Origin of the sequence: Bradyrhizobium ontarionense (assembly GCF_021088345.1) — a bacterium.
In the GTDB taxonomy this organism is placed as follows: Bacteria; Pseudomonadota; Alphaproteobacteria; order Rhizobiales; family Xanthobacteraceae; genus Bradyrhizobium; species Bradyrhizobium ontarionense.
The window spans coordinates 7,138,025-7,599,397 of the sequence record NZ_CP088156.1 but is presented as its reverse complement, the minus strand read 5'-3'; the positions used below and the strand labels follow the sequence as shown (position 1 = coordinate 7,599,397).

Annotated in this window: 408 protein-coding genes, 2 tRNA genes, 2 other RNA genes, 5 pseudogenes and 1 riboswitch (1 of these 418 running past the window's edge); of the genes and pseudogenes, 198 read left to right on the top strand and 219 right to left on the bottom strand. The window is 65.2% G+C overall.

All coding sequences use genetic code 11. From position 1 onward, the window contains the following. From ilvC to miaA, 9 genes are all read right to left on the bottom strand, one after another. Positions 1–387: the 5' portion of a ketol-acid reductoisomerase gene (gene ilvC / locus LQG66_RS33360; protein ID WP_231320041.1), read on the bottom strand. It extends 633 nt beyond the left edge of the window; only the first 387 of its 1,020 coding nucleotides appear in the window; it begins with the start codon at positions 385–387; its stop codon lies beyond the left edge, outside the window. 150 nt (positions 388–537) lie between these two features. Continuing rightward, positions 538–1,140, bottom strand: coding sequence for a LysE family translocator (locus tag LQG66_RS33355; protein WP_231320040.1), 603 nt, complete (start codon positions 1,138–1,140; stop codon positions 538–540). 299 nt (positions 1,141–1,439) lie between these two features. Beyond that, the gene (locus LQG66_RS33350; RefSeq protein WP_231320039.1) at positions 1,440–2,129 is read right to left on the bottom strand and encodes a class I SAM-dependent methyltransferase; all 690 of its coding nucleotides are present in this window, start codon (positions 2,127–2,129) and stop codon (positions 1,440–1,442) included. A 3-nt stretch (positions 2,130–2,132) separates the two neighbouring features. Further along, positions 2,133–2,675: an acetolactate synthase small subunit gene (ilvN, locus tag LQG66_RS33345; protein ID WP_231320038.1), complete on the bottom strand. Its 543-nt coding sequence runs from the start codon at positions 2,673–2,675 to the stop codon at positions 2,133–2,135. 150 nt (positions 2,676–2,825) lie between these two features. After that, positions 2,826–3,809 carry a threonine dehydratase gene (locus tag LQG66_RS33340; RefSeq protein WP_231320037.1) on the bottom strand — a complete coding sequence of 328 codons (984 nt, stop codon included), beginning with the start codon at positions 3,807–3,809 and terminating at the stop codon, positions 2,826–2,828. Between the two features lie 158 nt (positions 3,810–3,967). Further along, complete coding sequence (locus LQG66_RS33335) at positions 3,968–5,737, bottom strand: acetolactate synthase 3 large subunit (protein ID WP_231320036.1); 1,770 nt, start codon at positions 5,735–5,737, stop codon at positions 3,968–3,970. Between the two features lie 426 nt (positions 5,738–6,163). Further along, a complete protein-coding gene (locus tag LQG66_RS33330; protein ID WP_231320035.1) occupies positions 6,164–6,589 on the bottom strand; it encodes a PIN domain-containing protein in 426 nt (141 codons plus the stop codon). After that, positions 6,586–6,843, bottom strand: coding sequence for a FitA-like ribbon-helix-helix domain-containing protein (locus LQG66_RS33325; RefSeq protein ID WP_231320034.1), 258 nt, complete (start codon positions 6,841–6,843; stop codon positions 6,586–6,588). The genes LQG66_RS33330 and LQG66_RS33325 overlap by 4 nt, the downstream gene beginning before the upstream one ends. A 31-nt stretch (positions 6,844–6,874) precedes the next feature. Beyond that, entirely contained in the window at positions 6,875–7,801 is a 927-nt protein-coding gene (gene miaA / locus LQG66_RS33320; protein WP_231320033.1) for a tRNA (adenosine(37)-N6)-dimethylallyltransferase MiaA, read from the bottom strand. Between the two features lie 3 nt (positions 7,802–7,804). Here miaA and serB point away from each other — a divergent pair, with 3 nt between their 5' ends. Further along, positions 7,805–8,695, top strand: coding sequence for a phosphoserine phosphatase SerB (gene serB, locus LQG66_RS33315; RefSeq protein ID WP_231320032.1), 891 nt, complete (start codon positions 7,805–7,807; stop codon positions 8,693–8,695). A gap of 236 nt (positions 8,696–8,931) precedes the next feature. Here the strand turns inward: serB and LQG66_RS33310 are convergent, their stop codons facing one another. Beyond that, positions 8,932–9,474, bottom strand: a complete 543-nt coding sequence (locus LQG66_RS33310) for a hypothetical protein (RefSeq protein ID WP_231320031.1) — start codon at positions 9,472–9,474, stop codon at positions 8,932–8,934. Between the two features lie 678 nt (positions 9,475–10,152). On the opposite strand from LQG66_RS33310, the gene LQG66_RS33305 reads away from it, so the two are divergent. Then, positions 10,153–10,434 (top strand): hypothetical protein, encoded by a 282-nt coding sequence (locus LQG66_RS33305; protein ID WP_231320030.1) that lies wholly within the window; start codon positions 10,153–10,155, stop codon positions 10,432–10,434. A 131-nt stretch (positions 10,435–10,565) separates the two neighbouring features. Here LQG66_RS33305 and LQG66_RS33300 read toward each other — a convergent pair whose 3' ends face one another. The 12 genes from LQG66_RS33300 to LQG66_RS33245 form a co-directional block, all read right to left on the bottom strand. After that, positions 10,566–11,714, bottom strand: a complete 1,149-nt coding sequence (locus LQG66_RS33300; protein ID WP_231327783.1) for an IS4 family transposase — start codon at positions 11,712–11,714, stop codon at positions 10,566–10,568. 1,409 nt (positions 11,715–13,123) lie between these two features. Continuing rightward, positions 13,124–14,620: a Do family serine endopeptidase gene (locus LQG66_RS33295; RefSeq protein ID WP_231320029.1), complete on the bottom strand. Its 1,497-nt coding sequence runs from the start codon at positions 14,618–14,620 to the stop codon at positions 13,124–13,126. A gap of 234 nt (positions 14,621–14,854) precedes the next feature. Then, entirely contained in the window at positions 14,855–15,061 is a 207-nt protein-coding gene (locus LQG66_RS33290) for a DUF2065 domain-containing protein (protein ID WP_008960820.1), read from the bottom strand. A 105-nt stretch (positions 15,062–15,166) separates the two neighbouring features. Beyond that, entirely contained in the window at positions 15,167–16,102 is a 936-nt protein-coding gene (gene hflC / locus LQG66_RS33285) for a protease modulator HflC (RefSeq protein WP_231320028.1), read from the bottom strand. Next, positions 16,099–17,235 carry an FtsH protease activity modulator HflK gene (gene hflK, locus LQG66_RS33280; RefSeq protein ID WP_231320027.1) on the bottom strand — a complete coding sequence of 379 codons (1,137 nt, stop codon included), beginning with the start codon at positions 17,233–17,235 and terminating at the stop codon, positions 16,099–16,101. The genes hflC and hflK overlap by 4 nt, the downstream gene beginning before the upstream one ends. A 238-nt stretch (positions 17,236–17,473) precedes the next feature. Then, positions 17,474–17,986 (bottom strand): dihydrofolate reductase, encoded by a 513-nt coding sequence (locus tag LQG66_RS33275; RefSeq protein WP_231320026.1) that lies wholly within the window; start codon positions 17,984–17,986, stop codon positions 17,474–17,476. Beyond that, positions 17,983–18,468 (bottom strand): GNAT family N-acetyltransferase, encoded by a 486-nt coding sequence (locus tag LQG66_RS33270; RefSeq protein ID WP_231320025.1) that lies wholly within the window; start codon positions 18,466–18,468, stop codon positions 17,983–17,985. Before LQG66_RS33270 ends, LQG66_RS33275 begins: the two co-directional genes overlap by 4 nt. A 3-nt stretch (positions 18,469–18,471) precedes the next feature. After that, complete coding sequence (locus LQG66_RS33265; protein WP_231320024.1) at positions 18,472–19,266, bottom strand: thymidylate synthase; 795 nt, start codon at positions 19,264–19,266, stop codon at positions 18,472–18,474. Between the two features lie 162 nt (positions 19,267–19,428). Further along, positions 19,429–20,940, bottom strand: a complete 1,512-nt coding sequence (locus LQG66_RS33260; protein WP_231320023.1) for a tripartite tricarboxylate transporter permease — start codon at positions 20,938–20,940, stop codon at positions 19,429–19,431. A gap of 7 nt (positions 20,941–20,947) precedes the next feature. After that, on the bottom strand, positions 20,948–21,727 hold the full coding sequence (locus LQG66_RS33255) for a tripartite tricarboxylate transporter TctB family protein (protein ID WP_231320022.1): 780 nt from the start codon (positions 21,725–21,727) through the stop codon (positions 20,948–20,950). A 102-nt stretch (positions 21,728–21,829) separates the two neighbouring features. Then, complete coding sequence (locus LQG66_RS33250; protein ID WP_231320021.1) at positions 21,830–22,363, bottom strand: chromate transporter; 534 nt, start codon at positions 22,361–22,363, stop codon at positions 21,830–21,832. After that, on the bottom strand, positions 22,360–22,956 hold the full coding sequence (locus tag LQG66_RS33245; RefSeq protein WP_231320020.1) for a chromate transporter: 597 nt from the start codon (positions 22,954–22,956) through the stop codon (positions 22,360–22,362). The genes LQG66_RS33250 and LQG66_RS33245 overlap by 4 nt, the downstream gene beginning before the upstream one ends. Before the next feature lie 95 nt (positions 22,957–23,051). Here LQG66_RS33245 and ssrA point away from each other — a divergent pair. The 7 genes from ssrA (at position 23,052) to feoB (ending at position 28,677) form a co-directional block, all read left to right on the top strand. Next, positions 23,052–23,407: a transfer-messenger RNA gene (gene ssrA, locus LQG66_RS33240) on the top strand. A 232-nt stretch (positions 23,408–23,639) separates the two neighbouring features. Beyond that, complete coding sequence (locus tag LQG66_RS33235; protein ID WP_231320019.1) at positions 23,640–24,167, top strand: SspB family protein; 528 nt, start codon at positions 23,640–23,642, stop codon at positions 24,165–24,167. 97 nt (positions 24,168–24,264) lie between these two features. After that, a complete protein-coding gene (fumC, locus tag LQG66_RS33230) occupies positions 24,265–25,689 on the top strand; it encodes a class II fumarate hydratase (protein WP_231320018.1) in 1,425 nt (474 codons plus the stop codon). Positions 25,690–25,924: 235 nt separating this feature from the next. Beyond that, positions 25,925–26,110 (top strand): DUF4169 family protein, encoded by a 186-nt coding sequence (locus tag LQG66_RS33225; protein WP_231320017.1) that lies wholly within the window; start codon positions 25,925–25,927, stop codon positions 26,108–26,110. Next, the gene (locus LQG66_RS33220) at positions 26,110–26,397 is read left to right on the top strand and encodes a ribbon-helix-helix domain-containing protein (RefSeq protein WP_231320016.1); all 288 of its coding nucleotides are present in this window, start codon (positions 26,110–26,112) and stop codon (positions 26,395–26,397) included. The genes LQG66_RS33225 and LQG66_RS33220 overlap by 1 nt, the downstream gene beginning before the upstream one ends. 107 nt (positions 26,398–26,504) lie before the next feature. Then, positions 26,505–26,780, top strand: a complete 276-nt coding sequence (locus tag LQG66_RS33215; protein WP_231320015.1) for a FeoA family protein — start codon at positions 26,505–26,507, stop codon at positions 26,778–26,780. Positions 26,781–26,802: 22 nt separating this feature from the next. Beyond that, entirely contained in the window at positions 26,803–28,677 is a 1,875-nt protein-coding gene (gene feoB, locus LQG66_RS33210; protein ID WP_231320014.1) for a ferrous iron transport protein B, read from the top strand. Between the two features lie 21 nt (positions 28,678–28,698). Here the strand turns inward: feoB and LQG66_RS33205 are convergent, their stop codons facing one another. After that, positions 28,699–29,493, bottom strand: a complete 795-nt coding sequence (locus LQG66_RS33205; RefSeq protein WP_231320013.1) for an NAD(P)H-dependent oxidoreductase — start codon at positions 29,491–29,493, stop codon at positions 28,699–28,701. 91 nt (positions 29,494–29,584) lie between these two features. On the opposite strand from LQG66_RS33205, the gene LQG66_RS33200 reads away from it, so the two are divergent. Then, positions 29,585–30,508: a LysR family transcriptional regulator gene (locus LQG66_RS33200; RefSeq protein ID WP_231320012.1), complete on the top strand. Its 924-nt coding sequence runs from the start codon at positions 29,585–29,587 to the stop codon at positions 30,506–30,508. Positions 30,509–30,519: 11 nt separating this feature from the next. Here the strand turns inward: LQG66_RS33200 and LQG66_RS33195 are convergent, their stop codons facing one another. The 12 genes from LQG66_RS33195 to LQG66_RS33140 all read right to left on the bottom strand — a co-directional run bounded on the left by LQG66_RS33195 (position 30,520) and on the right by LQG66_RS33140 (position 47,241). Then, a complete protein-coding gene (locus tag LQG66_RS33195; RefSeq protein ID WP_231320011.1) occupies positions 30,520–32,088 on the bottom strand; it encodes a carboxylesterase/lipase family protein in 1,569 nt (522 codons plus the stop codon). 55 nt (positions 32,089–32,143) lie between these two features. Beyond that, complete coding sequence (locus LQG66_RS33190; RefSeq protein WP_231320010.1) at positions 32,144–34,015, bottom strand: bifunctional sugar phosphate isomerase/epimerase/4-hydroxyphenylpyruvate dioxygenase family protein; 1,872 nt, start codon at positions 34,013–34,015, stop codon at positions 32,144–32,146. Beyond that, entirely contained in the window at positions 34,012–34,749 is a 738-nt protein-coding gene (locus LQG66_RS33185; RefSeq protein WP_231320009.1) for an ABC transporter ATP-binding protein, read from the bottom strand. Before LQG66_RS33185 ends, LQG66_RS33190 begins: the two co-directional genes overlap by 4 nt. 11 nt (positions 34,750–34,760) lie before the next feature. After that, positions 34,761–35,504: an ABC transporter ATP-binding protein gene (locus tag LQG66_RS33180; protein WP_231320008.1), complete on the bottom strand. Its 744-nt coding sequence runs from the start codon at positions 35,502–35,504 to the stop codon at positions 34,761–34,763. After that, positions 35,501–36,499 carry a branched-chain amino acid ABC transporter permease gene (locus tag LQG66_RS33175; RefSeq protein WP_231320007.1) on the bottom strand — a complete coding sequence of 333 codons (999 nt, stop codon included), beginning with the start codon at positions 36,497–36,499 and terminating at the stop codon, positions 35,501–35,503. Before LQG66_RS33175 ends, LQG66_RS33180 begins: the two co-directional genes overlap by 4 nt. Next, positions 36,496–37,371, bottom strand: coding sequence for a branched-chain amino acid ABC transporter permease (locus LQG66_RS33170; protein WP_231320006.1), 876 nt, complete (start codon positions 37,369–37,371; stop codon positions 36,496–36,498). Before LQG66_RS33170 ends, LQG66_RS33175 begins: the two co-directional genes overlap by 4 nt. A 71-nt stretch (positions 37,372–37,442) precedes the next feature. Beyond that, positions 37,443–38,582 carry an ABC transporter substrate-binding protein gene (locus LQG66_RS33165; protein WP_231320005.1) on the bottom strand — a complete coding sequence of 380 codons (1,140 nt, stop codon included), beginning with the start codon at positions 38,580–38,582 and terminating at the stop codon, positions 37,443–37,445. A gap of 79 nt (positions 38,583–38,661) precedes the next feature. Beyond that, the gene (locus LQG66_RS33160) at positions 38,662–39,543 is read right to left on the bottom strand and encodes a shikimate dehydrogenase (protein ID WP_231328048.1); all 882 of its coding nucleotides are present in this window, start codon (positions 39,541–39,543) and stop codon (positions 38,662–38,664) included. 120 nt (positions 39,544–39,663) lie between these two features. Then, a complete protein-coding gene (locus LQG66_RS33155) occupies positions 39,664–40,605 on the bottom strand; it encodes a LysR family transcriptional regulator (protein WP_231320004.1) in 942 nt (313 codons plus the stop codon). Between the two features lie 32 nt (positions 40,606–40,637). Continuing rightward, positions 40,638–44,459 (bottom strand): AsmA family protein, encoded by a 3,822-nt coding sequence (locus LQG66_RS33150; RefSeq protein ID WP_231320003.1) that lies wholly within the window; start codon positions 44,457–44,459, stop codon positions 40,638–40,640. A 170-nt stretch (positions 44,460–44,629) separates the two neighbouring features. Further along, a complete protein-coding gene (locus LQG66_RS33145; RefSeq protein WP_231320002.1) occupies positions 44,630–45,862 on the bottom strand; it encodes a cytochrome P450 in 1,233 nt (410 codons plus the stop codon). 74 nt (positions 45,863–45,936) lie between these two features. Next, a complete protein-coding gene (locus tag LQG66_RS33140) occupies positions 45,937–47,241 on the bottom strand; it encodes an MFS transporter (RefSeq protein WP_231320001.1) in 1,305 nt (434 codons plus the stop codon). Positions 47,242–48,167: 926 nt separating this feature from the next. Between LQG66_RS33140 and LQG66_RS33135 the strand changes: the two genes are divergently transcribed. Continuing rightward, a complete protein-coding gene (locus LQG66_RS33135) occupies positions 48,168–48,785 on the top strand; it encodes a hypothetical protein (protein WP_231320000.1) in 618 nt (205 codons plus the stop codon). Between the two features lie 71 nt (positions 48,786–48,856). On the opposite strand, the gene LQG66_RS33130 is transcribed toward LQG66_RS33135, so the two are convergent. Next, entirely contained in the window at positions 48,857–49,669 is an 813-nt protein-coding gene (locus LQG66_RS33130) for a DODA-type extradiol aromatic ring-opening family dioxygenase (RefSeq protein ID WP_231319999.1), read from the bottom strand. Between the two features lie 241 nt (positions 49,670–49,910). Further along, on the bottom strand, positions 49,911–50,345 hold the full coding sequence (locus LQG66_RS33125; protein ID WP_231319998.1) for a DoxX family protein: 435 nt from the start codon (positions 50,343–50,345) through the stop codon (positions 49,911–49,913). A 103-nt stretch (positions 50,346–50,448) separates the two neighbouring features. Here LQG66_RS33125 and LQG66_RS33120 point away from each other — a divergent pair, with 103 nt between their 5' ends. From LQG66_RS33120 to LQG66_RS33105, 4 genes are all read left to right on the top strand, one after another. Next, positions 50,449–51,366 (top strand): LysR family transcriptional regulator, encoded by a 918-nt coding sequence (locus tag LQG66_RS33120; RefSeq protein ID WP_231319997.1) that lies wholly within the window; start codon positions 50,449–50,451, stop codon positions 51,364–51,366. 42 nt (positions 51,367–51,408) lie between these two features. Beyond that, positions 51,409–53,106 (top strand): SulP family inorganic anion transporter, encoded by a 1,698-nt coding sequence (locus LQG66_RS33115; RefSeq protein WP_231319996.1) that lies wholly within the window; start codon positions 51,409–51,411, stop codon positions 53,104–53,106. Between the two features lie 115 nt (positions 53,107–53,221). After that, the gene (locus LQG66_RS33110; RefSeq protein WP_231319995.1) at positions 53,222–53,452 is read left to right on the top strand and encodes a hypothetical protein; all 231 of its coding nucleotides are present in this window, start codon (positions 53,222–53,224) and stop codon (positions 53,450–53,452) included. 270 nt (positions 53,453–53,722) lie between these two features. Next, entirely contained in the window at positions 53,723–53,995 is a 273-nt protein-coding gene (locus tag LQG66_RS33105; protein ID WP_231319994.1) for a GCG_CRPN prefix-to-repeats domain-containing protein, read from the top strand. A 299-nt stretch (positions 53,996–54,294) separates the two neighbouring features. Here the strand turns inward: LQG66_RS33105 and LQG66_RS33100 are convergent, their stop codons facing one another. After that, positions 54,295–55,716: an FAD-binding oxidoreductase gene (locus tag LQG66_RS33100; protein WP_231319993.1), complete on the bottom strand. Its 1,422-nt coding sequence runs from the start codon at positions 55,714–55,716 to the stop codon at positions 54,295–54,297. Positions 55,717–55,788: 72 nt separating this feature from the next. On the opposite strand from LQG66_RS33100, the gene LQG66_RS33095 reads away from it, so the two are divergent. Continuing rightward, positions 55,789–56,301 (top strand): thioesterase family protein, encoded by a 513-nt coding sequence (locus tag LQG66_RS33095; protein ID WP_231319992.1) that lies wholly within the window; start codon positions 55,789–55,791, stop codon positions 56,299–56,301. Between the two features lie 27 nt (positions 56,302–56,328). Here the strand turns inward: LQG66_RS33095 and LQG66_RS33090 are convergent, their stop codons facing one another. Together LQG66_RS33090 and LQG66_RS33085 are read right to left on the bottom strand one after the other, a co-directional pair. Beyond that, positions 56,329–57,561: an alpha/beta hydrolase gene (locus LQG66_RS33090; RefSeq protein ID WP_231319991.1), complete on the bottom strand. Its 1,233-nt coding sequence runs from the start codon at positions 57,559–57,561 to the stop codon at positions 56,329–56,331. Positions 57,562–57,781: 220 nt separating this feature from the next. Continuing rightward, positions 57,782–59,281 carry an amidase gene (locus tag LQG66_RS33085; RefSeq protein ID WP_231319990.1) on the bottom strand — a complete coding sequence of 500 codons (1,500 nt, stop codon included), beginning with the start codon at positions 59,279–59,281 and terminating at the stop codon, positions 57,782–57,784. Between the two features lie 268 nt (positions 59,282–59,549). On the opposite strand from LQG66_RS33085, the gene LQG66_RS33080 reads away from it, so the two are divergent. From LQG66_RS33080 to LQG66_RS33065, 4 genes are read left to right on the top strand one after another with little or no spacing between them, the layout of a single operon-like run. After that, complete coding sequence (locus LQG66_RS33080) at positions 59,550–60,377, top strand: roadblock/LC7 domain-containing protein (RefSeq protein WP_345778926.1); 828 nt, start codon at positions 59,550–59,552, stop codon at positions 60,375–60,377. Between the two features lie 59 nt (positions 60,378–60,436). Then, on the top strand, positions 60,437–61,198 hold the full coding sequence (locus tag LQG66_RS33075) for an oxygen-binding di-iron domain-containing protein (protein WP_231319988.1): 762 nt from the start codon (positions 60,437–60,439) through the stop codon (positions 61,196–61,198). A 1-nt stretch (position 61,199) separates the two neighbouring features. Then, entirely contained in the window at positions 61,200–61,973 is a 774-nt protein-coding gene (locus tag LQG66_RS33070) for an OmpA family protein (protein ID WP_231319987.1), read from the top strand. Further along, positions 61,970–62,614, top strand: coding sequence for a hypothetical protein (locus LQG66_RS33065; RefSeq protein ID WP_231319986.1), 645 nt, complete (start codon positions 61,970–61,972; stop codon positions 62,612–62,614). Before LQG66_RS33070 ends, LQG66_RS33065 begins: the two co-directional genes overlap by 4 nt. Before the next feature lie 86 nt (positions 62,615–62,700). Here LQG66_RS33065 and LQG66_RS33060 read toward each other — a convergent pair whose 3' ends face one another. After that, positions 62,701–62,874, bottom strand: a complete 174-nt coding sequence (locus LQG66_RS33060) for a DUF1328 domain-containing protein (protein ID WP_231319985.1) — start codon at positions 62,872–62,874, stop codon at positions 62,701–62,703. Between the two features lie 293 nt (positions 62,875–63,167). Between LQG66_RS33060 and LQG66_RS33055 the strand changes: the two genes are divergently transcribed. The 6 genes from LQG66_RS33055 (at position 63,168) to LQG66_RS33030 (ending at position 69,502) form a co-directional block, all read left to right on the top strand. Continuing rightward, a complete protein-coding gene (locus LQG66_RS33055; protein WP_231319984.1) occupies positions 63,168–65,804 on the top strand; it encodes an ATP-dependent helicase in 2,637 nt (878 codons plus the stop codon). Positions 65,805–65,922: 118 nt separating this feature from the next. After that, positions 65,923–66,336, top strand: a complete 414-nt coding sequence (locus LQG66_RS33050; RefSeq protein ID WP_231319983.1) for a hypothetical protein — start codon at positions 65,923–65,925, stop codon at positions 66,334–66,336. After that, positions 66,336–67,007 (top strand): OmpA family protein, encoded by a 672-nt coding sequence (locus LQG66_RS33045; RefSeq protein ID WP_231319982.1) that lies wholly within the window; start codon positions 66,336–66,338, stop codon positions 67,005–67,007. Before LQG66_RS33050 ends, LQG66_RS33045 begins: the two co-directional genes overlap by 1 nt. 252 nt (positions 67,008–67,259) lie before the next feature. Next, positions 67,260–67,811 carry an Mpo1-like protein gene (locus tag LQG66_RS33040; protein ID WP_231319981.1) on the top strand — a complete coding sequence of 184 codons (552 nt, stop codon included), beginning with the start codon at positions 67,260–67,262 and terminating at the stop codon, positions 67,809–67,811. Further along, on the top strand, positions 67,811–68,836 hold the full coding sequence (locus LQG66_RS33035; protein WP_231319980.1) for an NAD-dependent epimerase/dehydratase family protein: 1,026 nt from the start codon (positions 67,811–67,813) through the stop codon (positions 68,834–68,836). The genes LQG66_RS33040 and LQG66_RS33035 overlap by 1 nt, the downstream gene beginning before the upstream one ends. Before the next feature lie 42 nt (positions 68,837–68,878). After that, on the top strand, positions 68,879–69,502 hold the full coding sequence (locus LQG66_RS33030) for a methyltransferase family protein (RefSeq protein WP_231319979.1): 624 nt from the start codon (positions 68,879–68,881) through the stop codon (positions 69,500–69,502). A gap of 43 nt (positions 69,503–69,545) precedes the next feature. Here LQG66_RS33030 and LQG66_RS33025 read toward each other — a convergent pair whose 3' ends face one another. Further along, entirely contained in the window at positions 69,546–70,580 is a 1,035-nt protein-coding gene (locus LQG66_RS33025; protein ID WP_231319978.1) for a LysM domain-containing protein, read from the bottom strand. Between the two features lie 116 nt (positions 70,581–70,696). Then, on the bottom strand, positions 70,697–71,428 hold the full coding sequence (locus LQG66_RS33020) for a hypothetical protein (RefSeq protein ID WP_231319977.1): 732 nt from the start codon (positions 71,426–71,428) through the stop codon (positions 70,697–70,699). A 275-nt stretch (positions 71,429–71,703) separates the two neighbouring features. Here LQG66_RS33020 and LQG66_RS33015 point away from each other — a divergent pair, with 275 nt between their 5' ends. Both LQG66_RS33015 and LQG66_RS33010 read left to right on the top strand, forming a co-directional pair. Continuing rightward, positions 71,704–72,624 (top strand): ABC transporter ATP-binding protein, encoded by a 921-nt coding sequence (locus LQG66_RS33015; protein ID WP_231319976.1) that lies wholly within the window; start codon positions 71,704–71,706, stop codon positions 72,622–72,624. After that, entirely contained in the window at positions 72,621–73,382 is a 762-nt protein-coding gene (locus LQG66_RS33010) for an ABC transporter permease (RefSeq protein WP_231319975.1), read from the top strand. The genes LQG66_RS33015 and LQG66_RS33010 overlap by 4 nt, the downstream gene beginning before the upstream one ends. A gap of 16 nt (positions 73,383–73,398) precedes the next feature. Here LQG66_RS33010 and LQG66_RS33005 read toward each other — a convergent pair whose 3' ends face one another. After that, on the bottom strand, positions 73,399–73,749 hold the full coding sequence (locus LQG66_RS33005) for a hypothetical protein (RefSeq protein ID WP_231328047.1): 351 nt from the start codon (positions 73,747–73,749) through the stop codon (positions 73,399–73,401). A gap of 288 nt (positions 73,750–74,037) precedes the next feature. On the opposite strand from LQG66_RS33005, the gene LQG66_RS33000 reads away from it, so the two are divergent. After that, the gene (locus tag LQG66_RS33000) at positions 74,038–74,835 is read left to right on the top strand and encodes a L,D-transpeptidase (protein ID WP_231319974.1); all 798 of its coding nucleotides are present in this window, start codon (positions 74,038–74,040) and stop codon (positions 74,833–74,835) included. A gap of 41 nt (positions 74,836–74,876) precedes the next feature. Here the strand turns inward: LQG66_RS33000 and LQG66_RS32995 are convergent, their stop codons facing one another. The 4 genes from LQG66_RS32995 to LQG66_RS32980 form a co-directional block, all read right to left on the bottom strand. Then, entirely contained in the window at positions 74,877–75,902 is a 1,026-nt protein-coding gene (locus LQG66_RS32995; protein ID WP_231319973.1) for an ABC transporter permease, read from the bottom strand. After that, the gene (locus LQG66_RS32990) at positions 75,895–77,415 is read right to left on the bottom strand and encodes a sugar ABC transporter ATP-binding protein (RefSeq protein ID WP_231319972.1); all 1,521 of its coding nucleotides are present in this window, start codon (positions 77,413–77,415) and stop codon (positions 75,895–75,897) included. Before LQG66_RS32990 ends, LQG66_RS32995 begins: the two co-directional genes overlap by 8 nt. A 135-nt stretch (positions 77,416–77,550) precedes the next feature. Beyond that, positions 77,551–78,504, bottom strand: coding sequence for a sugar-binding protein (locus tag LQG66_RS32985; RefSeq protein WP_231319971.1), 954 nt, complete (start codon positions 78,502–78,504; stop codon positions 77,551–77,553). Positions 78,505–78,974: 470 nt separating this feature from the next. Then, a complete protein-coding gene (locus LQG66_RS32980; RefSeq protein WP_231319970.1) occupies positions 78,975–81,257 on the bottom strand; it encodes a fused MFS/spermidine synthase in 2,283 nt (760 codons plus the stop codon). Between the two features lie 215 nt (positions 81,258–81,472). Between LQG66_RS32980 and LQG66_RS32975 the strand changes: the two genes are divergently transcribed. After that, positions 81,473–83,074, top strand: a complete 1,602-nt coding sequence (locus LQG66_RS32975; RefSeq protein ID WP_231319969.1) for a phytoene desaturase family protein — start codon at positions 81,473–81,475, stop codon at positions 83,072–83,074. A 526-nt stretch (positions 83,075–83,600) separates the two neighbouring features. Here LQG66_RS32975 and LQG66_RS32970 read toward each other — a convergent pair. Together LQG66_RS32970 and LQG66_RS32965 are read right to left on the bottom strand one after the other, a co-directional pair. Then, positions 83,601–83,924, bottom strand: a complete 324-nt coding sequence (locus LQG66_RS32970; protein ID WP_231319968.1) for a hypothetical protein — start codon at positions 83,922–83,924, stop codon at positions 83,601–83,603. A gap of 186 nt (positions 83,925–84,110) precedes the next feature. Beyond that, positions 84,111–84,275: a Flp family type IVb pilin gene (locus LQG66_RS32965; protein ID WP_231319967.1), complete on the bottom strand. Its 165-nt coding sequence runs from the start codon at positions 84,273–84,275 to the stop codon at positions 84,111–84,113. A gap of 265 nt (positions 84,276–84,540) precedes the next feature. Between LQG66_RS32965 and LQG66_RS32960 the strand changes: the two genes are divergently transcribed. Continuing rightward, on the top strand, positions 84,541–85,437 hold the full coding sequence (locus tag LQG66_RS32960; protein WP_231319966.1) for a 50S ribosomal protein L11 methyltransferase: 897 nt from the start codon (positions 84,541–84,543) through the stop codon (positions 85,435–85,437). Positions 85,438–85,489: 52 nt separating this feature from the next. Here the strand turns inward: LQG66_RS32960 and LQG66_RS32955 are convergent, their stop codons facing one another. After that, on the bottom strand, positions 85,490–85,672 hold the full coding sequence (locus LQG66_RS32955; RefSeq protein WP_231319965.1) for a hypothetical protein: 183 nt from the start codon (positions 85,670–85,672) through the stop codon (positions 85,490–85,492). Between the two features lie 237 nt (positions 85,673–85,909). On the opposite strand from LQG66_RS32955, the gene LQG66_RS32950 reads away from it, so the two are divergent. Together LQG66_RS32950 and LQG66_RS32945 are read left to right on the top strand one after the other, a co-directional pair. Next, positions 85,910–87,733: an aminopeptidase P family protein gene (locus LQG66_RS32950; RefSeq protein WP_231319964.1), complete on the top strand. Its 1,824-nt coding sequence runs from the start codon at positions 85,910–85,912 to the stop codon at positions 87,731–87,733. A gap of 346 nt (positions 87,734–88,079) precedes the next feature. Beyond that, on the top strand, positions 88,080–89,357 hold the full coding sequence (locus LQG66_RS32945) for a multidrug effflux MFS transporter (RefSeq protein ID WP_231319963.1): 1,278 nt from the start codon (positions 88,080–88,082) through the stop codon (positions 89,355–89,357). Between the two features lie 190 nt (positions 89,358–89,547). Here LQG66_RS32945 and ligA read toward each other — a convergent pair whose 3' ends face one another. The 19 genes from ligA to rsmH all read right to left on the bottom strand — a co-directional run bounded on the left by ligA (position 89,548) and on the right by rsmH (position 115,602). Continuing rightward, entirely contained in the window at positions 89,548–91,698 is a 2,151-nt protein-coding gene (ligA, locus tag LQG66_RS32940) for an NAD-dependent DNA ligase LigA (protein WP_231319962.1), read from the bottom strand. 147 nt (positions 91,699–91,845) lie between these two features. Then, positions 91,846–93,519, bottom strand: a complete 1,674-nt coding sequence (recN, locus tag LQG66_RS32935) for a DNA repair protein RecN (protein WP_231319961.1) — start codon at positions 93,517–93,519, stop codon at positions 91,846–91,848. Between the two features lie 126 nt (positions 93,520–93,645). Further along, positions 93,646–94,536, bottom strand: coding sequence for an outer membrane protein assembly factor BamD (locus LQG66_RS32930; RefSeq protein ID WP_231319960.1), 891 nt, complete (start codon positions 94,534–94,536; stop codon positions 93,646–93,648). 371 nt (positions 94,537–94,907) lie between these two features. Next, positions 94,908–95,867 (bottom strand): UDP-3-O-acyl-N-acetylglucosamine deacetylase, encoded by a 960-nt coding sequence (lpxC, locus tag LQG66_RS32925; protein WP_231319959.1) that lies wholly within the window; start codon positions 95,865–95,867, stop codon positions 94,908–94,910. A gap of 348 nt (positions 95,868–96,215) precedes the next feature. Further along, positions 96,216–98,042 carry a cell division protein FtsZ gene (gene ftsZ, locus LQG66_RS32920; RefSeq protein WP_231319958.1) on the bottom strand — a complete coding sequence of 609 codons (1,827 nt, stop codon included), beginning with the start codon at positions 98,040–98,042 and terminating at the stop codon, positions 96,216–96,218. Between the two features lie 90 nt (positions 98,043–98,132). Continuing rightward, positions 98,133–99,452, bottom strand: a complete 1,320-nt coding sequence (gene ftsA, locus LQG66_RS32915) for a cell division protein FtsA (protein ID WP_231319957.1) — start codon at positions 99,450–99,452, stop codon at positions 98,133–98,135. Further along, complete coding sequence (locus LQG66_RS32910) at positions 99,449–100,504, bottom strand: cell division protein FtsQ/DivIB (RefSeq protein ID WP_231319956.1); 1,056 nt, start codon at positions 100,502–100,504, stop codon at positions 99,449–99,451. The genes ftsA and LQG66_RS32910 overlap by 4 nt, the downstream gene beginning before the upstream one ends. A gap of 308 nt (positions 100,505–100,812) precedes the next feature. Next, positions 100,813–101,802 (bottom strand): D-alanine--D-alanine ligase family protein, encoded by a 990-nt coding sequence (locus LQG66_RS32905; protein ID WP_231319955.1) that lies wholly within the window; start codon positions 101,800–101,802, stop codon positions 100,813–100,815. 67 nt (positions 101,803–101,869) lie between these two features. Continuing rightward, positions 101,870–102,793, bottom strand: coding sequence for a UDP-N-acetylmuramate dehydrogenase (murB, locus tag LQG66_RS32900; protein WP_231319954.1), 924 nt, complete (start codon positions 102,791–102,793; stop codon positions 101,870–101,872). Between the two features lie 4 nt (positions 102,794–102,797). Further along, positions 102,798–104,201: a UDP-N-acetylmuramate--L-alanine ligase gene (murC, locus tag LQG66_RS32895; RefSeq protein ID WP_231319953.1), complete on the bottom strand. Its 1,404-nt coding sequence runs from the start codon at positions 104,199–104,201 to the stop codon at positions 102,798–102,800. Positions 104,202–104,389: 188 nt separating this feature from the next. Next, entirely contained in the window at positions 104,390–105,493 is a 1,104-nt protein-coding gene (gene murG / locus LQG66_RS32890; RefSeq protein WP_231319952.1) for an undecaprenyldiphospho-muramoylpentapeptide beta-N-acetylglucosaminyltransferase, read from the bottom strand. Positions 105,494–105,564: 71 nt separating this feature from the next. Then, a complete protein-coding gene (gene ftsW, locus LQG66_RS32885; protein ID WP_231319951.1) occupies positions 105,565–106,716 on the bottom strand; it encodes a putative lipid II flippase FtsW in 1,152 nt (383 codons plus the stop codon). 145 nt (positions 106,717–106,861) lie between these two features. Beyond that, positions 106,862–108,262: a UDP-N-acetylmuramoyl-L-alanine--D-glutamate ligase gene (murD, locus tag LQG66_RS32880; protein WP_231319950.1), complete on the bottom strand. Its 1,401-nt coding sequence runs from the start codon at positions 108,260–108,262 to the stop codon at positions 106,862–106,864. A 1-nt stretch (position 108,263) separates the two neighbouring features. Further along, entirely contained in the window at positions 108,264–109,370 is a 1,107-nt protein-coding gene (mraY, locus tag LQG66_RS32875) for a phospho-N-acetylmuramoyl-pentapeptide-transferase (RefSeq protein ID WP_231319949.1), read from the bottom strand. A 200-nt stretch (positions 109,371–109,570) separates the two neighbouring features. Then, positions 109,571–110,947 (bottom strand): UDP-N-acetylmuramoyl-tripeptide--D-alanyl-D-alanine ligase, encoded by a 1,377-nt coding sequence (locus tag LQG66_RS32870; RefSeq protein ID WP_231319948.1) that lies wholly within the window; start codon positions 110,945–110,947, stop codon positions 109,571–109,573. After that, positions 110,944–112,404, bottom strand: a complete 1,461-nt coding sequence (locus LQG66_RS32865; RefSeq protein WP_231319947.1) for a UDP-N-acetylmuramoyl-L-alanyl-D-glutamate--2,6-diaminopimelate ligase — start codon at positions 112,402–112,404, stop codon at positions 110,944–110,946. Before LQG66_RS32865 ends, LQG66_RS32870 begins: the two co-directional genes overlap by 4 nt. A gap of 70 nt (positions 112,405–112,474) precedes the next feature. Then, positions 112,475–114,223 carry a peptidoglycan D,D-transpeptidase FtsI family protein gene (locus LQG66_RS32860; RefSeq protein WP_231319946.1) on the bottom strand — a complete coding sequence of 583 codons (1,749 nt, stop codon included), beginning with the start codon at positions 114,221–114,223 and terminating at the stop codon, positions 112,475–112,477. Further along, entirely contained in the window at positions 114,220–114,612 is a 393-nt protein-coding gene (gene ftsL / locus LQG66_RS32855) for a cell division protein FtsL (RefSeq protein ID WP_231319945.1), read from the bottom strand. Before ftsL ends, LQG66_RS32860 begins: the two co-directional genes overlap by 4 nt. A gap of 3 nt (positions 114,613–114,615) precedes the next feature. Beyond that, the gene (gene rsmH / locus LQG66_RS32850) at positions 114,616–115,602 is read right to left on the bottom strand and encodes a 16S rRNA (cytosine(1402)-N(4))-methyltransferase RsmH (RefSeq protein ID WP_231319944.1); all 987 of its coding nucleotides are present in this window, start codon (positions 115,600–115,602) and stop codon (positions 114,616–114,618) included. A gap of 564 nt (positions 115,603–116,166) precedes the next feature. Between rsmH and LQG66_RS32845 the strand changes: the two genes are divergently transcribed. Continuing rightward, positions 116,167–117,018, top strand: a complete 852-nt coding sequence (locus LQG66_RS32845; protein WP_231319943.1) for an N-acetylmuramoyl-L-alanine amidase — start codon at positions 116,167–116,169, stop codon at positions 117,016–117,018. Positions 117,019–117,022: 4 nt separating this feature from the next. Here LQG66_RS32845 and LQG66_RS32840 read toward each other — a convergent pair whose 3' ends face one another. Beyond that, positions 117,023–118,267, bottom strand: a complete 1,245-nt coding sequence (locus LQG66_RS32840) for an RNA polymerase sigma factor (RefSeq protein ID WP_231319942.1) — start codon at positions 118,265–118,267, stop codon at positions 117,023–117,025. A 96-nt stretch (positions 118,268–118,363) separates the two neighbouring features. Next, positions 118,364–118,717, bottom strand: a complete 354-nt coding sequence (locus LQG66_RS32835) for a YciI family protein (protein ID WP_231319941.1) — start codon at positions 118,715–118,717, stop codon at positions 118,364–118,366. 139 nt (positions 118,718–118,856) lie between these two features. On the opposite strand from LQG66_RS32835, the gene rnpB reads away from it, so the two are divergent. Beyond that, positions 118,857–119,299, top strand: an RNA gene (rnpB, locus tag LQG66_RS32830) — RNase P RNA component class A. A 48-nt stretch (positions 119,300–119,347) separates the two neighbouring features. Here rnpB and LQG66_RS32825 read toward each other — a convergent pair. The 3 genes from LQG66_RS32825 to LQG66_RS32815 all read right to left on the bottom strand — a co-directional run bounded on the left by LQG66_RS32825 (position 119,348) and on the right by LQG66_RS32815 (position 124,568). Next, positions 119,348–121,165 carry an ABC transporter ATP-binding protein gene (locus LQG66_RS32825; protein ID WP_231319940.1) on the bottom strand — a complete coding sequence of 606 codons (1,818 nt, stop codon included), beginning with the start codon at positions 121,163–121,165 and terminating at the stop codon, positions 119,348–119,350. 286 nt (positions 121,166–121,451) lie between these two features. Further along, positions 121,452–123,041, bottom strand: a complete 1,590-nt coding sequence (locus LQG66_RS32820) for a DHA2 family efflux MFS transporter permease subunit (protein WP_231319939.1) — start codon at positions 123,039–123,041, stop codon at positions 121,452–121,454. Positions 123,042–123,245: 204 nt separating this feature from the next. After that, on the bottom strand, positions 123,246–124,568 hold the full coding sequence (locus LQG66_RS32815; protein WP_231319938.1) for an HlyD family secretion protein: 1,323 nt from the start codon (positions 124,566–124,568) through the stop codon (positions 123,246–123,248). 185 nt (positions 124,569–124,753) lie between these two features. Between LQG66_RS32815 and LQG66_RS32810 the strand changes: the two genes are divergently transcribed. The 3 genes from LQG66_RS32810 to lpxD all read left to right on the top strand — a co-directional run bounded on the left by LQG66_RS32810 (position 124,754) and on the right by lpxD (position 128,810). After that, positions 124,754–125,392, top strand: coding sequence for a TetR/AcrR family transcriptional regulator (locus tag LQG66_RS32810; RefSeq protein ID WP_231319937.1), 639 nt, complete (start codon positions 124,754–124,756; stop codon positions 125,390–125,392). 973 nt (positions 125,393–126,365) lie between these two features. Then, entirely contained in the window at positions 126,366–126,749 is a 384-nt protein-coding gene (locus LQG66_RS32805) for a glyoxalase superfamily protein (protein WP_231319936.1), read from the top strand. Between the two features lie 993 nt (positions 126,750–127,742). Next, the gene (gene lpxD / locus LQG66_RS32800; RefSeq protein ID WP_425601266.1) at positions 127,743–128,810 is read left to right on the top strand and encodes a UDP-3-O-(3-hydroxymyristoyl)glucosamine N-acyltransferase; all 1,068 of its coding nucleotides are present in this window, start codon (positions 127,743–127,745) and stop codon (positions 128,808–128,810) included. A gap of 256 nt (positions 128,811–129,066) precedes the next feature. On the opposite strand, the gene LQG66_RS32795 is transcribed toward lpxD, so the two are convergent. Continuing rightward, the gene (locus LQG66_RS32795; RefSeq protein ID WP_231319934.1) at positions 129,067–129,915 is read right to left on the bottom strand and encodes a DUF4118 domain-containing protein; all 849 of its coding nucleotides are present in this window, start codon (positions 129,913–129,915) and stop codon (positions 129,067–129,069) included. Positions 129,916–130,562: 647 nt separating this feature from the next. On the opposite strand from LQG66_RS32795, the gene LQG66_RS32790 reads away from it, so the two are divergent. Both LQG66_RS32790 and LQG66_RS32785 read left to right on the top strand, forming a co-directional pair. Next, the gene (locus tag LQG66_RS32790; RefSeq protein ID WP_231319933.1) at positions 130,563–131,438 is read left to right on the top strand and encodes an SDR family NAD(P)-dependent oxidoreductase; all 876 of its coding nucleotides are present in this window, start codon (positions 130,563–130,565) and stop codon (positions 131,436–131,438) included. A gap of 229 nt (positions 131,439–131,667) precedes the next feature. Continuing rightward, entirely contained in the window at positions 131,668–131,874 is a 207-nt protein-coding gene (locus tag LQG66_RS32785) for a hypothetical protein (protein WP_231319932.1), read from the top strand. Here the strand turns inward: LQG66_RS32785 and nikR are convergent. Continuing rightward, positions 131,829–132,314, bottom strand: a complete 486-nt coding sequence (gene nikR, locus LQG66_RS32780) for a nickel-responsive transcriptional regulator NikR (RefSeq protein ID WP_231319931.1) — start codon at positions 132,312–132,314, stop codon at positions 131,829–131,831. The two genes, LQG66_RS32785 and nikR, sit on opposite strands and share 46 nt — an antisense overlap. 187 nt (positions 132,315–132,501) lie before the next feature. On the opposite strand from nikR, the gene LQG66_RS32775 reads away from it, so the two are divergent. Next, positions 132,502–134,823, top strand: coding sequence for a TonB-dependent receptor (locus LQG66_RS32775; protein ID WP_425601373.1), 2,322 nt, complete (start codon positions 132,502–132,504; stop codon positions 134,821–134,823). A gap of 56 nt (positions 134,824–134,879) precedes the next feature. Further along, positions 134,880–135,494, top strand: coding sequence for a class I SAM-dependent methyltransferase (locus tag LQG66_RS32770; protein ID WP_231319930.1), 615 nt, complete (start codon positions 134,880–134,882; stop codon positions 135,492–135,494). Here the strand turns inward: LQG66_RS32770 and LQG66_RS32765 are convergent, their stop codons facing one another. Beyond that, a complete protein-coding gene (locus tag LQG66_RS32765; protein WP_231319929.1) occupies positions 135,495–135,761 on the bottom strand; it encodes a hypothetical protein in 267 nt (88 codons plus the stop codon). A gap of 282 nt (positions 135,762–136,043) precedes the next feature. Beyond that, positions 136,044–137,273, bottom strand: a complete 1,230-nt coding sequence (locus LQG66_RS32760) for an extensin family protein (protein WP_231319928.1) — start codon at positions 137,271–137,273, stop codon at positions 136,044–136,046. Between the two features lie 138 nt (positions 137,274–137,411). Between LQG66_RS32760 and LQG66_RS32755 the strand changes: the two genes are divergently transcribed. The 5 genes from LQG66_RS32755 (at position 137,412) to LQG66_RS32735 (ending at position 142,623) form a co-directional block, all read left to right on the top strand. After that, positions 137,412–137,588: a hypothetical protein gene (locus LQG66_RS32755; protein WP_231319927.1), complete on the top strand. Its 177-nt coding sequence runs from the start codon at positions 137,412–137,414 to the stop codon at positions 137,586–137,588. 158 nt (positions 137,589–137,746) lie between these two features. After that, positions 137,747–138,550 (top strand): DUF2147 domain-containing protein, encoded by an 804-nt coding sequence (locus tag LQG66_RS32750; protein WP_231319926.1) that lies wholly within the window; start codon positions 137,747–137,749, stop codon positions 138,548–138,550. Positions 138,551–138,669: 119 nt separating this feature from the next. Next, the gene (locus LQG66_RS32745) at positions 138,670–139,962 is read left to right on the top strand and encodes a FecR family protein (RefSeq protein ID WP_231319925.1); all 1,293 of its coding nucleotides are present in this window, start codon (positions 138,670–138,672) and stop codon (positions 139,960–139,962) included. 390 nt (positions 139,963–140,352) lie between these two features. Further along, positions 140,353–141,444, top strand: a complete 1,092-nt coding sequence (locus tag LQG66_RS32740) for a helix-turn-helix domain-containing protein (RefSeq protein ID WP_231319924.1) — start codon at positions 140,353–140,355, stop codon at positions 141,442–141,444. A gap of 33 nt (positions 141,445–141,477) precedes the next feature. After that, positions 141,478–142,623 (top strand): acyltransferase family protein, encoded by a 1,146-nt coding sequence (locus LQG66_RS32735; RefSeq protein ID WP_231319923.1) that lies wholly within the window; start codon positions 141,478–141,480, stop codon positions 142,621–142,623. A gap of 339 nt (positions 142,624–142,962) precedes the next feature. Here LQG66_RS32735 and LQG66_RS32730 read toward each other — a convergent pair whose 3' ends face one another. Continuing rightward, a complete protein-coding gene (locus LQG66_RS32730; RefSeq protein ID WP_231319922.1) occupies positions 142,963–144,330 on the bottom strand; it encodes an ATP-binding protein in 1,368 nt (455 codons plus the stop codon). Continuing rightward, positions 144,320–145,087, bottom strand: a complete 768-nt coding sequence (locus LQG66_RS32725) for a response regulator (RefSeq protein ID WP_231319921.1) — start codon at positions 145,085–145,087, stop codon at positions 144,320–144,322. Before LQG66_RS32725 ends, LQG66_RS32730 begins: the two co-directional genes overlap by 11 nt. A gap of 228 nt (positions 145,088–145,315) precedes the next feature. Between LQG66_RS32725 and LQG66_RS32720 the strand changes: the two genes are divergently transcribed. The 3 genes from LQG66_RS32720 to LQG66_RS32710 are packed head-to-tail and all read left to right on the top strand — an operon-like array spanning position 145,316 to position 150,083. After that, complete coding sequence (locus LQG66_RS32720; protein ID WP_231319920.1) at positions 145,316–146,791, top strand: efflux transporter outer membrane subunit; 1,476 nt, start codon at positions 145,316–145,318, stop codon at positions 146,789–146,791. A gap of 38 nt (positions 146,792–146,829) precedes the next feature. Next, complete coding sequence (locus LQG66_RS32715; RefSeq protein ID WP_231319919.1) at positions 146,830–148,122, top strand: efflux RND transporter periplasmic adaptor subunit; 1,293 nt, start codon at positions 146,830–146,832, stop codon at positions 148,120–148,122. Then, on the top strand, positions 148,122–150,083 hold the full coding sequence (locus LQG66_RS32710) for a MacB family efflux pump subunit (RefSeq protein WP_231319918.1): 1,962 nt from the start codon (positions 148,122–148,124) through the stop codon (positions 150,081–150,083). The genes LQG66_RS32715 and LQG66_RS32710 overlap by 1 nt, the downstream gene beginning before the upstream one ends. Before the next feature lie 205 nt (positions 150,084–150,288). Here LQG66_RS32710 and LQG66_RS32705 read toward each other — a convergent pair whose 3' ends face one another. From LQG66_RS32705 to asd, 5 genes are all read right to left on the bottom strand, one after another. Beyond that, positions 150,289–150,903 (bottom strand): carboxymuconolactone decarboxylase family protein, encoded by a 615-nt coding sequence (locus LQG66_RS32705; protein WP_231319917.1) that lies wholly within the window; start codon positions 150,901–150,903, stop codon positions 150,289–150,291. 177 nt (positions 150,904–151,080) lie between these two features. Beyond that, the gene (locus LQG66_RS32700; protein WP_231319916.1) at positions 151,081–151,977 is read right to left on the bottom strand and encodes a DUF3313 domain-containing protein; all 897 of its coding nucleotides are present in this window, start codon (positions 151,975–151,977) and stop codon (positions 151,081–151,083) included. Positions 151,978–152,149: 172 nt separating this feature from the next. After that, positions 152,150–153,031, bottom strand: coding sequence for a DMT family transporter (locus LQG66_RS32695; RefSeq protein WP_231319915.1), 882 nt, complete (start codon positions 153,029–153,031; stop codon positions 152,150–152,152). Positions 153,032–153,058: 27 nt separating this feature from the next. Further along, complete coding sequence (locus LQG66_RS32690; RefSeq protein ID WP_231319914.1) at positions 153,059–154,084, bottom strand: NUDIX domain-containing protein; 1,026 nt, start codon at positions 154,082–154,084, stop codon at positions 153,059–153,061. Positions 154,085–154,191: 107 nt separating this feature from the next. Beyond that, positions 154,192–155,073, bottom strand: coding sequence for an archaetidylserine decarboxylase (gene asd, locus LQG66_RS32685; RefSeq protein WP_231319913.1), 882 nt, complete (start codon positions 155,071–155,073; stop codon positions 154,192–154,194). 38 nt (positions 155,074–155,111) lie between these two features. On the opposite strand from asd, the gene LQG66_RS32680 reads away from it, so the two are divergent. Next, on the top strand, positions 155,112–156,776 hold the full coding sequence (locus LQG66_RS32680) for an aminotransferase class III-fold pyridoxal phosphate-dependent enzyme (protein WP_231328045.1): 1,665 nt from the start codon (positions 155,112–155,114) through the stop codon (positions 156,774–156,776). Between the two features lie 454 nt (positions 156,777–157,230). Here the strand turns inward: LQG66_RS32680 and LQG66_RS32675 are convergent, their stop codons facing one another. The 3 genes from LQG66_RS32675 to LQG66_RS32665 form a co-directional block, all read right to left on the bottom strand. After that, entirely contained in the window at positions 157,231–157,863 is a 633-nt protein-coding gene (locus tag LQG66_RS32675; protein WP_231319912.1) for a hypothetical protein, read from the bottom strand. A 147-nt stretch (positions 157,864–158,010) separates the two neighbouring features. Next, positions 158,011–158,700 (bottom strand): class I SAM-dependent methyltransferase, encoded by a 690-nt coding sequence (locus LQG66_RS32670; RefSeq protein ID WP_231319911.1) that lies wholly within the window; start codon positions 158,698–158,700, stop codon positions 158,011–158,013. Positions 158,701–158,751: 51 nt separating this feature from the next. Then, positions 158,752–159,807: a glycosyltransferase family 4 protein gene (locus tag LQG66_RS32665; protein WP_231319910.1), complete on the bottom strand. Its 1,056-nt coding sequence runs from the start codon at positions 159,805–159,807 to the stop codon at positions 158,752–158,754. 356 nt (positions 159,808–160,163) lie between these two features. Here LQG66_RS32665 and LQG66_RS32660 point away from each other — a divergent pair, with 356 nt between their 5' ends. From LQG66_RS32660 to LQG66_RS32640, 5 genes are all read left to right on the top strand, one after another. Beyond that, complete coding sequence (locus LQG66_RS32660) at positions 160,164–160,859, top strand: L,D-transpeptidase (protein ID WP_231319909.1); 696 nt, start codon at positions 160,164–160,166, stop codon at positions 160,857–160,859. Between the two features lie 250 nt (positions 160,860–161,109). After that, complete coding sequence (locus LQG66_RS32655) at positions 161,110–162,747, top strand: DUF4403 family protein (protein WP_231319908.1); 1,638 nt, start codon at positions 161,110–161,112, stop codon at positions 162,745–162,747. A gap of 101 nt (positions 162,748–162,848) precedes the next feature. After that, the gene (locus tag LQG66_RS32650) at positions 162,849–164,066 is read left to right on the top strand and encodes an ABC transporter substrate-binding protein (protein WP_231319907.1); all 1,218 of its coding nucleotides are present in this window, start codon (positions 162,849–162,851) and stop codon (positions 164,064–164,066) included. A gap of 428 nt (positions 164,067–164,494) precedes the next feature. Beyond that, entirely contained in the window at positions 164,495–165,235 is a 741-nt protein-coding gene (locus tag LQG66_RS32645; RefSeq protein ID WP_231328044.1) for a response regulator, read from the top strand. 24 nt (positions 165,236–165,259) lie between these two features. Then, the gene (locus LQG66_RS32640) at positions 165,260–166,678 is read left to right on the top strand and encodes an ATP-binding protein (RefSeq protein WP_231319906.1); all 1,419 of its coding nucleotides are present in this window, start codon (positions 165,260–165,262) and stop codon (positions 166,676–166,678) included. Between the two features lie 68 nt (positions 166,679–166,746). Here LQG66_RS32640 and LQG66_RS32635 read toward each other — a convergent pair whose 3' ends face one another. The 3 genes from LQG66_RS32635 to LQG66_RS32625 all read right to left on the bottom strand — a co-directional run bounded on the left by LQG66_RS32635 (position 166,747) and on the right by LQG66_RS32625 (position 169,985). After that, positions 166,747–167,280 (bottom strand): PRC-barrel domain-containing protein, encoded by a 534-nt coding sequence (locus tag LQG66_RS32635; RefSeq protein WP_231319905.1) that lies wholly within the window; start codon positions 167,278–167,280, stop codon positions 166,747–166,749. Positions 167,281–168,034: 754 nt separating this feature from the next. Next, positions 168,035–168,295, bottom strand: a complete 261-nt coding sequence (locus tag LQG66_RS32630) for a hypothetical protein (RefSeq protein ID WP_231319904.1) — start codon at positions 168,293–168,295, stop codon at positions 168,035–168,037. Positions 168,296–168,497: 202 nt separating this feature from the next. After that, positions 168,498–169,985: a hypothetical protein gene (locus LQG66_RS32625; protein WP_231319903.1), complete on the bottom strand. Its 1,488-nt coding sequence runs from the start codon at positions 169,983–169,985 to the stop codon at positions 168,498–168,500. Positions 169,986–170,198: 213 nt separating this feature from the next. Here LQG66_RS32625 and LQG66_RS32620 point away from each other — a divergent pair, with 213 nt between their 5' ends. The 7 genes from LQG66_RS32620 (at position 170,199) to LQG66_RS32590 (ending at position 176,741) form a co-directional block, all read left to right on the top strand. Then, complete coding sequence (locus tag LQG66_RS32620; RefSeq protein WP_231319902.1) at positions 170,199–171,026, top strand: lytic transglycosylase domain-containing protein; 828 nt, start codon at positions 170,199–170,201, stop codon at positions 171,024–171,026. 79 nt (positions 171,027–171,105) lie between these two features. Beyond that, positions 171,106–171,216: riboswitch (TPP riboswitch) on the top strand. Continuing rightward, positions 171,204–172,220: an FAD-dependent oxidoreductase gene (locus LQG66_RS32615; protein ID WP_231319901.1), complete on the top strand. Its 1,017-nt coding sequence runs from the start codon at positions 171,204–171,206 to the stop codon at positions 172,218–172,220. Its footprint overlaps the riboswitch before it by 13 nt. Next, positions 172,211–172,408 (top strand): sulfur carrier protein ThiS, encoded by a 198-nt coding sequence (gene thiS / locus LQG66_RS32610; RefSeq protein WP_231319900.1) that lies wholly within the window; start codon positions 172,211–172,213, stop codon positions 172,406–172,408. The genes LQG66_RS32615 and thiS overlap by 10 nt, the downstream gene beginning before the upstream one ends. Before the next feature lie 349 nt (positions 172,409–172,757). Then, positions 172,758–173,540 (top strand): thiazole synthase, encoded by a 783-nt coding sequence (locus LQG66_RS32605; RefSeq protein ID WP_231319899.1) that lies wholly within the window; start codon positions 172,758–172,760, stop codon positions 173,538–173,540. Further along, entirely contained in the window at positions 173,527–174,135 is a 609-nt protein-coding gene (locus tag LQG66_RS32600; protein ID WP_231319898.1) for a thiamine phosphate synthase, read from the top strand. The genes LQG66_RS32605 and LQG66_RS32600 overlap by 14 nt, the downstream gene beginning before the upstream one ends. Before the next feature lie 147 nt (positions 174,136–174,282). Beyond that, positions 174,283–176,181, top strand: a complete 1,899-nt coding sequence (gene thiC / locus LQG66_RS32595; RefSeq protein WP_231319897.1) for a phosphomethylpyrimidine synthase ThiC — start codon at positions 174,283–174,285, stop codon at positions 176,179–176,181. A gap of 173 nt (positions 176,182–176,354) precedes the next feature. Continuing rightward, entirely contained in the window at positions 176,355–176,741 is a 387-nt protein-coding gene (locus LQG66_RS32590; protein ID WP_231319896.1) for a RidA family protein, read from the top strand. A gap of 415 nt (positions 176,742–177,156) precedes the next feature. Here LQG66_RS32590 and LQG66_RS32585 read toward each other — a convergent pair whose 3' ends face one another. Further along, on the bottom strand, positions 177,157–178,641 hold the full coding sequence (locus LQG66_RS32585; RefSeq protein ID WP_231319895.1) for a toll/interleukin-1 receptor domain-containing protein: 1,485 nt from the start codon (positions 178,639–178,641) through the stop codon (positions 177,157–177,159). Between the two features lie 161 nt (positions 178,642–178,802). Between LQG66_RS32585 and LQG66_RS32580 the strand changes: the two are divergent. The 5 genes and pseudogenes from LQG66_RS32580 to LQG66_RS32560 all read left to right on the top strand — a co-directional run. Beyond that, positions 178,803–178,989: pseudogene (locus tag LQG66_RS32580) on the top strand (RidA family protein); the annotation flags it as partial. Positions 178,990–179,257: 268 nt separating this feature from the next. After that, positions 179,258–179,752: a DUF2846 domain-containing protein gene (locus tag LQG66_RS32575; protein ID WP_231319894.1), complete on the top strand. Its 495-nt coding sequence runs from the start codon at positions 179,258–179,260 to the stop codon at positions 179,750–179,752. A gap of 66 nt (positions 179,753–179,818) precedes the next feature. After that, positions 179,819–180,478 carry a hypothetical protein gene (locus LQG66_RS32570; protein ID WP_231319893.1) on the top strand — a complete coding sequence of 220 codons (660 nt, stop codon included), beginning with the start codon at positions 179,819–179,821 and terminating at the stop codon, positions 180,476–180,478. Positions 180,479–180,558: 80 nt separating this feature from the next. After that, positions 180,559–180,816, top strand: coding sequence for a hypothetical protein (locus tag LQG66_RS32565; protein WP_231319892.1), 258 nt, complete (start codon positions 180,559–180,561; stop codon positions 180,814–180,816). A 194-nt stretch (positions 180,817–181,010) separates the two neighbouring features. After that, positions 181,011–181,280 (top strand): hypothetical protein, encoded by a 270-nt coding sequence (locus LQG66_RS32560; RefSeq protein ID WP_231319891.1) that lies wholly within the window; start codon positions 181,011–181,013, stop codon positions 181,278–181,280. A gap of 203 nt (positions 181,281–181,483) precedes the next feature. On the opposite strand, the gene LQG66_RS32555 is transcribed toward LQG66_RS32560, so the two are convergent. Further along, positions 181,484–182,125, bottom strand: a complete 642-nt coding sequence (locus tag LQG66_RS32555; RefSeq protein WP_231319890.1) for a glutathione S-transferase family protein — start codon at positions 182,123–182,125, stop codon at positions 181,484–181,486. A 111-nt stretch (positions 182,126–182,236) separates the two neighbouring features. Between LQG66_RS32555 and LQG66_RS32550 the strand changes: the two genes are divergently transcribed. After that, complete coding sequence (locus LQG66_RS32550; protein WP_231319889.1) at positions 182,237–182,737, top strand: mismatch-specific DNA-glycosylase; 501 nt, start codon at positions 182,237–182,239, stop codon at positions 182,735–182,737. Positions 182,738–183,690: 953 nt separating this feature from the next. Here LQG66_RS32550 and LQG66_RS32545 read toward each other — a convergent pair. Further along, positions 183,691–184,131: a hypothetical protein gene (locus LQG66_RS32545; protein WP_231319888.1), complete on the bottom strand. Its 441-nt coding sequence runs from the start codon at positions 184,129–184,131 to the stop codon at positions 183,691–183,693. A 463-nt stretch (positions 184,132–184,594) separates the two neighbouring features. Here LQG66_RS32545 and LQG66_RS32540 point away from each other — a divergent pair, with 463 nt between their 5' ends. Next, the gene (locus LQG66_RS32540; RefSeq protein ID WP_231319887.1) at positions 184,595–184,864 is read left to right on the top strand and encodes a helix-turn-helix domain-containing protein; all 270 of its coding nucleotides are present in this window, start codon (positions 184,595–184,597) and stop codon (positions 184,862–184,864) included. A gap of 162 nt (positions 184,865–185,026) precedes the next feature. Next, positions 185,027–185,542 (top strand): collagen-like protein, encoded by a 516-nt coding sequence (locus LQG66_RS32535; RefSeq protein ID WP_231319886.1) that lies wholly within the window; start codon positions 185,027–185,029, stop codon positions 185,540–185,542. Between the two features lie 33 nt (positions 185,543–185,575). Here LQG66_RS32535 and LQG66_RS32530 read toward each other — a convergent pair whose 3' ends face one another. Beyond that, positions 185,576–185,848, bottom strand: a complete 273-nt coding sequence (locus LQG66_RS32530) for a DUF2277 domain-containing protein (protein ID WP_231319885.1) — start codon at positions 185,846–185,848, stop codon at positions 185,576–185,578. A gap of 98 nt (positions 185,849–185,946) precedes the next feature. On the opposite strand from LQG66_RS32530, the gene LQG66_RS32525 reads away from it, so the two are divergent. From LQG66_RS32525 to LQG66_RS32495, 7 genes and pseudogenes are all read left to right on the top strand, one after another. Next, the gene (locus LQG66_RS32525; RefSeq protein ID WP_231319884.1) at positions 185,947–187,008 is read left to right on the top strand and encodes an alpha/beta fold hydrolase; all 1,062 of its coding nucleotides are present in this window, start codon (positions 185,947–185,949) and stop codon (positions 187,006–187,008) included. Positions 187,009–187,126: 118 nt separating this feature from the next. Beyond that, entirely contained in the window at positions 187,127–187,480 is a 354-nt protein-coding gene (locus tag LQG66_RS32520; RefSeq protein ID WP_425601372.1) for a hypothetical protein, read from the top strand. Positions 187,481–187,516: 36 nt separating this feature from the next. Further along, positions 187,517–187,933: a DoxX family protein gene (locus tag LQG66_RS32515; protein ID WP_231319883.1), complete on the top strand. Its 417-nt coding sequence runs from the start codon at positions 187,517–187,519 to the stop codon at positions 187,931–187,933. 37 nt (positions 187,934–187,970) lie between these two features. Beyond that, the gene (locus tag LQG66_RS32510; RefSeq protein ID WP_231319882.1) at positions 187,971–188,576 is read left to right on the top strand and encodes a pyridoxamine 5'-phosphate oxidase family protein; all 606 of its coding nucleotides are present in this window, start codon (positions 187,971–187,973) and stop codon (positions 188,574–188,576) included. A gap of 168 nt (positions 188,577–188,744) precedes the next feature. Next, positions 188,745–189,872, top strand: a pseudogene (locus LQG66_RS32505) (efflux RND transporter periplasmic adaptor subunit). Beyond that, positions 189,873–192,947: an efflux RND transporter permease subunit gene (locus tag LQG66_RS32500; protein WP_231319881.1), complete on the top strand. Its 3,075-nt coding sequence runs from the start codon at positions 189,873–189,875 to the stop codon at positions 192,945–192,947. It abuts the pseudogene before it with no gap. Then, entirely contained in the window at positions 192,944–193,255 is a 312-nt protein-coding gene (locus LQG66_RS32495) for a DUF3240 family protein (protein ID WP_231319880.1), read from the top strand. The genes LQG66_RS32500 and LQG66_RS32495 overlap by 4 nt, the downstream gene beginning before the upstream one ends. A gap of 115 nt (positions 193,256–193,370) precedes the next feature. On the opposite strand, the gene bfr is transcribed toward LQG66_RS32495, so the two are convergent. From bfr to LQG66_RS32480, 3 genes are all read right to left on the bottom strand, one after another. Continuing rightward, positions 193,371–193,856: a bacterioferritin gene (gene bfr, locus LQG66_RS32490; protein WP_231319879.1), complete on the bottom strand. Its 486-nt coding sequence runs from the start codon at positions 193,854–193,856 to the stop codon at positions 193,371–193,373. A 118-nt stretch (positions 193,857–193,974) separates the two neighbouring features. Then, positions 193,975–194,259: a (2Fe-2S)-binding protein gene (locus tag LQG66_RS32485; RefSeq protein WP_231328042.1), complete on the bottom strand. Its 285-nt coding sequence runs from the start codon at positions 194,257–194,259 to the stop codon at positions 193,975–193,977. Positions 194,260–194,420: 161 nt separating this feature from the next. After that, positions 194,421–194,699 carry a hypothetical protein gene (locus LQG66_RS32480; protein ID WP_345778925.1) on the bottom strand — a complete coding sequence of 93 codons (279 nt, stop codon included), beginning with the start codon at positions 194,697–194,699 and terminating at the stop codon, positions 194,421–194,423. 174 nt (positions 194,700–194,873) lie between these two features. On the opposite strand from LQG66_RS32480, the gene LQG66_RS32475 reads away from it, so the two are divergent. Both LQG66_RS32475 and LQG66_RS32470 read left to right on the top strand, forming a co-directional pair. Beyond that, positions 194,874–195,194 (top strand): hypothetical protein, encoded by a 321-nt coding sequence (locus LQG66_RS32475; RefSeq protein WP_231319877.1) that lies wholly within the window; start codon positions 194,874–194,876, stop codon positions 195,192–195,194. A gap of 196 nt (positions 195,195–195,390) precedes the next feature. Continuing rightward, positions 195,391–195,672: a hypothetical protein gene (locus LQG66_RS32470; protein ID WP_231319876.1), complete on the top strand. Its 282-nt coding sequence runs from the start codon at positions 195,391–195,393 to the stop codon at positions 195,670–195,672. Between the two features lie 84 nt (positions 195,673–195,756). Here the strand turns inward: LQG66_RS32470 and LQG66_RS32465 are convergent, their stop codons facing one another. The 3 genes from LQG66_RS32465 to ettA form a co-directional block, all read right to left on the bottom strand. Next, complete coding sequence (locus LQG66_RS32465; RefSeq protein ID WP_231319875.1) at positions 195,757–197,004, bottom strand: lytic murein transglycosylase; 1,248 nt, start codon at positions 197,002–197,004, stop codon at positions 195,757–195,759. Positions 197,005–197,078: 74 nt separating this feature from the next. Then, on the bottom strand, positions 197,079–197,660 hold the full coding sequence (locus tag LQG66_RS32460; RefSeq protein WP_231319874.1) for a TIGR00645 family protein: 582 nt from the start codon (positions 197,658–197,660) through the stop codon (positions 197,079–197,081). A gap of 143 nt (positions 197,661–197,803) precedes the next feature. Further along, entirely contained in the window at positions 197,804–199,453 is a 1,650-nt protein-coding gene (ettA, locus tag LQG66_RS32455) for an energy-dependent translational throttle protein EttA (protein WP_231319873.1), read from the bottom strand. Positions 199,454–199,758: 305 nt separating this feature from the next. Between ettA and LQG66_RS32450 the strand changes: the two genes are divergently transcribed. Then, a complete protein-coding gene (locus LQG66_RS32450) occupies positions 199,759–199,977 on the top strand; it encodes a hypothetical protein (protein ID WP_231319872.1) in 219 nt (72 codons plus the stop codon). A gap of 124 nt (positions 199,978–200,101) precedes the next feature. Then, positions 200,102–201,064: a D-2-hydroxyacid dehydrogenase family protein gene (locus LQG66_RS32445; protein ID WP_231319871.1), complete on the top strand. Its 963-nt coding sequence runs from the start codon at positions 200,102–200,104 to the stop codon at positions 201,062–201,064. Between the two features lie 75 nt (positions 201,065–201,139). Here LQG66_RS32445 and LQG66_RS32440 read toward each other — a convergent pair whose 3' ends face one another. Further along, on the bottom strand, positions 201,140–202,297 hold the full coding sequence (locus LQG66_RS32440) for a L,D-transpeptidase (protein ID WP_231319870.1): 1,158 nt from the start codon (positions 202,295–202,297) through the stop codon (positions 201,140–201,142). Positions 202,298–202,659: 362 nt separating this feature from the next. Between LQG66_RS32440 and LQG66_RS32435 the strand changes: the two genes are divergently transcribed. After that, a complete protein-coding gene (locus LQG66_RS32435) occupies positions 202,660–203,685 on the top strand; it encodes a hypothetical protein (RefSeq protein ID WP_231319869.1) in 1,026 nt (341 codons plus the stop codon). Between the two features lie 24 nt (positions 203,686–203,709). Here LQG66_RS32435 and sseA read toward each other — a convergent pair whose 3' ends face one another. From sseA to LQG66_RS32420, 3 genes are all read right to left on the bottom strand, one after another. Continuing rightward, complete coding sequence (gene sseA, locus LQG66_RS32430) at positions 203,710–204,567, bottom strand: 3-mercaptopyruvate sulfurtransferase (RefSeq protein WP_231319868.1); 858 nt, start codon at positions 204,565–204,567, stop codon at positions 203,710–203,712. Between the two features lie 188 nt (positions 204,568–204,755). Then, positions 204,756–205,166 carry a rhodanese-like domain-containing protein gene (locus LQG66_RS32425; protein ID WP_231319867.1) on the bottom strand — a complete coding sequence of 137 codons (411 nt, stop codon included), beginning with the start codon at positions 205,164–205,166 and terminating at the stop codon, positions 204,756–204,758. A 152-nt stretch (positions 205,167–205,318) separates the two neighbouring features. Then, the gene (locus LQG66_RS32420) at positions 205,319–206,494 is read right to left on the bottom strand and encodes a vWA domain-containing protein (protein ID WP_231319866.1); all 1,176 of its coding nucleotides are present in this window, start codon (positions 206,492–206,494) and stop codon (positions 205,319–205,321) included. Between the two features lie 117 nt (positions 206,495–206,611). Between LQG66_RS32420 and LQG66_RS32415 the strand changes: the two genes are divergently transcribed. Together LQG66_RS32415 and LQG66_RS32410 are read left to right on the top strand one after the other, a co-directional pair. Next, positions 206,612–206,857, top strand: coding sequence for a GlsB/YeaQ/YmgE family stress response membrane protein (locus tag LQG66_RS32415; RefSeq protein ID WP_231319865.1), 246 nt, complete (start codon positions 206,612–206,614; stop codon positions 206,855–206,857). Positions 206,858–206,955: 98 nt separating this feature from the next. Beyond that, on the top strand, positions 206,956–207,798 hold the full coding sequence (locus LQG66_RS32410) for an AAA family ATPase (protein WP_231319864.1): 843 nt from the start codon (positions 206,956–206,958) through the stop codon (positions 207,796–207,798). A 49-nt stretch (positions 207,799–207,847) separates the two neighbouring features. On the opposite strand, the gene LQG66_RS32405 is transcribed toward LQG66_RS32410, so the two are convergent. Next, on the bottom strand, positions 207,848–208,219 hold the full coding sequence (locus tag LQG66_RS32405) for a response regulator (protein ID WP_231319863.1): 372 nt from the start codon (positions 208,217–208,219) through the stop codon (positions 207,848–207,850). Continuing rightward, positions 208,212–208,484, bottom strand: a complete 273-nt coding sequence (locus LQG66_RS32400) for a hypothetical protein (RefSeq protein WP_231319862.1) — start codon at positions 208,482–208,484, stop codon at positions 208,212–208,214. The genes LQG66_RS32405 and LQG66_RS32400 overlap by 8 nt, the downstream gene beginning before the upstream one ends. Before the next feature lie 233 nt (positions 208,485–208,717). On the opposite strand from LQG66_RS32400, the gene LQG66_RS32395 reads away from it, so the two are divergent. Continuing rightward, complete coding sequence (locus LQG66_RS32395) at positions 208,718–210,232, top strand: helicase HerA domain-containing protein (protein WP_231319861.1); 1,515 nt, start codon at positions 208,718–208,720, stop codon at positions 210,230–210,232. A gap of 44 nt (positions 210,233–210,276) precedes the next feature. Here the strand turns inward: LQG66_RS32395 and LQG66_RS32390 are convergent, their stop codons facing one another. After that, entirely contained in the window at positions 210,277–212,406 is a 2,130-nt protein-coding gene (locus tag LQG66_RS32390) for a phosphocholine-specific phospholipase C (RefSeq protein WP_231319860.1), read from the bottom strand. A 276-nt stretch (positions 212,407–212,682) separates the two neighbouring features. Between LQG66_RS32390 and LQG66_RS32385 the strand changes: the two genes are divergently transcribed. Continuing rightward, positions 212,683–214,275, top strand: a complete 1,593-nt coding sequence (locus LQG66_RS32385) for an ATP-binding protein (protein WP_486598883.1) — start codon at positions 212,683–212,685, stop codon at positions 214,273–214,275. Positions 214,276–215,044: 769 nt separating this feature from the next. On the opposite strand, the gene LQG66_RS32380 is transcribed toward LQG66_RS32385, so the two are convergent. Together LQG66_RS32380 and LQG66_RS32375 are read right to left on the bottom strand one after the other, a co-directional pair. Next, entirely contained in the window at positions 215,045–215,281 is a 237-nt protein-coding gene (locus LQG66_RS32380; RefSeq protein WP_009027476.1) for a helix-turn-helix domain-containing protein, read from the bottom strand. A gap of 2 nt (positions 215,282–215,283) precedes the next feature. Beyond that, complete coding sequence (locus LQG66_RS32375) at positions 215,284–215,976, bottom strand: DUF2975 domain-containing protein (RefSeq protein ID WP_231319859.1); 693 nt, start codon at positions 215,974–215,976, stop codon at positions 215,284–215,286. A gap of 188 nt (positions 215,977–216,164) precedes the next feature. Here LQG66_RS32375 and LQG66_RS32370 point away from each other — a divergent pair, with 188 nt between their 5' ends. Further along, a complete protein-coding gene (locus tag LQG66_RS32370) occupies positions 216,165–218,558 on the top strand; it encodes an LPS-assembly protein LptD (RefSeq protein WP_425601265.1) in 2,394 nt (797 codons plus the stop codon). A gap of 125 nt (positions 218,559–218,683) precedes the next feature. Here the strand turns inward: LQG66_RS32370 and LQG66_RS32365 are convergent, their stop codons facing one another. Next, positions 218,684–219,760: a helix-turn-helix transcriptional regulator gene (locus tag LQG66_RS32365; protein WP_231319857.1), complete on the bottom strand. Its 1,077-nt coding sequence runs from the start codon at positions 219,758–219,760 to the stop codon at positions 218,684–218,686. 274 nt (positions 219,761–220,034) lie between these two features. Between LQG66_RS32365 and LQG66_RS32360 the strand changes: the two genes are divergently transcribed. Further along, the gene (locus LQG66_RS32360; RefSeq protein ID WP_231319856.1) at positions 220,035–221,714 is read left to right on the top strand and encodes a methyl-accepting chemotaxis protein; all 1,680 of its coding nucleotides are present in this window, start codon (positions 220,035–220,037) and stop codon (positions 221,712–221,714) included. A 73-nt stretch (positions 221,715–221,787) separates the two neighbouring features. On the opposite strand, the gene LQG66_RS32355 is transcribed toward LQG66_RS32360, so the two are convergent. Both LQG66_RS32355 and LQG66_RS32350 read right to left on the bottom strand, forming a co-directional pair. Further along, positions 221,788–222,966, bottom strand: a complete 1,179-nt coding sequence (locus tag LQG66_RS32355) for a cytochrome P450 (protein ID WP_231319855.1) — start codon at positions 222,964–222,966, stop codon at positions 221,788–221,790. Positions 222,967–223,058: 92 nt separating this feature from the next. Beyond that, positions 223,059–223,850, bottom strand: coding sequence for a helix-turn-helix transcriptional regulator (locus tag LQG66_RS32350; RefSeq protein ID WP_231319854.1), 792 nt, complete (start codon positions 223,848–223,850; stop codon positions 223,059–223,061). Positions 223,851–224,034: 184 nt separating this feature from the next. On the opposite strand from LQG66_RS32350, the gene LQG66_RS32345 reads away from it, so the two are divergent. Then, positions 224,035–225,183, top strand: a complete 1,149-nt coding sequence (locus LQG66_RS32345) for an ABC transporter substrate-binding protein (RefSeq protein ID WP_231328040.1) — start codon at positions 224,035–224,037, stop codon at positions 225,181–225,183. Positions 225,184–225,568: 385 nt separating this feature from the next. On the opposite strand, the gene LQG66_RS32340 is transcribed toward LQG66_RS32345, so the two are convergent. From LQG66_RS32340 to LQG66_RS32320, 5 genes are all read right to left on the bottom strand, one after another. After that, on the bottom strand, positions 225,569–227,200 hold the full coding sequence (locus LQG66_RS32340; protein ID WP_231319853.1) for a GMC family oxidoreductase: 1,632 nt from the start codon (positions 227,198–227,200) through the stop codon (positions 225,569–225,571). Between the two features lie 66 nt (positions 227,201–227,266). Continuing rightward, positions 227,267–227,860: a GNAT family N-acetyltransferase gene (locus LQG66_RS32335; protein ID WP_231319852.1), complete on the bottom strand. Its 594-nt coding sequence runs from the start codon at positions 227,858–227,860 to the stop codon at positions 227,267–227,269. A 112-nt stretch (positions 227,861–227,972) separates the two neighbouring features. Next, positions 227,973–228,899, bottom strand: a complete 927-nt coding sequence (locus LQG66_RS32330; RefSeq protein ID WP_231319851.1) for an SMP-30/gluconolactonase/LRE family protein — start codon at positions 228,897–228,899, stop codon at positions 227,973–227,975. Positions 228,900–229,063: 164 nt separating this feature from the next. Beyond that, entirely contained in the window at positions 229,064–229,903 is an 840-nt protein-coding gene (locus LQG66_RS32325; RefSeq protein ID WP_231319850.1) for an AraC family transcriptional regulator, read from the bottom strand. Between the two features lie 86 nt (positions 229,904–229,989). Continuing rightward, a complete protein-coding gene (locus LQG66_RS32320) occupies positions 229,990–230,352 on the bottom strand; it encodes a hypothetical protein (protein ID WP_231328039.1) in 363 nt (120 codons plus the stop codon). A gap of 134 nt (positions 230,353–230,486) precedes the next feature. Here LQG66_RS32320 and LQG66_RS32315 point away from each other — a divergent pair, with 134 nt between their 5' ends. Beyond that, a complete protein-coding gene (locus tag LQG66_RS32315) occupies positions 230,487–230,759 on the top strand; it encodes a hypothetical protein (RefSeq protein WP_231319849.1) in 273 nt (90 codons plus the stop codon). A 23-nt stretch (positions 230,760–230,782) separates the two neighbouring features. Here the strand turns inward: LQG66_RS32315 and LQG66_RS32310 are convergent, their stop codons facing one another. The 3 genes from LQG66_RS32310 to LQG66_RS32300 all read right to left on the bottom strand — a co-directional run bounded on the left by LQG66_RS32310 (position 230,783) and on the right by LQG66_RS32300 (position 233,016). Then, on the bottom strand, positions 230,783–231,259 hold the full coding sequence (locus LQG66_RS32310; RefSeq protein WP_231319848.1) for an HXXEE domain-containing protein: 477 nt from the start codon (positions 231,257–231,259) through the stop codon (positions 230,783–230,785). 314 nt (positions 231,260–231,573) lie between these two features. After that, positions 231,574–232,008, bottom strand: coding sequence for a cupin domain-containing protein (locus LQG66_RS32305; RefSeq protein WP_231319847.1), 435 nt, complete (start codon positions 232,006–232,008; stop codon positions 231,574–231,576). A gap of 354 nt (positions 232,009–232,362) precedes the next feature. Then, positions 232,363–233,016 carry a glutathione S-transferase family protein gene (locus tag LQG66_RS32300; RefSeq protein ID WP_231319846.1) on the bottom strand — a complete coding sequence of 218 codons (654 nt, stop codon included), beginning with the start codon at positions 233,014–233,016 and terminating at the stop codon, positions 232,363–232,365. Between the two features lie 209 nt (positions 233,017–233,225). Between LQG66_RS32300 and LQG66_RS32295 the strand changes: the two genes are divergently transcribed. Next, positions 233,226–234,446, top strand: coding sequence for a polyhydroxyalkanoate depolymerase (locus tag LQG66_RS32295; protein ID WP_231319845.1), 1,221 nt, complete (start codon positions 233,226–233,228; stop codon positions 234,444–234,446). Here LQG66_RS32295 and LQG66_RS32290 read toward each other — a convergent pair. Then, the gene (locus LQG66_RS32290; RefSeq protein WP_231319844.1) at positions 234,436–235,485 is read right to left on the bottom strand and encodes an AraC family transcriptional regulator; all 1,050 of its coding nucleotides are present in this window, start codon (positions 235,483–235,485) and stop codon (positions 234,436–234,438) included. The two genes, LQG66_RS32295 and LQG66_RS32290, sit on opposite strands and share 11 nt — an antisense overlap. Before the next feature lie 132 nt (positions 235,486–235,617). On the opposite strand from LQG66_RS32290, the gene LQG66_RS32285 reads away from it, so the two are divergent. The 3 genes from LQG66_RS32285 (at position 235,618) to LQG66_RS32275 (ending at position 238,840) form a co-directional block, all read left to right on the top strand. Next, on the top strand, positions 235,618–236,067 hold the full coding sequence (locus tag LQG66_RS32285) for a cupin domain-containing protein (protein WP_231319843.1): 450 nt from the start codon (positions 235,618–235,620) through the stop codon (positions 236,065–236,067). A gap of 289 nt (positions 236,068–236,356) precedes the next feature. Beyond that, on the top strand, positions 236,357–237,847 hold the full coding sequence (locus LQG66_RS32280; RefSeq protein ID WP_231319842.1) for a flavin-containing monooxygenase: 1,491 nt from the start codon (positions 236,357–236,359) through the stop codon (positions 237,845–237,847). Between the two features lie 198 nt (positions 237,848–238,045). After that, a complete protein-coding gene (locus LQG66_RS32275) occupies positions 238,046–238,840 on the top strand; it encodes an extracellular solute-binding protein (RefSeq protein ID WP_231319841.1) in 795 nt (264 codons plus the stop codon). Between the two features lie 88 nt (positions 238,841–238,928). On the opposite strand, the gene LQG66_RS32270 is transcribed toward LQG66_RS32275, so the two are convergent. The 5 genes from LQG66_RS32270 to LQG66_RS32250 all read right to left on the bottom strand — a co-directional run bounded on the left by LQG66_RS32270 (position 238,929) and on the right by LQG66_RS32250 (position 243,417). Beyond that, positions 238,929–239,726, bottom strand: a complete 798-nt coding sequence (locus LQG66_RS32270; protein ID WP_231319840.1) for a transporter substrate-binding domain-containing protein — start codon at positions 239,724–239,726, stop codon at positions 238,929–238,931. A 164-nt stretch (positions 239,727–239,890) separates the two neighbouring features. Continuing rightward, a complete protein-coding gene (locus LQG66_RS32265; RefSeq protein WP_231328038.1) occupies positions 239,891–240,118 on the bottom strand; it encodes a hypothetical protein in 228 nt (75 codons plus the stop codon). A 164-nt stretch (positions 240,119–240,282) separates the two neighbouring features. After that, a complete protein-coding gene (locus LQG66_RS32260; RefSeq protein ID WP_231319839.1) occupies positions 240,283–241,170 on the bottom strand; it encodes a cysteine rich repeat-containing protein in 888 nt (295 codons plus the stop codon). 132 nt (positions 241,171–241,302) lie between these two features. Continuing rightward, positions 241,303–242,043, bottom strand: coding sequence for an ABC transporter substrate-binding protein (locus LQG66_RS32255; RefSeq protein ID WP_231328037.1), 741 nt, complete (start codon positions 242,041–242,043; stop codon positions 241,303–241,305). 180 nt (positions 242,044–242,223) lie between these two features. After that, complete coding sequence (locus tag LQG66_RS32250) at positions 242,224–243,417, bottom strand: MFS transporter (RefSeq protein ID WP_231319838.1); 1,194 nt, start codon at positions 243,415–243,417, stop codon at positions 242,224–242,226. 77 nt (positions 243,418–243,494) lie between these two features. Between LQG66_RS32250 and LQG66_RS32245 the strand changes: the two genes are divergently transcribed. From LQG66_RS32245 to LQG66_RS32225, 5 genes are all read left to right on the top strand, one after another. Beyond that, positions 243,495–244,343: an AraC family transcriptional regulator gene (locus LQG66_RS32245; protein ID WP_231319837.1), complete on the top strand. Its 849-nt coding sequence runs from the start codon at positions 243,495–243,497 to the stop codon at positions 244,341–244,343. An 84-nt stretch (positions 244,344–244,427) separates the two neighbouring features. Continuing rightward, a complete protein-coding gene (locus LQG66_RS32240; protein WP_231319836.1) occupies positions 244,428–245,777 on the top strand; it encodes a malonyl-CoA decarboxylase in 1,350 nt (449 codons plus the stop codon). 905 nt (positions 245,778–246,682) lie between these two features. Continuing rightward, the gene (locus LQG66_RS32235; protein WP_231319835.1) at positions 246,683–247,948 is read left to right on the top strand and encodes a serine hydrolase domain-containing protein; all 1,266 of its coding nucleotides are present in this window, start codon (positions 246,683–246,685) and stop codon (positions 247,946–247,948) included. 279 nt (positions 247,949–248,227) lie between these two features. Further along, positions 248,228–248,518, top strand: coding sequence for a hypothetical protein (locus tag LQG66_RS32230; protein ID WP_231319834.1), 291 nt, complete (start codon positions 248,228–248,230; stop codon positions 248,516–248,518). A 235-nt stretch (positions 248,519–248,753) separates the two neighbouring features. Further along, positions 248,754–249,116: a DUF7674 family protein gene (locus tag LQG66_RS32225; RefSeq protein ID WP_231319833.1), complete on the top strand. Its 363-nt coding sequence runs from the start codon at positions 248,754–248,756 to the stop codon at positions 249,114–249,116. Positions 249,117–249,478: 362 nt separating this feature from the next. On the opposite strand, the gene LQG66_RS32220 is transcribed toward LQG66_RS32225, so the two are convergent. Further along, positions 249,479–249,895, bottom strand: coding sequence for an SRPBCC family protein (locus tag LQG66_RS32220; RefSeq protein ID WP_231319832.1), 417 nt, complete (start codon positions 249,893–249,895; stop codon positions 249,479–249,481). Between the two features lie 137 nt (positions 249,896–250,032). Here LQG66_RS32220 and LQG66_RS32215 point away from each other — a divergent pair, with 137 nt between their 5' ends. Together LQG66_RS32215 and LQG66_RS32210 are read left to right on the top strand one after the other, a co-directional pair. After that, the gene (locus tag LQG66_RS32215; protein WP_231319831.1) at positions 250,033–250,281 is read left to right on the top strand and encodes a hypothetical protein; all 249 of its coding nucleotides are present in this window, start codon (positions 250,033–250,035) and stop codon (positions 250,279–250,281) included. Positions 250,282–250,409: 128 nt separating this feature from the next. Next, positions 250,410–251,246: an outer membrane protein gene (locus LQG66_RS32210; RefSeq protein ID WP_231319830.1), complete on the top strand. Its 837-nt coding sequence runs from the start codon at positions 250,410–250,412 to the stop codon at positions 251,244–251,246. Positions 251,247–251,365: 119 nt separating this feature from the next. Here LQG66_RS32210 and LQG66_RS32205 read toward each other — a convergent pair whose 3' ends face one another. From LQG66_RS32205 to LQG66_RS32185, 5 genes are all read right to left on the bottom strand, one after another. Further along, positions 251,366–251,803, bottom strand: coding sequence for a hypothetical protein (locus LQG66_RS32205; protein WP_231319829.1), 438 nt, complete (start codon positions 251,801–251,803; stop codon positions 251,366–251,368). A gap of 130 nt (positions 251,804–251,933) precedes the next feature. Then, positions 251,934–252,989, bottom strand: a complete 1,056-nt coding sequence (locus LQG66_RS32200) for a hypothetical protein (RefSeq protein WP_231319828.1) — start codon at positions 252,987–252,989, stop codon at positions 251,934–251,936. A 397-nt stretch (positions 252,990–253,386) separates the two neighbouring features. Continuing rightward, positions 253,387–253,641: a DUF3297 family protein gene (locus LQG66_RS32195; protein ID WP_231319827.1), complete on the bottom strand. Its 255-nt coding sequence runs from the start codon at positions 253,639–253,641 to the stop codon at positions 253,387–253,389. Then, the gene (locus LQG66_RS32190; protein WP_231319826.1) at positions 253,638–254,114 is read right to left on the bottom strand and encodes a glutathione peroxidase; all 477 of its coding nucleotides are present in this window, start codon (positions 254,112–254,114) and stop codon (positions 253,638–253,640) included. Before LQG66_RS32190 ends, LQG66_RS32195 begins: the two co-directional genes overlap by 4 nt. Continuing rightward, the gene (locus LQG66_RS32185; protein ID WP_231319825.1) at positions 254,114–255,508 is read right to left on the bottom strand and encodes an amidase family protein; all 1,395 of its coding nucleotides are present in this window, start codon (positions 255,506–255,508) and stop codon (positions 254,114–254,116) included. The genes LQG66_RS32190 and LQG66_RS32185 overlap by 1 nt, the downstream gene beginning before the upstream one ends. Before the next feature lie 229 nt (positions 255,509–255,737). On the opposite strand from LQG66_RS32185, the gene LQG66_RS32180 reads away from it, so the two are divergent. Further along, a complete protein-coding gene (locus tag LQG66_RS32180; RefSeq protein WP_231319824.1) occupies positions 255,738–256,844 on the top strand; it encodes a lactonase family protein in 1,107 nt (368 codons plus the stop codon). Between the two features lie 81 nt (positions 256,845–256,925). Beyond that, positions 256,926–257,360 (top strand): group III truncated hemoglobin, encoded by a 435-nt coding sequence (locus tag LQG66_RS32175; RefSeq protein WP_231328036.1) that lies wholly within the window; start codon positions 256,926–256,928, stop codon positions 257,358–257,360. A 102-nt stretch (positions 257,361–257,462) separates the two neighbouring features. On the opposite strand, the gene LQG66_RS32170 is transcribed toward LQG66_RS32175, so the two are convergent. Further along, on the bottom strand, positions 257,463–257,720 hold the full coding sequence (locus LQG66_RS32170; RefSeq protein ID WP_231319823.1) for a DUF6894 family protein: 258 nt from the start codon (positions 257,718–257,720) through the stop codon (positions 257,463–257,465). A 304-nt stretch (positions 257,721–258,024) separates the two neighbouring features. On the opposite strand from LQG66_RS32170, the gene pqqA reads away from it, so the two are divergent. The 10 genes from pqqA to LQG66_RS32120 all read left to right on the top strand — a co-directional run bounded on the left by pqqA (position 258,025) and on the right by LQG66_RS32120 (position 268,640). After that, positions 258,025–258,105, top strand: coding sequence for a pyrroloquinoline quinone precursor peptide PqqA (pqqA, locus tag LQG66_RS32165; RefSeq protein ID WP_012029362.1), 81 nt, complete (start codon positions 258,025–258,027; stop codon positions 258,103–258,105). Positions 258,106–258,291: 186 nt separating this feature from the next. Next, positions 258,292–259,221, top strand: coding sequence for a pyrroloquinoline quinone biosynthesis protein PqqB (gene pqqB / locus LQG66_RS32160; protein WP_231319822.1), 930 nt, complete (start codon positions 258,292–258,294; stop codon positions 259,219–259,221). A 20-nt stretch (positions 259,222–259,241) separates the two neighbouring features. Continuing rightward, positions 259,242–259,997: a pyrroloquinoline-quinone synthase PqqC gene (gene pqqC / locus LQG66_RS32155; protein WP_425601371.1), complete on the top strand. Its 756-nt coding sequence runs from the start codon at positions 259,242–259,244 to the stop codon at positions 259,995–259,997. A gap of 206 nt (positions 259,998–260,203) precedes the next feature. Next, complete coding sequence (gene pqqD, locus LQG66_RS32150) at positions 260,204–260,512, top strand: pyrroloquinoline quinone biosynthesis peptide chaperone PqqD (protein ID WP_231319820.1); 309 nt, start codon at positions 260,204–260,206, stop codon at positions 260,510–260,512. After that, a complete protein-coding gene (pqqE, locus tag LQG66_RS32145) occupies positions 260,509–261,702 on the top strand; it encodes a pyrroloquinoline quinone biosynthesis protein PqqE (RefSeq protein ID WP_231319819.1) in 1,194 nt (397 codons plus the stop codon). The genes pqqD and pqqE overlap by 4 nt, the downstream gene beginning before the upstream one ends. Next, positions 261,695–262,684: a prolyl aminopeptidase gene (gene pip, locus LQG66_RS32140; protein ID WP_231319818.1), complete on the top strand. Its 990-nt coding sequence runs from the start codon at positions 261,695–261,697 to the stop codon at positions 262,682–262,684. Before pqqE ends, pip begins: the two co-directional genes overlap by 8 nt. Before the next feature lie 149 nt (positions 262,685–262,833). Beyond that, positions 262,834–263,499, top strand: coding sequence for a DUF4286 family protein (locus LQG66_RS32135; protein WP_231319817.1), 666 nt, complete (start codon positions 262,834–262,836; stop codon positions 263,497–263,499). Between the two features lie 335 nt (positions 263,500–263,834). Continuing rightward, complete coding sequence (locus LQG66_RS32130; protein WP_231319816.1) at positions 263,835–265,634, top strand: FAD-dependent oxidoreductase; 1,800 nt, start codon at positions 263,835–263,837, stop codon at positions 265,632–265,634. Continuing rightward, entirely contained in the window at positions 265,604–267,454 is a 1,851-nt protein-coding gene (locus tag LQG66_RS32125; protein ID WP_231319815.1) for a 2-oxoacid:acceptor oxidoreductase subunit alpha, read from the top strand. The genes LQG66_RS32130 and LQG66_RS32125 overlap by 31 nt, the downstream gene beginning before the upstream one ends. A gap of 130 nt (positions 267,455–267,584) precedes the next feature. After that, the gene (locus tag LQG66_RS32120) at positions 267,585–268,640 is read left to right on the top strand and encodes a 2-oxoacid:ferredoxin oxidoreductase subunit beta (RefSeq protein ID WP_231319814.1); all 1,056 of its coding nucleotides are present in this window, start codon (positions 267,585–267,587) and stop codon (positions 268,638–268,640) included. Positions 268,641–268,655: 15 nt separating this feature from the next. On the opposite strand, the gene LQG66_RS32115 is transcribed toward LQG66_RS32120, so the two are convergent. Beyond that, a complete protein-coding gene (locus LQG66_RS32115; protein ID WP_231328035.1) occupies positions 268,656–269,939 on the bottom strand; it encodes a TMEM143 family protein in 1,284 nt (427 codons plus the stop codon). Between the two features lie 171 nt (positions 269,940–270,110). Between LQG66_RS32115 and LQG66_RS32110 the strand changes: the two genes are divergently transcribed. After that, a complete protein-coding gene (locus LQG66_RS32110; RefSeq protein WP_231328034.1) occupies positions 270,111–270,521 on the top strand; it encodes a VOC family protein in 411 nt (136 codons plus the stop codon). Between the two features lie 29 nt (positions 270,522–270,550). Here the strand turns inward: LQG66_RS32110 and LQG66_RS32105 are convergent, their stop codons facing one another. The 3 genes from LQG66_RS32105 to LQG66_RS32095 all read right to left on the bottom strand — a co-directional run bounded on the left by LQG66_RS32105 (position 270,551) and on the right by LQG66_RS32095 (position 275,492). Continuing rightward, positions 270,551–272,089, bottom strand: coding sequence for a SpoVR family protein (locus LQG66_RS32105; protein WP_231319813.1), 1,539 nt, complete (start codon positions 272,087–272,089; stop codon positions 270,551–270,553). Continuing rightward, the gene (locus LQG66_RS32100; protein ID WP_231319812.1) at positions 272,086–273,363 is read right to left on the bottom strand and encodes a YeaH/YhbH family protein; all 1,278 of its coding nucleotides are present in this window, start codon (positions 273,361–273,363) and stop codon (positions 272,086–272,088) included. The genes LQG66_RS32105 and LQG66_RS32100 overlap by 4 nt, the downstream gene beginning before the upstream one ends. A 185-nt stretch (positions 273,364–273,548) precedes the next feature. Continuing rightward, the gene (locus LQG66_RS32095; RefSeq protein ID WP_231319811.1) at positions 273,549–275,492 is read right to left on the bottom strand and encodes a PrkA family serine protein kinase; all 1,944 of its coding nucleotides are present in this window, start codon (positions 275,490–275,492) and stop codon (positions 273,549–273,551) included. Positions 275,493–275,942: 450 nt separating this feature from the next. Between LQG66_RS32095 and LQG66_RS32090 the strand changes: the two genes are divergently transcribed. The 8 genes from LQG66_RS32090 (at position 275,943) to LQG66_RS32055 (ending at position 284,872) form a co-directional block, all read left to right on the top strand. Further along, positions 275,943–276,560 carry a hypothetical protein gene (locus LQG66_RS32090; RefSeq protein WP_231319810.1) on the top strand — a complete coding sequence of 206 codons (618 nt, stop codon included), beginning with the start codon at positions 275,943–275,945 and terminating at the stop codon, positions 276,558–276,560. A 54-nt stretch (positions 276,561–276,614) separates the two neighbouring features. Further along, the gene (locus LQG66_RS32085) at positions 276,615–277,061 is read left to right on the top strand and encodes a DsrE family protein (RefSeq protein ID WP_231319809.1); all 447 of its coding nucleotides are present in this window, start codon (positions 276,615–276,617) and stop codon (positions 277,059–277,061) included. Between the two features lie 290 nt (positions 277,062–277,351). Beyond that, positions 277,352–280,198, top strand: a complete 2,847-nt coding sequence (locus LQG66_RS32080; protein WP_231319808.1) for a bifunctional transaldolase/phosoglucose isomerase — start codon at positions 277,352–277,354, stop codon at positions 280,196–280,198. A 14-nt stretch (positions 280,199–280,212) separates the two neighbouring features. Further along, entirely contained in the window at positions 280,213–281,250 is a 1,038-nt protein-coding gene (gnd, locus tag LQG66_RS32075) for a phosphogluconate dehydrogenase (NAD(+)-dependent, decarboxylating) (RefSeq protein WP_231328033.1), read from the top strand. Next, entirely contained in the window at positions 281,247–282,770 is a 1,524-nt protein-coding gene (gene zwf / locus LQG66_RS32070) for a glucose-6-phosphate dehydrogenase (protein WP_231319807.1), read from the top strand. Before gnd ends, zwf begins: the two co-directional genes overlap by 4 nt. A gap of 3 nt (positions 282,771–282,773) precedes the next feature. Continuing rightward, complete coding sequence (pgl, locus tag LQG66_RS32065; protein WP_231319806.1) at positions 282,774–283,523, top strand: 6-phosphogluconolactonase; 750 nt, start codon at positions 282,774–282,776, stop codon at positions 283,521–283,523. After that, positions 283,504–284,040 carry a gluconokinase gene (locus LQG66_RS32060; protein WP_425601264.1) on the top strand — a complete coding sequence of 179 codons (537 nt, stop codon included), beginning with the start codon at positions 283,504–283,506 and terminating at the stop codon, positions 284,038–284,040. Before pgl ends, LQG66_RS32060 begins: the two co-directional genes overlap by 20 nt. Positions 284,041–284,059: 19 nt before the next feature. After that, positions 284,060–284,872, top strand: a complete 813-nt coding sequence (locus LQG66_RS32055; RefSeq protein WP_231319804.1) for an HAD family hydrolase — start codon at positions 284,060–284,062, stop codon at positions 284,870–284,872. 36 nt (positions 284,873–284,908) lie between these two features. On the opposite strand, the pseudogene LQG66_RS32050 reads toward LQG66_RS32055, so the two are convergent. After that, positions 284,909–286,726 (bottom strand): annotated as a pseudogene (locus tag LQG66_RS32050) (glycoside hydrolase family 15 protein); the annotation flags it as partial. A gap of 28 nt (positions 286,727–286,754) precedes the next feature. Further along, entirely contained in the window at positions 286,755–288,707 is a 1,953-nt protein-coding gene (gene malQ / locus LQG66_RS32045; RefSeq protein ID WP_231319802.1) for a 4-alpha-glucanotransferase, read from the bottom strand. Between the two features lie 339 nt (positions 288,708–289,046). Here malQ and treS point away from each other — a divergent pair, with 339 nt between their 5' ends. Genes treS through treY form a run of 5 tightly spaced genes read left to right on the top strand, consistent with a single transcriptional unit; the run spans position 289,047 to position 301,143 of the window. Beyond that, entirely contained in the window at positions 289,047–292,352 is a 3,306-nt protein-coding gene (gene treS, locus LQG66_RS32040; protein ID WP_231319801.1) for a maltose alpha-D-glucosyltransferase, read from the top strand. Beyond that, the gene (gene glgB, locus LQG66_RS32035; protein ID WP_231319800.1) at positions 292,349–294,487 is read left to right on the top strand and encodes a 1,4-alpha-glucan branching protein GlgB; all 2,139 of its coding nucleotides are present in this window, start codon (positions 292,349–292,351) and stop codon (positions 294,485–294,487) included. Before treS ends, glgB begins: the two co-directional genes overlap by 4 nt. A 4-nt stretch (positions 294,488–294,491) precedes the next feature. Beyond that, positions 294,492–296,567, top strand: coding sequence for a glycogen debranching protein GlgX (gene glgX / locus LQG66_RS32030; protein WP_231319799.1), 2,076 nt, complete (start codon positions 294,492–294,494; stop codon positions 296,565–296,567). Further along, a complete protein-coding gene (gene treZ / locus LQG66_RS32025; protein WP_231319798.1) occupies positions 296,564–298,333 on the top strand; it encodes a malto-oligosyltrehalose trehalohydrolase in 1,770 nt (589 codons plus the stop codon). Before glgX ends, treZ begins: the two co-directional genes overlap by 4 nt. 2 nt (positions 298,334–298,335) lie before the next feature. Continuing rightward, a complete protein-coding gene (treY, locus tag LQG66_RS32020; RefSeq protein ID WP_231319797.1) occupies positions 298,336–301,143 on the top strand; it encodes a malto-oligosyltrehalose synthase in 2,808 nt (935 codons plus the stop codon). On the opposite strand, the gene LQG66_RS32015 is transcribed toward treY, so the two are convergent. Further along, positions 301,144–301,455: a polyhydroxyalkanoic acid system family protein gene (locus tag LQG66_RS32015; protein ID WP_231319796.1), complete on the bottom strand. Its 312-nt coding sequence runs from the start codon at positions 301,453–301,455 to the stop codon at positions 301,144–301,146. Positions 301,456–301,620: 165 nt separating this feature from the next. On the opposite strand from LQG66_RS32015, the gene LQG66_RS32010 reads away from it, so the two are divergent. Then, the gene (locus LQG66_RS32010; protein ID WP_015664932.1) at positions 301,621–301,785 is read left to right on the top strand and encodes a DUF3309 family protein; all 165 of its coding nucleotides are present in this window, start codon (positions 301,621–301,623) and stop codon (positions 301,783–301,785) included. 119 nt (positions 301,786–301,904) lie between these two features. On the opposite strand, the gene ligD is transcribed toward LQG66_RS32010, so the two are convergent. After that, positions 301,905–304,592: a DNA ligase D gene (ligD, locus tag LQG66_RS32005; RefSeq protein ID WP_231319795.1), complete on the bottom strand. Its 2,688-nt coding sequence runs from the start codon at positions 304,590–304,592 to the stop codon at positions 301,905–301,907. Positions 304,593–305,306: 714 nt separating this feature from the next. On the opposite strand from ligD, the gene ku reads away from it, so the two are divergent. Then, positions 305,307–306,188 (top strand): non-homologous end joining protein Ku, encoded by an 882-nt coding sequence (gene ku, locus LQG66_RS32000; RefSeq protein ID WP_231319794.1) that lies wholly within the window; start codon positions 305,307–305,309, stop codon positions 306,186–306,188. Positions 306,189–306,313: 125 nt separating this feature from the next. Here ku and LQG66_RS31995 read toward each other — a convergent pair whose 3' ends face one another. From LQG66_RS31995 to LQG66_RS31960, 8 genes are all read right to left on the bottom strand, one after another. Beyond that, positions 306,314–306,580, bottom strand: a complete 267-nt coding sequence (locus LQG66_RS31995) for a DUF6496 domain-containing protein (protein WP_231319793.1) — start codon at positions 306,578–306,580, stop codon at positions 306,314–306,316. A gap of 240 nt (positions 306,581–306,820) precedes the next feature. Continuing rightward, positions 306,821–306,964 (bottom strand): hypothetical protein, encoded by a 144-nt coding sequence (locus LQG66_RS31990; RefSeq protein ID WP_231319792.1) that lies wholly within the window; start codon positions 306,962–306,964, stop codon positions 306,821–306,823. A gap of 555 nt (positions 306,965–307,519) precedes the next feature. Continuing rightward, positions 307,520–308,209 carry a response regulator transcription factor gene (locus LQG66_RS31985; RefSeq protein WP_231319791.1) on the bottom strand — a complete coding sequence of 230 codons (690 nt, stop codon included), beginning with the start codon at positions 308,207–308,209 and terminating at the stop codon, positions 307,520–307,522. After that, complete coding sequence (locus tag LQG66_RS31980) at positions 308,206–310,923, bottom strand: sensor histidine kinase (protein WP_231319790.1); 2,718 nt, start codon at positions 310,921–310,923, stop codon at positions 308,206–308,208. Before LQG66_RS31980 ends, LQG66_RS31985 begins: the two co-directional genes overlap by 4 nt. Before the next feature lie 53 nt (positions 310,924–310,976). Then, positions 310,977–311,579, bottom strand: a complete 603-nt coding sequence (locus LQG66_RS31975; protein WP_231319789.1) for a K(+)-transporting ATPase subunit C — start codon at positions 311,577–311,579, stop codon at positions 310,977–310,979. A 119-nt stretch (positions 311,580–311,698) separates the two neighbouring features. Further along, positions 311,699–313,816, bottom strand: coding sequence for a potassium-transporting ATPase subunit KdpB (gene kdpB / locus LQG66_RS31970; protein ID WP_231319788.1), 2,118 nt, complete (start codon positions 313,814–313,816; stop codon positions 311,699–311,701). Positions 313,817–313,832: 16 nt separating this feature from the next. Then, positions 313,833–315,536 carry a potassium-transporting ATPase subunit KdpA gene (gene kdpA / locus LQG66_RS31965; RefSeq protein WP_231319787.1) on the bottom strand — a complete coding sequence of 568 codons (1,704 nt, stop codon included), beginning with the start codon at positions 315,534–315,536 and terminating at the stop codon, positions 313,833–313,835. Positions 315,537–315,569: 33 nt separating this feature from the next. Then, complete coding sequence (locus tag LQG66_RS31960) at positions 315,570–315,659, bottom strand: K(+)-transporting ATPase subunit F (RefSeq protein ID WP_231319786.1); 90 nt, start codon at positions 315,657–315,659, stop codon at positions 315,570–315,572. 467 nt (positions 315,660–316,126) lie between these two features. Between LQG66_RS31960 and LQG66_RS31955 the strand changes: the two genes are divergently transcribed. The 6 genes from LQG66_RS31955 (at position 316,127) to LQG66_RS31930 (ending at position 319,651) form a co-directional block, all read left to right on the top strand. After that, positions 316,127–316,573, top strand: coding sequence for a hypothetical protein (locus LQG66_RS31955; protein ID WP_231319785.1), 447 nt, complete (start codon positions 316,127–316,129; stop codon positions 316,571–316,573). 29 nt (positions 316,574–316,602) lie between these two features. Next, entirely contained in the window at positions 316,603–316,887 is a 285-nt protein-coding gene (locus LQG66_RS31950) for a hypothetical protein (RefSeq protein ID WP_231319784.1), read from the top strand. Between the two features lie 130 nt (positions 316,888–317,017). Next, the gene (locus tag LQG66_RS31945) at positions 317,018–317,293 is read left to right on the top strand and encodes a hypothetical protein (protein WP_231319783.1); all 276 of its coding nucleotides are present in this window, start codon (positions 317,018–317,020) and stop codon (positions 317,291–317,293) included. 86 nt (positions 317,294–317,379) lie between these two features. Next, on the top strand, positions 317,380–318,303 hold the full coding sequence (dapA, locus tag LQG66_RS31940; protein WP_231319782.1) for a 4-hydroxy-tetrahydrodipicolinate synthase: 924 nt from the start codon (positions 317,380–317,382) through the stop codon (positions 318,301–318,303). Between the two features lie 31 nt (positions 318,304–318,334). Then, positions 318,335–318,736, top strand: a complete 402-nt coding sequence (locus tag LQG66_RS31935; protein WP_231319781.1) for a hypothetical protein — start codon at positions 318,335–318,337, stop codon at positions 318,734–318,736. A gap of 438 nt (positions 318,737–319,174) precedes the next feature. Next, entirely contained in the window at positions 319,175–319,651 is a 477-nt protein-coding gene (locus LQG66_RS31930; RefSeq protein ID WP_231319780.1) for a hypothetical protein, read from the top strand. Between the two features lie 10 nt (positions 319,652–319,661). On the opposite strand, the gene LQG66_RS31925 is transcribed toward LQG66_RS31930, so the two are convergent. The 9 genes from LQG66_RS31925 to mobB all read right to left on the bottom strand — a co-directional run bounded on the left by LQG66_RS31925 (position 319,662) and on the right by mobB (position 330,029). Then, entirely contained in the window at positions 319,662–319,997 is a 336-nt protein-coding gene (locus LQG66_RS31925) for a hypothetical protein (RefSeq protein WP_231319779.1), read from the bottom strand. A 187-nt stretch (positions 319,998–320,184) separates the two neighbouring features. After that, positions 320,185–320,433, bottom strand: a complete 249-nt coding sequence (locus LQG66_RS31920) for a hypothetical protein (RefSeq protein WP_231319778.1) — start codon at positions 320,431–320,433, stop codon at positions 320,185–320,187. 139 nt (positions 320,434–320,572) lie between these two features. Next, the gene (gene fdhF / locus LQG66_RS31915; protein WP_231319777.1) at positions 320,573–323,341 is read right to left on the bottom strand and encodes a formate dehydrogenase subunit alpha; all 2,769 of its coding nucleotides are present in this window, start codon (positions 323,339–323,341) and stop codon (positions 320,573–320,575) included. Continuing rightward, entirely contained in the window at positions 323,338–325,041 is a 1,704-nt protein-coding gene (locus LQG66_RS31910) for an NADH-ubiquinone oxidoreductase-F iron-sulfur binding region domain-containing protein (RefSeq protein ID WP_231319776.1), read from the bottom strand. Before LQG66_RS31910 ends, fdhF begins: the two co-directional genes overlap by 4 nt. Before the next feature lie 129 nt (positions 325,042–325,170). Continuing rightward, positions 325,171–325,464 carry a hypothetical protein gene (locus LQG66_RS31905; protein WP_231319775.1) on the bottom strand — a complete coding sequence of 98 codons (294 nt, stop codon included), beginning with the start codon at positions 325,462–325,464 and terminating at the stop codon, positions 325,171–325,173. 101 nt (positions 325,465–325,565) lie between these two features. Beyond that, positions 325,566–327,221, bottom strand: a complete 1,656-nt coding sequence (locus tag LQG66_RS31900) for an OFA family MFS transporter (protein WP_231319774.1) — start codon at positions 327,219–327,221, stop codon at positions 325,566–325,568. 728 nt (positions 327,222–327,949) lie between these two features. Then, on the bottom strand, positions 327,950–328,189 hold the full coding sequence (locus LQG66_RS31895) for a sulfurtransferase TusA family protein (RefSeq protein WP_231319773.1): 240 nt from the start codon (positions 328,187–328,189) through the stop codon (positions 327,950–327,952). A 40-nt stretch (positions 328,190–328,229) separates the two neighbouring features. After that, a complete protein-coding gene (locus LQG66_RS31890) occupies positions 328,230–329,486 on the bottom strand; it encodes a molybdopterin molybdotransferase MoeA (protein WP_231319772.1) in 1,257 nt (418 codons plus the stop codon). Between the two features lie 18 nt (positions 329,487–329,504). Then, a complete protein-coding gene (mobB, locus tag LQG66_RS31885) occupies positions 329,505–330,029 on the bottom strand; it encodes a molybdopterin-guanine dinucleotide biosynthesis protein B (protein ID WP_231319771.1) in 525 nt (174 codons plus the stop codon). 178 nt (positions 330,030–330,207) lie between these two features. Between mobB and LQG66_RS31880 the strand changes: the two genes are divergently transcribed. From LQG66_RS31880 to LQG66_RS31870, 3 genes are read left to right on the top strand one after another with little or no spacing between them, the layout of a single operon-like run. Further along, on the top strand, positions 330,208–331,110 hold the full coding sequence (locus LQG66_RS31880; RefSeq protein ID WP_231319770.1) for a formate dehydrogenase accessory sulfurtransferase FdhD: 903 nt from the start codon (positions 330,208–330,210) through the stop codon (positions 331,108–331,110). Positions 331,111–331,114: 4 nt separating this feature from the next. Next, positions 331,115–331,735, top strand: coding sequence for a molybdenum cofactor guanylyltransferase MobA (gene mobA / locus LQG66_RS31875; RefSeq protein WP_231319769.1), 621 nt, complete (start codon positions 331,115–331,117; stop codon positions 331,733–331,735). 9 nt (positions 331,736–331,744) lie between these two features. Next, the gene (locus tag LQG66_RS31870) at positions 331,745–332,335 is read left to right on the top strand and encodes a cation efflux transmembrane domain-containing protein (protein WP_231328032.1); all 591 of its coding nucleotides are present in this window, start codon (positions 331,745–331,747) and stop codon (positions 332,333–332,335) included. 1 nt (position 332,336) lies between these two features. On the opposite strand, the gene LQG66_RS31865 is transcribed toward LQG66_RS31870, so the two are convergent. The 3 genes from LQG66_RS31865 to LQG66_RS31855 all read right to left on the bottom strand — a co-directional run bounded on the left by LQG66_RS31865 (position 332,337) and on the right by LQG66_RS31855 (position 334,608). After that, positions 332,337–333,113 carry an ABC transporter substrate-binding protein gene (locus LQG66_RS31865; protein WP_231328031.1) on the bottom strand — a complete coding sequence of 259 codons (777 nt, stop codon included), beginning with the start codon at positions 333,111–333,113 and terminating at the stop codon, positions 332,337–332,339. A 76-nt stretch (positions 333,114–333,189) separates the two neighbouring features. Continuing rightward, on the bottom strand, positions 333,190–333,912 hold the full coding sequence (locus LQG66_RS31860) for an ABC transporter ATP-binding protein (RefSeq protein WP_231319768.1): 723 nt from the start codon (positions 333,910–333,912) through the stop codon (positions 333,190–333,192). A 3-nt stretch (positions 333,913–333,915) separates the two neighbouring features. Beyond that, entirely contained in the window at positions 333,916–334,608 is a 693-nt protein-coding gene (locus tag LQG66_RS31855; protein ID WP_231319767.1) for an ABC transporter permease, read from the bottom strand. Positions 334,609–334,800: 192 nt separating this feature from the next. Here LQG66_RS31855 and LQG66_RS31850 point away from each other — a divergent pair, with 192 nt between their 5' ends. Then, positions 334,801–336,003 (top strand): ABC transporter substrate-binding protein, encoded by a 1,203-nt coding sequence (locus tag LQG66_RS31850; protein ID WP_231319766.1) that lies wholly within the window; start codon positions 334,801–334,803, stop codon positions 336,001–336,003. A gap of 85 nt (positions 336,004–336,088) precedes the next feature. On the opposite strand, the gene LQG66_RS31845 is transcribed toward LQG66_RS31850, so the two are convergent. Beyond that, the gene (locus tag LQG66_RS31845) at positions 336,089–337,054 is read right to left on the bottom strand and encodes a TAXI family TRAP transporter solute-binding subunit (RefSeq protein ID WP_231319765.1); all 966 of its coding nucleotides are present in this window, start codon (positions 337,052–337,054) and stop codon (positions 336,089–336,091) included. A gap of 107 nt (positions 337,055–337,161) precedes the next feature. Here LQG66_RS31845 and LQG66_RS31840 point away from each other — a divergent pair, with 107 nt between their 5' ends. Together LQG66_RS31840 and LQG66_RS31835 are read left to right on the top strand one after the other, a co-directional pair. Then, the gene (locus LQG66_RS31840; protein ID WP_231319764.1) at positions 337,162–338,127 is read left to right on the top strand and encodes a Bug family tripartite tricarboxylate transporter substrate binding protein; all 966 of its coding nucleotides are present in this window, start codon (positions 337,162–337,164) and stop codon (positions 338,125–338,127) included. 176 nt (positions 338,128–338,303) lie between these two features. Continuing rightward, positions 338,304–338,379, top strand: a tRNA-Ile gene (locus LQG66_RS31835). 903 nt (positions 338,380–339,282) lie between these two features. Here LQG66_RS31835 and LQG66_RS31830 read toward each other — a convergent pair. Continuing rightward, complete coding sequence (locus tag LQG66_RS31830) at positions 339,283–340,206, bottom strand: LysR family transcriptional regulator (protein ID WP_231319763.1); 924 nt, start codon at positions 340,204–340,206, stop codon at positions 339,283–339,285. 104 nt (positions 340,207–340,310) lie between these two features. Here LQG66_RS31830 and LQG66_RS31825 point away from each other — a divergent pair, with 104 nt between their 5' ends. The 10 genes from LQG66_RS31825 (at position 340,311) to LQG66_RS31780 (ending at position 349,842) form a co-directional block, all read left to right on the top strand. Then, entirely contained in the window at positions 340,311–340,637 is a 327-nt protein-coding gene (locus LQG66_RS31825) for a Dabb family protein (RefSeq protein ID WP_231319762.1), read from the top strand. Continuing rightward, positions 340,634–341,701 carry a maleylacetate reductase gene (locus LQG66_RS31820; protein WP_231319761.1) on the top strand — a complete coding sequence of 356 codons (1,068 nt, stop codon included), beginning with the start codon at positions 340,634–340,636 and terminating at the stop codon, positions 341,699–341,701. Before LQG66_RS31825 ends, LQG66_RS31820 begins: the two co-directional genes overlap by 4 nt. A gap of 70 nt (positions 341,702–341,771) precedes the next feature. Then, positions 341,772–342,674 carry an NAD(P)-dependent oxidoreductase gene (locus tag LQG66_RS31815; protein ID WP_231319760.1) on the top strand — a complete coding sequence of 301 codons (903 nt, stop codon included), beginning with the start codon at positions 341,772–341,774 and terminating at the stop codon, positions 342,672–342,674. Between the two features lie 14 nt (positions 342,675–342,688). Next, positions 342,689–343,573 carry an intradiol ring-cleavage dioxygenase gene (locus tag LQG66_RS31810; RefSeq protein ID WP_231319759.1) on the top strand — a complete coding sequence of 295 codons (885 nt, stop codon included), beginning with the start codon at positions 342,689–342,691 and terminating at the stop codon, positions 343,571–343,573. Between the two features lie 60 nt (positions 343,574–343,633). Then, positions 343,634–345,028 carry an FAD-linked oxidase C-terminal domain-containing protein gene (locus LQG66_RS31805; RefSeq protein WP_231319758.1) on the top strand — a complete coding sequence of 465 codons (1,395 nt, stop codon included), beginning with the start codon at positions 343,634–343,636 and terminating at the stop codon, positions 345,026–345,028. Next, positions 345,025–346,548 carry a sugar ABC transporter ATP-binding protein gene (locus tag LQG66_RS31800; protein ID WP_231319757.1) on the top strand — a complete coding sequence of 508 codons (1,524 nt, stop codon included), beginning with the start codon at positions 345,025–345,027 and terminating at the stop codon, positions 346,546–346,548. The genes LQG66_RS31805 and LQG66_RS31800 overlap by 4 nt, the downstream gene beginning before the upstream one ends. Further along, the gene (locus LQG66_RS31795; protein ID WP_231319756.1) at positions 346,541–347,491 is read left to right on the top strand and encodes an ABC transporter permease; all 951 of its coding nucleotides are present in this window, start codon (positions 346,541–346,543) and stop codon (positions 347,489–347,491) included. The genes LQG66_RS31800 and LQG66_RS31795 overlap by 8 nt, the downstream gene beginning before the upstream one ends. Beyond that, complete coding sequence (locus tag LQG66_RS31790; RefSeq protein WP_231319755.1) at positions 347,488–348,465, top strand: ABC transporter permease; 978 nt, start codon at positions 347,488–347,490, stop codon at positions 348,463–348,465. Before LQG66_RS31795 ends, LQG66_RS31790 begins: the two co-directional genes overlap by 4 nt. A 39-nt stretch (positions 348,466–348,504) precedes the next feature. After that, the gene (locus tag LQG66_RS31785; protein ID WP_231319754.1) at positions 348,505–349,479 is read left to right on the top strand and encodes a sugar ABC transporter substrate-binding protein; all 975 of its coding nucleotides are present in this window, start codon (positions 348,505–348,507) and stop codon (positions 349,477–349,479) included. A gap of 75 nt (positions 349,480–349,554) precedes the next feature. Continuing rightward, on the top strand, positions 349,555–349,842 hold the full coding sequence (locus LQG66_RS31780) for a YciI family protein (RefSeq protein ID WP_231319753.1): 288 nt from the start codon (positions 349,555–349,557) through the stop codon (positions 349,840–349,842). Positions 349,843–350,158: 316 nt separating this feature from the next. Here the strand turns inward: LQG66_RS31780 and LQG66_RS31775 are convergent, their stop codons facing one another. Next, on the bottom strand, positions 350,159–352,057 hold the full coding sequence (locus LQG66_RS31775) for a potassium transporter Kup (RefSeq protein ID WP_425601263.1): 1,899 nt from the start codon (positions 352,055–352,057) through the stop codon (positions 350,159–350,161). A gap of 191 nt (positions 352,058–352,248) precedes the next feature. Beyond that, positions 352,249–352,401 (bottom strand): annotated as a pseudogene (locus tag LQG66_RS31770) (TolC family outer membrane protein); the annotation flags it as partial. Between the two features lie 148 nt (positions 352,402–352,549). Between LQG66_RS31770 and LQG66_RS31765 the strand changes: the two are divergent. From LQG66_RS31765 to LQG66_RS31755, 3 genes are all read left to right on the top strand, one after another. Then, entirely contained in the window at positions 352,550–353,218 is a 669-nt protein-coding gene (locus tag LQG66_RS31765; RefSeq protein ID WP_231319752.1) for a Crp/Fnr family transcriptional regulator, read from the top strand. Between the two features lie 86 nt (positions 353,219–353,304). After that, positions 353,305–353,508: a YgaP family membrane protein gene (locus LQG66_RS31760; protein WP_231319751.1), complete on the top strand. Its 204-nt coding sequence runs from the start codon at positions 353,305–353,307 to the stop codon at positions 353,506–353,508. A gap of 70 nt (positions 353,509–353,578) precedes the next feature. Beyond that, the gene (locus tag LQG66_RS31755) at positions 353,579–354,466 is read left to right on the top strand and encodes an MBL fold metallo-hydrolase (RefSeq protein WP_231319750.1); all 888 of its coding nucleotides are present in this window, start codon (positions 353,579–353,581) and stop codon (positions 354,464–354,466) included. Between the two features lie 46 nt (positions 354,467–354,512). Here the strand turns inward: LQG66_RS31755 and LQG66_RS31750 are convergent, their stop codons facing one another. Further along, positions 354,513–354,653 (bottom strand): hypothetical protein, encoded by a 141-nt coding sequence (locus tag LQG66_RS31750; protein ID WP_231319749.1) that lies wholly within the window; start codon positions 354,651–354,653, stop codon positions 354,513–354,515. A 487-nt stretch (positions 354,654–355,140) separates the two neighbouring features. Between LQG66_RS31750 and LQG66_RS31745 the strand changes: the two genes are divergently transcribed. Together LQG66_RS31745 and LQG66_RS31740 are read left to right on the top strand one after the other, a co-directional pair. After that, positions 355,141–357,243: a protein-disulfide reductase DsbD family protein gene (locus LQG66_RS31745; protein ID WP_231319748.1), complete on the top strand. Its 2,103-nt coding sequence runs from the start codon at positions 355,141–355,143 to the stop codon at positions 357,241–357,243. Next, positions 357,240–357,875 (top strand): DsbA family protein, encoded by a 636-nt coding sequence (locus LQG66_RS31740; protein ID WP_231319747.1) that lies wholly within the window; start codon positions 357,240–357,242, stop codon positions 357,873–357,875. The genes LQG66_RS31745 and LQG66_RS31740 overlap by 4 nt, the downstream gene beginning before the upstream one ends. A 165-nt stretch (positions 357,876–358,040) precedes the next feature. On the opposite strand, the gene LQG66_RS31735 is transcribed toward LQG66_RS31740, so the two are convergent. From LQG66_RS31735 to LQG66_RS31660, 16 genes are all read right to left on the bottom strand, one after another. Continuing rightward, on the bottom strand, positions 358,041–358,382 hold the full coding sequence (locus LQG66_RS31735; protein ID WP_231319746.1) for a rhodanese-like domain-containing protein: 342 nt from the start codon (positions 358,380–358,382) through the stop codon (positions 358,041–358,043). 50 nt (positions 358,383–358,432) lie between these two features. Then, positions 358,433–358,990: a YeeE/YedE thiosulfate transporter family protein gene (locus tag LQG66_RS31730; RefSeq protein WP_231319745.1), complete on the bottom strand. Its 558-nt coding sequence runs from the start codon at positions 358,988–358,990 to the stop codon at positions 358,433–358,435. Between the two features lie 9 nt (positions 358,991–358,999). After that, the gene (locus LQG66_RS31725; protein WP_231328029.1) at positions 359,000–359,542 is read right to left on the bottom strand and encodes a YeeE/YedE thiosulfate transporter family protein; all 543 of its coding nucleotides are present in this window, start codon (positions 359,540–359,542) and stop codon (positions 359,000–359,002) included. Between the two features lie 352 nt (positions 359,543–359,894). Further along, positions 359,895–361,583 carry a methyl-accepting chemotaxis protein gene (locus LQG66_RS31720; protein WP_231319744.1) on the bottom strand — a complete coding sequence of 563 codons (1,689 nt, stop codon included), beginning with the start codon at positions 361,581–361,583 and terminating at the stop codon, positions 359,895–359,897. A gap of 251 nt (positions 361,584–361,834) precedes the next feature. Next, a complete protein-coding gene (locus tag LQG66_RS31715) occupies positions 361,835–362,935 on the bottom strand; it encodes a YeeE/YedE family protein (protein WP_231319743.1) in 1,101 nt (366 codons plus the stop codon). A 66-nt stretch (positions 362,936–363,001) separates the two neighbouring features. Further along, positions 363,002–363,442, bottom strand: coding sequence for a DsrE family protein (locus tag LQG66_RS31710; RefSeq protein WP_231319742.1), 441 nt, complete (start codon positions 363,440–363,442; stop codon positions 363,002–363,004). Positions 363,443–363,450: 8 nt separating this feature from the next. Continuing rightward, positions 363,451–364,353 (bottom strand): alpha/beta hydrolase, encoded by a 903-nt coding sequence (locus LQG66_RS31705; protein WP_231319741.1) that lies wholly within the window; start codon positions 364,351–364,353, stop codon positions 363,451–363,453. 11 nt (positions 364,354–364,364) lie between these two features. After that, positions 364,365–364,799 (bottom strand): DsrE family protein, encoded by a 435-nt coding sequence (locus tag LQG66_RS31700; protein WP_231328028.1) that lies wholly within the window; start codon positions 364,797–364,799, stop codon positions 364,365–364,367. A gap of 26 nt (positions 364,800–364,825) precedes the next feature. Further along, positions 364,826–365,572: a c-type cytochrome gene (locus tag LQG66_RS31695; RefSeq protein WP_231319740.1), complete on the bottom strand. Its 747-nt coding sequence runs from the start codon at positions 365,570–365,572 to the stop codon at positions 364,826–364,828. Further along, complete coding sequence (gene soxC, locus LQG66_RS31690) at positions 365,511–366,794, bottom strand: sulfite dehydrogenase (protein ID WP_231319739.1); 1,284 nt, start codon at positions 366,792–366,794, stop codon at positions 365,511–365,513. Before soxC ends, LQG66_RS31695 begins: the two co-directional genes overlap by 62 nt. A 5-nt stretch (positions 366,795–366,799) precedes the next feature. Beyond that, positions 366,800–368,494, bottom strand: a complete 1,695-nt coding sequence (soxB, locus tag LQG66_RS31685; protein ID WP_231319738.1) for a thiosulfohydrolase SoxB — start codon at positions 368,492–368,494, stop codon at positions 366,800–366,802. A 25-nt stretch (positions 368,495–368,519) separates the two neighbouring features. Then, the gene (gene soxA, locus LQG66_RS31680) at positions 368,520–369,344 is read right to left on the bottom strand and encodes a sulfur oxidation c-type cytochrome SoxA (RefSeq protein WP_231319737.1); all 825 of its coding nucleotides are present in this window, start codon (positions 369,342–369,344) and stop codon (positions 368,520–368,522) included. A gap of 33 nt (positions 369,345–369,377) precedes the next feature. Next, the gene (gene soxZ / locus LQG66_RS31675) at positions 369,378–369,704 is read right to left on the bottom strand and encodes a thiosulfate oxidation carrier complex protein SoxZ (protein WP_231319736.1); all 327 of its coding nucleotides are present in this window, start codon (positions 369,702–369,704) and stop codon (positions 369,378–369,380) included. 18 nt (positions 369,705–369,722) lie between these two features. After that, positions 369,723–370,175, bottom strand: a complete 453-nt coding sequence (gene soxY, locus LQG66_RS31670; protein WP_231319735.1) for a thiosulfate oxidation carrier protein SoxY — start codon at positions 370,173–370,175, stop codon at positions 369,723–369,725. 20 nt (positions 370,176–370,195) lie between these two features. Beyond that, a complete protein-coding gene (gene soxX / locus LQG66_RS31665; protein WP_231319734.1) occupies positions 370,196–370,639 on the bottom strand; it encodes a sulfur oxidation c-type cytochrome SoxX in 444 nt (147 codons plus the stop codon). 125 nt (positions 370,640–370,764) lie between these two features. Further along, on the bottom strand, positions 370,765–371,340 hold the full coding sequence (locus tag LQG66_RS31660; RefSeq protein ID WP_425601370.1) for a SoxW family protein: 576 nt from the start codon (positions 371,338–371,340) through the stop codon (positions 370,765–370,767). Between the two features lie 95 nt (positions 371,341–371,435). Here LQG66_RS31660 and LQG66_RS31655 point away from each other — a divergent pair, with 95 nt between their 5' ends. Next, a complete protein-coding gene (locus LQG66_RS31655) occupies positions 371,436–372,155 on the top strand; it encodes a hypothetical protein (protein WP_231319733.1) in 720 nt (239 codons plus the stop codon). Here the strand turns inward: LQG66_RS31655 and LQG66_RS31650 are convergent, their stop codons facing one another. Further along, on the bottom strand, positions 372,156–372,890 hold the full coding sequence (locus LQG66_RS31650; protein ID WP_231319732.1) for a cytochrome c biogenesis CcdA family protein: 735 nt from the start codon (positions 372,888–372,890) through the stop codon (positions 372,156–372,158). It abuts the gene before it with no gap. Between the two features lie 129 nt (positions 372,891–373,019). Here LQG66_RS31650 and LQG66_RS31645 point away from each other — a divergent pair, with 129 nt between their 5' ends. From LQG66_RS31645 to LQG66_RS31630, 4 genes are all read left to right on the top strand, one after another. Beyond that, positions 373,020–373,394 carry a thioredoxin domain-containing protein gene (locus LQG66_RS31645; protein WP_231319731.1) on the top strand — a complete coding sequence of 125 codons (375 nt, stop codon included), beginning with the start codon at positions 373,020–373,022 and terminating at the stop codon, positions 373,392–373,394. A gap of 24 nt (positions 373,395–373,418) precedes the next feature. Continuing rightward, positions 373,419–373,769: an ArsR/SmtB family transcription factor gene (locus LQG66_RS31640; protein ID WP_231319730.1), complete on the top strand. Its 351-nt coding sequence runs from the start codon at positions 373,419–373,421 to the stop codon at positions 373,767–373,769. A gap of 83 nt (positions 373,770–373,852) precedes the next feature. Then, positions 373,853–374,938, top strand: a complete 1,086-nt coding sequence (locus tag LQG66_RS31635; protein WP_231319729.1) for a YeeE/YedE family protein — start codon at positions 373,853–373,855, stop codon at positions 374,936–374,938. Beyond that, positions 374,935–375,081, top strand: coding sequence for a hypothetical protein (locus LQG66_RS31630; protein ID WP_231319728.1), 147 nt, complete (start codon positions 374,935–374,937; stop codon positions 375,079–375,081). Before LQG66_RS31635 ends, LQG66_RS31630 begins: the two co-directional genes overlap by 4 nt. Positions 375,082–375,714: 633 nt before the next feature. On the opposite strand, the gene hemA is transcribed toward LQG66_RS31630, so the two are convergent. From hemA to LQG66_RS31605, 5 genes are all read right to left on the bottom strand, one after another. After that, positions 375,715–376,992, bottom strand: coding sequence for a 5-aminolevulinate synthase (gene hemA / locus LQG66_RS31625; RefSeq protein ID WP_425601369.1), 1,278 nt, complete (start codon positions 376,990–376,992; stop codon positions 375,715–375,717). Between the two features lie 20 nt (positions 376,993–377,012). Further along, on the bottom strand, positions 377,013–380,228 hold the full coding sequence (locus LQG66_RS31620; RefSeq protein WP_231319727.1) for a hypothetical protein: 3,216 nt from the start codon (positions 380,226–380,228) through the stop codon (positions 377,013–377,015). 50 nt (positions 380,229–380,278) lie between these two features. Further along, a complete protein-coding gene (locus LQG66_RS31615) occupies positions 380,279–389,395 on the bottom strand; it encodes a hypothetical protein (RefSeq protein WP_231319726.1) in 9,117 nt (3,038 codons plus the stop codon). 494 nt (positions 389,396–389,889) lie between these two features. Further along, positions 389,890–391,248: a cytochrome c3 family protein gene (locus LQG66_RS31610; RefSeq protein ID WP_231319725.1), complete on the bottom strand. Its 1,359-nt coding sequence runs from the start codon at positions 391,246–391,248 to the stop codon at positions 389,890–389,892. Between the two features lie 12 nt (positions 391,249–391,260). Further along, complete coding sequence (locus tag LQG66_RS31605; RefSeq protein WP_231319724.1) at positions 391,261–392,076, bottom strand: pyridine nucleotide-disulfide oxidoreductase; 816 nt, start codon at positions 392,074–392,076, stop codon at positions 391,261–391,263. Positions 392,077–392,499: 423 nt separating this feature from the next. Between LQG66_RS31605 and LQG66_RS31600 the strand changes: the two genes are divergently transcribed. The 8 genes from LQG66_RS31600 (at position 392,500) to LQG66_RS31565 (ending at position 402,180) form a co-directional block, all read left to right on the top strand. Continuing rightward, on the top strand, positions 392,500–393,801 hold the full coding sequence (locus tag LQG66_RS31600) for an NAD(P)-binding domain-containing protein (RefSeq protein ID WP_231319723.1): 1,302 nt from the start codon (positions 392,500–392,502) through the stop codon (positions 393,799–393,801). A gap of 10 nt (positions 393,802–393,811) precedes the next feature. Beyond that, the gene (locus LQG66_RS31595) at positions 393,812–395,311 is read left to right on the top strand and encodes an ankyrin repeat domain-containing protein (RefSeq protein WP_231319722.1); all 1,500 of its coding nucleotides are present in this window, start codon (positions 393,812–393,814) and stop codon (positions 395,309–395,311) included. Between the two features lie 304 nt (positions 395,312–395,615). After that, complete coding sequence (locus tag LQG66_RS31590; RefSeq protein ID WP_231328025.1) at positions 395,616–397,604, top strand: heme lyase CcmF/NrfE family subunit; 1,989 nt, start codon at positions 395,616–395,618, stop codon at positions 397,602–397,604. Positions 397,605–397,612: 8 nt separating this feature from the next. Continuing rightward, positions 397,613–398,149: a DsbE family thiol:disulfide interchange protein gene (locus LQG66_RS31585; RefSeq protein WP_231319721.1), complete on the top strand. Its 537-nt coding sequence runs from the start codon at positions 397,613–397,615 to the stop codon at positions 398,147–398,149. After that, positions 398,146–398,658 (top strand): cytochrome c-type biogenesis protein, encoded by a 513-nt coding sequence (locus LQG66_RS31580; RefSeq protein ID WP_231319720.1) that lies wholly within the window; start codon positions 398,146–398,148, stop codon positions 398,656–398,658. Before LQG66_RS31585 ends, LQG66_RS31580 begins: the two co-directional genes overlap by 4 nt. After that, positions 398,655–399,974, top strand: a complete 1,320-nt coding sequence (ccmI, locus tag LQG66_RS31575) for a c-type cytochrome biogenesis protein CcmI (protein WP_231319719.1) — start codon at positions 398,655–398,657, stop codon at positions 399,972–399,974. Before LQG66_RS31580 ends, ccmI begins: the two co-directional genes overlap by 4 nt. 66 nt (positions 399,975–400,040) lie before the next feature. Then, a complete protein-coding gene (locus tag LQG66_RS31570) occupies positions 400,041–400,694 on the top strand; it encodes a response regulator transcription factor (RefSeq protein ID WP_015666203.1) in 654 nt (217 codons plus the stop codon). 4 nt (positions 400,695–400,698) lie between these two features. Beyond that, positions 400,699–402,180, top strand: coding sequence for an ATP-binding protein (locus LQG66_RS31565; protein WP_231319718.1), 1,482 nt, complete (start codon positions 400,699–400,701; stop codon positions 402,178–402,180). A gap of 300 nt (positions 402,181–402,480) precedes the next feature. Here LQG66_RS31565 and LQG66_RS31560 read toward each other — a convergent pair. Further along, a tRNA-Met gene (locus LQG66_RS31560) sits at positions 402,481–402,557 on the bottom strand. A gap of 162 nt (positions 402,558–402,719) precedes the next feature. On the opposite strand from LQG66_RS31560, the gene LQG66_RS37290 reads away from it, so the two are divergent. After that, the gene (locus LQG66_RS37290; protein WP_256460592.1) at positions 402,720–402,851 is read left to right on the top strand and encodes a hypothetical protein; all 132 of its coding nucleotides are present in this window, start codon (positions 402,720–402,722) and stop codon (positions 402,849–402,851) included. On the opposite strand, the gene LQG66_RS31555 is transcribed toward LQG66_RS37290, so the two are convergent. From LQG66_RS31555 to mnmA, 3 genes are all read right to left on the bottom strand, one after another. Continuing rightward, positions 402,852–403,202 (bottom strand): hypothetical protein, encoded by a 351-nt coding sequence (locus tag LQG66_RS31555; protein WP_231319717.1) that lies wholly within the window; start codon positions 403,200–403,202, stop codon positions 402,852–402,854. It lies immediately after the preceding gene. Between the two features lie 75 nt (positions 403,203–403,277). After that, entirely contained in the window at positions 403,278–403,913 is a 636-nt protein-coding gene (locus LQG66_RS31550; protein ID WP_231319716.1) for a class I SAM-dependent methyltransferase, read from the bottom strand. 27 nt (positions 403,914–403,940) lie between these two features. After that, positions 403,941–405,134: a tRNA 2-thiouridine(34) synthase MnmA gene (gene mnmA, locus LQG66_RS31545; RefSeq protein WP_231319715.1), complete on the bottom strand. Its 1,194-nt coding sequence runs from the start codon at positions 405,132–405,134 to the stop codon at positions 403,941–403,943. 357 nt (positions 405,135–405,491) lie between these two features. On the opposite strand from mnmA, the gene LQG66_RS31540 reads away from it, so the two are divergent. The 9 genes from LQG66_RS31540 (at position 405,492) to LQG66_RS31500 (ending at position 414,329) form a co-directional block, all read left to right on the top strand. Then, the gene (locus LQG66_RS31540) at positions 405,492–407,090 is read left to right on the top strand and encodes a flagellar hook-length control protein FliK (RefSeq protein WP_231319714.1); all 1,599 of its coding nucleotides are present in this window, start codon (positions 405,492–405,494) and stop codon (positions 407,088–407,090) included. A gap of 12 nt (positions 407,091–407,102) precedes the next feature. Further along, positions 407,103–407,801 carry a flagellar hook assembly protein FlgD gene (locus tag LQG66_RS31535; protein ID WP_231319713.1) on the top strand — a complete coding sequence of 233 codons (699 nt, stop codon included), beginning with the start codon at positions 407,103–407,105 and terminating at the stop codon, positions 407,799–407,801. A gap of 272 nt (positions 407,802–408,073) precedes the next feature. Then, positions 408,074–408,349, top strand: coding sequence for a CtrA inhibitor SciP (gene sciP / locus LQG66_RS31530; protein WP_002714638.1), 276 nt, complete (start codon positions 408,074–408,076; stop codon positions 408,347–408,349). A gap of 337 nt (positions 408,350–408,686) precedes the next feature. Next, positions 408,687–410,291: a flagellar basal-body MS-ring/collar protein FliF gene (gene fliF, locus LQG66_RS31525; RefSeq protein WP_231319712.1), complete on the top strand. Its 1,605-nt coding sequence runs from the start codon at positions 408,687–408,689 to the stop codon at positions 410,289–410,291. A 49-nt stretch (positions 410,292–410,340) separates the two neighbouring features. Continuing rightward, positions 410,341–411,429 (top strand): flagellar motor switch protein FliG, encoded by a 1,089-nt coding sequence (gene fliG, locus LQG66_RS31520; protein WP_231319711.1) that lies wholly within the window; start codon positions 410,341–410,343, stop codon positions 411,427–411,429. Beyond that, positions 411,429–412,049: a FliH/SctL family protein gene (locus LQG66_RS31515; RefSeq protein ID WP_231319710.1), complete on the top strand. Its 621-nt coding sequence runs from the start codon at positions 411,429–411,431 to the stop codon at positions 412,047–412,049. Before fliG ends, LQG66_RS31515 begins: the two co-directional genes overlap by 1 nt. A gap of 30 nt (positions 412,050–412,079) precedes the next feature. Further along, positions 412,080–412,430, top strand: a complete 351-nt coding sequence (fliN, locus tag LQG66_RS31510) for a flagellar motor switch protein FliN (RefSeq protein ID WP_231319709.1) — start codon at positions 412,080–412,082, stop codon at positions 412,428–412,430. Positions 412,431–412,485: 55 nt separating this feature from the next. Continuing rightward, positions 412,486–413,865, top strand: coding sequence for a sigma-54-dependent transcriptional regulator FlbD (flbD, locus tag LQG66_RS31505; RefSeq protein WP_231319708.1), 1,380 nt, complete (start codon positions 412,486–412,488; stop codon positions 413,863–413,865). Further along, positions 413,862–414,329 (top strand): hypothetical protein, encoded by a 468-nt coding sequence (locus LQG66_RS31500; RefSeq protein WP_231319707.1) that lies wholly within the window; start codon positions 413,862–413,864, stop codon positions 414,327–414,329. The genes flbD and LQG66_RS31500 overlap by 4 nt, the downstream gene beginning before the upstream one ends. Here the strand turns inward: LQG66_RS31500 and LQG66_RS31495 are convergent. From LQG66_RS31495 to LQG66_RS31470, 6 genes are all read right to left on the bottom strand, one after another. Further along, entirely contained in the window at positions 414,320–414,475 is a 156-nt protein-coding gene (locus LQG66_RS31495) for a hypothetical protein (protein ID WP_231319706.1), read from the bottom strand. The two genes, LQG66_RS31500 and LQG66_RS31495, sit on opposite strands and share 10 nt — an antisense overlap. 95 nt (positions 414,476–414,570) lie before the next feature. Continuing rightward, on the bottom strand, positions 414,571–415,152 hold the full coding sequence (locus tag LQG66_RS31490; RefSeq protein ID WP_231319705.1) for a flavin reductase family protein: 582 nt from the start codon (positions 415,150–415,152) through the stop codon (positions 414,571–414,573). A 16-nt stretch (positions 415,153–415,168) separates the two neighbouring features. Beyond that, a complete protein-coding gene (locus LQG66_RS31485) occupies positions 415,169–416,035 on the bottom strand; it encodes an ATP-binding cassette domain-containing protein (RefSeq protein ID WP_231319704.1) in 867 nt (288 codons plus the stop codon). 10 nt (positions 416,036–416,045) lie between these two features. Beyond that, the gene (ssuC, locus tag LQG66_RS31480) at positions 416,046–416,852 is read right to left on the bottom strand and encodes an aliphatic sulfonate ABC transporter permease SsuC (RefSeq protein ID WP_231319703.1); all 807 of its coding nucleotides are present in this window, start codon (positions 416,850–416,852) and stop codon (positions 416,046–416,048) included. Then, positions 416,849–418,027: an FMNH2-dependent alkanesulfonate monooxygenase gene (ssuD, locus tag LQG66_RS31475; RefSeq protein ID WP_231319702.1), complete on the bottom strand. Its 1,179-nt coding sequence runs from the start codon at positions 418,025–418,027 to the stop codon at positions 416,849–416,851. Before ssuD ends, ssuC begins: the two co-directional genes overlap by 4 nt. A gap of 35 nt (positions 418,028–418,062) precedes the next feature. Then, positions 418,063–419,019: an aliphatic sulfonate ABC transporter substrate-binding protein gene (locus LQG66_RS31470; RefSeq protein ID WP_231319701.1), complete on the bottom strand. Its 957-nt coding sequence runs from the start codon at positions 419,017–419,019 to the stop codon at positions 418,063–418,065. 378 nt (positions 419,020–419,397) lie between these two features. Between LQG66_RS31470 and napE the strand changes: the two genes are divergently transcribed. The 7 genes from napE to ppk2 all read left to right on the top strand — a co-directional run bounded on the left by napE (position 419,398) and on the right by ppk2 (position 426,128). Further along, positions 419,398–419,583: a periplasmic nitrate reductase, NapE protein gene (napE, locus tag LQG66_RS31465; RefSeq protein ID WP_231319700.1), complete on the top strand. Its 186-nt coding sequence runs from the start codon at positions 419,398–419,400 to the stop codon at positions 419,581–419,583. A gap of 17 nt (positions 419,584–419,600) precedes the next feature. Then, positions 419,601–419,921 (top strand): chaperone NapD, encoded by a 321-nt coding sequence (locus tag LQG66_RS31460; RefSeq protein ID WP_231319699.1) that lies wholly within the window; start codon positions 419,601–419,603, stop codon positions 419,919–419,921. 15 nt (positions 419,922–419,936) lie between these two features. Further along, entirely contained in the window at positions 419,937–422,441 is a 2,505-nt protein-coding gene (gene napA, locus LQG66_RS31455) for a nitrate reductase catalytic subunit NapA (RefSeq protein ID WP_231319698.1), read from the top strand. A 23-nt stretch (positions 422,442–422,464) separates the two neighbouring features. Then, complete coding sequence (locus LQG66_RS31450) at positions 422,465–422,917, top strand: nitrate reductase cytochrome c-type subunit (protein WP_425601368.1); 453 nt, start codon at positions 422,465–422,467, stop codon at positions 422,915–422,917. Beyond that, complete coding sequence (locus tag LQG66_RS31445) at positions 422,914–423,576, top strand: NapC/NirT family cytochrome c (RefSeq protein ID WP_231319696.1); 663 nt, start codon at positions 422,914–422,916, stop codon at positions 423,574–423,576. Before LQG66_RS31450 ends, LQG66_RS31445 begins: the two co-directional genes overlap by 4 nt. Before the next feature lie 166 nt (positions 423,577–423,742). Next, on the top strand, positions 423,743–424,852 hold the full coding sequence (locus tag LQG66_RS31440; RefSeq protein WP_231319695.1) for an ATP-dependent DNA helicase: 1,110 nt from the start codon (positions 423,743–423,745) through the stop codon (positions 424,850–424,852). A 148-nt stretch (positions 424,853–425,000) separates the two neighbouring features. Beyond that, positions 425,001–426,128, top strand: coding sequence for a polyphosphate kinase 2 (ppk2, locus tag LQG66_RS31435; RefSeq protein ID WP_231319694.1), 1,128 nt, complete (start codon positions 425,001–425,003; stop codon positions 426,126–426,128). Positions 426,129–426,139: 11 nt separating this feature from the next. Here ppk2 and LQG66_RS31430 read toward each other — a convergent pair whose 3' ends face one another. The 3 genes from LQG66_RS31430 to LQG66_RS31420 form a co-directional block, all read right to left on the bottom strand. Then, a complete protein-coding gene (locus tag LQG66_RS31430) occupies positions 426,140–426,391 on the bottom strand; it encodes a hypothetical protein (protein ID WP_231319693.1) in 252 nt (83 codons plus the stop codon). 115 nt (positions 426,392–426,506) lie between these two features. After that, on the bottom strand, positions 426,507–427,151 hold the full coding sequence (locus LQG66_RS31425) for a glutathione S-transferase family protein (protein ID WP_231319692.1): 645 nt from the start codon (positions 427,149–427,151) through the stop codon (positions 426,507–426,509). A 107-nt stretch (positions 427,152–427,258) separates the two neighbouring features. Further along, complete coding sequence (locus LQG66_RS31420) at positions 427,259–428,152, bottom strand: LysR substrate-binding domain-containing protein (RefSeq protein ID WP_256460591.1); 894 nt, start codon at positions 428,150–428,152, stop codon at positions 427,259–427,261. Positions 428,153–428,390: 238 nt separating this feature from the next. On the opposite strand from LQG66_RS31420, the pseudogene LQG66_RS31415 reads away from it, so the two are divergent. Next, positions 428,391–428,534, top strand: a pseudogene (locus tag LQG66_RS31415) (polyphosphate kinase 2); the annotation flags it as partial. Positions 428,535–428,732: 198 nt separating this feature from the next. On the opposite strand, the gene LQG66_RS31410 reads toward LQG66_RS31415, so the two are convergent. Beyond that, entirely contained in the window at positions 428,733–429,002 is a 270-nt protein-coding gene (locus tag LQG66_RS31410; protein WP_231319690.1) for a hypothetical protein, read from the bottom strand. A gap of 367 nt (positions 429,003–429,369) precedes the next feature. Between LQG66_RS31410 and LQG66_RS31405 the strand changes: the two genes are divergently transcribed. The 4 genes from LQG66_RS31405 (at position 429,370) to LQG66_RS31390 (ending at position 433,821) form a co-directional block, all read left to right on the top strand. Further along, entirely contained in the window at positions 429,370–430,764 is a 1,395-nt protein-coding gene (locus tag LQG66_RS31405; protein ID WP_231319689.1) for a hypothetical protein, read from the top strand. 1,173 nt (positions 430,765–431,937) lie between these two features. Next, positions 431,938–432,651 (top strand): peptide-methionine (S)-S-oxide reductase MsrA, encoded by a 714-nt coding sequence (msrA, locus tag LQG66_RS31400; RefSeq protein ID WP_425601262.1) that lies wholly within the window; start codon positions 431,938–431,940, stop codon positions 432,649–432,651. A 65-nt stretch (positions 432,652–432,716) separates the two neighbouring features. Further along, the gene (gene msrB, locus LQG66_RS31395; RefSeq protein WP_231319688.1) at positions 432,717–433,127 is read left to right on the top strand and encodes a peptide-methionine (R)-S-oxide reductase MsrB; all 411 of its coding nucleotides are present in this window, start codon (positions 432,717–432,719) and stop codon (positions 433,125–433,127) included. Between the two features lie 409 nt (positions 433,128–433,536). After that, positions 433,537–433,821, top strand: a complete 285-nt coding sequence (locus LQG66_RS31390; RefSeq protein WP_231319687.1) for a hypothetical protein — start codon at positions 433,537–433,539, stop codon at positions 433,819–433,821. An 88-nt stretch (positions 433,822–433,909) separates the two neighbouring features. Here the strand turns inward: LQG66_RS31390 and LQG66_RS31385 are convergent, their stop codons facing one another. Both LQG66_RS31385 and LQG66_RS31380 read right to left on the bottom strand, forming a co-directional pair. After that, positions 433,910–434,476 (bottom strand): DUF4112 domain-containing protein, encoded by a 567-nt coding sequence (locus LQG66_RS31385; RefSeq protein ID WP_231328023.1) that lies wholly within the window; start codon positions 434,474–434,476, stop codon positions 433,910–433,912. Positions 434,477–434,539: 63 nt separating this feature from the next. Further along, positions 434,540–435,499: a helix-turn-helix domain-containing protein gene (locus LQG66_RS31380; protein ID WP_231319686.1), complete on the bottom strand. Its 960-nt coding sequence runs from the start codon at positions 435,497–435,499 to the stop codon at positions 434,540–434,542. Positions 435,500–435,760: 261 nt separating this feature from the next. Here LQG66_RS31380 and LQG66_RS31375 point away from each other — a divergent pair, with 261 nt between their 5' ends. Both LQG66_RS31375 and LQG66_RS31370 read left to right on the top strand, forming a co-directional pair. Next, positions 435,761–436,006, top strand: coding sequence for a hypothetical protein (locus tag LQG66_RS31375; RefSeq protein ID WP_231319685.1), 246 nt, complete (start codon positions 435,761–435,763; stop codon positions 436,004–436,006). A 49-nt stretch (positions 436,007–436,055) separates the two neighbouring features. Next, positions 436,056–436,304, top strand: coding sequence for a GCG_CRPN prefix-to-repeats domain-containing protein (locus LQG66_RS31370; protein ID WP_231319684.1), 249 nt, complete (start codon positions 436,056–436,058; stop codon positions 436,302–436,304). 27 nt (positions 436,305–436,331) lie between these two features. On the opposite strand, the gene LQG66_RS31365 is transcribed toward LQG66_RS31370, so the two are convergent. The 6 genes from LQG66_RS31365 to LQG66_RS31340 all read right to left on the bottom strand — a co-directional run bounded on the left by LQG66_RS31365 (position 436,332) and on the right by LQG66_RS31340 (position 443,326). Continuing rightward, entirely contained in the window at positions 436,332–436,754 is a 423-nt protein-coding gene (locus LQG66_RS31365) for a DUF5413 family protein (protein ID WP_231319683.1), read from the bottom strand. Between the two features lie 39 nt (positions 436,755–436,793). Beyond that, positions 436,794–438,452: a hypothetical protein gene (locus LQG66_RS31360; RefSeq protein WP_231319682.1), complete on the bottom strand. Its 1,659-nt coding sequence runs from the start codon at positions 438,450–438,452 to the stop codon at positions 436,794–436,796. A 36-nt stretch (positions 438,453–438,488) separates the two neighbouring features. Next, positions 438,489–439,781 (bottom strand): adenylosuccinate synthase, encoded by a 1,293-nt coding sequence (locus LQG66_RS31355; RefSeq protein ID WP_231319681.1) that lies wholly within the window; start codon positions 439,779–439,781, stop codon positions 438,489–438,491. A gap of 377 nt (positions 439,782–440,158) precedes the next feature. Next, positions 440,159–440,788: an ABC transporter ATP-binding protein gene (locus LQG66_RS31350; RefSeq protein WP_231328022.1), complete on the bottom strand. Its 630-nt coding sequence runs from the start codon at positions 440,786–440,788 to the stop codon at positions 440,159–440,161. A 46-nt stretch (positions 440,789–440,834) separates the two neighbouring features. Next, complete coding sequence (locus tag LQG66_RS31345; protein ID WP_231319680.1) at positions 440,835–442,061, bottom strand: ABC transporter permease; 1,227 nt, start codon at positions 442,059–442,061, stop codon at positions 440,835–440,837. Then, positions 442,058–443,326, bottom strand: coding sequence for an efflux RND transporter periplasmic adaptor subunit (locus LQG66_RS31340; protein WP_231319679.1), 1,269 nt, complete (start codon positions 443,324–443,326; stop codon positions 442,058–442,060). The genes LQG66_RS31345 and LQG66_RS31340 overlap by 4 nt, the downstream gene beginning before the upstream one ends. Before the next feature lie 219 nt (positions 443,327–443,545). On the opposite strand from LQG66_RS31340, the gene mgtA reads away from it, so the two are divergent. The 4 genes from mgtA (at position 443,546) to LQG66_RS31320 (ending at position 449,732) form a co-directional block, all read left to right on the top strand. Continuing rightward, a complete protein-coding gene (gene mgtA, locus LQG66_RS31335; RefSeq protein WP_231319678.1) occupies positions 443,546–446,110 on the top strand; it encodes a magnesium-translocating P-type ATPase in 2,565 nt (854 codons plus the stop codon). 146 nt (positions 446,111–446,256) lie between these two features. Beyond that, positions 446,257–447,186 (top strand): DMT family transporter, encoded by a 930-nt coding sequence (locus LQG66_RS31330; RefSeq protein ID WP_231319677.1) that lies wholly within the window; start codon positions 446,257–446,259, stop codon positions 447,184–447,186. 123 nt (positions 447,187–447,309) lie between these two features. After that, a complete protein-coding gene (locus tag LQG66_RS31325; RefSeq protein WP_231328021.1) occupies positions 447,310–448,239 on the top strand; it encodes a DMT family transporter in 930 nt (309 codons plus the stop codon). 137 nt (positions 448,240–448,376) lie between these two features. Continuing rightward, positions 448,377–449,732: an esterase-like activity of phytase family protein gene (locus tag LQG66_RS31320; RefSeq protein WP_231319676.1), complete on the top strand. Its 1,356-nt coding sequence runs from the start codon at positions 448,377–448,379 to the stop codon at positions 449,730–449,732. Between the two features lie 86 nt (positions 449,733–449,818). On the opposite strand, the gene LQG66_RS31315 is transcribed toward LQG66_RS31320, so the two are convergent. From LQG66_RS31315 to LQG66_RS31285, 7 genes are all read right to left on the bottom strand, one after another. After that, complete coding sequence (locus tag LQG66_RS31315) at positions 449,819–451,504, bottom strand: methyl-accepting chemotaxis protein (protein ID WP_231319675.1); 1,686 nt, start codon at positions 451,502–451,504, stop codon at positions 449,819–449,821. A gap of 110 nt (positions 451,505–451,614) precedes the next feature. Next, positions 451,615–453,468: an ATP-dependent zinc metalloprotease FtsH gene (gene ftsH, locus LQG66_RS31310; protein WP_231319674.1), complete on the bottom strand. Its 1,854-nt coding sequence runs from the start codon at positions 453,466–453,468 to the stop codon at positions 451,615–451,617. Between the two features lie 256 nt (positions 453,469–453,724). Further along, complete coding sequence (locus LQG66_RS31305; RefSeq protein ID WP_345778924.1) at positions 453,725–455,305, bottom strand: ABC transporter substrate-binding protein; 1,581 nt, start codon at positions 455,303–455,305, stop codon at positions 453,725–453,727. A 683-nt stretch (positions 455,306–455,988) separates the two neighbouring features. After that, positions 455,989–457,653, bottom strand: a complete 1,665-nt coding sequence (locus LQG66_RS31300) for a mucoidy inhibitor MuiA family protein (RefSeq protein ID WP_231328019.1) — start codon at positions 457,651–457,653, stop codon at positions 455,989–455,991. Positions 457,654–457,854: 201 nt separating this feature from the next. Next, a complete protein-coding gene (serA, locus tag LQG66_RS31295) occupies positions 457,855–459,444 on the bottom strand; it encodes a phosphoglycerate dehydrogenase (RefSeq protein ID WP_231319673.1) in 1,590 nt (529 codons plus the stop codon). A 269-nt stretch (positions 459,445–459,713) separates the two neighbouring features. Then, positions 459,714–460,886 (bottom strand): phosphoserine transaminase, encoded by a 1,173-nt coding sequence (locus tag LQG66_RS31290; protein WP_231319672.1) that lies wholly within the window; start codon positions 460,884–460,886, stop codon positions 459,714–459,716. 141 nt (positions 460,887–461,027) lie between these two features. Further along, a complete protein-coding gene (locus LQG66_RS31285; RefSeq protein WP_231319671.1) occupies positions 461,028–461,318 on the bottom strand; it encodes a hypothetical protein in 291 nt (96 codons plus the stop codon). Positions 461,319–461,373: the final 55 nt, after the last annotated feature.

Here is a 461,373-nt window from a genome sequence, read left to right as displayed (position 1 = left end):
CGCGATCATCAGCACGTCGAGATCGGCGCGCGGATCGAGCAGGTTGAAGTGGACGTTGAGGCCGTGCGCGAACACCAGCGCCGCACCCTGCTTCATGTTGTCGTGCAGGTGCCCACGGTAGATGTCACCCTGCAGCTCGTCCGGGGTCAGCATCATCACCAGATCGCCCCACTTCGCGGCCTCGGCGACTTCCATCACCTTGAAGCCCGCGGCCTCCGCCTTCTTGGCCGAGCTCGAGCCCTTGTACAGCGCGATCGCCACCTCTTTGACGCCGGAATCCTTCAGGTTCAGCGCGTGGGCGTGGCCCTGGGCGCCGTAGCCGACGATGACGACCTTCTTGCCCTTGATCAGGTTCAGATCGGCGTCGCGATCGTAATAAACACGCATTGTCGTTTCCTCTTCGAGATGGCCGGAATTGGCTGGACAATCAGAAGCTTGGGTGAGGCACGGGCGGCCGGGCCCGGACGAAATCCGGCCCGTGTCTAGAGCATTTTGGGCGTGGATGGAAACCCCGATCTCGCATGGCGCCGACCTCCCTCATGCGTCCATGAACACGGGATAGAGCGAGGCCAAGAGCAGCACCGCCATCACGGCATTGAAGGCGCGCACCGCGCGTTCGGAGCTCAGCAGCGGCCGCAGGGCTGTCCCGAACAGGGTCCAAGTGATGGTCGAGCCCACGGCCATGACGAAGCTGATCGCGACCTGCAGCGCGACGTTGGCAGGGAAGCTGGCGATCGCGGCATAGGCCGTGATGGTGCTGATCACCATCACCCAGCCCTTGGCGTTGACCCACTGGAACAACGCCGCACCCCAGAACGACATCGGACCGTGCGTACGGTTCTCGTCGGGCCTGGTCGAGCCCGAGAGCGCGATCGCGACCGCGAGATAGATCAGGTAGGCGGCGCCGAGATATTTCAGCACCGTCTGCAGCACAGGGTAGCCGATGAACACCGCGGCCAAACCAAAGCCGACCGCGCCGACCATGAAGGCGAAGCCGAAGCTGACGCCCATCATGTGCGGCACCGTGCGGCGGAAGCCGTGGGTGACGCCGGACGACAGCAGCATGATGTTGTTCGGCCCCGGCGTGAACGACATGACGAAGGCGAAGGTCACGAAGGCGATGAGGAGCTGCTGGGACATTCAGTATGCTCTCGCCGCACTGAGACTATTCCTGAGGCCCCGTGCGTAGGTGAGGTATGCCCGTCTGTCGCGGCGCGGGCGCTTTAACCTCTCCCCGCTTGCGGGGAGAGGTCGGTTTGCATCGCGAGATGCAAACCGGGTGAGGGGGTACAGGTCTCTCCACGAACACTCCCCGTGCGGCTGCCCCTCACCCCAGCCCTCACAGCGCGAGCGAAGCTCGTCGCGCCCCCGTAAGAACGGGGAGAGGGGGCGCACCGTCTGCTGCGCAACAGCGTGCGCCACCCACGAATCGTTCATTGCTAGCCCTGCTCCGCCGGCTTCTGCAGCACATACGTGGCGTGCATCGGCGCGTGGTAGTCGGCCGAGACCATGGTGAAGCCGACCTCGGCCAGCATCCGCTCCATGACCCAGGCGAAGGTCGAGTTCTCGTCGCGCATATGGGTGATGACGCTGTCGCGGGCGAGATCGTGGTTCTTGATGTTGAAATCGGCCCATTGCTCGACGCCGCGCTCGGCGCCGTCGGGCATGCTGACATAGACGATGTCGCGCAGGAAGAACTGCGCGCCGGGCTTCAGCGCGGCGAAGATCCGCGCCAGCGCCACCGCCTTCCAGAAATCCGGCAAATGATGCAGCGTGAACTCGCTGGCAATGAGGTCATAGGAATTCGGCTGATAGGCGAACGACAGCAGACCGGCGGGCTGCGTGCGCACCGCGGCGCGGCGGTCGCGGGTGTAGATCCTGGTCAGCGCGAGCATCGCCGGAGCAATGTCGATGGCGTCAACGACGGCCCCCATCAGCGCCGCCTCGGTCGCCAGCACGCCATTGCCGCAGCCGACATCGGCCACCCGCCAGCCGGGCTTGACGCCGAGCATCTTCAGCGCGGCGCGGGCGCGCTGGTCGGCATCGTCGCCCGAGCCATAGATCGCGGCGACCGCGTTATCCAGCCCGATCCGGTTCCGTTCGTTGTAGTACCAGTCGCGCGCCAGCATGGCTCACATCCCCTCCGGTCCCCGCCCGATCGCCGCAACGCCGGTCCTGGAGACCTCGACCAGGCCGAGCGGACGCATCAGATCGATAAACTGATTGATCTTGTCGGTGTTGCCTGTGATCTCGAACACAAAGCTTTCCGTGGTGGCGTCGATGACGCGGGCACGAAACGCATCGGCCAGCCGCAGCGCCTCGACGCGGGGCTCGCCGGTGCCGCGCACCTTGACCATCGCGAGCTCGCGTTCGATCGCCCGCTTGGTCAAGGTCATGTCGACGACGCGATAGACCGGGATCATGCGGTCGAGCTGATGCTTGATCTGCTGGATCACCATTGGCGTGCCGGTGGTCACGATGGTGATGCGCGACAGATGCTTCTGGCTCTCGGTCTCGGAGACGGTGAGGCTCTCGATGTTGTAGCCGCGGCCCGAGAACAGGCCGATCACGCGGGCGAGCACGCCCGGCTCGTTCTGCACCAGCACCGAGAGTGTATGCGTCTCGTTCGGATCCTGGCGGTCTTCGAGGAAATAGGCCGATGCTGGCTGGTTCATTGGTGTCCCCTTTATCCCTCTTCCGTCATGCCCGCGCAGGCGGGCATCCAGTACTCACCGCAGCCGTGAGTCTCACGGTGGCCGCGGCGTACTGGATCGCCCGGTCGAGCCGGGCGATGACAACGGTGTGTGTGGTGAGCTGAATGCGCTTCATGCGGCCCCCGCTTCTGCAGGAGCGGCCGCCGGCATCACCCAGCGCCTGAACAGATCGAGATCGATGTTGCCGCCCGACAGCACGAGGCCTACGCGCTTGCCGACGAGCTTCGGCTTCTCCTGCAGCGCGGCCGCCAGAGGCGCGGCGCCGGCGCCTTCGGCGAGGTTGTGGGTGTCGGTCCACAGGATGCGGACGGCGTCCGCAATCTCGGCATCGCTGACCTGGACGATGCGCGAGGCGCCCTTGAGGATGATCGCGAGCGCATCGGCATCGGGGCTGCGGGTCGCCAGACCATCGGCGCTGGTGTCGGCGCTGTTGGTCGTCACCACCGTGCGCGCGGCAAACGACAGCGCGTAGGACGGCGCTTCCGTCGACTGCACGCCGACGATCTCGGTCTTCAGTCCCAGCAGATCGCGCGCCAGGATGCAGCCGCAGATGCCGGAGCCCTGCCCGATCGGCACGTACAGCACGTCGAGATCGGGCGCCGTTCGAAACAGCTCCAGCGCGTAGGTCGCGACGCCGCGCACGAGATCCGGATGGAACGACGGCACCATCTGCAAGGACTCGCGTGCAGCGTGGCGGCCGGCTTCCTCACGCGCCTCCTGGAAGTCGCTGCCGTGCTCGATCAGCTCGGCACCGAACGCGGCCATCGCGCGGTTCTTCTCGACCGAGTTGCCGCGCGGAACATAGATCGTCACCGGCAGGCCGTTGCGGCGGCCGGCAAACGCGACGCTCTGGCCATGATTGCCGCGCGTCGCAGTGATCAGGCCGCGCACATCGGGCTGCGTCCGCTTGAGGTTATCGACATAGACGAGCCCGCCGCGCACCTTGAAGGCGCCGGCCGGGGTGTGGTTCTCGTGCTTGACGACGACATCAGTGCCGAGCCGTGAGCTCAGCAGCGGCCACGCATGCGCCGGCGTCGCCGGCACCGCGGCGGCGACGATGGCGTGGGCCTGCTCCAGCTCGGCTAGCGTGAACACGACCGCCTCCTCATAACAGTCGTCATGCCCGCGCAGGCGGGCATCCAGTACACGCCGGCCGTCGTGAGACCCACGATGGCCGTGGCGTACTGGATCGCCCGGTCAAGCCGGGCGATGACAGCGGAGTTTTTGGTTGGCGCCGTCTTCACAGCCCGTCCTCACACCAGCGCCTTGCCGCCGGCGAACGCCGCGGCTGGATCGGACGCCTCGGCCGGCAGGATCATCTCGTTGTGCGCCTTGCCGGAGGGGATCATCGGGAAGCAGTTCTCCAGCGCGGCGACGCGGCAGTCGAACAGCACCGGCTTCTTGACCGAGATCATCTCCTTGATCGCGCCGTCGAGATCGCCGGGCTTGCTCACCTGCAGGCCGACGCCGCCATAGGCTTCCGCCAGCTTGACGAAGTCCGGCAGCGCCTCCGAGTAGGAATGCGACAGCCGGTTGCCGTGCAGCAGCTGCTGCCACTGCCGCACCATGCCCATGTACTGGTTATTGAGGATGAAGATCTTGACCGGCAGCTCGTACTGCACGGCGGTCGACATCTCCTGCATCGTCATCTGCACCGAGGCGTCGCCGCCGATGTCGATGACGAGGCTGTCGGGATGGGCGACCTGGACGCCGATCGCCGCCGGCAGGCCGTAGCCCATGGTGCCGAGACCGCCCGAGGTCATCCAGCGATGCGGCTCCTCGAAGCCGTAGAACTGCGCGGCCCACATCTGGTGCTGGCCGACCTCGGTCGTGATGTAGGTGTCGCGACCGCGCGTCAGCTCGAACAGCCGCTGGATCGCGTATTGCGGCATGATCACGTCGCGGTTCGCCTTGTAGGCCAGCGAGTTGCGCGCGCGCCAGGTGGCGATCTCCTGCCACCACGACTTGGTGTCGGGCTTCTTGGCCTCGGCCTTGAACACCTGCAGGATATCGGCGAGCACGTCGCCGCAATCGCCGATGATGGGCACGTCGACGCGGATGTTCTTGTTGATCGAGGACGGATCGATGTCGATGTGGATCTTCTTCGAGTTTGGCGAGAACGCGTCGGTGCGGCCGGTGATGCGGTCGTCGAAGCGCGCGCCGACGCACAGCATGACATCGCAATCATGCATCGCCATGTTGGCCTCGTAGGTGCCGTGCATGCCGAGCATGCCGAGCCAGTTCTTGCCCGACGCCGGATAGGCGCCCAGCCCCATCAGGGTCGAGGTGATCGGGAATCCCGTGACCTCGACCAGCTCGCGCAGCAGCTTCGAGGCGTCCCGCCCGGCATTGATGACGCCGCCGCCGGAATAGATCACCGGACGCTTGGCCGAAGCCAGCAGGGCCACCGCTTTGCGGATCTGCGTCGCGTCGCCCTTGACGCGCGGCGCGTAGGAGACGTGGACGTCGGACTTGCGCGGCGGATGATAGGTGCCGGTCGCGAACTGCACGTCCTTCGGCACGTCGACGACGACCGGACCAGGGCGGCCCGTGGTCGCGACGTAGAAGGCTTCGTGCAGCACCTTGGCGAGGTCGTTGACGTTGCGGACCAGCCAGTTGTGCTTGGTGCAGGGCCGGGTGATGCCGACCGTGTCGCATTCCTGGAAGGCGTCGTTGCCGATCAGGTGCGTCGGCACCTGCCCGGTGATGCACACCAGCGGAATCGAATCCATCAGCGCATCTGCCAGCGGCGTCACCATGTTGGTGGCGCCGGGGCCGGAGGTCACCAGCACGACGCCGGGCTTGCCGGTCGAGCGGGCATAGCCTTCCGCGGCATGGCCGGCGCCCTGCTCGTGGCGGACCAGGATGTGCTGGACCTCGCTCTGCTGGAAGATCTCGTCATAGATCGGAAGCACCGCGCCGCCGGGATAGCCGAAGAGGTGCTGCACGCCGTGGTCGATGAGCGCGCGCACGATCATGGCGGCGCCGGTCATCTGGTTCGGATCGTGGCTCTTGTCGGTCATGGTGGGCTCCGGATCGCTTCTGTCAGAGGCGTGTCGTCTGGGTCGGTCGTTTCGGTTCGGTCGCTTGGTTCAGGGTCGTTTGGTCGGATCGCTTCGGTCTGGGTCTTGTTCAGTTTGGGTCTTGTTCAGTTCGGGTCGTTGAGCTCCAGGCAATAAAAAAGGGCCCTGGAAGGCCCTGCGCACCGCTCGGATCATGGATGGCCGCTAGCCATCCCCGGCGATGCGCCTGGGTACGACTACGATAAGGAGAATGGTAATAATGTTGCGCATGATACCGAGCGAACTTCCCAAAGGTTGCGCGAACATAGCCAGCGATGCCCCAATGTCAAGGCAAAGCCGGCTGCTCAGCGCGATTTTGTCAGGTTAACGCGGATTTTGCCTTTCGGCGAGCGGTAATTGCGACACAGATGTCATTTTCGCTGCTGATCACTCCCAGGGATTGATCAGCGTAAGCCCTAGTCCTGCGAAGTCGCCGACGTTACGTGTCGCGAGCTCGAGACCATAGGCCCGCGCAATACCGGCGATCTGCAGGTCAGCAAGTTTGTTGGGAATCTGATGTAGTGGGAGTGCGTTCGTTCTCGCCTGGGCGAGCAAACGCGCAGCTGCCTGCGCAGCGGCTGCGTCGAACGCATAGATGCGGCTTCCAAACCGCCTGACTGTCCGAGCGATCGCATTCTCCAGCGCATCCCTGCGTTTGCCGGCATCGAGCAGCGCGAGCCCAGCACCGAGCTCAAAGATCGTGATGCTCGACAGCGCGCTGCCGGCGAAGTTCGAGTCGAGCCAGCTGACGACCTGGGGTGACGGCGCAAGCTTCAACGCCTCTGAAATCACATTGGTATCGAGCAGGATCATTCCAGCGCGGCCGGCCGGATCGGTGCAGAGCGCAACTGATCGAGCGCTTCATCCAGATCGATGCCCGGCCGGGAGATCGCGACCAGCCAACTGCCAAATGGCTCAGCATCATCCGGCGATTCTGCTTCCTCGCGCGCGAGCTTTTCGAGCGTCTCCCGGAGATCAGCTTCCAAGCTCTTGCCGCGCCGTTCGGCGCGAAGCCGCAACAGCTCCTTGGTCGCGTCGTCGACTTTGCGGATCAGGATGTCAGCCATCAGAAACCTCCATTGATCTGATATCATGATATCAAAAATCTTTCAACGCCGCCACCCACGCCCGCGCCGCCTCCGGCGCCATCCATTCGAACTCCGGCAGCTGATGCCGGAACCAGGTGAACTGCCGCTTGGCGTAGTGGCGGGTGTCGGCCTTGCCGACGACAGCCGCCGCCTCCAGCGAGATCTCTCCGCGGAGATGGCGGATCAGCGCCGGCACGCCATGGGCCTTCATCGCCGGCAGCAGCGGGTCGAGGCCGCGGGCCGCGAGCCGCGCCACCTCCTCCAATGCCCCGCCGTCCAGCATGGCGTCGAAACGCGCGTCGATGCGCGCATAGAGCGCCTCGCGCTCCGGCGCGATGAACACGGCCTGATAGCTGCCCTCCGGCAGCAGCGGCGGCGTCGTCTCGGCATGCCAGTCGGCCAATGGCCGACCGGTGGCCTCGATCACCTCGAGCGCCCGGGCAACGCGGGTGCGGTCCCGCACGTTCAGCCGCTCGCCCGCAGCGGGATCGCGCATCGCGAGCTCCGCATGCAGCGCCTCGACCCCGTCACGGTCGAGCCGGAGACGTACGGCATCGCGTACCGCATCCGGCACGGGCGGCACTGCCGACAGCCCCCGCGTCAGCGCCTTGAAATAGAGCCCGGTGCCGCCGATGAAGACCGGCAGCCGCCCTGCCCGCCTGATCTCGTCGAGAACCTCTGCGGCGTCACGGACATAGTGGCCTGCCGAGTAGTTCAATTCGGCATCGACATGGCCGTAGAGCCGGTGCGGCACCTGCGCCTCTTCGTCGCGTGTCGGCCGCGCCGTCAGCACCCTCAGATCGCGGTAGACCTGCATGGAATCGGTGTTGATGACGACCCCGCCCGCTTTTTGCGCAAGTTCCAGCGCCAGCGCCGACTTGCCGCTGGCGGTCGGCCCTGCGATAAGCACCGCTTTGTTGCTCCCTTGCGAAGTCACCTGATGTCTCTCGTCGCCACCTTCATCTGCAATCCTGCCGATCCCGCGCTTGATACCACGATCGTGGAGGCCTTCCTGGCCGTGCTGCCGTCGCCCGGCACGCCGCGCTGGCTGTACGACGAGGTCGCCATCGACATCCCGTTCGGCGGCGAAGGCGAGGTCCACAAAATCGAGGCGCGGCTGCGCGACCTGCGCGGCGACATGCCGATCGACATCGTCGTGCAGCCCGAGGCCTTCCGACGCAAGAAGCTTTTTCTCGCCGATATGGATTCCACCATGATCGGCCAGGAATGCATCGACGAGCTCGCCGACTTCGCCGGTCTCAAGAAGCGTGTCGCAGCCATCACCGAGCGGGCGATGCGCGGCGAGATCGCGTTCGAGCCGGCGTTGCGCGAACGCGTCGCATTGCTGAAGGACCTGCCGGTCAGCGTGGTCGACGACGTCCTGGCCAAGCGCATCAAGCTGACGCCGGGCGGCCGCCATCTGGTCATGACCATGCGCGCCAACGGCGCCTATACCTGCCTGATCTCGGGCGGCTTCACCCTGTTCACCCGCCAGATCGCGGCCAAGATCGGCTTCGAGGAGAACCGCGCCAACGAGCTCGTCGTCGACGCCGGCAGGTTCACCGGCGAGGTGCGCGAGCCGATCCTCGGCCGCGCCGCCAAGCTCGCCACCCTGGTCGAGCTGCGCGAATCCTTCGATCTCGACGAGATCGATACACTCGCGGTCGGCGACGGCGCCAACGACCTCGGCATGATCGAAGCGGCGGGTCTCGGCGTCGCCTATCACGCCAAGCCCGCGGTCTCAGCGGCAGCGGCGGCGCGCATCGATCATGGCGATCTCACCGCGCTGCTCTATGCGCAAGGCTACACGCGCGCAGAGTTCGTCGACTAGAGTCCCGTGAGGTGGGCAAAGCGCCGCCCGCAAGGCGGCGCGTGCCCACCGTCACGCCACGCACGCGGAGCCACATGGTGGGCACGGCGCGCGACAGAACGCCGCCACCGGCAAGTAGCGTTGCATGCGCGCCTTTGCCCGCCCCACGCACTCAGGACCCGGGGTTATCGTGATCGCGAAGCTCGCTCAGCAAGCGCCGAGCGGGCGCTTGCGATCCCTCCGCCCTATTCGGCGCGTCATTTCCCATCCCGGCTCAACTCGACGGCGACCTCGGAGGCCCAAGCTCCGGGAGACTCCAACATGAATGATTGATGATTGGCTTTGGTGCGAATGGTCACGAATGCGGCGACGGTGTTGCCTTCGATCCTCGCCTCGATGAGCCCGTCGGAGCTCTTCCCCGTGATCTTGCCGCCCTGCCGGTACTCGCTTTCGAACCAGTTGCCTGAAAGCGACGTCCCGTCCTGCTCGATCTGCGCGGACAGGAGCATCTTGTAGGCATCGCTGGCGCAGCGCAGCTCGAAACCCATCGATTTCTCCGGCTTTTTGACCACGTAGGTTGCCTTGCAGCGAATGCGCTCCTTCGGCCCCTCGGACAATGTCATCGACCCGCCTCCGGACCATGTCCCAGCCAGACCATCGATCGCTGCGCCAGCATCCGCCGAAGAGAGCAGCAAACATCCGATGACGGCCAATCTCAGCAGTCGCTTGTCGTGCGATATCGATGCAGGCACTTCATGCTCCCCGAGCGCATTGATCCACGACGATCGCTCGTCGACCATCGTGGATAGCTGGCAGGAACGGGCGGAAAGATGGTCGGCGTATGGCTGAACTTGACGTCCAGGGCAGGAGCAACGCCCAGCAACGAAAATCCCGGTCCCTCCGAGTCATCCACGTCTCTCGCCTCAGATCACGCTCCGATACGACGGTCTTCGATTCGCCGTCGGGAAGCGTTCAGGATGGCGAACAGCGATTGCGCAAAACGCGGTCGAGCCTCGTTCTCTAAACGACGATTCCCCATGAACCTCGTGACGCTTCTCCTCCCGAGCACCGTCGCAGCATCGTCGTCCTGCGGGCCGCCCCAGCGGCCGGCGAACGTCCCATCGGGGTGACCTCGTTCTGCGCGACACCGCATCAGCCCGCGACCGCTGGCGTCCAGGCGCGCCGGCTTCGGCGCAAGAACCGATCGCTCCGCCGTGCGGCGCCTCGATTCACGCGATCTTGTTTCGAAACGGCCGGCTTCTGAGCAATTCCATTTCACGTCGTTTCAGATCGCGAATGAGTCCATTCGCATGTCGCATGAAGTCGGGTCGCGCGCTGCGATGTTAACCGCATCACCAATCGATGAATTGCCAAATCATGCTGCATCGCATATAAACCTGAGCACGTTAGGGAGCGTCCAAGGAAACGAAAACGATTGCACATGATGCAATCGATCATCGTCACACAAGGACCTCCCGATGACCATCAAGCACATCATTCCCGGCTCTCTCGTTGCCCTCGCGCTGCTGAGCGGCGTTGCCGCCGCAGCCGAACTGCCGAGCTACGAAGTCGGCGCGCTGCCAGCCACCCCGCATCAGCTCTCCGTCGTCGGCGCTTCGGCTGCGCAAGAGCAGGCTCCCGTGGCCGATCTCACCCGCGCCGGCATGCCCGCCACTCCGCTCCAGCTCGCCGTGCTCACCGGCCACCGCCGCAGCGCCGCTCTGGTCGTCCCGACCACCGTCGGCAGCGTGCGGAACTAAGCATCCCACGTGCACGACCTCTCCCTCCCCTTGCGGGGAGGGCGATCGCATATGAAGATCTGAGTCGTTTCGCTACGCTGCCTCCACGTCGTCATGCCCGGGCTCCGTCCCACGGCTGTCCGGTTTAGTTTTTAGCATATACTTAGGCTCAACTGGCGGTCATCTTGCCTGGCTGGCGGGGGCCGATCGAGTAGTCGATCGATCCGCTTGCGATGCATGAGGTTTTGCGTGATCAGACCTGTAAACGTCTGCAGGCTCTTGACGCTGTTTTGCAGCTTATGGGTCGCGCGCAGCAACAGATGAGCGATCAGCGCCACGGCGATCTGGATGCGAATGGCGTTCTCGGAGGTTCCGAGAAAGTGGCGGATCTTCAGCGTATGTTTGACCCAGCGAAAGAACAGCTCGATCTGCCAACGGCGCTTATAGAGATCGGCGATTTCATCGGCCGATGCATCGAGATCATTGGTGACGATGCGCAGGATTTTTCCGGTTTCCGTAGAGATCCTGATCTCTCTGACAGGATCCTGGAACGGGTTCTTTCGGGACGCTGCGAGCCTCGCAGGCAGGAGGCCGACACGGTCAGACAGGACGGAAGAGTCTTTCGGGATCTTGTTCTCGGTCACATTTCTGAGCTTGGTATTGGCTTTGAGACGGGTAACGAGACGACACCCTTGCTTGTTGAGCTCGGCCCACCAGCCGTAATCATAGTAACCAAGATCGAAGACGTAGGTGGCGCCTAGGCGGATCGGAAGAGACTTCGCCATGGTGATGTCGTTGACGTTTCCCGCGGTCAACTCAGCCGAGGTTGGATTCTCGGTATCTGGATTATAGACGATGTGCAGCTTGAAGCAGTTGATGCCGCGGCTGAACTTGGCCCAGTCGGCACTGAGCGAGTTCAGGGAAAATCTGGTCGAATCGATCAGATAGACCGCATCCGCGACTTCACCTGCCAGCTTCCGTTCACAGCTTTTCATCATCTCGGCCAGAAGCCCGGTGAAGACCTCATAGGGCCGCCGAGCATTGGCATCAGCCAGCGTGGAACGCGAAACCTCCTTTGCGCCAACGTGATAGAGCCGCGCTGCGTGGCTCTCGAAGGACGCTTCAATGGCACGCAGGCTCTCCGCGCGAGCCAGTTGGCCATAAAGCAGAGCGAGAAACTGGTTCTGGGTACTGAGCCGGCGCACGCGCTTGTTCGCCCGATGTGTTTCCACAAGCCGGTCGAAATCCCTCCACGGAACAAGCTTCTGCAGCGCGTGAAATACAGTATTGTGGTGGCGCATGGCGGGACCTTCCTGGCGTGTCTCGAACATTTGGCGATGCTCAAGACCGCAGAAGAATCCACGCCATGCGCCTTGTCCACTCATTCTAAACCGGACAGCCGTGGGACGGAGCCCGGCCATGACGGTGTGGAGGGAGCCGAACTCAAAGTTGGACCGTCATATGCGATAGCCCTGCCCCTTGCGGGGAGGGCGATCGCATATCGCTACTTTGTTGGCTCGATCATTCGGGCCTGATGATTAGAACCACGCCGCAAGCGGCGCCCCTGACATGAGGGCGCTGTGCCAGTCCGACGCCATCGCCCGATGGGGATTGCTGGTCTCTCCTCCGTGATTCCGGGACGTGCGCCGCGTCCACCATAGCTCGAAGAGCGAAGACGGCAGCACGCCCCCGGACTCCCATCTTGTCGCCGATGGCGCGGCGCAATTGATTCCGGGCTCGCCACGCCTTCGCGTAGCCCGCCGGAATGACCGAGGAGAGATCTCGCGATCACCGCCGGCAAATCCGATCCCGGCAAAGCGACTTCTGATAAAAATAAATCTATTGCTATTTTTCGGAAATCATGATTGTATCTCCGCATCCCGCCTCACTGCGGAGGGGCGTTGCGCGCGATCGTCACGACACGCGAGGCGGGGATGCGATGGCCGCGTTATGCCGCAGCGTGTCTTCGGGCGCGCCGACGAACGGCAGTTCGCGGACGTGAAGTCGCAGCGTCCTGACACCCCGATGCTGGTGTCCAGCGCAATGCGCGAAAGCGCATTGTCGCCATGGTGGCCAACAAGCCGGCGCACCAGGGAGACTGCGTATAAGCGTGAAGACCGTCGCGCAGGGAATGCCGGATGACCGGCAGCACCTGTGGTACCTGCCGCCTGCATTTTTTTAGCAGGCGGGCCATGGGTGAGGCCTTCACCCGGCATTCCCTGCGCCCTCTGCGTTTTAAGGGGGACGAACCGATTGCAGACCTCGGGCGTGATCGGCCGCGAGAACGTCTTTCCACGCCCACTGCTGTTTGAGATGTGAATCAGGTCTTTTCCACCGTCGTCCCGGGCAAGCCGCGACGCAGCGCCAGCGCGGCGAGGCGCCGACCCGGGACCCATACTCCGCGGCGGATGTGAGGTGCGAGCAGCTCACGGTCGGCCTGCCTCAAACCACGTCCTGGGAGTATGGGTCCCGGCTCAAGGCCGGGACGACAGCAGAGTGTGTGGATGCAGCGAGGTCGTCCCTTCGCAGAGGGCTAGGCAAAGCAGCCGCCCGTAGGGCGGCAGAGTGCCCACCGTCGATCGACGTGCTCGAAAGCAAGATGGTAGGCACGGCGCGAGAGCGAGCGTCGTACCAAGCAGGCACCTGGGCGCGCCTTTGCCCACCCTACGAGGCCGCGCCTCGCAATGTCGAAGCGTAAACCAGACGCGCCCTACTGCAAACTCAGCGCCACGAAGCGCAGCTCGCCGTCGGCGTTCGAGACGAGCAACAGCACCGACTTCTTGCCGTCCTTCTTGAGCTGGTCGACGCGCTTCTTGATGTCGGCGCCCGAGGTCACCGCCTCCTGCGCGACCTCGACGATGACATCGCCGGCCGACAGCCGCTTCTCGGCGGCGTCAGACGCCTGATCGACGCCGGTGACGACCACGCCCTTGACGCTGTCCTTGATCTTGTAGCGGGTGCGGAGATCCTTCGACAGCGCGGCGAGATCGAGACCGAGCGCCTTCTGGGTCACCGGCTTCTCGGCCGGCTCGTCCTTCTTGATCGCCGCCTGCTGCACCTTCTCGGTGTCCTCGAGCCGGCCGAGCTTGACCTTCAGCGTCTGCTCCTGGCCCTTGCGGATGACGATGACGTCGACCTCCTTGCCCACGGCGGTATCGGCGACGATGCGCGACAGGTCCTTCGGCTCCTTGATGTCGTGGCCGTCGAACTTGACGACGACGTCGCCGGGCTCGATGCCGGCCGGCTTGGCCGGTCCCTTGTCGTCGATGCCGGCAACCAGCGCGCCGCGCGCCGGCTTGATGTTGAGGCTCTCGGCGATCTCGTCGGTGACGCCCTGGATGCGCACGCCGAGCCAGCCGCGGCGCAGCTCGCCGAACTGGCGGAGCTGGTCGACCACGCCGGCGACCGTCTTCGAGGGCACTGCGAAGCCGATGCCGATCGAGCCGCCGGACGGCGAGATGATCAGGGTGTTGACGCCGATCACCTCGCCGTCGAGGTTGAACAGCGGGCCGCCGGAATTGCCGCGGTTGATGGCGGCGTCGGTCTGGATGTAGCTGTCATAGGGCCCCGACGAGATGTCGCGGTTCTTGGCCGAGACGATGCCCGCAGTGACGGTGCCGCCGAGGCTGAACGGGTTGCCGATCGCGACCACCCAGTCGCCGAGCCGCAGCTTGTCGGAATCGCCGAACTTGACGACGGTCAGCTGCCGCGGCGGCTTGAACTTGAGCACCGCGAGGTCGGTCTTCTTGTCGACGCCGACCAGATCGGCCTTGATCTTGGTCCCGTCGTTGAGGATCACGTTGATCTCGTCGGCGTCCGCAATGACGTGGTTGTTGGTGACGACCACTCCGGAGTCATCGACGATGAAGCCGGAGCCCAGCGAGTTGGTACGGCGCGGCGAGTTGTCGCCGCCGCGGCCGCCCGGACCGCCGCGGCGGTTCTTGAAGAAGTCGTCGAAGAACTCCTCGAACGGCGAGCCCGGCGGCACCTGCGGATTGGCGCCGCGGCTCTCGCCACCGCCCTTGGCCTCGACGGTCTGCGAGGTCGAGATGTTGACGACGGCGTCGATCACCTTCTCGGCGACGTCGGCGATCCCTTCTGGTCCCCGCGCCGAGGCCGGGGCCGGCGCGAGCGCCCAGCCCGCGGCAAGAACGGCCGCGGTCAGGATCGGACGCAGGCGACGGCTGAGAGCAAGGGATGCGGTCATCGGGCGGATCTCCAGAAAACTCGGTAAATTCAATCGTTACAGTGCGCCGGAACCGGGCGGGGACGCAAGCAGGCGGCCAGAGACCGCCGGATTCATCATTGAAGGCGACCTAATACGGCAAAATGGCGCGGCTATCGCCTCACAATGGCGTTGGCCGGGCGGCGGAGACAATGACCGCGGCCGGCCAGGGTTCCTGTGGCCTCGCGACGGCGCTGCAACCGGAAACGGTCGGTCTCAGATCGGGCGCCGGATGACCCAGATCAGGACCAGACCGGCCACCGCCGAGCCGATGCCGACCGCGCGCAGCACATTGTCGGGCGTCGTCATCGCGGTCTTCATCGCCCGCCGCATCCACTCCGGACTGGCCGCGAACATCAGACCCTCAAGCACGAACAGGATACCTAATCCGATGAGGAAATCGGAAAACGCAATGGACCTCATCGGACCCGGACCTCCCGTGCGACCTTCTTGATATGTGGGGCGAAGCAACGGCTTCGCCCCGTCCGTGTCAACTCATATTCGCCGGGATCAACCGCCGCGACGACATCAGGGCTTGGGAGCCTGCGCGGCAGCTGCCGTCGCGCTCGCGGCGGACGGCGTTTCTACGCCGGGCTTCCCGGATGGGTTGGCGAAGTAGCGGAAGAACTGCGAATCGGGCCGCAACAGGAAGCGGGTTTCGCCGGACTTCAGCCCGTTCTCGTACGCCGTCATCGAGCGATAGAAGCCGAAGAAATCGGGGTCCCTGCCGTAGGCCTCGGCGAACAACCGATTGCGCTCGGCATCGCCGATGCCCCGGGTCTGCTCGGATTGCGAGTTGGCTTCCGCCACGATCACGGTCGCCTCCCGATCGGCCTTGGATTTGATCTCCTGAGCCTTCTGACCGCCGAGCGCACGGAATTCAGCGGCTTCGCGCTGCCGTTCGCTGTTCATACGGTCGTAGACCGCCTGGCTGTTGGCATCCGGCAGGTCGGCGCGGCGGATGCGGACGTCCACCACCTGGATGCCATAGGCGTCGGCCTCCTTGTCGAGCTGATCGCGGATCTTGCGCATCAGGGCCTCGCGCTCGTCGCGCACCACCTGGGTGAACGTGACCTCGCCGAGCACGCGACGCAGGGCGGCATTGAGCAGGGTGCCGAGCTGGACATTGGCGGCCTGGATCGTGCCGGCGCTCTGGTAGAACTGCAGCGCGTTCTTGATCTTGTAGCGGGCGAACGCATCGACCACGAGCCGCTTCTGGTCGAAGGCGATGATCTCCTGAGAGGGATTCTCCAGGTCGAGGATGCGCTTGTCGATCGAGATCACGGTGTCGACGAACGGCGCCTTGAAGTTCAGGCCGGGCTCGGTCACGACGTCGACCGGCTTGCCGAGCCGGACCACCAGCGCCTGCTCGGTCTGCTGCACCGTGAACAGCGAACTGTAGCCGATGACCGCGAGCGCGAGCACGACGACCAGGGCGATGATACCTGCAACGGGGGATCTCATCGTGCACCTCCCTGCTGGGCCTGGGGCGCGGCGGTCGTACCCTGGCGGCGCGGCATGAGGTCGCCGAGCGGCAGCAGCGGCACCGGCCCCGAAGGCCCGCCGTCGAGCACGAGCTTCTCGGAGCCGCCGAGCACGCGCTCCATCGTCTCGAGATAGATGCGTTCACGGGTCACGTCGGGCGCCTTCTTGTACTCGTCATAGACCTTGAGGAAGCGCGAGCTCTGGCCCTTGGCCTCGGCGATCGCCTGCTCCTTGTAGCCTTCGGCGACCTGCAGGATCTGAGCGGCACGGCCGCGCGCATCCGGAACGATCTTGTTCGCGTAGGTCTGGGCCTCGTTCTGCGCCTTTTCCAGATCAGCGCGCGCCGCCTGCACGTCGCGGAACGCCGCGATCACCTGCGCCGGAGGGTCGACCTTCTGCATCTGCACCTGCGTGACCTGGATGCCGGAGCCATAGGTATCGAGCGTCTTCTGCATCAGCTCCTGCACGCTCTGCTCGATCTGGGTGCGGGCGCCGGTCAGCACCGGCTGGATGTTGGAGCGGCCGATCACCTCGCGCATCGCGCTCTCGGCCACCGCCTTCACGGTGCCCTCGGGATTCTGGATGTTGAACAGGAAGTCGGCGGCGCCCTTCGGCTTGATGCGCCACAGCACCGTGAAGTCGACGTCGACGATGTTCTCGTCGCCGGTCAGCATCAGGCTCTCCTCGGGCACGTCGCGTCCGCCGCGGCCGCGGCGGCCGGCATCGTCGCCCATCGTGACGCCGATCGAGATCGGGTTGACGCGCAGCGCCTTGGGCAGCAGCACGGTCTCGATCGGATAAGGCAGGTGATAGCGCAGGCCCGGCTGCTCATCGCGGACATATTTGCCAAAGCGCAGCACGACGCCGAGCTCTTCGGACTGCACCCGGTAGAAGCCGGACAGCAGCCAGATCGCGATCGCGCCGAACACGACCAGGAGAATGCCGACGGCACCGAAGCCGCCACCGGGGATGAACTGTTGGAGCCGGTCCTGGCCGCGCCGCAGAAGATCTTCCAGGTCGGGTGGCCTTGGACCGACCGGTTGCGGTCCCGAGCCCCAGGGCCCCTTCGGACCCGGACCCCACGGGCCTCCACCCTGATTCTTCCACGCCATCGATTGATCTCCTCCGAGGGGCTGATAGTGCACAAACGCCGGCCCCGACGGTGGCCGGTTTATAAGGGACGTCCCCGCCCCTTACAACGTAGCGCTCCAGCTAAGCCCGAACCGGGTTTTGTCAATGTAAACAGGGGCCGAAGCGCTGGTTTGCCGCGGTCCGAAGCCCTCGCATGGCCAAACCACCCAACTTCATCATTAATGGATGATCCTGGACGGGCTCCGGCCGAGGGCCGTCTCACCGCCGCCGGCGATAGGTGACGTAGGAATATTCGGCGTGATCGTCGGGACCCGAAGGATGCCGCTCCCGCGCCACCTCCGTCCACTGCGAAGGATCGATCGCCGGGAAGACGGTATCGCCTTGCGGGCTTGCATGGACCTCGGTGATCTCCAGCCGGTCGGCCAACGCCATCGTCGCCGCGTAGATCTCGGCGCCGCCGACGACGGCGATCTCCGCGGCCGAACGCCGCAGCGCATCGCCGCGAGCGATCGCGAGCGCCTCGTTGACGGCGCGGGTCACGATCGCCCCGGGCGCGCGAAAATTAGCATCGCGGGTGATGACGATGTTGGTCCGGCCCGGCAGCGGCCGGCGCGGAAGCGACAGGAAGGTCTTGCGGCCCATCACGATCGGCCGCCCCATCGTCATCGCCTTGAGGCGCTGCAGGTCGCTCTTCTGCCGCCACGGTATCGCGCCGGCTGCGCCGATCACACCGTTCTCAGCGACCGCGACGATCAGCACGACCTCGATCATGGCGCCTTCTCCGCGAGCTGGGCCAAAGCTGGCCCTGTCACCCTGCACAGGGTCCAGTCGTCCATCAGCTCAGCGCCGAGCGATTTGTAGAAGGTGATCGAGGGCGCATTCCAGTCGAGCACCGACCATTGCAGCCGCGCCCAGTTGCGCTCGACGCAGGTGCGCGCGAGGTGGCCGAGCAGCGCCTGACCGAGGCCGTTGCGGCGGAAGGCCGGCCGCACGAACAGGTCCTCGAGATAGATGCCGGCGCGGCCGGCGAAGGTGGAGAAATTCACGAACCAGACCGCAAAGCCCGCGACCTCGCCATTCCACTCGGCGATGTCGCAGAACAGCGCCGGATGCTCGCAGAACAGGGCCTCGGCGATATCGGCCTCGCTGGCTGCGACCTCATGCGAGAGCTTCTCGTACGCGGCGAGCTCCTTGACGAGAGCAAACACGACGCCGATGTCCTCAGGCCGGGCGCGGCGGATCACGAGCGACATGAGCTAAACCGCAACCTCAGCCTTGATGTGTGGATGCGGGTCGTAGCCTGCGAGCGCAAAATCCTCGTAGCGGAAGCCGAAAATGTCCTTCACGTCAGGATTGAGCGTCATCGTCGGCAGCGAGCGGGGGCTGCGTGTCAGCTGCAGCCGCGCCTGCTCGATGTGGTTGGAGTAGAGGTGCACGTCGCCAAAGGAATGTACGAAATCCCCCGGCTTGAGGCCCGTCACCTGCGCCACCATCATCGTCAGCAGCGCATAGGAGGCGATGTTGAAGGGCACGCCGAGGAAGACGTCGGCCGAGCGCTGGTAGAGCTGGCACGACAGCCTGCCGTTGACGACGTAGAACTGGAACAGGCAGTGGCAGGGCGGCAGCGCCATCTTTTCGACATCGGCCGGATTCCAGGCCGTCACGATCAGGCGGCGCGAATCCGGGTTGCGCTTGATCATCTCGACCACATTGGCGATCTGGTCGATATGGCCGCCGTCGGGCGTCGGCCAGGAGCGCCACTGATAGCCGTAGACGGGGCCGAGATCGCCATTGGCATCGGCCCACTCGTCCCAGATCGTGACGCCGTTGTCGCGCAGATATCCGACGTTGGTATCGCCCTTGAGAAACCACAGCAGCTCATGCACGATCGCCTTCAGCGGCAGCCGCTTGGTGGTCAGCATCGGAAAGCCGGCCGCGAGGTCGAAGCGCATCTGATGGCCGAACACGGACCGCGTGCCGGTGCCGGTGCGGTCGTGCTTCTCAGCGCCGTCGGACAGGATGCGTTCGAGCAGATCGTGATATTGGTGCATGGCCGGGATGTACGGTTTCTGAAGGTGCAGCTTTAGCGGACCCGGCCTTTCGCCGACAGGTGCCGCCGTCTGCCCCGCTCTCCCCCAGAGAAATATGCTGGGGAAAAGCCATTCACCAGGGCCAAGGGACCAACAGGGGAACCAGCACCGGAACCAAGATCCCTACCCTTCGACGAAGACCTCGTCGCGCTTACGGCGAAGCGCCGGCAGCACAGCCAGCACCAGCAGCACGGCCGCCACCGCCAGCAGCCCGGCGGAGAGCGGGCGCGTGAGGAACACCGACCAGTCGCCCCGCGAGATCTGCAGCGTCCGGCGCAGGTTCTCTTCCATGAGCGAGCCCAGCACCATCCCGAGCAGCAGCGGCGCCGGCTCGAAATCGTGCTTGATCAACCAGTAGCCGAACAGGCCGAAGGCCCCGGCCAGGATCACGTCGACCGGCGCATTGTTGATCGAGTAGATGCCGATCGCGCAGAACACGACGATCGAGGGGAACATCAGCCGGTAGGGCACGCGCAGCAGCCGCACCCAGATGCCCACCAGCGGCAGATTGATGATGATCAGCATCAGATTGCCGATCCACATCGAGGCGATCATGCCCCAGACCAGATCAGGCTGCTTCTGCATCACCTGGGGCCCGGGCTGGATGCCGTGAATGGTCATTGCGCCGACCATGAGCGCCATCACCGCGTTCGGCGGGATCCCGAGCGTCAGCAGCGGAATGAAGGACGTCTGTGCGGCCGCGTTGTTGGCGCTCTCCGGGGCCGCGACGCCCTCGATCGCACCGCGGCCGAAACGTGACGGATCGCGCGCGATCTTCTTCTCGAACGTATAGGCGGCGAAGGAGGCGATCACGGCGCCGCCGCCGGGCAGGATCCCGAGAATCGAGCCGAGAATTGTGCCGCGAGCGATCGCAGGCGCCGAATCGATGAGGTCCTTGCGGGTCGGCATCAGCCCCGTGATCTTCTGCTGCACCAGTTCGCGATCGGCTTCGGCACCGCCGTCGAGATTACGGATGATCTCGGCGAAGCCGAACACGCCCATCGCCACGGTGGCGAAGCCGAGCCCGTCGGCGAGTTCGGGAACGTTGAAGGCCATGCGAGATGCGCCGGTCTCGAGGTCCGCGCCGACCATCGACAGCAGCAGGCCGAGCGCGATCATGGCCACGGCCTTGAGCACGCTGCCCTTGGCGAGCACGACAGCGAAGATCAGGCCGAGCACCATCAGCGAGAAATACTCGGCCGGCCCGAACAAAAGCGCGAGCTTGGTCAGCGGCGCGCCGAGCACCGCGATCAGGACCGTCGCAAAGCAGCCCGCAACGAACGAGCCGATCGCCGCGATCGACAGCGCCGGACCCGCGCGCCCCTGCTTGGCCATCTGGAAGCCGTCGAGCGTGGTGACGACGGAGGTCGCCTCGCCCGGAATGTTGACGAGGATCGATGTGGTCGAGCCGCCATATTGCGCACCGTAGTAGATGCCGGCGAGCATGATCAGCGCGCCGACCGGCGGCAGGCCGAAGGTGATCGGCAACAGCATGGCGACGGTGGCGATGGTGCCGATGCCCGGCAGCACGCCGACGAGCGTGCCGACCAGAGCGCCGACCAGGCATAGCAGCAGGTTGATCGGGCTGAGAGCGACGCCGAAGCCGACCGCCAGGTTGTGAAACAGATCCAGCATGCCGGCCTCACTGCACCAGGAAACGCGGAAACAACGGCATCGGCAGACCGAGCACGTAAGGGAACAACAGCGCGCAGCCGAGCGTCAGGACGACGCCCACGATCAGCGTCTCGCCCCAGCGCGTTTCAGGCGTTCCGAGGGCTGCGATCAGGAAGCTCGCGAGCGCCGCCACGATCAAACCCAGAGGCCGGATCGCGACTGCAAACGCCAGGATCGCAAGCGACACAAAGCACGGCCCGCGCCAGTGATAGACCTGCAGCCCCGGCCCCTCGGTCATCAGCCCAATGACGGCCACCGCGGCCCCCATCCCCAGCAGCAGCACACCCAGCATGCGCGGCGCAGTGCCCGGGCCGAACGTGAATCCGCGCATGCCCGACAGATCGCTCGCGGCCCACAGCGCGAACAGGGCGATCCCCATCAGCGCCACGCCGCCGAAATAATCCTGCGGCGCGCGCAGGCGGGCCAGGAAGGTGAACAGCGCGATGGCCACAAGCGGATAGGTGTAGATCAGTACGAGCAGCGCATCCGGCCGCAACGTGATCTTGCCGCCGTCCATCCATTGGCGGAGCAGCATCGGCAGCGCTTCGACCAAGGCGGCGCCATGCGCCGACACGACCTCCAACGGAGAACGCGCTGATAGCGCAGCAATGAGGCTGACCAGCGAGATGGAAAGTTCGACGAGTTGCGGCGCGAAAGCGAGGAGCAGAATGATCAATGCGCCAGTCACGTTGCGCGCGGACGGCACGGTGGCGGTCCCATCCGACAACGGGCCCGTGGTCTCGGCCATGTCCCTCGTCCTCCCCGATCGGCCTTGGTGGCCGTCATTGTTCTCGTTCGGAGGTCCGGAGCAGTCTCCGACCAGCCGTACTCTTTTGCCTAGCGACTTTCCCTAGAGAAGGCCAGCAAAACCGAGGCAGCCCCCTGCGGCCAAGAGCCAGAGCGGATTGAGCCGCGTCATCGATGCGACGATGGCGGCCATCACCGTCAGCACGAATGCCGGCCACGTCCGGTCCGAGGCCTGCACGAGGATCAATGCGCTCGCGGCCATCAACCCGATCGAGAGCGGGACCAGCGAGGCTTGCAGCACGGCAGGCCACCGCGCAGCGCGCGCATTCGACAGCCAGCGGCTGACGAAATAAGCGAGCGCAGCCGTCGGGCCGCACATTGCGATGGTTGCAACCGCGGCACCGGCGACGCCTGCGACGGAATAGCCGATCAAGGTGACGATCAGGACGTTGGGCCCGGGCGACAATTGCGCGATCGCAAAGGCATCCGCGAACTGCTTGTCGGTCATCCAATGTCGAACGTCGACCGCAATGCGGTGCAGTTCGGGGATCGCGGCATTCGCGCCGCCGATCGCGAACAACGAAATCAGCGCAAACGTCCAGAACAGCTGGAACAGCGGATTGTCGTCCCCGCTCATCGCGCCCACCACAGCTTGGCATAGGTGACGGCGATGCTGAGCGGCACCGCCAACAGCAGCACCATCGGAAGCGGCAGACGCGCGAGTCCGATCGCAGCGAAAACGGCGAGCATGACCAGCAGCCCGAGCACGTCACGCTTTTTCAGGAGCGGCGACATCATGCGGAACACGGCCGACGCCAGCAGGCCGACGGCCGCGCAGGACACACCGGCCAGCGCTCGTCTCAGCGCATCGACCTGCCCGAAATGAGCATAGATGGCCGCCAAGCCGGTCACCAACAGCATTGGCGGCCCGAGCAGACCGGTAAACGCCGCGAGCCCGCCGACAATGCCGCGCAGCCGCGAGCCGAACACCAGCGACAGGTTGACGATGTTGGGTCCGGGCAGGAAGTGGCAGAGCGCGAAGGTCTCGTTGAATTCCTCCGCCGTCATCCAGCGGTGTTCCTCGACGATCGCCCGCCGGGCGAACACCAGCACGCCGCCGAACCCCGAAAGCGACATTTTCGCGAATGCGAAGAAGAGCGTGCGAAGGCTCGGCGGGTCTTTGACGATGTCGGCCGCAGAGCAGGCGACCGGCGCAACTTCGGAGGGCATGGGCCACTCTAGGAGGACGAAATCGTGGCTGCCAAGACCGATTGGAGAGTTCCCCGCATCCGCCCACATTTTTGTCGCCAACTGCGACCGCGAAGGCTCTGTCAATCGCTCGCCAGGCGGCCTATATTGGCGCTGCCGGCTTGCCGGCTATGGAAATAAACTGCCGTCGAAATAAACCATTCGGACCCGGGGGCGGTACCCGGCGCCTCCACCAAAGCCCGTCACATTGGCGGGTTTCGGCGGGGGCGAAATAGGATCGACGAGGGCGTAAAGGGCGAGCTTTTTCCCGGTATTGTTCCGCCGTTATCGGGCTACTGCAATAGTTGCCAACGACAACTTTGCTCCGGTTGCTCAGGCTGCGTAACGCAGTTTGAAAGACCACCTTAAAGTCCTAACGGGTTAAGCTCCGTTAGGCGGGGTTCGGAGGCACCTGGCAACAGAAGCCTCCACTTTCACCGCCTGACTTGCTCTACCCCACTGTTACTCCACCGTTTATTCCTTCGTCTTCCGGACTTCCGCCGCCATCCGCGCGTTCCCATATGTGGCAGCGCCGCTGCTTGGCTGCTGACCTTGGCGCCCAGCCGGGGTACCATATGCAGAATACGAGTCGGTCAAACGGCTGCCCACCGGGCGCGGTGACCCGACGCGGGCGGGGCGCGGCCCATCACGAAACAGGACCGATCATGGCGACCGATCATATTCGATACGATGTGCTGGCGCGCGACGCGCTGCGCGGGGTGCTGCGCCGCGTGCTGACCGACGCCGCCGCGCATGGGCTCCCCGGCGAGCATCATTTCTTCATTACCTTCGTGTCCAAGGCCGAGGGTGTGAAGCTGTCGCCGCGACTTCTGGCGCAATATCCGGATGAGATGACGGTCATTCTGCAGCACCAGTTCTGGGATCTGGTGGTCAGCGAGGATCGTTTCGAGGTCGGGCTGTCGTTTGGGGGCATCCCCGAGCGGCTGATCGTTCCGTTCCACGCGATCAAGAGCTTCTTCGATCCGTCCGTCCAATTCGGCCTTCAGTTCGAGCCGTCGGAGGCAATCGCCGAAACGCCGCCTTCGCCCAGTCTGTCAGCGTCGCCTGCCCTATCCGCCGTGCCGGCGCCCCTACCCGCACCAGCAGCCGGAGCAAGCGAAGACAAGCCCACGCCGGCTGCGCCTGGCGAAGGCGCCGAAGTCGTCCGGCTCGACCGCTTCCGCAAGAAGTAGGCGCATTCGCCGCGCGCGGAACGGCGGTTGGTGCCATAGATTGAAGCATGCGTGAACCGGCGGGTGTCGGTTCACGACCAATTTTTGGGCATGCTTCATGACACAATCAACTGAACCGCCACACGTCGCATCGATGCGCACCGAGACCGACAGCTTCGGCCCGATCGAGGTCGCGGCCGATCGCTATTGGGGAGCGCAAACCGAACGGAGCCGGCAGAACTTCCGCATCGGCCACGACCGCATGCCGATCGGGATCGTGCGCGCGCTGGCGCTGGTCAAGATGGCCGCCGCAGAGACCAACCGCGAGCTCGGGCTGCTCGAACCGCGCGTGGCCGACGCCATCACCCGCGCCGCGCAAGAGGTGATCGACGGCCATCTCGACGATCACTTCCCGCTCGTCGTCTGGCAGACGGGCTCCGGCACCCAGACCAACATGAACCTCAACGAGGTGATCGCCAATCGCGCCAGCGAGCTGTTGGGCGGCGAGCGCGGGACCAAGAAGCCCGTGCACCCCAACGATCATGTCAACATGAGCCAGTCGTCGAACGATTCCTTCCCGACCGCAATGCACATCGCGGCTGCGCGGGCGATCCACGATCATCTGATCCCGGGATTGGCGGAGCTGCTCGCGGCGCTGCACGCCAAGCAGGATGCCTTCGCAGGCATCGTCAAGATCGGCCGCACCCATACCCAGGACGCCACGCCGCTCACGCTTGGCCAGGAGTTTTCCGGCTACGCGGCGCAGGTCGAGAGCGCAATTGCCAGGATCAAGACGGCGGCGCGTGATCTGCTGCCGCTGGCCCAGGGCGGCACCGCAGTGGGCACCGGCCTGAACGCATCTCCCAAATTCGCCAAACTGTTCGCCAGGAAGGTGGCCGACATCACCGGCCTTCCGTTCACCAGCGCTACCAACAAATTCGAGGCGCTCGCCTCCAACGACGCCTACGTCTACGCGCATGGCGCGATCAATGCAGCCGCCACCGCCTTGTTCAAGATCGCGAACGACATCCGCCTGCTCGGATCAGGACCACGCTCCGGGTTGGGCGAACTGATTCTGCCCGAGAACGAGCCGGGCTCCTCCATCATGCCGGGAAAGGTGAACCCGACGCAGTGCGAAGCGCTGACGATGGTGTGCTGCCAGGTGTTCGGCAATCACACGGCGATCACGATGGGCGGCAGCCAGGGCCATTTCGAACTAAACGTCTACAAGCCATTGCTCGCACATTGCATGATGCAGTCCATACAATTACTAGGCGATGCCGCGCGTTCATTCAGCGAACACTGCGTGACTGGAATTCGCGCCGATGAGAAGCGGATTCGTGAGCTGATGGAGCGTTCGTTGATGCTGGTCACGGCGCTTGCGCCGAAGATCGGCTACGACAACGCCGCCAAGGTCGCGAAATCAGCGCACCAGCGCGGCACGACGCTGAAAGAGGAAGCTTTGAGGCTCGGTTTCGTGTCTGAAGACGAATTCGACCGCCTCGTTCAGCCCGAGAAGATGACAAGGCCCGGCAGACCGTGACGGTAGTCCCGTAGTACTACGGGGGGTGATGCAATTCTCGCTGTTAACCCCTAAAGGATACTCTCGACTACAAGTTCTGCTGCGTTTGGTGAATACAAACTCCGCTCGCAACGACGCGAATGGCCATCGAAAAAAAGGGAGCAATGACGTGATTGTCTGGATAACGCCTAGGCTGATCTGCGCAACGCGCGTGCTCTCTTCGCAAAATTCGATGTCTTAGATGATTGGAGCGAGCATGGGAGACGTCATCAACTTGAAGCGTTTCAGAAAGCGCGTTGAGCGCGATCAGGCAGCGAAGGTCGCCGAAAGCAACCGCGCTCGCCACGGCAGAGCGAAGTCCGAACGCGCCGCTGATGCGCAACGCGACAAGCGCGCGAACGAACTACTCGATCAACATCGTATCAATGGCGAGGACGCGTGATGAAGTCGCCCGTCGTAAAACGTTCAATCGTGGTCGCAGGTCACAAGACCAGCGTCAGCCTCGAAGAGGCGTTCTGGAACGGCATGAAGGAGATTTCGGGTCTCCGGAATATGACCCTGTCCGAACTGGTCGGAGAGATCGACAGCAATCGCCAGCAGGGCAACCTGTCGTCCGCGATCCGGCTGTTCGTGCTCGATCACTTCAAGAGCCGCGCGTCCGCCTCCCCGGCGGGCGAGCCGAAGGCGGTGGTGGACAGCCGGCATCCGGCCTCCGTCGCCGCTCCTTGAGGCAGATCAGACGGCGGTCCGTCCAGTCTGTTTAAAATCGCTCTAAGATAACGCGGCATTGTGCATGCCGCGCTTGACCTCTTGGCACGCGATTGAAAATACAGGCTATGAGCGAAATCTGCGATACACGGCTGCCGCTGCCACTCGGCTTGGCCCGGCGGGGCTATACCGGAACGATCCAGCATCTTGCGGCCGGCAGCGCGAGCTCGTCCCTCCCGGACGTCGAACTGGAGAGCCGGCTGATCGAACTGGGCTTCGTCGAGGGCGCCCGGGTCGAGATCCTGCATGAGGGGATCGTCGGACGCGACCCGATCGCCGTCCGTGTCGACAACATCACCGTCGCGGTCCGCCGACGCGAGGCAATGGCCGTGATCGTGGCCTAGGGCCGCGCGGAAAGCGTCGCCCATGGAAAGCCCCTTGCTGCATCTGGCCCTGGTGGGTACGCCCAACAGCGGCAAGACCTCGCTGTTCAACGCCCTGACGGGAAGCCGTCAGAAGGTCGCCAATTATCCCGGGGTCACGGTCGAGCGCAAAGAGGGTGCATTCGTCACCCCGCAAGGACGCCAGGTCTCGCTGGTCGACCTGCCCGGCACCTACTCGCTGCGCGGCCGCAGCCCGGACGAGGAGATCACCCGCGACTTCGTGCTCGGACGCGCCACCGGCGAGGTCCTCCCGGACCTCGTGCTGTGTGTCGCCGATTCCACCAATCTCAGGTTGACGATCCGCCTTCTGCTCGAGCTCAAGAGCACCGGTCGTCCGCTCGCGCTCGTCCTCAACATGTTCGATATCGCCAAGCGTCGTGGCGTGACCGTCGACGTCGCCGGCCTGTCGCAGGCGCTGGGCGTGCCCGTCGTGACCTCGATCGCGGTCCGCAAGGGGGGAACCGATGACCTCCTGCAGCTGACCGACCAGCTGTTGGCCCAGGCGGCCGCCATGGGCGATCGCGCCAACACCTGGCGCCCCCTCACCGTCCCCGAACTGCGCGCCACCCAGCACCAGGCCGACCGCATCATCGCCGCGACCGTCAGCCTGCCCGAGCGCCCCGACACCTGGACGGCACGGATCGATGCCGTCGTCCTGCACCCGGTCGGGGGCCTGCTCATCCTGCTGGCCGTCCTCTTCGTGATGTTTCAGGCCGTCTTTGCCTGGGCTCAACCCTTGATGCAGGTGCTGTCGGCGGCCTTCGACGCCCTCGGCCAGCTCGTTCACGACCAGCTTCCCGAAGGCCTGCTGCAGAGCTTCCTGCAGAACGGGGTGATCTCGGGCGTCGGCAGCGTCATCGTGTTCCTGCCGCAGATCATCATCATCTTCCTCTTCATCCTGCTGCTCGAAGATTTCGGCTACATGGCCCGCGCGGCGTTCCTGATGGACCGCATCATGGGCGGCGCCGGGCTGCATGGCCGCGCCTTCATCCCGCTGCTCTCCAGCTTCGCCTGCGCCATCCCCGGCATCATGGCGACGCGCGTGATCGACAATCGCCGAGATCGCCTCACCACGATCCTGATCGCCCCCTTGATGACCTGCTCGGCGCGGATCCCGGTCTACACGCTGATCATCTCGGCCTTCATCCCGCCGACCAGGGTCTGGGGCCTGATCAACATGCAGGGCCTTGTGATGTTCGGGCTCTATGCGGCGGGGATCACCAGCGCGCTTCTGATGTCGTTCCTGATCAAGTTCTTCCTGATGCGGGACTATCAGCCGGCACCGTTCATGCTCGAATTGCCGGACTACAAGATGCCGCGGCTGCGCAGCATCGCGATCGGCGTCTACACCCGCGCCAAGATGTTCCTGCAGCGCGCCGGCACCACGATCTTCGCGATGATGGTACTGATCTGGTTCCTGGCCTCGTTCCCGCAGCCACCGGAGGGCGCCATCGAGCCCGCCATCAATTACAGCCTGGCGGCGATGATCGGCAAGGCCATCGCGCCCCTGCTCACCCCCGTCGGCTTCAACTGGCAGATCGCGGTGGCGCTCGTGCCCGGCATGGCCGCCCGCGAGGTCGCCGTGGCGGCGCTGGGCACGGTCTATGCCATCGAAGGCGGCAAGGAGGCGGCTGAGCAGATCGGACAGGTGCTGGCCAGCAAATGGAGCCTCGCCACGGCGCTGGCGCTGCTCGCCTGGTACATCTTCGCCCCGCAATGCGCCTCGACGCTGGCGGTGATCCGGCGCGAGACCGGCAGCTGGCACTGGATGGCCGTCACCTTCGTCTACATGTTCGTGCTCGCCTATGCGGCAGCCTTTGCGACCTATCACATCTCGGTCGCGATGGGCGCGGGCTGACTTTTTCCGCGCCCGGCAGCATCATCGCGAGGCGGCAGCGTCCACGTGCAGCGCGAAGCCGCGCATATCGGTATCGCCGAGCTCGGAGCGGAGCTGCATCGACGGGATCAGATAGTCTCCGTGGTTCTGCCGCCGATACGGGATCGGCCTGGCCGTGAACAGGGTCTGCATCCGCTCGCGCAGCTGCTCGGCAATCCCGGCAAAGCCTGCCTCGTCGAGGCGGTTGACGCGATGCGCCACGAGCGCCGGCAGCACGTCGAAGCCGGGATAGAACAGGATGCCGTGGTTGATCGGAAACAGGAGGTCGTCGATCGGCCCGTTGATGCCACGCTCCGAATAGTGCTCCTCCCAGCCGCCTGTCGTCACGATGAGCATCGCGCGTTTGCCCGCGAATACGCCCTCGCCATAGCGGTTGCCCCAGCGCTTGTCGCTGTGCTCGCCGACGCCATAGGTGAAGCCGTAGGAATAGACGCGGTCGACCCAGCCTTTGAGGATTGCGGGCATCGTGAACCACCACAGCGGAAACTGCAGGATCACCGCATCGGCCCACAGCAGCTTGTCCTGCTCGGCGCGGACGTCGTCGGTGAGCGTGTGCGTCTTGAAGGCCTCTCCGGAGGCGTTGGCGACGTTGAGGCGTGCTTCGGGCGCGAGTTGCGGAAAGTCGGCACGGTCGGCAGCCGACTTCCAACCCATCGCATAGAGGTCGGAGATTCTGACCTCATGGCCCTGGGCCTTGAGCTCGGCGACGGCGACGTCGCGCAGGGCGCCGTTCAGGGAGCGGGGTTCTGGATGGGCGAAAACGAGCAGGACGTTCATGGCGTCGGATCCTTTGCTGGAACAAGCCATGACATAGACGCGTCTTCGTCTATGCACTATATGACGCATATCGATAACATCATGCCGTATTATGGATAAATCAGACGTCAGCATCGCCCACATGCGCAGCTTCGTCCGGGTCGCCGAGCGCGGCAGCCTGTCCGCGGTGGCACGCGAGCTCGGCGTCGGGCAGTCCACGATCACGCGCCATCTGCACGAGTTGGAAGAGACCGTCGGCGTGCCGCTACTCAGCCGCACCACGCGGCGGGTGACGCTGACCGACGAGGGCAGCCGCTACTTCACCAACTGCGTCCAGATCCTGCGGCTGGTCGAGCAGGCCGGCGACGAAGCCCGCGGCACGCGCGGCGCCGCCAGCGGCATGATCCGCATCTCCTGCACGGCGGCGTTCGGCATCCTGCACGTCACCCGGATCGTCTTTGCGTTCCAGGACCGCTATCCGGACATCGCTGTCGACCTCAACCTGACCGACGAGCGCATCGACCTTGTGCGCGAAGGTGTCGACATCGCGCTGCGTCTCGCACCACTCTCGGACAGCTCGCTGAAGCTGCGCGCGCTCGGCCACTCGCACCGGTTGCTGGTCGCTGCACCCAGCTATCTGGCAAGGTGCGGCAAGCCGTGCGCGCCAGAGGATCTGATCGGCCATGAGGCCATCCGCATGCCCAATGTCGCCGGCAGCGACGTGCTGGCCCTGATGGCGCCCGATGGCCAGCACCATGAGGTGCCGTTCGTCGGGCGTTTCCGCACCAATCATGGCCTCGCCGTGCGCGAGGCCGTGCTGGCCGGGCGCGGCATCGCCGCCGCTCATGCCTGGCTGGTCGACGACCTCATCGCAGCCGGCAGCGTCGGCGTGATCCTGCCCGACTACCGGCTGCCCTCGGTGCCGCTCAACATGCTGATCGTGCCGGAGCGCGCCGGCATCGCGCGCGTGCGGCTGGTGATCGACCAACTGGCCGAGGCGATCGTCCGCCTGCCGGGCATCCGGCCGGACCCCTGATCGTTGGCCCCTCAAAACCCATTGAAAGGCGAAGCCAGCGAATCGAACAGCCTGATGCGATCGAGCTGCGGCACCGGTCCGACGCCGACCTTGTCGCCAAGGAGCATCGTCGTCTCGGCCTTGGCGTCGCTGCGCGGCCAATTGGCCAGACCAGGCGCATTCGGGCTGCCCGCATAGGCGTAGCCCACCCAATAGGATTGCAAGCTCTCGGAGATCGCCCGGTCAGCCCCAGTCCAATCGCGGCTGAGCGGATCCAGCGTGCCGAAGATGTAGGGATATTCGGAGCTATGGAAGGTGCCGAGACCCTCGGCGGTGTCGATCTCGTCGTAGGTGACGCCTGCCTTCAGCGGCTGCGGATGGCTGAAATGGTAGAGATAGGTCGGGAAGCCGTTCTTGGCGTGCAGGCGCGCCACGCTCCACGGCCCCCACGCGAACAGGCTGTCGCGGACCATTGCCTTGTTGGCGCTCTTGGCCTCGTCGTCAGTGCGCGCGGGATAGAGCTGAAGCAACTGCTCAGCGATATCTGGATATTTGCGGCGGACCCAGTCCTGATAGGCGGAGAGCGTCTTGGCATGGGGGAACGTGGTGCCTTCGTCGCTGTTCCAGCCGGTCAGCAGCGGCACCGGCGCCTCCTTGCCCTCGGCAAACACCGCATAGGGATTGGCCGGCAGCGCGTAGCCGTCGACGATCGGGCTCATCCCGAGCTTCGTCTCCAGCAGGCGCGCTGCCGGCACCTCGCGCAGTTTGGCGAGCGTCGGCGCGGCGACTTTCTCGGCCAGGGCGCTGCCCGCCTTCTCGCCATCGGCGAGGCTCTGCATGGTCTTGTTGGCGACGCCAAAACTCTCGGCAATGCCGCGGGCGAACAGGCCGCGCGCCAAGGGCGAGGTGTAGAGATAGCTGACGGCGGCGGCGCCGGCGGACTGGCCGAAGATCGTGACGTTGTCCGGATCGCCGCCGAAGCTCGCGGCGTTGCGCTTGACCCAGTTCAGCCCGGCAACCAGATCGAGCAGGCCGTAATTGCCCGACGCACGCTGCGGTGACTCGGCCGTCAATTCCGGATGCGCCATGAAGCCGAAAATGCCGACCCGGTAGTTGACGGAAACCACCACCACGCCGCGCGCCGAAAGCGCTGCGCCGTCGAACACCGGATTGGCCGCCGAGCCCTGCTGGAAGCCGCCGCCATAGATCCAAACCATCACCGGCAGCTTGCCGTCCTTGACGTCGGACGGCGCCCAGACGTTGAGATACAGGCAATCCTCGCCGCTCGGCTGCTCGCCGGCATACTCGAAATAGACCGACGTCTTCGAGCGGCCCGGCTGCATGCATTGCGCGCCATAGGTCGTGGCCGCCCGCGGCGCCTGCCACGCAGCGACCGGCTGCGGCGGCTTCCATCTGAAATCGCCGACCGGCGGCGCTGCGAACGGAATGCCGAGGAAGGCGCGCACCGCAGTGTTGCGCTGGAACTTCCCGGTGATGGGACCGGCGTCGGTGCCGACCTCGATTCCGGCTGCGTTCGCCGATGTCGCGAGCGCGCCAAGCAGCACCGCCGCACAGGCCAGAAGCCAACTCGTGCGCGTCATAGATATCCTCCCGAACGTCTTGTTGTTGATTTATGGTCGAGCGTCAGATGGCCTTCTACATCCGCGGCATCGTGTCCGGCCGCACCTCGCGCGCCTGCGCCGCCAGCCGGATCGCGGCATTGGGTGCGCCAAAGCCCTGGTAGTTGCGGCGCTGCACGATCTCGAAGAAGAAGCGCTCCTCGAAGATGTGGGTGTAGACCTGGAAGAACTCGGCGTCGCCGTCGCGGTCGTACAGGATCTCGTTGGCGCGGAGCGCTGCCATGGTCTCGGCAGGGAGATCGTATTTGGCTTCGAGATCGTCGTAGTAGTTGTCGGGAATGTCGAGGAAGCCAGCACCGCGGGCGCGCATCTCGGCCACGGCCTCGAAGATGTCGTCGCAGGAGAACGCGATGTGCTGGACGCCGGAGCCGAAGAATTCCGAGATGAAGCGCGACGAGAGCGTGCGGGTCGCCGTCGAGCCGTTGAGGATGAAACGAAGACTGCGATCGCCGTTCACGATCGCCTGGCTTTGCACGAGGCCCCGGGGATCGGCGATCTCCATCTGCGGCAGGCGGGAGAAATCGATGATCCCGGCATAGAACAGCAGCCAGGACAGCATCTCCTCATGCGGCATCGATTGCACGATATGATCGACAGCAACGAGACGATCGTTGCCCTCATCGCTGGCGACCGCTTCGAAATCGACGTCCCAGTTCTTGCCCTTGGCGTCGAGGAAATACAGCAGGCTGCCGCCGACGCCGTGGATTGCCGGGATCTCCAGCTCCCCCGGCCCAACCGGCTGCACGAAGGTGCGCGTCTTCAGCGACTGCGCCCGCGCCATGGCACGATCGGCGCTGTCGACATCCAGCGCCAGCGCGCAGACGCCGGCACCATGCGTGACGTAGTGCGTATGAGCAAAGCTGACCGGCTCGTAGTTGATCACCAGCTCGATGCCGCCCTGCGACCAGCGCTGCACGGCCTTGCTGCGATGACGTCCGGTGTTACGGAAGCCGAGCTGGCCGAACAGCGTTGCCAGTGCCTGCGCCTTGTCCTCGCTGACGGCGAATTCGACGAAGCCGATGCCGTGGCTCTTGACGCGGGGGGCAAAGCGCTCTTCCGACGCGGTGGGCATCTTTCCGGCGAGATCGTCCTGCAGCAGCAGCAGCGAGCGCATGCCGTCGAGCGCGGTGCGCGGTGCTGAGCCGGCGCGGAACTGGTCGTTGAAGATTTCCAGCGACAGCGGCCCGGAATAGCCGGTCGCGGCGATCGCCTCCATGAACTCCCCGACCGGCAGATCGCCCTGCCCCGGGAAGCTGCGGAAATGCCGGCTCCAGGACAGCACGTCGAGTTCGAGCTTGGGCGCGTCCGCAAGCTGGACCAGGAAGATCTTGTCGGCCGGAATGGCACGGATCGCATTGGTCGGCAGTGCCGGCGCCAGCGCATGGAAGCTGTCGAGGATGACGCCGATCGCCTTGTGATCGGCCCGGCGCACGATCTCCCAGGCATCGCGATAATCGTGCACGTGGCGCCCCCAGGCCAGCGCCTCGTAGCCGACGCGCAGACCCCGCTTCGCAGCGCGCTCGCCGAGCTCGTGGAAATCGGCGGCGGCACGGTCGATACCGCCAAGCGAGGCCGGCGATACGCTGCTGCAGATCAGCAGCAGATCCGTGCCGAGCTCCTGCATCAGGTCGAACTTGCGCTCGGCGCGGATGAAGTTGCGCGCGCGCTGCGGCTCCGGCATGCCCTCGAAATCGCGGAACGGCTGATAGGCGCAGATCGCAAGGCCGAGGTCGCGGCACATCTGGCCGATCTCGCGCGGCCTCGCCCCGAACGCAACGAGATCGTTCTCGAAGATTTCGACCGTATCGAAGCCCGCTGCCGCGATCGCCTTGAGCTTCTCGTCGAGTGCGCCTGAGATGGAGACCGTTGCGATCGAGCGCTTGTTCATGCCGCCGTCTCCTCCATTGCGCCGCCCAGGAACAACTGGCCGATGCGCGGATCAGCCAGCACGCGATCGGCCTTGTCGATGATGCGGGTACGGCCGAGCTCGAGCACGATGCCGTAGTCGGAAATCTCCAGCGCCGAGCGCGCATTCTGCTCGATCAGGAGCACCGAAACGCCGCGGTCACGCAGCTGCTTCAGCATATCGAAGGTCTGTTGCACCATGAGCGGCGACAGCCCGATCGACGGCTCGTCGATCAGCACCAGTTGCGGTTCGAGCAGAAGCCCGCGCGCGATCTCGAGCTGTTTCTGTTCGCCGCCTGACAAGGTCGAGGCCTGCCGATCCGCCTTCTTGCGCAGCACCGGAAAGACGTCGAGCGCGGCCTCGACGCGGGCGGCGAGATCGAAGTCGCGCGCCGCAGCCACGCCGCCGAGCTCGATGTTGTGACGCACCGACAGCTCGCCGAAGATGTTGCGGCCCTGCGGGATGTAGCAGATGCCGGCGCCGAGCAGCGCGCGCTGGCTCAAGCCCGTGACGTCACGGCCCTTGAAGACCACTTTGCCTTCGCGCAGCTTGAGCAGGCCGAAGATCGCCTTGAACACGGTCGACTTGCCGGCGCCGTTCGGACCGATGACGGTGGTGATCGATCCCGCAGGGACCGAGAAGGTCGTCCCGTTGAGGATCGTCATCTTGCCGTAGCCGCCGACGAGGTTCTGGACGTCGAGAATGGGATCACTCATCGCCGGCTCCCTCAGTGTCCAAGATAGGCTTCGATCACGGCCGGATTGGCCCTGATCTCGTCGGGCTTGCCGATCGCCAGCACCTTGCCTTCCGCCATCACCATCACCCGCGAGCACAGCGACATCACGAATTCCATGTTGTGCTCGATCACGACGAAGGTGGCGCGGCGCTCGCGGTTGATCGCGATCAGCCGCTCCTTGAGATCGCCGAGCATGGTCGGGTTGACGCCGCCGGCCGGCTCGTCGAGCAGCACCAAGCGCGGGCCGCCCATGAAGGCCATCGCGGCATCGAGCAGCTTCTGCTGGCCGTAGGACAGGCCACCGGCCGGCTCGTTGGCAAGATGCTCCAGCTTGAAGAAGCCGATCATCTGGTCGGCCGTCTCGGTGAGTCCCGCATCGGACGGACCGAGCAGGCGCGACAGCATGCTGCCGCGATGCTCCTGCCCCGCGAGGATCAGATTGTCGCGCACCGACAGTTTCGGAAACACCTGCAGCAGCTGGAAGGTGCGGCTGACGCCGAGGCGATTGAGGTCCGACGGACGCTGCCCGGTGACGAGCTTGCCGTCGACCCTCACCTCGCCCGCGCTCGGCACCAGCTGGCCGAGGATACAGTTGAACAAGGTCGACTTGCCGCAGCCGTTGGGACCGATCAGGCCGAGGATCTCGCCCTCCTGCACGTCGAAGCTGACGCCGTTGACGGCGGTGATGCCGCCGAAGCTCTTCTTGACGTCGCGTACGTCGAGAACTGCGGTCATCGCGCGGCCTCCAGCTTGGATTGAGCCGCCGCTCGCAGCGCGGATGCCGCCTGGGTTCGTCGTGAGCTGAGATAGCGGTCGAGAATGCCGAGAATGCCGCTCGGCGAATAGATCAGCAGCACGATGACCGCGGCCGCGTAGAGCATCAGGTAATAGCCCTCGGCAAAGCGCAGCCACTCCGGAAGCAGCACTGCGATCATGGCGCCGAGGAACGGTCCGAGCATGAAGCCGGAGCCGCCCACGATCACCATCATCAGGAGATCGAGCGAGAGCTGCAGGTTGAACGGCACGGGATCGACATATTGCGTCAGCGGCGCATAGAGCACGCCGGCTATGCCGCCGAGCACGGAGCCGATCGCGAACGCCATCAGCGTGTAGCGCCTCGTGTCGATGCCGAGCGACTGCGCCCGGATCGGGTTCTCGCGCAACGCCATGAAGGCGCGACCCCACGGCGAGCGGGCCAGCCACCACATGGCGAGCGTCACGAGGCCGAGCGAGCCGAGGCAGAGATAGTAGAATGGCAATGGCTTGCGAGTCGGGAAGCCGAAGATCTCCGGGCGCGGAATGTTGCTGATGCCGTAGATACCGTTGGTGAGCCAACTCTCGTTGCGAAACACCAGGAACGCCAAGGTCGAGAAGGCGAGCGTGACGAAGGCGAGATAGTGGTGCTGCACGCGCAGCGCCGGATAGCCCAAGAGCCAGCCGACGGCGAAGCAGATCACGACGACGAGCCCGAGCGCCGCGATCAGCGGCCAGCCATGCGTGGTCAGGATCGCCGCACCGTAGGCGCCGATGCCGACGAACGCGCCCTGGGCCAGCGACACCTGCCCGGCATAACCGAGCGTGAGGTTGAGCCCCATAGCCGCAATGGTCATGACCGCCCACTGACTCAGAATATAGAGGCCGTAGCGGTTGAAGTTCATCGGGACGATGATCAGGCCGGCGATGACCACGACGGCCAGCGCGACGAGGAGCAGTTTGCTGTTCTTGCTCATACCGTGCGCTCCTCGGCTCGTCCGAGCAGGCCCTGCGGCCGGAACAGGATCATCATGATCAGCAAGATCATCGGAACAGCGGCGCGATACTGGGTCGAGACATAGGCCGCCGCGAGATTGTCGACGACACCGATCAAGAGGCCGCCCGCGATCGCGCCACGCACCTGGTTGAAGCCACCGACGATGGCCGCGATGAAGGCGGCCTGCCCGAGCACCTCACCGCTCGAGAACTTCGCGAGGTAAATCGGCGTGATCAGCAGCGAGGCCAGCGCCACCAGCACGGCGTTGATCAGGAAGGTCAGCAGGATCATCCGCTCGACGGGCACGCCGATGATGCGCGCGACCGTCGGGTTCTGCGCGGCCGCCTGCATCTGATGGCCCAGCGAGGTGCGGTTCAACAGCGTCGTGAGGCCGACGACCGCCAGGATCGCGACAGCGAGCACGCCGAGGCTTTGCAGCGAAATCGCACGTCCGAGGATGGAGACATCGCCGGCCGGCACGATCGAGGGGAACGGCGAGGCCTCGGCGCTGAAGAACTGCTTCACCGCCTCCTTGATCGCGATCGCAAGCGCCATGGTGGCGATCGCCAGAGGCAGCACGCCGTGCCGCAGCATCGGATCGACCAGCAGCATCTTGAAGGCGAGACCGAGCAGCAGCGCCGACAGCACGATGCCGACGAGAATCGCGAGCCAGAACGGTGCGCCGAGATGCATCACCGCGAGCATCAGGAAGGCCGGCAGCATCACGAACTCGCCCTGGGCGAAGTTGATGGTCTGCGAGGTCTGCCACAGCAGCGTGAAGCCGACGGCAACGAGCGCGTAGATGGCGCCGGTGGCGAGACCCGCCACGATCAGGTCGAGCAGATTGGACATCGTTTCCCCGTGAGCCTTTGGGTGACGGCAGCGCTGGCATCCCGGCCAGCGCCGCCGATCGACCGTCCTACTCAGTTCAGCTTAGGCAGCACCTGCTTCACGACCTGCTTGCCTTCGACCACTTCGACCAGGAAACCCTGGCGATCGATGTCGCCGTTCTGATCGAAAGTGACGTCCATCAGGATGTTCGGCTCGGCCGAGGTCTTGATGGTCAGGCCATGCAGCGTGTCGGCGAAGGCCTTGGAGTCGACCTTGCCCATCTTCTCGGTCGTGGCCTTGACCATGTAGATCGCGAGATAGCCCTTGAGGCCGTTGTGATCGGGCACGTAGTTGTACTTCTTCACGAAGCGGTCGCGGAACGCCTTGATCGCCTCGACCGGCGCGTCCGTCGTGAGGCCGACGTGGCCGCGGGCACCATTGGCGGCGTCACCGGCAAGCTCGATGACCTTCTGGCCGACCAGCGTGGTCTCGCCGATCAGCGGCACGGTGACGCCCTGGCGCTTGATCTCCTTGAGGATGCGCGCGCTCTCTTCCTCGTTGACGTAGATGAAGACCGCGTCCGGCGCCGCCGCCTTGATCTTGCTGACGTCGGCGGCAAAGTCGGCCTGGCCGGCTTCGGTCGACAGGTCGGCTGCGACCTTGATGCCGAGGCGGTTGAACTCCTTGGTGATGACGTCGCGTCCGCCGCGACCGAAATCGTTGTTGACCCAGACCACCGCGACCGACTTCGCCTTCAGCTCGTCATTGACGTATTTCGCGACCTTCGGCATCGACGACTGTTGGCCGAATGACGTCCGGAACAGAAACTTGTTGCCGGCCTGCGTGAGCTCGGCCGCTTCGCCGCCCATGATCTGGGTGATGCCGGCCTCCGCCGCCAGCGGCGCCGTCACCTTCACCGAGCCGGAATAGCCGGGCCCGAGCAGCACGTAGGGCTCGCCATCGAGCGCCTTCTGCACCTGCGCGCGCGCCACGCCCGGGTTCGACTGCGAGTCGGCGTGGCTGACCTCGATCTTGCGACCGAGGATGCCGCCCTTGGCGTTGATCTCCTCGACGGCGAGATCGATGCCGTTCTTCCAATTGTTGCCGACGGTCGCGCCGCCGCCCGAGAGCTCGGCGACATTGGCGATCTTGATGGGGGCGCCGGACTGAGCGTAGGCGGCTCCGGACAGCAGCACGGCCGAGCACAGGCCAGCCAGGATGATCGATCTCACGTTGTTTCCTCCTCTGCTTCAAACGCTTGTTTGCGTTTCTTTATTGAACGACTAGTCCGGCGCGTATTGGCCGGTTTGCTCAGGCGGCGTCAACCGCCGGATATCTCTCCGCCATGTGATTGTCGAACGCCGCGCCCATCGCCTCTGTCGAAGGCGGGAGCCCGGTGAACAGCTCGAACGCATCCGCGGCCTGGTAGATCGCGAGTTCGCGCCCGAGCAGAAGACGCGCCCCCCTGGCCTTGGCGGCTTTCAGGAGTGGTGTCCACAGCGGTGAGTAGACGGCGTCGGCGACCCAGAGATCAGCACGCAGCAGCTCGTCTGGCACCGGCGTACCGTGGTTCGGCAACATGCCGATCGGGGTGCCGTTAACGACACCCACCGCACCCTGCAGCGCCTCTTCGACGCTGTTGGCCACAGTGATGGATTTACCGGCCGGGAGCAGGCTCGCCAGCTTCTCGGCACGTGCGCGCTCGGTGTCGTAGATGCGCAGGCCGGCGACGTCGAGGTTTGCAAGTGCGAAGGCAATCGCCTTGCCGACTCCGCCAGCACCGATCAGCGCCACGATGCCGCGATTGGTCTGGCTGACCAGCGGTGCCACCGCGCGTTCGAAGCCGGTGGTATCGGTGTTGTGGCCGATCAGCCGGCCGTCACGAACGACGACGGTATTGACGGCCCCCATCGCCGCTGCCTTCGGCGCGAGCTCGTCGAGCAGGCCGACGACGGCCTCCTTGTAGGGGTAGGTCACGTTGACCCCAGCGAAGCCGAGCCAGCGCACGCCTTCCAGCAGCGTCGCCAGTCCCGCGCGGTCGGCGCCGGCGACCTCGATCAACTGGTAATGGCCGCGCACGCCGAGCGCCGCGGCCGCGTGTTCATGCATCGCGGGAGAAGCCGAATGCACGATCGGGGCACCGATCAGTCCGGTCAGGAATTTGCGGGCCTTGGGCGCGGAAAGATCAGCCACGTTCGCTTCAGTCTCTGCTGCTGTGACGTGCGAGCGCCGCACGCGCGGATTTCGTTGCAGACGATAGCGCGTTCGCTCGCTAACACAATTACCCAAATATCGGCTGAACCTAACATCATGTTATTTTTTGCCGATGGCCGTTTTCGCCGGTTTGGCCACCTGACGCCGGCCCGGCTCGAGCGCGCGCATCTCCGCGCGCAGGCAGTCGATGAAGTGCTCGGCATAGAGCGACAGCGGCGTGCCGCGCTTGACCGCGATGTAGGTATCGAACCGTGTCGGCTCGGCGATCTTCAACAGCTCGATGCCGGGATAGCCGCCGTGGGCGACCGTGAACTGGTCGATCACGGCAATGCCGAGCCCGGCCTTTACGAGCGCGCACACGGTGGTGCCGAAGCGCGCCTTGATCGAGATGTTGTAGTCGAGTTTGTTGCGCGCGAAGATCTCCGCCATGATCCGCCCGTAGGGATCGTTGGGATCGATGCCGATCAGCGGATAGCGCGTCATCTCGGCCGCCGACACCTGCTTGCGGCCGGCGAGTTCATGACCCGGCGGCACGATGCAGAACAACTCGCCCGAGGCCAGCGGCAGGAATTCGAGCGCGGAATGATCGAGCCGGTAGCTCATCGCCACGCACTCGCCCTTGCCGAGCATCAGGTAGTCGATCGCCTCTTCGATCTTGAGAATGTTGATGTCGATGCCCAAATCAGGATAGCGGCGACGCACGCGCTCGATCGCGCGCGGCACCATCACCTGGGAAATGCTCGGCACCGAGCCGATGCGCAGTTCGGACAGCGCGCCGCGGCCGATGTTGGAGATGATGTAGCTGAGATCGTCGACCTTCTCGTAGACGCTGTTGATCTGCTCGAAGATGTTCTGCGCCTCGGGGGTCGGAAAGTAGCGGCCGTTCTGGCGCTGGAAGAAGCGGATGCCGAGCGAGCGCTCGGTGTATTTCACGAGCCGGCTGACGCCGGGCGCCGAGACCTTCAACAGCCGGGCCGCGCCGTTGATGGTGCCCGTCACCATGACCGCACGGATGACCTCGACCTGGCGCAACGTCATCATCGGCGCAGCCCCTGCCCGACGCGCGCCCGCGATCACGGGCTGCCCGGCGGGGTCAGCACGACCGGCGGACGCGGCAATGGTCTGGGGCGTGGCGGCAGCGCGCCCGGCGCCGGCTTGATCTCCACTGGTGGCGGCAAGGGCGCGACCTGCGGCTGGCTCGCCGCCACGGGCGGCACGGTCGCAGCCGGTGGCGCCGCGGCGGCGGGCGCCGACAACGGCGCCGTCAGCGGCGGCACGGCCGCGCGCGGGCCACCCAGCCTGGCACGTGGATCGCGCCGCGGATCACGCCCGGGCAACGGCACGTCGGTCGGATTGGGCGCGGCCGGACCTGCATCAGGACCGCCCGGCAGCGACGCCGTCGACGACGGATAGGACGGCGGCACCTCGCCGCGCGCGATCGCATCCAGACGCCGCGTCTCGCGATCGATCGCGCGGACTGCGAGCCAGGACGACAGCGACGTCACGTCGACCACCCGCGTCAGCGTATCGGGCGTACCGACCGCGAACAGCTGGACCTCCGGGCGGCTGTTGGCATTGCCGACGGCGTTGGCGCTCAGGCTGGCGCGAATGTCGGCCTGATCGGCCGGAATGTCGAAACCGCCGGAGACGATCGCGCGCGCCCCCTGCGCCTCCAGCGGGGTGGCGCCGACACGCAGCCGGCCATCGCGGATGATGAAGGGGATCTGCGCAGAGGCCACCGCGAGAGTGCCCGACGTCAGCACCGGCTCGACCACCTGCCGGAGCTTGCCGTCGTCGCCCACCTGCCCTGCATCAGCGGCGCGCAACGCTGCCTCGAACGCGCGCGGATCGAGGTTGGGAATCGATGCGTTCTCGAGTGTCACCGTTCCGTTGCCGGAGAGCGCGCTGACCAGTCCCTGCACGCTGCGCCCTTCGGCGGCCAGCGTCATCTGGGCCGAGACCTTGCCCGCGGGCATCTTCAGGCTGCGATAGCGCAGCGCATTGCCATCAACGCCGGCGAGCTCGACGCGCCCGTTCAAGACAAGGCCGTTGGCATTGGGCCGCGCATCGATGGTCGCGGTGACATCGCCGCCGCCGAGCTTGCCTTTGAGATTCTCGATCGTGAGCGACTGGCCGTCGCTCTTGATCGCGCCGCCCAGGGGACGGAGCTCGGTGCCGTTCAAGACGGCGCCGCTGAGGGCCTGGAACGACACCCGTCCGCGCCAGCCCTTCAAAAGCCCGGAGCCGAGAGGCTCGGCCGCCTCATGACCGGCCGCACCGACGAGCACCGAAAAGACCTGCGGGACATCGAGCGCGTCGAGCCCGAGCTCGCCGTCGACCTGCTTGTCGTCGTCCAGCGTCGCAGCGATCCGGCCGCGCAGGCGCGATCCGCCGACCGTGCTGTCGAGGTCTTCGATCGTCAGCCGATTGCCGGCGAGACCGAGCCGCCCGAACAGGCGAATGTTCTGCGCGGCGGTGTCCTGCGGCTTCAGTCCGAGCAGCGGCGCCAGGTTGGCACTACGCAGGCGCAGATTGACATTGGCCCTGGTGCTGTCGCCCCAGGGCTCGATCGTGCCCTGCGCATCGCCGTCGAGGCCTGTGCCCGACAGTTTCGCATTCACGCGCAGCGGCGCCCGCCAGCTGCCGTTCACACTCGCTTCGAACTGAGCCGGACTATTGCCGACGACTGCGACTCGATCGAGCCCGAGCAGCGCCAACACGACATTGCCCTGCTCGGCCGAGACCCGGCTCTCGACGCCGAGCTCGGTGCGGTCGATCGCATCGACCTCGAAGCTGCGCAGCGCCGCAGCCGAAGGCTTTGCGGTCAGCGTCGCCGAGCCTTTCAGCTGCGGCGCGTCGAGATCGAGCACGGCCTTCGCCTGGCTACGGTCGGCATTGGCGGGATCCTTGGCGAGATCCAGCGTGAGCTTCAGCCGTGCAGCGCCCGGCGGCACGCCGAGCGCCTCGAAACGCGCGGCGAGTTTCGGCGCGATCGGCTGGATGAGGCCCGTAATCTCCTTCAACGAGCCGGCCATCGAGATCAAGACCAGCCGTCCCGTGGCGTCGGTCCGGTCGAAGCGGCCGGAGCCCTCGCTCGTCACACCACCGCTCTGACCGAATTTGAGCTGATCGACGGCGACCATCTTCGGATCGTAGGAGAACCGTGCCGTGAGGGTCCGCAGCTCCTGGCCGCTGACATTGGCGCGGCCGATATCCAGCGCCACGCTGGCTTCCGTCGGCCACTCGCCGGACGCGCTGGCGAGCGAACGCGCCACGGCCATGGTCGCATCCAGGTCGAGCCGATCGCCCTTCAGCGTCGCCTCGAAGCGCGAACCGGCGCCCCCGGGCCGTGTAATCAGCGCCATGCGCCCATCCACGGCGCCGCCGTCGATATTCGCCTTCAGGCCATCGATCGCGATCCGGTCCGGCGCCACGTTGAGGTCACCGCGCAGGCGCAGCGGACGCTGGGTGCGATAGCTGGTCTCACTGCGGCCCTGGAGCCAGGCGACCAGCGTATCGGGCTCCGACGAGTCGAGATCCAGCGCTCCCGTGAAGCCCGCCGTCACGGCGGTCGAGATGCCGATGGTCCGGAAGGTCAGATGCGTCGAGCCCGGCGCCCGCAGATCGACCTTCTCGAGGCTCCACGCCGTGGGCTCGTTGTGCAGATCAGCGGTGAAGTTCTGCACCGGGCGGCCCGAGAGCATGATCTGCTCAGTCGAGAACTGGACGCTGGCGGGCAGCGGCAGGGTCGGCAGCTGCGAGATCCAGTTGCGCAGGGCCGGGAGCACGAGCGCTGGCGCGATCGCCCGGCGATCCTTCACCTCATCGCCACCCAGGAGCTTGTCGGCATCGAGCTGGCGCGCGGCCAGCGACGCCCGCAGCATCGGCGCGGCACCGAAACGGGCGTCGCCGCTGCCGGAAAATTTCAGTGAGCGATCCTCTTGACCGAAGCTGACCTCGATCTGGTCGAACTTGGCGGCGGTCTGATCGCCTGCGATCTTGGCGGTGATCCGCCAGGGCGTGGCGCCGGCCACGTCAGCAGGACCGCCCTTGGCCGGCTGGGCTGGCGGCTGCTTGGCGGATGCCTCCTTCGCAGCCTGACCCTTGGTGGCCTGATCCTTGGTGGCCTGATCCTTGGCAGGCTTCTCCTTGCCGTCGCCCTGCTCCTTGGGTGGCGAGGACAGCGTGAACGCGCCGTCGAAGCGCGGCGTCCGATTGGCGAGGCTGATGAGCCCCTCGACATCGGCGATGACGGCACGCTCGCCCTGGTCCACGTTGAGATGGACCCGCAGGCCGTTGGAATCCTTGTCCTGGCTGGAGGACACCCGGAACGGATAACGGGCGCCGCGGATCGACACCGCGCCGTCGCCGCGCAACGAGCCGGCGAGCGAGCGGACATCGCCGGAGAAGACGATATCGGTGAGTTCGAGCGTCGAACGGCTGGCCGCGTCATGCAGCGCGACCCGGCCGGTCAGGTTCAGGCGGTCGATCGAGAGCGTGGCCAGATTGAACCGGCCGGAAGCGGCCGGCAGGTCGACGCGCCCCTTGGGATCGAGCCCGAGATCGGCCGCCATGCCGCCGATCGTGAGCTCGTTGGCCCGCCACTGCCCCCGCATCATGTCGCCTAGGCTGAACTCGACATCGAGCTTGTCGGCGCGCAGCTTGCCGAGATCATTGGCGCCGCCGAACGTGACCTGGCGCAGCCTTAAGGTCGGCGTCGGCAGGAGTCGTGCATCCAGCGCACCGGCGACCCGCACGGGCACACCAATGACCTTGCTCGCCTCGGCCTCGAATTGCGGCCGGAACTGGTTCCAGTCGACGAAGTGCGGGCCGATCAGCGCAGCTAGGAGCGCAAGAATGAAGGCAATCGCCAAGCCGAGCAGGGTCGTCTGCACGGGGTCTCCCTCAAAGGACAACGCTCCGGTGTCCCAACGTTCCAACCGATGCGGCCGTGGCCCCACTGGCATCGATACCGGAGCGCTGCATCATATAGGATTAAGTATGGCGAAGTCACAGCGCTGTCGGTATTTCGGCGCCCGTTGCACAACTCCGTTAACAAGGATGGTTACCAGCGGGCCGGCAGCCGTTTGAGGCCGCGCAGCACGAAGGTCGGCCGCCATTCCGGATTCTCCGCATCATCCAGCGTCAGCTCCGGCAGCCGCCGTAGCAGGGTTCCGATCGCGACCTCGGCCTCGATCCGGGCGAGCTGCGCCCCCAGACAGTGGTGGATGCCGCCGCCGAACGACAGCGGCTTCACGTTCGCTCTGGTGATATCGAGGGTCTCCGGATGGTCGGGATAGACCGCCGGATCGCGGTTGGCCGAGCCCAGAAGACAGAGCACGCTCTCGCCCGCGGGGATCCGGCGGCCGCCGAGATCCTCGATGTCCTCGAGCGCCACCCGGCCCGTCAGCTGCACCGAGGAATCGTAGCGCAGGAACTCCTCGATCGCGTTCGCGATCAGTTCGGGGCGCGCCTTCAACAGCGCCAGTTGGTCCGGGTTGCGGTGCAGCGCCAGAAGGCCATTGCCGATCAGGTTGACGGTGGTCTCATGGCCGGCGCCGAACAGCAGGATGATGTTGGCGGTGAGCTCCTCATGGGAGAGCTTGGCGCCGTCCTCCTCGGCCTGCAGCAGCTGCGTCGTCAGGTCGTCCCCCGGATGGCGCCGGCGCAGCTCGAACAGATGCTGGAAATAGGCCGCCGACACCGCATTGCCGGCGTTGCCTTCCGCGATCTCGGCCGGCGACAGCGGCACCGGCTCGAGCAGGCGGCCGCCCTCGCGCGAGCTCTTGTAGAACGCCTCGCGATGCTCCTCGGGGATCCCGAGCATGTCGCAGATCACGGTGACAGGCAGCTTGAACGCGAAGTCCTCGATCAGGTCCATGCGGCCGCGCGGGATGACCTCGTCGAGCGTCCGGTCCACGATCGCCTGGATGCGTGGCCGCATGTCCTCGACCCTGCGCGCCGTGAACGCCTTCGCGACGAGGCCGCGCAGCCGCGTGTGGTCCGGCGGATCCTGCTGCAGCATCCAATGGCTCATGCTGCGGAATACCGGCTCGTTCATGATATCCGACCCGTAGCGGCGGATCGAACGGGCGACGAAATCCTTGCCGAAGCGCTTGTCACGCAGCACGAGGCTCGATTCCGCATGGCGGCTGGCCAGAAACGCCCCGAACGGCGTCACATGCATCGGATCGTTGTCGCGCAGCTGCGCATAGAAGGGATAGGGGTCGCGGATGAATTCCGGCGACAGCGGATTGAACAGCGGCGCCGCCTTGTTGGCCTGAACATGTTCGTTCATTGGTCACCCTCTCCCGGATTGTTCGCCGATTAGTTCACGGCCGCGCCGCCATGGCAAGTCGGCCAGATCACACATCATGCCGCAGCCCCGGCCGCCGTCTTTAACCTGTGCAACTGGCCGGCCACGAGGCGGACCTTGCGCGGGGCCGCGATCCAGATCGCGGCTGCGGAGACGAAGCCGCCAACGAGCGCGATCGCAAAGCCCGGCGTGTAGCTGCCGGTGAGATCATAGAGCACGCCGGTCACCCACGGGCCCGCGGCGCCGCCGCACAGTCCGATCAGCATCACGGTTCCAAAGATGCTGCCGAAATGCGCCCCCTGGAATATTTCGAGCGCGACCGCCCCCATCACCGAGGTGATGCCGTAACCGAGCGCGCCCTGCGTCGCCACCATCACGTAGATCAGCACGAGCGACGGCGCCGCCTTGAGTGCAATCAATGCCGCGAAGCAGATCGCGAAACCAAGACAGCCGAGCGCCCACACCGCCTCGCGCCCGAGGCGATCCGAGAGATGGCCGAGCGCGATCTGGCCGGGAATGCCGAGCAGGCTGACGGCGCCGAGCGCCCAGACCGCGACGTTCGAGCTGAAGCCGATCTCGAGCAGATATTTGGTCTGATGCACCTGGACCGCGTACCAGACGTAGAGGCCGAAGAAATAGCCGAGCGCGAGCCACCAGAACCGGCTGGTGCGCAGGGCGCGCGACAACGTCCAGTCGATGCCGGCCCAAGCCGGATCGACGATGTTAGAGATGGGCTTGGCCGCGCTGGCGAGCGGCGCAGCGTCGCCGTCGGGGCGCAGGCCGAGCTCCTCCGGCTTCTTGCGCAGCAACAGATTGATCGGCGCCAACACGATGAGTACGACGAGGCCCATCGCGGTGCAGGCCGTACGCCAGTTGGTCTGCGCAATCATGTGCTGCACCCAGGGGAGCAGGGTCATCGAGCCGATGCCGACACCGGCAAACGCAATGCCGATCGCGAGCCCCCTGCGGCGGATGAACCAGTTCGGCAGGAACAGCGACTGGCCGGAATAGCCGAGGCAGACACTGCCGGCGCCGACCATGACCCCGATCGTGAGGTAGAGATGCCAGGGCTGGCTGGTCAGCGGCGCCAGCAGCAGGCCGCCAGCCATCAGGACGACGCCGAGTTCCATCACCGCACGGGGACCAGCGCGATCCATCAGCCGTCCGATCAGCGGACTGACGATGCCGGAGGCGACGAAGCCGAATGAGAAGGCGCCGGCGGTGACGCCGCGGTCCCAGCCGAATTCGGCGAGGATCGGCGGATAGAACAGCGAGAACGCGGTGCGCGCATTGACGCCAATCGCCATCGTCACGAAGGTCACGGCGACGATGACCCAGCCATAGTAGAACGGCAGACGCATTTTTCTTGTTTCGCTCCCTGGTGCATCCTTCGCATCATTTGCGTGCGAACGGGTCAAGGATTTTCTGCGCCGCGCGCATCCCGTGTCAGTTACCTCCGAGGTCATGGGTGCGGTGCAAGGTCGCCTCTTCTCGGTGTCGTCCCGGCGAACGCCGGGACCCATACCGCGTGATCTCGCGAGGGACATGGCTGGCAGTCATCCGTCTCATTCGCGCCGGTGGCTATGGGTCCCGGCTCGAGGCCGGGACGACACCGAATGTCTGGCGCGCTTCGTGGGTCATGGCTGCACGTTCCCGCGGCGCCATCGGCGTCCGAGCTCCGCTCATTCATCACCCTCATCAATCAGGAGGGCGCAGGGAAGGCCGGGCGCTGGCCGCGCCCGTGGCCCGCCTGCGAAAAAAATGCAGGCGGCAGGTACCACAGGTTCAGCCGAGATCGCCCGGCCCTCCCTGCGCGATGGTCTTCACGCTTATACGCAGTCGCCCTGGTGCGCCGGGCTTGTTGGCCACCATTCGCGACATCGCGCTCACGCGCGTTGCCGCGGGACACCAGCATCGGGGTGTCAGGCCGCTGCGATTTCACGTCCGCAAGAACATCGTTCGTCCGCACATCCAAAGACATGCTCCGACATCTCGCGGCCACCGCTCCCCGCCCCGCGTGTCGTGACGATCGCGCGCAACGCCCCTCCATGGTGAGGCGGGATGCGCGGAAATGTGGAGGTGATTTGCCCGACGGCGCAAGCGAAATCGCCTGCGACAAAGTACCCCGACGGGCAATCGCACTCCGCCGTCGCGGACGCCGTTCTCGATTTGACTTAGAGCAAGGAGCCGCGAAGCGCCGGGTATCAAACCGCCTTGACGCCTCACTTAGGCACAAAATACGCTGACGCGGCACTGGCCTGCCAACAAGATAACAGAACAATCAGTCATGATGCATGATCACCCCGTCCTTCGTCAGTTGATCCGTGAATTGCAACTGATCGCGGCGCTGTGCTGCATCTTGATCTCGAGCGCGGTGGTCGCCCGCGCCGAGCAGCCTTTCATGACGATCGAGGGAGATACTCGAAGCATCGCCTGGTGGGTTCTGGCCGAATTTCATCCGTTCACGACCGAGGTCCGCGGAATTCCCGCCGGTCAGATCCGGAAGGGCTGGTGCAAGGCGACCGAGTTTCGCAAGGATCTCATCCCGTCAAAGTTTCTCTTCGAAGGCGGCGGAGACGCCATGGAGGCGAGCAAGCAGTCATTTGCAGTCGAAGGCAATTTCGACGGATCCAGCACCAGGCAATTGGCGCTCGTTGGGGTCTATGAGGACTGCAAGGGAGCGCGGGGGCGATTCTTCATGATCCTCGACCTGCCCACCGTCGGCAAACCGAGAATACGTCTGCTCGACGCGTTCCAGATGCCGCACCAATACACCGCGCTGTCGTTGGACGACGACAAGACGATCACGCTATGGGCGTGCATGGATTGCGACAATTTCGCCAAGCTGAAATGGGATCGCAAGCGGCACAAATTCGTATGGCTGTCCCCACCCAACTCTGACTAGCAGCCACGTGCGGCCAGGCGCGCGTGCCCGCTCGTCGCTTCAGTCCGTGCCCGATGCGCAGCGCTTGTGATTCAAGCCGCCAAGTCACCCTGCTGCGCCGCATGAAACGCATACACGTCCATGCGCAGCACGCCGTAATTGGCACTGTTGTGCAGCCGTTCGACGCGCGCGCCCTCGCCGGCGGCGCCGAGTGCTGCGAACAGCGGCAGGAAGTGCTCATCAGTCGGATGATTGTCGCGCGCATGCGGCGCGAGATGCCGGTAGTCGACGAGATCGTCGACGCGGCCTTCGATCGCGGCCTGGTGCACCCAGTCGGCAAAGTCGACCACCCAGGATGGCGCGGGATCGTCGATGTCGAGCCTTCGCTTGCGGAATTCACCGAGATTGTGGGTGAAGCTGCCGCTGCCGATGATCAGCACGCCCTCGTCGCGCAGCGGTGCCAGCGCGCGGCCGAGCGCGAGGTGGTGCGCAGGCCCGCGCTCGGTCTGGATCGAGAGCTGCAGCACCGGAATGTCGGCTTGCGGATACATCAAGAGCAACGGCACCCAGGCGCCGTGATCGAGCCCGCGCTCGCGGTCGATCGCGACCGGTAGGCCTGCGGCCTGCAGGCGTTCGGCAACGGCGCATGCAAGATCGGGCGCACCCGGCGCGGGATAGGTCAGTTGGTAGAGCTCACGCGGAAATCCGTAGAAATCGTAGATCGTCTCGTTGGTCGCGACGGCATTGACGACGGGGATGTCCGTCTCCCAGTGCGCTGAGACGACGAGGATCGCCTTCGGCCGCGGCAGGCTGCGACCAAGGCTGAGGAGGAAGTCACGCGCCGCCGAGTCCGTGAGCGGCAGCATCGGCGAGCCGTGCGACAGGAAGATGCTGGGCAGGGTCATGTCATCACTCCTCGGTCTGTTCACTCTGTTGACCCAACCACAACTGTCGTCCCGGGCAAGTCCGAACGTCGCATCGCGACGTTGGGGCGCCGACCCGGGACCCATACCGCGTGATCGATGTTCGAGGCAGGCCGCGCGTCGACCATCGTGCTCAACTCAGATCCGCCGGTGGCTATGGATCCCCGCTTTCGCGAGGATGACATCGGGGGAGTGGCGGCGGTCAGCGAACCCTACGCTAGCCTCAATGTGCGCTGCGCAGCTGACCGCCGGCAAGGCTGGCGCGGAGGCCGCCGAGGGCATAGGCGCCATCGCCGAGCAGGGCCTGGATCACCAGGGTCACGGCCCAGAACGCCGGATATTCCCAGCCGCCCTTCGGATTGTTGAAGAAGAAGCCGGCGGCGCCGTGCACGGTGAAGATGGCGCCGAGCAGGATCGGAACGGCGGCCAAGGCGACCCATCGGGTGTAGATGCCGAGGATCAGGGCGATGCCGGCCAGGATCTCGGACGTGATGACGAGGTAGGCGAGCTCGGGCGGCAGGCCGATGCTGCCGAAGAACTTTGCGGTGCCGGCCGGGCTGAACACGAACAGCTTGAGGCTGGCATGAGCCAGGAACAGGCCGCCGAGGGTGAGGCGGAGCAGAAGCGCAGCATAGGGCGCGGTACGTGAATCGATCATCGGGACCTCCGGTGGGGACACACTGGGATATGGATCATTTCCCGTAAGGCGATAATCCGCTACAAGGGAAATTCACTTCACACCAGAAGAGTGAGATGCTCGATTGCTCGACCGCCTGACCGGGCTGGAAGTGCTCTCCAAGGTAGCCGGATCCGGCAGCCTGTCCGGAGCGGCGCGCCTGCTCGGCATGTCCCCGACCATGGTCACCAAGCACCTCGCGGCGCTGGAGACCCGGCTCGGCACCAAGCTGTTCCATCGCACCACGCGACGGCTGACCATCACCGAGGCGGGACGGCGCTATCTCGACCTCGCCGAACGCGTGCTCGGCGACTTCGAGGCGGCGGAGAGCGCGATCGCGGCCGATCGCGTGGAGCCGCGCGGGCTGTTGCGGCTCAACGTTCCGCTCGCCTTCGGCACCCGCCAGATCGCGCCGCTGCTGGCCCGGTTTGCCGAGCTCTATCCCGGCGTCAGCGTCGAACTCGGCCTCAACGACCGGCTGGTCGACCTGATCGAGGAAGGCTGGGATCTCGCGATCCGGATCGGCACGCTCAGGGACTCGACCTTGGTCGCGCGGCGGCTCGCGCCCTGCCGCATGATGGTCTGCGCCGCGCCGTCCTATCTCGCCGCCCACGGCGTGCCCCGCACCACGGCCGATCTCGCCGGTCACAACTGCCTCGGCTACACACTGGCGCAGGCCGGACCCTCGCGCTGGCGCATGGGCGGCAAGACGGCGGTCGATGCGACCGTAAGCGGCAATCTGCGCGCCAACAATGGCGATGCGCTGCTCGCAGCGGCGCTGGCCGGACAGGGCCTGATCTACCAGCCGACCTTCATCGTCGGCGACGAGCTGCGCGCCGGACGGCTGGTCCCGGTGCGGCTCGACGTGCCGCCGTCGGAGCTGCTGGCGGTCCACGCCGTCTACCTGCCGGATCACACGCCGTCCGCCAAGGTGCGCGCCTTCATCGACTACCTCGCCTCGGCCTTCGCGCCGGAGCCACCTTGGGATCGCGACCTTGCGTGAGCGGACGACCAGCTCCCGTGCGGCGCGATCGGAGAAACCGACATGACTGTGCAACCGCGCAACGACGGCGACCATCACTGGCCGATGCTCCGCTCGCTACGGGGATGGCAGATCAGCGCCCTGCCCGCCGATCTCGCCGCCGGGCTGACGCTCGCGGCCATCGCCATCCCCGAGCAGATGGCCACCGCAAAGCTCGGAGGCTTCACGCCGGAGACCGGCTTCTTCGCCTTCATGGCGGGATCCCTCGGCTTTGCGCTGTTCGGCGCCAACCGCTTCCTGTCCTGCGGCGCCGATTCAACAATCACGCCGATCTTCGCCGGCGGGCTGGCGCTGCTCGCCGCCAGCGGCACGCCCGAATATGGCAGCCTGGCCGCGGCGCTGGCGCTGCTGGTCGGAATCATGCTGGTGCTGGCCGGCGGCTTCAGGCTCGGCGGCATCGCCAACCTGCTGTCGGTGCCGGTGACGGTCGGCTTCCTGGCCGGCATCGCCGTCCACATCATCGTCTCTCAATTGCCGGGGGTGCTGGGCCTGCCGTCTCCGAGCGGACCGACGCTGGCGCGGATCGCGACATTGGCGGGAGAACTCGGCAAGGCCAACGCCTACACGCTCATCATCGGCTTCGGCGTGCTCGCCACCGTGATGGTTTGCGAACGCATCAGCGCCCGCCTCCCGGGCGCCCTGATCGCGCTCGCCGCCTCGACCTCGTTCGTGGTCGCAGCCGGACTCCAGGCGCGCGGCGTATCCGTGATCGGCGAGGTCTCCGGCACCGTTCCGATGCCGTCCGTGCCGCTGATCGGGCCCGAGCAATGGGCCAAGCTGGTTCCGCTCGCCTTCCTGATCGCCGTCGTCGTGATGGTGCAGACCTCGGCCACGACGCGCTCGTTCCCGTCAGATCCGAATCGTCCGGCCGACGTCGACCGCGACTTCATCGGCGCCGGCGCCGGCAGCGTGCTGGCCGGACTGTTCGGCGCATTTCCCGTCAACGCCAGCCCGCCCCGCACCGGCATCGTAGTCGAGACCGGCGGCCGCTCGCAGGTTGCCGGTCTGCTCGCGGCCGCCATCGTGCTGCTGCTCGTCCTGTTCGGGGCACGGCTGCTCGCGCATGTGCCGGAGGCGGCGCTTGGCGGCGTGCTGCTGTTCGTCGCGCTGCGCATCGTCCGCGTGGCCCAGATCGTCAGCGTCTACCGCCAATCCAAGGGGGAATTCCTGCTCATCCTGGCGACGGCCGCCGCCATCGTCGCGCTGCCGATCGAGCAGGGCGTCGCGCTCGGCATTTCGCTGTCGCTGCTGCACGGCATCTGGAGCACGACGCGCGCGCATCTCATCGCCTTCGAACGCGTGCCCGACACGACGATCTGGTGGCCGGCGCATCCGCAGATCAAGGGCGAGGTGTTGTCGGACGTCGCGGTGGTCGGCTTCCAGGCGCCGCTCAGCTTCCTCAACGCCGCGACGTTCCGCGCCGACCTGCAGCACATGCTGCGCAGCCGCAAGCCACGGCTCCTCGTGTTCGAGGCCAGCGCCATCGTCGAGATCGACTTCACCGCGGCGCAGGCTCTGCGCGAGGTCATCGCGTTGTGCAACGAGGCAGGCATCGTGTTCGCGGTGGCCCGGCTGGAATCGCTGCGGGCCCAGGCGGCATTCGAACGGTTCGGTCTCTACGACGCGCTGCCGAGAGACCACGTGTTCCACAGCGTCGATCTCGCGCTGCGCAGCCTCGCGCCGCAGCTCGATACCAAGTGATACAAACCGTTACGCACCACCGCGACGACCGACATACCCGCGCAAATTTTGCCGGCGAGACATCCTCATCACGACCCCGGCCCGTCAGCCGCGGCACAGAGAAGGATGATCACCGATGCGCAAGCTGCTCCCATTGCTGTTCACAATCATTTCGATCACCGCCGCGCAGGCACAGGACATGGCCGCGATGCGCCAGGCCTGCGGCGACGATGTGCGCGCGCTGTGTCCCGGAATCATGCCGGGCGGCGGCCGCATCAAGCAGTGCATGATCGAGAAGTTCGACAGGCTCTCGGACGGCTGCAAGACGGCGCTGAAGGATGCGAAGGCGCAGCAGGGCGGCAAGTGATGCCGCGTGAGGCTCAGCGTGCTGCAAGACACGTCAGCCGCCGTTCATGTGGCAGCGAATACACTGGAGGGAATTCACTGCAGTGAATAGTGAATAGTGTGCAGCTATGCGTCACATCGTCCCCATGGCTGCACCGCATGATCAGCATCGCTGGCCACTATGGTAATGGGTAGAGGTTTCGCGACGTTGCAAAATTTGCGAAACCGAAACCCGTCGGACAGCGTCTAACGACTGGACTGATTCGAAACCAACCGAGAGGATCGCACCGAAATGCGCCATCTGTTCACCTCCGCCCTGCTCGCCGCGACCGTCATGCTGGGCGGATCGGCGGCCCATGCCTTCACGCTGCCGGCCCAGCCCGCGGCCCCGGACAGCAATGTCGAGCGCGTGGCCGGCGGCTGCGGTCCCGGCTGGTTCCCCGACCGCTTCGGCCGGTGCCGCCCTGCCCCCCGCGTCTATCGTCCCTACGGCTACGGCGGCTACGGCCCGCGCACTTGTTTCCTGCGTCCGACTCCGTGGGGACCGCGCCGCGTCTGCCGTTGATCCGATCATGAAAAAAGCGCCGCCGCGTTCGCCCCGCGGCGGCGCTTTCTATTTGGCGCTTCGCCAGCAGCCGGATCTGCCAAGTTTGAGCGGCTTGCTTGGTGCTCACCTCTCCCCGCGTGCGGGGAGAGGTCGGATTGCGTCGTCAGATGCAATCCGGGTGAGGGGGCACAGGTCTAACCATTGACACCTCTCGGGCGTCTGTCCCTCACCCCAACCCTCACAGCGCGAGCGCCCCCGTAAGAACGGGGCGAGGGAGCGCAGCGTAATCGCGGCGACAGCTCAGATCCAACGAAGCCTCAACCCGCCGGGATGATCTTGCCGGGATTGAAGATGTTCTGCGGATCGAGCGCCTTCTTCACCGCGCGCATCGCATCGAGCGCCTCTTCGCCGAGCTCGGACTTGAGGTATTTCTGCTTGCCCTGACCGATGCCGTGCTCGCCGGTGCAGGTGCCGCCCATCGCCTGCGCGCGCTCGACGAGGCGATGCATGAACTCCTCGCCGCGCGCCATCTCGTCGGCATCATCGACATCGCAGATCAGCGAGCAGTGGAAATTGCCGTCGCCGACATGGCCGACGATCGGCGAGGTCAGCCCGAGACGCGCGAGATCCTCCTCGGTCTCGGCAACGCAATCGGCGAGGCGCGAGATCGGAACGCAGACGTCGGTGGCGACCACGCCGGCGCCGGGCCGGATCGCCTTCACCGACCAATAGGCGTCGTGACGCGCCTGCCACAGCTTGGTGCGGTCCTCGGGCTTGGTGGTCCAGCTGAAATCGCCGCCGCCGCACTCCGCCGCGATCTCGGCGAAGTTCTTCGACTGCTCGGCCACCTCAGCCTCGCTGCCGTGGAACTCCAGCAGCAGCAGCGGCGTCTCCGGCAGGGTCAGCTTCGAATAGGCGTTGCAGGCCCTGACCTGCGCGGCATTGAGCAGCTCGATGCGCGCCACCGGAATGCCGGTCTGGATCGCGAGGATGGTCGCCTGGCAGGCGCCGCGCACCGTCTCGAACGAGCAGGCCGCCGCAGCGATCGTCTCGGGGATGCCGCGCAGGCGAATGGTCATCTCGCAGATGATGCCGAGCGTGCCTTCGGCGCCGATGAACAGGTGCGTCAGGTCATAGCCCGCCGCCGACTTCTTGGCGCGCGTCCCGGTCTTGATGATCTCGCCGTCGCCGCGCACGACCTTCAACGCCAGCACGTTCTCGCGGATGGTGCCGTAGCGCACCGCGTTGGTGCCCGAGGCCCGGGTCGAGGCCATGCCGCCGAGCGAAGCATCGGCACCGGGGTCGATCGGGAAGAACAGGCCCTGGTCGCGCAGATATTCGTTGAGCGCCTTGCGGGTGACGCCGGGCTGGATCACGCAGTCGAGATCCTCGGCATGCACCTCCAGCACCTTGTTCATGTCGCGCATGTCGATGCAGATGCCGCCCGCCGGCGCATTGACCTGCCCTTCGAGCGAGGTGCCGGTGCCGAACGGAATGATCGGCACGCCCCTTGGCGCGCAGATGCGGACGACGTCCTGGATGTCGGCGGTCTCCTGCGCCAGCACCACGCCATCCGGCGGCTGCGTCGGCAGCCAGGTCGTGGTATGGCCATGCTGCTCGCGCACGGCCTGCGAGGTGATGAGCCGGTTGCCGAAGCGGGCCGCGAGCGCGTCGAGCGCGCTCTTAAGTGCCTCCGGCGCGGGCCGCTTCAGGTCGTGATGGGGGATGGTCGTCGCCACTGTGTCCTCCGGAATTTGGGCGGACCGTGACAAAGGACGATCAAGGGGTCAAGGGAGCAAACGGAAGAGCCGATGAGCGATAATGCAGTGCCCACACCGCAAGCGGCCGGGCCGTTCCGGTCGTCGATCATGCAGGTCGAGCCGCAATGGATCGACTACAACGGCCATCTCAACATGGCCTATTACAACGTGATGTTCGATCGCGCCATCGACCAGCTGTGGGCCGAGCTCGGCATCGGCCCCGCTTACATGAAGGAGCGCCAGGGCTCGACCTTCACAGCGGAATGCCACGTGCGCTATCTGCGCGAGATCCATCTCGGGGATCCCGTCGAGATCGCCGTCTGGCTGATCGCCGCCGACGAGAAACGGCTGCACACCTTCGAGGAGTTGCGCCACGCGGACGAAGGCTGGGTCTCCGCCACCTCCGAGAACATGTCCATCCATATCGACATGACCAGACGCAAGGTCGCGCCGTTCCCGACGGACATCCAGCAGAGCATCGGCCGGATGCTGCAGGCCCACGCCGCGCTGCCGCTGCCCGAAGGGCTCGGCCGCGCGATCGGCATGCCGCGCAAGAAGGACTAACGCTTCCGCGCGGCGCTCGCCCTGAGCTCAGCTCCCGCCGGCCTGCTTCTTCTTCGCGGCGCCGGCCTTGGGGACAGGCGCCTTGGGGACACGCGCCTTGGCAACGCGCGGCTTGGCCGCGGAGGCGTTGGCTGCGACATCGGCTTGCGGACGGATGCGGTATCGCGCCGACGCCACCGGCTCGCGGTTGGTGACCTGGTTTTGCGGCACGCCGTTCAGGACCTGGACGATGTCGTCACGAACGACCGGAAAGATGCGATAGTACTGATGCTCCTGCGGGTCCTGCTCAAACGTCGTCACATCCGAGCAATCGATCGCCGTGACCTTGTCGCTGATGCTGCCCATGTTCTCCGGGCCATCGTTGCCCAATCGCGGACCGTTGAATTTCGTGCCGGCGCTCAGGGTGTTGAGAACCCAGTCCTTGGTCGAATGATAGACCGTGACGCTGGTGGCCGTGCGCGGCAGATATTTGAGCTTCGCCGGGTCATCGAACGCATCGGCATCCTCATCGGCCGCCGCGAGCACGACCTTGTCGAACGTCTTGCGCAATCCGATCAGGGACGGCTGCGCCCCGCCCATTCGCACCATCGCCGAAACGCCGCTGGACATGGTCGCGCCCGCAACCGGATCAGGCATCTGCATCAAGGCCTGCAACGCGTTGCGCAGGACATAGACGCCCATGCTGTGGCAGACGAGGTGGATGCTCTGGTTGCAGCGTTGGCCTTCCGGCAGCGTATCGACGAAATCGTAGAGCCGCCGCAGCGTGCGCGCCACGGCCGGGCCGGAGGCCGCCGCCGTCTTGCGGTCGTGCTGGTAGTCGACATAGGGCAGCGGCACGCCGAAGGGTGAGGCGACCGAAGGCCAGCTGAACACGAACATGTTGGCGTCGAGCCCGTAGAACGCCGATATCCAGCCGGCGCGCTCGATCGCATCGACGAAGCTGTTGCTGAAACCATGAATGAACGCGATGGTCGCGCGCGCCTTCGCCTGCATGTCGGCTCGCAGCGCACCGAAGATCGTATCGCTGCCGAGAACCGGTCCCGAGCCTTGCGGAAAGATCAGTTGCTCCGGCTCGACATGAACCGATCCCGGCACGAGCGCATAGGTCCGCGCCGCCAGATCGACGGCGATGTCGGCCCTGCCATACCTGACGCTGAGGCCGTTGACCGGACCGAGATCGGAACCGAACCCCATGATCTGATCCGTCCCGTCCGCCGTCAGAGGCTGCCTGTTGGTCGCAAAATAGACCCTGACGTCCATGATCCGCCCCTCTGAAAATGTGGCCAATATGCATTGCACAATCGCGGCACGAGCAGACCGGCCCGTTCACGGAGCGATGCGGCGGGCCATACCGAGGCGACTGTCCGCGCCGACGCTCTACCCAAGATAGAACACGACAAACGACAAGCGCGCAATCGCCGCATGCGCGCAGCAGTGTCGCGTGCGTGATCGCGAGCCCCGCGCGAGGAAGACGCGAGGATCAGCTCTCCACCACCCAGTCCGGCAACCGGCCGAACCAGGGCTGCGCCTGCTCGAGCTGGCGGGCGAGCTGCAACAGCCTGATCTCGTCGCCGAGGCGGCCGATGAACTGCACGCCGAGCGGCAGGCCGTCGGCGGTCCAGTGCAGCGGCACGCTCATCGCGGGCGTGCCGGTCAGATTGGCGAGCTGCGTGAACGGGACGTATTGCAGGCTGTCGCGCGCGATCTTGTCGATCATGCCGTCGAGCAGACCCGCGCGTGTCAGAAGGCCGAGCAGGCCGATACGATCGAGCATGTCGAGCAAGGTCTGCTCGGCCGTGGTCGGATCGCCCTGGCCGTGCCGGATCGGCGGATGCGCCAAGGTCGGCGTCAGCAGCATGTCATAGCGGGCATGGAAGCGCGCCAGCGCGCGGGCGAAAACGTTCCACTTCAGCAGCTGCGTGGTCAGCGCGCCGGCCGAGATGGCGCCGCCAAGCGTCGCCAGCACCCGGGTCAGCAGCTCGAAATCGTCGCGCTTGGCGCCCTTGGCGCGCGCGTCGGCGACCAGCGCCGCGACCTGGCCGAAATAGATGTGCAGGAACGAGGTCGCGAGCGCCGCACCGTCGATGTCGGGCGTGGCCTCCTCGACCTCATGGCCGAGGCTCTGCAGCAGCTTCACGGTGGTGTCGACGGCGAGCCTGGCTTCAGCATGAACCTCGGTGCCGATCGGCGAGGCGGTCGTGAAGCCGATGCGCATGCGAGGTGGATCGCGCGCCACGGCATTCGCGAACACCACGCCGGGCTCGGCTGCGACGAAAGGATCGCCGGGCTCGCTGCCCATGATGACGTCGAGCGCCAGCGCCGTATCGCGCACGCTGCGCGAGATCACGCCCTCGCTGGACGCGCCATACCAATACTCGCCGAAGCCTGGCCCGGACGAGACCAGGCCGCGTGACGGCTTCAAGCCGAACAGGCCGCAGCAGGCGGCGGGAATGCGGATCGAGCCGCCGCCATCATTGCCGGCCGCCATCGGCACCACGCCGGAGGCGACCGCCGCAGCCGCGCCGCCACTGGAGCCGCCCGGCGTATGCGCCACGTTCCAGGGATTGTTGACGCGGCCGAAGGCGCGCGAATCCGAAACGCCCTTCAGCGCGAGCTCCGGCAGATTGGTCTTGCCGAAGATCACGAAGCCGGCCTCGAGGTACCTCCGGACGACATGAGCATGCTCGGCCGCGACGTTGCCGGTCAGCGCCTTGCTGCCGTAGGTGGTCGGCAGACCGGCATAGTCCTGCGCGCAGTCCTTGATGAGAAACGGTACCCCGGTGAAGGGGCCGGCGCTCAGCCGCGCAAGCTGTGCGCGTGCCTCGCGCTCCATCAACGTACTAATTGCGTTCGTCGTCGGCTGCGTCCGCTCACTCTGCTTCAATGCAAGCTGCAGAAGCTCGGCAGCGGTCGTTTCGCCACGAGCAATCGCTTCAGCGAGCGCAACGGTATCGCGCTGCATATATTCGACGACGTTCACGTCTCTTCCTCACATGGCGCGCAGAATTACCTACGTCCGCATCGTAGCTGATTCTGGCGTGAAGGATGGCGCGCCCGTGCCAAACCCGGGCAACATTGCGGCGCTACGGCGGCCGATGCGGCGACAATATGATCTTTGTCAGCTCATTGGACGAACTAAGCAACATTCTGCGTCAGGATTCGCGCCAATTTGATTCAGATCATTCTTCCGCGCACTGGCCACCCACTACGCTGATCACCGTTGTGTGCATTAAGTAATGAGTAGAGCGATGGGACGCCTCGCGAGCCTGCTGAAAATACCGCAAGCCTCCCATCAGGAGACGTCCATCGTGGCTGCGACCACGGCCGACTATTTCATCCTGCTGTCGCGCGCGATGGAGAGTCTGCCCGACTCGAGCGCCGAACGTCGCGCTGAAGTCTACCAATCGGCGCGCCAGGCACTGGTGACCCAGCTCGAGGGGATGGATCCTCCCGTTTCCCGATCGCGCCTCAGGGCCGAGCAGCGCGCCCTGGATGATGCGGTGGAGACGATCGAGACACGCGCTGTCGCGATGCAGTCGGACTCGGCCGAGCATCCCGCGCCACCGGCAGCCGAGGACGCCCTCATTTCCTTCTCGGCACTTCTTGCCGCCATTCCGGACAGTTCCGTTTCAACAACCGAAGATGACGATGCCATGGCTCAAAGTCCGTTCCAATCCAAGTTTGCCCCCCGCGCCGTCGAGGAGAAGCCGATGTCACGACTCGATGAGATCAACCGCGTCCTGCGCAAGCTGCAGAGCGACTCGTTCGGGGTCGAGGCCTGCGCGCTGATCTCGGAAGACGGGCTGATGATCGCGAGCGTGCTCGCCGCTGACATGGAGGAGACGCGGGTCGCGGGCATGACCGCGACCTTGCTGTCGCTCGGCGGCCGCGCCGCCATGGAGCTTGGCCGCAGCCACCTGCAGGAGGTCATCATTCGCGGCGAATCCGGCTACGCCGTGCTGGTCAGCGCCGGCCGCGGCGCGCTGCTGCTCGCGCTCACCAACGAGAACAGCAAGCTCGGACTCACCTTCTTCGACATGCGCGAGGCCGTCCGGTCGCTGCAGAAGGTGCTGTAGCGGCGTCCTACCAATGAGCCGGCGCGCCGCGATCGCGCAGCGTCGGCGGGAGCATTCTCATGGCCAATATCGTCCTCTATGACGACGGCGTTCACAAGAACATCCTGCTGGAAGACTTCGCTGCCGGCGATCTTGCGGTGCAGACCAACCAGCATCTGATCATTCACGACGGGATCGGCATGATCCTCGATCCCGGCGGTCACAAGGTCTACGCCAAGGTGTTGTCGGAGACTTTTGGCCAGCTCGCCGGCGGCAAGCTGAAATACCTGTTCCTGTCGCACCAGGACCCGGACATCGTTGCAGCCATCAACGGCTGGTTGATGACCACCGAGGCAGACGCCTACATCTCGTCGATCTGGACCCGGTTCGTGTCGCATTTCTGCTTCGACCATATGGTGCTGGACCGGATGAAACCGATCCCGGACGAGGGCATGGTGTTCGACGTCGGCGGCTGCAAGCTGTACGCGTTACCCGCCCATTTCCTGCATAGCGAGGGCAATTTCCAGCTCTACGATCCGATCTCGAAGATCCTCTATTCCGGCGACCTCGGCGCCTCAATGGGGACGGACTACAGGGTCGTCAGAGACTTCAAGTCGCACCTGCCTCATATGGACGGATTCCATAGGCGCTTCATGGCATCCAACAAGGTGATGAAGGCCTGGGCCAACATGGTCCGGCAGCTCGACATCGAGATCATCGCTCCGCAGCACGGCGCGCTGTTTCCGGACGCGGCCATGTCGCGCCAGTTCATCGAATGGTGCGCCGGACTCGAATGCGGCATCGACCTGATCACGCCGATGTACAAGGTGCCCGCGGCCTGACATGCTGGCGCCATCCCCGCCCCCCGTCTCGCCCCCGTTCGCAGCGCGCGTCGAGCCCTGCACGGTCGCCGGCGAAGAGGCCCCCCTCTGGCTCGCTGCCGCCTTTGCAGTCGCGGGCGCGCTCATCGCCATGATGTCGGCGTCGCTCTGGCAGCAGGGCCTGGCCCGGCCGCCGACGGTCGCTGCCATGACGCCGGTCAGGACCGTCCCGGCACGCGAGGAGCCTGCTGTCGAGGCGCCCCGCCGGGCGCAGGAGACGCCGGTGCCCGAACCAGCCCCGATCGTCGCGCCCCCGGCGCCGGCGCCTTCGGTCGCTGCCGTCACGCGCGAGCAGCCGGCTCCACCGGCCGGGCCGGCAGCAATCGCCGAACCGCAGAGCAGCGCGCGCAACATGCCCGCCGCCGAGTGCTTCGCGCCGTTGACGGTCGCGTTCGAGCGCGGCAGCGCGCGGCCGAACCCTGCCGACATGAAGCGGTCGCTGGCGATCCTGCAGCGCGCGCTCGCGCGACACGGTGACGTCACCATCGTCATCGAGGGACACACCGATATCAGCGGCAGCGAGGATCTGAACGTGCTGCTGAGCTATTCCAGGGCCAAGGCGATCGCGGCCCAGCTGAAGCACGATGGCATCCCGGCCCGCCGGCTCTCGGTGCGCGCCGCGGGATCCGGCGAGGCGCGCGGCGATGCAGGCACCCTAGCCGGCGACCGCAAGGCCTTCCTGCGCATCGCCGGCCTGGACGATTGCGATCAACTCACAGCGACGAAACGACCATGACGATCTATGCCATCGTAAGCGGCCTCGGCGCCGCCATTCTCCTACTGACCTCGGGCTATCTGTTCGGCGCCCGCCAGGGCGCGCTGGCGCGCGATCTGCTGCGGCGCCAGGTGCAGCTGCAGGCAGCGAGCCTCGACCAATTGCGCGAGCAGAGCAACCAGGATGCGACCGAGCGGGAGGTCGGTCTGCGCAGCGCGATCCAGGACGTGCTGGCGCCGCTGGTCGAACGCGAGCGCATCTCGCTGGACCTGGCGCAGCTGGCGAGCCGGCCGGGCCGGCGGCGCGAGCTGGTGCCGTTGCTCGACCGGATCGCCGAGGTCGGCCGTTTCGAGACGGTGCTGCTGACCAACGAGGAAGGTCTGCCGCTCGCGGCCAATACGACCGCTCATCACACCGAGCAGCTTGCAGCAGCTGCGACGCGGCTTGCGCTCGTCGCCGAGAAGATCGCCGACGAGAACCATATCGCGCCGTTGTCGGTCATGCTGCGCGATGCCTCGGATGCGACGACGCTCTGCCGGATCTTCCGCGTCCAGGACCAGACGCTGACCTTGACCGCGCTCTCCAACGATGCGCGGCTCGCCTCGGTCGCACTCGATCCGGCGCTGGCCAAGGTCCAGGTCGCGCTGACCGCGCCGGCCTGATGCGCGCAGCCGAAACGCAAAGAGCGCAGCACCTCGCAAGAGGCACTGCGCCCTTCGCCGACCTCATTGTCAGGGGATGAGGTCGACTACACGCGGGTGCGGCCGCGGGCGAGGCCCACGATTGCCGACACCAGGAACAGCACGATAGCGATGAAGAAGATGATCTTGGCGATCTCGATGGAGGCACCGGCGACGCCGCCGAAGCCGAGGATGCCAGCGATCAATGCAATCACCAGGAAGGTGACGACCCAGCCTAACATGACACGACCTCTGTCTCTCGATTGCGGTTCAAAGCGGCGCGAAGCTTGCGCCGTTGCCAGGACAATGAAGGCCGGGAACAAATGTTCCGGCCGCTCGCGCCCCTAAAAATTCACGATTCGCCGGAACAAAAGTCTGGTGGGACTGGCAGCAGGCACCCCGGCTGCCCCGATTTAGGGCTGTAAAACGCGCCCAACGGCCCCATATAGCCGTCAATCCCTGCTATGAGGGCTCCTCCTGCAGACCTCGCGATGCCGTCGTATGATGCCATCCGAGGGATGAGACTGATTCGCTGATGACCGAGCCCAACCGCGTGAGCCGTTTTCCTGCGCCAGACCACCAACCCGTTGCCGGCGGCATCGCCGCGCGCGCCCGCGCCACGACGACCGGCGGAGCGCGCTATCTCGCAGGCCTCAATCCGGAGCAGCGCGACGCGGTCGAGACGCTGGATGGTCCGGTGCTGGTGCTCGCCGGTGCCGGCACCGGCAAGACCCGCGTGCTCACCACGCGCATCGCGCACATTCTGAGCCAGGGCCGCGCCCGGCCGGGCGAAATCCTGTCCGTGACCTTCACCAACAAGGCCGCGCGCGAGATGAAGACGCGGCTTGCCGAGATGCTGGGCCAGGCCGTCGAAGGCATGCCGTGGCTCGGCACCTTCCACGCGATCGCCGGCCGGATCCTGCGCAGCCATGCCGAGCTGGTGCAGCTGAAATCGAATTTCACGGTGCTCGACGTCGACGACCAGATCCGGCTGTTGAAGCAGCTGCTGCAGGCCGAGAACATCGACGACAAGCGCTGGCCGGCGCGCATGCTGGCCGGCCTGATCGACGGCTGGAAGAATCGCGGCCTGTCGCCATCGCAGGTGCCCTCGGGCGAGGCCGCCGTGTTCGGCAATGGCAAGGGCGGCAAGCTCTATACGAGCTACCAGGAGCGGCTGAAGATCCTCAACGCCGCCGATTTCGGCGATCTCCTGCTCGAGAACATCCGGCTGTTCCGCGAGAACCCGGACGTGCTCCGGCAGTATCAGACCCGCTTCAAGTTCATCCTGGTCGACGAGTATCAGGACACCAACGTCGCGCAATATCTGTGGCTGCGGCTGCTGTCGCAGGCGCCGTCGTCGCTCACTCCCGCCACGTCCGCCGCCGTCCCCTCTCCCCTTGTGGGAGAGGGTGGATCAGTTGAGCGAAGCGAAACTGAGCCGGGTGAGGGGTCTGTCTCCGCGGATAGAGACCCCTCACCCGCCTCGCTTCGCTCGGCACCCTCTCCCACAAGGGGAGAGGGTAGAGACATATCCGCGGCCACGACGCCCCCCAAAAACATCTGCTGCGTCGGCGACGACGATCAGTCGATCTATGGCTGGCGCGGCGCCGAGGTCGACAACATCCTGCGCTTCGAGCACGACTTCCCCGGCGCCAAGGTGATCCGTCTGGAGCGCAACTACCGCTCGACCGGCCATATCCTGGCCGCGGCCTCGCATCTGATCACGCACAATGAAGGCCGGCTCGGCAAGACGCTGCGCACCGAGGACGTCGAGGGCGAGAAGGTCACGGTCACCGGCGCCTGGGATTCGGAAGAGGAAGCGCGCGGCATCGGCGAGGAGATCGAGGAGTTGCAGCGCAAGGGCGAGCATCTCAACGACATCGCGATCCTGGTGCGGGCGTCGTACCAGATGCGCGAGTTCGAGGACCGCTTCGTCACGCTCGGCCTGCCCTATCGCGTGATCGGCGGCCCCAGATTTTACGAGCGCGCCGAGATCCGCGATGCGCTCGCCTATCTGCGCGTCATCAACTCGCCGGCCGACGACCTCGCCTTCGAGCGCATCGTCAACGTCCCGAAGCGCGGGCTCGGCGACGCCGCCGTGCAGATGCTGCACGATCACGCGCGCAAGCGCCGCATCCCGCTGTTCGAGGCGGCGCGCGCGGTGGTCGAGACCGACGAGCTGAAGCCGAAGGCGCGCGGGAGCCTGCGCCAGCTGATCCTGCAGTTCGAGCGCTGGCGCGCCCAGCGCGAGGTGACGCCGCACACCGAGCTCGCCGAGATCGTGCTCGACGAGAGCGGCTATACCGAGATGTGGCAGAAGGACCGCTCCGCCGACGCCGCCGGGCGCCTCGACAACCTCAAGGAGCTCATCCGCTCGATGGAGGAGTTCGAGAACCTGCACGGCTTCCTCGAGCACATCTCGCTGGTGATGGACCGCGAGGGTGCAGCCGACGAGGAGGCGGTGTCGCTGATGACGCTGCACTCCGCCAAGGGGCTGGAATTCGACAACGTGTTCCTGCCGGGCTGGGAGGAAGGGCTGTTCCCGAGCCAGCGCACGCTCGACGAACAGGGCCGCGCCGGGCTCGAAGAGGAGCGCCGCCTCGCCCATGTCGGGCTGACCCGGGCGCGCCGTCGCGCCAAACTCTATTTCGCCACCAACCGCCGCATCCACGGCACCTGGACCACGACCATCCCGTCGCGATTTCTCGACGAATTGCCGGCTGATAGCGTCGAGATCACCGAATCCAAGGGCGGCTCGGGCTGGGGCGGCGCCGGCGGTTACGGGCCGTCGCGTTTCGACAATGTCGAGTCGTTCGGGTCAAGCTATGCGACGCCGGGCTGGCAGCGCGCGCAGGCGCGGCGCCCGGGCGCACGCGGTCCGTCCGAGGGCGGCTTCAAGGAAGAGCAATCGCCGTTCGGCGGACGCGATCCGTTCGGCGGCGGAGGCTTTGGCGGCAATTTCGGCCGCAACAAGCGCGGGCCGCTGACCATCGAGGGCGAGCTGGTCGCGAAGTCCACCGGCGCCACCTCGGAATTCGCACTCGACGACCGCGTGTTCCACCAGAAGTTCGGCTATGGCCGCGTGGTCAAGATCGACGGCAACAAGCTGACCATCGCCTTCGACAAGGCCGGCGAGAAGAAGGTCGTCGACAGCTTCGTCGCGCGGGCGTGACCTGATGGCCACGGTCGACCTGCGGTCGCGCCGCAGGCGCGGATCGCGACAACCGAACTTCACACTTCGCCTTGGTTAGGCCTTGACCGTGGCAGCTCGCGTCGTATGAGATGCAACCATGGTCCGGGGAAACATCCTCATCGTTGTGGTCGCGCTCTGTGTTCCGTCGCTTGCGACGGCGCAGACGATGAGCTTTGGCGAGTCTGCCGGGCTGATCGCGTCGAGCTGTGGCGCCGACATCATCGCCAATTGCCGCGGCGTCAATCTCGACTCCAACCGGCTCAAGGAATGCCTCTCGCGCAACCAGGACGTGGTTTCTGGGCAGTGCAAGGCCACCTATTTCAAGGCGTTCGAGGCGATCCAGAAGCGCATCGCGGCTCGGGTGACCGTGGCCAATGCCTGCCAGCGTGAGATCGTGAAGCTGTGCGGCGGCTCGACCAAGGAGACCAGCAGGTCGATTCCGTGCCTGATGACGGCGAACGGCGTCAGCGCACGGTGCCAGCAGGCGATGGGCGAGGCGGGGTATCGCTGATGCGGCGGACAGCGACATCACTGCTGTCAGGGCTGATCGCCGTTCTCACGGTCGCCGCGAGCGCGACGGCGCGATCGCAGGAGATCACGCGCGAGGATATCGTGCGCCAGCTCAACCGCTTCGAGGCCGCGCCCACGCTCGATCTGCCGGCGCTGAAGCAGCAGACCCAGGAACGCTCGAAAATTCGCAGCCGCAATGAGCCGCCGCCGCAGAAGCGTACGCCGATCGCGCCGGAGCTGATGAACCTGCCGGCCTTCAACGTCGACATCCAATTCGACGTCGACACGCCGATCGTGCGTCCCGAATCCTACCAGGCCGTCGGACGCATCGCCGACGCGATGGTGTATACCGACCTGCTGCCCTACACGTTCCTGATCGTCGGCCATGTCGAAGCCAACGGCAAGCGCGAGTCCAACGTGATCCTGAGCCAGCGGCGGGCCGACGCGATCCGCGACATCCTGGCGAACACCTTCAAGGTCTCGGTCAAGCGGCTGCAGTCGGTCGGACTTGGCGAGGAGCAATTGCTCGATCCGTCCAAGCCGACGGCGCCCGTCAATCAGCAGATCCAGATCATCACGATCGCTAAGGCTGCCGAAGAGGCCGCGACGCCGCCTCCGGCGCCAGCTCCCGCTGCACCCGGCAAAAAGCCACCGCGCAAGCACCGCAATTGACGCAAATGAGATCCGCGCGCGGCGCCATGAACCCATGGCGGCCCTGGCGCGACTGTCAATTCAGGAACCGTCACTTCAGCATATGGCCCGATCGGGCCCCACCCTCTGGCGCGAATGGAACCCGTTGTCAGATCGGCGCGGCGGACGCAGGGCCGTGATTGCCGGTTTGTCGATGCAGCCGCTTGATGGTATAGCCCCGTCTTTGCGGCCATCGATTGAGCGGTCGTGATCTCATTGATGAGCGAGTCAGCCATGAACGCCATGTTCCGACGCCAGATGATCGACTACGTCGAATATCATCGCGATCCGCGCAACGGCCTGATGCATGTGCTCGGGATCATCCTGCTGTTCCTGGGGGCGGTGCTTCCCTTGAGCTTGTGGCAATTCGACGCGTTCGGCATCCGGATCAGCCTGGGCGCCGTGCTGGCGCTGCCCGTCCTGCTCTATTGGCTGCTGCTCGATGCCGCACTCGGCGCCGGCATCCTGGCGTTCGCCGTGCTGTTCCTTGCTGTGGCCATGATGATTGCCGATCACGTCCACGGATTGGCCCTCTGGGCCATGTTTGCCGCGCTCGTCATCGTTGGCCTCGTCTCGCAAGCCGTCGGGCACAAGGTCTTCGAGCGCAATAATCCGTCGCTGCTGGATCATCCGGCGCATCTCTTTCTTGGACCGATGTTCGTGATGGCGAAATTGTACATGGCGTTCGGGTTGCGGCCTTCGGTGGCTGATCTCGTTGCGCCGAACTGGTCGCCGGATCGGCTCGCATCGGATAAGCTTCCAGGCGATCAGCACTCACGTCCCTAATGAAAGTCCTCGTCACCGGCGGCAGCGGTTTTATCGGACATCACCTCGTCTCTGCGCTCACCGCACGGGGCGCGGAGGTGCGCGTGCTCGACGTGCGCTGCCCGACCCAGATGATCGCCGACGTGCAATACATCGAGGGCTCGGTGCTCGACGTCCCCGTCGTGCGTGAGGCGGTCGCAGGCGTCGATCAGGTCTATCACCTGGCCGGGCTGCCCGGCATGTGGATGCCGGACCGCGAGGATTTCTACCGCGTCAACTGTGTCGGCACCGAAACGGTGCTGGCGGCTGCACGCGCGAGCCGGGTCCGCCGCTTCCTGCACTGTTCGACCGAGTCGATCCTGTTCGACTATCCGGGATCCAAGGGCGCCGCGGCAGCGCCGACGGCCCCGCCGGCGGACGCCATGCCCGGGGCCTATACGCGCTCGAAGGCGCTGGCCGAGGCGCGCGCCATGGCAGCGGCTGCCGATGGCTTCCCGGTGGTGGTCGGCACGCCGACGATGCCGATCGGCCCTCACGACAGCAACCTGACACCGCCGTCGGCGATGCTGCGCCATTTCCTGGACAGCCGGATCCAGCTCTATCTCGATTTCATCGTCAATCTCGTCGACGTCCGCGACGTCGCTACGGGCCTGATCCTGGCCATGGAACGCGGCAAAGTGGGCGGCCGCTACGTTTTCGGCGGCGAGAGCCTGCGCCTTAGCCGCATCCTCGACCTGATGGCTACAATCAGCGGCCGCAAGCATGTCGCCATTTCGGTGCCCGGCCGGCTGGCCGAGTTGTCGGCGGGCGTGCTCGAACTCATCTCCGATCATCTCACCAAGCGGACGCCGGACGGCACGGCTGAAGGCGTGCGGATCGCGCGCTCGGCCTCCGACCTCTCCGTCGACAAGGCCAAGCGCGAGCTCGGCTATGCGCCCCGCCCGATCGAGCCGACGCTGCGCGAGACCATCGCGTTCCTGCTCGACTGCGAACAGGGCAAGCGGGACGATCTGAAACAACACCCTTTTCGCACAGCGGCCGAGTAGGTAAGAGCGGCCGTCCCAACGTCACATAGCGGTTTCAAAGACATGTCCGGCGATGCCAGCCCCGTCTCGTCGTTTGCGTTCAGCGGATGGACCACCACCTGGCCCACCTCCCTGCTGGCGATCATCTGGCTGATCTGGCTGGCCAGCTGGGTCGGCGCCTCGTTCTGGTCCGGCCAGACCCGCAAGCACGTCACCGTGGTGAAGACCAGCCGCTATCACGCGCTCATCGTCATCGGCGGCATCCTGTTCACGCCCTGGACCTCGCGCATCCTCGGCGAGAAGCCGTTCTGGAGCCCCGGCGAGACCGGCGTCTACCTGCTCACGGTGGTGACGCTGGCCGGCATCGCCTTCACCTGGTGGGCGCGAATCCATCTCGGCCGCTTCTGGTCGAACGCCATCACCCACAAGGAAGGGCACAAAGTCATCGATACCGGCCCCTATGGCATGGTCCGCCACCCGATCTATACCGGCCTCATCCTCGGCATGCTGGCGACCGGTATTGCGGTGGGGACGATCAGCGCCATCCTCGGCGCCATCCTGATCTCGCTCGGCATGGCCTGGAAGGCCAAGATGGAAGAAGTCTTCCTGGGTCAGGAGCTTGGGCCGGATTATGAGGCCTATCGCCAGCGCGTGCCGATGATCATCCCGTTCATGCCGCCGGGCTGACCCTTCTTACTTGACACCCCTTGTTACTGACACCCCTTGCGGCTCAGCGCCGGACCGGCGCGTCCGGCGGCTGCGGTGCCGGCTGGTTCGCGGCCTGCGGCAGCAGATGACGCGGCAGGATGATGCGCTGACCCGGGATCAGGGGCGTGCTGCCGAGCCCGCGGTTGGACTGCTGCAGCGCCCATAGCGGAACCCGGTAATTGGTCGCGATCTGGTCGAGGGTCTCGCCCGGCCGCACCGCCAGCGGCGTCCCGCTATCCCACAGTTCCAGCGACACCTTCGGCGGCACCAGATAGCGCAGCTGTACCGGGTCGGCCTCGGCCGTGGCCGGCGTCTGCGACAGCTGGCTGATCATCGTGACCAGCTGGGCGTGCACATCGTCCATCTTGTCGATGTTGATGTGCGTGACCTCGTCATGATCCTTCATGTCGAAGCTCGCGTAATGGCCGCGGAAGCCGGGCTCCGGCTTGACGTCGCCGCCGCCGAGAATGTTGTCGGACAGGAAGATGTTGATGAAGCGCTGCACGTTGAGCGGAACGCTCTTGGTCGCATGCGCGGGATCGACGGTGACGACGAGGCTGACCGGAATGTTCTGCTCCTGCAGCGCAATCGAGATCCGGACGCTGCACAGCCCACCCATCGAATGGCCGATCAGCACGATCGGACCCGGCGCCTCGCGGTAGTTCTTGGCCACCTGGAGCGCGATCAGGTCGCACAGGGTGAACTCGTAGACCCGGGCGTCGAAGCCGGCCTGCTCGATCTTGTCGGCCAGACGGTCCATGCCGGTCGAGAACAGCGGTCCGAGAGCGCCGCGAAACAGATAGACCCGCGCCGGCGCCTGGATCGCCTCCGGCGGTCGCTCGGGCGCAGCAACGGCGCGGATCGCAGCCTGGCTCGCGGCTGCAGCAGGTTTGGAAGACTTTGCGGGCTTGCCGGGCACAGTGGTAGCGGCTGCGCCGGCGCAAGCGGTGTGCGGCAGGCCAGCGGCCGCGACGCCAAGAACGACCAGCAGCGTCAGCAGACGTCCGATCACGGTCTTGCCGAGACAACTCCTGGCCATAAGTGCCACGCCGGTCATCCGCGCTCCCAGGAAAGCTCAGAGGTGGCAGGGATATACCGCCTGCTATGGCGCTTGTCGCCGCGGAATGGGAGCATTTTGGGGCGCAGCCGCCGGCGCGAGCCGCTCGGCCCGGATTACCGGTAGCCCGAGACGCTGGCGGCCCTTTGCGAGCCCGCCACGCTGGTCGGCGGCGCGGCCGGCCGGCCCTTGCCGCCGAACACCACCGCGTCGATGGCGCCGATCACCTTCTGCTGCATGATCTGATTCTTCTCGATCGTGACGTGGCCGACGCCGGGAACCGCCTGGACGTCCACATTCTCGAGCTTGCCGCGGAAGCCGTCGTCGCGGCGCACCGGCTCGCCGGCGCCGCTGGCGATGTAGAAATTGATGTAGCGCTCGGCATTGCCGCCCACGAGCTTGGTCTTGAACACCGAATCGAGACCGATCGCGAGCTTCACCGGCACGCCGAGCTGGCCGAGCTTGTTGATCATGTCGGGCAGCGCGGTCGCACCCGAGGAATGCCCCACCAGGATGATGGTCTTGATGCGGCCGGCGCGATAGGCGGCCGCGGCCTCGTCGGCGAGCGACGACCACGACACGAAGTTGGCGACCGTGTTCGGGATGCCCTGCGACTCCAGCTTGGCGGCGATGTCGTCGAGCCCGAGCGAGAAGATGTTGAGCACGCCACGCAGAAGGTAGACGTGCGTCGTGCCGGCCGCATTCGCGGCTGCCGCGCTCGGCGCGGCGCGGACCGATCCGGTGCCGAGCGGCAGAGACAGCGCGACGGCCAGCGCGATCATGCCCAGCCAGCGCGCCGCGGTGGCGCGCATGAGGATGGGACTATCGGTGCAGGTTCGTGGCGTCATCTGTCCTTCTCCACGGCGGAAATGTCGAGACGGCGCGACCGTACCCGAGATGCTCGCGGACGCAACATGGTCCGGCATCGTGTGGAACGTTCATCCCGCAGACGTGGCCGCATGGCAACACCCGCCAATTTCAGTCACGGAAAAGCCTTCCAATGGTCACGATCGGCGTCGCCGCTCCGATTGCAGGAGCGCGCCGCCATTCCTATCTGAGCCTTCCCCCGCGCCCGCGGATTGCTCACCGCGCCCTTTGCTCAAATCCCGTTGAATGCCGTCGTATGGCTCCCGTCATCTCCGTCTCAAGCCTGTCGAAAACCTATCGATCGGGCTTCACCTCGCTCAACAACGTCAATCTCACGATCGAGCGCGGCGAAATCTTCGCGCTGCTCGGCCCCAACGGCGCCGGCAAGACGACGCTGATCAGCATCATCTGCGGCATCGTGAACGCATCGACGGGCAAGATCACCGTCGGAGGTCACGACATCAATGACGACTATCGCGCGGCCAGGTCGCAGATCGGGCTGGTGCCCCAGGAGCTGCACACCGATTCGTTCGAGAGCGTGTGGGCCACGGTCAACTTCAGCCGGGGCCTGTTCGGCAAGCCGAAGAACCCTGACCTGATCGAGAAAATCCTCAAGGACCTGTCGCTCTGGGACAAGAAGGACGCCAAGATCATCACGCTCTCGGGCGGCATGAAGCGCCGCGTGATGATCGCCAAGGCGCTGGCACACGAACCTCAGGTGCTGTTTCTGGACGAGCCGACCGCGGGTGTCGACGTCGAGCTGCGCAAGGGCATGTGGGATATCGTGCGCGAGCTGAAGGCCGCGGGCGTCACCATCATTCTCACCACGCACTACATCGAGGAGGCCGAGGAGATGGCCGACCGCGTCGGCGTCATCAACAAGGGCGAGATCATCCTGGTCGAGGACAAAGCCAAGCTGATGGACAAGCTCGGCAGGAAGCGCCTCAGCCTGCATCTGCAGCACAAGATCGACACCGTCCCCGAGGTGCTTGCGCCCTATCATCTCGCATTGTCTGACGACGGCTGGCGGCTCGCCTACGACTACGACACCCGCGGTGAGCGCACAGGTATCACCAGCCTGCTCAGCGATCTCAGGGCCGCCGGCATTCGTTTCATCGACCTCGAGACCAAACAATCGTCCCTCGAAGACATCTTCGTGAGCTTGGTGCGGCAATGAATCTTCGGGCAGTCGGCGCGATCTACAAATTCGAGATGGCGCGCACATGGCGCACCATCCTGCAGAGCATCGTGTCGCCGGTGGTGTCGACATCGCTCTATTTCGTCGTGTTCGGGGCGGCGATCGGCTCGCGCATCAGCCAGGTTGAAGGCGTCAGCTACGGTACCTTCATCGTGCCGGGACTGGTGATGCTGTCGGTCCTGACCCAGAGCATCGCCAATGCCTCGTTCGGGATCTACTTCCCGAAATTCATCGGCACCATCTACGAAATTCTCTCCGCACCGATCTCGCATGTCGAGATCGTGCTGGGCTATGTCGGTGCGGCCGCCACGAAATCGATCATGCTGGGGCTGATCATCCTCGCCACCGCCGGCCTGTTCGTGCCGCTGCACATCCAGCACCCGGTCTGGATGCTGGCGTTCCTGGTGCTGACGGCGGTCACCTTCAGCCTGTTCGGCTTCATCATCGGCATCTGGGCCGACGGCTTCGAGAAGCTGCAGATGATCCCGATGCTCGTGGTGACGCCACTGACCTTCCTCGGCGGCAGCTTCTACTCGGTCAACATGCTGCCGCCGGCCTGGCGTTCGATCGCGCTGCTCAACCCGGTCGTCTACCTGATTTCAGGCTTCCGCTGGAGCTTCTACGAGATCGCGGACGTCAGGGTGGAAGTCAGCGTCGCAATGACGCTGGCGTTCCTTGCGATCTGCATGACTGTCATCTGGTGGATCTTCAAGACCGGCTACCGGCTCAAGCACTGAGCGGCGCCCGCGGGTCTCATCGATAGCAATGGAAGTGGCCGTAGCCGTCCCGGTAGCCACGGCAGTGATAGTGACGGTGGTAATAGGACCGATGGGGGATGCCGAGCACGCCTTCCACGGCTCCGACTGCGCCGCCGACGCCGGCGCCCACCGCGCCGCCGACGACACCGCCGACCGGCCCGCCGATCCGGTTACCTTCATGGGAGCCTTCCTGGGCGCCGCGGACGATGCCCTGGGCATGGGCCAAGTGCGGCAGAGCGAGCCAGGCCAGCGCAAGAATGAACAGGGCAAGCGCCGCCAGCACATAGGTAAATCGCTGCGGCGTCCGGTCGTCGAGGACCGCCGTCCTGGCCTTCATCGTAAGCATTTTGAGCACCGGTATCTGCATGGAGGGACTTTTGGAACGCAGATGCGGCGAAAAAGTTTCGGGCCCGCACGAATACAGTCGATTTAGAGCTTTGCTAAACCGAGACCGTCTCCGTCGCGAAATTGTCACCACCTCGCCGAGCCCCTCGCCTTGGCCTGCGTCGCCTCCACAATTAAGGTTGAGATGGGCGCAGGCTGGAACAAATGCCTGTCCTGCGACATAGTGCAGGCGGCGGGATCAGAAGCTGCGGCGCGAATGAAATATTACGGCCTGGAGGCCAGAGGTTAGATGCGTACCACATTTTTTGTACTCGCCGGCTTCGCCTTGCTGTCGACCACGCCGGCTCTGGCCAAGATCGACATCACCGTCGACAAGAACAACCAGATCATGACGGTCGCGGTCGATGGCGTGGAGCGCTATCGTTGGCCGGTGTCGACCGGCATTCCGTCGCGCGAGACGCCGAATGGCGCCTTCCGCGCCTTCCGCATGGAAGCCGATCACTTTTCCAAGGAATTCGACGACGCGCCGATGCCGCACTCGATCTTCTTCACGAAGGTCGGTCACGCCATTCATGGCACCGATTCGGAAGGCCGGCTCGGAACGCCGGCCTCTCATGGCTGTGTCCGGCTGTCGAAGGCCAACGCCACGACGCTCTACGACCTCGTGCAGAAGGACGGCGTGCTCAACACCACCGTGACCCTGACCGGTTCGGCCGAGATCGCGCTGGCACGCAATCCGCGCCGCGGCACGGCCGTGGCCCGCCGCGAGGTTCAGCCGCAATACGACAACAATGGCGAACCTGTCGTGCTGACGCCGCAGCCGCAGTTGCTGCCGGGACGCCAGGTCGTTCCGCAGCAGCGCCCGGATGACGGCTACATCTACCCGGCTGACGGCAGCGACACCGGCGCGCGCTATCCGGCGCCGGGCGGCGCCGGCCGCCGCGTCTACGATGCGCAGGCCTATCCCCAGCAGCAACAGTCTCAGTCATATTACTACGACAACGGCAATCCGAGCTACGCGCAGCCGCGCTACTATCAGCCGCGGTCCTATTATCAGCCGCGCGGCTATAACACCTATCAGGACTGAGGCACGTTCGCTGGGCGCGTGCGCGCGCCCAGCCGGTCACCTCACTCCGCGCTGACGCGCTCGAGCGCAGCCGGCGTGCGTTCGGTGCCGGCCTGCTCCCGAACGGCGGGAACGCGCTGCCGGCGCTGTACCAGATACTGGTCAGCCAGCACGCCGATGAGGATCACCGTGCCCATCACGGCGAAATTGAGCGAGCTCGGAATGCCGAGCAGGTTGACCAGATTCTGCAGGACCTGCAGCAGGATCGTACCCAGCACGACGCCGATGACCGAGCCTTCCCCGCCACGCAGCGAACAGCCGCCGAGCACCGCCGCCGCGATGGCGTAAAGCTCATAGAACGAACCGTGCACTGCCGGTGAGATCGACCGCGTATACATCGCGATCAGGACCGCGGCGAGCGCGGTCAGGCCGCCACAGATCACATAGGCCGATATCACGATCCGGTCGGACCGGATGCCGGAATAGCGCGCCGCCTCCTCGTTCTTGCCGACCGCATAGAGATAGCGGCCGAACACCGAGCGATGCAGCACCACCCATGCGATCGTCGTAACGATGGCGAGCGCCACCACGCTGTGCGGCAACGGAAAGCCGAGCACGTTGGTCCGGCCCGTGGTCAGCCATTCGAGCATTGGGAAGCTGGCGCCGAAACCGAACCCGGCAGTGGCGTCCTCCGTGTAATAGCGCGCGGCGCCGCGATAGATCAAAAGCCCGCAGAGCGTGACCACGAAGGGCTGTATCTTCATCTTGGTGACGAGCGTGCCATGCGCGGCACCGATCGCAAGTCCGCCTGCGATGATGAGCGCGAAAGCCAGGATCCAGTTGACGTCATGGTTGACGATCAGGTCGATGAACAGCACGCCGAGCAGCGCAATCACCGAGCCGACCGACAGCTCGATGCCGCCGATGATGATGACGCAGGCTTCCGCAATGGAGAAGATGCCGAACATCCCGATCTGGTTGGCGGTGTTGGACAGATTGCCGGCGTACAGAAAACGCGGGTTGATGAGGGCGACGACTGCGCCGACCACGAGAATCAGGACCAGCAGGCTCAAATCTTTCTTACGCACGGTCCCTCACCTCGATCATTTCGCCGACGGCAAGCTTCAGCACGTGGTGCTCGCTGAACTCGCTGCGCTCCAGAAAGCCCGAAATCGCGCCCTCGTGCATCACCGCAATCCGATCGCTCACCCCGATCACCTCTTCCATGTCGCTCGAGATCATCAAGATGGCGACGCCGGCATCGGTCAGACGACGCAGCATCTCGTAGATCTCATGCTTGGCCCCGACATCGACGCCGCGGGTCGGCTCGTCGAAGATCAGGACCTTCGGCCGCATCGACAGCCATTTGGCGAGCACGACCTTCTGCTGATTGCCGCCGGACAGCGCTGCGGCCAAGGTTGCCACGTCGGGCGTACGGATCTTGAGTTGCTCGCGCAGGCCGTTCGCGTTCCGGGCCTCGCGCTCGGTATCCACCAGGAACCAGCGCGAATAGGATGCAAGATCGGGCAGCGAGATGTTCTCGGCGATCGAGAGGTCGAGCAGCAGGCCGCAGGCCTTGCGGTCCTCCGGAATCAGGTAGATGCCGTGCGCGATCGCCGCGCGCGGCGTCGAAATGCGGATCGGCTCGCCCTCGAGCCTGATGCCGCCGCCCTGCAATGGATCGACCCCGAAAATGGCGCGCGCCAACTCGGTGCGCCCCGAGCCGACGAGGCCCGCAAGCCCGAGAATTTCGCCGCGGCGGATCTGCAGGCTGACGGCCCGCTCCGGATAGGTCTCGGTGACGGCGTCGACGATGTCGAGCACGGTGTCGCCCGGAGGCGCCGCCGGCGGCACGTAGAGCGATTTGAGATCGCGCCCGATCATCAGCCGGATCATTGCCGCCGGCGTCAGCTCGGACCGCGCCAGCGCACCGACCATGCGCCCGTCGCGCAGCACCATCGCGCGGTCTGCGCATTGCTGCACCTCGTTCAGTCGGTGCGTGATGAAGATGACGCTGACGCCTTCCGCCTTCAAGCCGGCGATCACCTGCATCAGCCGGTCCGTCTCCGTCAACGTCAGGCTGGAGGTCGGCTCGTCCATGATGACGAGGCGGGCGTCGAGCGACAGCGCCTTGATGATCTCGACCAGCTGGCGCTGGGCCAGCGACAGCGAGGCCAACGGCGCATCGGCTGCGAAATCCGCCCCCAGGCGCTCGAGCAGCGGCCGCACCTTGGCGTGGAGCCGCTTGCGATCGATCAGCTTCAACGGCCCGCCATAGACCGGCTCGCGGCCGATGAAGACGTTGGCAGCGACGTCCAGATTGTCGAACAGATTGAGTTCCTGGTGGACGAAAGCGATCCCGGCCTTGATCGCGTCCGTCACGCTCAGCGTCCGACGCTCGATACCGTCGACCCGGATGAGACCACCGCTCGGCTCGACGACGCCACCGAGCACGCGCATCAAGGTCGACTTGCCGGCGCCATTCTCGCCGACCAGCGCGATCACCTCGCCTGGCGCCACGGAGAAGCTGACGTGGTCGAGCGCGACCACGCCGGGATAGATCTTGCTGATGTCGACCAGTTCGAGAAACGGCTCTGCCATGTGGGCTGCATTCAGGCCGAGGTCGCCAGCGTGACGGGACCGACCGCAAACCCAACCGGCGGGATTGGATCATCCGCCGGTTGGGTTGCTTTCGACGTCCGGACTGCGGGCCGTGCCGGCACTCCCTTGCGTCTTCTACTTCTGCAGCATCTGCTTCATCTGGGCCATGAAGTCCGCGACATTCGATTTGTCGATGACCTTGCCGGGCACGATGATGATGCCGTTTGCGGGAATCCCGGACTTGTCGCCCTCGATGACTTTCGCCATCAGCTTCATGCCCTGATAGCCCCACTCGAACGGCTGCTGCACCACGGTCCCGACGATGCTGCCCTCGTTGACGCCGCCGAGCGTGATCGGATCCTCGTCAAAGCCGATGATCTTGATCTTGTCGAGCTTGCCCGCCTCCTTCAACACCTCGTAGATGCGCGGCGTATTGTAGGAGTAGAAGCCGACCAGGCAGCTGACATCGGGCATCTTGGCCAGGATGTCCTCGACATTGCGCTTGGCACGGGTCTGGTCGATCTCGTCGCCGCGGACGTCGACCAGCTCGACCTTGGAGCCTTTGATGATCTCCTTCACGCCTTCGATGCGCTCGCGCGCATTGTCGGCGCCGGGCAGACCGACGAAGCCGACGCACTTGCCGCCGTTCGGCAGCGCCTTGAGTATCAGCTTGCCTGCGTCCTTGCCGAGCTCGGTGTTGGAGGAGCCGATATAGGCGATGCGCTTCGATTGCGGCGCGTCGCTGTCGGTGGTGAAGAGCACCGTCTGTGCGGCGACCTTGTTGAGGTGCTCGGTCTGGTTCTTCGGGTCGACGGCGCTCACCATGATTCCGGCAGCGCCGGCCGCGACCAGGTCATCCAGCATCCGCTGCTGCACGGCGGCTGCCGCCTGCTCGGGATATTTGAGCTGCAGGCTGTAATTGGGCAGCTCGCCTTGCGCCTTCTTGAGGCCGGCCTCGGCGATCTTCCAGAAGTCGGACGCACCATTGACCACGAAGGCCAGCACCTTCTTGTCCGCGGCTCCCGCCGAGCCGAGACCGAGCGCCATCGACATCAAAGCAGACGCACCGGCAATCCAAAGACGCTTCATTGAACCCCTCCCCTGTGAAGCCAGCTTGCTTTGATGCAGCCGGCACTTTTGTACTCACGAAAGACATTTTCGGCCCGCCCCCGTTCGGACAGCACAGCACGTCTCAGTCTGGACAGCACCCGAGTGATGGTTTCGCTCTGGAAAGCGAGGTCAAACCGCCCTCGTCGCTGAGATCAACTGAGATTTGCCGCGCTGGCGCCCCGAATGAGGGGCGCACCTCAAGGTAGCATGGTCATGACAGGCACGCAACAGAGGCCCGCGCAGAAAGCACGAGAGCGCTGCGTTTTGCGATGCGGCAGGCCCGACTGGGATTCTGCATGCCTGGAGAACCCATGACGCGATGCAAACCAGGTTCGCTTTCAGCCGAGGCACGCACCTCCTAGCTCATGCAACAGGTATAGCCGCGGCGCGCAATCGTGGCCGCGCTGGTAGGCAGGAGACGCCTGCAAATGACGAGCGACCCCGCCCCTCTATTCGCCGTCGCGCAGCCGCCGGTAGACCGCACCGAGAACATTGGAATAGTCGTCGGTCCAGACCCGCTCGCCGTCGGTCGGCTCGGTCTCGGTCCATTTGTCCGATGATGCGAGCTTGCCGACGTCGGCCTCCTCGCGCGCGCTGACGACGACATCGGTCGAGAAGATGTACTCGTCGTCGCGTCCGGAATCCTCGTTGTAGACCCAGCTCTTCAGGTCGTTGGCGTCGGCGATGCCGACCACGACGCTCTCGAGCTCCAGGTGGCGGTTGGAGACGTGCATCACGACCGCGCCCTGCGGCGCCAGCTTGGCCTTGTAGATCGCCATCGCCTCCTCCGTCGCCAGATGGATCGGGATCGCATCGGACGAATAGGCATCGACGATGATGACGTCATAGGCACCGTCGGGCTCCCTGGCGAAGGTGAGCCTGGCGTCACCGATCACGGGCTTCACGTCGGGCGCGCAATTCCTGATGTAGCTGAAATATTTCGGGTCGCGCGCGGTATCGACCATGGTCTGGTCGATCTCGAAGAAGGTCCAGCTCTCGCCGGGCTCCGCCGCGCAGGTCAGGGTGCCGGCCCCGACGCCGATCACGGCGACCCTCAGCGGCGCGCCCTTGCGCTCGCGGATCGCGGTGATGGCGCGCCCGATGCCGCCGTCCTTGTGATAGTAGGTGATCGGCTCGGGACGCCCGGTCACCTTCGAGCCGTCGGCATTGAGATATTTCTCCGCGCCGTGAATCGTCGTGCCGTGCATCAGCACGTGGTAGTGCCCGTCGGACGTCACCACGATCTTGTGCACGCCGAAGAAGCTCCGCACGGTCTCGACGCGGCCGTCGTCGGCCGGATAGGCGCGGATCAGGACCAGCGCGAGAGCCGCGGTCGCGAACACCTTCCAGCGGCCGCCATTCAACAGCAGCGCGATCAGGGCAGCGAGCACGCCCACCGCGCCTGCGACATAGACGCGATGATCCTCGAGATAGGCCGTCACCTTGCCGGTCATGCCGGCCGGCACCAGCAGTGCGATCGCGATCGCCGCCAGCGCGATCCAGTACCAGCGCGTGACCAGCGGCAGCCGCTCGGCCTTCTCGCTCGGCCGGCACAGTGCCGCGAGCGCAAGCAGGATCGGATACTCGGCGACCCAGGAGAAGGTAAACGGCGCGATCAGCCCGGCGAACAGGCCGCCGACCATGCCTCCGAACGACAGCGCGACATAGAAGCCGGTGAGATACTTCGCCGGCGGCCGCGTGCGCGCGAGCTCGCCGTGACAGGCCATCGCGATCACGAAGAAGCACAGCTGATGACCGCCGAGCGTGAGCGCGAGATTCTGCTCGCCGCCGAACGCGAGCAGAATGACGACGCCGGCAATCGCCACCGGCTGCAGCGCCAGCATCCATTTGTGCGGCAGCAGCGGCCGCGACTGGAACACCAGCACCCAGGTGAGCAGATAGAGCGACAGCGGCAGCACCCAGAGCAGCGGCGCGGCAGCGACGTCGGTCGAGATGTGCGCGGTCACCGCGATCAAGAGCCCCGACGGCACCGCGGCCAGGAAGATCCAGCGCGCACGCAGTAGCCAGGTCGGCGCCGGGGCGTCGCGGTCCTCGCCCTGGAGCATGCTGACGACGAGGACGGGCGAACGCAGCAGCAGGACGCCACAACTGGCGATCAGCGCGATCAGCACGCCATAGCCGCCGGTCCAGATCAGGTTCTGCACCCGCAGGCTGAAGATCGGCTCGATCAGCACGGGGTAGGACAGCAGCGCCAGGAAGCTGCCGATGTTCGACGACGCATAGAGAAAGTACGGATCGGGACCCGCAGGATGACCTGTGCGCACGAACCACGCCTGCAGCAGCGGATTGTTGGCAGCGAGCGCGAAGAACGGCAGGCCGATCGACACAGTAAAGAGGCCGAGCAGCCAGAGCGCATAGCCTGACGTCGGCGGATCGCCCCAATGGCCGGCGATCGACAGCGGCAGCGTCAGGATGGCAAAGCCGAGCAGCAGCAGGTGGATGGCCACGGGGAGCACGCGGCTGCGCAGCTGGGTGAGAAAATGCGCGTAGGCGTAGCCCGCAAGCAGCAGGGCCTGGAAGAACACCATCGCCACCGACCACACCGCCGGCGAGCCGCCGAGCCGCGGCAGCACCATCTTGGTGAACAGCGGCTGCACCGAGAACAGCAGCAGCGCGCTGACGAAGATCGCGGCGGTATAGACGACGAGAACGAGCCGATTGCGTGCGGCGGAGGGCTGAGCGACGGCGGCGGACGAGGCGATTGAGGTCATGACAACTCCAGCGGCGGCTCGCCCGGCCTCAGGCGGCGGGCGGACCGCGACGTGCAGACGAGACATAGCGGATCGCAGGGCGGTATGGCGAGCAGCCGCGGCAAATGGAGTTTCCCTTGACGGCGCGCCGATCCGGGGCGACAGCACGCTCTCCGAGGAGCAGTTCCCCGCAGCCGAGACGTGTTGGTCATTAATCAGGGCTTTTTGAAGCGGACATGAACGAAACCGACGCCATCATCATCGGAGCGGGCCATAACGGCCTGACCTGCGCGGCCTATCTCGCCATGGCGGGCCTGCGCGTGCATGTGGTCGAACGCCGCAAGGTGGTCGGCGGCGCCGCGGTGACCGAGGAGTTTCATCCGGGCTTCCGCAATTCCGTCGCGTCCTACACGGTGAGCCTGCTCAATCCGCGCGTCATCTCCGACCTCAGGCTGCACGCGCACGGGCTCGAGATCGTCGAGCGCCGCGCCCAGAACTTCCTCCCCTCGCCGGATGGCCGTTATCTCCTGACCGGCGAGGGCCGCACGCAGGCCTCGGTGGCGCGGCTAAGCCACCGCGATGCCGATGCCATCGGCCCGTTCTCGGCACGCCTCGAGGCGATAGCGGACGTGCTGCGCAGCCTCGTGCTGCGGGCACCGCCGAACCTCGTCCCGCAGTTCGGGCTGGCCGCTATCCGTGAGGGCATCAACGCGCTCGGCACCGCCAACACGCTGCGCACGCTGTCGCTGGAGCAGCAGCGCGATCTGCTCGACCTGTTCACACGCTCCGCCGGCGAGATGCTCGATGAGATCTTCGAGACAGATCTGGTGAAGGCGCTGTTCGGCTTCGATGCGATCGTCGGCAACTACGCCAGCCCTTACGCGGCCGGTTCCGCCTACGTGATGCTGCATCACGCCTTCGGCGAGGTGAATGGCAAGAAGGGCGTATGGGGCCATGCGATCGGCGGCATGGGTGCGATCACGCAAGCGATGGCCCGTGCGCTTCACGAGTTTGGAACGCTGGTCGAGGTGGATTGCGGCGTACGCGAGGTGATCGTCGAGCGCGACCGCGCCGTCGGCGTCGTGCTCGAGGATGGCCGCGCCCTCCGTGCGCGCTATGTCGCGGCCAACGTCAATCCGAAGCTGCTCTATACGCGCCTGGTACCGGCTGGCGCCCTGCCGGAGGCGTTCCTGAGCCGCATCCGCAACTGGCGCAACGCCTCCGGCACGTTCCGCATGAATGTCGCGCTGAGCCGGCTGCCTTCGTTCAACGCACTGCCCGGCGGGGGCGATCATCTATCGGCCGGGATCATCCTCAGCCCCAGCCTCGGCTACATGGAGCAGGCCTATCTCGACGCCCGGGCGCATGGCTGGAGCCGCGATCCCGTCGTCGAGTTGCTGATCCCCTCCACGCTCGACGCCACGCTCGCGCCGCCCGGGCAGCACGTCGCCAGCCTGTTCTGCCAGCACGTCGCGCCCGAGCTGCCGGAGGGCCGCTCCTGGGATGATCATCGCGAGGAGGTCGCCGACTTGATGATCGCGACCGTGGACCGCTATGCGCCGGGGTTCGCCGCCAGCGTGATCGGCCGCCAGGCCCTGTCGCCGCTCGATCTCGAACGGCAGTTCGGCCTTCTGGGCGGCGACATCTTCCACGGCGCGCTGACCCTGAACCAGCTGTTCTCGGCCCGCCCGATGCTCGGTCACGCCGATTATCGCTCACCGTTGAGGGGCCTGTACCATTGCGGATCGGGCAGCCATCCGGGCGGCGGCGTCACCGGCGCGCCCGGCCACAATGCCGCCCAGGCCATCCTGGCCGACCATCGCGCCCTGTTCGGCTGAGGACAGGCGGTTGAGAAGCCTGTGGACAAATCTGTTGGCAATTCCGGGAAAAGGCTGCGGATAGCAACCTGGAAGCGGCCTCGAAACCTGGGGACAGCTGTGTAATGCCTTCAACAAGAAGTTTGTCCATAAGACGCTGGGCGCCACTCCGACTGTGGCCGCTGGCCTGATTGATCGCGTCATGAAGATGACGGACGTGGTTGGCCTGATCGATGCAGTCAAACCCAGTCCCGGCCGTTCGCAGTCCCTATAAGAAGTGCGAAGCGGTCGAGAGCAATGGGTAAAAGTTGCTGTCTTAAAAAAGACTCCCATAGGTTGTGCGACTCATTCAAAGTGTTCGACGCGCCAATTCCGGCGCGGAGAGTAATACAATGGCTAAGGTAGCGCCGTTTCATTCGAAAAAGCCGAACACCAAAAACGTTTATCATGACAACGACAAGTGCACTGAGGGCAACAATATCGAACGGCAATATCTGGCTTCTGGCACTGGCGGTCGCCCGAAGTGCGAGCATTGCCAGCGGCTCAGCTAATCGGCTTCATTCCGAACCGTGGTGCGGAAAACTAATTCCCACCACGGCCCCTCCAACTGACCATCCATCACCCCATAGACGCGCTGCATTCGGAGCACCGGCAATCCGTGCTCCATTGCAACCGCAAGCGCCTTGTAGCCCGCCCAAGCACTCCCCTCAAATTTTACGGTCGGGTCGGGGAAGGCGTGACCAGGTCCGCCTTCGCACGACTCGAACGTTTCGATGCCACCAGATCGGAGCACCAGCACCGCTCTTCTGATGCCTGCATCCAGTTCCATATCCGTGCTGGGTGCAGAATCTTCTAGGCTAGGTCCAGACAAGGCCAACTCCAAAAGCTGACAGACCCGCCCGTTGGGAAATGGGAGGGGCCGAACGAGCGTTCCCAATTTCGGTAAATTTCAAGCTGAGACACTGCCGGATAAACCAGTTCAGCCCGTGACGCCCGGCAAAATGAAAAACCGGGCGTAGTGGCCCGGTCCTTCGAGAACGCCGCTCTGGAAGGCAGATTACTTCAGTGACGTGTTGATGGATTCGAACTTGCTGCTGAGCGAGGTGCCCAGCCCGTTCACGGCCGCGATGATCGCCAGCGAAATGCCGGCCGCAATGAGACCATATTCGATGGCGGTGGCGCCGGATTCATCACGCAAGAATTTCAAGACAAAGGTCTTCATCTGTACCTCGTTTCCCAACCCAGGAACCGAGGACGATCCGGTTCCCACGTGAGGAACATTATCCAGCAATAACCTAAGGTTGAGATAACGATCGAAATTCAAGTGGCGGGATATTTCGCAGGAAATACAGCACAACTTTTATGAGCATTTACGGCGGTAACCCACAATCGAAAGGTGTATCAGACGCGCAGGTTTCGATTGCCGCACTTGCGCTGGCCGTCAGATCGCTTAACCACGCCGGGAAAATCTTCTCCGGACCCCTCAGATGACCTCTACCGCTACCCCCGCCACTCACAAGGCCAGCTTCACGGTTGCGGATGAAGCCACCGCGCGCCAGGCCGTCGACGTGCTCACGGAGGTGTTCTTCGACGGCGACGCTGCGGTCGCAGCCTTCGAGCGCCCGGACGGGCGCTGGGACGTGACGGTCCATTTCGCCGATCCGCCCGATCAGGACCTTGTGCGCGAGCTCGTGGGCGGGGCGGCAGGTACCGCCGTCGCCGAGAGCCTCGCCTTCGAGGTGGTCGAGGCCAAGGACTGGGTCAAGGCCAGTCTGGACGACCTCGTCCCGGTTCCAGCCGGCCGCTTCATGGTCCATGGCAGCCACGACAGGGCCAGGGTGCCCGCCAACAGGCTCGGGATCGAGATCGAGGCGGCGCTGGCCTTCGGCACCGGCCACCATGGCACGACGCGCGGCTGCCTGCTGCTGCTCGACCACATCTTGAAGGCGCGGACGCCGCGGCGCGTGCTGGATCTCGGCACCGGCACCGGCGTGCTGGCCATCGCCGCGGCCAAGGCGCGGCATCGCCGCGTGCTGGCGAGCGACATCGATGCACCCTCGGTCATGGTGGCGCGGGACAATGCCCGCCTCAACGGCGTCGGGCCCCTGGTCCAGGTGATCCGCGCCACCGGCTTTGCTGCGGATGACTTTGCCAACCAAGGTCCCTTCGACTTGGTGCTGGCGAACATCCTCGCCAATCCGCTTCGGCAGCTGGCCGCACCGATGCAACGCCACCTGGCACCTGGCGCCCATGTGATCCTGTCCGGCCTGTTAACCACGCAGGCGCGCGCCGTCCTCGCGGCCTATCGCGCGCGCGGCCTGGTTCCAGTCCGGCATTTGAAGATCGAGGGTTGGAGCAGCCTGCTGCTGCGAAAAGTCCAATGAGCGACCGAGCGGGTCACGAAACGAAGCGGATCACGAAACGAATTGAGAGCTGTTAGGTCTTTGGCTTGGCCTGCTGAGCAGCGGAATCAGTTCGCTCACGCTGCGCACGCCGACGGCGCGGTTCGACCAGACGATTCACGAGATCGGCCAGCGCGCTACGCGGCTTCTCGGCGGGCGCGGGCGCCGGTCCAATTGGCGTCGGCGCCGACAGCTTCTCGAAGGTAAAAGCAGGCATCGTGCATCCCCTCGCCGTTGAGTTGAGGCACTCCCCGGATTGCGCGACCGTGGATGATCTTTACGATCGTGGTCGTCACATCCAACCGTTTCCTCGCCGCATCTCTTCCGGATGACGGCCATGAGACAGCAAATCTTTTTGCACTGGCGAATGCAAGGAGATTCTTCGTGCGCTGCACCTCGATGTGAGGAGAGCGCGATTGCGGTGAACGGGCCCCGCTCCTAAAGTATGAGAACGATGTTCGAAGCTCATTTCCAGACGTTCGAAGAACCCGAAACAGGTGTCGCACTGACGGCGCGGCTGGCCGCTCTCCGCGAGGAACTCGCGCGGCGAAAGCTGACCGGCTTCATCGTGCCTCGCGCCGATCAGCAGCAGAACGAATATGTGCCCCCCTCCGACGAACGGCTCGCCTGGCTGACCGGCTTCACCGGCTCGGCCGGACTGGCGATCGTACTGTCGCAGGAGGCCGCGATCCTCGTCGACGGCCGCTACACATTGCAGGCCGGCAAGCAGGTCGACGGCAAGGCGTGGACGGTGGAATCGCTGATCGAGCCGCCGCCGGAGAGCTGGCTGACGCGCCATCTGCAGAGCGGTGATCGCATAGGCTTCGATCCGTGGCTGCATACGACGGCCGCGGCGGAACGTCTTTCCGCCGCCTGCGCCAAGGCCGGCGCGGAGCTGGTGCCGGTCGAGGGCAATCCAATCGACAGCGTCTGGACGGAGCGCCCTTTGCCGCCCCTCGGCGCCGTCTCCGTCCATGGTGTGGAATTATCCGGCGAGATCGAAGCGGACAAGCTCGGCCGAATCCGCCAGGAGATCGAGCGGCTCGGGGTCGAGGCGCTGGTGCTGTCCGATTCGCACAATGTTGCATGGACCTTCAACATTCGCGGCAGCGATGTCTCCCACACGCCGCTGCCGCTGTCCTATGCGGTCGTGCCGAAGAGCGGGCGACCGACGATCTTCATCGATCACCGCAAACTCTCGAACCTCACGCACGACCATCTCGAACAGAGCGCCGAGGTGGCTGAGCCGGACGCGTTGACGCCGCGGCTGACCCAGCTGGCCCAGTCAGGCGCGGCGATCGCGCTCGACAGCGCCACCGCAGCGGACGCGCTGACGCGGCTGATCCAGGGCGCCGGCGGCAAGCCGGTGCGCGGCGCCGATCCGGTCAGCCTGCTCAAGGCCGCCAAGAACGCGGTCGAGATCGAGGGCACGCGCCGCGCGCACCGGCGCGATGCGGTCGCGCTCGTCCGCTTCCTGGCCTTCATCGACCGTGAGGCGCCGAAAGGCACGTTGACGGAGATCGACGCCGTCGAAGCGCTGGAGAGCTTCCGCCGCGACACCGGGGCGCTCAAGGACGTTTCGTTTCCGACCATCTCCGGCACCGGCCCGAACGGGGCCATCGTCCACTATCGCGTCACCCGCAAGAGCAACCGGCGCATCATGCCGGGCGATCTGCTGTTGATCGATTCCGGCGCGCAATATGAGGACGGCACCACCGACGTGACGCGCACGATCGCCGTGGGCGTGCCGACCGACGAGATGCGCGACCGCTTCACCCGCGTGCTGCGCGGGCATCTTGCGATCGCGCGCGCGGTCTTCCCGGACGGCGCCACCGGCGCCCAGCTCGACACCCTGGCGCGGCAGTTCCTGTGGCAGGCCGGCATCGATTTCGAGCACGGCACCGGCCATGGCGTCGGCAGCTATCTGTCGGTGCATGAGGGGCCGGCGCGGATCTCCAAGCTCGGCACGACGGCGCTGAAGCGCGGCATGATCCTGTCCAACGAGCCGGGCTACTACAAGACCGACGCCTTCGGCATCCGCATCGAGAACCTCGAGCTCGTGGTGGCGAAGGACGTCGCTGGCGCGGAGAAGCCGATGAACGGCTTCGAGGCGCTGACCTTGGCGCCGATCGACCGCCGGCCGATCGACGTGTCGATGCTGGGCAGCGACGAGCGAGCCTGGCTCGACGCTTATCACGCGCGAGTCAGAGAGGCAGTCCGTGCTGCGCTCGACGAGACGGATCAGCGCTGGCTCGATCAGGCGACGGCGCCACTCTAACGCTCCGGGCCAAGAACCGTAAGGTGGGCAAAGGCGCAGCCATATGGTCTCCTCATTCGAGATCGTAGCGGCGCCGTGCCCACCGTCTGGCTGGTGAATTCGCTGATCGGCGGTGGGCACGCTGCCGCCTTGCGGCGACCGCTATGCCCACCCTACGAACTACACGATCGCCTGGCGAGCCCTTGCCATCCCCGGACACTCACTGTGGAAACTCTGCACCGCGCGGTGGCTGATCCGGGTTGCAACTGTCCCGCTGCCGGCATGGCCGCATGCGGAAACAGGCATTTCCGTGGTGCGGAAGGTCGCTACATTGGGCTGCGTCCGAAACGATCCAAGCGACGCCTCCATGCACGGAATGATCAGCAAGCCGCCTTTGGCAGCGCCGCTGCGCGCCACGCCATCGCGCACGGTGCTGATCCTCCTTGTCGTCATGACCGGGCTGGCGCCGATCTCGCTGTACCTGCTGGTGCCGGCGCTGCCGATGCTCGCGACCACGTTCGGGCGCGACGCCTCCGTCGTGCAGATGACGGTGTCGTTCTACATGGTGGGAATCGCGATCTCGCAATTGCTGCTGGGCCCGCTGTCGGACCGTTACGGCCGCCGCCCGGTGATGCTCGCGGGCCTCGCGCTGTCGATCGTCGCGAGCGTCAGTTGCATCTTCGCCGACACCCTGCCGCAACTGATCGCCGCGCGCTTCTTCCAGGCGCTCGGCGGCGCCAGCGGCATGGTGATCAGCCGCGCCATCATCCGCGATCTCTATCCGCGCGAACGGATCGGCGCGATGATCAGCCTGGTCGTCGCGGTCATGATGATCGCGCAGATGCTGTCGCCGCTGACCGGCGGCCTGATCGAAACCGCGTTCGGCTGGCACGCAATCTTCTACGTTGCGGCGGCCTTGTCGATCGTGATCGCGATCGCCGTGACGCTGGCGCTGCCGGAAACGCGCGCCGCCCGCATCGAAGGCGCCAGCTTCCGGCGCGATGTCGGGGTGCTGGTGAAAAGCCGCGCCTTCCTCGGCTATGTGCTGTGCCAGGTGCTGGCGTCGCAGATCATCTTCGCCTTTGCCGGCGGCGGCCCCTACATCGTCGAAATGCAGATGGGCCGATCATCGGCCGAATATGGCGCGTGGTTTGCGACCACCGGCTTCGCCTATTTCGTCGGCAACCTGTTCTGCGTGCGGTTCTCGCCGCGCCATTCGCTCGACCGGCTGATCTGGTTCGGGCTGGCGCTGCAACTCACCGGCGCCGCGATGAACTTCGCGTGGAGCACCTTCGGCTTCAACCAGGTGCCTTCGGTGCTGTTCGGCACGCAGATGCTGATCATGTTCGCCAACGCCGCGGTCATGGCGAACTCCGCGGCCGGCGCCATCAGCGTCCGGCCAGGCGCGGCCGGCACCGCGTCAGGCGCCATGGGCTTCCTGCAGATGGGCGTGGGCGCGCTGACGTCGCAGCTCGGCGCCTGGCTCGGCGGCCATTTCGCCTCCACGCTGCCGCTGACATCGGCGATCCTCGTGCTGTCGTTCGCCTGCGTCGCCAGCATGATCTTCCTGGTCCCGCGCGTCTCGGTGATGGTGACGAAGGAGCTGATCGAGCAGGCGGAGGAGGACGAGGCCGGGGTGATGTGACCCACGGATGTGAGGGACTGCACAACCGCGCGTCACCCTCGGTGTCGTGCCCGCGAAGGCGGGTATCCAGCACGCCGAGACGGATCGCTTCAATATCAACTGCCTCTGGAATACTGGATCATCCGCTTTCGCGGATGATGACAGTTGCGAGTGTGGCAATCTGCGCCTGTCGCAAACCACTGCGGACCTGCTACTCCGCGATCAGCTGCAGCCACTCGTCCTCGGTGAGCACCTGCACGCCGTGCTTCTGCGCGTCTTTCAGCTTCGAGCCCGCGCCGGGGCCGGCGACGACGTAGTCCGTCTTCTTCGAGACCGAGCCCGACACTTTGGCACCGAGCCGCTCCGCAGTCGCCTTGGCCTCGTCGCGCGTCATCTTTTCCAGCGTGCCCGTGAACACCACCGTCTTGGCGGCAATCGGCGAATTGCGCTTCGGCTTCTCGGCGTCCAGGATCTTCACCTCTTTCGTCAGCCGCTCTACGATGCCGAGGTTGTGGTCCTCGCCGAAATAGGCGGCGACGCTCTTGATCACGGTGTCGCCGATCTGGTCGAGCGCGTCCATCTCGGCGATCGCCTCCTCGTCCGCCTTGGCCACCTTGAGGCAGGCATCGTGGAACGCCTCCCATGAGCCATAGCCGCGCGCCAGCGCAAGCGCCGTGGTCTCGCCGACATGGCGCATGCCGAGCGCATAGATGAAGCGCTCCAGCGCGATCTCGCGCCGCGCATCGATGGCGTTGAAGAGGTTGCGCACCGAGGTCTCGCCATAACCCTCGATCTCTTCCAGCTTCAGCTTGGCGTTGCGCGCCGCAAGGGTGAAGATGTCGGCGGGCTCCTTGACCCAACCCTGATCGAAGAAGAACTGGATCTGCTTCTCGCCGAGACCGTCGATGTCGAAGGCGCGGCGCGAGGCGAACAGCTTGAGATGCTCGATCCTCTGATAGGGGCAGGCGAACTCGCCGGTGCAGCGCGCCCGCGAGCCCTCCTCGCCGGTTGCGATCTCCTCACGCACGACGTCGGTGTGCAGCGGACACGGGCATTTCTTGGGAAAATGAAACTCCTTCGCATGCTCGGGCCGCTTGTCGATGAGGACATCGACCACCTGCGGGATCACGTCGCCGGCGCGCTGGATCACCACGGTGTCGCCGATCCGGATGTCGCGCCCCTCGCGCAGCACCTCACCCTTGTTGCCGATGCCCTTGATGTAGTCCTCGTTGTGCAGGGTCACGTTCTGCACGATGACGCCGCCGACGCCGACCGGCTCCAGCTTCCCCACCGGCGTGAACGAGCCGGTGCGGCCGACCTGGATCTCGATGTCCTTGAGCACGGTCATGGCGCGCTCGGCCGGAAACTTGTGCGCGATGCCCCAGCGCGGCGTGCGCGACACGAAGCCGAGCCGCTCCTGCCAGTCGATGCGATCGACCTTGTAGACGACGCCGTCGATGTCGTAGTCGAGCTCGGCGCGCTGCTCCTCGATGGAACGATGGAACGCGAGCAGCTCCTCGACCGAGTGGCAGAGCCTGGTGAGCGGGTTGGTGGTGAAGCCGCAGCGCTCGAACCATTTGATCATGCCGGTCTGGGTGTCGGCCGGAGACGGCCCGCTGATCTCGCCCCAGGCATAGGCGAAGAAGCCGAGCGGCCGCGAGGCCGTGATGGTCGGATCTTTCTGGCGCAGCGAGCCTGCAGCCGAATTGCGCGGATTGGCGAAGACGGTGTCACCGGCTTCCTTCTGCCGCTCGTTGAGCGCGAGGAACGCCTGCTTCGTCATGTAGACCTCGCCCCGGACCTCGCAGATATCGGGCAGGTTCCGGCCGTGCAGCTTGTGCGGCACGTCCTTCAAGGTCCGGATGTTGGCGGTGACGTCCTCGCCCTCGGCGCCGTCGCCGCGCGTCGCCGCCGTGACGAGCTCGCCACCCTCGTAGCGCAGCGACATCGAGAGCCCGTCGATCTTCGGCTCGGCGGAGAAATCGATGCTGTCATCCGCAAGCTTGAGGAAGCGCGCGATGCGGCCGGCAAAGTCGCGCACATCCTCCTCGGCGAAGGCGTTGTCGAGCGACAGCATCGGCACCGCGTGCCGCACCTTCTTGAAGCGGCCGGATGGCGCAGCTCCGACCTTCTGCGACGGCGACTCGCTGCTGACGAGCTCAGGGAAGCGCTTCTCGATGGCGTTGAAGCGGCGGCGCAGCTCGTCGTAGTCGGCATCCGAAATCTTCGGTGCGTCGTCCTGGTAGTAGAGCCGGTCGTGGGTTTCGAGCTCCAGCGCCAGCCGCTTCCATTCCACCTTGGCCTGCGCCTTGGTGAGATCGGCGACGTCGACGGGCTGCTTCGGTTTCGGCGTTTTCGGCATGCTGCGTATCATCTGCTCGTCATTCCCGGGCAAAGCCAAGGGCTCCCGGGATGACGGTGTACACAATGCCCGCTTCGCTGCCAAAAGCGTTTGGTCCGAAGCCTCGATCCGAGGCCTCGATACGAAGCCTCGATACGAAGCCCTGGGCTACGCCGCAGCGGCCTCCAGCAGCCGGTCGGCGGCGGCGCGGGCCTCGGCGGTGACCTCGGCGCCGGCCAGCATGCGCGCGATCTCCTCGCGGCGGTGCAGGGTGGCGAGCGTATTGACCCGGGTCACGACTCGCTTACCACGATCGAGCGCATCCTTCGAGATCAAGAGATGCTGGTCCGCCCTTGCCGCAACCTGCGGCGCATGCGTCACCGCCATCACCTGGACCCGGTGCGCGAGCCGCGCCAGCCGGGCGCCGATGGCATCCGCGACCGCACCGCCGACACCCGTGTCGATCTCGTCGAACACCAGCGTCGGGGCCGAGCCGCGATCGGACAGCACGACCTTCAACGCCAGCAGGAACCGCGACAGCTCACCGCCGGAGGCAACCTTCATCATCGGACCGGGCCGCGTGCCGGGATTGGTCTGGACCCAGAATTCGACGCGGTCGATGCCTTCGGGCCCCGGCGCCTCCGCGTCACTGTCGACCTGGGTCATGAACTTGGCGCGTTCCAGCTTGAGCGGGGCGAGCTCGGCCTGGACGGCCCGGTTCAGCTTGTCCGCGGCCTTGGTCCGCGCCGCCGACAGCTTGGCCGCCGCCGCGGCATAGCGCGCATCCGCCGCCGCAGCCGCTGCCTCGAGCTTCTTCAGTTGCTCGGCGCCGGCATCGATCATGACGACATCGGCGGCATATTTGGCAGCCAGCGCCGCCAGCCCATCGACAGGCGTCGAGTATTTGCGCGCAGCGGCGCGCAGCGCGAACAGCCGTTCCTCGATGCGCTCCAGCTCTAGGGGATCGAAGTCGGTGGCCGCGAGCGCCACCGTCAGATGCTGGTCGGCCTCTTCCAGAGCGTTGATCGCCGAATCGATCGCCTTCACCGCCGGATCGACCAGCGCGGGCGAGCTGACCGCGCGGCGCTCCAGCCGGCGCACCGCCGCGGCGAGCGCGGCGATCGGCGACTGATGCCCGCTGACCGCGTCCTGGGCGTCGCGGAGATCGCCCGCGATCTTCTCGCCCTGCATCATCGCGGTGCGCCGGGCGGCGAGCTGGGTCTCCTCGCCCTCCTTGGGAGCCAGCTTCTTCAGCTCGTCCGAGGCATGGCGCAGATAGTCGGCCTCCCGCGCGGCGCGCTCCATGCCGGCACGATGCTCGTCCAGCGCGGTGGTGGCGGTCCGGCGCGCGGCCCACAGCGACTCGACCGCTGCGACATCCTTTTCCAGGCCCGCAAAGGCATCGAGCAGCCGACGGTGGGTGGCGGCGTCGACCAGCGCGCGCTCGTCATGCTGGCCATGGATCTCGACCAGCGTGGCGCCGATCCCCTTCAGCGTCTGCACGCTGACGGACTGGTCGTTGATGAAGGCGCGGGTGCGGCCGTCGCCATACTGGACGCGGCGCAGGATCATCTCGCCGTCGGCATCCAGGCCGTTGTCCGCCAGGATGCGCGCCGCCGGATGCTCCTTGCCGATCTCGAACACGGCCGTGACCTGGCCCTGGTCGGCCCCATGGCGCACCAGGCTGGCGTCACCACGTCCGCCGAGAGCGAGCGCGAAGGCATCGAGCAGGATCGACTTGCCGGCACCGGTCTCGCCGGTCAGCACCGCAAGCCCATTGGAAAACTCGAGATCGAGTCGTTCGATCAGGACGATGTCACGGATCGACAGTCGCGCCAGCATGGAGGCCAAAGTCCTTCGTAAGGGGGCAGCAAGCCCCTGAGCGAACGACTCGACCCTACCAGAACAATGAGAACAAAACAAGAATATCGCGAGCTGGAACTATCCAGGCGTGGTGTTGACGTCGGCTCAGCCCAGCCCGAGCTTCTTGAACGCCCTGGAGATATAGGACCCCTTGTTCTCCTCGGGCTCCACGCCGCCGGACTTCACGAGACCGTAGGCATCCTTGTACCAGCGGCTATCGGGAAAATTGTGCCCGAGCACGGCTGCCGCGGTCTGTGCCTCGCCGACGATGCCGATGGCCATGTAGGCCTCGGTCAACCGGAACAAGGCCTCCTCGACGTGACGCGTCGTCTGGTACTGCGTCACGACGGTCTTGAAGCGGTTGATGGCCGCCGTGTAGTCCCGCTTCTGCATGTAGTACCGGCCGACATCCATCTCCTTGCCGGCGAGCTGATCGCGGGCGCCCTCCATCTTGGCCTTGGCATTGGTGGCGTATTCGGAGTTCGGATATTTGCGCACCACCTCTTCCAGGGAGGCGATGGCCTTCTCGGTGCGGCCCTGGTCGCGGCTGATATCGGGAATCTGGTCGTAATGCGACGCGGCAATCAGGTATTGCGCGTAGGCGGCGTCCGGGCTGCCCGGATGCAGGGTCACGTAGCGGGTGGCGGCGCCGATGCAGCCATCATAGTCAGCGGCCTGGTAGGAGGCGTAAGCCGACATCAGCAGCGATTTGCGGGCCCAATCCGAATAAGGATGCTGGCGATCGACCTCCTCGAACTTCTTGGTCGCGCCTTTGACGTCCTTCTTCTCGTTCATCAGGTACAAGCCCTCGTTATAGAGCTTGTCCGCGGGCTCATCGACGAACGTGTCGTCCTTGGCCATGAACTTGTCCCAGAGCCCGCCCGTGCCGCAGCCACTCAAGGGCAGCGCGAGCAGGACGAGTGAGCCGGCAAGGCGAAGCCGGCCGATGCTCGCTGCGGGGCGACGAAATTCGCGCGTGAGACGCTGTATCGACATGCTTCTTCGGAACCTGATGCCTGTGATCTGATCTACGCCGCGCACCATGAACGTCGTCTCATGAACGCGAAGGAAGAGTTCCACCCGCGGCGCGCATCACGCTACGCCGGCCTCTCTAACTGAAAAATCATCGTCAACCAACCGCATAGGCAGGCAATTCGCCCGGATTAAGGCGAGACCCGGACGACGGTATTCGATCATGGTTAGCGCGGAAAAAGCCGTTGGAAAACGTGTATTTGCCGCGCGGGCCGGGATGCGCCACGGCGCCCCTGAAACAACCGGTCACAAAATAGTTGGGACGGCAATCAGCCGCAAGCCACGCCGCAACCCAGTCGCGAAACTTCAGGTCGCCGAGAACGATCGGTCAGGTCTCAGGACACGTCCGGACCGAACGCCGGGGCGATCATGCCTCCGACCATGCCGCCGGCAACCTCGGCTGCGACGCGGGGACGACGCACCGTCTCACCCTCGATCACCCGCCAAGCGGTGCGATCAGCCATCAGCGCGGTCAGGACCGCATGGTTCAGCTTGTGACCGCCACGCACCGACCGGTAGGTTCCGAGCATCGGGAGACCGGCCAGGGCCAGATCACCAATCGCGTCCAGCACCTTGTGACGGGCGCATTCGTCGGCGTAGCGGAGGCCTTCGGGATTGAGCAGACGATCCTCGTCGAACACCAGCGTGTTCTCGAACGAGGACCCCAGCGCGAAACCCGCGCTCCACAGACGCGAGACGTCGCTCATGCAGCCGAACGTACGGGCGCGGGCGATCTCGCGGCGGAACCGCTCGGGAACGAGCTCGAAATGGTAGGCTTGGCGACCGATCACCGGGTTGCTGAAGTCGATCTCGACCTCGACGTGGAAACCCGTGCTGTTTGGACGCAACTCGCCGAACGAGGCGCCCATCGCGACCTGAACCGGCTTCAGCACCTGGATGTAGCGGCGCGCCGCCGACTGCGACATCACACCGGCCTGTTCGATCGCAGCCACGAACGGTGCGGCACTGCCATCCATGATCGGAACTTCGGGACCATCGACCTCGATCAGAGCGTTGTCGATCCCCATGCCACGCAACGCGGCCAGAACATGCTCGGCGGTCGACACCAACGGACCGTTGCGGTCACCGAGGACAGTCGCGAGTTCGGTGGCGATGACCGAACCGAAGGTCGCCTGGACCTCGCGGTCGGCCCCATCGAGCCCGGTCCGGACAAAGACGATGCCAGCATCGATCGGCGCGGGGCCGATGGTCAGATTGACGGGAGCGCCGGAGTGAACACCTACACCGCTGACGGTGGCTTGCGAACGAAGCGTTGTTTGCCGGCTGAATTTCATCGACGATCGCCCAAGACCCCACCTGAGTGTCCCGCCGGCCGCCCCTCGCGAAACCGACTCACGTTCAGGTATCCCCAAGTCACGCCAGAACCTTAACCACGCCCCCTGGGGGCGCCAACTCACGCTTCTTTACGGATTGTTACCCTATCTCCGCCGTATTCGCGCCAAGCCTTAACCAAACTGGAACATGGCCTTAACCCTCGGCGTCCCCCATCTAAACACCGAAAGAATAATTAATCCTTTAAAATCAGTTAGTTGCGTAGCTGCAAAGGACTCCTAGGAGCCCAGCAAACAGGCCCGGCTCTCGCGAGCCGGGCCTGTTCAGCGCCGTCCGGGCTGTAACAATTCTCAGGTCGCCTGCCGGCGGAGGAACGCCGGGATATCCAAATGATCATCGCCCTGTGGCGCCGGTGCCACAGGCGCCGGGCGCCCGTGGACATCCAGACCCTGGGGCGCAGGACGGCGGGCATATTCCGAGACCGGCGATTCGTGGTTTGCCATCTGCTGGGCAACGTTCCGCTGCGGCTTCCGATCCGGCAATGGGGGCATCTGCGGCATGGCCGGACCGGCGGTTCGCGCCGACACCGGCGGTTCGCTGTCCTCGTCGCGGCGACCAAGGCCGACATTGGCCAAGCGCTGCAGCAGCGACATCCGGGTCTTCTGCGGATGGTCCTCGCCTTCATCGCCCCTGGCCTGCCGAATCTCGGCCTGGGCCGGCATCGGCAGCTCCTCGAATTTCGGCATGCGCTGCGCGCGGGCCGGAACGCGCTCGGCGGCCTGCGGGATGAACGTCTCCGGCAGCGCCGCGGGTTCGATCGGAGCCGCGCGCTGGGCCTCGGGCTCAGCGAACAGCGACGGCTTTTGCGCGATCGGGCGCACCGACACATCGCCATACGACGCCGACTGCACGGGCGCGGGCTCGCTCGCCATGGCAGCAGCCACGGCGGCCAGCGTATCGCGTTCGAGATTCGGAGCCGGCCGCTGCGCAGGCGCCATCTGGGCGGAGGCAGGTGCCGCGACGGCCGGGGCCTGCGACGCCTGCTGCTCGAGCTTGGCGGCACGTTCGGCCAGCCGCTGATTGTCGGCGCGCAGGCGTGCGGTCAGGTCGGCGAGGCGGCTTTCGGGAAGACCCGCGGGAGCGGTCGGGGCGGCGGCAATCGGGGCGACAGCCGCCGCCGGCTGTGAGGTCGTCACGTTCCGGTTGAACTGCGCCTGCTCGATTCCGGTCGCGACCACCGAGACCCGGATCAGGCCATCGAGCGATTCGTCGAACGTTGCGCCGACGATGATGTTGGCGTCCTGATCGACCTCCTCGCGGATGCGGGTCGCGGCTTCGTCGACCTCGAACAGCGTCAGATCCTTGCCGCCGGTGATCGAGATCAAGAGGCCACGGGCGCCCTTCATCGAGGAATCGTCGATCAGCGGGTTGGCGATGGCGGCCTCCGCGGCGGTCAGGGCGCGCTTCTCGCCCGAAGCTTCGCCGGTTCCCATCATCGCCTTGCCCATTTCTCTCATCACCGCTCTCACGTCGGCGAAGTCGAGATTGATCAGGCCTTCCTTGACCATCAGGTCGGTGATGCAGGCGACGCCGGAATAAAGCACCTGGTCGGCCATCGCGAAGGCGTCGGCGAAGGTGGTCTTCTCGTTGGCGACCCGGAACAGGTTCTGGTTCGGGATGATCAGCAGCGTGTCGACGACCTTGTGCAGCTCGGCGATGCCCGACTCGGCGGTGCGCATCCGGCGCGCGCCCTCGAAGTGGAACGGCTTGGTGACGACCCCCACGGTGAGGATGTTCATCTCGCGCGCGGTCTTGGCGATGACGGGAGCTGCACCCGTGCCGGTTCCGCCGCCCATGCCGGCGGTCACGAACACCATGTTGGCGCCCGAGAGATGATCGCGGATCTCGTCGATCACCTCCTGCGCGGCCGCGGAGCCGACGTCCGGCTGCGATCCGGCGCCCAGGCCCTGGGTCACCTGCGTGCCCATCTGGATGATGCGCTGGGCCTTCGACATCGTCAGCGCCTGCGCGTCGGTGTTGGCGACAACGAAGTCCACGCCCTGCAGCCCGGCGGTGATCATGTTGTTGACCGCGTTGCCGCCCGCGCCGCCGACGCCGAATACGGTGATCCGGGGTTTCAGCTCGTGGATATCAGGAGGGGTAATAGTGAGTGCCATGTTTGCCTCTCGATCACGCGCGCGTGGGTTCGCCCCGGCCGCCGGCCGCGGGTGGTGTTGGTGAAATTCGCATGGGACGGAACTCGGTCATCAGAAGCCCTCGCGTAGCCATCGTCCGACCTTTCCGAAATAGCCGTCGGTTCCTGTCCCGACCTGCCGCGTATGCCGCGGTTCGACGTGTTCGAGGTGCGCGTATTGCGGATAGACCAGGAGTCCCGTCGGCACCGCGAAGGCGGCATTCTTCGCCTCGTTGGGGAGACGGCCAAAGCCGAGTGGACGGCCGACACGCACCGGGCGACCGAGGATCCGCGTCGCGAGCTCGACGAGCCCCGTCAGTTGCGAAGCCCCGCCGCTGAGGACGACGCGCGCCTTGGGTTCTGCCGCAAAGGGCGAATCCTTCAGCCGGTCGCGGACCATTTCAAAAATCTCCTCTGCGCGGTGCCTGACGATGTTCGCGATGGTGGCGCGGGACACGATCTGCGGAACATCCCGCTCGTTGTCACCGGCCGTCGGAACAGACATCAACTCACGCGCGTCGGACCCGCCAGTCAGCACCGTGCCATATAACGTCTTGATTCGCTCGGCATCTGCAATGCACGCTGATAGTCCGCGCGCAAGATCCATGGTCACGTGATGCCCGCCGAGCGCAAAGCCGGAGGCATGCACGAAGCGACCGCCGGAATAGATCGCGATCGTCGTGGTGCCCGCCCCCATCTCGACCACGGCCGCACCGAGATCCGCCTCGTCGTCGGTCAGCACCGACAACCCGGCAACATACGGGCTCGCAGCCATCGCCTCGACGTTGAGATGGCAGCGCTCGACCACGAGCATCAGGTTCTTGGCCACGGTGGCGTCGGTCGTGACCACGTTCATGTCGACGCCGAACTGCCGGGCCAGCATGCCGCGGGGATCGCGGATGCCCTTCACCCCGTCGAGCGTGTAGCCGACCGGCAAGGCATGCAGCACCGCCCGCCCGTCGCCGGTGGCGTGGTGCATGCCGGTCGAGGTCACGCGGCTGACGTCGGCCTGGGTAACTGCGCCGCCGCGAATGTCCGATGTCGCCTCGATCAGGTGGCCCATCACGCGGCCGCCGGCGACCGGCAGCAGGACGGATTCGACCCGCACCTTCGCCATGCGCTCAGCCAATGCGACCGCCTGGCGGACGGCCTGCTCGCATTCGACCGGGTCGACCACGGCCCCGGCCTTGACGCCGCGGGACTGGATCTGGCTGTAGCCGATCAGTTCGACCGCATGGCTGCGGCCGCGCAGCGCGTCGCTCGGCGGCGCCGGGCGCAGCCGCGCGATCATGCAGGCGATCTTGCTGGTGCCGACGTCGAGCGAGGCGACCAGCGCGGTGCGCTTGTGCGCCATCGGCCGCGTCTTCGGGGTCTGGCGATCGAAGCCGGTCATGCGTCACCGGCCTTCTTCTTGGCCTTCGCCTTGTCCTTGAACAGATCCTCGCGGGCCTTTGCGGCGTCATCGGATAATTGCACGGTCAGGCGATCGGGCAGCCGCATGTCGATGGCGACGATGTCACGCGAGAACAGCTTGTCCTCCTGATCGAGTCGGCTGAGTGAAGCCAGCGCGTTGCCGACGTCGTTCTCGGGCAGGCGGATGTCGAGGCCGTCCTTGGTGCGCAGGTTCCAGCGCCGCTCACCGACGAAAACCGCCGCCTTGGTCACGGCGCGCACCTGCGGATAACGCGCGAGCAACGCCAGGAAGTCGCGCGCGCGGCTCTCGGCGCCCTTCCCCACCACGAGCGGCAGGGTCAGGAACGGGCGCGACACGTAAGGCTCGAGCACGGCGCCATCATCGGCGATGACCGAGAGACGGCCGTCCTGCTGCCATAGCGCAAACGCCTTGCGTTCGACGATGTCGATCTGCAGCTGGCTGGGGAAGAATTTCTGCACCGTCGCGTCGGCGATCCAGGGATTGGCCTTCAGCTTGTCGCGAACGGCGGCCGCATCGAGGAACAGCAACGACGATCGGCCGGTGACGCCCCCGGTCGCAAGCACCTCGTCCTGGGTCAGCTGCTTGCGCCCATTGATGGCGACCGCGGTGATGCGGAAGCCCGCGGCATTTGCCAGCGCGTTGCGGGTGTCCGACAACGCGGCACTGACGTCCTGGGCGTGCCCGCCCTTGACGATCCCGAGCCAGACGCTGCCGAACAGCAGGGCCACGGTCGCAACCGTGCCGAGACGACGCGGCACATAGCGTTCGACGAATTCGACCACGCGCGGCGGCGCCTCGCGCTCGGCCATCGGCGCGAGCGCGGCCTGCACGGTTTTCGCAGTAGGCCTGGTCAATCTGTTCGCGTGCCGGCGCGAGCCGCCCCGAGCGACTCTGACGCGCGGAAGACGGGCTGAGACATACTCGCGCAGCAGGATCACCGCGCCAAGGGCAGCGGCTTTCAGGTCAGCTTCAGGCCTCTGCGATCGAGCGAGGCGTCCTGCACCATCCATTGCACGAGCTCATCAACTGTTGCGCCCGCAAATACGTCGCGGACCCGCGCCCCCCGTCCCGACCAGCCGGAACGCTGGTGACCATCGCGATGTGTTTCGTCACGACGGTTCGATCCGGCAGCCGAGCACCACTGAGGCGCCAGCGTTAACCTTCGGACGTCCTGGTAAACAAAAAGTAAAATCGGTCCGGAGAGATGATATTTTTCTCCGATTTATGAGGGCCTTGCCGCGAATTATTAAGCATTTTACCGATTACAGGAACCACCGTGGGACGCCGGGCCGGGTTCCTCCGGGGCGTCGCTCGCGCCCTATCTGCGGACCCGGCGCTCGGCCAAGGCGATCTGCTGCTGCAGGAAATCGACGAAGGAGATGCCCTGCGCCGTCAAAGCCTTGGGGTAGAGCGAGGCGGCGGTGAGCCCGGGCAGCGTATTGGTCTCGAGATAGACGGGGCCGTCGGCCGAGACGATGAAGTCGGTGCGCGAATAGCCACCGCAGGACAGCGCCCGATGCGCCTTGATCGCCTCCGACTGCAGCGCCACCGTGATCTCCGGGCTGAAGCGGCCCGGGCAGATCTCCTTGGTGGCCGCGGCGAGATACTTCGCAAAATAATCGAACGCGCCGTCGGCCGGCAGGATCTCGATCGGCGGCAGCGCGATCAATGATCCATCGGACTGTTCGAGCACGCCGCAGGTTGCCTCCGTCCCGGTGACAAACGGCTCGATCAGATACTCATCGGTCGCGGCCGCGCTGCGAACGGCGACGAGGTCCTGCCCGGCGTTGACGAAGATGAGCCCGAAGCTGGAGCCGTCCTTGACCGGCTTGGCGATCAGCTTGCCGTAGCGTGCGAGCGCCGCTTCGGCGTGCTCCAGCGCGACGCCCTCTGCAGCGGTCACACCGCCGAGCACGGCAAAGCGCTTGGCCGCAACCTTGTCGAAGGCAAGATGCGAGGCGGCCGACCCCGATCCGGTGAATGGCACGCCGCGAGTCTCGCACATCACTTGAAGTTCGCCGTTCTCCGCCCGGCCGCCATGGAGACCGAGCACCAGGAGTCTCACCTCGGCTCGGGCACGATCGAGCGCCTCGCCGAGGCTCCCGATGCCGGCGCCGTCGGCGGTGAACGGCTCCTCGAACGGCTTGGCATGCGCAGCCAGCGCCTTGCCGCTCGCCTGATGCACCGTGTCGTCGGCCTCCCAGAACCAGAGGTCCGCCTCGGGCAGCGCCGCATGCAGCGCTTTCGCGCTCGCGACCGAGACGAGTCGTTCCTTGTTGGATCCGCCGAACAGAATCGTGATGCGCATCAATGTCTTCTCGGGTTGATCTCAGACCGGGCGTGGCCGCCCTGCGATGGCAGGCGAAGCGGGCTTATCAGTTCGCCTTGAGTCCAAGGCGTTTGATCTCCCACTGCAATTCGATGCCCGACGTCGCCCTGACCCGCTCGCGCACGGTCTCGCCGAGCATCTCGATGTCATGGGCCGTGGCGTTGCCGGTGTTGATCAGGAAGTTGCAGTGCATCTCGGAGACCTGCGCGCCGCCGACCTTGAGGCCACGGCAGCCGGCGGCATCGACCAGCTTCCAGGCCGAATGTCCCGGCGGGTTCTTGAACGTCGAGCCGCCGGTCTTCTCGCGGATGGGCTGTGCATTTTCCCGATGCGCCTGCACCTCGGCCATGCGCGACCGGATCGCCTCGGGTGCCGACGGCGTGCCGCGAAAGCGCGCCGCGGTGAAGATCAGCGACGGATCGGCACCGCTCGCGCGATAGGTGAACTTCATGTCGGCATTGTTGAAACGATGCGTCTCGCCCCGACGGTCGACCGCAATCGCCTCGATCAGAATATCCTTGGTCTCACCGCCATTGGCGCCGGCATTCATGCGCAGCGCCCCGCCGATCGTTCCGGGGATGCCGAACAGGAATTCGAGCCCGGACAGGTTCGCGGAAGCCGCGACCTCGGCCACGCGCTTGTCCAGCGCGGCGGTGCCGGCGGTGATGATATCACCCTCTGCTTTGACCTCACCGAAGGCACGCGGCGCCAGCCGGATCACGACGCCCGGCACGCCGCCATCGCGCACAATCATATTGGAGCCGACACCAACGACATAGACCGGCAGATCGGTCGGAAGCCGCTGCAGAAAGTAAGCGAGGTCGTCGGCATCTGCGGGGGTAAACAGCACCTGCGCCGGACCGCCGACGCGGAACCAGGTGAGCGGCGCCAGACCCTCATTGGCAAGCAGCCGCCCGCGCAACTCCGGCATCGCGGCTTTGAGATCGGGCGTGAGGTCGGGGAAGCTCACCGCCCTACCCCAGCGCCTTGAGCTCGTTCGGCAGCGCGTACGCCCATTGCGTGATGTTGCCGGCGCCGAGGCAGACGACGAGATCGCCGGATTTGGCGACCCCCTTGACGACGCCGGCGAGATCCGCGGGCTTTAGCAGCGGCACCACTTCGCGATGTCCGTGCGCCCGCAGCCCAAGCACGAAGTGATCGCGGTCGATGCCGTCAATCGGCGCCTCTCCCGCGGCGTAGACGTCGGCGACGATGACGGAGTCAGCGTCGTTGAAGCAGGTGCAGAACTCCTCGAACAGCGACTGCAGGCGAGTGTAGCGATGTGGCTGCACCACGGCGATGATCTTGCCGTTGGTGGATTCACGCGCCGCCTTCAGCACGGCCGCGATCTCGACGGGGTGATGACCGTAATCGTCGATGACGGTGACGCCATTCCACTCGCCGGTGCGGGTAAAGCGGCGCTTGACGCCGCCGAAGCCCGCGATCGCTTTGCGGATCGCCTCGTCGGACAGGCCGAGCTCGCGCGCGACCGCGATGGCCGCCGTTGCGTTCGAGGCGTTGTGCCGGCCGGGCATCGGCAGCGCGATGTCGGAAATCTCGTGCGTCGCGCCGCTCTTGCGGTCGCGGAACACGACCTTGAAGTGTGAGCCGCCGCCCATCGGCGTGAGGTCGACGAGGCGGACATCGGCCTGCGGGTTGACGCCGTAGGTAATGATCCGGCGGTCCTCGATCTTGCCGACCAGCGCCTGCACCACCGGATGATCGATGCACATCACGGCGAAGCCGTAGAACGGCACATTCTCCACGAAGGCGCGGAACGCGTCCTGCACGGCGTCAAAGGTCTTGAAGTGATCGAGATGCTCGGGATCGACATTGGTGACGATGGCCACGTCTGCCGGCAGCTTCAGGAAAGTGCCGTCGCTCTCGTCGGCTTCGACCACCATCCACTCGCCGCCGCCGAGCCGCGCATTGGTGCCATAGGCATTGATGATGCCGCCGTTGATCACGGTGGGATCGAGACCTCCGGCATCGAGCAGCGCGGCAACCATTGACGTTGTTGTCGTCTTGCCGTGGGTGCCGGCAATCGCAACGCAGCTCTTCAGCCGCATCAGCTCGGCCAGCATCTCGGCGCGCCGCACGACGGGAATGCGCTGGGCGCGCGCCGCCATCAGCTCCGGATTGTCGCGCTTGATGGCGGTCGAGACCACGACGACATCCGCACCCGCGACGTTCTCCGCCTTATGGCCGACGCTGACGGTGACGCCCTTCTCGCGCAGGCGCGCGACATTGGCGTTGTCGGAAGCGTCCGAGCCCTGCACCGTGTAGCCGAGATTGCACAGCACCTCGGCGATGCCGCTCATGCCGATGCCGCCGATCCCGACGAAGTGGATGGGTCCGATCTCGCGCGGCAGTCTCATGAGGCATCCCGTCCTTGGTGTCGCGGGACGGCCGGCTCCGGCCCGGCGCGCCCCGAATCATGCGCCCTTCATGCAAGACATGGCAGGCCGGGACAAGCCCGCAAAAGCCGGAAAAACCGCGAAATTTCAGGCGTTCCGGCCGGATTTTGGCCGATTTTTTGCCATTCCTGATCCGCTGGCGAACGATCTCAGAGGCCGGCAGTCCTGATCACCAGGTCCGCCAGCCGCTCCGCCGCATCGAGGCGGCCGGCCGCACGCGCAGCCTGCACCATGGCAGCGAGGCGCGACGGCTCGGCGGCGAGCGCCGAGATCTCCGAGGCCAGCCGGTCGGGCGTGAACTCGGCCTGCACGATCCGGATCGCGGCGTTCGCCTCCGACAGCACGCCGGCATTGGCGAACTGGTCCTGGTCGATGGCGCCCGGCAGCGGCACCAGGATCGCGGGCCGACCGATCGCGGCGAGCTCGGCCACGGTGCCGGCGCCGGAGCGCGAGATCACGAGATGATTGGCCGCGAGCCGCGCCGGCAGGTCGGTAAAGAAGGGCGCAAGCTCGGCATTGATCCTGAGCCGGTCATAGACCGCGCGCACCCGCGCCATGTCCTCCTGGCGAACCTGCTGGGTCAGCACCAGCCGGCCCCACAGCGCCGGCTCGAGCCGCTCGATCGCGCCGGGCACGATGTCGCTCATCACCCGCGCGCCCTGGCTGCCGCCGACCACGAGCAGCCGCAACGGGCCCGAGGTCTCCGGCGGGACATACGGCACGGCCGCCGCTTCGAGAATGGCGGGGCGCATCGGCGTGCCCACCGTCGTGGTCTTGGCCGCCAGCGCAGGATCCCGATCGAGCACGCCGGGCAGCGAGGTCGCGATCGCCTTCACGTGCGCGGACAGGAAACGGTTGGCGCGGCCAAGCACGGCATTGGCGTCGTGGATGAGGCTGGGCACGCCGGCGAGCCGCGCCGCGAGCAGCGGCGGCACGGTCGGATAGCCGCCGAAGCCGATCACCGCCGCGGGCTTCAGCCGTCGCATCAGGTTGAACGCGGCCACTGTGCCGGTGCCGAGCAGCAGCGCGGTGCGGGCCAGCGCCACCGGCGAACGGCTGCGCACCGTCTCGCTCGGCACCACGTCGATCATGTCCTTGGTGAACAGGCCGCTGTAGCGCAGCGCGCGCGCATCGGTGACCAGACGGACGCGATAGCCGCGCCTGATCAGCTCGACGCCCAACGCTTCGGCCGGAAACAGATGGCCGCCGGTGCCACCGGCAGCCAGTAGAATGAGAGGCGCTATGCTGGTCATGCGCGCATGTTTACAGGCAATGTGTCGTCATTGCGAGCGAGGCGACCAGCGTCCGCAATCCCAAGGAATCATCACGCATAGCTACGCAGGGCACCCGCGGCGCCCGTCGCTTCGATCTCGATGCGCGGGCGCTGCCGCGTCAACGCCAGCATCATGCCGACACCATAGGCCAGCGATACGATCGACGAGCCGCCATAGGAGACGAACGGCAAGGTCATGCCCTTGGCCGGGATCAGCTGCAGGTTGACCGAGATGTTGATCGCCGCCTGGATGCCGAACAGGATCGCGAGGCCCGACGCCGCGAAGCGCGAGAAGGCGTCCTCGGTGGCATAGGCGCGCGACAGCGTGCGGATCACGATGAAGGCGAACAGCGTGACCAGCGCGAGGCAAAGGATGATACCGAATTCCTCGGCCGCGACCGCGAACACGAAGTCGGTGTGGCTGTCCGGCAGGCTGCGCTTGGCGATGCCCTCGCCCGGCCCCAAACCGAACCAGCCGCCGTTGGAGAAGGCCTCCATCGCGGTGTCGACCTGGAAGGTGTCGCCGGAAGCCGGATTCATGAAGCGCTTGATGCGCCCGGCAACGTGTGGGACCAGCAGGTAGGCACCGAACAGGCCGGCCGCGGCGGCGCTTGCCAGGCCGGCGACCCAGATCATGCGCATGCCGGCGATGAAGAACAGCGAGCCCCAAACCATCAGGATCAGCATGGTCTGGCCGAAATCCGGCTCCATGACCAGGAGCGACACCAGCATCAACAACAGCGCCAGCGCCATCGTGGTCGCCGGCATGTCGGGTCGCCGCGCCGATTCAGAGAACAGCCAGGCCACGACCACGACGAAGGCCGGCTTGGCCGCTTCGGAGGCCTGGATGTTGACGCCGACCAGCGTGATCCAGCGTCGCGAGCCCTTCACCTCCGGACCGATCGCGAGCGTCAGCACGATCAGCACGATCGCGATCGCGAACACCAGCAGCGCGCTGCGGCGGATCTGGCGCGGCGACAGGAAGGAGACGCCGATCAGCACGATGAAGGATGGCAGCAGGAACAGGACGTGACGGTTGAAGAAGTGAAAGGGATCGAGCCCGATCCGGGTCGCCACCGGCGGGCTGGCCGCCAGCGACAGGATCACGCCGCACAGCATCAAGGCGAGGATGGAGCCGAGCAGCGGCTTGTCGACCGTCCACCACCAGTCGGACAGCGGATTGCGTTCTTCACGGGAGAGCATCGGGCGTCCACCTGAGGCCTTAAGGAATCAGCCCATTGGCGCCCAGGATGGTTATCGAAGAGTTAAGCGAACGCTTACATCTTGGTCGCTGGAACCAGCCGACACGCGTTCGCCCTCAGAGGCATGAGTGGCGACCGCCCATACGTCACACCACGGGCTCAACGCCCGGCAACGCCTGCACCAACTCTCGGAAGCGCGTGCCGCGGATCTCGAAATTGCGGAACTGGTCGAACGAGGCGCAGGCCGGTGACAGCAGGACCACGGCCTCCTTCAGGCCGGAGGCTTCAGCATCTGCAGCCGCCTGCGCCACCGCGATCTCCAGCGTGCCCGACATGTCATGCGGCACCTTGTCACCGAGCGTCCCGGCAAACTCCGCGGCCGCCTCGCCGATCAGATAGGCCTTGCGGATGCGCGGGAAGAAGCCGCTGAGGCTCGTGATGCCGCCAGCCTTGGGCTTGCCGCCGGCGATCCAGAAAATGTCGGCGAAGGACGACAGCGCATGCGCGGTCGCGTCAGCATTGGTGCCCTTGGAATCGTTGACGAACAGCACGCTGCCGCGGCGGCCGACCTGCTCCATGCGATGCGCGAGCCCTGGAAAGCTGCGCAGGCCCTGCTGCAGCACGTCCTCCTTGACGCCTAGCGCGAGCGCAGTCGCCGCCGCGCAGGCCGCGTTCTGCGCATTGTGCTGGCCGCGCAGCGAGCCGATGCCGCCGAGCCGCGCGATCTCGCTGCGCGCCCCGCTCGAGCTGCGCACGATCGTCTCGTGCTCGACATAGAGACCGTCGGCCAGCGGATTCTTTACCGAGATGCGCACGACGCGCTTGCCGGCCTGATCCAACCGGTCGGCAACCGCGCGCGAAAAACCGTCGTCGACACCGACGATCGCGGTGCCCTTGGATTGGACACCCGCCACCAGCCGCTCCTTCACGGCGGCATAGGTCTCGATGGTGCCGTGGCGATCGATGTGGTCCTCGCTGACATTGATCAGGATGCCGACGGTCGGATCGAGCGAGGGCGTGAGGTCGATCTGGTAGGACGACATCTCGATGACGTGGACGCGGCCCATGCGCGCAGGCTCCAGCGACAGGATCGCGGTGCCGATGTTGCCGCCCATCTGGGTGTCGTAGCCGGCGACCCGCATCAGATGCGCAATCAAGGCCGTCGTGGTCGACTTGCCGTTGGTGCCGGTGATGGCGACGAACGGCGCGTCCGGTGCGTGACGCTTGCGCTCGCGGCAGAACAGCTCGATGTCGCCGATCACCTCGACGCCGGCCTCGCGCGCCCTGAGCACGCTCCAATGCGGTACGGGATGCGTCAAGGGCACGCCCGGCGCCAGCACCAGTGCGGCGAAATCAGCCCATGAGACGGTGCGCAGATCGGCGGTCACGAAACCGGCCTTGGCCGCCTCCGCCAACCGTTCGGCTCCGTCGTCACCTGCGACCACCTCGGCACCGCCGGCGCGCAGCGCATGGCAGGAGGCAAGCCCCGATCCGCCGAGGCCGAACACGGCGACCGTCTTGCCGGCGAATGAGGTGACGGGGATCATGTCAGCGCAGCTTCAGCGTCGACAGACCGACCAGCGCCAGCATCACCGAGATAATCCAGAAGCGAATCACGATCTGCGGCTCCGTCCAGCCGAGCTGCTCGAAATGATGATGGATCGGCGCCATCCTGAAGATGCGCTTGCCGGTCAGCTTGAACGACGCGACCTGCACGATCACGGAGACGGCTTCCAGCACGAACAGGCCGCCGATCACCGCGAGCACGATCTCATGCTTCACAGCGATCGCGATCGAGCCGAGCATGCCGCCCAGCGCCAGCGAGCCGGTGTCGCCCATGAAGATCGAGGCCGGCGGCGCATTGAACCAGAGGAAGCCGAGCCCGGCGCCGAGGACCGCGCCGCACAACACGGCGAGCTCGCCGGTGCCCGCGACATAATGGATCTGCAGATAATCGGAGAACACGGCGTTGCCGGCGAGGTAGGCGATCAGGCCGAAGCTCGCGGAGGCGATCATCACCGGCACGATGGCGAGGCCATCGAGCCCGTCGGTGAGGTTGACCGCGTTGCCGGCGCCGACGATGACGAAGGCGCCGAAGAGGACGTAGAGCCAGCCGAACTTGATGACGAGGTCCTTGAAGAAGGGAATCGCGAGCCCGGTCGAGGATGGATCCCGTCCCAGGCGGACCAGCGCATAGCAGGCAACCAGCGCGATCGCAGCCTCGATGAGCAGACGTGCGCGGCCGGCAAAACCCGAATGCGACTGCTTGGTGACCTTCAGATAATCATCGTAGAAGCCGACGAAGCCGAAGCCGAGCGTGACCGCGAGCACGATCCAGACGTAGGGGTTGAGCGGATTGGCCCACAGCACCGTGGAGACGACGAGTCCCGACAGGATCATCAGGCCGCCCATCGTCGGCGTGCCCTTCTTGCTGATGATATGCGATTGCGGGCCGTCTGTCCGGATCGGCTGGCCCTTGCCCTGACGCAAGCGAAGATGATCGATGATCCAGGGGCCGAACAGGAACACGAACAGAGCCCCCGTGACCACGGCGCCGCCGGTCCGGAAGGTGATGTAACGAAACACGTTGAGGAGCCCGCGAAAGATCGACAGGCTCGGAAACGTATTCGTCAGCTCGATCAACCAGTAGAACATCCAACCCGCCTATGCCGCCTCACCGAAATTGAGCCACGCGTCCGCAGATTCTCGCCCCGCGAATCCGGTTCGGCCTTGTTTAACCACGATCGGGGCCGAGGTGCGAATCGTTGCAATCGATGGAGAGCTCTTGCCCGGCATAGCTGCCCAGATGGCCAGAGGAAAGATATCCTGCCGCCGCGCCGCGATATCGCCCGATTTCAATTCGTGCGCTGCAGAGCCGCGGCGAGCTTCGACACGAACTTGTTGACCCAGAAGATCTTCTTGCTGCCCTTGATGACGACCGCATCTCCCGGCGCGAGCAACGCCGCGACCTGCGCGGGATTCAGCGTCACCGGATCCTCGTGCCAGCCGAGTCGCTTCTCCTGCGGCAACCGCTCGAACAAATGGCGCATCAGCGGACCGACGCAATAGACACCGTCGATGCCGGTGAGGTGACCGACCATCCCCTCGTGATAGGCGGGCGCTTCCGCGCCGAGCTCCAGCATGTCGCCGATGACGGCTATCCGCCGCCCACGCACCGGCCGGGCCTGCAGGCTGTCGAGCGCCGCGGCCATGCTGGCCGGATTGCCATTGAAGCTGTCGTCGATCAGAACGACCTCGCCGATGGTCTGCTCGACGCCGCGTCCGGTCATGATGCCGACCTGACCGAGATCCTGCGCCAGCAGCGCCGGATCGAGCCCGGTGGCCGCAACGGAAGCGAGTGCCGCGAGTGCGTTGAGGACCCGGTGCGGGGCGCCGGGCGTCAGCACGAAATCGACCCGGCGGCCACAGACATCGGCCGTCACGTCCCAGTTCTCGCCATCAGGCGTGTGCGCTAGCTCACGCACCTCGGCATCGCCGCCGAAGCGGATCACCTTGCCTCCCCATTCCGGCGCCGCGAGATCAGCCGGAAGCACCAGAATTCCATCCTTGGGCAGCCCCTGCGCGATCGAGACCTTTTCCCGCCTGATGGCTTCCAGGCTGCCGAGCTTCTCCAGATGCACGGGTTGGACATTGACGACAAGGGCGACCGTCGGCTTTGAAAGTTCCGTCAGCCGCGCGATCTCGCCGACCTGATTCATGCCCATCTCGACCACCCAGACCGAGGCATGCGGATCGGCATTGCACAGTGTCAGCGGCACGCCCCAGAAATTGTTGAAGCTCGATGGGCTGGCGGAGGCGCCGGGATAGGCGGCGATGAACTCCTTGGTCGAGGTCTTGCCGGCGCTGCCGGTGAGGCCGATCACCGGACCATGAAAGCGGGCGCGAGCGGCGCGCGCCAGCGCCCACAATCCATCGATCAGCGTGTCCGGCACCACGAGTTGAGGAACCGTGATGCCGTCGATCCTGTGCGGCACGATCATCGCGACGGCGCCGGCCTTCTCGGCATTGGCCGCGAACTCCCAGCCGTCACGATTGGAAGCAAAACTCGACACGAAGCCACCGCTGGGCGTACCGCTCAGCGCGACGAACAGGCTGCCAGGCTTCACAACGCGGCTGTCCTGCGTCACGACATCGATCGGTGTCTCCGGATAGTCGCCGGCGAGGCCGAGCGCGCGCGCCGCCTCGGCCACAGTCCACAGCGCCTTCGTCATGATGTCCTCGATGCCAATGCGTCCGCGACCGCTTCATGGTCGCTGAAATGCAGAACCGTGCTGCCGATGATCTGTCCGGTCTCGTGGCCCTTGCCGGCAATGACCAGCGCGTCACCGGGCTGCAGTTCGCCGATCGCGACCCGTATCGCCTCGGCGCGGTCGCCGATCTCGCGTGCCCCCGGGGCCGCAGCCAGGATCGCGGCACGGATGGCAGCCGGGTCCTCGCTGCGCGGATTGTCGTCGGTGACGATGACGCTGTCGGCTTCTGCGCTGGCGATCGCGCCCATCAACGGCCGCTTGCCGGCATCGCGATCGCCGCCGGCGCCGAACACGACGGCGAGTTTTCGTGCGGCATAGGGCCTAAGCGCCTGCAGCGCCTTGGCGAGCGCGTCCGGCTTGTGGGAGTAATCGATGAAGACAGGAGCGCCATTGTGCTCACCGACCAGTTCGAGCCGCCCCTTGGCGCCCTCGAGCTTCTCCAGCGATTCAAACACAGCTTGCGGGTCGCTGCCGGTGCCGATCGCAAGGCCCGCCGCCACCAGCGCGTTTTCGATCTGGAACGCGCCAACCAACGGCAGCCGGAGCGCATGCATGCGGCCGCAATGCTGGACCTCAAGCTGTTGGGCAAATCCGCTGACGGCCGTTGCGACGAGCCGGATGCCCTCTCCTATGCCGTCGCCTCGTGCCCCGACGGTCATCAGACGAAGCCCGCGCGCCTTCGCCGCGGCGATGACCTCCGCCGAGCAATCATGATCCGCCGAGATCACCGCAGCGCCGCCCGGCGGCACGAGGTCGCGGAACAACCGCAGCTTGGCGTTCAGATAGTGCGCGATGTCCGGATGATAATCCATGTGGTCGCGCGACAGGTTCGTGAACCCGCCGGCCGACACCCGCACGCCGTCGAGCCTGAATTGGTCGAGCCCATGCGACGAGGCCTCGAACGCCAGATGGGTGACGCCATCCTGCGTGATCTCGTCGATCTGCCGATGCAGCGCGATCGGATCCGGCGTCGTCAGCGAGCCGTAGACGGTGCGCTTGTCCGACACCAGCCCGATGGTCCCGATGCTCGCAGAGCTGTGACCGAGCATCTGCCAGATCTGCCGCGTGAAGGCCGCGACCGAGGTCTTGCCGCTGGTGCCGGTGACGGCGGCAATGGTCGCCGGCTGCCGCGGGAAGAAGCGCGATGCGGCGAGGGCCAGCGCGCGCCGCGCATTCGGCAGCACGACAAAGGGGACCGGCAGGTCTGTCGCAGGCGCTGCCGCGCCCGCCACCACAACGGCACCGGCCGCGATCGCCGCTTCGATGAAGCGTGCGCCGTCGGTCCTGGTTCCCGCGAGCGCGAAGAACAGATCGCCCGGCCGGACGGCGCGGCTGTCCACGGCGAGGCCGGAGACTTCGACGGCGGCGATTTGCGGGTCGAGCCCCGCCTCATCGCCGAGGAGGTCGTGAAGTTTCATCCTGGTCCCGTACCGGTCCTGGCCCCGCCCCGGGCGGCGGAGGCTCCAAAGCCTGCGATTCGACGACGGCTTACTGCGTCAGCCGCGATGCCGCAAGAATTTGGCGGTCGGACGGCGGCAGGTCGAAACGCGGCTCGATGCCGAGCAACGGCCCGATCCTGGAGATCACATTGCCGGCGGTCGGCACCGCGTTCCAGCCGGACGTGATGAAGCCGTAGGTCTCCTTCAGGGACTGCGGCTCGTCGAGCATGATCAGGAGCTGGTAGCGCGGCTTGTCGGCCGGGATCACGGCGGTGAAGAGGGTCAGCACCTTCTTCTTGGCGTATCGGCCGTTGATGACCTTCTCCGCGGTGCCGGTCTTGCCGCCGATGTAATAGCCCTTCACGTCGGCCTTGCGCGCCGTGCCGATCTCGGCGTTCAGGCGCATCAGGTAGCGCATCTTCTCCGAGGTTTCCGGCTTGATGACACGCTTGCCGAGCGCCAGCGCCTCCTCCTCGGTCCGCTTCATGAAGGTCGGCGGAATCAGGATACCACCATTGACCAGCGCGCTCACGCCCATCACGCCCTGCAACGGCGCCACCGCCATGCCGTGACCGAACGCGATCGTGATCGTGTTCAACTCGGCCCAGCGCTTGGGCAGGATCGGCGAGGCGCTCTCCGGCAGTTCGGTGCGCAGCCGGTCGAACTGTCCCATCTTGCGCAGGAACGCCTTGTGGCCCTCGACGCCCTGCGTCAGCGCGATCCTGGCAGCGCCGACGTTGGACGAGAAGGTGAACACCTCCTTCGTGTTGAGGAAGCGGCCCTTTGGTTCGTCGTCATGAATAGCGAACTTGCCGTAATGCAGCGGTCCGCGCGCATCCCACAGCGAGTTGAGATCATACTTGCCGCTATCGAGCGCCATCGCCAGGGTGAAGGCCTTGAAGGTCGAGCCCATCTCGTACACGCCGGTGGTCAGGCGGTTGATCCGATCTGGATCGTGCGCTTCCTTCGGATTGTTCGGATCAAAATCTGGCAGCGACACCATGGCGATGATCTCGCCGGTCCTAACGTTGACGACGAGACCGGAGGCTGCCTTGGCCTTGAACTTCTCTTTGGCCTTGAGCAGCTCGTCGCGCAGCGCGTGCTCGACGCGCAGATCGACCGAGAGCTCGATCGGGCGCTGCAGACGATCGGTGGCGAAGCCGGCGCGATGCAGGTCGGCGAGACCCTGATTGTCGAGCCATTTCTCCATGCCGGCGATGCCCTGGTTGTCGATGTTCACCAGGCCGATCAGATGGGCCACCTCGTTGCCGGTCGGATAGACCCGCTTGTTCTCGCGCAGGAAGCCGATGCCCGGCAGGCCAAGGCGATGAATGTCCTGCTGCTGCTTCGGCGTCATCTCGCGCTTCAACCAGACGAAGCCCTTGCGCGACAGCAGCCGGTCGCGGACCTCGCCCGTATCGAGATCCGGCAAGGTCGCCGTCAGAAGCTCGATCGCCTCGTCCTTGTCGATGAGGCGGCGCGGCTCGGCGAACAGGCTCGGCGTCTTCACGTCGGTGGCGAGAACGGCACCGTTGCGGTCGACGATGTCGGGCCGCGCGGTGGCGATGGCGTCCTGCTGCGCGGCACGCCGCGCGCTCGGACCATCCGAGCCGATCGCGAACATCACGAGCCGGCCGCCGATGACCGCGTAGACGGCGGCAAAGGCGACGATCGCCAGACCGATGCGCGCACGCGCCTTCGCGGTGCGATCGACGTTGCGCCCATAGAGCAGCGTGCGCACCAGTCGCTGCCGCCACGGCTCCTGCGGCCTGGCCTGCGGCCCAAGCTGGTCGGTCATTGCTGATCCTCCGGACGCCCCACCGACCCCGTTACAGGGGGCTCCTCGTTGACGGCATCGATCGCGTCGATCATCGACCCGATCGGATCCGGATTGCCCGGCCGGACCAGTCTCGACGGCCGATCCGGCAGATTCTTGAGGCTGTCATATTGGGTGGCGTTGAGCGGCTTCAGCGGCAGGTGCCGTTCGACCAGTCCCTGCAGGCGCAGCGGCGCATCGAGCTTGGCCCATTCCGAGCGCAGGACCGCGATGGCTTCACGCTGCTCGCGGATCTCGGCGCGCAGCTGCAGCACGCGTTCCATGCGCGCGGTGGAGTCCATCTTGATGCGATAGACATAGGCAGCCGCGAAAATCAGCGAGCAGATCACGACGAGATGCAGGAGGCGCATCGGTCACCCTCCCCGCAACACATCGGCCAGCCGCGGCCAGGGTGACGACGATGGCGCGAGGTGTGCCGGCGCAGCCGTGCGCTCTGCCCCCCGCAGCTTGGCGGACCGCGCCCGAGGGTTGGCCTCGATCTCGACCTCCGCGGCCACGACCGGCTTGCGGTTGAGCAGCTCGAAGCTCGGTTTCTGCTGCGCGACCTCGGGCAGATGACGCGAGCCGCCGCCGGTCTTGCTGCGCTCGGCCAGGAACGTCTTGACGATCCGGTCCTCCAGCGAGTGGAACGAGACAACGGCGAGCCGGCCACCGGGCTTCAGCACGCGCTCAGCTGCCGTCAGCGCCTGCTCGAGCTCGTCGAGCTCCTCGTTGACCAGGATGCGCAGAGCCTGGAACGTCCGCGTCGCCGGGTGGATGTCGCCGGGCTTCGATCGCACGACACGGGCGACGATATCGGCGAGCGCGCGCGTGGTCGTGATCGGCTGCTCCTTGCGGGCTGCGACGATGGACCGCGCCACGGCGCGTGAATGCCGCTCCTCGCCGAAGATATAGATCACGTCGGCCAGACTGCGCTCGGAGGCCTGCGCGACGATGTCGGCCGCGGTCGGCCCCACGTTCCCCATCCGCATGTCGAGCGGACCGTCGAACCTGAACGAGAAGCCGCGCGCCGCGGAATCCAGCTGCATCGACGACACGCCGACGTCCATGACGATGCCGTCGACACCTTGCGCCGCGCAGATATCCTCGATCCGGGAGAAGCGGTTTTCGACCAGCGTCAGCCGGCCGCCGGCCTGTTCGACGAGGCCGGCCCCGCCGGCAATCGCAGTGCTGTCGCGATCGATCCCGATCACCCGCGTTCCGGGCGTCGCCAGAATCAGCCGCGTGTAACCGCCGGCACCGAACGTCGCGTCGACATAGGTTCCGCCCTCGCGCGGTGCGAGCATCTCGACCGCCTCCGGACCGAGCACCGGGACGTGCCGCTGGTCAGCCGTGCTCACGCGGCCCCCCGCAAGGATGCCACTGATCCAGACTGACTTTGGTCGGCAGCGAGCCCATCGCGCCTCAGATCCTCGCGCCCCGTCAATTCCCCAAGCCATCCTCCGGGACGGTCGATGCCCCGTCCACCCCATGCGTGATCACCGGCGTGTTGCGGCTGCGCCGGGGAACAGACCCCCGAACCGACAGCAATCGCACGGCGCCAAGCGTTCCCGGCACCGCTCAAGACAGTGATCTCCCGTGCAGGACCTTGCATGGTGGCGGCTTGCCGTCCCGAAAGCCGGCTTGGCTGTTCACCACTTAGTAACGGCGCTTAGCGTTAACAAACCGTTGACGGTCTGTGGCGGATGTTGGGCACTTGAACGGGATCGCGGCAAAGTACGATGCGGGATCGACCGCTCGCCCTCTCCGCTGCAGTCGTTCGACCGAACCGGCGCTTTTGCAGAACGGTCCAATCAATATGATGGGCCTGCATGCGATTTCGATTGCGACGGGGACATGCAAAAGGGTAGTGGCTGCCCATATTCGATTTGAGCCATTGCCGTCGCCGCCGCTTCGAGTCCTTCATGCCGAATCCCACAGACAAGCCCGAATCGAAGCGTCCCCGCGCGCTGCCGATTCTCAAGGGCATTTCGGACCTGCCTGTTTTCACGCCGGACTCGTCGATTGCGTCCGATGTGATCCCGTCGGCGAATCTCGGTGAACGCAAGGGCGGCCGCCAGCCGGACATGGTCATCCTCCACTATACCGGCATGCCCGACGTGGAAGGCGCGATCACCAAGCTGTGCACGGCCGGGACCGAGGTGTCCGCGCATTACATCGTGCTCGAGGACGGGCGCATCGTGCAATGCGTGCCGGAGGCGATGCGCGCCTGGCACGCCGGTCTCTCCTCCTGGGGCGGCGACGAGGACATCAACTCCTGCTCGATCGGCGTCGAAATCGTCAATCGCGGTCACGACTGGGGCTACCCGGATTTCCCTCCGCGCCAGATCGCGGCCGTGATCGCACTGTGCCGGGGCATCATGCTCCGCCGCAATGTCCCGGCCCACCGCGTGCTCGGTCATTCCGACGTCGCACCTTCGCGCAAGAAGGATCCGGGCGAGAAATTCCCCTGGCACTCGCTGGCGAATTCGGGTGTCGGCCACTGGGTGCAGCCGGCCGCGATCACCAAAGGCGAGACGCTGAAGCTCGGCAGCATCGGCGATGACGTCAAGGGCTTGCAGAAGGCGCTCGCCAAATATGGCTACGGCGTGCCGATCACCGGCAAGTTCGACGGCATCACCATGGACGTCGTCACCGCGTTCCAGCGGCACTTCCGCCCCGAACGGATCGACGGCATCGCCGACCGCTCCACCTTGTGGACACTGCATGCGCTGCTGACGAGCCTGCCGGCGGACGAACCGGCACCGCGCGCATGACGCCTCAGGACGCAGCATCGAGTTCGGCGAGCCTGCGGGCATAGAGCCGCTTGAGCGGCACGAGTTGCGTCGCTTCGCTCGCCACGCGATAGGCTGCCCGCGCTTCTTCATGGCGGCCAAGCCGCCGCAACAGATCCGCCCGCACCGCCGGCAACAGGTCGTACTGCTTCAATCCGCCGCGCGCGGCCAGTGCCTCGACCAGCGCAAGTGCCCGCGCCGGACCATCGACCATCGCGATGGCCGCGGCGTGATTGAGCTCGATCACGGGCGACGGCGCGATCCGCAGGAGGACTTCGTAGAGGCCGACGATCTGGCGCCAGTCCGTGTCCTGGTGACTTGGCGCACGGGCGTGAAGTGCGGCAATTGCGGCCTGAACCGTATAGGGCTGCGGCAGCCCTCTCATGCTCAGCGCCTGGTCGACGAGCGCGAGCCCCTCGGCAATCTGCTCACGATTCCATGAGGAACGATCCTGCTCCTCGAGCAGGACGATGTCACCCGACGCGGTGGCGCGTCCGGCACGGCGCGCATCGTGCAGCAGCATCAGCGCGAGCAGGCCTTTGATGTCCCGGGCCTCCGGCATCAGACCGACCAGCAGCCGGCCGAGCCGGATCGCCTCGCGGGCAAGATCGTCCCGCATTGGCTCTGCTCCCGACGTCGCCAGATAGCCTTCCGTAAACACCAGATAGATCACGGCCAGCACGCCCCGGAGGCGCTCGTCGAGCGCTTCGCGTCCCGGCACCTGATAGGGAATGCCGGCAAGGCGGATCTTCTGCTTGGCGCGGACCAGGCGCTGGGACATCGCGTCTTCGCCAACCAGAAAGGCCCGCGCAATTTCCGCCGTGGTCAGGCCGCACACCGTCCGCAGCGTCAGCGCCACCTGGACCTCCGGCGCGAACGACGGATGACAACAGGTGTAGATCAGCCGCAGCATGTCGTCGTCGAGATCTGCCCGCTCCGCGACGTCATCGTCTGCAGCATCGAGCTCGATCGCCCGCACGATCTGGGGCTCCTTGTCGCGGAAGGCGATCTGGCGACGGATCCGATCGATCGCCTTGTTGCGGCCGACATTGACCAGCCACGCGCGCGGATTGGCGGGCAGCTCCGTCTGCCGCCAGGTCGCGAGCGCCGCCGCGAACGCGTCCTGCAGCGCGTCCTCGGCAAGATCGAAGTCGCCGATCAGCCGGATCAGCGTCGCCAGCGCACGACCGGATTCGTCGCGGAACACCTTCTCGACCGCGTCAGGGCTCATCGAAACCCGCCTCGATTGTCCGTGCGGCGAGCCGAGGCTCGCCGCGTGACCGTGATCATGTCCTGCTCACGCGCGGGCATCTGCATCCATCCCGCATCAATGATTGTACTGCCAGACCGGCCGCACCTCGATCGAGCCGACGCGGGCGCCGGGAATCCGCGCGGCTATGCCGATCGCCTCGTCGAGATTCCCGGCCTCGATCATGTAATAGCCGCCGAGCTGTTCACGGGTTTCGGCGAAGGGGCCGTCCGTGGTCAGCATCTTGCCGTCACGAACCCGCACCGTGGTCGCCGTCGTGGTCGGCTGCAGCCGGTCGCCGCCCTTGTAATTGCCGCTCGAGATGATCGACTGGGTGAAGGTCTGGTACTCGGCCAGCATAGCCTGCTCGGTGCTCTTGTCGCGCTTCGCGTATTCGACCTCGTTCTGATAGATCATCAACAGATATTGCATGGGATTTGCTCCTTGCGTGCGGCTGGATTGCCGACATCCAGTCGAACGGCCCGTCAGGGGAACGACACGATCAGCATAATATTTTTCGTGGACTCCTCGATGGCTTGACGCGCGGCGGCGGAAGTCCCATCAAGCGATGTCAGTCGGCCGGACGGCCGCTCCGACAGGTGCCGAAAGGCCGTCGGAGAGGAAAGTCCGGGCTCCATCGACATGCGGTGCCGGATAACGTCCGGCGGGGGTGACCCCAGGGAAAGTGCCACAGAGAACGAACCGCTTCCTCCCGCGAGGGAGGCAAGTAAGGGTGAAAAGGTGCGGTAAGAGCGCACCGCGGGGCCGGCAACGGAACCGGCATGGTAAACCCCACCGGGAGCAAAACCGAATAGGGATGGCCACGCGGAGACAATCGCCAAGGCAGACGATCGCCAAGGCGATGACGTCCGCGGGAGCGATGTCAGGCTCGTCATCCGGGTAGGTTGCCCGAGGTCGCGCGCAAGCGCGATCCCAGAGGAATGGCCGTCACGTATCGTCATGCGCAAGTGTGGCGGTGCCCTACAGAACCCGGCTTACAGGCCGGCTGATATGTTCATGAGGGGCTCGGCGCCAATAGCGCCGGGCCCCTCACCATTTTGACTACCCGGCGGCCGAGAGCTGGCCGAACTCGGTGGCCTGGCGCTCGAACAGGCTGCGATAGAGCCCGCCCGGACGGCCGACCAGGGCGGCATGGCTGCCCTGCTCGACGACGCGGCCGCGGTCGAACACCAGGATGCGGTCGAGGCTGCGCACGGTCGCCAGCCGATGCGCGATCACGATCGCCGTCCTCCCCTTCATCAGCCGCTCCATCGCCTCCTGGATCAGCGCCTCCGATTCCGAATCGAGGCTCGACGTCGCCTCGTCCAGGATCAGCACGCGCGCATCGGCCAGGAACGCCCGCGCCAGCGCCACCCGCTGACGTTCGCCGCCCGACAGCTTGACGCCGCGCTCGCCAACCAGCGTGCCGTAGCCCTTGGGCAGGCGCGTGATGAACTCATGCGCGTTGGCCAGCCGGGCGGCGTGCTCGATCGCTTCCTGGCTGGCACCCGGCCGGCCATAGGCGATGTTCTCCGCCAGCGAGCGGTGGAACAGGATCGGCTCCTGCTGCACGATCGCGATCTGGCTGCGCAGCGAGTCCTGTGTCGCCTGGGCGATGTCCTGGCCGTCGATCAGGATCCGCCCGCCGCTGACGTCATAGAGCCGCTGCACCAGCTTGACGAAGGTCGTCTTGCCGGAGCCTGAGCGTCCCACCAGCCCGATCCGCTCGCCCGGCCGGATGTCAACCGACAGCCGGTCGTAGAGCGGCGTCCGATGGCCGCCATAGTGGAACGTCACCGCGTCGAACACGATGTGCCCGCCGGTGACCGCGATCGGCTTCGCCCCATCAGCATCGACGATGCCGATCGGCTCGCTGTGGATCGCGACCAGCTCGTCCATGTCGTTGACAGCGCGCTGCAGGTTGTTGATGTGCATGCCGACGTCGCGCAAGTACGCGTGGATCACGTAGTAGCTGGTCAGCACATAGGTGACGTCGCCGGGCGAGGCCTTGCCCGCCATCCACAGCAGCACGGCGCCGCCGATCACCGCGGAGCGCAGGCACAGCAGCACGCCGAGCTGGACGGCAGCCGTCGTGTTGTAGCGCAGCCAGGTGCGATTGACGCGCCGCTGCCAGCGGCTGACGACGCGCATCAAGCGGCCGTCCTCGCGCGCCTCCGCGCCGAACGACTTCACCACCGCGTTGCAGCCCAGCGCATCGGCGAGCGTCCCGCCGACCTTGGTGTCCCAGGCATTGGAGATGCGCGCGGCGGGAGCGATGTAGCGGGTCGAGAACGCGACCGTCATCGCGACATAGATCACCGCGCCGATCGCGATCACGCCGCCCAGCGCCCCCCAATGCAGGCCGAGCAGCACCATCGAGCCCAGCAGCACCGACAAGGATGGCAGCAGCGCCAGCAGGATGGTGTCGTTGTAGAGATCGAGCGCCCACATGCCGCGGGTGATCTTGCGCACGGTCGATCCGGCGAAGCTGTTGGCGTGCCAGTCGGTCGAGAAGCGCTGCACGCGCACGAAGGCATCGCGCGCCACATCGGACATGATGCGGAGCGTGAACGGCACGATCAGCTGCAGCCCTGACAGCCGCAGCACGATCGAGGCGAAGCCGAGCGCGACGATGCAGCCGAACGCGACCAGCGCGGTGTGCCGTGCATCCACATTGCCGGGGCCGAGCGTCAACGCATCGACCAGCCGACCGGAGAACAGCGGCATGAACAGGTCGGCGGCGGTGGCGCCGAGCAGCGCCACGGCAATGCCGAGCGTCATCCGCGGCTGCTTCAGCCAGTGGCGGAACACGAACGGCATCACGACGCGGATGGCGGCAGGCCGTTTGTCGGCCTTCAGGCTGGTGACGTCGACGGTCATGGCATCATCCGGCCGCGCTCGTCGCGCCGGGCCGGCTCCAAATGAAGCAGACGCGACAGGCGCGCGGTCTGCGAATGACTAATCAGGCTTTGGGAAGTTGAACGGTGGCGCTCAGAGCGATCGGCCAAACACCAGGACAGGCATCGATCGGGTGCATGCGATCTGCAGATGCGATGTGGTCATGCAAATCTCCCCGGTTCGAGCGACAATGCGAGCCTTATACCTGCAATGGTATGATTTGGCAACCCGCGCGCATTGCGCGGCCGCGATCGTTACGAAGCCTGCCTCAATGCGCGTCGCCGCCGCCGGCCATCGGCGAGCTCGGCTTCTTCAGCAGCATCACCGTGAAGCTGAGCGCGAGGTAGAAACAGGTCAGCATGAAGAAGGCGTCGCCATAGCCCATCACGACGGCCTGGCGATGCACGATCTGCGACAGCTGCTTCATCGCCATCAAGGCGGCATCGCCCATGCCCTGCAGCTTCTGCTGCAGCATGTTGAGGGTCTCGACCGCGGTCGCATTGCCCCAGTTCACGCGCTCGTGCAGGCGCGCGATGTGCAGGTCGGTGCGGTCGTTGAGCACCTGGTTGATCACGGCAAGCCCGACGGCACCGCCGAGATTGCGCATCAGGTTGAACAGCCCCGAGGCGTTCTTGACCCGGTCGGGCGCCAAGGTACCGAGCGCGATGTTGTTGGTCGGGACCATGGCGAACATCATCCCGACGCCGCGCAGCACCTGCGGCACGAACAGCTCCCAGAAGTCGTAGTCGCGGGTGATGCCCGTCATCTGGTAGGAGCCGATCGCGAAGATGACCAGTCCGAACGCGATGATGTAGCGCATGTCGATCTTCAGCATCATGCGGCCGACCACCGGCGCCATCAGGAACATGGTGACGCCGGACACGAACATCGTCTCGCCGATCATCATCGCGCTGTAGCCGCGCACTTCGGCAAGGTAGCGCGGATAGATGTAGGTCAGGCCGTAGAGGCCGATGCCGATGCAGAATTGCAGCAGGCAGCCGACCGCGAAATTGCGATTGCCGAACGCCCTGAGGTCGACGATCGGCTCGTCCGCCGTCAGCACGCGCCAGAAGAAGGCGACCGCGGAGACAGCGCAAACGGCCGCGCAGATCGCGACGCTGGTGTCCTGGATCCACTCATATTGCGGGCCTTCCTCGAGCACATATTCGAGCGCGCCGAGGAAGCCGGCCATGAAGATCAGGCCCCACCAGTCGAACCGGTCGAGCAGCTCGAAATGCGGCTCGTCGAAATCGACCAGCGCCAGCACGCCGATCGTGATCAGGATGCCCGGCGGGACGTTGACGAAGAACAGCCAGTGCCACGACATGGCATCGGTGATGTAGCCGCCGACGGTCGGGCCCACGGTGGGCGCGAGCGTCGCGACCAGGCCGATGATGGGACCGACGATGTGAAACTTGGAGCGCGGAAACACCGTGTAGGCCGAGGCGAACACGGTCGGGATCATGCCGGCGCCGAGGAAGCCCTGGATCGCGCGCCACAGGATCATCTGCTCGATCGAGGAGGCGAAGCCGCACAGGAAGCTGGAGAGGGTGAAGCCGGCAGCGGAGATCGCGAACAACAGCCGTGTGCCGAGCGCGCGCGACAGGAAGCCGGACAGCGGAATCGCGATCACTTCGGCGATCAGATAGGCGGTCTGCACCCAGGAGACTTCGCTGGAGCTCGCCGACAGGCCGGCCTGGATCTCGGTCAGCGAGGCCGACACGATCTGGATGTCCAGGATCGACATGAACATGCCGAACACCATGATCAGGAACGCGATCAGCCGGCGCGGCGCGATGCGCTCGGCCGGTGCGGCCGGCGCGCTCATAGTGGGATCGGCTGTGGTCGCGTTGGCCATGGTGTCGTTCGGATCCTGCTAGCGGCAAGGACGGTGTGCTGCCTCTCCCATCGGGAGAGGGCTGGGGCGAGGGGCTACGGTCTCACAGCAGATAAGAGCCCCCTCACCCGGATTGCATCCTCGATGCAATCCGACCTCTCCCCGATGGGGAGAGGTGAACTCCGACCGTGGGGAGCGTGCAGACCTCATCGTCCAATCTGATCGCTATTGCGGATGGATCATCATCGGCGCGTCGAGGTCGCCGTCATTGTCGGCATCCTTGGCGCCTTCGGTGGTGTCGATGGTGACGTAGACCGACATGCCGGCGCGCAGCAGGTTCTGCCGCGCGACGTCCTTGGGCACACGGATGCGCACCGGCAGCCGCTGCACGATCTTGGTGAAGTTGCCGGTCGCATTATCAGGCGGCAGCAGCGTGAAGACGGAGCCTGCAGCCGGCGCGATGCTGTCGACCGCGCCCATGAACTTACGGGCGCCGTAGGCGTCGACCTTGATGGTCACCGGCTGGCCCGGGCGAATGCGATTGAGCTGGGTTTCCTTGAAGTTGGCGTCGATGAAGACGTCGTCGAGCGGCACGACGTTGCCGAGCCGCTGACCGACGGCGACGAAGTCGCCGGTGTTGACCAGCCTGTTGGAAAAGGTGCCGTCGACCGGCGCTCGCACCGTGGCGAAATCGAGATCGCGCTCGGCCTTGGCGAGCGACGTCTTCAGCTCGGCAAGCTGCGCCTGGGCCTCGGCCTGCTGCGCCTTGGTGACCTCGACATTGTCGCGCGCCGCGTCGAAGGCTGCGCGTCCCGCGCGGACCGCAGCCATGCCCTGGTCACGCGCGGCTTCCGATTGCTCGAAGGTCGCATGCGACGCGAAGCCTTTGGTGCTCAGCGCCTGCTGGCGCTCATAGTCCAGTCCCGCCCGCTTCATCGAGGCTTCGGCCGAGGCGAGGTTCGCCTCCGCCTGCTCGACGGCGCTCTGCTGCGCGGCAACCTGGCGGCCGATGCGCGAGATCGTCGCCTCCTGGGTCGCGATCCTGGTGCGCGCGGCGTCGACGGCGATCTTGTAGTCGCCGTCATCGATGCGGAAGATCACGTCGCCCTTGCGGACGATCGAATTGTCGCGCGGCACGATCTCCTGGATGTGGCCGGAGACACGCGCGCCCAGCATGGTGTTGTTGGCGCGGACATAGGAATCGTCAGTCGAGACCATGAAGCGGCCGACCAGGAAATAATGCGTCGCATAGCCGGCGGCGGCCAGCGCCAGTAGCAGGCCGACGCCTGCGAGCACGCGCTTGCGCTTGCCGGATTTCGGCGGAGTCGCGGTCACCGTTTTCGACTGGCCGTGGCCGGGAGCCGCGGCTGGAGCAGCGGGCGGCAAATCGAGCGGCGCCTCGGTGGTGACGTCTGCCTTCGGATCGGCCGCCTTGTTTTGAACCGCGTCGTTCGCCCGCGGACGGGCTGCCTCAGGCTTGGCCGGTCCCGGCGCTTCCTCAGCATCCGGACGGCGCGCCCGCACAGCCTGTTCTCTCGCAGCGGCCATAAGAGACTCCCACCATGAAACCGGGGCCGCCCTGACCCCGTTCATCCCAACCGAACCGTTCGGTCAATTCGATATCTAGCATTGACCGAACGGTTCGGTCAATATACTCTTCGCTGCGCAACATAGCTGCTCACGGTCTTGTGTGACGTTGCCACGCTCGAATTCTTCGGGAACAACCTAAACCAATGATTGAGGCGGATCAAAACACCACCCGGACGGCTCCGGACGAGGACTCCTCCAAACGGCGGCAGATTCTCGACGGCGCCCGCAAGGTCTTCATGGACCTGGGATTCGACGGCGCCAGCATGGGCGAGATCGCGCGCGCGGCCGGCGTCTCCAAGGGCACGCTGTACGTCTACTTCACCGATAAATTCCGCCTGTTCGAAGCGATCGTCGAAGAGGAGAGCGTGCATCGGGGCGCCTCGAACTTCAGCTTCGATCCCGATCGCGATGCCGCGACCGTCCTCGGCGAGTTCGGCAAGGCCTGGATCGCGGTGGTCTGCCGGCCCGGCGGCGGATCGGCGATCCGCACCGTGATGGCGATCGCCGAGCGGATGCCGGACGTCGGCCGCCGCTACTACGAATGCGTGCTCAACGCCACGATCAGCCGGTTGGCGGCCTATCTGCAGGCCCGCGTCAATGCCGGCGAGCTCGCCATCGACGACTGTCATCTGGCGGCCTCGCAGTTTCAGCAGATGTGCCAGGCCACGCTGTTCCTGCCCTTCATCTTCCAGGCCGAGCCGGCCCCCTCGCACGACCGCGTTCACGAGGTCATCGGCAGCGCCGTGGGCATGTTCCTCGCCCACTATGGCGTCAAGAACTGACCGGTTGATGCGCGCCAACGCATCTGCGGCAAACCATCTGACCGACATCGGACATGCGCTCTCCTTCTCGCGACGGGTGACGCCCGAGCTTTGCGATCGGATCACCCTTCGATCGATCGGAGGGTGCAGGGAAGGCCGGGCGCTGGCCGCGCCCGTGGCCCGCCTGCGGAAAAAAATGCAGGCGGCAGGTACCACAGGTTCAGCCGAGATCACCCGGCCCTCCCTGCGCGATGGGCTTACGATTTATACGTACTCTCCCCGGTGTCCGGGCTTGTTAGCCACCGTCGTCCGCGCAGATGCGCGAGCATCTGCCGCGAACTTGACGCCAGCATCGGGGCGCCAGGACCATACGACTTCACCGTCCTGCCGGTCGCGTTCGTCCGCTCGCGATAAGCGCGCTGCGCGCCGACAGGCCACCGCTCCCCGCCTCCAACGCTCGTGACGACCGCGAAACGTCCCTCTTCGATCGAGGCGGGATGGCGCTAGACAATCACATTTTCCGAAAAAACGAAAGTGAAATATTTTTCGCGCAGGGACTGGACAGGGCAAATCAGCTTGATCGGGCAAACGAAATCAGATTTAGCGCGCAGGCGGTTTTCGTGACGCGTGATCGGCGCAGCGGAGCGTCATCGCGAGCGAAGCGACGCGATCCACGGCCGCCCCAAGAGTCTGGACTGCTTCCGCCTCCGACCGATCGGCTTCGGCGGACACGTGGGCGTAAGGGCGCCTCGCAATGACGTGGATGATGCAAGGCGCAAGGGTCGGCAAAGGCGCCATGCTCCGCTGCAGCCGCGGTGACGATGCAACGGCGCCGTGCCCACCATTCCAGATCGATGCACCTGCCTAAGCCGGCCAGCCGGCCGGAGCCTAGAGTCGGAGAAGTGCCAGTTCCGGACATGGCGTCCAGCGAAGTGCAGACATTTCTGCTAATCTTCAATCCGGCGGGCAGCTAACGCGAGAGCGGGAGAGCCAGATGACAGAAGAACAGGCAATGATGGTAGGGGCGGCAACTGTATTTGTCGTCAGCAACATAGCCAAGAGCATTGAGCATTACCGCGACGCACTCGGCTTCACCATCACTCTTCAATACGGAGCCCCCACATTCTATGTATGCTTGTGCCGTGACGAAGTTTCTTTGCACCTACTCGCGGCTCACGAGACCAAACGATTGCCGGGTAATGGCGGCATTTGTGTATTCGTGAAAGATGTCGACCGTGTGCACGCCGACCTGACTTTGCGCGGAGCAAAGGTGCTCAAGCCACCGCAAGATTACGACTACGGTATGCGCGACTTTGACGTTGTTGATCTTGATGGCAATCAACTTACGTTCGGAATGGGGACAAGCCATCAGGGCTGAGGTCCGAGTTGGGTCAACAGGAGACACACTCGAATGGAAGTAGGTCACCACGGATTAAGGCGGCCTCAACAATCATCCGCAGACCATTTGGGAATTGCCTGATGTATCCCGAGTGCCCGTCGCAAAGCACCCGCGCTTCGGCCGATACTTCAGTGTACTGTTCAGGGCACTGGCGGGTCGTGACTTGATGACATCATTCGACCTGCCACGCACGAATTCTTCATCCGCACTCGCACCGACACTGTTAGCCGCAAGTAAAACTGCAGCAATTCCAAAAGACGCAAACATCGATTTAGCTCTCATCGTTGAATCTCCGTTCGATCGCGCCCCTGAAAACTATCATGCTGGAGGCGAAATTAGAACAGCGAGTCCCGCTAATTGATGTTCGCTTCGGGTCAAAGGCGGCTGCGGCCGGTCGGCTGTAATCCGCCCTGCGAGCTGACGAAATTGGATTTTGCGCGCAGGCGGTTTTCACGGCGCGCGACGGCAGCAGCGCGGCGCCATCGTGAGCGAAGCGACGCGATCCAGGGGGGCCGCGCCAAGAGTCTGGATTGCTTCCGCCTCCGCCCGATCGGCTTCGGCGGACACGTCGGCGCAAGGGCGCCTCGCAATGACGTGAACGATGCAAGGCGCGGTGGTGGGCAAAGGAGCCTTGCTCCGCTGCAGCCGCGGGTGACGATGCAACGGCGCCGTGCCCACCATTCCCAACCGATGCACCTTCCTAAACTGGACATCCGGGCGGAGCCTGAGTCCGAGAAGGGCCATGAACGGGAAGTCGACGACCTAATCTTAAGATCTACCATAGCTCCGTTTCGCAACGTTGCCACGTATCACTCCCGTCATACTCTCGTCGTGCTGTGTTCACTTCATGCTGCCGGCACGCTTAAACTCGTCACTCCTTCCGAAACATGTGCCATCATGTTCTTGCGACGCCAGTCCCCCGAACGCGATGCCGGTATCGCCCCTGACACAGTTTTCAACTAAGGCTGCGATATGGACCAACGAACATTCTTCGATCGCCCCGCGGGTTTGACTGTGGCCGAGATCATCGTGCTGACGGGCGCCGAATGCCACGATGCTGCGCGACTTTCGCACGTGATTACAGATGTTGCGCCACTTGAACTTGCCGGGCCGAATGACCTCACCTTCATCGAAAGCAACAAATACGTCGACGCCTTGGCGACGACGCGCGCTGCAGCCTGCCTGATGCTTCAGCGCTTCGAAAGTCACGCGCCAAGCACCCTCATCTTGCTGCCCACGCGCCAGCCATATCGCGCCTTTGTCAACGTCCATAGTGAACTTTACCCTCAGTCCTTGCGGCCGACCTCCCCGTTCGAGACCAACGACATCGCGCAGGGCTCGACCATCCATCCGACTGCGCGCCTTGGGAGCGGAATAACGGTTGATCCAGGAGCTGTGATCGGGCCTCGGGCTGAGATCGGAGCGGGAAGCATCATCGCCGCGACGGCCGTGATCGGTCCGGACGTCGTGATCGGCCGCGATTGCTCAATCGGCGCGGGGTGTTCAATCACGCATACGCTCATCGGCGAGCGCGTGGTGATCCATCCCGGATGCCGCATCGGGCAGGACGGCTTTGGTTACATCGGTGCCACGCAGCAGAAAGTTCCGCAAACGGGACGCGTGATCATCCAGGACGACGTCGAGATCGGCGCCGGGACGACGATTGATCGTGGCGGCATAAGGGACACGATCATCGGAGAGGCGACGAAAATCGACAATCTCTGTCAGATCGGCCACAACGTCGTCATTGGTCGCCATTGTGTCATCGTCGCACAGTCGGGTCTCAGTGGCAGCGTGACGCTTGAGGATTTTGTCGTCCTTGGTGGCAGGGTTGCGATTGCGTCCCACGTTACGATCGGCAGGGGTGGGCGCGTGGCCGGGGGCTCGGGCGTCATGAATGACGTTCCGCCGGGAACGACCTGGGGTGGCTATCCGGCCCGGCCGAGAATGCAATGGCTGCGGCAACTGGTGACATTGGCTCGACTGACCAAAGCCGGCGATGCAACTGAGGCGCCTTCAACACTTTCCGATCAGAGTTGAAATCCAATCGATGATCTTTCCACCAGGACTCCGCCCTCAATAATAGCGCGTAGGGCGGATCAGCGAGGCGTGATCCGCCACTGCTTCCTTCGTTGCCTTAAGATGGCGGATTACGCTTCGCTGATCCGCCCTACGAGTTGCAGCCGCGGGTGACGATGCAACGGCGCCGTACCCACCGCTCCAAACCGATGCACCTGCCTAAACCGGACAGCCGGCCGGAGCCTAGAGTCCGAGAAGTGCCCTAAGCGGTCATCCCCTACAGGGTGCGGAAATACTGGCGATCGAGCGCGAGAGCGAGGACAGCCCCCACGGCTTCAACCAGAGTAGCAGGCTTGGATGGACGCTCATTGGGGTCGAACGCCAGCCCAATGACGGCCCACTGTCCCGTAGGCGTCGACACGGGCCAGAAGTCGAAGCGAGATGTGTCGAACGGATAAACCCCTGCACGGACCGATCGACAAGTCGTCAGTGAAGACCGCGCAGCCTCCATTTCCACATCGAGGGGCTCGATTTCGCCGCGCCTCTCGATGAACGTTACTACAGTCTCCGACATAAGCATTATGACAACAGGAACGTGGAAGAGCGCTTCAAGGGTAGTGGCGGCGAGAGAGACTATCTTCTTTGCATCGTCGGCACCGACGACATCGTGACTATAGAGCTGCAGAATTGTTGCTTGCCGCATTAGGAGCGCCGCGTCGTCCGCCCTGCTCCTGGCGATCGAGGCCACGCCGCTCGCAATACATCCGACAACGAAAAGTAGCCCAATAGCCCAAACGTTGGCCGGATCATCGACCATGAGCGTATAGCGCGGCTCGGTAAAAAAGAAATTGTACGCGAGCGCTCCGAGGACTGCTGAGCAAAGGGATGGTCCCAACCCGAAGGCGGCGGCAGCGACGACGACGGGTATGACATAGACGAGAGAAAGATTCGGTATGGTTACCCTGCTGTCCAACCCGACGGCGATTACTGTTGCAAAGCCCGTCATGACAACTGCAGCAAGATATCGCACCGCGATTGGAGCGCTTGAAAGTCGCAAAATTTGAAAGGGATCGGAATCTGCGAGCTGGCTTGCCTCGTTTGGCAACGTTGCTTTCGGAGTGGTCATGGCGATTGGCCTTTTGGAAGGCGGGCGCTCGCTGATATGGTCCTCGTTTATATGGTCATGGACCAAGGAGTGTCGAGCACCAAGGACCTCCGATAGTGCACAACGTGCATATGTTTTCAAGACACTCGCGCCAGCAACATTATAGGAATTTCACAGTTGCAGCGCGATGTTCGATCTCCCGCTGCGGAACAACAGACTGATGTCCGATCCGAGTCAAAACACGAGTTGGGGTCTACGTCGGCTCTCGAACAGGGCTGGACGTTCTGAACAAGTGACCACCGGCAGCACGACGGCGGATTCGCTATTGGGTTAAACTAACTCGCTTCTGCTCGTAGGACGCAGCAGCGGCGGAATGTTTCCGTCGTGAATGCAACAGGTGACGCGTTTCAGGATTGAACCTGGATCGGCGTCTGCCAAAGGACCTGCGGCGTCTCGCACCATCGTCATCAGCGGCACGAGCGACGGCATCGGCGCCGTCGATGCCCGATCGGATCGACTGGGCGTCATGGCCGTCGAGACCTATGACGAGCGCGCCCCTGTCATCACAGCCGCATGACGCCATATGATGATGGACGGGCCCCTGACGCGGCGGCGGAACGCTGCCGTCGCGGATGCAACAGGTGACGCGTTTCAGGAGTGAACCTGCCATGGCATCTGCCAACGGAACTGCGGTGTCCCGAACCATCGTCGTCACCGGCGCCAGCGATGGCATCGGCGCGGCGGCCGCGCGGAAGCTCCACCAGGACGGCCATGAGGTCGTCGTGGTCGGGCGCTCGCCGCAGAAGACCGCGGCGGTCGCGCGCGACATCGGCGCCCGGCATTTCGTCGCCGATTTCGCCCGTCTCGATGACGTCCGCCGGCTCGCGGCCGATCTCGACAGGGAATATCCCCGCATCGACGTGCTCGCCAACAACGCCGGCGGCATTTTCGGCGACCGCGCCAAGACCGTCGACGGCTTCGAGTTGACCTTCCAGGTCAATCATCTGGCGCCATTCCTGCTGACACGGCTGCTGCTGGACAAACTGATCGCGAGCCGCGCCGCCATCATCCAGACCTCCAGCAGTGCAGCGTGGTTCGGCCGGCTCGATCTCGCCGACCTGGACCTCGACAAGAATTTCAGCGCCATGCGCGCCTACTGCGCCTCCAAGCTCGAGAACGTGCTGTTCACCCGCGAGCTGCATCGCCGCTATCATGCCCGAGGTATCTCAGCGGCCGCGTTCCATCCCGGCGTCATCGCCTCGAATTTCGCCGCGGACAGCGACAGCTTCATCCGGATCCTCACCCAATGGGGCCGGATGTTCCTGCGGAGTCCCGCGCAAGGAGCCGATCAACTGGTCTGGCTCGCCGAGTCGGCGCCGGGCGAAGGGTGGACGTCCGGCACCTTCTATGCCAAGCGCAAGGTGTTCAGCCGACGGCATTCGCAGGCGCATGACGGCGCGTTGGCCCGCCGGCTCTGGGACCGTTCGGAGCAGTTGCTCGACCCAGTCCCGACCGCGGCACGCGCGGCCCTGCGGGCGGTCTGATGGTGGCCCGAGACATCGCCGGCAGTTCGTCGTTCGTAGGGTGGGCAAAGCAGCCGCCCGCAGGGCGGTCGCATGCCCACCATCGCTCCGCGCATTGGAAAGCGGAATGGTGGGCACGGCGCGCGAGAGAGCACAGCATGAGGCTCGCACCGTTGCATGCGCGCCTTTGCCCACCCTACGCGTCCCTTACCCCAAGGCGCGTCTGGGGATCACGGCGGGATCGCGGTCTATGCTGCCTACAACCTCCATTGTCATCGCCCGGCTCGACCGGGCGATCCAGTATTCCGCGGCGGATGTGATCACACGCGACGTCGCGGCGTACTGGATGCCCGCCTGCGCGGGCATGACGGCAGAGGATTTGGCCGGCAGCGTGCCCTATCGCTTTCCGCCCTACTTCTTCCCGCCCTTCGACGTGTGGGAATGCGAATGGCTGTGACTATGCGAGTGGCTATGCGCATGCCCATGATCGTGCGACGGCTCGACCGGCATCATCGCGACGTGGCCGTGGCGAACGCCGCGCTCGGCGATGACGTGGTCGGCGAACGCCTTGACCTCGCGGCGTTCGCCCTTGAGCACGGTGACCTCGAGGCAGCTTTCCTGGTCGATGTGGACGTGCAGCGTCGCCTGGGCAAGGCCGGAATGATCGTGCGCCTCCTGGGTCAGCCGCTTCGGCAGCTCGCGCGCGGCGTGGTCGTAGACGTAGCTGAGAGTCGCGATGCAGTGGCGGCTGTCGCCGGCCGCCCCGTCGGCCGTTTCCAGGCCGCTGCGCAGCAGATCGCGAAACGCCTCCGAGCGGTTGTCGTAGCCGCGCCGCGCCATGAAGGCGTCGACCTCGGCCAGCAGATCGTCGTCGATCGTGATCGTCAGGCGCTGCATCTGTCGTCTCCCGGCGGCAACAGTGTCATTCGAGTATGATGTTTACACGTTGACATCATACCGGTGTCACCTTAGCGTTCTTTAACACTCGACAGTGGGGCGATCCAAGCGAGCGTGCCGCAAGCCCGTGGGCTCGCGACAGTCGATGACGCATGCCCCGACGGCGAGATCGAGGGGCGTGACGACGATGACGATGGGGTGGCGTGGGGCAAGCGTGATCGTGTTGATGGCGGCGCTGGTGCAACAGGCCAACGCGCATCCCGAGCGCGTCCCCGCCGAGCTGCCCACCGTCGACGTCGATGCGCCCAGGCGCACAGCCAAGCCGAAGCCGAAGCTCAGGCGCGAGGCGCAGCGGCCGAAGCCCGGCGCGCCGCGCCCGGTTGCGAACGTTGTCCCAGCGGCAACGGCCGCAGCTGCGCCGTCCGGCGCCCCCAATGTCGGGTCCGGTCCGGCGCGCCCGCAGGGCATGGCGAGCGAGGTCGTGATCTCCGGCGAGGAGATCAATGCCCGCCCGGCCACGCGGCCCGGCGAGGCGCTGGAGGCCGTGCCCGGACTGATCGTCACGCAGCACTCCGGCGAGGGCAAAGCCAACCAGTATTTTCTGCGCGGCTACAATCTCGACCATGGCACCGACCTCGCGCTCGATGTCGACGACGTGCCGGTCAACATGGGCACCCACGCCCATGGCCAGGGCTATGCCGATCTCAACTGGCTGATGCCGGAGACGATCGGCCGTGTCGACGTGCGCAAGGGACCTTATTTTGCCGACGAAGGCGACTTCGCATCAGTCGGCAGCGTGCATATCGGCCTGATCGACAGCGTGCCCAAAGCGATCGCGCAGGTCACGGCCGGCAGCTTCGGCTATCGCCGCTTCTTCGGCATGGACTCGTTCCATGTCGGCGACGGCCACCTGCTGATATCAGGCGAGGCCGGCCGCTATGACGGGCCGTGGACCACGCCTGACGATGCGCAGAAGCTCAACAGCCTGGTGCGCTACAGCCAGGGCACCGCGACCGACGGCTTCTCCGTCACCGGCATGGCCTATGCCAATCGCTGGTCCTCGACCGACCAGGTGCCGGAGCGCGCCATCACCTCCGGCCTGCTCGGCCGTTATGATGCGATCGATCCGACCGACGGCGGCAAGACCAACCGCTTCGCGCTATCCGGCCGCATCGCCGGCACCGACGATGCCGGCTCCTGGAAGGCCAATGCCTATGTGGTGAAGAGCCAGCTCGATCTCTACAACAACTTCACCTATGCGCTGCGCGACCCGGTCAATGGCGACCAGTTCCACCAGCACGACGACCGGCTGATGCTCGGCGCCAACGCGTCGCGGACATTCGACGGCAGCTTTGCCGAACGGCCGATGGAGACGACCGTCGGCCTCCAGACGCGCTATGACGACATCGCGCTGGCGCTCAGCTACACCGCGCAGCGCAACTATCTGAGCTCCGTCCGCAGCGACAAGGTCGGCGAAGGCAGCGTCGGGCTCTATGTCGAGAACACGGTGCGCTGGACCGACTGGCTGCGCACCACCCTCGGCTATCGCGGCGATTATTACCAGACCCACGTGTATTCGCTCATCAACGGCAACAACACCGGCGACGCCGCGGCCAGCCTCGGCAGCCCGAAATTCCGCATGGTGATCGGCCCCTTCAACAGCACCGAGTTCTTCCTCGGCGCCGGCTACGGCATGCACAGCAACGACGCGCGCGGCGCCACCACCACGGACGATCCCAACGCGCCGGGCAACCGGATCGAGTCGTCGCCGCTGCTGGTGCGCACCAAGGGCGCCGAGGTCGGCGTGCGCACGCGGATCATCCCCGGGCTCGACTCATCGCTCAGCTTCTTCATGCTCAATCAGGATTCGGAGATCCTGTTCTCCGGTGATGCCGGCGACACCGAAGCGAGCCGGCCGAGCCGGCGCTACGGCTTCGAGCTCACCAATCACTACCGGCCGGCATCGTGGATCGACATCGATACCGATCTTGCCATGACGCATGCGCGCTTCGTCGGCTTCGACAATGGCCAGGCCGAGGCCTACAATCAGCTCGTCGACGCCCGTGCGCCCGCCGAGGTGCTGCGCGGCAACGCGCCCGGCAACTCCATCCCCAACGCGCCGTCGATGATCGCTTCGGCCGGCATCACGCTCGGAGAGAAGACCGGCTGGTTCGGCGGCTTGCGCTGGCGCTATCTCGGCGCGACGCCGCTGACCGAGGACAATTATTTCCGCTCGACCGCGACCAGCGTGTTCAACGGCCGCATCGGCTTCCGCGACGCCAATGGCTGGCGCATCCAGCTCGACGTGCTCAACCTGCTCAACACCAAGGCCAACCAGATCTCCTACGGCTACGGCTCGCTGCTGCCGACCGACCAGCTCTACAAGGATTGCTACGGTTCGCCCACGACGACGGTGCCGGCGCAGGTCTGCCAGACCGGCGTGATGGACCGCGTGCTGCACCCGATCGAGCCGCTGACGTTCCGGGTGACGGTGGCCGGGACGTTCTAGGGGTACGGTCGCCGTGCTACGATCGGCGCCCCCATGTCGCACAGAGCCCCGACAGCATGACCGACCGCAGCACCCATTGGCAGACCGTCTACACCACCAAGGCCGAGACCGAGGTCAGCTGGTACCAGGACGACCCGGCGACGTCGCTGCGGCTGATCCGCGAGGCCGGTGCGACGCCGACATCGCGGATCATCGACATTGGCGGCGGCGCCTCGCGGCTGGTCGATGCGCTGCTCGCGGCCGGCTACAGCGCACTCGCCGTGCTCGACATCTCCGACGCGGCGCTGGCAACGGCGCGCGGCAGGCTCGGCGCGGCAGCGGCCGGGGTCACGTGGATCGCTTCCGACGTCACCGCTTGGACGCCGGACGCGCGCTACGACGTCTGGCACGACCGGGCCGCCTTCCATTTCCTCACCGCGCCGGAGGATCGCGCCGCCTATGTCGAGCGGCTGCGCGCGGCGGTGGTGCCCGGTGGGGCCGTCATCATCGGCACCTTCGCGGCCGATGGTCCGGAGAAGTGCAGCGGGCTGCCGGTCGTCCGTTACGATCCACAGAGCCTCGCCACAACGCTGGGTGCCGCCTTCACGCTGGAGGACAGCTGCACCGAAGCACACCGCACACCGTGGGGCTCGGTCCAGCAGTTCCAGTTCTGCCGCTTCCGCGCCGGTTAGTCAGCAGCACAACGGCGGACCATCCGACACGACGAGAACCTCGAGATCCGCCTCGTCGCGGCGTGTAGCATCGTCCGCTTCAACCGCTGCAATGTCACTCTCCGGCGGCGTGCGCCACGGAATCGGCTTTGGCGGCATCCGCTCCAGCCGCTGGGCATCGGCGACGGCGCGGCGGGCGATCTTCAGCGAGCGGCAGACCAGCACCGGCTGCCCGTCGATGCCGACCTCGAAGCCCGAGCCAATCGCCTTGATGCGATACGATGCCATCTTCGCCTCTCCCAACCCGGCAGCAACCAGAACCCCGCGCGCCTTGTTCCTGGCGACTGTGGCAGGTCTAGTGTCGGCCAATGGCGGACGGCGAAACTGGTCAACGGGCTCCTAACGCGCAAAGCGCGCTGGCTGCATTTGCGTTCCGGAGCGGGACAGGCAACGCTCGGCGGCGCATCCTGGGGGAGAGAAATCCACAGGCGCACACAGGCGCGAGCGAATAGCGAATAGCGAATAGATCGTAGCGCCACCCCTATTCGCTACTCGCCATTCGCCCTTCCCTCAATAATCCCGGAATTCGTCTTCCTCGTTGATCATCTGTCCGATGCTGCGCGGCTGCTTGCGCGACGGGATCGCGCTGGTCACGTCCGGCTCGCGCTGGCCGTAGCCGTAGCGCCGCTGCTGCGCGCGCGACGCCACCGTCTCGCCGGACTGTGCCGCGGGCTGGCAGATCAGGCGGCGGCTGGCGCGGCGCATCAGGTCCACATGGATATGGTCGTAGTGATAGACGTTGGAGCCCGGCGCCAGCACCGTGGTGAACTGCTGGCAGGCGCCGCCCTGCACGTCGCGCAGAAAGCCTTGCTCCTCCGGCAGCCCGATCCAGCCCTCTTTCACGCTGATGCGGCGGCCGTCCGCAAGCACGAAGGCGGCGATGTCGAGCGCGTTGCCGAAGGCATGCTCGGAAATATGCGCGCTCGGATTGCCGTTCATGCCGCGGCAGGAATAGGCCGAGATCTGCTTGATCTCGACCACGCGGGCGCCGAACCAGCGCATCGCCGCCGGCTGCACGGATTCCGCGATCCAGCGGTCCAGCGCCGAGACGATCGGACAGGCGAGCGTCGCCGTGGGCTTCACCGCGACCGGACCGACGGCGCCGACCACATCGCCGCGCGACGGCCCGAGCCGCGACGGCGCGTCCGGCGGCTGCTGCGGATAGGCGGCGCGCGGCGCGGCGGGCTGCGTGCGATAGGGCGAAGCGGGATAGGACGCGGACGGAGACCCGTCCGGCGGCAGATCGATGTCGTCCTCGCCTGGGGTCGCGCCCCGCGGATCGAGCTGCAGCGGCGCCCCGGCCGGCGCGTCATAGGCCGGCGGACGCGACGGTGCGCCGGGATAGCCGGCGCTCGACGGCGGATAGGCCGGCTGTGGCGCGGCTTGCGGCTGATAGGTCGCGGGCGGCGGATAGGCCTGCGGCGGCTGGTTGATCGGCCAGCGCGGCTGCCCGCCGATCGCGGCCGGCGGACGCAGGCTTTCGTCGGCGAAGCCGTAGCTCGCATTGGCCTCGCCGAGCGCCGCCACCTTCAGCGGATAGTCGGCACCGCACATGCCGGGGCCGGAGATCGGCTCGATGCGGACGATGTCCGCGCCCTCCTTCACCGCGCCCGATTTCAGGCAGGCGATCTCGGCCTCGGCCCGCCACGGCTCGCGCTCCTGGAAAAATCCACGACCGCAACCCGCAAGCGAAACAAGGACGATGGAGCCGACGAGATACAAACGAACTCCGCGCGTCATATGCAGAGGTTTGCGGCAATTTGCTTAAGGACCTGTCAATGCCGTCCGTTGACCGCGCGCAAACCATCGATACGCGGAAGCCGCCATTTCACGGGGAAGCGACAGCCGCGCTGTCTTTTTTGCCGATGCCGATCGGATATGTCCTGCGCGCGCCGTTCGAGGCGCGGGAGCGAGCGCAGCTTCAGCTCCACACGTGACGCGAACGAGTGGCGCGAAAACAGGAGCCTTGCCATGACCCTGACCGGTCGGTTGAACATGGTGGTCACCTATGTCGTGTTTGCCTTCGTCGGTGCGATCGTGCTCGGCCTGGTCTGAAACAGCGACGTTTCACACGCGAACTTGATCGGCTGCGGTCGGCGCGCGCGGGCGGGTGACACGTCTTCCTCGTATGACCGTGACGCGCATCACAGAACGCGCCTCTGCATGGGCCTAGCTTTCCCTCAGTTCACGACGCGCCCGAGGGAGCTCCATCCATGAAGACCGTCTATCTGGCCGCAGCAGCGCTTCTGATGGCGAGCAGCGCCGCCCATGCCGGCAGCTCGATCGCCTTCAATTTCGACGGACACAAGGTCCGCCTCACCGTGCCCCGCAATTGTCAGTCGCTGTCGTGCCTGCAGGTGTCCGGCATCGATCTCAGCGGGCTGAAATCAGCCAGGCTCGACGATGACGATACGTCGGTGAGCAGCGCGCCCGCAGCGTCAGCGCCGGCTGCGGCAGCCCCTGCCGCCGTGGCGCCGATCGCGGCTCCGCCTGTCGTCAACGCACCCGCGCCCGTCGCCGCCGCACCGGCCGTCATCCCGCCGGCCGCGTCCGCTCCGATCGCGCCGTCCACGACGGTGCAGATGCCGGTGCCGCCAGCGCCGGTCGCCTCGACCGCAACCGCGCCTGTAGCGCCGCCGCCTGCAGCTCCAGCCCCTGCTCCGGCGCCGGCCACGACCACCCTTGCCGCAGCGCCTGTGGCGTCTCAGCGGGCTCCGGCCGCGGCGCCCGATCCGAATTCGCCGCTCGGCCTGTGGGCGACCGAGGGCAACAAGGGCAACGTCGTGATCGAGCCGTGCGGCGCCAACATCTGCGGCTTTGCCGAGAAGACGCGCGAGAAGATCCTGATCAACATGAAGCCGAAGGACAGCAAATGGGTCGGCCGCATCCATGATCCGGACGGCGGCGGCAACTACGACTCCACCGTCGTCCTCAGGAACCCGACCACCTTGCGGGTCCAGGGCTGCGCCTTCGGCGGCCTGTTCTGCGGCGGCCAGACCTGGAAGCGCGTCGGCTGATCGCCACGGACGACAGCTTTCCGAAAAGCGATGTCCCGAACCGCATTCATCCGACGTTCAGCAGATCATCGCTGATATCGGCGGCGCCGCATCCCGTCCCCGCCGCTCGGACTTGCATCGTGACATCGCTCCGGCCTGCCTTCGCCGCCTCGCTGCTGCTCGCCCTCGCCGTGGTCTCGAGCCAGACGGCGGAGGCGGCCGCGCCCCTGCCGCTGGAGCGCCCGTCGGCCACGAACTTGGTGCAGCTCGCGCAGGCACAGCCGGCCCCTGATGCAGCCCCGCCTACACCTGCCACAGACGCCACGCCGGCCGCCAGCGCGGCCGAGCCGATCGGCAACGTCGTGGCGATCACCGGCACCCTGACGGTGATCCGCAACAAGAACTCGCAGCCGCTCAAATTGCGCGACGACATCTATCTCAACGACATCGTGCAGACCTCGACGGCGGCCTCGCTCGGCATCACCTTCGACGACGGCACCACCTTTCGTCTGTCGGCCAACGCGAAGATCACGATCGACAGCTACGTCTATGAGGACGGCGGCAAGCAGAACTCGGCGATCTTCAACATCGCCCGCGGCACGGTCGGCTTCGTCGCCGCCGCCGTGGCCAAGACCGGCGACATGAAGATCGACACGCCGACGGTCACGCTCGGCATTCGCGGCACCACCGGTGTCATCGAGGTCCCCGATGACGCCACGGCCGCGGGCACAGCCGCAGCCACCCGCAACGTCGCCGTCAAGCTCTATCCGGATGCCGACGGGCGCGTCGGCCACATCGAGGTCAATGACCGCCAGGGCGTGCGGCTCGGCGCGCTGACGCAAGGCGCGAGCGGCTTCGCGATCCGGCCGGGCGTGGCTGGCGGCGCGGCGCGCTTCGCCGCGGTGCCGCTGGTGATCGCCGCGCGGGACGTCCAGCGCGACCGCGGCTTCGTGCGCGAGCTGCATACCTCCCAGACGCTCGGCCGCCGCATCGTGACCGAGCAGCGCGCGGTCCGCCGCGCCAATCCCGGCCTCGCACCGAACCGCGGCAGCCCGCTGCGCCCGAACGGCGCACCGGCTCAACCGCAGGCGCCGCGCAATCCGCAGCCATCGCCGCCGACCGGCCGCCAGGGCCTGCAGCAGCCGGGGGCAAGGCCGCGGCCTGGGTCGCCTCTGCCGGCCAACCGACCGGCCCAGCCGCCGCAGCGGCCGGAGCGTCAGGGCCAGCAGCAGCAGGCACCGTCGCCGCAGCCGAATCTGGCGCGGCCCGCCGAGACGCCGCGCCTGACGCCCAACGCGCCACAGCTTCGTCCAGGGGACCAGCGCGAAGCCGCGCCGCGGCTGCAACGTCCGGGTCTGCCGCTCAGGCCGGTGCCGCCGCGCGGACGCCAGGCGCCGCGCGGTAACGGCAAGCAGCAGCCGCAACTCCGCTAGGACATCTGCACAGAGGTTTTGACAGGTTGGCAGGGCTGCATTCCAGGATCCCAGCCATGTCTGGGTTCAGTCGGGCCAATCCGCTTTCAATTGACCGCGCAGGCCACGCCCGCCGTTATTTGATGGCCGGTGTCCCCCCAGATAAATACCGACTTGATGCGGCACCGTAAGGCGACGGCTGTGGGCCAACAACGCGCCTCTCATCATAGACCGGGGATGACCCTTACCGGCGAAAAGGCGACATGATCAACCGGAGAGTCAAAGCACATCGATATAGCGATGGCGTTATGGCTTCGCGGACTATAAGCAGCCCCCCGAATATCTTCTCGAAGTTCTCCTTGACTTGCACACAGTCATTGTTCGAGCCACAAAAGCATTGGAGGTTCGCGAGTGCTGCTCGAAACCGGGCTCCGCGGCGGCGCATTGGCGCTGCTCGGCATACTTGCGATCATTGGTCTCCCCGGCACGCTCCGGTCGCCGATCGGTCGCGCCAGACTGCTCTTCGACCTCTGCGCAATAGCGTTTCTTATCGAAACGGCTCCCGGAATACACGAAAGTCTCGCCTGGTGGATCGTTCCGCTGCGAATCCTGAGCAACTCAATCGCAGGCGTGTTCGTTGCGTGGACCGAGACAGTCTTTGGTGAAGCCTCCCGATCGACGCGATGGCGGTGGGCGGTCTTTGTTGCTCTCCTGCCGCTCGCAGGCGCGGCAACTCTATCCGGCTCGACCTTGGCGTGGAATGCGACGCATGCTGCGACGCTGATCGTGGTCGTCATCGAGACCGTTCGGGTGCTTGCGGGACGCAAGGCAGACTTGGTCGAGGGGCGACGGCGCTTCAGGATCATTTTCGCCTGCGCTGTAGGTCTCGTCATCCTTGGCACAACGGTGCTGGATGCTGCCGGCGTCCGCTGGCTGCCCGGTCTTTCGGCCGTGCTTGGCTTGGCCATGGTTGCCGCTCTGATACGTCTGCGCGCTGTCGGGCCTGAGCCACCGCTCGAACCGGCGCCGGTCGTGCGCGAGACGCTGACCATCCCTGGCGCAACAACGGAGATCAGCGCCGAGGAGCGCCAACTGGCGGAGCGGCTGCGGCGGGCAATGGAGCACGACCGCGCCTACCGCGACCCGGACCTTTCGGTGGATCGGCTGGCCGAGCAGTTGGGAGTGCCCGAATATCGACTTCGGCGACTGATCAACCAGCGGCTCGGCCATCGGAACTTCACAGCTTTCGTGAACGAGCACAGGTTGAATGAGGCGCAGGTGGCGCTGTCTGACCCTGCGCAATCTCGCGTCCCCGTGCTGACCATCGCGCTTGATGCCGGTTGGGGATCGATCGGTCCGTTCAATCGCGCCTTCAAGGCTCAAACCGGGCAGACGCCCACCGAGTTCCGCCGTCGGGCACTGGCCGATTTCACAATCGGCCAGTCCTCGCCAGATTCAGCCAAGCCGGAGTCGACTTCTGGCAAGACGTCGACCTCGGCATAGGGCCTGTTCCGGGCGCGCCCGGAGGACAGGAACATGCCCAGAGAGATGCCAAGCCACCGCCTTTTATATATCGACAACCTGCGCTGGTCAGCGATCAGCATGGTCGTCATCATGCACGCGGCCGTGACCTACTCACCTTTCGGAGAGTGGTACTACCGTGAGCATCCCGAACTGAGTATCGGAGCGAAGGTTGCCTTTGCCGCCTATCAATCCTTTCAGCACGCGGTGGCCATGGGATTGCTTTTCGGCATCGCCGGCTTCTTTGCGGCCGGCGCCGTTGCACGCAAGGGCGTCGGCGGCTTCATCCGCGAGCGGTTGCGGAGGCTTGGCCTGCCGTTGCTGATCTATATGACCTTGATCGGTCCGCTGACCGAATATTTCGTAGCAGGGTCGTGGCGGTCGAACCCGCCGCGCACATTCATCGAGGACTGGTGGCTACACCTCAGGTCGGGGGAACTTCTGAACGGCTCGGGTCCCCTTTGGTTCTGCCTTGTACTTCTCTTGTTCTCCGCTGCCTACGCCGTGCTGTACCAGGCGCGCCCTGTCCAGCTCGTCCCGCGGCACCCCCCTGCGGCCGTGGCGGTGTTGGGCTACGCGGCCCTGATTGCCACCGTGACTTTTGCGGTCGGCGCTACTTTTCCGAATGCAAAGACTGTTCTCAACGTCGATGTGCACGACTTTCCGCAATACCCGCTGATGTATGCCGCCGGAATTGCCGCATGGAAGGGTGACTGGTTGCGGCAGATACCATCACGCGTCGGGAGGCGTTGGTTGTGGGGAGGCGTTGTGGCCGGTGGTGCGCTGTGGATCGTGTTGGTCGTTGCGGGCGGCGCCATGACCGGAGACGTGTCCCCCTATGGCGGCGGCTGGCACTGGCAGGCTGCCGGCATGGACGTCTGGCGCTCATTCACATGTCTTGCGCTCTCGCTAGGCTTGATCGTCCTCTACCGAGATCGCTTTGACAGCCAAGGCCCGGTGGCTCGCTTCCTCACGCGCAATGCATTCGGCGTCTATGTCTTGCACGCGCCGATCCTGGTCGCGATTACGCGTTTGCTGCACTTGTTACCAGCTTCCATCGGCATCAAATTCGCGCTCGCCAGTCTTGGCGGCATCTTGGCAAGCTTTCTCCTTGTCGGCTTTGTAGCCCGGCGAACGCCTGGTCTGCGCGCCATCCTCTGAACGGTGACGCTGCCAGTGTTCTGAACAGCGGCCCGTCGGCTGTGAGCTGAATGCGGAAGCCGGTAACGCGGTTGCAGTGGTCTGCCTTGGGTCACGGGCCGCCTTCCCGAATACGTCAGCGCGACGGCCGCTCTACTCCATATAGATAGCTGCCGATCTGCTGCGCGGCGCGAGTTGGTGAACTCGGGCCAAACCCGGTTTTGCGCTCCGGCGCGTCATTTCGGCTGACAGATGCGAGGCAGTCCGTTCAGATAACCTGTCAAACACGCTGTGCAGAGACTCCGGCTGATGGTGAGCCAGCCGCATTGATGTTGACGCGTCCGTTTCGAACCTCCGGCGTCAGGCCACCTTGGCCGGTATCGCCACCGGCACCGCCGCATGCAGCGGCAGCGACAACCGCACCCGCAGGCCGTGCGGCTGGTTCGGCATCAGCGCGATGCCGCCGTCATGCTTCTTCATGATCTCCTGCGCGATCGACAGGCCGAGGCCGAAGCCGCCGGCCGCGCGGGCCTGGTCGAGCTTGACGAACGGCTCGAGCGCACGCGCCTGCAGCGCCTGCGGAATGCCCGGGCCATCGTCGGCGACATCGATGGCGATCATGCCGTCCGCCACGGCCAAAAGGCTGACCACGACCTCGCTGCCGTGCTTGACCGCGTTCTCGACCACATTGGTGACGGCGCGCGACAGCGCCCGCGGCCGGCCCTCGCAGACCAGCCGCGACGGTCCGTCATAGCTGACGGCGTGGCCGACATCGGCGAAGTCGCAGCAGATCGTCTCCAGCAGACTCGACAGCTCGATGCGCGCCGGCTGCTCCGCCTTGGTGTCGTCCCGCATGTAGTCGAGCGTCTCGTCGAGCATGCGGCTGACCTGGTCGATGTCGCGCAGCATGGCGCTGCGCATGTCGACCTGTCCGATCCGCTCCGAGCGCAGCCTGAGCCGCGTCAGCGGCGTACGCAGATCGTGGCTGATCGCGGCCAGCATCCGCGTGCGGTCGTCGAGCAGCGTGCGGATGCGCGCCCGCATGTCGTTGAGCGCCTCGGCCACCTGGGTGATCTCCTTGGGACCGCGCCCGCTCAGGGCTTCGTGCGCGTCGGGCGAGCGGCCGAACGCGGCGGCCGCGCGCGCCATCTCCGACAGCGGCCGGATGATCGCGCGCGCCACGTAGATCGACAGCAGCACGCCCAGGAGCAGGATGATGATCAGGAACACCACGGTCGGCTTCAGCACCGCCGGCCAGAAATTCAGCCGCGGCACGTCGTCGAACACCAGCGCCCGCTCGGCATCGACCTGCACGATGATCTGGGTCGGCGGCGCGGCGCCATAGCTGAAGCCGTTGAGCACCTTGACGTTGCGCAGCACGCTGAGCTGGCGCCGCGCCAGCTGCGACGTCCATGGCATCTTCTGGTTCGGCTTGCTCGACAGCGCAAGCGCCGTCAGCGGCACCAGCTCGACCTGGATGCCGGAGCTGCGAATCCCCGACAGCACGCTTTCGACGGAGGCGGGATCGTTCGTGGCCCGGACGAAATGCATCGCCTCCGCCACCCGTGCGATGCCATAGGCCGGCGACTCGGTCTCGTCGGGCGGATCGAGCAGCAGCAGCGCCGCCGCGATCATCAGGACGACCCCGAGGAGCACCGATAGTGACGCGAGCGCCACGATCTGTGCGGTGATGCCGAGCCGCGTCCGCATCTTCTGACTATCCTTCATCGATGATCTCGACTCGTGGCGTGAAGACGTAGCCGCCGAGGCGCACGGTCTTGATCATGGTCCAGCTTTTGGCGCCGGGCTCGATCTTCTGCCTGATGCGGCTGATGTGAACGTCGATGCTGCGCTCGACCGGTCCGGCCTGCCCGCCATGCGCCAGCTCGATCAGCTGCTCGCGCGACAGCACGCGGCCGGCGTTGCGACAGAACGCCAGGAGGATGTCGAACTCGGCGCTGGTCAGTGTGATCTTGACCCGGTCGGGATCGAACAGCGTGCGCGTCGCCGGCTCGATGCGCCAACCGTCGAAGGTCATCGGCGCCTGGCGCGCGCCGACGGCAGCCGGATGCAGCTGCGAACGGCGCAAGAGCGCGCGGATGCGCGCCACCAGCTCGCGCGGATTGAACGGCTTGACGACGTAGTCGTCGGCGCCGAGCTCGAGTCCGAGGATGCGGTCGATGTCCTCGCCCTTGGCCGTCACCATGATGATCGGCACGGTGGAGATCTGGCGCAGGCGACGGCAGATGCTCATGCCGTCCTCGTCGGGCAGCATGACGTCGAGCATGATCAGATCGACCTGCTCGCGCTGCAGGACATCGTTCATGGCCGCGGCCGACGCCACGAAGCGCGGCGCGAAGCCGTGCTCCTGCAGCAGCTCGGTGAGCAGCGCCGCAATGTCCCGGTCATCTTCGACGCACAGGATGCGGGCGGCTGCCGATATGTTGGCGTCTGTGGCCACGGCGGTATTGTGTGACGACATCATGCGCGGAACATGGTCGATTTGAGCCGAAAAGAACAGCTCGAACCGGCGCCGATCGTGGCGAAAGTAAGCTATATTATTAAGGCGGAAACATTTCTTCACGCGACTTAACCCTGCGCAATTCCGATCCTACCTAGGTTGAGACCATCAAATGACATCAACAGGGAAGTCCTGCGGCGTGGCTCGCTCGCCAACGCGGCCCTCCTCCGAACCGCGATAGTCTCAGCCACCGTGAAGTCCGCCCTGCTCGCACTCTGCCTCGCAACGCCGCTGCTCGCCGGCTGCGCCGTCGGCCCCGACTACATCACTCCGGATTTCGGCGTGCCCCAAAGCTGGAGCAGCGACCGCAATCGGCCGGCGCAGGCGCTGAAGCTCGCGCACTGGTGGCGCAACCTCAACGATAGCCTGCTCGATCAGCTGATCGGCGAAGCGGTTGGCGGCAATCTCGACGTCGCCGCCGCGAAGGCGCGTATCCGCGAGGCGCGCGCGACGCAGCGCCAGGCGGTCGGCGCGCTGTTTCCCTCGGTGAGCGGCACCGGCACGGCGACGGAGACCCGCAGCGCCGGCAGCTCGACGAGCGGCATCGCGATCTCCCCGACCACTTACAGCCAGTACCAGGCCGGCTTCGATTCCAGCTGGGAGCTGGATTTGTTCGGCGCCAACCGCCGTGCCGTCGAAGCCGCGGCCTACGGCGTCGACGCCGCCGAGGACGATCTGCGCGCGACCTTGCTGACCTTGATCGGCGACGTCGCATCGAACTACGTCGATGCCCGCGCCTATCAGGCGCGCGCGGCGCTGGCCCGGCGCACCGCGGCGTCGCAGCGGGAGACGGCGGCACTGACCGAACGCAAGCAGAATGCCGGCTCGGCCTCCGCCGTCGACACCGCCAAGGCGAACGCGCTCGCCGCCAGCACCGAAGCCACCATTCCGACCTATGAGAGCAGCTATCAGCAGGCCGTGCACCGGCTCGGCGTGCTGCTCGGCCGCGACCCCACCGCGCTGAGCCTTCGCCTGTCGCGGGCGACGCCGATCCCTTCGCCGCGCCTGCCGCTGCCGAAGGGCATTCCCGCCGACGTGCTGACCATGCGACCCGACGTGCGCAAGGCCGAACGGCGGCTCGCGCAGTACACCGCCAAAATCGGACAGGCGACCGCTGCGCTGTACCCGGATGTCAGCCTCACCGGCACCGTATCGACGACGGCGCTCAAGCTCGGCGATCTCGGCAAGAGCTCCACGATCGGCTGGTCGATCGGACCGAGCCTGTCGGTGCCGATCTTCAATGGCGGCAAGCTGCAGGCGGCCGTCGAGATCGCCGAGGCCCAACGCGACGAATACCACGTGGCCTGGCGCAGCGCCGTGCTGAGCGCGCTCGAAGACGTCGAGAACGCCATCGTCGGCCTCGGCCAGGAACGCATTCGCATCCGCAGCCTGAGCGAGTCGGCCCGACGCTATGGCGAGGCCGCGCGGCTGTCGCGCTCGCTCTACCAGACCGGCTCCAGCACCTTCCTCGACGTGCTCGATGCCGAGCGCTCGCAGTTCACCGCCGAGGACAGCCTGCTCGCGAGCCGCGCCACGCTCGCGAAGAACTACGTGGCGCTCGCCAAGGCGCTCGGCGGCGGCTGGACCGGCGCAGTCGACAGTTCGATGCCCGAGATCGTCGACAGCGGCACCGGTCCGCATCTGCTGCAGACCGTCGACACCAAGTGAATCCCCAAGCGATCCCGAAGTGATCCCAAAGTGATCCGATGAACGCACCCTTAGCCCACCTCCCCCGGCCGACCGCGACGGAGGACAGCATCTCGCAAGCGCCCAAGCCGAAGCGGCCGCGCCGCCGGCCGGTGCTGATCATCGGGCTGCTCGTGGCGCTCGCGGCGACCGTCCTGCTCGTCACCCGGTTCACGAGCAATCCCAACGCCAATCTGGCGACGGCGCCGGTCACGATCGGCGATATCGAGCAGACCGTACTCGCCACCGGCACGTTGAAGCCGGTCAAGCTGGTGGCGGTCGGCGCCCAGGCGTCGGGACGGCTGGTCGCGCTCAACGTCAAGCTGGGACAGAAGGTCAAGGCCGGCGATCTCATCGCCGAGATCGACTCGCTGACGCAACAGAACACGTTGCGCACCAACGAGGCGAGCCTACGGAGCGTGCGGGCGCAGCGTGACGAGAAGGTCGCCACCTTGGCGCTGGCGGAGGCGAACCTGGCGCGGCAGCAGGTCACGCTGGCGCAGAAGGCGTCGTCGCGCGCCGACTACGACAGCGCCGAGGCGACCGTCAAGCAGACCCAGGCCCAGATCGCGCAGCTCGATGCGCAGATCGTCGAGGCCGAGGTCGCGATCGAGACCGCGCGCGTCAATCTCGGCTACACGAAGATCACCGCGCCCATCGACGGCACCGTGCTGTCGATCGTCACCCAGCAGGGCCAGACCGTGAATGCGGTGCAGTCGGCACCGACCATCGTCGTGCTCGGCCAGGTCGAGACGATGACCGTGCGCGTCGAAATCTCCGAGGCCGACGTCGTCAGGGTCAGGCCCGGGCAGAACATCTACTTCACCATCCTCGGCGATGCCGACCGCCGCTACCAGGCCACGCTCGGCTATATCGAGCCGGCGCCGGAATCGATCAAGAGCGATTCCAGCTTCTCGTCGAGCTCGACCACGACATCGAGCAGCAGCACCTCTTCGTCCTCGACGTCGTCGGCGATCTACTACAACGGTGTGTTCGACGTCGCCAATCCGGACGGGCGGCTGATGACCTACATGACCGCCGAGGTCCACATCCTGCTCGGCGAAGCGCGGAAGGTGCTGACGATCGCCTCGTCATCCCTGAGCAGCGAGAATGCGGACGGCAGCTATAACGTCCGCGTGCTCAATGGTGCGGGCACGGCGGAGAAGCGCGCGGTGCGCATCGGCCTCAACAACAAGATCAGGGCCGAGGTGCAGTCCGGCCTGCGCGAAGGCGAGCGGGTCGTGATCTCCGCGCCCGAGGAGAGCGCGAAGCGAACCGTGATGCCGCCGCCGTCCTCCGCCGGAGGTCCGTGATGACGGAGGTGCTGATCGACCTGCAGAAGGTCGGACGGCGCTACGCGTCCGGCGAAGGCACGGTCCATGCGTTGCGCGCGGTCGACATCCAGATCGCGCGCGGCGAGATGGTCGCGATCATCGGTCAGTCGGGCTCCGGCAAGTCGACCCTCATGAACATCCTCGGCTGTCTGGACCGTCCGACCTCCGGCAGCTACCGGATCGCCGGCCGTGAGATGAACTCGCTCGATCCGGACGAACTGGCAGCGCTGCGGCGCGAGCATTTCGGCTTCATCTTCCAGCGCTACCATCTGCTCGGCGAGCTCACCGCCACGCAGAATGCCGAGGTGCCCGCCATCTATGCGGGACTTGGCCCGGCGGCGCGGCGCCTCAAGGCCGAGGCGCTGCTGCAGCGGCTCGGCATGGGCGGCCGCACCGATCACAGGCCGGGGCAACTCTCGGGCGGCCAGCAGCAGCGGGTCTCGATCGCCCGCGCGCTGGTCAACGATCCCGATGTGATCCTGGCCGACGAGCCGACCGGCGCGCTCGACCGCGCAAGCGGCGAGGAGGTTCTGCGCATCCTCGACGAGATCAGCGCCTCCGGGCGCACGGTGATCATCGTCACGCATGATTCCGGCGTCGCGCAGCGCGCGCGCCGCATCATCGAGCTCGAAGACGGCAACGTCATTTCGGACAGGCTCAATCCGCGCGCGCCCGGCGCTGCGGCCACCACCGCGACCGACAACGCCGCAGCACCGGCGCCGTCGTGGTGGCGCAGTCATCTCGACCGCTTCCGCGAGGCAGCACGGATGGCGCTGCTCGCCATGAATGCGCACCGGCTGCGCGCCTTCCTCACCATGCTCGGCATCATCATCGGCGTCGCCTCCGTCGTCATGGTGCTGGCGCTCGGCCGCGGCTCGCAGGCGCGGGTGCTGGAGAACATCAACCGGCTCGGCACCAACACGCTGGAGTTCTTTCCCGGCAAGGATTTCGGCGACACCCGGTCCAGCAAGATCAGGACGCTGGTGCTCGCGGATGCCAAGGTCATGGCCCAACAGCCTTATGTCGATGCGATCTCGCCGACGGTCTCGACCACCAGCACCCTGCGGTTCGGCGCGATCGAGGTCAGCGCCCAGATCTCGGGCGTCGGCGAGCAGTATTTCCGCGTCAAGAACACCGAGCTCGCCGAAGGCAGCTATCTCGATGCCGATACCGTGCGCTCCTACGCCCAGGACGCCGTGATCGACGACAATGCGCGCAAGGCCCTGTTTCCCGATTCCGACGTCAGCCCGCTCGGCAGCGTGATCCTGATCGGCAAGGTGCCCTGCCGCGTCATCGGTGTCACCAAGCAGCAGCAGGCCGGGTTCGGCTCCAGCTCCACGCCGATCGTCTATCTGCCCTACACCACCGTGCAGGCCCGCTTCCTCGGCAACCAGGTCCTGCGCAGCATCAGCGTTCGCGTCGACGAGGCGACGCCGATGGCGGCGGCCGAGCGCGCCGCGACGGCGCTGCTGACCGAGCGGCACAACACCAAGGACTTCTTCGTGCTCAATACCGATGACATCCGCAAGACCGTCGAGAGCACGACCCAGGTGCTGACCCTGCTGGTCGCGGCCATCGCGGTCATCTCGCTACTGGTCGGCGGCATCGGCGTCATGAACATCATGCTGGTGTCGGTGTCCGAGCGCGTCGGCGAGATCGGCGTGCGCATGGCGGTCGGCGCACGGCGCAGCGACATCCTGATGCAGTTCCTGATCGAGGCCGTGCTGATCTGCATGCTCGGCGGAGCACTCGGGCTTGCGCTGGCGGTCGGATTCGGCACCGTCTTCAACGCCCTCGATATGGGCTTCCAACTGATCTATTCGCCGCTCGCGATGGCCGGCGCCGCCATCACGTCGATGGCGATCGGCATCGGCTTCGGCTACATGCCCGCCCGCAGCGCCTCGCGGCTCGATCCGGCGATCGCGCTGGCGCGGGAGTAGCGGACATCTCGTCCCTGCCAGGGCTTATCCCAGGCTTCCACGTGCCTGCTCGACGAACTGAGACGGACGTCGGAGTCGGGGCACGTGCCAGTCGCACGCTAGAGTCCTCCAAGAACCATACGATTGAGGACGCAAATGACCCAGACCAGGCCTCGGTCCGACGCGCGCGTAGCGCCCGCCGCCTGACCGAGATCTTCGCACGTGCTCAATCCGGGAAACGCGATAGCTTCTCTCTGGCCGGCGCTCGGGCGGCGTTCAGTACCATCGCTATGAACGTGTAATAGCCACTGATCGACGTGAGATCGAGGACGCCCTTGTCGCCGAAGCGGGACTTGGCCCGCTCATAGGTCGCGTCCGACACGCGTTTGTTGCGGAGAAGCTCGATCGAGAAGTCGTAACAAATCTCCTCGTCGGCGCTCATGCCCTGGGGGCGACGACCGTCTGCGATCGCGTCCACGGTCGCCTTGGCGATACCGGCTTCCAGGGCAATCGGAGCATGCGAACTCCATTCGAAATCCTGTGACCATTCGCGGGCGGTCACGAGGATCACGAGTTCGCTCAAGGTCGTGCCGATAGCCGACTTGCGGCGCAGATAACTGCCCATCTCCCGGGCGGCGACCATTACTTCGGGGCTGTACATCAACTTCTCGAAGGGTCCGTATGGCGGCCTCTTGATGGCCGCCTCGAACTCCGCGGCAGCCTTCTTCTGCGCATCGTCGTAGCTCGCAGGTGGAATTGCCGGTAGACGCGGCGATTGCGCCAAAGCGGGTACTGCCAAGCACGAAACCAGAGTGGCGAGCGCGGCGATGCGACCCCTCATGCCAATCCTCCTGAGAAAAAGCCGCGGCCGGTTTACAGCATGCATTGAATGCGCGGTAGCGTATCTTGCTCAATCCTCTTCGGGTGTCTATTCTGCCTTGCTACGCCGGACACTGACGCGCAAGTCAGCCGCGATATGTGCAAGTGGCCCATTCAATTTGGCCGAAGCTCACGACGACTACCGTTTCGCCATCTGCGCGCTGGCCTGCGCATCCTGCGGAGCAGCGCCGTTGTCGACCCATTCCGGCGGAGCGCCGAGCCGGTTGGCGACCATGCCGACTAGTCCGGGATCCCTGCCGAACGCCTCGCACGCGGCGTTTTTTGGCTTGCCGCCGAGGGCAGCGCCGATCCGCTCGATCGACGGCAGCTTCGGCGCCTTGCCGAACGGCGTCTCGCCCGTCACCAGCATCTGGCCGAAATCGGCACTGAAGGAACTGGCGAGATCGTAGGCGTCACCGGCTTGCGACAGCACCGGCGAGTTCGTGAACGAGTTGGCGCCGCGCGCCCACACCATCGCGGCCTGCTGCCGGCCCTTGCGATCGAGCGCTTCGGCTTCGATGCTGAGACTGCCGAGCCCGATCGGCAGCCGCGGCACCGGGACGGGAACACCAAGCGCGCCGGGCACCGCCGACACGACCTTGGACGCGCCGGCGGCAATCGGATCGGTCGGCGTCGCCTGGGTGATGAAGGTGCGCGTCGTCAGGTCGGCCCGTTCATTGGGCGCCACGACCGCGAAGCGTTCGCTCAGATTGAGACACAGCGCGCGATCGACGGCATTTGCGACCAGCCTGCGCTGGGGCTCCGACAGAACCGCCCCCGCATCACCGGAAAAGGATGTCGGCATGATCCGCACCGTCTGCGCCGCGAGCACGGTGTCCTTGTCGACGTTGAGCAGCGACTTGGCGAGCACGCCATTCGACGGCGACAATGTCTGATACGACGCGAGCGCTCCGCTCTGCGTCATCGGCGCCGTCGCGCAGCCGGACAAGCCGAGCGCCGCGCAGAGCATGGCCAAACGGGTGATGGCGACCGGAGTGCATGATCTCATGAAAGCCGCGATGTCGATTTCGACCATGCCCGGACCGCCTCACGCCGACCAATCTGCGCCCCCTCGCGGGCGGCGCCATGCTTCTCCTAGGAAAATCCGGACAGCGTGGGGCGGAAGCATGGAGAGATGTTACGCAACGGCGCCAACCAAGGAGAGAGTGCGGCAAGCGCGTCCGCGGTCCGGCACCTGCGCGGCAGACTCAAAATCCGCTGGTGATGGCGACGACGCCCGACACGGCCAGGACGGCGCCCAGCCAGGCAGTTGGCGCGGGCCTGAGCCCGGTGCTCCACCACAGCAGCGGCAGGATCATGACGGGAGTCGTCGACGACAGGCCGGAAACGATCCCGACGGGCCGACTCGCGAGTGCAAACAGGACGAGTGTCATGCCGACGCCCATCCCGAGCACGCCGCTCAGCGCGGATCGCACGACGACCGATCGATCCACCGGCAACGTGCTGCGGAAGCCCGGCATGGCGGACAAGGCGAGCAAAGCTGCCAATCCGATCGCGGCGCGAATGGACGTGGCCAATGCCGGATCCAGACCCGCAGCCATCACGGGCCGCGCCGTCAGGACAGCGGCCGCCGCGAACAACGCGGCCGCCAGACCGAACAGGATGCCGGCTCCGACCGACCCGTGCGTCTCCTGAGAGATCGCGCCGGGCTGTCTGAAAATGATCGCGACGCAGACGCCACCCACGATACAACCCACGCCAACGATCTTGATCGCCGACAGCGTCTCACCGAGCAGGAGATAGCCGAGCACGGCCGCGAATGCGGCCCAGCTGGCATAGACCACGGCGGTCAGGCGCGGCCCCAGCCGGGCCAGCGCAGCATAGAAACAGGAGTCCGCGACAACGACGCCGAGCAGGCTCGATGCTGCCAGCATCAGCATCTGATCACCGGACGGCTGCGCCCAGCGGCCTCTCAGCGCGACAACAGCCAGCATCGTCAGAAGCGCCGCCCCGAGGCGTATCGCGTTGAACACGACCGGACCAAGCTGGCGCACCGCCGACGGCGCGATGAAGTTGCTGACAGCGATGGCGAGCGCGGCCGCCAGTGCAGCCAGATCGTGAAGCATCATAGGTGGCAGGCCCGTCCGCCGGACGTCTTACGCGGCACGGCCGAGCCAGGCTCGCATCTTCTGGGCCAAGGTGAGGCGAGGCTCCCCCGCCGATGCTCCGTTGCCGTCCGAATCGTCGGCAGCCTCGCGATCCGTATCGGAAGGCTCCGGCACAGAGCTGCCGGTCTCTCGTGTCGGCACGGCGTCCGTCGGCACGGCGCCGGCTGCTCCGCCGCTCGACGCCGGACGATCGGGAACGAGCGATTTGATCGCGGCCACGACAGCTTCCACCCGCTCGACATCCTCCGGCACGCGCTCCGCTTCGGCGGACTGCGGCGCGACCGTCGCACCGGCCTCGGACGGCGCCGGCGCCTCGGTATCGGACCGGGCCGGCCGGGCCTCCGACTCCGCCGTGGCGGTCGCGGCCGGTACCGGCCCGACCTCGGGCGCCGGCGCGTCGGGCTTGGCTGCGGTGACGACGGCAATCTCGGCAGGCGACGCAGGCACAGGCGGCTCCGTGACGCGGTTGCGGCGCTTCTTCGCCGCCGCAGGCTTTTCGGCAACAGCTTCCTTCGCTGCCACGAGCTCTTCGGCCGCCGCCTTGTCCACGGTCTTTTCCGCCGCCCTGGCCAGCTCCGGCGTCGGCTTCGCCCTGGTCTTGCGGATCAGTCCGGCCAGCGCATAAGGCCCGACCGTCTCCAGGAACGTCCTTTCATGATCGCGCGACAGCCGCGCGACCGCGGCATCGAGCGGCAACCAGTCGACGGCACGGACGTCGTCCATCAGCGGCCCCGACGGTTCAGCAGCCGCTTCCATGCGCCAGTAATGCACGACCTTGGAGCGCGTGCCGGTGTCGTAGACCAAGGTGCCGAGGAACTCGTGCACGGTGACCTTGTGGCCGGTTTCCTCCAGCACCTCGCGCTTGGCCGCCTCGCGCGGCGTCTCGCCGTCGTCGAGCTTGCCCTTGGGCAGCACCCATTCGTCGCGCTTGCGCAGGCGCACCACCGCGATCCGCGGCGGTTGCTCCCGCCGCAGCACGATGCCACCTGCCGCCATGATCGGCGCTCTCGCCATCGCCTCTCCCGAGCCAGAGACCGCAACTCCAGCGGTCCGATTCGCCAGTTGAACGCACCGATATAGGCATTCGCAACGACGAAATCGAGATTCCGCCGGGACGCGCCCTACATTCCGTCCGCGGCGACGCGCCTGCGCCACAGTGGCAGGCCGGCGCGGATTCGCGCGCCCTCCGCGACGCTGGGGCAGAAGGCGAAGTCGCCGGGCGCGAGCAGGATGATGGTCGAGCCGTGCTCGAACCAGCCGAGCTCGTCGCCCTTGCGCACATTGTTGTTACAGACGTAGGCGAGCGGCCGCTCGGTCTGCGCGTTCAATACGCGGTCGAGCGCGTGCAGGCGGATGCTCGCCACCAGGATCGCCGCGACCGGCACGATCGTGAACGGCTCGCCGGATGACAGATGCGTCCGGATCACGGCGCGCTCGTTCTTGCAGAACAGCCGCTCGACGCGCTTCAGCGCGATCGGGTTGACGTTCCAGGTGTCGCCATGGATCAGGCTGACATGCTCGAGCGTCATGTCCGCCGGCGCATGGAAGCGGTGATACATGCTCGAGGTCAGCCGCAACGTGATGAAGCAGCCGTTGCGATGGGTCTCGGCGACGGCGGGATCGGCGACCAGATCGCGCAGCGAATAAGGCGCGCCCTTGATCTGATAGAGCTCGCCGTCCTTGATCACGCCGTGGGCGCCGATGATGCCGTCCGACGGGCTGGTCACGATGTCAGGATCGGGATCGAACGGCCGCAGGCCCGGCTTGAGCTCGCGCGTGAAACAGGCGTGCAGGCTCTTGAAGCGGGTCTCGCTGGCCTCGGAGAGGTCGAGGTCCGAGAACAGCTTCCACAGCGCGATCGAGGCGTCCGCGACCAGCGGGTTCTCGATCTTGGAGAACCAGCCCATGAAGCGGGTCAGCGCGGCGCGCGGCACGCGGTTGGTGAGCAGGAAGTTGAGGTCTTCCTGTTGGGTGAAGGAGGCGATCAGGCTTTTGACTGTCATGAATCTGTCAGCAGGAGGGATTAGCGCTTGTGGACATGATGGAAACCTCGATTCCTTATGTAACGCTCGCCGTTGGCGCCGCCGTGACGGCAGCCGTCGCCCCGAAGGTCAAGGCCCGCATCGAACTGTCGCGCGCCAAGCACCGCTCGCTCGCGGGCCATTCCAAGATGTCGCGCCGGATCTCCAAGCTGATCCCACGCTACGAGTTCGAGATCGACGAGTTCTTCCGCTCCGACGGCGCGCCGCAGGACGTCGCGACCAGGCGGCAGGACGGCTTCTTCCGGCTCGGTGGACTGTTCCAGGAGAAGTTCGCCAAGAGCCGCGCGCTGACCGCGGAAGCCGCGAGCCGTATCTCCGACCTGCAGTTCACGCAGAGCTATCGCGTGCCGTTCCAGTACAGCCGCCTCGTCAAGGAGCAGCTCGGCGCCGGCTCGTTCATGCAGGCCTCGTCGGGCGTGACCCTGACCGATCTCGACGGCAACCGGTTCTACGACCTCACCGGCTCCTACGGCGTCAACATCTTCGGCACCGATTTCTACAAGGAGTGCATCGCGGCAGGAGAACGGCGCGCAAGTGCGCTCGGCCCGGTGCTCGGCCTCTACCACCCCGTGGTGGCCGACAACGTCAAGCGCCTGACCGAGCTGTCCGGCATGGACGAGGTCTCGTTCCACATGTCCGGCACCGAAGCGGTGATGCAGGCGGTGCGGCTCGCCCGCTACCACACCGGCAAGAGCCATCTGGTGCGCTTCGCCGGCGCCTATCACGGCTGGTGGGGCGACGTGCAGCCCGGCGTCGGCAACCCGATCGCCCCGCACGAGACCTACACGCTGGCCGAGATGTCCGAGCGCACCTTGCACGTCCTGCGCACGCGGCGCGACATCGCCTGCGTGCTGGTCAACCCGCTGCAGGCGCTGCATCCGAACGGTAATGCGCCCGGCGATTCCGCGCTGGTCGATTCCTCGCGCAAGGGTGGCTACGATCGCGCGGCCTACACCGCGTGGCTGAAGCAGCTGCGCGAGGTCTGCAGCGAGCGCGGCCTCGTGCTGCTGTTCGACGAGGTGTTCCTCGGCTTCCGGCTCGCGCCGGGCGGCGCCCAGGAGTACTTTGGCGTCAAGGCCGACATGGTGACCTACGGCAAGAGCCTCGGCGGCGGCCTGCCGATCGGCGTGGTCTGCGGCAAGGCGGAATTCATGCGCCGCTTCCGCGACGACCGGCCGGCCGACGTCTGCTTCGCCCGCGGCACCTTCAACTCGCATCCCTACGTGATGACGGCGATGGACGAATTCCTGAGCCGGCTCGAGAGTCCGAATTTCACAGCGATCTATGACGGCGTCGACGAGACCTGGAACGGCCGCGCCGGCGAACTCAACGCCATGCTGACCGAGCGCGACCTGCCGGTACGCGTGTCCAATCTGCAGTCGATCTGGATGGTCGAGTACACCGTGCCCTCGCGCTACAACTGGATGCTGCAGTACTACCTGCGCGCCGAGGGACTGGCGCTGAGCTGGGTCGGCACCGGCCGCTTCATCTTCAGCCTCAACTACACCGATGCCGATTTCGTCGAGGTGACCAAGCGCTTCGTCACGGCCGCTGACAAGATGAAGCAGGACGGCTGGTGGTGGAACGACGGCACGCTGACCAACAAGGCGATCAAGCGCCAGATCCTGAAAGAGATGCTTCGCACCAAGTTCGGGCGCGCATGAGGTGACCACCTCCCCCGCTCGCGGGGGAGGTCGGCGGGCTCGCAGAGCCCGACGGGTGGGGGTCATGGCAGCGCGGAGCGTCACCGCCACAAGCGGAGCAAGCCGCCCCCCTCCCCGGCCCTCCCCCACAAGCGCAGGGCTATCGCATATGAAGATCTGAGTCGTTTCGCTACGCTGCCTCCACGTCGTCATGCCCGGGCTCCGTCCCGGGCATCCACGTCCTTCCCAGGATGCCGAACGACGTGGATGGCCGGGACGGAGCCCGGCCATGACGGTGTGGAGGGAGCCGAACTCAAAGTTGGATCGTCATATGCAATAGCCCTGCCCACAAGCGGGAGAGCGAGCGCACGGCCGCTGCGGCAATCGCCTGCGTTTGACATCGACGAGTTCCCCGCAAACACCGATGCCCGGGACCAGCCCGGGCATCGCACAAAGTCTGACTTTATCGTCCGGCTCAGGCGTGCTGTTCCTCGAGGCTCTCGCCCATCAGGTGCAGGCCGGGATCGATCAGCTCGCCGCGGAGCAGCGCGAGCGGCGCCGCGCGGTACTGCATGAAGTCGTTGAACGGGTCGGTGAGGATCTTGGTCATCCAGACGAGGCCGGTCTCGACGTCGCGGATGAAGAACAGCTGCACGGTCCGGAACACGAGTCCGCCGATGCCGATCACGAGCCACAGCTTGGCGGTCTCGCGGACGAAATCCATCACGGACGTCCACGGCGTCAGCAGACCGAAGACGGTCGGCTGCAGATAGAGCACGACGGGCGCCGCGGCCCAGATCGACATCAGCACGACCTTGCGCTGCAGGTTGTAGCCGACCTTGATCTCTTCCTTGTGCTCATGCGTCGCATGGTTGACGTGATCGTAGCCCTTCGGCTCGAAGAAGAAGTGCCCGGCCTGGCGCGAGGTCATCGAGACCAGCCAGCCGATCAGCGCCGAGATCAGCGGATCGAACACCATCATCGCATAGGCGATCATGAAGCTGAGCGCGCTGACGAAATGGAGGCTCTGGTTGATGCGGCTGTGGTGATAGTAGCGGTGGTCGTCCCAGCGCTGGATACGCAGCTGCTCCAGGAAATGTTTCATCATGGTTGCTCCGAGGAATGGGTTGCAAGGCGTGTACAGGGACTAGATGTAGATCGTGTGACATCATCAAGATGTCACACGATCGGACGCGAAACATTGGAAACTACGGGGAAGGCCGCAGCAGCGGCAGGGAGGGCGGCAGCCGCGGCTTCAAGCCGCGGCTGCACGCTCCAGCTTGCGGAACCGGACCAGCGAGAAATGTCCCAGCGGCGGGATCAGCCGGCGCTCGGCGAGCTGCATCGTATGCGCGCCCGCGAGCCAGCGCAGATAGCGCGACCAGCCGAACTCGGCGGTGCGGAAGCCGAGCCGGCGCACCACCGGCTGCAGCGCCTGCTCGATGACGCGGCGCAGGCCGTCGTCGGCGCTGACGCGGGTCAGGATGATCAGCTCGCCGCCGGGGCGCAGCACGCGGGCGAACTCGTCGAGCGCGACCTCCGGGTTCGGCACGGCGGTGACGACATATTGCGCCATCACGACATCGAACGAATCGTCGGGGAATTCGAGATTCTCGGCGTCCATCACCGCAAGGCCCTCGACGTTCTTCAGCCGCTGGTCGGCGACGCGCCGCATCGCCTTGCCGAGCATCGCTTCGGAGATGTCGGTGCCGAACACCCGGACGTGCGGCGCATAGAGCGGCAGCGAGATGCCGGTGCCGACGCCGACCTCGAGCACGCGCCCACCGAGCTTGTTGGTGGCGCTGATCGCGGCCTGACGGCCCTTCTCGAACACGCCGCCAAACACCAGGTCGTAGATCGGGGCCCAGCGGTCATACGCCTGCTCGACCTGCTCGCGGTCGAAATCGAGCTCCCGCGCACCGTCGAGCTTCATGGTTTCTGCCATCGTTACATCTCACTTTGCTTTGGAATTGATGTGGTGACGCGAAGTCAGCCGTCAGCCGCGCACCGCGCTCCGACCGGCCAGCACCGGCGTGGGACGCATGACACGAGACGGCTGCAGCACGGCGAGGTTGCCGATAAACTGGCGCGCGCTGTTCTCCCAGGAGCGGTCGAGCGCGAACGTCCGGCAGGTCTCGCGCGACATCGTCAGCGCCTTGAGGCACGCCGCGCGCAGATCCCAGTCGATCGCGCCGATCGGATGATCGGCGATGACGTCGAGCGGCCCGGTGACCGGAAACGCCGCGACGGGCGTGCCGCAGGCGAGCGACTCCAGCTGCACCACGCCGAAGGTGTCGGTCAGGCTCGGAAACACGAAGACGTCGGCCGCGGCCATGTGCGCGGTCAGGTCCCTGCCCGTCTTCTCGCCGAGAAAATGCGCAGCCGGAAAGCGGCGCTCCAGCTCGGCCTTCTGCGGACCATTGCCGACCACGACCTTCGAACCCGGCAGATCGAGCGACAGAAACGCTTCGAGGTTCTTCTCGACCGCCACGCGGCCGACCGTCATGAACACCGGGCGCGGCAGATCCAGCGCAGCCGGCTCGTCCGGATTGAACAGCTGGGTGTCGACGCCACGGGTCCAGAAGCCGAGCCGCTTGAAGCCGCGGCGACCAAGCTCCTGCTTCAACGAATTGGTCGCGACCATGGTCATCGCCGCCGCATCGTGGAAGCGGCGCATCACCCAGTAGCCGACCGCATCGGGAATGCCGGTGCGCACCGAGACATATTCCGGAAAGCGCGTCGTGTAGGACGTCGTGAACGGAAGGCCATGGCGCAGGCAGTAGCGCCGCACCGCCCAGCCGATCGTGCCTTCGGTCGCGATGTGGATCGCATCGGGCGCCGCCGCCTCGATGCGGCGCGCGATCTCGGAGCCGTTGGTGATCGCGAGCCGCAGGCCCGGATAGGTCGGCACCGCGAACGACGGGAAGCCTTCCGGCGTGAGGAAGGTGATCTCGGCGCCGAGCGTAGACGCAGCTCGGGCCAGCGAGGTGAGCGTGCGCACCACGCCGTTGACCTGCGGGTGCCAGGCGTCAGTTGCGATTAAGATCCGCATAAGGCGATCCGGAAAGTTGAAGCGATTCTGAACGCCTGCAAATTCCGACATTGATATTTCAGGCGTGTGACGTCATCGAACTGTCGAAGGCTCTTTTTGTCCCTCGCCGCCGTTTTCCCCGCGATCTGTCGCCGTCCGGCGCGTGGAGTGTCGTGAAACCGTCATGAAACAAACGGTTAAGCCGACGAAACCGTTTTGCCTGCAGCGCGCAAACGCAACGAAACTTTTCTCCCTTATGAGTTGCAGCATCAGGCGCGGGTCGAAGCGCCAAAGACAATGATGACAGGCGACTGATTTCAAGCTCGCTGGCCGAAACAACGGCAGCGGCAGACGAGCGATCAAGCAAGGGGACGTCCATGTTCACGTCAGGCCGAGTCCGTTCACGCTCCAATATTGTCCTCGGCGCGCTGGTTGTCAGCGCGGTCATGGCTGCAACGCCGACACAGGCGGCTTCCCCGGCGCCGCTGCCCTTCCCGTTCCTGCTACCGCCGATCGCAACCTATGAGCCGCCGGCATCGGCGCCGCAGATGATCAATCCGCGCGAGGACGAGGCGAGCGCCTATGAGTTGCCCGCGCGCCTGCGCCGCCAGGTCGTGAGCTACGCGACCCGCGAAGCGCCCGGCACGGTCGTGATCGACACACCCAACAAGTATTTGTACTACGTGCTCGGCAGCGGCCAGGCGATGCGCTACGGCATCGGCGTCGGCCGCGACGGCTTCACCTGGTCGGGCACGCAGTCGGTCACCAAGAAGGCCGAGTGGCCGGACTGGACGCCGCCGCCGGAGATGATCGCGCGGCAGCCCTATCTGCCGCGCCACATGGCCGGCGGCCCCGGCAATCCGCTCGGCGCCCGCGCGATGTATCTCGGCGGCACCGTCTATCGCATTCACGGCACCAACGCGCCCGAGACGATCGGCACGCATGTGTCGTCGGGCTGCATCCGCCTGACCAATCAGGACGTGATCGACCTCTATTCCCGCGTCAACGTCGGCGCCAAGGTGATCGTGCTGCCGATGGAGCGCCGCGCCGATCTCGGCCGCGTGACGCGCTGACCGGCGCATCGCTGCCACCCCTGCTCCTTCCCGTTCCTCCCTAACTTGACCGCCGCGGCCACCAGTCCGGCGGTCACTTCTTTGCGCGCGTTCGGCTGTTCACCATCACGGCCGATTGAAGGCCGGCGGTTGAGCCGGCCGCCCTGGCGCGCCACCGTCCGGCCCTGTAAACTCGGCAATCTTGTATTAACCGCGATCGCCGCTGCCGGAGTGAGCCGGCATCGCGGCAGCTGGAGTCCGTGGACCCGACATGAAGCTTCCGACGCCGCGACCAGACTGGCAGAGCAAGCCGCATCCGCTCGCTCCGAAATCGCAGCGACCACCGCGGCCGTCACCGCTCCGGCTCCGGATGATCCTGATCGGCGCCACCGGATTGGCAGCCCTCGTCCTCGTCGGCGTCATTGCCGCGGAACTGTTTCTCTTCACCGGCAAGACGCCGGCGCCGCCGCTCGCTCAGTTGACCCCGCTGCCCCCGGCGACGCGCAATTCGATCATCATGGCGCCGGTCTCGATCTCGCTCGGCGCGATCCGCGACGCTGCTGAAAAGGCCACGCCGCGCAACTTCTCCGGCAAGGCCGACAATCCGGCCGCGCAAGTGCTGCAGAACGCCGACATCGGCTGGACCGTCTCGCGCGGCGCCATCGCCGCGACCGGCGCGCAGGACACGCTGTCGCTGGCGACGCCGATCTCGGGCCGGCTGAACGTCACCGGCTCGCTGTCGGCGAAGGCGACCGGCGCCCTCGGCGACGCCATCGGCGGCCTGCTCGGATCGGATGCCGCCAAGCAGATCGGCGGCATCAACATCAAGAACCTGAACGCCACGGCCGACATCAAGGGCAACATCGTCATCGCGATGCGGCCCCGTCTGGCGGCATCCTGGTATCTCGAGCCGAACTTTGCCGCCCAGGTCAACCTCGGCGACACCGCGTTGACGGTGGCCGGGGCCCGGGTCAACGTGCCCGCGCAGATGAAGCCCGTCATCGACAAGACGGTCGGCGACCAGTTGAACGCGCTGAGCGACAGGCTTCGCAAGGACCCCACCCTGAGGCGCAACGCGCAGGCGCAATGGGCCCGCGCCTGCCGCTCGGTGCCGCTGCAGGGCACCGCCCCGGGGCTGCCGGCCGTGTGGCTCGAGATGAAGCCGACCCGAGCGCTGGCGGCGCAGCCTGTGATCGACGCCAATACAGCGACGGTGACGGTCGGCATCGAGGCGGAGACCCGGGTCACGCCGGCAGAGACCAAGCCGGAATGCCCCTTCCCCGAGAAGATCACGATCGTCCCGCCCACCGCGGGCGGCATCAGCGTCGCGGTTCCGATCGATATCCCCTTCACCGAGCTCAACAAGCTCGTCGACTCGCAGCTCGCAGGGCGGACCTTCCCGGAGGATGGCTCCGGCCCGGTCGCGGTCACCGTCAAGCATGCCACCGTCGTCCCCTCGGGCAACCGGCTGCTGATCTCGCTGCAGGTCAAAGGCAAGGAGAAGGAAAGCTTCTTCGGCCTCGGCGCCGAGGCGACCGTGCACATCTGGGGACGCCCCGTGGTCGACCAGGCGCAGCAGATTTTACGCCTTGCCGATCTGCAGCTCGCGGTCGAATCGGACGCGGCCTTCGGCCTGCTCGGCGCCGCTGCCCGCGCCGCGGTGCCGCATCTGCAGCGCGCACTGCTGGAGCGGTCGGTGATCGACCTCAAGCCGTTCTCCGACAATGTGCGCGAGAAGATCGCCGCCGCGATCGCCGAGCTGCAGAAGAACGAGAACGGCATCCGCGTCGATACCGACGTCAACAACCTGACCCTGACCGACATCGCCTTCGACGCCAGCGTGCTGCGCGTGATCGCCTCGGCCGAGGGCACCATGACGGTCAGGGTCAACACGCTGCCGGGCCTGTAATCCGCCGCTGTGCAACCGTCCCATGCGCCGTCCCGCTTTGCAGGATGCGCAAGGGTGGATAGAACTGCCCACACCAACGACAACAATCTCGGGTGAGAAACATGAGACCTTCGGCGCAAGCCCTCGCTGCAGCAATTGCGCTCGCGGCCATCGGCGGAACCGCTCAGGCGCAGACGATTTCCGATGACGTCGTCAAGATCGGCGTGCTGACCGACATGTCCAGCCTCTATGCGGATGCCACCGGAAAGGGCTCGCTGGTGGCCGTGCAGATGGCGGTCGAGGATTACGGCGGCAAAGTCAAGGACAAGAAGGTCGAGGTGGTCTCGGCCGACCACCAGAACAAGCCCGACGTCGGGGTCAACATCGCGCGCAACTGGTACGACAACGAGAAGGTCGATGCGATCTTCGACGTGCCGACCTCATCGGTGGCGCTGCCGATTTCGGCGCTGACGCGCGAGAAGAACAGGATCCACATCAATTCCGGAGGCGGCTCCTCGGACATCACCGGCGCGCAATGCTCGCCCAACACGGTGCACTGGACCTACGACACCTACGCGCTGTCCAACGTCGCCGGCAAGGCGATGGTGAAGCGCGGCGAAGACACCTGGTTCTTCATCACGGCGGACTACGCGTTCGGCCAGGCGTTGCAGCGCGACGCCGCCAATGTCGTGAAGGAGAGCGGCGGCAAGGTACTCGGCGAGGTGCGCCACCCGCTGAACTCCTCGGACTTCTCGTCCTTCGTGCTGCAGGCGCAGGCCTCGAAAGCCAAGGTCGTCGGCCTCGCCAATGCGGGCGGCGACACCCAGAACGCGCTCAAGCAGGCCGCCGAATTCGGCCTCGCCCAGAGCGGCCAGAAGATGATCGCGCTGCTGATGGAGATCACCGACGTGCATTCGCTCGGCATCAAGTCGACCTCCGGCCTGACCGTCACCGACGCGTTCTATTGGGACATGAACGACGAGACCCGCGCCTTCTCCAAGCGCTTCAACGAGAAGGTCGGGCACATGCCCACCATGATCCAGGCCGGGCTCTACTCCGCGACCATGCATTACCTGAAGGCGATCGAGGCCATCGGCACCGACGAGGCCCCCAAGGTGATGGAGCAGATGCGCGCGACACCGGTCAACGACTTCTTCGCCAAGAACGGCAAGATCCGGATCGACGGCCGCATGGTGCACGACATGTATCTGTTCGAGGTCAAGAAGCCCGAGGAATCGAAAGGCGATTGGGACCTCTACAAGCTGATCGCCACCGTGCCGGGCGACGAGGCCTTCCGTCCGCTCGACAAGGGCGGCTGCCCGCTGGTCAAGTCGAACTGAGCCTCGGCGCGCTTTCATTTGCCGCAGCAAGACTGCCCGATACAGTGCCCTCTCCCCTTGCGGGAGAGGGCATCGCCAGCCCATCCGCTTGCTCGCTCCGGTGAGGGGTATCTCTCCGCGGACCACGCTCGTGGAGAGATACCCCTCACCCAAGCGAGTATGCCGCTCGGTCCTTCATGCCCTCTCCCGCAAGGGGAGAGGGCGCACTCACGACCAGTGTCGTGCGACAAAACCGGTAGTGCCTAGGTAGTCTGGTGTAGGCGAAGCCGAGGTCGCCTCTCCCTCCGTCCGCGTCAGGCTTGACGCGCCCACACGAAAGCCGCAACACGTGCCTAGACGGTTTCCAGGCCTTCCCGGACGTTGCCGGCAGGAAACATTCAGTAACAAAATTCTTCGCAAAACGCCGCGATTCTAGGTCACTTGTCGGTATGGCCCAGACACAACCACACATCCTTGTCGTCGAGGACGACCGCGAAACGCGGACGCTCATCGCGAAATATCTGCGCAACAATGCCTGCAACGTAACCACCGCGACCGATGGCCGCGAGATGACCCGCATCATGGGCGATCACCGCGTCGATCTCCTGATCCTCGACGTGATGCTGCCCGGCGAAGACGGGCTGACGCTGTGCCGCAAGCTGCGTGCGGAATCGCAGGTGCCCATCATCATGCTGACCGCGCGCGGCGAGGACGTCGACCGTATTCTCGGGCTTGAGATGGGCGCCGACGACTATCTGCCGAAGCCGTTCAATCCGCGCGAGCTTCTTGCGCGCATCAATGCGGTGCTACGCCGGCAGGCCGCGGCGATGACCGCCAGCGCAACGGAGGGTGCGTCCGCGCTGTCCTTCCTCGGCTGGAAGATCGATTTCCGGCAGCGCGAATTACGCAATCCCGAAGGCGCGCGCGTCGCGATGACCAGCGCCGAGTTCGATCTGCTGCGCACCTTCTGCGAGCGGCCCGGTCGTGTGCTGTCGCGCGACAGCCTGCTCGACCTCACGCAGGGGCGAAGCGCCGGCTCGTTCGAGCGCTCCATCGACGTCCTGGTGAGCCGCATCCGCCGCAAGATCGAGCCGGATCTGCAGGAGGCCACGATCATCAAGACGGTGCGTTCCGGCGGCTACATGTTCACGCCTGTCGTCGAGGTGGTGACCGGCCCGCAGGGCCATTGACCGGTCGGATCGGGTGGCTGCGTCATGACGTCGTTCGGCTTTCTCAACCTGAAAGGAATCCGCGGCCAGATCACGGCGCTGGTGGCCATTTCCATCGTCGCACTTCATGCCATCATCACCGCGACGTTCCTGATCCATCGTGCCGAGCAGCCGGCGGGCGAGAACGAGGCAGGTCCGTTCCAGCTCGCAACGGTCGTCCACGTCCTCGGACGCGCGGCTTCGGACGACCGGCCGCACCTGATGGCCGACATCGGGCGCGCCTACCCCGAGTTCGACATCAAGCCTCATTCCGGGCCGCTGCCCGCTGAAGCGGAACGGCCTCCTCCGCAGCCGGGTGCCCAGGCGGGTGCCGAAGCCGGGCTCAGCGCGGACGAGCAGGACTTCAGGTCTCGTGGCGCTAACGAGATAGCGCCCCCCGGGCCTGGCGGCTATCGCGGCCTCGGCCCCGGCTATCGGATCCTCATGCCACCGCCGGGATCGGGGGCGCGTCGGATCATTTTCGTGCTGCCTGATGGCGACATAATCTCGGCCAGAGCGCCTGACCGGCCGCACCGGCCGCCGTTCTGGGGCGCCCCCTGGCTGACGACGATCATGTTCGCACTGATCAGCACGACGTTGCTCGGCCTGTGGGCCGCACGCGCGCTGACATCGCCATTGTCGAGCTTTGCAAAGGCGGCCGAGAGCTTCAGCCTCGACGGCGAGGGGCCCGCCCTCCCCGAGCGCGGGCCCGAGGAGATCCGCTCACTGGCGCGCGCCCTCAACCGGATGCACCAGCGCATCACGGCCTTGATCAACGACCGGACCAAGATGCTGGCGGCCATCAGCCACGACCTGCGCACGCCACTCACGCGCATGCGGCTGCGCTGCGAGTTCGTGGAGGACGAACTGCAGCGCAGCCGCATGCTCGCCGACCTCGACCAGATGCATACGATGCTGGGCTCGGTGCTGTCGTTCCTGCGCAACGGCCGCAAGCTCGAGCCGATGACGCTCGTCGACATCGCCAGCATCCTGCAGCTCGTCGCCGATCAGTTCTCCGATGTCGGTCACAACGTCACCTATGTCGGCCCGGCGCATGCGATGACGACCGCGCGGCCCGAAGACCTGATGCGCTCGCTCACAAATCTGGTCGAGAACGCGGTGAAATACGGCACCGAAACCGTGGTCCGGCTGACCCTATCGACGAGGCGGCTGACGATCGACGTCGAGGATAACGGACCGGGCATCGCCGACGCACTCAAGCCCGACATGCTTGAGCCATTCGTGCGAGGTGACCACGCCCGCAACATGGACGAGGCGACCGGCTTCGGACTCGGACTGTCGATTGCGAAGGCGATCGTTCAGGCCCACGGCGGCGAGCTATCTTTGCACGATCGCAAGCCGTGCGGTCTCGTCGCGCGGATCGAGCTGCCCCTGATCCAGAGAAGCCTGCGCCCGGCGGCGTGACGCGCGAACGCGCCCGGTCAAACCGGGCGCGCCGCGATGACATCGATCAGTTGGCGATCAGTCGCGTATTACTCCGAATATTTGAACTCGGGCATGGACTTCAGCTGATCCTTGCTGGCGTTGATCATGGCGTGGTCGGGATACCAGCGGTTCGTCGAGGAGCTCATCGACGACGAGGTGCCCGTCGCAGCACCGGTCGTGGTCGGGGCCGGCGGAGTGGTTGACGAGGTCGTGCCCGTAGCCGGAGCGTTCGAGGCGGTGTTCGACGGCACCGGCTGATCCGAGAACTTGATCTGATCGAACGACACGGCCACGAGGTGCTCGCCCATTCCGAGGAAGCCGCCGACGCCGATCACGATACCCTTGACAGCACCGCTCTTGTCGACCAGCAGATCGTCGATCGAGCCGACATTCTCGTTGTTGTTGTTGTAGACCTTCACGCCAACCAGCTTCGAGCTGCGCCAGTCACCCTTATAGGACGCCGCCGTGGTGTCGGCACGGGTCGTGGTGCTGGTGGTCGTGGTGGTGCTCTCCGCAGCAAACGCCGCGGTCGCGAGCAGCAGGGAACCGGCGAGGCCGGCCGCAACAGTCTTCATCAACATGGGGTGTCTCCTCTCAGTGAATGGTGACGAGAGAACTGCAATGGCCAGTCAGTGTTCCGCAGGAACCTGCGATTTCCGTCTGTTGCGCGACAAGCTGCCCCGGTGCGGTGCGATACTGTTACCGTGTGACAGTTCCGAGTGCGTATGTCCGGTACGGCCATTACAGCCTCAAGCTCAACCGGGAGAGCGCAACCTCACAGAGGAATTGCCGAGCAGGTATTGTCCATTGAGCCATGCGCGCTTAAGCACGACTCCTACGGCTCGCTCAGTGTTCACCTCTCCCCGCTTGCGGCACGGCGATCGCATATGATCGCGATGGGGCGGTCGCGGCGACCAAGCCTACCAATTAGTTACCGCGTCATGCCCGGGCTTGACCCGGGCACCCACGACTTCCTTTCTCGATCAAACAAAGACGTGGATGGCCGGGACAAGCCCGGCCATGACGGCGCGAAGAGAGCTGGACGCAAAACCTAGATCGTCATATGCGATCGCCGTGCCGCTCGCGGGGAGAGGTCGGATTGCATCGCCAGATGCAATCCGGGTGGAGGGGGTACAGGTCTAACCCCTGACACCGATCGCGCGTCTGCCCCTCCAACCCCCTCACGGCGCGAGCGAAGCTCGTCGCGGCCCCGTAAGAACGGGCAGAGGGAGCCTACCGTCACCGCCGCAACAGTTCGCATCGATCTGCGAGAAATCCGTGCTCTCGTCAGCTTATCGGGGGAAGCGGCGGGCTTGTACTACCCCAACGCATCAACTACGCGGCCAGCGCATCGTCGCGATCGATGGGCTCGGCATAGAAAGCGATGGTCTCGAATCGATAGTCGCACATGCGACAGTGCCACAAGTAGGACTTCCGCCGTTCGCCGGCCTCGACCCATGCCGGCAACGCGATCGCCTCGCCGCATTGGGCGCAGGGATTGTTGCGCGGCAGGTCCAGCACGCGAACCGAAGCCTGTACCGTGTCGTCGGCCGTGTCGTTGACGGCAGATAGAATGTCGGTTGCCTTCGAGGCCATGACGCGCTCCCTCTCCGTTCGTTTTTTGAATGAGTCAGGCATGCTGTCGAACTGACAGTTGCGATCATAGCTGCATGGCGACGCGTTTGCACGCGCCGCGTTGTCACGTGCGACACGACGTGCGCAGTCCGAGCGCTTCGAGATAAAAATGAGTGTCACTTGAGGCGCCCCGGGGAGCGGGTGGGCGCTCGGCAACTTTGAGTTAATTGCTGCGAGGATCCAACGCCGGTTCCGTCGTATGGCCGGCACCGGTCTTGCGCAGATGGATCGTGGCGATGTCGTCCGAATAGACCTTCTGCCAGCCGTCGATATGATCGAGCAGCTTGGTGGCCGCGCTCTGCGTCCGCAGCAGTGTCGCCTCGATGTCATAGTCCTTCAGAAGCTGGAACAGATTGTCGGGCTCCATCAGCCCCGACGCGGCGTTGTGGTCGACGAAGAACTTCTCGCCATAGAGCTCGGTGCGGCCGTCGATGAACGGCGCCACACCGGTCGAGATCAGGTAGCCGCCGAAATCATAGTCATTGAGGACGCGCGTCAGGTTGAGCTTCTTGAGCTCGGTCACGGCCGCCACCGGCGTGCCGCGCAGGTTCGGCGCGAAGTTGAGGAGCGACACCGATGCGAGCGTGCCGGCGCCGAGCGCCAGCACGACAGCCGATATCATCAATGCGCGGAAGGTGCCGGCCGCAGGATCCACCGGCTGCGTGCCGATCTGCCGCCCCAGGGGCGCGGCGATCACCAGCGGACCGACCAGCGCGAGGATCTCGGCGGCCCGCGCCTGCGCCAGCGCCATGTGCAGGAGGCCAAGCAGCATCAGGATGCGCACCGGCGGCAGCCTGATGCCGTGGAACAGCGCAAAGCCGATCGCGAGCAGCAGGCAGATCTCGAACGGGCCGAGGCTCTGGAAGTCGGCCGCCTTCCATTCGACGATCAGCGGCAGCGCCTGCCCCAGCGACAGGATCTTCTGCGAGGCGAGCAGCGCGTTCCAGCCATAGGGCGTACAGCAGCTGGCAAGCAGCGCGAGACCGGCGAACATCGCCCAGCGCAGCGCCAGGACGCGGCGTGCCGACGGCTCGGCATTCACCAGCGCATCGAGCGCCGCCGGCGCGATAAAGAACAGGCCGAACACGAAACCGCCGTGCAGATTGGCCCACAATGAGACCAGCAGCACGAGCGCAGGCCGCGGCGCGTCCTTGCGATCGGCGGCATCGATCAGCCCCGCGATCCAGGCCACCAGGACCGGGAAGGCCAGCGCGTGCGGCCGCGCCAGCAGATGCGGCAGGCAAAGCAGGAATGCCGCGACCACGAACACCAGCGTCGTACTGTCGCGCAGGTGCCGGCCGAACAGCCGCGCGAACAGCGCGAAGGCCAGCGCGATCGCAGACGCCGCCAGCACCACCGGTCCGGTCCAGCCAGCCAGCGCATGGGCCCCGGCATAGGCGACCTGGGCAAGCCACTGCGTCGACATCCACGGCGCACCGCGCATCGTGAACGAATAGACGTCGACCTCCGGCACCGCGCGGTGATCGATGATCCATTGCCCCACCGTGATCTGCCACAGCGTGTCGGGATCGTTGAGCAGCCGGTTGCCGGCGATCAGCAGCAGCGCATAGACGCCGGCACCGACCCACAGCGGCAGCAACCCGTGCGCCGGCCGGGCGCTCACTTCGGTGTGGGTGACGGAGAGCGTCATCGCGGCATGGACCTGACTGGAGACCTCGGCCAGCCAATCATGCCCGGTATAATTCGGGGTAAACCGATGCCCTACCCGTGGTCGCACGGCGTCCGTCGCCCCATTTCCGCCATATTATCGCCCGGCGTTTGCACCAATTACGGTGCGTAAACTGTGAACGCATGCCGGGGGGCTGCTTGGCATGCGCGCGTGGTTCCCGGGGGATCCTGACACATGAGACGTCTTGTGCTGACGGCCTGCATCGCAGGCCTTGCGATGACCGGCCACCTGCCGCTCGCCATGGGAGCTGAGGATCCCGGCACGGCATCGGAGAGCGCGGCGGCCAAGACGAAATCCGGCAAATCGGCCGCAAAGCCCGGTCCTGCCCTGAAGCTCGCCCATGTCCATAGTGACACCGTCAAGGAATTCGCCGCCCGCAGCGCCGTCACCAAGGCTGCGCGCGAGGCCGAGGCGATCGAGGCCGTGAGCGGCGCCGACCCCTCGCGGCCCGTGGATGCGAATGCCACCGCGCAGCCGGCGGACATCGAGGCGGCGCCGAGCGATGCGCCCGCCGCCGACACCCACGACGGCGAGCGACGAGCGGCCGAGGCCAAGCCGAAGCACATGAACACCGGCCATCCGCACATCGATGCGCTGGTCGCGGTCCACGCCGCCGCCAACAACATTCCGGAATCGCTGATCCACCGCGTGATCGTGCGCGAGAGCAAATATCAGAAGGACCTCGTCGGCAGCTGCGGCTGCATCGGGCTGATGCAGATCAAGCTCGGCACCGCGCGCGGCCTCGGCTACACCGGCGACGCACAGGGCCTGCACGACCCCAACACCAACCTCACCTATGGCGTGCGCTATCTCGCCGGCGCCTACCGGGCCGCCCACGGCGACCACGATCGCACCGTGCACTATTTCGCCAGGGGGTATTACGAGGAGACCAAGCGGCAGCGGCTCGCCGACGCGCGGCCCGTCGGCCGGGCCGACCGGGCGAACGCCCCGCTCGACATCACGCCGAAGATTGCAACCGGCCGCCACGCGCGGGCGCACTGACGCCAATTGGTTCCCAGGGTCATCGGCATTGTCTTTCCGTGACACTCCGTTGACACCGGGGCATATCGGTCTATTTTAAGAGCGTTCCGAGGGGAGCTCCGAGGGGAGCTGAGATACCGCAGCGATGTGCGGTGACCCTTTGAACCTGATCCGGGTCATGCCGGCGAAGGGACAGGGATGCAGCAGACAACCACGAATCGCGGGGATCGCCCCGTATCCATCATCGGCGCCGGCATTGCCGGGGCCTGGCAGGCCTTGCTGTTCGCGCGGGCCGGCCATGCCGTGACCCTGCACGAGCGCAGCGACGCCGATCTCATTCTCTCCACCAGCCATTGGGCCGGCGGCATGCTGGCGCCCTATTGCGAGAGCGAGGTCGCCGAGCCCGTCATCAGCCGGCTTGGGCTGGCCTCGCTCGAGATCTGGCGCCGCGAGCTGCCGGACACGCCGTTCAACGGCTCGCTGGTGATCGCGCATGCGCGCGACCGCGCCGACTACGATCGGTTCGCACGGCGGACCTCCGACTATCAGCGGCTCGATGCGGCCGCGCTCGCCGCGCTCGAGCCGTCGCTGGAAGGACGTTTCCGCGAGGGCCTGTTCTATCCGGCCGAGGGCCATGTCGAGCCGCGCCGCGTGCTGCCGAAGCTGCATCAGCGCATCATCGAGGCCGGCGGCCGCGTGCTGTTCAACAGCGACGTGAAGGCTTCGGATCTCGACGGCCTCGTGATCGACTGCCGCGGGCTCGAGGCGCGCGACGTCGAGCCCAGCTTGCGCGGCGTCAAGGGCGAGATGATCCTGATCGAGACATCGGAAGTCAGCCTCGCCCGCCCCGTCCGCCTGATGCATCCGCGCTGGCCGCTGTATCTGATCCCCCGCGCCGACAATCTGTTCATGCTGGGCGCGACCTCGCTCGAGGCCGAGGACACCGGCATCAGCTTGCGCTCGGCGCTTGAGCTGTTGGGCGCCGCCTATTCGGTGCATCCGGCGTTCGGCGAGGCCCGCATCCTCGAATTCGGCTCCGGCCTGCGGCCGGCCTATCCCGACAATCTGCCCCGCATCACCGTTGCCGGCGAGCACGAGATCCGCGTCAACGGCCTCTATCGCCACGGCTTCCTGATCGCCCCCAGCCTGGCGCAGGCGACGCTGAACTACGTAGAGCGCGGCCAGATCGACAACGAGGTGATGCGATGCGCGTGACCGTCAATGGCGAGGCCCGCGACATCAGCGCGACCAGCGTCGCCGCGCTGCTGTCGGAGCTCGACTATGAGGGCACGCATTTTGCGATCGCGCTGAACTACGACGTTGTGCCGAAGAGCCGCTGGTCCGAGACCGCGCTGAACGCCGGCGACGAGATCGAGATCATCACCCCCCGGCAGGGAGGGTGATGATGCGGTCGCTGTTGATGGTCATGAGACCCTCGCTCCCACCTCACACTCAGCTGTCGTCCCGGCGCACGCCGGGACCCATAGCCACCGGCTGTTGTAATGAAACGCGGTCTCTCCCGCCGTGCCGCCCCGCGAGATCACGCGGTATGGGTCCCGGCGTTCGCCGGGACGACGATGGGAAACGGCGAGCACGACAAACACAGCTGTCATCGCCCGACTTGATCGGGCGATCCAGTACGCCGCGGCCCATGCGCTTGACCGAACCTTCTCTGGAATACTGGATCCCCGCCTGCGCGGGGATGACAGCTCCATTTGCGGCGAACACCGTCCGCAATGACGGAGACAAATGATGCCCACTTTCTACGACAAGACCTTCACCTCGCGCCTCTTGATCGGCACCGCGCTGTATCCCTCGCCCGCGATCATGCAGGATGCGATCCGCGCCTCCGGCTCCGAGATCGTCACCGTGTCGCTGCGGCGTGAGGCCGCGGGCGGCAAGTCGGGCGACGCGTTCTGGACGCTGATCCGCGAGCTCGGGGCGACGGTGCTGCCGAACACCGCCGGCTGCCGCAGCGTGCGCGAGGCGGTCACCACCGCGAAGCTCGCGCGCGAACTGTTCGGCACCAGCTGGATCAAGCTCGAAGTGATCGCCGACAACGACACCCTGCAGCCGGACGTCGTCGGTCTCGTCGAGGCGGCGACCATCCTGATCAAGGACGGCTTCGAGGTGTTTCCGTATTGTACCGAGGATCTCTCGGTGGCGACGCGCCTGGTCGACGCCGGCTGCAAGGTCGTGATGCCCTGGGCGGCGCCGATCGGCTCAGCCAAAGGCATCATCAACCGCGATGCCTTGAGGCTGCTGCGCGACCGCCTGCCCGACGTCACGCTGGTGGTCGATGCCGGCCTGGGCGCGCCCTCTCACGCGGCCGAAGCGCTGGAGCTCGGCTACGACGCGGTGCTGCTCAACACCGCCGTGGCCAAGGCCGCCGATCCCGTCGCGATGGCGCGCGCCTTCAGGCTCGGCTGCGAGGCCGGCCGCACCGCCTACGAGGCCGGGCTGATGGACGCCCGCGATTTCGCCTCGCCCTCCACCCCTGTCGTTGGGACACCGTTCTGGCATGCCGTATCCTGATCGCTTCTATCCGGTCGTCGACACCCTCGCCTGGGTCGAGCGCCTCACCAAGCTCGGTGTCGGCACGGTGCAGCTGCGCGCCAAGGATCTCAACGACGGCGAGGCGCTGCAGATCGTCACCGACGCGCTTGAAATCACCAAGGGCACGACGACGAAGCTGATCGTCAACGACTACTGGCGCGCGGCGATCGTCGCCGGCGCCCAGCATGTCCATCTCGGCCAGGAGGATCTCGCCGAGGCCGACATCGCCGCGATCAAGGAAGCCGGCCTCACGCTCGGCCTCTCCACCCATGACGATGCCGAGCTGGAAACCGCGCTCGCCGCCAAGCCCGACTATGTTGCGCTCGGCCCGATCTTCCCGACCACGTTGAAGGCGATGCGCTTCGCCCCGCAGGGAATCGCGAAGATCGGTGAATGGAAAAAGCGCGCCGGCCACATTCCGCTGGTCGCGATCGGCGGCATCAAGCTGGAGCAGGCCGCCGAAATCTTTGCCGCCGGCGCCGATTCCATCGCCGTGGTCAGCGACGTCACCCAGAACGCCGACCCCGACGCGCGCGTCCGCGCCTGGCTCGACGCGACCAGGGAGATGGCGTGATGCCCGGCTCTCTCTCCGTCATTGCGAGCGCAGCGAAGCAATCCAGGGATCTGTCTGCGGAAGCAGTCTGGATTGCTTCGTCGCAAGTGCTCCTCGCAATGACGATCCCCATTCACTCCCACAACAACAATTGACGAGGAGGACCCCATGAACATCCGTTCCAATCCCGACACCACGCTGCCCGCCGTCACCACCGGGCCGCTGCCCTCCTCGCGCAAGATCCACGCTGTGCCCGACGCTGCACCCGATCTGCGCGTGCCCTTGCGCGAGATCATCCTCTCCGAAGGTGCCGGCGAGCCCAATCTGCCGGTCTACGACACCTCCGGCCCCTACACCGATCCGACCGTGACGATCGACGTCAACGCCGGCCTGTCGCGCGCCCGCACCGCCTGGGTGCGCGAGCGTGGCGGTGTCGAGGAGTATGTCGGCCGCGACATCAAGCCGGAGGACAACGGCAATGTCGGCGCCGACAAGGCCGCAAAGGCTTTCACCGCGCATCACAAGCCGCTGCGCGGCCTCGACGGCCACAAGATCACCCAGCTCGAATTCGCCCGCGCCGGCATCATCACCAAGGAGATGATCTACGTCGCCGAGCGCGAGAATCTCGGCCGCAAAGTCCAGCTCGAGCGCGCCGAGGCCGCGCTCGCCGACGGCGAAAGTTTTGGCGCCGAGGTCCCCGCCTTCATCACCCCGGAATTCGTCCGCTCGGAGATCGCGCGCGGCCGCGCCATCATCCCCTGCAACATCAACCATGCCGAGCTGGAGCCGATGATCATCGGCCGCAACTTCCTGACCAAGATCAACGCCAATATCGGCAACTCGGCGGTGACCTCGTCGGTCGAGGAGGAAGTCGACAAGATGGTGTGGGCGATCCGCTGGGGCGCCGACACCGTGATGGACCTCTCGACGGGACGGAACATCCACACCACCCGCGAATGGATCCTGCGCAACTCGCCGGTGCCGATCGGCACCGTGCCGATCTACCAGGCGCTGGAGAAGTGCAACGGCGATCCGGTCGCGCTGACCTGGGAGCTCTACCGCGACACCCTGATCGAGCAGTGCGAGCAGGGCGTCGACTACTTCACCATCCATGCCGGCGTGCGCCTCGCCTACATCCACCTCACCGCGAGCCGCGTCACCGGCATCGTGTCGCGCGGCGGCTCGATCATGGCCAAGTGGTGCCTCGCGCATCACAAGGAGAGCTTCCTCTATACGCATTTCGAGGAGATCTGCGACATCATGCGCAAGTATGATGTCTCGTTCTCGCTCGGCGACGGCCTGCGCCCGGGCTCGATCGCGGATGCCAACGACCGCGCGCAATTCGCGGAGCTGGAGACGCTCGGCGAGCTGACCAAGATCGCGTGGGCTAGGGGATGCCAGGTCATGATCGAGGGCCCCGGCCACGTGCCGATGCACAAGATCAAGATCAACATGGACAAACAGCTCAAGGAATGCGGCGAGGCGCCGTTCTACACCTTGGGGCCGCTGACCACCGACATCGCGCCGGGCTACGACCACATCACCTCGGGCATCGGCGCCGCCATGATCGGCTGGTTCGGCTGCGCGATGCTGTGCTACGTGACGCCGAAGGAGCATCTGGGTCTCCCGGATCGCAACGACGTCAAGGTGGGCGTCATCACCTACAAGATCGCCGCGCACGCCTCCGATCTCGCCAAGGGCCACCCCGCCGCCCAGCTGCGCGACGACGCGCTGTCCCGCGCCCGCTTCGACTTCCGCTGGACCGACCAGTTCAACCTCGGCCTCGACCCGGAAACCGCAAAGCACTTCCACGACGAGACGCTGCCGAAGGAAGCCCACAAGGTCGCGCATTTCTGCTCGATGTGCGGCCCAAAGTTCTGCTCGATGAAGATCACCCAGGACGTCCGCGACTACGCCGCGACCTTGAACGATCCGGCGACGGTCGGCATGACCATCTCCGGCACCATCGAGGACGGCATGGCCCAGATGAGCGCCAAGTTCAAGGAGATGGGATCGAGCGTGTATCTCGATGCTGACAAGGTGAAGGAGAGCAACAGGGCGTTGTGAGGCGCCCTGCTCAACTCTCTCCACCGTCATGGCCGGGCTTGACCCGGCCATCCATTAAAGCCGGGCGAAAGCCCGGCTTTTTTGTTTGATCACCTTGGCTGTTTGCTCCACAACTTCACATCGCCGCAGACCCGCTTCAGCTTGCTTTGAACGAAGCCCTCGACGGAAGCTCCATGCCCATCCACCACATCCCCGCGCCACCCCACATCAACGCCCCGCCGCTGTCATTCGGCACCCGTGTCGGCGATCTCCTCTTCGTCTCCGGCATCCCCGGATTCGACGCACACGGCAACCTGCCCGACGATTTCGAGGCGCAGTTCGCCAACGTCGTCACCAACTTCACCCGCGTGCTGACCGAAGGCGGCGCGGCCTTGCGTGATCTCGTCAAGGTCAACGTGCTGCTGACGCGCGCCTCGGACGTGGCGACTATGAACCGGCTCTATGCCGCTTCGTTCGGGCCGGCGCCCTACCCGGCGCGGACCACCTGCGTCGTGGTCGCGCTGCCCGATCCGACAATGCTGATCGAGATCGAGGGTGTCGCCACGATCGTGAATCCGTAGGGTGGGCAAAGCGTCCGTCCGCGCTCGAAGAGCCGCGGCGGAAGCGTGCCCACCGCGGTGGACATGGTGGGCACGCTTCTTCCCTCGTGTGTCGAGACAGCGGAGCAAGACGTCGCTTTGCCCACCCTACAATCTCCCCTACGACCAACACCTGCGTGGTATCAGCGCTGCCCTATTCGAAGATGCTGATCGAGATCGAGGGCCTCGCTGCGATCGTCGGATAAGGTCCGCATCCGACGCTGTGGCTGGCGCCGTCATTGCGAGGAGCGAAGCGACGAAGCAATCCGGCGCATGGCTGAATCTCCGGATTGCGTCCGCCGTCAGCCTTTCGGCCATGGCGGACAAGTCGCTTCGCTCGAATGACGCAGCTGTACGGTGCCGGCGCTCCCGTTCTCGATCGCGCCTGGTCGGAACGCTAGTTTCCGATCAGGCTCTGATAGCGGGCCAGACACAGCGAGATGAAGCGCTGGTTGACGTCTCGAGTCTGCTCGACGAAGCTCCGATGCCGTCCGAGGAACAGCTCGCGGGTCTGGTCGGTCGGCTCATCCAGCAACGCCGTAGCCGCCTCCTTCATCGCGATCATGGGCGGCCAGAACCGCTCGAACAGATCGCGCACCTCGAATTCCTGCGCCGGACCGAACAGTGCAACCAGCGCGGTCTCGTCGGCAAAGCCTTCCTTGGTCGCCTCGGCGTGAACGCGGTCGAGGTCCCGCAGCAGCTGGCGGATGGCGATCCCGCTGCTGGCCCTGAGCGCCTGACCGATCTTGTCCGGGCCGTACCTCGACTCCGGCTCGAGAAACAAGAACCGGTATTTCGAGGCGAGCATGATCGCCGCCGTCATCAGCGAGGTCTCCCTGTTGCCCTCTCCGGACATCGGCCGCAGCGTCTCGACCAGGTTGATGACGAATTCCCGTTTGCCGTTGCCATACAGCCGGTGCATGACCAGCAGGATCCGGTAGCTCTTGCCGTCCGGTGCCAGGAAAGAGTGATCGTTGAGGGCTTCGGAATTGTTTGGCAGCGCCGAGACGATGACGTCGGTGATCATGGCCGGAAAGGTCAACGCGCCGGTCTGCTGCCGCACGATGTCCTCGAACTCCTTCCAACTCTTGGCGACGCTGGCCTGCTCTCTCGGCACGCTGTATTTGAGCACGCCGCAGGTGGTGGCCTCCAGCACGACGATGGCCTGCGCGGGTATCGTGGGATTGCCTTTCTCCCAGAACGGCGACGCATCGGTGCGCACCTCGATCCGCTTCTGCGGAAACCAGGTCGATTTGACGCGCTCCTGCAGCGTGTTGAAATAGCCGTCGGTGACGCTCCTGGTGCTCGTTTCCGCCCATTTGCGCGCGTCCTCGAAATAGCGCCCCGGACGCTCCGGCGGGAATCTGCGGCCGACCTCCTCACTCAATTCGCAGAAGAACGCGTAAAGATGGGAGTCCTCGATTGCACAGATCTCGTCGCCGAGTTCGGAGCGGTGCTTCTCCTCGAGCGGGACGACACGAACATTCTTGTAGCGGTGGAAGAGGTCGGGAATGTCGCTATTGTAGATCGCCAGGACGCGTCGGCTCTTGCCGCGTCTGGTTGCGAGGAAATAGCCGAGCTCCATGCCGCACCAGGAGAAATTCCCGCGGCTCGCGCCGGGTCCAATGCCGATGAAGTAGTCGGTGCGTTCCAGGGCGCTCTCGATCGTCCCGGTCAGATCGCCGCCCTCGTCGATGCGTGAGCTGTCCAGAAAGATGTCGAACTTGTCGCGATCGAAACTGCGCAGCGCGTCCTCGATCTCCTGCGCGATCCTGTGATTTTCAGTGGGATAGCTGATGAAGACGGCGAGCTTTTCGCCAATCGCGCGGGCGACGATCCGATCCGAAACGTCCGGCTGAACTTCCACTAATCCGTTCGCCATGAAACTCTCCCTTACAACACTACATGAGCACCATGAACTCCCCTTGCATATCGGCCCCCGCCTAACAGTAGCGAACAGCATGGGAACACCCGAGCGAGCGGCTGGAATGTGAAGCAATTCACACATTCAGGAAATATTTGCGCGAGCGCCGAAGCGGGGCGATGCGCGACCTCGTCAAGGTCAACGTGCTGCTGGTCGGCGCTACGGATCGCGGCCATGAACCGGCTCCATGCCGAGACGTTCGGTCCGACGCCGTATCCGGCCCGGACCACCTGCGTGGTGGTCGCGCTGCTCGATCCGAAGATGCTGATCGAAATCGAGGGCGTGGCGGCGGTCGTCGCTGCGTAGGGTGGGCAAAGGCGCAGCACAACTGTCTCCAGGCGCGGGATCGCGGTGGCGCCGTGCCCACCGTCTCACCGACGAGTTCGCTGCTTGATGGTGGGCACGCTGCCGCCCTGCGGGCGGCTGCTTTGCCCACCCTACGGCCTCTGAGCGACATCAGCTGCCGAGCTCCTCTTGTCATCGCGATGTACCTCATGATTGAATATTGCCCGGTGGGGGCAATCGTTCGATGTTGGTAGCTTGTTTCAAAACGGCGTTGGGGCGGACTCTGTCCTTGCAACTTGCAGGCGCAGCGATCGCGCTGACGGCCGGGTGCTCATCGGTCCCTGTTCAGACCGAGGCGGCCAAGCCGCCGGAGGCGCCACGGCCCGGCTATGCGACGCTGCATGTCGGGCGCCCGACGGGATTCAACGTCAGCATCTTCCCGATCACGATCGACATCGATGGCAAGACCGTCGCCTCGCTCGCGCCCGGGCGCTACATCACGGTCGAGCTGGCTCCCGGCAAGCACGTCATGGAGGTGCCGAACAATGCGTGGAGCCGCGCGATCAACGGGATTCCGCATCAGGTCGAATTCACCACCACGGCTGGAAAAACCTATTACGCGTTGCCGACCGACTGGTATTCCGGCAGCACGCAACGCGTCACCATGGTCGGCTCGGCGGTCGTCGTCGACCGCGTTGCCGATCATCAGACCGCCTTTGCGGTGCAGGAGGCGGCAGCCCCTCCCGCGGAGTTCGCCAGCCTGAGCCACACGCCGTCGCCCTAGCGCAGGGCGCCGCAAGGTCGGTCAATCGTTTTTCGAACGTTGAGTCACCCAGACATCCGGCATCCGATGCCCGTCCGCTTCGACATCCTGCCTGGCCTGCCAGCCTATGGGCCGCCCGCGATCTCGTTCCCCAAGAGCGACGTCCCGACATTTCGCGAAGGCCTCGTGGTACGCTTCCAGCCGGAGCAGTCTGAGCCAGGAGGCGATCCTTGGGTCGGCAACTTTCTCCGCGGTTCGACGGATTACGATCGCGTGCTCGCCCATCCCAACGGTCGCGAGGCCATCGTCGTCTCGGGCGGTCAAGGCAACATCGTCGACGCCGAGACCAGGTCCGTCACCGCGTCGCTGGGTGACCTGACACAGCTCGTGCCGCTGGACGCCCTTGGGCTGGTGCTGGTTCAGGGGCTCACCGACTTCATGGCCATCGGCGCCGAAGGCGTGCGCTGGCAAAGTCCGCGCATCTCATGGGACGGCTTTCGCAAGGTCAGCGTCGAAGACCATCGGCTGTTCGGCGAAGCCTATTCGGCGGCCGGCGACGATTGGTTCCCATTCACGCTCGACCTTGCGACCGGCGCCTGCACCGATGGCGTCTATCAGCACGACATCGCGCGCGCCGTGTCGATATCGGCCGGCACGCCGCGCTCACGCCGATCCCTGCCTCGTAGCGTCCCGCCATGCCCCCACGGCAACGCAGACCTGATCGCGCGGATTTGTCGCACGGACTGAATATCCCTGCCTTCAAATTGATCGACACGGCACCGACAAGGCCCGCACGGCTGGGGCCAGTTTGTTGCCGGAGTTTGTCGATGTCTCGGTTCACCACAATGTGTATTGCCGCGGGCCTTGCCGCCGCCGCGCTCGTGACCGCCGTGCCGGCACGCGCCGGCTACTACATCATCCGCTGGGACAACACCGGGGTCTGCCAAGTCTGGAGCGAAGCGTTCGCCTTCAAGCCTATACAGTGGCCGTCGGGCTACAAGGTCGTCAGTCATCCGGTGCCGACGTTCAACGATGCCTTCACGCTTCAGGTCCGGCTGCGCCAGCAGGGCCGCTGCACGCTGTGAGCACCGGCATCCCCGGACCGGACCATATGACGACAGCATGTCGTCATCCACGTCCGGACATCGCTGTGAACGACGGCACGTGCGCCTTGCTTTGCGCGCGCTTTTGTCGCACGACTTGGGTCGTAATCCGGCCGCGGGGCCGGAAGGCCCGCGTCCGCGGGCCAGTTTCGTTGTTTCGTTTGAGGAGATTGATGATGCGTCGCATGACCACTCTCGCGGCTGCCGCCGCGCTTGCAGCGGCCTCGATCGCTGCGCCCGCCGTCGCCGCGCCGGCCGCCAAGAGCGGCTACTACGTGATCCGCTGGGACAACACCGGCATCTGCCAGATCTGGAACACCGAGCTGCAGTCGAAACCGATGGAGTGGCCGTCGAGCTACAAGATCGTCTCCAAGCCGGTGCCGACCTTCGTCGAGGCGACCACCATCCAGCTCAAGCTGCGCGACGAACGCCGCTGCTTCCTGTAAGGCGGCATCCAGGCCGGGGCGGCCCCGCGGAAATCGCTCAAGGCCTCATGGTTCTCAAGGCGATGCGAGAGTATCGCCTGAACGCGCCGCAAGCGGCGCTCCTCACCATGAGGATCTAGCTGCAGCCCCAACCTCAGACCTCGTCCTGAGGAGCACGCCGCAGGCGTGCGTCTCGAAGGACGGCTGCCGGGCGTTTTACATCCTCATCGTTGTCCATCAGCGATCGCACTGCCGGCGACCGGGCTCGCCGGCATCGGCACGAAGCCGGGCAGATCAGCGATCCGCGCCAGCCACGCCCTCACGTTCGGATAGGGCGCGAGCGACACGCCACCCTCGGGCGCATGCGCGGTGTAGGTGTAGAGCGCGATGTCGGCGATGGTCGGCTCGTTCCCGGCAAGGAATGGCCGGCCGCCCAGCTCGCGCTCCATCACCGTGAACAGGTCGCACGCGAGCTGCCGTGCCTTCGCGATGTCGAGCGGCATGCCGAACAGCGTCGCCACCCGCGCCGCCGCCGGACCGAACGCGAGCGGGCCGGCCGCGACAGACAGCCAGCGCTGGACCTGCGCCTGCCGTTGCGGATCGCGCGGCAGCCAGCGCCCCGACTCGTCGTAGCGGCCGGCGAGATAGACCAGGATCGCATTGGAGTCGGGGATCACGGCGTCGCCGTCAACCAGCACCGGGACCTGGCCGAACGGATTGAGCGCCAAGAATTCCGGCTGCTTGTGCGCGCCGCCCTTGAGGTCGACGTCGACGAGCTCGCAAGGCAACCCGAGCAGGCTCAGCATCAACCGCGCGCGATGCGAATGGCCCGACAAGGCGAACTGGTAGAGGCGGCGTTGCGACATGCTGTGCTCCCGTTGTGTCACCGCGACCTGTAGACCATGGGCGGGCCATCAACAACGCCGCGCGGCATCAACGGCTTGTTGCGGATAGCGCAATAATGCGACAACGCCCGCATGGACCGCCTGCCCGACCAGCTTCAGCCCGGCCTGCGCCTCGTCTTCGTCGGCACCGCCGCGAGCGAGCGGTCGGCGGCGACCGGGCATTACTATGCGCATCCCGGCAACCGCTTCTGGCCCACGCTGCACGCCGTCGGCCTAACGCCGCGGCTGTATCAGCCGCCGGAATTCCCGGCGCTGCTGGCGCTCGGCATCGGCTTCACCGACCTCTGCAAGCAGGGCGCGGGCATGGACCATGTCGCGCTGAAGGCCGGCGTCGACGTCGCTGGTCTTGTTGCCAAGATCCGGCGCCATCGGCCGGCGACGGTCGCCTTCACCAGCAAGAAGGCGGCGAGCCTGTTCTACGGCCGGCCGACCACCGCGATTCCGCTCGGCCGCCAGCCGCCGCAGGATGATTTCCCGATCGTGTTCGTGCTCGCCTCGCCCTCCGGCGCCGCATCCGGCGCCTGGACGCTGCAGCCGTGGCGCGCGCTTGCGGCGCATGTGGCCGAGGGTTGACACGTTGCGCGTCTGAAAGAAGCAATTGCCGCTTTGCGCGCGATGATGACCGGCAGGGTGGGCAAAGCAGCCGCCCGCAGGGCAGTCGCGTGCCCACCGTCGATCCGCGCACGCGACAGCAGAGTGGTGGGCACGGCGCGCGATCGAGCACAGCACTTTGCAGCGAACGTCACGGGCGCGCCTTTGCCCACCCTACGCGCCCTCTCGACATCGTCATGGCCGGGCTCGTCCCGGCCATGACGGGTAACTCATCATCACCACCCGCGCAGAAGCGGCAGGACGTGACCGATGAATTCAGAAAGATGCAAGCACGCTCATCTCTGCCCGACGGGCAATCCGCGCATGCGCGCCGTGCGCAAACTGCCCGTCGTGTTAGTTTGTCGCAGGCATCAGCGCTTGCCATGTCGGGCAAATCAGGACGATCGTCTCGGCCAACCCGCCTCATGCAGAGGGACGTACGCGTCGTCACGATACGTGGAGGTGGGCCGCGGTGGACGTGATGGCTGCGCCGGACGAGCGCTGGCGGTCACGTACGGTGAAGTCGTGATGTCCTGATACCCCGATGCTGGTATCACGCCCGTGGCAATGCTTTGCATGGCATGGGCAATGGTGGCCAACAAGCCCGGTGCACCAGGGAGACCACGTATAAGCCGTCAAACCATGCGCGCAGGGAAGGCCGGGATGTCTCCGCCGAACCTGTGGTTCTGCCGCGTGCTTTTTGTTGCACGCGGACCATGGGAGCGGCGAGCTCCCGGCCTTCCCTGCCCCTCTCGGATTTCAAGGGGCGCTCACGATGCATCCCTCGCGCACGACGTGCGGCGAGAACGCGAACTTATAAGCAGGAGATCGACGATGTCGGCTGCACGCCACGGCAATCTCAGCTGTCATCGCCCGGTCAAGCCGGGCGATGACGACTGTTGTTAGTTGATCGGCAGCGATCAACAATGACGACGCTACCTGATCGTGATCGCGAGGCCCGACAGATCGACATTGGCGAGCAGGCCGATCTGCTCGCCGGAGAGCTCGAGCACCGCGCCCTTCTGGTTGGTCAGCACGATGCCGCGCACGCCGCGGCCGACCGCGAGGCCCGCACCGGCGGCGCCATAGACGCCCTCGACATCGGACGGACGCCAGATGTTGCTGACGCGGCCGCGCAGCACGGTGCGCGAGCCGCCGAACACCAGGCCCCAGTCGAGGCCGCCGGTCGACAGCGGATAGGCGCGGCCGTGGAAGCTCAACATTCCGCTGCCGCCGGAGCCGCCGATGATCCATCCCGCCTTGTAGATGGTCAGCGTGATGAAGCCGCCATCCGCATGTGCCGTGGCCGGCAGAACGGCGCCGGCTGCGGCCGTCAGCGCCACCAGCAGACCGCGAAGCAAGGATGCAATTTTCATGGATGAAGTCTCCAGCGAATTGAACTTGAGGATAGTGAAGTAGGGAATTTCGATGGCCACGCGTGACGATCAGGCCCCACCAAGCGAATCGATCGGGCCGAATTTAGCCCTTTGCGCGGCACCCCGCATGCGGCGCGGCTTGTGTGTTCGAAATGCCGCCCTCGCCGCAAGCGCCGAACCACCAGGCTGAACCGGTTCCATGATAGCCGCCATCAAAGGTGTGACCTGGCTCAGGGCCTGCGTCGTCCCGTCAGCGCACGGCCGGCCCGCCGCCAAATGGGTCGAGACCCGCGCAGAACCAAGGCGTTTTCGCGGTATTTGGTGCCTGCGGCGCCGCCGGGGACCGGCGTTAAGGCCCCATTAACCTTGTCGGACCACGGTGATTTACGGGCTGGATGTTTAGTTGGTCTCGATGTTTTCGCGCGGCTCTCAGTGCCGGCGCGGGCGTTGATCGGGAGGAGTTATGTCGCAAGAATTGTCATCCGATGCCGCAAGTCCGTCACTTGTCCCGCTTGCCGTGCCGCCGTCGCGCGCTGCGACGGAGGTTCTGCCGCTGTTGATCGGCACGCCCCTGTCCGAGATCGAGCGCGAGCTCATCGTCCAGACCTTGGCGCGCTGCAACGGCAACCGTACCCACGCCGCAAAGCTGCTCGGTATGCCCGTCCGCACCTTGCGCAACAAGATCCGGTGCTACACGGCCGACGGCATCGCCGTGCCGGCCTACGGTGCCTGACACGAACGCTGACCACGCGATATCCCATCGCGTGGAACTCATTACGACGCGAGGCCGATTGATGTTGATCAATCGGCCTCGTAGCGCTGCTGCAATTGCTGCCGTGATCGCGGCTCTGTTACGCTTCGCTCCGAATCAGATGTTGGTAGCGGAGTTGCGGTAGTGGCAAGACATCCGGCCGGACGCGGCCTGCAGGGCCCCGCGGGTCCACGTGGACCACAGGGGCAGCCGGGGCGACGCGGACCGGATGGTCAGCGCGGCAAACCGGGTCCCGACGGCAAGCCGGGAGCCCAGGGCAAGCCCGGCCCGCAAGGCCCCCGCGGCGAGGCCGGTGTCCCCGGCAAGCCGGGTCCGCAGGGATCCCAAGGTCCGCAAGGCCCTCGCGGCGAGCAGGGACCGCCGGGCACGCTGCCGACGATCGACCAGCTGATGCCTTGGCTGGAGCAGATCTTCGCGGCCTATGACGACTACAAGCGCAACCGGGATCGCGAGGCGCACGAGCGCGAGGCGGCGCAGATGGCGATACGCGACATCTTCGCCGCCACCGAGCACGACGAGGCCCTCGAGGAGGCGTTCGAAGACGACGATCCGCACGCGATCGACGTGCCCACCAAGAAGAAAAAGAAGCACAAGAAAAACAAGAAGCACAAGAAGCATCCTCACGACGAGGACTTCTGAGCTTCCGTTCTCGCCGGCCGGGGCCGGCCGGCCTCAGCGCTTGCCGAACCTGACGGCCGAACGTTCGCGGGCCTTGGCCGCCTCGATCTCGCGGTCCTTGGGCGGCGACTGGGTCTGCAGCGAGGCCAGGAGACGCCGCGCGGCATCCGCCACCTCCTCCACCGCGCATGCGAAGGCGGCCTCGTTGGCCTGCGACGGCGCGGTGAAGCCCGACAGCTTGCGCACGAATTGCAGCGCCGAGGCCTGGATCTCCGCCTCCGTCGCCGGCGGCTCGAAATTGAACAGCGTCCTGATGTTGCGGCACATGACGGGTCTCATCAATCCGGTGCTGAACCAAGTCGTGGAACGTGCTATCATGGCATAGATGCGGCCGGAAGAGCCGCGCATTTTACAGGGGGAAACAGATGCTTCGACCGCTTGCCGCCGCCTTTGCTGCCGTCGTGTTTTTTTGTGCGCCGGCCCGCGCCGCCGATTATCCCGCCCCCAAGCAGGGCGACGTGGTCATCAAGGATTTCAAGTTCCACACCGGCGAGACCATGCCGGAGCTGAAGCTGCACTACATGACGGTCGGTGAGCCGAGCGGGCAGCCCGTGCTGGTGCTGCATGGCACCGGCGGCTCGGGCGCCAGCATGCTGGTGCCGCCGTTCGCCGGCGAATTGTTCGGCAAGGACCAGCCGCTCGATGCGACCAAATACTACATCATCATTCCCGACAGCATCGGCCACGGCAAATCGTCGAAGCCGTCAGACGGGCTGAAGTCGAAATTCCCCGCCTACGACTATACCGACATGGTCGATGCGCAATACCGGCTTCTGACCGAGGGTCTCGGGGTCAAGCACCTGCGCCTCGTCATCGGCAATTCGATGGGCGGCATGCACAGCTGGGTGTGGGCCACGCGCTATCCGGACTACATGGACGTCGCCGTGCCGATGGCCTCGCAGCCGACCGAGATGGCCGCGCGCAACTGGATGCTGCGCCGGATCATGCTGGAGACGATCCGCAACGATCCCGACTACAACGGCGGCAACTACACCACCCAGCCGCGCATGATGAAATACGCGGTCACGGCCTATGCGACGGCGACCGCCGGCGGCACCATCGCCTATCAGCTCGCGGCGCCGACCGCGGCGAAGGCGGACAAGATGGTCGAGGAGCGGCTGGCCGCGCCGGTGCCGGCCGACGCCAATGACTTCATCTATCAGTGGGATTCCTCGCACGACTACAATCCGTCGACCGATCTCGACAAGATCAAGGCGACCGTGCTGCTGATCAATGCGGCGGATGACGAGCGCAATCCTCCGGAGACGGGCGTGACCGCAGATGCGATGAAGCACGTGCTCCATGGCAAGGTCCATCTCATCCAGGCCTCGGCCGAGACGCGCGGCCATCTCACCACCGGCAATGCGAGGTTCTACGTCGAGCCGCTGCGCGAATTGCTCGCCACCGCGCCGCAGCGCGGCATGTGATACGGCAAGGCACCGGCGGTGAGCGCTCAAATTTTGAGCATGCGCCGTCGCCGCGGGTCGGGCTTAATCCCGGTCCGACAATCGCATGGTGCAGGCGAAAGAGAGAGAAGAGGTGAGCATGCGCAGGATGGTGCTGGCCGCTCTCGTGATGGGCTCGGTGGTCTGCGCGGGCGTCGCGCTCGCCATCGACAACGGCCAGTTCGAGAACGTTCCGCCCGATATACGCGCATGGTTCAAGAGCGTGATCGCTCCCAATGGCGTGCCGTGCTGCGACATCTCCGACGGCCACCGCACCAGCTACGACGTGCGTGATGGTGCCTATTGGGTGCCGATCGAGGGACGCTGGATGGCCGTGCCGGAGCGCGCCATCATCCGCGACCGCGGCAACCCGGTCGGCGAAGCCGTCGTGTGGTATGTCCATCACCGCGGCGACATCATCATCAGCTGTTTCGTCCCCGCCGATGCCGTGTGACATGAGCCCTGCAAGGTCGCCCGATGGTCCCGCGCCATGACGGTTGCGCTGCGCGACGACAGGATCCGCGCGATCATGCGCTGGCTGATGGCGGCGTTCTATGTCGCTGCGGGCATCGCGCATCTCGCAATCCCCGAGCCGTTCCTGCGGATCACGCCGTCCGTCGTTCCGTTTGCCCCGCAGGTCATTCTGCTCACCGGCCTTTGCGAACTCGCAGGCGCAATCGCGCTGGTGACGAAGCCGATGCGGCGCTGGGCGGGGATCGCGCTCGCCGCCTATGCCGTCTGCGTCTGGCCGGCGAACTTCAAGCATGCGATCGAGGTGATCGACCTGCCCTTTCTCGGCAGCAGCTGGCTCTATCATGGCCCGCGCCTGGCTTTTCAGCCCGTGCTCATCTGGTGGGCGCTCTACAGCGCAGGGCTCACCGACTGGCCGTGGCATCGCAAGGCCTAGCTCGTGCAGCGATATGTTGCGAACAAGGAGGACAGCCGTGAGCGACCACGCCAATGCCGATCTCGCCGCGATCTATCCGAAGCCGAACGATCGTGTAATTGCCAAGGTTCGTCCGGCGCTCGACGTTCACAGTAGCAAGTTCATCGCGATGTCGCCGTTCTGCGTGATGGCGACGTCGGGCACCGATGGCAGCGTCGATGCATCACCGCGTGGCGGTCATCCGGGTTTCGTCCATATCGATGGCGATCATCGGCTGCTGATGCCGGACCGTCCCGGCAACAACCGGATCGACAGCCTCAGCAACATCTCGGACGGCTCGGGCCTGGTGCAACTGATCTTCTTCGTGCCCGGGATCAACGAGACGTTGCGGGTCGGCGGCACGGCATCGCTGTCCACCGATCCCGACCTGCTCGCAAAGCTCGAAGAGTTCGGCAAGCCGCCACGGCTGGTGCTCGTGATCACCGTGCAGGAGGTCTACTTCCACTGCGGCAAGGCGATCATGCGTTCGAAACTATGGTCGCAGGACGCCCAGGTCGCGCGCTCGAGCATGCCGAGTATCAGCGAGATCATTCACGATCAGACCAGGCTCGGCGAGCCTGAGCCTCAGGACACGGTTGACGCACGCTATCGCCAGCAGCTTTGAGAACGCCACGCTCTCGCAAGAGAGCGTCAGCTGCGTGTCATCAGCGACACTCTACACTCAACACGCTCGAACTCGTGAGCGCGCGCCTTGATGCAGGTCAACGGTCGCGGAAACGGCAGAAACTAGGTATGAATGTGTCATTTTCAGAACCGGAAACGATCTCATTCGATGCCCACGCTCGCCCGCGCCGCCCCTCGCAGATTCTCCGGCCTCTGGACCAGCGCGCTTCTTTCGCTGGCGCTCTGGGCGCCGTCATGCCAGGCGTCGGCCGATGATGTGAAGCTCACGCCGGCCCAGGCCCAGAACCTTGGCGTCCGTGTCACGCACCCCATCTCGAGCCGAACCGACAAGACGCTCCCCTATCCCGCACAGATCGTGATTCCGACACCCCAATTGTGGGTGGTGAGCGCTCCCGTCTCCGGCATGATCACGAACCTGGCAGTCGCCCGGGGTGACCGCGTTACCGAGGGGCAGCCACTCCTGACGCTGGAAAGTCCGAGCTTCGTGTCGCTTCAGCGCGAATATCTACATGCGCTGGCGCAGGAGGTTCTCGCCGTCCAGCAGCTGAAGCGGAATACCGACCTGTTCGAAGGCAAGGCGGTCCCGCAGCGCGTGCTGGAATCCAGCCAGGCCGAGGCGCGCCAGGCCAGCATTGCGGTCGCGGAACGGCGGCAGATGCTTCATCTCAGCGGGCTGTCGGACGACGCGATCGCGCGCCTTGGCAACGAGGCCGCCATCAGCGCGACGCTGACCGTCTCCGCGCCCCGGGCGGCATCCGTCGTGGAGATTGCGGTGTCCCCGGGCCAGCGGATGGAGTAAGCCGCGCCGCTGGTGAAACTCGCTCGGCTGTCGCCGCTATGGGCCGAGATCGCGATCCCGGCCACGAATATCGGCGCGATCAGAACGGGCGCAAAGGTCGACATCGAGGGCTATGCGACCCCGGGTCAGGTCATCCTGGTCTCCGAGACAACCGACGCGGCGACCCAGACGATCCTCGTCCGCGCCGAGATTCCTAACAATGGCGAACTGCATTCCGGACAGACCGCGGCGGCGCGCATCAGCTTCATGTCCGCCGGAGAAAGTGCGTGGGAAATCCCCTATAGCGGCCTGGTCCGGCGCGGCGAACAGACCTCGATCTTCGTCGCGATCGAAGGCGGCTTCCGGCAGGTCCCGGTACAGCTGCTCGCGGAGGACCAAAATCACGTTGTGGTTTCCGGCCCCATCACGGACAAGGACGACATCGCAATCGGCGGCATCTCGGCACTGCGCGGCATTCTCTCCCGGCTGGGGCAATAGATGCTGCAAAGGCTGGTCGCATTTGCGCTGTCACAGCGATTGTTCGTCATCCTGAGCGTGCTGCTTCTGGTTGGTGCCGGTGCCGTGTTCCTGCCAAGTCTGCCGATCGACGCCTTTCCGGACGTCTCGCCGGTTCAGGTGAAGATCATCATGAAGGCGCCCGGCCTCACGCCTGAGGAGGTCGAGCAGCGCATCACGGTGCCGATCGAGCTCGAACTGCTCGGCCTCCCGAACAAGAAGATCCTGCGATCGACGACCAAATACGCACTGGCCGACATCACCGTCGACTTCGAAGACGGCACCGACATCTACTGGGCGCGCAACCAGGTGTCGGAACGGCTATCGAACATCTCGCGCGATTTCCCCGATGGTGTGAGCGGCGGCCTGGCGCCGATCACGAGCCCGCTGGGCGAAATGTTCATGTTCACGATCGACAGCCCCGAGCTCTCGCTCGCCGAGCGCCGGAGTCTCCTCGATTGGGTAATCCGCCCGGCGCTGCGCACGGTGCCCGGCGTTGCCGACGTCAATGCGCTGGGCGGTTACGTCCGCGCCTTCGAGATCGTTCCGCGCAACGATGCGCTGGCGGCCCGGGGAATTTCCTACGAGATGTTTCGACGGGCCATCGAGGCCAACAGCCGCAACGACGGCGCCGGCCGCGTCAACCAGGGCGAGGACAGCGCGCTCGTGCGGATCGAGGGCAGCATTCGCGGCATTGACGACATCAAAGCCATCGTCGTCGACACCCGCGACGGCATTCCCATCCGGGTCAGCGACGTGGCACGCGTCAGGATCGGCGCACTGACCCGCTATGGCGCCGTCACGGTCGACGGCAAGGGCGAGACGGTCGAAGGTCTGGTGCTCGGGCTGCGCGGAGCCAATGCCGGACAGCTCGTGCGCGACGTGCGCAGCCGGCTGGAGGAGCTGAAGCCGTCGCTGCCGGGCAGCGTCACCATCAACGTGTTCTACGATCGCAGCCGGCTGGTCAATCGCGCCGTCGGCACCGTGGTGCGGGCTCTCGGTGAGGCGACGGCGCTCGTCGTGGTGCTGCTGCTCTTGTTCCTCGGCAACTGGCGCGCGTCGCTGGTGATTGCGCTCAGCCTTCCGCTTGCGATCGTGATTGCGCTTCTCGTGATGCGCGCGGTCGGGATGTCGGCCAACCTGATGAGTCTCGGCGGTCTCGCGATCGCGATCGGAATGCTGATCGACGCGCTCGTGGTCGTGGTCGAGAACATCGTCGGCAATCTCAGCAAGCACGATCCCGGCAAGACGACGCCTCTGGCCCACATCGTGTTCCGCTCGGTCTGCGAAGTCCTGCAGCCGGTCGCATCGGGCGTACTGATCATCATCATCGTCTTCGTACCGCTGCTGACCCTGCAGGGACTGGAGGGCAAGCTCTTCATCCCCGTTGCGCTGGCCATCATCTTCGCGCTGGCCGGATCGCTGCTGCTCGCGCTGACGGTGATTCCGGTCGCGACGTCGTTCGCGCTCAAATCCGCATCGCACCAGGATCCGCTGCTGATACGGGCGGCGCAGCGGATCTACGCGCCTGCCCTGGATTGGGCGCTCAAGAACGAACGCAAGGTGATCGTCGCCGCTTTGGCAGGCCTGCTCGCAGCCGGATACGGCTACACGCGGCTCGGCAAGACGTTCATGCCAACCATGGACGAAGGCGACATCATCGTGAGCGTGGAGACGCTGCCCTCCGTCAATCTCGACGAATCGATCGCCATCAATGCGCGGCTGCAGACCGCCTTGATGAAGGTGCCCGACATAGCCGGCATCATCGCGCGCACCGGCTCGGACGAGCTTGGTCTCGATCCCATGGGTCTCAATCAGACCGACACGTTCCTCGTGCTCAAGCCGGCTGACCAGAGGCAGAGCAGAGACCGCGAAGCTTTGCTGCAGAAACTTCGCGACGTGCTGACCGGCTTTCCGGGCATCTCGCTCAGCTTCACGCAGCCCATCGACATGCGCGTGCAGGAGATGATCAGCGGCGTCCGCGGCGACGTCGCGATCAAGATCTTCGGCCCGGACATCGCAAAGCTCAACGACATCGCAGCAAGACTTTCAACGATCCTGTCCGGCATCGATGGCGCCGAGGACGTCTACACGGCGCTGAACGAAGGGGCGCAATACTACACCGTGGTCGTCAACCGGCTGGAGGCAGGCCGTCTCGGTCTCACCGTCGACTCCGTCGCAACCTCACTGAAGACCCAGATCGAAGGACGGACCATCGGCACCGCGCTCGAGGACGGACGCCGGACGCCGATCCTGGTCCGCGGCAGTGAGACCACGCGCGAGGCGCCGACGCTGCTGGCGATGCTGCCGCTGACGCTGCCGTCCGGACAACACGTGTCGCTCTCGCAGGTCGCCCGCATTCAACGGGTCGACGGTCCGGTGAGGATCGACCGGGAGGACGGCAATCGGATGAGCGTGGTTCGCACCAATGTGCGCGGTCGCGACATGGTCGGCTTCGTCCAGTTCGCCCAGCAGAAGGTGGCGGCGGAGCTTCAGCTTCCGGCCGGCTATCGGCTGACCTGGGGCGGACAGTTCGAGAACCAGCAGCGCGCCGCTGGGCGCCTGTCCGTCGTGGTACCGATCGCCATCGGCCTGATATTCGTCCTGCTGTTCACCACGTTCGGCTCGGTCCGTCAGGCCCTGCTGGTGCTTATCAACATCCCCTTTGCCCTGATTGGAGGGGTGTTGGCCCTGATCTCGACCGGCGAATATCTGTCGGTCCCCGCGTCTGTCGGCTTCATCGCGCTGCTGGGCATCGCCGTCCTCAACGGCGTCGTCCTGGTCTCCCATTTCAATCAGCTTCGCACCCATGGGCTATCCGAGGACCGCATCGTCATCGACGGCGCGAAGCGAAGGCTACGGCCGGTGCTGATGACCGCCAGCATCACCGCGCTGGGGCTGATCCCGCTGCTGTTCGCATCGGGCCCCGGATCTGAGGTCCAGCGTCCGCTCGCCATCGTCGTCATCGGCGGCCTGTTGTCGTCCACGCTGCTCACGCTGATCCTGCTGCCGATCCTGTATCGTCGCTACGGCGCGGCCGCAAAGGAGGCGAGATGACGAACGAAGCCGTCTGCCTGACGCTGATTGCTCCGCGTGAGCTTCGTGAAGAGCTGTTCGATTACCTCAGCGAACAGACGGATCTGGTGACGGGATTCACCGCCACCGATGCCGCCGGACACGGCGCGCGCGTGCGGCTGCGGACGGCCGCAGAGCGGGTCAAGGGACATGCCGATGAGGTCGTCGTGCGGATCGTCCTGCGGGCCGATCAGACCGAGCGGCTGCTCGACCGGCTCAGGGGCTCGTTCGCCGGGACGAAGCTCGTCTATTGGGTCCTGCCCGTCACGGAATTCGGCATCATCGACTGAGCAGCACGGGACAATCGTCCTTGCCCGGGCCAGACGGGGTAGTCGATTCGAGAGCCGCAATCATCAGCCTCGAATCGACCTTATTCCACGAAGGAATGCTGCGTGACGTGCGGTGTCAGTGCTCGCTTTCGAGCCCGCCGACGTGCTTCTGAGTGTAGAGTTCGAGTCCGATGCGGCCGATCAGATCGAGCTGCGTCTCGAGGAAATCGATGTGATGCTCCTCGTCCTTCATCAATCGCTCGAACAGGTCGCGCGAGACGTAGTCCTTGACGCCGTGGCAATAGGTTGCAGCCTCCTGATAGAGCGCTCGCGCGGCGACCTCGGCGGCGAGATCACACTCGATGATCTCCTTGACGTTCTGACCGATCCGCAGCGGATCGAGCACCTGCATGTTCGGGAAGCCGTCGAGGAAGAGGATGCGATCAGTGAACTTGTCGGCGTGCTCCATCTCTTCGATGGATTCCTTGCGCCACACCTTGGCCATCTCCAGGAGGCCCCAATTGTTCAACAGGCGATAATGCAGCCAATATTGGTTGATCGCAGTCAGTTCGCTGCGCAATCCCTTGTTGAGATATTCGATGACCTTGGGGTCGCCCTGCATAGATAAGCTCCGAAAAAGTTAGAGGCCGCAGGGGCTCAATATCAGGTTCGGAGTGCGGAGACGACCCCGTTCATGCGCATTTTCGCAGCGAACGCGGTGAGTTCAACGGCGAAGGCTCTCAGCAGGCGGCCAGCGCGAACCGGCTTTGGATATCGTCCTCGATCGTCTGGACTGGCGACCGGCCTTGATGATGACCGTGTTGGCAGCCGGACTGGCACGCACGCGCACAGGGACCGAGTGCCTCGTCGATGATGGTCTTGATCGTGCGCGCACAACGTCCGCATTCCGCGCTGCAGCCAAGGCAGCCATAGACCTGCTTGGGATTCCGCGGCAGTTCGTCGGCGGATGTCACCGCCTTGCGGATGTCGTGATCGCTAATGACGTTGCAGGAACAAACAATCATGAGAAACCGGCCAGTCGTCGATGGTGAGCTATCGATAGTCATGGGCAGCTGCCCGCGCAAAGGAAAAGCGGCGCTTTTGAAGCTATTCCAATCTCCTAGCTAACCTAGAACGCATCTAAGAATGCGACTTGTCGCAGGTCAAAGTCGTGTCGTGGCGCGGCTCAATCGCCTCCGCCCCCGTCGCCTCCGCCCCCACCGCCGTCGCTGCCACCATCGCTGCTACCGCTGCCGCCATCGATCGGATTTCCCATCGCGTCGGTTGTGGTATTGCTGAACCAGCTCGAGAAGCTGAACCCGCTTCCTTCGGTCCACCCGCCGCCAGAATCGGATCCAGTGGTATCAACGAGCGACCGACGACCGGTCCGCCTGCGGCGGTCGGCTCGCACCAGCAGCCCATAGCAGACGGCCGAGGTCAGCCCGACGGCCACGACGATGGTCATCGTGGCCGTCATTTTGAACCCACATCAATTTTTGTGCATCGCAACATTGAACGTATCCTGGACATGGGTCGTCCAATGGGACGAGCCCGTTCATTGATCATTCAAGCGGGATATGGGAACCTGTCGCATCGCTTCATGGGCGATCTGCTGACCCAGAGTGAGAGAGGTGAGGTCATGAGGAAAACTATAGCGGCCTTGGCTGCTGTCGCGACGCTGTCGACCGCAGCGATCGCCCCCGCTCCTGCGGAAGCTCGCGGCGGCCGCGTCGCGGCCGGTGTCGCGGCAGGATTGATCGGCGGTGCCCTCATTGGCGGAGCCATCGCCGGTGGCGGCAATCCCTATTACTACGGGCCCGGCTACGCGTATGGACCCGGATACTCTTACTACGGTGGACCGGCCTATGTCGCCGATCCCGGCTACGCCTGCTACTTGCAGCGCCAGCGCTTCTGGGACGGCTACGGCTGGCGGATTCGCCGCGTGCGGGTGTGCGAGTGATCGTTCACCTTCATTAATTCCATGACGTTGCACCGGAATTTCGATCGGACGGGCTGACATGGCCAGAAAAAACCTTTTTTCGGTCGCATGAGGTCGGACAGAGTTTACGAAGGGTTGACGTATTGTCGTGTTTTCTCACGATGCTGATGGCCTTCGAGCGAGCGTAAGAATCACCACCTCCAGGAGATCTCGGAACATGAAGAAGATCCTGACCGCGGTGCTCGCGGTTGCGACAATCGCCGGTTCACTGACCGTGACCGCGCCGGCCGCCAGGGCTGGCGACGTCGGCGCGGGCGTGGCTGCTGGCCTGATCGGCGGCGCCCTGCTCGGCGGCGCGATTGCGTCCAGCCGTCCCGCCTATGGCGGCCCGGTCTATGTCGAAGGTCCGCCCCCGGGCCCGCCGCCGTGCGTGTGGCGCCGTGAGCGCTATTGGGACGGCTATGGCTGGGTGGTTCGCCCGGTTCGCGTCTGCTACTGACCCTGACGACGCATCTCGATACGGCAAGCCCGGCCCTACGGCCGGGCTTTTTGCTGCCTGCTTCGCCGCGGTGGCATCGGCCCGTCAGCGTGCAGCGTTGATCGCCTGCAGCACCGCTCCGCTCGGCCAGCAATCCACCTTCAATCCAGCGGTCTTCTGAAAAGCGCCCAGCGCGGCGCGGGTCTGCATGCCGGCCTTGCCGTCGAGCTTGTCCTTGTAGAGGGCGAGGCGGGTCAGGCCCTTCTGCATCGCTTCGACGTCCCTGGTCCGAAGCTGCTGCGAGGCCGACCAGGGTGTCGCGAAGGGCGACGGGCTCGTCATGCGATCGGCCAGATGGCCGACGAACAGCACGTAGAGATCGGAGAAATTGTATTCCTTGATGACGAAGTAGTTCGCGGTCGTCAGGAACGCCGGTCCATAGATGCCTTCGGGCTGCAGCAGCGACGCCGGCTGCTGCAGTTCGGCCGCACCCAGTCGCTGGCCGCGGGCCAGGGCGAAGCCGGCACGCAGCCATTCGCCGATCGGCTTCTTCACCTCCGGGACGCCTACCGTGCAGTCGACATCGGCGGGCGGCTTGACCTCGTAGGCCCAGCGCAGGCCGCCCTGCCATCCTTTGTTGGCAAGCTGCTGCGCAGCCGAGCCAAGCGCGTCCGGCACGGAGCGCCAGAGATCGACCTTGCCGTCGCCATCGAGGTCGACACCATGCTTGTAATACTCCGACGGCAGGAACTGGGTCAGCCCGACCGCACCGCCCCATGACGCGCGCAGGTCGCGGCGCGAGACGACGCCATCGCTCAGCATCTTCAGCGCCATGACGAACTCGGTGCGGTACTGGTCCTTGCGCCGGCCGACATAGGCCTGCGTCGCCAGCACGCGCAGCGCATCGTAGGGCAGCGCGTAGCGGCCGAAATCGGTCTCCCGGCCCCAGATGGCAAGCACGATCGGACCGGGAACGCCGAAGCGGCGTTCGATCTCGGCGAGCGCAGGACGATATTGCTGGATCAGCCCCGCACCATGCGCGGCCAGGCGGGCGATCGACGCCTCCTTGATGTAGTCGGCCGGCACCTGCACGAACTCGGCCTGCGCCGGCGCGCCGGTGGCGGGACGTCCAGGCAGGAGCAGGTCCGGGAGCTTGTAGTCGGGCTCGAGCCCGCGCGTCTCGGTCTCGAACGTCGCGCGCGAAACGCCCTGCTCTTTGGCCTCAGGCCAGAGCGAATTGACGAATTGCGTGAAGGCGGCGTCGGCGGCGGCTGCTGGACCATCGCCGAACGCGCAGAGCGCCAGACTGACCAGGATGAGCGTTCGCAAACGGAGTAGCAATTGCCGAGCCATCCCGGAGGGGTACCATAGGCTACAGCTCTTGTGAACGTCAGGGAGCCGAGCCGTGGAACTCGCCCCCGCCGCCCTCAATGCCCCGCCGACTGCTTCGCCTCTTCGATCGCGGCATTCGACAATTTGTCGACCACGGCAATTCCGATCGCCGACAGGATGAAGACGGTGTGGATGATGGTCTGCCACATCACGCCGGTCTCGGTGTAGCTCGACTTTCCGGAAGAGAGGGCGCCGGCCTCGATGAACGTGCGCAGCAGATGGATCGACGAGATGCCGATAATCGCCATCGCCAGCTTGATCTTCAGCACGCTGGCATTGACGTGGCTGAGCCATTCCGGCTCGTCGGGATGGCCCTGCAGATTGAGCCGCGACACGAACGTCTCGTAGCCGCCGACGATCACCATGACGAGCAGGTTCGAGATCATGACGACGTCGATCAGGCCGAGCACGGCGAGCATGATCTGCTGCTCGGAGAAGTCGAAGGCATGCGAGAACAGGTGCCAAAGCTCCTTGAGGAAGAGCACCACATAGACACCCTGCGCGATGATCAATCCGACATAGAGCGGCAGCTGCAGCCAGCGCGATCCGAAGATCAGCATCGGAATCGGGCGCAGCGCTACGCCCTTGGCAGGCAGGGGCGCGTCGGGAGAAGACATGATGTGATTTCTCGTGACCAGATTGAATTGCGGAACGTCTATCTACGCAATCATACAGCGCATGGAAGCGACAACTGGCCGCAGCGTGGGCGCGACGCTTTGTCCCGGACGAGAGACAGCGTCGCGCCTCGCGATATCGAAGGTCAGCGCGTCAGCTTTTTGTACTTGACCCGGTGCGGAATGACGCTGTCCTGGCCGAGCCGGCGCATCTTGTCCTTCTCGTAGTCCTGGAAGTTGCCCTCGAACCATTCGACGTGACTGTCGCCTTCGAAGGCCAGCATGTGGGTCGCGATGCGGTCGAGGAACCAGCGGTCATGGCTGATGATGACGGCGCAGCCGGCGAAATCCTCCAGCGCCTCTTCAAGCGCACGCAGGGTGTCGACGTCGAGATCGTTGGTCGGCTCGTCGAGCAGCAGCACGTTGGATCCGGATTTGAGCATCTTGGCGAGATGCACGCGGTTGCGTTCACCGCCGGAGAGCGCGCCGACCTTCTTCTGCTGGTCGGCGCCCTTGAAGTTGAACGACGAGCAATAGCCGCGCGAGTTCACTTCCTTCTTGCCGAGCAGGATCAGCTCGTTGCCGCCGGAGATCTCCTCCCACACGGTCTTGCTGCCGTCGAGCGCATCGCGCGACTGGTCGACATAGCCGAGATGCACGCTCTCGCCGACGGTGATGGTGCCGGCGTCCGGCTTCTCCTGGCCCGTGATCATGCGGAACAGCGTCGTCTTGCCGGCGCCGTTCGGGCCGATCACGCCGACGATGCCGCCTGGCGGCAGCTTGAAGGTGAGATTGTCGATCAGCAGGCGATCGCCGAAGCTCTTGGACAGGCCTTCGAAATCGACGACGTTCTGGCCGAGACGCTCGGCGACGGGAATGATGATCTGCGCGGTCTGGGTCTGCTTCTCGCTCGCCTTCTTGAGCAGATCCTCGTAGCGCTGGTAGCGCGCCTTGGACTTCGCCTGGCGTGCCTTCGGCGAGGCCGCGATCCACTCCTGCTCGCGCGCCAGCGTGCGTTGATGCGCGGCGTCCTCGCGGCCCTCCTGCTCCAGCCGCTTCTGCTTCTGCTGCAGCCAGGACGAGTAGTTGCCTTCGTAGGGAATGCCCTTGCCGCGGTCGAGCTCCAGGATCCAGCTGGTGACGTTGTCGAGGAAGTAGCGATCGTGGGTGACGATCAGGATCGCACCGGGATAATTGCGCAAGTGACCTTCGAGCCAGGATACCGACTCGGCGTCGAGATGGTTGGTCGGTTCGTCCAGCAGCAGCAGTTCGGGCTGGTCGAGCAGCAGCTTGCACAGGGCGACGCGGCGGCGCTCACCGCCGGAGAGCGTGGTCACGTCCGAATCGTCGGGCGGACAGCGCAGCGCGTCCATCGCCTGGTCGACCTTGCTGTCGAGATCCCACAGGCCCTGCGCCTCGATCTCGTCCTGCAACTTGGTCATCTCGTCGGCGGTTTCCTCCGAGTAGTTCATCGCCAGCTCGTTGTAGCGATCGAGAATCGCCTTCTGCTTGGCGACGCCCAGCATGACGTTTTCGCGCACCGACAACTTGGGATCGAGCTGCGGCTCCTGCTCGAGATAGCCGACGCGGGCTCCCTCCGCGACCCAGGCCTCGCCGGTGTAGTCCTTGTCGATGCCGGCCATGATCTTGAGCAGGGTCGACTTGCCGGAGCCGTTGACACCGAGCACACCGATCTTGGCGTCCGGGTAGAACGACAGATGGATGTTATCGAGCACCTTGCGGGTCGGGTAGGCCTTGGACAGACCCTGCATGAAGTAGACGAACTGGCGCGCCATCGCGTGTCCCTTGGAATCCTGCTGAATTTTCGGAAAATGGTTGCCGCTGATGTAGCCGCGCGGTCTCCAAAGGGCAACCGGCGAGGCTCTCTTTGACCGGGACAATTGCCGCGACCGGGACGGTCGAAGCGTCCTCGTGCCGGGTCAGCCGCCCACGGACGATTACGGGTGCAACATCATGTGTGCGGCCGATCACGACAATTGCAACCATCTTTTAATTAATTCGGCGGGACACTCGGTCTCGGCCCGCAAGAACCGCGCGCCCAAGCGGCGACAAGCCGAACCGACAACAGCGAGAGCCCGTCATGGCAACCCTTACGTCAGCCTCCCTGGCCGCTTCGGCCGCAGAACGCCGAGACAGATCCGGCATCGTCGACGACATCCGGGGCTTCTGGCGTGAATTCGTCACGCGTGCCTTCAACCCGTACCGGCCGGAATTGCATTACATGCGCGGTCCGGGGCCGGCCTGGCGCGCCAAATACGGCAGCGACGCAGCGTTCCGCCTCAAGGCTCACCTCGATTGATCCCGGCGCCATCCCGACTGTGATCTGGCGACGCCTTGCGCGTCCCGCGCTTTGTGCGCAAGCATGGCTCCATTCCTGACGGCGTTCACCGCTGGCGCCGTCTCCCGACGAATGGACCTTTCCGATGACGCGGCTGCGCTGTGCAATCCTCGACGATTATTACGATACGGCCCTGTCGTTGGCCGATTGGCCTCGACTGGCAGACAGAGTGGATGTGACCGCCTTCACACATCCGTTCTCCACCGAAGAAGCCGCGGCCAGCGCGCTGGCGGATATCGACATCGTCTGTGCCATGCGCGAACGGACGCCCTTTCCGCGCGACCTGATCGAGCGGCTGCCGAAGCTGAAGCTCCTGATCACGTCCGGCATGCGCAATGCCGCGATCGACATGGAGGCCGCCAAGGCGCGCGGCATCGTGGTCTGCGGCACGCAGTATGGCCGCGATCCGACCGCGCCACTGACCATGGGACTGATCCTGGAACTGACCCGCAGAATCGGACGGGAGAACGCCCGCATGCATGCGGGCGAGATGTGGCAGGCGCTCGGCGGGATCGAGATCGAGGGCAGAACGCTGGGCGTCGTCGGACTTGGCAAGCTCGGCACCAAGGTCGCAGGGCTTGCCAAGGCGTTCGGCATGAACGTGATCGCCTGGAGCCCGAACCTGACGCCGGAGCGCTGCAAGGACGCTGGTGTCGGCTACGCGACCAAGGACGAGCTGTTCGCGACCGCCGACGTCATCACCGTCCATGTCGTGCTGAGCGAGCGCTCGCGCGGGCTGGTCGGGGCCGCCGACATCGCGCGGATGAAGCCGACCGCCTATCTCGTGAATACCGCGCGCGCGCCGATCGTCGACGAGGCAGCACTCCTGGACGCGCTACTTGAGAAGCGGATCGCCGGCGCCGCGCTCGACGTGTTCTCGGTCGAACCGCTCCCGGTCGACCACCCGCTGCGCAAGCTCGACAACGTCGTGCTCACACCGCATCTCGGCTACGTCTCCGAAGAGAGCTTCCGCGCCCATTACGGGCAGATGGTCGACTGCATCGCGGCCTGGCTCGGCGGGGCCGAACTGCCGCGCCGGCTGGCCTGAAACAAGCGACGACGGCCGTTCAGATACGAAAACACCCTCCGCAAGGAGGGTGTTTTGCTCACGATCGAAGCTGTTTCAGCGGATGGTCACCGGCGGCGGCAGCGGCTGCATCGTCGCGGGCTGGGTACCGGGCACGGCGGCCTGGGCCTGAACCGGCACCTGCGCAGGCCCTGCGGCGGCAGCCGCCATGTTCTTGGTCGAGCCCGGTGCGGGGCCGCCCGGCATCACGACCACCCGGGTGCCGACCTTGACGCGCTCGAACAGATCCGAGACGTCGTCGTTCAGCATGCCGATGCAGCCGGACGAGACGAACTTGCCGATCGTCGACGGCTGGTTGGTGCCGTGGATGCGATACACGGTCGAACCGAGATACATCGCGCGGGCGCCGAGCGGATTGCCCGGACCACCGGCCATGAACCGCGGCAGGTAGGGCTGGCGCTCGATCATCTCGCTCGGCGGGTACCAGTCCGGCCACTCGGTCTTCTTGGTGATCTTCTGCACGCCGGTCCAGGTGAAGCCTTCACGGCCGACGCGGACGCCGTAGCGCATCGCGCGCCCGTTCCCGAGCACCAGATAGAGATAGGTATTGGGCGTATCGACAACGATCGTCCCCGCCGGCTCCTTGGTGACGAAGTCGACCTCCTGTCGGCGCAGGTTCGCCGGCAGCGGCGCTGGAGCCGCATCCGGCTGCTCTTCGGGCGGCAGCGCGGCCACCGTCATCGGCCGGTCAGCGCCGGCCGGCGGCTGCACGGCACCAGTTGCGGCCGCAGCACCACCCACCGCACCCGGCGGACGCGGAGCAGCGGCATCGCCACCCGGCGCGCTGTTGCCATAGGCGCCGCCGTAAGCCTGCTGGCCCGACGCGGGGCGATCGGCATAGATGACCGGCGGCGGCCCCGCCGGGCGGCCATAGCGTGGATCATCCGGAGACATGACCGGGCCGGTCGGGGCAGCCCCGTAAACCGGCGCACCGGCAGGACGGCCGTAGCGCGGATCGTCGGGCGACAACACCGGTCCCGGCGGCGGCAACGCGGCCGAGTTGCCGGGCATGTCCTCGTCATCGACCGCGTCGAAATCCGGGCTCTGGCCGCGGACATCGCCCGGGTAAGGCGTAGGAGCGGGCGAATAGGCGCCCGGGGCGGTCTGATAGACCTGCTGTGCCTCGGCAAACGGAATTACCGCCACGCCCGCTGCCGCGACCGCGCAAACCGTCAGGATTTGTCTGATCATCATTGCCCTTGTAGTATCCCCAAGCCGCCGATTGGGATCCTTGATCCGCCAAATGGCCGAAGATAGCGGCGCATTCAAGACAATTCCGGCCACCGCGGTCCCATTTCGGCAATTTGTGATCGCATCTCCGTCGTTGCACGGAAGTCTCACGCCGCCGAAAAAGTGCAGCCGAGCGGACGCAGGACGCATTGATGCCTCGATTTGCCGAGCGAGCCGGAACACTTTCGGTATTCTGAACTCAGCCTGATTCGCGATGCACGGCAGAAGCCGGCACCGTCGTGAACGCGGCCATTCCCTGTGATCACCGCGTTCCCCAATGGCTCGTAGGTCTCGGCAGCCCGCTGCCGTGGCGAGAGTTTCCGTCAATGCTTCCCGGCTTTCGTTTCCTCGTCGCCGCGATCGTCTTTTCCATCTCTCTCACCGTCTTCGGCATGGGCGCTGCTGCCCTCCTGCGCGCCGCCCATGAGCAGTTCGCCAGCAACTCGTCCTGGCATTCGACCCAGGCGGCCGGATTTACGACGTTCCTGCCGCCGGCCGAACCCGCGCCGGTTCTGGCGGTGCTGCGGGTCGAACCGAGCCCGGCTCAACCGCCGACGCCGCCATCCGACATGGTCGAAGCACCACCCGAGGCGACCGTGCCGGCCGAGCAGCCGAGTACGCCCGCGGCAATCGCGTCGGTTCCAGAGAACTCGGTTCCAGAGACTGTTGCCGTGATCGCCACCATCGACCCTCCTGCGCTGCCGACGCCATCGCTTCCGGCCGAGACGATCGATATGGCCAATGCCTCCATCCCGCCCAGGACAGTCACAGCGCTGGACGATCGGATCGAGAGTGCCAAGCCGGACCGCATGAACTCCGCCATGGCCCCCGCGATTGCGATCGCGGTCGACAAGGCATCCGACAAATCGAGATTGGACAGCGCTCCAGAAACTGCGGCCTCGGTCGTCTCGGCGGCCTCGCACGATGTTCCGGTCGCAGCTTCGCCAGTCCCTCAGGTCCTCGCCAGCGCCGATCCGGCGATGGCCCCGGCGATATCGCCTTCGCCAGCTCCGACCGCGCCCGCACTTGACCCCATCGCGGCCAAGCTGGCTGCGCTCGCCGAACAGCCGGCCCACCAGGACAAGCCCGCAGCGAGCGAACATCGCGCCTCTGTGAAGATCGCGAGCTTGCAGTTGCGCCGAAGCGTCATGAAGAAGCGCCAGGCCCGCGAGAAGCAGATTGCGGCGCGGCGCGCCAATCAGCGGCGCGTCGCGCAGCGGGTACGGGCGGCACGGCAGGCGGCGGCGGCTCAGCAGCAACAGCAGCCATTTCCGGATCCATTCGGACAGCAGCCCGGCTTCGGCCAGCCGCAGGCCGTCGGCCAGCAGGCCGCCGGACCGCGAACACGATAGCGATAAATTAGAGGGGCACGCCGATCAGGCCGGCCCGGTTGCGACCGGCGGGCCATTCTCGAGGCCCCATTCGGACCAGGAGCCGTCATAGAGCGCGGTCTCGCGGATGCCGAGACGATAGAGCGCCAGCGTCAGAACGGCTGCCGACACGCCGGAGCCGCAGGACGTGGCGATCGGCTTCGCCAGATCGACGCCGGCCGTCGCGAAGGCCTTGCGCAACTCGTCGAGCGGCTTCATCAGGCCGGTCGTGGCGTCGAACAGCTCCGCATAAGGCAGATTGCGGCTGCCGGGAATGTGGCCGGACCGTAGGCCGGCCCGGGGCTCTGCGACCTCGCCGGCGAAACGCGGCGCCTGGCGGGCGTCGATCACCTGCTCGGCATTGTCAGCGAGATTGGCGACCATCTGCTCAATCCTGCGCACGCGCGCTGCGTCGAAGCTCGCACTGTAGGTGCCAAGCGCCGGCGTGACCTGACCGCTGTCGACCGGCCGCCCCTCGGCCATCCACTTCTTCAGGCCGCCGTCGAGTACCCGCACGTCCTTGTGGCCGAACGACAGGAACATCCACCAGGCACGAGGGGCGGCGACCCAGCCACCGGAATCGTAGACCACCACCGTATCGGCATTGCTGACACCGAGCCGCCCCGCATCGCGCCCAAACTGCTCAGCGCTCGGATACATGTGCGGCAGCGGGTTGGAATGGTCCGAGACCTCATCGACGTCGAAGAGAACGGCGCCGGGAATGTGCGCCTTGAGATAGTCGTCCTTCGGCAGCGGCAGGACGCCCGGCATCTTGAACGTCGCGTCGAGCACCTTGATCTTGGGGTCGCCGAGACGCGCGGCGAGCCATTCGGTGGAGACGAGAGGGTCGTCGGGAGTGGTCATCGGGGCATTCCTTGTTGGTCATTCCGGAGCGTCACGCAGAGCGCGGCGAACCCGGGATCCAGAGATTGTCTTGCCAAGATATAGCGTGCCTTCCAGCGTCGCCAACGATCGTCATGGCCGGACTCGATCCGGCCATCCATCTTTCTCAGAGCGCTGGACACGCGGGTCAAGCCCGCGTGTGACGGGCATTACTTCTTCTTCGGCGCCCACACCTCCACCGGTCCGCCGGCCTCGCGCCACGCCGCGAAACCTCCGCCGATATGAGCGACCGGCTTCAGCCCCATGTCCTGCGCGGTCTTGGCCGCGAGCGCCGAACGCAGGCCGCCGGCGCAATGGAAGATGAACATCTTGTCCTCTTGAAAGACCGGCTTGGCATAGGGGCTCTGCGGATCGATCCAGAACTCCAGCATGCCGCGGGTGCAGGAGAATGCACCGGGAATCCTGCCCTCGCGTTCGATCTCCCGCGGATCCCGGATGTCGACGATCACGACATCGTCGCGCCTGGCCGCCTCGATCGCGTCAGCCGCAGAGAGCGTCTCGATCGCGGCATTGGCTTCGTCGAGCAGCGCCTTGATGCCGCGAGTGATGGTCTGGGGCATGTCGTCTTTCCCTCGTCTTGGCTCTTGGCGCGTCATCGCTATCCCGTACGGCGGTCGCGACAGCGGCCCAATCCGGAATCTCGATCAGCAACACAAGCTCGCGCTTCCGGATCAGCCGCTTCGCGGCTGTCCGGAATGATGGTGGATCTGGCCTACCGCACCAGCTCCTTCATCGCCCCTTCCAGGCCCTCGATCGTGATCGGATACATGCGCTCGGAGAAGATGCGGCGGATCAGCGTGGTGGATTCCGAATAGTCCCAGTGCTTCTGCGCCACCGGGTTGAGCCACACCGCGTGCGGATAGGTGCGGATGACGCGATCGAGCCACACCGAACCCGGCTCCTCGTTGACGTGCTCGACCGAGCCGCCGGGCACCATGATTTCGTAAGGCGACATCGAGGCGTCGCCGACGAACACCACCTTGTAGTCGTGCGGGTATTTGTGCAGCACGTCCCAGGTCGGCGTCCGGTCGGAAAATCGCCGCTTGTTCTGCTTCCACACGCCCTCGTAGAGGCAGTTGTGGAAGTAGAAATATTCCATGTGCTTGAATTCGGTCTTTGCAGCCGAGAACAGCTCTTCGACCTGCGCGACATGGGAGTCCATCGAGCCGCCGATGTCGAAGAACACCAGCACCTTGACCGCGTTGCGCCGCTCGGGCCGCATGTGCACGTCGAGATAGCCGTGGCTGGCGGTCTCGCGGATCGTGGTGTCGAGGTCGAGCTCGTCGGGCGCGCCGGTGCGGGCGAACTTGCGCAGGCGGCGCAGCGCCACCTTGATGTTACGGATGCCGAGCTCGACATTGCCGTCGAGATCCTTGAACTCGCGGCGGTCCCACACCTTCACGGCGCGGTTGTTGCGGTTCTTGTCCTGGCCGATGCGCACGCCTTCGGGGTGGTAGCCATAGGCCCCGAACGGCGAGGTGCCGGCGGTGCCGATCCATTTGCTGCCGCCCTGATGGCGACCCTTCTGCTCTTCCAGGCGCTTCTTCAGGGTCTCCATGAGCTTGTCCCAGCCCATGGCCTCGATCTGCTTCTTTTCCTCCTCGGTGAGGTATTTTTCGGCCAGCTTCTTCAGCCACTCCTCGGGGATCTCAGCCTTCTCCATCGCATCGAGAAGGTTCTCCAGGCCCTTGAACACGGTACCGAAGACACGATCGAACTTGTCCAGATTGCGCTCGTCCTTCACCAGCGCCGTTCGCGACAGATAGTAGAAGTTCTCGACCGAGTGCTCGGCGAGATCGGCGTCAACAGCCTCCATCAGCGTGAGATATTCACGCAAGGAGACCGGGACCTGCGCGTCGCGCAGTGCTGTGAAGAATTGCAGGAACATGCCCATTAGATCGCGCGGCCGGGAGGGCGCGTCAAGGGCCGCGCCGATCGACCGGCCTGGACCGGCGGGCATTTTGCTTTACAATCGACGGAACACGCATTCTGAATGGGGTTTCCTATGGGTATTCTGGCGGCACTCATCATCGGCGCGATCGCCGGCTGGCTCGCTGGCCTGATCGTCCGCGGTGCCGGTTTCGGCCTGATCGGCAACATGGTGATCGGCATCATCGGCGCGCTGGTCGCAAGCTATGTACTGCCGGCCCTCCACATCGCGCTGGCGAGCGGCACGCTCGGGGCGATCCTCGACGCCACCGTCGGCGCCGTGATCGTGCTCGTGATCCTGTCGCTGATCCGGCGCGCTTGATTATTTCCTCTTCCAATGGCAGCCATCATGTCAAAGCCGCAGCGGCCGTTGCCGCTGCGTAGCCACTCAACACAAGTCCGACCGAGAAGCGAGGCGCGATGAAATTTACCGGCACCCAGGACTACGTCGCCACCGACGACCTCAAAGTGGCCGTCAACGCGGCGATCGTGCTTGAGCGCCCGCTCCTGGTGAAGGGTGAGCCCGGCACCGGCAAGACCGTGCTGGCCGAGGAAATCGCGAAAGCCGTCAACGCGCCGCTGCTCACCTGGCACATCAAGTCGACCACCAAGGCGCAGCAGGGTCTCTACGAATACGACGCGGTGTCGCGGCTGCGCGACAGCCAGCTCGGCGACTCCCGAGTGTCCGACATCAAGAACTACATCAAGCGCGGCAAGCTATGGGAAGCCTTCACCGCCGAGCAGCGCCCGGTGCTGCTGATCGACGAGATCGACAAGGCCGACATCGAATTCCCCAACGATCTGCTGCTCGAGCTCGACCGGATGGAATTCCACGTCTACGAAACCAACGAGACCATCAAGGCCGCGCTGCGCCCGATCGTCATCATCACCTCCAACAACGAGAAGGAGCTGCCGGACGCGTTCCTGCGCCGCTGCTTCTTCCACTACATCAAATTCCCGGATGCCGACACGATGAACCGCATCGTCGACGTCCACTTCCCGAATATCAAGAAGCGGCTGGTCGAGGAGGCGCTGCGCATCTTCTTCGAGGTGCGCGACGTGCCGGGCCTGAAGAAGAAGCCATCGACCTCCGAGTTGCTCGACTGGCTCAAGCTCCTGCTCAACGAGGACATCGGCCCCGAGCAGCTGCGCGAGCGCGACCCGCGCAAGCTGATCCCGCCGCTGCACGGCGCGCTCTTGAAGAACGAGCAGGACGTGCATCTGTTCGAGCGGCTGGCGTTCCTGAGCCGGCGAGAGGTCTGACACTTTCGGCTTTGGTCGGGCTGCCCCGCGCGCGCACGCGCTCGCCCGGTCAGCTTCCGACCATCCGTCCGAGCGCGCGCATGATCCCGTCGACCGCGATCGGCTTCTCGCAGCGAAGAATGTTCGAGAACCGATCTGGAATGATCGACTCGTCGTAGCCCGTCGTGAACACGAAGGGGACGCCGCGTTCGACCAGCAGATCCGCCACCGGAAACGCCATCTCGCCGTGCAGGTTGACGTCGAGAACGGCGCCTTCGATCCGCCCCGCGCGCTTGATCAGGGCAAGCGCGTCAGGGACGGTTCCGACCGGGCCCAAGACCATGCCGCCTGCGCCGCCGAATGCGCAGCGCAGCTCGTCGGCAAGCATGTATTCGTCCTCGACGATGAGGATATGACGGTCGCGAAGCGAGCGTTCAGGCATGCTCATCCAGCTCCAGCGTTGTGAGTGAGACAGGAATCGAAATCGTGCGGCTGAGACCATCGGGCGCGAACGTGTATGAGGCCGCGGCGCTGAGCTGATAGGACAAGGCCTGCTCGATCGGCTCGCGCTCCTGTCCCGTGCCGACGGGCGGCGGCGCATTGACGCCGCTCTCCCGCCGGTCAACGTGCCGCCAGGGTCTTTCGTCAGCGCCGTCGCGCTCGAGCATCTGCGTGTCTGCGCGGACGGCGTCCGAATGCTCGTTCACTCGCTGCCCCTTTTCCGTCACATCGTACCGTGAGAGGCGAGGATGCGCCAAGCACCAACCTCTCATTGTCGACAGCGGCTTCGGTGGAACCGGCAGCAGCCTGAGTTCCACGTTCCGGGGAACCATCCACAGCCGATCCGGAACACGGGACAAAGCCTGCCGCGGCGCTCGACGCGCCGGCTCCGGCTTGTTAAGCGCGCTCCTCTGCGAGAAGCGCGTTTGAGTCGGGGCACATGACCGTTGCAATCGAGATGGGGCAGACGGCGGCGGGATCGCCTGCGGCCCTGGACCTCGAGGAACTCTTGGCGACCCGCCTCCTCGTGCAGGGCAATTCCGGCTCCGGCAAATCGCATCTGCTGCGACGGCTGCTGGAGCAGAGCGCGCCCTGGGTGCAGCAGACGATCATCGATCCCGAGGGCGACTTCGTCACGCTGGCCGAGCGCTTCGGCCATCTCGTGATCGCGGCCGAGGACCACACCGAGCGCGCCCTGCAGGTCGCCGGCGAGCGGGCCCGCATCCACCGCGTCTCCACCGTGCTCAACCTCGAGGGGCTCGACGCCGAGAATCAGATGCGCCGCGCGGCCGCCTTTCTCAACGGCCTGTTCGAAATTTCGCGCGACCACTGGTACCCGATGCTCGTCGTCGTCGACGAGGCCCAGTTGTTCGCGCCGGCCGTCGCCGGCGAGGTCTCCGACGAGGCGCGCAAGGCCTCGCTCGGCGCGATGACCAACCTGATGTGCCGCGGCCGCAAGCGCGGGCTCGCCGGCGTGATCGCCACGCAGCGGCTGGCGAAGCTTGCCAAGAACGTCGCGGCCGAGGCCTCGAACTTTCTGATGGGCCGCACCTTCCTCGACATCGACATGGCCCGCGCCGCCGACCTGCTCGGCATGGAGCGGCGCCAGGCCGAGGCCTTTCGCGACCTCGAGCGCGGCCAGTTCATGGCGCTCGGCCCCGCGCTGTCGCGCCGGCCGCTGGGCCTGCGCATCGGTCCCACCGACACCAAGCCACGCAATGCGACGCCGCGGCTGATGCCGCTGCCGGAGGCATCGCTCGAGGACGCCCGCGCGGTGATCCTCGCGGCGCCGCCGCCCGAGACGACCGCGCGGCCGCAGCGCAAGCCGCAGCCGGAGCTGCTCGACCAGCTGATGGCGGCGAAGTCCGCCGCACTCGAGCTGCGCCCCGAGCCGCCGCCCCCTGAAGTCAGCGAGGAGGAGCTCGCCGAGCGCCGCGCCCGTGTCGAGCGCGTGCTGCGCGCGGTGCTGGCCGAGCCCGACGCCGGCTTCCGCGCCGTCGGCGTGCTGTACCAGGAATTCGTCGTCCGCTGCCGCATCGAGGGGCTGGGCACGGCCGTGCCCGACCTCAACGACTTCCGCCGCATGCTGACGCGTGCGCGGGCCGGCCTCGGCGGCGACGATGCGGCCGACGACGCAGGCTGGCAGGACGTGTCGCTGCGCGCCTCGCTGCTCCCTGAGGACATGCAGGGCGTGTTCATGATGATCGCCCGCGCCGCCAAGGACGGACGGCCCTGCCCCAGCGACGCGGCGATCGCCCGCGCCTACGGCTCGCATTCGCTGCGCCGCGCCCAGCGCCTGCTGACCTATATCGAGGACCAGGGCCTCATCGTCTGCCAGCTCGACGGTGCCGGCCGGCGCATCGTGACCCTGGTCGAGCTCGCATGGGCGACGGCGCCCGGCGATCCCAATGCCGACGACGCAACCCCCGAAGGTCTCGTCGCTTCCTCGTCGTGAGGATGCGCCCGGATCGCTCCGGGCGCATCCGATATTGGCCGCGATCAGGTCGCAGCGATCTTGCCCATCGCCGGATCGCTGATGCTGGGCCGACCATTCTCGACATGACCCGCGAGCTGCCAGTTGAAGCCGGCGTCGGTGTCGGCGGTCACGGTCAGGTCGTACCAGCCATGGGTCTGCTGCAGACGGACCTGAGTCTCCAGCCGCTGGCCACGCTGCAGGCGATGACGTTCGCTGCGCCCGGTGTAGTTGTCGGCCAGCGTCACGACGCAGCTTCCGCCCTTGTTGGTCAGCGCGATCGCGAGGCTGCGTGCATCATCGCCGTCTTCCCACTCACAGAGATGGACGGTGTCGACATCGACCAGCGCGGCGGTCGAGGCCACGCCGCCCTTGAAGTGGCGGAAGAAGCCGTTCGGACCGTGGACCGACAGGTCATACTGGCCGGCGCTGGCGGCGAGGTCCCACACGCCGCGCAGCGACTTGCCGGCCTCGACCGTGTAGCTCCACGGACCGCTCGCGGTGTTGCCGGAGCGGACGTGGAAGCAGACGCCCGCCTGCCCCGGATTGGCGAACCGGATCGCGAACGTCTTCTGAGCGGCATCGGCATCGCCGTCGACCCTGAGATCGTAGGGCAGCGCGCGCGCCGGGCGAATGCCCGGCTCCTGCTGCGGTATCGCCTGCTTGGCCGGCGGCACCGGGTGATAGTCGTCGAAGCGGGCGCCGGAGGTGATGTCCGCCACCGGCGGCTTGAAGCCGGCCGTGCTCGGCAGCGGCGCCATGCCTTCGTTGGGCGAGGTGAAGTTGAAGGCCGAGGTGAGATCGCCGCTCACCGCCCGCCGCCACGCCGGGATGTTGGTCTCGAACAGATCGGGCGCCTTGTGATGAAAGCGGCGCTCGATGAAACGAATCACCGAGGTGTGGTCGAACACTTCCGAGCACACGAAGCCGCCGCGCGACCAGGGCGACACGACCAGCATCGGCACGCGAACGCCGAGGCCATAGGGACCGGCGACATGATTGCCGTCGCCGGCAAACAGATCGCTCTTGACATCGACGGTCGACTGGCCATGGGCCTGCGACATCGCCGGATACGGACCGACGACATGATCGAAGAAGCCGCCGCCTTCATCATAGTTGATGAGCAGTGCGGTCTTGCTCCACAGCTCCGGATTCGAGGTCAGGATGTCGAGCACCTTGGAGATGTACCAGGCGCCCGGCCCCGGCAGCCAGTTCGGATGCTCGCTGAAGGCCTCGGGCGCTGCGATCCACGACACCTGCGGCAAGGTGCCGTTGCGCACGTCGTTGCGAAGCCCGTCGAACAGATTCTCGAACGTGCCGCCATTGGCGATGTTGCTGCCGCGCAGCGCCTTCTCATACAGCGGGCTGCCCGGCTGCGAATTCTGGTACTGGTGGAAATAGAGCAGCGAGTTGTCGCCGAAATTGCCGATCCACGGATTTTCAGTCCAGCCCCAGAAGCCGGCCGCCGTCAGACCGACGCCAACGTCCTGATAGACCTTCCAGGAGATGCCGGCCTTCTCCAGACGCTCCGGAAACGTGGTCCAGTCGTAACCGGCCTCGGCATTGGTGATGACCGGACCACCGCCCTTGCCGTCATTGCCGTCCCAGCCGGTCCACAGATAATAGCGATTAGGGTCGGTCGGCCCCATGACCGAGCAGAAGTAGGAATCGCAGACCGTGAAGGCGTCCGCCAGCGCATAGTGCCAGGGCAGATCCTGCCGGTTCATGCAGGTCATGGTCGTGGTGCCCTTGTTGGCGACCCACTTGTCGTAGTTACCGTTGTTCCAGGCCTTCTGACCGTCGTTCCAGCCATGCGCCACATCCTCGACATAGACCGAGCCGGCGTTGTCGACGCGGAACGGCATCACCGACCCGGCGCCGTTCGGCTGCTGCCACACCGGATTGCCGCCGGGCAGCGTCACGGCGCGCGGATCGTTGAAGCCGCGCACGCCACGCATCGCGCCGAAGTAATGATCGAAGGCGCGGTTCTCCTGCATCAGCACCACGATGTGCTTGACATCCTCGATGCTGCCGTGGCGGTTGAACGCCGGAATGGCGTGAGCCCGCTCGATGCTCTGGCCAAGCGCTGCGGTCGCGGCCGACGCTCCGAGCAGCCGCAGGAACTCGCGCCGGTTGTGCGCGATAGTGTTCGACATCTCGTTCATTCCCCAAGTGATGATGGTGTCGAGCGACTTAGGTCGGCGCGTTAACAGCCGCGTGACCGGGCGGTTAAGGATGTGTGGCAAGGTTTTGACAGCGGCCGCGGAAGCGGCCTCGCGGCGGACCGCCGTGGGTCCGGCGCAGCGGTCGCGCGCACCGCGATGGCCCTTGCGCTGGAGACGAAAAGCTGAATGATCCGCTTGGTTTGAGGCGACGAAAGGCCCCGGTTGGCCACCGGCCGGGCGCCTTGCGGTGTTGAGGATGGTGCGCCTATGCCGACGTTGACGCAGCAAGAGCCGGGCCTCCAGGAGGCGCCGGGATTGATATGGCTGCATGTCGTGTCCAATGCCTTCATCGCCTGCGCCTTCTTCACGATCGCCATCGTTGTCGGCATGTTCCTGTGGCGGCGCTGGCATGACATCATGTTCCGCGGCGTCTTCATCTCGATCACGTCGTATGGCGTGGTCGGCGGCATCGGGCGCCTGCTCTCGCTCGCCACCCCGTGGATCGACGTCGGCGCCGCCACGGACGTCTTCGACGCCGTGCTGGCCCTGATGTCGGTCGCCCTCATCGCCGCGCTGCTGAAGATGCTGCCGCAGATCCTGGTGCTGCCGACCCGCATCACGCTGCAGAAGGCCTATGCGCAGCTCGAGGAGGAGATCCGGCAGCGCCGCGCCGCCGAGGCCATGGTCCAGCGCTTTCAGGAGATCGAGGCCAACGAGGCCCAGGTCCGCCAGGCGCAGAAGATGGAGGCGATCGGCCAGCTCACCGGCGGCGTCGCGCATGACTTCAACAACATCCTGACCGTCATCACCGGAACGATCGAGATCCTCGCCGACGCGGTCAAGGACAAGCCGCAGCTTGCCGGCATCGCCAACATGATCAGCGCCGCCGCCGACCGCGGCGCCGACCTGACCCGGCATCTGCTCGCCTTCTCGCGCCGGCAGCCGCTGCAGCCGCGCGCGACCGACATCAATGCGCTCGTCGTCGAGGCGGGCCGTCTGCTGCGCCCCACGCTCGGCGAGCAGATCGAGATCGAATCGATGCTGGCCTATGACAGCGCGCCGGCGCTGATCGACCCGAGCCAGCTCTCGACGGCGATCCTCAACCTCGCGCTGAATGCGCGCGACGCGATGCCCGAGGGCGGCAAGCTGACCCTGGAGACCAAGAACGTCACTCTCGACGACGACTATGCGCAGCTGAACCGCGATGCCAAGCCCGGGAGTTACGTCATGATCGCGGTCAGCGACACCGGCCAGGGCATTCCCGCCGCGCTGCTCCACAAGGTCTTCGAGCCGTTCTTCACCACCAAGGACGTCGGCAAGGGCTCGGGCCTCGGGCTGAGCATGGTCTATGGCTTCGTCAAGCAGTCGAACGGCCACGTCAAGATCTACAGCGAGGAAGGTCACGGCACCACGGTGAAGCTCTATCTGCCGCGGGCCGCCGGCGCGCCGGAGCTGCCTGCCGCCGACACCAGCCGGCCGGCTGTCGCACGCGGCGACGAGACCATCCTGATCGTCGAGGACGACGCGCTGGTGCGCGACTACGTCGTCGCGCAGGTGCGCCGCCTCGGCTATCGCACGCTCGCTGCGAGCAACGCCGCCGAGGGCCTGGTGCTGATCGACAATCCCGAGCGCATCGATCTGCTGTTCACCGACGTGATCATCCCCGGCGGCATGAACGGCCGCCAGCTCGCCATCGAGGCCGCGAAGCGACGCCCTGGCCTGAAAGTGCTGTACACCTCCGGCTACACCGAGAACGCGATCGTGCATCACGGCCGCCTCGATGCCGATGTGCTGCTGCTGGCGAAGCCGTATGTCAGCGCGGACCTCGCGCGCATGATCAGGACGGCGCTGGAGGCGTGAGGCTTTCGCAGCGCCCGCCGCACACTCAGTGTCGTCCCGGGCAAGTCCGATAACGCGTAGCGTTGGCGGACGCTGACCCGGGACCCATACACCGCGGCGGACGTGGCTGGACGCGATCGATCGACCATCGTGCCTCGAACATCTCCCTGGGGTTATGGGTCCCGGATCGGCGCACGCGTGCCGCGCGCTTGTCCGGGACGACGGTTGAGTGATTGATCGGCACCTTGGCCCCCGTCGTCAGTGCCATCGAGACACGCGTTTCCATCCCGCGGCGCGCAGCGCCCGAGTGATGCGGCAGTCACGTCCCTCTCGACCAACGAGAGGGCGCAGGGAAGGCCGGGAGCTCGCCGCCCCCATGGCCCCCGTGCGGAAAGAATGCACGGGGAAGGAACCACAGGTTCGGCCGAGACATCCCGGCCCTCCCTGCGCGATGGTGTTACGGATTATACGTGGTCTCCCTGGGGATCGGCTGTCTTGCCCCCATCGCCCGCGCGTGCCGTCAAGCAACGCCTGCGAACTTGACCTCAGCATCGAGAGGCCAGGACCACACGATTTCTCCGTACGTGCCGACTGTGCTCGTCTGGCACAGCCGTCACGTCCACCGCCGCCCACCTCCACGTATCGTGACGACGCGTACGTCCCTCTGCATGAGGCGGGTTGGCAGGAGATAAGCACAGTTTCCGAAAAAACGAAAGACAAATTTTGTTGCGCGCTCGGCGCCGGACGCCTGGGACCGTCTGGAAGCCCCGTAGAGACTACCGCAACGGCCTCACCCGGCGAGGCGCTGTGGCTCCTCGGCGTCATCCGGCCTGTACTCGAGCAGGTCGCCCGGCTGACATCGCAGGACCTCGCAGATCTTCTCCAGCGTGTCGAACCGCACGCCGCGCACCTTGCCGGACTTCAGCAGCGAGACGTTCTGCTCGGTGATGCCGATGCGCTCGGCCAGCTCCTTGGAGCGCATCTTGCGCCTGGCCAGCATGACGTCGAGATTGACGATGATCGGCATGGTCAAACGATCTGGGCGTGGTCGTCGGCCAACTCGGCTGCGGCCTTGAAGATCAGCGCGAGCGCCGTGACGAACAGGGAGAACAGGACGCGAAGCAGATCGCCGGGCACGACGGTCTGAAACACTAACAACGTCGAGAGCGGCAGCTGGACATGGCTGGTCAGCACCAGCAGACCGATCTTTCGGATGACGACGTCGGCTGCGACGGCGGCCAGGCCGCTGACGCCAACGCGGCGCATCCAGATCGCCGCATCGGCCGTGAAGATCCGCCCCTCCAGATAGGTTCCGAACAGACGCCAGATGCAATAGCCTACCGCTAGGTCAGGAATCCAGACAACCAGAGTCAGGGCCAGAAACCATTCGACCTGTGTCGCCGACAGCCCGCTCATATCGGTCTTGAGGGCATACCCAAGCGCACCCGCCATGCGAGCGGGATCGATCGGAAGCCAATGCCATAAGAAAGAAACGGGGACCCATACGCTCCAAGACGCCGCAGCCAGCTGGATCGAGCGGCACAGCCATTTGATCCGGCTGCGCAGCGCGGTCTGCGCGGCAGGACCAGCGTCGAACGCGGCGTCCGCCAACATCGCACTCATCGTGTGCTCCCGGTCACAGGACCCGGAGGAAAAGCCGCAGGCCACCTCGGATCGCTTTACATTTTTATCGTAAAACGATAATTCAATCGTGTCAATCAACGCGCTGTCGTTTGCACTGCTCCGCGCGAGAAACGCCAGTGGCGTCTCAGCGCGATGTGTGCTCCCCGCGGCCGTACCGGTGTTTGCGTGAATCCATGTCGAAGCGTCCGATCGCGAGGCCCGGCCGAGTTGATTGCCCTTCCCTCCGCGTTGGAACTGCGCGCGAGCGCCGCATGCGAGCGTTCGCGATGAGACCTGCGGTGCTCGCTTTGACTCTCGTGCTGTCCGCCGCTGTTGGCAACTTGACGCCGCGTCCTGCCGCCGCCCAGAGCTTCACCTACAACCCCCGTCCGCCGAAGCCGCCGCCGCCCCGTGTCGCCAACGACAACCAGATGCTGGTGCAGGCGGCGGAGGTCGATTACGACACCAACAACTCGCGCGTGTCGGCCGTCGGCAACGTCCAGCTGTTCTACAACGGCACGTCGGTCGAGGCCGACCGGGTGATCTACGACCAGAAGACCAAGCGCCTGCATGCGGAAGGCAACATCCGCATGACCGACGCCGAGGGCAAGATCACCTACGCCAACAGCCTCGACCTGTCGGACGATTATCGCGACGGCTTCGTCGATTCGCTGCGCGTCGAGACCGAGGACCAGACGCGGATGGCGGCGACCCGCGCTGACCGTTCGAAGGGCAACACCACCGTCTTCGAGAACGGCGTGTACACCGCCTGCGCACCCTGCAAGGACGATCCGAAGAAGCCGCCGCTGTGGCAGGTCAAGGGTGCGCGCATCATCCACGACCAGACCGAGAAGATGCTCTATTTCGAGAACGCCCAGCTCGAATTCTTCGGCGTTCCGTTGGCGTACATTCCCTACTTCTCGACGCCCGATCCGACCGTCAAGCGCAAGAGCGGGTTTCTTATGCCCGGTTATACGTCTTCGACCGCTTTCGGATTCGGCGTCGACATTCCCTATTACTGGGCGATCGCGCCCGACTACGACGCGACCTTCACGCCGCGCATCACCTCCAAGCAGGGCGTGCTGATGCAGGCCGAATTCCGCCAGCGCCTGAGCAATGGCGCCTATCAGGTGCGCCTCTACGGCATCGATCAAATGAATCGCAACGCCTTCGCCGGCCAGCCCGGCGATCGCCAGTTCCGCGGCGGCATCGACACCAAGGGCCAGTTCGCGCTCAACGACAAATGGGTCTTTGGCTGGGACGGCATCCTGCTGTTCGACTACATGTTCCTGTCGGATTACCGGCTTGCGCAGTACCGCGACCCGTTCAACTCGTTCATGAGCCTGCCGACCGAGGCGATCTCGCAGCTCTATCTGACCGGCGTCGGCAGCCGCAGCTTCTTCGATATCAGGGCGATCCACTATCTGAGCCTCTCCGGCAACCAGCAGACGGTTCCGGTGGTCTATCCCGTGCTCGATTACTCGAACGTGCTGAACTATCCCGTGTTCGGCGGCGAGTTCAGCACCAAGACCAATTTCGTGAATCTGAGCCGCGAGCAGGCGTTGTTCGACCCGATCACGACCCAGGCCAACACTGCCGGCCTGTGCACGACCACCTCGGCCGATCCGCGGGCGCGGCTGCCGACGCAATGTCTGTTGCGTGCGACGCCCGGCACCTACACGCGCCTGACCGCGCAGGCGGAGTGGCGGCGGTCCTTTACTGATCCGTTGGGCCAGATCTGGACGCCGTTCGCGATCCTGCGTGCGGACGCAATCAACGCCAACGTTTCGAACCAGCCCGGTGTCGCGAACTTCCTGCCGACGGGTGACACGCAGGCGCTGCGGCTGATGCCGACGGTCGGCCTGGAATACCGCTATCCGTTCATCAACGTCCAGCCGTGGGGAACCACGACGATCGAGCCGATCGCGCAGATCATCATCCGGCCGAACGAGACCTATGCCGGCCGGCTGCCGAACGAGGACGCGCAGAGCATGGTGTTCGACGCCAGCAACCTGTTCAGCGTCGACAAGTTCTCCGGCTACGACCGCGTCGAAGGCGGCGGCCGCGCCAATGTCGGCGTGCAGGCGACCACGCAGTTCGATCGTGGCGGTACCATCAACGTGCTGTTCGGCCAGTCCTACCAGCTGTTCGGCATGAACTCGTTCGCCGTGCAGGATGCGAACAATACCGGTATCGGATCAGGCCTGGACAAGACCGTGTCGGATTACGTGGCGCGGGTCGATTATTCGCCGAACCGAACCACCACGTTCAGCATGCGCAGCCGGTTCGACCAGCAGACCATGAACGTTCAGCGCTTCGAGGCGGAAGCCAAGGCGAATTTCGATCGCTGGTCGGTGGCGCTGACCTATGGCAACTATGCCGCAGATCCGGCCCTCGGTTATCTCGATCGGCGTGAAGGCATCCTAGGCAGCGGCTCGGTCAAGGTCGCGCCGAACTGGGTGGTGACGGGTGCCGCGCGATGGGATCTCACGGCCAATACTATCAATCAGTACGTCGTTGGGGCCGGTTACGTCGACGACTGCTTCACGCTGGCTGCAAGTTATGTCACGTCGTTGAACTACGCAGTCGTTGGAGCCACGCCGCAGACCAACCAGACCGTGATGCTGACACTGGGAATGAGAACGGTCGGCAATGTCTCGCTTCCCGTTCCCGTAAACTAGCAACGCATCCAAAGTCGATGGGCACGGGGGATCCGCAACGCGACCGGCAATTCCGGCAGCCGCCCGATCGCTCACCGCTGACGGCTCCCTTAGATTGAGGATGCGCCTCGCCACCTGGCGCGCGTCTAGATCGGCGGCGATGCCTGCCTCAGGGTTTCCGATGGGCTCTCACCATAGACCTTCCGGTATTCCCCGGCGAAATGACCGGGACTACTGAAACCGCAGCGCAAGGCGATCGACGTCACGGTGTCGCCCGCTTCCGGATTGCACAGCATGCGGCGCGCATGCTGCATGCGGTTCTGCTTGATCTTCTCGCCAAGCGAAACGCCGTTGTCCGAGAAATACTGATAGACCGCGCGAGGGCTGATGCCATACCGGCCCGCCAGCTGTTCGATCGACGTCTTCTGTTGCCAGTGCGTCTCGATATGTTCCAGGATCCTCCGAATGGGCTCGGGTATTTCGCTGTCACGATCGAGGCGCGTCGCGGTGATGTCGATGGTCGAACCGACGAGGTGAATACGTCCGTCGGACGGATTGTAGACACAGCTTCCCATGCCGCGGACAAAGCGCGCTGCCCCATCTTTGTCGATCACCCGATAGTCCCGCGTGTAGCCGGTTCGCTTCGCGATGGCACGACGGATCGCCGTCTCGAGCGCGTCCTTGTCCTCCGGGTGTACGAAGCTCAACATGTCGCGGAGAGATGACGGTGAGGTGGTCGTCGAGTTCCGCGGATGATCGTCCGCCTCGACGACCAGGTTGAACGTCGCGAGTCCTGCGAGCTTTTCGGCAGCCGCAAGTTGGCTCTCCAGAATCTTGGTCGCCGTGATGTCCTCAACGACGGCGCAGAACCATTTCAGGCTGCCGGCGGCGTCCCGCACCGGATTGACGATCACGCGTCCCCAGACGACGCTCCCATCCAGCCGAAGATACCGCTTGTCGGCCTGATAGCCGTCGATCTCACCCGCGAGCAGCCGTTCGTGCTGCAGCCGGTTGCTCTCCCGGTCGTCGGGATGCGTCAGTTCCAAGAAACCGATGCCGCGGGCTCTGAGCTGCTCGAAGGTAAAACCGACGATCCGACAGCACTCGGCATTCGCAAAACGAATGCGCCCCGTTTCGATGTCGACGATCGAAATACCAACGCCAAGACTGTCGAGAAAGACTCTCGGCATCCGGATGATCTCGGCAATATCTTTCTCGGGCATGTAGCAGCTGGTCAGCGCCTGGATTTCGTTGAGCCTACCGGCCGAGGTAGCCCCGATTTTGATCCAGGACAATCCGTCGGTGCGACACTTGATCGCTGTAGATAAGGACTACTACGCACTTCCTGCAGAATCCGAACAGGCCTGCAGATAACCGCCTAACTAAATCTTACTGACGGCCTGATATATTGAATAAAGCCCGGGATTTCACGGGGATTTTGCATTCGCGAAGCCTTCAGCACCGGTTGATGCGACCGCTTTTCAACAGGAGATCATCATGTTTGGCCGCAAGAATCACGGCGAGGCCCTGGCCGTCCTGGCCGCGAATGCGATCACCGCGAAGGTAATGGTCGCGGACGACAAGCTCAACATCGTCTACATGAACGAAGCGGTGACGGCGCTGCTGCGGGAGGCAGAGCCGGACCTGAAGACGCAGTTGCCGAACTTCCGCGTCGACGCCCTGATCGGCACCAACATCGACGTGTTCCACAAGGACCCGTCGCACCAGCGGCGCATGCTGCAGGCGCTCACCTCCGAGCACCGCGCAACCATCAAGATCGGTAAATGGGTGTTCGACCTGGTCGCGCAGCCCTTGAGACGTCCGGACGGAAGCCGCGCAGGAACCGTGGTCGAATGGTCCGACGCGAACGTGCGCCTGCAGAACCTCGACTACGGCGCCCAGGTCGCGGCGATCGGCCGATCACAGGCTGTGATCGAGTTCAATCTCGACGGCACCATCATTACCGCCAACGACCATTTTCTGAATGCGCTAGGCTACAGCCTGCCGGAGATCCAGGGCAAGAAGCATAGCATGTTCGTTGCGCCGGCGGAGCGCGACAGTGCGGCCTACCGCGAATTCTGGGCCGCGCTGAATCGCGGTGAATATCAGGCCGCCGAGTACAAGCGGATTGGAAAGGGCGGCAAGGAGGTCTGGATCCAAGCGTCCTACAATCCGGTGTTCGACCAGAACGGAAAGCCATTCAAGGTGGTCAAGTTCGCCACCGACGTGACCGCCCAAAAGCTCAAGAATGCAGATCTCGCCGGACAGATCCAGGCCATCGGCAAATCGCAGGCCGTGATCGAGTTCGGCCTGGATGGCACCATCATCGATGCCAACGACAATTTCCTCCACGCCCTCGGCTATACACTATCCGAAGTCAAGGGCCGTCATCACTCCATGTTCGTGGATGCGTCGGAACGGGACAGTCAGGCTTATCGTGATTTCTGGGCCGCCCTCAATCGGGGAGAGTACCAGGCCGCAGAATACAAGCGCATCGGCAAAGGGGGTCGCGAGGTCTGGATTCAAGCCTCCTACAATCCGATCCTCGATCTCAACGGCAAGCCGTTCAAGGTGGTGAAATACGCCACTGACGTGACCAAGCAAGTCCTGGTGCGGATGGGCAATGAGCGTGTCCGCGGCATGATGGAGTCGGTCGCGGCCGGCGCCGAGGAGCTGAATGCCTCCGTCCGCGAGATTTCGGAAGCCATGACGAAGTCGCGCGAGACCGCAATGGGGGCGGCGGACCGGGTCGCCTCCGCCGATTCGCAGGCCAAGCGCCTGAGCGATGCGACGCAGGCGATGAGCGGCATCGTCGAATTGATCGGCAACATCACCGGGCAGATCAATCTGCTGGCGCTCAACGCGACCATCGAATCGGCGCGCGCCGGCGACGCCGGCCGCGGCTTTGCCGTGGTCGCATCAGAGGTCAAGAACCTCGCCAATCAGGCCAAGGCGGCCACCGACAAGATCGGCGCGGAAATCGCCGGACTGAACGAGATATCGAGCGAGGTCGTGAACGCGCTGAACGCGATCAAGGTCGAGATCCAGAACGTCAGCGAATATGTCACATCGACCGCGGCCGCGGTCGAAGAGCAGAGCACCGTCACCGGCGAGATGTCGTCCAGCATGCAGCGGGCAGCGTCAGAAGCGCAGGCGATTTCTGCAGGCAAAGCGTAGGGGTCCGCATTCGTTCAGGCCTCGCGCGCGCGAACATCCCGGAGAAGGCGGACCCGCGCGGCCGTTCCGGGGATCAATGTCGCGCGGTATCCCAGGTTACCGGCAAATTGAGCAGGCCGCGGAACGCCCAGCCGCCGATGCGCACCAGGACGTCGTCGCGGAGACGCAGGTTCGAAAGCCGCGCAAACAGCGTCGGCAATGCGACCTCGGCAATCATCGCGCGCGAGGCCCAGGCACCGGCGCAGAAATGCGGGCCGGCGCCGAAGGCGATGCTTTTGGAAACGTCCCGGCGAATGTCGAAGCGGTCGGGATCGGCGAAATGCGCCTCGTCGCGATTGGCCGAGCCGAACATCAGGAACACCCGCTCCTCCGGCTCGAAGGTGACGTCACGGATGGTCCAGGGCTTGGCGATTCGCCGCGGCGACATGCCGATCGGCGAGATCCAGCGCGCATATTCCTCGAACACCTGGAGCCAGGGTACCCTGCCCTCGCACGCCGGCGCGAGCTGATCGGGATGCGTCAGCAGCGCCCAGACCGCGCCGGCGATGGCGTCGCGCGGCTCGTTCTGGCCGCCTGAGATCGCGAGCTTGATGTTGGCACGGATACTCTCCATCGGCATGCCCGCGGCGAGCATGACGCCGAGCAGGCTCTGATTGGGATGCTGCTCCAGCACCGGCAGCATGTCGTCGATCGCGGCATCGATGCCGGATGTCGCAGCAACGCAACGCGCCTCCACCGCCGCATCACTCGTGTAGTTGGCGATGCCGTCGATCATGGCTTGCGACCACGCGTTCATGTCCTGGAACCGCATGTTGGTCAGCCCGGTGATCAACTTCAGGCATTCGGCCGAGAACGGCAGCGCGAAGTCGCTGACGAGATCGACCTCGGCCGCCGGATCGAGCGCATCGATCAGCCGGTCGGCGTGGGCCTGGAACTGGGTCAGCCAATGCACCCGCACGGCCCGCGGCGACACCGCGGGCGCGATCGCCTGGCGCTCGGCCATGTGCGCAGCGCCGTCCTTGCGCATCATGTTGTGGCCCATCAGCCGGTTCATCAGCCCCTGCGGCTGATGCGAGCTGAACACCTCGATCTGCTTCTCCGAGACAAAGATGTCGTCGCGGCGGCACAGCAGCGTGCTGCCGAGCTGCGGCACGAAGGCGATCGGCGCTTCTTTCCGCATGCGCGCCAGAGCCGGATAAGGATCGGCCCAGAACGCAGCCGTATCGATGTCGAAACGCGGTGCGGTGCTCACGAGTCCTCCTTCCGGCAGAAGGGCGCACCATAGGCCTGGCCGCCGCTTCCGTCTGTCCCGGCGATGGGTGACAGGATGCGTGCCGGCGCAGCTCAGTTCAGCGGCCGCGGCGTCGCGACCAGCCGCAGGGCAATCGCGAACAGCTCGTTCTGCGAGGCGATGCCGAGCTTCTCATAGGCGCGCTTGCGATACGTGAAGACAGAGTTCAGGGCGATGCCGAGATCTCCGGCGATCGCCTCCGAGGTGAAGCCTGAGAGGATGCGGCGGCACACGTCCTTCTCGCGCGTGGTCAGCACCGACAGCGGCCCGCCGGGCGCGAACAGCTGGGCAAGCTTGTCGGCCGGATCCATCACGGCCGCGCGGTCCTGGCAATGACGCGCGACGATGGCGCCGACCAGCGGCGCGACAACAGCGATGCGCTGCCGCTCGTCGGGCGCGAAGCCGCCTTGCACCGCCGTGCGATAGAAGTTCACGTAGTAGCAGTGATCGCCGACCCAGATCGCGGTGGCCGCCTTGTCGACGATCTCAGAGTCCTCGAAAAACAGCTTGCGATAGCCCTTGGGGTACATGCGGCGCGCGAAGTTCGGCAGCAGGATGTGGCGGGCTGGCGCGCGCTCGCGGAAGATCGTGTCCCGGTTGGGATCGGCGGTGTGGAAATGCTCCGAATAGGCGGCACCGAGATCGGGGCCGATCGCGATGTTTCCCGCGCTCAGCAGGCAACGCGCCGAGCCCTGGTCCTCGAAGGTGAACACCATGCAGTGGCCGACATCGGCGACGGTGCGCAATGTGTCGATCAGGACATCCGGAAACGACGTCTGTCCGATCGCGAGCACCATCGCGCTGACGGCGCCGGCGGCCTCGACGCCAGGCCTGTGGGCCTCCATGCGTTCCTCCCGGATGTTCTGTTGCCGAAGCCTAGCAGCAACCGCGATCTGCTGGAAGCTCTGCGCGGCGCGCGGCGCGTCACCAACCACGGGGACAGACGCATCAGGTGTGACCGGCTATCCTCGCCGGCTCGAAGTCTCGGCCGGTCAACGCGCCGGACACGCTCAACGGGGAGGAACCATGATGAGAGCCGTTCTGACTGCGCTCGGCATTGCAGCAACGATGGTGCTCACCGCGGCGGATGCGTGGGCCGACATCAAGGTCGGTATCGTGGTGTCCGCGACCGGTCCGGGCTCGGCGCTCGGACAGCCGCAGATCAAGACGGTCGCCGCGCTGCCGAAGGAGATCGGCGGCGAAAAGGTCGTCTACATCGCGCTCGACGATGAGTCCGACAGCGTGAAGGGGTTGCAGAACGCGCGCCGCCTGGTGATCCAGGACGGCGTCGACGTCATCATCGGGTCGTCGCTGACGCCGGTCACCATGCCGATGCTCGACGTCGCGCTCGAAAGCAAGACGCCGCTGCTGTCGCTGGCGGCCTCGACCGCCATCGTGCAGCCGATGGACGACAAGCGCAAATGGGCCTTCAAGGTCGTGCCCAATGACGACATCATGGCCGCGGCGATGCTCAAGCACATCGCCAAGACGGGGGTGAAGACGCTCGGCTTCATCGGCGTGTCCGACGGCTATGGCGAGGGCTACTATCAGGAGGTGACGAAGCTGGCGCCGAAGCTCGGGCTCACGGTGACCACCCACGAGGTCTATGCCCGCGGCGATACCAGCGTCACCGGCCAGGCACTCCAGGTGATCGCGACCAATCCAGATGCCGTGTTCATCGCCTCGGCCGGCACGCCGGCGGTGCTGCCGCAGCAGGCGCTGCGCGAGCGCGGCTACGCCGGAAAGATCTTCCAGACCCACGGCGTGGCCACGCAGGAGTTCATCAAGCTCGGCAAGGAGAATGTCGAGGGCGCCGTGTTCGCCGGCGAGGCGTTCTCGATCGCCGACGATCTTGCCGCGGAGGATCCGTTCCGGCGGGCTCATGACGAGTTCGTCGCCGCCTATCGGGCCGCCAATGGCGACACGCCGAACATCTTCGCGGCTCACCTCTGGGACACGGCCGCGCTGCTCAAACGCGCCATCCCCGGCGCGTTGAAAACGGCCAGGCCCGGCACGCCCGAGTTTCGCGCCGCGCTGCGCGACGAGCTCGAACGCGGCAAGGACGTCTATCTCAACAACGGCCTGTCCAACATGAGCCCGACCGACCACAACGGCTACGACGAGCGCTCGGCGTTCCTGATCAAGGTCGAGGGTGGCAGGTTCAGGCTGGTGAAGTAGGTGGGCCCTCGCCTCTCCCCACATGCCGCGCCACGTGTCGACGCAACCTCTCTCGCCACGGACGGCGCAACCTCTCCCCGCCCTTTGCGGGGAGAGGTCGGATTGCGCAGCAATCCGGGTGAGGGGCATGGCACATACGCGGCCCAGATCGCAGGTCCATCGGACAGGCACAGCGGTTCCGCGTGGCTACGAAACAGAGATGTTCACTTCCCAGCAGAGCTGAGGAAGGTGAGCTCAGCGGCACCTCCCGCATGGCTGCCCCTCACCCCGATCCTCTCCCCGCGAAGAACGGGGAGAGGGGGCGCAGTGCCGGTGTGGAGAGAGCTCGAATTCAACTGATAAGGACGCCAAATAGAACGACTGCCGAGCTGAGCGAGCTCCTCCCTCACGCCGACAGACTCGCCACCGCCGCCTTGCCGAGGATCAGATCGCCGGCCTTGTCGCCGATCATCAAGGTCGCGGCGTTGAGGTTGGCCGAGATCATGCGGGGCATGATCGAGGCGTCGGCGACGCGCAGGCCCGAGAGGCCGTGCACGCGGAGCTGGTCGTCGACCGTCGCCCACGTCGACTCCGCCGGGCCCATGCGGCAGGAGCAGCCGGGATGGAAGGTGGTGGTGGCGCGCTGCGTCGCCGCGGCCAGGAACTCGTCGTCGGTGTTCACCTTCGGACCCGGGAAATCCTCGTAGGCGTAGTACGGCGCGAGCGGCGCCGACGCCAGCAGCCGGCGCGCCAGCTTCATGCCGGCGACGACGACGCGGCGATCGAGCTCGGCGGTGAGATAGTTGGTCTGGATCAGCGGCTGATCGAACGGATCGGCAGAGCGAAGTCGCACATAGCCGCGGCTCTCCGGACGCTGCTGCCAGGACGCGACGGTCATGCCGGGCTCGTCCTCGAGCTGGCCCTGCACGCCCTCCTTGTAGCTCGCCGGCGTGAAGGTAAGCTGCAGGTCGGAGCTCTCGGCGGTCTCACCGGAGTGCCAGAAGCAGTACACCATGGTCGGCGACAATGACAGGATGCCCCGCCGCGTGACCGCCCATTTCAGCGCTTCGCCCCACAGGTTGAGACCGCGCGCGAGCTCGTTGATGGTCTTGATGTTCTTGACGCGCGCGACCGTGCGCGGCGCGTAGTGGTCCTGCAGCCCCTCGCCGACGCTGTTGAGCGCATGGCGCACCTCGATGCCGTGCTCCTGCAGCAGCTCGGGCGCGCCGATGCCGGACAGCTGCAGCAGTTGCGGCGAATTGTAGGTGCCGCCCGACAGGATCACTTCTTTCCGCGCGCGCACCTCGACCGGCACGCCGCCGCGCCCGCCACGGCTATAGCGCACGCCGACTGCGCGCTTGCCTTCGAGCACGACGCCGGTGGCATGGGCATGGGTGCGCACCTCGACGTTCGGCCGCTTGCTGGCCGGGCGCAGGAACGCGGTCGCAGACGACACGCGGCGGCCGTTCTGGATTGTGCGCTGGACGTAGGACACGCCCTCCTGGATCGCGCCGTTGTAGTCGGGATTGCGCGGAATGCCGAGCGACACCGCGCCGTCCATGAAGGACTCGCACAGCCTGTCTTTCCACTCCATGGTGGTCACGATGAGGTTGCCGTCGCGGCCGCGATACTGATCCTCGCCGGCGCCGATGCGTTTCTCCATGCGCTTGAAGTGGGGCAGCACGTCGGAGTAGCTCCAGCCGCGATTGCCCATCTGGGCCCAGGTGTCGAAGTCCTGGCGCTGGCCGCGGTTGTAGACATGGCCATTGATCGACGAGGAGCCGCCGAGCGTCTTGCCGCGCGGCGCGTAGATGCTGCGCCCGGCGGTATAGGGCCCCGGCTCCTGCTGGTAGCCCCAATTGATGCTCTTCATGTAGAAAGTCTTGATGAAGCCGGCCGGCAGATGGATGTAGGGATGCCAGTCGCGCGGGCCTGCTTCCAGCACACACACCGTCACCGACGGGTCCTCGCTGAGGCGGCTGGCGAGCACGCAGCCGGCGGAGCCGGCCCCCACGATCACATAGTCGAACGTATCCATCTCGTCTGTCGTCCCGGTCTCTCTCATCATCGCCGTCGGCGCGTCGGCAAAAGCGCCATAGCGCGATCAGCGCGGCTTGTCATTCAATTGGTAGTCGAGATGCGCCTTCACGGTCGGCCATTCGGACGCGGTGATGCTGTAGACGACGGTATCCCGCAGCGTGCCGTTCGGCGCGATCTGGTGGCTGCGCAGGATGCCATCCTGCTTGGCGCCGAGCCGCTCGATGGCGCGCCGGCTCTGGTGATTGAAGAAATGCGTGCGGAACTCGACGGCGATGCAGTTCATCGCCTCGAACGCGTGCGCCAGCAACAGCCTCTTGCACTGCGTGTTGAGCGCGCTGCGCTGCACCCGCTTCGCGTACCAGGTCGAGCCGATCTCGACACGGCGGTTGGCGGCATCGACATTCATGTAGGTGGTCATGCCGGCCACGCGCCCGTCGGCATCGAGCACCGTGAACGGCTGCATGCTACCGGCCGCGAGCAGGCCGAGGCGGCGTTCGATCTCCCTGGCCATGGTCTCGGGTTTCGGAACTGCGGTGTACCACAGGTTCCACAATTCGCCGTCGCTGACGGCCTCGACCAGCGCGTCGTGATGGTCCGGCGACAGCGGCACAAGGCTGGCGTGCGGGCCGCGGAGGGTGACCGGTTCGAGAAAGGGCATCAGCAGTTTCCGTCATTGCGAGGAGCGCAAGCGACGAAGCAATCCACGATCGAGCATGCCGCTCTGGATTGCTTCGCTGACGCTCGCAATGACGGGACTATCACGCGAAGCGTCACTTGTTCAGAAAATTCAGCGGCAGGCCCGGCCGCGGCCAGTCCATCGCCACCAGTTCGCCCCGGCCCGACAGCGTGATGTAGGCCGTCTTCAGCTCCGGCCCGCCGAAGGCGATGTTCGTCGTCACGCGGTCACCGGTCGGCACTTGCTCGACCAGGGTGCCGTCGGGGGCGATCACGCTGATGCAGCCCGACACCAGCGTTGCGACGCAGACATTGCCGCCGGCCTCGACCGCGAGCGAATCGAACATCTGGTAGCCGCCGAGGCCCGCGAGCGGACGGCCACGCTCGCCGCGATAGATCACCTCGCGCGGCTTGACGGTGCCGGGCTCCGAGAGGTCGTAGGCCCACAGCCGCGCGGTCGGCGTCTCCGCGATGTAGACCGTCTTCTCGTCGGGCGACAGGCCGATGCCGTTGGCCGGCAGGATGCCGTGGACGGCCTCGACGATCTCGCTCATGCCGGGCTTGAGATAGTAGAACGCGCCGACATCCATGTCGCGGGCGCGGCGCTTGCCGAGATCGGAGAACCACAATCCGCCGTGCCGGTCGAACACGAGGTCGTTGGGCCCGCGCAGCTCATGCTCGCCGCAGCGGCTGACCACGGTCTCGACCTTGCCGCTCTGCAGATCGACGCGCTGGATCGAGCCGCCGAGATAGTCCTCCGGCTGCGGGCCCGGCATGATGATCTTGCCGGTCGGAATCCAGGAGAAGCCGCCATTGTTGCAGATGTAGATCTTGCCGTCCGGTCCGAGCGCGGCGCCGTTCGGCCCGCCCGGAATCTGCGCCACCACGTCCTTGCGTCCGTCGGGCCACACCCGCGTCAGGCGCCGGCCGCGGATCTCGACCAGCACCACGGAGCCGTCGGGCATCACCACCGGCCCTTCCGGAAATTCGAGATCGGTGGCGAGCACGCGCATGTTGGACATCGGACGGCCTCCCGCTTTCGTTGTCGCATGGCACGGCTGAGGGCGGCCACCACAACGGCGTTCTTGTTGTGCGGAGGTTATCGCAAAGCCGATGCAGCTTGCCAAGCAAGCGGTGCGTTCCGGCGCCGCAGGGCAGCTCTGCAGCACTGGACGCAAGCATTTCGCTAGGTAACGATCGGCACCCAGATCTCGAGACCGCCATTGCCGGTGAGCGGATCGAAGCACCGGTCATAGCGCTCGAAGTTCGGCGCATCCGCAACCGTGTAGCCCGACGACGGCAGCCAATGATTCCAGATCGTGCTGACGGTGCGGCGAATCATCGAGATGTGCTCAGCATGGGAGAACACGGCGAAGGTCGCTGCCGGGATGCGGATTCTGGCGAACGCGCGCGGCAGGTCGGAAAAATCAGCCACCTCGACGCCGGCGATGTAGTCGAAATTGCCGGCATCATCGCCGTTGCAGCAGACGCCGTAAGCGAGACCGCCGACACGGGCCGGAATCCCCCCAACCATCTGGTGAAAGCGGCGCCATAGCGCCGGAATGCCGGCTCCGTTGTCATGGCTGAACCGCTCGGCGACACCCGCGACGAGCAGCGCGTTGTTGTGCACGAGGCGCGGAGGCGTAAGGGTGGCAAGCGGGCTCGAATCCATCATGACAGGCTCCTGCAACGACAGACCGGCGACCGAAGCGCGTGCGCGCACCGCGTCCGGCGTGATACCGAGCTGATCGCGAAACGCGCGGGTGAATGCTTCATGGGAGCCGTAGTCCGCCTCCAGCGCCAGGCTGAGAATATCCGGCGCACCATTCGCGAGCGCACGTGCCGCCTCGCTGAGTCGACGCAGCCGCACATAGCGCATCACCGAGTGGCCGGTGGCCGCGGCGAATGCGCGCACGATGTGGAAGCGTGACACGCCGGCCATGCCGGCGACGTCATCGAGCGACAGCGGCGCCGACAGATGGCTTTCGATGAACCAGAGCGCCTTCTGGGCCGGATTGGTCGACATGCGCCTCTCCTTCGAAGCGGCCAATCATGCACCGCGCGCGGCCGTGGCGGCTTGATCGTTATTGCGCTGCGCCCGGCAGACGCGTGCTATTTGCCGTTCGGCTTCGCAGGCGGCGCGTCCTTTGCGGCCGGTGCATCGGCCTTCTTCTTGAGCTCGTCGGACAATTTCACCTGTGAAGCCTTCAGCTCGTCGACAACGCCCTGCTGTGCGATCAGCGCCGCCTTCAGCGCTTGAATCTGGCGATTGGCCGCATCGAGCTTCTGCTGATGATCGAGCGACTGCTTCGTCATCGTCTTCTGCAGGAAATCGATGTTGCTCTGCAGGCATGAGGTCCGGCGGTCCATCGCCTTCTCCGCAGTGCAGATCTCAATGCCAGGAATATCCTGCGCTTGCACAGCAGAGCTCGCGCACCACATTGCGAGCAAACACGTGGCAACAAACATTCGCATCACAATTTTCTCATTGGCTTGCCAAACACATGATTTTGCATGGAACTGATGGAGTTTCCGGAATGATACCATACTGAGACCTCAATCGCGCATTGAAGTTCCGCCTGGGACCCGTTTTTAGGGAGATGCACAGAATGGCTACGCGCGAAAAACGGTTAGCGCAATTCGACGGCAGCGGTGAGCCACCGCCCGGGCAGACGGTCGAGGTGCTGTGCGAGGATCACAGCGGCACCTATCAACTTCCGTTCCAGTGTTTCTACATTGATGGAAAATGGCACAACAAGGAATCCGGCGGCGCGCTCGAAGCCACGGTGATCGGCTGGCGCTTGCCGCGCGCGCGTTATGAGGAGCGCAACGGACGGCGTCACCAGCCAAGCTTCGTTTCCGATCGCGCTTCGTCTTATTGATCACACCGGGCCCTGAGTTCTGCTCAGGGCCGGTCTTGCCGGAAATATGATTTCGAACGCAGATTGAGCATCACGACAGGATAGGCCATCAACAGCGCGCCGGTGACGACTGCAAGAGCGGCCGTCCCAACGTCGAGCACATTGTCGCCCCAAGCCCTTCGCCACATCGCAATCGCCACGGGAAAGAACAGAATCAGCGCCGTCGCCAGCCCCGGCGAGAATCTACCTCCGCTGCGCAGGAACGGCAGAATGTGGAAAAAGATGGCGTTGATGATCATCAGTGCTGCGTAGGCGAGCGGCGCCAGCGGCCATGTCTCGGCGAGCTCCGCCTGCACCGCGCCGAGCACGACCACCAGCGCATTCGTCACGTAGAAGTCGCTCCACTCGACCGGCAGCTTCATCACCGCACGGGCCCAGTTGCGCCAATCGAACGTATATTCTTCCAGGATGTGCGCGCCGTAGGCCGCGAGCGCGAGCCATGCCAGTGACGTCAGGTTCATGATCGATCCTCCCTCGCGCGGGTGTAACGGCATCCCGTCGACACGCAAGGAGAGGCGGTGGCCCAGCGGCTGGCCCGCGAAAACGCAGGCTCTGTGTCAAGATGCGACGCCGCAGACGCCGGCCTTAAGGTTTGGAACGCGGCCGGAACGAATCACGTCCGAATCGGCGGCCGCGCCAGGTACGGCACTTGTTCACGGCTACATGTCGGCCGCGCCGGAGACGACCCACGACATGCAGAAACGATGCATCCGGCCGTGCGAGGCGACCGGATGCCAGGAGTTAACGAGATCGATGACGGATGAGGCTCGCCGGCTCAGGTCCAGGGCGTCACCGGCGGCACGTTGTCGGTGGCCGGCGGCATCTCGACGGTCTTGAAATCCGCCGGGCTGACGATTTCCATATATTCCATGTCGGGGGAATAATCGTAGAGGTAGTGCGTGATGCCCGGGCGCTGGTGCACGACGTCACCGGCCTTCACCAGCGTGGGCTTGTCCTCGTACATGAAGCGGGCCCAGCCCTTCATCATGATGACGATCTGGAAGTCGCAATCGTGCCGATGCCATCCGGTGCCGTCGACCGGCGGGCAATCGGGATTGGCCTTGACGAGATGGCAGATCACCTGACCGCCGGTGGCGTCGGCGATGCCGAGATCGCGATAGAGGAAGAAGTCACGCAAGCCACCGCCCGTGTAGTCGGTGTCTTCGGGCTTCACGTGCGAGAACTTGGTCACTGCGGCATGCTGGTTCATCAGGGCCTCCACCGGTTGATCGCGGCATCGGCAACCTCTTGAGGCCCGTGATCGGCCACAGTGGCCACCTCGCCCGAAAGCGGATTGTGCCATGCGAAAACCGCGCCACGCCCTGCCTGCGGTGCAAGGATCCGCCGCACCGGACCGCACCCCGATCCGAACCGATTGTTAACAACCGGTTTTCGCGCACGCCGCCCGATCGTATGGCGGCGGACGGAGGCAGCATCCGATCCGCGCACAGACCGTGTTTCCGGCTTCAAATTGGGCAGCGACTGCCCGGCGCGTGAGCCGTCGTGTCGCTGGTCAGGCGACAGCCGCCGCTGCGACCGGCGCCGGCGGCCGGCCGAAAAGCCGCTAATACTCGACCTCGAGCTCCTCGATCTCCTCGGGCTCGGCGTTCGCAGCCGCGATCCATTCCCGCATCTCCGGCATCGCCATGATGAGATCGGCATAGGCCTCGAGCTGCGGCTCGAGCTTCACCTCATAGGTGACGAAGCGCGTCACCACCGGCGCGTACATCGCATCCGCCATGCCGCGCTGGCCGAAAAGAAAGGGACCGCCCGACTTGTCCAGGCAGTCGCGCCAGATCGCCCAGATGCGGTCGATGTCGGCCTGGGCGCGGGTCCAGACCTTGAAGCCCGGAAAATGCCCCTTGAGATTGACCGGCAGCGAGGCCCGCAAAGTCGTGAATCCGGAGTGGATTTCGCCACAGATCGAGCGGCAATGCGCCCGCTGGATGCGGTCTGCCGGCAGCAGGCCAACGTCCGGGAAGGTCTCGTTGAGGTATTCCGCAATTGCCAGCGTATCCCAGATCGTGGCGCCGTCGTGCCGGAGGCACGGCACCAGGATCGACGACGACAGCAGCAGGATCTCCGCCCGCGCCGATGCGTCGTCCGGCCCCACGACCACTTCATCGAAATCGAGCCCGGCAAACTTCGCGAGCAGCCAGCCGCGCAGCGACCATGACGAATAGTTCTTGCTGCTGATGGTCAACGTCGCTTTGGCCATGTCGCCCTACCCCCTTGTCGCTTTTCGTTCGGCCGCGGACATCAGCCGTCCGGCGTTGCCGCGGATGGATCGTGTGCGGAGCCGGATACTCCAGGCATTTCACGCAGCAAGCGACATGCCAGTTTTTGAGGCAAGACTCTCGGCCTCTGGCTCCGATATTGCATACATCGATATTGCATACGTCAAGTTGACGTGACGGATCGGACCCGATGGCGCTGTTGTACCAAGCCTACCAGAACCACATGGACCTGACCGAGCCGTGGCGCCAGGGCGCAGCGGCCGCGTTGCGCTATCTCAATCTGATCCCGTCCGGCCTGTCCCACCGCGCCTTCCGGCGCCTGTCCGCGGCGTTCGAACTGATCTCGCGCTCCACCCTGACCTATGCCCGACCGGCCTATGCTATCGACAGCGTGATGGTCGGCAACCGTGAGGTTGCGGTCACCGAGGAAGTCACGTTCAAGACGCCGTTCGGGTCGCTGCTGCATTTCAAGAAGGACGGCGCGCCTGAGCAGCCGCGGGTGCTGCTGGTGGCGCCGATGTCGGGCCATTTCGCGACCCTGCTGCGCGGCACTGTGAAGACTCTGCTGCAGGATCACGACGTCTACATCACCGACTGGCACAATCCGCGCGACATTCCGCGCAAGCATGGCCGCTTCGGGCTGGAGGATTACACTGATCATCTGATCACCTTCCTCAGTCAGCTCGGGCCGCGCCCGCACATGGTCGCGATCTGCCAGCCGTCGGTGTCGGCACTGGCGGCGACCGCCATCATGTGCGAGGACAACCACCCGTCGCGGCCGGCGACGCTGACCCTGATGGCGGGACCGATCGACACCCGCATCCTGCCGACCAAGGTCAACGACTTCGCCAAGAGCAAGCCGATCGACTGGTTCGAGGGCAATCTGATCCACTACGTGCCGTTCCAGTGCGGCGGCGCATTCCGGAAAGTATATCCCGGCTTCGTGCAGCTCACAGCCTTCGTGTCGATGAACCTCGAGCGCCACGTGAAGCAGCACATGGATCTGGCCAATCACCTCGCCAAGGGCGAGATCGAGAAGGCCGAGACCATCAAGACCTTCTACGACGAATATTTCGCGGTGATGGACCTCCCGGCGGAATTCTACATCGAGACCGTGCGCGACGTGTTCCAGGAGCACCTGCTGCCGCAGGGCAAGCTGATGCATCGCGGCCGGCCGGTGGATCCGAAGGCCGTCCGGCGCATCGGCCTGATGACGGTCGAGGGCGAACGCGACGACATCTGCTCGATCGGCCAGACGCTCGCCGCGCAGGACATCTGCACCAATGTGCGCGCCTATCGCCGCGTCCATCACATGCAGGCCGGCGTCGGCCATTACGGCGTGTTCAGCGGCAAGAAGTGGAATAACGAGATCTATCCGCTGCTGCGGGATTTCGTGCACGTCAATTCGTGAGCGTGCCGCGCTTCCGTTGCGCCCGCGATAAGGTGACTGACGGCGTCTCGCCGAACTTTTCGCGATAGGCGCCCGCCGTGCGTCCGAGATGCGTCAATCCGAGTTCGAAGGCGAGGTCGATGATGCGCGTCTGTGGCGACGCCACCATCAGCTGCGCATTCAGCCGGGCCAGACGGATATCGAGCAGCATGTCGGAGATCGACATGCCGAAATGGCGGCGGAAGCCGCCCTGCAGCGCACGAATCCCGACGCCGGCGGCTGCAGCGAGCTGCGTCAGATCAAGTGGCTCGCCCGCCTGCGCGTGCAGGAGGTCGCGCGCCCTGCGCACGGCCTTTGGCAGCGTGTCGAGCCGGCCGGAATAGCGCCTGATCGCCTCCGTCAGACCTTGGCTCGGCTGCTGAAACAGCACGTCGAGCAGCGTCTCGCGCCAATCGGCCGCCGCGACGGCCGACAGCCGGCGCTCACCCCCCACGCGTTCAGCCAGGCCGGCGAGCTCGGTGACGTGCGCCCGCAGCCGCCCGCCGGCATGGGCCGACAGTTCGACGGTGGGATCGAATTCGACCGGCCGCACCGGACGCCCAGACAATGCGGAGGCGCGCTGCTCGACCAGGCGGCGATCGAGCAGCAGGATGAGCTGGGCGCAGTTGTCCCAGATCATACGCGTCGGCAGCGTCGGCGACAGCAGCGATGCCGCGCAGTCCGGACCGGTCGCGACCTCGCAGGCCGCGGTGAAGATCCGCGCCGTGCCGGCCAGCGGCAACTGCACCAGGAAGAAGCGGTCGAGACATCCGGGATCAATGGTGACCGCGCCGCCATAGGCAACGTAGTTGATGGAGAAGCCGTCAAATGCCGCGCAATTATGCAGCGCGAGGAAATCATGCGCAGTCTTCGACTGCGGTTGAAGCCCGTGCGGACAGAAGATGCGGCCTATTTGTTCAGCAGCCTCATCGACATCGTGCGTTGCAACACGGCCATAGGCCGCGAGCCGCTGCGCTGCGGACAGTCCCGAACTGCGATCAGCAGCTGCGTTTGCAGTCATGATCCACATCGCCCGTCGAAATCATTTGAAACCTATAATAATTAGCATCTGGCGTCGAGGGATTCGTTTTGCGGATAGACACCACGCCGCAATCACTCGATCCTTCAGGCGTGTGCAGGAAGGAGATCCGTCATGATCACGCTCGAAAAAGGCATCACGCGCGCCGGCACCGGCTATGCCGGCAAGACCTGGAACATCCTGGGTCAGCTCTACTTCCCCAAAGCCATCACCGAGTCCACCTTCGCGTTCGAGACCAACAGCGAGCCCGGCCAGTTCGTCCCCGTTCACGTTCATCCGACCCAGGACGAATTCATCCTGGTGCAGGAGGGCGTGCTCGACCTCAAGCTCGACGGCGCCTGGGTCAAGGCCCATGCCGGCGATCTCGTGCGGATGCCGCGCGGCATCCCCCATGGCTACTTCAACAAGTCCGACAAGCCGGCGCGCGCGCTGTTTTGGGTGTCGCCGATGCAGAAGCTGGAGGCGCTGTTCAACATGCTGGATAATCTCGCCGACCCGGCCGAGGTCGTGCGGATCTCGGCCGAGCACGAGGTCGACTTCCTGCCGCCCGAGGCCAACGACTAGGCGGCAGCGCCAGCCCAGCGTCGAGCGCACAATTCCTCATTGCAACACGGCGCGTGACGAACGCAATCGGTTTTGCACGCCCTGCAGCATGAGGAGATGCACCGCCTGAACTACGTGTGATCGGCGACATTAGCCTCGCCCTGATTTCGACGCTGGCCGGTCCGTCGGCGTCGCATGCTTCGGTCGCGCCGGGCGACCTTCGTCATCGTCAAGTTCTTCAGCGAGCTCTTGCAGCGCGGCAGGTAAAGGCTGTCCGCATGCGGCTGTGCGCTCGACAACAGGAGGTCCCATGATCAATCGAAAAAACGTCTGCGTGATCGGCGCCGGCGTCTCCGGCCTCGCAGCAGCGAAGGCATTTGCGACCCGCGGCCATAACGTGACCATTGTCGAGCGGAGCGCCGATCTCGGCGGCGTGTGGGAGCCTGCCCGCTCCTATCCCGACGTGCAGACGCAGAGCCCCAAGGAGCTCTATCGCTACACCGACAAAGCGATGCCCGACAGCTATCCGGAATGGCCGAAGGGACCGCAGGTCTATGCCTATCTAGCCGACTACGCGAAATCCCATGACCTCGTCCGCCTGATGCGGCTGAACACGACCGTTTTCGCAATGCAACGGCGCGATGACGGCAGGCCGGGCTGGACGCTCGATCTCAAAACGGGAGATCGCACGACCCGCGAGGATTTCGATTTCGTGGCCATCTGCACAGGGCAGTTCAACGAACCGCAGACGCTGTCTCTTGCGGGCGAGGATCAGTTCAAGGCCGCCGGCGGCGAGATCATGCATTCCTCCAAATACAACGACGCCAGCCTCGCCAAGGGCCGCCACATGGTCGTGCTCGGCGGCTCGAAATCGGCCACCGACATCGCGGTCAACGCGGTACGCTCCGGCGCACGCTCGGTGACGACAGTGTTTCGCGAGCCGGTGTGGCGCATCCCCTACTTCATCGGCGGTCTCATCAACTTCAAGCGCATCCTCTACATCCGCGCCCAGGAGCAGATGTTCGCGAGCTGGGGCATTGGTCCCCTCTCCCGCCTCGCTCATCTCCTGGCCAGACCTCTCGTTTGGGCCAATTGGCGCGGCCTGGAGAGCCTGCTCAAGGCGCAGCTCAAGCTCGCGAAATGCAACATGGTGCCCAAGACGCGCATCGAGGATGGCGTGAACTGCTCGGTCCCGATCGCAACGCCCGACTTCTTTCCGATGGTCGCCGACGGCCGAATCAAGGCAGTGCTCGGCACCTTCGACCACTATGAGCCGAACACGATCGTCGCCAGCGGCGGCGAACGGATTGCGGCCGACGTGGCCGTGCTGGCGATCGGCTACAAGCTCGGCGTTCCCTTCCTGTCGGAGAGCGACCGCAGCAAGCTCGTCGATCCGGACGGGCAGTATCGGCTGTACCGGCTGATCGCCAATCCCGACCTCCCGGACATGGGCTTCGTCGGCTTCAATTCGAGCTTCTGCACGGTGCTCTGCGCGGACATGGCCGCCCACTGGCTGGTACGCTACGCCGACCGGCAATTGGCGCATCAGCCGAGCGAGCAGGAGATGCGCGACAACATCGAAATGATGCTGCATTTCAAGCGGGTCGAACGCCCGGCGGCGGGCGTTTACGGCGGACTATGTGTTGCACCCTATCACTTCAAGCATTTCGACGAATTGCTGTCCGACATCGGCGCCAGGCACCGGCGAAGGAACCCGTTGGCCGAGATGTTCAGCCCGCCCGATGCGGACGCCTATGGCGACTTCCTCGCCTCGGCCCCAGCCTACCAGGCTGGCGCCTGACGGCGCTAACTGCGCTGATCAGCGGCGCCTCATGGCCATCACGGCCGCGCCGCAACTGTGCCATAACTCCCGTTCGATCGACCTCCCCGGCTTTCGAGCCGGGTTCGGGAGCACCGCGATGCTGGCCTTCCTACCCCGGCCGCGCTATCCAAGGCGCCCCCAGATCCGGCCATCAGCCGTTTGCCTCGGAGCCCACTCATGACCCTGTCGACCCGCATCCGTACCATCGGTCTCGCCGTCTCGGCCGCGATCCTCCTGACCACCGCGGCCCAGGCTGCGGAGATTCACGTCATGATCTCGGGCGGCATGACGGCGGCGTTCAAGTCCCTGGTGCCGGAGTTCGAGCGGCGCTCCGGTCACAAGGTCACGATCGCCTACGGCCCGTCGATGGGAACGACGACGAACGCCATTCCGGTCCGTCTCGATCGCGGCGAGCCCGCCGACGTGCTGATCATGGTCGGCTACGCGCTCAGCGACCTCACCACCAAGGGCAGGGTGATGCCCGACAGCCATGTCGACCTCGCCAATTCGCCGATCGGCGTCGCCGTGAAGTCGGGCACTCCGCATCCCGACATCGCGAGCGCCGATGCCGTGAAGCGCATGCTGATCGCCGCCAAGACCATCGCCTATTCGGATAGCGCCAGCGGTGTGTACGTCTCGACCGACATGTTCGACAAGCTCGGCATCAAGGAGCAGATGAAGGACAAGGCGCGGATGATTCCTGCGACTCCGGTCGGCGAGATCGTGGCCATGGGCGAAGCGGAGATCGGCTTCCAGCAGATCAGCGAGCTCAAGCCGGTGAAGGGCATCGACATCGTCGGCCCGCTGCCGGCCGGACTGCAGAAGATGACCGTGTTCTCCGCCGGCGTCGCGGCCAATGCCAAGGAGCCGGACGCCGGCAAGGCGTTGATCAAGTTCCTCGTCTCACCTGACGCGCGCAAGACGATCGTGGAGAGCGGGCTCGATCCGATCGTTACGAGGTCACCCAACTAATTCGACCGGGTCGAAAAGAACGATTGGCTCTCCCCACCATGAGATGTGGGGAGAGCACGATAGGAGGCGTTTGCGCAATCAACTGCGCTTACTGCGTGAACAGCGTGGACTCGCTCAAATTGTTGGCGCCATAGGCCTTCTTGAGCAGACCGTTCGCCTTGGACTCCGTCATGAACTTGGTGACGAAAGCGAGCGACTGCGGATGCTTCAGCGGCACCACGGCCGCGGTATCCGTCTTCTTGAAGGTCTCGCTCAGCACTTTCGTCCCGGGCAGTTGCTTGGCGATCAGGGTCAACTGATCACGCGCCAGCGCGAGCGCATCGATCTCGCCAGCCGACAGCAGCGCATAGACCTCCTCATAGGACTTGAAGCCGGTGACGGTCGCCTTCTTCAAAAAGGCCTTGGCACCGCGCAGGACCGTCGTATCGTTGATGGCGGCAACCTCGGTGCCGGCGTGGTCCAGCGCGGCGATGTTGGCGACGTCGAGACCGGCACGGACGATGAACGTGGTCTCGACCGAATCGTAGACCGGACCGAACGACACCTTGGCCTCGCGCTCCGCGTCCTTCGGCATGAAGGCAACGTCCCAGACGCCCTGAGCGGCCTCGTCGGTGATGGCATTGGAATTCGAATGCTCGACGAACTCGACGGGCACGCCGACCTGCGCGGCCATGGCCTTGCCGAGCTCGACCGGCACGCCCGCGTAACCATTGTCGGACTTGACGCACCAGAACGCGCCACCGGCAGGGCCAATCGCGATGGCCACCCTGAGCTTGCCGGTGGGCGCGATTTCTTCCTTCAAACCCGCCGCGCAGGCAGCGTTGCCGACAAACGTGATTATCGCAGCTGCCAGGGCTGCATCACGCAGCCAGCGCCAAAACGCCATGGCCCTCTCCCATCGGATTGCAAGTTGGTACAAGCCGCACCTTGCCGGGAGCAGAGTTAAATACAGCTTACCTTGCTGATGCAAAGCAACATGCGGCGCGCAAAACTTACGCGCCGCAATTACCGTTTCAAATAAGTCGATACAGAAAACTGATTAAACGCGCCTTAAACGCAGCGACGAACCCAGACGCCGTTGACCAGAACGGTCCGGCAGGCTGCAGCCACCGGCTTGCGCACGACGACGGCGCCGGCAGCGCCAGCGCAGCCGGCCCGCACGACGCCGCGCGCGCACACGACGGCATTGGCGTCCGACATCGAAAAGAATGGCATCAACGCCAGCACAAACAACCCGCACAGCGTCGACAGAATGGCACGCGAGATAATGGCTTTCATATTGAAACTCCCGATCATGATCTGATTAGTCAAATATCCACCCTGGCGCGACCTTGCCGGGAGCACCGCGTCCCGGCAACTGTGACAATTTGGGTGGATTCGAATTTCCTGCATCAATCGCGTGCACCGGCGGCGGTAACCGCAGCTGCCGGCGACCGACCCCGTTACCGGTTGGCGGCGAACTCGGCGAGCATGCCCTTGCAGCCAGGCGACAGCGAACCGGCATTAGCTGCGAGACACTGCGCGATCCGGCCGCCGCCCGCCTCGACACCGCTGCACAATGTGCGCGCATCCGGGCCGCATGCGGCCCTGACGATGCGCAATTCCTCGAGCGGCCGCAGTGGCCGCAGCACCAGCGCGGGGGCCGGATCCGGTGTCGCGACTGCCGTGGTCGCGGGGGCCGCCGCGACAGACGATGCGGCGGCCGGCGCCGCGCTGCCGCCGCTCGCGGCCGCAATCGCCTTGGCGCAGGATGGGGACACCTTGGCCTTGTTCTGCTCCAGGCACTGCAGCGCGGCGGCGCCGCCCGGCGGCACGCTGCTGCAGACCTTGGGATAGTCCGAGCCGCAGGCGCTGCGGATCGCCGCCGTCTGCGCCTCGCTCGGCTTGACGCCGGGTGCCGGCGCGGCCGACGCGGCAGGCTTGACCGGCTCGGGTTTGCTCGCGGTCGCAGGCTTCGCCGGCGCGGCCGGCGCTGCCGGCTGAGCCACTGATTTGGCCGGCTCGGCAACCGGTCTGCTCGGCTCAGCCGCCGGCGGCTTGGTTTCGGTCGCTGCAGCCGCGGCCGGCTTTGCCTCCGCCGCGGGCTCGATCGCACGCAGCGCCGTCTGACATCCCGCCGACAGACTCGCCATGTTCGCCTGCAGGCATTGTACCGAGGCCGCGCCGCCCGGCGGCACGCTCGAACAATGCGCCATGTAGTCCGACCGGCACGAGGATTTGATGGCGTTGCGCTGCGCATCGCTCGGGGCCTGTGCCAGCGCTTGCGTCGCAGTGAAGCCGACCGCAGCAGCCACTCCGAGCACCAACATCCGTTTATAGCGAACGATCATCGATCCAACCTCCAATGGTATTACGTTTCAATCTGTCGTCGCCACCGAAGCGAGCCTGCGTGGCGACCAATAAGGGCATGTCAGTATGAGTGAGCAACTGTGGAAATTTGGGTGGATCGGCATGACAAGGATCTACTGCGTGCGCAGCGGCGTGTCCTTCAGACCGTTGTCGTCATAGGTCTTGCGCAGCAGGCCGTTCGAGGCAGCCGCGGTCATGAAGGCCGTGACGAAGGCCAGCGACTGCGGATGGCCGGGCGGCACCGCGACCGCGGTCACCGTCTTCTTGAAGGTCTCGTCGAGCACCCGCGTCCCCGGCAGCTTCTTCGCCATCGCGTTGAGCTGGTCGCGCGACAGCGCGAAGGCGTCGACCTCGCCCCGCTGCAGCAGGCCGTAGATCTCGTCATAGGTCTGATAGCCGGTGACGGCAGCATTCTTCAGATGCGCTGTCGCGCCGCGCATGGTCGTGGTGTTGTTGACGGCGGCGACCTTGACGCCGGGCTGATCGAGCGTGGCGAAGCCGGTCACGGTCGAGCCGGCCTTCACGATGTAGGTCGCGTCCGCGACCTCATAGATCGGGCCGAACGCCATCTTGGTCTCACGCTCCGGATCCTTCGGCAGGAAGGTGACGTCCCAGGTCCCCTTGGAGGCGGCATCGGTGATCTGCCCCGAGTTCTGGTGCACGACGTAATCGACGGGCACGCCGAGCCTGTCCGCCATCGCCCGGCCGAGATCGACGGGAACGCCGGCGTAGCCGCCTTCCGTCTTCGTCGACCAGAACGCGCCGCCGGCCGGGCTGATCGCGATCGCCACCCGCAGCTTGCCCGTCGGTGCGATCTCGTCCTTCAGGTCTCCGGCACTTGCACCAGATGCCATGGTCATGACTCCCACGACGGCCAGCGCCGCCGCCCACAGCCCGCGCCACGCACCCATCGTCCCCTCCCTGTTGCGCTGGTGATCATGGCGCGCGTGCCGTCCAATGCAAGTCGCAACCTCGCTGCAGAGCAACACGATTGTGCTTTGCCGATGCCGTTCGCTGACGACGTCCCACCATTGCTACTCCGCCGGCGCCTCCCGCAGCGCGGGCTGCGTGGTCGAAATCTCCGGCGGCAGGATCAGCGCGGCGATGATCGCGACCAGGGCCAGCGCGGCGAAGGCCTGCAGCATGGTGACGAAGCCGCCGCGCTCATACAGCCAGGCGACGAGCCCGACCGAGGCGCCGGCCGCGGTGAAGCCAATGAAATAGCGCACGGCGTAGGCGCGCGAGCGCCATTCCTCGGCGGTGTACTTGCCGACCATCGCGTCGTTGACGGTGACCTGCCCGAACGCGCCCATGACGATGCCGATCGAGGCCAGGACCAGCGCCCAATCATGGGCATCGGCGGCCAGATACAGCAGCGGCGCCAGCACCAGCGAGAGCGGCAGCGCCACCGTCTTCAACGCATGACGATCCAGCAGCCGCCCGATCGTGTACTGCGTCATGGCGCCGAACACGTAGACGCCGGCGGCGATCACGCCGAGCAGCGCCGGACTTTGCGTGAGCCCGGCAAGCCGCTCCGCGAACAGTTTCGGCAGCGCCACGGTGATCGCATTGAACGTGGTGGAGATCGCGATCACCACGAGCAGCAACGCCAGCACCACCCGCCACATCTGGTCGCGCGCGACCCGTGCCTGCGCGGCGGCCTGCCTCGATCCCCTGCGGTCCTCATGCGCGACCGACAGCGCGAACGCCACGCCGATCCCGACCGTGACCACGCCGGGAACGATGAAGGCAAACCGCCAGCCGAGATACTGCCCGACAACACCGGTGACCAGCGCCGACGAGGCGACGCCGAGATTGCCGAACACGCCGTTCAGCCCCATGTCGCGGCCGAGCCTGTCAGCATAGGAGACGAGCATCGCGGTTCCCACCGGGTGATAGATCGAGGCGAACAGGCCGATGGCGAGCAGCGCCGCGCCGAGCTGCCAGGGCGTCTGCACGAGACCCACGGAGATCATCGACAGCCCGATACCGACATAGAAGATCAGCATCATGTGCCTGCGGCTCCAGCGGTCGCCGAGCCAGCCTGTCAAAAGCGATCCGGCGCCGAAGGCGATGAAGCCCGGCGTCGCATAGGGAAGGAGGTCCGCATAGGCCATGCCGAGCGCCGGGCCCATGATGATGACGGCGGCCGCGAAGATCAGCATCGCGTAGTGGTCGACGAAATGAGCGGCGTTGACGAAGCCGATCACGCGGCGGGGGCTATTCATGAAGACCGGTCCTCGATTTCCTGGCAAGTAGGTTCGGCAAATCGGTTATAGTCGATGCGCCTGACGAGAAGCCGCCAATGACCATCGTGGAAACGCCATTGAAGGCGCTCGGCGCCGACCGTGTAACGACCGAGGCCGGCGTCCATCTGATCGCGCGCACCTATCACAAGGGCGCCCGGCTCGATCCGCACATGCACCGCGAGTCGCAGCTGATCTACGCATCCGCCGGCACGATGCAGGTGACGACGCCGCGAGGACGCTGGCTGGTGCCGCCGGATCGCGCGGTCTGGGTTCCAGCCCGTCACGCCCATGCCATCGACATGCTGGCCGACAGCCAGATGCGGACGCTGTATTTCGAGCTCGACTGGCTCGAGCGCGAGACGCACCACCTTCGGCTCGACACCGAGTTCGTGGTGCAGGTCTCCCCGCTGCTGCACCACGCCATCCTGACGCTGTTCGAGCGGAACGGCGAGGCCGAGCGGGCGCGTCTCCTGGTGCGGCTGGCGCTGCTCGAACTGCGACGCACCGATGACTCCGCGACGTTCATTCCCCTGCCCCGCGACCCCCGTGCCCGGCGCGCCGCCGATCTCGTTCTCGCCTCGCCCGCGAGCGCCGGCGACATCGCGACTCTCGCGAGCAGGATTGGAAGCTCGGCCCGGACCTTGTCGCGGCTGTTCGCCGCGGAAACCAAGCTGAGCTTCAAGGCATGGTGCCAACGCGCCCGGATCGCGGCCGCGATCGAGCGGCTGTCGATGGACCGCACGCTCTCGGTGAAGACGCTGGCCGCCGACCTCGGCTACGCCAGCGTGCCCGCGTTTTCGCATGCGTTCCGCCAGGTAACCGGCCAGACGCCGACGGAATTTGCGGGACAGGGCATGATCGCAACCCCGGCGCCCGCGCCCCGCGCCAGCCGCGGCCAGCGTTGACGATTTGTTATGTTTGATTGTGGCCAGCTTTGCCATAAATCCATGTAACATTACTCGTGCCGCTTGGGATTCGACCGACATCAGATGGCCAATGCCTTTTTCACCGACCTGATCACCACGATTTCCGAGCGCGGCCGCACCCTTCTGCGCGGCGGCGGCGCCCCGGTCGACAAGCATGATGCGAAGAGTCTCGCCGAGCTGTGCGAAGCGCTGGTGTCCGGCGCCGGCGAGGCGTCGGGCACGGCGATGGCCCGCGACGTACTCGACGGTTATCACGACCTCGACGCCGACGGCCGCAAGGCGTTCTTCACCGCGCTGGTCCATGATTTCGGCCCCGACAAGGCGAAGCTCGCCAAGGCGATCGAGGACTGGCGCGCGACGCCGTCCGACGAAGGCGCCAGCGCACTGCATTTCGCCTCCGAGCCGCGCCGGCAGGAGCTGATCCGACGCCTCAACCGGGCCCCCGGCGGCACACCCGAGCTGGTCGCGATGCGTACAGATCTCCAGGACCTGCTGAAGGGCAATCCGGAGCTGTTCGCGCTCGATCGGGACGTCGTGCATCTCTTGAGTTCGTGGTTCAACAGGGGGTTTCTCGTGCTGCGCCGGATCGACTGGTCGACACCTGCCAACATCCTTGAGCAGATCATCCGCTACGAGGCAGTGCACGAGATTCATGACTGGGACGATCTGCGCCGCCGCATCGATCCCGTCGATCGCCGTTGCTACGCCTTCTTCCATCCGGCGATGCCCGACGCGCCGCTGATCTTCGTCGAGGTGGCGCTGACCGAGACGATCCCGGGCGCCATCGCGCCGCTGCTGGCGGTCGACCGCCCGCCGGTGCCGGCCGACCGCGCCCGCACCGCCGTGTTCTACTCCATCTCCAACACCCAGCGTGGCCTCGGCGGCATCTCGTTCGGCAACTTCCTGATCAAGCAGGTGGTCGAGGAGCTCAGGCGCGAGCTGCCCAAGCTCGACACCTTCGTCACGCTGTCGCCGGTGCCGGGCTTCATGACCTGGCTGAAGTCGACCACCGATGCGACCGACGAGGATCGCAACGTGCTCAAGCTGTTGAACGAGCCGCGCTGGGTCGAGGATGCCGACATGACCGCCGAGCTGCGCGCCGTGATCGAGCCGCTCGCCGCGCACTACTTCCTGAAGGCCCGCACGACGAAGGGCAAGCTGATCGACTCGGTGGCTCGCTTCCATCTCGGCAACGGCGCCCGCCTCGAGCGCATCAACTGGCTCGGCGACCTCTCGTCCAAGGGCCAGCGCGAATCCGCCACCGTCATGGTGAACTATCTCTACCGCCTCGAGGACATCGAGAAGAACCACGAGGCCTACGCCAATGACGGCGAGGTCGTCGCCTCCAGCGCCGTGAAGAAGCTGCTGCGCACCGAGGGCCGGCGGCGGCTGGACATGCGGTTGTCGTCGTAAGCTTTGCGCTGGAAGCGGCGCAACTCTGCGCGCCTTCGTTGCGCCGCTTCGCGTCATACTGCCAGCTCCAAACTCCGTCATTGCGAGGCGCTCTTGCGCCGAAGCAATCAAGACTGTCTCTGCGCAGGCAGCCTGGATTGCTTCCGCCTTCGCTCTTCGAGCTTCGGCGGACAGGTCGCTGCGCTCGCAATGACGCTCGTGAGATGGAGCGCTCACACCGCAAACATCACTGTCGTCCCGGCGAAAAGCCGGGGCCCATACCCCCAGGGAGTAGTTTGGGGCAGACTGGTTGTTAGTCCTCGCTCCCCACGTCCGCCGCGGCGTATGGGTCCCGGGTCGGCGCCGCGCCGCGCTTTGCGCGTCACGGCTTGCCCGGGACGACAGTGGGGGGAAGGCGCATTCACATCTCAAACAGCACGGGACACGCGATCGCAGTCTCGCGGCGCGTGACGCCCGAGTGCCGCATCGAACATGTCCCTCTGATAGTTGCAGAGGGCGCAGGGAAGACCGGGTGCTTGGCCACACCCATGGCCCCCGTGCGTGAAAAAGTGCACGGGGCAGGAACCACAGGTACGACCGGTGCATCCCGGCCTTCCCTGCGCGATGGTTTTAACGGTGTCCTTCGTGCTCTCCCTGGGGATCGGGCTTTTTTGCCCCCATCGCCCGCGCGTGCCCATAAGCAACGACCGCGGACTTGACCTCAGCGTCGAGAGGCCAGGACCACACGACTTCTCCGTCCGCGAAGGCACCGGTCGTCTGCCGGCCCCTCCACGTCCACCGCATCCCTGCCCCGACGTTCGTGACGACGCGTACGTCCCTCTACGATGGGACAGGATATCAGCATCATTGCTGATTTTCGGAATTTGTCAAGCGGGAGATTTCGGCGACACAGGCCGAGCAGCGCGATGCGGCTGATGCGCAAAGGAAATTCGACTTTGCGCACTAGCCTGAACCGACGGGCTGCAATTGCCCCAAGAGCGACATTTCCCCGAAACAGTCCGCTTGGTATAAAGCGATACATCCCAGATGAGGGCGTTTCGGCTGTGCCAAATCGTCGCCAGATCCTTTCAGCCATAGGAGCAGCTGCCATGAGCTCGCCGATCATCCCGGCTCAGAGGCAGCCACAGGCCAGGTTCGATTCTGACACATTCGCCATCGATATAATCCGACGCCTCGATCAAGCGCTTGCTGAGCGGCGCGTGTGGAACATCCACGGTCTCATCGTTCTGCAGAACGGGAAGCCGATCGTCGAGCGCTATTTCGAGGGCCAGGATCGCGAGAGAGGCGTTGGCGATCTGGGGACGGTCAAGTTTGCGGCAGAGACGCTCCACGATCTGCGATCATGCTCGAAGAGCATCGTGGCCCTGCTTTATGGGATCGCTCTTCAGCAAGGCAAGGTACCGGCGCCGGAAGCAAGCCTGCTGTCTGGATTCCCGGAATATCGTGATCTTGCCGATGAGGAACGCGCGCGCGTGACCGTGCATCATGCGCTCTCCATGACCTTGGGAACGGATTGGGACGAGAGCAGCTTGCCTTACGCCGATCCTCGCAACAGCGAAACCGCCATGGACGACGCGTCCGACCGCTATCGCTACATCCTGGAGCGACCGCTGGTCGACAGGCCCGGTGCGCACTGGACCTATTGCGGCGGAGCAACCGCGTTGCTCGCCCGTTTGATCGCCAAGGGGTCGGGCAAGTCACTGCATGACTTCGCACGCGAGTTTCTTTTCGATCCGCTCGGCATGGGACCGACGCAATGGGCCACCGGGCCTGATGGCGAGCCGTTCGCTGCGTCAGGCGCCCGGTTGTCGGTTCGCGATCTCTCACGGATCGGGACGTTGATGCTCTCCGGAGGGCAGCACGAGGGCCGACAGATCGTTCCCGCCGAATGGATCACGCGTTGCACGACGCCGGTGGTCAGCTGCGACGAGCTTCGTCGTTACGGCTATCAATGGTTTGTTCTCGACGTGGCTTTCGGCCAACCAAAGGGATGGGCGCCCGGACGCCTCGAACGCATGTGGATGGCGCAGGGCGAAGGCGGCCAGCGCCTGTTCATCATTCCTGCGCTGCAGCTCGTCATCGCTCTGACGGCAGGAAACTACGGCAGCGACGATCAGTGGATTCCGCCGACGCGCGTGCTCCGGGAAATCGTTTTGGCGAGCGTAGGCTAGCGTTGATGGATCGGCCTTCGAGTTGAAGTAGCGCTGCCCCAAACTCACGGGCGACGCCGAAACTCGTCGCACCACAACATCGCTCTCCAAGGAAATCTTGTGCACTGTCACTGAAGTCAACGGTCCGGACCCCGCCGACCTGCCGCTGCCGCCGCTTGCAGCCCGAAGCGGACAGCTCGTCACCATAGCTGCGGTGCAACAACAAGCAGCCTTGCGCAAGGTGAAGCCGCATGGGAAGTTTCAGCGCTTTTGTACCCATCAATATTTGGAGGCATTGACATGACAGCCAAGATGATTGCGTGTGCTACAGTGCTGATTACCTGCTCTATCACTGCGGCACGAGCAGAGGGCGAATGCGCAAAGATTACAATTATTGAAGATCGACTTGCTTGTATCGAGAAGAAGGCGGACGCAGTGCCATCAATGGTCGGCAGTGCTCTAAGCGGAGTCAAAATAGAGCAGGCCGCACGTTCTGGCATTTGCCTATACTTTAACGATCGCGGTCAACCTGCGCTTTCAATATCTGATTGTAGTCACAGTTCGGAGCAGACCTTCAATATCCATAAATAACTCGATTAGGTCGAGCCCAACGTTTGCTGGCTAGCGCCCCGCAGAAGCCTGCGGGGCAAATTGTGCTGACATGCTTATGCGCTCATATCGCAATATGGATCTCGCCGAAGTAACAGCCCTCGTCCTGAAGAGTCCGCCAGCCGCAGGCGCCTCGAAGAACGGCCACGGCGCGCTGCCTATCTTGGCCTCTCGTCCACATCCGAGATATGACCAATGCGCGAAGGGAACGGTGATGATGAGCTATGAGGAATTCGTTCGGGAGCTGACGGCGGCTTCCAGCAACGTACAGGCTACATACCAAGCAGTTGTCAACGACTGGCGGCCGGAAAGCCCTCCCGTCACGGTGCTATTTGGTTACCTTGGCGACCAGATCGCAGATGATTTCAGCCATGTTGGTATTGATGTCAATCGCCGCATCTTCTCGCTTGTTGAGCAGGCAATGGAGAGTCGTGACCAGCGCTTGTTAACAGCCACTGCAACGGGCCTCATCGAAGCTTTGGCGAATCGGGCTGGGCGGACCAGAGGACAATGGGAGCAGATTGTTCCGTTGCTGGGTCCGCGATCTCTGCATCACGCCGAAGCGTGGCTTGGGTTTTAGAAATCTGGCGGGTGTCAGTTGTGGCTCGCCGACCGTTGGTTGCTCGCGCGGCCCAAATCTCGCTATTTGGCGCACCGTCACCGGCTTTCCTGCAATTCCTCACCGCTTCTACGAGGGCCCTCGTCTCGAAAACAGCCGGCCAATCACCCCACCAAACATCGAAAAGCCGATGACGACCATATCGACATGACCCATACGGCGAGAGATCAGATACGACATCTCGCCATTCAAGGAAAAAACTCCGACGAGATCCTGGGTAGGTTACGGTGAGGTTACGGTGACGCTGCATCAAACTCCTCGCGGTAGCCAATGATCGTCCAGTCGCCCACACCCGCTGGACCTCCGCCCTGCCCCACATGCCTTCACGACTTGTTCCGCTTCGCCTCCACGTATCGGGCAAAGCTGCCGAGAATCGCCCGCCAGCCGCCCTGCTGCTGCTCGACCGAGTGCGTCGTTTCGGCATCGAAGACGACGCGAACGACCACGCCCTCCGGGCCGGGCTCGAACTGGACCTCGGCCTTTCGGTCGCCGAAGGCGTATTCGATCCGCTCGTGTTCAACGATCTTCGTGTAGGTGCCGGCGAAGTCGAAGCCCATGCTGCCGTCCTTGGCCTCCATGCGCGACGAGAACGCGCCGCCCTCTCTCAGGTCGACCGTGGCCTTGGTCGTATGCCAGTCGTCCGAGGCGGCGTTCCATTTCACGATATCGGCAGGTGTCGTATAGGCACGCCAGACCTGATCGATGGGGGCTGCGACGGTGGTTTCGACGGTGATCCGCATGACCATTGCTCCTGGTTCGATTTTGACCGCTCACTGCATGTGTGCAGGAGTTGTGTCAAGGACGGTCGCACCCGGCCGGTCCCGACAACTGGCGGGACAAATCTTGCATCGGGGATAGTCCATTGCGGGGATGTTCGATGGGGAAGGCGACACGGGCCTCATTCATTGCCATCGCAGCCCTGGTGGGCGGCGCACTCGGCGCCGCCGTTCTCGGCTACGCGGCGCTGGCCATCGGGTTCCTTGCTCTCAGTTTCGCGCGAGGAGGCATTCACAGCGATTGGAGCATCCTCGCGCTGTTGGCTGTTGTGGTCGGCGTTGGCCTGGGTGGTCTTCTGGGAATTTTGGCAGGCGTACAGTTCGCCAGATTTTTTCTCGCGAAGAAATAGGAGGCGTGTCACCCCGATCGCAAGATCTGCGCGGTCCTATTCGCGCATTCGATCGCGCTTTGATGCCGCCCTGGTTTTGCCTCATGATTGGCGGGCCGCCGGGGCGGCTTGAAGAAGGAGTTTTTGAAATGAAAAAGTTTGCGCTCGCATTGCTATCGGCCGTCGTCTTCGGTCCGCCCGCGGCCCAGGCTGCCGATCTGAGGTCTTTTCGTATGCCAGCGAAGACTCCGGCTGTTTCCCAGCCGGTGAGCAACTGGACGGGTTTCTATATTGGCGCCGACGTTGGTTATGGCTGGGGCAGCTACGGCGCTTCGAACGCCACCGGGACAATCGTGACCACGAATGGCGGTTCGGCCCCCTATGGCTTCAACGCGGGATCCGGCAACGCCAATGGCATCACCGCCGGCATCCAGGCCGGGTACAACTGGCAGATCGATCAGACGGTGCTCGGCATCGAGGCTGATTGGCTGTATCTCGATTCAAAGGTCCGTTCCGGCAACTCGGCTATCATCGTTCCGGCCTTCATCGGCGGCAATTTCAGCGGCAGCACTTCCGTCCGCACTGATTGGTATGCGACCTTCCGTGGCCGAGTTGGGTATGCGTTTGGGCCTGCGTTGCTCTACGCGACTGGCGGCATTGCGTTGGCTCAAACCAAACTGAGCGCGGATGCTACGGGCAGTATCGTCACCAGCATCACCCCTCCAGTGCTGGGACCGTTAGGCTCGACGAACGCTTCTAACACCGCCGTCCTGGTGGGCTACGCGGTTGGCTGGGGTCTCGAATATGCGCTTGGGGCAGGCTGGTCCGTCAAGGGCGAGTACCTGCACATGGGTTTCGGCACGAATGGCTACAACTTGACCGGCTCGCTGCAATCGCCCGCCGGACTGACCGGCGTCATCGCGACGCACGTCGATATCAAGCCGAGCTTTGACGTCGCGCGCGTCGGGGTGAACTATCATTTCTGATCGGCCGTCTGAAGAGAACAAGATGGGGAGCTTCGAGGCTCCCCTTCTTCGTTCAGGGGACCATGAGGGCTTAGACTGTCTCTGCAGATACGGACCCCAGCCAATGAACACATCCGCACTCATTGCCTGAGACGAGCGAAAATATGAGCTACGACCCGCACCACCAAGATCAGGATCGAAAGCATACCAAGAATCAGCAGAGAGACGCCCGGCGAGTCCCACTTGCTGACGAGCGCATCAGGTCCGGCTGCATAAAATGCAATGACCTGATCGAACTGCGCCTTCAAGATCCAGCCCAAAATGAAAGCAAAGAAAAGAACCAGCGGGAAACAGCGACGAAGAACCAACAACGCCAAGACAGGCGAAGTCGATATCAATACGACAGACAAGACGGCATCGTTCAGAACGGTCCTGTGGTGCAATAACCAGTGGGAGATATAGAACGACACTGCTATAGCAAGCAGATTCAGAAACACCGCAAATATGGCTAAGCCAACTGACCAGGACGACAGCCTCGGCGACCATTCGCCCGATATCGTTCGCTCATCAACCTGCATATTAATACTCCCTGCACTTTACACTTCGATCGGATTGCTGCTGCCTCTAAGGTTACAAACCTCGCCCTGAGGAGCCCGCCGGAGGCGGGCGTCCCGAAGGACGGCCGCAGCATTGGTCATCGCCGAAGTTTCAACCGACCGCCTGATGCGGACGCAGCCGCAGCACCGCCGCCGGCAGATTTGCCGCCAGCCAGTCCGCAATCGTCTTCTGCTTCCTGTGATACGCCAGCCCCATCGCGACCACCGCGACGCCGATCAGCGACAGCGCGAAGGGAAACAGCAGCGAGTTCTTGAAGACGACGTCGGCGAGATGGCCGAGATACATCGTGATGCCCAAGGCGCCGAACACGGCGTAGAGGCGGCGGACGATGATCACGGCCACCGCGAGCAGGCCGACATTCATCAGGCAGTAGATCGCCTTGCCGAGTTCGGTCGCGCCGTCGGTGGCGGTGATGCCGCCCCAGAACGCCAGCAGGCCGAACAGGTGCAGCCAGAAGCCGAAGTCGCGGCTGGCGCTGTTGTAGTCGACGATCCAGGCGACCGCGAGGATGCCGAGCCCGAACCAGATCGAGACGATGCGGCGCATCTCCCAGTCGAAATGGCTGACGTTGAAGATCCACGGCGTGAGGTCCATCGACATGAACCACAATGCGACCGAGATGATCGCGACGATGAAGGGCACCCGATAGAAGCGCAGCGCGATCGCGCCCGCGACTGTCGTGGCGATCTCCATGAACAGCCAGCTGCCCTTGATCCAGATGTAGAAGTCGTGGACGGTGCCGGGCTTGCCGAACTTCCCCCACCAGCCGAACTCATCCTGGATGCCGTAGACGGCAAGCGGCGCCATCGACACCGCGATCGCGATCAAGAGGCCGCCGGGGACGCGCAAATCGCGGCGCCAGAGATGATTGCCGGCGAGGCCGAACGCCACGGCATAGGCGATCGCGCAAGCCGTCAGCGCGCGGCCGCCCATTTGCGAGAACGCCACCGTCGAGAACAGGCCCATCGCGCCGATCACGATCAGCGCGCCGGCGTACCAGAGCAGATGCGCGGCATCGAACTTTGCCGAGGGAGCGCCATTGGCCGAGGCCTGCCGTTGCAGGTAGGCCAGTAGCCGCTGCAGCTCGTCAGGACCGATCGCGCCGGCGCCAGCGGCGGCGCGCAGATCTCGTTCTGAATAGGACATCGTCATCATCCTTTGTGAGCCCGCCGGAGACGGCACGCGGAGGCCGGTCGCGCCAACGCCAGCGGGCGTTGCGCGTCGCGAACCGGTGCCGGGCGGCGGATAAAGGTGAGTGTAGCGAAATGTGAGCAGCGTTCAAGATAATTTTGAACGACGCTCAAATATCTGCAGCCAAGGTCTAGATGACCCATCGCGACGGGAGCCAAAGCTGCTTTGACCCCGCCCTTCTCCACATCGTCATGGCCGGGCTTGTCCTGGCCATCCACGTCCGAGCCCAGAATTACGACATGGATGCCCGGGACAAGCCCGGGCATGACATATCCTGGGTTGGCGGTTCGCCTCATCGCGAAGGTCAGAGGTCGGCGGATACGGCCGCCAGAGAGCCGCAGCGCAGTCCGCATCAATCCTTGAAATACGGCTCGACCGGGCCGTGCACCTTGATGGTCAGCGGGTTGCCGTAGCGGTCCTTGGCGGTCCCGGCGGCGACGCGGATCCAGCCCTCGCTGATGCAATATTCCTCGACATTGGTCTTCTCGGCGCCCTTGAAGCGGATGCCGACGTCGCGCGCCAGGATGTCCGCGTTGTAATAGGGGCTCTTCGGATCGACCGAGAGGCGGTCGGGAAATGCGGTCGCGGTGGTCTCGTTCTCGCTCATAGCAGCGCCTCGATCTCTTTTCGCAGTGCCTCGGGCGTGGTGGTCGGCGCATGGCGCGACACCACGTGACCGGTGCGATCGACCAGGAATTTGGTGAAATTCCACTTGATCGCCGACCCCAAGAGGCCCGTCTTCTCGCCCTTCAGGAACCGGTACAGCGGATGGGCGTCCGCGCCGTTGACGTCGATCTTCGCAAACAGCGGGAACGTGACGTCGTATTTGCTGGAGCAGAACGCGCCGATCTCGTCCGCCGTGCCGGGCTCCTGGGCGCCGAACTGGTTACAGGGAAATCCGAGCACGGCAAAGCCCTTAGGCGCGTAGGCTCGCTGCAGCGCCTCGAGGCCGCGGTATTGCGGCGTGAATCCGCAGGCACTCGCGGTATTGACGATGAGCAGCACCTGCCCCTCGTACCGCTTCAGCGGCACCGCCTCGCCGGTCAGCGAGGTCGCGGTGAAATCGTAGATGCTCGGCATCACCCCAGCACCGGATCGATCGGCGACGGCGGGGCGCCGCCGGCCTCGATCGCCTCGCCGGCCAGAAGGCACATGTCCTCGCGGAAACGCTGCCCGACCAGCTGGACGCCCACGGGAACGCGCCCGACCATGCCGGTCGACACCGTGAGGCCCGGCAGGCCGAAGAAGGGAATCGCGATCTGCGTCAGCTGGGCGTGCCAGACCTGCTTGAACGACTCCTCGTCCTTGCGGTCGAGCTGGTCGGCAAACGGCAGCATGCCCGACACCGGCATCAACAGCAGCGGGTGCTGCTCCATGAACAGCAGCCACTGCCGGGTCAGCGCGGCGCGGCGCGCCAAGGTCTGCGACAGGTCGAACGGGTGCACCTTGTCGCGGTTGCCGCGCAGGCAGGCGAGCGCGCCGGGATCGCCCTCCTTCTCGGCCGCCGCGAGCTGCGCCTCGTAGCCGTCGCCGAGCCATAGCCGGGTCTGCAGCAATGCAGCCTCCTGCATCGGCGGCGTGTCCGCGATCTCCTCGACGGTCCAGCCGGCGGCTTCGAGCCGCTTGGCGGCATCACGCAACGCGGCCACGACCTCCGGCACCGGGTTCAGCCCGTCCGGGTTGACACAGAGCGTGACCCGCTTGGGCAGCTTTGGGCCCTCGAGCGGCACCGGCATCCACCAGACATCGCGGACGTCGCGCGCCGACATCGCCGCGAGCGCGATCCTGACGTCGTTGACGGTGCGCGCCAGCGGCCCGGAGACGGCGCTGATCTGCGGGCCGATCGGGCGTTCGGGCAGCGAGGTGTTGAAGGCGGGGATGCGCCCGACCGTCGGGCGCAGGCCATGAATGCCGCAGGCATAGGCGGGATAGCGCACCGAGCCGGCGATGTCGGTGCCGTGGCCGATATGGCCGATGCCGGCCGCGGTGGCCGATCCGGCGCCACCTGAGGAGCCGCCGGGGGTGATCGCGGGATCGCGCGGGTTCTTGGTGTGGCCGTGAATGAGGTTGCTGGTGAACCAGCGATACGACACCGCCGGTGTGTTGGTGCGGCCGAGCAGCACCGCGCCGGCCTTGACCAGGTTGTTGACCACCGGATTGTGCGCCGACGCGATGGCGTCCTTCTGCAGCTTCAGGCCGTTGGTGGTGGCGAAGCCGGCCTGGTCGACATTGACCTTGATCGTCACCGGCACGCCCGCGAGCGGCCCCGGATCCTCGCCGCGCGCCAATGCAGCGTCGATGGCGTCGGCCTGCTTGAGAACGTCCTCCGGCCGGTGGTCGATCACGGCGTTGATCTGCGGGTTGACCGCCTCTAACCGCGCCAGCGCCGCGCTCGCGGCATCCCTGGCGGAGACCTGTTTCGACTTGATGAGGGCAGCGAGGTCGGCAGCCGGCAGGCGCCAGAGATCGGTCATGGACAACTCCGTGATGGTCCCGCGTTCTAGCGCGGCGAACGGCACGGAGAAAGCCGCGCAAATCGAGGTGCCCCATGCAGCGTCGCGTTGCAGTGCGGCATTTCCGCCAGGACCCCGGGCCAGACAATCAATACCCTTCTTGCATCGATCGATCCGGAATCAAGCTTGGCCAAGCTTCGCAATCGACTTTAAGACCTCAACCAAGCACATCACAAAAGGGGGAAACCACATGATCAGAGCAGGCACCGCCATGGCTGCAACACTCGTCCTGGCCGCAGTCGCAAACAGCCTCACGCCGCGCGCGTCCCACGCCGAAACCTACGCCTATGTCGGCAATGCCGACAGCAACGACATCAGCGTCTTCAGGCTCGACACCGCGACCGGCGAGATGACCCCGGTGCAGACCGCGGCCTTCGTCGGCGTGGAGAAGGCCGGCTCCTCGACCCCGCTCGCCGTCAGCCCGGACAAGCGGGTGCTGATCGCCGGAATCCGCTCGCAGCCGTTCCTCGCCGAGAGCTTCGCGATCGATGCCAAGACCGGCCAGCTCACGCATATCGGCAACGGCCCGCTCGCCGACAGCATGGCCAACATCGCCTTCGATCGCACCGGCAAGGTGCTGTTCAGCGCCTCCTATGGCGGCAACAAGGTCGCGGTGAATCCGGTTCAGGCCAACGGCGTCGTCGCCGCGCCGAGCCAGGTCATTCCCACCGGGCTGAACGCCCATGCCTTCCTGCCCTCGCCCGACAACCGCTTCGTGTTCGCGACCAATCTCGGCTCCGACCAGGTGCTCGGCTTCGCCTTCGATGCCGGTACCGGAACGCTCACGGCCAAGGACACGCTGACGGTGAAGACGCCGGAGAAATCAGGTCCGCGCCACTTCATCTTCCACCCGAACGGCAAGTTCATCTATCTTCTGCACGAGCTCAACGCGGATCTCGCTGTCTTCGCCTACGACACTGACAAGGGCGCCTGGAGCGAGCAGCAGCGAACCACCGCCCTGCCCGCCGGCTTCTCCGGCAAGCCCTGGGCGGCGGACCTGCACCTCACGCCGGATGGCCAGTTCCTCTACGCGTCGGAGCGCGGCTCGCACACGCTGGCGGCGTTCAAGGTCGATGCGGCCAGCGGGCGTCTCACGACCATCGGCAGCGTTCCGACCGAGACCCAGCCGCGCGGATTCAACATCGATTCCAGCGGGCGCTACCTGGCAGCTGTCGGCGAGTTGTCGAACGGCATGACGGTCTACCGCATCGATCCGGCCAGCGGCGCGCTTACGAAGCAGAAATCCTATGCCGTCGGCAAGAAGCCGAATTGGGTGGAGTTCGTCAGCCTGCCGTGATCGACCAGCGGGGGGCGCCGATCGGATAACGCGGCGCCCCAATGATTTCCATTGGCGTTGCGAGTGCCTATATACAGCGCCATGACCATGCCTGCCGCTCAGCCCGACCGTCACCCCCTCGCGGTCCAACATCCGGAACTCGACGAGCACTCCATCCGCCTGCTGGTGCAGACCTTCTACGGACGCGCGCGTGAGGACGAGCTGATCGGGCCTATCTTCAGCCACACGGTCGACGACTGGGACGAGCATATCGGCAAGATCAGCGATTTCTGGTCGTCGATGCTGCTGAAGACCGGCCGCTATAGTGGCGCGCCGATGCGCCCGCATCTCTTGCTCTCGCTGCAGGGCGCCCACTTCGACCGCTGGCTGCAGCTGTTCGAGGCCACCGCGCGCGACCTGTTCGCACCGGACCTTGCCGAGCTCTTCATCATCCGCGCGCGGCGCATCGCCGACAGCTTCGAGATGGGAATCGCGAGCACGCGCGGCGAACTCGTGCGTCCGCGCCATTCCCCCTAACGCGCCCCCGATCATCGGCTCGCGCGCGCGGCGTCGATCCAACGCCCGTTCGATCAACGGGAATGCCGCGACCCGCGCCATCGCGCCGGGCCTCTCGCGCGCTCAATGACGCGTCATGGATTGGGCTGGCATACTGAAGATCGCTTCGGCGAACGGAAACTCCAGCACGATCTCACCATCCTCGTCGGTGATCTCGATGACGGCCGTCAGCAGCGCCGCGTTGCCACCCTCGGTGCGCAGCAGCTCCTTGATCATGTCGCGCGCCACTTCCCAGGCGCGGTCGGGATTGCGCAGTACCTCGCCGTCCGTGTCGGAGACCAGTTCCTCGCCAATCCGTGTGTTGAAGAAGTATCTAGGCATCGTCAGTTTCCAATGGGGTCGCGCACTGGGGTTTTGAAGTCTCGGAGCGTCTCACATCTGCTTTATCCGGCCCATTCCGGCCAAGGCTAACGGCGGAACAGGACGGGCATGCGAAGCCATCGATCACGAATCCGTTGTTTTCACGGCCCGATCCGATGGAAAGGGCGGCAATTCGCGTCTGCGGCTTCGCACTGCAATAAGCAGGCCTGAGAGGCTCAAACAAAAAGATTCCACTGGCGAACTTTTCGTAGCACGGTAGTTTAATGCTGAGGACGATAACCGTCCCGACTTGAAGGAGAGGACAATGGCCTGGAAAGCACCGAAGATCGTTGAAGTGCCGGTTGGCATGGAAATCAACATGTATGCCTGCGCGGCCCGCAAATAATTCGCAGGTGTGACGTCCAGGTCCCGCCGATCAGGACGTCGACGTTTGAGGGTGGGTGTCAGCGATCGCGTATGTGCCAGCCGCTTATGTGCCCGCCCGTGCGCTGATCCGGCGTCCACCCTCGTCACCTTCTCTGCCTGCCGGTAATCGCGTGCGCGATCACAGCTGAATTCCAGGAGACGGCTCATGCTTCGCATCGTCGTCCTGGGCGCCGCCGCGGGCGGCGGAGTTCCCCAGTGGAACTGTGGTTGCGCGGTGTGTCGTGCCGCCCGTGCCGACCATCCCGAGATCCGCAACAGCCAGGCTTCGGTCGCCGTCAGTGCCGACGGTATCAACTGGTTCCTGATCAACGCCTCGCCCGACCTGCGTCAACAGGTCACCAGCACGCCGCAACTGCATCCAAAGCCGGGCGCGCTGCGCCACAGTCCGATCGCCGGGGTGATCCTCACCAACGGCGAGATCGACGCGGTGACGGGCTTGCTGTCGATGCGCGAGAGTTCGCCATTCTCGATCCATGCGCATCCGAAGGTGCTGGCGATCCTGCGTTCGAACAACATCTTCGATGTTCTCAAGGAGGAGAACGTCCGCCGCCTGCCGATCGAGATCGACGTCCCGTTCCGACCGCGATTGCAGGACGGCACGCCTTCGGGCCTGGAGATCACCGCATTCGCCGTTTCCGGCACCAGCGCCTGGTATCTGCGCGACAGGCAGCATCCCGGCGGCAGCTCATCGATCGGCGACACGCTGGGCCTCAGGATTGCGGACCGCGCGAGCGGGCAATATTGTTACGTGATCGCCGCCTGCGCAGGCGTCGATGAAGACTTGAAGAAGCGACTGACAGGCGCGCCATTGGTGCTGTTCGACGGCACGGTGTGGCGCGACGACGAGATGATCCAGGCCGGACTCGGCAACAAGACCGGGCAGAGCATGGGACATATCGCGATGTCTGGAGAAAGCGGCGCGATCAAGCAGCTGGCGGACATCGGGATCGGCAGGAAGATCTTCCTGCACATCAACAACTCCAATCCGGCGTGGCTGCACGCCTCACCCGAGCGGCAAACGTTGGAACGCGAGGGATGGGAAATCCCCGCTGAAGGGATGGAGATCGTACTGTGAGTGAGATCAATCTGAGTGGAATGACGGCGCTGTCGATCGGACGCGGCGTCACGCTGAACAATGCAAGCGAATTGGAAGCGGCGCTGCGCCACATCGGCGCGACGCGCTATCACAACCATCACCCGTTTCATAAGCTGCTGCACCGCGGCAAGCTCAACAAGGGCCAGGTGCAGGCCTGGGCGCTGAACCGTTACTACTATCAGTCGACCATCCCGCTCAAGGACGCGATGGTGATGACGCGCTTCCGCGACCGCGCCACGCGGCTGGAATGGCGGCATCGCATCGAGGATCACGACGGCGATGTCGGCAGTGAAGGCGGCATCGAGCGCTGGCTCAAGCTGACGGAAGGTCTCGGCCTCGACACCGCTTACGTCGAATCCACCGAAGGCATCCTGCCGGCGACGCGTTTCGCGGTGGAGGCCTATGTGCATTTCTGCCGCGACCGCTCGCCGCTGGAGGCGATCGCCTCGTCATTGACGGAGCTGTTCGCGCCGAGCATTCACGAGGAGCGCATCTCGGGCATGCTCGAGCACTACAACTTCGTCAACAACGATACGATGAGCTACTTCAAGCGGCGCCTGACCCAGGCGCCACGCGACGCTAATTTCGCGCTGCATTACGTGAGGGAGCACGCCACCACGCCGGAGCAGCGCGCCGCGGTCTGCAACGCGCTGATCTTCAAGACCAACGTGCTGTGGGTGCAACTCGACGCGCTGTACTACGCCTATGTCGAGGGCAACATCCCGCCCGGCGCGTTCGTGCCGAAAGAGGGGTGAGGATGTTTGCTTCGAGGCGACGCCCTCACCAAACAAAAGGTGCGCCCCCTCCCCCCTTGCGGGGGAGGGTCGGGGTGGGGGGTCCACACGGGCAGTCTTTGCTGAGACCCCCACCCCCGCCCCCTCCCCGCAAGGGGGAGGGGAGCCGCACCTTGTGCTGCGCAGCCGCCGCGCCACTTAACGATTCCACGCGTTAGAGACCCACCATGGCCCCGCGTCACGTCCAAGTCACCGAAACCAGCCGCGCGGTGCTGCCGCGTCACACCAAGCTGAAGTTCGACGAGACCCGCCAGGTCTGGGTGATCCTGGCACCGGAGCGCGTGCTGGCGCCGGACGAGATCGCCGTCGAGGTGCTCAAGCTCTGTGACGGCGCGCGCAGCGTCGCCGCCATCATTGACGAGCTCGCCGCCAAATATGCCGCGCCCCGCGACACGATCGCCACCGATGTGGTCGTCATGCTGCAGGATCTCGCCGACAAGGGTTTTCTGACCGAGGTTCGGGAGACGACATCATGACCGGGCTCACCGACACGTCGCCGCAGATCGACAGCAATGACGGGCTCGCCGTGCTGGAGCGGCGCGGCTCGGTGGCCGAGACCTACGGCATCCCGCTCGCCGTGCTGGCCGAGCTCACCCACCGCTGTCCGCTGCAGTGCCCCTATTGCTCGAATCCGCTGGAGCTCGAGCGCGCCGGGCAGGAACTGACGACTGCGGAATGGAAGAAGGTGCTGTCGGAGCTCGCCGAGATCGGCGTGCTGCAGATTCACTTCTCCGGCGGCGAGCCGACCGCGCGCAAGGACCTCGTCGAGCTGGTGCAGCATGCTAACGACGTCGGGCTGTACACCAATCTGATCACCTCGGCCGTGCTGCTGACGCGCGAGCGGCTGAAGGAGCTTGCGGACGCCGGGCTGTGCCACGTCCAGATCAGCTTCCAGGGCAATGAGCCTGATGTTGCCGACCGCGTCGGCGGCTACAAAGGCGGTCACGCCAAGAAGCTCGAGGTCGCACGCTGGACCCGCGAGCTCGATCTGCCGCTGACCGTCAACGCCGTGATGCACCGGCAGAACCTGCATCAGCTGCCCGACATCATCCAGATGGCGGTCGATCTCGACGCCGACCGGCTGGAGGTCGCCAACGTGCAATATTACGGCTGGGCGCTGAAGAACCGCGCCAGCCTGATGCCGACCTACGCCCAGCTCGAGGAGACCGACCGCCTCGTCGAGGACGCGCGCGAGCGGCTGAAGGGCACGCTGACCATCGACTACGTGGTGCCGGACTATTACGCGCTGCGGCCGAAGAAGTGCATGGGCGGCTGGGGCCGGCAGTTCTTCAACATCTCGCCGTCCGGCAGGATCCTGCCCTGCCACGCCGCCGAGAGCATCACCGGGCTCGACTTCATGTCGGTGCGCTCGAACCATTCGATCGCCTGGATCTGGCAGAACTCCGAGGCCTTCAACCGCTATCGCGGCACCGGCTGGATGAAGGAGCCGTGCAAATCCTGCGAATTCCGCGAGATCGATTTCGGCGGTTGCCGCTGCCAGGCATTTGCGCTGACGGGCGACGCCGGCAATACCGATCCGGCCTGCACGCTGTCGCCGCTGCACGAGAGCATCTTCAAGCAGGCCGAGCGCGACGCCGCCTCTGGCCAGGACCGCTTCCTCTATCGCAACTTTGCCGGCGGCACGCCCGAGAGCGGCGATGCCTGATGCTGAAGCCGGCCGCGCCTCCGCGAGCCGCAGTGATCCGTTCGCGCCGCTGACGTCGGAATGGCTCGATGTGTCCGGCGGGCACCAGATCTATGTCGAGAGCAGCGGCCGCGAAGGCGGCATCCCGGCGGTCTATCTGCACGGCGGGCCGGGCTCCGGCTGCCAGCCGGATCACCGCCGCCTGTTCGATCCCGAGCGCTTTCATGCCGTGCTGTTCGACCAGCGTGGCGCCGGACACTCGCGCCCTGCGCGCAGCCGCGACAATAACACCCTGCCCGACCTGATCGCCGACATGGAGGCGATCCGCGGCAGGTTCGGCTTCGAACGCTGGATCGTCGCCGGCGGGTCATGGGGTGCGACGCTGGCGCTGGCCTATGCACAGGCCTATCCCACGCGCGTGACGGGGCTGGTGCTGCGCGCGACCTTTCTCGGCACCCGCGCGGAAGTGGAAGCCGCCTTCGGCGAAACACTGGCGCGCTTTCATCCGGCCTTGCACCGCGACTTTCTGGAACTGCTGCCGGACGACGAGCGCGCCAATCCGTGCGGCTCCTATTTCCGGCGCATCCTCGACCCCGATCCGGCCATCCATGGCCCGGCCGCCCGCGCCTGGCACGATGTCGAGCGCGCGTTGTCGGAGGTCAAGCCGGCGCGCGCCCGGCTCGATCGCCTTGCTATCCGTTCCGGCAGCGCATTGCCGGCAACGCCGTTCATGGAGGCGCACTACTTCGCGAACGACAGCTTCATGGCGCCCGACCAGTTGCTGCGCGACGCGCGCAAACTCGCCGGCATTCCCGGCATCATCGTGCAGGGCCGCTACGACCTGCTCTGTCCGCCATCGACCTCCGCGCGGCTGGCCGAAGCCTGGCGCGACGCCGAAATCCGTGTCGTGGAAGCCGCAGGTCACAATCTTTATGACCCCGGCATCCGCGATGCGGTCATGAAAGCCATCTCCGATATGGCGGCGCGCACGACCGCACCATAAAGACGTGGTCCTGTCCCCTCATCCTGAGGGCCATGCGCAGCATGGCGTCTCGAAGGATGTGGCCCGACACATTCCGGCCTCATGTTTCGAGACGCGCGAAGCGCGCTCCTCACCGCGAGCCGTTTGCCGCCAAACAAGGACACATCCCAATGCCCATCGCCGGAAAAGGCATGCTTTTGACGTCGATGAACATCGATGCCGCTGACGAGGCCGACTTCAACCGCTGGTACGATCGCGAGCATCTCGAAGAGCGCGTCGCGATCCCCGGCTTCATCGAGGCGCGGCGCTACGTCGCGGAGCAGGGCAGCCCGAAATATCTCTGCCTGTATTCGACCGAGACCATCGACGTGCTCGACAGCGCGGCCTACCGCGCGCGGCTGGAGGCACCGACGGAGTGGTCGAAGATCGTCATGGCGCGCTTCAGGAACATGATCCGCAGCGTCGCGCGCACCACGATCTCGATAGGCGCTGGCCGCGGCGCCGTGCTCGGCCTCATCCGGCTGCGCCCGAAGCCCGCCCAGGACGTGGCATTGCGCGACGCGCTGCAGATCGAGCTCGATCCGCGCGACCTCGACGGCATCATCTCGATGCACCTGCTCGAAGGCGACGCCGCGCTCTCCGGCCCCGCGGAACTGCCCACGAACTCGCGTGAGGCCGACTGGTTCGTCCTGATCGACGGCACCGACAGCCACGCCATCGCCACGCTGATGACGACGCGCTTTGCAGCGATCGACGGTCCGCTCGCCACGCAGATCTCGGTCGGCATCTACAGGCTGATGTGGGATCTGAGCCGCGCCGACATCGCCTTTGGCTGAGCACGCATTGTTCTGAATCAATGACGCGAGCGTGCAACCGGCCGATGCAACCGCTCGTGAGAATGCCGCAACGCAACAAATTCGATGGCAGCATCCCGCCGGCAATACGGCGCCGCACACTGTGCACGAAGGGCAGCTTTGCAAATTTGCCTTTGTATGCGCCTTGGAATGGCTCTAGTCTGATAAGACTATTCAATTGAGCCATTCAAAAAACAGAAGGGCGACGAACAGGGCCTGCTCCGGACCGTATCAGATCCGCCGCATCTCCTGAACGACAGTCGTCCTCATCTCAGGAAGGCCGCGCGATCATGGTTCGCCGCGCGGACAGGGTAGGAATGAGAGCGACTGATATTTCGGCCCCCGACTACTTTCACAAAGTCGTCGATTGCCAATGGGCTTGTCCCGCACACACCCCGGTCCCCGAATACATCCGACTGATCGCCGAGGGTCGCTACGGCGATGCCTACATGATCAATTGGAAATCGAATGTATTCCCGGGCATTCTCGGACGCACCTGCGACCGCCCCTGCGAACCGGCCTGCCGCCGCAGTCGCGTCGAGGAGAGCCCAGTCGCGATCTGCCGCCTAAAGCGCGTCGCAGCTGATTTCAAGGACGACGTCCAGCCGCGTATGCCGCGCCCGGGCCCACGCAACGGCCGGCGCATCGCGCTGGTCGGCGGCGGCCCGGCCTCGCTGACGGTGGCGCGCGATCTCGCTCCGCTTGGCTATCACTGCACCGTGTTCGACGCCGACCCCAAGCCCGGCGGCATGATGCGCTCGCAGATCCCCAAATTCCGCCTGCCCGACAGCGTGATCGACGAAGAGACGGGCTACGTGCTCGGCCTCGGCGTCGATTACAAGGCTGGTCATCGCATCGACAGCCTGAAGAAGCTGCTGGCCGAAAACTATGATGCTGTTTTCATCGGCTCCGGCGCGCCGCGCGGCCGCGAGCTCGATATTCCCGGCCGCAAGGAAGCCGCCGGTAATATCCATCTCGGCATTGACTGGCTGTCCAGCGTCTCGTTCGGCCACACCGACAAGATCGGCAGGCGCGTGATCGTGCTCGGCGGCGGCAACACCGCGATGGATTGCTGCCGTACCGCGCGCCGGCTCGGAGGCGAGGACGTCAAGGTCGTCGTGCGCTCGGGCTTCGAGGAGATGAAGGCGTCGCCCTGGGAGAAGGAGGACGCGCTGCACGAGGACATTCCGATCCTCAACTATCTCGTCCCCGTCGCCTTCAACCACGACAACGGCAAGCTGACCGGCGTCACCTTCCAGAAGGTGAAGGCCGAATATGACGCCAACGGCCAGCGTTCGCTGGTGCCGTCGAGCGAGGCAGACGAGACCTATCCGTGCGACGACGTGCTGGTCGCGGTCGGCCAGGAGAACGCGTTTCCCTGGATCGAGGCCGACTGCGGCGTCGATTTCGACAAGCGGCACATGCCCAAGGTCGATCCGACCACCTTCGTCTCGACGAACCCGAAGGTGTTCTTCGGCGGCGATGCCGCCTTCGGTCCGAAGAACATCATCTGGGCCGTCGCTCAGGGCCATGAGGCCGCGCTGTCGATTCATCGCCTGCTGTCGGGCGAGGACATCACCGAGCGGCCGCTGCCCGAGGTGCACATCTCCTCGCAGAAGATGGGCATCCACGAATGGAGCTATGACAACGACATCTCGGCCGAGAAGCGCTTCAAGGTGCCGCATCGCGACAAGGTCGTCGCGCTGAAGGACATCCGCACCGAGGTCGAGCTCGGCTACGACGTCAAGCTCGCGCTCGGCGAGGCGCACCGCTGCCTGAACTGCGACGTGCAGACGGTGTTCTCCGACACGCTGTGCATCGAATGCGATGCCTGCGCCGACATCTGTCCGATGGACTGCATCACCTTCACCGACAACGGCGAGGAGGCTGATCTGCGCTCGCGGCTCAAAGCGCCGTCTGTTCATCCCGACCAGAGCCTCTACGTGTCGTCGGACCTGAAGACCGGGCGCGTGATGGTGAAGGACGAGGACGTCTGCCTCCATTGCGGCCTGTGCGCCGAACGCTGCCCCACCGGTGCGTGGGACATGCAGAAGTATTTCATCGAGACGACTCACGCAGGTAACGCATGTCCCAGCAAGCGCCGCTCAGCAGCGTAAACGACTTCGTCGTCCGCTTCGCCAACGTCAACGGCTCGGGCTCGGCCAGCGCCAATGAATTGTTCGCGCGCGCCGTGCTCCGCCACGGAGTGCCGGTGAGCCCACGCAACATCTTCCCGTCCAACATCCAGGGCCTGCCGACCTGGTACGAGGTGCGCGTCACCGAGGCCGGCTATCTCGGCGCGCGCGGCGGCGGCACCGACCTGATGGTCGCGATGAACCCGCAGACCTGGGACAAGGATGTCGCCGGCATCGTGCCGGGCGGCTATCTGTTCTACGATTCGACCAAGCCGATGCCGTCGACCAAATTCCGCGACGACATCACCGTGATCGGCGTGCCGCTGACCGCGATCACCAACTCGACCTACAGCGATCCGCGCCAGCGCCAGCTGTTCAAGAACATCATCTATCTCGGCGCGCTCTCCGCCCTGCTCGACATGGATCCCAAGCTGATCGAGCAGCTGATCGGCGAACAGTACAAGGGCAAGGAGAAGCTCCTGTCCTCCAACGTCCATGCGCTGCATCTCGGCCGCGACTGGGCGCTGCAGAACCTGAAATGCCCGATCGGGCTGCGCATTCGCAAGGCCGACAAGGTCGGCGACCGCATCTTCATCGAGGGCAACAATGCCGCCGCGCTCGGCGCGGTCTATGGCGGTGCCACGGTCTGCGCCTGGTATCCGATCACGCCATCGTCGTCCTTGGCAGAGGCTTTTACCAGTCACTGCAAGAAGCTGCGGCACGATCCGGAGACCGGCCAGGCCAAATATGCCATCGTGCAGGCCGAGGACGAGCTCGCGTCGATCGGCATGGTGGTCGGCGCATCCTGGAACGGCGCCCGCGCCTTCACGACCACCTCGGGCCCAGGCGTCTCGCTGATGACCGAGTTCATCGGCCTGTCCTACTTCGCGGAGATCCCGGCCGTCATCATGAACGTACAGCGCGCCGGTCCCTCGACGGGCATGCCGACCCGCACCCAGCAATGCGATCTCATCGCCTGCGCCTATGCCTCGCATGGCGATACCAAGCACGTGCTGCTATTCCCCGAGGACCCGGCCGAAGCGTTCGAGTTCGCAGCCGTCGCCTTCGACCTCGCCGAGCGGCTGCAGACCACGATCTTCCTGATGCTCGACCTCGACATCGGCATGAACCAGCGGCTGTGCCGCCCGCTCAAATGGGACGACGCCAAACAGTACGACCGCGGCAAGGTGATGACCGCCGAGATGCTGGAGGAAGGCCGCGACTTCGGCCGCTATCTCGACGTCGATGGTGACGGCATCCCGTTCCGTACCTATCCCGGCACGCATCCGACCGAGGGCTCGTACTTCACCCGCGGCACTTCGCGCGATCGCTACGCGCGCTACTCCGAGGAAGGTGCCGTCTACGCTGACAACGTGCAGCGTCTGCTGCGCAAGTTCCAGACCGCGCAGGACATGGTGCCGCGGCCGCTGCAGGCCAATGCCGCCAAGCCGACCAAATATGGCGTGATCTATTTCGGCTCGACGGCGCCGGCGATGGACGAGGCGATCGGACTGTTGGAATCGCGCGGCCACCATCTCGACCGCCTTCGCATCCGTGCCTTCCCGTTCCATTCGAGCGTGGCGAGCTTCATCGCCGAGCACGACTTCGTCTATGTGGTCGAGCAGAACCGCGACGCCCAGCTGCGCCAGCTGATCGTCAACGAGAACGGCATCGACCCGGTCCGCCTGGTTCCGATCCTGCACTATGACGGCACGCCGATCACGGCACGCTTCATTGCCGATCAGATCGGCAACCACCAGGACCACATCAAAGTGACGCCATTGCGCAAGGCCGTGTCATGATCGCGCGTCCACTCTCTCCACCGTCATGCCCGGCCTTGTGCCGGGCATCCACGTCTTCCTTTGTTCAGGCGCCCACGTGGATGGCCGGGACAAGTCCGGCCATGACGATGCCGGTTGATGCGAGGCTCTCATGACCTACATCGCAAAGCCGAAATTCCAGCATCCCGGCATCAAGAAGAACACGCTCGGCTACAGCCATCGCGACTACGAGGGCAAGATCTCGACCTTGTGCGCCGGCTGCGGCCACGATTCGATCACGGCCTCGATCATCGAGGCCTGCTTCGAGCTGTCGATCGAGCCGCACCGGGTCGCCAAGATCTCAGGCATCGGCTGCTCGTCGAAGACGCCGGACTATTTCCTGGGAAATTCGCACGGCTTCAACACCGTACATGGCCGCATGCCGTCGGTGCTGACCGGCGCCAACCTCGCCAACCGCGAGCTGATCTATCTCGGCGTCTCCGGTGACGGCGATTCCGCCTCGATCGGCTTCGGCCAGTTCGCCCATGCGATCCGGCGCGGCGTCAACATGGCCTATATCGTCGAGAACAACGGCGTCTACGGCCTGACCAAGGGCCAGTTCTCGGCCACCGCCGACCGCGGCTCCAAGTCCAAGAAGGGCGTCACCAACACCGACAACGCGATCGACCTCGTCGGCATCGCGCTGCAGCTGGGCGCGACCTACGTCGCGCGCTCGTTCTCGGGCGACAAGAAGCAGCTGGTGCCGATCATCGCCGGCGCGATCCAGCACAAGGGCGCCGCCTTCATCGACGTGGTCAGCCCGTGCATCGCCTTCAACAACCACGCCGGCTCGACCAAGAGCTTCGATTACGTGCGCGAGCACAATGACGCGGTGAACCGGCTGGACGTGCTGACCGGGCGTGACCCGATCGAGATCGACCAGGATCCGGGCACGGTGCAGATCGTCGAGCAGCATGACGGCTCGCGGCTGGCGCTGCGCAAGATCGACGCCGACTACGATCCGCATGACCGGCTCGGCGCGATGACCTTCCTGCAGAAGCACGCGGCGCAGGGCCAGATCGTGACCGGCCTGCTCTATGTCGATCCGGAGGCCGACGACCTGCACAGCCATCTCAACACGGTGGAGCGGCCGCTCAACCGGCTGGAGGCAGCGGATCTGTGTCCCGGACAGGCCGCGCTCGACAAGATCAATGCGAGCCTGAGATAGGCGATCCGCCGCGTCTTACGGCCGCGGCTGCAGCGATTTGGCCCAGACCAGCTCCAGCTGTCCGATCGCCTCCGGCAGCGGCAACGCCGACAGCGCGTCGTCGCCACCACTGACGAGACCGAACTCGCGCAGCCTCGTCAGGGCCTCGTCGACGTTGAATGCGCGCCCCAATCCGAACATCTGCTGCAGCAACTCCTCGACATGGCTGCCCAGCATCGCGCGGCTGAGCGGGACGGACGCCAGCAGCAGGCCACCATAGGCCAGCACCGCCTCCTTCCAGTCCTGGTCCTCGGCCTCGCCGATCAGGTAGTTGAAGATGCCGGAATTGTTGTTGACGTTGCGGAAGTAGATGTTGTCGGTGACCTGCTTCTGATGGATCAGCGACTGGCGGTGGAAATTGCCCCATTGCCGTAAGATGAAGGCACCAAGCGCAAACAGACCTGAGAGCGCCGCCAGCGCCTGCTCCGTGTCGTTGTCGTGCGCGGTGCCGCTGAGGCCGAGATAGAACCCGGCGACGATGAACAGCACCGTCAGGGTCGAGGCAAGCTTGAGCAGGATCGGCACGCCGCCGACCAGCGCCGGCACGCCCAGGGTCAGTTGATCCCGAATGCCCATCACGACGCGGACGTTCGGCAGCAACGCTTCGAGGTCGAAGCGCGCGATGTGGCGGAAATATTTGAACAGCACGGCGCCGCCGCGGATCCTGTTGCGGCTGCGCCAGGCGCCCGCCCGGAGCTTGCGCGGCTTGCCACCGGGCTCATCCGGCTTCGTCGCCACCATCAGCACGATGTCGTCATAGACCTCGACCTCGTGCGACCGCCGCCGCAAGCCATACAGCACGGGGACCTCGATGGTTTCGCTGTGCTGTCCGCGCCGGAACATGCGAACGTCGCGATAGTCCGAGATCGGCGCCTTCAGCTTGACCCGCACCAGCGCGTGCTCGGCAAAGGCGCGCTCGATCTCGGCATGCGAGATCTCGACGAAATTGGCCTCGCTGAGCACGCGGACAAATTCGTCGGTCAGGCCGCGATAGGCGGCATCGAGATCCCCGGCCGACCGGTGCCGTCCTACGGCCACCTCGGGATCGAAGTCGAAATAGGCCTCGCGCAGCCGGTCCAGCTCATCGAAATACTGATGATGCAGGATCGCTCCCAGCATGTGGGCCAGCTGCCGCAGCGCGGCTGACTGCCCGTCATCGAGGCCGCCGTGCGACATCAGGCCGTCCAGGATGTCGGACTTGCGCAGCGGGATGAACCGGTCCCGCCGCTCCGCTGCAACCGTGTCCCCTGATCCGACCACGCGTCTCACGCCCGAGCTTCGATCTGCTATGAACAGCCGATCCGACTGTCCGATGGCCGGCACGGCGGCCTGTTCACGCGCGCACCATAGCGAGGCCGATACGCCGGCGCCACTCGCCGCGGGACGCAAAATGCGGGCTTTGCTTGCCCGCAGCACCGGGAAGGACTGATGATGACTGACGCCAAGGACAATGCATCGCCGTTCCGCGCCATCCGGGCCATCGACTACACCGTGATCCTGGCGCGCGATTGGGCCGCCATGCGTCGCTTCTACCAGGACATCCTCGGATTTCCGCTGCTCCGGGAGCTGTCACCGCGGTGGATCGAGTATCAGGTCGGCAGCAATACACTGGCGCTCGCGGAGCCGCAGCGACTTGCATCGGATCTGCCGACGCCACCGGGAAGCGCGTCGCTTCAACTCGCCTTCAAGGTGGCCCGCGACGATGTCGACCGCTGCGCGGCCGAGCTGACCCAAAAGGGTGTTGCCCTGCTGGAGCCGCCGACGGACCAGCCCTTCGGCCACCGGACCCTGTTCTTCAGGGATCCCGACGGCAATCTGCTGGAGGTGTATGCGGATATCTAAGGCTTGACGTCTAAGGCTTGGCGGCCGCGTCACGCGGCCGCCGGTTGTATCCGCGGATTGAGCACATACTCCTTCAGCACCTTGTCGGTGGCGGCGTCGACCTCGACGAGCGATACGTCATAGCTCCAGAGATCGGCAAGATTCTGAAGGACGCGCTTGGTGTCGGTCTCGGCGAGCTGGGCTCCCTTGACCACGGTATGCCGCAGCATCAGGCGACGGTCACCGGCGAGGTCGACATCGACCACCTCGATGTTGGGATCGATGTAGCCAACGTCATACTGCTTCGACAGCTCGCGGCGGATACGGCGATAGCCGCGCTCGTCGTGGATGGCGTCGACGAGGACGCCGGCGCGCTCTGCCGGATCGTCATGCAGATGGAACAGCCGCAATTGCCGGATCAGGTTCGGACTCAGGAACTGGGTGATGAAGCTTTCGTCGCGATAATTCGCCCAGACGTCGCGCAGCACCGCCATCTCGTCGCCCGTGCCCGCGATGTCCGGAAACCATTCGCGGTCTTCCTCGGTCGGGTCCTTCACGATCCGCTCGATGTCCTGCATGATCGCAAAGCCGAGCGCATAGGGGTTGAAGCCGGAGAAGCGCGGGTCGTCGAACTCCGGCTGGAATACGACGTTGGTGTGCGACTGCAGGAATTCGAGGAAATTGCCGTCGGTCAGACGGCCGTCCTGGTGCAGCCGGTTCATGATGCGATAATGCACGTACGTCGCCGTGCCCTCGTTCATGACCTTGGTCTGGCCCTGCGGATAGAAATACTGGGCGATGTGGCGCACGATGCGCAGCAATTCGCGCTGCCAGGGGGCCAGCCGCGGCGCGGTCTTCTCCAGGAAATAGAGCAGGTTTTCCTGCGGCAGGCCGAGCAGCGCGCGACGGCGCTCGACGTTCAACACCGCGCTGGTCTTGACCGGGCCGGTCGGCACCGTCCGCCAGAGATCGTTGAACGTGCCCTCCTCGTAGAGCCTGCGCTTGCCGGCCCGCTTCTCCTCCTCGCGGAAGTCGAGCTTCTTCTTGCCGGGATAGCGGTCGACGCCGTGCGACATCAGCGCATGCGCGGCGTCGAGCGTGTGCTCGACCGCGAGCCGGCCATAGCGCTCCTCGCATTGGCCGACGTAGCCGCGGGCGAAATCAAGATAGTCGAGGATGCCGTCGGCGTCGGTCCACTGCTTGAACAGATAGTTGTTCTTGAAGAAGTGGTTGTGACCGAACGCGGCATGGGCGACGACCAGCGTCTGCATCGTCGCCGTATTCTCCTCCATCAGATAGGAGATGCAGGGCGAGGAATTGATCACGATCTCATAGGCGAGGCCCATGAGGCCCTTGCGATACGAGGCCTCGTGATAGGCGAAGTGCTTGCCGAACGACCAATGCCTGTAGAACAAGGGCATGCCGACCGAGGAATAGGCGTCGAGCATCTGCTCGGCCGTGATCACCTCGATCTGGTTGGGATAGGTGTCGAGCCCGAGCTCCCTGTGGGCCACCGTCTCGCAGGCATCGTGGATGCGCTGCAGTGTCGAGAAGTTCCAGTCCGCGCCCTCGAACAGAAGCTCGCTCATGAGGCCGCCCTCTCCTGCGTCGTGCCGCGACGCTGAAACAGGTCGTGGAAGACAGGAAATATCTCGCTGCGGTCGCGCACCTTGCGCATCGACAAAGGTGCGCCGCCGGCGCGCAGCCGCTCGTACAGCGACCACAATGAGGAATCGGGCATCTCGAACGAATAGGTGCCGGACTCGCCGACCTCGAGATAGGCGAAGAACTGCGACACCGGCAGGATGTTGTCGGTCAAGAGGCGTGCGACATTCTCGGAATCCGAGGTGGCGTTGTCGCCGTCGGAGGCCTGCGCCGCGTAGATGTTCCAATCGCTCGGGCGGAAGCGCGAGCGGACGATGTCGTGCATGCATTGCAGCGCGCTCGACACCAGCGTGCCGCCCGATGCCGGTCCGTAGAAGAAGGTCTGCTCGTCGACCTCCTCGGCACGATCGGTATGACGGATGAACACGATCTCGACATGGCGATAGCGCCGGGTCAGGAACACGTAGAGCAGCATGTAGAACCGCTTGGCGAGGTCCTTCATGTGCTCCGACATCGAGCCGGAGACGTCCATCAGACAGAACATCACGGCCTGGGCGACCGGCTTCGGCACGGTCTCGAAGCGGCGATAGCGGATGTCAATCGGGTCGATGAACGGAATGCGCTTGGCCTTGGCCTTCAGCGCCTCGAGCTCGGCGAGGAGCTCGGCACGTTTCTCTTCGTCGCTCTCCTGCTCCAGCCTGGCCTCGAGTTCGGCGATCGCCTGCGGCCGCGGCCGGCGCAGCGCGACGCGCCGGGCGAGCGCCCGGGTCACGGTGCGGCTGATCGAAATATTGGCCGGCGAACCCGAGGTCGCATAGCCGGCGCGCTGCAGCGCGTGGCTCTCGGCCTCGGCGAACTTGCGCTTGGCGAGATCGGGCAGCTCGAGATCGTCGAGGAACAGGTTGACGAACTCTTCCTTGCTCAGCACGAAGCGGAACGCATCCTCGCTGTCGCCCTGCCCCGGTGCCGATTTGCGGCCGCTGCCGTCACCGGAGCGCGGCAGGATGTCGCCCTCGACGAACTTCTTGTTGCCGGGCAGCACCATGTCGCGCGTGCCGCCTTCCCGGCGGAAGCGCGGCTCATCCATGCCGTCGAGCGGGATCGAGACTTCGCCGCCCTCCAGCACGTCCTTGATGCCGCGATCCTGCGACGTCTTCTTGACAGCTCCCTGAACCAAGGCCTTGGCTCTGCGCAAAAATCGCTGACGGTTCTCGAGACTTTTGCCGCCCGGGTTCAGGCGCCGATCAATGATGTGCATGACCACGTTTCCATACGCCTCCTGGTGCGGCGGATTCGACGCTCCCTCTCCCCCGCCGCGATGTCGCGGTGCAACCTTCCGACCCGACGCGCTGCACCCGCATCAACACTTCACCGACGTTGCTCTGGCGCCCAACATCCGCCGAAGCCCCTCACGGGAGGCGGACATCGGCGCCGGAACACGCTTTAACCCGCCTGCTTCACCCGCATGTACCATTCGACCAGCCGGCGGACCTGCCGCTCGGTGTAGCCGCGTTCGACCATGCGCGCGACGAAGTCGTCGTGCTTCTTCTCGGTATCGCCATCCTTCTTGCTGCCGAAGGAGATGACCGGCAGAAGGTCCTCGACCTGAGAGAATATCCTCTTTTCGATGACTTCGCGGATCTTTTCGTAGGAGGTCCAGGACGGATTTTTGCCGCCATTCTGGGCCCGCGAACGCAGAGAGAACTTGACAACCTCGTTGCGGAAGTCCTTCGGATTGGCAATCCCGGCCGGCTTCTCGATCTTGGTCAGCTCCTGGTTCAACGATTCGCGGTTGAGCAGCTGTCCCGTATCGGGATCCTTGAAGTCCTGATCCTCGATCCAGGCGTCGGCATAGTCGACGTAACGATCGAACAGGTTCTGACCATAATCGGAGTAGGACTCCAGATAGGCTTTCTGGATCTCATGGCCGATGAACTCCGCATAGCGCGGCGCCAGGTCGGCCTTGATAAATTCGAGATAGCGCTTCTCGATTTCCTCGGGCAACTGTTCGCGCCGGATCGACTGCTCCAGCACGTACATCAGATGAACCGCGTCGGCCGAAACCTCCGACGTGTCGTGATTGTAGGTCGCAGCCAGCACCTTGAAGGCGAAACGGGTGGAGATGCCGTCCATGCCCTCGTCGACACCGGCAGCGTCGCGATACTCCTGCACGCTGCGCGCCTTCGGATCGGACTCCTTCAGGCTCTCGCCGTCATAGATCCGCATCTTGGCATAGAGCGTCGAGTTTTCGTGCTTGCGCAGCCGCGACATCACCGAGAAGCGGGCCAGCGTGTCCAGCGTGGCCGGCGCACAGGGCGCGGCGGAGAGCTCGGAGCCATGGATCAGCTTCTCGTAGATCTTGCGCTCCTCGGTGACGCGCAAGCAGTACGGAACCTTGATCACGCAGATACGGTCGATGAAGGCTTCGTTGTTCTTGTTGGTCTTGAAGCTCTGCCACTCCGCCTCGTTGGAGTGGGCGAGGATCACGCCGTTGTAGGGAATGGCGCCGATGTTCTCGGTGCCGATATAGTTGCCTTCCTGCGTCGCCGTCAGCAGCGGATGCAGCATCTTGATCGGCGCCTTGAACATCTCGACGAATTCGAGGATGCCCTGGTTGGCGCGATTGAGGCCGCCCGAATAGCTGTAGGCGTCGGGGTCGTTCTGCGCATAGGTCTCGAGCTTGCGGATGTCGACCTTGCCGACCAGCGAGGAGATGTCCTGGTTGTTCTCGTCGCCCGGCTCGGTCTTGGCGATGCCGATCTGCCGCAGCCGCGACGGCTGCAGCTTGGCGACGCGGAACTGCGAGATGTCGCCGCCGAACGCTTCCAGCCGCTTGTAGCACCAGGGGCTCATCAGCCCGGTGAGGCGGCGGCGCGGAACGCCGTATTTCTCCTCCAGCATCGGCCCGAGTGTATCAGGATCGAACAGCCCGAGCGGCGATTCGAACACCGGGCTCAGTTCATCGCCGGCCTTGAGCACGTAGATCGGATGAACTTCCATCAATTGCTTGAGGCGTTCGGCGAGCGACGACTTGCCGCCACCGACCGGCCCGAGCAGATAGAGGATCTGCTTGCGCTCTTCGAGACCTTGGGCCGCGTGCCGAAAGAAGCCGACGATGCGTTCGATCGTGTCTTCCATGCCGTAGAACCCGGCGAAGGCCGGATACAGGCGAACGGTGCGGTTCAAAAAAATACGGCCAAGGCGTGGGTCCTTGGCCGTGTCTATCATCTGAGGCTCACCGATCGCTGCTAGTAGTCGTTCAGCGGCGTTCGCGTATCGCATCGGGTCGGTTCGACACGATTCCAGATATTCCTGCATCGACATGTCGGTCTGGCTTCGCGCCTCGAACGACCTAGCGAACGCGTTGAACAACGAATCGTTGTACATGATCCCTCTCCACGTAGGTTCCGCCGCACTGCTGCAACGGGTCGAGATCCAAGTACGTTCCTACTGGTCTCGAACCGACTCAGAATGAAGCGCGCTAGCCCCTATTGGGCACCCTCTTCGTCCTTTTCCGCAACGCAAAGTGCATGCAGCCTATGCCCTATCAAGATGCACTTCGCTCAATAGTTCGGCAAAAACAGGCCGACTCCCTCCATTTGTACCTCATTGTCTCTGCTTCGCAACATCCGCAATACCCCGGCACCGTAGTCTCCCTGCGCCGCACAAGGCCTTGTGAAGCCACGTGAACTCCGCCTGACGGGGCGTCGAAAACAGTGTCTCTCCCCCGAGTGAACCGCAAGTGAACGCGCATCTTCTCCGCAGCGACCAAAGCCTGGAATGTTTCACCGGTCGCGCGACGTGATGCGCGCGGGCCACAGGCAGCGGACAAACATCATGGCGCGACTTCTTCAGTTCATCCTGACCGGCGTCGCACTTGCCGGTGTCAGCACCGGCGCGCGCGCGGACGACATCATCGGTCCGGCGAAAGCGAGAGCGTACGACGCGCGGGTCTTCACGAAGGCGCCCGGACAAAGAGCCTACGCCTGCTTCACGCGTCGCTACACGCCCGATCATCTGGCGCAGCATCCCAAGCAGAAGGTCCGTGCGATGCAGCTTCTGGTCACGGCGGAGATTCCGCAAGGCGAAAGCATCATGGGTTATTCGTTTCGCCTCGGCGTCAATTACCGCGACCGCGCCGGCGATTTCGACTCCAGCGGATCGTGCGACCACATTCGCGCCGAGGATGGCGGACACGAGATCCGCTACGGCTGCCCGGTCGACTGCGAGGGCGGCGGCATCGAGATCGCGATGTCGAAGGACGATACGTCCGCGATCGTGCGTCTGACACGCATCACGGTCTGGCAACGCGGCAACAAGCCCGACGATGACGCCGCGGACGCGCTGATCGCAGGGAGCGACGACAAGATCTTCCGGCTCGACCGCACCGACACCGCGGACTGCGCGGGACTCATGACCGACCGCAAGGAACTCGCGGGCATCCGGCACAAATGATGGCATACTCCCAAACACATGTGGCGGCGTTTCAGGTTTGCAAGGAGCAGGACCATGCATCGGCGCAATTTGCTGGGCGGAGCCCTCTCCGCTCTCGGCGCAGTGTTCGCAAGCTCGCGCGCACGATCCGCGGAGAGAAGCCAATCTAACGATAGGCTCAAGGTCGTCTATCATTTGAATGAGATCGACAAGGTCGGCTTCGTTCTCGGCAACATTCAGAACCATTACGACGGTGTCGGCGGCCCGGATCAGGTCACGATCGCGCTCGTCGTCCATGGCCCGGCATTGCGCGCCTTTGCCGCGGGCGCAGCCCAGGACGTCAAGACCCGCGTCGGACATTTCTCCAGGGCAGGTTTGCAGCTGGCTGCCTGCGGCAACACGATGAAGGCGCAGAACCTCACTCTGAACGATCTGCTGCCCGGTTTCGTCGTAGCCGACCGAGGCGGCGTGGTCCGGATCGCCGAGTTGCAGTCGAAGGGCTATCTCTACCTGCGCCCTTGATCTGAGGGCTCGGCGCCCGACGATCTCGATGCCCCCCTGCAAGACACCTGCTTGCAAGACCCCTGCTTGCAACACCCCTGCCCGATCGGCACCAACCTCTTGGGATCCAAGCCTTCTAGGATCCAAGCCTTTTGGGATCCAAGCCTTTTGGGATCCAAGACGGATCAATCCAATATGAATGGCGTTATCGGCAGGCGTGGCGCATAGTCGTTCATGTCTGGTCCATGTCCGTCTGGCACGCTGCCGGACGGGAACCAAAAAAAGCAAGCCGACGCACATAGATAGGCATCATGAATCCGGTCAAAGCTCTCGAAGAACACGGCCAGGCGGTCTGGCTCGATTTCCTCGCACGCGGCTTCGTCGCCAAGGGCGACCTCAAGCGGCTGATTGACGAGGACGGCGTCAAGGGTGTCACGTCAAATCCCGCAATCTTCGAAAAGGCGATCGGCAGTTCGGACGAATATGACGCGCCGATCGCAAAGGCACTGAAGAGTGGCGACCGCTCGCCGACGCAGCTGTTCGAGGCGGTCGCGGTCGAGGATATCCAGAACGCCGCCGACGTGCTGCGCACGGTCTATGACCGGTTCGACGGCAATGACGGTTTCGTCAGCCTCGAAGTCTCGCCCTATCTGGCGATGGACACCGATGGGACCACCACCGAAGCCGAGCAACTCTGGAAGGCCGTCGACCGCAAGAACCTGATGATCAAGGTGCCGGCCACCGATGCCGGCCTGCCGGCGATCCGACACCTGATCAGCCGCGGCATCAGCGTCAACATCACGCTCCTGTTCTCACAGGACGTCTATCGCCAGGTCGCGGAAGCCTATCTCGCGGGTCTCGAAGCCTATGTCGCCGGTGGCGGCGATCCGTCGCATATCGCGAGCGTGGCCTCCTTCTTCGTCAGTCGCATCGACAGCGTCGTCGACAAGCAGCTCGACGAGAAGATCGCCCAGGCCAACGATCCGAGCGAGAAGGAACGGCTCGCCGCGCTGAAGGGCAAGATCGCCATCGCCAACGCCAAGATGGCCTACCAGGATTACAAGCAGCTGTTCTCGGGAGACCGCTGGGAGCGGCTGGCGGCCAAGGGGGCCAGGCCACAGCGCCTGCTATGGGCGTCGACGGGCACCAAGAACAAGGATTACAGCGACGTCCTCTATGTCGAGGAATTGATCGGGCCGAACACCGTCAACACCGTGCCGCCGGCGACGCTGGATGCGTTCCGCGACCATGGCAAGGCGCGCGACAGCCTGGAAGAAGACGTCGAGGCCGCCCGGGCGGCCCTTGATGACCTTGCAAAGACCGGCATCTCGCTCGACGAGATCACCGCCGACCTCGTGATCGACGGCGTCAAGCAGTTTGCCGACGCCGCCGACAAGCTCTACGGCGCGGTCGCCTACAAGCGTGCGACGGTCCTCGGCATCGAATTGGGTCAACAGACGATCGCGCCAGGCGCGCCGCTGGAGAAGAAGATCGCCGCGGCGACCGAGGAATGGCGCAAGGCGGCCAAGATCCGGCGGCTCTGGCACAAGGACGCCACGGTGTGGACCGGCCGCGACGAGCACAAATGGCTGGGTTGGCTGACCAGCGCGACCAAAGCTGACGTTGCCGACTATGAGGACTATGCGCAACGGGTGAAGGGACAGAAATTTTCCGACGCCGTCGTGCTCGGCATGGGCGGATCGAGCCTCGGACCGGAAGTGCTCGCCGAGACTTTTCCGCGCAAGACGGGCTTTCCCAAGCTGCATGTGCTCGACTCCACCGATCCCGCGCAGGTGCGCGCGATGGAGAAGACCATCGACATCTCCAGGACGGTCTTCATCGTCTCCTCGAAATCCGGCGGCACCACCGAGCCCAACGCGATGAAGGACTATTTCTTTGCGCGCGTGAGCGAAGCGATCGGCGCCAGCAAGGCGGGCCACCGCTTCATTGCAGTCACCGATCCCGGATCATCGCTGGAGAAGGCGGCGCAACGCCAGGGCTTCGCCCGCATCTTCCATGGCGACCCCACCATCGGCGGCCGCTACTCGGTGCTGTCGCCATTCGGCCTGGTGCCGGCAGCAACCGCGGGCATCGACGTCCGCAGGCTGATCACGAACGCGCTCTCGATGGTGCGCTCCTGCGGCCCTGACGTGCCGCCGCTGCAGAACCCGGGAGTCCAGCTCGGGCTGGTGATGGGCCTCGCCGGTCTGGAGGGCCGCGACAAGGTGACGGTCTTCGCCTCCCCCAAGGTGGCGGATTTCGGCGCCTGGGCCGAGCAGCTGATCGCGGAATCCACGGGCAAGGAAGGCAAGGGCCTGATTCCAATCGATGGCGAGCCGATCGGCGATCCATCCACCTACGGCAGCGACCGCTTCTTCATCGACATCAGGGTCGAAGGCGACGATGTCGCCCACCATGACGCGAAGCTGGCAGCGCTGGAAGAAGCCGGTCATCCCGTCGTGCGCATCGTCATGAGCTCGATCGACCAGCTCGGGCAGGAATTCTTCCGCTTCGAGATGGCGACCGCCGTGGCCGGTGCAGTCCTCGGCATCAATCCATTCGACCAGCCCGACGTCGAGGCCGCCAAGATCAAGACACGGGAGCTGACGGCAGCGTTCGAGCAGACCGGCGCGCTTCCTGCGGAGGAGCCGGTCGTCTCCATCAAGGACTGCGAGCTCTACACCGACGCTCACAACGCCGAGAGCTTGCGCGAGCACGGCGCCAACGGCACCCTCGCCTCCTGGCTGAAGGCGCATCTCGGCCGCACCGACGAAGGCGACTACGTTGCCCTGCTCGGCTATATCGAGCGCAATTCGGGCAACATCGATGCGTTGCAGCGCATCAGGCTCAAGCTGCGCGACGCCAAGCACCTCGCGACCTGCGCCGAATTCGGCCCGCGCTTCCTGCACTCGACCGGCCAGGCCTACAAGGGCGGCCCCGACAGCGGCGTGTTTCTCCAGATCACCGCAGACGATGCCGACGATCTGCCGATCCCTGGTCAGAAGGCCAGCTTCGGCGTCATCAAGGCGGCGCAGGCGCGCGGCGATTTCGACGTGCTCACCGAACGCGGCCGCCGCGCCCTGCGCGTGCATCTGAAGGGCAATCTGAAATCGGGCCTGAAGATGCTCGACAGCGCGATCACCGAAGCGCTGAGCTAGGAAGGTCATTGTCAATGCAACTCGGCATGATCGGTCTCGGGCGAATGGGCGGCAACATCGTTCGCCGCCTGATGCGCGCGGGTCACTCCTGCGTCGTCTTCGACCGCGACCCCAAGGCGGTCGCAGCTCTGTCCTCCGAAGGCGCGACCGGCGCCGCGAGCCTGGAAGAGTTCGTCGGCAAGCTCGACGGGCCACGCCACGCCTGGGTGATGCTGCCGGCCGGCAAGATCACCGAGGCCACGATCGACCAACTGACGAAGCTGATGCAGCCCGACGATGTCGTCATCGACGGCGGCAACAGCTTCTGGCAGGACGATGTGCGTCGTGGCAAGGCGCTGAACGAGCGCGGCCTGCACTACGTCGACGTCGGCACCTCCGGCGGAGTCTGGGGGCTCGATCGCGGCTACTGCATGATGATCGGCGGCGACAAGGCGGTCGTCGACCGGCTCGATCCGATCTTCGCGAGCCTCGCACCGGGCCGCGGCGACATTCCGCCCACCCCCGGCCGAAATCAGCGCGACATCAGGGTCGAGCAGGGCTACATCCATGCCGGCCCCGTCGGTGCCGGGCATTTCGTCAAGATGATCCATAACGGCATCGAATACGGCCTGATGCAGGCTTATGCCGAAGGCTTCGACATCCTGAGGAATGCGAACAGCCACGCTCTGCCCGCAGAGCATCGCTTCGACTTCGACCTCGCCGATGTCGCCGAAGTGTGGCGCCGGGGTAGCGTGATCCCGTCCTGGCTGCTCGATCTCACCGCGATTGCGCTGGCGCGACAGCCGGGTCTGGAGACATATTCCGGCTTCGTCGAGGATTCCGGCGAAGGACGTTGGACTGTCAACGCCGCGATCGATGAGGCGGTCCCGGCCGAAGTGCTGACCGCGGCCCTGTTCGCCCGGTTCCGCTCGCGCCAGGACCATACCTTCGCGGAAAAGATTCTCTCCGCGATGCGCGAGGGCTTCGGCGGACACAAGGAGCCCGAGCAGCATCCCGACTCCGCGCACCAGAGCGCGCCTGAGATCGTCAAGCCCAAGGTGGACCGCGCGTGACTACGTCGCATCCTCGTCAGCCCGACCATCGCAAGCCCGACGCCTGCGCTTTCGTGATCTTCGGCGTGACCGGCGACCTCACCCACCGGCTCGTCCTGCCCTCGCTGTACAATCTCGCGGCCGGTCACCTGCTGCCGGAGCGGTTCTGCATCGTCGGCATTGCCCGCAAGGGCGTATCGAGCGAGCAGCTGCGTGACAATCTGATGGAGGGTTTGCGCAAATACGCGACCCGTCCGATCGAGGACGAGATCGCAAAACAACTTCTGCAATGCGTGACCGCGATCGAAGCCGACCCCAGGGAGCCGGACAGTTTCGATCAGTTGAAAGCAAGGCTGGAGAAACTGGAGGCCGCGCGGGAAACCGGTGGCAATCGCCTGTTCTATCTGGCGACGCCGCCGAGTGCCTTTGCGCCGATCGCTCAACAACTCGGACGCGTCGGCCTGCTGAGGGAAGACGGCAACGCCTGGCGTCGCCTGGTGGTCGAAAAACCGTTCGGGACCGACCTCGCATCAGCCAAGAAGCTGAACGACGAGCTGCTGGAGCTCGTCACCGAGCATCAGATCTATCGGATCGATCATTATCTCGGCAAGGAGACGGTCCAGAACATCCTGGTGCTGCGCTTCGCCAACGGCATGTTCGAGCCGATCTGGAACCGGCATCACATCGACCACGTGCAGATCACGGTCGAGGAGAAACTCGGCGTCGGCACCCGCGGCAGCTTCTATGACGCCACCGGCGCGCTGCGCGACATGGTGCCGAACCATCTGTTTCAGCTGCTCTCGCTGGTGGCGATGGAGCCGCCCGCGCGGTTCGATGCGCACACGGTCCGTTCCGAAAAGGCCGAGGTGCTGTCTGCGATCCAGCCGGTCAGCGAGCAAGAGGCGCTGCTGAACTCGGTCCGCGGCCAGTACGTAGCCGGCATGATCGGCGACACCGAACTGCCCGATTATTCCAGGACCAAGGACGTGCGTCCCGACAGCACGACCGAGACCTACGCGGCCCTCAAGCTGACGATCGACAATTGGCGCTGGGCCGGGGTGCCGTTCTATCTGCGCACCGGCAAGGCGCTCGGGGCCAAGCGCACCGAGGTCGCGATCAAGTTCCGCCAGGCACCGTTCGCGATGTTCAACTGCACGCCGGTCGAGACGCTGGCGGAAAACTATCTCGTCATCGGCATCGAGCCGACCCAAAGCATCACGCTGCAGTTCAACACCAAGGTGCCGGGTCCCACGATCCGCACCGACGGCGTGCAGATGAAGTTCAACTACAAGGATTATTTCCAGGCTGAACCGGCCACCGGCTATGAAACGCTGATCTACGACTGCATGATCGGCGACAACATCCTGTTCCAGCGCGCCGACAGCGTCGAAGCCGGCTGGAAAGCGGTGCAGCCCTTCATCGAGGCCTGGAAGAAGGCCGGCCAGGATGGCCTCCATTCCTACGCCGCCGGGAGCGACGGTCCTGACGCAGCGGCCGATCTGCTGGCCCGTGACGGCCGCAGCTGGCGTGAACTGGGCTAGGCGATGGCCGCGCAGCCTGGCCGCAAACTGGTGCGCGTCGCCGACAAGGCGGCGATGGCCAGGACCGCAGCCGAGCATCTGTTGACGCGGATCGAGGCCAATGCCGGACGGGTGGCGATCTGCCTCGCCGGCGGCTCCAGCCCCAAGCAGCTGTATGAGCTGCTCGCGACCGCACCCTATCGGGCCCGTATTCCCTGGCCGCGCCTGCACTGGTTCGTCGGCGACGAGCGGCTCGTGCCGGCCGGCGATCCCCTGCACAATATGACCATGGCGCGCGCGGCGTTTCTCGATGCCTGCGCGCCGGCCGCCAACATTCACGCGATTGAGACGGACACGATGGATCCTCACGCCGCCGCGCGGCGCTATGAGCACGAGTTGCAGGCGTTCCATGGTACGGACCGCCTCGATCCGACGCGGCCCCTGTTCGACCTGGTGCTGCTTGGCATCGGGCCGGATGGCCACACCGCCTCGCTGTTTCCCGGTTCTCCCGCCGTCGACGTTCAGGACCGCTGGGTGGTCGGCGTCGAGACCGCCAACGTCGCGCCGTTCGTGCCCCGCGTCAGCCTGACGCTGCCGACGCTGGCCTCGTGCTGGACGATGCTGTTCGAAGTGGCCGGCGCCGACAAGCGGCCGATCTTGACGCGCGTGCTCGCGGGCGAGAACCTGCCGGCCAATCGCGCCCGCTCGGACCATGAGACGCTCCTGCTCATCGATGCCGCGGCGTGGCCGGAGGATGAAAGTGGCGACGTCTGACCTGCCCCATGCGCTCGTGATCATGGGCGTATCCGGCTCTGGCAAGAGCACGATCGGCGAAGCCCTCGGCCGGCGGCTCGGATGGCGCTTCGAAGACGGCGACAGTTTTCACCCGCCGGCCAACGTCGCCAAGATGAGTGCGGGGCACCCGCTCACCGACGAGGACCGACGCCCCTGGCTGCAGGCCATCGCCGACGAGATCGCGCGCTGCCGTGCGGCGGGCGAGCATGTCATCATCGCCTGCTCGGCGCTCAAGAAGGCCTATCGCGACATTCTGGTCGCCGGCCACAGCGACGTCCGCATGGTCTATCTCAGAGGAAGCCGGGAGTTGATCGCCGACAGGATGGAGCATCGCCAGGGTCACTTCATGCCGCCCGGCCTGCTCGCCAGTCAGTTCGCCACCCTGGAAGCACCTGCCGCCGGCGAGCATCCCATCGCCGTCTCGATCGATGCCCCCGTGGCGGCGATCGTCGACGACATCCTGCAACAGCTCAACATCGGTCAGCGCCGAGCCTGACCGCGAACAGGAAGGGCTCATGACCCGCATCGCTCTCGTCGTGTCCGACGTTGACGGCACGCTTCTGACCAAGGACAAGGTCTTGACCGAACGGGCGGCGAAGGCGGTAGGCCAGCTGCACGAAGCGGGCATCGCCTTCACGCTCACCTCCAGCCGACCCGCGATCGGGATGAGCTTCCTGATCGAACCCTTGCAGATCAGCCTGCCGGTCGGACCATTCAACGGCAGCTCGATCATCGATGCCGACATGCGACCGCTGGAGCAGAGCCTGATCCCGGCCTCGGCCGCCGGGCGGTGCCTCGATCTCCTCGACCAGTCCGGCGTCGACATCTGGCTGTTCACCAGCGACGCCTGGCTGACGCGCAATCCATACGGCGACTACGTCCCCAACGAACGGCGCGCGATCCGTGCCGAGCCGACGATCATCGACGATTTCTCACCTTACCTCTCGAACGCCTGCAAGATCGTCGGCTCGAGCAACGATTTCGACCTGCTTGCCCGCTGCGAGGGTGAGATGCGCGAGGCGCTGGGCGCCGAAGCGACGGCCGTCCGCTCGCAGAGCTACTACCTCGACATCACTCCGCCGGGCCGGAACAAGGGGACCTTCGTTGCAGCCATGGCGGAGCGGCTCGGCATTCCGCTCGAACAGGTCGCCACCATCGGCGACATGCACAACGACGTCGCGATGTTCGAGGTCAGCGGGCTGTCGATTGCCATGGGCAACGCCAGCGACGAGGTGAAGAGCCACGCCAAGCGCGTCACGACCTCCAACCAGGACGAAGGCTTTGCCAATGCGATGGAGATGATCCTGGCCGAGAACGCGCAAGGCTAACCAACACGGCTAGCCGATAAGCCGCACGCATCGGGCTCAGGACTCGGAGCGCTGCTTTGCCGGCTTGTCGCAGGTCTTCTTGGCCCCGCTGAGATTCTGCGCCGTGTTGATCAGCGCGATGTGCGTGAGCGCCTGGGGGAAGTTGCCGGTCTGCCGCCGCGCCTGCGTGTCGTATTCCTCCGCAAGCAGGCCCACATCATTGGCAATGGCCACCACGCGTTGGAACAGCGTCTCGGCCTTGGCGATGTTGCCGGCCAGCACATGCGCATCGGCCAGCCACAGCGTGCAGGCGAGGAAGGCGCCTTCGATCGGCTGCTCCTCCTCGGCGGAGAGCTCGCGCGGATCATGGCGCAGCACGAAGCCGTCACGCAGCAGATGCTGTTCGATCGCTTCGATCGTGCCACGGATACGCGGATCGGAGCTCGGCAGGAAGCCGACCGCGGGCAGCAGCAGCAGGCTCGCGTCGAGCAGCTGCGAGCCATAGGAGTCCACGAAACTGTCGAGACCGGCGTCATAGCCGTTTTCGCAGACATCGCGGTGGATGGTGTCACGCAACCGCGTCCAGCGCTCGAGCGGCGCATCGAAGCCGAATTTCTCGGCGCTCTTGATGGCGCGGTCGAAAGCCACCCAGGTCATCACTTTGGAGAAGACGTAGTGGCGGCCGTCGCCGCGGCGCTCCCAGATGCCGTTATCGGGCTGGTCCCAGAAGTCGGTGAGATGATCGAGCACCGCGCATTCCAGCTCCCAGGTGCCGTCATCCAGCTTCAGCTTGGTCATGCGGGCCTGATGGAAGGCGTCCATCAGCTCGCCATAGACGTCGAGCTGCAGCTGCGCATGAGCGGCATTGCCGATCCGGACCGGCTGGGCGCCCTCATAGCCCGGCAGCCATTCCGCTTCCCACTCCATCAGCCGCCGCTGGCCCATGATGCCATACATGATCTGCATGCAGGCCGGCGCGCCAGCGGCCGCGCGCAGCAGCCAGTTGTGCCACGCCAGCGCTTCCTCGGTATAGCCGGAGTTCATCAGCGCCAGCAGCGTGAAGGTGGCGTCGCGCAGCCAGCAGAAGCGGTAGTCCCAGTTGCGCTTGCCGCCGAGCTTCTCCGGCAGCGAGGTGGTCGGCGCCGCGACGATACCGCCGGTCGGGCCATAAGTGAGCGCCTTGAGCGTGATCAGCGATCGCATCACGAGGTCGCGATGATCACCCCGATAGCTGCAGCGGCCCGACCAGTCCGTCCAGAACGCCTCGGTATCATCAAGCGCCTGATCCGGATCGATCGGCTTGGGCACCGCGAGGTGGGAGGGTCCATAGGTCAGCACGAACGGCACGGTGTCGCCGGCCGTGACCTCGAACTCGGCCACCGTCGTCATGTTCTCGCCACGGGTTTCGATCGGCGTGCGCAGCACCGTCATGTCCGGGCCGCAGATGGCGAGCAGCGCGGAACGATCCTCCGAGCGCTTCACCCAGGGAATCTCCACGCCCAAGCCGAAGCGGATGATCAGGTCCATGCGCATGCCGACATGGCCGGAGACACCGCGAACGAGGCGGACGATGTCGGACGCGCTCCCCCGCGGCGGCATGAAGTCGATCAGCTCGACCGTGCCTGTAGCGGTCTCGAACCGGGTTTCGAGAATCAGGCTGTCGCCGCGATAGCGGCGCGACACTGCGGTGACCTCACCGCCCGGCTCGATCAACCAGCGTCCATTGCCGTGATCGCCGAGCAGTGCCGCGAAACAGGCATCCGAGTCGAAAGCCGGCCAGCACAGCCAGTCGATCGACCCGTTGCGGCTGACGAGCGCAGCCGTCTCGCAATCACCAATCAGCGCGTAGTCTTCGATCCTGCAGGACATTTCACATCCGTATGCAAATGCCCCCCGCCGCTTCTCAAACGCCCGCCGGGCTGATCCGTTCGGCGGTTGCCGCCCTCAGCGCCTCGGCATCGATCGCACCGGTGATGTCTTCGATCGCGACCGGCATCTTGCGCTGCCAGTTGGGATGCTCGTCGATCGTGCCGGGAATGTTCGGCTGGTCGACCACGCCGAGCAGGTCTTCCAGCGAAATCGCAAGCAGCCGTGACCGCGTTCGCGACAGGAAGCCGATCGCCGAATAGACGTCGTTCTTTTCGATCGCGTTGTGGCGCAGCACCTCGTCCCACAGCCCCAACGCGCGCCAGCGCTCCTCGTCGGTCTCGCCGGGATCGATGTCGAGCCCGCGCTTGGTCGTGAGATCGCCGAACGAGCGCCAGCCGGCATAGGTCGAGAGGTCGTGCGTGTTCAGTGTCACCAGGGCGTTCGGCGGATAGGCATCGACATCGCGGAAGCGCCCATTGTCGTCGCGCTCGAAGATCATCACCTTGTACGACCACAGGCCCCAATCGGCCATCTGCTCGCGAAACCCTTCCGGAACGGTACCGAGATCCTCGCCGATGACGATGCACTCGTTCGCGACGCTCTCCATTGTGGTGGCGGCCAGCAGCGCGTCGAAGGGCATCTGGACATAGGCCCCCTGCTTGGCCGGAAAGCCGTGCGGGACCAGATAGAGCCGCTTCAGACCGAGCACGTGATCGAGCCGGATCGCACCGGCATGGCGCATCGACGCCCGCACCATCTCCCGGAAGGGTTCGAAGTTCTTCAATTCGAGCCCCGGCGCATTGAAGCCGGCCAGGCCCCAGTTCTGTCCGACCGTATTCAAAGGATCGGGCGGCGCGCCGACGGATAGCGTCCGCGAGATGGCTCCCTGCTCGTTCCAGGCGTCGAAGCCGTCGGATTGGACGCCGACCGCGACGTCGAGATAGAGACCCACCTTCATGCCCAGCCGATGGGCAAGCTCCTTGCAATGGCGCAGCTGTCGTTCGGCGAGCCACTGCACATAGGCCACGAATTCGGCCTCACGACGGTCGGGGCCGTTGAGCAGCGCCGCACAGCGCGCCGCGTCGGGCTCGCGCCATTCCGCGGGCCATTCCCACCATGGCTGCTGGAAGCGATGCCGCAGCACTTCGAAGCAGGTGAAGCGCGCGAGCAGGTCGCCACGCTCGGCCCGATAGGTCTTGAACTCGGCGGCCTCGGCGCTGTCCGGCGTCGCCATGAAGGCCTTGAAGGCGGCGCGCAGGGCCGGCCATTTCAGCGCCGCGACCCCCTTGTAATCGACGAACTCGGCTTGCCTCAGCTGCTGCAGCAGCTTGCTGTCGGGCCGCTTCCGGAAGCCCGGGGCTTGCTCGACATCGACATAGAGCGCGTTCAGGAACAGTCGGCTGTTCGGAGCGTAGGGGCTGAAATCCCCGGGCCGGTCATCGAACAACGCATGCAGCGGATTGAGACCGACGCCGTCGGTGCCGAGCTTTGCTCCGAGCTCGATCAGATTGGCCAGATCGGTGAAATCACCCATGCCCCAGTTGCGGCCTGAGCGAATGCCGTAGAGCTGCACCGCCAACAGCCAGCCGCGGTCGAAATCGCCACCGAACGCCTTCTCCGGAGCGACCAGCAGCGGCAAATCCTCGCGGCATGACGACGCATCCGCAAGCTCGAGGCGATAGCTGCCCGCCGGAAGATCCGCTGGCCATTCGACCAGCGCCTCGCCCGTCTCACCGCTGGCAACCTGCACATCCCCGCGCTTGATGGTCCATACGACCGGCAGCTTGGCCGCCTCGTTGAGCCGGCTGCGGGCCGGCTGCCCGGACCGAATCACGATTGCACCGCTCAGCAGCCGGTGAGGCGTGGGCCTGGGGAAGGCCTCGACGATGATTTTGAGGGCCGCCTCGTCGGTAACGCGGCGCTGACCCTGACCGTCATAGAATTCTGTCAGGATTCCGAGACTATGAGCTTCTTTGAAGAGATCCATTCGGCACGCGATCTGGACGTGAAGGGAGTCGCACGTCATGAAATTGTTGTTGGACAGCAAGAGGATAGACCCCTAACGCGCCGCACTTGGCCTCGTTCCCTCGGGAACAAAACCCTCGTCTGCAGCTTTGTATGGGGTCGTCTCGATTCATAGCGAACCGGGACACCGTTTTGTTGTCAATGGCATCACCGTGAACAAATTTGCGCACAGGTTCGAGAGCGTCGTTCCCCGAGACGCTTTCTCCCCTATTCTGCCCCCTTTTGAGGAGAGCCGCATCTGTCGGGGCCAAGTCGCCTCCGATCACAGCCGATTCACTATCCTCCGTCCGGTGAGAGCCCCATGAACGTGATGTCGTCTCTGGATGCGACCGACCTCGTGACGACGACCGATGGCGACGGTCTCTGGTACAAGGATGCGATCATCTACCAGCTGCACGTCAAAGCCTTCGCCGACAGCAACAATGACGGCGTCGGCGACTTCGCCGGCCTGACCGACAAGCTCGATTATCTGCAGGACCTCGGCGTCACCACGCTGTGGCTGTTGCCGTTCTATCCTTCCCCCGGCCGTGACGATGGCTACGACATCGCCGATTACGGCAGCATCAATCCCGATTTCGGGACGATGAAGGATTTCAAGCGCTTCATCCAGGAGGCCAAGCGGCGCGGGCTGCGGGTGATCACCGAGCTCGTGGTCAACCACACCTCCGACCAGCACCACTGGTTCAAGCGCGCCCGGCGCAGCCCGCCCGGCTCCAGCGCCCGCAACTGGTATGTCTGGAGCGACACCGACCAGAAATATCTCGGCACGCGAATCATCTTCACCGATACCGAGAAGTCCAACTGGACCTGGGATCCGGAAGCCGGCCAGTTCTACTGGCATCGCTTTTTCTCGCATCAGCCGGACCTCAACTTCGACAATCCGCGCGTGGTCAACGCCATCATCCAGGTGATGAAGCGCTGGCTCGATGCCGGCGTCGACGGCTTCCGGCTCGATGCCATCCCCTACCTCTGCGAGCGCGACGGCACCAACAACGAGAACCTTCCCGAGACGCATGCGATCATTAAGCGCCTGCGGGTCGAGCTCGACAATTACGCCAAGGACAAGCTGCTGTTGGCCGAGGCCAACCAATGGCCGGAGGACGTGCAGGAATATTTCGGCCAGGGCGACGAATGCCACATGGCCTATCACTTCCCGCTGATGCCGCGCATCTATATGGCGATCGCGCAGGAGGACCGTTTCCCGATCACCGACATCCTGCGCCAGACGCCCGACATTCCCGCGACCTGCCAATGGGCGCTGTTCCTCCGCAACCATGACGAGCTGACCTTGGAAATGGTGACCGACGTCGAGCGCGACTATTTGTGGTCGACCTATGCGAATGATCCGCGCGCGCGGATCAATGTCGGCATCCGCCGGCGCCTGGCGCCGCTGATGGACAACGACCGGCGCAAAATCGAGCTGATGAACTCGCTGCTGCTGTCGTTCCCGGGTACGCCGATCATCTATTACGGCGACGAGATCGGCATGGGCGACAACATCTATCTCGGTGACCGCAACGGCGTGCGCACGCCGATGCAGTGGACGCCGGACCGCAATGGCGGCTTCTCCCGCGCCGATCCGGCACGGCTCTATGCGCCGATGATCATGGACCCCGTCTATGGCTATGAAGCCGTCAACGTCGAGGCGCAGTCGCGCAGTCTCTCGTCACTGTTGAACGCGACCAAGAAGCTGATCTCGGTCCGCAAGTCGACGCTCGCGTTCGGCCGCGGCACCATGAGCTTCATCCGGCCCGCCAACCGGTCCGTGCTGGCCTATGTGCGGCAGTACAAGGACGAGGTCATCCTTTGCGTCGCCAATCTGTCGCGTTCGGCGCAGGCGACCGAGCTCGACCTTTCCGCCTTCAAGGATCGCGTGCCGAACGAGATGTTGGGCCGTTCGCGCTTTCCTGCGATCGGCGAGCGGCCCTACATGATCACGCTGGCGCCTTACGGCTTCTACTGGTTCGAGCTGAAGGAGCGCGACAAGTCAGAACCCGTCATCCAACGCGTGGTGCCGGAATTCGAGACACTGGTGGTACCGCTCGGCTCGACCTGGGTGACGCTCGCGCGCACGCGCAGCGTGTTCGAGCGCGACGTGCTGCCCGGCCATCTCGCGCGCACGCGCTGGTATTCGGACCGTTCGGCAGAGGCGATTCATCCGACCTTGACGTCCGCGATTCCATTCTGCGACATCGGTGACAACCGGCCCTGGTTGATCTTCTTCAAGGCCGCCGAGCGGAAAGAGCAGCTGCGCTATCTGCTGCCGATGCAGATCGACTGGGTTCGCTTCGATCGCGAGCGCTACAATCCGCACGCCTTTGCCGCCGTGCGCCAAGGCGCCCGCGAAGGCACCCTGCTCGACGCCGCGACGAGTCCGATCTTCCTCGCACTGCTGCTGCGCAATCTCGGACAATCGCTCACGGTCGAAGAGAACGGCCTGCGGCTGGAATTCCGTCCGACCTCCAAGTTTCCCGACAGGCCCATCCGTGAATCCGAGCAGGTCCGCGTGATCGAGACCGACCGCTGTAGCACCAAGGCTGTCGTCAACAACGAGTTCTTCATCAAGATTCATCGCGAGCTCGAGGCCGGCGTCCATCCCGAAATCGATATCGGCGTCTTCCTGACTGAAATCGTCGGCTTCCCAAACGTGCCGCCGCTGCTCGGCGGCGTCGAGATGATCCAGGACGGCGGGAGCTGGACGGTCAGCAGCGTCCATGGCTTCGTCGAGAACCAGGGAGACGGCTGGACCGTCACCGCGGCCTATCTCGACCGCTTCGTCGACGACCAGCGCGTGTTCGCGGCCAGCGGGGACGAGCGCCAGAGCGAGGAGCAGCCGCCTTACCTGCGCTACATGACGCAGGCGGGTCGGCGGGTCGGCGAGCTGCATGCCGCGCTGGCCTCTCGCGGCGATCTGGCCGATTTCGCCCCGGAGCCGACCACAGCAGACGATCTTGATCATTGGATCGACCGGCTTCGCGCCCAGGCTGGCCGCGTCTTGGCGGGCTTGAGCGAGCACCGCGACCAGCTCAAGGACCCCGAACGGGGGCTGGTCGATCAGGTGCTCGCCAGGCGCGCCGAGCTGTCGGAGCAGTTGAGCACGTTGATCTCGCACCATGTCGGCGGCTGCGGCATCCGCGTGCATGGCGATTTCCATCTCGGCCAGATCATAATCGTGAAGGATGACATCTTCATCATCGATTTCGACGGCGATGAGGAGCAGCCGCTCGCCGAACGCCGGCGCAAGGCGCCGCCCGCTCGCGACATTGCCGGCTTCCTGCGCTCGATCGATTGCTCGGTTCGTGTCGCGCTGGAACGCGTCCTGAGAGCCGGCCCGGATGATCACGGCAGGCTTGCAGCCGCGCTTTCGGACTGGCGCGATCACGCGACCACTGCCTTTCTGGCCGGTTATCGCGAGATCAAGGCCAATCAGCGCCTCTGGCCCGACGATCCGCACACCGCGGAGGCGCTCCTTAACTTTTTCATGCTGGAAAAAGCGATCGGAGCGCTTGAATATGACTTGGCTCACCGGCCGGATTGGCTACGCGTCGCGCTGGGCAACCTGCTTCGCGTCCTCTCCGTGCCAGCATCAGCCAGCGAGTGCTCATGACCCATCTTTCTCCCGAGGCGTTTGCGATCGTAGAAGGTCGGCATGCCGACCCGTTTCGCTATCTCGGTCAGCACAGTGTGGACGGCAGAACCGTCGTGCGCGCCTTCCTGCCCGAGGCCTCCCGGGTCGAGGCGGTCGGTGAGCAAGGTGAAGTCGCGCCGCTTTCGCGCATTCATGACGCCGGCCTGTTCACCGGAACCATGTCGTCTCCCCAGCGCTACCGGCTTCGGGCCACCTTCGGCGATGACGTCACCGACCTCGATGACCCCTATCGCTTCCTGCCGATCCTGAGCGATTTCGACCTGCATCTGCTCGGCGAGGGCAACCACGAGCGGCTCTACGACAAGCTCGGCGCACATCCGATGGTGCTCGACGGCGTCGAGGGAGTGGGCTTCGTCGTGCTCGCCCCCAACGCTCGGCGCGTCAGCGTGGTCGGGGATTTCAACTTCTGGAACGCGCGCCGCCACCCGATGCGTGTTCGCGGCAATGGCTATTGGGAGCTGTTTATCCCCCGCGCCAAGGCCGGCGATCACTACAAGTTCGACATCATCGGCCCGCAGGGCGAGCACCTGCCGCTGAAGGCCGATCCGATGGCGTTCGCGGCCGAGCTGCGCCCCAAGACCGCATCGATCGTGCTGGACGAAACGCGACTGCCGCGGCCGCGGCCAGCGCCCGATGACGTCAACAAGCTGCACAAGCCGGTCTCGATCTACGAGGTGCATCTCGGGTCCTGGCGACGCAAGGACGATAATCAGTGGCTCACCTATCGCGAGCTGGCCGAGCAACTGCCCGCCTATGTCCGCGACATGGGCTTCACGCATGTCGAATTCCTGCCGGTCAGCGAGCATCCGTTCGACGGCTCCTGGGGCTATCAGCCGACCGGCCTGTTCGCACCGACCAGCCGCTTCGGCACCCCGGAGGATTTCTGCGCGCTGATCGACGCCTGCCATCGCGAGGGGCTTGCGGTGTGGCTCGATTGGGTGCCTGGCCATTTCCCCGACGATCCGCATGGCCTCGGGCATTTCGACGGCACGGCGCTTTACGAGCATGCCAATCCGATGCAGGGCCGACATCTCGACTGGGGCACCCTGATCTATAATTTCGGCCGCACCGAAGTCGCCAACTTCCTGCGCTCCAATGCGCTGTTCTGGCTGGAGCGTTACGCCATCGATGGCCTGCGCGTCGACGCGGTCGCCTCGATGCTCTATCTCGACTACAGCCGTCCCTCGGGCGGCTGGATTCCGAACAAGTATGGCGGACGCGAGAACCTCGACGCGATCGAATTCCTGCGCCGGGTCAACATCGAGCTGTTCGGTCATTTTCCGCAGGCGACCACGGCGGCCGAGGAATCCACCGCCTGGCCGCAGGTGTCACGGCCGGTCGACATGGGCGGCCTCGGCTTCGGCTACAAATGGAACATGGGGTGGATGCACGACACCCTGGGCTATGTCAGCAAGGATCCGATCCATCGCAAATACCATCACGGCGAGATTCTGTTCGGGCTACACTACGCATTTTCCGAAAATTTCATCCTGCCGCTGTCGCATGACGAGGTCGTGCACGGCAAGCGCTCGATCCTCGGCCGGATGCCGGGAGACGACTGGCAGCGCTTCGCGAACTTGCGCGCCTATTACAGCTTCATGTTCGGGCATCCGGGCAAGAAACTGCTGTTCATGGGCTGCGAACTCGCTCAGGAGCGCGAGTGGAATCACGATTCCTCGCTCGACTGGCACCTGCTCGGTGATGCCAAGTATGCCGGCATCCAGGCCCTGATCCGCGACCTCAACCATCTCTACCGCAACGAGCCGGCGCTCCATGAGCGGGACTGCGAGCCGGACGGCTTCGAATGGCTGATCACCGACGACGCCGACCGCAATGCCTTCGCCTGGGTGAGAAAAGGCTTCGATCCACGCGCGCGTTGCGTCGTGATCGTGAACTTTTCGCCCAACGTGTATTACAATTACCGGGTCCGCGTGCCGTTCGGCGGCAAATGGCGGGAAGTTTTCAATTCAGACTCCCTGCACTATGGCGGCAGCAATGTCGGCAATGTCGGCCAGGTCCATGCCTCAGAAGACAACCAGCTCAACCTCATCCTCCCGCCCATGGCAGCGGTATTTCTCGTCCCGGAAGCCTGACGCAATGCGTTTGTCGGCAGGAAGTCATGCCCGTCTCGGTGCCACCTGGGACGGACGAGGGACTAATTTTGCGCTGTTTTCGGCCAACGCCGAGAAGGTCGAGCTCTGCCTGTTCGACAGCCAGGGCCGACGGGAGATCGAGCGGATCGAGCTGCCCGAGCGCACCGAGGACGTCTGGCATGGCTATCTCAACGACGTCTCGCCGGGGCAGCTCTATGGCTACCGCGTCTACGGTCCCTATGAGCCGGAACGCGGCCATCGCTTCAATGCCAACAAGCTCCTGCTCGACCCCTATGCGAAGCGGCTGGCCGGGCGCCTTGTCTGGAGCGACGCCCATTTCGCCTATCGCGCCGGCTCGCCGCGCGAGGATCTCTCCTTCGACCGGCGCGACAACGCCCGCGGGATGCCCAAGGCGGTCGTCATCGACGAGACCTTCAACTGGGGCCGGCGCGAGATGCGCCCGCAAATTCCCTGGGAAGACACGATCATCTACGAGGCCCACATCAAGGGCCTGACCAACAAACGCGACGACATCCCGCCCAACCTGCGCGGCACCTATGGTGGCCTGTCGTCGCCGGCGATGATCAAGCATCTGAAGCGGCTCGGCGTCACGACGGTCGAGCTGCTGCCGATCCACGCCTTCATCGACGACCGCATGCTGGTCGAGAAGAAGCTGGTCAACTACTGGGGCTACAACACCATCTCGTTCTTCGCGCCGGAGCCGCGCTACGCGCAGGACAATCCGCTCGATGCTTTCAGAACGACGGTGGCGCGCCTGCACGACGCCGGCATCGAGGTGATGCTCGACGTCGTCTACAACCATACCGCCGAGGGCAACCATCTCGGACCGACGCTGTGCTATCGGGGTATCGACAACGCGTCCTACTACTGGCTGAAGCCCGAGGATCCCCGGTTCTACGATGACTTCACCGGCTGCGGCTCGTCCGTCAACCTGACCCATCCGCGCGTGCTGCAGATGGTGATGGACTCGCTGCGCTACTGGGTCGAGGTCTGCCACGTCGACGGTTTCCGCTTCGATCTCGCCACGACGCTGGCCCGCGAGAAGCACGGCTTCGACCGGAGGAGCGGCTTTCTGACGGCCATCCGCCAGGACCCCGTGCTGGCCAGCGTCAAGCTGGTCGCCGAACCATGGGATGTCGGTCTCGGTGGCTACCAGGTCGGCGCCTTCCCCTCGCAATGGTCGGAGTGGAACGACCGCTATCGCAGCGCCATGCGCCGCTACTGGAGTGGTGAAGGCAGCCTGATCGGCGAGGTTTCGGGGCGCATGACCGGCTCGTCGGACATCTTCAATCATGACGGCCGCACCCAACGCGCCAGTGTCAACCACGTCACCGTCCATGATGGTTTCACCCTGGCCGATCTGTTCAGCTACAACAGCAAGCACAACGAGGCCAACGGCGAGGACAATCGCGACGGCTCCAACGACAACCACAGCAACAATTGCGGCCATGAGGGACCGACCGACGATCCCGCGATCACTGCGCTGCGCCGACAGCTGCGCAAGAATCAGCTCGCCTGTTTGTTCCTCGCCCAGGGACTGCCGCTGCTGCTCGCCGGGGACGAGGTCGGCAATTCGCAGCACGGCAACAACAACGCCTATTGCCAGGACAACGAGGTCGGCTGGGTGGATTGGAGCGGAACGGGCCGCGAGGGCGACGACCTCATCGACTTCATCGCGCACATGACCGAGCTGCGCCGCCGCTTCGGCCAGATTCGCGCGCGCCGCTGGCTCGACGGCCGCCGCTCGGACGGCAGTTTCGGCGTGCTGTGGCTGACGCCGTCGGCAGAAGAAATGACGCAAACGGACTGGACCTTTCCCGACGGTCGATTTCTCGCCTATGTGCTCGCGCCGGTGGAACAGGAGCAGGCTCCGATCTTTATCGTTCTCAACGCCGCCCCCGAAGAGATCGGATTCAATTTGCCCAAGCTCGCCGAATACAAGACGTGGCAACAGGTCCTCAACACCACCGAAGTCCAGCAGAAACCGATCGACTTCGCCTCTGGTGCCGAGCTCAAGGCGCCGCCGCGCTCCGTTCTGGCGTATGCGGGCCTGTCATGACCGCGCGCCGGTTCGGGCCCGAAATCACCAAGCACTGCGTCGCGTTCCGGCTGTGGGCGCCTGCCGCCGAGCGCGTCGATCTGGTGCTCGACAAGAAGTACGCGATGCAGCGCCTGGATGGCGGCTGGTATGCGCTCGATGTCGCCGGGATCGGCGCCGGTGCGACGTACAAGTTTCGCATCGACGATGAGATCGACGTGCCGGATCCCGGCTCGGACTTCCAGCCGGAGGACGTATTCGGTCCGAGCGAGGTCATCGATCACGGCGCTTACGCCTGGCGTGCCAAGGATTGGCGCGGCCGCCCCTGGCAGGACGCGGTGTTCCTCGAGAGCCATGTCGGCACTTTCACGCCGGAAGGCACTTATCGCGCGATGATCGACAAGCTCGATCATCTCGTCGAGACCGGTATCACCGCGCTCGAGCTGATGCCGCTGGCGGATTTTGCCGGCCAGCGCAACTGGGGCTATGACGGTGTGCTGCTCTACGCGCCGGACAGCGCCTATGGTCGTCCCGACGATCTCCGCGCCCTCATCGACGAGGCGCATCTTCGCGGTGTGATGGTGTTTCTCGACGTGGTCTACAATCACTTCGGCCCCGAGGGAAACTACATCGGCCTGTATGCACCGACCTTCTTCACCGACGCGCATACGCCGTGGGGCAGCGCCATCGACTACCGGCGGCCGGAGGTGCGCGCCTTCGCGATCGAAAACGCACTGCACTGGCTTTCGGATTATCGGTTCGACGGCCTCCGCTTCGACGCGGTCAATCACATCCTTGCCACCAAGGATGATGAGGTGCCGTTGCTGCACGAGCTGAGCGCCGCCGTCGGCAAGCTCGCCGAAGCGACGGGACGGCACATCCATCTCGTGCTCGAAAACGGCGACAATCGCGCCAGCATGCTGGACGCCGCGGAAGATCCGCCGCGCGGCAAGTTCCGCGCGCAGTGGAACGACGACTATCACCACGCCTGGCACGTGATGCTGACCGCTGAAAGCGGCGGCTACTACGGCGACTATCAGCAGTCGCCGCGCGGCGACCTCGCACGCGCGCTCGGCTCCGGCTTCGTCTACCAGGGCGAGCCGGCGGCGTTCTGGGGCGGCGATCCACGGGGTGAGCCGAGCGGTCATCTGGCCCCCGGTGCCTTTGTCAATTTCCTGCAGAACCACGACCAGATCGGCAACCGCGTATTCGGCGACAGGCTGGAGGCGCTGGCGCCGCCGGCGGGGATCGCGGCTGCGCTGGCGGTGACCCTCCTCGCTCCAATGGTCCCGATGCTGTTCATGGGCGAAGAGTGGGGCTCCAAGCAGCCGTTCCCATTCTTCTGCGACTTCCATGGCGATCTCGCGCACGCGGTGCGCAAGGGACGGCGCAGGGAATACGAGTGGGCATACGCCAAATATGGCGACGAGGTCCCGGACCCCCTCGACGTCGAGACCTTCAAATCCGCGATCATCGACTGGAACGCCCGCCATGAACCGGCCGGCCGCGAACGGCTGGTGCTGGTGCGCGATCTGCTCGCCGTGCGCCACAGGCATGTGGCGCCGCGGCTGCCGGGCGCGACCTTCGGTGAAGCTGACGTGACCGATGATGGCCGCCTGACCGCCCATTGGGTGATGGGCGACGGCACGAGACTGAGGCTGCTGGCCAATGTCTCGGATAAGGCGATCGCCGCGCCCTCAAACGAATTCTCGGGCACGCCGATCTGGGGCGGCACGCCCGGTGAACGCCTGCCAGCATGGTCCGTGTTCTGGAGCATCGGAGGATAGCCATGCCTCCGGCCATTCCGCTCGCCACGTACCGCCTGCAGCTCACTGCCGATTTCGACTTCGAGGCGGCGACGCGCGTCGTGCCTTATCTGAAGGCGCTCGGCATCAGCCATGTCTACGCCTCGCCCTTCATGAAGGCGCGCAAGGGCTCGACGCACGGTTATGACATTACCGACCATTCCCAGCTCAATCCGGAGCTCGGCGGTGAGCACGGATTTGCCAAACTCAGCGCGGCGCTGACAGAGCACGATCTCGGCCTCATCCTCGACTTCGTGCCGAACCATGTCGGCGTGCATTTCGACGACAATCCGTGGTGGCTCGACGTGCTCGAATGGGGCCCGGCGTCGCCGCATGCGGCCTCGTTCGACATCGACTGGGACCAGCTGCCATATCGCGCGCGCGGCGGGGTGCTGCTGCCGATCATCGGCACGTCGTACGGCCATGCACTCGATCACGGCGACATCGAGCTGCGCTACGACCCGGACGAAGGCAGCTTCTCCTGCTGGTACTTCGAGCATCGCCTGCCGATCGCGCCGGAGCGCTACGGCGAGATGCTGCGCATCATCGTCAAGGAAGCCGGCGAGGAGCAGAGCGAGGCCGGCCAAGCGGTCCTCGAGCTCGCCTCGCGCTATCGCGGCCTGCGCCATCCCAACCGCAAGGAAGCGCCAGGCTTCAAGGCCGCGCTCAAAGCCATTCCGGGCGCGGCCGAGATCATCGCCCGCGGCCTGTCGGCCTACAGGGCCGGCGAGGACCGGCCGGCGCAGACGCACGCCTTGCACCACCTCCTGGAACGGCAGAACTACAAGCTCGGACACTGGCGGCTTGCGTCCAGCGACATCAACTACCGCCGTTTCTTCGACGTCAACACGCTCGCGGGCCTGCGCATCGAGGATGCCGGTACGTTCGAGGCGATCCACCGGCTGGTGAAGAGGCTGATCGCCAACGGCCAGCTGCACGGACTTCGGCTCGACCACATCGATGGTTTGCGCGATCCCGCTCAGTACTTCCAGCGGCTGCGCCGCCTGGTCCGCGATGCCCGCGGTTCGGCCGACGGCCCGTTTTACGTCGTGATCGAGAAGATCCTCTGCGAGCACGAGAAGCTGCCGAAGTTCGCCGGCGTGCACGGCACCACCGGCTATGAATGGATGAACGTCATCACGCAGCTGCTGATCGACGGCAGCGGTCTGGAGCCGCTCGACGAGATCTGGCGACAGATCAGCAACACCCCCCCGAAGCTGGCGCCGGTCATCAAGGAGGCCAAGCGGCGCGTGCTGGAGACGCTGCTGACCAGCGAGTTCACCGTGCTGACGCGGCTCCTGGCGCGGATCGCCAACGGCCACTACTCCACGCGAGACTATTCGGAAGACAGCCTGCGCCGGGCACTCGAGCTCTATGTGCTGCACTTCCCCGTCTATCGCACCTATCTCACCACAGCCGCCCCGAGCGAGGCCGATCGCAAGCTGATCGACCACGCGATCGAAAAGGCGCGCGCCGAGTGGTTCGCGTCTGACGGATCGATCTTCGACTTCCTGCGCGACGCGCTGACGATGGATCTCATCGAGCGCGACCGCAACACCTCTCACAGCGTCCCGCGCGTACGCCGCTTCGCTTGGAAGGTGCAGCAGTTCACGGGCCCGGTGATGGCGAAGTCGCTGGAGGACACCGGATTCTATCGCTTCCACCGGCTGCTCGCGCTCAACGAGGTCGGCGGCGATCCTGCGGCGCATGCTCTGGCAATCGCCGACTTCCACAAGCTGATGCAGGAACGGGCGAAGCACTGGCCGCACGGCATGACGGCCACCGCCACGCACGACACCAAGCGCGGCGAGGATGCCCGCACGCGCCTCGCCGCCATCACCGAGCTGCCCAACGACTGGACCTCGGCAGTTGCGCGCTGGAAGACGCTGAACGCGCCAAGCGTCGTCACCGAAGGCAACATGCGCGCTCCCTCGGCCGCGTTCGAGTACATGCTGTACCAGACCCTGGTCGGCATCTGGCCCACGACCGGCGCGGACGACGGCCTTGCCGAGCGGCTGCAGGCCTATGCCTTGAAGGCCGCGCGCGAAGGCAAGGAGGAGACCAGTTGGCACAACCCCAACGAGGCCTATGAAACGGGCCTGAAGGTCTTCATCGCGCGCATTCTGGATCCGGGCCATTCGCCGGAATTCCTGCAGTCGCTGGAAACGATGGCGAAGCGGCTGGCGCTGCTGGGCGCGCTGAATTCGCTGACACAGCTGACGCTGAAGGCGACCATGCCCGGGGTGCCCGACTTCTACCAGGGGACCGAGTTCTGGGATCTGTCGATGGTCGATCCCGACAACCGGCGCCCGGTCGATTTTGCCGCGCGCGAGAGCGCGCTGCGCCAATGCGAGAGCCCGGACTGGACGCAGCTGGCAGAGCATTGGCCCGATGGCCGCATCAAGCTGGCCTGGACGCGGCATCTGCTCAAGATACGCAACGAGCAGGCCTCCGTGTTCACCGACGGCGCCTATCAGCCGCTCGAAGTGACCGGCCGCGATGCCGATCACATCATCGCCTTCGCGCGCCGCCGCCGGCGCGAGGCCGCCATCGTCGTGACCGCGCGGCGCTTTGCTGCGTTCACCGACAACGGCCGGGCCTGGCCTCATGCCGACGCTTTCGATGCGACGGTGCACGTGACCGGCTATACGGCCCCAGCCATTCAACACGGCGTCCTGGCGGTCTCCAACATCTTCACTCATCTGCCCGCGGCGATCATTCCGGCGCGGACCGAGGCGGCTGCCGAGCAGCCTGGGAAACGTCAGCCGGCGGCCTCCGCAGCATCCAACTGATCAGCTCTTCTTCGTCAGCAGCAGCTGGCCACGGCTACGAATGGCGGCCTGCGCCGCCTCGGCGAAGCGCTGCAACAACCAGGGCAACACGACCTCGACCCGCACGTGATCCTCGGCGACGTCGACGTGCCCCGAAGCCGCCTGGCCGAGCGCGCGAACACGAAACACCATTCTGTCGCCGTCCCAGCGTTCTTCATCGACCTTCAGGACCGGAATGCTGCTCGCCGCCCGGCTCAACCCGGACTGCAGCCGGCGGACGGCCTCGTCTTTGCCCAGGCGATGCGGAATGGAAACGACAAGCGGCCTTGACATCGCGACCTCCTAACAACCAGCTGTATGTAGTGATGGGCCACCACGACCGCAAAGATACACCCGACATTTACCTGGTCGGAACCTGGAACTTTCCGAGTTCCGACCAGTTTCCTCGCCGAAGGCAGATCTACGTATGGCCTGCTGCCGGGCTCTGGAGGGAAGCACATGTCAATCGGCACTATCATTCTGATCATTCTGATCATCGCACTGCTCGGCGGCTTCTCCGGCATCGGCGGCGGTCCGTTCTATGGCACCGGCTATTACGGCGGCGGCGGTCTCGGCCTGATCATCGTCATCATCCTGATCCTGGTTCTGCTCGGACGAATCTGAGCCATCGACTCGAACTGATCGGCCCGGGCAGACATGGCGACGCCATGTCTGCCCGAAGTGCCGAGCGCACCGTGCTCAGCGCCTTCCTTGGTGCCTTCCTCTGGCACCTTCCTCGCCTCTCACGCTTCGGTCGCAAGCTTCCTGATCGCCGGCTTGATCGATCCGGCGGCATCATCATAGCCTTGCCACGCCTTGGTCTTCGCCAGCAGCGCCGGCACCGTGCGGATCGTGTAGCGCTTGGGATCGAGCCCATTCTTGACTTGCGTCCAGCTCAGCGGCATCGACACGGTCGCGCCCTCGCGAGCACGCGGCGACAGCACGGCCACGGCCGTCGCCATCCGGTCGTTGCGCAGATAGTCGAGGAAGATCTTTCCCTTGCGCATCTTCTTGGACATGTTGAGCAGGAACTGATCCGGGCTGTCGTTGGCCATCCACTGGCACACGCCCTGCGCAAACGCCTTCGCCTCCGGCCACGTCACCTTGTCACGCGCGCCGTACAGCAGCGGCGTGACGACGTGGAGGCCCTTGCCGCCCGTGGTCTTGCAGAAGCTCTCCAGGCCCAGGCTCTTCAGACGCTCGCGCATCTCCTTGGCCGCGGCGATCACCTCCTCGAAGGCGACGTTCGGCGCCGGATCGAGATCGAACACCAGACGCCCCGGCACGTCGTAGGCGCCGGGCGCGCAATTCCAAGGATGCAGCTCGACGCCGGCGACCTGGGCGACGGCGATCAGACCTCCGACGCGATCGATCTGCAGATAGGGCTTGCGGTCGCCCGACACCTTGACCAGTTCGAGCAGGTCGGATGTCCCCTGCATGCCGTGGCGCTGGAAGAACGTCTCACCGGCGATGCCGTCGGGCGCGCGGACGATCGAGCACGGCCGCCCCTTCAGATGGCCGATCATCCAGTCGCCGACGGCTTCCAGATAGCGCGCGAGATCGAGCTTGGTGGCCGGCTGACCATCGCCGGCATCGGGCCACAGCGCCTTGTCGGGCTTGGAGATCGCGACACCCATCACCACGGCGCCGCTCTTGGTCCGCGAGGGTGTCTTGTGCACCGTGGTGCCACCCGCCGCGACAGTCGCAGCGGCACGAGCGACCGGCTTCGTGACGTTTGTCGTCATGACCGGATCCTCGGCCACGACCTCAGCCGCCGGCTTGTCCCGGCGCAGCGCCTTGAATGAGGCCTGCCTGACATTGCCGTCGCCCGTGAAGCCGGCGAATTCGATCTCGGCAACAAGCCTGGGCTTGAGCCAATGCACCTCGCGCGCCCCACGCGGAGCGTTCTTGCCGCTGAACGGACTCTTGTCGGAGGCGGCCGCCTTGAGCGCGGGCATGAGCTCCTTCACCGTGTCCTGGCCGAAGCCGGTGCCGACGATGCCGACATAAGCCAGATGATCATCCTTGTTGACGCCGACCATCAGCGAACGGAATTTGCCGTTGGTGGTCTTCCATCCGCCGATGACGACCTCGTGACCGGGGCGGGTCTTGGCCTTGGTCCAGCTTTCGGTGCGCCCGGAGTGATAGGCCGAATCCAGCTTCTTCGAGACGATCCCCTCGAGCGCGAGCTTGCGCGCCGACTCCAGCACGGCCTCGCCGTCGCTCTCGAAATGCTCGACATAGCGGATGCGCGGCGCCCTGCCCTTGATGTTCGCCTTCAACAGCCTGGCAAGCCATGCCTTGCGCTCACGCAAGGGCTGGCGGCGCAGATCGAACTCTTCGGCAAACATCAGGTCGAAGGCAAAGAAGATCAGCTCGTCGGTCTGGCCGGCAGAGATCGCCGCCTGCAGCGCCGAGAAATTCGGATTGCCGTCCTTGTCGAGCGCGACGATCTCGCCGTCGATGATGGCGTCCGGCAGCTTGGCGGCTTCGTCGGCGATCGCGCTGAACTTGGCGGTCCAGTCGAGGCCCTTCCGCGTCTTCAACGTCACCTCGCCACTTTCGATCCTGATCTGCACGCGGTAGCCGTCGAACTTGATCTCGTGCGCCCAACCCTCGCCGCTCGGCGGCTGTGCGACCAGGGTGCATAGCTCGGGAGCTACGAAGTCCGGCAGCGATGACACCGTTCGCGGCGTCACCGCCTTCGGCTCCACGCGGGCTTTCGTCGCCTTGGATTTCCCCGATGAAGCTGTCTTCGATGTTGCCTTGCTGTCGCTGCGATTGGAGTGCCAGACCGCGTCGGCATTCATCCGCCGCGTCTTGCGGAGCATGAACGGCTTTGGCGCCGTGCCCTTGCCGGCAGCGATCTGCTCCATCGTGCGTCCCGAAGCGACCGATTTGTCGGCCTCCAGGATGTCGTTGGCCTCGCCTTCCCTGGCGAATTCGTCGCGGTGCTTGATGAGCAGCCAGTTGGTGCGTTTACCCCCGGTGCGATCGTGGCGCATCCGCACCAGCACCCAGCTGCCATGCAGCTTCTCGCCATCGAGCGTGAATTTCAGGTCGCCCTTCTTGAAGCCGCGCTCGGGATCCTCGCTCTCCCAATAGCCGCGATCCCACAGCATCACCGTGCCGCCGCCATACTCGCCTTCCGGGATCGTGCCTTCGAAATCGCCGTAATCGAGCGGGTGGTCCTCGACCTCGACCGCAAGCCGCTTGTCATGGGGATCGAGCGACGGTCCCTTCGCGACGGCCCACGACTTGAAGACGCCGCCGAATTCCAGCCGCAAATCGTAATGCAACCGCGTCGCATCGTGCTTCTGAATCACGAAGCGCGGCCGCCCGGCGCGGGCGACCTTGGCCTCGCCCGACGGCTCCGCCGTCTTCTCGAAGTCGCGCTTCTTGCGATAGGTGGAAAGCTTCTCGATCGCCACGGTGATCCCTCGCGTTGAGCCGAGCGTAGCAAAGCGGGAGGCGTCCTGGAACCGGCCGGGGCCGGCACCCGCCAGCTCGTCACCGCCCGCCTCCGGACTCCATCACGTCGATAACGCCAGGCAAAGTTCCGCGTTCCCGCGGCATTCATTGCCCGGGGGTGACGGTAGGCGACCTTCTACGGATCGAGAGGGTGCAGGGAAGGCCGGGTGCCGACTGGCACCCGTGGCCCCCAGTGCGGAAAAAATGCACGGGGCAGGAACCACAGGTTCAGCCGGAACGACCCGGCCCTCCCTGCGCGATGGTTCTAACGCTTACTTCGCGCTCTCCCCGGTGTCCGGCCTGTTAGCCACCGTCGCCCGCGCGCCTCGTCAGAAGGCGTCACGAACTTGACGCCAGCATCGGGGCGCCAGGACCACGCGACTTCGCGTCCGAAACACAGCGCTCGTCGGCGCACATCCATGCGCACGCTGCCGTCCCGGCCATCGCATCCCACCCCTACGTATCGTGACGACGCGTACGCCCCTCTGCATGGGGCGGGATGCGCGGAAAGATCGATCTGATTTGCCCGACGGCGCAAGGACCATTTGCTGCGACAAAGTAACCCGACGGGCAAATGACAGCTGCGCTGCCGATCATCTCCCTCGTCGCTCGCAGGGAACCCGCACCAGCGTCTGTCCGTTGCACATCAATCCTGGTAGCACACGGAGAACACGATGGCCCCCCGCGCCTATTGGAAAGGTTCGCTCAAACTGTCCCTGGTCAGCTGCCCCGTCGTGCTCTATCCAGCCTCGACCTCGGTCGAGAAGACGCGCTTCCATCTGATCAACCGCGAGACCGGCAACCGGCTCAAGCAACAGATGGTCGATGCCGAGACCGGCGATATCGTCGAAGGCGAGCAGAAGGGCCGCGGCTACGAGCTATCCAAAGGGCAGTATGTCGAGATCGAGCCGGAGGAGCTCGAGGCGGTCCAGATCGAGAGCAACCACACCATCGACATCGACAGCTTCGTGCCGCGCGACGAGATCGACCAGCGTTATCTCAATCATCCTTATTACATTGCCCCGGACGGCAAGGCGGCGCTCGACGCTTTCGCCGTCATTCGCGACGCGATGAAGGACCAGGGCCGCGTCGCGCTGGCGCGGATCGTGCTGACCAACCGCGAGCACGTCATCGCCATCGAGCCGATGGGCAAGGGCATGCTCGGTACGACGCTGCGTTTCCCATACGAACTGCGCGACGCGGCCGAATTCTTCGGCGACATCAAGGCGCCGAAGATCACCAAGGACATGATCGAGCTGGCCGGCCACATCCTGCAGACCAAGGCGGCGCATTTCGATCCCTCGGAGTTCAAGGACCAGTACGAGACCGCGCTGAAAGCTTTGGTGAAGCGCAAGGCCGCGGGCAAGCCGATCAAGCTGCCGGAGCCGGAGGAGCGGCCCGACAACGTCGTCAACCTGATGGATGCGCTGAAGCAGAGCCTGAAGAGCAAAGGCAACAAGAAGACCTCACGCGCAACATCACGGCGACCGAGTGCGCATCGACGTCCCGCGAAGAAGGCGCACCGCTCGGCAGCGCGACAGCGCAAGGCAGGATGACGAGGCCGTAGCCCGGATGAGCGGAGCGACATCCGGGGTCTCACGAGCTGCAGGCGTGAACCCGGATATCGCTCCGCTCATCCGGGCTACGCGATGCCGGGACTCCGCGCATTCTGATCATGGCCTCAGCGCTTCTTCGATGACTTCTTCTTCGTGGTCTTCTTGGTGGACGTCTTCGACGCCTTCTTGGCCGTCTTCTTCGCCGACGACCGCGCGCCCTTCTTCGGCGGCACCTTCTTGCCTTCGCGCCGCGCTTCCGAAAGACCGATCGCGATCGCCTGCTTGCGGCTCTTCACCTTGCGACCCGAGCCGCTGCGCAGCGTGCCGGCCTTGCGCTTCTTCATGGCGCGGCCGACCTTGGCCGATGCCTTGGGTGAGTACTGTCGTGCCATCCGCTTTCTCCCGGTTGCGACCGATCAATTGCAGCACCCGGGGAAAGTTCCAACGAGCATCACAGAGCGGCAACGTCGCGACGTTACCGCGTCCACAGCGCTGGATCAGTCAGGCCATCGCAGCAGATCCGCCAGCGGCGTAGCGGGTGTCGACTTCCGCTGGAATTCCTTCGGAACGCTTTGACGGATGATCCCACGCAACTGGACTTCAAATTCGCTGCCCTGGGACGACGCGGCTGCCTAAGAAGACTTTTTCGTCGACGGCACCCGTGCCTCCTCGTCAGCCAGCAATTTCAGGAGCACCGTCCGCTGCGATTCATCTTGTGGTTCAGCGAGACGCTTCTTCAACAGGATCAGATTCTGCAGATGAACATATTCGTCCATGGCCGACCTCAACGATTGGAGTCGAGAACGACGTCTAGGGCCGAGCGGCGCAGGCAGGCAATCCATGCGCGCAACGTCTTCGAATTCATGGGGTCTTCCGAATCTCCCAAGGTCCGGACCATGTGGCGCGATTTCGGACACGTCCGACATCCGGGCAGATCGAACACGCAGAACGCCTCGCCTGAATGCGTACCCGCCTCCATTTCGAAGCGGCAACGCGGTCTGACGGGCTGAACTCGTCCGGACTGAATCTCGAGCATGATTTGTCTCCCTCCATCAGCCGACAAGACGAGGGTCTCGATCATCGATGAATTCCAAGATCGAACGGCGATGGCGCATCCTGACGCAAAGCGATGCGAGCTGATGGTCAAAACGGCACGTTCACTAGAATTTCACGAAAGGAGATTCTGCCCGACACGAGGGCGATCGCTCGTCACAATGGCGCCCCTTTTGGACGATGACGCTCATCGAACGCAGATGCTCGCGCGCGGAGGAGACGGGCGTCGCCGAAGACAACGTCTCCTCAACGACATGACGCAACCGACCGATACGACCCTAGTCCGGTGCGCGCAGCCGGTAGCCGATGCCGGTCTCGGTCAGCACGAATTGCGGCCGTTCGGGATCGGCCTCGATCTTCTGCCGCAGCTGCCGCACGTAGACGCGTAGATATTGCGCGTCGGTCAATTCGTCCCACAGTTCCTTGAGCAGGAAACGATGGGTCAGCACCTTGCCCGCATGCTGCACGAGAACCCGGAGCAGATCATATTCCTTGGGCGACAGCTTGACCTCGCGCTCGCCGACCTTGACGATCCGGCGCACGAGATCGACGGAGAGATCCCCGGTGCGAAATACCGGCCGTTCGCCCTTCACCTGCAACTGGTGACGCAACGCCGCGCGCATGCGGGCCAAGAGCTCGTCCATCCCGAACGGCTTGGTGATGTAGTCGTCGGCGCCGAGATCGAGCGCCTGCACCTTGCCGGCCTCGTCGCCCCGGCTCGACAGCACGACGACGGGGACCCCCTCGTTGCGCCCGCGGATGGTCCTCAGCAATTCGAGGCCGTCGATATCCGGCAGGCCGAGATCGAGAATGATCAAGGCGGGCTCCTGCGCGAGCAGATCCAGCGCAACCTTGCCATTCGAGGCTTCGAGAATGTCGTAACCTTGCGTCGTCAGCCCCATCCGCAGGAGTTTGCGGATCGGCGGCTCGTCATCGATGACGAGCACCTTGATCGGAGCACCGGTCATGCGGCGGTATCCAGCGGTCTGACCTGCGCCGGCACCGGCAGGCGGATGGTGAGCACGGCGCCGCTGCGATCGGCGCGATTGCCGGCAGTCATGCGGCCGTGCATCGCCTCGACGAAGCCGCGCGAAATCGCGAGCCCGAGCCCGGTGCCGGGTCGCACCTGGTCGCCCTTCTGCACGCGATAGAACTTGTCGAACACATGATCGACCTCTTCCGGCGGAATGCCCTCGCCTTCGTCGCACACCTCGAGCACGACCCATGAGCCCTCGCGCTGCGAGCGCAATTCAATGGTCGTATCGGCAGGCGCGTATTTGGCTGCGTTGTCGAGCAGGTTGAACAGCACCTGCTCGAACAACACCGCGTCGAGCTCGAGCATCGGCAGGTCGGCGGCTAACGCGAGCGCCACCTTGTGGCCGGACAGGATCTTGCTCGCGCGGCGCAGCGCGCTGCCGATGATCTCGCCGAGATCATGCAGCGCCGTGTTCGGCACGATCGCGCCGGATTCGAGCTTGGTCATGTCGAGCAGATTGGCGATGAAGCGATTGAGCCGCTCGGACTCGTCGATGACGGTCGCGAGCAGGTCGAGCTTCTCCTGCTCCGACAGCCGCGCGGCGAGGTCGCGCATCGTCGACGCGGCGCCGAGCACGGAGGCTAGCGGCGTCTTGAGGTCGTGCGAGATCGAGGTGAGCAGCGCCGAGCGCAGCCGGTCCTGCTCCATCGTGCGCTTGACCTTGTCCATGTCCTCGACCAGCAGCACGCGCTCGATGGCCAGCGCGCCCTGGTCCATCAGCGCATCGAGCAGCCGGCGCTGATCGGGGGTCAGCAGCGGCCCGGTGCGGTCGTCGTCGATGCCGATGACGCCGATCAGCCCGCGCCCGGTGCGCATCGGCAGGAACAGGCGCTTCGCCCCCGGCAACGTGTCGGAGCCGCGCCCCGCAGCGCGGTCGTTGGCAAAGGCCCAGCTGGCCGCGGCGAGATCAGCGTCGTCGAGCTGATCCTCCGGCGGGTAGCCGGTCATGACCACGAGCTTGCCATCCTGCGGCAGCAGCAGCACGACGCGGACCTTCAGCATCAGTGCGGCCTGATAGGCCGTGGCCCACAGCACGTCGTCCAAGGTCGCGGTGCCCGCAAGCTTGCGGCTGAAGGCATAGAGCTGCTCGGTGGTGCGGATCCGCATGGTGGCCGAATCGGCCTGCACGCGCACCGGCGCCGCGACGTTGGACACCAGGATCGCGATCAGCATGAAGAAGAAGAACGCCGCGACGTTGGTCGGATCGGTGATCGTGAAGGTGTAGATCGGCGGCAGGAAAAAGAAGTTGTAGCTGAGCGAGGCTGCCAGGCTCGCCAGCAGCGACGGCCACAATCCATAGCGGACGGCGACGCCGACAACGGCCGTGAGAAACACCAGATCGACGTTCTCGATGCCGAAGAAGGGCTGGATCAGCTCGGCGAGGCCAAGGCCGACCGCCGTGATCAGCAGCGCCATCAGATAGGGCTGTGGCCGCAGCGGCTCGCTCAGCGCACGGGTCTGCACCGGCGTATTCGTCGTCTCCGCAGCTTCATCGCCGGCGATGACATGAATGCTGATGTTGCCGGCGCGGCGCACCAGGTCGTGCACCACCGAGCCCCGGATGATCTCGAACAGGCGCGAGCGGCTGGCCTTGCCGATGATGATCTGGGTGACGTTGTTGCCTTGCGCGAAGCTGATCAGGTCGTCGGCGATCCGGCGGCCGACGCCGGGAATGGCCAGCGCCTCGCCGCCCAGCGTCTCGGCGAGCCGTAGCGTGTCGGCGAGACGGTCGCGCTGCGCATCCGAGAGCTGCAGATTGCGCCGGGTCTCGATCGTCACCGCGGTCCAGGGCGCATGGACGCGGTCGGCGAGCCGCTTGGCATAACGCACCAGGCCGGCCGCGCGCGGGTCGTCGGAGATGCAGACGAGAATGCGCTCGCCGGCGGCCCACGGTCCCGCGATGGCGTGGGCCTGCATGTGGTCGAGCAGTTGCTCGTCGACCCGCTCGGCGGTGCGGCGCAGCGCCAGCTCGCGCAATGCGGTCAGGTTACCCGGCGAGAAATAATGCTCCAGCGCGCGCTCGGCCTGCTTGGGCACATAGACCTTGCCCTCCTTCAGCCGCTGGATCAGGTCATCGGGCGTGAGATCGATCAGCTCGATGGCGTCGGCGCGATCGAGAATCGAGTCCGGCACGGTCTCGCGCACACGGACATGGGTGATCTGGGCGACGACGTCGTTGAGGCTCTCGATGTGCTGGACGTTGACCGCCGTGTAGACATCGATGCCATGCGACAGCAGCTCCTCGACGTCGAGATAACGCTTGGGATGCCGGCTGCCGGCGGCGTTGGTGTGGGCGAGCTCGTCGACGATCGCGAGCTTCGGGCGGCGCGCGATCACGGCATCCAGATCCATCTCCTCGATGATCTGGTCCTTGTAGGTGATGCGCTTGCGCGGGATCATTTCGAGGCCACGGACCAGCGCCTCGGTCTCGGCGCGTCCATGGGTCTCGACGAAGCCGACCACGACATCGATGCCGGCCTTCATCCTGGCATGGGCGCTCGACAGCATCTCGTAGGTCTTGCCGACGCCGGGGGCGGCGCCGACGAAGATCTTGAGCTTGCCGACCGGGCTTTCCTCGCGCCGGACCGCCGCAAGCAGCGCGTCCGGCGAAGGTCTATGATCGGAGTCGCGGCGAAGATTGGCCATGCGGCATTATAGACAAGGCGCCCCCAGCGCCAAGACCGGAGAGACGCGTGTCCTCACTTGGCCTTGGCATCAAGCGCCAGATTGAGCGCGAGCACGTTAACACGGGGTTCGCCGAGCAGCCCGAGCAGACGGCCCTGGGTATGCTGCGCGACCAAGGTCCGGACGCTGGCTTCCGGCAGGCTCCGCGCCTTGGCCACCCGCGGCGCCTGGAACAGCGCCGCCTCCGGCGAGATGTCCGGATCGAGCCCGCTCGCCGAGGTCGTCACCAGGTCGACTGGCACCGCCTGCGCGGGGTTTTCCGCCTTGAGCTTGTCGACATCCTCCTTGAGGCGGTCGGCCAGCGCCTTGCTGGTGGGCCCAAGATTGGAGCCGGACGAGTTGGCGGCGTTGTACGGCGCCGGCACGGTCTTCGTCGCATCGTTCGGATCGGCCGCCGACGTCGCCGACGGACGGCCGTGGAAATATTTGTCGTCCTTGAACTCCTGGCCGATCAAGGCCGAGCCGATCACCTGGCCGTCCCGCATCATCAGGCTGCCTTCGGCCTGGGCGGGGAAGACGACGCCGGCAATGCCGGTCATCGCGAGCGGATAGAGCAGTCCGGTGATCGCTGTCAGGGCGAGCAGGACGAGGATGGCGGGACGGAATTCTTTGAGCATGGGAGTCTCCGGTTTCTCTCCCGTCATTGCGAGCGCAGCGAAGCAATCCAGAATCTATAGGGTGCAACAGTCTGGATTGCTTCGTCGCTACGCTCCTCGCAATAACGGCAGTTGTGGTGTCAAGCCAGGTGCAAGGCGGTCACGATCAGGTCGATCGCCTTGATGCCGATGAAGGGGATGATGATGCCGCCCAAGCCGTAGATCATCAGGTTGCGTCCGAGCAGCGCGCCGGCACCGATGGCGCGGTAGGCCACGCCCTTCAAGGCCAGCGGGATCAGCGCGATGATGATCAGCGCGTTGAAGATGATCGCCGACAGGATCGCGCTCTGCGGGCTCGACAGGTTCATGACGTTGAGCACGTTGAGCTGCGGGTAGAATGTCAGGAACATCGCGGGGATGATCGCGAAGTACTTGGCGACGTCGTTGGCGATCGAGAACGTCGTCAGCGCGCCGCGCGTCATCAAGAGCTGCTTGCCGATCTCCACCACCTCGATCAGCTTGGTGGGGTTGGAGTCGAGATCGACCATGTTGCCGGCCTCGCGCGCGGCTTGCGTGCCGGTGTTCATGGCGACGCCGACATCGGCCTGCGCCAGCGCCGGCGCATCGTTGGTGCCGTCGCCGCACATCGCCACCAGCTTGCCCTTGGCCTGCTCGTCGCGGATCAGCCGCAGCTTGTCCTCGGGCGTGGCCTGCGCCAGGAAGTCGTCGACGCCGGCTTCTGCGGCGATCGCAGCCGCGGTCATCGGATTGTCGCCGGTGATCATGATGGTGCGGATGCCCATGCGGCGCAGCTCGGCAAAACGCTCGCGGATGCCGCCCTTGACGATGTCCTTGAGCTGGACGACGCCGAGCAGCCGGCCATCTTTCGCCACCGCGAGCGGCGTGCCGCCGGTCTTGGCGATCTCGTCGGAGATGGCGCGGACCTCCCGCACCATCTCGCTCTCGGCCGGCTGGATCGCACGGACCGTGTTGCCGGAGGCGACCTGGGTCGCGCCGCCGCCGACATGGGCCAGGATGGCATCGACCGCCCCCTTGCGCACGGACGAGCCGCCGGCATCGACCCCGCTCATGCGGGTCTGCGCCGTGAACGGCACGAAGGTGGCGCCGAGCTCGGCCATGTCGCGGCCGCGGATGCCGTATTTCTCCTTGGCCAGCACCACGATGGAACGGCCTTCCGGCGTCTCGTCGGCGAGCGAAGCAAGCTGCGCCGCGTCCGCGAGCTCCTGCTCGCTCACGCCCCTGACGGGACGGAATGCCGTCGCCTGACGATTGCCGAGCGTGATGGTGCCGGTCTTGTCGAGCAGCAGGGTATCGACGTCGCCAGCGGCTTCGACCGCGCGGCCGGACATCGCCAGCACGTTGAAGCGCACCAGGCGGTCCATGCCGGCGATGCCGATCGCCGACAACAGCGCGCCGATCGTGGTCGGGATCAAGGTCACGAACAACGCCACCAGCACCACCACCGAGATCGAGCCGCCAGCATAGGCCGCGTAGCTCGGAATGGTCACGGTCGCGAACACGAAGATGATGGTGAGGCCCGCGAGCAGGATGTTGAGCGCGATCTCGTTCGGCGTCTTCTGCCGCTCGGCGCCTTCGACCAGCTTGATCATGCGGTCGATGAAGGTCGAGCCTTGCGCGGCCGTGATCTTGACGCGGATCCAGTCGGACAGCACCTGCGTGCCGCCGGTCACCGCCGAGCGGTCGCCGCCTGATTCGCGGATGACCGGCGCGGACTCGCCGGTGATGGCGGCTTCGTTCACGGAGGCAACACCTTCGATCACCTCGCCATCCGAGGGAATCGTGTCACCGGCCTCGACCAGCACGATGTCGCCGACCTTCAGGCCCGTGCCCGGCACCAGCCTGAAGCTGCGGTCTGCGGGACTCGAGCCCGTCAGCAGCTTGGCCTGGCTCTCGGTGCGGGTCCTGCGCAGCGATTCCGCCTGCGCCTTGCCGCGGCCTTCGGCGACCGCTTCGGCGAAGTTGGCGAACAGCACGGTGAACCACAGCCAGAGAATGATCTGGAAGGTGAAGCCGAGGTTCGCTCCGCCGGTCACGACGTCGCGCAGGAAGATTACCGTGGTGAGCGCGGCGACGACTTCGACCACGAACATCACGGGGTTCTTGACCATCAGCCGCGGATCGAGCTTGACGACGGCAGCCTTGATGGCCGGCAGCACGATCTTCGGGTCGAGCATCGTCGACATCGACGAGCGCTTCTGCAGTTTCATGGTATCCATGGAGATTGCTCCGAGATCAGAACACGGTGCCGGCGGTCATCGCGAGATGCTCGACGATCGGACCGAGGGCAAGTGCGGGGAAGAAGGTGAGGCCGCCGATGATCAGGATGACGCCGACGACGAGACCGACGAACAGGCCGCCGGTGGTCGGGAACGTGCCGGCCGATGGCGGGATCGACTTCTTCTCGGCGAGCGAACCGGCGATCGCCATCGCGGGGATGATCATGAAGAAGCGGCCGACGAACATCGAAGAGGCGAGCGTCAGGTTGTAGAAGAAGGTGTTGCCGGTGAGGCCTGCGAAAGCCGAGCCGTTGTTGCCGGTCGCGGAGGTGTAGGCATAGAGCACCTCGGTGAAGCCGTGCGGGCCGGCATTGGCCATCGAGGCCACCGCCTGTGGCAGCACCACCGCAACCGCGGTCCAGCCGAGATACATCAGGGGCAGCACCAGGATCGCCAGCATCGCCATCTTGACCTCGCGGGCCTCGATCTTCTTGCCGACATATTCCGGCGTGCGGCCGACCATCAGGCCGGCGACGAAGATCGCAAGCACGACGAACAGCAGCATGCCGTAGAGGCCGGCGCCGACGCCGCCGACGATGATCTCGCCGAGCTGCATGTTGATCAGCGGGATCATGCCGCCGAGCGCGGTGAAGCTGTCATGCATGGCGTTGACCGCGCCGCAGGAGGCCGCCGTGGTGATCACGGCGAACAGCGAGGATGCGACGATGCCGAAGCGGACCTCCTTGCCCTCCATGTTGCCGCCGGTCAGGCCCAGCGCGTTCAACGTCGCCGTGCCGTTGGCTTCGGCCCAGTAGGTGACGAACACGCCAGCGATGAACAGCACGCCCATCACGGAGAGGATCGCCCAGCCCTGGCGCTGGTTGCCGACCATGCGGCCGAACACGTTGGTGAGGGCTGCGCCGAGCGCGAAGATCGAGATCATCTGGATGAAGTTCGACAGCGCAGTCGGGTTCTCGAACGGGTGCGCGGCGTTGGCGTTGAAGAAGCCGCCGCCATTGGTGCCGAGCATCTTGATCGCGACTTGCGAGGCGACCGGACCGACCGCGATGGTCTGCTTGGCGCCTTCCAGCGTGGTGGCCTCGACATAGGGCCCGAGCGTCTGCGGGATGCCCTGCCACACCAGGAACAGCGTGTAGACGATGCAGACCGGCAGCAGCACATAGAGCGTGCAGCGCGTCACATCCACCCAGAAATTGCCGACCGTGCGCACTGATGCCCGTGAGAAGCCGCGGATCAGCGCAATCGCGAGCACGATGCCGGTCGCCGCCGACAGGAAGTTCTGGTGCGTCAGGCCGAGCATCTGCACGAGATAGGAGACCGTGCTCTCGCCGCCGTAGTTCTGCCAGTTGGTGTTGGTCAGGAAGCTGATCGCGGTGTTGAACGACAGATCCTCGGCCACCCCGGACTGTCCCGCGGGATTGAACGGCAGGATGGCCTGCAGTCGCATCACGCCGTAAGTGATCAGGAAGCCGCCGACGTGGAACAGCAGCATCGCGACCGTGTAGGTCAACCAATGCTGCTCGCGACGCTCGTCGACGCCGCCGATCCAGTAGATCGCGGATTCCACCGGCCGCAGCGCCGGCGAGAGAAAGGTTCGCTCGCCATTGAAGACGCGCGTCATGTACCAGCCGAGCGGCTTGGCGAGCGCGACGATGACGGCGCAGAAGAGAAGGATCTGGATCCAGCCGATGACGGTCATGAGATGTGCCTTTGAAGGTGCGACGGCGGCCGGTCAGAACCGCTCGGGCCGCAGCAGCGCATAGGTGAGATAGATCAGAAGGCCGAGCGACACGGCGCTGGCGAGCGAATAGTCGAAGATCATGGCCCGTCCTCCTAGAGTCGCTCGCAGGCGTAGGTGTAGCCGATCGCCAAAGCGAAAAAGCCGGCGGCGAGCGCCAGCATCAGGATGTCCAGCATGGTGTGCTCCTCTTGCGCGCAGAGACGCGCTAAGCGTAGATCAGCCGGGAGCGCGCGACTTGTGATGGATCAAGCATCCGATCGCCGCGCCCCGCGGTCCGTTCCATCGCCACAGATGGCATCCGGAACCATAGGTTTTCGAGACAGTGCCGCCGGCAAAGTTATAGGAATCTCATAAAGACCGCGGCATTCCCCGGCGCAAATCGCCTGGTCGCCGCGGCCATCGCATATGAAGTGGCCGCAGTGCCAGGGCGCGCCTATGCGCCGCTTATTTCTCTCAACCCCCGTCCCTCTCGCATTCCTACGGCCGCGTCGGCCACATTGCAGGTCAGGCCCCATCGGGCCATGACACAATGACGACAGGAGGCCAGCATGTCGGCCTTGACGACACGACAGGATTTCCCCGAGCCGGCGCACATCGATCAGGCCACCGCGACGATGCTGGCGGCTCTTCTTGGCGACGACGACGGCGCCTCGCCGATGTCGGCGCGAGGGCAACGCCGCTTGCGGATCGGGCAATTGCTACAGGTCGATGCGCGGATCGATGCGGCACTCGAACTGATCGCCCTGCAATTGCCACGGTGGCAGTTGCGCCGGATCGCCTATGATGACGGCGAATGGCATTGCGCACTATCGCGGACTCGCGAAATGCCGGACTGGCTCGACGACTGCGCCGAAGCCCGGCACCCGGATCTCGCGCTCGCCGTTCTCCATGCGGCTGTCGAGGCCCGACGTCTCGACCAGCGCCCCGCGGGCTCCGCGGCCATGCGCCCCGCACGATCGGAAACCACCCTGCTCTGTTGCGACAATTTCTTCTGAGCGTGCCAAGACCCCGCCAAGACACTGCAATGAACCTCTCTGTTGACAAGTCCGCGGCGCTGCCGCCGGCCAGGGTGTTGTTTCGCTTTGCGCTGCGAACCGCGATCCTCACCCTGTTCGCGACATTCGGCAGCATCGGCTTCGGACGCAGTCTCGCCGCGCTGCTGTGGATGACGATCATTCTCTGCGCCGTGCTCGGCACGATGCGCCGTGAGCGCGTGTTCACCGCCGACCTCAATCATTGGGACGAGATGGTGGGCTACGTCGCGCTCTACTGCGCCGTCATGGCGCTGAACCAGCTGTCCGGAGCCTGATCGCCTTTACGACGGCTTTATGAGATCACGCACTCCGCCGCCTCGATTTCCTATCCGCACCGCGCGATATCCCAACGACCGCGATGTCCGCTCGCAAGAGATACCCGCGCCAACCAGAAGGACCACGTCCATGAAGCTCGTCGAACCTCCGTCGATTCACAAGTCTGCCGCCGCCCTCGTCCTCATCGGCCGGAACAGTCGCGGCCAATGGGTCGCGCAGGAACAGAACGGCCTCTATGGCGGTCTGTTCGTCAGCCGTGCCGAGGCCATGAAATACGCGCTGTTCGAGAACGGCCATCATCCGGAGACGATCGTCGAGATTTCCCGCGCCATCGAGCTCGACGCTGAAGGACGGCTCGCGCCGGTCGGCATGCTCTTCGGCGCCGGCAAGCGGCCTGTGGCATGAGCGTGCAGGTCATCGGCGCGCGCAAGCCCGTCCGGTGCACTCCACCCGCCGAACGCTTCATCCAGATCAAGACTGCGATCTAGGCCATGACAACAATGGCAAGTCCGGCGAGTTGGCTTGCGGGATACATACCCGACCTCCCCACTCCCTTCGATGAACTCGGTCGCATCGACCGCAACGCGTTCGCGAAGCTGTGCGAGCGGCAGATCGCGGCGGGCGTTTCGGCGCTCGTCGTCTGCGAGACCGCCGGCGAGGCTTCCACCCTGTCGCCAGAAGAGCAGGAATCGCTGATTCGGATGGCCGTCGAAACCGCGCGCGGCCGCGTGCGCGTGATAGCCGGCGCAGGCTCGAACTCGACCGATGGCGCAATCGAATTGACGCGCCGTGCCGAAGCAGCCGGCTGCGACGCAATCTTGTCGGTCGTGCCCTACTACAACAAGCCGATGCAGAACGGGATCAGCGCGCATTTTCGGGCAATAGCCGACTCGACGGGGCTGCCGATCATCCTGCACGATATACCTTCGCGTACGGTTCGCGAACTCGCCAATGACACGCTCGCGCGTCTTGCGGAGTCCGAACAGTTCATCGGGTTGCGGGACGGGACCGGCGATGCCGCCCGCCCGATGCGCTTGAGCGCGCTGGTCCCGCCAGGGTTCCGGATGCTGTGCGGAGACGATGCTGTTGCATTTGCCTATATCGCCGGCGGCGGTGACGGCTGCATCTCGACCATCTGCAACGTAGCTCCGGACCTGTGCAGCGCCGTCTTCTCAAGCCTCAGGCAGGGGCGATTGCAGTCCGCTCGTTGTCTGCAACGGAGGCTCGTCGCGCTGGACGCCAGCCTCTCCGGAGGCAGTCCGGCTGCGCTGAAATATGCGTTGAGCCTGCTTGGCCTGCTCGATCCCACGACCCGGCTGCCGCTGGTCGAACTGGAAGAGCCGGCGAGACGCGCAGTCGCCAGGGCGGTCGCCACGATCGCCGAAGAAGATTTGGCCGACCCGACCCTGGTGTGATCGCTCGCCCCCGGCCGCCCAGGATCGCATGATGGATCAGGACCTGGTCGAACTGCACGCGAGGATGCTGCGGGCTTGGCAGCTCGCGATCCTGCGCTTTGCCATAACGTTGGACCATACTGACAGGCTGGGCGCGCTCGCAATCGCCAGCGAAATGGACAGGCTCGGTCAAAAGGAGCACAAGGAGGAATTCGCCTTCGGCTTCTTTCGCCGGACGAGCGCCGAGCTGTGCGCGTCCGTCCTGCAGCGGGACGAGACTGCTGACGAGATCCTGATGCAGCACATCGCGCGCATTGATGATGCACGGATGAAGCGCGCGTTCGCCGCGGCGGTCGCCATCGAGCAGCCGCAGTCTCCAGCGGTCAGACGACGGTCCAAACCTGAGATCGATCTGTGGAAAGGACTACGTCCGCGCGGCGGCGTTCACGGTTGAGGGTCAGGCCCTGTTGGGCGAGCTGGACGCACGATCGGCGAGCTGTTTCGCTCGCCACTTGGGGCCTGGCCCTCGCATATAATGGTCTTCCGGACGGTATGGCGTGGCCGGACCCGGCAACAGGAAGGCGATCACCAGACAAGTCGCATCGCGGAAAAGAATAGCGATTCTACGAACTGCTCGCGAAACCAATGTCATGAGCTCGCTCTCTCGACGCCGAAACTGCTTCAGATCACTCTCCGGCAGTTCCACACGATTGCGCGACCCCGCATAGGAAATCCAGTTCAAAAAGCTGCGGCACGCATAAGCGCGGCATAGTCGCGCCGCGCCCGGCCCGCCGGCTCCTATGCGTTTCTTATGGAGCGCCGGATCGAGCCATCTCGCATTCCTATGGCCTTATCAGCACATCATGGACGTCAGATTTGCGAGGGGGCCGCCATGGCCACAATCACTTCCAAGGTCGGTGACCGGACGATGTCCCACCAGCTGCAGAGCCTACTCTCCACTCTTCATGATGCGCTGAACGGCTTCGCCAGCAATCGGCTGCGGCATGCCGCTGCGACAGCGGAGCACTTGCCGTTCCGACAAGGCGTCCCTTCGGGCCTTTCAGCCGAGCAGGTTGGCGCGGCCGGCGTCAGGCTCGCCCCGCCGGATCCCGAGGTCCTCAGCGAGAGCATTCCTGCCTTCTTCATCGGCCGCAACCGAGCCGGGCTTTGGGTCGCTCGTGAAGCGAAAGGCCGCGCCGGCGGGCTGTTCCTGCTCAAGAGCTCGGCGCTCGCCTTCGCGCGTGCGCCGAGCAGCGGCAGTTGCGCATTGATCTTCCCGACCGAGCGCTTCGAGCTCGATCTGCCGAACGCGGGCAATCCGCTCGCGACGCAGCTTCGCCGGCTGGTGCGGCTTCTGCCTGGGCTCTAGGTCGACGGCATCAAGAGGCGACACACAGCATCGTCGGCGTGTTCGGATCGACCGACAGGACGAGGATTCCGAAATGACGATACTTGCGCATGATCTCCATTCGCCGGTTCGCACGCCGGAAAATCCGGCTCGCGCTCGTGCCGAAACGGAGAAGACACACCTGCCCGCAACACACCTGCCCGCAATCAGGCGCTTCTTGCTGAGTGCGTTGACCATCCTGCTTGCAGGCGGAGGACTCGCCGCTGCTATTGCCCTCAAGACCGCGGTCTACCTCTCCCGCCAGCAGCTTGGAGCAGGCTAATCTCGGCCCGGCTGTAGCGGACACCGGCGATCCGTCGGTCGACATGGCTGGATCTGGATCGGCGACGCGAGGATTAGACTCATGCGTTGAAGATTGGGCGCTCCAATGATCGAAGCGAAGATCGCGCTGATGGTGATACTGATCGCCTTGCTGCTCTTGTCCGTCTACATCACGGCGCTTCCGGGCTGACCAGAATCGATGTGCCCGGCCGGGGTCCGGGCGCATCGCTCGTTCAGAAATCCCACTTGTTTCCCTTGATCGGTGACATCCGCGGCCGAGCCGGATCTGGCGCGATCGACGGCGCTCCGACGTAGCCGCCCCGCAACATCAGCTCTCTGCGCAGTCGCCGGATTTTCGCCGCGGCGATCGCGGCGTGGATCGTTCTGAGGGCGGTGCGAACCCTGCGAAGAGTGCGCGGAAGAAGTGCCACTCCCCTGCCGAAGCCTCGCGCGGGGTCGCGGTGAATAGAGATCAACGTCATGGCCCGTCTCCTGTCGCCGGCGCAAGTCGGCGCACCGGCAGACAGAAACGATGGACGCGATTGGGGTAGGAATTCGAGACGGCTTGCCGCCGTCTCTCATAGGAAAACAATAGGCATTGCCCGCAGCAGTCCGGCGCGGCTATTCCGCCGCTGCCGTGCGCAGTTCGGCGCGCTCGACGCGAACGGCGCAGAACTTGAACTCCGGGATCTTGCCGAACGGATCGAGCGCCGGATTGGTCAGCAGATTGGCCGCGGCTTCCGCATAGCAGAACGGCATGAACACCATGTTCTCCGGCACGTCGCGGTCGGAGCGCACCTTGACCTCCACGGCACCCCGGCGCGTCTCCAGCCGGATGACGTCACCCGGCAGCACCTGCTTGCGCCGCATGTCCTTGGGCGACATGAAGGCGACCGCCTCGGGCTCGATCTGGTCGAGCACGTTGGAGCGGCGGGTCATCGAGCCGGTGTGCCAGTGCTCCAGCACCCGGCCCGTCGACAGCACCATCGGATAGTCGTCGTCCGGCACTTCATCCGGCGGGATGATATGCGCGGGCACGATCTTGCCGCGCCCGCTCTCAGTCGGGAAGCCCGTTGTGAAGATGATCTCGTTGCCGGGCTGGCTCGGATCATCGACCGGATAGGTCACGGCGCCTTCGCGCTCGAGGCGCTCCCAGGTGATGTTCTTCAGGGACGGCATCAGCTCGGTCATCTCGGCGAACACGTCCGCCGGCCCCGCATAGGTCCACGGCAGGCCCATGCGCTTGCCGATCTCCTGGATGATCCAGAGATCCTGCCGCGCCTCGCCGGGCGGCTTGATCACCTGGCGCGCGAGCTGCACGCGGCGGTCGGTGTTGGTGAAGGTCCCGACCTTCTCGGCAAAGGCCGAAGCCGGCAGGATGACGTCGGCATGGAACGCCGTCTCCGTCACGAACAGGTCCTGCACCACGAGGTGATCGAGCATGGCGAGCGCCTGGCGCGCATGCTGCAGGTCGGGATCCGACATCGCCGGATTCTCGCCCTCGATATACATGCCGTTGATCTCGCCGGCATGGATCGCATTCATGATCTCGACCACGGTGAGGCCACGAACCGGATCGAGCTGCTGCTGCCAGAGCCGCTCGAAATTGCCGCGCAGATCGACCCGGCCGACCGGCTGATAGTCCGGCAGGAACATCGGAATCAGGCCGGCGTCGGACGCACCCTGCACGTTGTTCTGGCCGCGCAGCGGATGCAGCCCGGTGCCGGGACGGCCGATCTGGCCGGTGATCAGCGCCAGCGCGATCAGGCAGCGCGCATTGTCGGTGCCGTGGACGTGCTGGCTGATGCCCATGCCCCAGAAGATGATCGAGGACTTGGCGCGCGCATACATGCGAGCGACATCGCGCAGGGTCTCAGCCGGAATGCCGCAGATCGGCGCCATCTTTTCCGGCGTGAACTCGGCAATCTTCTGCTTCAGGTCGTCGAAGCCCTCGGTATAGCCGGCGATGTATTGCTCATCGGTGAGCCCCTCGGTGATGATCGTGTTGATCATCGCGTTGAGCATCGCAACGTCGCTGCCCGGCTTGAAGGCGAGATGCTTGTCGGCGTGACGCGACAGCGTCTGCCGCCGCGGATCCATCACGACCAGCTTGGCGCCGTTCTTGGCGGCGTTCTTGATGTAGGTCGCCGCCACGGGATGGTTCACGGTCGGATTGGCGCCGATCACGATGATGACTTCGGCATCGAGCGCGGCTGCAAACGGCGCCGACACCGCCCCCGAGTTCAGCCCCTCCATCAGCGCGGCGACGGAGGAGGCATGGCACAGCCGCGTGCAGTGATCGACATTGTTGGAGCCGAAGCCGGTACGCACCAGCTTCTGGAACAGATAGGCCTCCTCATTCGACCCCTTGGCCGAACCGAAGCCGGCGAGCGCCTTGACGCCCTTCTCGTCGCGGATCCGCACAAGTCCGAGCGCGGCGATGTCGAGCGCCTCATCCCAGGAGGCCTCGCGGAAATGCGTGAACGGATTGGCCGGATCGACCTGGTCGTTGGCATCCTTCTTCGCATTCGGCAGCCGCACCAGCGGCTTGGTGAGGCGATGCGGATGGTGGATGTAGTCGAAGCCGAAACGGCCCTTGACGCAGAGCCGGTTGTGGTTGGCGGGACCGTCGCGGCCCTCGGCATAGATCACCTTCTCGTCCTTGACCTCATAGGTGACCTGGCAGCCGACGCCGCAGAACGGGCACAGCGAGTCGACCTTCCGGTCGGCATAGGTGACGCGCGTCTGCTGCTCATCGAGCATCACGGCCGGCATCAGCGCGCCGGTCGGGCAGGCCTGCACGCATTCGCCGCAGGCGACGCAGGTCGACTCGCCCATCGGATCGTCGAAGTCGAACACGATCTTTGAATCGTGATTTCGATAAGCCATGCCGATCACGTCGTTGACCTGCACCTCGCGACAGGCGCGCACGCACAGCCCGCACTGGATGCAGGCGTCGAGATTGACGCGCATCGCCGGATGGCTGGCATCCGTCGTCCAGCGCTCGGCGGCGGGAAAGCGGCTCTCGGTGACGCCGGTTCTCTCGGCCCAGTGCCAGAACTTCGAGTCCGGATCGTGCGAGGTCTCACGCGCCGGCTGGTCGGCAACCAGGAGTTCCATCACCATCTTTTGCGCGGCCACGGCGCGGGCGCTCTCGGTCTTCACCTTCATGCCGACGCTCGGCGTGCGCTTGCAGGACGCAGCCAGCACGCGTTCGCCCTCGATCTCGACCATGCAGGCGCGGCAATTGCCGTCCGGCCGATAGTCGGGCGCCGGTGAGTAGCAGAGGTGCGGGATCTCCCTGCCCTGACGCTGCGCCACCTGCCAGATGGTCTCGCCGGGCTTGGCTTCGACGTTCACGCCATCGAGCTCGAACTTGATCGTCGTCATTCGGCTGCGTCCTTGAACTCGTCGGGGAAGTATTTGATCACGGAGGCCAGCGGGTTCGAGGCGGCCTGGCCGAGCCCGCAGATCGAGGCGTCACGCATCGCCTGGCTCAATTCGCCGAGCAATTCGCGGTTCCAGACCGGCGCTTGCATCAGCAGCGCGGCCTTCTGCGTGCCGACCCGACACGGGGTGCACTGGCCGCAGCTTTCGTCCTCGAAGAACTTCATCAGGTTCAGCGCCGCGGCCCGCACACTGTCCTGTTGCGACAGGATGATCACCGCAGCCGAGCCGATGAAGCAGCCGTATTTCTCGAGCGTGCCGAAATCGAGCGGGATGTCGTCCATCGATGCCGGCAGGATGCCGCCCGAGGCGCCACCGGGCAGATAGGCATGGAAGGTGTGGCCGTCGGCCATGCCGCCGCAGAACTCGTCGATCAGCTCGCGCACCGTGATGCCGGCCGGCGCCAGCTTGACGCCGGGATCCTTCACCCGTCCCGACACCGAATAGCTGCGCAGCCCGGTGCGGCCATGGCGGCCATGGCTGGTCCACCACGCCGGGCCCTTCTCGACGAGGTCGCGCACCCACCACAAGGTTTCGACATTGTTGATCAGGGTCGGCAGGCCGAACAGCCCAACCTGGAACGGATAAGGCGGCTTGTGCCGCGGCAGGCCGCGCTTGCCCTCGATGCTCTCGAGCAGCGAGGATTCCTCGCCGCAAATGTAGGCGCCGGCGCCGCGCCGCAAATGCAGTACCGGGCCGCCGGGCGGCAACTTGGCGATCTCGCGGGCCAGGATCTCGCGCGCCGCCGGATATTCGTCGCGGATGTAGATATAGACCTCGCCGGCTTCCACGATGTGGGCGGCGATCAACGTTCCCTCGAGGAAGCGATGCGGATCGCCGTTGAGATAGAACCGGTCCTTGAAGGTTCCCGGCTCGCCCTCATCGCCATTGACGGCCATCAGCCTGGGTCCGGGTTCTCCGAGCACGGCGCGCCATTTGCGTCCCGTGGGGAAGCCGGCACCGCCGAGCCCGCGCAGGCTGGAATCGTCCAGCGCCTTCAGGATGTCCTCGCGCGACGTGCGTCCTGCGCGCAGATCGGTGAGGAGCTTGTAGCCGCCCTCCTTCACATAGGCGTCATAGTCGACATAGGCGGGGATGTGCGGATGGGTGTCGCCCTGCGCCAGGCTGTCGAGGACCGCTGCGGCGGTGGCGTCGCGGACGAAGTGGTGGCCGACCTCGGCCACCGGCGCTGCATCGCACAAACCGACGCAGGGCGCGCGGACGACGCGCACCTCCGGACCCGCCTGACTCGATAGGTCCTGCTGGAGCCGTTCGGCCCCCATCATCGCGCATGTCAGCGAATCGCAGACCCGGATCGTGGCCGGCGGCAGGTGGGGCTCGCCCTCCTTGACCACGTCGAAATGGGCATAGAATGTCGCGGTCTCGAACACCTCCGCGAATGAGAGCTTCATTTCGTCGGCGAGCGCCGCAAGATGGGCCGCGGAGATCTGATGATAGGTGTCCTGGATCAGGTGCAGGTGCTCGATGAGGAGGTCGCGCCGCCGGGGCGCTTCTCCGAGCAGTTCCGCAATCTCGTGCGCTGCGGTGGGGTCGACCTGACGTCCTTTTGGCGTGGCCTTGGCGCGGCGACGCCCCTCGCCCGGATGGTCGAAAGCACGAACCTGATGCACGTCGTCAGCCATGAGCACTTCATCCCTACGGTTAGACCGAATCTAACCGTTGGCATGCCAGAGGCAAGCCGGAATCGATGCATCGACCATCAATACGTCGGCAGGATTAGCCGCGACTGATCCCGCCGCCCCGCAACCGCTTCACGTTTTGCTCATACAATCTTCAATGTAGAACCAGCGATCGTCGCCGGCGAGACCCTTGGCCTTGACCTCCTGGCGACAGGCCTTGAGCTTCGGCTTGTTGGCGCTCCACCGCGCCTTCATGTCCTTGAGCTTCTGCAGCGACAGTGTCGCACTCGAGGGCTTGGTGGCACTGGACGTCGCAGATCCGGCCGTCTGGCCGACCGCGGCAGGCAACTGGCCGGCGACCAGCAGCAACGCAACACCGATCGATATCCGAGAAATACGGGTCCGAGAAATACGGGTCAGAGACATGACGATCCTCAAAAATTCGAAATGAAAAGAAACGAAAACATAACCAGAAAAGATTGCGGGACGCGCAAAGCGACGCGTCCCGCGATTTGATAGCACGGAGATCAGAAGATCTTGACCGCGCTTTCCAGCGTCTTCCAGACGCCCCACGCCAGCGGCACGCCGACGAAGGCCCAGAACAAAGCCGACCTCACGTCGAATCCGCCCTTGCCGATGCCGAACGACCCGTGCTGGATCGCCGACTCGTTCTTGGCGAGCTCTGCCTGGTAGCGCGCGACTTCGTCCGTGCTCATGTTCCACTTGTGATCGACAGGCTTGATCAGGAAGTTGCAGACCAAGCCGGCCAGGAGCATGGCGCAGAGGATATACATCGTGGAGTTATAGAGCTGGTCGCGCGGCACGCCCGCGGCGAGCTGGAACTCGCGGATGTAGTTGACGACCACGGGGCCGATGATGCCGGCCGTCGCCCAAGCCGTCAGCAGCCGGCCGTGAATGGCGCCCACGAACTGGGTTCCAAAAAGGTCGGCCAGATAGGCCGGCACGGTGGCGAAGCCGCCGCCATACATCGAGAGGATGATGGCGAAGGCGCCCACGAAGAACAGCTTCGATCCCATTGCTGCGAAGGTCGGCGCCAGTGCATACAGCACGATGCCGATCAGGAAGAAGCAGTAATAGGTGTTCTTGCGGCCGATGTGATCCGACAGCGAGGCCCAGAAGAAGCGGCCACCGATGTTGAACAGCGACAGCAGGCCGGCGAAGCCTGCCGCGATGCCCGCAATGGCCGCCTTCTGAGTGGCGTCGAGCTGGTTGAAGCTGACGTCAGGCAGCCCGATCAGCTTGCCGGCGAAGATCTCCTGCAGCATCGGCGAAGCCATGCCGATCACGCCAATGCCTGCCGACACGTTCAAGCAGAGCACCCACCAGACCAGCCAGAACTGCGGGGTCTTGTGCGCGTTGTCCAGATGCACATGGTGCTCCGAGATCATCGCCTTCTTGACCGCCGGCGGCGTCCAACCCTCAGGCTGCCAACCGACCGGGGCCACGCGATAGGCGAAGGCACCGATCATCATGAAGGCGAAATAGATCACCCCCATCGTGACAAAGGTCTGCCAGACTCCGACCGAGGTCGGCGTCTTGAAGTAGTTCATCAGGAGGTTGGCCAGCGGAGCACCGATCATCGCACCGCCGCCGAACCCCATGATCGCCATGCCGGTCGCCATGCCGCGGCGGTCGGGGAACCATTTCACCAGGGTCGAGACCGGCGAGATGTAGCCGAGCCCGAGGCCGATGCCGCCGATGACGCCGGCGCCGAGCCACATCATCCAGAGCTGATGCACATAGATGCCCAAGGCCGCGAACAGCAGGCCACCGCCCCAGCAGCACGCCGCGACGGCACCCGCCTTGCGCGGTCCGGCCCGCTCGAGCCAGCCGCCCCAGATCGCCGCCGAGCCGCCGAGCAGCACGAAGAACAGGGTGTACATCCAGCCCAGGCTCGCGACCTTCCAGTCGCAGCTGGTCGTGAACAGCTCCTGCACCAGCGTCATGTCCGGGCAGGCCTGGGTCTGGGTCACACCGATCGCGCGTGACAACGGTAGCCAGAACACCGAGAAGCCATAGGCCATGCCAATGCACAGATGAATGCACAGCGCGGCGGGCGGAACCAACCAGCGATTGAACCCCGCCTTCGCGACCGTGTGCTCACGATCGAAGATCCCGGCTTGCACATCCGGGAGCGCTCCAGCGCTCTCAATAGTAGCCATTCATTCCTCCCCTACGGACGCCCGTCCCACGCAACCACGTCATGTTCTGTCCCCTTGATCAGAATCAATACGCTCACCCACCGTGCCCACCATCGACGTACCAGACTCTTTCTGCGATGCACAAAGGTCCAAGACTGTTGCACTGCGCATAGCACCCCTACCGAGGTCCATGCTGCGCGCGCTCATTGTGCCCCGTCCTGCCTGGCCCGATCCCCAGCGGGCATGACCCATCTCCCGCAACCTCCGCGGAAGCGCCCCAATTGGTGCAGAACCGAGGCAAATTGTCGATAGTAAAATGGTAATAGTTAGTCAAACTTGGTGGATTGACTGCAATGCAGCGAACATGTGTTGCTAACAGGCACACAAATTCACGTGCAACTGACGCAACCGCCACTCCCGGCTGTGGTCATATCGCACGCGAGTACTTGCAGATGCTCGCGACAGCCTCCAAATCGATCAACTAATCACCAATGGGATCGATCAATCGGACAAAGCCGAGAGCTTGCGATGCAGGCGGCAGCTCTCGAAAAAGTGAAGCCAAAGGACAACCTGTCCTTGCCTCGCAACATCAGCGCAGCCTGGACTGAGAACGCGGCATTGTTGTGAGCGGGCTCGGGCACGGATGCGACGATAGGAAGCAGCGCGCGGTCTTGACACCGGATACGCCGAGAACGGCCTGCGTCAACTACTTAGTTGATGAGGAGGATGACTGACCGACCCGCAGGCGATCAGCCCGGCAGCGCCGTCGTCTTCTCGATCAGGAACAGGATGCTGCTCTCGTTGCGGTCAAGGATCTCGATCCGGTCTCCGGTCTCCCGAATCAGGTTCGGAATGTCGATCACCGCCAGCGGATCGGTGCAGCGGACCTCGATACGCTCTCCCGCCTTGAGCGCCTTCAATGCCTTGCGGGTCTTGAGCGCCGGCAGCGGGCACTTCAGCCCGGTGAGGTCCAATCTGGTCGTGGTCATCGGGCGACCATGGCGAAGCGGCCGGAGCGCGTCAACCGCATCAGATCAGTTCGGCATAGGCGAGGAATCCGACGCTCTGCCCGGGCTCGACCCGGATCGTGTCCTCGTCGAGCTCGACGAGCCCGTCGGTCTCGATCAAGGACGACAGCAGGCCGGCACCTTCGCGCGGGAACTTGAGGGCTTCCAGGGTTCCGTCGGCGGCCTTGCGCAGCGTCACGCGGACATATTCCCGGCGTCCCGCCTTCTTTTTGTAAGTGAAGCCCGCACGGACCGGGATTGGCAGCAGCCGCTCCGGCAGAGCGCCGGCAAGCGCGAGCACGGTCGGACGCACCACGTGCACGAAGGTCACGAAGCTCGCAACCGGGTTCCCGGGCAGTCCGATAAACGGGGTGCCCGCGATGATCCCCATTGCAACCGGCCGCCCCGGCTTGATCGCCATCCGCCACAGCACCAGCGAGCCGACGCTTTCCACCGCCGCCTTGACATGGTCCTCCTCGCCGGTCGAAACGCCGCCTGTGGTGAGCAGAAGATCGTGCCGGCCGGCGACCTCCTGCAACGCAGCCGCGAGCGGCGCACGCTCGTCGCTGAAGATGCCGAGATCCGATACCTCGCAGCCGAGTCGTTTCAGCATCGCCAGGAGCATGAAGCGGTTGGAGTCATAGAGCTGCGCCGGCGCCCGCGCGGTGCCTGGCGACGCCAGTTCATCGCCAGTGGAGAAGACGGCGACGCGAATGCGGCGGCGGACCTCGACCCCGGCAAGACCGAAAGCGGCGACTGTCGCGACATGCTGCGGCCTCAGGCGCTGCCCCGCCTTGAGTGCGACGACGCCGGCTGCGACGTCCTCGCCGGCCGGGCGGACATTGGCGCCGGGCTTGAGCCCCGCCGGCAGGGCGACGCGGCCATCGGCTTCGAGGCGGACATCCTCCTGCATGAACACGGTGTCGGCGTCGGGCGGCATCGGCGCGCCGGTGAAGATGCGGATTGCGTGCGCGGGCGGGATCGGCTGCGGCGCCGCGCGGCCGGCGGGCACACGGCCCGTCACGGCAAAGATCGCCTCCCCCTGGGCCGGCAGATCGCGGGCGCGCACGGCGTAGCCGTCGACCGCGGAGTTGGTGAAGGGGGGCAACGGCAGCGGCGCCACGATGTCGGTCGCGAGGACGCGACCATCGGCGGCATGAAGCGGAACGCGCTCGGTTTCCGTGACCGCCCGCACCTTGGCGGTGACGATGCCGACGGCGTCATCGACCGACATCAACGGGCCACCGAAGGCAAAGCAGTCATCGGAAAGTTGCGCCATAGGTCCTCATCTGGGTCCTCATCCGCGTCCGGCCGGCGCCAGCACATCGGCAACCGGCATGGCAGATTGCAGGATCAGCGCCGCGATCGCGGGGACATCGTCGAGATGGACCCGCGGCAAGGCGGTTTCAACATCGACATCGCTCGCAATTCCGACAATGCCGGGATCATCGGGGAACAACAGCGGCTTGCCGTTGGCGGCGCGATGCACCTCGATCTTGCGATGCGGACCGGCCTTGTATCCTTCCACGACGACGAGATCGACCGCAGACATCCTGGCGAGCAGATCGGCGAGCGTGGGCTCAGGCGCGCCACGCAATTCCCGCATCAGGGCCCAGCGCGTGCCCGACGCAACGAGGACCTCCTCGGCCCCCGCCTCGCGATGCCGCCACGAATCCTTGCCCGGCACGTCGACGTCGAACTTGTGATGGGCGTGCTTGATCACGGAGACGCGCAGGCCCCCGGCGATCAGATGCGGGATCAGGCGCGTCAACAGCGTGGTCTTGCCGGCGCCGCTCCAGCCGGCGAGGCCGATGACGTTCATCGCAGTCTCCGAAATCGGAACCGCACGCGCGCCGTGATGCGGGAGCGGCGACGAGCACTTCCGAACATGCGCTCCGCCGCCGGCCGGCGAGTCGCGTGCCGGACCGGATGGGGCGACCGGTTGTCGTTCCAGCGAGCTTTATATCGGCGGACTTCGAATGTCATGCTAACCTTCGCCCATGACGAATTCCGCCAGCTCGCGCGCAACACCTCCGGCTCCCGTCATCCTGCCGAACCCCGACGATCCGCGCCTGACGGAGCGTGTGACGGGCATCGACCAGACCGGCGCGCGGGTCGAGATCAAGGTCCCCGTCGAACGTCCCTTGACGCTGTATCTCAACGCGCAGGAGATCGTCACGATGATGACGATCGGCGACTATCCCGAGTATCTGGCGCTCGGCTACCTGCTCAACCAGAACATGCTGAAATACGACGACGTCGTGACCGAGGTGGAGCATGACGACGATCTCCAGGTCGTGGTGGTGCGCACCGAGCACCACACCAATTTCGAAGCGAAGTTGAAGAAGCGGACGCAGACCTCGGGCTGCGCCCAGGGAACGGCCTTCGGCGACCTGATGGAGGCGATCGAGAGCATCGTGCTGCCGCAGGCGGAGCTCAGAACCTCCTGGCTGTACCAGATGACGCAGACGATCAACACCATGCCCTCGCTCTATCTCGAGGCCGGCGCCATCCATGGTTGCGCGCTGTGCGAACAGGGCACGCCGGTCTGCTACACCGAGGACGTCGGCCGCCATAACGCGGTCGACAAGATCGCCGGCTGGCTCTATCGCCACGGCGTCGATCCCGCCGACAAGATCATGTACACGACGGGACGGCTGACATCGGAGATGGTGATCAAGACGGTGCGGATGGGCATTCCGATCCTGGTGTCGCGCTCCGGGTTCACGGCCTGGGGCGTCGATCTGGCGCGCCAGGTCGGGCTGACCCTGGTCGGCCGCGCCCGCGGCAAGCGCTTCATCGCGCTCTCCGGCGAGAAGCGCATCGTCTACGACCAGGACCTCGCCTATGTCGAAGAGGAATCGGCGCGGCACCGCCGCAAGGGTGAGGGAGGCGACGATTGAAGCGATGACCACCGACTCGATTCCGGGCGTGCTGCTGGCGGGCGGTCTCGCGCGGCGGATGGGCGGCGGCGACAAGCCGATGCGCATGATCGGCGGCCGCACCATTCTGGCGCGCGTGATCGCGCGGCTGACGCCGCAATGCAGCCGGCTGATTCTCAACGCCAATGGCGATCCCGCGCGATTCGCGGCCTTCGGCCTGCCGATCGTGGCCGACGGCGTTGCCAATTTTCCCGGGCCGCTCGCCGGCATTCTCGCCGGGCTCGACTGGGTCGCCGCCAACATGCCATCGGCGCAATGGATGCTCAGCGCGGCCGGCGACTGCCCGTTCCTGCCGCGCGATCTCGTGGCGCGCCTCGCCGAGGCCTGCGCCACCGAGAGGTCTGCGCTCGCGGTGGCGGCCTCCGATGGCCAGTCGCATCCGGTGATCGGCCTGTGGCAGGTCGCCCTGCGCGACGAGTTGCGCCATGCGCTGGTGGTCGAGGATATCAGGAAGATCGACCGCTTCACCGCGCGCTACCGTCTCGCCACCGTGACCTGGCCCACGGCGCCGCTCGATCCGTTCTTCAACGCCAACACGGCCGACGACCTGGCCGAGGCGGAACGGCTCGCCGCGCTCGATGACTGAGGACGCATGATGGATGCGACCGATCCGTTGCGCCGCACCGTGCTTGCGGTCGCCGCGCTCAATCTCGGCTATTTCGGCATCGAGTTCGCCGTCGCGACGTCGATCGGATCGGTGGCGCTGTTCGCCGACAGCGTCGACTTTCTCGAGGACGCCTCCGTCAACATCCTGATCGCGCTCGCGCTGCGGTGGAGCCCGGCGCAACGCGCGCAGCTCGGCAAGGTGCTGGCGCTGATCCTGCTCGCGCCTGCACTCGCCGGACTGTGGACCGCCGGCGAGAAGTTCTTCACGCCGAGCATACCCGCGCCGCTGCCGCTCACGATCACCGGCCTCGGCGCCCTGATCGTCAATCTCGGCTGCGCGCTGATCCTGGCCCGCGTCCGCCACCATCAGGGAAGCCTCACCAAGGCGGCCTTCCTGTCGGCGCGCAACGACGCCTTCGCCAACATCGCCATCATCGCCGCCGGCCTCGTGACCGCCTCTCTGTGGCGCGCGATCTGGCCGGACCTGATCGTCGGGGTCGGCATCGCCATCATGAATGCCGACGCCGCGCGCGAGGTGTGGGAGGCGGCCCATGAGGAACACAAGGCCGCGCAGGCGTAGGTCAACGTCCTGCGTTGGGAAAGAACAGCTGCTGGCCGTCGATCTTGTAGCTCGCGATCACCGCCTGGCCTTCCGCCGAGATCAGCCAGTCGACGAAAGCCTGGCCGGCCTCCTTCTTCACATGCGGATGCTTTTCCGGATTCACCAGCATGACGCCGTACTGGTTGAACAGATGGGTGTCGCCTTCGACCAGGATCGCGAGGTCCCCGCGGTTCTTGAACGAGATCCAGGTGCCGCGATCGCTCAGCACATAGGCGTTCATGGCATTGGCCGTGTTGAGGGCTGCGCCCATGCCCTGCCCGATCTCGCGATACCATGGCCCCTTCTGCGCGGCGATGTCGATGCCGGCCTGCTTCCATAGCGCAAGCTCGGCCTGATGCGTGCCGGAGCGGTCGCCACGCGAGACGAGCGGCGTGGCCTTGGCCGCGATCGCCTTCAGCGCAGCGAGAATGTCGTGCCCCTTGGCGCCGGCCGGATCGCCAGCAGGGCCGACCAGCACGAAATCATTGTACATCACGTCGTAGCGTTTGACGCCGAAGCCGTCGGCGAGGAATTGCTCCTCCTGCGCCTTGGCATGGACGAATACGACATCGGCGTCGCCGCGCCGGGCGGTGTCGAGCGCCTGTCCGGTGCCCTGCGCGACCACCTTCACGTCGATGCCGGTCTTGGCCTTGAACAGCGGCAGGATGTACCCGAACAGGCCGGAATCCTGCGTCGATGTTGTCGATGCCACGACGATCGAGTGCTGCTGTGCGCGGGCGGGAAACAGTCCCGTCATCAATGCCAGGACCGCGACGACGACGAGAGAGCCCGGTCGGAAGCGCGTCATGTTCATCTCCTGTCGCTGCTTGTGTTCACATCACGAGATCGCCGCGCAGGAAGGCTGCGGCTTCCTGTGTCTGCGGGCGGTCGAGAAAGTCGATGACGGGGCTGCGCTCGCAAATCCCGCCACGCACGAGGAAGACGACGTCGCTGGCAAGCCGCCGCACCTGGCCGAGATCGTGGGTGGTCATGACGATCTTGATCCCGCCCCGCGCCGCCATCAGCACGATGTCCTCGACCGCACGCGTGGCCGCGGGATCGAGGCTCGCGGTCGGCTCGTCCAGGAACATGATCTCGGGCTGCCGCGCCAGCGCGCGCGCCAGAGCCAGCCGCTGCTGCTCGCCGCCGGACAGCTTGCGGGCCGGCCGCTCGGCGAGGTCCGCGAGCCCGACGCGCGCGAGCAGATCGGGAATGCGGGAAGGCCGCTCGCGGCTGACGACGCGGGCCTGCGCCAGCGCATAGTCGACATTGGCCGCCACGCTCCGCCGCAGCATGACCGGCCGCTGGAACACGAACGCGCGGCGCTGCGGCCCGGCATCGGCGCGGCCGCCCCAGGTGATGCGGCCTGCGTCCGGACGATCGAGCCCCATGCACAGCCGCAACAGGCTGGTCTTGCCGGAGCCGTTCGGGCCAACGACCAGGGTCGGTGCGCCCGGCCCGATCGACAGGCTCACGCGATCGAGAATCGTGGTCGTTCCCGCACGGCGCGACACGCCGTCGAGAACCAGGGGAAGCTCGCTGACGGGACCACGCATCCGCTAGCCGATCTGCCGTTCGGACCAGGCACGCATGGCCCAGGCGGCCGCGTTCACCCCGACCACGATGACGAGAAGGACGAGGCCAAGACCGAGCGCGAGCGGCAGATTGCCTTTCGAGGTCTCGAGCGCGACCGCGGTGGTCATGGTGCGCGTGAAGCCATCGATGTTGCCGCCGACGATCATCACCGCGCCGACCTCGGCGGCCGCGCGGCCGAAGCCCGCCAGCAGTGCCGTGAGCAGGCTGAAGCGCGCATCCCACAGCAACGTGACGATACGACCGCGCGGTCCGACCGCCATTGCCGCCAGTTCGTCGCGGTACTCGACCCAGAGATCCTCGACCGTCTGGCGCGTCAGCGCGGCAATGATCGGAACGATCAGGACGGTCTGGGCGATGATCATCGCCGTCGGCGTGAACAGAATTCCCAATGCGCCGAGCGGGCCGGAACGCGACAGCAGCAGATAGACCGCGAGTCCGACGACCACCGGCGGCAATCCCATCATCGCGTTCAGCGCCACGACGACGGCGGACCTGCCCGGGAACCCGACCAGCGCAAGCCCCGCGCCGAGCGGCATGCCGATCAACGCCGACAGCGCTGCGGCAGAAAGGCTGACGGCGAGCGAGAGGCGGACGATCGCAAACAGCGTCGGATCACCCGTGACAAGCAGCTCCCAGGCGCTGGCATGCTCGGCCATTCATGTCCTCCTCGGGCGGCAATGATGCGAACGTCGAACCGGAGCCCGACGCCCTGTTCGGCAGAGATTCCGTTCGATGTCAAATGGTTGAACGCGATATTGACGACCGCCCTCGATTGATTGCAGATAAGTGGACCGGCCGCGAGAGCCGGGACGAACAACGGCGGCATGCCGGCATCGCGGGAGGACGGATTGCAGTTGATCTGGTTGAGACGCGCGGCGTGGGTCGCCGCGGCGCTGGTCACGACAGCCGCACACGCCGAGATTTCGGACAACGTCGTCAAGATCGGCGTGCTCAGCGACATGAACGGTCCGGCGTCGACGCCGACCGGACAGGGCTCGGTCACCGCGGCACAGATGGCGGTGGACGATTTCGGCGGCAGGGTTCTGGACAAGCCGATCAGCGTCATCGTCGGCGATCATCAGCTCAAGCCCGACATTGGCGCCGCGATCGCGCGGCGCTGGTATGACACCGAGCAGGTCGATCTCATCGTCGACGTGCCGGTCTCGGCCGTCGGCTTGGCGGTGCAGACCATCGCCACCGAGAAGAAGAAGCTGTTCATCACCCAGTCGACGGGTGCTGCCGATTTCCACGGCAAGTTCTGCTCGCCCTACGCCATGCAATGGGTGTTCGACACCCGCGCGCTGGCCACCGGCACGGCGAAGGAGGTCGTGAAGCGCGGCGGCGACAGCTGGTTCTTCATCACCGACGACTATGCCTTCGGCCATTCGCTGGAGCGCGATGCCGCCAGCGTCGTCACCGCCAATGGCGGCAAGGTAGTCGGCTCTGTCAGGCCGCCCTTCGCGACCCCCGATCTCTCCTCCTTCATCCTGCAGGCGCAAGCCTCCAAGGCCAAGATCATCGGCATCGCGGCCGGCCCGCCCAACAACATGAACGAGATCAAGACGGCGTCCGAGTTCGGCCTGCTCAAGGGCGGCCAGCAGATGGCGGCGCTGCTGGCGCTGATCACCGACATCCATTCGCTGGGGCTGCCGGCCGCGCAGGGTCTTCTGCTCACGACCTCGTTCTACTGGGACATGGACGACAAGACGCGGGAATGGTCGAAGCGCTATTTCGCCAAGATGAACCGGATGCCGACGATGTGGCAGGCCGGCGTCTACTCCGCCGTCACGCATTATCTCAACGCCATCAAGGCCGCCGGCAGCGACGATCCGCTTGCCGTGGCCGCGAAGATGCGGGAGACGCCGGTGGAGGATTTCTTCGCCCGCAACGGCAGGCTCCGCGCCGACAACCTGATGGTGCACGATCTCGTGCTGGCGCAGGTCAAGTCGCCGGAGGAGAGCAAATATCCGTGGGACTACTACAAGATCCTCGCGACCATCAAAGGCGAGGATGCGTTCGGCCCGCCTGATCCGGCGTGTCCGATGAAGTAGCCGAATGGCGAGCGGCGAGTGGCCAATGGAAGAAGGCGTGCCGCCCTTCCCTGTTGGCCACTCCATATTCGCTGCACGCCCTTGCTCACTTGGCGGCACCGATCTCCCTCAAATATCTCATCACGCCTGGGTGGATTAGCGCGAGATCGGGCGCCGCCGCCACGGTGTTGGCGGCCGTGGTCTCGCAGGCCTGCGCCAGCGTCCTGCATAGCGCAGCTTCCGCGCCATGCAGCGTCTTCGCCAGCCGGTAGGCGACGTCGTCGGGCAGGCTCTCGCGGACCAGGACGTAGCTCCAGGACCCGATCGAATTGATCGCCGCGTCCTGCCCGGAATAGCTGCCGGCGGGCACCGTCAGGGCTTTGAGGAAGCCGTGCTTCGCCCTCACCTGCGCGATCTCCTCCGCAGAAGGCGCGATGAAGCGGGCGCCGCCCGGTGCCTTGGCCATCGCCGCGAAACCGGGCCAGCCGACGCCGGCGCCCCACAGCGCCGCGGCGCGGCCGTCCAGCACCATGGCCGGACCGTCGCCGGCACGGTCGAGATAGATCGCCTTGAAGTCCTCATCCTGTTTCAGGCCGAGCCCGTCGAGCATGTAGCGCGACATGATCGGCAGGCCCGAGCCTTTCGCACCGAACACGACCGTCTGGCCGACGAGATCGCGGATGCTGCGGTAGGAGCTGTCGGCGCGCACCACGAACAGGCCCGGGCTGGAAAAAATCGCGGTCAGGATCTTCAGCGGCGTCTTCGGGCGGTCGATGCCCATGAAGGCCTGATAGGCCGGCTCGCCGGCGACGAGGCCGAGATCGAGCTCGCCTTGCTCCAGCAGCGGAATGTTCTCGTTGCTGCCCTTGGTGTTGCGCGGGACGATCACGAGCCCGGCATCGGCGGCATTCATGACCGTGGCGAAGGCATCGCCATAGAGCGGGAAGCCGCCGCCTGGCGTCGCTGTCCCGAGGCTGATCGTGAGCTTGCTGATGGCGCTCCCTCCCTGCTGCGCTGCGGCACTGCCGAACAGCAGCGCGACGGCAACGCCCAGCATCCGCAACGACTTCATGGGCCCGCCCTTCCGTGTCTGCGCGTCCGGCACGAGCTTGTATGCAAGCGTGCCGATCTATGGAAGCATGTCGCCAATGACAACGACAAGAGCTTCGGGAGGACCTGATGAAGTGGGCGCGTGCATTGCTGGCCGGCCTTGTGGCCGCGGCCTGCCTGGTGATACAGCCGGCCGCGGCGGCCTATCCGGACCATCCGATCCGCTGGCTGATCGGCTTCTCCCCGGGCGGCCCGGTCGACATCGTCGCCCGCATCATGGCGCAATGGCTGTCCGACCGCCTCGGTCAGCAGGTCGTCGTCGAGAACCGCACCGGCTCGGGCGGTAACATCGCGGCCGCCGCCATGATCAATTCGCCGCCCGACGGCTATACGCTGTTGTTCGTCGCGCCGAACAACGCGATCAGCACCTCGCTCTACAAGAAGCTGCCCTACGACTTCATCCGCGACACCGTGCCGGTCGCGAGCATCATGCAGCTCACCAACATGCTGGTGGTCAGCAACGATGTGCCGGCCAAGACGGTGAAGGAGTTCATCGACTACTGCCATGCCAATCCCGGCAAGATCGCCTTTGCCTCGTCGGGCAACGGCACATCGGTGCACATGGCAGCGGAATTGTTCAAGGCGATGACGAAGTGCGACATGCTGCACGTGCCCTATCGCGGCTCGGCGCTGGCCTTTCCCGACATCATTTCCAACAAGGTGCAGCTGATCTTCGACAATCTGCCGACCGCGCTGGAGCAGTCGCGCGGCGGCAGCGTGCGCGCGCTCGGCGTCACCTCGCCGCAGCGCTGGCCGACCGTGCCGGAGGTGCCCGCCATCGCCGACACCCTGCCGGGCTACGAATCGGTCGGCTTCTACGGCATCTCCGCGCCGAAGGGGACGCCGCCGGAGATCGTCGACCTGCTCAACAAGGCGGTCGGCGAAGCCCTGAAAGATCCCAAGCTGGTGGCGCGGCTGACCGAGACCGGCGGCATCCCGCGCGCGATGACCCCGGCCGAGTTCGGCAAGCTCGTCGCCGACGAGACCGAGAAATGGCGCAAGGTGGTGGAATTCGCCGGAGTCTCGGTGGATTAGCGCTGCGGCGGCGGAGCGGAGCCGCGACGACCCAGGCCCGGGAAAACGGACCGGCCCCGGCATTGCCGGATCGATGGCCAGGCTGTAAACGGAGCCCGCACCGTCGCCGGGTCGCTCACGCCGCGCCGGACAGGCCCGTCCCTGTCCGCCGCCGTCACGAGCCCCCTCGCGCCGCGGGGCCTGTAGCTCAATGGTTAGAGCCGGCCGCTCATAACGGTCTGGTTGCAGGTTCGAGTCCTGCCGGGCCCACCAGCTCATGAGACACTTGTACCTACGCGGTGGCACAGTCTTTCCCGTAACGCGCGCCTCGCCCTCGGTGTCGTCCCGGGCAAGTCCGGCGACGCGCAGCGTTGGCGGACGCTGACCCGGAACCCATACGCCGCGGCGGAATTGGCTGGCGGAATCGATCGACCATCATGCCCCGCGCGTCTCCCTGGGGTTATGGATCCCGGATCTGCGCGCGCCTGCCGCGCGCTTGTCTGGGACGACAGTGAGGATGTGGCTGCGGTCTTGGCCACCGAAACACGGCTACGGAGACACGCCACCTAGGCACGGCCACGGAGACATGACATCACGGTCCCGCGGCACATCGTGCCCGGGTGGTGCATCGATCATGTCCCTCTTGAATCACGAGAGGGCGCGGAGAAGGCCGGACCTCGGCTGAGGCCCGTGGCCCGCCTGCTCAAAAAAATGCAGGCGGCAGGTACCACAGGTACAGCCGGACAGACCCGGCCTTCCCCGCGCAACGGTTTTAACGGTGTCCTTCTTGCTCTCCCTGGGGATCGGCTTTCTTGCCCCCATCGCCCGCGCGAGCCGTCAAAGCATCACTCGCGAACTTGACCTCAGCGTCGAGAGGCCAGGACCACACGACTTCGCCGTACGTAACCACTGCGCTCGTCGGCACAGCCGTCACGTCCATCGCAGCCCACCTCCACGTTTCGTGACGACGCGTACGTCCCTCTGCACGAGGCGGGTTGGCGATAGATAAGCACGATTTCTGAAAAATAGAAAGAGAAATTTTTCGAGGCAAAGACTGCGCTCGCCGTTGCAATCGGCAACCCGGCCACGCTCCGAATTTTCAGTGTTCCGGCACCAGCATTCGCTTCCGCTCTAAGCTGCACTTCAGCGCATGTCGGTGCCAGTGCAGCTCCATTCCTACTTCGTCGCCTCGATCCAGATCCCCGGGGCGGAATGGGCGCGGATATGCTCGACCAGAAAGTCCGCGAACACCCTGATCTTGGCCGGCAGCCTGACGCGGTTCTGATAGGCGATGTTCATCGTCAGAAGCGGCAACTCCCAATCCAGCAGGATCGGCACCAGCTTGCCGGCAAGAATATCGCCCTGCACGATGTAGAGCGGCTGGATCAGTATCCCCAGGCCTGCGAGCGCAGCGCCGCGGATCACCTGGCCGTCGTTGCTGTCGAGGGTCGGTGCGATCCGAATCGTCTGGACCGCGTTGCCGCTGCGCAACGACAGGGAATAGGGATCGTTGGCGAGATTGTAGATCAGCATGTCGTGCCGTACCAGCTCGGCGGGCAGATTGGGGCGCCCGCGGCTGGCCAGATAGGACGGTGCGGCAGCCAGCACGCGCCGCATCTGGCCGATGCGGCGGACGACGATGCCGGAGTCGGGTTCGTGCTCACGGGTGCGAATCGCCACGTCGATCCCCGCCTCGATGAAATCAGGGTAGCGATTGGCGGCGATGATCTGCACGTTCAGTTTTGGATACATCGCGCGGAACGCCGGCAGCATCGGCGCGAGATAGATGGTCGCAAACGAGAGCGAGCTGGTGACGCGCAGCATCCCCTGCGGCGACAGCGCGCGGTCGCTCACCGCGTCCTCGGCTTCGGCCAGCTCGTTGAGCAGCGCGCTGCAGCGCTGGAGGAACTGCTGCCCGGCTTCGGTCAGCCAGAGCCGGCGCGTGTTACGCTCGATCAGGCGAACGGCCAGCCTCTCCTCCAGCGCGCTGAGGTGCCGGCTCGCGGCCGCGTTCGACATCCGCAAGGCGTCCGCCGCCTTCGACAGGCTGCCCATCTCGGCCGTCTTGGCGAACACCTCGAGTTGGAGCAACCGGTCCATTCTTACGCACAGCGGAAAAGAGAGTTACAATTTTTGACCTTTATTTCCGATCTGCGCAAGGCAAAATCGTCCCACAAAATGAAGACAGGCGAGGAAGCACGGGCATGTCGGGTCCGATCAGGCACATCGTGATGTGGCGGCTGCGGGCCGAGACGCCTGCAGAGCGCACCGCGGCCCGCCTCAAGGTCAAGACCCTGTTCGAGGGCTTGAGAGGCCGGATCGACGGCCTGACACGCATCGAGGTCGGCCTGGATGTCAGCAACGTCGACTATGCCTGCGATGTCGTCCTGTTCTCCGAATTCGCAAGCAGTGCCGCGCTGACCGCCTATGCGTCCCATCCCGAGCACCTTCGCGTGCGCGAGGAGCTTGGCGACATCAGGATCGGCCGCTTCCAGGTCGACTATCCCATCAACCCGGAGACCGGCACATGATGGGCTCGTTCACTTTCGAGACCTTGCCCTGCCGTGTGGTGTTCGGCAGCGGCACGCTGAGCGCGGCACGAGCCGAGATCGAACGGCTCGGCGGCAAGCGCGCGCTGGTGCTGACCACGCCACAGCAGGAGGCGGAGGGCGCCAAGCTCGGTGCCGCGCTGGGGCCACTCTATGCAGGCCTGTTCCCTGGCGCGACCATGCACACGCCGGTCGAGGTCACCGAGCGGGCGCGCGCCGCGATGACGGCATGCGACGCCGATTGCGTGGTCGCGCTGGGGGGCGGATCGACCACCGGCCTGGGCAAGGCATTGGCGTTGCGAACTGGCGTCAATCAACTTTGCATTCCGACAACCTATGCCGGCTCCGAGATGACGCCGATCCTCGGCCAGACCGAGAACGGGCTGAAGACCACTTTGCGCGACATCGCCGTCCTGCCGGAGACGGTGATCTACGACGTCGATCTGACCCTGACCCTGCCGGTCGGACTGACGGTTTCCTCCGGCATCAACGCGATCGCGCATGCCGCGGAGGCGCTGTATGCACGCGACGGCAATCCGGTGACATCGTTGATGGCGGAAGAAGGCATCCGCGCGCTGGCGCACGCCCTGCCCGCCATCGCCGCCACGCCCGATGACCGGGAGGCGCGGACCGAGGCGCTGTATGGGGCCTGGCTGTGCGGGGTGTGCCTCGGCACTGTCGGCATGGCGCTGCACCACAAGCTCTGCCATACGCTGGGCGGCACGTTCGATCTGCCACATGCCGAAACGCATACCATCGTGCTGCCGCATGCGCTCAACTACAACCGCGACGCGGCCCCCGCGGCGATGGCGCGCATCGCCCGCGCCGTCGGCGCAGATGACGCGGCACAGGGTCTTTATGATCTCGCCGGGCGGCTCAATGCCAAGCTCGCGCTGCGCGACATCGGCATGCCCGAGAGCGGCATCGACAAGGCGGCCGACCTTGCTGTGACCAACGCCTATTGGAATCCGCGGCCGCTGGCGCGCGACGCCATCCGCGACCTGATCGCGCGGGCCTGGGCCGGCGAACGCCCCATGCCGGCGTAAACGGACTCAAACATGCGCCGGGTTCGAATTCAGCAGGAGATGCCGGTGAGACGACCAACGGACGACGCTCATGTCACCTCCTGATAAACGCATCGCCTTCATCGGGATCGGCAAGATAGGCCTGCCGATCGCGGTGCGGCTCGCCAAGGCCGGCTATGCCGTCACGGCGTTCGACCGGAACGCCGCCCGGCTCGACGAGGCGCACGCCCAGGGCATCGCCGCCTCGTCGTCCGCCGTCGAAGCGGCACGCGACCACGCCGTGGTCATCTCGTCTTTGCCGGACGACAATGCGCTGCGCGCGGCCATGCTGGGCAGCAACGGACTGATCGAGGGCATGGCGCCGAACGCGATCCTGATCGAGACGAGCACCGTAGGCGTCGACGCGTCGAGCGCGGTCGCGACCGCGGCGAGCGCACGCGACGTCGCCTATCTGCGCACACCCATCTCCGGCAATGCCAGCATCGCCCATACCGGCGAGCTGACCTGCTTCGTGTCGGGCCCCCGTGACGCCTACGAGCGTATCACGCCGCTGCTGGCGAGTTTCACGCGCGCGCAGACTTATCTCGGCGCGGCGGAAGAAGCCCGCTACGCCAAGCTCGCCGTCAACCTGATGATTGCGACGACCGCGGCGATGATGGCCGAAAGCCTCGCGCTGGCGCGCAAGGGCGGCATCGCCTGGGCGGACATTCTGAAGGTGCTGCATGACAGCGCGATCGCCTCGCCGATGGTGAAGTACAAGACGGCGCCGCTCCTGGCGCGCGACTTTGCCCCGACCTTCTCCTGCGCGCAGATGGCCAAGGATCTCGATCTCATTCTCGGCGCCGGTCACGCCGTCGGCGTGCCGTTGCAGCTCGCGGCGCAGGTCCGCGAGACCTATGGCGCGCTGGTCGCGCAGGGCGACGCCGACACCGACTTCCTCGCCACCGTCCGGCACCTCGAGCGGCTGTCCGGTCTCGGCGAACCGTCATTCTGAGAGGAGACAGCGTCTTGCGGAACTTCGACGAGACCACGATCACGAACGCGGTGATCGAGCGCCTGGCGGGCACGAGCGATCCGCGGATCAAACAGGTGAGCGAGGCGCTGGTGCGCCATCTCCATGCCTTCGTGCGTGAAGTGCGTCCTAGCCAGAAGGAATGGGAGTACGGCATCGACTTCCTCACGCGCACGGGCCACATGTGCGACGACAAGCGCCAGGAATTCATCCTGCTGTCGGACACGCTCGGCGTCTCCATGCTGGTCGATGCCATCAATCATCCCGTGCCGGACGGCGCCACCGAGACCACCGTGCTCGGCCCCTTCTTCGTCCAGGCCGCGCCGGAAAAGCCGAATGGCGAAGACATCTCGGGGCCGATGAAAGGCGATCCGATGCTGGTGACCGGCTCGGTCGCGAGCGCGGACGGACGTCCGCTTGCGGGCGCCGTCGTGGACGTCTGGCACTCCGATGACGACGGCTACTATGACGTGCAGCGGCTCGAGCAGATCGGCGATCTCGCCATGCGCGCGCGATTCCGGACCGACGCCGACGGCCGCTTCCATTTCTGGTCGATCAAGCCCGCCGCCTATCCGATCCCGAATGACGGACCGGTCGGCGAGATGCTGGCGGCGCAGGGACGGCACCCGTGGCGGCCGGCGCATGTGCATTTCATGATCTCGGCGCCGGGCTTCGAGCGGCTCGTGACGCATGTCTTCGTCGCCGGAGACCAATATCTCGACTCCGATGTCGTGTTCGGCGTCAAGGACAGCCTGATCCGCGCCTTCGCGCGCTGCCCGCCGGGCCGTGCGCCAGATGGCCGCATGGTGACGGACGGATATTTTTATCTCAATTATGACTTCGGCCTAAAACAGCTTGCGCACGGCGCGGATCAGGCTTGAGCTGAGCTGGCGACAAGGACCGTAAAGAGTCCGGCATCGTCGAGAAAGACGGGAGGGATGATGGACGTGCGGGTCGGCACCGGCGCATTGGCCGAGCGGCTTTCGAACCTGGTCGGACCACGCGCGAGCATCGCGCGCGGCGTGCTGGATCAGCATGGCCAGAGCGAATCCTACTACCCCACGCTGCCGCCCGACATCGTCGTATTTCCCGAGACGACGCAGGAGGTCGTCCAGATCGTCCAGCTTTGCGCCGAGGCCGGCATGCCGATCGTCCCGTTCGGCGCCGGCACATCGCTCGAAGGCAATGCCGCTTGCGTCGCCGGAGGCGTCTGTCTCGACTTCGCCCGCATGAACAGGGTGCTGTCGGTGCACGATGCCGACATGGACGTCGTGGTGCAGCCCGGCATCACGCGCAAGCAGCTCAATGCAGAGCTGCGCGGGACCGGCCTGTTCTTTCCGATCGATCCCGGGGCCGACGCCTCGATCGGCGGCATGACCTCGACCCGCGCCTCGGGCACCATGGCCGTACGCTACGGCACCATGAAGGACAACGTGCTCGCCTTGGAGGTGGTGCTGGCCGACGGCCGAGTGATCCGCACCGCGAGGCGTGCGCGCAAATCCGCCGCCGGCTACGATCTGACGCGGCTGTTCGTCGGCTCGGAGGGGACGCTCGGCGTGATCACCGAGATCACGCTGAAGCTGCATCCCCTGCCGCAGGCGATCTCGGCCGCAACCTGCAGCTTCCCGACTTTGCACGACGCGGTCGACACCGCGATCGCGCTGATCCAGTCGGCCGTCCCCGCCGCCCGCATCGAGCTCGTCGATGACGTCATGATGCGCGGCATCAACGCCTATGCGAAGCTCGGCTATCGGGAAGCCCCGACCCTGTTCCTGGAATTTCACGGCTCGGAGGCGGCCGTCGCCGAGCAGGCGCAGACGGCCGAGGCGATCGCGATCGAGCATGGCGGCCGTGGTTTCGCCTGGGCGAAGGCGGCCGAGGACCGCAGCCGTCTCTGGCACGCCCGCGACAATACGCTCTACGCCGGCCTCGGCTTGCGGCCCGGCGCCCGCGCCGTCATCACCGATGTCTGCGTGCCGATCTCGCGGCTCGCCGAATGTCTGACCGAGACCCGCCGGGATGCCGATGCGCATGGCTTTATCGCGCCGATCGTCGGCCATGTCGGTGACGGCAATTTCCACATGCTGATCCTGATCGATCCAACTGATGAGCACGAGCTCGCCGGCGCCCAGGCGCTGCAGGCCCGCATGGTGGCGCGCGCGCTCGCGATGGACGGCACGTGCACCGGAGAGCACGGCATCGGGCTCGGCAAGATCGACTATCTCGAGCACGAGCTCGGCGAGGCCGTTGGTGTGATGCGTTCGATCAAGGCCGCGCTCGATCCTCACGGTCTGATGAACCCGGGGAAGATCTTTGCCGGCGGAGCGCGGCCATGAGCGCCGCACCGCCCACCGCAGCGTCATCGCCCGCACCGCTGCTGGAGCTGCGCGGCATCAGCAAGACGTTTCCCGGCGTCAAGGCGCTGGATGACGTCTCGTTTGCGATCTACCCGGGCGAAGTCCACATGCTGCTCGGCGAGAACGGCGCCGGCAAGTCCAGCCTGATGAAGATCCTGTGCGGCGCCACCAGCGCCGATGCAGGCGAATTCTACTTCAAGGGCGACAAGGTTGCGATCGCCTCGACGGCCGATGCGCAGAAGCTCGGCATCGCCGTGATCTTCCAGGAATTCTCGCTGGTGCCGTTTCTCGACATCGCGCAGAACATCTATCTCGGCCGCGAGCCGAAAGGCAGCTTCCCCGGCACCATCGACCGCCGCAGGATCCTGGCCGACGCCAAACGCGTGCTCGACAGCATCGGCTTCGACATCGACCCCTCCGTCATCGTCGACACGCTCGGCGTCGCGCAGCAGCAGATGGTCGAGATCGCCAAGGCGATCAGCCAGAATGCGCGGATCCTGGTGATGGATGAGCCGACGGCAGCGCTGTCCGATCGCGAAGCGGAGCTGCTGTTCGCGCTGATTGGCCGGCTGAAGGCGGATGGTGTCGCGATCGTCTACATCTCGCACCGCATGGCCGAAGTGTTCGCGCTCGGCGACCGCATCACCGTGCTGCGTGACGGCCGCCGCATCGACGATCTCCGCCCCGCCGACGTCACCCCCGACCAGCTGGTGCGCATGATGGTCGGCCGCAATATCGACATGACCTATCCGCGCCATTTCGCGGAAGCGCCGGGCGAACTGCTGCTGCAGGTCAAGGGACTGAGTTCGACGACCGGCATCTCCGACATCAACATCGAGGTGCGACGGGGCGAGATCGTCGGCCTATGCGGTCTCGTCGGATCCGGCCGCACCGAGGTGGCGCGCGCGATCTTCGGCGCCGATCCGGTCGCTGAGGGCGAGATCGTCTTCGACGGCAGGCCGATCTCGGGCGAGCCTGATATCGCCGCTCGTCGCGGCATCGCGCTGATCCCCGAGAGCCGCAAGAGCGAAGGTCTCGCGCTGCTGCGCTCGGTCGGCGACAATCTCGTCGTATCTGCACTGAAGAAGCTGTTTCCGAGCGGGCTCTACGATCCACGCGGCGCGCAGCGCACCGCAGACGGGCTGATCCGGCAACTGCGGATCGCAACGCCGACGGCGCGCCAGACGGTGGGCCTGCTGTCGGGCGGCAATCAGCAGAAGGTCGTGATCGGCAAGTGGCTGGCGGCCGGCGCGAAGCTGTTCATTTTCGACGAGCCGACGCGCGGCATCGACGTCGGCGCCAAGTCCGAGATCTTCGCGCTGATCGACCGGCTGGTCGCCGAGGGCGCCGCAGCCCTGATGATCTCGTCCGAGCAGATCGAGATCTGCCACGTCTGCGACCGCGCCTACGTCATGCGGGACGGGCGCATTGCCGGACACCTGTCACGCAGCGAGCTGACCGAGGAGAATATCGTGCGACTGGGGATGCATGATGAGTGACACTGCCGTCGTTTCGCCGATCCGTTCGCTGCAGCGTATCCCCGGGGTGGCGATCGTGCTGGTGCTGCTGATCGCGCTGTTCGGCGCGGTCGCGCCGGGCTTTCTCTCGGCCGCGAACCTCTCCAACGTGCTGGTGCAGTCGACGATCCTGACCATGCTCGCGCTGCCGATGACGCTGATCATCATGACCGAGGGGCTCGACCTCTCGATGGGTGCGGTGCTGACGCTGACCTCGCTGTGCGTCGCCATCGTCTCGCTCGCGACCAAATCAATGCTGCTGGGGTTTGGCGCCGCCGTCCTGGTCGGCGCGGCGTTCGGCACCGTCAATGGCTGGCTGGTCGCGATCGTCGGGATTCCGCCGTTCGTGGCCACCCTCGCCACCCTCGGCATGGCGCAGGGCCTGTCCTTGATCGTGAGCGACGGCCAGAGCGTGGTCGGCATTCCCCACAGCGTGCGCGACATCTACTCGGCCAATCTGCTCGGCATCCCCGTGCCCGTCATCATGGGGCTTGCAACCTACGGCGTGTTTCACGGCCTGCTCTACCACACGCGGTTCGGCACCTACATCTTCGCGCTCGGCGGCAATCGCGAGGCGCTCAGATATGCCGGCCTGTCGCCCACCCGGCTGCTCATCGCGGTCTACGCGATCGGCGGCACGATGGCCGGCATCGCCGGCCTGCTGATGACGGCCCGGATGAATTCGGGGCACCCCACTGCAGGGCTCGGGCTTGAGTTCGACGCCATCGCGGCGGTGGCGGTCGGTGGCACCTCGTTCGAGCGCGGCAATGGCTGGCTGCTCGGCACCGTGCTCGGCGTCATCGCGGTGGGCGTGCTGCGCAACGGGCTCAATCTGGTGTCGTTGCCCTCCTCCGTGCAGGTCGCGAGCGTCGGTGCGCTCGTCATCGTCGCGATGTTCCTCGACGGCCTGCGGAGCCGGTCATGACCGACATCACCAAAGAGAGCGTGTTGCCGCCGCGGTCGTTGCTGTCGCAGAGCACGGCACAAGTGTTCTACCGGCTGCTCGCTGCGCTCTTGATCTGCGCCGCACTGGCCGTGCTGAGCGACTCCTTCCTCAGCCTCGGCAACATCCTCAACGTGCTCCGGCAGGCGAGCCTGACCTTCTTCATCGCCTCTGGCCTGACTCTGGTCGTGCTGACCGCAGGCCTCGATCTGTCGGTCGGCGCCAACGTCGCGCTGTCGGCCTGCCTTGCCGGCACCGTGATCCATCAGACCGGCTCGCCCACGCTCGGAATCGTCACCGGGCTGCTCGCGGGAGGCACCGTCGGATTTCTGAACGGGTTCATGGTCACGGCGCTCCGTATCCCGTCCTTCATCGCCACCTACGGCATGCTGTGGGTGCTGAACGGCGTCACCTACTGGTACATGGCTGGAGAGACCATCCACGGCTTCCCGGCCGGCTTCCGCCAGATCGGCAGCGGCTATTTCCTGGGGCTGCCGATCCCGGTCTATCTGCTGCTGGTGTTTCTCGCGATCGGCACGCTGTTCGCGCAACGCACCACATGGGGCCAGGAGATCTACGCCATCGGCGCCAATCCGGTCGCAGCGCGACTCTCGGGCATTCCGGTCGCGCGCCGGCTATTGCTCGTGTACACCGTCTCCGGCACCATGGCCGGGCTCGCATCCATCATCTTCTTGTCACGGCTCAATTCCGCCGAGGCCGACATCGGCGAGAGCCTGACGCTGCCTGCCATTGCCGCCGTCCTGATCGGCGGCACCTCGCTGTTCGGCGGCGTCGGCACCGTCTTCGGCACCTTCATCGGCGCCTTGATTCTCACGCTCGTGCTGAACGGCATGAACCTGCTCTCGATCAGCGCGAACTGGCAGCCGCTCGTCACCGGCATCATCGTGATCATCGCCGTCTGGCTCGACATGAAGACGCGGCGCCCGACGCAATGAACTTGTACGACAACCAAGAAAACCAGGGATGGAAACCAAATGGAACACCGGATATCGCGCTGCCTCGCTTTGTCAATTCTGATCGCGGCCGTCACGACGCAGGCCCGCGCCGACGGCGAAACCATCGCCGTCTTCACCAAGAACCAGACCAACCCGTTCTTCCAGACGGTGCGGGTCGGCGCCGACAACATGGCGAAGGTGCTGAACGCCAAGGTTCTCCACTACATCCCGACCAAGCCGGACTCGATCCCCGAGCAGCTCAGCCAGATCGAGGACGTCGTGGTGAAGAAGCCGAGCGCCATCGTCTTCACGCCAGTCGACTACAAGGCGATGGTGCCCGGAGTCGAGAAGATCAATGACGCCAAGATTCCCGTCGTCAACATCACCGACCGTTCGGCCGGCGGCAAGTTCGTCTCGTTCGTCGGGGCCGACGACTACAGCCTCGGCCTGGAGACGGGCCGGTTCCTGCTCAAGACGCTCGGCGGCAAGGGCAACGTCGTGATCATTGAAGGCGTCAAGGGCTCGCTGACCAATGTCGATCGCGTGCGCGGGTTCAATGACGCCCTCAAGGAAAATCCCGGAGCAAAGCTCCTGGCCTCGCAGCCCGGGAACTATCAGCGCCTGCAGGCCCTGCAGGTGATGGAAAACCTGATGCAGTCCAATGCGCAGATCGACGGCGTGCTCGCCGCCAACGACGCCATGGCCGTCGGCGCCATCGAGGCGCTGGACGGCGCCAACCGCAAGGCCCAGGTGATCGGGATCAACGGCACCAAGGAAGCCATCGACGCGATCAAATCGGGAAAACTGCTCGCCAGCGGCGACTATAACGGCTTCGCCCAGGGCTGCCTCGGCACCATGATGGTCGTCCGCTCGCTTCGTGGCCAGCCGGTGATCAGCGAGATCGTGCTGAAGCCGACCGTCATCACCAAGGAGAACTATCAGCCGTTCGACATACCGCTGGAACAGCGGACGTGTCCGACCTTCGAAGACGCCAGCAAGCTCGGCGCGAAATAGCGGACCGATCTTCTCGTCAGCCTCCGGGCCGGCTGCCAGCTGGGAGCCGGCCCCTCGTCAATCACGGAGAGACCAATGCTTTTCGCCATCCACGCCCTCGATCGGTCCGATGCGCTGCCGGTCCGACTTGCCAACTATGACGCGCACAAGGCTTATCTCGGCGACAGCTCTCGCCTCGCGGTCACGATCGTGATGTCCGGCCCGCTCGTCTCCGACGATGGTTCGAAGATGATCGGAAGCCTGTTCCTGGTCGAAGCCCCCGGTCGTGCCGAGGTCGAAGCGTTCAATCGCGCCGACCCCTTTGCCGCAGCAGGCATCTGGGAAAAGGTTACGATCACCGGGTTCTTGCGACGCCAAGGGTGATGGTGGGGAAGTTGGTAGTTGGGGTCCGCTACGTCGCGATACCCACCATCGCAGAGCCCCAGTTCGAGGTGGCGGCCTGAGCGGACGGAGCGGTCGGCCAATCCATCGGCAGAATCGGAACCGAAACGCCAGCGACAGACGTTGTTGCGGATCGGTGGAGCGTGTCAGTCAAGCCGCATTGGAGAATAACATCTTTCGGCCGCCGGCCATGGATGCCTACGGTCCCACCCCACGCACGAGCCGATAGACGGCAGGTTGGACGCGAACGCGGCCGAGCCGCTCCAAAGGACTTCAGACAGTATTCTCCCGTCCGCGGTCAGATCTCCACCTGTCCGCCGAGCTCGATCACGCGGTTCGGAGGGATGCGGAAGAATTCGGTGGCCGCCATGGCGTTGCGGTGCATGATTTCGAACAGGTGGGCCTGAACGGCGGCGAGGCGCGATCGCCGCTCGGCCACGATCTTGACCCGTCCGACGAAGAACGACGTCTCCATCATGTTGAACGTCAGCCCGCGCTCGCGGCATTGATCGAGAGCTTCAGGGATATCCGGCTGCTCCATGAAGCCATAGCGCAGCGTCATGGTGTGGAAATTGCTCCCGAGATGCTCGACCTCGATGCGCTGATCGGGCGCGACGCGCGGCGTGCTCGCGGTGACGACGTGCAGGAGCACGATGCGATCGTGCAGCACCTTGTTGTGCTTCAGATTGTGGAGCAGCGGCACGGGGACGACATCGAGCCGGCTGGTCATGTAGACCGCGGTGCCGGACACCCGCGCCTTGGCGCCGACCTGGGCGATGAAGATCGCGAGCGGCAGCGTGTCGCGCTCGAGCTTCCTGAGCAGCAGATCCCGGCCCTGCCGCCATGTCATCATGAGGAAGAAGATGATCGCGGCGACGACGAGGGGAAACCAGCCTCCTTCCAGCACCTTCATCAGATTGGCGCTGACGAAGCTCAGATCCACCAGGACAAAGAGACCGGCAATGAGCAGACTGGCTGCGAAGCTCCATTTCCAGATCTCGCGCATGGTCAGAAACATCAGAATCGAGGTCAGCAGCATGGTCAGCGACACCGCGATGCCGAAGGCCGCCGCGAGATTGTCCGACGACTTGAAGCCGAACGCCAGCCCGAGCGTCAACGCCATCAGCGTCCAATTGACGAAGCCGATATAGATTTGGCCATAGCCGGTGGCCGATGTCTGCGCGATATGAAGACGCGGGCACAGCCCGAGCTGGATCGCCTGCCGCGTCATCGAGAACGCGCCGCTGATGATGGCCTGGCTGGCGATGATGGTGGCGACCGTCGCCAGCGCGACAAGCGGCAGTTGCAGCGCGGCCGGGCACAGCGCGAAGAAGGGATTGGCCTCCTGGCCAAGCGCACCGTCAACCACGACAGCGGTCTGGCCAGCGTAATTGAGGATCAGGCACGGCAGCACGAGTCCGTACCAGGCGAACCGGATCGGACGGGCGCCGAAATGTCCCATGTCCGCGTAGAGCGCCTCGGCGCCGGTGGCGCACAGGAAGACGGCGCCCAGTACGAGGAAGCCTGTCATCCCATGGCCGAAGAGATAGACGAGACCGTAACGCGGATCGAGCGCCGCCAACACGGTTGGATGACGCAGGATACCGGACAAGCCAAGGGCGCCGATGATGACGAACCAGACGATCATCACCGGGCCGAACAGTCTGCCGATGCGGTCCGTGCCTTGGGCCTGCAACACGAACAGACCCACCAGGATGATCGCGGAGAGCATCACGATGTAAGGCGTGATCTGAGGCAGTGGCGTCTTGAGCCCTTCGAGTGCGCTCAGCACCGAGATGGCCGGGGTGATGGCGCCATCACCGTAGAGCAAGGCGGCGCCAATCAATCCGATCGCGATCACTCCGAGCCGCTCGCCGTGCTTGATCCCGAGCAGCGACATCAGGGCCAGGATACCACCTTCGCCATCATTATCGGCGCGCATCACGACGGCGACGTATTTGATCGAGGTGGTGATCAGCAGCGTCCAGACGATCAGCGACAGCATGCCGAGCGCGGCGTCAGCATCGGCGCCGCCGGCCCACTCCAGGGCCGTCTTCATCGTATAGAGCGGGCTGGTGCCGATGTCGCCGTAGACGACGCCCAGCGCTCCCAGCATCAGGGGACCGAGCCCCCCGCCGGACAGGCCAGGCGGGGCGTGGACCGCGCTCGGCTCTTCGGTGTCAGCATTTGCCATCATTTTGCGCCGGGTTCGATGGATCGGGGCCGCAAGGAGCGGATCATGCTTGCGACAGATTACGGTTCAAAGTGTTTCTTTTGAGTATTGGACCTGCCTCGAATGACGGGCGGCGCGGGGCGGTAACTCTGCCCGACGTTCTTGCGCGCGTGCTCTTTCCTCCGAGACGTCGCGCGACTGCCCCGACGGCGGGGGATCCCGTGCCAGGCGTCACGAACCTGATGATAGTGCAGTTCGGGCAGATAATCCGGCGTGTTCAGGCCGAGGGTATGGACGTCGAGGCGGCCGACGGCGCTGAGCAGCGTGTAGGACGCGATCACGCGGTCGCGCAGTGCCGCGATCGGCCGTTTCGACGTTGATGTAGCTCAATCGAAGACGACCGCGCCCGCGATACCGGTATTCGCAGGGAAGGTATCGGGAGTTCGTCATGGAGCCGTTCTTCGCCTCTGCTTTCGACGTCGCTGCGATGACGGCCATATCCGCCGATGCACCGTGATGGCGCACAAGGACGATTGGACCCACGCCTTCCCGCTGCTTCGACAGCTGCCGCACGACCTTTTCGTCCAGCTGCGCGATACCAGCCTGATCGTCGAGCTTCCTGAAGGCAGCCGCATCTTCGGTCCCGGTCAGGCGCCGGAGTCCTTTCTGCTGCTGCTGGACGGGACGATTCGCGTGCAGCAGACGTCCGAGTCCGGCCGTGAGATCGTGCTCTACCGCGTCCAGGCCGGCGAAAGCTGCGCCCTCACCACCGCCTGCCTGATGGGCTACGAGGAATACCAGGCCGAGGGCATCGCGGAGACGCGAATACGCGCCGTGGCGATCCCCCGCACGATGTTCGACACGCTGATCGCGAGCTCACGCGAATTTCGCCAGTTCGTCTTCACAGCGTTCAGCCGCCGGGTCACGAACCTCTTCCGCATCATCGAGGAGGTCGCCTTTCAGCGGATCGACGTGAGACTGGCGCAGAAGCTTCTCGAGCTCGCCGGACCGAAGCAGCACATCGCCGCGACGCACCAGGACCTCGCCAACGAGCTCGGCAGCGCGCGGGAGGTGATCAGCCGTCAGCTCAACGAATTCGCGCGGCGCGGCTGGCTGCGAGTGACTCGCGGGGCGGTCGAGATCACCGACGGGCCGGCGCTCTCGCAGCTTGCGCAGCATGGCTAGAAAGCACCTGGCTTGGTGACTTAGTTACATACCGTCCCGGCACCGCATTCTATGGTCTCATCATCACAAGGCAAAGGAAGCGCGAGATGACACAGAACGTTGGCAAGATCGATCGGCTGATCCGGATCATCGTGGGACTGGCCATCCTGAGCCTCACCATCATCGGCCCGCAGACGCTGTGGGGTCTGCTGGGTCTGATTCCGCTCGGTACGGCGCTGATCGGCTGGTGCCCGCCCTACGCGATCCTCGGCATCAACACCTGCGGAACCAGGTCCGGCGCAACGTCCTAGATCGGCCAGGACGACAGACAACGCCTGGGCGACGGTGCCGCCCGGCAAGCTTCATCGTGGAGCAGCAGCCATGTCCCATCCCATCGATCCGCGCGTGCAGCCCAAGGTCGCGGGTTTCTTCGATCCGGAAACCAGCACGATCAGTTACGTCGTGAAGGACCCGTCGTCCGCGGCCTGCGCGATCATCGATCCCGTCCTCGACATCGACTACGCGGCCGGCCGTATCAGCACGCGGTCGGCCGACATGCTGATCGACTATGTGAAGCTGAACGGTCTGCAGCCCGAATGGCTGATCGAGACGCACGCGCACGCCGATCATCTGTCCGCCGCGCCCTACATCCAGGGCAGGATCGGCGGCAAGGTCGGCATCGGCGAGCATATCCTGACCGTGCAGGAGACCTTCGGCAAAGTCTTCAACGAGGGCACCGAGTTTCGCCGCGACGGCAGCCAGTTCGACCGCCTGTTCAAGGACGGGGACACCTACCGCATCGGCGCGATGACGGCGTTCGTGATGCACACGCCGGGGCACACGCCCGCCTGCACCACCCATGTCATGGGCGATGCGGCCTTCGTCGGCGACACCCTGTTCATGCCGGATGGCGGCACTGCGCGGGCCGATTTCCCCGGCGGCAATGCGCGCACGCTGTTTCGCTCGATCCGTAAGATCCTCGAAACGCTGCCGCACGAGACCCGGCTGTTCATGTGTCACGACTACAGCCCGAACGGCCGCGCCGTGCGCTGGGAAACGACCGTGGGCGAGGAACGACTGCACAATATCCATGCGCGGGACGGAATGACCGAGGACGAGTTCGTCGCGCTCCGCGAGGCCCGCGACAAGACACTGGGCATGCCCCGCCTGATCATTCCCTCGCTGCAGGTCAACATTCGGGCCGGGCATCTCCCGCCTGCGGACGAGACCGGCAAGACCTTCCTGAAGGTCCCGATCAACGTGCTCTGACAACAAATCATGTACAAGCGCCACCACTCGCTGCGCCACTGCAGCGTCACGAAGATGTCAGTTGCCAAACACGGCGGGTTTGCGCGACCAGTTCCGACTGGAGCTGATGATCCCCGATGAGGCGTCCCGTTCTCACGATGCATGCGATGATGCGCCGCTTGGCAGCGGCGATGATCGCGATCGTCATGGGCCTGGCTCCTCTTCTCGGTGCATTCGAGTCGGCTGCGGCCGCGACGGCCGGTAAAGCCGATGCGACGCGTCAGTGGTCTCGCACCGGGACGGACGCGCCAAAGCCGTGCAAGAAGGCGGTGCTTCCAGGCACCATCAACATCTGCCCGTTTGCCGGAGCGGGTGTTACGGCCATTCCGACGAGCGACGGTGCGACTGCGCAGCCGGTTGCGGCGCCTCAGATGCTGACATGGCGACCGCACGATGATGCGCTGTTGACGCAGTGCCACGCGTCCTCGCCCTACCGCCCTCCCTGTCGGCTCTCCTAGGCCTATCTCCGTCGCCTTGTCGCACGCGACGTAACGCGGCGGCTTGCGCGGACGAATATCCTTATCGATCGCATCTCGACCGGATCGGCTCCGGCGACCGGTGAGCGGGCTCGCCCGACGCCGAATGCGGCAGCGCGGCTGCCCATGCCGTGCGCGATCAGCGCGAGGGAGTTCTTCATGTCCATTCGTCAACTCGGCCTGGCCACCCTGTTGCTCGGGGCGTTCCATCTGGCCCCAACGATGGCCGCAGCCGGCGGCCTGCCGCACAAGCCGGAGGTCGACACACGCCTGCTGGTCGGCGAGGTCGCGCGAGCCGACGGCGGTCCGACCGAGGCCTGGGCGGGCCTGGATGTCAGGCTCGGATCGGGCTGGCACACCTATTGGCGCTCAGCCGGCGATGCCGGCGCACCGCCCGAATTCGACTGGTCCGGCTCCCGCAACATCGCTGACGTCACCGTCGAATGGCCGGCGCCGCGCCGCTTCACCGAGCAGGACATCGACACCTTCGGCTATGACGAGCACGTGCTGTTTCCCTTGCGGGTACGGCTCCAGGACGGGACGGCTCCGGCGCATCTGGCTCTGAAGGCCGTCCTGTTCGTGTGCTCTGTCATCTGCACCCAGCAGGAGGCGCAGCTCGAGGCCGATATCCCCACGGCGACACGCCAGCCGAACGATCAGGCGCAGATCGACGAATGGCGGCACAGCGTCCCGCGCGAGACGTTGCCCGGGCTGTCCATCACGGCCCTGCGCCTCGATCGTCAAGCCAAGCCGCAGCTGCTGCTCGACGCGCAGGCCTCCCCGCCGCTAGTCGCACCGGACGTCTTTCTCGATGGCAATGACGCAGTCTCCGGCGGCCGCGCGCGGGTGGGCAGGACGTCGGATGGCGGCGTCCGGATCACCGTGCCGGTGCAGGGTCTCGATCAGGCCGGTCCGATCGACAGGCTTCGGGTGACGCTGGTTGATGGCGACAGATCGATCGAAACCACGCTTGCCGTGAACGCCGCCGGAGCTGCGCCCGCTGCCGCCGCTCCGGGGACGGCAACGCCTCACCCCGCCGCCGCATCGATCTGGACCATTCTCGGCATCGCGCTGCTCGGAGGCTTCATTCTCAACTTCATGCCGTGCGTGTTTCCGGTGCTGTCCCTGAAGCTGGTGTCACTGGTCGATCATGAGCCGGGGCGCTCGGCTTCGCCGCGGACGGCATTCCTGGCCACGGCCGCCGGCATCGTCGCGTCATTCGTGAGCCTCGCGCTCGTCCTCTCAGGCCTGAAGGCGACCGGCGCCGAAGTCGGCTGGGGCCTGCAGTTTCAGCAGCCTGTTTTCCTCATTGCAATGATCATCGTGCTCGCCGCGTTCGGCGCCAATCTGCTCGGCCTGTTCGAGATCACCCTGCCGTGGTGGGTCGCAGGCCGCCTCGGCGCCGTCACGAGCCAGCGCACGATCGCAAGCCATCTTGTGAACGGCTTCGTCATGACGCTGCTGGCGACGCCGTGCTCGGCTCCCTTCGTCGGCACTGCCGTCGCCTTTGCGCTGTCGCAGGCGGCGCCTCAGATCGTGCTCGTGTTCACCGGGCTCGGCCTCGGGATGGCTGCGCCCTATCTCTGTCTCGCAGCGGCGCCGCGCCTTGCCGCGCTGTTCCCGCGGCCGGGACGCTGGATGCTGAAGCTGCGCGCCTTCGCAGCGCTCGCGATGGCCGCGACCGCGCTGTGGCTGCTGATCGTGCTCTCGGACATCAGTGGGCCTGCCCCCGCCATCATCCTTGCCGGCGCGCTGCTCGTTGCGCTCCTGATCATGACCGCACTCCGCTTCCCGTTGCGGAGGACGGTTGCCGGAGCCGGCATCGTCGTCACGATGGCGCTGATGGCCGCCACCTATGTGCAGCCGGTCGGGACGGCGCAATCGACCGGGATCGCGTGGCAACCGCTGGTGCCAGCCGAGATCGCAGCGCAGGTTCGCGCCGGCCACACCGTGTTCGTCGACATCGGCGCGAGCTGGTGCATCACCTGCAAGGTCAATGAGAAGCTCGTGCTCGACAGCGCGGCCGTCCGGAGCCGCCTCACCGCCGGCGTCGTCGCCATCAAGGCGGACTGGACCTCGCCCAACGATGCGATTGCGACCTACCTCAGATCCTTCGGCCGCTATGGGCTGCCTTTCAACGTCGTGTTCGGCCCAGGTGCGCCGGCCGGAATCCTGCTCCCAGAGCTGCTCACCCCACAGATCGTGCTCGACGCGATCGACACCGCATCCACCCGCCCTCATCCGGAGAATAACAAGACATGACCAGAACGAGCCTTGCCGCATCCCTCGCGACGTTGCTGCTGCTGACAGCCGCCATCCTGCCGCTGCAGGCCCGCGCCGAAGACGATGACACCGACATCCTGAGCGAAGCGCGCATCCTGCGAGATCCCGCCATTCCCGCCGTCGGCAACGCGGACGGCGATATCACGATCGTCGAGTATTTCGACTACCAATGTCCGTATTGCCGCAAGATCAGCCCGGACCTCGCGAAGGTGGTCCGCGACGACGGTCACGTGCGACTGGTCTTCAAGGATTGGCCGATCTTCGGCGGCGCCTCGATCTACGCGGCCCGTCTCACCCTGGCCGCCAAATATCAGGACAAGTTCGCCGAGGCGCATGAGGCGCTGATCTCGCTCAATGAGAAGCTGTCAGAGGCCAAGGTCGATGCTGCGCTCACGGCCGCCGGGGTCGACCTCGCCCGCGCAAAGGCCGACCTCACAGCCAAGCGCGCCGACATCGACGAGGTTCTTGCGCGCAACCATGAGCAGGCCACAGGCCTCGGCTTCCGTGGCACGCCGGCCTTCATCATCGGCCATTTCCGCGTGCCGGGCGCCCCGAATATCCAGGCCTTCAAACAGGCCATTGCCGATGCACGCGCCGCGGCGAACAAATAGCAGCGACTGGCCTCGAAGCGATTGGCGCTCCGGACCTCGGCCACGCGGACCTTTCGCGTGGCCGCTCCGACCGCGAGAGCTGACGTCGGAGCCAAGTCCGCTTTGGCGACTTGGACGATCCCGACAAACGTCACGGCTCACTCCGGCCGCGCCCTAACCGGATGATCAGGCAACCGGGCCGCCGCGCGACCGCCAGCTGCTCATGCCGCCGGCATAGTGGCGAATATCCTGCCGTCCCGCCGACAATGCCTTTCGCAGCGCGGTCGCCGAGCGACCGCCGGCCTGGCAGATCAGAACCACGGGCTTGTCGTGGACGAGGCTGTCGGGATCGAAGCGCGACAGCGGGTGGTTGACGGCGCCGGGAATGTGACCGCCCTTGAACTCATGCGGCTCGCGCACGTCGACGATCACGCAGCTCCGCTGCCGATGCGCCCGTACCAGCTCATCGTGCTCGATCGCCGGCACGCTGGCCGATCCGGTAAGCTTGCTGAACAGTCCTGATAGCATTGGAGGAACCTCACCGTTTGACGAAGGACCGGCCACGACGGCCAGAGCAACTAGCCCTGCGCACGCCTCGCCTTGGCCTCGGACGATTCGACCCAGAAGAAGAAAGCACCGGCGCCGATCGCGAGCGCAGCGAACCAGGCGCCGTCCGGCACGCCGGTGATGTCGGGCAGCCGCACCTTGCCGAGCGCCCAGACATTGAGGATGTGGGCCTTCACCCAGTCGAAGCTCAGTGCGTAGAGGATGGCGCCGACGATCATACCGAACGCGCCGACCGCCGCGTGCACGCTGCCGCTGGCGATGGCGCCGAGCGCGGTGCCCGGGCAGTAGCCGTAGACCACCATGCCGATGCCGAACAGCGCCGCGCCGAGCGCGACGGCCAGCATGTTGGCATCCTTGACGTAGTATTTGGTGTTGCCGGTATCGACCAGCAGCAGCACGCCGATGCCGCCGACCACGATCGCAGTGCCCATCACCTTCAGTACCGTGAAGTCACGCAGCCGGAACTGGTTCTCGATCACGTTGCAGCTCGTGACCTTGCCCTGCTGCAAGAGATAGCCGAACACGGCGCCCATCAGCAGCGGGCCGGCGATGATCATCAGTGACGTCATGACCTTCTCCTATGCCTTGCGGAACATGATGCGCGACGCCAGGAGACCGGTCGCGAACATCACGGCGAGGAACAGCCAGCTGGAAAGTGCCAGCTGCAGCCCGCCCGAGATGCCGTGCCCGCTGGTGCAGCCGCCGGCCAGACGCGCGCCATACATGATGACGATGCCGCCGAGGAACGCAGCGACGAAGCGCTTGAACACGGAGGGACCGAAGCGCTGCTTCCACACCTCCGGCACCAGCTCGAGCCGCCACGTGCCCGAGATGATCGCCGACAGGAAGGCGCCGAGCGGAATGCCGACCAGGAACCAGACACCATAGTCCCATTTCAGCGGCATCGATTTCCAATAGCTGTTGGCGGCGACGGCATCGGATCCGATCACCGGCGCGGCAAACAGCGATGCGATACGCGAAAAGGCGGTCGTCACGCCGAGCGGGTCGCCAAATGCGGCAAAGGCCACCCAGCTGAGAATGCCGATGCCGGCGCCGACCAGATAGGGCGACCAGTCGATCCGTTTGGACTTCCGTGAATCCTTGACCATGACGTCGGTCATCATCGTCATGACGCCGCCCTCCCTGCTCGCGCGGCCCAGCGCCGCGACCGGACATGCGCCTATTATATTCGTCTATTCGAACTTGTGAATATAAATTATGAGGGTGCTGCCGCGATCGGCTGCGCTGTGCGCTGCACCGGGGTCAGCGTCGGGTTGGCGGCGAACTGCCGGCGCCACCAGAGAACGCCGCATGCCGCGCCCGTGCGAGAAGCCTGCGAGATATGGCTCGCACGCCGGCGCGGCCGCCATGACTGGCGAGTGGGCCAGCCCTGGACAACCCGTTGAGCGTCCGAGCCCGGCCGGCAAAATCGCGGCGATGTCGAACCTCCACCGCTCGCAGCGGCGCGATGTGCTAGGCCGCCCTCACGCCGGCGATGAACTTCTTCACTTCCAGGCTCAGTCTCGCACTGTCGCCGGCCAGCGACTTCGCAGCGGACAGAACCTGGGACGCGGCGCTGCCGGTATCGACCGCGCCACGCTGCACATCCGTGACGTTGGCCGAGACCTGCTGCGTCCCCGAAGCCGCGTGCTGGACGTTGCGCGAGATCTCCTGCGTCGCGGCGCCCTGCTGCTCCACGGCCGCCGCGATCGTCGACGAAATCTCCGACAGTTTCTCGATCGTGATGCTGATCTCCCGGATCGCACCGACCGATTGCTGGGTGGCGGACTGGATGCCGGATATCTGCTGGCCGATCTCGCCGGTGGCCTTGGCCGTCTGCTCCGCCAGCGCCTTGACCTCGGATGCGACCACGGCAAAGCCACGGCCGGCCTCGCCGGCGCGCGCGGCCTCGATCGTGGCATTGAGCGCGAGCAGATTGGTCTGTCCGGCGATCGTGTTGATGAGCTCCACGACGTCGCCGATGCGCGCAGCAGACTTCGAGAGCTCGCTGACCTGCTCATTGGTCTTGCGGGCCTGCGCCACCGCCTCATTGGCCATCCGGGCCGAATCCTGGACTTGTCTGCTGATCTCGTTGACGGATGCAGACAGTTCCTCGGTCGCGGATGCCACCGATTGCACATTGGTGCAGGCTTCCTCGGACGCAGCGGTGACGGACGTCGCCAGATTCTGCGCGCGAGTGGCCGTGTTGCTGAGCCCGCCGGCGTGACCTTCCAATGCGCTTGATGCCGTGGACACGGTCTCGACAATCTCGCTGACCGCGGCCTCAAAGCGGCCCGTGATCTCGTCAAGCCGTCGGCCGCGCTCCAGCTTCACCTCCGCCTCTTTCGACGCAATATCGTCGGCGTTCTTCTTGGCGATCAAAGCGGTCTTGAAGACCTCCAGGGCGTCGGCCATCATGCCCACTTCGGTGTTCTGGCCGCGATAGGGAATCTCCGTCGTCAGGTTACCCTCGCCGAGCGCCTGCATCGGCCGGATGATCGAGGCGATACACCGGGAAATGTCGCGAATGAACCAGCTTCCGATCCCAATGCCAACGAGAACGGCAAGGACGATGATCGCCGACATCAATGCGAATGCCTGGGCATAGCCATCGGCGGCGATCTTCGTCTCAGCGTCGGCGCCGCGGTTATTGATGTCGATCAGCTTCTTCAGATATTCGTCCGACTGATTGGCGATGCTCCGGACCGTCTTGTTGAACAAATCGCTCGCCTGCTTGGTCGCATTGCCGTTCCCGGCGCGCAGAACCTCGAGTACACTATCCGCCGCCTTGACGTATTGCTCCCAACCCTGCGACCAGCTCTCGAACAGGCTGCGCTCCTCGGCCGACGAGATCATCGCCTCGTAGGAGCGGCGCGCCGCCGCGATGGCCGCGAGCGTTGCCTTCATATTGCGGTCGAGGTTGTCCCTTTCCTCAGCCGTGTCCGCCGTCATGTAGGCGCGGAGCTGGGCTCGATTGAGATTGATCGCGGAGCGCAGCTCACCGAGAACGCGCACGCTCGGCAGCCAGTTCTTGGCGATCTGTTCGGTGTGCGTGTTGATCGTCTGCATGCCGCGCACGGCCAGCAATCCGACGACGGTCATGGCCACCAGCAGCAGCGCAATAACTGCGGCCATTTTTGCTCGAATCGAGAGTTGCGACATCTCGCCTGCCTTTCGTTGCCCCGCGGTTCGTATCGGTCCACCGCACGATGGCGCCGTGCCGCTCGTGACGGTAACGTCAGACCTTCGCAATTTGGTTAACGAACTGGGATCTGCAAATGTCGTTCTCAGGCGCGGCAGTCCGAGTGCGTGCCGACACGCCAACCGTTGACGCCTGCGACACGTGCGATCGAGTCTCCAGACGTCGCCTTCCGATGCTGCAATACGAGCGCACTCGGCTTCCTCACGATGATCTATGAAGGCGTCGCGGCGGGCAACTGGACCGGGCTCTGCGCCGCCTTGGCTGCGAACAGCCAGCGGTCCACGACGAGATCAGTGATGGCAGCGCCGAGCCACATGCCCCCGAGCACGATCCACGCGGTCAGCGCAAACACCGACGCTCCGGTCACGCCGGCGCCGACGGCACAGCCGCCGGCGAGCATTGCTCCGAAGCCCATGAGAATGGCGCCGACCAGATAGCGCCGCATGCCGCGCCCGTCCGAGAATCCTTCGAGATTGAGCTCGCGCGCCAGCGCGGCCGCGACGAATGAGCCGATGAAGACGCCCGGGATGATGCCGAGATCGAAGCCCGGCTTGAGTTGCGTGCTGGCTAGCACCTGCATCAGCAGCTCGGCCGAGGGGCCGCTGAAGGTGAGACTCTTCAGCGGCACCGGCGAGAACGACGCCTGCCCGAGCTGATAGGTCAGGAGCCAGCCGGCTGCGACCGCTGCGCCGGTTGCCACCGCCGAGCGGAGGATCCGCCCCCCGATCTGGAATTTCGACACGGCGGCCAATCCCGCCAGAAACCACAGCATGCCGAAGCCGAGCTTCTCAGGCACGCCGCCGCCGAACACGCTCATGATGTCGCGCGACGGTCCACCATCGACGAGCCAGAGATTGGTCAGCCACTCGCGCAACGGTGAGAGCAGACCGTGATAGGCGGATTGCGCGGTGACCGCAAAGATCAGGCCCGACAGCAAGGCTCGCAGATTGCCGTTGGCGGAGAGCACCAGCAGCCGGCTGGCGCAGCCGCGCGCCAGGATCATGCCGCAGCCGAACAGGGTGCCGCCGATCATCGCACCGGATATGCTGCCCTGCTGCGCCAGCTGGCGCGCTTCCGAGACGTCGAGCAGGCCCATCGCCACCAGCGCCTGAGTGCCGAGCAGCGCCGAGGCGAAGGTCAGCAGCCAGACCGCGAGGCGCGGGCCGCCATGCCCGCGCGCGAACTCGATGGTGGCCGCGCGCAGGCAGAAGCGGCTGCGCTGGGCAAAGAAGCCGAACGCACCGCCGACCACGAGCCCGCCGAGCAGCGACACCAGCTCCTCACCCAGAAGGTCGATCAATACGGTGAGCACGGGCGCTCTCGTCGTTCAGGTCTGCCGCTCGACGCACCGGTCGGCATCGGCAAAGACATGCGTCCGTCACGGACGCAGATAGGCGTATCCGCTCTGCTGCAGCTCAGCGAGACGCACCACCCCGCCCTTCTCCGCCACTGCAAAGCCGGGCAGCAGATCGTCGAGCTTCACGCCTTGCGCTTTCATGGTGTTGGCACACGCGTCGAAACCGACACCCGCTTTGATCAGGCGTTCGGCAAGCGCGGAGATGGTCTGATCGGCCGAGATCGCATGAAAGGCGCGCAGCCCCGGACCATGAATCACAAGGCGGATGTCCGCGCGCCCCGGTCCTCCGGTGCCATCGACGTGATTCTGGATGTTGCCGAGAACGAACAAGGCGCGATCCTGATCGGCGAGATGATAGGCGACCCGCTGCCGGGGCGACTCCGTCGCCGCGCGTGCGCTGGCGATGCCGAGCATTCCGAACAGGCCGGCGAACCCGGCTTGCATCAAAGATCGTCGTTCCATGATTGCTCCTAACGCGTTGCAGCAATGAAACCTGCGATGCGATCGGCGGCATCCTCGGCCGCGAGATCGCGGAAGAAGTGATCCGCATCGTCGATCGTCTCCAGCCGGACCCGGCCGCCGGCGCGTGACGCCAGCGGCGCGAACGATGCGGCCACATCGGGCACCGTCTTGTCTTGCGAGGCTGCAAGCACCAGGACCGGAATACTCACTTCGGCAATCAAGGCCGCTGTGTCCTGACGCCGGTCGGCGCGATAGAACGCGGCGAGGGCGCGCGCCGTCACCTTGGCATCGCGGCAATAGATGAAGCCCGGCACGGACATCCATTCGCCGCCGCGCCCGGCGGAGATCGCGGCTTCTGCCTTGTCGAGCAGCGGCGCCAGCGGCTGGCCGTAGCTCTCGGCATAAGCCGCTCTCAGGCTGGCCTCGATGCCTGCGGTGGCCGGCGCCAGCAGGATCGCGCCCTCGACCGCGGCTTTTGGAGTCGATGCCAGATAGCGCGCAACCTGGTTGGCGCCACGCGAATGTCCGAGCACGAAGACGCGCGACGACGTCTTGCGCGCCTCGGTCACCCAGGCCGCGATCTCCGCGATCGCGTCGTCCGGTGCGTAGTCGTGATCGTTGGCGCAATCGTACATGCCGGTGCGGCGATCGAGGCCGAGCACGAGGTTGTGCGCGAGCGAGGCGATGCCGCGCTCGGCCAAGGCCTTGGACAAGCCCTGGATGGTCTCCATGTCCTTGTGCGCGAGCGTGCCGTGGGTCATCAGCACCAGCGGCACATCCGGCCCCGATCGCGCCGACAGCCGCAAGGTGCCGAGCGCGACGCGGCCGCCGATAACGACCTCGCGCGGCTCCTCCGCGGCAAGGGCGACCGTTGCGACGAACGAGATCAAGAGAGCGAGCCACCACCGCATCGTCAAACCCTTCAGGGACGCACGATCGTCCAGTTCTTCTCCGACAGCTCCAGCAAGGTCGCCACCCCGGCCTTGACCACCGTGACGCCGTCGAGCAAAGGCGGCTGCCGTCCCTCCTTGCTCGCGAGCGTCTCCAAAGTGTTGCCGCATGCGATGAAGCTCACATTGGGCATCGACTTCGAAAAGCCGATCACCCGCTCCTTCACCGGCGACCGGTCGGCCAGCAACATGTCGAGCCCGCCATTGAAGGCGACGATGACGATCTCTACCTCGCCGCCTTCGCCCGAATAGTGACGGGACACATTGGCGGCGACGTCGAGCACGGCCCGTATCTTCGCCGGATCCTCGTCGCTGATCTGCAGCGCGAGCCTGTGCGGCTCGGCTGCTGCTGCGACCCTCGCCGTGCCGATGCCGGCCACGGCGCCGGATGCGACCGCCAGCAGGATCTGACGGCGACTGCATCCGATGACCGTCACTCGACCCCTCGAGGCTTCCCGTCCTTACCCTCCTCCGGAGTGACATCGACCGCGGTCGCATGTCCCGTGATCTTGACCGGCGCGATGCAGTTCTTCATGCACGGCTCCTTCTGCCAGAACGCCTTCTCGCTCGTGGCCCGGTCGTCCATGATGAAACCAGCCTCGTTCGGCATCTTGATCGTGGCGAGATTGCCGTTGCTCAACTCGAAATTCTGATCGGTCACGATGTCGTTGAGATAGAGCACATAGGCGACCAGCGCATAGTACTCGTCAACCTTCAGCGACTGCGGACTGCCGAACGGCATCGCGTGCCGGACATAGTCGAACAGTGTCGAGGCGTAAGGCCAGTACGAGCCGACCGTCTTGACCGGATTGTCTGATGTCAGCGAGCCCTTGCCGCCGGCAAGCACCGGCCAGCGGCCGGCGCCCTCACCGAACTCGCCGTGGCAGCTCGCGCAATTGTCCATGAACAGCTTCTCGCCCTGGGCGACGGTGCCCTTGCCGACCGGCAGGCCCTGCCCGTCCGGACGCACGTCAATGTCCCAGCCGCGGATTTCCTCAGTCGTCGGCGCACGTCCGATATTGAACCTCTGCACCGGCTTGGCCTCGGGCTTTTCGCTCGAACCACCAGCGAGCGCCGCCGAGCCCGCAAGCGAGGCCAGCGCGACAGCGATGATGAGCTTAGGCGACCTCGACATTCTCGACCTCACCGTTTGCCTGCACGTGCCAGGTCTGGATGCCATTGTTGTGATAGATGGAGTTGTAGCCGCGGACCTTGCGCAGCTCGGCCTTGGACGGCTGGACATAGCCGGTCTCGTCCTGCACCCGCGACTGCAGCAGCAGCGGCTCGCCATTCCAGTCGAATTCGTAGTAGAAGCGGGTCAGCGCCTTATCCAGCACCGGGCCGTCGATCCGCGCTGGCCACCAGTTGCGACCGCCATCGAGCGAGACGTCGACGCGCCTGACCTTGCCGCTGCCCGACCACGCGAGGCCCGAGACGATCGTGAAACCCTTGCCATGCTTGATCGGCGCCTGCGGGCTCGGGCTCGTGATCACGGACTTCGCATCCATGGACCAGGTGAAGCGCCGCGCCTTGCCGTTCGGCAGCAGGTCGGTGTACTTCGAGGTCTCCTCGCGGGTGTGCCAGGGCTGGTCGCCGACCTTGATGCGGCGCAGCCACTTGACCCAGAGATTGCCCTGCCAGCCCGGCACGACCAGCCGCATCGGATAGCCCTGCTCGGGATACAGCGCCTCGCCATTCATCTTGTAGGCGATGATGCAGTCGTCGAGCGCCTTCTCGATCGGCAGGCTGCGATCCATCGACGCGGAATCGGCGCCCTCCACCAACAACCATTTGCCGTTGGTCTTGACGCCGGCCTCCTCGAGCAGCGTGCGCAGCGAGACGCCGGTGTATTGCACGCAGTGGATCATGCCATGCGTGAACTGGCAGCCGTTGAGCTGGGCGCCGCGCCACTCCATGCCGGAATTGGCCGCGCATTCCATGAAGTGGATGCGGTTGACGCGCGGATAGCGCTTGAGCTCGTCGAGCGACAGCGTCAAGGGCCGCTCGACCAGACCATGGATCATCAGCCGGTGATCGGCAGGATCGACGTCGGCGACACCGCCATGATGGCGCTCGAAGCACAGCCCGTTCGGCGTGATGATACCTTCGAGCTCATGCAGCGGCGTGAAGCTGACGGAGGATTCGCGTGACGCGGTGAGCCACTCGACGTCCCGGCGAATGACATCCTTTTCGAACTTCGACGGCTTGCCATAGGGGCGCACGGCCACGCCCTCGCCGAGGGTGCGCGTCCATTCCGGCACGTTCGGCGGCTGGTTGGCCAGATTTCCTGCGCCGGCACGGGCCGAGGACGCCAGCGCAGTGGCCGCAAGGCCGCCGGCTGCAGTCAGAAAGCCGCGCCGCGATTGGCGTGATGCTGACAAGAGAGATTTGTCCTTCGACATCGTCTTCACACTCCGGAGACTTTGACGGCCCGGTTGGGCTCGAGACGAACGGTTTTCTGGCGCTGCAGATAGCTCGACACGACCTCCCAGATCGGCGGCCCCTGCGTGCCCTCGTTGACGCTGGCCCAGCCAGCAACCTGATACTCGCGCCCCGGATCGATCGCGGCGCCGGTCTTGATCAGGCGCATGTCGGAGATGCGGGCGCCTTGCGGCTTGTTGACATCGATCGCATAGGACATGCCGCCGATGCGAACCATGTCGCCGCCCTGCTGGTAGTAGGGATCGACGTTGAACAGATTGTCGGCGACGTCCTCGATGATCTCCTTCAGGCGCGTGCCCGTCATGCCCATGCGATAGACCGCAGGATAGGTGATCGCGGTGGCGTTGGTGACGTCCTCGAAGGTGATGTCCTGGCCCGGCATCACGCTGGTGCCCCAACGGAAGCCCGGCGACAGCGCGATCTCCGCATCGCGCTCCTGCAGCAGCGCCTGACAGATCAGATCGTCGAAGGTGCCGTTGAAATTGCCGCGACGATACAGCAGCGTCTCGGTGCGTCCCAGCGCGCGGCTAAGATCCGCGGCAAACGGCTTGCGCACCTCGGCGATCTTCGCCGCCATCGCCGCATCCGGCGTGATCACGTCGGAGAACAGCGGGATCAGCTTGTAGCGATAGGCCTTGACCTCGCCATCCTTGACATCGAGATCGAGCCGCGAAACGAACTTGCCGGAGGAGCCCGACGCAATCAGCAACGTCTTGCCGACCTTGATGGCCTCAGGCAACGCATCATGGGTGTGGCCGGTCAGGATGACATCGAGTCCCTTGACGCGGCTCGCCAGCTTGCGGTCGACGTCGAAACCGTTGTGGGACAGCAGCACGACGAGACCCGCGCCGGCCTCGCGCGCCTTGTCGACCTGGATCTGGACATCTTCCTCGCGCACGCCGAACGACCAGTTCGGGATCATCCAGCGCGGATTGGCGACCGGCGTGTACGGAAAGGCCTGCCCGAGCACGGCGATCTTGACGCCGCCACGCTCGATCATGGTCGAGGCCTCGAAGGCCGGCTCGTTCCACTCGGTGTCGCGGATGTTCAGGCCGAGGAAGGGAAAGCCGAGCGCATCGACCGCCTGCTTGACGCGCTCGGTGCCGTAGGTGAACTCCCAATGGCCGGTCATCGCGTCCGGCTTCAGCAGCGACATGCAATCGATCATGTCCTGGCCACGGGTCTGCAGCGACGACCATGATCCCTGCCAGGTGTCGCCGCCATCGAGCAGCACGACCTTGTCGCCGCGCTCGGCGCGAATGGCTTTGATGACCGTGGCAGCGCGGTCCAGTCCGCCGATCCGCCCGTAGGTCTTGGCGAGCGCCTCGAAATCCTCCGAGGTCAGCGCATAGGCGGACGACGATCCCGGCGCGATGCCGAACCGGGTGAGGAAATCCTTAGCCGTGACGTGTGGCGGCTGCCCCTTGGCGTCGCCGACACCAAGATTGGTCGACGGTTCGCGGAAATACAGCGGCATCAGCTGGCCGTGGATGTCGGTGACGTGCACCAAGGTGACGTTGCCGACGGGATCGAACGCCAGAAGCTCCTTCTCCGTCAGCTTCTGCTGGGCAAAGGCGTGGGGCGTGCCGGCGAGGCCGGCGCCACCCGTCAGAGCAGCCGCCGCCAACGCGACCTGAACGAATTCGCGACGCGATATCATGATGCTTGTTCCTTGCGTCCGCGCCTCAGTTGCGGACCGACGGTGTCTCGACGGGCAGACCGATGCCGCGCCATGCGACGTAGACTTCGAGCGCGAGGAACTCGTCCGACAGCGGCTTGTACGGCACGCCGCGAACGTCGAACATGCAGCCCTCGAAGCGTTCGTGCAGCGGGATCAGGCGCTGATCGCGCAGCCGGTAGGTCGGAAAGCCGTTGGTCTGGCCCTGGCTGAGAAAATCGGCGCGCATGAACTTGCCGTTGTTCTTCTCGTGACAGGAGGCGCAGGCGAGATCGAGCTGGCCGACCCGCGTATAGTAGATCTCCTTGCCCTTCTCGAACCATGGCGACATCGGGCCGTCGGTCTTCACGGCCACGGGCATGCCCCGCGACTGCGAGCGGACGAAGGTCGTCATGTCGGTCAGCTCGTTGGACTTGAACGCCCAGGGCTGCGCCTTCATGTGCTCGGTTCGGCAGATGTTGATCTGCTGCTCGAGATTGACCGGCTTGTTGAGCTTCTCGCTCCATTTGGGCATCGCTGCGCCGACGCCCTTCATGGTCGTCTCGGCCTCGCCGTGGCAGCTCATGCACGACTTGCCTTCGCTGCCGTCGACCGCCTTCCAGACGTCGGCCGCCCGCTCCACCGCAAGGAAACCGGGGTTCTCCAGGTCGTCGTCCTGGAGCGCGCGCGTCTCCTTGGTGCGGAACTGATAGCCCGAGATGATGGTCTGGAATACGTGACCGGGAGGCGCCGGAATGCCCTTCCGTTCCGCCTCCTGGCCGGACGCTGCGATCGCCGAGAGGACCAGCGCCGCCATCGCCAGACCAGCGAGAGAAACGTAGCGAATGGACATCCATCACTCCCCGTAGCGATCACACGCCGACGATCAGCCCTTCAACGCGATCTTTTCTTCGGCCGCCACCACCGAGCCGTCATCATCGGTCCAGGCGAACTTGAACGTGCCTTCCTCGTCGATCCTGGCGTCGAACTGGATGTACGGATTGGCTGAGATCGCGGGCTCGAGCGCGCAGGAGAACACCGGCTTGCCGTTGAACTCGCAGGCGAACTTGTTGACGATCTTGCGCGGGATCGGCTTGCCCTGCGCATCCTTGCGCTGGCCCGATTCCATCAGATGCGAGACCAGCGTCTTGATCTGGATGATCTCGCCCTTCTTGGCTTCCTTCGGAAGCTTGATGCGCGGCTTGTCTGCCATGTTCGTCTCTCCCCTGTCTCAGCCGCCGCAGCCGCCGATGGTAACCTTGACGGTCTTGCGCTCGGTGAAGAGCGAACCGTCGCTCATCTTGGCAATCGCGATCACGTTCTGCGTCTGCGCCAGACGGATGCGGATCGATGCCTCGGCCTTGCCGGACATCGGCGTGAACATCAGCGTTGCAACGCCGGCGTTCGGGTTGCCGTCGGCCACGAACAGCACTTCCTTGACGTAGTTGTCTGATGTCATCGGACTTTCGACCGTGAGCGCGAGCGGCACGGTGTTGCCGTTCTCGGCGATCTCAGGCAGATCGAGCGTGATCTTGCCCTTGGCTGCTTCCTTGCCGTCGGTGAACTTCTTGATCAACTCGGCCGCGTCGTTGCTCGGCTCGGCGTTGGCGGCCATCGGCATCACCGTCAGGGCGACGAAGCCGCCGCCGAGAAGGAATGCCTGTCGTCTGTTGATTGCGCCCATGCATCATCCTCCAGAGGCGGTTATTTCAATGTTTCGAGAAAGGCGACGACGTCCTCGACCTGCGCGGCGGTGAGGACCGGTTTGCCGACGAACTCCGGCCTGACGCGACCGAGTCCGTCGTTCTTGTAGAAGGCGGGCATCACCGTGTCGGTGAAGATGCGCTTGGGGTCGGCGACGATCAGGCGCAGCTGCGCCGTATTGTAGCGGCCGGCGACGCCGTCGAGCGACGGTCCGAACTCGCCGTGAAACTCCTCGGACTTCAGCGCGGAGACCTGGTGGCAGGCGAGGCAGTTGCCGAGCGTTCGCGTCAGGAACACCTTCTTGCCAGCATCGGCATTGCCAGGCGCGCCCGTCAGGGATTTCGGCATGGCGTCGTCGACGACGTCGAGCCTGATCGGCTCGTCGCCTCGCGCCGTTGCCGACAGCAACGCGCAAAACAAGGCGGCCGGAATCAAACGGCGCATGTTTCCACCCTGACGACGAGGCTCCCCCTCGCCTGCTCATGCGATGGACTTACGGTCCATCATATTCACGAATTATGATTTGATAATGTGATTGGTGTCAAGCCAATTTCGATGCGGCAGCGCACTCACCCCTTCGAAGACGCGAGATAGTCGCGGAAGGTACCGCGCTCATAGGCCCTGTCGCGCACGAAGCGGAACATCGCGAGGAAATGCGGCGGCTTGAGATAGCCCGGCGCGCGCGCGACCTCGCGTGCGAGCGGCTCTTTTGAATCGACACCGTCTGCGGATGGAGGAAAGAACTGGAACGTCGGCGTGAACCGGATCGCGTAGCGCTCGGCGAGTTCCTTCTCGGTGAGCTCCTTGCGATCGAAGTCGATCACCTTGCGCGCGCCGAGCAGATTGAGCTGCAGAACTTCGAAATTGGTGCGGATGTAGTCCGTGATTCCAGGGTCGGCGAAGTTAACAAGGTGGGTCTCGCGGCAATACGGACAGCCGCGCAACTCCCACATGATCGCGAGCCGCTTGCCTTCCGACGCTGCGCTCTCGAGATCCTCGCGCAGGTCCAGGAAGCTGTTGAGAAACCACGGCTGATGGTAGAGCCCGTCGTCACCGAGCACGGCCTCCGCCCGCGCACGCCTCTGCATCGCGCCGAGGGCGGCCGCGGCAGGCAGCAGCGCAACCAGATCGCGTCGCGTCATCATCCAGTTTGAGGTCATGAGCCTGCTCGCGCGCTTTGCCAAGTCCGAGAACTTTCGATACATAATATTCGAATAACAGAATGTGAAAAGGACATTCGATGTTGCGCCGCGCCATCATGCTGTCGCTTCTTCTCCTCTGGTGTTTTGGCCACGGGCCTCGTGCAGAGGCCGGCGACAGCAATGATCTTCCCGCTCTCATGCAGTCGGCCATGGCCGGCCTGCGCACGGCAGCGAGTTATGGACGCACGGGCAACATCGCCCTGGCGCAGATCGAGCTCGATGATGCGAGGCGCGCCTGGACGCAGCTCAGCCGGCTCACGGAGCAGCCAATCGCACCCTACGTTGCCAAGTCCTTCGCAGATCTGCTCGCGACCGGACGCGAGCGCTTGAGCATGGCGGACGACGCGCTCACGGCCGGTGACAGCGCAGGCGCCGCGGCGGACATCGCAACTTTGCGCCGCGCTCTTCACGCACTCAGACGGGAGGCGGGCGTCGTCGAGCTCAGCGATTGCGTGTTCGACCTGTCATCGGCCATGGACGAGTTGCGCAGTGTCGCCACACGGTTTGGAGCTGCCAAGGCAGACACCAGCGAGGTCGTCCAGGCCGGCACCGCGCTGCGCGAGCGGCTGCAGCGCTGCAACGGCCTCGCTCCGCCCGATATTGCGGGCCAGGCCGAATTCCGCCGCCTGATCGACGGCGCCATTGCGAGTGCAGGCGAGATCGGCAGTGCCGCGCGTACGGGCGATGCGGGCCTCGTGCATCGCTACCAGATCGAGCTGCAGTCCTTCGTCAATCTGCTGGACTTCCGCTTCGGCTGATCAGCCGATGGTGGCGAGCGACGGAAAGCGCTCGAAGATCCATTCCGACATCCACGGAATGATCCCTGAGAGGAAGGCCGCACCGGTCAGGACCAGAAAGCCGCCCATGGTCTTCTCAACCAGCGGCAGATGAGGCTTGATCCCCTTGAGCATGGTCATGAACTGCCCGGTGAAGGCAGCGGCGATCAAGAACGGGATGCCCGTTCCGACGGAGTAGGCGGCGAGTAGCAGAGCGCCCTTTCCGACCGTCGCCTCCGCGCCGGCCATCATCAGGACGGCGGCAAGAACCGGCCCCGCGCACGGCGTCCAACCGAAGGCGAAGGCCAGCCCCATCATGAACGCGCCGAGCAGGCCGGCCGGCTTGCTGCCGAGGTCAATCGTCGCGCTCCGGTACAGCAGCGGTATCCGCAACACGCCGAGGAAATGCAGCCCCATCGTGATGATGACGAGGCCGGCAACCATGCCGAGCTGGCTGAGATGACCGGCGATGAACCGTCCGAACACCGAAGCGGTGGCGCCGAGACCGACGAAGACGAGCGAAAAGCCGGCGACAAAACAAAGCGCGGTCAGGATCGTCCGCCGCCGCTGCACGATGCCGGCTTCGGTGATCGTGTCGGCAGCCGAGACGCCGGCCATGTAGCACAGGAACGGCGGGACCAGTGGCAGAATGCACGGCGACAGGAAAGACAGCAGGCCCGCGGCCAACGCAGCGCCCAGCGTGACGTCGAGATCCATCCATCCTCCCAGCCCGCCGGCCGCGCTGCATGCCGCCCGACTGGGCGGAGCGGGCTTCGGAAACGGAGCACTAGTACATATTCGAATTTAATGATAGGTTGGGCGGCAAGTCCAGAAGAGGATGGCGGCATGTCGCGCAGAATCGCAAAATTCGCATGGGCGGCGGTGACCGGCCTGTGTCTCTCGTTGCCGGCCGCCGCCTCCGAGCTCGTGATGTTCGAACGTGCCGGCTGCGGCTGGTGCGCCCGGTTCAATGCCGAGATCGCGCCGATCTATGCCAAGACGGACGAAGGGCGCGACGCTCCCCTGCGGCGGGTCGATCTTGGCAAGCCCCTGCCAGCCGACCTTGCCGGGATCGACCCGGGCGCATTCACCCCGACCTTCGTGATCGTGGACCAGGGGCGCGAAATCGGACGTATCCGCGGCTATCCCGGCGAGGCGTTCTTCTTTGGGCTGCTCGGCCGTATAATGAATGCTACAAACAGGCCGCAGGCCCGTACCTGACAGGAATCGAGGGATCCAGGATCCATGCCATTGCCGAAGCTCAAGGACATCGAAACGTCTGCCGAACTCGAGCAGATGATCGAAAAAGCGCGCGAAGCCAGCGAGATGCTGAAGGCGCTGTCCCACGAGTCCAGGCTGCTGCTGCTCTGCATCCTCGCCGAAGGCGAAAAATCCGTCACCGAGCTCGAGCAGTTCCTCGGCGAGCGCCAGTCCACGGTCTCGCAACAACTCGCCCGTTTGCGGCTCGACCGGCTGGTGACGACCCGGCGCGACGGCAAGACCATCTATTACAGCCTTGCGAGCGACGACGTTCGCAAGATCCTGACGGCGATCTATGACGTCTTCTGCGAGCCGGTCCGCAAGCGCCGGCGCTAGCACCGGAGCCGCGCAAGAGTTCTGGCTTCCTGGCCGGTCCTGACGCAGAGTGCCGGGAAACCAACCAAGGAAGTCGCGGGGGAATGCTCAGTCCGTCTGTCTTGACGTTCGCGTGTGGCCTGCTCGCAGGCGCCGTCCTCGGCGTCGCTGGACGAGCCGGGCGCTTCTGCACGCTCGCGATGCTGGAAGACGCCTTCTTCGGCGCGGACACGCGACGGCTCAAATCATTCGCTCTGGCAGCGGCGGTGGCGCTGGTCGCGACGCAGTCGCTCGCCACGTTCGGCCTCGTCGATCTCTCACGCTCCATCTATCTGACCTCATCCATTCCGCTCGGCGGCGCCATCCTGGGTGGCTTCCTGTTCGGAATCGGAATGGCCCTGGTCGGCACCTGCGGCTTCGGAACCTTGGTCCGCATCGGCGGTGGCGATCTGCGCGCCATCGTCGTCTTCCTGGTGCTCGGCGTCTCGGCCCTGGCCGCGATGCGCGGGCTCACCGGCTTCCTGCGCGTTGCACTGATCGAGCCACTGTCGCTGCGTCTGCCCGAGACGATGACCCAGGGCATGGACGTCCTGCTGTCGGCGGCGCTTGGATCGTATGCGCGGCCGATGGTCGTCTCCATCGCAGCCGTCGCGCTGTCCGCCGGGGCGCTGGCCGACGGGCGCCTCGTGAGATCGCCGCGGCTGCTGCTCTCGGGCCTCGCTGTCGGCCTTGCCGTGGCGTTCGGCTGGTTCGCGACCGGCTGGCTCGGCAATGACGATTTCGATCCGGCGCGCGTGGCATCGCTGACCTTCGTCGCCCCGCTCGGCAACACCGTGCTCTACATCGCCACGCTCTCAGGCAGCCATGCCGACTTCGCGATCGGCTCGGTGGCGGGCGTGATCCTGGGCTCGTTCGTCGCGGCGATGTTCTCGCATGTGTTTCGCTGGGAAGCCTGCGACGACGCGCGCGAGCTGAAACGTCACATGGTCGGCGCCCTGCTGATGGGCACCGGCGGCGTCATGTCTATGGGCTGCACGATCGGCCAGGGCCTCTCGGCATTCTCTGCGCTCGCCGTGTCCGCTCCGATCACAATGCTGGCGATCACATGCGGTGCACGGCTCGGCCTCGAATATACCATGACCGGCGAGTGGCGGCCGGCCGTGCGCAACCTGCTGCGCATGCCGTCGTGACCAAGGACGGCCGCATCACCATCCGCATCTCCGCCCGTTGGATCACGGCGCGGATGGGCAAGTCTGAACTCAACAGCAGAACTCTCTTCCGGGCGGGTTCGGGTCCGGTGCTCTGGGGCCAAGGAGAGTGGCGGCTGTTCTGACGCGAAGTCGTTCGACCTCGACTCAAGCGGACAGTGCTCGGCGGTCTGCGAGCGGAAGATGCGCTCACCGAAGGTCTCTACTGAATATGTGAAGACCTAGCTGGACGAGAGGAAACGCCTTGCAGCCTCAACCGTCGCCAAGAGAGGACGACTGGACCAGCAGCTCGGCCAACCGAACCGAGAGATTGATCGACCGGTTGACGCGATCGCCAAGGATCATGGCGATCCCGCAATTCTCGGACCCAAGTCCACGGCTCTGGATGCCGACCGGAAGCGAGACATTGCCGAATTGCGGAGCGCGCCCCCAGCGCCGCGAGCCATCGCACTCCCACCGGTCCATTCTGAGGCGCTACGAGGAACAATCGGTCCGGCTCGAAAGCTCACGAGGTGTGAGCGAGGGAGACGTGGGGGCCACGGAAGCGATCCCAGACCTCGTTGAGAAAGTCATCCTGTGGGCGGGACGAGACGCGGCCCGCCGGGTCAGCGTAGACATCTCTGAACGTCTCAACTCGCTGAGAGGCGAGGAGACATATGTGAAGGGACTATGGGGAACGATGGTAGCGGGGGAGCGCTACCGCCTTTCCCCACGCCAGCCGAACATACGATTTCTGATCCAACCGTTCGCAGACGGCGCTATGGCGTCTCGTCCCCGCGCGGCCGGCCGCTCTCCCGGCGGTAACGGAGATGGAGTCTGTCCCACACCTCGACCATCGCATGGACCAGCCGGTCCATGAGCGCATCATCGTGATAGGGCGTTGGTGTAAGACGCAGGCGTTCCATTCCTCGCCGAACAGTGGGGTAATTGATCGGCTGGATGTAGATGCCGTGCTCCGACATCAGCAGGTCCGATGCCGCCCTGCACTTCTCGGGATCGCCGACGTGCACCGGCACGATATGGCTCTCGCTCGGCATCACCGGCAGGTCTGCTGCGATCAGGACCGACTTCAAGCGCGCGGCTCGATCCTGATGCCGGACGCGCTCTGCTGTCGAGACTTTCAGATGCCGGATCGCAGCGGTCGCGGCTGCGCAGACCGGCGGCGGCAATGCCGTCGTGAAAATGAAGCCAGGGGCGTAGGAGCGCACCGCATCGATCAGGTTCGCCCCGGCCGCAAGATAGCCGCCGAGACAGCCATAGGCCTTTGCCAGCGTGCCCTCGACAATGTCGATCCTACCCATGACCCCGTCGCGCTCAGCTATGCCGCCGCCGCGCGGGCCATACATCCCGACCGCATGCACCTCGTCGACATAGGTGAGCGCGCCGTAGCGCTCGGCCAGATCGCAAATTCGATGCAACGGCGCGATATCGCCGTCCATCGAGTAGAGGCTCTCGCACACGATCAGCTTGGGCCTTTCGGGATCAGCTGCTCGCAGCAGCCGCTCGAGATGCTCCGTGTCGTTGTGCTGCCAGATCTGCTTCTCCACACCGGCCTTGCGGACGCCCTCGATCATGGAGTTGTGGTTCAACGTGTCGGATAGCAGCAAACATCCAGGCAGCAGCTTGGCGATGGTCGATATCCCCGCTTCGTTGGAAACATAACCCGAAGTAAACACCAGTGCGGCCTCCTTGCCGTGGAGATCGGCCAGCTCTCGCTCGAGCGCGATGAGCGGGTGGTTCGTCCCCGCGATGTTGCGGGTGCCGCCGGCACCGGTGCCCATGCGCGATGCGGCATCGATCATGGCGCCGATGACTTTCGGGTGCTGGCTCATGCCCAGATAATCGTTCGAGCACCAGATCACGACCTCACGCTCGCCCTCCGGCGAATGCCAGATCGCGTGCGGGCAGCGGCCCGCCAGACGTTCAAGATCCGCAAAGACACGATAGCGCCGTTCCTGGCGCAGCCGATCCAATGCCCCGCGGAACATCGCGTCGTATTCGGGAAGAAGGCCGAACGGCCGTGCTTGATAGTTCATGATCGAACGACTCCGGCTGGCTATCGCGGCTGGTTGAACTTGTAGGAGCCCTGGAGGAAGACGCCATAACGCTCCGTCGTATATCTCAGGACCTGATTGAACGAATCGACCGCATTGGTGCTGAGATGCCACCAGCGTCCGCCGATGCCGATGCGGAAGTTGTCCGTCAGCTGGTAGTTCAGAACGGTCTCGGCCTGGAATCCGGATCCTTGTCCTGCGGCGGGGTCGCGCCCGAACGTGAAATAGTGCGTGTCGATCGCATTCTGCGAAGTCCAGACATAAGCGGCCTCCGCCTGCCAGCTCAGCCGGTCCGACAGCCGCGTGTCGAGTGAGACACCGGCCCGTCCGCTGTGCCAGCGATCCTGCTCGGTCACCACCTTCACGCCGGGCCCCAGCGCCGGATTGCAGATCGCCGGGTTGCCGCCAACCTGGGTGCAGCCTCGGGCGTCGACCGTCTCCGCCCAATATTGATAGCCGACGAAGGCGCCGAGCCGGAAGCGCTCGGTTTCCAGGAGATTGAAGCCGACATCGAGATTTGCGTAGTGCAACCCACCGCCGAGGCTGCTGACGGTCTTGGACGATGGATTGACGAACGGGGCGAAGTCCTCGTCGACGAGAGTGCCCGAAGTGATCTTGCCCGTTCCGATGTAGCCCTTCAGAAACATGTTGGTGAAGGGTCCGTCGAGCGCATCGACCCTGAAGAACATCTCGCCAGTGTGCCCGGTCATTCCGCCATAGGCGAGCCGCGAGACCTGCAGCGTCGCGGCCTGGTCGGCGAAATAGCGGTAGCGATTCTGCCCCGAGCTGAACCAGTAGCGCACACCGGTCTCCAGCATGTAGGACGACAGGGGCGATCCGCGCGATTTCAGCGGCATGCCGCCCGCGCCTGCCCCCTGCCCGCCTTCCAACGCCGCAGGCCTGGCCCAGGCGCAGCTGACGATCGAGGCGTTGCACTTGGTAACGCCGTCGGCGTTGAAGTCGCGCCGCAACGTGACCGTCGCGAAAAGATCCTTGGTCGTCGTCTTGATGTTGGCCTGCGTGCTGTCGACGTAGCGGTACCCGACCTCGGCATCCATGCTGATCTCTTTCGACCACAAATAGCTGACCAGCAGCGACGGGAGGATCGTGTACTCCTTTAGGTCGGTCTGCGTCCCGGACCTGTAGCCCATCCGCAGCCGCGGGCTGACGGCGAGATCGGGCGTGATCGGATAGCGCGAGGCAAGATCCAGCACGTAGAACTTCGAATCCGCCAGGCTCGCGTAGCGCAGCGCGCCCATGAACAGATCGCCCGGTTTGACGATGCCGTTCCCGGTCAGCTGAGCCGACAGGTAATATTCGAGACCGCTCGCCGGCGTGCCATCGACGCCTCCGGACGGCAGCGTACCGGTCAGATTGGTCACCGTGGCATCGGCGGCCACCTGCCAGGTCTCGTTCAAAGGCCGCGAATAGCTCACCATGGCCGACTGGAACGTCGGCGTCCGGTCGATCGCGAACTGCCTGATCTCGGCTGCGGTGTTGAACTTCATCATGTCGTAAAGAGTGAGGAACGGCTGCCCCTGCAACGCATTCCAGGTCGAGAGAAACGGAACCTTTCGATAGTCGAACGAGGCGTTGATGACCGACTTGTCGTCGAACGTGTAGGTTCCGGAGAACACCGCCGCATTGAGCGCGCGAAAATGTGTATCGTAGTCGATCAGGCCGAGCAGCGACTTATTGGCATCGAAGTAGCGGAATTCGGCGCCGATGGCCTGGCGATCGACGATGTTGCGATCGTATTGGGTGATGAGGTAGACTGTGGTTTCGAGCCCGCCCAGAATCTTGCCGAAGTCGATGCTTGCGCCATAGAGCGTCTTGCCGTCCTTGAACGGTGCGTCGAAGCGGCTCCAGTTCGGCGAGCCCGCGAGCACGTTCAAGCGCAGACCAGGGCTCTTCTGCCAGCTCAGCACCGCGCCGTCGAAACGGCCCATCACGCCTCCGGTGTTGCGCGATTGCCGTCCGACGCGCAACGTCACGTCGGCCTCCTTCAGCGTGTAATCGACTTGCGCGGTCGATACGCCATACTTGTCGTTCCCCGTATCGAACTGGCGCTCATGGGTGAAAGCCAGCTTGAACTTGGTCCTGATGCGATCGTTGTCAGCCGTGCCGAGGTAGTCGAAATTGGTCAGCAGCGTGTTCTGATGAACCCGGTGGGCATCGGGATCGGCATTCGGGTTCGGCGCCATCGCCCTGTCTTTGACGGCGCTGGTGCTGTCATTGGTGATGAAGGTCGTCGAGAGGCTGCCCGACATCGACCAGCGGGTATCGCCGTTCGGCCCTCCCGCCTTCGTCGACATCGCTCCCCCCATGTCTCCGCCGTCGGAGGCCCCAGGAGACGTGTCACGCGGCCGCGCCGGTGCGCTGCTGGTCGCGGTGAGAAGCGCGGCGAGCCGCTGCCTGACCCGCTCGCCGCCCTCGCCGTTCGGATAGCGGCGCAAATAGTCCTCATATTCGGCCTGAGCTGCAGCGGTCTGGCCGGCCTTCTGGCGGGCGACGCCGAGCAGTTCCTGCGCCTCAGCGCTCGAACCGGTCTCAGGGAGCTTGAGCACCTTCTTCAGAAGATCGATCGCGGCGCTGAAATTGCCTTTCTTGATTGATGCGCGCGCCTCGTCCATCGAGGCCTCGGCAAAACGGATGTCCGCCGCGGACGCCTGCTGCATCGTCCGATTGTCGTTGCGGATCGACACCGCCGCCCCCGGAATCGGGGCCGGCTTCGGCGCACCCGGATCCGCCACGCTCGGCACCAGGGCCTTCACCTTGCACGCCGACACCGGCCCCTTGCGGGCAATGACGATCGTCACCTGCTCGAAGCTGCCGGATTGCACGATCTGGTAGGTGAATTCGCCGCCAAACTGGACGACGAGGATCGGTCCTCTGTTCTGATCGAGTGTCAGATAGACGTCCTGGATGCCGGAGCCCTGGGCATTTTCGACCCGCACACCCTCGCGCCGGACCAGCCGCCGCGCCATGATGGCGTCCCGATCGACCAATTGCAGCGAGACGCTGAGCTGGCTGCCCTGATCGAGCGGGAAATGCCCGGTATAGCGTACGCGAACATGAAAATTGACTTGCAGGAGACTGCAGTTGCCGACCGTCGTGGCATTTGCAGTGGCGACGAACTGATCGATGACCGGCTGCGCCGATGCGATGCCAAAGGCTCCATCGAGCAGGATTGCGAGCAAGCCGAACAGCAGAGTCATCGCCCATCGGGTCGACCTCGCTGCCGCTGCTTGTCTGAAGCGGCCACTCGTCACCAGCCGCCTCCATTGACCCGGTGCTGCCGCTGGCGACGGGTGATGATGGTGGTCTGCGACTTGTCAGCATAGATGTGGCACGCGCCGGTGCAGTCCTTGAGCTCGGCGACGGTGTAGTCCATCGGCGCCGGCTTCACGAGCTTGGCGTGTTGCTGCGGCCGGAAATCACCCGCGTGACAGGCGGCGCAGTCGGGCTTGTAGGCCGCGAACTTGAACACGACGGCTTGCGAGTTGCCGCTATGGCAGGCGGTGCAGGCAATCGCCGCGCTATGGTTCGGATAGCTTGCCGACATATGCCGGTAGTTGACCGACGTCCAGCTGACCGTCCGATGGCAGCTCTCGCAGGGGACATTGGTCACGAAGTGCTTCGGCGACTTTCCGGTGGCGTTGGAGCCGTTGTGGCAGCTGGCGCACGGCGCAGTCAGGCTGCTGTGATCCATCCGTGCGCCCGAGAACGACACCGTGTTCTTGTGACAGCTTTCGCACGGCGCGCTGGTGAGCACGTGACGCGGCGGCTTGCCGCCGGCTGATGATCCGTTGTGGCAGGTTGCACAGGCGGCCATCGTGCCGGCGTGGCTGAAGCGGGCGCCGCTGAACGTCGTCGTGCTCTTGTGGCAGGTCTCGCACGGCGCATTGGTCGCGACGTGCTTCTGCGGCTTGCCGGTCGCGGCCATGCCGTTGTGGCAGCTCGCGCAGGCCGCCATCGTCCCGGTGTGGCTGAAGCGTGCGCCACTGAACGTGGTCGTGCTCTTGTGGCAGGTTTCGCACGGCGCGTTGGTCGCGACGTGCTTCTGCGGCTTGCCGCTCGCAACCATGCCGTTGTGGCAGCTCGCGCAAGCCGCCGCCGTCCCGGTATGGCTGAAGCGTGCGCCACTGAACGTGGTCGTGCTCTTATGGCAGGTCTCGCACGGCGCGTTGGTCGCGACGTGCTTCTGCGGCTTGCCGGTTGCGGCCATGCCGTTGTGGCAGCTCGCGCAGGCCGCCGTCGTCGCGGTATGGCTGAAGCGGGCGCCGCTGAACGTCGTCGTACTCTTGTGGCAGGTCTCGCACGGTGCGCTGGTGGCGACGTGCTTCTGCGGCTTGCCAGGCGCGCTCGTGCCGTTGTGGCAGGAAGTGCAAGGTCCTTGCGCCGTCATGTGATTGAACCTGGAGCCGGCCTCCATCGTGCTCGATCCGGCAAGGCCTGCCCTCGGATTGAGGGTCGGCAGCAGCGACGGGAGCCGACCTGCGTTCTGCGCTTCCGAGGAGTCGGTGCTGGCCGCGCCGGCCTGAGGCAAGAGCTTGCTGCGCGGATCGTTCGGTGCAAGCTGTGCAGACGGGACGGCCGTCATTTGGGATCCGGAGCTCTGCGGCTGCGTCACCGACACCCCGGAGGCTCCGGCTTTCGCTGAGCTGTCGGATTTGGAGGAGCCCGGCGCGACTGCCGAGGCAGCCCCTGCTTCGGGATTGGTTCCGGCAGCGGGCGACGTTCCCGACATATTCGCGAGCGGCTTGCTGCTGAACAGGAGCGCCGAATTGCTTGGTGCAGCTGGCTTGGCAGCAGCACCGGCTGGCGCCTGAGACATAGCGGTGCCTGCGCCCGGCGACTGCGATGCGGCGGCGCTGGGGGCCGTCGCCGCTGTCATCGTCCGATTGGCAGTCGAGGCCGGCGTAACCGCTTTGACGGTCGGAGCCTGTGCGGGAACGACCGACCTCGCTGTAGTCGTGCAACCCGCTGCCGGCTTTTGCGGATCGTCGTCCCAAGTCGAGAAGTTGGCGGCGGCGCGCACGTGGCAGCAGCCGCAATCCTGCGTCTTGGCGCTATGATCCGGCCCCTGCGCACCTTTACGGCCCTGACCGCGATACGAACCGTTATGGCAGCTGTCACACCGCGTGGCATGAACCGCGGCATGGCTCATGGTGTAGGTGGCGAAGCTCGCTGCCGTGTTGCTATGGCAGTTCGAGCACTGGACGCCGGTCACCGGAATATGCGGCGGAGTCGTCAAGCCTTTGGCGCTCGAACCGTTGTGGCAGGTCGAGCAATTGGTGTCCGCGGCCGAGTGCGAAAACGCCGCCCCGCCCCAGCTGGTGAAGCCACCCGAGGCTGCCTTGGCGTGACAGCTGACGCAATCGCTGCCGTTGGTGGCAACATGGCCCGGATAGGACGCCGTGCCCATCGCGCCCTTGGTGCCCTGGCCGGTGTAGCTGCCATTGTGGCAGCTGTCGCAGCGGGCCGTCGCCACCGCGGCGTGGCTCATCGTGTAGGTGGCAAAGCTCGCCGCGGTGTTGCTGTGGCAGTTCGAGCACTGGATGCCGGTCACCGGAATGTGCGGCGGCGTGGTCATGCCCTGCGCCGTCTTGCCGTTGTGGCAGGTGGCGCAGTTGGTGTCGGTGGCGGCATGCTTGAATGCCGCGCCGCCCCAGCTGGTGAAGCCGCCGCTCGCGGCCTTGGCGTGACAGCTGACGCAATCGCTGCCGTTGGTGGCAACATGGCCCGGATAGGACGCCGTGCCCATCGCGCCCTTGGTGCCCTGGCCGGTGTAGCTGCCGTTATGACAGCTGTCGCAGCGCGCCGTCGACACAGCAGTGTGGTTCATCGTGTAGGAGGTGAAGCTCGCCGCGGTGTTGCTGTGGCAGTTCGAGCACTGCAACGTGCCGGTCGGGATATGCGGCGGCGTGGTCATGCCCTGTGCCGTCTTGCCGTTGTGGCAGGTCGCGCAGTTGGTGTCGGTCGCGGCGTGCTTGAATGCCGCACCGCCCCAGCTGGTGAAGCCGCCCGAAGCCGACTTGGCATGACAGCTGACGCAGTCGGCGCCGCCGGTGGCGACGTGGTTCGGGTACGAAGCCGTCCCCAGCGCACCCTTGGTGCCCTGGCCGGTGTAGCTGCCATTGTGGCAGCTGTCGCAGCGGGCCGTCGACACCACGGCGTGACTCATCGTGTAGGTGGTGAAGCTCGCCGCGGTGTTGCTGTGGCAGTTCGAGCATTGCAGCGTGCCGGTCGGGATGTGCGGCGGCGTGGTCATGCCCTGTGCCGTCTTGCCGTTGTGGCAGGTCGCGCAGTTGGTGTCGGTGGCGGCGTGCTTGAATGCCGCGCCGCCCCAGCTGGTGAAGCCGCCACTCGCTGCCTTGGCGTGGCAGCTGATGCAGTCCGCGCCGCCGGTGGCGACGTGGTTCGGATAGGACGCGGTGCCCATCGCGCCCTTGGTGCCCTGGCCGACGTAGGAGCCGTTGTGACAGCTGTCGCAGCGTGCCGTCGACACCGCAGCGTGGCTCATCGTGTAGGTGGCAAAGCTCGCCGCGGTGTTGCTGTGGCAGTTCGAGCACTGCAGCGTCCCGGTCGGGATATGCGGCGGCGTGGTCATGCCCAACGCGGTCTTGCCGTTGTGGCAGGTCGCACAATTGGTGTCGGTCGCGGCGTGCTTGAATGCCGCACCGCCCCAGCTCGCGTAGCCGCCACTCGCTGCAGTGCTGTGGCAGCTGATGCAGTCCTGGCCGTTGGTGGCGACGTGGTTCGGATAGGACGCCGGGCCCATCGCGCCCTTGGTGCCCTGGCCGGCGTAGGAGCCGTTGTGACAGCTATCGCAGCGTGCGGTCGACACTGCGGAGTGGTTCATCGTGTAGGTGGCAAAGCTCGCCGCGGTGTTGCTGTGGCAGTTCGAGCACTGCAACGTGCCGGTCGGGATATGCGGCGGCGTGGTCATGCCCTGCGCGGTCTTGCCGTTGTGGCAGGTCGCACAGTTGGTGTCGGTCGCGGCATGCTTGAAGGCCGCGCCACCCCAGCTCGCGTAGCCGCCGCTCGCCGCCTTCGCGTGACAACTGACGCAGTCGGCCCCGCCGGTGGCAACGTGGTTCGGGTAGGACGCGGTGCCCATGGCACCCTTGGTGCCCTGGCCGGTGTAGCTGCCATTGTGGCAGCTGTCGCAGCGGGCCGTCGCCACCGCGGCGTGGCTCATCGTGTAGGTGGTGAAGCTCGCCGCGGTGTTCGTGTGGCAATTCGAGCACTGCAGCGTCCCGGTCGGGATATGCGGCGGCGTGGTCATGCCCTGCGCGATCTTGCCGTTGTGGCAGGTCGCGCAATTGGTGTCGGTGGCGGCATGCTTGAAGGCCGCGCCGCCCCAGCTGGTGAAGCCGCCCGAGGCCGCCTTGGCGTGACAGCTGACGCAGTCCGCGCCGCCGGTGGCAACGTGGTTCGGATACGACGCGGTGCCCATGGCACCCTTGGTGCCCTGGCCGATGTAGCTGCCGTTGTGACAACTGTCGCAACGCGCCGTCGACACGGCAGCATGGTTCATCGTGTAGGTGGTGAAGCTCGCCGCGGTGTTGCTGTGGCAGTTCGAGCACTGTAACGTGCCGGTCGGAATGTGCGGCGGCGTGGTCATGCCCTGCGCGGTCTTGCCGTTGTGGCAGGTCGCACAGTTGGTGTCAGTTGCGGCATGCTTGAAGGCCGCGCCGCCCCAGCTCGCGTAGCCGCCACTCGCTGCAGTGCCGTGGCAGCTGACGCAGTCCGACCCGCCCGTGGCAACATGGTTCGGATACGACGCTGTGCCCAGCGCGCCCTTGGTGCCCTGGCCGGTGTAGCTGCCGTTGTGGCAGCTGTCGCAGCGCGCGGTCGACACCGCGGCGTGGTTCATCGTGTAGGTGGCGAAGCTCGCCGCGGTGTTGCTGTGGCAGTTCGAGCACTGCAGCGTCCCGGTCGGGATATGCGGCGGCGTGGTCATGCCCAACGCGGTCTTGCCGTTATGGCAGGTGGCGCAGTTGGTGTCGGTGGCGGCATGCTTGAAGGCCGCGCCACCCCAGCTGGTGAAGCCGCCCGAGGCCGCCTTGGCGTGACAACTGACGCAGTCCGCCCCGCCGGTGGCGACGTGGTTCGGATACGACGCGGTGCCCATCGCCCCCTTGGTGCCCTGCCCCGTGTAGGAACCGTTGTGGCAGCTGTCGCAGCGCGCCGTTGCCACCGCGGCGTGGCTCATCGTGTAGGTGGTGAAGCTCGCCGCGGTGTTGCTGTGGCAGTTCGAGCACTGCAGCGTCCCGGTCGGGATATGCGGCGGCGTGGTCATGCCCTGCGCGGTCTTGCCGTTGTGGCAGGTCGCACAGTTGGTGTCGGTCGCGGCATGCTTGAATGCCGCGCCACCCCAGCTGGTGTAGCCACCGCTCGCTGCAGTGCTGTGGCAGCTGATGCAGTCCTGGCCGTTGGTGGCGACGTGGTTCGGATAGGACGCCGTGCCCATCGCACCCTTGGTGCCTTGGCCGGTGTAGCTGCCGTTATGACAGCTGTCGCAGCGCGCCGTCGCCACTGCAGTGTGGTTCATCGTGTAGGTGGTGAAGCTCGCCGCGGTGTTGCTGTGGCAATTCGAGCACTGCAGCGTCCCGGTCGGGATATGCGGCGGCGTGGTCATGCCCTGCGCGGTCTTGCCGTTATGGCAGGTGGCGCAGTTGGTGTCGGTGGCGGCATGCTTGAATGCCGCGCCGCCCCAGCTGGTGAAGCCACCCGAGGCCGCCTTGGCATGACAGCTGACGCAATCGCTGCCGTTGGTGGCGACGTGGTTCGGATAGGACGCCGTGCCCAGCGCGCCCTTGGTGCCTTGGCCGGTGAAGCTGCCGTTGTGGCAGCTGTCGCAGCGCGCCGTCGACACTGCAGTGTGGTTCATCGTGTAGGTGGTGAAGCTCGCCGCGGTGTTGCTGTGGCAGTTCGAGCACTGCAACGTGCCGGTCGGGATATGCGGCGGCGTGGTCATGCCCTGCGCGGTCTTGCCGTTATGGCAGGTGGCGCAGTTGGTGTCGGTGGCGGCATGCTTGAATGCCGCGCCGCCCCAGCTGGTGAAGCCGCCGCTCGCGGCCTTGGCATGACAGCTGACGCAGTCCACGCCGCCGGTGGCAACGTGGTTCGGATACGACGCGGTACCCATGGCACCCTTGGTGCCTTGGCCGGTGAAGCTGCCGTTATGACAGCTGTCGCAGCGCGCCGTCGCCACTGCGGCGTGGTTCATCGTGTAGGTGGCAAAACTCGCCGCGGTGTTCGTGTGGCAGTTCGAGCATTGCAGCGTGCCGGTCGGGATGTGCGGCGGCGTGGTCATGCCCTGCGCCGTCTTACCGTTGTGGCAGGTCGCACAGTTGGTGTCGGTGGCGGCATGCTTGAATGCCGCGCCGCCCCAGCTGGTGAAGCCGCCACTCGCTGCCTTGGCATGACAGCTGACGCAGTCGGCGCCGCCGGTCGCGACATGGTTCGGGTAGGACGCGGTGCCCATGGCACCCTTGGTGCCCTGGCCGATGTAGCTGCCGTTGTGACAACTGTCGCAACGCGCCGTCGACACGGCAGCATGGTTCATCGTGTAGGTGGTGAAGCTCGCCGCGGTGTTGCTGTGGCAGTTCGAGCATTGCAGCGTGCCGGTCGGGATGTGCGGCGGCGTGGTCATGCCCTGCGCGGTCTTGCCGTTGTGGCAGGTAGCACAATTGGTGTCGGTCGCGGCGTGCTTGAATGCCGCACCGCCCCAGCTGGTGAAGCCACCCGAAGCCGCCTTGGCATGACAGCTGACGCAGTCGGCGCCGCCGGTGGCGACGTGGTTCGGGTACGAAGCCGTCCCCAACGCACCCTTGGTTCCCTGGCCGGCGTAGGAGCCGTTGTGACAGCTGTCGCAGCGTGCCGCCGACACCGCGGCGTGGTTCATCGTGTACGTGGTGAAGCTCGCCGCGGTGTTCGTGTGACAGTTCGAGCACTGCAGCGTCCCGGTCGGGACATGCGGCGGTGTCGTCATCCCCATCGCGGTCTTGCCGTTGTGGCAGGTCGCACAATTGGTGTCGGTCGCGGCGTGCTTGAATGCCGCCCCACCCCAGCTGGTGAAGCCGCCACTCGCCGCCTTGGCATGACAGCTGACGCAGTCCGCCCCGCCGGTGGCAACGTGGTTCGGATACGACGCCGTGCCCAGCGCGCCCTTGGTGCCCTGGCCGGCGTAGGAGCCGTTGTGACAGCTGTCGCAGCGTGCCGCCGACACCGCGGCGTGGTTCATCGTGTACGTGGTGAAGCTCGCCGCGGTGTTCGTGTGACAGTTCGAGCACTGCAGCGTCCCGGTCGGGACATGCGGCGGTGTCGTCATCCCCATCGCGGTCTTGCCGTTGTGGCAGGTCGCACAATTGGTGTCGGTCGCGGCGTGCTTGAATGCCGCCCCACCCCAGCTGGTGAAGCCGCCACTCGCCGCCTTGGCATGACAGCTGACGCAGTCCGCCCCGCCGGTGGCAACGTGGTTCGGATACGACGCCGTGCCCAGCGCGCCCTTGGTGCCCTGGCCGGTGTAGCTGCCATTGTGGCAGCTGTCGCAGCGCGCCGTTGCCACCGCGGCGTGGCTCATCGTGTAGGTGGCAAAACTCGCCGCGGTGTTCGTGTGGCAATTCGAGCACTGCAGCGTCCCGGTCGGAATGTGCGGTGGCGTCGTCATGCCTTGCGCCGTCTTGCCGTTGTGGCAGGTCGCGCAGTTGATGTCGGTGGCGGCATGCTTGAAGGCCGCGCCACCCCAGCTGGTGAAGCCGCCACTCGCGGCCTTGGCATGGCAGCTGATGCAGTCGGCGCCGCCGGTGGCGACGTGATTCGGGTAGGACGCCGCGCCCATGGCACCCTTGGTGCCCTGGCCGGTGTAGGAGCCGTTGTGACAGCTGTCGCAGCGGCTCGCGCTGACCGCGGCGTGGCTCATGGTGTAGACGTCGAACGCCGCGGCCGTGTTGCTGTGGCAGTTCGAGCACTGGATGCCGGTCACCGGGATGTGCGGTGGCGTGGTCATGCCCAACGCGGTCTTGCCGTTGTGGCAGGTGGCGCAATTGGTGTCGGTCGCGGCGTGCTTGAAGCCGGCCCCGCCCCAGCTCTTGAAGCCGCCGGAAGCTGCGGTGGCATGGCAGGTGATGCAGTCCTGGCCGTTGGTGGCGACGTGGTTCGGGTACGATTTGGTGCCGACGGCGCCGGCGTTGCCCTGGTCGGTGTAGCTGCCGTTGTGACAGCTGTCGCAGCGGCTCGCGCTCACCGCGGCGTGGCTCATGGTGTAGACGTCGAACGCCGCTGCCGTGTTGCTGTGGCAGTTCGAGCACTGGACGCCGGTCACCGGAATGTGCGGCGGCGTGGTCATGCCCAGCGCGGTCTTGCCGTTGTGGCAGGTCGCGCAATTGGTGTCGGTCGCCGCGTGCTTGAAGCCGGCCCCACCCCAGCTCTTGAAGCCGCCGGAAGCTGCGGTGGCATGGCAGGTGATGCAGTCCTGGCCGTTGGTGGCGACGTGGTTCGGGTACGATTTGGTGCCGACGGCGCCGGCGTTGCCCTGGTCGGTGTAGCTGCCGTTGTGACAGCTGTCGCAGCGGCTCGCGCTCACCGCGGCGTGGCTCATGGTGTAGACGTCGAACGCCGCGGCCGTGTTGCTGTGGCAGTTCGAGCACTGGATGCCGGTCACCGGGATGTGCGGCGGCGTGGTCATGCCCAACGCGGTCTTGCCGTTGTGGCAGGTCGCACAGTTGGTGTCGGTGGCGGCGTGCTTGAACGCCGCCCCGCCGAAGCTGGCCGTGCTGGTATGACAGGACTCGCACGGCAGATTGGTCTGGATGTGCGCGCTGGACTTGCCGCGCGCGGTCGTACCGTTATGGCAGTTGGCGCAGCCGGCGACGATGCCGGCGTGATCCATCTTCATTCCGACACGAAAGCTGGCCGTCGTCCTGTGGCACGCATCGCACGGCGCCATTGTCGTGATGTGACTTTTCGGCTTGCCGAGCGCCATCACGCCGTTGTGGCAGGTCGCACATGGCGCCTTCGCCTGGCTGTGATCGATGACCCGAATGTCTTTCCACGACGAGGTCTGGTGGCAGCTTTCGCATCGCCTTGTCGTCTTCGGGTGGTTGACCGACATGCCCGCCGTCTGCGCGCCATTGTGGCAACTGGCGCACTGCGTTTGCGTGCCTTTGAACCGTCCGCTGACGTGGCAGGACGAGCACTCCACCCCGATATGGCTTCCGGTGAGTGGAAACCCGGTCGAGACATGATCGAATGAGCTCTGCGCAGCAGCGTGTCCTGCCATCGCCAGCGCAAGCAGCATACCAGCGAGCAGCCACCACACCATGCGGTGCGATGCTCGCGCCAACAGCCCCAGCTTGCTGTAGCAGCCGCTCAACCCGAACTCCGATCTTCACTCTCGACTCGAATGCCATCTGGACATGCACCGGAGGCCGGCCGACTCCAGGCCAGCCGAATCCTTCGGGCGCCCCGCTGCATGCGGTCGCCCCTGACAAACCCAAGAAGCTCTTGCAGATTTTCCCTACGGTTCGGCGGCGTCTGTTCCCCAGCCGCCGAACACTCGGAACGCCCCTTACTCCTTCAATCGACCGCCATGTTGATCCGGGCGACGACAACGTCATCAACCAGATCACGCAGCGTACGCCACGCATACAACAGGGCTTCCAGAGACGCGCAAAGCTGGCCCAAAACTGGGCCAAGCTGAACTCAAGCTGAATGGGCGGCGGCGAATTTGAAGGCGGTGGTCCCTGCGCTCTCGCAAACGCATCGCTCGAGCGAATAGTTCGCAACGCGAATGGAGAGTCGTTGCTAGCTCATCTCAGCGCAACTAAGCCCCGAGATAGCTGATGCACGTCGAAGCGACCCGTGGAATCAGTTCCTGATCTGAACGTTGCGCCATCCCGTTGCGACATGGCAGCGCTCGCACGTCTGGCCGAACGTGCCGTTGTGCACGTCCGAACTGCGATGACAGCTGAAGCAATCCATCGGCAACTTCAGATCCGGCGGCGACTTGGCCTTGTGGCAGGCCTCGCACGTGATCTTCTGGTGGACTCCGACCAGTGGGAACCGGGTCTGCCGCGCGTGGTCGAAGCGCCACAGCCGCCACCCGTTCGGATTATGGCAACTGGCGCACTGTGCCCCGAGCCTTCCCTGATGGAAATCCTTGTGACAGCTCTCACAGGCCATCGGCGTGTTCTTGTAGGTCGGCGAGCGGTGGCACTCCTCGCACGGCACCGACTTGTGCAGGCCTATCAACGGGAAGCGCGTAATCTCATGATCGAAGGAGAGCTTCTTCCGCCAGCCCGCATCGCTGTGGCACGTCTCGCAACGTTCGCCCAGCTTGCCCTGATGAGGATCCTGCTTGCGGTGACAGGACACGCACGACGTCGCGAGCTTGTCCCGATAGAGGTCACCGGTATGGCAACCCTCGCATTTCACCTTGGCATGGGCATTTCGCAACGGGAAGCGCGTCTTGTCGTGATTGAAGCGGACCGTCTTCCATTTTTCCTGATCGTGGCACGCCTCGCACTTGTCGCCGAAGCGGCCGGCATGGACGTCCTGAAGACGGTGGCATGAGCCGCAAGAGGTCTGCAGGTCCTTATATTGCTGGCCGGAATGGCACGTTCCACAAGCAACCGACTTATGGGCACCAACGAGGGGAAACCGGGTCTTCGTGTGATCGAACTCCTTGGTCGCACGCCATTTCACAGTCGTGTGGCAATTCTCGCAGCGCTCACCGAGCCGGCCGCGATGAGGATCGAGCGCCTTGTGGCACTCGAAGCAGGTCGATGGCGCGTTGCGGAACTTCACCTTCGCGACGTGACATCCCGCACAAGGCACGTTCCTGTGTGCATCGACCAGCCTGTAGTTCGTAACGTCGTGGTTGAACGTTTCCTTGTCGAGCTGGACGATGTCGGTTCCACGCCCTTTGTGGTCAGTGTGACACTGCCTGCATTCCTGGGTCAGCGCCGCCTGATCGCGTCCATGCAGGCGCTCACGCTGCCTGCGGTCGACGGCAATCTCCTTGTGGCAATCGAGGCAGAGGCCCGACTGCGCCTTCCGCGTGAAGGCCTCATGGCACTTTCCGCATTCGCTCTCGAGCTTGGCATGCTTCTCGACCAGCGGGCCCGGCATCACCAGTTTTTCCAGCACCGTCTGCGCTCGAAGCCCGGCCGACAGCGTCGCAACCCCGATCATGACGGCGACAACTGCCGCAAGGCGCCACCTCATCGCGAAACTCCGTCAGTAATGGTGGACAGCCCAGACATGAACGAGACCCGCGAGCAGCATGAGAAAAAACAGCGGCAAATGCAGAACGTGCCAGAGCGAAAACAGCCGTTCGAAGAACGTCATCTCGGCGGCCTTCCGCACCGCCGCGGCATACCGCCGCACGGTTTCATCGATTCGCTTCTCGCGGCGCCGCCGCTCGGACCACGACCATCGCGCACGTTTACCCTCGGCGCGAATGAGTCGGCGCGCTTCCGCAGTCACGTTGACACGCAGCCGCCTCGTGCGCGCTGCGATGATCGCCCCGGTCCGGAGGCTACCCAACGCAGTTCGCGGCACCCTGTTGTCGAGCCCCTTGCTGAACGCGGTCAACTCTCGCGATACGAACGAAGCTGCCTGTATCTCCTGACCGAGTTCCATCCTCATCGCCTCGGCTTCCGCAAGCAGCTCCTTGACACGGGCCTTTCCGCCATGGAGACCCATGTGGATCTTGCTGTAGATGTACCGGCCGATCACTCCGCTGATCGCAACGATCAGCATTGCGAAGAACGCTACATTGCTGTTGAGCGCACCCAGTTTGAAATTGGCATGGAACAGGATGAGCACGGGGCCAATGACGCCCAGCAGCATGTGAGTCCTGAACCAGAACGGCACCGAGCCAATCCCGCGCAGCGACTTGAAGCGCTTGCGCATCGAGTAGGTCAGCAACGATAGCATCGCGATGCTGCCGTATATTCCGAGCCAGTATCCGGTACCGGATCCCGGCGTGACATATTCCTCTTCCCTCTGCAGCCATCCGACGCCGATGACCCCGACAACGAGGATCGTCATGACAATCGGAATGGTCCCTCGCAGAGGATTTCCGCTCACGCGAGCGACCGGTACTCTACTCATGTCATCGACGCTTCCTGTGAAACCCCAAAGCCGGATGGGCGAATGTCCGGCTTGCCTGCGGATTTCCGGATCTCAGTCGAGAGATTGCTTCCTGATAACCACTTGCAACGAAGTCTTACGTGCTCCGACAGCGATGTCATGAGTGCGAGATCAGTACGAGCCATATTTCCGCCGACGGTATCTGTTCAACGAATGAACTAATCGTTGTCCGCAGGTCTACAGATCATTCTGGAATTTCTATGTCGGCATCTGTTGAGAGGAGTTTGCATCTGGCACCACAACTCATCCTTCCAGGCGGCTTGCGTAGCCGGAAACTGCTCTCGCCTACCGCCAGTTCGTAAGAGAGAAGAGAGAGGCGACATGGCGCTCGATCTGCTGATTGTCTACGCGGCTCCAATGCTTGGCGTCTGGGCCACCTACATGGCCGTGCGCAAGCGAAAGGAAATAAAGAGCGTCGCGAAGCTTTCGGCGGCCAAGGACGCCGGCCTGCTCGAGCCGGCATCGCTCCACCCCATCATCGATCCTGCCTTGTGCATCGGTTGCGGCTCATGCGTCAGGGCGTGTCCCGAGGGCGACATTCTCGGCCTCATCGGCGGCAAGGCCTCGCTTGTCGAACCCTCGCACTGCATAGGACACGGCGCCTGCAAGGCGGTCTGCCCCGTGAACGCCATCACGCTCGTATTCGGCACCGAGACGCGCGGCATCGACATTCCGAACGTGGACGAGGCCTTTCAGACCAACGTGCCCGGCATCTTCATCGCGGGGGAGCTCGGCGGGATGGGCCTGGTCCGTAACGCCATCGAGCAGGGGCGCCAGGCGATCGACTCCGTCCGCAGGATCAAGAATGTCGGCAAGTCGGACATGCTCGACGTCGTGATCATCGGCTGCGGCCCGGCTGGGCTCGCAGCCAGCCTTGCTTGCCTGCAGCATCGGTTGCGCTTCGTCACCCTCGAACAGGACTCTCTCGGCGGCACAGTCGCGCACTTCCCCCGCGGCAAGCTGGTGATGACTGCCCCTTTCACGCTTCCGCTCGCGGGAAAGTTCAACTTCAGAGAGCTCAGCAAGGAACAGCTGATCGCCTTCTTCATGAGTATCGTCCGCAAGGCTCGTCTCAAGGTGAACGTCGGCGAACGCGTCGAAGCGGTCGCCCGAGTCGGAGACAGCTTTGACGTCAGGACGAACCGCGGCAGTTACAGAACGCATGCCGTGCTCCTGGCGATCGGCCGCCGCGGAACACCGCGCAAGCTGGAGGTTCCCGGCGAAGAGCAGACCAAGGTCGTCTATCGACTGATCGACCCCGAACAATATCGCGGCCAGCACGTGCTCGTCGTCGGCGGCGGCGACGCCGCACTGGAAGCCGCGTGCTCCATCGCCGACGAGCCTGGAACGACGGTGACCCTTTCCCATCGCAGCGAATCATTCGGTCGCGCCAAACTGAAGAACCGCCAACGGACGGAGGCAACCGCCCGATCGGGACGGCTCCGCGTCATCTACAATTCGTCAGTCAAACGGATCGGCCATGACGACGTCGACATCGATGCTGACGGTGACACGAGCACGATGCGAAACGATGCCGTCATCGTTTGCGTCGGCGGCATTCTGCCGACCGCCTTCCTGAAGAGCATGGGTATCGAGGTCGAGACGAAATATGGCACGGCATAGATCCTCTCATGTGATCATCCCCTTGGTCTGTCTCGCGAGCTGGACGGCACCGTTGATTGCCCTGGCCGGCGACGCATCGGTGCCGCGCGGCAACCCGGCGGGCTCGAACTCCGAAATGTCCGGCGCGAGCCAGGCCGCCGATACCGCAATCCGGGCCGGACGTCCCGATGACGCACTGAAGCTGCTCGAGCGCGCGGCAAATGCGGGCGATCCAGAGGCGCAGTACCGGCTTGCATCACTCTACCGCGCCGGTCTCGGCACCAGATCGGATGACGCTCTCGCCTTCAAATGGATGGAGGCGAGTGCAACAAAAGGACACGTCAAAGCACAGTACAATGTCGCAGCGATGTATCTTGCGGGACGCGGAACGCCGGCCGATCCCGACCGGGCGCGGGATTGGCTGCGCAAATCGGCCGCGGCCGGTTATCAGCCCGCCGAGCAGCTGCTGGCCGACATCGCCAACCGGATTTCGCGCCCCCGTGCCAGAGAGCTGGAGCGCGACTCTGCGCGCAAGCCCCTGCCGCCTCCCAACGCGCAGGCGGCCACGCGAAACGGCCATCCGGCCATCATCGACGCGGCGCTGCGCGGTCAGCTCGATCCGATGCGCCAGCTGATCGCAGCGAAGGCCGACGTCAACGCCGTCAATGAGGACGGCGATACGCCTCTGGCGATTGCCGCAGCCGCCGGGCATCTTCGGCTCGTCGAGCTGCTGCTTGCCGCGGGAGCCACCCCGAACACCGGCAACCGGCGCGGCGATACGCCGTTGATGCTGGCAGCGGATAAGGATCACGGAGACGTTGTCAGATTGCTGCTGACGAAGGCCGCCGATCCATCCGCAGCGCGGGGGGATGGCTCGACCGCACTGCTGATAGCCGTCGGCCGTTGCAACGGCGCCGCCATTGCCGCGCTTCTCGACGGTGCCTCCGGCAATCTACCAGCGTCGGCCGACGGCCGGACCCCGCTCATGATCGCGGCATCATCGTGCGCCAATGGCGTGCTCGATCGGCCACTCATTCAGAAGTCTGACCTCAACGCCGCCGATGGCCAAGGCCGCACGGCACTCTGGTACGCCGCCAACAACGGCAATACGCGGGCGCTCGAGCAACTGATCCGCGCAGGGGCCGACGTCAACGGCGCTGACGCCGACGGAAAGACGCCGTTGCTGAGTGCAATCGAAGGCCGCAGCTCTCCGGCTTCGCTGCTCTTGCTGGACCATGGGGCCGATCCGACACGCGCGACCAGAAGCAGAAATACCGCCCTTATCCTCGCCGCGCGCGCTGGGCTTGCCGATGTCGTCGGCGAACTTCTCAGACGCAAGGCCGATCCGAACGTGCGCAACGGCCAAGGCATGAGCGCGTTGATGATGGCGGCTCATGAGGGACACATCGGTATTGCGCAGAGCCTTGTTGCCGCCGGCGCTGAGAAGCAACTGACGAACAAGCGGCACGAACGTGCCACGGACATCGCCACCGCCAGCGGTCACGGCGATATCGCCAAGCTTCTGGAATAGCAGACGATCTCGTTTCGACCTTCCCGTCCATCGCGCGACCGACGTCGCGTTCGCCGTTCGCAGGCGCGCCGCAGGCGATTCGAGCGGCTGTTTCTCGTCCGACATAACGCGTTGAACCGCGAAGACGTGTTCATCACGCTCTCACGACAGCTACCGCTAGTGAGCTGCAATTACACTACGATGCGCGTCGATGGATCATCACCATTCTGTACGAATGATGCCTCATTCGGCGCATTGATTGTCGACGCATCACAGACACTTGATAGTTATGTGCAGGAATAAATACTGCAGTCGGAGAGCCAACATGACGGCGGAGGCCGGATCCTTTGCGCTAATTCTCGCGCTTCTCGTGTCGCTGGTGCAGTCGATCGTTCCGTTCGCAGCGCTGCGTCGCCAATCCGCAATGATCGCCGGCTTCGTTCGTCACGCCGCCCTCACTCAGTTTCTCTTTGTCGCGATCGCGTTCGCATGCCTGACGTCGCTGTTCGTCCACTCGGACTTTTCAGTCCAGGTCGTCGCAGCGAATTCGCACACGCTGAAGCCGCTGCTCTACAAGGTCTCCGGAGTCTGGGGGAACCACGAGGGATCCATGCTGTTGTGGGTCCTGATCCTCTCCGTGTTCGGCGCGGCAGTTGCATTGTTCGGCGCGAACCTTCCCGAGCGGCTGCAGAGCAACGTTCTCGGCGTGCACGGCATGATCGGTCTCGGCTTTCTGGCGTTCATTGTCTCAACCTCGAATCCGTTCGCGCGGCTCGCCGATGCTCCCCTTGAAGGCAACGGGCTGAATCCGATTTTGCAGGATCCCGGCCTCGCCTTTCATCCGCCGTTTCTGTACCTGGGTTACGTCGGCTTCTCGATGGCGTTCTCGTTCTCGGTTGCCGCGCTGATCGAGGGAAAGGTCGATGCCAGCTGGGCCCGCTGGGTTCGACCGTGGGTGCTCGCGGCCTGGTGCTTTCTCACGATTGGCATCACGCTCGGTAGCGCATGGGCCTACTACACGCTCGGTTGGGGCGGCTGGTGGTTCTGGGACCCCGTCGAGAACGCCTCCTTCATGCCATGGCTTGCGGGGACTGCGCTCCTGCATTCCGCCCTGGTGGTCGAGCGTCGGAACGCCCTCCAAAGCTGGACGATCCTCCTGGGGATCGTGACCTTCTCATTGAGCCTGATCGGAACGTTCCTGGTGAGGTCCGGGGTGCTCACTAGCGTTCATGCCTTCGCACAGGATCCATCGCGTGGCGCATTCATCCTGGCGCTGATCCTGGTGGCAACCGGCGGCGCCTTGACACTGTATGCGATCCGGGCGCCAGGCCTGAAGCACGGTGCACTGTTTGCAGCGGTCAGCCGCGAGAGCGGCCTCGTCCTCAACAATGTGCTGCTCACGGCAGCCGTGGCCACGGTGTTTCTCGGCACGTTCTACCCGCTCCTCGTCGACATGCTGGGGAACGACAAGATCTCCGTCGGCCCTCCCTACTACAACATGACGTTCGTCCCCATCATGGTCCCTGTGCTGCTCGCCATGGTGATCGGCCCGGTTCTGAAATGGAAGCGAGATCTCCTCGTTGCGGCGCTGCAACGGCTCCGCCTGGTCGGGGGGCTTGCAGCACTCGTCACCGTCGCAATGCTCATCGCGACGTTCGGACGCCATGTCCTGGTCGCGTTCTTCTTCGGCATCGCCGTCTGGCTCGTCGTCGGCTCTCTGATGATACTGGTTCATCGCGTGCGCCTCGGCACGACGACTCCCTTGGCGACCTCGCTCAACCTCGCGCGCACCACGCCACTCGCGGTCTACGGCCTCGTGCTGGCCCATGCGGGAATGGGCGTCACCGTCGCAGGCATTACCGGGATGACCGCGTGGGCCAGCGAGAAGGTGCAGATGCTGCGGCCGGGCCAGAGCCTGCAGCTCGCAGGCTATGACATCAAGCTGCGTTCGATCGGAAAATTTCCAGGTCCCAACTACGAAGCCGAGCGTGGCACCTTCGACATCACGCGGAACGGCAAGCCGTTCACGCAGCTTTCCAGCGAGCGCCGCTTCTATCCCGTCAGACAGCAGCTGACCACCGCCGCCGGTATTCGTACCAACCTGATCTGGAACGTCTACGTGACGCTCGGCGATCCCGACGACAAGGGCGCCTGGGCGGTGCGCTGCTACTATCATCCTCTGGTGCCGCTGGTCTGGATCGGCGCGCTGCTGATGGCTTGCGGCGGCTTCATCTCGCTTGCCGACCGGAGATTGCGCGTCGGCGCACCGCGGCGGGCGATGCCAGCTGTACCGATTGCCGTTCCTGCTGAATAGGACGAGATATGCCGCGCCTCCCTTATCTCATACCGCTCGTCACTTTCGCCGCGCTGGCCGCTGGACTTGCTTTCAGTCTGACCAACGATCCACGGCGAATGCCGTCGACCCTGATCGACAAGCCGACGCCGCGCTTCCAGCTCGCATCGCTGGACGGCAAGGGTGCCGGTCTTGCCAATACCGATCTGCAGGGCGACGTCTTGCTGCTCAATGTGTTCGCATCCTGGTGTCCCGGATGCCGCGTCGAGCACCCGATGCTGCTCAAGCTTGCGGAGAGCTCCGCCATCCCGATCTACGGACTGAACTGGAAGGACGATCGGAGCGACGGTAAACGCTGGCTTGCCAAGCATGGCAGTCCCTATGCCCGTGTCGGCTCCGATGAGTCCGGCCGGGTCGGCATCGATCTCGGCGTGACCGGCGTTCCCGAGACCTTCGTGATCGACCGGGCCGGCCGGATCCGCTTCCGCTATCCCGGCCCGCTGACCGAAGACGTGTGGCGTGACGATTTCGAACCTCTCCTGAAGGCACTCAGGAGCGAGTCATGAGCTGCCGGCGGATCAAGAGAGTAGCCGAAGCGCTGCTCGTCAGCTCGCTCATGCTGACGGCGACCCTGTCGCCGTCCCGTGCGGTGCTTCCGGACGAAATGCTGCGGGATGAGGGGCTGGAGACCCGTGCGCGCGCGCTGAGCCAGGAGTTGCGCTGCGTCGTCTGTCAGAATCAAAGCATCGACGACTCGAACGCTCCATTGGCGCATGATCTGAGGGTGCTGCTGCGAGATCGCCTGCAGGCTGGCGACAGCGATCGGCAGGCAGTGGACTTCCTCGTCGCACGCTATGGCAACTTCGTTCTGCTCAAGCCTCCCCTGCAGTGGAATACGATCCCGCTCTGGATCGGCCCGCTGCTGGCGCTGCTGGCGGCCATCGTCGCCTTTGGCCGCTACGTGCGCCGGGCGGCAGCCAATGCGACAGCGCTCGATGCGGAGCACGTCGCTCCGCTCAGCGCCGACGAACTCAAAGCCATCGAGGCGATCCTCGATCGACGGAGCCTTTCATGATGCTGTGGCTGATCCTGACGGCGATGATTTCCGTGGCCGCCGTGCTTATATCGACGCCCTTCATACGCAGATTCGAGCGGAGACAGTTGGCTTCGGCTCAGGGACTTGCCGTCCACCACGACCAGCTTCGCGAGATCGAGAACGACACCGCGCGGGGCCTGATCGACAAGTCGGATGGCGAGAACGCGGCCAGCGAGATCAAGCGGCGCATTCTCGCCGCAGCCGCCGCAGAACAACCGCCCGCGCCCTCCCTCACGAGCTCCGAACGAAAATTTGCGCTCACCGTCGTGACGGGGACGGTGGTGTTCGGCTCCGTCGTTCTGTACGCGGTCATCGGAAATCCGGATGTCCCCGCAGCCGGGCCGGGCCAGACAGCCAGTAGCACGTCGGCCAGATCGGTTGGCGAGGCGCGATCCGACGCCGGCACGCAGGCCATTGCGTCATTGGAGCAGATGGCCAGCCAGGACAGTCGGGACCGACCGCAGCAGGGCAGCGGGCTGCCGCCGGTCGAAGAGATGATCCAACGTGTGCAGACCAGACTGGAGCGGAATCCCAAGGATCCGGACGGATGGCGGCTGCTGGGCTGGTCCTTGTTCAACATCGAGCGATTTGCCGAGGCTACGCAGGCCTATGCGCGCGCCATGGAGCTGCGGCCGGGCTCGGCGGAATATCGGAGCGCAAGGGGCGAAGCGCTGGTGCGGGCCGCAGACGGCACCGTCACGCCTGACGCCCGCGCGGATTTTGACGAGGCACTCAGGCTGGATCCCAAAGACGCGCGCGCCCGCTTCTTCATCGGCGTCGTGAAAGAACAGGAGGGAGACAAACGGGGGGCGATGACCGACTGGACGGCCATCGTCTCGGAGGCCGATCCGAATGAGCCATGGCTGCCCGATCTCAAGCAGCGGCTTGGCGCGCTCCGTCGCGAGCTCGGAGAGAATGACGGCGCGCCATCGTCTACTCTGCCGAACCTGTCCGCCGAGCGCATGCAGGAACTCCTGCGCTCCGGCAAGACGGCCGCGACCGAGCCCGCGGAGCCGCGCGGCCCCCGCGCCGAAGACGTCCGCAAAGCGGAAAGTATGTCCGCACAGGACCGCAACCTCATGATCCGGGGCATGGTGGATAGCCTTGCGAGCCGGCTCGAACAATCACCGCGCGATGCGGAGGGCTGGATCAAGCTGATCCGCTCGCGGGTCGTGCTGGGCGAGGTCGAGGCAGCGAAACAGTCCCTGCAACGTGCATTGTCGGTCTTCGCCGAGGATGCCCCTGAGCGCACGCGCATAGCTGACGCCGCCAAGCAGCTCGGGATCAACCCATAGCGTTCGAGGCCGATCGGCGTCTCCGCATCGTCGGAACAATTCCGTTCGGCAACCGGAGTAACGGCCATGCGCATTCTGCTCATAGAGGACGAGCCCGTTTACGCGGCGCGCATCAGGGAAAGCCTGGCCGACGCCGGCTTCGAGGCGGATCTAGCCACCGACGGCAAGCAGGGTTGGATGCTGGGCAACAGCCAGCCCTATGATGCCGCGGTCCTCGATCTTGGCCTGCCGTGCCTTTCGGGCCTCGATGTGCTGCAACGCTGGCGTCATACGGGACACACGCTGCCGGTGCTGATCCTGTCCGCCCGCAGCGGCTGGGCCGAGCGCGTCAACGGACTCAACGCAGGCGCGGACGACTATCTCGAAAAGCCCTTCAAGGCGCAGGAGTTGGTCGCGCGGGTCAGATCGCTGCTCCGGCGGGTTGCCAACAGACCGGACGCCGTGCTCCGGCTCCGGCAGATCGAGTTCAACGCGGCGGCCGGCCTGGTCAAGAAGGATGGCGAGATCGTCGACCTGACCGCAAGCGAGTTGCGTGTCCTCGAGCTCCTCATGCGCCGCGCCGATCATATCGTGTCGCAGACCGAGCTGCTGGACCACATCTATCCGGGCAGCGACCATCGCGATTCCAATACCGTCGAAGTCTACATTGCCCGGCTCAGGAGAAAGCTGGGGCGCGATTGCATTCGCACCATCAGAGGCATGGGATATCGCTTCGGATAGAACAATGTTCAGCCGCAACTTCCGGGCCCGCATGATCGCGATCGCCGCGATCTGGATTTCGATCGTCTTGTTCGCCAGCGGGCTCGGGCTTTCGATCATCATTCGCCGTGTCGTCGAGGCCCACTTCGATCATGACCTGCTGGATCACGCTCGCGAGCTCGTCGACCTCGTTGAGCTCGACGCAGCGCAGCGGCCATTCATCGCCCGCAATCTGAGCGATCCGCGATTCTCCCCTGCCCGATCCGGAATGTATTGGCAGGTCGTTCTGCAGAACGGCGAAAGCGCGCGTTCGCCTTCGCTGGACGATGATCTTTTTCTTTCACTCACGCCCGACCAGACTCGCGACGGCTCCGCGAGCCCCTCCACGGTGCTTACAAATGTAGAGGGACCGACCGGGCCGATGCGCATGATCCGAAACATCAGCGAGCCGTCCCGTCTCGGACAAACCGTCGAGGTCCGCATCGGTGCCGACGAGCGACTGATCAGCGACGAGATGCAGCACCTCAATCTGACGCTGATGGCGATGCTCGGTATCTTGGCCCTTGCCATGGTCGGCACCGCCTATGCTCAGGTCGTCTACGGTCTGCGGCCGCTGCAACGCATGAGTCGCGCCATCGTGGACGTGCGCAGCGGCAAGACCACACGCCTGCCGGAGGACCTGCCGGAGGAGATCATGCCGCTGGTAACCGAGTTGAACGGAATGATCACGGCCAATCTCACAATGGTCGATCGCGCGCGCGTGCTCGCTGGAAATTTTGCGCATGCGCTGAAGACGCCCCTGGCCATCCTCGACGAGGAAGCAACGCGGCTGGGAGCATCCGGCCAGGAGAGCCACGCTCGGATTCTCTTCGAGCAATGCGCGCGAATGGCGCTGCTGATCGACTATCAGACAGCACGCGCGAAGGCGTCCGCAATAGCGAATGCAGGCGCGTGTTCGGTCGTGGCAGACGTATTGAGGAGCGTCATCAATACCTATTCGCGATTTGGCCCAGGGCATGACCGGCGGTTCGAAGTCGAAGGGGCGGCGGACGTCGTCGTCGCCTGCGATACAAACGATTTGACCGAGCTGATTGGCAACCTTCTCGACAACGCGGCAAAATGGGCGCGCGACCGCGTCGTGATATCGATCGAAGACCTCGAGAGCACCGTCTTGATCACGGTGGAGGACGATGGGCCCGGCATTCCAATCGAGCATCGAACGCGCGTGTTCGATGTCGGCACGAGACTTGACGAAGCAAAGCCGGGCACTGGACTGGGTCTCGCAATTGCCCGCGACCTGACCAGCCTCTATGACGGCCGACTGTGGATCGATGACTCGAGAATTGGGGGCGCTGCCCTGAAGCTTGCGCTCCGAAAAAAGAGCGCTCCGAATTGCAGCACGGCTTCGATCGCGGCGGGCACAGCAGACATACACGGCGCCGTGGCCCCGAAAGGCGCGGACGAGATAGATCGGAATCGCGGCGGCTGTGAGCAACTTGGCGAATAAGGTGCAGATGATGAAGGATCCGGACACAGGCGGATCCGAAAAACGATTAGCGGACGGCGGAGGTAGCACACCCTGCCATCGTCAGGGCCGACCTTTTCGCGGCAGCCCAGAGGCGCAAGACCGAGCGCGGCCGCACGCATCCGAGCCATCAGCGCCGTTCCCGCAGAACGCTGTCGGGCCTCCAGCGATGCGGCGGACGAGATGAGTTCCAGTGGCGTTAGCGTAGAAATCCCTGGAGGTCTCAACTCGCTGAGAGGCGGGGAGGCATATCCGAACCAGTGAAGGGAGTATGGGGAAAGATGGTAGCGGGGGAGGGACTCGAACCCCCGACCCCAGGATTATGATTCCCGTGCTCTAACCAGCTGAGCTACCCCGCCACGGTGTCCGGCCAAGGTCCAGGGGTCAAACGACCGCAAACGGCTGGGCGAACGGGCCGCATATAAAGAGGCGGTCCGGCCCGTGTCAAGCAAACCTGGCGCCCACTCCGAGGCTTTGAATGGCTGCGGCTAGACTTCGATTCGACGTGTGGCAGAGTTGCGGTGACGCTGATCGTCGCGCTCGCCCAAGCACCGGCCGAGAGCAGGCAGATCCGCTCCGCACTGGCGGCAGGGCGGGCGCTGCGCTCCGTCAGCCGCGCCGGGGAACATTGCAATGATCACTTCGGCTGCTGATCACTTCGGCTGCACGCTCCGATCGCCGCCGGGGCTGCCAGGCGGCGGGATCACCGGCGTCGTGCCGCCTTCGGGCGTCGGCGCGTGCATCCCGGGATCGACGCCACTCGGAGGACACAGCACGCCGTTGGTCTTGGCGAGCTTGTCGCCGAGCGGCTCGCCGGCGCGGCCGGTGGTGATTCCATCGGGCGTCGGCGTTGCCAGCGCAGTCGGCGCACACGCCGCTGTCTGGTTCGGGGCCGGCGCGGTGGCCTGCGGCGGCGTGGCCGGACCAGGCGGCGCCTGGGCATGAGCGGCAGCAGAGGCTGAGGCCAGCAGGGCCGCGAGGAACAAGGATTGCCTGATGCTCATGACGGAGCAACGCGAAGCCCGTCCGGGCGTTCCCACGCCGGCCGCGGCAGATCAGCCCCGTGCTGCCGCCGCGTCTCAAGCCTTGCGATAACGGATCAGCGAAAAATGCCCGAGCGGCGGCATCGGCCGGCGTTCGGCAAGCGTGATGCCGCCGTGCTTCGCGGCCCAGTTCACGAGCCGCGCCCAGGGGAACTCCGGTCGCCAGCCGAGCCGGCGCGCAATCGGCGCAAAGGCGAGCTCGAACAGGCGGCGCGGTCCGCTTTCGGCGCCGATGTGATTGACCAGGATCAGCTCGCCGCCGGGCTTCAGCACGCGGACGAAATCATCGAGCGTCGCTTCCGGGTCAGGCACCGCGGTGATGACGTATTGCGCGACCACGGCGTTGAAGAAATTGTCGGGGAAGGCGAGATGCTTCGCGTCCATCACGGCCAGCGTCTCGACGTTGAAGAGCTTCAGCTCGCGCACGCGGGCCTGCGCCCGGCGCAGCATCGGCTCGGAAATATCGACGCCGCAGATCTTCGTCGTGCGGGCATAGTCCGACAGCGACAGACCGGTGCCGACGCCGACGTCGAGAATGCGGCCGCCGATGCGATCAGCTTCCGCGATGGTCGATTGACGCCCCTGATCGAAGACCTTGCCGAACACCAGGTCGTAGACCGGCGCCCAGCGCTCGTAGGCCTTTTCGACCCCTGCGCGGTCGATGTCCCCCATGCCCCTGCCCTGAATGATGGATGCTGATCAGCCGCGGACCGGCTCGGCCAGGCGCTGCGGCCTGACGATGCCACCTGCGGTGCTGCTGTCGGTGGCCGCGCTCTGGATGAAGCCGCCGCCGAGAACCCGCGCACGGCCCGAGGCCGCGTCGTAGAACACGCAGGCCTGGCCGGGCGAGACGCCCTCCTCGCCCGCAACGAGTTCGACGTCGTAGTGGCCATCAGCGCCGCGCAGCCAGGCCGGCTGTGGCGGACGGGTCGAACGGACCCGGACGAACAGTTCGAGACCGTCGCGCACGGCAGCATCGAGCGCGCCGTCGCCGATCCAGTTGACCTCGCGCAGCGTCATCCGATGCGTGCGCAACGCCTCGCGCGGGCCGACCACGACGCGGCGGCTCGCAACATCGAGCCTGACCACATAGAGCGGCGCGCCGGCGGCGATGCCAAGCCCCTTGCGCTGCCCGATCGTGTAGTTGGCGATGCCGTGATGGGCGCCGAGCACCCGGCCCCCGAGATCGACGATGTCGCCCGGCTCCATCGCGTTCGGACGCAGCTTGCCGATGATATCGGTGTAGCGGCCGGTCGGCACGAAGCAGATGTCCTGGCTGTCGTGCTTGTCGGCGACCTCGAGGCCGAAGCGGCGCGCGAGCTCGCGCACCTCAGGCTTGGTCATGTCGCCGAGCGGAAAGCGTAAGTAGTCGAGCTGCTCGCGCGTGGTCGCGAACAGGAAATAGCTCTGGTCGCGATCGGCATCGGCCGCGCAGACGAGCGCGCGCGATCCATCCGCGAGCCGGCGCGAGGCGACGTAATGGCCGGTGGCCAGCACCGAGGCGCCGAGCTCACGCGCGGTTTTGAGCAGATCGCCGAACTTGATCGCCCGGTTACACTCGATGCAGGGAACCGGCGTCTCGCCCGACGCGTAGCTCGCGGCGAAATTGTCGATCACCGATTCGCGGAACCGATCTTCGTAGTCCAGCACGTAGTGCGGAATGCCCAGGCGCTCGGCGACATTGCGCGCGTCATGGATGTCCTGGCCGGCGCAGCAGGCGCCCTTGCGGTGGACCGCCGCGCCATGGTCGTAGAGCTGCAGCGTGATGCCGACGACGTCGTATCCCTCGGACTTCAACAGCGCGGCCGTCACCGAGGAGTCCACGCCGCCGGACATGGCGACGACGACCCTGGTGTCTTCAGGACGGCCTTCGAGATCGAGACTGTTGAGCATGGTCAGGTCACTGCGATCGCAGCGTCAGGCGACAGGTTCCCAGCGCGGGAACGCCTCGCATGCGCCGTCTTTGCGGATGGCTTGCCTCCAGCGATCTCCGGACAAGCTCGCCTGGTCGGAAACGGCGCGAGAGGCACGTGTCACTAATATAGGTGCACATCCTGCGAAGCAATCGCGCTGGCCGCAGAGGACGGCGGCAAATCTTGCCGGGCGGGCAGAAATGACGGGGGTGCCGCGCGGGTTGCACTTGCCAAGTCAACCCATAAACCATTGATAATACTATGAATATCTAATTTCTCTCCCTTGGCCCGCTCCTTGCTGCATAGGCTCGTAGAGTTCATCGCGAGAGGTTCCAAGGTGTTCAGCGTCACGTCAGACATCCAGGCCGGGGCGGCCCTCAAGACCGCAGCGCCGAAGCAGTCACGCCAGGACACCTCCCAGCTGTCCGACAGCTTCTCGGCGCTGGTCGATGCCGCGACGCCGCCGGATTCGTCGACATCTTCCCCGCCCACCTCGCCCTCGCCAGCGCCACGCGCCAGCAGCGCCGGATCAAGCCCGAGCCGCGAACCTCCACGCAGCGCGGATTCCGACCGAACGAACCAGTCCAGGTCCCAGGACAAGGCTGACGGCAGCACCCGAACCGATCGCAGTGACAAGCCGACCGCCGATACGACATCGGACGCGACCACCGACAAATCCGCCAAGACCGGCACCGATACGACGGGAGCCGCAAACGGCAAGTCCGCCGATAAGAAAGACGGCGACCAGGGCGGCGTGGAAACAACCGCCACACCGGCGGCTGCCGACCAGACGGCGGCAACCCCGGTCCCAGTGGCTGCCGCGATTCAGCCCGGAATCCTCCTGGCCGATGCCCCCACGAGCGTCACCGCGCCGGAAGGTAACGGCTCTGCCACCGCGCCGGCCGCGGCCGTGCCAACTGGAATCTCCGGCCCTGGCATGAACGGCGCGACCGATGCCACTGCAGCATTGACGCTCGCGGCAGCCAAGTCCGCTGGCGCCGCGAAGGGGCCGGGCGAAGCTGCCCCGGCGGCGGTCGCCTCCGACGCGGCCACCACGGCCTCCGGCGACACGGTCGTCACGGCAGATGCGACCTTCGCGACCGCGCTCGATGCCGCCACTCCGGGCAATGGCAAGGCGGCCGGCAAACCGGGCAGCCAGGCCAAGACGGGTCTGGTCGCCGGCGAAGCGGCCAAGACCCCGGAACAGAGCAACATCACGACGCAAGGCGTCCACCAACCGAGCCAGGGCGCCGGCACCGCGCAACAGCCCGCCGTCGCTGCCAAGCCGGACGGTGGCTCCGTCGACGGGCCGACCAAGGACAGCGGCAATGCGCCGGCACCGGTCGCGCATGAGCACGGCGTCGCGCAAGCCAACAGCCAGACCAACGTTCCGGCGCCAGATCCAACGGCCCAGGCCGGGGCTGGCCTGCAGCCGCAGCTGTCGACCCCAACCTCTTCGACAACCCAGATCACCTCCGCCAATCTGACCGCGACGACGGCTACGGGCGCAGCCGTTCCGCTGCACGGGCTCGCGGTCGAAATCGCGGCCTCCGCGCTCAACGGCAAGAGCCGCTTCGAGATCAGGCTCGATCCGGCCGAGCTCGGCCGCATCGATGTCCGCATCGACGTCGACCGCAACGGCCAGGTGACCTCCCATCTGCGGGTCGAGAAGCCCGAAACGCTCTCGATGCTGCAGCAGACCGTGCCGCAGCTGCAGCAGGCGCTGCAGGACGCCGGTCTCAAGACCAGCGACAGCGGGCTGCAATTCTCGCTCCGCGACCAGACCTCGTCCGGCCAGAACGGCGGCGACAATCAACAAAACGGTAACGCACAACGCCTGATCGTGACCGAGGACGAAACCGTCCCGGCCCAGCTCGCCGGACGGTCCTACGGACGCATGCTCGGCGCGCAAGGCGGCGTCGACATCCGGGTTTAACAGGAGGCTTCCATGGCAATCGGCGACGCAATCACGGCAAGCCCGGCAGTCTCGGGCACGACCAATTCGAACTCTTCATCGGGCAACAACAGCCTGGGCTCGAACACGGGCTCGACCATCGCGGGCAACTTCCAGACCTTCCTGACGCTGCTGACGACGCAGCTGCAGAACCAGAACCCGCTTGATCCGCTGGACACCAACCAGTTCACCCAGCAGCTCGTGCAGTTCGCCGGCGTCGAGCAACAGCTCAAGACCAACGACCAGCTGGCTTCGCTGCTCACGATGCAGCAGTCGGTACAGGCGACCCAGGCGCTGGCCTTCGTCGGCAAGACCGCGGTCGTCGCCGGCGACACGACCAGCCTGACCAGTGGAAAGGCAAGCTGGGGCCTCAACATCCCCAAGAACTGCAATCTGACGGTCAACATCATCAACAAGGCCGGGCAGACCGTCTTCACCGGCAAATATACGGCCAACGCCGGTGACAACCAGACCTACGGCTGGAATGGCCAGGGCAATGACGGCACCCAATGGCCGGATGGACAGTACAAGATCACGACGGTGGCGACCGACGCCGTCAACGGCAGTCCTGTTGCGATCAAGACCCAGATCCAGGGCGCGGTGTCCTCGGTCGACCTGACCCAGCAGCCGCCATTGCTGACGGTCGGCGGCCAGACCTACACGGTCAACCAGATCCAGCGGATCGTCGGCTAGCTCTCACGTGCCGCTACCGGCTCTTGAGACAGCAGATGCGCTTGCAGCTGAGCGTGAGCATCAAGCTCAGCTGCGGCGGCGACACGTCGGCGTAAGCTGCGGAAACTCTTAACCAATCATTTACCACGATCACGCTCCCGGGGCCTCGCGGCACCCGGAGCGGCGGCGTTTGCGCCGAGCCCCGAATTCGCGCCCTTTGCTTAGGCAAATTTTAAGCGAGGCGGCGTAGGGTCTTACCGTGAGTTCAGTGGTTAAGAGTTTGTGAGTACGCCATGACAGAACCCCATCGCCCGAGGGTGAAATACGTCATCGGGCCTGACGGCAGCCCGCTCACCATCGCGGATTTGCCTGCACCAGGCACCAAGAGGTGGGTCATTCGCCGCAAGGCCGAAGTCGTCGCTGCGGTTCGCGGCGGATTGCTGTCCCTCGAAGAAGCGTGCAGCCGCTACACCCTGACCGTCGACGAATTCCTGTCGTGGCAGTTCTCGATCGACCAGCACGGTCTCGCCGGCCTGCGCACCACCCGAATCCAGCAATATCGTCAATAAAGCGTTTCCGAGACGACGGGATTTTCTTGAAAATCGGCTTGGCCCCGCCAAGCCGATTTTTTGCATGTCCAGACTTTGTTAGGACGTCTTAACCATCGTTAACCATATCGAAACCTTCCCATAGGCAATAATTGCCCAGTGGTCCGATTCAGATTCCGTGAACCTCTCCCGAGAGGTCGGGGCGCGGCAGTCGGGATAGAGCGACCACCTGGAATGCAGGTGTCGGCTGAAGGTTCGGATTGAATTTCGCGTTCTCTGCAATCGGCCGTAAAGGTCCGCGAAGCTCAAATCACCTTCCAGCAGCCACCTGTCGAATGCCGAACTGTGGGGCAGTTGCTTGCAAGGTCTCTTGGACTTCCTGAAGGGTTTGGGTGCCGCGCGGCTCACTGCCATGATCGCGGTCACGGCAGCTTTGATCGGCTTCTTCGGCTTCGTCATCATGCGCGTAACGGCGCCGCAGATGACGACGCTGTTCACCGACCTCGGCCTGGACGACTCCTCCAGCATCATCAAGGATCTGGAGCGCCAGGGTATTCCCTTCGAGATGCGCAATGAAGGCAGCGTGATCCTGGTCCCGAAGGACAAGGTCACCCGGCTGCGCATGAAGCTCGCCGAGGGCGGCCTGCCCAAGGGCGGCGGCGTCGGCTACGAGATCTTCGACAAGTCGGACGCGCTGGGGACCACGAGCTTCGTCCAGAACATCAATCATCTGCGGGCGCTCGAGGGCGAACTCGCCCGCACCATCCGCGCCATCGACCGTGTCCAGGCCGCGCGCGTCCATCTCGTGCTGCCCGAACGGCCGTTGTTCTCGCGCGAGACCCCGGAGCCGTCGGCCTCGATCGTCGTGCGCGTGCGCGGCGCGCTCGAGCCGGCGCAGATCCGCGCCATCCGCCATCTGGTCGCCTCCGCCGTCAACGGCCTGAAGCCGCAGCGGGTCTCGATCGTCGACGAGGCCGGCCAGCTGCTTGCGGACGGAACGGTTTCCGATATCGACCAGGCGGTCGGCGACGAGCGCCGCACCGCCTTCGAGAAGCGGATGCGCAAGCAGGTCGAGGACATCGTTTCCTCCGTGGTCGGCCAGGGCCGCGCCCGGGTCCAGCTCTCGGCCGACTTCGACTTCAACCGCATCACCCAGACCTCCGACCGGTTCGATCCGGAAGGACGCGTACTGCGCTCGAGCCAGACCCGCGAAGAGCAGTCGGCCACCAACGAGACCAACGGACAGGTCACGGTCAACAACGAGCTGCCGGGCAACCAGCAGAACGCCCCGCCGCAGCCCCCGCGCGACCAGAGCAAGAAGACCGAAGAGACCAACAATTACGAGATCTCCCGGACCACCAAGACGGAAGTCACCGAAGCCGGGAAGGTCAACCGCATCTCGGTCGCGGTGCTGGTCGATGGCGCCTATTCCAAGAACGAGAAGGGCGAACTGGTCTACCAGGAGCGCAGCAAGGACGAGCTCGACCGCATCGCCACGCTGGTCCGCTCAGCGATCGGCTTCGACCAGAAGCGCGGCGACCAGGTCGAGGTGGTCAACCTGAAATTCGCCGACGCGCCGGCCGTGCCGCAGATCAACGAGCCCACCGGCTTCCTCGGCATGCTCCACTTCACCAAGGATGACGTGATGTACGTCATCGAGCTCGCCGTCATGATGCTGCTCGGCATCGTGGTCGTGTTCATGGTGGTACGGCCGCTGGTGAAGAAGATCATCGCCTCCGACGAGGTCGCCGCGGCCCTGAGGGCCTCCGTCCCTGCGCTCACCGACGAAACCGCGCAGGCACAGGCCGTCCATGCCCAGCAGACCGCCACCCTGATCGACGTCGCCCAGGTCCAGGGCCAGGTCCACGCCCAGTCCGTCCACCGCGTGGGCGAGCTGGCCGATCGCAACCCGGGTGAAGCCGCCGCAATCATCCGTCAGTGGCTCGCCGAGCCACAGCAGTAATGAACCGCTTCCCTTTGAGCCGCCGTAACTGAATCGAACGCAGATCGCCATGTCGCTCCCGCAGACGCAGAACGCAAACTCCAACGACATCTCCACGGTCATCGCGACGCTTGCGAGCCGCCAGGCGCAACGCGAGAAGACCCAGCCCCTGAGCGGCCCGAAACGAGCGGCCGTGATGATGCTGGCCCTCGGCGAGCAGTATGGCGGCAAGATCTGGCAGCAGCTCGACGACGACGAGGTGCGCGAATTGTCGCTCGCCATGTCGACGCTCGGAACGATCGAAGCCGACGTGGTCGAGGACCTGATGCTCGAATTCGTCTCGCGCATGTCGGCCTCCGGCGCGCTGATGGGCAATTTCGACGCCACCGAGCGGCTGCTGCAGCAATACCTGCCGTCGGAACGCGTCAGCGGCATCATGGACGAGATCAGGGGCCCCGCGGGCCGCAACATGTGGGAGAAGCTCTCCAACGTCCAGGAAGAGGTGCTCGCGAACTATCTCAAGAACGAATATCCGCAGACCATCGCGGTCGTGCTGTCCAAGCTGAAGCCGGAGCATGCGGCGCGCGTCCTCGCGATCCTGCCCGAGGACATGGCGCTCGACGTCATCGGCCGCATGCTGCGCATGGAGGCGGTGCAGAAGGAGGTCATCGAGCGCGTCGAGCAGACGCTGCGCACGGAGTTCATGTCGAACCTGTCGCAGACTCGGCGCCGTGACGCCCACGAGGTCATGGCCGAAATCTTCAACAATTTCGACCGCCAGACCGAGACCCGCTTCATCACCTCGCTGGAGGAGGAGAACCGCGAAGCGGCCGAGCGCATCAAGGCGCTGATGTTCACCTTCGACGACCTGATCAAGCTCGACTCGGCCTCGGCCCAGACGCTGCTGCGCAACGTCGACAAGGACAAGCTCGGCGTGGCGCTCAAGAGCGCCAACGAGGAGGTGCGCAACTTCTTCTTCGGCAACATGTCGTCCCGCGCGGCCAAGATGCTGCAGGACGACATGGCCGCCATGGGGCCGGTGCGCCTGAGGGATGTCGATGAGGCCCAGGCCCTGCTCGTCAACCTCGCCAAGGACCTCGCCGCCAAGGGCGAGATCATGCTCAGCAAGAACCGCGCCGACGACGAACTGGTGTATTGATGGCTCAACCCGCGAAGTTCCTGTTCGATACCGACTTCTCCGCGCCCGAGAAGAAGACGCGGGAACGCGCGGCCAGCGCCGCGGAGATCGCGCAGAGCGTCGCAGCCGCCGAAGCGGTCGCCTACCGCAACGGCTACGAGGCCGCGCAGCGCGAAGCCAAGGTCGAAGCCGACCGCCGCGTCGCGGCCGCGCTGGAGCAGATCAACATCCAGCTGCAGGGCATCTCCGCCCGCTTTTGCGGCATCGAGGCGCGGATGGAGACCGAGGCGGTGGATGTCGCGATCGCCGTCGCCCGCAAGCTGTGCTCGGCGCTGGTCGCCGCCGAGCCGCTCGGCGAGATCACCGGCCTCGTGCACGACTGTTTCGCGCATCTGGTGGCCACTCCGCATCTCGTTCTGCGCATCAACGATTCCCTGTACGAGCTCGCGCGCGAGAAGATCGAGAAGCTCGCCAAGCAGAGCGGCTTCGAGGGGCGCCTCGTGATCCTGGCGGAGCCCGAGATCGCGACCGGCGACTGCCGCATCGAATGGGCTGATGGCGGCGTCGTGCTGGAGCGCGCCGCGATCGAGACCAAGATCAACGAACTGGTCGGACGCTACATGGCGTCCAGAAAGAACTAGGCCACCGATGTGGCCGACGGAGTTCAAGTTATGAGCGACAACGATTCTCAGATCCCGCTGCCCGATCTCAACGCCACCGACGCGCCGCCGCTCGGTGACGTCGGCTACAACGAGGACGATCATGCCGCGCGCATTGCCGCCGATCTGGAGGCCGTCTTCGACGTGCCGGTTCAGGTCTCGGCCGTGCTCGGCCGCTCCAAGATGGATGTCGGCGAGCTGCTGAAGCTCGGGCCCGGAACGGTGCTCGAGCTCGACCGCAAGGTCGGCGAGGCCATCGACATCTACGTCAACAACCGTCTCGTGGCACGCGGCGAGGTGGTGCTGGTCGAAGACAAACTCGGCGTGACGATGACGGAAATCATCAAGTCCGACCGCAACTGACATGAATGACCCACGCGCGCCCTTCGGTAGCGGCGCGACCGAATAGGAGACGAACATGCGGCTTCTCATCGTCGGAACGCTGAAGGGTCAGCTGACCGCAGCCACCAAGATCGCCATGGACAACGGGGCGACCGTCACCCATGCCGAGGACAACGAGCAGGCGATGCGGGTGCTGCGCGGCGGCAAGGGCGCCGACCTCCTGCTGGTCGACGTCGGCCTCGACATCCGCGACCTCGTGATGCGGCTGGACGCCGAGCACATCCATGTTCCGATCGTGGCCTGCGGCATCACCAGCGACGCCCGCGCCGCGGTCGCCGCCATCCATGCCGGCGCCAAGGAATACATCCCGCTGCCGCCGGATCCCGAACTGATCGCGGCCGTTCTCGCCGCGGTGGCTAACGACGCCCGCGACCTCGTCTATCGCGACGAGGCCATGGCGAAGGTGATCAAGCTCGCGCAGCAGATCGCCGGCTCCGACGCTTCGGTGATGATCACGGGCGAGTCCGGCACCGGCAAGGAGGTGCTGGCGCGCTACGTCCACAGCCGCTCGGCGCGTGCGAAGCGACCCTTCATCTCGATCAATTGCGCCGCAATCCCCGAGCACCTCCTGGAATCAGAGCTGTTCGGTCATGAGAAGGGCGCCTTCACGGGTGCGATCGCCCGCCGCGTCGGCAAGTTCGAGGAGGCCAATGGCGGCACGCTGCTGCTCGACGAAATCTCGGAAATGGACGTGAGGCTGCAGTCCAAGCTGCTGCGCGCCATCCAGGAGCGCGTGATCGACCGCGTCGGCGGCACGCGGCCCGTCCCGGTCGACATCCGGATCATCGCGACCTCGAACCGCAACCTGGCCGACGCGGTGCGCGAGGGCACGTTCCGCGAGGACCTCCTGTTCCGGCTCAATGTCGTGAACCTGAAGATTCCGCCCTTGCGCGAACGCCCGGCCGACATTCTTGAGCTCGCCCAGCATTTCGCGCGCAAATATTCGGAGGCCAACGCGGTGCCGCTGCGCCCGATCTCCACCGAGGCCAAGCGCATCCTCACCACCAACCGCTGGCAGGGCAACGTCCGCGAGCTGGAGAACACGATGCATCGCGCGGTGCTGATGGCGCAGGGCGACGAGATCGGTGCCGACGCGATCATCACGCCGGACGGCGCCCGCCTCGACATCGGCAAGACCCCGCCCGCAGTAGCGCATGCAACCATGGCGGCTGAACAGGTGACGCGCGCGCTGGTCGGCCGCACCGTCGCCGACGTCGAGCGCGACCTGATCCTCGAGACCCTGAAGCATTGTCTCGGCAACCGGACGCACGCCGCCAACATCCTGGGGATTTCGATCCGGACGCTGCGCAACAAGCTCAATGAATATGCCGATGGCGGCGTGCCGATCACGCCCCCCGGCGCCGGCGACACCCCGCGCATGCCGAGTCCGGTGTGACGTTCGGTGCAGCCGCCCGTCTTCTCATCGGCGGCGCGCTCATCCTGAGCGTGCCGCTCGCCGTTTCCGAAGCAAGGGCCGACACGCGAGCCGCGCTGTGGGGCTGCTGGGAGCAGACGTCTCATGCACCGCTGGTGATGCCGTCGTCGGGCGAGGAATGGGGCTCGCGAACCTGGTGCTTCGCCCGCAAGGGAAAGCTGATCTCGCGAACGGTCGCGTGTGGCAGCAGCGGCTGCGACGGGTGGGACAACGAACGCAGCTATCGGTGGCGGCCGCCCACCCTTTCATTTTCCGAGCTCGAGACGTCGCCGGACGGCAAGGCACAGTCCAGGATCTGGCACCGGTGCCGGGTGCAGTTTCTGACGGAAGACTGGATGCAGCTGCAGAATTGTGATCAGTCGCCCGATCCGTGGGTCCGAGAACAGCCGAAGGCCGGCTCCAGGCCTGCCGCGATCTACGAATAGTTCGGCGCTTCGGGATTGCGAAAGATGTGGATGGGATCGCCCGGCGTGAACTCGCGCTGCGTGAGAAGCGCATAGGCATACAGCGCGAGATAGAGAACCGCCGCCGTGCCGACCACGTAGAGTGCCCAGGTTCCGATCCGTTTCATCAGCTCCGCCGTAAACAACGCCGAGAAGGCCACGGCGCTTTTACGGTGTCCGGCTCCGAGACACCACCCGGCACCCGGCGGACGAATGTCCGCGGTCAGCCCTTCGGCGTGAGCCTCGGATCAGGAACGCTCAATGCAGCAAGCCGGGCCATGTCGTCGGCACGGTCGACCGGCACATAGCTGCCATGCCAATAGGCCAGGGCAGCAGCCTGCGGTGACACTTCGACGTTGAGCACCCGGCCGATCACGATGCCGTGGGAATGCCGCTCGATGATCTCCTCGACCTCGCAGTCCAGCGTGGCGAGCGCCCCGACCAGCAGCGGCACGCCGGTAACGTGCCGGCGCCAATCGGCGCCCGCGAACCGCTCGGCGCCGCGCAGGCCACCCTTGCCTGCAAACCGTTCGGCGACATCGAGCTGATCGGCGGCCAGCAGGCTGGCCCCGAACACCAGCTCCCGCTGCAGGATCGGCCAGGACGAAGCGTTGCGATTGAGGCTGACGATCACGGAGGGCGGGTCGACCGAGAGCGAGGATAGCGAGCTCACGGTCATGCCGGTCATCTCATCGCCTCGCCCGACGGTGATGACGCTGACGCCGCCGACCAGTTGGCGCATCGCAGAGCGGAAATCGGGCTGGAGCGCCGTGGCATCGGGCATGAGACGGATGATGGAGTTCATTGCGTTAATATCCCTCCTAACCCGTCATGCCCGGTCCAAGCAACTGGTGCAGGATCGAACCTTCGAGTGCCGCCAGATCGGCTGAGCCGCGCTCGCGCGGGCGCGCCAGACCGACCGTGATATCCTCGGCGATCCGGCCATCTTCGATGACCAGAACGCGGTCGGCCAGGGCGACGGCTTCCGCCACGTCATGGGTGACCAGGATTGCGGTGAAGGTTTGATCGGCCCAGACCCGCTCCAGCAGGCGCTGCATCGCGATTCGCGTAAGCGCATCGAGCGCCCCGAGCGGCTCGTCGAAGGCCAGCAGGCGCGGCCCGCTCACCAGCGCACGCGCCAGCGCGACGCGCTGCTTCTGGCCGCCGGACAGCACGGCCGGCCATTGGTCGCGCTTCTCGGCGAGACCCACTTCCTCCAGCGCCCGCCTGGCACGCTCATGCGCGCCGGCAGCCTTGCGCTCGCGGCCGAGCCCGACCTCGACATTGGCCAGCACCCGGGCCCATGGCAGCAGCCGCGGCTCCTGGAACATCACCCGGATATCCTCGGGCCGCGCCGCCGCTTCGCCGAAGCTGATCGTGCCGGAGGTCGGCTTGTCGAGGCCCGCGATCAGGCGCAGCAGCGTGCTCTTGCCGCAGCCGCTCTGGCCGACGATCGCGACGAACTGACCGGCCGGGATCTCCAGATCGATGCCGCGCAGCACCTCGTTGTCACCGAACGACTTGTGGAGGTCGTGGATCACGAGCGGCAGGCCGCGCACCTCGGGTCTTGCCGGCTGCGGCGGCACGCCTGGCTTCCTCGCATGACGGAATGCCTCAGCATGCCCGATGATTTCGGCGCTGTCGATCACGTCGACGTCGGACAGGGGGACTCGGAGAGCTTGCTGCATTTGGCAGACCTCAATGTTTGCTGAAGGCCGGATGCCAGGACAGCGTCAGCCGCTCGAGCGCCCGCGAGGCGCTGTCGGCGACCTTGCCCAGCAGGGCGTAGATCAGGATGGAGAGGACGACGACGTCGATCTGCATGAACTCGCGCGCCTGCATCGCCATGTAGCCGAGGCCGGAGGACGCCGCGATCGTCTCGGCGACAATCAGGGTGAGCCACATGATGCCGAGCGCGAAGCGCAGGCCGACGAAGATCGAGGGCAGCGCACCGGGGAAGATCACGCGCCGAAACAGCTCGCTGTCGGTCATGCCATAGACGCGGCCCATTTCAATGAGTTGCGGATCGACGGTGCGAATCCCGTGCAGCGTGTTGAGATAGACCGGGAAGAACACGCCGAGCGCCACCAGGAACAGCTTGGCGCTCTCGTCAATGCCAAACCAGAGGATGACCAGCGGGATCAGGGCCAGATGCGGCACATTGCGGATCATCTGCAGCGTCGTGTCGGTGAGCTTCGCCGACAGCTCGGACAAGCCGTTCGCCAGACCAAAGGCGAAGCCGATGCCGCCGCCGATCAGGAAGCCGATCGAGGCGCGCCAGAAGCTGACCCAGATGTTGCGGCCGAGCTCACCGGACCACAACAGTTTCCAGCCGGCGCGCGCCACGTCGCTCGGCGCCGGCAGCACACGCGGCGACACCAGGCCAACGACCGAGGCCACCTGCCAGATCAGGATGATCGCGAGCGGCACCAGCCAGGGCAGAAATCCGTCCGCGCGCGGCACGGCCAGCTTGCGGACCTTGGGAAGGCTTTCGATCAGGCTCATGATTGCGACGCTCTCTGCAACGGACGATGCTCGTTGGCGATGGTCTCGCCGAACGGGCCCGTATTGGCCCGGAGCTTGGTCACGTTGCCGGCCTGATCCGACACGCCCAAGCCGAGCTTCGGGAACACCAGCTCGGCGAAGCGATAGGCTTCCTCAAGATGCGGATAGCCGGACAGGATGAAGGTGTCGATGCCGATGTCCTGATATTCCCGGATCCTGGCTGCGACGGTGTCGGGATCGCCGACCAGCGCCGTACCGGCACCGCCACGCACCAGGCCGACACCAGCCCACAAATTCGGGCTGATCTCGAGCTTGTCGCGGCGGCCGCCATGCAGCTGCGACATGCGCTGCTGGCCGACCGAATCCATCCGCGCGAAGATCTTCTGCGCCGAGGCGATGGTGTCGTCGGTGACGTGCTTGATGAGGTCGTCGGCGGCCGCCCAGGCCTCGTCATTGGTCTCGCGCACGATCACGTGCAGGCGGATGCCGAACGACAGCTTGCGGCCGCGACTGTCGGCTACGGCCTTCACCTTGGCGATCTTGGCGGCGACATCGGCCGGCGGCTCGCCCCAGGTGAGATACTTCTCCACCGTGTCGACGGCAACGTCGATGCCGGCGTCCGACGAGCCGCCGAAGAACAGCGGCGGACGCGGCGACTGCACCGGCGGAAACAGCAGGCGGCCATCCTCGACCCGGATGTGCTTGCCGGCGAAGTTGACGGCCTCGCCTTCGAGCAGCGCATTGTAGACGGTGAGGAACTCGCGGGTGACCTCGTAACGCTCCTCGTGCGACAGGAAGATGCCGTCGCCCTTGTTCTCGACCGGATCGCCGCCGGTCACGACGTTGACCAGCAGGCGCCCGTTGGTGACGCGGTCCAGCGTCGCCGTCATGCGCGCCGCGACCGCCGGCGATTGCAGGCCGGGGCGCACCGCGACCAGATAGCGCAGCTTCTCGGTAAATGGCGCCACGGCCGAGGCGACGATCCAGGAATCCTCGCAGCTGCGCCCGGTCGGGATCAGCACGCCATAATAACCGAGCTGATCGGCCGCCTGCGCGACCTGGCGCAGATAGTTGAAATTGACCTCGCGAGCACCCTGCGAGGTGCCGAGATAGCGGCCGTCGCCATGGGTCGGCAGGAACCACAGCACGTTGGGTTTCGACGAAGCGTCACTCATATCGTTGTCTTTCGGATTGAGGTCACGTTCCGGCGTCAGGTGGACGGCGTCCACTTCCAGACGATGTCGGCGACGTTGACGGGTTTCGGAATGAGCCCGACGCGGGCAAAGCGATCGGCGACCGCCTGCTGGCTCTTGATGATCTCGTCGTCGATCGGCACGACGCTGTAGACCGAGCGATCGACGAAGCGCTTGACGGCTTCGAGGCCGACGCCGGTGGCCTCGGCCTGCGCCTTCGCCACCTCCTCGTGATGGCTGTTGGCCCACACGCCCTCGGCGGCGAACGCCGCATTCAGCCTGGCGACCACGGCCGGATACTTCTCCACGAAGTCTGAGCCGACGATGTAGAACGAGTTCGGCTTGTGCACGTCCTTGTCCCACGCGACCACCCGCGCATTCTCCTTGAGCTCGGCGAGCGCGAGATACGGGTCCCAGATCGACCAGGCGTCGACCGAGCCCTTGACGAAGGCGGCGGTCGCGTCGGCCGGCGCGAGCGGCGCCGGCGTGATGTCGCTCCAGGACAGCCCGGCCTTCTCCAGCGCGGCAACCAGGAGATTGTGCGCGCTCGAGCCCTTGCCGAAGGCGATGCGCTTGCCCTTGAGATCGGCCAGAGTCTTGATCGGCGAATCCTTCGGCACGATGATCGCCTGGCTGTTGCCGTTCTGCTTGACGGCGGCAGCGTAACGGATCTTGGCGCTGGCGGCCTGCGCGAAGATCGGCGGGGCGTCGCCGACATAGCCGAAATCGACGCTGCCGACATTGATGGCTTCCAGCAGCGGCGGGCCGAACTGGAAGTCGACCCAGACGATGTCGATGCCAACGGGCTTGAACGTGTCCTCGATGGTGCGGCGCGCCTTCACGGCCGGAAAGAAGCCGCCCTTCTGGGTGCCGATCCGGATCTCCTTCGGCTTGTCCTCGGCGCGCAGCGGCGCCGACCAGGCTACCACCGCAGCTGAGCCCAACGACAGTTTCAGAAAATCACGACGCTTCATTGCCTTCTCCGACCAAAGCCCGCGCATCCACGTTGATGCGGTGCACAGGCAATGATGGTGGCGGGTGAAACCGGTGTCGAGCACCCCGGAAAAATAGCGATGCCGGTCCTATTTCGTCGTGCCGCGAGGGGACGTTCGTATCGAAAGGCCGACGCAAAGCAGCGAGAATTTCTCGCAAGCGACAACGCGATCACGTGTCTTCACGGCCCATCAACCACGATCGCAGCCGGCCGCTCGCTCGTCCGACGCCGGCCATCCCCATGGTTCCATGGTTGATCCAGGTCAAGGCTTTCGCAAGGCATCTTGCTTAACCTGAAGGCAGGCGCGGCCCGGATGCCGCACACATTCCCCCCCGTACACAAAGCTGAGAATTCTCTCATGTCGCTCGTTGGCAGCGATGCGAATGCGCGCGCGCGTCGCAGACGCATGGAAGTTTTTGCCTTCCTGTTCCTCACCGCCGTGCTGATGCCGGCGCTCGCGGTCGCCACCGTCGGCTCCTACGGGCTCACGGTGTGGGTCTACCAGATGATGGTCGGGCCGCCCGGCCCGCCGTCAGCGCACTGATCGGAAGGACGAATCGCATGCTCACCCCCCGCACCTCCGTCGACCGGCGCGCGCTCATCACCGGCCGCGTGCTGACCTCCGATCCCGTCGTCGCACCGCCCTCCGGCGAGATCGCCAGCATCATCGTGCAGACCCGCCCCGAGCAGCTCGACCGCGTCGCAGCCGACATCCTCGCGCTGTCCGGCTGCGAGATCCACGGCCGCGACGAGCGCGGCAAGCTGATCGTCGTCGTCGATGCGCCCGATGCCGGCACGCTCGGCGCGACCATGAACAGGATCGGGCTGCTGCCCCACGTGCACTCCGCCTGCCTCGTCTTCCACGCCATCGACGCCGGCTAGCCTCACGAGATGACCATGACCGACATGAAGATCGACCGCCGCCAGATGCTGAAGCTGGAAGCCGCCGCGATTGCCGCGGTCGCCGCCGGCATGCCCACGCCCGGCCTCGCCGCCAATCTCGTCACCGAGCGCGAGGCGAGCGAGCTGAAATGGGACAAGGCCGCCTGCCGCTTCTGCGGCACCGGCTGCAGCGTGATGGTCGCGACCAAGGACAACCGCGTCGTCGCCACCCATGGCGACATCAAGTCCGAGGTCAATCGCGGGCTCAACTGCGTCAAGGGCTATTTCCTGTCCAAGATCATGTACGGCCACGACCGCCTGACGCATCCGATGCTGCGCAAGACCAATGGCAAGTACGACAAGAACGGCGAGTTCACGCCGATCTCGTGGGACGAGGCCTTCGACATCATGGCGTCGAAGTTCAAGGACGCGATGAAGAAGCGCGGGCCCTCAGGCGTCGGCATGTTCGGCTCGGGGCAGTGGACGGTCTGGGAAGGCTACGCGGCGTTGAAGCTGTTCAAGGCCGGCTTCCGCACCAACAACATCGACCCCAATGCGCGGCACTGCATGGCCTCCGCCGTCGCCGGCATGATGCGCACCTTCGGCATCGACGAGCCCGCCGGCTGCTATGACGACATCGAGGCCACCGACGCGTTCGTGCTGTGGGGCTCCAACATGGCGGAGATGCACCCGATCCTGTGGAGCCGCGTCACCGACCGCCGCCTGTCTGCGCCGCACGTCCAAGTCGCCGTGCTGTCGACGTTCGAGCACCGCTCGTTCGACCTCGCCGACATCGGCATGATCTTCAAGCCGCAGACCGATCTCTACCTCCTCAACGCGATCGCCAACCACATCATCAAGACCGGCCGCGTCAACAAGGACTTCGTCGCCGCCCATGCCGTGTTCAAGCGCGGCCAGACCGACATCGGCTACGGCCTGCGGCCCGAGCATCCGCTGGAGAAGAAGGCGACCGGGCGCACCAAGGCCAATGACGCCACCGACATCTCGTTCGACGAATACGCCAAGTTCGTCTCGGACTACACGCTGGAGATGGCCGCCGAAATGTCCGGCGTGCCGCTCAACCGGCTGGAGGCGCTGGCCGATCTCTATGCCGATCCGAAGACCAAGGTGGTCTCGTTCTGGACCATGGGTTTCAACCAGCACACCCGCGGCGTCTGGTGCAACAACCTCATCTACAACATCCATCTGCTGACGGGAAAGATCGCCGAGGCCGGCAACAGCCCGTTCTCGCTCACCGGCCAGCCCTCGGCCTGCGGCACCGCGCGCGAGGTCGGCACCTTCTCGCACCGCCTGCCGGCCGACATGGTCGTCACCAACAAGGAGCACCGCACCAAGGCCGAGCACATCTGGCAGTTGCCGGAAGGCACGATCCCCGACAAGCCGGGCTATCACGCCGTGCTGCAGAGCCGGATGCTGAAGGACGGCCTGCTCAACGCCTATTGGGTGCAGGTCAACAACAACCTCCAGGCCGGCCCCAACGCCAACGAGGAAACCTATCCGGGCTTCCGCAATCCCGACAATTTCATCGTCGTCTCCGACGCCTATCCGTCGGTCACCGCGCTCGCCGCCGACCTGATCCTGCCGACCGCGATGTGGGTGGAGAAGGAAGGCGCCTATGGCAATGCCGAGCGCCGCACCCAGTTCTGGCATCAGCTGGTCTCCGCGCCCGGCGAGGCGCGCTCCGACCTGTGGCAGCTGATGGAGTTCTCCAAGCGCTTCAAGATCGAGGAGGTCTGGCCCGAGGAGCTGATTGCCAAGAAGCCGGACGTGCGCGGCAAGACGCTGTTCGACGTGCTCTACAAGAACGGCCAGGTCGACAAGTTTCCGCTCGACCAGATCGAGCCGGGCTATGCCAACGACGAATCCAAGGCGTTCGGCTTCTACGTCCACAAGGGCCTGTTCGAGGAATACGCTTCGTTCGGCCGCGGCCATGGCCATGACCTGGCGCCGTTCGAGGCCTATCACAAGGAGCGCGGCCTGCGCTGGCCCGTGGTCGACGGCAAGGAGACGCGCTGGCGCTTCCGCGAGGGCTCCGACCCCTACGTGAAGGCCGGTACCGGTGTGCAGTTCTACGGCTTCGCCGACGGCAAGGCGCGGATTTTCGCCCTGCCCTACGAGCCGCCGGCGGAATCGCCCGACAAGGACTATCCGTTCTGGCTGTCGACCGGGCGCGTGGTCGAGCACTGGCACTCCGGCACGATGACGCGCCGCGTGCCCGAGCTCTACAAGGCCTTCCCCGAGGCCGTCTGCTTCATGCATCCCGATGATGCCGAGGCCGCCAGCCTGAGGCGCGGCGACGAGGTCAAGGTCGCCTCCCGGCGCGGCTTCATCCGGGCCCGCGTCGAGACCCGCGGCCGCGACAAGCCGCCGCGCGGCCTCGTGTTCGTGCCGTGGTTCGACGAGTCGAAGCTGATCAACAAGGTGACCCTCGACGCCACCGATCCGATCTCGCTGCAGACCGACTACAAGAAATGCGCCGTGCGCATCGAGCGGGTGTGACAACCATGATCAGGAAACTTGCGATGATGCTGGTCGCGGCCAGCGTTGCAGCCGGATCGAGCGCACTGCTCGCCCAGAGCGTCTCTTCCTCGCTGCGCGGCCCGGCGCCGCTCAATGACGAGGGCCCGGCGCCGCCGATACAGCCGATGAAGAACACCGCCGAGAGGGAGGTGCGCAACTATCCGGAGCAGCCACCGGTGATTCCGCATTCCATCGACGGCTATCAGGTCGACATGCAGGGCAACAAGTGCCTGTCCTGCCACGCCCGCGCGCGCACCGCGGAGTCGAAAGCGCCGATGCTGTCGATCACCCACTTCATGGACCGCGACGGCCAGTTCCTCGCCTCGGTGTCGCCGCGCCGCTTCTTCTGCACGCAGTGCCACGTGCCGCAAAGCACAGCCACGCCGCCGGTCAGCAACGACTTCGTCGACATCGATACGATGCTGTCCCGTGCCAAGCCCGGTGGCCCGCGATGAGCAGCGCCGACACCCCGGACGGGACGCAAGCTCCCGTACCCGAGAAGCGGCTCGGACTCGTCCGCCGCATCTGGCAGTTCGTGCTCGACCTGATCGACGTGCTGCTCAAGCCCAGCTCGGTGTTCGGGCTCGGCGTGCTGGTGCTGGCCGGCTTTCTGGCCGGCGTCATCTTCTGGGGCGGCTTCAATACCGCGCTCGAGCTGACCAACACCGAGAAGTTCTGCACGAGCTGTCACGAGATGCGCGACAACGTGTTCGCCGAGCTGAAGTCGACCATCCACTTCTCCAACCGCTCCGGCGTGCGCGCGAGCTGCCCGGATTGCCACGTGCCGCATAACTGGACCGACAAGATCGCGCGCAAGATGCAGGCTTCCAAGGAGGTCTGGGGCCATCTGTTCGGCTCGATCGACACCCGCGAGAAGTTCACCGACCACAGGCTGGAGCTGGCGCTGCACGAATGGGCCCGCTTCAAGGCCAATGACTCGCTGGAATGCCGCAACTGCCACAGCGCCCAGTCGATGGACATCACCCGGCAGTCGCCGCGCGCGGTGGAAGCGCACCAGCGCTTCCTGTTCACCGGCGAGAAGACCTGTATCGACTGTCACAAGGGCATCGCGCATCATCTGCCCGACATGCGCGGCGTCCCAGGCTGGCAGTAGGCTCTTTCTGAAGAAGAACGAGGGCTCGCCGCAGGTCCGCTGCGCCCCCTCCCCCGCTTGCGGGGGAGGTTCTCAACCCATCAGCATCGAGAGCTTGATCTCGCCGAAACAGCCCTTAGGTTCACGGAATGTCCCCGAGTCGCCCGCGGCTCCATCCCGTCGAGCCATGACCACCTTCTCCCCCCACCAGGATTCCGCACTCCAAGCCGTCGCCGACTGGCTCAAGGCCAAGCCGGGCAAGAACGCCACGCCGCAGGTGTTCCGGCTGTTCGGCTATGCCGGAACCGGCAAGACCACGCTCGCCCGCCACATCGCCGAGGGCGTCGACGGCGAGGTCAAGTTCGCCGCCTTCACCGGCAAGGCGGCGCTGGTCATGCGCAACAAGGGCTGCGACGAGGCCTCGACCATCCACTCGCTGATCTACCGCGCGCGCGAGAGCGGCGAGGAGCAGCCGAGCTTCGAATTATGGGACGACGCGCCGGCCTCCAAGGCGAAGCTGATCATCATCGACGAATGCTCGATGGTCGACGCCGATCTCGGCCGCGACCTGCTCTCGTTCGACTGCCCGCTGCTGGTGCTCGGCGACCCCGCCCAGCTGCCGCCGGTCCAGGGCGGCGGCTTCTTCACCGAGAGCGAGCCGGACGTGATGCTGACCGAGGTACATCGCCAAGCGAAGGACGATCCGATCGTGCGGATGTCGATGGACGTGCGCGAGGGCAACACGCTCGACATCGGCCGCTACGGCGAGAGCGAGGTGGTGGAGCGCCATGAGCTCGATCCGGCCCGGGTCATGAACGCCGACCAGGTCCTGGTCGGCCGCAACAACACCCGCCGCGCCTACAATATGCGTTTCCGGCAGCGCCTGGACATCGAAGAGCCGTTCCCCGTGGCCGGCGACAAGCTGGTGTGCCTGCGCAACAACCGCAAGAAGGGCCTGTTCAATGGCGGGCTATGGCGAGTCAAATCGCGCGCCGCCTCGAAGTCCAAGATCATCACCATGCGGCTCGCGCCCGACGAGGACCTGGGCCGCAAGGTGACCAAGGTCTCGGTGCGCGGCGAGTGCTTCGCCGGGGGCATCGAGGACATCCCGTGGGAGCAGCGCAAGCCCTATGACGAGTTCGACTATGGCTATGTGCTGACCGTGCACAAGTCGCAGGGCTCGCAATGGGACGATGTCGTGCTGTTCGACGAGAGCTTCGCCTTCCAGGAGAGCCGCGCGCGCTGGCTCTACACCGGCATCACCCGCGCCGCGAAGCGGCTGTCCATCGTGGTGTAACCACCGCTTTACCGCTCGATGCAATTTTGCTTGCCGCTCTGGCGCCATTCCTGCGGCCCTTTGATCCACGTCAACCTGACGCAGCGTCCTTGGCGGATAAAAAACGATTCACATCTCTGTTAGACCCACGGCAGGCAGCGGGTATCGCATGGCAAGCTCCAAGAAAGCGAAGGGCAAGGACTCCAATGGCCGGCGCACCAAGCGCGCGGCCGCTATAGCCCCCGTCGCGCGAAAGCAATCCGCAGCCAAGCTCGATCCGATCGCGCAGTCGCTGATCGACGAATCGATGCAGGCCGCGCAGATCACCGGGCTGTCGGCGTTCGAGACCGTGCTGAACGGACCGCCGGCCCTCGACGCCAACTCTGCGCCGATCAAGGCGATGCTGGACGGTGCCGCGCCCGACGATGCCAAGCTGATGAAGGCGCTGATCGAGGGCAAGGCCAAGCCCGACAAGCGCCACACCTCCGACGAGCTCGCCGACAACTGGCGCCAGGGCGGCTACCCCTACAAATTCCGCATGTACCGCAAGGACTATGAGGAGCAGAAATTCGTCCTGCAGACCGAGCTCTTGAAGCTGCAGAACTGGATGAAGGATGCGCGGCAGCGCCTGGTGCTGCTGTTCGAGGGCCGCGACGCCGCCGGCAAGGGCGGCGCCATCAAGCGCTTCATGGAGCATCTCAATCCGCGCGGCGCCCGCGTCGTGGCCTTGGACAAGCCGAGCGACGTCGAGCGCGGCCAGTGGTATTTCCAGCGCTATGTCGAGCACCTGCCCACGGCCGGCGAGATCGTGCTGTTCGACCGCTCCTGGTACAACCGCGCTGGCGTCGAGCGCGTCATGGGCTTCTGCTCGCAGGCGGAGTACGACGAGTTCCTGCGTCAGGTGCCGGAGTTCGAGCGCAACCTCGTGCGCAGCGGCATGCACCTCATCAAGTTCTGGTTCTCGGTCAGCCGCGACGAGCAGCGCCGCCGCTTCAAGGAGCGCGAGGCGCATCCGCTGAAGCAGTGGAAGCTGTCGCCGATCGACACTGCCTCGCTCGACAAATGGGACGACTACACCCGCGCCAAGGAGGCGATGTTCTTCTCCACCGACACCGCCGACTGCCCGTGGACCGTGATCAAGTCCGACGACAAGAAGCGCGCGCGGCTGAACGCGATGCGCTGCGTACTGCACTCCATGCCCTATGCCGGCAAGGACGTCTCGCGCATCGGTCATGTCGATGACCTCATCGTCGGCCGCGCCAGCGTGATCCACGAGCGCGAGGAGCACGCGAACTGAGAGCGCCGCGCTCAGCGCCGATGACGCCGATGCGGCCTCACGGAGTCGGCCGGCGGCATCGCTGCATTTGCATTCGGAAAGGCCTGCGTGCCATGGCGGGCCAGCTCCGCCTGCGCCGCCGGCGTCAGCGCGCCGCCATTGAGCACGTCGCGTTCGGGATGCATGGCCTCATAGGCCGCCGGCTCGGAGAATTGCGCCGATGCCGCGGTGGCCGCCAGCGTCGACATCAGCAGAGCTGCCCCCAGGCTCCTGAATGCGATCATGATTGGTCCTCCCTGCTCCGCACGTAATTCGTGCAAGCGATGATGTAGGCAGGCGAAAGCGGCCCCCCAATCACGACTGCGCGAGCCGACGGCCGTTCGTGATCGCGTCCGTGTCTCAGACGTAACGCTGCAGCCGCTGTCCGGGCAGCAGATCATATGGCGGCTTCCAACCGGGCAGCGCGGCGATACGCTGCAGCCACGCCGCGACCGGCGGGAAACGCGCGGCGAGATCATAGCCGCTCTCCTCCACCGGAAAGCTCAAATATCCGCACAGCGAGAGGTCGGCGACCGTCGGCCTGTCGCCAATGATGAAGGGGCGCTGCGCCACTTCGCCCGCCAGGATCGACAGGAAGTCGTCGATCCGTGCGCGCAGAAATCCCTGCACCTTCTCGTCCGGCTGCGGGGTGAAGGCGCGGCGATAGCGATAGGTCGCCATGAAGCCGGACATTTTCTGGTTGTCCCAGAACAGCCAGCGCAGGATCTCGAAGCGCTCACGCGCGTCAGCGCCGCCGAACCTGCCGTAGCGCGCGGCCAGCTCGAGCAGGATCGGCCCGGTCTGGGTCAACCGCACGCCGTCCTCCTCCAGCACCGGAATCTCGCCCATCGGATTGACGTTCGCGCGCCACGCGGCAGTGCGGGTGATGCCGCCGCCGAAATCGGTCCATACCGACTCGAAACTCTGCCCACACAGGGTCAGCATCAGGGCCAGCTTGTAGCTGTTGCCGGATTCGGGGAAGTAGTGCAGGCGGTAGCGCGGCATGGTCGTCTCGCGTGATCGGGCGCTCTCATGTTAGGCGGCCGGGAATTGCGGCACCATTCAGTTTTCGCCTCCGAGGCTTCAGCGCAGCGCAAGCCGTAGCCTGCGCGTCATGTGGCGAAGCGCGCGGCCTCCGAAAACAGCCAATCGCGAAACACGGCAAAGTCGCGGGCCTTCCCGTCGGCGGAGCTCCGGCGCACGAGATGAAACTGCCGCGGCAGGCGCACGCGCTCGGCGAACAACGGCACGAGCCGGCCGGCGTCGATGAACGGCCGCACCACCGGATCGAGCCCGAGCGCGATACCCATACCGGCGCTCGCGGCCTCGTAGACGACCTGGAGATTGTCGAAAACGAGGCAGTCCGTCGGCGCGGCGTCGATGCCGGAGGCGGCGAACCACTCCTGCCAGAATTCGATCTGGTGGTCGGTGCAGATCAGCCTGGCGTTGACGAGGTCGCGCGGATGCCGCGGGATGCCGCGCCGATCACGCAATTGCGGGCTCAGCACCGGCACCGCATCCACCGCCAGCAGCGGTTCGCTGGTGACCCCCGGCCACGGTCCCCGCCCCAGCCGGATCGCGCAGTCGAGCTCGGACCGCGCATGGAGATCCTCGATCTCGGCCGATGTCTGCAATACGATCTGCACCGTCCTGTGCTGCGCCTGGAAACGTGGCAGTCGCGGGATCAGCCAGTTCGCCGCGAAGGTCGGCATCACGCTGACGGTGAGCCCGGCATCGTCCTCCTGCCTGCGCAGCGCCTCTGTCGCCTGGGTCATGCTTCGCCAGGCCGGATCGAGCGCGGCAAAATAGCTATCGCCTGCCGCAGTGAGCACGAGCCCGCGCGGCTGTCGCTCGAACAGCCGCACGCCGAACGTAGCTTCGAGCTGCTGAATGCGACGGCTCAGTGCCGGCACGCTCAAATTCATGGCCACAGCCGCCTGCGCGAGGCTGCCGGCGCGGGCCACGGCCACGAAGGCTTCGATGTCTCGGAGGGGAAGGCGTCGCATGCCGGGTAGTGTATGGTAATGACGCGCTGGGGTCGAGACGCCGGCTGTGCGACGGCCCGTCGTGCCAATTGGTCGTCCGGATGCAGGCCATGTCCCGGCTGTAACCTGGGGCGACTGCCGCCCGCTTTCCTGTTGCGGGCGGTGAATGCTCGTCACTCCAGCGCCAACCGCGTCGCGTGAACAAGCCGCTTGTTCACGCGCTGGATCTCAAGAAGACCCCCATACGCAGCCCCCCTCAAGAAGCGCGCGGCTGAACGCGATGCGCTGCGTGCTGCATTCCCTGCCCTATGCCGGCAAGGCCGTCTCGCACATCGGCCGTGTCGACGACCTCATCGTCGGCCGTGCCAGCGTCATCCACGAGCGCGAGGAGCACACGAGCTGAGGCCCGTCACGTAGAGTGGGCAAAGGCGCAGCCGAGCTCTCTCCTCACGCGAGATCATAGCGGCGCCGTGCCCGCCATCCTGATGATGAGCTTGCCGATCGACGGTGGGCACGCTGCCGCCTTGCGGCGGCTGCTTTGCCCACCCTGCAGACTGGCACGAAACGCCGACCGTCTGGCGCGCGATCCCAATCCGATGCGTCATCGCCGCTGCGGCACCCGATCATACGGGCTTCGCTGAACCGACGGCGGAGACACCGGCGCGGCGCCATAGGCTCGCATCAGTCCCATGCGCCCTGCCGGCGTCAACTCGCCGCCGTTCAGCACGTCGCGGTTGGGATACATGGCCTGAAATGCCGCAGGCTCCTGCTGGCCCCAGAACCAGCCCTGGGACGAGCCCTGGGCTGAGGCAGGCGCAGCCGCGGTCGCCGACAGCAGCAGTGCTGCCGTCAAGGTTTTCCAAGATGTCATAATTGCTCTCCGATCTCTGCGGTGCGGAGATCGCGTGTTTGTTGGAGGGTGCTCTCGTGGGAGATCATTCCCCTCAGAGGCGCGATCGCCTCATCGCTCGTGGGTGTGAGACAGGAAAAATCCCGTCGAAATTCCACGGACTGCCATCACGACCGCGCGACCTGGACGCAACCATTCGATACAGGACAAAGCGTGGGCTGTCTGAACGTCCGCGGTTGCCCGGAATGGCGCCTCGTTCGACGCGACAGGCGCGGCAGAGATCACCCGGGAGAAGCTTCAGATGTGTGAACTGCCTCATCTTTTGAGCGATTACCAAGTGATAATAATCCACTGGTTGAATCACCTGAGTCTTCCGATGGAGGTCAATTTGAGACAAAAGCTCATTGCATTGGCTGCGCTGGCATTGCTGCCAAGCGGGCTCGCCCAGGCTCAGCAGGCGGACGCGCCTGCCGGCCCCACCGTCAACGGCCGGCAGTTCACGCCGCCCTATTACGTCTTCAGCCCGGACATTCCGGCCGACGTCGTGACCCAGAATGTCGGCGCCATCGGCCTGCAGGTCTATGTCGACAACATGGCCTGGGACTCGTTCGTCGCGCTGAACTGGCCGGCGCCGAACCCGATCGTCGAGCGCGGCGTCCCCGACCGCGAGAACGTGATCGGCGGCTTCACCTACATGACCGAGGGCGGCAAGAAGACCATGCCGACCGGCCCGGTGGTGTGGGAGACCTACAAGGATTCCGACGACATCTATCTCGATCCACCGGTCAAGCCCGCGCCATTCGATGCCGCCGAGCGGATCCCGCCGCAATGCCTGATCCAGGCCAGGGAGAATCCGGCCGCGGCACGCCGCACGCTGGTGCGCACGGCGAAGATCAGCGACGTGCTGATCGGCGGCGACAAGGAGGCCGACGGCAACCGTCTCGTCGATCAGAACGGGCAGAACGTCTGGTACGAGGTCAAGCTCAACCGCGTCTATTACGACTACGTCGTCACCAACAAGTTCTACGACAGCCGTAATCAGAGCGGCGCCAGAATCGCCTTTCCGGCGTCCTCCAACACCACGGACCGTTCCGCCACGGTGAAGGTCAAGGCGGCGTGGAAGGTGATGGGCGGACCGGGCAGCCGCCAGCCCGACGACGCCACCCGCTTCTACACCACAGACGCGCTGGTGTTCGATCCCGCGACCAAGCGCTGCGAGGCGAGGAAGCTCGGGCTCGTCGGCCTTCATGTCGTGATCAAGACCGACCAGCTGCCGCAATGGCTGTGGGCGACGTTCGAGCAGGTCGACAATGCGCCGACCCAGGGGCAGACGATCCCGACCGGCGCCAAGTACAATTTCTTCAACCCGAGCTGCACCGACTGCAAGGTCAACCAGCCGCCGGCAAAAGGATCGAACACCCCGACCCAGGTCATGCGCGTGATCCCGCTCAACGACAACGCGGCCCAGAAGACGGCGATCTATCAGGCGGCGCTGAAGACGCTGCGGCTCGACAACGTCTGGCAGTACTACCGGCTGGTCGACGCGCAATGGGCCGGCAAGGGGGTGCCGATCGGCACGCCGAGCCAGCCGGCCTTCCTCGCCAACACCACGCTCGAGACCTACATGCAGAGCGCGCAGCAACCGAACGGCTGCATCAACTGCCACGGCAAGTTCGCGGGCACCAAGGACCTGGACTTCCAGCTGTTCGACGCCTATCCGCGCAAGTCGAAACAGCTGCTCGACCTGTTCCGCGTGCCAGGCGCAACGGCCATGAAGCCCTAGCGGGTCATTCGACTGATCAACACCGTGGCGGAGATGCGTTACGACACCCTCGGTCGCCATCTCCCCCCTCATCCTGAGGAGCCCACCCCTTGGCGGGCGTCTCGAAGGATGAGGCCTCGCAATGGCCTCTTGGTTCGAGACGGCGCTTCGCGCCTCCTCACCAAGAGGAGAGGCAGCGCAGCGCGGCATGATCACCATCTCCTGCGAACGGGCGCTACCAACCTGCTATGCTCATGGAGTCCGGACATACTCGATGCGCACGCATCGGGAATGGCGGTTTACTGCCGACAGTCATGTCCCCCTTCGTTGCCCAGGGCGATCGCATTTGCATAGATGCGGCAATCGCTGCGCGGACGCGTGCTAATTAGTTATTCTGTCATGCCCGGGCTCGTCCCGGGCATCCACGTCGTTCCGAGGGCGCCGGGCGACGTGGATGGCCGGGACAAGCCCGGCCATGACGAAATGGAAGCAGACGCGGGCGATACGTAGAGCGCGATATGCGATAGTCCTGCTTCGTTGCCCGTCGCGTTATTTTGTCGCAACCCGACAGGCCTTGCACCGTCGGGCAAATCACTGGCACCTTTCCGCACATCCCGGCCCACCTGGAGGGGCGCTTCGCGATCGTCACGAACGTGGGGCCGGTGATGCGATGGACGCGACGTGTTGCAGCGGGCAAATGCCTGCGGACGAACGGCATGGCGCGGACGTGAAATCGTGTGGTCCTGGCCTCCCGACGCTGAGGCCAAGCCGGCGGTGATGATGATCCGCCGACGACGGGGGCAAGACAGCCGGTCCCCGGGGAGAGCCCGTATAAGCGTTAAAACCGTCGCGCAGGGAAGGCCGGACGATCCGGCTGATCCTGTGGTTCTGCCGCGTGCTTTTTGTTGCACGCGGACCATGGGTGTCAGTCGACGCCCGGCCTTCCCTGCGCCCTCCACCATTCGAGAGGGCTCGCATCCAGCATCACTCGGGCATGCCAGGCCGCGAGAACGAACGATCATGTCTTCAATCGGCGGCGCACCGGCAGGACGGCGCACCACGGCCCGTTCACGCAGTCGTGTGGCGGTCCCTGTAACGCCTGCAGACCGTCGACGTATCTTGCGACAGAGGCCGGACGGGGCCACTGTTCCGGCCGGCGAGACGAGACAAGTCACCCCCAGCGAGGATCCGAAGATGCGCCTCACCCGCTCCATTCTGCTCAAGACGGCCGTGATCGGCGCCATGGCGGCCGGAATCGTGGCCTGGCAGCCGCTGCACGCTGCCGAGGAGGCGGTGGTGATCCCGCCCCCGGCCCAGGATCAGCCGGCATCCGACGGGCTCGAAACCGCTGTCGTGGCCGGCGGCTGCTTCTGGGGCGTCCAGGGCGTCTATCAGCACACGGCCGGCGTGGTCAGTGCGGTGTCCGGCTATGCCGGCGGCACCAAGGCGACGGCCGACTACCGCACGGTGTCGAGCGGCAGCACGGGCCACGCGGAATCGGTCCAGGTCAAGTACGACCCGAAGAAGATCTCCTATGGCAAGATCCTGCAGATCTTCTTTTCGGTCGTGCACGATCCGACCCAGCTGAATCGCCAGGGCCCGGACAGCGGTCCGCAGTATCGCTCGGCGATCTTCACGACGTCGGAGGCACAGAAGAAGGTGGCCGAGGCCTATGTCACCCAGCTCGACAAGGCCAAGGTGTTCGGCAAGCCGATCGTGACCAAGATCGGCAAGCTCGAGGCGTTCTACCCGGCCGAGGCCTACCATCAGGACTACCTGACGCTGCACCCGAGCCAGCCCTATATTGCCTACAACGACCTGCCGAAGATCGAGAACCTGAAGAAGATCTTCGCGGAGACCTACATCGAGAAGCCGACGCTGGTCAGTGACGCCAAGGCGACGAACTGAGTCGACGACTGCGTCCGCTGACAGCGATACGAAGCGGCCATACGTAGCCGCCGGAGGAGCGAGGAATGAGCGACACCAAGACGAGCGACAAGATCGTCAAGAGCGAGACGGAGTGGCGCAAGGAGCTGACGCCGATGCAATATGCCGTGCTGCGCGAGAAGGCGACCGAGCGGCCCTTCACAGGCGAGTACGAGCATGACCACAGGGCCGGCACCTATGTCTGCGCGGGGTGTGGGCAGACGCTGTTCGAGTCGGATGCCAAGTTCGATTCAGGTTGCGGCTGGCCGAGCTTCACCCAGCCGTCGGCCGAGAGCCATGTCGACGAGGAGACCGATGTCAGCCACGGCATGGTCCGCACCGAGGTGCTGTGCTCGAAATGCTCGGGCCATCTCGGCCACGTGTTTCCGGACGGTCCCGGGCCGACGGGCCTGCGCTACTGCATCAATTCGGCGGCGCTGAAGCTCAAGCCGCGGTGATTCTGGTGCGGCGAATGCCGCCGGTGCCCGGCCCCGTCTTTTGGCGGTACCGGGACGCCGGCGGGCCGGCGCCGGAAGCCACAAGGGGTCCAAAAACCGCCGCTGCAGGCGAGATTTTCGCTTTGCTGTTCTGTCTCTCCTGCATTCACAAGTTGCAGATCGATTAAGTTGTTGAAAAACAGGGATATTTCATTCGACCGTTAAGTGGGCCGGATTTACGATGTGAGCCGGCAGGATTCGCATTTCTGCCAAATCAGCCTATATTAGGGGCCGTAACTGACATGCAGGGCCGGGCCGCCTGGAGCGGCAACGACCGCCCTCCACCCCGCAATCGCTGGCGTCATTGCCAAGCTGGATCGTTCGAAAGCTCGCGTCAGCGCTCTTAGCCGATAAGAAGAGGTCTCAGACCATGCGTCCACTGCGTCCGTTCAACTTCAACACCTCTGCCGAACTGTTTCCCGCCGCCATTCGCAAGAAGAAGCGCGCGGGCTTTGCCTATCGGCGGTTCGGCACCGCGGCGGAAGCGGTGCGCTTCGCCATGGAGGAGTTGCCGTCGGATTCGCTGAATGGCGCCTACCTGCAGGTCGAGGAGGCTCGGTTCGACCAGAACGGCATCCGCACCCTGTACGAGAGCGAGGCGTTTCCGCTGCCGCGCCGCGCGGCCGACAAGGCGCCCGACGCCGATGCCGCCTGACGGCGGCCCGACCATCAGACGACACCCTGCCCCGCCTCGTGCGGGGCAGTTTTTTTATGGGGCTCTCGTTTTATCCGGTTTCCGCCCTTCACCGCGGCTGGGCGTCGAGCCACCGCCGCAGGATCTTCGCGTTGCGCATGTTGGCGCGGAACAGGACGTCGAAGGCGTCGCCGGCGACCGGCACCATGCCGATCACGCCTTCGACCGCGACGTTGCCGAGCATGCGCGTGATGACATGCCAGGGCGCCCCCAGCGCGCGGGCCTCGCGCACCAGCCACAGCGACAGCGCGGTCGCGATGAGGTCGCCGACCACAGGGATCAGGCCGATGATCCCGTCGATGCCGTAGCGGATGTTGGTGCCGGGCAGGACGAAGGCGACGTCGAGCAGCTTGGCCACCGCCTCCAGCCGCGCGATGCGCTGCTCACGGGTCAGGTTGCCGAACGGATTGGCGGTCTGGAAGTCGAAGCGGATCCCGCCGGAGCCGTGGAAGGCGCCGTTGAACGATCCACGAAAGGACCCCTGGAACGGGCCTTGCTGCGGAATCTCGCGCCCGTCCTGGTCGATGACGGGACCGCGCGCCTCGTTGGCGTTGAAATCCGCCTGCGAGGCGCGTCCGGACGCACGGCGGGGCGAGATGGACATCTGGTCTTGCATACCCATGACATGGCAACGCACAGGCCCGGGCACAAGTTGCGTCGAACCGCCGCCGGGCCTCCGCTATTTCCCCCTCGCGCCCGTCGGCGTCAACCCGAAGCGGCGCCTGAAACAGCGGTTGAAATAGGACAGGTCGTTGAATCCGCAGGCAAAGGCGATATCGCTGATGCGGCGCCCTCCCCCGGCCAGCAGGTCCATGGCCTTGCGTAGGCGCAGCTCGTTCAGCCGGGCCGAGAAGCCGGCACCGGCCTCGTGGAGCAGGTCGTTGACGTAGCGCTCGGACAGGCCGGCCGCGGCGGCGAGCTTCTGCGCCGAAAAATCCGGCTCACTGAAGCGCGTGTTCAGAATCGCGAGCACCGCGGTCAGGCGAACGCTGCGCAAGCCACCGCGTCGGGCCTTCAGCATCAGGTCGCCGCGGGCACCGAGGCCGAGCGCGGCCAAGTCGAGGAGATGCTGCGCGATCGCAGGGCCCGCTTCGTCGGCAGCGGAAGGGCGGGCCAGCAACAACTCGCCGTAGTCCATGGCGAGCGAGAGCGCCCCTCCGGGCTCCAATTCCCGGCCGACCAGGTCGTCGACATCGGGCACCATCGATCGCAGCGTCACCATCGGCAGATGCACGTTGACGAAGCGCTTGTGACTCGACCCATCGGCGCTGAAGAACGGCTCATCGAGCTTGAGCAGCACCATCGCGCCGGGCCGCAGCGAGAATTCGCGTCCGCGATGAACGACCGTCGCTTCGCTGCTGCCGGCGTTGCGCGCCAGGCAATAGCGGTCGTCGTTGGTCGCAAGCACCTGGCGCCGTTCACGCCGCACCCGGGTGAAGGTGCCGTCGCAACGGCCCAGCAACGTGGTGCCGATGTGGATGGCGTTCATTGCGGCGCGAAAGGGCACGTCGTCGGCCGGATCGAGCTCGCCGGTGTTGGAAAAGTGCTCGAACAATTCCGCAAAGCACAAGTAGCGCTGCCTGTCGGCGAGCCCTTTCGGCAGCATGTCGGTCGACAGCATTTTCCTGACGATGGTCATCGACATCGGACCCGAGGCAAATGAAATTCGAAGCAACACAACCAATGTGGCAGCGGCAGGATGAACCGCCGCTGAAATCCCCACGGGCCATCAAGAGGAGGTCGAGAGCGCCGACCAGTCCAAATCGCAAGCCCGTTCGTGCCGGTTAGTCCAAGACAGGGGCAATTGGTTCAACTACCGATGCGGCCGGACGCATCCCGAATTGTCGGTGCGGACCCCAAGCTTCCAAGTCGACAGCCATGAGCGCAAGGAGAGAATGAAATGAACATGTCTTCCGCTGCCCGCAAGCTCGGCCTCGGCGCCGCCCTCACGGTCGGCATCGGGATCGGCTACGCGCTTGGTGCGCAGCCGCACATGACTGCAACCGTCACGATGCTGCAGTCTGCGCGCGCCGAACTCGCTCAGGCGACCCCGAACAAGGGCGGGCATCGTGAGCGCGCATTGGAGTTGATCGATCAGGCGATCGGCGAGGTGCGTGCCGGCATCGCATTCGCGGCAGGTGGCTAATTTGGCTCACAGCTACGCGGCGACTTCTCTCATCCAACGGAGATCAACGATGCGAACCATCATCACCAGTACGATCCTCTTGGGAATTCTGACCGTCAGTGCATCCGCGATGCCGCTGGCTGCGATCAAGACCGGACCGCAGGCCGCTGTCATCCAGGTGGCCGGCGGATGCGGCCCGGGTTGGCATCGGGGCCCCTATGGCGGGTGCCGGCGCAACTTCGCCAATCCGGCAGCGCACGCCTGCCCGCGCGGCTTCCACATCGGCCCGGGCGGCCGCTGCCGCGGGAACGGCAGATAGGGCGGCGCGCGCGGCGCAGCCGGCGGCTCAGTTCGCAGTCGCCGGTTGCGGCTCCTGGACGAATTTATGAACCAGCCAGGAGGACACCGTGGCCGGAATGAAGCCGACGAGGCCGTAGAGGATCCACTGCATGACACCATAGTCGGAGCCATGCGAGGCATAGTTGAAGGCGGCGAGCAGGAAGGCGATGCCGCCGACCAGGAGCATCCGCAGCGTCGGCGGGATGCGCCTGACGTGAAACAGGATGTCGTCGATCGCGCACATCATCAGCGCCGGCAGGAAGCCGAACAGATAGCTGTACTGCAGCGAAGTGACGAAGACCTTGAACAGCTTGGCCACTTCGCCCGGATTGGTGTCGGTCCAGTAGCCGGACAAGTAGGTCGTGACGAGGAGCAGCGCGAAGCCGCCCAACGCCGGGCCCACGGCAACGAAGATCAGATAACGCTTCATGCCAAACCTCCTGCCGCGCCGATCGGCCAACGCTGCTGGTCAATCCCCCCACAGCGCGAATGCGTCGTTGAAGGCGCGCTCGCCGGGCGCGCCCTTCTCGATCGCGATGATCGCCCGCCGCTGATTGGTATAGACCAGGGGCACATCGAACCAGGAGCGCTCCTTCAGGAGCTGCACGTTGCGGGTCCGGTCGGCATCGACATTGGACAGGCCGACCAGGAAGAAGCCGTCGGTGACCTTGACCGCGAGGCCGGCCAGCGGCGTGCCGCGCGCCTGCTCGTTGGACTTCATCAGGATGCCCGGGACGTTGCCGACACCGCCGCCCGAGAAATCCTGGGGCAGGATGAACGTCAGCTCGGCCGTATGGCTCGCCGGCAGCGAGGTGTCGGTGTTGCGACGGAACGACATCGTCATCTTGAACTTGCGATCAGGAATCTCGATGTCGGCGCGCACGGCGATGTCGGCCTTCTGCGTCCCCGTCGCCTTGATCTGCTCGGTGCGCCAGACCACCGAGCCGATATATTGCTTGCCCTTGGGATCGCCGGGATCCTCGTCATAGAGCACGACGCGCTGCGCGACCGGCGCGATCTGATCCGAGGACGGCGACTGACCAACCCGGTCGGTGATCTTCGGCTTGCTGAGCGGCGCACCAGTGTCCTTCGGTGCTTCGACGGTCGAAGTCGATCTGAACAGGCCGGTGACGGCACCGACCAGCGGCCGGCCCCACAGGATACCGGCACCGATCAGGATCAGCACGATACCGGCGGCGATGGCGGCCTTGAACGGGAAGGTCGAGCCGCTACGCTCCGGCTTCTTCTTGGCCTCACGCTCCCGATCCGCACCGCCCCGCTGGCGGGTCGAGGTGGCGGGCAGCGCGTAGCGCTCAGCCTCCTGGACGGATTCGTCATAGGAATAGGGCGCCTCGGGCAACGGCGGAGGATCATCATCGTCCGGCTCGAGCCGGTCGAGATCGGTGGCCGGAACATTGGCGTAGGTCTTGCGCGCGGCCCGGTTGGCCTGCGCTGCGGCCTTGCCGAGATCGTCGACGTCGGCCGTGATGTCGCGGAACCCGCGCATCGCCGGCGACGACGCCGCGTTGCCGTTATCCTGCCCGCGACGTGGGGCAGCCGGACGCTCGCGCGCCGGCGGCGCGGAGGCATCCTGCGGCGAGGGAGCCTGCGGCGGCTGAGGCCGCGGCGGCACGGCAGGCGCTCCGGCGGCGGGAGGCGGCTCGGACCGCTGAGGACGATTTGGCCGCGCTTCTGCCGGCTCGCTTCCGAGCGCCGGACGCTCGTTGCGCGCGGGCGCAGGCGGTGGCGCCGCGGGCCGCGGCCGAGGTGCCGCCGGGGCTGCACCCTGGTCCGGCGTGGCGCCTGGCTGAGCCGCTGGCGCCGCCGGCGCCTCAGGATTGCGCGCGCCGGCTCGCCGCAGGGCGTCGCCAGGACGCGCATTGCCGCTGGCTGCGCGTTGCGCCTCACGGGCGCGCTGGGCTGCCTCGGCCTCGACCTTGCGGACGGCTTCCTCGAGCGACAGCCGCTCGCGGGTGATCTCGGATTCGCTCAGCGGCGGCTGAACGCTGCGGAGTTGAGCGATCAGCGCCGCCCGAGCCCGCTCATAAAGCGCGCGCCGGCTCTCGCCGGGAGCGTTGGGGTCCAATCCGGCAATGGCACGGGCTATCAGCGGGTAGTAGTCGGCCATATCAACTCAATTCGCGCGCTCAGCTGTCGGGTCCCGTCACGCCTCGAAGGGATTCTGGACCAGAATAGTATCCTCGCGTTCGGGGCTGGTGGAAAGCAGCGCAATCGGGCAACCCACCAGTTCCTCGATGCGCCGGACGTATTTGATGGCCTGCGCCGGCAGATCGGCCCAGGAGCGCGCATTGGCGGTCGGCTGTTTCCAGCCTTCGATCGTCTCGTAGATCGGTACGACCCGGGCCTGCGCCCCCTCACCTGCCGGGAAATGATCGATCTCCTTACCGTCCAGCCGATAGCCGGTACACACCTCGATCGTGTCGAAACCATCGAGAATGTCCAGCTTGGTCAGCGCAAGACCGTTGATGCCGCAGGTTCGCACCGCCTGCCGGACCAGGACCGCATCGAACCAGCCGCAACGACGCGGCCGGCCCGTGTTCGTTCCGAACTCGCGACCACGCTCGCCGATCTTGCGGCCGATGTCGTTGTCCTGCTCCGTCGGAAACGGCCCCTGCCCGACCCGGGTCGTATAGGCCTTGCACAGGCCGAGCACGTAGCCGATCGCCCCCGGCCCGAGGCCGGATCCCGTCGCGGCCTGCGCCGCCACGGTGTTTGACGAAGTCACGTAAGGGTAGGTGCCGTGGTCGACATCGAGCAGGGCGCCCTGGGCGCCCTCGAACAGCATCCGCTTGCCTTCGCGGCGCTTGATGTCGAGCAGCCGCCAGACCGTTTCCGCATAGGGCAGCAGCTGCGGCGCAAAGGCCGTCAGCTCACGCAGGATCTCCTGGCCGTCGATCTGCTCCAGCCCAAGGCCCCGGCGCAGCGCGTTGTGATGGGCGAGCAGGCGGTCGATCTTGTGGGGTAGCGTATCGAGATCGGCGAGATCCATCAGCCGAATCGCGCGACGGCCGACCTTGTCCTCATAGGCCGGGCCGATGCCGCGGCGGGTGGTGCCGATCGCGGTCGCGGCATTCGCCGATTCCCGCAGCGCGTCGAGCTCACGATGCAGCGGCAGGATCAGGGTGACGTTCTCGGCCACGCGCAGATTGTCCGGATTGATGGCGACGCCTTGTGCCTGCAGCTTGCCAACCTCGTCGAGAAAAGCCTGGGGATCGAACACGACGCCGTTGCCGATCACCGACAGCTTGCCCGAGCGCAACACGCCGGAGGGCAGCAGCGCGAGCTTGTAGGTCGCACCGTTGATGACGAGGGTATGGCCAGCATTATGGCCGCCCTGGAAGCGCACGACGATGTCGGCCTGCTCCGACAGCCAATCGACGATCTTGCCCTTCCCCTCGTCGCCCCATTGGGCGCCGACGACGACCACGTTAGCCATTCGCAGCTCTTTCCTCTGCCAAGATCCAAAACAGCACGATCGGCTCGAACGATATCGCTTCCGATGAGGGGCCCGCCTAGCCAACCATGCGCCCAGCCCAAATCGCGGCCGGGACCGCTCGCTTGCGAGGCGCCCCACCGGATAAAGGAAGCTGCCGGGCTAGGCAAGCAAGAACGGGCCGTCGGAGCACACAAGAGCGCCACCAAGCCTTTGATAAGCCCCAAAATTTCATGCCGCCCCGGCAGCGGATCGGACTACCCCGGCGATCCGCTTCTGACGGCGCATCGACCGGGGCAGCCCCAGTGAGCACGAAACGGCGGCGAATCTACGATCGAAGCCGTATCCCTCGGCGGCAGAGCCCTCGTATCGGGACGGTCTCAGGCCTGAATGCGGCCGTCGACAACCTCGATGATGCGGTCACAGCGCCGGGCCAAATCGAGGTTGTGGGTGACCAGGAGGAAGCTCGTGCCGATGTCCCGGTTGACCTGTCGCATCAGGTCGAAAACGGCATCAGCGGACTTGGTGTCGAGGTTGCCGGTCGGCTCGTCGGCCAGCACCAGGTCCGGGCTCATTGCCAGCGCGCGCGCCACCGCGACGCGCTGCTGCTGGCCGCCCGACATGTTGGTCGCGAGATTGTCGGCGAATTTTGCCAGACCCACCTGGTCCAGGAGCCTGGACGCCCGCGCTTCGATCTCCCCGCTCGGAAAGCCGCGATCCACCAGCAGCGGCATCATCACGTTCTCCCTGGCGGTGAAGGCGGAGATCAGGAGGTGATACTGGAAGATGAATCCGATCGTGTGGCCGCGCAAATGGGTGAGCTCGGTGTCGTCCAGCGAAGCCGTATCGCGGCCCCTGATCGTCAGGCGGCCGGAGGTTGGCCGATCCAGGAGGCCGACGATGTTGAGCAAGGTGCTCTTGCCGGAGCCGGACGGGCCGATCAGCGCAACGAACTCGCCGCGGTCGACCTTGAGGTCGATATCGTGCAGCACCTCGGTCTCGGTCGGCATCCCGACATTGTAGGCCTTGCAGACCTTCTCCAGACGCAGGATTTCCTCAGCCACGGATCGCCACCACGGGATCGAGCTTGGCCGCGCGCAAAGCAGGCGCTGTGGCGGCGAGCAGTCCCGTGACCGTCGCGAGCAGCGCCGTGTAGACGAACAGTTGCCGCTCCAGGATCAAGGGAAACAACTCCGAACCATCAGCCTGCCGCTGCACCGCGTGCCAATAAATCAGCGCGCCCGCGCCCATCGCAGCGCCGAACAGCGAGCCGATGAAGCCGAGCAGCCCGCCCTGCAGCAGGAACACGCGCAGGATCTGGCCGCGCGAGGTGCCCATCGCACGCAGGATGCCGATCTCCTTGGAGCGCTGAATCACCGAGACGATCAGCACGGCGGCGATGCCGAACGCAACTGAGAGCGCGACGAACACGCGGATCAGCGTGTTGGAAGTCTCCTGCGCCCGCACCGCGGTGAAGAACTGCGCATTGGTCTTGATCCAGCTGTCGGCCTTGACGACATTGGCGGCCTGGATGCGCTGCGCAATATTCTCCGCGGCGTAGATGTCCCGCACGGTGATGTCGATCGTGGTGACGCCGCCGACCATGCCGAGCAGCGACTGCGCCGTGCGTAGCGCGACATAGGCGGCGCGCTGATTGACGCCCTTGCTGCCGAGGTCGACCAGCGCGGTCACGGTCAGCACGCGGTTGGCGCCGGAGGCCGCCTGGACGTTGAGCTTGTCGCCGACGACGGCACCGAGATCCCTGGCGAGCTCGGTACCGATGACGATGTCCTCGCTGGTCAGCCGCGGCTCGCCGGCCACGATGTAGTCCGGCACTTTCACGATCTTGAAGTAGCTCTCGGGCTCGATTCCGGACAGTGTCACGGCCCGGCTGGCATCGCCGCGAATGGCGAGGACGGAGCCCGAGATCGTCGGCGACACCGCCGTCACCTCGGACATCGCCAGCATCTGATCGCGGATCTTCGGCCACTGGTCGATCGAGATCACGCGCTGGCTCGGACGCTGCACGATGGCATCCTCGATCACGCCGCGGCCGCTGCGCAGCGGCCGCGCGACCTGATCCGGCGTGAGCAGCTGGATCTGCGGCTGCGAGGTCAGCACGCGCTTGATGAAGTTCGCCTCGAGACCCGCCAGCATCGCCGACATGAAGACGATGACACCGACACCGATCGCGATGCCGCCGATGATGAACAATGTCTGCAGCCGTCCGTCGCGCAGGAAGCGCACCGCGGCGATCCATTCGAACGGCAGCCAGCGGTTCACGGCAGCACCGGACGGAAGCGCTGGCCGGTGACCAGACCGGAATTGGCAGGCACCGCGACGTCACCTGCGCTCAGACCATCGACGATCTCGATATGGCTGTTGCCGCGGATTCCGACGTGCACCGGCCGTCTGACGGCACGGCCCTCCTTGGCGCCGAGCACCCAGGGCTGTCCCGCGGTGAGATCGTGAACCGAGCGCACCGGCAGCTCGAGCGCATCCTTGCGCGATGCGACCTCGATGTCGACCGACACCGTCATGTCCTGGCGCAGATAGTCCGGCGGCTCCTTGACGGTGAGCTTGACCTGCACGGAGGCGCGGGAAATATCGACGCCGGGATTGATGTAGCTGACGACGGCGGGGAAACGTCTGTCCGGATAGGCGTCGGCCGAGGCCAGCGCGGTCTGGCCGAGCGCGAGCTTGCCGAGATTGCGCTCGTCGATCTGCAGCACCAGTTGAACTGCGCCGGCAGGCGCCAGCACCAGCAGCGCCTTACCAGGCTGTGCCACGGTGCCACGCTCGACATTGCGCGTGATCAGCACGCCGTCACGCGGTGCTGCGATCGTCGCGTAGCCAAGCCGCGATTGCGCGGTGTCGAGATTGGCGCGCGCCTGGTTCAATTGCGTCTCGGCCATGACGTAGTCGCTGCCGCCCGGGCTCGCGGTGAAGACCTGGAATTCGGCCGCACGTTTCTGGGCCAGAGCGACGTCGAGCGTCTTCTGCGCCTCGTCGAGCGCAGCCCGCGTCGCGTAGCCATTGTTGGTGAGTTGCGACGTGCGGTCGTAGGTCTGCTGCGCGTTCAACAGCGTCGCCTGGGCCTGGCTCAGCGCTTCCTTCGCCGACGGCAAGGTCAGCTCGGCGAGCTGGCGCATCCGCGCCTCGGCCTGCGCCACCTGCCCTTGTGCCTGCACCACGGCCGCCTTCGGTTCCCGCGCTTCCAGCGAGACCAGCGGCTGGCCCTTGATGACCCGCTCACCTTCCTGCACCAGGACCTCTTCGACCGTGCCGGTGATCTGGCTGCCGATCTCGACGCGATAGGGTGTCTCGACATGGCCGCTGGCGACCACCGTCTCGACCAGATCGCCGCGCTGGACCAGGTCGACCACGATCGCCGGGCCGAGCATGATACGGACACTCTGCCAGCCGCCAAGGCCCAACAGCACGACGATCGCGAGGGCGAACCAGCGATGCGCCCATAGTGCTGACCAGACGGCCGGAACGACGGTTGATTTGGTGCGGGATGATAGAGCTGCGACTTGATCGGCCATGGTTGTCAACGCAAAACCCGTCAATACGGATGCGCCCGCTGGCGAGCGGGATCCGTTCCTCGTGCTGGTGATGGCGCAGCCCTCAGCCCGCAGCGCATTCCGCGCAACCTAGGTGATCCCGGCATCAGGATATTGCGCTAGGTCAACCGGCGCGCGATGCTTCATGCAAATCAGTCATGTTGGCCACGAGCATTCATCCACAAACATGAACGGGCGCGCGTGAATACTGATCCGATCCCGACTGAGCACCGGTTCTGGCGGCATTCGCCCCCGCAGGCGGCCGAGACCCTCGCCTGCGGCCTGAACGGCCTCGCCGAAGCCGAAGCGGCCGAGCGGCTCGAGCGCTATGGACCGAACAGCGATGCGCCGTCGCATGTGGTGAGTCCGCTGCGCGCCATATTGCGGCGACTGCTGGAGCCGCTGTCGCTGATCCTGCTGGTGGCCGGCGTCATCTCGATGGTGACCGGTGACGTGATCGGCGGCGCGATCATCGTCCTCATCCTGACGCTGTCGATCGGATTGGACACGGTTCAGGAGGGGCACGCGGTCAAGGCGGCCGAGGAGCTCCGTCGTTCCGTCGCCTTGAAGGCTGAGGTCAAGCGCGACGGCACCTATCGCGAGATCGACGTCGAGACGGTCGTCCCCGGCGACATCCTGCGCGTCCGCGCTGGCGACATCGTCCCCGCCGACGCGCTGATCATCGAATGCACCGCCTTCACGGCGGGCGAGGCCGCGCTCACGGGAGAGCCCTACCCCGTGACCAAGCAGGCGAACATGCCTGCGGAGGCGGACGACAGCTCGAACGCCGTGTTCCGCGGCTCGGTGGCGCAGACCGGCGAGGCGGTCGCGCTCGTGGTCAACACCGGCCCGCGCACGATGTTCGGTGCGGCCGCGTCCGCTCTCACCGAGGCGCAGGGCCGCACGCCGTTCGAGCGCGATCTGCACGAATTCGGGCTCGTCATCGCGCGGCTCACTCTGGCGCTCGTCGTCGTCGTGCTCACGGTTCGCGTCGTGTTCGGCCGCCCCGTGATGGACTCGCTGCTGTTCTCCGTCGCGCTTGCGGTCGGACTGACGCCCGAACTGCTGCCCATGATCACGACCGTGACCCTGTCGCGCGGTGCGCTGCGCATGGCCAAGCGCAAGGTGATCGTGAAGCGGCTTGCCGCCATTCACGATCTCGGCGCGATGTCCGTGCTGTGCACCGACAAGACGGGCACCCTGACCTCCGCAGAAATCACCCTTGCCCGCAGCATCGCGCCTGACGGCAACGACAACCCGCGCGCTGCCGAGCTCGGCGCCATCGCCGCTGCGCTCGGCGGCGACCGCGGCTCGCTCGATACCGCCCTGATCGCAGGGGCCGATCACGCCTCTGACGGATGGATCTTGGGCGGACAGCAGACCTTCGACTTCTCGCGGCGTCTCGGCTCCGTGCTCGCGATCCGCGGGCAAGATCAGATCCTGATCGTGAAAGGTGCGCCCGAGACGGTGATCGCGCTCTGTACGCGGCAACGGTGCGGCACGGCGATCGAGCCGATCGACGAGGATGGACGCGCTGCCATGCGCGAGCGTGTGCGCGTGTTGGCACAGGATGGGCTGCGCACGGTCGCGATCGCGTCGCGGCCGTGGAGCGGTGCGCCGCGTGAGATCGAGAGCAGCGACGAGCAGGAGCTGATCCTCGAAGGGCTCTGCGCGTTCGCCGACCCGCCCAAGCCGACCGCGGCGTCGGCCATCGCGCAACTGGCTCGCGCCGGCATCACGCTGAAGATCCTCTCCGGTGACGACCCGGTCGTGGTCAAGCGGCTGGCCGGATTGGTCGGGCTGAAGGCCGACCGTGTGCTGTCGGGCAGCGACATCGCCGAGCTCAGCGACGACGCGCTCGCGGTTCAGGTGCGCTCGACCGACGCCTTCGGCCGGCTCGCCCCCGATCAGAAATCGCGCATCGTCAAGGCGCTGCAGGCCTCGGGCGAGGTGGTCGGCTTCCTCGGTGACGGCATCAATGATGCGCCGGCGCTGAAGGCCGCCGACATCGGTCTGTCGGTCGAAGGCGCCACCGGCGTCGCGCAATCAGCCGCCGACATCATCCTGCTCGCGGCCGATCTCGAAGTCGTCGCCAACGGCGTCGAAGAAGGCCGGCGCACCTTCGCCAACATTCTGAAATACGTGCGGATGGGCGCGAGCTCGAATTTCGGCAACATGCTGTCGATGGCCATCGCCTCGATGGCACTGCCGTTCCTGCCGATGCTGCCGACGCAGATCCTGCTCAACAACCTGCTCTACGATCTCTCGGAGCTCGGCATTCCGTTCGACCGCGTGAGTCCGCAGGCCACCGCGCGCCCCCAGCGCTGGGACATGAAGCAGCTGCTGCGCTTCGCCGCGATCATGGGACCGCTGTCGTCGCTGTTCGATTTCCTGACCTTCGGCGCCCTCTTGTATCTGTTCCACGCGACTCCCGAGGAGTTCCGTACCGCCTGGTTTCTCGAATCCATGGCGACCCAGATCCTCGTCATCTTCATCATTCGAACCAACCTGCGGCCATGGAGCAATCGGGCCGATCCCATGCTGACGGCTTCGTCCCTGACCGCGCTCGTGGTCGCCGTGGTGGTGCCATTCACGCCGGCCGGCGCGTGGTTCGGTTTCGTCACGCCGCCATTCGCCGTGCTGGCAACGATCGCCGGCCTGGTCGTTGCGTATCTGGTCTGTGCGGAGGCCCTCAAATCCCTTGCGGTGCGGCCGAGGCCCCGGAGCCTGCAGCGGGGGCCCCGACCTCATCTGGGCTCACCATGACCGTCGTCGTCTGCATAGTCGCGATGCATCTGCCCTCTTGATGGGCAGCTGCAATTGGTGTCTGTCGGGTGCGCCGGGGAGGAACAGCGGCCTGGAACCACCGGGCCCAATGCCGCGGCGCATCGAACCGGGTCCAACACCGCCGCATGTCTGCCGCCGATTCCCCCGCGTCCACAGCGCCCGCGCGCGCATGGATTGCCAATCAGCCCTATGTGCTGTTGAGCATCACGGCGCTGTGCTGGGCCGGAAATGCCATCGTCGGACGGTTCGCCGCCGGCCACATTCCGCCGGTGACGTTGTCGTTCCTGCGCTGGTCGCTCGCCTTCCTGATCATCCTGCCGCTGGCCTGGAAACAGCTCCGCCAGGACTGGCCGGCGATCCGGTCGCGGCTCGGCATCATGATCGTGCTCTCCGTGACCGGCATCGGCGCCTTCAACACGCTGCAATACTGGTCGCTGGAATACACGCAGGCGCTCAATACGCTGCTGCTGCAGTCCGCGGGCCCGCTGATCGTGGCGGTGTGGTCGATGCTGCTGCTTCGTGTGCACCTGACCTTGGCGCAGGCCATCGGCATCGTGCTGTCGCTCGCCGGCGTGCTGCTGATCCTGACGCGCGGCGACCCGACCGCGCTCGCCAGCATCACCTTCAACAAAGGCGACCTGATCTTCCTGCTCGCGATGGCGATCTTCGGCTTCTACTCGGTACTGTCCTTCAGGCGCCCGCAGATCCACGGCCTGTCAATGGTCGCCTTCACCTTCGGCTGCGGCGCGACCAGCCTCATTCCGCTCCTGATCTGGGAGCTCCAGGCACGTCCGGTGATGGCGTTCCACGCCAGGAACCTGATGTCACTGCTCTACGTCGCGATCTTTCCTTCGACCATCGCCTATCTCTGCTTCAATCGCGGCGTGCTCTTGATCGGCGCCAATCGCGCGGCCCCGTTTTTCCACGTCGTTCCGGTGTTCGGCTCGATCATGGCCTTCGTCTTCCTCGGCGAGCAGCCTCAGATCTTTCACGTGTTCGGCTTTGCGCTGGTGCTGGCCGGCGTGTTCATCGCCTCGCGCAGGCAGGCGACCTGAAGTCATCCCGCGCGCCCGCTGGCAAGTTGCGGCTTCGTGCATGGCACCAATCCGCTCCGCGCGCTTGCGAGGCGGTCGGATTCGGCCCAGATTGACGGGTCTCTTTGAGCACCCTTGGCCGCCTTGCCTGCCCCACATCGTCAGCCGCTGTCCTGGCTCAACAATCAGCCCTATCTGCTGCTCACGCTGGCCTCGCTGTTCTGGGCCGGCAATATCGTGCTGGCGCGCTACGTCGCCGGTCACGTGCCGCCGCTGACGCTGTCCTGCATCCGCTGGATCGGAACCTTCCTGATGCTGTGGCCGTTCGCGAAGGGCCACCTGATGCGGGACTGGCGAACGCTGTTCGCGCATTGGCCACTCATGCTGCTGCTTGCGCTGACCGGCTTCGCGATCAATAACGCGCTGTCCTATTGGGCGATGCAATACACCCAGGCGCTGAATGGGCTGCTGATCCAGTCCTCGACGCCGCTGTTCGTGGCGCTGTGGTCTCTGCTGTTGTTCGGCATGCGGCTGACCAAGGCCCAGTTCGCAGGAATCGCGATGTCCCTGATCGGCGTGCTGGTGATCCTGCTGCGCGGCGATCTCGGCGCGCTCGCCGCCATCCAGTTCAACCGCGGCGACCTGATGTTCGCTGGCGCGCTGCTGGTGTTCGGGCTCTATTCCGCCGCGATGACACGCCGGCCGGCGGTACACCAGTTGTCGCTGATCTCGTGGTGCACAGCGGCCGGCGCGGTGCTGCTGCTGCCGTTCGCCGTCTGGGAATATTCGTCGGGCTTCGTACTCAAGCTGGACCTGCTGTCGGTCGCGACGCTCGGCTACGTCGTCGTGTTCGCCTCGACGCTGGCCTATCTGTTCTTCAATCGCGGCATCAGCCTGATCGGGCCGAATCGCGCGGCGCCGTTCCTGCATCTGGTGCCGCTGTTCGGCTCCGTCCTGGCGATCGTGCTGCTGGGCGAGGAGCTACGCCTGTTTCACCTCGCGGGTTATACGCTGGTCATCGCCGGCGTCATCGTGGCGTCCCGCGTTGCCGCTCCGGTAACCTCGATCCGCTGATGCGCCGAAGGCCGGTCCGTTGCGGCAAGACGCCTCATGAAGATCGGGGAGCATCATCAGGCTGTCATCGAACCGTCAGCGGCGCGTCAGGCCTCCTCTTCAGAACGGCCCATGATCAAGGTCTCTGGAGGCTTCCCATGCATCGATATCTGCTTTCCACCGTTGCCGCCCTCGTTCTGAGCGCCGGCGCCGCGCTGGCTCAGGGCGAAGGTGAATTCCCCGCGACGCTCGCGGGCCACGCGGTCATGCCCGCCGAATCGTTCGTCGACGCCCCGTCCGACGCGCCGACCGATCTCAAGACCTCCGGCAAGTATACGACCGGCAAGCGTATCGACGCGATCGGGACCGTCATGGGCAAGTCCTATGAACGCCCCACCGGGGTGTCGTTGCCGTTCAAAGGACAACCGTTGCAGGGCCACTCCGGCATCAAGAAGATGGCCGACGGCACGTTCTGGGTGCTCACCGACAACGGCATGGGCTCGCGCTACAACTCGCCGGACTCCATGCTGTATCTGAACCACTACAAGATCGACTGGACCGGCGGCAAGGTCGAACGGCTCGAGACCATCTTCCTCCACGATCTCGACAGGAAAGTCCCGTTCCGTATCGTCCATGAGGACACCGCCAAGCGCTATCTGACCGGCGCCGATTTCGACACCGAGGGCTTTCAGATCATCGGCGACAATCTCTGGATCGGCGATGAATTCGGCCCCTACATCATCAAGGCGGACAAGAGCGGCAAGGTGCTGAGCGTGTTCGAGACGATTGCGGACGGCAAGCCGGTCCGCTCGCCCGACCATTGGGCGGTGCAATCACCGGGGGCGCCCGGCGCGACCTACACCAACGTCAATCTGCGCCGCTCGAAGGGCTTCGAGGGCTTCGCCTCGTCCGTCGACGGCAAGTTCATCTACGGCCTGCTCGAAGGCCCGCTGTGGGACGCCGACAAGAAGGAGTGGGACAAGGTCGACGGCAAGGAAGCCTCGCGCATCCTCGAATTCGACGTCGCCGCCGAGAAGTTCACCGGCCGCTACTGGCAGTACGTGTTCGAGCAGAACGGCAATGCGATCGGCGACTTCAACATGATCGACCCGAGCCAAGGCCTGATCATCGAGCGCGACAATGGCGAGGGCACCAGCGACAAGGCCTGTCCGCAAGGCGTCCGCGGCGAGAACTGCTTTCCTGACGTCGCCAAGTTCAAGCGCGTCTACAAGATCGAATTGTCCGACGCCAATGTCGGCAAGCCGGTCCGCAAGATCGCCTATATCGACCTGATGAAGATCAAGGATCCGGACAAGAAGGCGCGCAAGCCGCTCAACGACGGCGTGCTCACCTTCCCGTTCTTCACGATCGAGAACGTCGATCGTGTCGACGACACGCACATCATCGTCGGCAATGACAACAACCTGCCGTTCTCGTCCAGCCGCGATCCCAACAAGGCTGATGACAACGAGTTCGTGCTGCTGGAAGTCGGCGACTTCCTCAAGGCGAAGTAGCGGCTGCGCGATCGAGGGGTTGACGACCTGGGTGCCGTTCTTTTGAGGAGGCTATCGCCTCCCGCGACGACAGCGCCCGGGTTCGATCAAGCGACCCGCACCTTGGCCATGAAGCCGTCAACCGCCTGCTGCAGCAGGCCGGACTGGCTGTCGAGCTCGCGCGCACTCGACAGCACCTCGGACGCAGCCACGCCGGTCGCTTCCGCCGCCCTGGTCACGCCGCCGATATGCGTGCTGATCTCGTTCGAGCCGGCAGCAACCGACTGGATGTTGCGGGCGATTTCGCGCGTTGCGTCGCCCTGCTGTGCAATCGAGGTCGAGATCGAGTTGGTGATCTCGCTCATTTGCGCGATGGTCTGGGTAATGCCGCTGATCGCTGCGACCGCATCCTGGGTCGACGTCTGCATCGCCGCGACCTGGGCCGAGATCTCCTCCGTCGCCTTCGCGGTCTGGTTGGCAAGCGCCTTGACCTCGGAGGCGACGACCGCAAAGCCCTTGCCGGATTCGCCGGCGCGGGCGGCCTCGATCGTGGCGTTCAGCGCCAGCAGATTGGTCTGCGCCGCGATCGAGTGGATCAGCTTCACGACCTCGCCGATCTTCTCGGCGCCGGTCGACAGCACCTGCACGGTGGCGTTGGTGCGCTCGGCGTCGTTGACCGCCTTGCTCGCGATCTCGCTGGAGCGGGCGACCTGACGGGAGATCTCATTGACCGAGCTGGACAGCTCCTCGGCGGCGGCGGCGACCGTGCCGACATTGTCGTTCGCGCTCTGGGTCGCGGCGCCGACGGTCGAGGCGCGCGAGCTGGCATCGGTCGCGGTCGACGTCATCGACTGGGCAGTGTGCTGCATGCCCTCGGCGGCCGACGCCACCGAGCGGACGATGCCGTTGACGCTGCGCTCGAAATCGGCGGCCAGGTTCTGCATGGCGGCGCGCCGCTCGGCGGCCGTGCGCTGCTGGGTCGCGGCCTCGGCCTGCTCGAGCTCGCGCATCCGCAGCGCGTTGTCCTTGAAGATCTGGACGGTCGCGGCCATCCCGCCGATCTCGTCGCCGCGGCCGACCCCGGGAATTTCACCATCGAGCTGGCCATCGGCGATCTCGCGCATGCGGATGCCGAGACGATCGAGCGGCACGCTGATGCTGCGGCTGATCAGCCAGGTCATCCCGCCGGCAATGACGGCGATGCCGGCGCAGGCCAGCCACATCATCCATTTCAGCGGCTTCAGCTTGGCGTCGAGATCGTCGACGTAGACGCCGGTGCCCACGAACGTGTTCCAGCCCGGAATCATGACCGCATAGGAGATCTTGCGGGTCGGCTGCTCCTGACCGGGGCGCAGATATTCGTAACGCAAGGTTACGTCACCGTCCTTGGCGACGCCGTCGCGCAGCTCAACGACGAGCTTGCGGCCGTTGAGCTCGAAATCGATGACGTTCTGGCCGCGCTGCTTCGGATCCTGAGACAGAACGACGTTGCCGTCCATCGTATAGGCGAAAAGGTAGCCCATGCCCTTGTCGAAGGTCATCGTGCTGCCGCGCTTGACGAACTCGTCGATCGCGGCCTCCTTCGTCATCTTGCCGGCTTCGACCTCCTTGACGAGGCCGAGAGCCATGTTGCGCGCGGTCTCGACGATCGCCCGGCACTCCTCGATGCGGGCGTTGATCATCTCGTTCTGCATGAGATTGCCAGCGAACGTGCCGGCCGCCGCGAGGCCCAACAGCGCGATGCCGACGACGATGGCGAGCTTGGGGGCAATCTTCAGGTTGTTCAGCAGCACGCGAGAAACTCCACCCGATCGATGTGATCGATCTGTCAAGGATAACTGACGACAGATTCATCAGGTGATGGTTAGAGTTCCGTTGCGGACAATATCCGTAAAAACCCGGATCAACTTCCGACGGCCGCCTCTCCTGTGGCTGAGGTGGACGCCGGCCGCAACGGCGCGAACTCCTCGGCCGTCAGCGTCTCCTTCGCGATCAACAGCGCCACGCCCTGCTCGAGATCCTGCCGATGGCCCTCGAGAATGGCGCGCGCGCGAGCACCACCGTCGGCGACGAGCTCGCGCACGGCGAGGTCGATCTCGCGCCCGGTCTCCTCCGCCGCTGAGACGACCTGGTCCTGCGGCTGCAGGAACGAGGTCAGCGGCCGTGGCGCGTAGGTGCGCTGGCCGACCTTTGCATCCATGCCGTACTTCGTGACCATCTCGATCGCGATCTCGGTCGCGCGCTGCAGGTCGTCGGCGGCACCGGTCGAGACGTCGCCATCGAAGATGAGCTGTTCCGAGGCACGGCCGCCCATCAGCACTGCGATGCGGTTCTTCAATTCGCTGACCGCGAGCAGGAAGCGATCCTCGGTCGGCCGCTGCATCGTATAGCCGAGCGCGCCGACGCCGCGCGGAATGATCGAGACTTTCTGCACCGGATCGACCCCGGCCAGATTGGCGGCGACCAGGGCATGGCCCATCTCGTGATAGGCGACCCTGCGCCGCTCGGCGGGGTTGAGCACACGGCTCTTCTTTTCGAGGCCGGCGACGATCCGCTCGATGGCGACGGTGAAATCATCGAACGTGACGTCGTGACCCTTGCGGCGCGTCGCCGCGATCGCGGCCTCGTTGATCAGGTTGGCGAGATCGGCGCCGGTGAAACCGGCGGTGAGCGCGGCGACCTTGTCGAGCTCGACGCCGTCGGCCATCGTGATCTTGCTGACGTGCACCTTGAGGATCGCGAGCCGCCCGATCTTGTCCGGCCGATCGACCAGCACCTGGCGGTCGAAGCGGCCGGCGCGCAGCAGCGCCGGATCGAGAATCTCAGGCCGGTTGGTCGCCGCGAGCAGGATGACGCCGGAGCTTGGATCGAAGCCGTCGAGCTCGGCCAGCAACTGATTGAGCGTCTGCTCCTTCTCATCATAGCCGCCCATCGGACCGCCCGCTGTCCGGCTGCGGCCGAGCGCGTCGAGCTCGTCGATGAAGATGATGCAGGGCGCCGCCTTGCGCGCCTGTTCGAACAGGTCGCGCACCCTGGCGGCGCCGACGCCCACGAACATCTCGACGAACTCGGAGCCCGAGATCGAGAAGAAGGCGACGCCGGCTTCGCCTGCCACGGCACGCGCGAGCAGGGTCTTGCCCGTGCCGGGCGGGCCGACGAGCAGGATCCCTTTCGGCACATGCGCGCCGAGCCGGCCATAGCTCTTCGGATCCTTGAGAAACTGCACGACCTCCTGCAGCTCGAACTTGGCCTCGTCGACCCCGGCCACATCGGCGAAGGTGACCTTGGTGTCGGTCTCCACATAGACCTTGGCGCGCGACTTGCCGATCGACATCAGACCGCCGAAGCCCTGGCGGTCCATCACCTTGCGGCCGAGGAACACCCAGACCAGATAGAACATCAACGCCGGCACGACCCAGGACAGCAGCGTCTGGATCAATCCGCCCGCAGGCACGCCGGTTACGGTGACCCCCTTCGCCGCCAGCTTCTCGGCGAGCGGCGGATCGACCCGCGCTGTGATGAAGGAGGTCTTGCCGTCCTGCTGCTTGTCCTTGAATTTGCCCTGGATCGTGTCCTGGCTGACCGAGACCTCGGCGATCCTGCCCTGCTCCACCAGTTGCTCGAACTGGCTGTAGGGAATCGTCTCGACCGTGTTGTAGGCCGTCAGCAGCCATTGCAGCAGCAGCATGCCAACGCCGGCGAGAAAGATGTAGCCGACGGCAATGGCCTGCTTGCGGACGTTCGGGTCGGATTCCATGGCGGACACTCGTCTCGGACCACTCCGGCGATCGATCGGACATGATCGATGCCGCCGGAACTGCGACAGCCCTTAACAAGCCGGCTCGTCGATGCGCTTGTCCTGGATCAAGTGCGCCCACGTGGCCGGAGCACGGCCCGACATTGCCGAACGCCGCTCCCCTTCTCGCAAACCCAGGGCGTGCCCTTGCCGATCCTGCCAAGCAGTCGCGCGGCGGCGGATCACTTCGGGCAGATCATCCAATCATCCGAGCGGATCATTCCAGGTCGAGCGGCTGATATGATCCCGTCTTGTCGAGTTCCGTCCCCCAGACCTTGTGCAGGGCCTGGTGATCGCCGCGGCTGAGATTGAGCGAGGCTCCCAGACCCATGTCGAGATTGCGCGTACCTTCCAGCACGTCCACCAGCCGCTCGGTGTCGAGCTGCGGCCCGGTGCGCTTGATCGCATCGATCAAGAGACCGGCCGCGACGTAGCCTTCGAGCGAGACGTAGTCGGGGACTTCGCCGGGGAATGCCTGGGCAAGCGCATTCTTGAAGTCGAGAACCGTGCTCGAATAGCCTGACACGGCCGGCACCGCCTGCGTCACGATGACGTTCTCGGTGAAGCGCGGTCCCAGCAGCATCAATTCCTGCGCCAGCGCGGTGGCGCCGACGATCGACATGTTCGTGTAGATCATCCCCGGAAACAGATCCCGCGTCTTCTCGATGAATTTCGCAGCCGGCCTCGTCGTCCCGACCATGACGATCGCCCGTATCGGCACCTTCTGCCGCTTCAGCTGATTGACCGCCTCATCCATGTCGACCGAGTTACGGTTGTAGGTCAGACGCAGGATCGATTTGTCGCTGAGACCTGCCGCGCGATAGGCCTTGGCGACGCCGGCGAAGCCCTGATCGCCCAGATCGTCATTCTGGCCGAAGACCGCGATCTGGTTCGGCTTGAACTTGCGAATCTTCAGCAGGTAGCGCACCGCCGCGTCAGCCTCCTCGACGAAGCTCGGCCTGTAGTTGAAGACGTAACGGTCCGGCGGGTCATGCCGCACCACACTACCGCCGGTGAATGGCGCGAAGAACAGCACGCGGCGTTCGAGCGCAAACGGGATCGCGACTGCAGCGGTCGGCGTGCCGAGATTACCGAGAAAACCGAACACCTGCTCCTTGTCCCAGAGCAGCTTCATCGCATCCAGCGTCCGCGACGGCTCGAAGCCGTCGTCCGCGGCGATCAGCTTGAGCATCCGTCCATTGACGCCGCCGCTGGCATTGGTTCGCGCGAATGCCACCTCGATGCCGCGCTTGTAGCTCTGCCCGTTCTCCTTGGCGCTTCCCGTGTAGGGGATGACCATTCCGAAGCGAATCTCCTGATCACTCACGCCGCGCACAGGGCCGGACGCAGCAGGCCTGATCGCGCCGGTCACAGCAACGGCTGCGGGCGCGGTGGCCGACATGGTCGGCGGCGCCACGTTGAGGCTCCGCTCGAGGTCGGCAAGCTGGCCCTCGACCAGCCTGCAATCGGCTCGTCCGCCGTTGACCGCGGCACGGCCGTTGACGACGTTTCGCTCGAAATCTCGGGCGAGCTCATTCCGATCCTTGGGGTTGGTCGAGGCCTCGCGAATCGCTCCCTGAAACTTACCGACGATCACCTGGACGCGACGGGGAGCGATGCTTTGGCATGCCTGGGCGGATCCGATGATCGGACCAACACGGCCGGATAGCTCACGAACCAGGCTGACATTGTCGGCCGAGATGGCTCCGCTGACGCTTACGGCCAGCATGGCGGCGGACAAGACCGCGATCCGACGCGAACGCCGCATGATGCACGAGACCAAGGACAAATATTGCATCTGGTAGACTGAGACCTCCGTTGCTGTCCGCCGAAAGGCACGCGCCATCTGCGTCCGACGGCCATCGGATCGATCGCCGCTCGACACCGAGCCATGCGCCTGCATCGGCTGGTCAGGGCAGGATGAAGCCCTGGAACGTTCTGTGGTGGCAGGGACGCGTGCGACAAATCAGGCGAACGAATCAGGGCCTTGCGAACAGCCTGCGTCATCCCGCCAAACGGAACGATGGCCGCGGCCAAAATGACCGCCCTGTCCGGCGATTCGGACATCGCCGCAACGACCTGAAATGTCGGAAACATGACGAAAAGATCAGATTGGCGTGCGCAACGATCGGTGTCGCGCGGTCATTTTCCGCCGCGAAGGCCCGATCATCGAAAGCATGTCTTTTCCCCGTCTCCAGCAAATCGCAATTTGCTGCCCAACTATCAATCGCCGCCCGCGTCCGCGCCGGAAGCGAGGACTCGGCATCGTTCGCAACTACGACAGCTTTAAGTTCGGATCAGGGCAGACCAACGATCTTGACCACGGTCTGACGCCCCGGCGAGATCTTGCAGGACTCGATTTTAAACTACGAGTACAGCAACTAACTGCGGCCTGATCTCAAGTTGCTGGGGGACGCCCGAACGACGAGTCGGACGGCCGCTCACGCCGGACGGCATCCCCTACGATTGCTCCAGAATCAGCTACCCTGAAGGCTGCATGACGATGGTCTTGTCCTTCGGCCAGCGTGCGCGCCAAGCGAACGAAATGTCCTTGGTCTCGCCGGGCTTGGCATCGACCATCCATTCGATCACACCGCGCCGATCGCGGACGTTGGTCGATGTCGGCGGCGTGGTCGCAGGCAGCATCTCGACCACGATCTCCTCGTTCTCGCTGACCGGCAGTTGATCCTGGATCGCGACCTTGACCGGGAAGTCGTGCGCGTTGCGGATCGTCGTCTTGAAGGCGCGCTCGTCGATCCTGGCCGTCGTCACGATTAGGCCGGCCGAACCTTCATTGCGTTTGACGACGCTGCGCTCGACCTTGACCTTGTCGTCGGCACCGAAGCCGAGCCGGACGGCCTCCTCCTTGCCGGCCGCTGGCAACCTCGATGTTCCGACAAACATGCCATCGCGATAGATCGAGACCTTGCCCGGCAGCAGCGGCGTATCCTCGGCCTGCGTGAAGTTCGCTTCGAGGTACGCGGTGGGATCCACCACCGGCGCTGAACGAATGATCAGTTCAGGCGTGATCATCGCGGTCGAGATGCGCAGGCTCTTCGCGCCATCATTGGCGCCCACGCTGACGCGTCCAGGTAGCCGGAAGGCGGTCTGATAGGCGCTAATCTCGACGGAGGTCTCGCGCTCTTCCGCCCGCTTACCCGCCTCAGGAGCTGCCGCGACGGGAGCGTATGGCTCCATGCTCCGCTGCCTAGGCGCCTTGTCGGACAGCGTCCCGAGTTGTGCCATAGGCGGAGACGGCGGCGGAGGATATTGCGCGATCACGGTACGCAGTTCGGGCGCGCTGCCGCCTCGTCCGGTCCTCACCGTGGAGACCGAGAGCGCGACATCGGACCAGTCCTCGCCGGTGCTCTGCTGGATCTCGGCACGGCGCACCAGCTCCAGCGCAGGCTTGCGATCCTTCGCCGAGGTGTCGAGACGCGCATCGTACAGCGGCACCCAGCGGGCATTGCGCACCGCGTAGGTCACGCGCAACGTCGCCTTGGTCGCGGCCGCCGCCGACAACTCGATCTGGACCTCCATCCTGCTCGGCGGCTTCGTTCCACGATCAGCCTGCAGGCGGGCGATCTCGCGATCGATCTCGCGCTGCTTGCGCTCGGCGTCGCGGACCGCGCTGTCCGCCTGCCCGACCTCTTCGGCGACGGCGGCGAACGCATTGCGCCACTCCGCGATGGGGCGCGCCTCGCCCTTCTCGCCGAGCCCGGCCGGCGACGCCTCAGCGAAGCGCTCGGCAAATTTCTTCCGCGCAAGGGCGGCGGCAATGGTGCCGTCGAGATTGGCGCGCTCATCCTTCAGCGCCTCGATGCGCTTGTCGATCTCGGGCAGATTGACGGGCGGTGCCGCGCGCGGCGGCTTCGCGTCCACGGTGCCGATCACGAGCCTGGCTCCCGCGTCGCCTTCGACCCGCAGCGAGGAGGCATCGAGTCCAAGCGGAAAGTCCTTGGCGATCGCGGTGGTCTCGCCAGCGGGAAGGTCGAGCGCGATGACCCGCGTCACGGTCGCACCATCGGGATAGACAGTGACGGCATCGACAATGGAGGTCGCATCGAGGTTTGCAGCATGGCCAGACGCCGTCGTCAGGGCAGCTCCAAGCATGAGACCCGTGGTGACCAGGCCCATTTTTCGCATCGTCATCGCTCTCTCCGCAATCCCAGCACCCGCAGGACCGGATCGACCGGTCCTTTGCTCGGCGTTAGACGCGACGAAAGACAGCCGGGTTCAATGGAAGCCCGGCAAGGACGCCCCCTCGAATGCCGTCGAGGACGAAAAAAGGCAGCACGGCGAAATGCCGTGCTGCCTCGTTGGCTCGGCCGATACGGCCATGCGCGATCAGAACGCCAGCGCCTTGGCCTGCTTGACCTGCGGCAGCGCCTGGATCTTGGCGACCAGATCGGCCGGCACGGCGCCGTCGATCTCGACCAGCGCGATGGCATCGCCGCCGGCTGCGACACGGCCGAGATGGAAGGTCGCGATGTTGATCTTGGCGTCGCCCAACAGGCTCGCGAACTTGCCGATGAAGCCCGGCTTGTCCTCGTTGGTCACGTAGATCATCGACTTGCCAAACTCGGCATCGACGCGGATGCCCTTGATGTCCACCAGCCGCGGCTTGCCGTCGGCATAGACTGTCCCCGACACCGCGCGCTCCTGATGCTCGGTGGTGACGGCGACCGTGATCAGGCTTTCATAGTCGCTCTCGCCGGCACGCAGCACCTCGTCGACGATCATGCCGCGCTCCTTGGCGATGACCGGCGCCGACACGACGTTGACCTCGCCCAGCATCGGCCGCAACAGACCTGCGAGCACTGCCGAGGTCAGCGCCTTGGTCTTCATCTCCGCGACATGGCCCTCATAGGTGATCTGGATCTTGGCAATGCTGCTCTCGGTGAGCTGGCCCGCGAACGATCCGAGCTTCTCGGCGAGCGCGATGAACGGCTTCAGCTTGGGCGCTTCTTCCGCCGTGATCGAGGGGAAGTTGATCGCGTTCGAGATGGCGCCGGTGAGCAGATAGTCCGACATCTGCTCGGCGATCTGCAGCGCGACGTTCTCCTGCGCTTCCGTGGTGGAGGCGCCGAGATGCGGCGTGCAGATCACCCCGGGATGGCCGAACAGCGCATTGCTGGTGGCGGGCTCCTCAGCAAACACGTCGAGCGCCGCACCCGCGACATGCTTGCTGTTGAGGGCCTCGAGCAGCGCCTGCTCGTCGACCAGGCCGCCGCGCGCGCAATTGATGATGCGCACGCCCTTCTTCGTCTTCGCAATGGCCGCGGCATCGATGATGTTGCGGGTCTTGTCGGTGAGCGGCGTGTGCAGCGTGATGAAGTCGGCGCGCTTGAGCAATTCGTCGAGCTCGACCTTCTCGACGCCGAGGTCTCGCGCGCGTTCCTCGGTGAGGAACGGATCGAAGCCGATCACCTTCATGCGCAGGCCCTGCGCACGGTCGCAGACGATCGAGCCGATGTTGCCGCAGCCGACGACACCGAGCGTCTTGCCGGTGATCTCGACGCCCATGAAGCGGTTCTTCTCCCACTTGCCGGCCTGGGTCGAGGCATCGGCCTGCGGGATCTCGCGCGCCAGCGCCAGCATCAGCGTGATCGCGTGCTCGGCGGTGGTGATCGAATTGCCGAACGGCGTGTTCATCACGATGATGCCCTTGGCGGTTGCCGCGGGAATCTCGACGTTGTCAACGCCGATGCCGGCGCGGCCGATCACCTTCAGCCGCTTGGCGCGCTCGATAATCTTGGCCGTCGCCTTGGTCGCGGAGCGGATCGCAAGGCCGTCATAGTCGCCGATGATGTCGGCGAGCTTGTCCTTGTCCTTGCCGAGATTGGGCTGGAAGTCGACCTCGACGCCGCGATCCCGAAAGATCTGTACGGCAGCCGGTGAGAGCGCGTCGGAAATGAGAACTTTGGGTTTGGACATGACGATGGTCCTTCACGCCTCTCTTGAGAGAGGGGCGGCGCGGGGCGCCGGGATGATGGGAAAGCTGTCTGCTCGTAGGGTGGGCAAAGCGCAGCGTGCCCACCGTCTTTCGCGTCGGGTGACGTTGATGGTGGGCACGGCGCTTCGCGCCTTTGCCCACCCTACGCAGTTGATTTCCGTCATTGCGAGGAGCGAAGCGACGAAGCAATCCAGATTGTCGTTGTGGCCCTGGATTGCTTCTCTGCGCTCGCAATGACGCGGCGCGCGCCTCAGGCCGCCTTCGGCAACGCCGCCTTGGATTCGGCGAACGCCCAGTCGATCCACTGCGTCAGCAGCGCGACGTCCTTGGCTTCCACGGTCGCGCCGCACCAGATGCGCAGGCCAGCCGGCGCATCACGGTAATGGGCGAAGTCGAAGCCGGCGTTCTCCTTCTCGACCATCGCCACCAGCTTCTTCGCGAAATCAGCCTGGGCATCGGCCGACAGCGACGTGATGGTGGGATCGACGACCTTCAGGCAGACCGAGGTGTTGGAGCGGATCGCAGGATCCTGCGCCAGGAAGTCGATCCAGGGCGTCTTGGCCTTCCAGTCCGCGAGCACCTTGGTGTTGGCATCGGCGCGCGCGATCAGCGCCTTCAAACCGCCGATCGACTTGCCCCAGTTCAGCGCGTCCAGATAGTCCTCGACGCAGAGCATCGACGGCGTGTTGATGGTCTCGCCTTCAAAGATGCCGGCATTGAGCTTGCCGCCCTTGGTGAGGCGGAAGATCTTCGGCAGCGGCCAGGCCGGCTTGTAGGTCTCGAGACGTTCGACCGCGCGCGGCGACAGAATGAGCATGCCATGCGCGGCCTCGCCGCCGAGCGCCTTCTGCCAGGAGAAGGTGACGACGTCGAGCTTCGGCCAGTCGAGCGCTTGCGCGAACGCCGCCGAGGTGGCGTCGCAGATCGTCAGGCCTTCGCGGCTCGCGCTGATCCAGTCGGCATTCGGCACGCGCACGCCGGAGGTGGTGCCGTTCCAGGTGAAGACGACGTCAGATGCGGGATCGACCTTGGACAGATCCGGAATCTCGCCGTAACCCGCGTGCAGCTTGGTGACGTCCTTGAGCTTGAGCTCCTTGACGATGTCGCTGACCCAGCCCTCGCCGAAGGATTCCCAGGCGATCGTGGTGACGGGCCGCGCGCCGAGCAGCGACCACAGCGCCATCTCGACCGCCCCGGTGTCGGACGCCGGAACGATGCCGATCTTGTAGTCGGCCGGAACTTCCAGCACCTCGCGCGTCAGCTCGATGGCCTGCTTGAGCTTGGCCTTGCCGATCTTCGCGCGGTGCGAGCGGCCGAGGGGAGCGTCCTTGAGATTTTCGGAGGTCCATCCGGGGCGCTTGGCGCAGGGGCCGGAGGAGAAATGCGGCACAACAGGCCGCTGCGAAGGCTTCGCTGCAGTCATCGTCTATCCTTCCAGATAGTAAGCCTCCCGTTGGGGGGAGGTGTCCCGCTGGCGTGATTAAGGGAAGGGTCGTTCCACGTCAAGGAACTTCGCAAGCACGCCCACGCGCGTTCACGCAGTCGTGCTGGCATGCAAGCAGCGCTACTCCGGCGCGGATCCCATCGGCGCCTGGCCTGCGGGCTGACGATGCAGGAAAGTCATCGACGCATAGGCGCCGATCCAGGAGCCGACCGCGGCGAAGGCCACATAGATCCAGTTCTCGGTGTAGCTGATCACCGCGAACGACGACAGCATGTACCAGATCGAGCTCCAGGTTGCCGCCGACAACCGTCGCCGTGCAACGACCGCAGTGGTGAACATGACGTAGACCGCGTCGGTCGCCGCGGTCGCCAGCACGACGCCGAGCGCCGTCAGCGGATTGATCCCCGACATCGTTCCCTCCTCGTTTTGGTTGCCGTATCGCGCATGCTGTGGCGTTGTGTCGCCG

Excerpts from the sequence above, each read along its gene's own strand:
- LQG66_RS32260 (WP_231319839.1), bottom strand. The coding sequence starts at position 241,170 with ATGATCGTTCGCTATAAACGGATGTTGGTGCTCGGAGTGGCTGCTGCG.
- LQG66_RS32205 (WP_231319829.1), bottom strand. The coding sequence starts at position 251,803 with ATGCAGGTTGATGAGCGAACGATATCGGGCGAATGGTCGCCGAGGCTG.
- LQG66_RS32585 (WP_231319895.1), bottom strand. The coding sequence starts at position 178,641 with ATGGCGAACGGATTAGTGGAAGTTCAGCCGGACGTTTCGGATCGGATC.
- LQG66_RS32835 (WP_231319941.1), bottom strand. The coding sequence starts at position 118,717 with ATGCAATATCTGTTGATGATCTATCAGAACGAGGTCGAATACGCGAAG.
- LQG66_RS32325 (WP_231319850.1), bottom strand. The coding sequence starts at position 229,903 with ATGTCGACCAATCCGGCCCAGAAGGCGCTCTGGTTCATCGAAAGCCAT.
- LQG66_RS33145 (WP_231320002.1), bottom strand. The coding sequence starts at position 45,862 with ATGAACGAACATGTTCAGGCCAACAAGGCGGCGCCGCTGTTCAATCCG.
- soxB (WP_231319738.1), bottom strand. The coding sequence starts at position 368,494 with ATGATATCGCGTCGCGAATTCGTTCAGGTCGCGTTGGCGGCGGCTGCT.
- LQG66_RS32625 (WP_231319903.1), bottom strand. The coding sequence starts at position 169,985 with ATGACGCTCTCCGTCACCCACACCGAAGTGAGCGCCCGGCCGGCGCAC.
- LQG66_RS32095 (WP_231319811.1), bottom strand. The coding sequence starts at position 275,492 with ATGTACAACGATTCGTTGTTCAACGCGTTCGCTAGGTCGTTCGAGGCG.
- LQG66_RS32670 (WP_231319911.1), bottom strand. The coding sequence starts at position 158,700 with ATGGCAGAAACCATGAAGCTCGACGGTGCGCGGGAGCTCGATTTCGAC.
- malQ (WP_231319802.1), bottom strand. The coding sequence starts at position 288,707 with ATGGATCTCTTCAAAGAAGCTCATAGTCTCGGAATCCTGACAGAATTC.
- LQG66_RS33180 (WP_231320008.1), bottom strand. The coding sequence starts at position 35,504 with ATGACCGCAGTTCTCGACGTACGCGACGTCAAGAAGAGCTTCGGCGGC.
- LQG66_RS31605 (WP_231319724.1), bottom strand. The coding sequence starts at position 392,076 with ATGACGATCCTCGTTGTCGGGGTCATCGGCGTCGGATGGCTGCAGAGG.
- LQG66_RS32630 (WP_231319904.1), bottom strand. The coding sequence starts at position 168,295 with ATGGCCTCGAAGGCAACCGACATTCTATCTGCCGTCAACGACACGGCC.
- ligA (WP_231319962.1), bottom strand. The coding sequence starts at position 91,698 with ATGCCGAAAACGCCGAAACCGAAGCAGCCCGTCGACGTCGCCGATCTC.
- nikR (WP_231319931.1), bottom strand. The coding sequence starts at position 132,314 with ATGCAGCGCCTGACGATCACGATCGACGACGATCTGCTGGCCGAGGTC.
- LQG66_RS31890 (WP_231319772.1), bottom strand. The coding sequence starts at position 329,486 with ATGGCGCAACTTTCCGATGACTGCTTTGCCTTCGGTGGCCCGTTGATG.
- LQG66_RS32515 (WP_231319883.1), top strand. The coding sequence starts at position 187,517 with ATGACGGTTGCGCTGCGCGACGACAGGATCCGCGCGATCATGCGCTGG.
- LQG66_RS32100 (WP_231319812.1), bottom strand. The coding sequence starts at position 273,363 with ATGCACATCATTGATCGGCGCCTGAACCCGGGCGGCAAAAGTCTCGAG.
- LQG66_RS31515 (WP_231319710.1), top strand. The coding sequence starts at position 411,429 with ATGGCTCAACCCGCGAAGTTCCTGTTCGATACCGACTTCTCCGCGCCC.
- LQG66_RS31870 (WP_231328032.1), top strand. The coding sequence starts at position 331,745 with ATGGATGCGACCGATCCGTTGCGCCGCACCGTGCTTGCGGTCGCCGCG.
- LQG66_RS33155 (WP_231320004.1), bottom strand. The coding sequence starts at position 40,605 with ATGATGACGTTGCGCCAGGTCGAGGTCATCCGTGCGGTCATGGTGACG.
- LQG66_RS32905 (WP_231319955.1), bottom strand. The coding sequence starts at position 101,802 with ATGCGCATCACGATTCTGTTCGGCGGATCCAACAAGGAACGACTCGTC.
- LQG66_RS32290 (WP_231319844.1), bottom strand. The coding sequence starts at position 235,485 with ATGACTGCAAACGCAGCTGCTGATCGCAGTTCGGGACTGTCCGCAGCG.
- fumC (WP_231320018.1), top strand. The coding sequence starts at position 24,265 with ATGACACAATCAACTGAACCGCCACACGTCGCATCGATGCGCACCGAG.
- LQG66_RS33260 (WP_231320023.1), bottom strand. The coding sequence starts at position 20,940 with ATGCTGGATCTGTTTCACAACCTGGCGGTCGGCTTCGGCGTCGCTCTC.
- LQG66_RS33055 (WP_231319984.1), top strand. The coding sequence starts at position 63,168 with ATGACCGAGCCCAACCGCGTGAGCCGTTTTCCTGCGCCAGACCACCAA.
- LQG66_RS32135 (WP_231319817.1), top strand. The coding sequence starts at position 262,834 with ATGCCCATCGCCGGAAAAGGCATGCTTTTGACGTCGATGAACATCGAT.
- LQG66_RS32120 (WP_231319814.1), top strand. The coding sequence starts at position 267,585 with ATGACCTACATCGCAAAGCCGAAATTCCAGCATCCCGGCATCAAGAAG.
- LQG66_RS33215 (WP_231320015.1), top strand. The coding sequence starts at position 26,505 with ATGAGCGAAATCTGCGATACACGGCTGCCGCTGCCACTCGGCTTGGCC.
- LQG66_RS32565 (WP_231319892.1), top strand. The coding sequence starts at position 180,559 with ATGTCTCGGTTCACCACAATGTGTATTGCCGCGGGCCTTGCCGCCGCC.
- LQG66_RS33020 (WP_231319977.1), bottom strand. The coding sequence starts at position 71,428 with ATGACGCCACGAACCTGCACCGATAGTCCCATCCTCATGCGCGCCACC.
- ppk2 (WP_231319694.1), top strand. The coding sequence starts at position 425,001 with ATGGCAAGCTCCAAGAAAGCGAAGGGCAAGGACTCCAATGGCCGGCGC.
- LQG66_RS31590 (WP_231328025.1), top strand. The coding sequence starts at position 395,616 with ATGACGGCGGAGGCCGGATCCTTTGCGCTAATTCTCGCGCTTCTCGTG.
- LQG66_RS31650 (WP_231319732.1), bottom strand. The coding sequence starts at position 372,890 with ATGGATCTCGACGTCACGCTGGGCGCTGCGTTGGCCGCGGGCCTGCTG.
- LQG66_RS32930 (WP_231319960.1), bottom strand. The coding sequence starts at position 94,536 with ATGTCGATACAGCGTCTCACGCGCGAATTTCGTCGCCCCGCAGCGAGC.
- LQG66_RS31980 (WP_231319790.1), bottom strand. The coding sequence starts at position 310,923 with ATGGCCAATCTTCGCCGCGACTCCGATCATAGACCTTCGCCGGACGCG.
- LQG66_RS33175 (WP_231320007.1), bottom strand. The coding sequence starts at position 36,499 with ATGAGCAAGAACAGCAAACTGCTCCTCGTCGCGCTGGCCGTCGTGGTC.
- LQG66_RS32475 (WP_231319877.1), top strand. The coding sequence starts at position 194,874 with ATGAGGAAAACTATAGCGGCCTTGGCTGCTGTCGCGACGCTGTCGACC.
- LQG66_RS31830 (WP_231319763.1), bottom strand. The coding sequence starts at position 340,206 with ATGGACCGGTTGCTCCAACTCGAGGTGTTCGCCAAGACGGCCGAGATG.
- LQG66_RS31760 (WP_231319751.1), top strand. The coding sequence starts at position 353,305 with ATGACACAGAACGTTGGCAAGATCGATCGGCTGATCCGGATCATCGTG.
- thiC (WP_231319897.1), top strand. The coding sequence starts at position 174,283 with ATGAACATCCGTTCCAATCCCGACACCACGCTGCCCGCCGTCACCACC.
- LQG66_RS32240 (WP_231319836.1), top strand. The coding sequence starts at position 244,428 with ATGGCCAATGCCTTTTTCACCGACCTGATCACCACGATTTCCGAGCGC.
- LQG66_RS32090 (WP_231319810.1), top strand. The coding sequence starts at position 275,943 with ATGGCGCGACTTCTTCAGTTCATCCTGACCGGCGTCGCACTTGCCGGT.
- LQG66_RS31975 (WP_231319789.1), bottom strand. The coding sequence starts at position 311,579 with ATGCTCAAAGAATTCCGTCCCGCCATCCTCGTCCTGCTCGCCCTGACA.
- ftsW (WP_231319951.1), bottom strand. The coding sequence starts at position 106,716 with ATGCTCTCCCGTGAAGAACGCAATCCGCTGTCCGACTGGTGGTGGACG.
- LQG66_RS32680 (WP_231328045.1), top strand. The coding sequence starts at position 155,112 with ATGGAAACCTCGATTCCTTATGTAACGCTCGCCGTTGGCGCCGCCGTG.
- LQG66_RS32600 (WP_231319898.1), top strand. The coding sequence starts at position 173,527 with ATGCCGTATCCTGATCGCTTCTATCCGGTCGTCGACACCCTCGCCTGG.
- LQG66_RS33330 (WP_231320035.1), bottom strand. The coding sequence starts at position 6,589 with ATGATCCTGCTCGATACCAATGTGATTTCAGAGGCGTTGAAGCTTGCG.
- LQG66_RS31385 (WP_231328023.1), bottom strand. The coding sequence starts at position 434,476 with ATGCAAGACCAGATGTCCATCTCGCCCCGCCGTGCGTCCGGACGCGCC.
- murC (WP_231319953.1), bottom strand. The coding sequence starts at position 104,201 with ATGAGACTGCCGCGCGAGATCGGACCCATCCACTTCGTCGGGATCGGC.
- LQG66_RS32295 (WP_231319845.1), top strand. The coding sequence starts at position 233,226 with ATGGCGCTGTTGTACCAAGCCTACCAGAACCACATGGACCTGACCGAG.
- LQG66_RS33095 (WP_231319992.1), top strand. The coding sequence starts at position 55,789 with ATGAGCGATAATGCAGTGCCCACACCGCAAGCGGCCGGGCCGTTCCGG.
- LQG66_RS32335 (WP_231319852.1), bottom strand. The coding sequence starts at position 227,860 with ATGCCCTTTCTCGAACCGGTCACCCTCCGCGGCCCGCACGCCAGCCTT.
- LQG66_RS32465 (WP_231319875.1), bottom strand. The coding sequence starts at position 197,004 with ATGGCTCGGCAATTGCTACTCCGTTTGCGAACGCTCATCCTGGTCAGT.
- hflC (WP_231320028.1), bottom strand. The coding sequence starts at position 16,102 with ATGAGATCCCCCGTTGCAGGTATCATCGCCCTGGTCGTCGTGCTCGCG.
- recN (WP_231319961.1), bottom strand. The coding sequence starts at position 93,519 with ATGCTGGCGCGACTGTCGATCCGTGACATCGTCCTGATCGAACGACTC.
- LQG66_RS31825 (WP_231319762.1), top strand. The coding sequence starts at position 340,311 with ATGTCGGGTCCGATCAGGCACATCGTGATGTGGCGGCTGCGGGCCGAG.
- LQG66_RS32425 (WP_231319867.1), bottom strand. The coding sequence starts at position 205,166 with ATGCCCCAGACCATCACTCGCGGCATCAAGGCGCTGCTCGACGAAGCC.
- LQG66_RS32635 (WP_231319905.1), bottom strand. The coding sequence starts at position 167,280 with ATGTTGATGAAGACTGTTGCGGCCGGCCTCGCCGGTTCCCTGCTGCTC.
- LQG66_RS31585 (WP_231319721.1), top strand. The coding sequence starts at position 397,613 with ATGCCGCGCCTCCCTTATCTCATACCGCTCGTCACTTTCGCCGCGCTG.
- LQG66_RS32010 (WP_015664932.1), top strand. The coding sequence starts at position 301,621 with ATGTCAATCGGCACTATCATTCTGATCATTCTGATCATCGCACTGCTC.
- LQG66_RS32330 (WP_231319851.1), bottom strand. The coding sequence starts at position 228,899 with ATGTCCAACATGCGCGTGCTCGCCACCGATCTCGAATTTCCGGAAGGG.
- LQG66_RS33220 (WP_231320016.1), top strand. The coding sequence starts at position 26,110 with ATGAAGTCGCCCGTCGTAAAACGTTCAATCGTGGTCGCAGGTCACAAG.
- LQG66_RS33300 (WP_231327783.1), bottom strand. The coding sequence starts at position 11,714 with ATGCGCCACCACAATACTGTATTTCACGCGCTGCAGAAGCTTGTTCCG.
- LQG66_RS32405 (WP_231319863.1), bottom strand. The coding sequence starts at position 208,219 with ATGCCTGAACGCTCGCTTCGCGACCGTCATATCCTCATCGTCGAGGAC.
- LQG66_RS31565 (WP_231319718.1), top strand. The coding sequence starts at position 400,699 with ATGTTCAGCCGCAACTTCCGGGCCCGCATGATCGCGATCGCCGCGATC.
- LQG66_RS32820 (WP_231319939.1), bottom strand. The coding sequence starts at position 123,041 with ATGGCCAACGCGACCACAGCCGATCCCACTATGAGCGCGCCGGCCGCA.
- LQG66_RS33080 (WP_345778926.1), top strand. The coding sequence starts at position 59,550 with ATGGGACGCCTCGCGAGCCTGCTGAAAATACCGCAAGCCTCCCATCAG.
- LQG66_RS31845 (WP_231319765.1), bottom strand. The coding sequence starts at position 337,054 with ATGAAGTCGTTGCGGATGCTGGGCGTTGCCGTCGCGCTGCTGTTCGGC.
- LQG66_RS33115 (WP_231319996.1), top strand. The coding sequence starts at position 51,409 with ATGACTGTGCAACCGCGCAACGACGGCGACCATCACTGGCCGATGCTC.
- LQG66_RS33070 (WP_231319987.1), top strand. The coding sequence starts at position 61,200 with ATGCTGGCGCCATCCCCGCCCCCCGTCTCGCCCCCGTTCGCAGCGCGC.
- glgX (WP_231319799.1), top strand. The coding sequence starts at position 294,492 with ATGCGTTTGTCGGCAGGAAGTCATGCCCGTCTCGGTGCCACCTGGGAC.
- LQG66_RS31485 (WP_231319704.1), bottom strand. The coding sequence starts at position 416,035 with ATGCAGCAAGCTCTCCGAGTCCCCCTGTCCGACGTCGACGTGATCGAC.
- LQG66_RS31950 (WP_231319784.1), top strand. The coding sequence starts at position 316,603 with ATGAACCTCTCTGTTGACAAGTCCGCGGCGCTGCCGCCGGCCAGGGTG.
- LQG66_RS32910 (WP_231319956.1), bottom strand. The coding sequence starts at position 100,504 with ATGGATGGTGCAGGACGCCTCGCTCGATCGCAGAGGCCTGAAGCTGAC.
- msrB (WP_231319688.1), top strand. The coding sequence starts at position 432,717 with ATGAGCGACACCAAGACGAGCGACAAGATCGTCAAGAGCGAGACGGAG.
- murG (WP_231319952.1), bottom strand. The coding sequence starts at position 105,493 with ATGACCAGCATAGCGCCTCTCATTCTACTGGCTGCCGGTGGCACCGGC.
- soxX (WP_231319734.1), bottom strand. The coding sequence starts at position 370,639 with ATGCGCCGTTTGATTCCGGCCGCCTTGTTTTGCGCGTTGCTGTCGGCA.
- kdpB (WP_231319788.1), bottom strand. The coding sequence starts at position 313,816 with ATGGATACCATGAAACTGCAGAAGCGCTCGTCGATGTCGACGATGCTC.
- LQG66_RS31370 (WP_231319684.1), top strand. The coding sequence starts at position 436,056 with ATGCGAACCATCATCACCAGTACGATCCTCTTGGGAATTCTGACCGTC.
- LQG66_RS32450 (WP_231319872.1), top strand. The coding sequence starts at position 199,759 with ATGGCAACCCTTACGTCAGCCTCCCTGGCCGCTTCGGCCGCAGAACGC.
- LQG66_RS32845 (WP_231319943.1), top strand. The coding sequence starts at position 116,167 with ATGCCGAATCCCACAGACAAGCCCGAATCGAAGCGTCCCCGCGCGCTG.
- LQG66_RS31290 (WP_231319672.1), bottom strand. The coding sequence starts at position 460,886 with ATGACTGCAGCGAAGCCTTCGCAGCGGCCTGTTGTGCCGCATTTCTCC.
- sciP (WP_002714638.1), top strand. The coding sequence starts at position 408,074 with ATGACAGAACCCCATCGCCCGAGGGTGAAATACGTCATCGGGCCTGAC.
- LQG66_RS31720 (WP_231319744.1), bottom strand. The coding sequence starts at position 361,583 with ATGTCGCAACTCTCGATTCGAGCAAAAATGGCCGCAGTTATTGCGCTG.
- LQG66_RS31355 (WP_231319681.1), bottom strand. The coding sequence starts at position 439,781 with ATGGCTAACGTGGTCGTCGTCGGCGCCCAATGGGGCGACGAGGGGAAG.
- LQG66_RS32350 (WP_231319854.1), bottom strand. The coding sequence starts at position 223,850 with ATGGAGGCCCACAGGCCTGGCGTCGAGGCCGCCGGCGCCGTCAGCGCG.
- LQG66_RS31365 (WP_231319683.1), bottom strand. The coding sequence starts at position 436,754 with ATGAAGCGTTATCTGATCTTCGTTGCCGTGGGCCCGGCGTTGGGCGGC.
- LQG66_RS33350 (WP_231320039.1), bottom strand. The coding sequence starts at position 2,129 with ATGCTGGCGCGCGACTGGTACTACAACGAACGGAACCGGATCGGGCTG.
- LQG66_RS32380 (WP_009027476.1), bottom strand. The coding sequence starts at position 215,281 with ATGCCGATCATCGTCAATCTCGACGTCATGCTGGCCAGGCGCAAGATG.
- LQG66_RS33305 (WP_231320030.1), top strand. The coding sequence starts at position 10,153 with ATGACCATCAAGCACATCATTCCCGGCTCTCTCGTTGCCCTCGCGCTG.
- LQG66_RS32300 (WP_231319846.1), bottom strand. The coding sequence starts at position 233,016 with ATGGCCAAAGCGACGTTGACCATCAGCAGCAAGAACTATTCGTCATGG.
- LQG66_RS33130 (WP_231319999.1), bottom strand. The coding sequence starts at position 49,669 with ATGACCCTGCCCAGCATCTTCCTGTCGCACGGCTCGCCGATGCTGCCG.
- LQG66_RS32495 (WP_231319880.1), top strand. The coding sequence starts at position 192,944 with ATGACGAACGAAGCCGTCTGCCTGACGCTGATTGCTCCGCGTGAGCTT.
- LQG66_RS32750 (WP_231319926.1), top strand. The coding sequence starts at position 137,747 with ATGAAGACCGTCTATCTGGCCGCAGCAGCGCTTCTGATGGCGAGCAGC.
- LQG66_RS31600 (WP_231319723.1), top strand. The coding sequence starts at position 392,500 with ATGGCGCTCGATCTGCTGATTGTCTACGCGGCTCCAATGCTTGGCGTC.
- LQG66_RS31550 (WP_231319716.1), bottom strand. The coding sequence starts at position 403,913 with ATGGGGGACATCGACCGCGCAGGGGTCGAAAAGGCCTACGAGCGCTGG.
- LQG66_RS31895 (WP_231319773.1), bottom strand. The coding sequence starts at position 328,189 with ATGACCACGACCAGATTGGACCTCACCGGGCTGAAGTGCCCGCTGCCG.
- LQG66_RS31610 (WP_231319725.1), bottom strand. The coding sequence starts at position 391,248 with ATGAGGTGGCGCCTTGCGGCAGTTGTCGCCGTCATGATCGGGGTTGCG.
- LQG66_RS33040 (WP_231319981.1), top strand. The coding sequence starts at position 67,260 with ATGAACGCCATGTTCCGACGCCAGATGATCGACTACGTCGAATATCAT.
- ku (WP_231319794.1), top strand. The coding sequence starts at position 305,307 with ATGGCCCCCCGCGCCTATTGGAAAGGTTCGCTCAAACTGTCCCTGGTC.
- LQG66_RS31865 (WP_231328031.1), bottom strand. The coding sequence starts at position 333,113 with ATGACGGGACTGTTTCCCGCCCGCGCACAGCAGCACTCGATCGTCGTG.
- soxA (WP_231319737.1), bottom strand. The coding sequence starts at position 369,344 with ATGTCCATTCGCTACGTTTCTCTCGCTGGTCTGGCGATGGCGGCGCTG.
- LQG66_RS32320 (WP_231328039.1), bottom strand. The coding sequence starts at position 230,352 with ATGCGAATGTTTGTTGCCACGTGTTTGCTCGCAATGTGGTGCGCGAGC.
- LQG66_RS31805 (WP_231319758.1), top strand. The coding sequence starts at position 343,634 with ATGGACGTGCGGGTCGGCACCGGCGCATTGGCCGAGCGGCTTTCGAAC.
- LQG66_RS31380 (WP_231319686.1), bottom strand. The coding sequence starts at position 435,499 with ATGACCATCGTCAGGAAAATGCTGTCGACCGACATGCTGCCGAAAGGG.
- LQG66_RS32790 (WP_231319933.1), top strand. The coding sequence starts at position 130,563 with ATGGCATCTGCCAACGGAACTGCGGTGTCCCGAACCATCGTCGTCACC.
- LQG66_RS32085 (WP_231319809.1), top strand. The coding sequence starts at position 276,615 with ATGCATCGGCGCAATTTGCTGGGCGGAGCCCTCTCCGCTCTCGGCGCA.
- pqqD (WP_231319820.1), top strand. The coding sequence starts at position 260,204 with ATGGCCCCGCGTCACGTCCAAGTCACCGAAACCAGCCGCGCGGTGCTG.
- LQG66_RS32655 (WP_231319908.1), top strand. The coding sequence starts at position 161,110 with ATGAAGCTTCCGACGCCGCGACCAGACTGGCAGAGCAAGCCGCATCCG.
- LQG66_RS32735 (WP_231319923.1), top strand. The coding sequence starts at position 141,478 with ATGCCCAGAGAGATGCCAAGCCACCGCCTTTTATATATCGACAACCTG.
- ilvN (WP_231320038.1), bottom strand. The coding sequence starts at position 2,675 with ATGAACCAGCCAGCATCGGCCTATTTCCTCGAAGACCGCCAGGATCCG.
- LQG66_RS31955 (WP_231319785.1), top strand. The coding sequence starts at position 316,127 with ATGTCGGCCTTGACGACACGACAGGATTTCCCCGAGCCGGCGCACATC.
- LQG66_RS32530 (WP_231319885.1), bottom strand. The coding sequence starts at position 185,848 with ATGTGCCGCAACATCAGGACGCTGTTCAATTTCGAGCCGCCGGCGACG.
- LQG66_RS32810 (WP_231319937.1), top strand. The coding sequence starts at position 124,754 with ATGATTGAGGCGGATCAAAACACCACCCGGACGGCTCCGGACGAGGAC.
- LQG66_RS32500 (WP_231319881.1), top strand. The coding sequence starts at position 189,873 with ATGCTGCAAAGGCTGGTCGCATTTGCGCTGTCACAGCGATTGTTCGTC.
- LQG66_RS31285 (WP_231319671.1), bottom strand. The coding sequence starts at position 461,318 with ATGTCGGGGATCAATCCGCTGACGGCGCTCGGCGTCGTGCTGGCGACC.
- LQG66_RS33200 (WP_231320012.1), top strand. The coding sequence starts at position 29,585 with ATGGATAAATCAGACGTCAGCATCGCCCACATGCGCAGCTTCGTCCGG.
- LQG66_RS31750 (WP_231319749.1), bottom strand. The coding sequence starts at position 354,653 with ATGACGATCGCGATCATCGCCGCTGCCAAGCGGCGCATCATCGCATGC.
- sseA (WP_231319868.1), bottom strand. The coding sequence starts at position 204,567 with ATGACCACTCCCGACGACCCTCTCGTCTCCACCGAATGGCTCGCCGCG.
- LQG66_RS32615 (WP_231319901.1), top strand. The coding sequence starts at position 171,204 with ATGCAGCAGACAACCACGAATCGCGGGGATCGCCCCGTATCCATCATC.
- murD (WP_231319950.1), bottom strand. The coding sequence starts at position 108,262 with ATGATCCCCGTCACCTCATTCGCCGGCAAGACGGTCGCCGTGTTCGGC.
- LQG66_RS31725 (WP_231328029.1), bottom strand. The coding sequence starts at position 359,542 with ATGACCGACGTCATGGTCAAGGATTCACGGAAGTCCAAACGGATCGAC.
- LQG66_RS32985 (WP_231319971.1), bottom strand. The coding sequence starts at position 78,504 with ATGAAGCGTCTTTGGATTGCCGGTGCGTCTGCTTTGATGTCGATGGCG.
- LQG66_RS32775 (WP_425601373.1), top strand. The coding sequence starts at position 132,502 with ATGACGATGGGGTGGCGTGGGGCAAGCGTGATCGTGTTGATGGCGGCG.
- LQG66_RS31360 (WP_231319682.1), bottom strand. The coding sequence starts at position 438,452 with ATGGCCGACTACTACCCGCTGATAGCCCGTGCCATTGCCGGATTGGAC.
- LQG66_RS33110 (WP_231319995.1), top strand. The coding sequence starts at position 53,222 with ATGCGCAAGCTGCTCCCATTGCTGTTCACAATCATTTCGATCACCGCC.
- LQG66_RS32860 (WP_231319946.1), bottom strand. The coding sequence starts at position 114,223 with ATGACCGACCAGCTTGGGCCGCAGGCCAGGCCGCAGGAGCCGTGGCGG.
- LQG66_RS32725 (WP_231319921.1), bottom strand. The coding sequence starts at position 145,087 with ATGATGTCGTCACACAATACCGCCGTGGCCACAGACGCCAACATATCG.
- LQG66_RS31990 (WP_231319792.1), bottom strand. The coding sequence starts at position 306,964 with ATGGACGAATATGTTCATCTGCAGAATCTGATCCTGTTGAAGAAGCGT.
- LQG66_RS32275 (WP_231319841.1), top strand. The coding sequence starts at position 238,046 with ATGACCCTGTCGACCCGCATCCGTACCATCGGTCTCGCCGTCTCGGCC.
- LQG66_RS32715 (WP_231319919.1), top strand. The coding sequence starts at position 146,830 with ATGAACGCACCCTTAGCCCACCTCCCCCGGCCGACCGCGACGGAGGAC.
- LQG66_RS33255 (WP_231320022.1), bottom strand. The coding sequence starts at position 21,727 with ATGGCCGAGACCACGGGCCCGTTGTCGGATGGGACCGCCACCGTGCCG.
- LQG66_RS31735 (WP_231319746.1), bottom strand. The coding sequence starts at position 358,382 with ATGCTATCAGGACTGTTCAGCAAGCTTACCGGATCGGCCAGCGTGCCG.
- LQG66_RS31445 (WP_231319696.1), top strand. The coding sequence starts at position 422,914 with ATGAGCAGCGCCGACACCCCGGACGGGACGCAAGCTCCCGTACCCGAG.
- LQG66_RS32435 (WP_231319869.1), top strand. The coding sequence starts at position 202,660 with ATGCTTCCCGGCTTTCGTTTCCTCGTCGCCGCGATCGTCTTTTCCATC.
- LQG66_RS32185 (WP_231319825.1), bottom strand. The coding sequence starts at position 255,508 with ATGACCGATCTCTGGCGCCTGCCGGCTGCCGACCTCGCTGCCCTCATC.
- LQG66_RS31430 (WP_231319693.1), bottom strand. The coding sequence starts at position 426,391 with ATGATCGCATTCAGGAGCCTGGGGGCAGCTCTGCTGATGTCGACGCTG.
- LQG66_RS32700 (WP_231319916.1), bottom strand. The coding sequence starts at position 151,977 with ATGGTCGAAATCGACATCGCGGCTTTCATGAGATCATGCACTCCGGTC.
- LQG66_RS32395 (WP_231319861.1), top strand. The coding sequence starts at position 208,718 with ATGACCGTTGCAATCGAGATGGGGCAGACGGCGGCGGGATCGCCTGCG.
- LQG66_RS33335 (WP_231320036.1), bottom strand. The coding sequence starts at position 5,737 with ATGACCGACAAGAGCCACGATCCGAACCAGATGACCGGCGCCGCCATG.
- LQG66_RS31300 (WP_231328019.1), bottom strand. The coding sequence starts at position 457,653 with ATGCGAAAAATGGGCCTGGTCACCACGGGTCTCATGCTTGGAGCTGCC.
- LQG66_RS32080 (WP_231319808.1), top strand. The coding sequence starts at position 277,352 with ATGAATCCGGTCAAAGCTCTCGAAGAACACGGCCAGGCGGTCTGGCTC.
- LQG66_RS31730 (WP_231319745.1), bottom strand. The coding sequence starts at position 358,990 with ATGACGTCACTGATGATCATCGCCGGCCCGCTGCTGATGGGCGCCGTG.
- LQG66_RS32305 (WP_231319847.1), bottom strand. The coding sequence starts at position 232,008 with ATGAACCAGCATGCCGCAGTGACCAAGTTCTCGCACGTGAAGCCCGAA.
- LQG66_RS32730 (WP_231319922.1), bottom strand. The coding sequence starts at position 144,330 with ATGAAGGATAGTCAGAAGATGCGGACGCGGCTCGGCATCACCGCACAG.
- LQG66_RS32570 (WP_231319893.1), top strand. The coding sequence starts at position 179,819 with ATGCCCGTCCGCTTCGACATCCTGCCTGGCCTGCCAGCCTATGGGCCG.
- LQG66_RS32340 (WP_231319853.1), bottom strand. The coding sequence starts at position 227,200 with ATGGATACGTTCGACTATGTGATCGTGGGGGCCGGCTCCGCCGGCTGC.
- LQG66_RS32760 (WP_231319928.1), bottom strand. The coding sequence starts at position 137,273 with ATGACGCGCGGAGTTCGTTTGTATCTCGTCGGCTCCATCGTCCTTGTT.
- LQG66_RS31815 (WP_231319760.1), top strand. The coding sequence starts at position 341,772 with ATGTCACCTCCTGATAAACGCATCGCCTTCATCGGGATCGGCAAGATA.
- LQG66_RS32785 (WP_231319932.1), top strand. The coding sequence starts at position 131,668 with ATGCTGCCTACAACCTCCATTGTCATCGCCCGGCTCGACCGGGCGATC.
- LQG66_RS33075 (WP_231319988.1), top strand. The coding sequence starts at position 60,437 with ATGGCCAATATCGTCCTCTATGACGACGGCGTTCACAAGAACATCCTG.
- LQG66_RS32865 (WP_231319947.1), bottom strand. The coding sequence starts at position 112,404 with ATGAAACTTCACGACCTCCTCGGCGATGAGGCGGGGCTCGACCCGCAA.
- LQG66_RS31790 (WP_231319755.1), top strand. The coding sequence starts at position 347,488 with ATGACCGACATCACCAAAGAGAGCGTGTTGCCGCCGCGGTCGTTGCTG.
- LQG66_RS32815 (WP_231319938.1), bottom strand. The coding sequence starts at position 124,568 with ATGGCCGCTGCGAGAGAACAGGCTGTGCGGGCGCGCCGTCCGGATGCT.
- LQG66_RS33015 (WP_231319976.1), top strand. The coding sequence starts at position 71,704 with ATGGCTCCCGTCATCTCCGTCTCAAGCCTGTCGAAAACCTATCGATCG.
- LQG66_RS31305 (WP_345778924.1), bottom strand. The coding sequence starts at position 455,305 with ATGCAATATTTGTCCTTGGTCTCGTGCATCATGCGGCGTTCGCGTCGG.
- LQG66_RS31555 (WP_231319717.1), bottom strand. The coding sequence starts at position 403,202 with ATGAGCATCAGGCAATCCTTGTTCCTCGCGGCCCTGCTGGCCTCAGCC.
- serA (WP_231319673.1), bottom strand. The coding sequence starts at position 459,444 with ATGTCCAAACCCAAAGTTCTCATTTCCGACGCGCTCTCACCGGCTGCC.
- LQG66_RS32285 (WP_231319843.1), top strand. The coding sequence starts at position 235,618 with ATGATCACGCTCGAAAAAGGCATCACGCGCGCCGGCACCGGCTATGCC.
- ftsH (WP_231319674.1), bottom strand. The coding sequence starts at position 453,468 with ATGGAATCCGACCCGAACGTCCGCAAGCAGGCCATTGCCGTCGGCTAC.
- LQG66_RS32545 (WP_231319888.1), bottom strand. The coding sequence starts at position 184,131 with ATGAAAATTGCATCCTTGCTTCGCGGTCTGCTGGTGGCGCTGACGGCC.
- LQG66_RS32755 (WP_231319927.1), top strand. The coding sequence starts at position 137,412 with ATGTCCTGCGCGCGCCGTTCGAGGCGCGGGAGCGAGCGCAGCTTCAGC.
- LQG66_RS31440 (WP_231319695.1), top strand. The coding sequence starts at position 423,743 with ATGACCACCTTCTCCCCCCACCAGGATTCCGCACTCCAAGCCGTCGCC.
- LQG66_RS31570 (WP_015666203.1), top strand. The coding sequence starts at position 400,041 with ATGCGCATTCTGCTCATAGAGGACGAGCCCGTTTACGCGGCGCGCATC.
- LQG66_RS33035 (WP_231319980.1), top strand. The coding sequence starts at position 67,811 with ATGAAAGTCCTCGTCACCGGCGGCAGCGGTTTTATCGGACATCACCTC.
- LQG66_RS32950 (WP_231319964.1), top strand. The coding sequence starts at position 85,910 with ATGTTCGAAGCTCATTTCCAGACGTTCGAAGAACCCGAAACAGGTGTC.
- LQG66_RS33195 (WP_231320011.1), bottom strand. The coding sequence starts at position 32,088 with ATGACGCGCACGAGTTGGCTTCTGGCCTGTGCGGCGGTGCTGCTTGGC.
- mobB (WP_231319771.1), bottom strand. The coding sequence starts at position 330,029 with ATGAACGTCATCGGCCTCGCCGGCTGGAGCGGCGCCGGCAAGACCACG.
- LQG66_RS32805 (WP_231319936.1), top strand. The coding sequence starts at position 126,366 with ATGACAGAAGAACAGGCAATGATGGTAGGGGCGGCAACTGTATTTGTC.
- LQG66_RS32590 (WP_231319896.1), top strand. The coding sequence starts at position 176,355 with ATGCCCATCCACCACATCCCCGCGCCACCCCACATCAACGCCCCGCCG.
- LQG66_RS33325 (WP_231320034.1), bottom strand. The coding sequence starts at position 6,843 with ATGGCTGACATCCTGATCCGCAAAGTCGACGACGCGACCAAGGAGCTG.
- LQG66_RS32665 (WP_231319910.1), bottom strand. The coding sequence starts at position 159,807 with ATGCGGATCTTAATCGCAACTGACGCCTGGCACCCGCAGGTCAACGGC.
- LQG66_RS32765 (WP_231319929.1), bottom strand. The coding sequence starts at position 135,761 with ATGGCATCGTATCGCATCAAGGCGATTGGCTCGGGCTTCGAGGTCGGC.
- LQG66_RS31945 (WP_231319783.1), top strand. The coding sequence starts at position 317,018 with ATGAAGCTCGTCGAACCTCCGTCGATTCACAAGTCTGCCGCCGCCCTC.
- LQG66_RS32445 (WP_231319871.1), top strand. The coding sequence starts at position 200,102 with ATGACGCGGCTGCGCTGTGCAATCCTCGACGATTATTACGATACGGCC.
- treS (WP_231319801.1), top strand. The coding sequence starts at position 289,047 with ATGAACGTGATGTCGTCTCTGGATGCGACCGACCTCGTGACGACGACC.
- LQG66_RS32710 (WP_231319918.1), top strand. The coding sequence starts at position 148,122 with ATGACGGAGGTGCTGATCGACCTGCAGAAGGTCGGACGGCGCTACGCG.
- LQG66_RS31930 (WP_231319780.1), top strand. The coding sequence starts at position 319,175 with ATGGCCACAATCACTTCCAAGGTCGGTGACCGGACGATGTCCCACCAG.
- serB (WP_231320032.1), top strand. The coding sequence starts at position 7,805 with ATGTCTCTCGTCGCCACCTTCATCTGCAATCCTGCCGATCCCGCGCTT.
- LQG66_RS33065 (WP_231319986.1), top strand. The coding sequence starts at position 61,970 with ATGACGATCTATGCCATCGTAAGCGGCCTCGGCGCCGCCATTCTCCTA.
- mraY (WP_231319949.1), bottom strand. The coding sequence starts at position 109,370 with ATGTTCTACTGGTTGATCGAGCTGACGAATACGTTTCCGAGCCTGTCG.
- LQG66_RS32870 (WP_231319948.1), bottom strand. The coding sequence starts at position 110,947 with ATGACGAAGGCGCTGTGGACTGTGGCCGAGGCGGCGCGCGCGCTCGGC.
- soxZ (WP_231319736.1), bottom strand. The coding sequence starts at position 369,704 with ATGGCAGACAAGCCGCGCATCAAGCTTCCGAAGGAAGCCAAGAAGGGC.
- LQG66_RS32945 (WP_231319963.1), top strand. The coding sequence starts at position 88,080 with ATGCACGGAATGATCAGCAAGCCGCCTTTGGCAGCGCCGCTGCGCGCC.
- ftsA (WP_231319957.1), bottom strand. The coding sequence starts at position 99,452 with ATGACCGGCTTCGATCGCCAGACCCCGAAGACGCGGCCGATGGCGCAC.
- treZ (WP_231319798.1), top strand. The coding sequence starts at position 296,564 with ATGACCGCGCGCCGGTTCGGGCCCGAAATCACCAAGCACTGCGTCGCG.
- LQG66_RS33225 (WP_231320017.1), top strand. The coding sequence starts at position 25,925 with ATGGGAGACGTCATCAACTTGAAGCGTTTCAGAAAGCGCGTTGAGCGC.
- LQG66_RS32230 (WP_231319834.1), top strand. The coding sequence starts at position 248,228 with ATGACAGCCAAGATGATTGCGTGTGCTACAGTGCTGATTACCTGCTCT.
- LQG66_RS32695 (WP_231319915.1), bottom strand. The coding sequence starts at position 153,031 with ATGATGCTTCACGATCTGGCTGCACTGGCGGCCGCGCTCGCCATCGCT.
- LQG66_RS33265 (WP_231320024.1), bottom strand. The coding sequence starts at position 19,266 with ATGCACCAATATCACGATCTGCTCGAACGCATCCTGTCCGACGGCGCT.
- LQG66_RS32840 (WP_231319942.1), bottom strand. The coding sequence starts at position 118,267 with ATGAGCCCTGACGCGGTCGAGAAGGTGTTCCGCGACGAATCCGGTCGT.
- napE (WP_231319700.1), top strand. The coding sequence starts at position 419,398 with ATGTCGCTCGTTGGCAGCGATGCGAATGCGCGCGCGCGTCGCAGACGC.
- LQG66_RS31375 (WP_231319685.1), top strand. The coding sequence starts at position 435,761 with ATGAACATGTCTTCCGCTGCCCGCAAGCTCGGCCTCGGCGCCGCCCTC.
- LQG66_RS31535 (WP_231319713.1), top strand. The coding sequence starts at position 407,103 with ATGGCAATCGGCGACGCAATCACGGCAAGCCCGGCAGTCTCGGGCACG.
- LQG66_RS33250 (WP_231320021.1), bottom strand. The coding sequence starts at position 22,363 with ATGAGCGGGGACGACAATCCGCTGTTCCAGCTGTTCTGGACGTTTGCG.
- LQG66_RS32420 (WP_231319866.1), bottom strand. The coding sequence starts at position 206,494 with ATGTTCCTGCAATTCTTCACAGCACTGCGCGACGCGCAGGTCCCGGTC.
- LQG66_RS32180 (WP_231319824.1), top strand. The coding sequence starts at position 255,738 with ATGATCAGAGCAGGCACCGCCATGGCTGCAACACTCGTCCTGGCCGCA.
- LQG66_RS32385 (WP_486598883.1), top strand. The coding sequence starts at position 212,683 with ATGCCGACGTTGACGCAGCAAGAGCCGGGCCTCCAGGAGGCGCCGGGA.
- LQG66_RS31660 (WP_425601370.1), bottom strand. The coding sequence starts at position 371,340 with ATGATGACGCGACGCGATCTGGTTGCGCTGCTGCCTGCCGCGGCCGCC.
- LQG66_RS31350 (WP_231328022.1), bottom strand. The coding sequence starts at position 440,788 with ATGCCGACCGAGACCGAGGTGCTGCACGATATCGACCTCAAGGTCGAC.
- LQG66_RS31420 (WP_256460591.1), bottom strand. The coding sequence starts at position 428,152 with ATGCGACGCCTTCCCCTCCGAGACATCGAAGCCTTCGTGGCCGTGGCC.
- LQG66_RS31330 (WP_231319677.1), top strand. The coding sequence starts at position 446,257 with ATGTCTGCCGCCGATTCCCCCGCGTCCACAGCGCCCGCGCGCGCATGG.
- soxY (WP_231319735.1), bottom strand. The coding sequence starts at position 370,175 with ATGGGCGCAATCAACAGACGACAGGCATTCCTTCTCGGCGGCGGCTTC.
- bfr (WP_231319879.1), bottom strand. The coding sequence starts at position 193,856 with ATGCAGGGCGACCCCAAGGTCATCGAATATCTCAACAAGGGATTGCGC.
- fliG (WP_231319711.1), top strand. The coding sequence starts at position 410,341 with ATGTCGCTCCCGCAGACGCAGAACGCAAACTCCAACGACATCTCCACG.
- LQG66_RS32620 (WP_231319902.1), top strand. The coding sequence starts at position 170,199 with ATGAGACGTCTTGTGCTGACGGCCTGCATCGCAGGCCTTGCGATGACC.
- lpxC (WP_231319959.1), bottom strand. The coding sequence starts at position 95,867 with ATGAAATTCAGCCGGCAAACAACGCTTCGTTCGCAAGCCACCGTCAGC.
- asd (WP_231319913.1), bottom strand. The coding sequence starts at position 155,073 with ATGACAGTCAAAAGCCTGATCGCCTCCTTCACCCAACAGGAAGACCTC.
- LQG66_RS33205 (WP_231320013.1), bottom strand. The coding sequence starts at position 29,493 with ATGAACGTCCTGCTCGTTTTCGCCCATCCAGAACCCCGCTCCCTGAAC.
- LQG66_RS31840 (WP_231319764.1), top strand. The coding sequence starts at position 337,162 with ATGAAGTGGGCGCGTGCATTGCTGGCCGGCCTTGTGGCCGCGGCCTGC.
- soxC (WP_231319739.1), bottom strand. The coding sequence starts at position 366,794 with ATGTCGAAGGACAAATCTCTCTTGTCAGCATCACGCCAATCGCGGCGC.
- LQG66_RS33135 (WP_231320000.1), top strand. The coding sequence starts at position 48,168 with ATGATGCATGATCACCCCGTCCTTCGTCAGTTGATCCGTGAATTGCAA.
- pip (WP_231319818.1), top strand. The coding sequence starts at position 261,695 with ATGCCTGATGCTGAAGCCGGCCGCGCCTCCGCGAGCCGCAGTGATCCG.
- LQG66_RS33005 (WP_231328047.1), bottom strand. The coding sequence starts at position 73,749 with ATGCTTACGATGAAGGCCAGGACGGCGGTCCTCGACGACCGGACGCCG.
- LQG66_RS32225 (WP_231319833.1), top strand. The coding sequence starts at position 248,754 with ATGAGCTATGAGGAATTCGTTCGGGAGCTGACGGCGGCTTCCAGCAAC.
- LQG66_RS32965 (WP_231319967.1), bottom strand. The coding sequence starts at position 84,275 with ATGAAGACCTTTGTCTTGAAATTCTTGCGTGATGAATCCGGCGCCACC.
- LQG66_RS32215 (WP_231319831.1), top strand. The coding sequence starts at position 250,033 with ATGGGGAAGGCGACACGGGCCTCATTCATTGCCATCGCAGCCCTGGTG.
- LQG66_RS33185 (WP_231320009.1), bottom strand. The coding sequence starts at position 34,749 with ATGAGTGATCCCATTCTCGACGTCCAGAACCTCGTCGGCGGCTACGGC.
- feoB (WP_231320014.1), top strand. The coding sequence starts at position 26,803 with ATGGAAAGCCCCTTGCTGCATCTGGCCCTGGTGGGTACGCCCAACAGC.
- LQG66_RS32265 (WP_231328038.1), bottom strand. The coding sequence starts at position 240,118 with ATGAAAGCCATTATCTCGCGTGCCATTCTGTCGACGCTGTGCGGGTTG.
- LQG66_RS32520 (WP_425601372.1), top strand. The coding sequence starts at position 187,127 with ATGCGCAGGATGGTGCTGGCCGCTCTCGTGATGGGCTCGGTGGTCTGC.
- LQG66_RS32220 (WP_231319832.1), bottom strand. The coding sequence starts at position 249,895 with ATGCGGATCACCGTCGAAACCACCGTCGCAGCCCCCATCGATCAGGTC.
- LQG66_RS33010 (WP_231319975.1), top strand. The coding sequence starts at position 72,621 with ATGAATCTTCGGGCAGTCGGCGCGATCTACAAATTCGAGATGGCGCGC.
- LQG66_RS32255 (WP_231328037.1), bottom strand. The coding sequence starts at position 242,043 with ATGGCATCTGGTGCAAGTGCCGGAGACCTGAAGGACGAGATCGCACCG.
- fliN (WP_231319709.1), top strand. The coding sequence starts at position 412,080 with ATGAGCGACAACGATTCTCAGATCCCGCTGCCCGATCTCAACGCCACC.
- LQG66_RS33235 (WP_231320019.1), top strand. The coding sequence starts at position 23,640 with ATGGCGACCGATCATATTCGATACGATGTGCTGGCGCGCGACGCGCTG.
- LQG66_RS31460 (WP_231319699.1), top strand. The coding sequence starts at position 419,601 with ATGCTCACCCCCCGCACCTCCGTCGACCGGCGCGCGCTCATCACCGGC.
- LQG66_RS33025 (WP_231319978.1), bottom strand. The coding sequence starts at position 70,580 with ATGACCGGCGTGGCACTTATGGCCAGGAGTTGTCTCGGCAAGACCGTG.
- LQG66_RS31800 (WP_231319757.1), top strand. The coding sequence starts at position 345,025 with ATGAGCGCCGCACCGCCCACCGCAGCGTCATCGCCCGCACCGCTGCTG.
- LQG66_RS32645 (WP_231328044.1), top strand. The coding sequence starts at position 164,495 with ATGGCCCAGACACAACCACACATCCTTGTCGTCGAGGACGACCGCGAA.
- dapA (WP_231319782.1), top strand. The coding sequence starts at position 317,380 with ATGACAACAATGGCAAGTCCGGCGAGTTGGCTTGCGGGATACATACCC.
- LQG66_RS32960 (WP_231319966.1), top strand. The coding sequence starts at position 84,541 with ATGACCTCTACCGCTACCCCCGCCACTCACAAGGCCAGCTTCACGGTT.
- LQG66_RS31935 (WP_231319781.1), top strand. The coding sequence starts at position 318,335 with ATGGATCAGGACCTGGTCGAACTGCACGCGAGGATGCTGCGGGCTTGG.
- LQG66_RS31410 (WP_231319690.1), bottom strand. The coding sequence starts at position 429,002 with ATGACATCTTGGAAAACCTTGACGGCAGCACTGCTGCTGTCGGCGACC.
- LQG66_RS32955 (WP_231319965.1), bottom strand. The coding sequence starts at position 85,672 with ATGCCTGCTTTTACCTTCGAGAAGCTGTCGGCGCCGACGCCAATTGGA.
- LQG66_RS32640 (WP_231319906.1), top strand. The coding sequence starts at position 165,260 with ATGACGTCGTTCGGCTTTCTCAACCTGAAAGGAATCCGCGGCCAGATC.
- LQG66_RS32975 (WP_231319969.1), top strand. The coding sequence starts at position 81,473 with ATGAACGAAACCGACGCCATCATCATCGGAGCGGGCCATAACGGCCTG.
- LQG66_RS31820 (WP_231319761.1), top strand. The coding sequence starts at position 340,634 with ATGATGGGCTCGTTCACTTTCGAGACCTTGCCCTGCCGTGTGGTGTTC.
- LQG66_RS32410 (WP_231319864.1), top strand. The coding sequence starts at position 206,956 with ATGAAATTTACCGGCACCCAGGACTACGTCGCCACCGACGACCTCAAA.
- LQG66_RS32310 (WP_231319848.1), bottom strand. The coding sequence starts at position 231,259 with ATGAACCTGACGTCACTGGCATGGCTCGCGCTCGCGGCCTACGGCGCG.
- LQG66_RS33270 (WP_231320025.1), bottom strand. The coding sequence starts at position 18,468 with ATGTCGCTCGTGATCCGCCGCGCCCGGCCTGAGGACATCGGCGTCGTG.
- LQG66_RS32390 (WP_231319860.1), bottom strand. The coding sequence starts at position 212,406 with ATGTCGAACACTATCGCGCACAACCGGCGCGAGTTCCTGCGGCTGCTC.
- LQG66_RS31755 (WP_231319750.1), top strand. The coding sequence starts at position 353,579 with ATGTCCCATCCCATCGATCCGCGCGTGCAGCCCAAGGTCGCGGGTTTC.
- LQG66_RS31785 (WP_231319754.1), top strand. The coding sequence starts at position 348,505 with ATGGAACACCGGATATCGCGCTGCCTCGCTTTGTCAATTCTGATCGCG.
- LQG66_RS32315 (WP_231319849.1), top strand. The coding sequence starts at position 230,487 with ATGGCTACGCGCGAAAAACGGTTAGCGCAATTCGACGGCAGCGGTGAG.
- mnmA (WP_231319715.1), bottom strand. The coding sequence starts at position 405,134 with ATGCTCAACAGTCTCGATCTCGAAGGCCGTCCTGAAGACACCAGGGTC.
- LQG66_RS32195 (WP_231319827.1), bottom strand. The coding sequence starts at position 253,641 with ATGAGCGAGAACGAGACCACCGCGACCGCATTTCCCGACCGCCTCTCG.
- LQG66_RS32980 (WP_231319970.1), bottom strand. The coding sequence starts at position 81,257 with ATGACCTCAATCGCCTCGTCCGCCGCCGTCGCTCAGCCCTCCGCCGCA.
- LQG66_RS31780 (WP_231319753.1), top strand. The coding sequence starts at position 349,555 with ATGCTTTTCGCCATCCACGCCCTCGATCGGTCCGATGCGCTGCCGGTC.
- LQG66_RS31775 (WP_425601263.1), bottom strand. The coding sequence starts at position 352,057 with ATGATGGCAAATGCTGACACCGAAGAGCCGAGCGCGGTCCACGCCCCG.
- LQG66_RS31320 (WP_231319676.1), top strand. The coding sequence starts at position 448,377 with ATGCATCGATATCTGCTTTCCACCGTTGCCGCCCTCGTTCTGAGCGCC.
- kdpA (WP_231319787.1), bottom strand. The coding sequence starts at position 315,536 with ATGACCGTCATCGGCTGGATCCAGATCCTTCTCTTCTGCGCCGTCATC.
- ftsL (WP_231319945.1), bottom strand. The coding sequence starts at position 114,612 with ATGCGCCTCCTGCATCTCGTCGTGATCTGCTCGCTGATTTTCGCGGCT.
- LQG66_RS31580 (WP_231319720.1), top strand. The coding sequence starts at position 398,146 with ATGAGCTGCCGGCGGATCAAGAGAGTAGCCGAAGCGCTGCTCGTCAGC.
- LQG66_RS33355 (WP_231320040.1), bottom strand. The coding sequence starts at position 1,140 with ATGTCCCAGCAGCTCCTCATCGCCTTCGTGACCTTCGCCTTCGTCATG.
- LQG66_RS31450 (WP_425601368.1), top strand. The coding sequence starts at position 422,465 with ATGATGCTGGTCGCGGCCAGCGTTGCAGCCGGATCGAGCGCACTGCTC.
- treY (WP_231319797.1), top strand. The coding sequence starts at position 298,336 with ATGCCTCCGGCCATTCCGCTCGCCACGTACCGCCTGCAGCTCACTGCC.
- LQG66_RS31795 (WP_231319756.1), top strand. The coding sequence starts at position 346,541 with ATGAGTGACACTGCCGTCGTTTCGCCGATCCGTTCGCTGCAGCGTATC.
- LQG66_RS32415 (WP_231319865.1), top strand. The coding sequence starts at position 206,612 with ATGGGTATTCTGGCGGCACTCATCATCGGCGCGATCGCCGGCTGGCTC.
- thiS (WP_231319900.1), top strand. The coding sequence starts at position 172,211 with ATGCGCGTGACCGTCAATGGCGAGGCCCGCGACATCAGCGCGACCAGC.
- LQG66_RS31855 (WP_231319767.1), bottom strand. The coding sequence starts at position 334,608 with ATGGCCGAGCATGCCAGCGCCTGGGAGCTGCTTGTCACGGGTGATCCG.
- LQG66_RS33045 (WP_231319982.1), top strand. The coding sequence starts at position 66,336 with ATGCGGCGGACAGCGACATCACTGCTGTCAGGGCTGATCGCCGTTCTC.
- LQG66_RS31620 (WP_231319727.1), bottom strand. The coding sequence starts at position 380,228 with ATGACTCTGCTGTTCGGCTTGCTCGCAATCCTGCTCGATGGAGCCTTT.
- LQG66_RS32485 (WP_231328042.1), bottom strand. The coding sequence starts at position 194,259 with ATGATTGTTTGTTCCTGCAACGTCATTAGCGATCACGACATCCGCAAG.
- LQG66_RS31900 (WP_231319774.1), bottom strand. The coding sequence starts at position 327,221 with ATGGCTACTATTGAGAGCGCTGGAGCGCTCCCGGATGTGCAAGCCGGG.
- LQG66_RS32015 (WP_231319796.1), bottom strand. The coding sequence starts at position 301,455 with ATGTCAAGGCCGCTTGTCGTTTCCATTCCGCATCGCCTGGGCAAAGAC.
- LQG66_RS33125 (WP_231319998.1), bottom strand. The coding sequence starts at position 50,345 with ATGATCGATTCACGTACCGCGCCCTATGCTGCGCTTCTGCTCCGCCTC.
- LQG66_RS31985 (WP_231319791.1), bottom strand. The coding sequence starts at position 308,209 with ATGACCGGTGCTCCGATCAAGGTGCTCGTCATCGATGACGAGCCGCCG.
- LQG66_RS31470 (WP_231319701.1), bottom strand. The coding sequence starts at position 419,019 with ATGAAGCGTCGTGATTTTCTGAAACTGTCGTTGGGCTCAGCTGCGGTG.
- LQG66_RS31705 (WP_231319741.1), bottom strand. The coding sequence starts at position 364,353 with ATGCGGTGGTGGCTCGCTCTCTTGATCTCGTTCGTCGCAACGGTCGCC.
- LQG66_RS33245 (WP_231320020.1), bottom strand. The coding sequence starts at position 22,956 with ATGCCCTCCGAAGTTGCGCCGGTCGCCTGCTCTGCGGCCGACATCGTC.
- pqqE (WP_231319819.1), top strand. The coding sequence starts at position 260,509 with ATGACCGGGCTCACCGACACGTCGCCGCAGATCGACAGCAATGACGGG.
- LQG66_RS32560 (WP_231319891.1), top strand. The coding sequence starts at position 181,011 with ATGCGTCGCATGACCACTCTCGCGGCTGCCGCCGCGCTTGCAGCGGCC.
- LQG66_RS33295 (WP_231320029.1), bottom strand. The coding sequence starts at position 14,620 with ATGACCGCATCCCTTGCTCTCAGCCGTCGCCTGCGTCCGATCCTGACC.
- LQG66_RS32470 (WP_231319876.1), top strand. The coding sequence starts at position 195,391 with ATGAAGAAGATCCTGACCGCGGTGCTCGCGGTTGCGACAATCGCCGGT.
- ftsZ (WP_231319958.1), bottom strand. The coding sequence starts at position 98,042 with ATGGCACTCACTATTACCCCTCCTGATATCCACGAGCTGAAACCCCGG.
- LQG66_RS31655 (WP_231319733.1), top strand. The coding sequence starts at position 371,436 with ATGTTGCGCCGCGCCATCATGCTGTCGCTTCTTCTCCTCTGGTGTTTT.
- hflK (WP_231320027.1), bottom strand. The coding sequence starts at position 17,235 with ATGGCGTGGAAGAATCAGGGTGGAGGCCCGTGGGGTCCGGGTCCGAAG.
- LQG66_RS32795 (WP_231319934.1), bottom strand. The coding sequence starts at position 129,915 with ATGACCACTCCGAAAGCAACGTTGCCAAACGAGGCAAGCCAGCTCGCA.
- pqqB (WP_231319822.1), top strand. The coding sequence starts at position 258,292 with ATGCTTCGCATCGTCGTCCTGGGCGCCGCCGCGGGCGGCGGAGTTCCC.
- gnd (WP_231328033.1), top strand. The coding sequence starts at position 280,213 with ATGCAACTCGGCATGATCGGTCTCGGGCGAATGGGCGGCAACATCGTT.
- LQG66_RS32990 (WP_231319972.1), bottom strand. The coding sequence starts at position 77,415 with ATGGCAGAGCCGTTTCTCGAACTGGTCGACATCAGCAAGATCTATCCC.
- LQG66_RS32360 (WP_231319856.1), top strand. The coding sequence starts at position 220,035 with ATGTTTGGCCGCAAGAATCACGGCGAGGCCCTGGCCGTCCTGGCCGCG.
- LQG66_RS32440 (WP_231319870.1), bottom strand. The coding sequence starts at position 202,297 with ATGATGATCAGACAAATCCTGACGGTTTGCGCGGTCGCGGCAGCGGGC.
- LQG66_RS31960 (WP_231319786.1), bottom strand. The coding sequence starts at position 315,659 with ATGATCTTCGACTATTCGCTCGCCAGCGCCGTGTCGCTCGGCCTTCTG.
- LQG66_RS32245 (WP_231319837.1), top strand. The coding sequence starts at position 243,495 with ATGACCATCGTGGAAACGCCATTGAAGGCGCTCGGCGCCGACCGTGTA.
- LQG66_RS33050 (WP_231319983.1), top strand. The coding sequence starts at position 65,923 with ATGGTCCGGGGAAACATCCTCATCGTTGTGGTCGCGCTCTGTGTTCCG.
- LQG66_RS32605 (WP_231319899.1), top strand. The coding sequence starts at position 172,758 with ATGCCCACTTTCTACGACAAGACCTTCACCTCGCGCCTCTTGATCGGC.
- msrA (WP_425601262.1), top strand. The coding sequence starts at position 431,938 with ATGCGCCTCACCCGCTCCATTCTGCTCAAGACGGCCGTGATCGGCGCC.
- LQG66_RS33140 (WP_231320001.1), bottom strand. The coding sequence starts at position 47,241 with ATGCGTCTGCCGTTCTACTATGGCTGGGTCATCGTCGCCGTGACCTTC.
- ettA (WP_231319873.1), bottom strand. The coding sequence starts at position 199,453 with ATGGCGCGCCAGTTCGTCTACTTCATGCAGGGTCTGTCCAAGGCCTAC.
- LQG66_RS31390 (WP_231319687.1), top strand. The coding sequence starts at position 433,537 with ATGCGTCCACTGCGTCCGTTCAACTTCAACACCTCTGCCGAACTGTTT.
- pqqC (WP_425601371.1), top strand. The coding sequence starts at position 259,242 with ATGACGGCGCTGTCGATCGGACGCGGCGTCACGCTGAACAATGCAAGC.
- LQG66_RS32370 (WP_425601265.1), top strand. The coding sequence starts at position 216,165 with ATGAGACCTGCGGTGCTCGCTTTGACTCTCGTGCTGTCCGCCGCTGTT.
- LQG66_RS33170 (WP_231320006.1), bottom strand. The coding sequence starts at position 37,371 with ATGTCCAATCTGCTCGACCTGATCGTGGCGGGTCTCGCCACCGGCGCC.
- LQG66_RS31905 (WP_231319775.1), bottom strand. The coding sequence starts at position 325,464 with ATGTCTCTGACCCGTATTTCTCGGACCCGTATTTCTCGGATATCGATC.
- LQG66_RS31860 (WP_231319768.1), bottom strand. The coding sequence starts at position 333,912 with ATGCGTGGTCCCGTCAGCGAGCTTCCCCTGGTTCTCGACGGCGTGTCG.
- ccmI (WP_231319719.1), top strand. The coding sequence starts at position 398,655 with ATGATGCTGTGGCTGATCCTGACGGCGATGATTTCCGTGGCCGCCGTG.
- LQG66_RS32105 (WP_231319813.1), bottom strand. The coding sequence starts at position 272,089 with ATGAGCGAGCTTCTGTTCGAGGGCGCGGACTGGAACTTCTCGACACTG.
- LQG66_RS33290 (WP_008960820.1), bottom strand. The coding sequence starts at position 15,061 with ATGAGGTCCATTGCGTTTTCCGATTTCCTCATCGGATTAGGTATCCTG.
- ssuC (WP_231319703.1), bottom strand. The coding sequence starts at position 416,852 with ATGAGCCTGATCGAAAGCCTTCCCAAGGTCCGCAAGCTGGCCGTGCCG.
- LQG66_RS33105 (WP_231319994.1), top strand. The coding sequence starts at position 53,723 with ATGCGCCATCTGTTCACCTCCGCCCTGCTCGCCGCGACCGTCATGCTG.
- LQG66_RS32650 (WP_231319907.1), top strand. The coding sequence starts at position 162,849 with ATGAGACCTTCGGCGCAAGCCCTCGCTGCAGCAATTGCGCTCGCGGCC.
- LQG66_RS33310 (WP_231320031.1), bottom strand. The coding sequence starts at position 9,474 with ATGGTCGACGAGCGATCGTCGTGGATCAATGCGCTCGGGGAGCATGAA.
- LQG66_RS31490 (WP_231319705.1), bottom strand. The coding sequence starts at position 415,152 with ATGAACTCCATCATCCGTCTCATGCCCGATGCCACGGCGCTCCAGCCC.
- LQG66_RS32555 (WP_231319890.1), bottom strand. The coding sequence starts at position 182,125 with ATGTCGCAACGCCGCCTCTACCAGTTCGCCTTGTCGGGCCATTCGCAT.
- mobA (WP_231319769.1), top strand. The coding sequence starts at position 331,115 with ATGACCACCGACTCGATTCCGGGCGTGCTGCTGGCGGGCGGTCTCGCG.
- LQG66_RS33060 (WP_231319985.1), bottom strand. The coding sequence starts at position 62,874 with ATGTTAGGCTGGGTCGTCACCTTCCTGGTGATTGCATTGATCGCTGGC.
- LQG66_RS32270 (WP_231319840.1), bottom strand. The coding sequence starts at position 239,726 with ATGGCGTTTTGGCGCTGGCTGCGTGATGCAGCCCTGGCAGCTGCGATA.
- LQG66_RS33030 (WP_231319979.1), top strand. The coding sequence starts at position 68,879 with ATGTCCGGCGATGCCAGCCCCGTCTCGTCGTTTGCGTTCAGCGGATGG.
- LQG66_RS32280 (WP_231319842.1), top strand. The coding sequence starts at position 236,357 with ATGATCAATCGAAAAAACGTCTGCGTGATCGGCGCCGGCGTCTCCGGC.
- LQG66_RS32660 (WP_231319909.1), top strand. The coding sequence starts at position 160,164 with ATGTTCACGTCAGGCCGAGTCCGTTCACGCTCCAATATTGTCCTCGGC.
- LQG66_RS31640 (WP_231319730.1), top strand. The coding sequence starts at position 373,419 with ATGCCATTGCCGAAGCTCAAGGACATCGAAACGTCTGCCGAACTCGAG.
- LQG66_RS31765 (WP_231319752.1), top strand. The coding sequence starts at position 352,550 with ATGGCGCACAAGGACGATTGGACCCACGCCTTCCCGCTGCTTCGACAG.
- LQG66_RS32345 (WP_231328040.1), top strand. The coding sequence starts at position 224,035 with ATGAGAGCCGTTCTGACTGCGCTCGGCATTGCAGCAACGATGGTGCTC.
- LQG66_RS32190 (WP_231319826.1), bottom strand. The coding sequence starts at position 254,114 with ATGCCGAGCATCTACGATTTCACCGCGACCTCGCTGACCGGCGAGGCG.
- LQG66_RS33190 (WP_231320010.1), bottom strand. The coding sequence starts at position 34,015 with ATGAACAAGCGCTCGATCGCAACGGTCTCCATCTCAGGCGCACTCGAC.
- LQG66_RS32825 (WP_231319940.1), bottom strand. The coding sequence starts at position 121,165 with ATGACCGTCGACGTCACCAGCCTGAAGGCCGACAAACGGCCTGCCGCC.
- LQG66_RS32060 (WP_425601264.1), top strand. The coding sequence starts at position 283,504 with ATGAAAGTGGCGACGTCTGACCTGCCCCATGCGCTCGTGATCATGGGC.
- LQG66_RS32200 (WP_231319828.1), bottom strand. The coding sequence starts at position 252,989 with ATGTCCTATTCAGAACGAGATCTGCGCGCCGCCGCTGGCGCCGGCGCG.
- LQG66_RS32235 (WP_231319835.1), top strand. The coding sequence starts at position 246,683 with ATGCGGCTGATGCGCAAAGGAAATTCGACTTTGCGCACTAGCCTGAAC.
- LQG66_RS32250 (WP_231319838.1), bottom strand. The coding sequence starts at position 243,417 with ATGAATAGCCCCCGCCGCGTGATCGGCTTCGTCAACGCCGCTCATTTC.
- pqqA (WP_012029362.1), top strand. The coding sequence starts at position 258,025 with ATGGCCTGGAAAGCACCGAAGATCGTTGAAGTGCCGGTTGGCATGGAA.
- LQG66_RS32130 (WP_231319816.1), top strand. The coding sequence starts at position 263,835 with ATGAGAGCGACTGATATTTCGGCCCCCGACTACTTTCACAAAGTCGTC.
- LQG66_RS32690 (WP_231319914.1), bottom strand. The coding sequence starts at position 154,084 with ATGGCGAGAGCGCCGATCATGGCGGCAGGTGGCATCGTGCTGCGGCGG.
- hemA (WP_425601369.1), bottom strand. The coding sequence starts at position 376,992 with ATGAACTATCAAGCACGGCCGTTCGGCCTTCTTCCCGAATACGACGCG.
- napA (WP_231319698.1), top strand. The coding sequence starts at position 419,937 with ATGACCGACATGAAGATCGACCGCCGCCAGATGCTGAAGCTGGAAGCC.
- LQG66_RS31340 (WP_231319679.1), bottom strand. The coding sequence starts at position 443,326 with ATGGCCGATCAAGTCGCAGCTCTATCATCCCGCACCAAATCAACCGTC.
- LQG66_RS33000 (WP_231319974.1), top strand. The coding sequence starts at position 74,038 with ATGCGTACCACATTTTTTGTACTCGCCGGCTTCGCCTTGCTGTCGACC.
- LQG66_RS31695 (WP_231319740.1), bottom strand. The coding sequence starts at position 365,572 with ATGGCATCCAGACCTGGCACGTGCAGGCAAACGGTGAGGTCGAGAATG.
- LQG66_RS31920 (WP_231319778.1), bottom strand. The coding sequence starts at position 320,433 with ATGACGTTGATCTCTATTCACCGCGACCCCGCGCGAGGCTTCGGCAGG.
- LQG66_RS31710 (WP_231319742.1), bottom strand. The coding sequence starts at position 363,442 with ATGGAACGACGATCTTTGATGCAAGCCGGGTTCGCCGGCCTGTTCGGA.
- LQG66_RS31880 (WP_231319770.1), top strand. The coding sequence starts at position 330,208 with ATGACGAATTCCGCCAGCTCGCGCGCAACACCTCCGGCTCCCGTCATC.
- LQG66_RS31995 (WP_231319793.1), bottom strand. The coding sequence starts at position 306,580 with ATGGCACGACAGTACTCACCCAAGGCATCGGCCAAGGTCGGCCGCGCC.
- LQG66_RS32210 (WP_231319830.1), top strand. The coding sequence starts at position 250,410 with ATGAAAAAGTTTGCGCTCGCATTGCTATCGGCCGTCGTCTTCGGTCCG.
- LQG66_RS32770 (WP_231319930.1), top strand. The coding sequence starts at position 134,880 with ATGACCGACCGCAGCACCCATTGGCAGACCGTCTACACCACCAAGGCC.
- LQG66_RS32675 (WP_231319912.1), bottom strand. The coding sequence starts at position 157,863 with ATGATGAAACATTTCCTGGAGCAGCTGCGTATCCAGCGCTGGGACGAC.
- fdhF (WP_231319777.1), bottom strand. The coding sequence starts at position 323,341 with ATGACGACGATCAAGTTCGAGCTCGATGGCGTGAACGTCGAAGCCAAG.
- LQG66_RS32540 (WP_231319887.1), top strand. The coding sequence starts at position 184,595 with ATGTCGCAAGAATTGTCATCCGATGCCGCAAGTCCGTCACTTGTCCCG.
- LQG66_RS32365 (WP_231319857.1), bottom strand. The coding sequence starts at position 219,760 with ATGCCCGAGAAAGATATTGCCGAGATCATCCGGATGCCGAGAGTCTTT.
- LQG66_RS31645 (WP_231319731.1), top strand. The coding sequence starts at position 373,020 with ATGTCGCGCAGAATCGCAAAATTCGCATGGGCGGCGGTGACCGGCCTG.
- LQG66_RS32125 (WP_231319815.1), top strand. The coding sequence starts at position 265,604 with ATGTCCCAGCAAGCGCCGCTCAGCAGCGTAAACGACTTCGTCGTCCGC.
- LQG66_RS31425 (WP_231319692.1), bottom strand. The coding sequence starts at position 427,151 with ATGCCGCGCTACCGCCTGCACTACTTCCCCGAATCCGGCAACAGCTAC.
- LQG66_RS31740 (WP_231319747.1), top strand. The coding sequence starts at position 357,240 with ATGACCAGAACGAGCCTTGCCGCATCCCTCGCGACGTTGCTGCTGCTG.
- LQG66_RS32480 (WP_345778925.1), bottom strand. The coding sequence starts at position 194,699 with ATGACCATCGTCGTGGCCGTCGGGCTGACCTCGGCCGTCTGCTATGGG.
- ssuD (WP_231319702.1), bottom strand. The coding sequence starts at position 418,027 with ATGAGTGACGCTTCGTCGAAACCCAACGTGCTGTGGTTCCTGCCGACC.
- flbD (WP_231319708.1), top strand. The coding sequence starts at position 412,486 with ATGCGGCTTCTCATCGTCGGAACGCTGAAGGGTCAGCTGACCGCAGCC.
- LQG66_RS33275 (WP_231320026.1), bottom strand. The coding sequence starts at position 17,986 with ATGATCGAGGTCGTGCTGATCGTCGCGGTCGCTGAGAACGGTGTGATC.
- LQG66_RS32525 (WP_231319884.1), top strand. The coding sequence starts at position 185,947 with ATGCTTCGACCGCTTGCCGCCGCCTTTGCTGCCGTCGTGTTTTTTTGT.
- pgl (WP_231319806.1), top strand. The coding sequence starts at position 282,774 with ATGGCCGCGCAGCCTGGCCGCAAACTGGTGCGCGTCGCCGACAAGGCG.
- LQG66_RS31745 (WP_231319748.1), top strand. The coding sequence starts at position 355,141 with ATGTCCATTCGTCAACTCGGCCTGGCCACCCTGTTGCTCGGGGCGTTC.
- LQG66_RS31495 (WP_231319706.1), bottom strand. The coding sequence starts at position 414,475 with ATGAAACGGATCGGAACCTGGGCACTCTACGTGGTCGGCACGGCGGCG.
- LQG66_RS33090 (WP_231319991.1), bottom strand. The coding sequence starts at position 57,561 with ATGGACGTCAGGGTCTATTTTGCGACCAACAGGCAGCCTCTGACGGCG.
- LQG66_RS32170 (WP_231319823.1), bottom strand. The coding sequence starts at position 257,720 with ATGCCTAGATACTTCTTCAACACACGGATTGGCGAGGAACTGGTCTCC.
- LQG66_RS32550 (WP_231319889.1), top strand. The coding sequence starts at position 182,237 with ATGGACCGCCTGCCCGACCAGCTTCAGCCCGGCCTGCGCCTCGTCTTC.
- LQG66_RS32705 (WP_231319917.1), bottom strand. The coding sequence starts at position 150,903 with ATGAGGGGTCGCATCGCCGCGCTCGCCACTCTGGTTTCGTGCTTGGCA.
- LQG66_RS32055 (WP_231319804.1), top strand. The coding sequence starts at position 284,060 with ATGACCCGCATCGCTCTCGTCGTGTCCGACGTTGACGGCACGCTTCTG.
- LQG66_RS32175 (WP_231328036.1), top strand. The coding sequence starts at position 256,926 with ATGACCATGCCTGCCGCTCAGCCCGACCGTCACCCCCTCGCGGTCCAA.
- LQG66_RS31635 (WP_231319729.1), top strand. The coding sequence starts at position 373,853 with ATGCTCAGTCCGTCTGTCTTGACGTTCGCGTGTGGCCTGCTCGCAGGC.
- LQG66_RS31925 (WP_231319779.1), bottom strand. The coding sequence starts at position 319,997 with ATGTCGACCGACGGATCGCCGGTGTCCGCTACAGCCGGGCCGAGATTA.
- LQG66_RS31910 (WP_231319776.1), bottom strand. The coding sequence starts at position 325,041 with ATGGCTGACGACGTGCATCAGGTTCGTGCTTTCGACCATCCGGGCGAG.
- lpxD (WP_425601266.1), top strand. The coding sequence starts at position 127,743 with ATGGACCAACGAACATTCTTCGATCGCCCCGCGGGTTTGACTGTGGCC.
- LQG66_RS32110 (WP_231328034.1), top strand. The coding sequence starts at position 270,111 with ATGACTGACGCCAAGGACAATGCATCGCCGTTCCGCGCCATCCGGGCC.
- glgB (WP_231319800.1), top strand. The coding sequence starts at position 292,349 with ATGACCCATCTTTCTCCCGAGGCGTTTGCGATCGTAGAAGGTCGGCAT.
- LQG66_RS32460 (WP_231319874.1), bottom strand. The coding sequence starts at position 197,660 with ATGTCTTCTCCCGACGCGCCCCTGCCTGCCAAGGGCGTAGCGCTGCGC.